We start from the raw sequence: 455,804 nt of genomic DNA, 5'->3' as shown, positions 1-455,804 counted from the left end.
GCCTTACTCTTCGATCTTGGCCACGACGCCTGCACCGACGGTGCGGCCGCCTTCGCGGATGGCGAAGCGCAAGCCTTCGTCCATGGCGATCGGCTGGATCAGCGAAACCTTGATGCTGACGTTGTCACCAGGCATCACCATCTCGGTGCCGGCCGGCAGCTCAATGCTGCCAGTGACGTCGGTGGTGCGGAAATAGAACTGCGGACGGTAGCCGTTGAAGAACGGCGTATGACGGCCGCCTTCGTCTTTCGACAGGACGTAAATCTCGGCGCTGAACTTGGTGTGCGGCTTGATGGAGCCGGGCTTGGCCAGAACCTGGCCGCGCTGGACTTCTTCACGCTTGGTGCCGCGCAGCAACACGCCAACGTTGTCGCCAGCCTGGCCCTGGTCGAGCAGCTTCCTGAACATCTCGACGCCGGTGCAGGTGGTCTTGACGGTCGGAACGATGCCGACAATCTCGATCTCTTCACCAACCTTGATGACACCGCGTTCGACACGGCCGGTGACGACGGTGCCGCGACCGGAGATGGAGAAGACGTCTTCAACAGGCATCAGGAAGGGACGGTCGATGGCGCGCTCGGGCTCGGGAATGTAGCTGTCAAGCGCTTCGGCCAGCTTGATGATGCTGGGCTCGCCGATGTCGCTCTGGTCGCCTTCAAGGGCCTTCAGCGCGCTACCAACGATGATGGGGGTGTCGTCGCCCGGAAAGTCGTACTTGGACAGCAGTTCGCGGACTTCCATTTCGACGAGCTCGAGCAGCTCGGCGTCGTCGACCATGTCGGCCTTGTTCATGTAGACGATGATGTAGGGCACGCCGACCTGACGGGCAAGCAGGATGTGCTCGCGGGTCTGCGGCATGGGGCCATCAGCAGAGGAAACGACAAGGATGGCACCGTCCATCTGCGCGGCACCGGTGATCATGTTCTTGACGTAGTCGGCGTGGCCCGGGCAGTCGACGTGGGCGTAGTGACGCTTCGCGGTCTCGTACTCGACGTGGGAGGTGTTGATGGTGATGCCGCGCGCCTTCTCTTCCGGCGAGTTGTCAATCTCGTCGTACTTCTTGGCAGCACCGCCAAATTTCTTCGACAGAATGGTGGTGATCGCCGCGGTCAAGGTGGTCTTGCCGTGGTCAACGTGTCCAATCGTGCCTACGTTTACGTGCGGCTTGGTCCGCTCGAATTTTTCCTTAGCCATTTCAAGTACCCCTCAAATTTGCACAAGAACCGCTTTTCAAACCGGCGCACCGCCCGCCATCCTGGCCGATACGCAAAACATGGTGCCCATGGGCAGGATTGAACTGCCGACCTCTCCCTTACCAAGGGAGTGCTCTGCCACTGAGCTACATGGGCTTCGGACTTACTACCAAATAAGCCCACACAAAACTGGAGCGGGTGAAGGGAATCGAACCCTCGTCTTAAGCTTGGAAGGCTTCAGCTCTACCATTGAGCTACACCCGCAAGGGGTAGATCGTGGTTGTAAAGCCGCTAAAGCGTCAACAACCACGCTCCACCCGCTTAGCCCCGCTCGAACTGCAAAAAACTGGTGGTGGGGGAAGGATTCGAACCTTCGAAGGCAGAGCCGTCAGATTTACAGTCTGATCCCTTTGACCGCTCGGGAACCCCACCCAAACGAAGCGCGAAATTATAGGGTCTTTCAGAAGCCCCTGTCAAACACCCCGCATGAAAACTCCCCGTTCCCCATACCGAATCTCACACGTTGAACAGGAAATTCAGGACATCGCCGTCCTTGACGATATATTCCTTGCCCTCGGCACGCATCCTACCGGCTTCCTTGGCGCCCTGCTCGCCCTTGCAGGCGACGAAATCCTCGAACGAGATGGTCTGCGCGCGAATGAAGCCACGCTCGAAGTCGGTGTGGATGACCCCCGCCGCCTGCGGTGCGGTGTCGCCCTTACGGATAGTCCAGGCGCGTACTTCCTTCACGCCGGCGGTGAAGTAGGTCTGCAGGCCGAGCAGATCGTAGGCGGCGCGAATCAGGCGATTCAACCCCGGTTCATCCCAGCCGAGCTCTTTCAGGTATTCCACACGTTCCTGCGGCGACAATTCCTGCAGCTCGGCCTCCAGCGCCGCGCAAACCGGCACTACCGGTGCGCCCTCTTTTTCGGCAAACGCGCACAGGGCATCGAGCATGGGGTTATCGTGGAAGCCATCCTCGGCCACATTGGCGACATAGAGCGTGGGTTTTACCGTCATCAGGCACAGGGATTTGATCGCGGCCAGCCCCTCCGCATCCAGTCCGGCGGCGCGAGCGGGGCGGCCTTCGTTCAGGGTGGCGACCACGGGCTTCAGGGCCGCAACCATTTTCTGCGCATCCTTGTCGCCAGCCCGGGCGGGTTTCTCATAGCGCGCCAGTGCTTTTTCGGCACTTGCCAGATCGGCCAATGCCAGCTCGGTGGCGATGGTTTCCACATCGGACAGCGGGTCGACCTTGCCGGCGACATGGATCACGTTTTCATCGTGAAAGCAGCGAACCACGTGGCAGATCGCGTCCGTTTCACGAATATTGGCAAGAAACTGGTTGCCCAGCCCCTCGCCTTTGGACGCCCCCGCGACCAGGCCCGCAATATCCACGAACTCGACAATGGCCGGGACAATTTTTTGTGGATTAATGATCTGCGCCAGCGCCGCCAGACGTGGATCGGGTACTTCGACCACGCCGGTATTCGGCTCAATGGTGCAGAAAGGATAGTTTTCCGCTGCGATGCCTGCCTGGGTCAACGCATTGAAAAGCGTGGATTTGCCGACATTGGGCAATCCGACGATGGCGCATTTGAGACTCATGGGATTTCCTGTTTGGGTTTGGCTGAGGGGTTGGTATTGGCGCGCTGGGTCGCCGCGTTCCACTCGCCCTGCTCGATCAGCGGCATGAGGCCGACCGCACGTTCGATCGCTGCATCGATCTCGCGCTGCTCCTCGCGGCGCGGTGGCTTCAGGACGTAATTCACGACCTCATTGCGGTCGCCGGGATGGCCGATGCCGATGCGCAGCCGCCAGTAGTCCTGCGTCCCCAGATGCGAGGTGATGTCTTTCAAGCCGTTGTGCCCGCCCATGCCTCCGCCGAACTTGAGGCGTAACTGGCCGGGCGGGATGTCGAGCTCGTCGTGCACCACCAGAATTTCGGCCGGGGCGATGCGATGAAAGCGCGCGAGCGCCCCGACCGCCTGGCCGGAGCGATTCATGAAGGTCTGCGGCAGCAGCATCCAGACGTTTCCGGGACGGCACCCGACAATGCCATGAAAGCGCGATTCATGCGCCAGCGGAATGCCCCACGCCTGCGCGAGAGACGCGCAAAACCAAAACCCGGCATTGTGCCGGGTTTCTTCGTAGTCGCGCCCTGGGTTACCGAGGCCGACAATCAGGCGAGGCGCTGTCATGCCGCACATGGCACACAATCACCGGGATGAAAACTCCCGGAAATTGCGCAGCCTGGTTACGCCGCAGGCGCCGCGGGCGCCTCTTCAGTGCCACCACCCTTGGGCGCGTTGATTGACGCCACCGCAGGGTTTTCCTGCTTGACGTGCGCAACCAGTTCAACCCCTGCGGGCAATTTCAGATCGTTCGCATGGATCGAATGACCGACTTCGAGCTGGCCCATGTCGACCCCGATGAACTCAGGCAGGCTGCCGGGCAGGCACTGCACGTCGAGCTCGGTCACGATGTGGTGCGGTTTGCCGCCGCCGGTCTTGACGCCCGGCGCCACATCGGCATTGAGGAAGTGCAGCGGCACCTTGACGTGGATCTTGTGATCCTTGTCGACGCGCTGGAAGTCGACGTGCAACACCTGCTGCTTGTAGGGATGCCATTGCGTATCGCGCAGCAGCACCGATTCCTTGGCGCCGTCGAGGTTCAGCGTCAGCACGGAGGCGTGGAAAGCTTCCTTGCGCAGTGCGTGGTACAGCGCGTTGTGATCCAGCTCGATCTGCACCGGGGCGGCCGTACCGCCGTAGACGATGCCGGGGACCTTGCCCGCGTGACGCAGACGGCGGCTCGCACCCGTACCTTGCAGCTCACGCTTGGCAGCGATGACTTCGATATTCATAGGTTCTCTCCAATTAACTGCTTGATGATGCATTGCCGAAAATGGTCAATGCATGCCCAAAAAGCCCCCGCGACCAGGGGCATTCAGCCAGCCCTACTCGATGAAAAGCGAACTGACGGAATCCTCGTTGCTGATGCGGCGGATGGTCTCCGCCAGCAATTCAGCCACCGACAATTGCCGGATTTTCTTGCATGCGCGCGCGTCGTCGCGCAGCGGAATGGTGTCGGTCACCACCAGCTCGTCGAGCGCGGAATTCGTCACGCGCTCAGCGGCGCTGCCGGACAGCACGGCATGGGTGCAATACGCCATGACCTTTTTCGCACCGTGCCCCTTCAGCGCGGTGGCCGCCTCGCACAGCGTGTTGGCGGTGTCGACCATGTCATCCATGATGATGCAGGTGCGGTCCTTGACGTCGCCGATGATGTGCATCACCTTCGCCACGTTGGGCTTGGGGCGGCGCTTGTCGATGATCGCCAGATCGCACTCCAGCCGCTTGGCGATTGCCCGCGCCCGCACCACCCCGCCCACATCCGGCGACACCACCATCAGGTTCGGATGGTCGCGCTTCCAGATGTCACCCAGCAGGATCGGGCTGGAATAAATGTTGTCGACCGGGATGTCGAAGAATCCCTGGATCTGGTCCGAATGCAGGTCCATCGTCAGCAGGCGGTCTACGCCCACGCCCTGCAGCATGTTGGCCACCACCTTGGCGGTGATCGCCACCCGCGCCGAGCGGGTGCGCCGATCCTGCCGCGCGTAGCCGTAATACGGGATCGCCGCCGTGATGCGCGCAGCCGAGGCGCGCTTCAGTGCATCGACCATCACCATCACTTCCATCAGGGTGTCGTTGGTCGGCTGGCAGGTCGACTGCAGCACGAACACGTCCTTGCCGCGCACGTTCTCGAGGATTTCGACCATCACCTCGCCATCGGAGAAACGCGACACCGTGGCACGCCCGAGATGGATATTGAGATGACGCACCACATCACTGGCTAAACGCGGGTTGGCATTCCCGCTGAACACCATCAGATTGTCTATGGACACGCGAGTCTCCGGCGTTTTGGCTGGTCCGCACTACAACAAAAACAGCCGCCACTGGCGGCTGCTCGCTTAACTGGCTGGGGAGGCAGGGATCGAACCTGCGAATGTCGGAATCAAAATCCGATGCCTTACCACTTGGCGACTCCCCAATGGGCACTACCCGGCGCAAAAATCGTACAGGGGATGCCTGTCGAGACCCTGCGCCACAAAACCCTGCATCGTCTCGGGCAGTTGACGCAGCACGCCTTGTGCCGCCTCTTCCGTTCCAAACGCTGCAAACACGCAGGCACCCGATCCGGTCATACGCGCCTCGCCGAACTGCGCCAGCCATTCGAGATGACGGGCAACTTCAGGATAGCGGCTGACGACCACGGGCTGCAGGTCGTTATGCCCCGCGAGGGGACTTCGACTTTCTACGGACCGAAGCCCGTGTAAGGTCGTATGACCCATGCCTGCGGAAAAGGGCGCCATTTTGAGGGCTGGCGTGTTACGTGTCAATTCCGGCGCTGCAAAAATTGCAGCGGTCGGCACCTGCACGGGTGGCGTTAGTACCACATACCATGCCGGCGGCGCACTCGCCGGACGCAGGATTTCGCCCACGCCCTCGGCAAACGCGGTCTGGCCGAACACGAACACCGGTACGTCGGCACCCAGTTGCAGCGCCAGCTTTTGCAGGGTTTCACGCGGCAGGTTGACCTGCCACAGGCGGTTCAGGGCGAGCAGCACGGTGGCCGCATCGGAGCTGCCGCCACCGAGTCCGCCCCCCATCGGCAGCGCCTTGTCGAGACGAATGCTCACTCCGGCGCCTGCAGGTGCATGCGCCTGCAGCAGGCGCGCCGCGCGCACGCTCAGATCGCGGTCTTCGGGCACCCCGGGCAGGTCGTCTTCGCGCACCACGCGACCGTCGCCGCGCAATTCAAGATGCACGGTGTCGGCACGGTCAATCAGGCGAAACACGCTTTGCAGCAGGTGGTAGCCATCGGTGCGCCGGCCGATAACATGCAGGAACAGGTTGAGCTTGGCGGGGGCGGGATAGGCGTGGCTCATTCGGCTTGCCAGCTGTCCGCCACCAGACGGATTTCCAGCCCCTCGCGCGCCACCACCAGCTTGCGCGGACGCGCATCGGCGGCGTATTGCAGATAATCGATCACCCAGCCATCCTGCTTGAGTTGCACGATGCGTCCGCTGCCGTCGTGCGTGGCCTCGAAGCTGCGCCCGGGGTCGGGACGCGCCTGTACCCACCATGCCAGGCCCGCCACCGGCAGCGCATAACCGAGAGCCTCGCGCGTCAGGGACTCGGCATCGGGTGCGTGGCGTGGCGACTGATTCGGCGCTTCAAGCGTCACCCCATCGGCGTTACGCACGATGCGCGCCACGCCCTGCCCCAGCGGCGAAATCAGCAATACCTCATCCGCTTCCACGCGATGCTGCCAGCGGATATTCCCCGACAGGCTCTGTTCGCCCGCCTGGACGCCGATGCGCCCCTGCAGCGTCCAGTTGGCATGGGGCAACGCAACAGTGGGAACGGTGGGCGACACGGACGCGCAGCCGGCCGCCAGCGTCAGCAGCAATGCCGCCAGCAGACGTCTCATCAGGGCTTCAACCGGCGCAGGGTTTCCAGCAGCACCTCGTTCTGCGGATGGGTTTGCAGGCTGGTCTGCCACAGCTTGCCTGCCTCGTCGCGCTGTCCGCGCGCCCATAGCACCTCGCCCAGATGGGCGGCGATTTCGGGATCGGGGCGCGCCTTGTAGGCGCGTTCCAGATATTCCTGCGCACGCGTCAGATCGCCCGAACGGTATTGCGCCCAACCCACGCTATCCAGGATGAAGGGGTCTTCCGGAGCCAGCGCCAGCGCCTTGTCCAGCAGGGCGATCGCTTCGGCAAGGCGGTCGGTGCGGTCGGCCAGCGTGTAGCCCAGCGCGTTGTAGGCCTGGGCATCGCCGGGACGCAGCGTGATCACGCGACGCAGATCCGCTTCCAGCACGTCCAGCTTGCCGAGTTTTTCCGCGGCCATGGCACGGTCGTACAGCAAATCCGCCGAATCGGGATAACGCTTGAGTCCATTCGACAGTATGTCGAAACCTGCCGCATGCGCCTTGCTGTCGCGCATCAGTTCAGCCTGCGCCTGAATCAACCGCACATTTTGCCCGTCGTTTTCACCCTGTGTGGCAGCCAGCAGCGCACGCGCGTCATCATGCCTGCCTGCCTGCGCCAGCAGCGCGGCCTGGCGCGCACGCGCGGGAACCATATAATTGCCCGCCTTGACTTCGGCGTAGAAAGCGGCCGCCGTCTCGGGCTGTTTCATCTGTTCGGCCAGCTGCCCCTGGTAGTACCGCACGGTATCCGGGTCGCGCGGGTTGTATTCCAGGGTCCGGGCCAGCAAATCGCGGGCTGCGTCGAAATCACCCATTTGCATGGAGAGCAAACCCGCGGCCAGACTTACTTCGGCATTGCGCGGAAAATCGCCCATCAGACGGGTGAATTCGACGCGCGCTTCGGCGAACTGATTGGCATTGACCAAGGTGCGTGCATAGGTCAGCCGCACTTCGCGTGCATCCGCGTGGGTCGCCAGGAAGCTGCGCATGAAGGCCAGCGCATCGGCGCGCGAAGTCCTGCCCAGTATCTGCACACGCAGCAACGCCGCAGGCTCCCAGCCGGGACGCAGGCTGTCGGCCTGCTGCAAGGCCGCGACTGCCGCATCGAAGCGGCCGGCACTGGCTGCGGCCTGCGCGACGGCAAAGCGCGCTTCCGGCAATTCCGGATAATCCGCTGCCAGGCGTTCGACCAGCTCCAGGACAGTCTGGGTGTCGCGCAGCTTGCCCGTCAGCGCCGACAGATGCAGAAAGCCGTTGGCCGCATCCTGTTTCAACAGGGTTTTCAGCAGGGGTTCAGCCTCGTCGAACCGGCCCTCGCCCAGCAACAAGGCCGCCAGGGTCTGCTGTGCGCGTTCCGAGTCCTGCTCCGTCGCCGCCCACAGCCGGGTGGCCTCCAGCGCCCCTGCCTGGTCGCGCGCAAACATCGCGACCTCTACCGCTCGACGGGCGACGCGCGGATCACGCGTCTGCCGCGCCAGATCGAGATAGGTCGAGTTGGCAACACCGATCGCACCCCGCTGTCCCGCCACCTCTGCCACCAGAAACTTGAACAGGATTTCTGGAGTGAGCGGCTGCCTGGGCAGCGCAGCCTGTGCCTTGGCAGCCGCTTCTGCAACAGGATCGGCGACTGCTTCGCCCGCTACCACGGCAGATTGCGGCGCCTGCGTTTCCGCGACGACAGCCGGCGCTGCCTGGGTTTCCGCCACCATCGGCTGCGACGCTTTGACGCCAGGCTGGCTGCACGCGGTCGCGAGCGCCAGCGCTGCACAGAGTGGGAGAACGTTGAGGTGGGTCATGTAGGTCGCCTTGGTGGAGTTGCTGTCACGATTCTAAGCTTTCGAGGCCTGCCCGCAAGCAAGGTTCACTCGAAATCTGCGTCGATGAAGCCCGCTCCAGCTTTGCACTGCCTGGCACCGTGAATGGCCTGCCGACGCCGTCGGGCACAACGGCAAGAGAGAATGCGCCTGTTCAATATCCGGGCACGCCGGAAACCGCCCCGGCGCAGGGGTGAAACGAGCGTTAATAGGCCCTAGAATATGAAGTTCGGTCCAGCTCCGGCTTGCGGGCCCACTTCGTGAACGATGCCGGCCTTGCATCGACGCCCTGTTTACTGCCACGCCATACTCGATCCCGATCGCGCCATGCCTGAATTACCCGAAGTCGAAACCACCCGCCTGGGGCTGTTGCCGCGTCTGCAAGGTCGTACGCTCGCGCGCATTGCGATACGCAACCCACGTCTGCGCTGGCCGGTACCGGACGATCTGGAAACGCTGCTGGCGGGGTTGATGCTCAGGGATATCTGCCGGCGCGGCAAATACCTGCTGTTCGACTTTGGCGCGGCGACCCAGATCGTGCATCTGGGCATGTCGGGCAGCCTGCGCTTTGCAGAGCCCGGCGAGCCCGCCGCCCTGCACGACCATATCGACTGGGTGTTCGACGACGGCACCACGCTGCGGCTGCGCGACCCGCGCCGCTTCGGCGCGGTGTTGTGGACCCACGACGCGGCACGGCATCCGCTGCTGGCCCATCTCGGGCCGGAACCGCTCACTTCGGCGTTCGACGCGGCCTACCTGCACGCGCAGTGTCGACGCCGTAGTACCGCCATCAAACAGGTCATCATGGATGCCGGGGTCGTGGTCGGCGTCGGCAATATCTACGCATCCGAGTCGCTGTTTCACGCCGGCATCCGTCCCGCCACCGCCGCGCGCCGCCTCAGCCGCCCCGCCTGCGCACGGCTGGCGGCGGCGATCAAGCAGGTGCTGACAGCGGCCATCGCCGCGGGCGGCAGTTCGCTGCGCGATTACGTCCACAGCAGCGGCGAACTCGGCTATTTCCAGCTGCAAACACGGGTCTACGACCGCGCGGGCCAGCCGTGCAGGGTCTGCGCCACCCCGATACGCCGCATCGTGCAGGGCCAGCGTGCGAGCTTCTACTGTCCCTGCTGCCAGCATTGAGCCACCTGCCGCATCGATCAAGTTTGTCATTAACATGTCGCTAACTGACCGTGACTTACCCGGTGATCCCCCGCATGAAACCGACCACCCTGGTTGACGAATTCGAGCGTTACAGCGCCTGGCGCGACGCCGTGTACGTGCGCATCGAAGCGCTGCGCGACTGGCTCGACACGCAGCAACTGGGCGACGCCGAATCCGGGATGCGGCTTGGCCAGCTGCTGGGCCGCCTGCAGGAAGACACGCTCAACGTGGCCTTCGTCGCCGAGTTTTCGCGCGGCAAGTCCGAACTGATCAACGCGATTTTCTTTTCGGATTACCGCCAGCGCGTGCTGCCGTCGTCCGCCGGGCGCACCACCATGTGCCCCACCGAGCTGTATTACACCCCCACCCTGCGGCCGTCACTGCGGCTGTTGCCGATCGACACCAAGACCCGCGCAGGCAGCATCGGCGACTTCAAGCACGACCCTGCCGCCTGGACCGAATTTCCGCTCAATCTCGATTCCGCCGACGACATGAGTGCGACGCTGATGCAACTGGCCGACACGGTCGACGTCGACGCGGCCACCGCCGAGGCCTACGGCCTGCTCAACCCCCTGGACGAGGAAGCCGCGCGCAACCTGGCGCGCGACGGCAGCATTGCGATTCCGCGCTGGCGTCACGCGCTGATCAATTTTCCGCATCCGCTGCTGAAGCAGGGCCTGGTCATTCTCGACACGCCGGGACTCAATGCCATCGGCACCGAACCGGAACTGACGCTCAACCTGCTACCCAACGCCCATGCGGTCCTGTTCCTGCTGGCCGCCGACACCGGGGTCACCAAATCGGACATCGAAATCTGGCGCCAGCACATCGCGCCGGTACAGGCCGCCAGCCGGGCCCGGCTGGTGGTATTGAACAAGATCGACGGACTGTGGGACGAACTCAAGACGCCGCCCGAAATCGACGCCGAAATCGCCAGGCAGGTCGCCGGCAGCGCTGCGCTGCTCGACCTGCCGGCCGCCCAGGTTTACCCGGTGTCGGCGCATAAGGCGCTGGTCGCCAAGGTGCGTGGCGATGCAGCCCTGCTGGCGAAAAGCCGGCTGCCTGATCTGGAGGCGGCCCTGACCCAGGAACTGCTCCCCTGCAAGCAGGCGCTGGTCAGCGAGTCAGCCCAGGCGGTGGTGGAGGACGTTGTGATCAGGGCCACCGAGCTCCTGGAAACACGGCTCGCCGGCATCCAGGATCAGATCGAGGAACTGCAGGGGCTGCGCGGCAAGAACCGCGACGTCATCCAGCACATGATGGTCAAGGCCAACGAGGACAAGCAGCAGTTCGAGCATGGCCTGCAGCAGTTCAACGCGCTACGCAATGTGTACGCTTCGCAGGTCGATGCGCTACGCCAGCGGTTGGGCATGCGGACACTGGGCAGCGAGGTGCGCCTCGCCCGGCAGGCGATGGAGGAAAGCCGCTTCAGCACCGGCCTGCTCGATGCGATGGGGCGTTTCTTCCACCAGCTGGATGGCAATCTGGATGCCGCTGCCGCGCTCATTCAGGAAATCCGCGCCATGATGACGGCGATGTACCAGAAATTCAGCGACGAACACGGGCTGGCGGCGGTCAACCCGCCCGACCACAGCCTGCGCAAATACCGCAAGGAAATGGCGCGGCTGGAACGTATCTTCGACGAACGTTTCAACACCGTGTTCAAGATGCTGACCGTGGGCCAGAGCCAGTTGACCACGCGCTTTTTCGAAACGCTCGCCAGCAAGGTGGTGCAGGTATTCGAACTGGCCAACAGCGAGACCGAAGCCTGGCTGAAGGCGCTGATCGCACCGATGGAAACCCAGGTGCGGGAACACAAGAGCCAGTTGAAGCGCCGGCTGGATAGCGTCAGCCGCATTCACGCCGCGACCGAAACGCTGGACGAGCGCATCGCTGAACTGGACGCGTCAAGCGGTACCGTAAGTGATCAACTGGAGCATCTGGCGCGCATCAACATGCGCGTCGCCGATGCCCTGACCGGCGAGCTGGACGCGGCGCAGCTGGCCAGAATGGCCTGAGCGTTTACTTGCCAGCAGTCAGGCGCAGGAATTTCTCCTGCAATTGCTCCCGCGTTTCAGGGTAATCCGGATTCAGTGGAATGCAGTCGACCGGGCACACCTCCACGCATTGCGGCGTATCGAAGTGGCCGACGCACTCGGTGCACTTGTTGGGATCGATGATATAGATCTCATCGCCCTGGGAAATGGCTTCGTTGGGGCATTCGGGCAGGCAGACGTCGCAATTGATGCATTCGTCCGTGATCATCATCGACATGGCATTCTCCGGGTCATATCAGTTTCTGCTTATTTTCTCACTTAATCGCCGCGCCACCAATGGGTGGACAAAGGGCGTCACGTCGCCGCCCAACTGCGCGATCTCGCGGATCATGCTGGCGGAAATGAACATGTATTGATCCGACGGGGTGAGGAACAGCGTTTCGATATCGGGCTTGAGATTGCGGTTCATCCCCGCCAGCTGGAATTCGTATTCGAAGTCGGACGCCGCACGCAATCCCCGCAACACCGCAATCGCCCCCTGTTCGGCGACAAAGTCGATCAGCAGGCCGGAAAAGCCTTCCACCCGTACCTGCGGCACGTCGGCCAGCACGTCGCGCGTCATCGCCACCCGTTCCTCCATACTGAAGAAAGGGCGCTTGTTGCGCGACTCGGCCACCGCGACCACGACATGATCGAACAGCCGTACCGCACGCCGCACCAGGTCTTCATGGCCGCGCGTGATGGGATCGAAAGTACCGGGATAGACAGCGGTCAGCATCGCTTATTCCTTAACGAGGAGCGCAAAATGCGAGCGCCCCGCGCGCCCGCTGCGGTGGACGATCAGCCCCGGTGGCGCGACCACCGGGTCCGCCTGCTCGATATACGCCTGGCCACCGGGTTTGAGATGGCGCGCCAGTTCGGCGAGTGCCGCTCCGGCCAGTCCGCTGTCGAACGGCGGGTCGACGAAAATCAGATCGAAGGTTTCGCGGCTGTTCGCCAGCCAAGCCAGTGCATCGGCCCGCAGGATGTCGACCTGGCTGGCGCCGAGCGTGGCACGGTTTTTTTCCAGCGCACCGATCGCCCTGGAATCGCGCTCGATCATGACGACGCGCTCCGCCCCGCGCGACACCGCTTCGAAACCCAGCGCACCGCTGCCGGCAAACAGGTCCAGGCAAATCCAGCCGGGCAGATCCTGCCCCAGCCAGTTGAACAGCGTCTCGCGCACGCGGTCGGGGGTCGGACGCAAACCGGTGCTGTCGGGAAAATCCAGCAGCCGCCGGCGGTATTGCCCGCCGATGATGCGCACGCGGTTGGGCGCGCCGTGCGCCCGCTGCGGCGGCGCGCGTTTAGCGAGCATTGCCCGCCGCCCCCACCACCACGGTCACCAGTTTGTCGGGATCGATGCGGCGGGCAAACGCCTGTTTCACCGCTGCCACGTCGACTGCCTCGACTTTGGCGACCCAGGTATCCAGATAATCCAGCGGCAGCCGGTAAAAGCCGATCACCGCCAGGTAATCGAGGATTTTCCTGTTGCTGTCGATGCGCAGCGGAAATCCGCCGGTGAGGTTGGATTTGGCCTGGTCGAGTTCAGCCTCGCTGGGGCCGTCGGCGATGAACTGCCGCAGCGTCGCCTGCGCCACCTTGAGCGCGTCGTCGGTCTGCTCCAGCTTGGTCTGCAGGCCGAGCTGGAACGGTCCGGCCTCAACCATCGGCATGAAATAGCTGTAGGCGCTGTAGGCGTAACCGCGCTTGTCGCGCACCTCGCGCATCAGCCGCGAATCGAAGCCGCCGCCGCCCAGCACATAGTTGCCGACATACAGCGGGAAGTAATCGGGATCGCTGCGCGCCACGCCCACCGCCCCTACCAGCACATGGCTTTGCGTGGAAGGATGGGCAATGCGCGTGGCCGATGCTGCGGCAGGCGCAGGGCCGGGCAGCGGCGGCACCGCCGCGCCCCTGGGCAAACCGGCCGCCAGGCGCGCGGCGATGGCCTCGGCCTCGGCGCGGGGAATGTCGCCGACCAGCGAAATCACGGCGTTGGACGCGCTGTAATGCGCGCGATAAAACGCCTGCAGATCGCCCCGCGTCAGCCGTGCAATGGCGTCAGGGTCGCCCGCCTCGTCGTGCGCATAAGGGTGCGTGCCGTAGAGCGCGCGATAAAACGCCTTGCCGGCAACCGTGCCGGGATCGGCCTCGGCTTCGCGGATGGCGGCAATCAGGCGCTGTTTCTCGCGCTTGATCACCGCCTGCGGAAAATCGGGCCGTTGCAGCACGCGCGCCAGCATCTCGAGCGCGGCCGTCTTTTCGGCGGCGGACGACAGGGTGCGGAGCGTGACGCCGGCACGGTCACGGTCGAGACTCCCCGACAACACGGCCCCCACATCGGCCAGGCGATGGGCGATGGCGGTATCGGAAAGGCCGCCCGCGCCCTGATCGAGCAGGCCGTGCGTCAGATGGGCAAGCCCTGCCTTGCCGGCGGGATCGCGCGCACTGCCGGCGGGGAAATCCACCGAGATATCGAGCATCGGCAGCTCGTGGCTTTCGACGAAGACCACCCGCGCGCCCTGCGGCGTTTGCCAGTGCTGGATGGCCAGCGCAGCCTGCGCCGACAGCGGCAGGCTCAGCAGCAGGACGAAAAAGAAGCGTTGCATCGAGATGGCCTTAATTGACATGGCGCACTCCCGGCATGGCGGCGCGCTGCGCCTTGGCCTGGAGAGGCTGCGGGTCGAGCTCGGCTACGCTCAACCGGTCGTCCTGCAGCCACTGCCGAGCGGCGGCCTGTACCTCCTGGGCGGTCACCGCGCGCAACTTGTCGGCCCGCCGCGCCAGCGCCTCGGGCGGCAGGCCGGCGGTCACGTACTCGCCCAGCTGCATGGCCTGATAAAACAGCGAATCGCGCTGATAGACGTCAGCCGCGATGACCTGCGCCTTGACCCGCGCGAGTTCCGCCTGGTTGATGCCGTCGCGCTGGATGCGCCGCACCTCCTCGCGGATGGTTTTTTCCAGCGCCGCTGCCGATTTGCCCGGCGCCGGTGTCGCGTCGATCATGAACATGCCCGGCCCGCGTGCAACGGCGTCGTAACCCGCGCTCGCGTTCACCGCGATCTGTCGGGTCTTGACCAGCGATTTTTGCAGCCGCGCCGAATCGTTGCCAGAGAGGACGCCCGCGAGAATCTGCAGCGCGTACGGCGCGGTGTCCTGCTCCCAATCCTTGAGCGTGGGCACATGCCAGGCCATCAGCAGATAGGACAGCTGCGCCGGCGCCTTGACCACGATGCGCTTCTCGCCAAGCTGCGCAGGCTCGTCCTGCGGCTTGCGCGGCGGCAGCGCGCGCGCCGGCAGCGCACCGAAATGACGCTTGGCCAGTGCGATCACCTCGTCGGCCTTGACGTCGCCCGCCACCACCAGCGTGGCGTTGTTGGGCGCATACCAGCGCGCATACCAGTCGCGCGCGTCCTGTCCGGTCATGTTCGATAGATCGTCCATCCAGCCGATGATGGGGCGGCGGTAGGGATGCGCCTGGTAGGCCGTCGCCATCAGGCGCTCGTACACCACCGATTGCGGCTGGTCGTCGGTGCGCAGCCGGCGTTCCTCCATCACCACCTGGATTTCCTTGGCGAACAGCGCGTCGCTGATGACGAGGTTGGCCATGCGGTCGGCCTCCAACTGCATCGACAGCGCCAGCCGGTCTTTCTGCATCTGCTGGAAATACGCCGTGTGATCGCGGCTGGTAAAGGCGTTCTCACGGCCGCCGGCGGCAGCGATGCGCCTGGAGAACTCGCCCGGCGGCACTGTCTGCGTGCCCTTGAACATCATGTGTTCGAGCACGTGCGCCACGCCGGTGGTGCCGTTGAATTCGTCCATCGATCCCGCGCGGTACCACACCTGCGACACCATCACCGGTGCGCGGTGGTCTTCCTGCACGATCACCCGCAACCCATTGTCCAGCGTGACATCCGTCACCGCCGCCTGTGCGCTGCCTACCAGCAGCGCCAGCAACATTCCCCGCATGCCGACCATGTCGTTCACCTCTGATTGAATGCATCCCCAAGGATGCCGACCCACTGCTGGCCGAAGCCCGTGTGGAGTCGACTGCCTGAATGATAAGATACCGCGTCCGTCAAACAGCTGTGCTGACCGCCTTTATCCGTGTTTAGTTTCTTCAAGTCCAAACCCCCTGCCGCCGAACCGGCTGTCCCTGACGCGCCGGCCGAAGCCACCGCCCCGCAGCCGGCCGAGCCGCGCCCGGGCTGGGCGCAGCGACTGAAGCAGGGGCTTGCCAAAACCCGCGACCGGCTGGGCGGCCAGCTTTCCGGCCTGTTCGGTGTCGGGCGCAAGATCGACGCCGAACTGTTCGAGGAACTCGAAACCATCCTCATCACCGCCGATGTCGGCGTCGATGCGACCCAGGCGCTGCTCGACACCCTGCAGAAGAAGGTGCGACGCGAGGGGCTGACCGAAGCCTCCGACCTGCAGGCCGCGCTGCAGCAGGCACTGGTCGACCTGCTGGCCCCGCTGCAGGCGCCGCTCGACGTCACCCCGCACAAGCCCTTCATTCTCATGCTGGCGGGCGTCAACGGCGCCGGCAAGACCACCACTATCGGCAAGCTCGCCAAGCTGTATCAGTCGCAGGGCCTGTCGGTACTGCTGGCGGCGGGCGACACCTTCCGCGCCGCGGCGCGCGAGCAGCTGCAGGTCTGGGGTGAGCGCAACAACGTCACCGTGGTGAGCCAGGAAAAGGGCGATTCCGCCGCGGTGATCTTCGACGCCATCCAGGCCGCGCGGGCACGCAGCATCGACGTGGTGCTGGCCGACACCGCCGGCCGCCTGCCGACCCAGCTGCACCTGATGGAAGAGATCAGGAAGGTCAAGCGGGTGATCGAAAAAGCCGCTCCCGGCGCACCGCACGAAGTGCTGCTGGTGCTCGACGCCAACACCGGGCAGAACGCGGTGACGCAGGTCAAGGCATTCGACGATGCGCTCGGCGTCACCGGCCTCGTCCTCACCAAGCTCGACGGCACCGCCAAAGGCGGCGCTATCGCCGCCATCGCCCAGGCCCGGTCAGGCCCGGCACAGCCGATCCCGGTGCGCTATATCGGCGTAGGCGAAAGCGTGGACGACCTGCGACCATTCAACGCGCGCGAGTTCGTCGAGGCGGTGTTCGCTGCATGATCAGCTTCAGTCAGGTCACCAAACGCTACCCCGGTGGGCATGAGGCCCTGTCCGGCGTCGATCTCGCCATCGAGCAGGGCGAACTGGTTTTCCTGGCCGGGCATTCCGGCGCCGGCAAGAGCACCCTGCTGAAGCTCATCGCCGCCATCGAACGGCCCACCAGCGGGGTGGTGTCGGTCAGCGGCCAGAACATCAACCGCCTGTCGCAACGCGCCGTACCGTATCTGCGCCGCAACATCGGCCTGGTGTTCCAGGATCACAAGCTGCTGTTCGACCGCAACGTGATCGACAACGTGATGCTGCCGCTCGACATCGCCGGTTTCGACCGCCGCGAGTCGCTCAAGCGCGCGCGCGCGGTGATCGACAAGGTCGGCCTGTTGAATCGCGAGAAGGCCAATCCGATCAGCCTTTCGGGCGGCGAACAGCAGCGCCTGTGCATCGCCCGCGCCCTGGTAAGCCGCCCCGCCCTGCTGCTGGCCGACGAACCCACCGGCAACCTCGATGCCGGCTACGCCGCCGACATCATGGCCATGTTCCGCGACTTCCATCAGGTCGGCACCACCCTGGTCATCGCCACCCACGACGACCGCGCCATTACCGCGCTGGGCGGCCGCACGCTCAGGCTCGATCACGGCAAGGTCGAAAGGGCGTCTGCATGATCGGCTGGCTGCGCCATCAAAAGCACGCGCTGGCCGCCGCCTTGCACCGCCTGCGCGTCCAGCCGGTCGCCACCCTGCTCACCGCACTGGCGATGGGCGTGGCGATCAGCCTGCCCAGCGGACTGTATCTGGCGCTCGGCAATCTCGGCAGGCTGGCGGGCGACCTGCCGGCGCAGCCGGAAATCAGCGTGTTCCTCGACGCCGAGGCGTCGGCCGCACACAAGCAGGCTATCGCCGCGCGGCTGCAGCAGCCGGATATCGCGCAGGCCCGTTATGTGCCCAAGGAGGACGCGCTGGCCGCGCTCAGTGCAGCGCAGGACCTGACCGACATCACCGCCGGCCTGACGCAGAACCCGCTGCCGGACGCCTGGGTGGTGCATTCCCGGGCAAGCTCACGCGAGGAACGGGCACGAGTCGCGGCCGATCTGGGTAGGCTTCCTGGCGTGGCTGAAGCCCATCTCGACAGCCAGTGGGCCGAGCGCCTGCAGGCCGCACTCGTCATCGGACGCAGCGTCGTGTGGCTGCTGGCCGGACTGTTTGCCATTGCGCTCATCGCCATCTCGGGCAACGCCATCCGCGCCCTGGTTCTGGCCCGCCGCGACGAAATCCAGGTCAGCCGCCTGATCGGCGCAACCGACCGCCATATTCGCCGTCCGTTCCTTTATCTCGGGGCACTACAAGGCCTGCTGGGCGGCCTGGCGGCGGGCGGCGTGCTGGCGCTGGCGGCTTGGGTACTGCGCGCGCCCGTCGAGCAGCTGGCGGGCTTGTACGGCTCGACTTTTCATCTGCTGCCGCCGACGGCGGCCGAAATGGCCATTGTGCTGGGATTGACCACTCTGTCTGGCTGGCTTGGCGCCTGGCTCACGGTGACGCGCACGCTCCGCCAGGTCATGCTGGCACGTTGATCCATTGCCATTTGCGGAACCCTCCGCCTCCTTAGCACTCTTATGCCGTGAGTGCTAGAATCACACGCAAGGGAGTATTCGTAACCATGAGCCAAACGATCGCTTTACCCATACCCGCAGCCTACAGCCTGGATAGCTATATCCAGACAGTCAACCGCTATCCCATGCTCAGCCTGGAGGACGAGCAACGCCTGGCGCGTGCCTGGCACGACAAGCAGGACGTCGAGGCAGCACGCCAGCTGGTGGTCTCCCACCTGCGCGTGGTGGTCAGCGTGGCGCGGCATTATCTGGGCTATGGCCTGCCGCATGCCGACCTCATCCAGGAAGGCAATGTCGGCCTGATGAAGGCGGTGAAGCGCTTCGATCCCAATCGCGGCGTGCGCCTGGTGTCGTTTGCATTGCACTGGATCCGCGCTGAAATCCACGAATACGTGCTGAAAAACTGGCGTCTGGTCAAGGTGGCAACCACCAAACCACAGCGCAAACTGTTTTTCAACCTGCGCAGCCTGAAACACTCGCTGAAAGCCCTGACGACGCAGGAAGCCGACGCCATGGCGCGCGAACTCAACGTCAGCCGCAAGGACGTGCTGGAGATGGAAACCCGCCTGTCGGGACACGATGTGTCGATCGATCCGATGGTGGACGACGGCGAAGAGGGCTACAACCCGCTGGCGCATCTGGCAAGTCCGGACGAAAACCCGGCGCAGTTGCTGGAGCGCAAGCAGACCGAACGCCTGCGCCATAGCGGTCTGGCCACCGCGCTGGAGAACCTGGACGAGCGCAGCCGCCGCATCATCGAAGCGCGCTGGCTGAGCGAGGGCGCAACGGCGACCCTGCACGAACTCGCTGCTGAATATGGCGTGTCGGCCGAGCGCATACGCCAGATCGAAGCCCGCGCGCTGCAAAAAATGCGCGCCGCGATCCCCGCCTGATCCGATTTTCCGGCGCCCTCCGGTTTCGGCCATCCAGGCTCCCACGCCAGAATATTCGCAGTGTGCCCGTTTATTCCTCGAAGCGGGACCGGACTGGCGGGTATACGGCGTTGGGTTTGCGCTTGCCTCGGCTTCGCTGTCAGCCTGCCCGCAGCGGGCGGCTCGATGGCCGCCGAATTTGCCGCTATGACGTGGGGGCCGCGCCCCGCATTGCTGGCGGCGTCTCTGGACACACCCGCCAGCAGCCCTGACCCTGCAGCACAACAGCAAGACGCGACAGCCCAGCCCTACGGATACCGCTGGCAGGGGTCGCTGGACACCCGGCCTGACTGGCGAGGCGTCGGCCGCGATACCGCCTATTTCCTCGGTTACCAATTTGCCGGCGTGGCCGTGCTGTACCTGGCCCCGGAAAGCGTTTCAGGCTGGGATCGCGAAGCGAAACAGGACTACAGTTTCAGTAAATGGCGCAACAACGTCAGCGAGCCGGTGTGGGACACCGACCGCTGGTGGATCAATTACGTCCTGCATCCTTACTGGGGTGGTGCTTATTACGTACGGGCGCGCGAACGCGGCCTGGAGCGGACCCAGGCTTTCCTGTATTCCGCGCTGCTATCGACACTCTGGGAATATGGTGCCGAAGCGCTGGCCGAACCCGTATCCATCCAGGATCTGGTGGTGACGCCCGTGGTCGGCGCACTCGTCGGCGAGTACATTTTTTCGCCGCTGCGCAAGCGTATCCGTGCCAAACCAGGGAAACTTGACTGGGCGGACAAGGCCACTCTGTTCATCACCGATCCGCTGGGCGTGCTGAGTGCGGAAACCGACCGTTTACTGGGAGTAGAAACGACACTGCGCCTGCAGCCCATCGGCCAGCGCATGCCCACACTGGCTACCGGAGCCGGCGGCGAACCCTTGGATACGCGAGCCTATTCACGCAGTGCTGCGCCTGCATGGGGCCTGCAATTCAGCGCCGACTGGTAGCTGGACTGGGGAGCTGCGGGTTCCGGTTGGACCGGAGCCTCTGCGGAAACCCGCATCGCACCCCGCAAAACAAAAAGCCCCGCAACAGCGGGGCTTTTTGTTTTGCGGCTCAATTCAGAACAGCGAACCGATCACCACGGAAAGAATGCTGATCCATGACCAAACGATCAGTGCCACCACCACCACCATGGGAAAACCCTGAAAAGTCAGAAGCTGTTTCATTGTGCGTACTCCATTCAAAGTTGATCGATTTTAATTTACTTGTGCCCGTTTGGGTACTGCTGGTGCCCGCTTGGATCGTCGTCCTTGCCGCCCAGGCGGCGGGTCGGCAGCAAAGGGTCGTCGTCGTCCATCAGGATGCGTTCGGCCGGCCCTTCCAGATCGTCGAACTGGCCGCTTTTGATCGACCAGAACACCCCCACGATGATCAGCAGCACGAACACCCCCGACAGCAGAAACAGAAACCCCAGGATGCCACTCATGGCACGACCAGCTCCTGGGTGCCGTGGTAATGCACCTCGCCATCCCGCAACAGCCGCAACTCAACCAGCCAGCGGCCTGCGGCGGGCACCTTCAGCGCCCCGACATACACCCCCGCCTCGACGCTGCTCATGGGCAGGATCAGCGCGGGCGCTGCAGCGCCCGGCCGCGACAAGCGTAATTCGGCCTCCACGCGATCGACCGGCAGCCCGGTGCGGTCCCGCACCCGGACCTGTAGCGGACGCGTGTTGCCGGGGTCGTCCAGTCCGCTCATCTCGACTTGCCAGCCGAGCTGCGACTCGCGGTGCGCTTCGCTCAGCGCCGACGACACCGCCTTGGCCGCGCCCTGACCATGTGCGACCACGCCGGAAAAGCCGCTGTAGACCGCATTGCCGTCGCCCCCCAGCCACCAGCGTGCGATGGGCTCGGGCAGGCCCTTGTTTGCGATGTAAAGCAGGGAGGCATTGATCAGCACCAGACCGATGAAAAAAGCGGTCAGCAATTTGGGCGCCCAGTGCATGCGCCCGGCGTCGCGCCGCCGGAACTGGGTCAGGGCGAACAGAACCAGCGCCGCGGCGAGGAAAACCGAGATGTGTATGGCCACCACATCCAGTCCCGGCCAGTGGCCCACGATAAGCGCGAAATACGTGACCAGCGGAATGACCCCTGCCAGCGCAGCGCGCAGCATCGGCGACAGGCCGCGAACCACGCCCCCGGCGGCGTACAGGGCGAACACCGCCACCAGTCCGCCAAATAGTGTGGTCATTGTGTTCATGGACGCTTCCCGGGACTGTCGAAACGGACGGATTCGCTGCGCGCTTCAGCGCCCTTGCCCGACGGCGTGATGATCAATTCGAAGCCTTGCGTCTGTGCCGCCAGCGCAGGGGCCAGTCGCACGCTGGCCTGCACCAGTCCGCTATGGCCGGGCTTGACGGTGATTTCACGGAAATTACCGAGATCGAGTGCGTTCGCAGGAATGCCGCGTGCGCTGATCACGTAGGTCTGGTCCTGCCCCGCCTTGTTGGTGATGCGAATCTGGTAGCGGTTGCGGATGTCGCCGTTCGATAGCACCACATAAAGTGGCTGGCGGATCTGGTTGACCGCACGGTCGAAGCTGCCGCGTGTGCCGATGCTGTAGGCGAGGTACGACGTCATCAGAATCAGCGCTACGCCGTAGCCAACGGTTTTCAGGCGCTTCCATTGCACCCTGGGCGCAGCAGGCGTTGCCGCGGCCAGATTCTTTTCCGAATCGTAGCGGATGAGGCCGCGCGGAAAACTGAACGAATCCATGATGGTATTGCAGGCGTCGATGCACAGACCGCACGAGATGCATTTGTATTGCAGGCCATCGCGAATATCGATGCCGACCGGGCAGACCTGGACGCACAGACCGCAATCGACGCAGTCGCCCAGCCCCTTGTCGCGCCGTTCGGCCAGGGTGCGCTGGCCGGCGCGCGCGGCCGCCCGTCCATGCGCCGCTTCACCCCGTCTGGCGTCGTAATGAACGGCCAGCGTTTCCGCTTCGTACATCACGCTCTGAAAACGACCATACGGGCAGACATAGGTGCAGATCTGCTCGCGCATCAGGCCGGCGGCAGCGTATGTGGACAAGGTGAGAATGCTGACCGTGATGTAGGCGGCAGCGGCGGCCTGGCCAGTGAAGAAGGCCACCACCAGCTGCGGCGCATAGGCAAAATAGGCGACAAAAGTCAGGCCGGTCCAGAACGACGCCAGCAGCCACAAGGCATGGGTGCTACCGATCTTGAGTACTTTTTCGCGATTCCACGGCTGGCGATAGAGGCGCACCCGCGCTGGCCGCTCGCCCTGGATCGCATGCTCGATCCAGATGAAGAAATCGGTCCATAGGGTCTGGAAACAGAAGTAGCCGCAAAACGCGCGCCCGACCAGGCCGGTGACGAAGAACAGCAGGATGGCGGCGATGAACAGCAGCAGTGCCAGCCAGATGACGTCCTGCGGATAAACCGTCAGTCCGAAGATCAGAAACCGGCGTCCGGGCAGGTCGAACAATACCGCCTGCGCAGGCGCATCCAGCCGCGACCACGGCAGCCACGGCAACAGGAAATAGATCGCATAGGCGAGCACCAGCACCGACGTCTTGAAACGTCGGAAACGCCCCTTCACCGAGCGGGTGAAGATGGGGATGCGCTTCTGATAGAGCCCGAGCTGGTCTTCTAAGCCTGTCTGCATGTGCGATAAGTGGATATGCGGGGATATACGGGAAACAAAAGCCCCCGTGAACGGGGGCTTTGCTTATTTCCTCAGTCGACGGCCTTACTGCCCGCCGCCCAGTTCATGAACATAGACTGTCAGAACCTTGATTTGTTCAGGCGAAAGGCGGCCGGCCCAGGCGGGCATCACGCCTTTGTTCAGGCCATTGGCGATGACGCTGCGAATGGCCGCGACCTTGCCCTCGGCAGCGTCGGTTGCCGGCACGTTGGCCCACAGCCAGATGTTGTCGGTCAGGTTGGGCGCGCCGATGTCCTTGCGGCCCCTGGCATCGCTGCTGTGGCAGTAATAGCAGGCGGCAGTCTCGCTGTGGAACAGCACGTCGCCGGCAGCCGCCTTGGTGGCGTCGTGCCCGATGCCGGACAGCTTGGCGACATAGTTTGCCAGCTGGTCGATCTGTTCGCCGGCGAGCACGTCACTGAAGGCCGGCATGTAGCCACGGCGGCCACCCATCAGCGTTTCATGAATCTTGTCGAACGAGCCGCCGTACAGCCAGTCATCGTCGGTCAGGTTGGGAAAGAAAGCGACCACGCCCTGGCCACCGGCCTGGTGGCAGGGTGCGCAGTTGTCGGCAAACAGCGCCTTGCCCGCGGACAGAATGAAGCCGTTCATTTCCGGGTCCTTGGCGATCTGCTCGTAAGACATCGACGACACCTTGTCGAAATAGGGCTTCTGCTCGGCCGCCGCCTGGTTCAGGTCTTTCAGCAGCAGCGCGCGGGTGTTCCAGCTGTGCGTCCTGGTTTCGCCTGCGCTGTTCACATAGGTGATTTTCGAGAGTCCGCCGATCCAGTCCTTGCCGATCGGCCACGACGGATAGATGACCCAGTAGATGATGGAAAAGATCACCGTGGCGTAGAAAGTGTAGACCCACCACACCGGCAGCGGGTTGTTGTACTCCTGCAGGTCGCCGTCCCAGGCGTGACCGGTGGTTTGCACAGTTTGAGATTGTAGTTTTTGCTCGCTCATTGCTTGTCCTTCGTGCCTTCCTGATCGTCCAGAAACGGTATGTCGCGGTACGACTCGAGTCGCTTGCTCCGCTTTTTGCTACCGTAGACGTAGACCACGATGCCGATAAAGGTAACGAAAAAAATAATCAGGGCCAAAGGCTTGGTGTTTTCGGGCCTGGAAAACCACATCAGCCATTCCATCTTAAAATCCCCGGCTGCGTTCGATCAGCGGACATCGACGAATGCGTCGTCGCTGTATTTGCTGAAATCGACCATGGTGCCCAGCACTTGCAGATAGGCCACCAGGGCGTCCATCTCGGAAACGCCGGAACGATCACCGTCGTAGTTGCCGAAGTTGGCCTGCTCGACCAGGTTTTTCTGCGCATCGGGAATATGCAGCTGCCTGGCGACGGTTTCGCCGAACTTGGCCACGTTGGCGTCGTACTCGGCCTGCGACAGCGAATACGGCACGCCGACCTTGCGCAGCGCCTTCATGCGGGCCGCCGTGTCGGAAATATCCAGCTTGGTCGCCAGCAGCCAGGGGTAATTCGGCATCACCGACTCGGGCACCATCGAGCGCGGCGCGACCAGATGCTGTACGTGCCACTCGTTGGAATACTTGCCCCCCACCCGCGCCAGGTCCGGACCGGTGCGCTTGGAGCCCCACTGGAAGGGATGGTCGTATTGCGATTCCGCCGCCAGCGAGTAATGTCCGTAACGCAGCTTTTCGTCGCGGAACGGGCGAATCATCTGGGAATGGCAGGTGTAGCAGCCCTCGCGCTGATAGATATCGCGGCCGCGCTGTTCCAGCGGGGTGTAGGGACGCACGCCCTCGACCTTTTCGATGGTCTTGTCGATGAAGAACAGCGGCGCGATTTCCACTAGGCCGCCGACGCTGATCGCCAGCATGGTCAACACGGCCATCAGGCCGATGTTGGTTTCAATCCATTCGTGTTTGAAGTTGAAGTTCATGTTTTATCTTCCCTGATTCATGCATGCGCCATCTTGGCAGCCAGCTTGGCGTCCAGTGCGGCGCTTTCGCGCTTGCCCTGGCGAATGGTCATGAACATGTTGAACGCCATCAGCACGGTACCGGTGAGGAAGAACATGCCGCCGATGGCGCGCATCGCGTAGAAGGGCATCATGGCCGCGACGGATTCGGCGAACGAATACTGCAGGTTGCCGAACTCGTCGAATGCACGCCACATCAGGCCCTGGGTGATGCCCGAAATCCACATCGCGACGATGTACAGCACGATGCCGATGGTGGCCAGCCAGAAGTGCCACTCGACCAGCCGGCGACTGTAGATCCTGGTGTCCCACAGCTTGGGCATCATGTGATACAACGAGCCGAAGGAAATCATCGCCACCCAGCCCAGCGCGCCGGAGTGCACGTGGCCCACGGTCCAGTCGGTGTAGTGCGACAGCGCGTTGACCTCTTTCAGCGACATCATCGGACCTTCGAAGGTCGACATGCCGTAGAACGACAGGGCGACGATCATGAAACGCATCACCGGGTCGGTGCGCATTTTGTCCCAGGCACCGGACAGCGTCATGATGCCGTTGATCATGCCGCCCCATGAGGGCATCAGCAGCAGGATGGAGAAAGCGGCGGCCAGCGACGATGTCCAGTCGGGCAGCGCGGTCCAGTGCAGGTGGTGGCCCCCCACCCACATGTACATGAACGAGAGCGCCCAGAAGTGGACGATCGACAGGCGATAGGAGTAGATCGGGCGGCCGGCCTGCTTCGGCACGAAGTAGTACATCATGCCGAGGAAGGCGGCGGTGAGGAAGAAGCCCACGGCGTTATGGCCGTACCACCACTGGGTCATCGCATCCTGGGTGCCGGAGAACAGGCTGTAGGATTTCATCGAAAACAGATCGATGGGCATGGCCAGGTTATTGAAGGTATGCAACAGCGCGGTCGCCAGAATGAAGGACAGGTAGAACCAGTTGGCGACATAGATATGTGGCTGCTTGCGGCGCATGATGGTGCCGACGAACACGATCAGATAGGTGACCCACACGAGCTCGATCAGGATGTCGATCGGCCACTCCATCTCGGCGTACTCGCGCGACTGGGTGTAACCCAGCACATAGCTGAAATCGGCCAGCACGATGGCCGCCATCCAGCCCCAGAAGGTGAAACTGGCCATGCCGTCCGAAATCAACCGGGTCTGGCAGGTACGCTGGACGACATAATAGGAGGTGGCAAACAGCGCCGATCCGCCAAAACCGAAAATCACCGAGGTAGTGTGAACCGGTCGGAAGCGCCCGAACGAGAAATACGGACTATCGAAATTCAAAAATGGCCAGGCCAGCTCGGAGGCGATATACACCCCCACGAGCATGCCGATCACTGCCCAGACCAGCGACATGACGGCAAATTTCTTTACGATATCAAAGTTGTACTGCTCCGCACCGGAATATGTGGTTACCGCCATCGACCGCTCCTGTTGTACCCGAAATGGCGCGTACCGCCGCGCCTAAAGCAGCATATGCTTATATTAAAAACTGCAAGATTATATGATGCAGGGCAGGTAGCCCGCAAGCTGGAAGGCCCTGTTCAGGGTGCTGCCAATAAGACTTTCAAATCTTGCGCGATCGCATCCGGGCTACTTCCGTAAGGCATGAGCAGCCTCAAACGCCCCTTAAGATCATAGACATAGGTCCCGGCACTATGGTCGATCAAATAGTCGTCCGCCGCTTTGACCGCGGTTTTTTGATAGACCACCTTGTATTCCTTCGCCAGCCGCCTCAGCGTGTCCGCATCGGCGGACATTCCCAGAAAGCTCGGGTTGAAGGCCGGCACAAACTGCTTCAGCAGGTCCGGGGTATCGCGCTGCGGATCCACCGTCACGAAAATCACCTGCACCTGCCCCGCCTGCTGCCCCAGCAGCTGCAATGCCGCTGCAAAATCCGACAGCGTAGTAGGGCAGACATCCGGACAGTGGATATAGCCAAAGAAAACGGCGACGGCCTTGCCCTTGAAGTCTGCCAGCGTGCGCACTTGGCCATTGTGGTCGGTCAGTCTGAAATCGCGTGCGAAGGCGGCACCGGTGATATCGGTCGCCTGGAATACCGGGGGTTGCGGGACGGGCTGACAACCCGCCAATGCGAGTGCAGCCATGACGCCGGCTGCGGCGAGCCAGCCGGTCACACCTTGATCTGCTCGAACAGCTGCCCCGGAACGTCGGCCAGCCGGTATTTACCGGATTCAACGGCTTTCGCCAGTTTTTCCAATGTCGTCTCCTGCAGCAGGTCGATGATTTTTTTCTTTACCGGAACCCAGCGAAAATGCAGCGGACAGGCGGTTTCGTCGCTGCATTTCTTCAGCCCCAGCAGGCAGCTCTGGGTAAACGCCGGCCCTTCGGTCAGCAGCAGGATCTGCATCAGGGTGATTTTGTCGCCGTCTTCGCGCAGACAGAAACCGCCCAAGCGGCCGCGAAAGGAAAACAGCAGGCTGCCCTTGGCCAGGCTCTGCAGAATTTTTGCCAGATAGGGCGCAGGTACGCCAAGTTCCGCGGCGATATCCTTGTTCAGCACGGGCGTGGCGCCTGGCTGGGTAGCCATGTAAATCAGCGCCTGCACGGCATATTGACTGGTTCGGGAGAGGATCATCTCGTGCCCCTGTGAGTGAATTGGCACAATATAAAACAATCCTGTCCTAATATCCAGATACGGGCTTAATTACTCCATATAAATCAAATGGGTATTTGAAAGTAGTGGTCGGCCAGCATGACCGCGAATAACGCGCTCAGATACCAGATGGAATAGCGGAAAGTTTCTTTCGCCAAGGCGTCACTGTATTGGCGGTAGAGCCGCCAGCCGTACTGAATGAAGCGGCCTCCCAGCAACACCGCACCGAGCAGATAAATCCAGCCGCCCATGCCGGTCCCGACCGGCAGCATGGTGACAGCAAACAGCAGCAGGGTGTAAAGCAGCACATGCAGGCGGGTATAGGCTTCGCCATGCGTCACCGGCAGCATCGGCAGTCCGGCCTTGGCGTACTCCTCGCGCCGGTAGAGCGCCAGCGCCCAGAAGTGCGGCGGCGTCCAGGCAAAAATGATCAGAAACAGCAGTAAGGCGTCATGATGGATCTCGCCGGTGGCCGCCGCCCATCCAAGCACGGGCGGCATGGCGCCGGAAGCCCCGCCGATCACGATGTTCTGCGGTGTAGCCGGCTTCAGAACCACGGTATAAATGACCGCATAGCCGACAAAGGTGGCCAGCGTGAGCCACATGGTGAGCGGATTGACAAAAACGTTCAGCAGGTAGAGTCCGGCGCCTCCCACCGTACCGGCAAACACCAGTGTCTGCGTCCGGGTGAGCTCGCCGCGGGGCAGCGGGCGGGCGCGTGTGCGCGCCATGACAGCATCGATTTTCTGCTCGATCAGGCAATTGAACGCCGCTGCCGCGCCGGCCACCAGCGCGATTCCCAGCGTTCCCGCCCACAGCGTATTCCAGCCCGGCCAGCCCGGCACGGCGAGAAACATGCCGATCACCGCCGTGAACACGATCAGGCTGACCACCCGCAGCTTGCATAGCGCCAGAAACTGCTGGCAGCGGCAGGCCGTGCCCTGGATCATCAAGGATTCCATATTCATCTCCTGCGCACCCGATAGTTCAGTGCCACCAGGCTGACAAGCAACAACGCTGCACCGGCATTATGGGAAACCGCTACCGCCAGCGGCAGACCGAGCAGGACATTGGCGATGCCCAGCGCAACCTGCAGCGCCAGCACCCCCCCCACGGCCACCCCCATGCCGGCGTAACCCGGGGTGCGCAGCAGGCGCAGCACCAGCCAGCCCAGATACAGTACCACGATCAAGGCCATGGTCCGGTGCGTCCAGTGGATGGCCGTCAGCGCCGTCAGCGGCAGCAGTTCACCGGAAGCGGTTTCGCCCAGTTCGCGGTGCAGCGTGAACGCATGCTCGAAGTCCATCGGCGGCATCCACACTCCCTGGCACAGCGGATAATCGGTACACGCCAGCGCTGCATAGTTGGTGCTCACCCAGCCGCCCAGCGCTATCTGCATCACCACCAGGGCCAGCCCGAACGCTGCGCTGCCACGCAAATGGTCGACCCGTGCAAAATAGGCATGGCTGAAGCGGCCGCGCTCGCGCAGCCACAACCATACCAGCAGCGACAGCGTGGCCATGCCCCCCAGCAGGTGCGCGCTGACGATCAAGGGCTTGAGCAACAGGGTGACCGTCCACATCCCCAGCAACGCCTGAAACACGATCAGCCCCAGCAGTGCCGCAGGCAGGGCAGGGCTGCCGTTCGTATCGCGCCGCCCGCGCCAGGCCAGCACCGCAATGGCCAGCACCAGCAGCCCCAGCGTGCCGGCAAGGTAGCGATGCGCCATTTCCTTCCACGCCTTGGTGTGCGAGACCGGGCCATCGGGGCGCACGGCGAGTTCGGCGTTGATCGCATCAACCGCATGATGCGGCGTCAGCTTGCCATAGCAGCCGGGCCAGTCGGGGCAGCCCAGGCCGGCATCGGAAAGGCGCACGTAGGCCCCCAGGCTCACGACCCCGAACGCGAGGATCAACGCGGCCAGAATGAAATTGCGGTATATCGCCATGGTCAGTTGCCTGAATCAACCTATCTGGGAAGCCTTGAGCAGGAGCTTGAGATCCTTCATCATGCGTTTGGCATCGACCCGGGCAGGGAAGCGCAACATCAGATTGCCCAGCGGATCGACCAGATAGATATGCTCAGTCCGATCCCGCACGGCAGGAAACTGGGCAACAAAGGCCACGTTTTCCGGCCGCCACACATGCAGACCGGGGTGCTCCTGCAACAGCGTCGCTTCGGGCACCCCGGTTCCGGTCAGCACCCACAGCCGCTCCAGCCGGGTCTGCTCCTTGCCCTGCGCGATCCGCGTCTGCCGCATGAGATACAACTGCGCTGCACACGCTGCGTCGCAGTCCGACACGCCCACATGCACCATCACCCATTTGCCGCGCAGCGTATCCAGGTCGAAGGACCTGCCATCGAGTGCCGTCCCCGCCGTCTGCTGCAGGGGCGTGACCTCAAGCAGGTCCCCGTAATTGGTGTGGCCCGCCGGGCGCCAGCCGAAGTAGGCCAGATAGGCGACGGCCACCGGTATCACGAATACACCGATCAACAACAGGAGTTTACTGCGCTGGGTCAATTGCATGGGCTGGCTAACTTGTCTTTCGGGACATGGAATCCACGTCGCCGTCATGCTGACGTTTCACATTCATCACCAGCCACAATACCGCCAGTGTCGTTGCCAGACTGTACCACTGGAAGGCATAGCCAACATGCATGGCGACCCCGGTATCGGGGCGTGGCCAGCTACGCTGCAAGCCGTCATGCTGCGCACTAGTCTGCAACAGCAGGACTGGTTGCAGTGTCAGTCCGGTGGCGCTCATCGCATAGCGTGCAAAGTCGAGGTTCTGCCAGACCCGCCCTTGTGGCATGGTATGCGCCAGTTCGACATAGCGAGTATGCGGGTCGACCGCCATGCCTTCCAGCTTCACCTGGCCCGCGGGCACCGGCGGCGCCGGAATCTGCTCCCGGGCGCGTCCCGCCGCCACCCAGCCGCGATTGACCAGAATGGCGGTTGCGCTGCCGTCTATTCTGAGCGGCGTCAGCACGTGGTAACCCGCGATGCCGTTCTTCACCCGGTTGTCGAGCAAGATAGTGTGCGCATCGTCGAATATGCCCTGTACTTCCAGCTTGCGGTACAACACGCTGTCGCGGTCGAGCAGCGCGGCGCCGACGTGGATGGGGGGATCGCGCAGCGCCGCATCGTAACGCGCCTGCAGAGCGCGTTTGGTTTCGGCGCGCCCGCTTTGCCAGTTGCCGAGCGCCAGCGTCAATGCAAAGAAAAACAGCGCGGCCAGCGTGGGCCACAAGGTCGGGGCAAACCGCCACGATCCGACACGCAGTTTCAGCAAGTGCATGGGCGGAGCAATGCAGTTAGACTGGGATTTTGCCGAGCCGCCTTTTCCATGCGCATCATTGCCCTGCTTTTCATTGTCTTCATCCTGGCCAGTCTTGCCAGCGCGCTCTACTATCTCATCAAGGACAAAGGGCAGACCGATCGCACCGTCAAAATGCTCACTGTACGCGTTGCACTCTCGCTCATCCTGTTCCTCTTGCTGATGGGCGGATATTACTTCGGCGTCATCCCGCAAAGCGGGCTGCGCTGATTCGATGCAATAAAAAGCCGCATGTCAGGCGGCTTTTTATTCGATTCGAGCGCCGCGACCAGGACGGCTTGCTGGTTTGCTTGCCGGACGATTCAGATCATCCAGTAAACCAGGATGAACAGCAGCACCCACACCACATCGACAAAGTGCCAGTACCACGATACCGCCTCGAACGCGAAGTGGTGGCCCGGCGTGAAATGGCCGGCGATCGAACGCAGCAGCATGACAAGCAGCATTGTCGTTCCCACCAGAACGTGAAAGCCATGGAAGCCGGTCAGCATGAAGAAGGTGGCGCCGTATACGCCGGCGCCGAGGGTCAAGCCCAATTCGGTATAGGCATGGTGATATTCGTAGACCTGCAAGCCCAGGAAGGTTGCCCCCAGAGCCACCGTCATCGCCAGGCCTGAAATCAGCTGCATGCGATTGTTTTTTTTAAGTCCCCAGTGAGCCCAGGTCACGGTCACGCCGGAACTCAGCAGCAACAGGGTATTGATGGCCGGAATACCCCAGGCACCCATCGGGGTGAACCTGAACCCGTCCGCCGTCAGCCCCGGCCCTGCGGTAGGCCACGTGGACTGGAATGCCGGCCACAATTGCTGCATGGTGTCGCCCTCGCCGAGCCAGGGCACCGACAGTACGCGGGTGTAGAACAAGGCGCCAAAAAAAGCAGCGAAGAACATCACCTCGGAAAAGATGAACCAGCTCATCGACCAGCGGTACGAGGAGTCGACCTGCTTGTTGTAGCGGCCCGCCTCGCTGTCGCGTATGACTTCGCCGAACCAGCCGAACATCATGAACAGCAGGATCGCCGTACCGGCCAGCAGCACCCAGCCGCCATGGTCGATCTCGCGCATGGTCATGACGCCGCCTACGGCCATCAACAGTAGCGCGACCGAGCCGATGATCGGCCACAGCGAAGGTTGCGGCAGATAATATTTATCGGTTTGTGCCAGGCCCATGTCGTCCCCTCTTCCTTGTCTGTTGATCGTTCATTTCACGAACTGCACTATCAGATAAACTACCAGCAACACCATCAACACGAACACGATACCGCCGGCCAGTCCTGCGACGATGATCTGCGCCGGGCTCAGGCTTTGCGCATCGGCATCGTAATCGCGCCGCTTGCGTACGCCGAAGAAACTCCAGAACACGGCGAGCGCGGCCTTGAGATGTCCCCTGTCAGCCACGCGCTGCCGCTTCCCGCCGATCCGCCGCCTGCGCCTTTGCTCCGGTGTCGAAGAAGGTATACGACAGCGTCACGGTATGCACTTCCCTGTCCATCGCCGGGTCCAGCACGAACAGCACCGGCATCCTGCGGCGCTCGCCTGCCGCCAGGGTTTGCGGAGTGAAACAGAAGCACTCGATTTTCTTGAAGAATGCGGCCGCCCGCGCCGGGCCGTAGCTTGGAACGGCCTGCCCCACGATCGCCTGATTGCTGCTGTTGGTCACTTCGTATTCCACCTGCACCAGCTGGCCCGGGTGCACTCTGAGGCTACGCTGCATGGGTTTGAACTGCCACGGCAAAGCGGTATTGGTATTGGCGTCGAATTCCAGCGTCACCCAACGGCTGGTATCGACCTGAGTATTCCTCACCAGGCTCTGCTCGTCCCCCGAATTGATGCCGGTAACCTCGCAAATCTTGTAATAGAACGGCACCAGGGCAAAGCCGAACCCGAACATGCCCAGCGTCGCCACCACGAGCTTGGTCAGGGTTCTGGCATTGCCCATGGCCATGACCTATTTCAGACCACTGTACAAGGTGAACAAAAACAGACCGAGGGCAAACGCCGCCAGAATGGCGGCCGTACGGTATTTGCCGTTGCGCTTGTCCATCGTCATGCCTGCCGTGCCCCCGCTCACTTCACCACCGGCGCGGTTTCAAAGGTGTGATAGGGGGCGGGTGACGGCACCGTCCACTCCAGGCCTTCGGCGCCCTCCCACACCCGGTCAGGCGCCCTGGCCCCACCCTTGATCGACTTCAGGATCACCGCCAGAAAAATCAGTTGGCTGAACCCGAAAATGAAGGCGCCCAGCGTTGCGATCTGGTTGAAATCGGTGAACTGCAGTGCGTAGTCCGGAATCCGGCGCGGCATTCCGGCCAGCCCTAGAAAGTGCATCGGAAAGAACACGGTGTTCATGCCGATGACCGACAGCCAGAAGTGCCATTTGCCCAGGGTTTCGTCGTACATGTGGCCGGTCCACTTCGGCAGCCAGAAATAGATTCCGGCAAAAATCGAGAACAGCGCCCCCGACACCAGCACGTAGTGGAAGTGCGCGACGACGTAATAGGTGTCCTGCAGCTGGATGTCGACCGGGGCAATCGCCAGCACCAGTCCGGAGAACCCGCCGATGGTGAACAGACAGACGAAGGCGATGGAGAACAGCATCGGTGTTTCGAAGGTCAGCGAGCCCTTCCACATCGTGGCCACCCAGTTGAACACTTTCACCCCGGTGGGAACCGCGATCAGCATGGTCGTCAGCATGAAGAACAGCTGCGCCGCTACCGGCATGCCGACGGCGAACATGTGGTGCGCCCAGACGGTGAACGACAGGATCGCGATCGACGCGGTGGCGTAGACCATCGAGGCATAGCCGAACAATGGCTTGCGGGAGAAGGTGGGGATGATCTGCGAAACGATGCCGAAAGCCGGCAGGATCAGGATGTACACCTCGGGGTGCCCGAAGAACCAGAAAATATGCTGGAACATCACCGGATCGCCACCGCCCGCCGCGTTGAAAAAGTGGGTGCCGAAGTTACGGTCGGTGAGCAGCATGGTCACCGCGCCCGCCAGCACCGGCATGGTGGCGATCAGCAGATAGGCGGTGATTAGCCAGGTCCACACGAACATCGGCATCTTCATCAGCGTGATCCCGGGCGCGCGCATGTTGAGGATGGTGGTGATGATGTTGATCGAACCCATGATCGACGACAGGCCCATGATGTGCACCGCGAGGATCGTGAGGTCATACGAAATTCCGCCCTGGATGAACAGCGGCGGGTACATCGTCCAGCCCCCCGCGGATGCACCGCCCGGCAGCAGGAACGAGGACATCAGCAGGATGCCTGCTACTGGCAGCAGCCAGAAACTCCAGTTGTTCATGCGCGGGAATGCCATGTCCGGCGCACCCAGCATCAGCGGTACCTGCCAGTTCGCAAACCCGGTAAAGGCCGGCATGATGACGCCGAAAATCATGATCAGGCCGTGCATCGTGGTGAGCTGATTGAAAAAGTCCGGCTGCACGAGCTGCATGCCGGGCTGGAAGAGTTCGGCGCGGATCAGCAATGCCATCGACCCGGCGGCAAACAGCATGATGAACGAAAACCACAGGTAGAGAGAACCGATGTCCTTGTGGTTGGTGGTGGTCAGCCAGCGCATGACGCCGCTGGGGCGCGCGTGGTGTCCGTGGTCATCGTGGGCGTGTGCTGCGTCAGACATGGCTGGGCTCTCCTCTCGATTGTTCACTGCGCGGCAGGGGCGGCGGCTTCGGCGGCCCCGCCGCGGGCGGCGGCGATGGCGGCAGGTTGCGCCGCGTCGCCCATCTTGTTGTCCCACGCATTGCGCTGGTAGGTCACGACAGCGGCAATGTCCGCATCCGACAACTGGCTGGCGAATGCCGCCATCGCAGTGCCCGGCCGGCCGTTCAACACCACCCGGATATGATCCGCAATCGGCCCGGTGGCGACTTTGGAACCGTTGATCGGCAGGAATGCACCCGGAATCCCCATCCCGTTGGCCTGGTGACAGACTGCGCAGTTGGCCTGATAGACCTTCTCGCCGCGCGCCACCAGTTCGGCGACGGCAAAGGTTTTGTCATTGTCGGCCGCGGCAGCATGTGCGGTACCTTGTTTCTTCGCCACCCATGACTTGTAGTCGTCCTCCGACACCACTTCAACGACGATGGGCATGAAACCATGCTCCTTGCCGCACAGTTCGGCGCACTGGCCGCGGTAGGTGCCGATCGTGTCGGCCTTGAACCAGCTGTCGCGGATGAAGCCGGGGATCCCGTCCTGCTTGACGCCAAGCGCAGGCACCCACCAGGAATGGATCACGTCATTGGCGGTGATCAGCACGCGCACGCGTTTGCCGACCGGCACCACCATCGGTTCGTCGACTTCCAGCAGATAGTGTTCCCCCTTGGCGACGGTGCCGTCGATCTGCTCGTGCGGAGTGGCGAGGTTGCTGTAGTAGCGGATCCCGTCGTTGAGGTAGTCGTAGCTCCATTTCCACTGGTAGCCGGTGATCTTGATGGTCATGTCCGGATTGGAGGTGTCCTTCATGTCGATCACCACCTTGGCGGCAGGATAGGCCATCCCCATCAGAATGATGAACGGAATTACCGTCCAGATGACCTCGACCGTGGTGTTTTCATGGAAGTGGGCTGCCTGGTGGCCGAGCGATTTGCGGTGTTTCAGCAGCGAATAGAACATGACGCTGAACACCGCGATGAAAATGACCAGGCACACCAGCATGATGAGGTTGTGCAGCTGGAATACGTCGTGTGCCACCGAGCTCGCCGGCACTTGCAGGTTGTATCCGTAATCGGCCAGCACCGGCGGGCTCACCGCCAGCGCCGCCCACCTCATTCCCGATCGTTGCCACTTGCTGTTCATCGCCTTCCCCTATCCTGTCGACTCTAGTTATTGATAGTCGCTGCGGCGCGTTTTTGCACATTCATGCCTGCAACTTGTTGCGCAGCGTGGCAGCCAGTTGCAGCCGCGCCTCGTCACTCAGGTACTGTCCGACCTCCGTTTCGCGGCCATGCGAACTCAGGCGGAGGCGGCAATTTCGGCCGGGCGCACTGCAATCGCATAGCACGCGCACCCACGGGCGATTCATTTCACGGCGCTCGCCACGGGTGCCGGCATGCCACTCCAGCACGATCAACTCACCTTCGATCAGAAGGGTTTCGTAGTCGCCTTCGCGGCGGCGCAAGGCCTGGAATGCCCATGCCAGCAAACCGATTCCCAGCCCGGCAAACGGCAGGATCAGCCAGTAACCCAGAAGCGCAAAACCGGTTGCCGTTGCAAAACACGACACCGCCAGGCTCCAGAAGGCGAGCCGTTCCTGAGTGCGCGTCAGCGAACAGCGGGGGCCGGAGCGGAATACAAACGCCTCGGCCGAGCCGCCTGCGCCGTCTTCCGTACCCACCTGTTCCATGTCGGAAACCCGGGAAACCGTATGCGGCAATATGTCGCAGACAGTAACACGGCGTCCGCCGCCCGAACAAGCCGGGCGACAAGGTTAAAGCCTTGATTTACATAAAGAATATTATTATTAACGACTATTCTAAGATGCTAATTATCGCGGCAGCGTCAGCCAGGATGACGCGTCGGCTGAAAAAGCCGGATCGCTACTAAACGCCTGCACGCCCAGGCAGGGTCCCGGCAGGCGGGCACGCAGGGCCTCCAGGTTGGTCGCCGGTTGCGCCATCGCCGGGTCGATGTGGTTGCCCACCCAGCCTGCCCACGGCACCTGCCGGCGGGCTATCGATTCGACTGTCAGCACTGCATGATTGAGGCATCCCAGGCGCAGGCCCACCACCAGCACAACGGGCAGCGCCAGCTGCTGCGCCAGGTCGGCCATGTCCTCGCGCTCGTTCAAGGGCACCCGCCAGCCGCCCGCCCCTTCGACCACCACCGCATCGGCCCTGGCGGCCAGCCGGGCGTATGCCGCAGCGATGACGGCCAGCTCGATCCGCACACCGGCCTGTGCCGCGGCGAGATGCGGTGCGATGGCCGACTCGAAGGCATAGGGGTTCACATCGCGCACGTCGGCCGCCACGTTGGCCGCCTTCAGCAGTGCCGCCACATCCTCATTCAGCCCGCCTGGCGGGCTGCCTGCCGATACCGGCTTCATCGCCGCCACCCGCAGTCCCTCCGCGCGCAGGGCGTGGATCAGCGCTACCGCCACCCGCGTCTTGCCGACGCCGGTGTCGGTGCCGGTGACGAACAGCCCGCGGGCCGTCATGGCAGTCCCAGCGTGCGGCGGCGCTCGCCGATCTTGAACTGGATCACCTGGCGGCCGTCCTCGCGCTGCGTCTTGTCGCCTGCCCACGCATGGCCGTAAATCACCTCGAAGGTAGCCGGCAGGCGGCCTTCGCGCCGGTGCAATTCATACGCCTGTTCCAGCCGCATCCAGGCCGACTTGCCGAGCAGCCCGCGTCGCCGCGCCGTTGCCGCGTTGTGCGCACCGATGCCCTTGAGATCGCGCATCAGGGTTTTGAGATCGGCGTAAGTCAGCGTCAGCATTTCCATCTCCATCACCGGATTGACGAAACCGGCATGCATCAGCATGTCGCCGATGTCGTGCAGGTCGATGAAGCGATTGACGTGCGGTGCGTCGTCGATGGCGGCGAACGTCGCGCGCAATTCCTTCAGCGTATCGGGACCGAAGGTGGCGAACATGAGCAGGCCTCCGGGCGCCAACACCCGATGCAAATCCTTCAACGTGGCTTCAAGATCATGCGCCCACTGCAGCGCCAGGCTCGACCAGACCAGATTCATGCTGTTGGCCGCCAGCGGCAGACGGCCCATGTCCGCACACACCGCGTAGTGCTGCGGCGCGTTGCGCGTAAGCAGATGCGACAGCGCGCGTTGCGCCCGCGTCGGCTGCGGCAGCCGCGCGCGCGCGGCCGACAGCATGGCCGGGGCAATGTCGAGCGCGCAAAGTCCGGCCGCCGGGTAGCGCGCATGCAGATGCGCCAGGCCGTAGCCGGTGCCGCTGCCGACATCGAGTACCCGGCCCGGCTGCAGCTTCATGAAGTCGAGGCGTTCCAGCAGGCGGTCGCACACTTCGCGTTGCAGTACTGCATGCGCGTCGTAGCTGGCGGCTGCATGGTCGAACGCCCGCCGCACTTCGGCAAAATCGAGTTCGGGTTCAGTCATGCGCAAACCGTCCGATTGCAGCGGCCACCTCTTCCGCGTGAGACAGGTGCGGCGCGTGCGCGGCACCGGAAAACTCGACATGCCGTACGCACGGCAGGGCCTCCGCAAGCCAGGCACCGGCCGCCGGCGGCGTGAGGGTGTCGAGCGCGCCATGCAGCACCAGGGTCGGCTGCGCCAGCCGCGGCAATTCCGCCCGCAGATCGGTGTCGCGCAGCATCGCCAGCCCGCTCGCCAGAGCCTCGCTGCTGGCCACGGGCGCTGCCAGCAGCGTCTGCCGCAACCTCTGCAGTAGCGTCTTCTGCCCCGGCATGCCACGCGTCTGCAGACTGAGAAAGCGCAGCAGCGTGGCCTGCGGATCAGTCAGCAACGCGGCGCCGAAATCCTGCAGGTCGGCCAGCGCCATGCCGCACTCCCAGTCCGCCGTCGCAACGAAGCGGGGCGTGGACGCCAGCAGGATCAGGCGTGCGATTTTGTGCGGGTGATCGAGCGCCGCGCGCATCGCCACCTGCCCGCCGAGCGACCAGCCGAGCAGCGTCGCGCCTTCCGGCAACTGTTGTGCCAGGTCGTCGGCCCAGCCCTGCAGGGCGTTGTCGGCCACAGCAGCACGTCCGCCGTGCCCCGGCAGATTGAGCGCGCGCACCTCAAAACCGGTCTCCAGCAGGCGGCCCAGCGCGTCGAACACGTGGGCATTCATGCCCCAGCCGTGCACCAAAGCGAGGACAGGTTTAGCCGCCTGCATGCAGCGCCGTGACCAGCCGGGCGACATCGTCTGCACTGTGTGCGGCCGACAGGGTGATGCGCAGCCGCGCCGTGCCCGCCGGCACCGTCGGGGTGCGGATGGCAGGCACCAGCAGGCCACGCTGCAACAAGCTTTGCGACAGCCGCACCGCAGCGGCATTGTTGCCGATCAGCAGCGGCTGGATCGGCGTGCCGGACGACATCAGTGCGCCGTATTTCAGGCCCGCCAGGCCTTCGCGCAGTTGCACGACGAGGCTGCGCAGGTGCGCGCGCCGCGCTTCGCCTGCCGCGATCTGGCGCAGGCTTTCGAGCAGGCTTGCCGCCAGCAGTGGCGGCGAGGCGGTGGTGTACATATAGGAGCGCGCTTTCTGGATCAGCCAGTCGATCACATCTTGATGCGCCGCCACGGCGGCGCCCGCGACTCCGGCCGCCTTGCCGAGCGTGGCGAGATAGACCACGCGGTCGCTGGCGCGGGCACGCTCGGTCAGCCCGCCACGGCCGTCATTGAGCACGCCAAAGCCGTGCGCGTCGTCGAGATAGAGCCAGGCATCGTAGCGTTCGGCAAGGTCGAGCAGGGCGTCGACCGGCACGGTGTCGCCGTCCATGCTGAACACCAGATCGGCAACGATCAGCTTGTCCTGCGCCTTGCTTGCCGCCAGCTGCCCTTCGAGCTGGGCCAGGTCGTTGTGGCGATAGCGGGTAAACGTCGCTCCGGACAGTTGTGCGGCATCGACCAGCGAGGCATGGTTGAGCTTGTCGCCGAACACTTCGCCATGGCGCCCGAGCAAGGCCGTCACGACGCCGAGGTTTGCCATATAGCCGGTGGAAAACAGCAGCGCTGCCGGCTTGCCGACGAAGCGCGCGAAGGCGGCTTCGAAGTCCTCATGGAAACGATGATGGCCGGTGATGAGATGCGCCGCCCCGGCACCGACGCCGCATTCATCCAGTGCCGCATGCGCGGCCTGCACCAGCGCCGGATCGGCGGCGAGGCCGAGATAGTCGTTGCTGCAGAACGAGACGACGCGCTGGCCGTCGATCGTGACGTGAGCGCCCTGTGTGCCGTCGAGCACACGGCGCCGGCGTTCCCGATGATCGGCCTGCAACGCCGCCAGCCCGCCCTGCAGGCGGGTCAGCGCGGCGTGCGTCACAATGGCATCAGGCCCAGCGAGTCGAACAGGCGCTGGTCGCGCTCCCACTCCGGATTGCCTGTGGTGAGCAGTTTTTCGCCGTAGAAGATCGAGTTGGCGCCGGCGAGGAAGCACAGGGCCTGCACCGCGTCGCTCATCTGCTGGCGGCCAGCCGACAGGCGCACGAAGCTCTGCGGCATGCAGATGCGTGCGACCGCGATGGTGCGCACGAATTCCAGTGGTTCGAGTGCCTCGGTGCCGGCGAGCGGCGTGCCCTCGACCTGCACCAGCAGGTTGATCGGCACCGATTCCGGCTGCGGGTCGAGCGCCGCCAGCTGCGCGATCAGCCCGGCGCGCTGGGTGCGCGATTCGCCCATGCCGACGATGCCGCCGCAGCAGACGTGAAGGTCGGCCTGGCGCACGCGCTCCAGCGTGTCGAGGCGGTCCTGGTAGTCGCGGGTGGTGATGATCTCGCCGTAGAACTCGGGCGCGGTGTCGAGGTTGTGGTTGTAGTAGTCGAGCCCGGCTTCCTTCAACTGTTCGGCCTGGCCGTCCTTCAGCATGCCCAGGGTGGCACAGGTCTCCAGGCCCAGCGCTTTCACCTCGCGCACCATGTCGAGCACCGGATCGAGATCGCGCTGCTTCGGCCCGCGCCACGCCGCGCCCATGCAGAAACGCGAGGCACCGGCATCCTTGGCGGCCTGCGCGGCCTTGAGTACGTCGTCCAGGTCGAGCAGGCCCTGCTTTTCCACTCCGGCGTCGTAATGGACCGACTGCGGGCAATAGCCGCAATCCTCGGAACAGCCGCCGGTCTTGATCGACAGCAGGGTCGAAAGCTGGACCTTGTTGGGATCAAAATACGCACGATGCGTGGTCTGCGCCTGGAACATCAGATCGGCAAAAGGCAACGCGAACAGCGCGTCGATCTCGGCCACCGAGCGTCGCACAGGCGGGTGGGTCAAATCATTCATTAATTGCTACCTCGATGGTCATGTCCTGCCACGGCTCGCGCGCGGCCTTGTAAATATCAAACAGCGCCCACGGCACGATGATCAATACTGCCAGCCCCAGCACCAGCATCAATCCCCGCCAGCCATCGAGCAGGCCGTAGATCGCCGGGCCGATCACCATCAGGCTGCCCATCACGCCGTAAAAGCGGTAGCCTGCCCACTTGTTGTAATGCGCGGCGCGCGAATTGGGGTGGTGGGCGATGCTGGCATAGACGAAAATCGATGCACCCAGCCAGATCATCACCGGCGGCAGCGACAGCACGAAAGGCAGGAAGCCGATCTTGTGGCTGGCCAGCAACCGGCCCAGCAGCAGCGCGGTGATCGATAACGTCAACGCCACCACGGTCAGGATGTTGAAAAGCTGGGCGGCAAAGCGGGAAGACGAGGCAGAAATGAGGCGTTTGGCTTTCATGGCGGGGATTTTCGGGGGCGCCGGCCCCACTGTCAAATTCGGAGCACGGCAGAATTGAACATTCGATTATTTTTTAATCGATTATTCCCGCCCGCCTGCCTGCTGTGCAGCGGCCACTCAACGCGTGCGCTATGCCCCGAATGCCACGCCGATCTGCCCTGGCACCGCCAGCCGCACTGCCCGCAATGCGCCACCCCAACCCCCGACGGCCAGCTGTGCGGCGCCTGCCTCAAACACCCCCCCGCATTCGATCGCACCTTGGCAGCGCTGGTTTATGCCTTTCCGCTCGATCGCCTGATCCCGCATCTGAAATACCACGGCCGGCTTGCCGTTGCGCCCGTACTGGGCGAGTGCCTGGCCCGCGCCGTGGCATCCGCCCCTCGCCCCGACCGGCTGATCGCCATGCCGCTGCACACGCAGCGTATCCGCGAGCGCGGTTTCAACCACGCCACCGAAATCGCACGCGAGACGGCAAAGCGGCTCCGGCTTCCGCTCGATGTCGCCAGTTGCCGACGCATCCGCGACACGCCGCCGCAAATGGGGCTGAAGCACGCAGCGCGGCAGCGTAATGTGCGCGGCGCATTCGCATGTTCGGAGGGCGTTCGAGGACTGCATATCGCATTGATCGACGACGTGATGACGACCGGGACCAGTTTCGACGAACTGGCCGCGACGCTGAAGCGCGCAGGTGCGCGCGAGGTGAGCTGCTGGGTGGCGGCACGCGCGCTGCCGCCACCATGAGGAACGCCCCCGCACGGGGGCGCGGATAGGCGCTGAGGCGCAGCGGCCTCAACAAGCCCGGGGAAATCCCTCCTCGATCGGCAGCTCCGGATCCTGCGACCATTCGTTCCACGAACCGAAGTAGATCTTCACGTTCTTGACCCCGGCCTCCTTGAAGATGAGGAAGGTGTTGGACGCGCGCGCACCCTTGAAGCAATACAGGATCACCGGTGTTTCCGGTGTGATGCCGGCGGTGAGGCACTCGGCCAGCACCTCGTCCTTGGCCTTGAATACCGGGCCGGCGGCGCCGGGCTTCATCATGCGATACCACTCGATCCAGCGCGCGCCGGGAATGCGGCCTTTCCTGGGGCTGAAATCGCGGCCATACGGCGACGAACTCGCACCGATCCATTCGTCGACATCGCGCACGTCGAGCAATGTCACCCCGCCGGCGTCCATCGCCGCCAGCACTTCATCGGCGTCAACCATCACGTCGGCCGGCCCGCCCAGCGGGAACGTTGCCGGCGTCGGTGCCACCGTTTCGGTACTGGTCGGCAGGCCGGCTGCCTGCCAGGCCTGGTAACCGCCATGCAGCACCTTGATCTTGGGATAACCAAGATAGTTGAGAATGAAATAGCCCCGGCACGACTGGCCGAAGCCCGAGTCCATGGCGTCTTCGTACAGCACGGCGGTTTCCTTGCCCGACAGCCCCGCCGCGCCGAACATCTCGGCAAACTTTCCCTTGAGGACTTCGAGCCCCTGCGGATCGGAAGTCGCCAGATGGGTAAAAATCTCGCGCAGATTCACGGCACCGGGCAGATGGCCCCTGGCATAGGCGGCGGGATCGCGGGTATCGATGACAACCGTGGGCTCGTTCGCCATCGCAGCCTGCAGGTCGTCGGGTTCAATCAGTACACTCATTCAATTCTCCTGGTCTGTAGTGCAAAGAAGCCTGCCTGGCGGCAAGCTGGATCGCGACAAGGTGCGTGCAGGCCGATGCGGGTTGAGTGCACCCACGTCCATACATGCAGCCTATCGACAGGCCTGGAGTTTATAAATAAAACTTACGGGGTTTCAGGGAAAGAAAATGCGCGGAAAACAGTACGAAATACTCACGGAATCTTGCACCGCACCCTGCCCGCTTCAGCTAGGCGTCGCGCACCTCACCCGTAGATTTCTTCCACCGCAAAAATCCGCCGGTGCTCGCGCATGGCATAGCGATCGGTCATGCCGGCGATGTAATCCGCCACGGCACGCGCGCCTTCCAGCGACTCGCGCGCCTGGTGCTCGGGCGGCAGCAGGCGGGCATCGCCGGTAAACGCGGTATAGAGGTCGGTAATGATGCGGTTGGCCTTGGCGCTCATCCGCGCCACCTTGTAATGGCGGTACAGATGGCGCAGCAGGAAACGCTTGAGTTCGCGGTGCTCGTCGAGCAGTGCCGGGCTGAATGCCGCCAGCGGCGGCGCCGCGCGCACCTCGTCCAGCGTCTGCACGCCGCTGTTTTCGATATTGATGCGGGTGGTGTTGACCAGGTCGAGGATCAGCGTATTGATCATGCGGCGCACGGTTTCGGTCACCACGCGGCGCCCGCCCAGCGCCGGATACAGGCTGCGTACCTCGCTCTGGTGGCGCGCGAACAACTGCACTTCCGCCAATTGCTCCTCGGTGATCAGGCCGGAACGCAGGCCGTCGTCGACGTCGTGATTGTTGTAGGCGATCTCGTCAGCCAGGTTGGCAATCTGCGCTTCGAGCGAGGGTTGCCGCTTGTCGAGAAAGCGGCGCCCGACATCGCCGAGTTTTTCTGCATTGCCCAGCGAGCAATGCTTGAGGATGCCCTCGCGTGCCTCGAAGGTGAGGTTCAGTCCATCGAACCCGGCATAGCGTTCTTCCAGCAGATCGACCACGCGCAGCGACTGCAGGTTGTGCTCGAAGCCGCCGTGTTCGCGCATGCAGGCATTCAAAGCATCCTGCCCGGCGTGGCCGAACGGCGTGTGGCCGAGATCGTGCGCCAGCGCCACCGCCTCCACCAGATCCTCGTTGAGGTTCAGCAGGCGCGCGATGGTGCGGCCGATCTGCGCCACCTCCAGGCTATGGGTGAGACGGGTGCGAAACAAATCGCCCTCGTGGTTGACGAACACCTGGGTCTTGTATTCCAGCCGGCGGAACGCGGTGGAATGGATGATGCGATCGCGGTCGCGCTGGAATTCCGAGCGCGGCGCGGCGGGGCCTTCGGCGTGCAGGCGCCCGCGGGACTGACTGGAATGCGCTGCGTAGGAAGCGAACGACGGTTCCATCAGGTCTCCTTGGGGTTATCGGGGCGCGCTCAGCACTGCGTTCAATACCTCGGGCGGCACCTCGGCGGTGATCGCCGCCTCGCCCAGCCGCTTCAGCAGCACGAAGCGCATCCTGCCGCCCTCGACCTTCTTGTCGTGGCCCATGTATTCGAGATAACGATCGACACCGAGATCGGGCGCGACGTCGGGCAGCCCGGCGGCGCGGATCAGCGCGCGGGTGCGCGCGACGTCACCCTCCGCAATCCAGCCCATGCGCTGTGAGGTCTGCACCGCCATCACCATGCCCGCCGCCACCGCCTCGCCGTGCAGCCAGTTACCGTAACCCATGCCGGTTTCGATCGCATGACCGAAGGTATGGCCCAGATTGAGAATCGCACGGATGCCGCCTTCGCGCTCGTCCTGTCCCACCACCTGCGCCTTGATTTCGCACGAACGGTAGATCGCATGGGCGATCGCCGCCGAGTCGAGCGCGCGCAGCCTGTCCATGTTCGCTTCCAGCCAGGCGAGGAATTCGGCATCCCGGATCAGGCCGTACTTGATCACCTCGGCCAGTCCCGCCGACAGTTCTCGTGCAGGCAGCGTCTTCAGCGTGGCGGTGTCGGCCAGCACCGCCTTGGGCTGGTAGAACGCGCCGATCATGTTCTTGCCGAGCGGATGGTTGATCCCGGTCTTGCCGCCCACCGAGGAATCGACCTGCGACAGCAGCGTGGTGGGAATCTGGATGAAAGGCACGCCGCGCTGGTAGCTTGCCGCCGCGAACCCCGTCATGTCGCCGACCACCCCGCCGCCCAGCGCGATCAGCGTGGTCTTGCGTTCGGCCCGCTGGGTCAGCAGCGCATCGAAAACCAAGTTCAGCGTCTCCCAGTTCTTGTGGACCTCGCCGTCCGGCAATATCACCTGCGCCACTGTCACGCCTGCGGCTTCCAGCATCGCCTTCAGCGGTGCCAGGTACAGTGGCGCCACCGTGGTGTTAGTCACGATCATTACCCGCTTTTGCGCAAGGTGCGGCAGGATCAGTTCGGGCCGGCTCAACAGGCCACCGCCAATGTGGATGGGGTAGGAACGGTCGCCTAGAGGGACATGAAGGGTTTGCATGAAGCCAAAAAATGAAACGAGTTGTCCGATTGTAACCAATGCCACCATATTCCCTGAACCGGCACGTATGGCACACTGCTTACCGGCACGCGAGCCAGTAAGTTTTGCAATAACGACATGAATACACATTCATCAATCGGCGGATTCTCGCCAGCAAGTTTCCGGAGCTGATGCGAATGCACGCGCCTATAGCAGTCTCTTATGTGTTGCCGTGCCGCCAGCCTTGATGAAATCCCGTATGCACACTCCATGACCGGATCGACCTGCCATGCCTGATCGCATTTTACTGGTTTCACCCGCTTCGCCTTTCAATCCCCAGTCGGGCGCGCAGCAGCGCACCGCTTTATTGCATGAAGCGCTACGCACACTGGCTGACGTCGATGTATTGCTGATGGAACCTACTGCCGGCCCCAGCCGACTGGAATCTCCCAAACCCGGGGTCCTTGCACATGGACTTTGGCACCAACGTCCGCTCGGCATCGGAAAATTTAAACCGGACAACGCCCTAAACCAGGCACTCAAGGCAGAAGGGGTTGACCTCAGGCACTACCGGCTGATCGTCAGCCGTTACCTCAACCCTCTGACCAAACTGCTCATCCCGCCCGGCCTGCATAGCGTGGTCGATCTGGACGACTGGGGTTACCACTACACACCGGGTGGACTGGCGTTGGCCACGCAGCTCAAGTCGAAGTATGCGGCCTGGCTGGCACAACGACAGCTCAGGCGTTTTGACGCCTATTTTTTCGTCAGCCAGCGGGACCAGGCACGGTATCGCGAACTCAAATCGGCACTCCTGCCCAACATTCCCTACAACCCGCCGGCCCAACCATTTCCGCAAGTAGACAGCTCCACCCTGCTTTTCGTCGGCTCGCTTTGGCATGCACCCAATCGCGATGGGATCGACCGCTTTCTTTTCCGCTGCTGGCCGGTCATCAAGGCAGCCTGCCCAAAAGCCAGATTGCTGTTGGCAGGCGCCGCGTCTTCCGCCCTGCGACACGCATGGGAACAACACCTCGACGTTTCAGCCCCTGGTTTTGTTGACAACCTGGAAGAGGCGTATCGCGAAGCTGCATTCACCATTGCACCGATCTATTCCGGTGGCGGCACCAACATCAAGATTCTGGAATCGCTCGCTTATGGCAGGGCATGCATAACAACACCTTACAGCGCCGACGCCTTCAGGGCGGACTTGGAAAATGCCGGCCTGGGAATCGCGGGTGATGACGCACATTTTGCCGAACAATGCATAGCCTGGCTGGGAGATCGCGATGTCCGGGAACGTAATGCAGAGAAAGGGAGTTCCAGGATCGCGACACACTATACGCGCGCCCTGTTTGTCGAGCGAGTCACGCAGCTTTGCGCCCCACTCCTGTGACGAGCCTGGATATTGACGATGCGCAGACAATATTTGATCAATTAGGCCATCATTGCTCGTAATGCCCTGCGGGGCGTTCTACCCTTGCGTCGCTTACGTATTTTGACACCCCAGCTTGTCATGCCCGAAGTAGCCATACGTTTCGCCATTAATGCTGGAGATGTCTGCGACCCCTCCAGGTCCCTGGACAACCTGGCCATGTTCAGTGCCTTGATGCAGTCGCTCCGCACACAAAACCCAGCCTCCAGCTTTACCATCATCGGCGGACAACGCCGTTCAATTGTGGTGCCGAGCGTCGGGCACACACCCTTCGTGCAGGCCTGGCACGGGGCAGCGGGAACGCGCGCGTTCGATGAATTAATACGTCAACATCATGCCTTGTTCGTCATGGGTGGACGTATATGCTGCAGGCATTCGATCGGGCACTGCAACACAGGGAATTCGTACATGTACGCTATACATCGATCGGCCAGCCTGACAAGATCAAGCGGCTTACGGGCTGCTCGACCTTGTTATCACCGGGTGCATGCATTTGCTTATTGCCTCACTGGAAAACGGCACCCCTACATTGTCGATTACCTACCAGGACAAGTTCGAATGCCTTTACAGCACTTTGGTCTGTCGCTCCAACACATCACTACACCCATACGATGTCGATGATGAATTCCGGAGGAAAATCAACGACGCATTCATACGTAGGCATGACAATCACGCACGTATACTCAGTCATCTGCCAAAAGTGAACGTCAATGATGAGCGACGCCTATCAGAATGCCTTCCGAACTGGAGCTTTATCTCGAACGGCTATCCCCTCTCGATGCATTGGGGCAGAAGGACCTGACAGCGATCATCAAGCGAAAATGTGGCTGTTTCAAACCGAACAGGCACTCAAACTCAATCGTTTACGTCCATTTGCCAAGAAACTTCTGAGCAGAAACTAACGCAAGCCCGCACAAGAACATATGAGTCATGAACACAAACACAATGACAGCTTATTCAGGCAAGAACCCAAGTAATCTCAGATTGAAGTGCCATATTTGCAGCGCAGAAACCAGAACCCTATTCACTGCAGCAGTTCTCAACAAACATGAGGCCAACTATCGCTACTGCGCAGAATGCGATCACCTGTTCGTCAGTGAACCCACATGGCTGGAAGAAGCCTACTCCGAAGCCATCGCCCAGGAAGACACGGACGTTGCCTCCCGCAATATTTTTACTGCCCTGCGGCTCGCGGCAATCAACTACTTTGTCCTGGGTGACCGCGGGAAGGAAAAATACGTGGATGTAGCGGGCGGATATGGTCTGCTGACCCGGTTGATGCGTGATTTGGGATTCAATTATTTCTGGTCCGACCGTTATGCCGCCAACCTCTTTGCGCGCGGCTTCGAGTATGACGCCACGCAAGGCGCCTGTCTGTCTGTCAGCGCCGTAGAGATACTGGAACACACACTCGATCCGCTCGATTTCATACAACGTACCCTTGCTGACCATCAGTCCGACACCTTGATTTTTACGACCGAGGTTTTTGCGGACAACGCCCCGCCTTTACCAGAACACTGGAGTTATTACGCATTCGGCACTGGCCAGCACATCGCTTTCTTTTCCCGCCTGGGGCTGGCCCGCCTGGCAGAGCGGCTGGGCATGACGTACTACCCGCTGGGACGGCTGCACGTGTTCTCGAGAAAACGCCTGCCACGATGGAAGCTCCTGCTCGCCAGTCACAAATTGCTGGTCATCCCCCTCGCATTGCTAGCCGCCTGGCGACTGGGCTCCAGACGCGGCCGCGATCAGGCCATAATACGCAACCAAACGAACCGTACACGGGCATAGAATTTGCTCACTAATTCGCCCATGACTTCCTCGCTTCCGACGCCGCTCAGAAAAAAATGAGCCTTGGCCATTCCATCCGCCACGGCGCCAAATGGGTGTTCATCGGCAACACCGGTAGCCAGATCATCAACTTCGCCCTCGGGCTGGTCCTCGCACGCCTGCTGATGCCGGCCGAATTCGGCATGGTGGCGACCATCCTGATCTTCACCAGCCTGGCCGGCTTCGTCGCCGGCGGCGGCATGGGGCAGGCGATCGTGCGCGCAAAGGAGGCGTCGAAGCGCGACTTTGACCTGCTGTTCACCCTGCAGACGCTGATCGGCCTGGCGATCGTCGGCTTCTTCTTCACCATCGCCCCCTGGTTCGGTCGCTGGTACGAGAACCCGCTGTACGCCGACCTATTGCGGGTGGCGGCACTGTCCTTCATGGTCCGACCCTTCTTCAACGTGCCCAGCAACATGCTGCACCGCGACATGCGCTTCAAGGCCAAGACCGCCGTCCAACTGAGCAACCTCGTCGTATACAACGCTGTCGCGCTGAGTCTGGCCTGGCTCGGGCACGGCCCCTGGAGCCTGATTCTGGCGGGTTTGTTCAGCTCTGTCGCCGGCGCGCTGCAGTTCGCGTGGTATGCCCGCTGGCGCCCGGGCCTGTGCTTCGATTTCGCGCGCGCCGGCGAGCTGATGCGTTACGGTCTGCTCGCCTCCAGCAACAACATCGTCTACTACGTGCGCAGCCAGTTGCCGACTTTCCTGCTGTCGCGCAGCATCGGCCCGGCCGGCGTCGGCCTGTTCAACAAGGCTGAGAGTCTGGCGACGCGCCCGCACAGCGTCATCACCGGCTCGGTGTACGAGGTGCTGTTCCGCGCGCTCGCCAAGGAGCAGGACAACCTCGACAAGTCGCGTTACCTGTTCTTTCGCAGCCTGACCCTGGTCGCGGTGTATGGGCTGCCGTTCTACCTCGGCTTCCTGTGGCTCGCCGAGCCGCTGGTCGTCACCCTGTTCGGCCACCGCTGGGCTGACTCCGCAGCCCCCCTGACGATCCTCAGCCTGGCCGCGCCGCTGATGATGATCGAGAACCTGTCCGGCGCGGTGCTCGCCGCGCGCAACGGCCTCGGCAAGGAACTCGTCGCCCAGGTGATCATGATTTTCATCGCGGGTGCGGCGATCATCATCGGTCTGCCCTACGGCATGCAGGGCGTGGCAGCCGGCCTGGCGATCGCACTGCTCTACATGAGCACCCACATGTTCTGGCTGGCGCAGCAGTCGCTCCAGGCGCGCTGGGCCGACCTGGCACACGCCTTCATGCCGGCCCTGTTGCTGAATGTCATCCTGGCGGCGGCCCTGTGGCTCCTCGACCAGCTCATTCCGCCCTCCGTGCAGGCAATCGACGCGCTCTACGTACTGCTCATGTCGAGCACGGGTGCACTGGTTTACGCCCTCGCTTTCCTGTACTTGCCGATCCCTGCACTCGCCGCAGAGACGAACCGCTGGAAAATCAAGCTTAAACTCGCCAAGCCTACCCCCCTATGACCTGGCTCGATCCCCTCTCGCGCGCAATGCACAACCAGGCTGGCCAGCATGGTCCGGCCATGCTCATGTATCACGCCGTCACGCCTGGTGCAGGCACACCGTCCTGGCCGTGGGCGGTGTCGATGCAGCGCTTCCGCGAACAGCTCGACTTTCTCGCTGCCGAGGGCTATGCCACCCCGACCATGGGCACGCTCGCGGCCAGGCCGGCCAAGGCATGGGGGGGGCGCACCGCCGTCATCACGTTCGACGACGGCTACGTCGACAATCTCGCCGCCTGCGAGGAGCTGCAGAAGCGCGGCATGCGCGCCACCTGGTTCATCGTCAGCGGCTCGATCGGACGCGAGCCCGCCTGGCCGGCCGATGGCCGGCCTGTGGGACGTCTGCTGAATGCCAACGAACTGCGCGAGATGCAGGCCGGCGGCATGGAGATCGGCTCGCATACCGTCAGCCACGCTCGCCTTACTGAACTCGACGACGCTGCCATGATGCGCGAACTCGTCGAATCGAAGACGACGCTGGAAACCCTGCTCGGACAGCCGATTGGCAGCTTCGCCTATCCCTACGGCGCCTGGGACGTGCGCTGTGCCGAAGCCGCGCAACACGCCGGCTACGCGGCTGCCTGCACCACCCGCACCGGCTGGGTCCTGCGCGACGGGAATCCGTATCAACTGCGGCGGCTGACCGTGTTCAACAGCGACACCCTCGGCAGCTTCGCACGCAAGCTTTATTTCGGCAGCCATGACGTGCGCTGGCGCGACATCGCGGCCTACGCGTTCCGGCGCCTGAAACGCACCTGAGCCCGGCCGATGCCGCCCACCGTCTCCATCGTCATGCCTTGCCACAACGCCGCCGCGCACCTGCCAGTCAGCGTCGGCAGCGTGCTGGCACAGACCTGCGCCGACTGGGAACTGATCGCCGTGGACGACGGCTCGACCGACGCTACACCGGCCTGGCTCAAGGCGCAGACCGACCGCCGCATCCGCATGCTGAGCCAGCCAAATCGCGGCGTCAGCGCCGCGCGCAACGCCGGCCTGGCAGTGGCACAGGGTCGCCACGTGGCCTTCCTCGATGCGGACGACACCTGGTCTCCGCAATTTCTGGAACACATGCTGACCGCCCTGGAATCACGTTCCGATGCCGTGCTGGCGTATTGCGGCTGGCAGAATCTGGGGCTGCCGGGCGGGCGCGGTGCGCCCTTCGTGCCGCCGGATTACGAGAATGCCGACAAGGCCGAAACCCTGTTTGCCGGCTGCCGCTGGCCGATCCACGCCGCGCTGGTCAAGCACGCGGCCGTGCTGGCGGCGAACGGTTTCGATCCGGCGCTGAAGAACGCCGAGGACTATGCCCTGTGGCTGCGGGTGGCGACGACCGCGCCCATCGTGCGGGTGCCCGAGGTGCTGGCCTACTACCATTTTCACGGCAGCAGCCAAGCCTCGGGTGACCGTGCGCGTGCCGCCCTGCAACACTGGCAGGCGCAGCGCGATTTCCTGGCCGCCCACCCGGACTTCGCCGCCACGCTCGGCCGAGCGCGCATTCGCGCGCTCACCAGCGGCGAGCTGCTGAAGCGCGGCTATGCCTGCTACTGGCAGCGCGACCTGCCGGCCGCCCGCGCCATCTTCCGCACTGTCATGAAACAAGGCTATGGCACACTCTCGGACTGGAAACACATGCTACCCGCCTGGCTACCTGCAGCCTGGCACCGCTGGCTGATCAACCTGCGAGATCGCAATGCCCCGACGCCCGATGGACAACTTTGACCCCGCGCTGATTTCCGTCGTCATGCCCTGCCACAACGCCGCTCCCTACGTGGAAGAGGCGATCGCGAGCGTATTGCAGCAGACTTATCCGCAGGTCGAACTCGTCGTCGTCGACGACGGCTCGACGGATGGCTCGGCCGACATCGTCGAGCGTCTGGCCATCGCCCATCCCGGCCGCGTCACCGTGCAGCACCAGACCAACAGCGGGCCCTATGCCGCGCGCAACCAGGGGCTGGCGCACGCGCGCGGCAACTTCGTCGCCTTCCTCGATGCCGACGACACCTGGCACCCCGACGCGCTGAAGCAACTGCATGCAGCGCTGACCGACACCCTGGCGGACGTAGCCTACTGCGGCTGGCAGAACGTAGGCGAAGCGGCGGCCAATACCCAACCCTACGTCCCGCCCAACTACGCCGAGACCGATGCGGCCGCGCTATTCCTGCAAGCCTGCCCCTGGCCCATCAATGGCGTGCTGCTGCGACGCCAGCTGGTCGACACCCTGCGCGGATTCTCGGAGCGTCGGCCGACTGCCATGGACTACGACCTCTGGCTGCGCATGCTCGTCCAGCAGCCCACCGTGGTCCGCGTGCCCGAAGTACTTGCCTACTACCGCCGCTACCCGCGCGGCGACGCCCACATTCCGCGCTGGCGCCAGGTATTCGACGCAATCGCCGTGCGCGAGGATTTCGTGCGACATCATCCCGAACAGGTCGCCCATCTCGGTCGCAACGAGCGCGACGCCCGGGTCTACGGTTCGCTGCTGCCCGAGGCCTATCGCTGCCACTGGCGCCGCGACACCGATTCGGCGCGACGGCTGTTCCGGCACGCCTTCCGCCGCGCCGACTGGAATGCACGCGACGCCAAGTACATCCTGGCCAGCTTTCTACCGGCACCAGCCTTTGACGCCCTGATCCGCCTCATCGACGCGCGTCGCAGCGCACGCACCCTGCCCTGATCGCATGCCCACGCTCACCGTCGCCTTCTGTACCTTCAAGCGTGCCGACCGGCTGGACAAGCTGGTCGGCGCGTTGCGTGCGCAGTCGTGCCCAGCGCCGTTCGATATCCTCGCCGTCAACAACGACAGTCCGGACGACACGCTCGAGGTGCTGGCGCGGCTGCAGCGCGAACCGGGGGCGCCGTTGCGCATCGTCACCGAGACCGCGCCCGGCATCGTACCCGCGCGCAACCGCGCACTGGCTGAAACGCTCGGCCGCGACATCCTGGTGTTCATCGACGACGACGAACTGCCGCAGGCCGGCTTCCTGGCCGCGGCGTACGACGCGATCGCAAACGAAGGTACGCACTGTGCCGGCGGCCGCATCGAGATCGACTTCAGCCCCTGCCGCCGCCCTGGCTGGCTGGATGACGAGGTCGCGGGTTTTCTCGGCCGGCTCGACCACGGCGCCAAGCCCTTCTGGATTGCCGACGACACCACGCCGGTGTGGAGCGGCAACACCGCCTACGCGATGCCGTTCTTCCGCGACCATCCGGAACTGCGCTTCGATGCACGCTTCAACCGCACGGGCGAAGGCGTTGGCGGCGGCGAGGATGCCATGATGCTGCGCGCTCTGCTCGATCTCGGCGCACGCATCCGCTACCGGCCAGACATGGCGGTATGGCACGGTGTCGACCCCTGGAAGCTCACGCCACGCTATTTCCTGCAGTTGCATTACCGCGCCGGCCTACGCCATGGCCAGTTTCGCCTGCCGGCGTTCCCGCACACCGTATTTGGCATCCCGCCGTTCCTGCTGAGACAGTTTCTTCGTCATTGCCTGACGACACTGAAGCTGCTGCTCTCTAGCAAATCGCGCCTGTTGCGCCAGGGCATGAATACCACCCACGCGCTGGGCCTGATCGTCGGCTACCAGCGCCGTTCGCAGACCTGACCTCCAATGAATACCGTTCCCATGACGCCGCCACCACGCAGTGACTCGCCTGTCTTCATCGTCGGCGCCCCCCGTTCCGGCACGACGATGCTGCAATATCGCCTGCGCAATCTGCCCAGCATCTCGCTGCCGACGGGCGAGTCGCATTTCTTCATGCCGCTGTACCGCAACCGGGAAGTGTTCGGCGACCTCAGCCAACTGGAGAACATCCGGGCGGTGTTGCAGGCGATGTACGACCAGAGTCGCGAATTTCTGGAGACGGACCTGCACGGCATGCGTTTCGACCGCGATGCGCTTGCGGCCGAGCTGCACGTCACCGGGCGCCATACGCTGCCGGCCATCATCAGCGGCCTGTTCGAGAAGAATGCCCAGGGGGAGGGCAAGGCTCGCTGGGGCGACAAGACGCCGTATTACGTCATGCACATGACGCGGCTGCTGGAATGGTTTCCCAAGGCCCAATTCGTCCATCTGATTCGCGACGGACGCGACGTCGCCTTGTCCTTGTTCGGTCGGCGCAATGACTTCTATGTCTACAACGCCTATTTCGCAGCGGAGTATTGGGAAAGCTATATCGAGAAGGGACGTGAACAGGGTCGCCAGCTTCCGCCAGGCCAGTACCTCGAGTTGCGCTACGAGGACCTGCTCGCACAGCCTGAAGACACCATGCAGGCCCTCTGTGAATTTCTCGGCGAACCCTACTCGGCCGGGATGTTCGCAGTTTCACCCGTTGATGACCCGGGCAAGACGCCGCTGGTGCACGAGCCCCTGAAGGTGGACAACGCCGGCAAGTGGCGCACCCGGATGTCTGCCGCGCAGATCCGCGCGTTCGAGAGCGTCGCAGGCAACACCTTGCGCGAACTGGGCTATGAATTGACGACCTCGGCGCAGCCGCCGCGGCTCGCAGTCAAGGCCGCTTACCGGTTGCACAACAATCTGTTGACCGCCTACTGGCAACGTTCCAAGGCGAAATCTGTGTGACTGCGCTGACCATACTCATCTGCACGCATAACCGGGCGAACCTGCTCGCGAACGTGCTGGCTTCGCTCAACCGGGCTGAACGCCCGGCCATGCCAGTACGCATACTGGTGGCGGCCAACGCCTGCACGGATGACACCGTCGCACGCATGACGGCATACCAGGCAAGGCAACAGGCAGAAGGCCTGCTTCCTCTGTCGCTGATCGAGGTCCCCACCCCCGGAAAGTCGCACGCACTGAACGCCGCCATTGGGCGCATCGAAACAGAGCTCACCACGTTCGTCGATGATGACCATCGAGTCGATGCGGGCTTCCTGGCCGCCATCGAACAGGCCGTGCATCGGTGGCCGGATGCCGGCCTCTATTGCGGACGCATCCTGCCAGATTGGGATGGCAGCGAGCCCGCCTGGGTCCACGACGAGGGCCCCTACCGCATTTATCCGCTGCCCGTTCCACGCTACGATCAGGGCGACACGCCTCGCCTGATCACCGCGGCTGCCGGCCCTATTCCGGGCGGGGGCAACCTGACCGTCCGGCGTCGGGTGTTCGACGCTATGGGCCGGTTCTCCACCGAACTGGGTCCGCATGGCCATGACCTTGGCGGCGGGGAAGACAGCGAATACGTCTTGCGGGCCCTGTCGCGCGGCGAACAATGCCAGTATGCCCCGGCCATTGTTCAGTACCACTTTGTCGACACCGAGCGCCTGCGGCTCGCATACCTGCTGAAGAAAAGCTATCAGCGCACTCGCTCCACCAGCCGCATTCAAGGTGGCGGCGCCGTCCCGCTCTACATGTGGCGCAAGCTGGGGGAGTACTTCCTTCACGGGCTGCTGAGCCTGTCATGGTCCAAGCGCCGCTTCTACCTGATCCGTACTGCGGCGGCCCTGGGAGAAATCCAGGGGCATCGCGAATCTGGCTATCGCCGCAAGCAACTGGATCTGCCGCCCGACCGCAGTACGCTGCGGATCAAGGGGCTCGGCGTCGTCACTGCAGCCTGCGGGTTACTCGCCTGGTTCGCCAGTGGCGATGCACGCTGGGCGGGCCTGCTTCCGCTGATGCTGGTGGCAGGTGTGGGGACCCTGGCCCTGCTTGCCAAATCGCTGCTCGATTTTTCGCAAACCGGACCGCGCATGCGCGAGGAAGTACTCACCCATTACCGACGCTACACGCTCTTCGCACTGTCCCGGCTCTCGATCTGGGCATTCGCCGTGATGCTGTTCACTGGCGGTGCCGGAGTGCTGATTTACTTCATGCTGGCTACGTTATCCGGTGCAGGGTGGTCAGGGCCGCTCGCCGCTGTCGCCGCCCTGCTCGGCATCGTGGGCGGTTTCATGCTGCAGTTCATCCGCAAGCTGCGCTTCAATCCAGGCCTGCTGGTGGCGTCGATGCATTACCGCATGAGCCGGGTGTACCGGCTGTGGCATGCGATGACGCCGGCACGTATTGCCCGCCTGCAGGCGCTGGGTGTCGCTGCCACAGCCCTGCTGCTGGCCGCCACCTCCTGGAAACTGGCCAAGGATACCCGCCTCGGCGATTTGATCGCACTGTGGGCCACAGCCCTGTTTTATTCAGGAACGATCGTCTGGGCCGGCTGGCAGCCGCATGCACTGCCGCCGCGCAAGCGCCCGGCGCGGGCGGAAAACGCGCCGCCCAACATCCTGATGATCGGCTCCGACACCCTGCGCGCCGACCGCCTCGGCGCGCTCGGCTACCGTCGTAAGCTGAGCCCCAACCTCGATCGCTTGGCAACTGACGGTGCGCTGTTCGCCAACTGTTACGTGCCGTGCGCGCGCACTGCGCCGAGCCTGATTTCCATGTTCACCGGCACCTGGCCGCACACCCACGGCATCCGTGACAACTACGTCAGCGACGAAAGCACACGGCTGACGGTCGATGCCCTGCCCACGCTGCTGAAGCAGGCCGGCTATCGCACCGCCGCGGTCTCCGACTGGTGCGGCGCCGACATGGGCAAGTTCTCCTTCGGTTTCGACTACACCGACCTGCCGCACGACCAGTGGAACCTGAAGTACCTGATCCGCCAAGGGCCCAAGGACTTGCGGCTGTATATTTCGCTCTTCCTCCACAACCGGCTGGGCCGCCTGCTGCTGCCGGAACTGTATTACCTCGGCGGCGTACCGCTGACGCAGCCGCTGGGTAGGCGCGCACGACGACTGGTCTCGCGCTTCGCCGAAAGTGCGCAGCCGTTCCTCCTCAACGTCTTCTATTCGACCACCCACCCGCCATTCGCCTCGGAGTGGCCGTGGTACACGCGCTTCGCCGATCCGGCCTACACCGGCGAATCGAAATTCGCGATGGCGCAGCTAACCGACCCGTTCGAGATCATCCGCCGCCAGGGTGCACCGAAGTCGGAATTCGACCTCGACCAGATCATCGACCTGTACGACGGCTGCGTCGCCGAGTTCGACGACGAGATCGGCATGATGCTGCAGCATCTGGAAGCCTGCGGGCTGGCCGACAACACGCTCGTCGTCGTCTACTCCGACCACGGCATGGAATTCTTTGAGCACGACACGTGGGGCCAGGGCAATTCGGCAGTCGGCGAGGCGAGCCCCCGTATCCCGCTGATCATTCACGACCCTCACAGGCCGCCACGCGGCAGGATCGACAGCGTGGTGCGCTCGATCGATCTCGTCCCCACGCTCCTTGAGCGCGTTGGTTTGGCTATCCCGGCGCATGTTGAAGGTGTTTCACTGCTGAACTGCCTTGCCGAAACGGGTGAATGTCCCCATCTCGCGGCCTTCAACGAAACCGGCATCTGGATCACCGAGATTCCCGGTCTCCCCGAAGGCCATTTGCGCTACCCGGGGCTACTGGAACTGATGGAAGTCCCGAACCGCGGTACCGGAACACTTGCGATCAAGCCCCAGTTCCGGGGAACCATCCTGCGCGCAAAAAACAGAATGTTGCGTTGGGGACGCTGGAAGCTGGTTCATCAGCCGCTGGAATCGGGGCATCTGCTAAGGCTCTTCGACCTGGAAAACGACCCAATTTGCCAATATGACGTTTCGGACAAGCATCCAGAAATCCGTGCCGAACTCTGGACAAGGCTGCAGGATTTCCTGGCCACCGATGCACAGGCCACCATTGAGTGATATGGGCTTGCATGCCGTGTTGCCGGAATGCGCACGGTGTGTTCAAGAAACTAGCGCGCGGACTTCCTTAAACCATTTTTGAGCCACGGCATCCCGGGAATAATGCGCTTTCCAGTAGGTTTCCATCTGCCGCCCGAGTTCGGGGTCGGCGTTCAGGAAACGATTGACCTCGCGAACAGCGGCATCCTTGTCCCCCAGGGGGACAAGCGCGATGCCCGGACAGTCCTTGTAAATACGAAATCCGGGTATGTCGGATAGAACGCAGGGGATCCCGCAGGACATTGCCTCGATCACCGTCAGCCCCATCGATTCCTGTCTGGACATTGAAACCAGGACGTCGAAGGAATCGTAAATTTTTTTCTTTCTGCGTGTCCACGCGTGATAACGCACCCGCCCCCCTGCGCTGCCGGAATCGCTCCCGCCCCACACATGAACCATCCGCGCATCGGACGCCTCTGCGATCGACAATGCCTCCGGAACATTCTTGTTCGGGTCGGCCACCCGCCCCACGACACCCACATTTCCAACATGCCGTGTCTTGGCGACCTTCTCGCAATAATTCGGGATCACGAAGTAGCGAGAAGGGTCGACCTCGTGATGCATGAACTGGATCTCGCTGACCAGGTGGGACTTGGTCGCTAGAAATACCTTCTCAAGCTTATTTTCCTTGCCTAAGACCCCATGGATTGTCAGCAATGAGCGCCTGCCCTCTGCCGCCATTCTGGAGAAAAAGGCGACATCCATGTGCCCGTCACACACATACAAATCGAACGTGCGCTTCTGCAGCATGCCCCAGGACGCTATCCGCACCTTGCTTCCCAGCATGGGGTTGTAGTCGCTGGCCGGGCTCGCGATGAAACAGACCGCGTACTTGTCCGCGAACAAATTCGCGATCCGTGCGATGGCGATGGTGGCGCCGGTGGTACCGTGGAATTTGCAGCAAAAGACTATCGTCTTCTCGCCCTGCTTCGCCGTGAACGCGCCATGCATCCTGTTCTTGAAGTAGGCGAGCGCGTTCTGCGCCACTCTCGATGCATGCCTCACTTTCCATGGCAACATCACAGCCTGCTCCGTGCTCAGGACGCCGGCTTCAATCCGGACAGAAGCGGCAGTAGGGATTCTGCGGCGAGCCGATCTTGGGCGGGGCGCTCGGTTCGGCAACTGGCGCACCGGATGCGGTCGGGGTGTCGACCTGGGCTGGCTCGACCGGTTGCGCCGCAGCCGGTTCAGCTGCGGGTTTGGCCGCTTCGATCGTTGCCGCCGCGGCCACAGCGGGTTCCGGATACGGCAGCTTGCCGCCCAGCTCGGTATAGCGCCGCTGCAGGCTCCTGGTGCCCGGATTTTGGCGCAGGCCCTCACTCACGGTTTCCAGCGCCTTGGCTCGGTTCTTCTGCTTGTCGTACAAGTCGGCCAGCGTCATATAGGCGCGTGACTGCCGCGCATCCAGCCTGATCGCCTCGAGCAGGTTGCTCACCGCCTCGCCATCGCGCTTCATCAAGGACAGCGCAACGCCGCGGTTCATCAAGATTTCCCCCCGCAGGTAGAAATCGGGACTGGCGTGCGACAGCACGTAGTCGAACTCGCGCACTGCGGCCACCAGTCCGTCGTTGCGGCCAGGGGTGAAGTTGCCGCGCGCGCGGTTGAGGAAATTGAGTCCGGCACAGTAGTGGTGGACGTGAATAAAATCCCCGCCCATATTCGAACGCCAGGTCCGGAAGGCATCCGAACCTTCGTTGAACCGCGCTGCGCAATACGGCGGCAGCGCCGCCATATCGGCCGGGCTGGGCAGCCAATTGGCCTGCGCGACCGCCGTCGGCAGGCCGGCGAGTAGGGCCAGGAGGATTTTGGCGGAACGGATCATGGCATCGGGTCCTCTTGCTTCAAACAGGCATTCCGCTCATCGGGCTGCCTTGATTTCACGAATGGCCAGCCAGTCAAACACGGAATCGGCGCCGCGCCAGCCCAATGTCAGCAACTCAGGATAGCGCAGATACAAGTCGCCCACGTGCTGCGGCAGCGCCTCGAACCCGCCAGGCTGGATCGCCCGCCCTAGCATGCGGTTCTGGTAACCCCTTATACTGTAGCGTACGCGCCGGCGGAAATATTTCTTCCATTCGCGCGGTAGCCACGGCGAAACCGAATCGAATTCGAAGCCGGCCGCCTCGGCCACGGTCACCCGGCTGTCGTCCCAGCGCGTGTCGCCGCGCAAATCCCATTTCAGCATCGCCCCCATCAAGGCATCTTCGCCGATGGTGCCGACGGGCATTTTGACGGCCCGGGCGCGGATGCGTTCGACGAAATCGCCGCGCAGCCCATACAGATTTCCGGCGATGCCGTTGTCCTTCAGCATGTCGCGCTGAAATGCGGCAACGCCGCGACCGCTTCGGGGCAGCGCCGATACGCCGTTGGCCTGCGGATGCAGCATCAATGCCTGCGCCATGGCGTCGAGCGAACCCGGAGTGGCGCGCACGTCGCCGTCGATGAAGAAATAGTGCGCCGCGCCGCGTGGCGCGACTTCATGCACGAACACATTCCAGGCGTTGGCCTTGTCGCCCAGCGCGATCGATACCAGGTGCACGCCGGGATGGCTGGCGCTGTATTCGCGCACCAGGGCTTCGGTACGGTCGGCGCAGGCGTTGGCCAGTACGTAGCATTCGGCTGGATGGCCGGTGGCGGCACGCAGGCTGTCGAGGCAGGCGATGATGTTGCGTGCCTCGTTGTGGGCAAAGACGGCGACGGGCCAGGCTTGCGTAGTGTCGGTCATAGACAGAGTCAAGGTTCGTTTGCGTTCAGGCTCAGCTTGTGGGTCTTGTCGGCGACGCGTTCCCAGGCAAATTCGCGCTCGACCCGCTGCAGCGCGCGCTGCCCCCATTCGCAGGTCTGCGCCGGCTGCGTCAGCAGGCTGCGCAGGCCGTCCGCCACCGCCTCGACCGAGGTTCCATCCACCCGCAGGCCCGTCTGCTCGTGCAGCACCGCCGAACCGGTGCCGCCCGCTTCGCCTGCCAGGCTGGGCTTGCCGCAGGCGGCCGCCTCGATGAACACCATACCGAAGCCCTCATTGTCGCCGTTGATGTCGCGGTTGGGCATGGCGAACACGTCGCAGGCATTCAGCCAGCGCGGCAGATCGGCTTCCTCCACCGCGCCGATGCGGTGGGCGATGCCCTGCAGACGATGTTGCGCAATCAGACCGTCGAGATAATCGGCGTCCTCGCCGATTCCCGCGATGACGTAGCGCACTGCAATGCCTTCGCTGCGCAGCCGTGCCACGGCACGGATCGCCTGATCGAAGCCCTTGCGGCGCGACAGCCGGCCGACCGAGAACACCAGCTTGTCGTCGCGGCCGATCCCCAGGTCTTTACGCAAATCCTCGACGCCCAGTCCTGGCCGGAACACCGACACATCGACACCGGGATAAATGACGGCAATGCGGGTCGCGGTGACCCCCATGGCAAGCAGGGTGGCGCGCGTATGCTCGCTATTGGCGACGACCCGGTCGGCATGGCGCAGGGCAAACCGCATGGCCTTGTATTTGCCGCCGCTTCCCCAGCTGGTGAGCTCCTCGCCGTGGGCATAGACAACCACCGGGCGCCGGGTCAGCCGCGCCACCGCCCACGCCACCAGCCCTTCGGGCAGCGCGCGGAAGGCATGGATCGCATCGAAGCGGTGGGTCAGCGCCAGTGCCAGCGACTTGAAGAAAAAGCGTGCGTACATCACCAGCGACTCGGGGCGTAGCCAGGCCACACGCTTGAGGTTCAGGCGATGAATGGTGTTGGGGTGCCGCGCATCGACCGTGGCCGCGCCCGGCACCTCGGCGGTGACGATATGGATTTCCTTGCCGCCGAGGCGTTTGTACACCTCGGCCGCCCATACGGCGGTACCGCCCTTGGTCGGCAAAAACAATTCGGTCAGCACCAGCAGGCGGTTCAAGCGGTCACCCCCTCAGCATCGACAGCACGTTGCGCAGGCTCTGCCAGCCCGGGCGCGCCGCCAATGAAGGCAATACGGCGCCGACGGCCGCAATCCGCTGGCCGTTTTTGCTCAAGGCACAGCCAAGGTTGTAGCGGGCGTTTTGCATCCGCGCCGCCACGCCCTGCCTGACCGGCGCCGGGAAATTTTCCGCCCGCTGCGCCAGATCGGCGAGGGTGCGCACGTTCTCCCGCTGCGCCGCCACCGGGTCGCGGCGAGTGGCACTGCCGCCGTGGATCACATAGACGCCGAGACTTTGGCAAATCACGCCGATGCGGCGACTGCCTGCCAGCAGCCGGGTCAGGAAATGCACGTCCTCGCACACCTTGAAGCCGATCGGATAGCCGCCCAGTTCGACAAAGCGGGCGCACGGGACGGAAAGCGTATGGGTGTCACCGAAATGATCGGCCGCGAAGGCGGCCATCTCGGCCGGGGTTTCCATCACCACCCGCATCGCGCCTGCGGCCTTGGCGAGCAGCAGGCGCCCCGACGGGTGCTGCGCCATCGAGGTGCCGAGCAAGCCGCCTGCCGCATCGCGATATTCGTAATCGCCGGTCAGGCAATCCAGCGTGGCATCTTCGGCGATCCATTCCGCATGCAGCTTGATGCGATCGTCCGCATACCAGTCGTCGGCGTCGAGAAACGCCAGCCAGTCGCCGCGGGCAGCCGCCGCACCGGCGTTGCGCGCCGCCGAGACGCCGCTATTGTTTTGCCGGATCAGGCGCACGGCGCCGCCGAACTGGCGCGCGACCACGGCGGTGGCATCGGTCGAGCCGTCGTCGATCACGATGATTTCGTATGCCGGCCAGCTTTGCGCCAGCACCGATTCGATCGCGCGCGCCAGCGTGGCGGCGGCGTTGAACGCGGGAATGACGACCGAGAAGCGCGGCGTCACGCCGTCCGCTCCAGCCAGGCCAGCGGCAACGCCAGGCCAGTGAGTTGCGCCAGGCGACGGAAGCGCGGGATCTCGTCCAGGCGCGCACGCCAGGCGGCGACGCGCGGCCGCAGCCGGGACTCGACCCAGGCCGGGTCGCGCTCCCGCACGGCGCGCGCCAGTTCCAGCGGCGAGAGAAAGCGCAGGCCGGGGCTGGCGGCGAGCGCGGCCGTCAGTCCCGTTTCCAGGGCGGCAAGGCTGGCGTCCGGCGCCTGCAGGAAATTGAAGCGATGGGTTTCGACCAGGCAGGCGCGGCCCTGCCGCGTGCGCGCCTGCAGGCCTTCCAGCAGACGCTGCGGCGGCTGCCCAAGCGCCGGCTCGAAATACACGTCGCGCACCAGGTAGGTGGGCCCCGTTGACGCCCGCTCGCCCGTCAGCATCGTGGCATCCACGCAGTCCGGTTGCCCTTTGGCGTTGCGGCAGGTGGCGCGGCGGCCCGGCGTGATGACGGCTTCGATTCCTGCCTGCGTCCAGGCGGCCTCGATCGCGTCGTTCCAGACGAACGTGGTGGCGACTGCCACCTGCGGCGCGCTGCCGAAAATGGCCCGATAACCGGCGGCCTCGGCGGCGGCGGCCTGCCGCATCACCGCCGGCGCCAGCGCGCGCGACGGCAGGACGGAAGCATCAATCCAGCGGCTTTGCAAATGCGATGGCAGGTCCTCGGTTGCAGCGGGTTCGGCTGCGGTGAGCCAGGCCCGTACGTCCGCATCCGCCTGTGCGGCGGCCAGCAGCGCCGGCGGCCAATAGTGGCACTGGCCATGCAATTGCGGCGCAAACACGCCCGCCCGGATGCCGTCCATCATCGCTGCCCGGACGGCATCGAAGCGGGCATCGGCAAGCGTCAGTGCGTGGTATTCCGTGCAGCCGGCCGCTGCGATGCGCGTGCCGTCGGGCACTTCCAGCACCACCCCCAGCGTCATCACGGCCGGCCGCCCGCTGCGATCGCGCACGCGCTGCAACGACGCGGCCAGGCAGCGCAATGCGTCGGCCTGCGCCAGCGGCCCGGCCCCCCAGTCATCGCTTTCGATGATGAGCACCGGCTGGCGCAGCACCGGCTCGCGCCAGCGTGCGGCGAGCGGCGCGGCAAACACCAGCAGCACCCCTGTCCACACCAGCAGCAGCACCGCAAAAATGAGCGCCGCCGCCATCATCGATATCCCATCCGGGCGGCCACCTCCGCCACTTGCGGCAGCACCCGCTCGATTTTTTCCCGGTTGCGGCCGTCCTTCCATTTATCCAGCCGGATCTCGGAAAAGGCGTTGTAGGGGATGTCGAGCACCTCGGCGCAATGCGCCTGCAGGCGCGCATCGAAGGCCAGCCCGCAGCCTTCGAATATCCGTCGGAAGGTGGCGACCGGGTCGCGCAGGAAATCCTCGTAAAACACCTCGACCCATTGCCCGGCGGGCACGCCGTCCCTGGCATCGAGAATGGCCCGGTTGACGACGGCATACTGAAACGCGGCAACCTGTTCGACCGGCGCGTCCACATAATTGCGCCAGCCCTCGGCAAGAAAGAAACACCACTGTTGCAGTTGCCCGTTTTCCACTGCCACCGTCGCCGGCAGATCGTTCGACCAGGTGGCGAATTCGTCCGGCTTTTTCCAGCCCTCGATCAGGGAATTGAGATTGTCACCCGGGCTGCGCTTGACGAAAACGAACACGGCATCGGGAAACAGCGCACGCAGGTAGGGCACGCACAGGCCGTTCTGGTTGTTCTTGTCGACCCAGCGGTGACGGCCGGTCCAGCGGTAAAAGTAGCGACTGACGGCAGCGCGGTCCGCTGGGCTGGCATCGCCGGCGTCCAGCCCGTGGGTATCCCAGTTCTTGTCGGCCAGCGGATGCAGGCCGGTCCAGTAGTCGTGGGTTTCGCGTTGCAGGCTGCCGATTTCGCGCGACTCGGACAGAGTCTTGTAGACCAGCGTGGTGCCCGCACGCGAGCAGCCGACCACGATGATGGGCCGCTCCGCCGTACGCCGCGACATTCCCCAGCGCACCCCGCGCAGGCCGCGGCGCACCCGGCGCGCATGGAACACCAGCGTTTTCGTCACCTTGTCGAAAAATTCCTTCAAACTCATGCGCTTTCTGTCGGTATCAATCGGATGCCCAGGGCACACAGGATTCGTGCCCGGCGGCAAGCTCGTTTATATTGGCGGACATTATCCCGTATCACGCAGACACAACACACCATGGATGGCATTTTTGGCTGGCTGGGCGATCACGGCGCCCATCAGGATCTGATCAGGCACATGGGGCGCGCGGCCTGCCTGTCGCCGGAGGGGCTGCTGCACCAGCACAGCAGCCAGATGTTGGGGGTGGCAGCGTGTTCGCGCTTTGGCAAGGCCGACATCCACGTTGAAAACGGCCTCGTCGCTGCGCTCTATGGACGTCCGCGTTTTCTGGACGATGAACTGGCGCTGATCGCGCGCGACCAGAATCCGGCCATGGCGGTCGCGTACGGCTGGATGCGCTTCGGCGAAAAGCTGCCGACGCTGATGCACGGCAATTTCGCTTTCGCGGTCATCGAGCCGCTGAAAAAGAAAGCCTGTCTGGCGCTCGACCGCGTCGGCGCCGAACGTCTGTGTTACGCCCAACGCGGCGGCCATCTGGTGTTCGGCAGCAGCGTGCAGAACGTGGCCGCCCACCCTGCCGTTGGGCGCAACATCGATCCGCAGGCGATTTACGATTACCTGTATTTCCATACCCTCCCCGCGCCACGCAGCCTCTATCAGGGCGTGCGCAAGCTGCTGCCGGGGCAGATCATCACCCTGAAAAACGGCGCGCTCCGCAGCGGCTTTTATTGGCAGGCGGACTACGCCGCGGTCGATGCCGATTTCGACGGTCACCGCCGCAACTTTCGCGCCATCCTGGATCAGGCGGTACGCGACGCCGATGCGCCTGCCACTGCCGCATTTCTCTCCGGCGGCACCGACAGTTCCACCGTGGTCGGCGCCCTCACCGCCGCGCGGGCAGCCCCGGTCGACACATTTTCCATCGGCTTCGACGCCGCGGGATTCGACGAGATGGAATACGCCCGCTGCGCCGCCGACCGCTACGACAGCCGGCGCCACGAGTACTATCTGAAGCCCGCCGACATCGTGACCGCAATCCCCGTCATCGCGCGCGAATACGACGAACCGTTCGGCAACGCCTCGGCCGTGCCGACCTATTTCTGCGCTCAGGCGGCGCGCGAAGCAGGGTTCGAACGCATGCTGGCGGGCGACGGCGGCGACGAAATCTTCGGCGGCAACGTGCGTTACGCCAAGCAGCGCCTGTTCGAGACCTACACCCGCCTGCCGGCTTTGCTGCGGTACGGGGCGATCGAGCCGCTGACGCTGCTGCCGGGCCTGTCCAACCGCTTCCCGCTTGCCAAACTGAAAAGCTATGTCGACCAGGCCAAGGTCGGCCTGCCGCTGCGGCTGGAGTCCTACAATTTCCTGCATCGCACCCCACTCGGGCAGATTTTCGCCGCGGACTTCATCGACGCCGTCGACCCTTCGGCACCGGGCGCCGCACTGACCGAAACCTACGAACGCACGGCGTCGGACCATTACATCAACCGCATGATGCATCTGGACCTGAAATTCACCCTGGCGGACAACGATCTGCGCAAGGTGGGCACCATGACCGAAGCGGCGGGCATCGAGGTGCGCTACCCGCTGCTCGACGACCGCCTGGTGGCCTTCGCCAACCATCTGCCGGTGGATTACAAGGTGCGCGGGCAGAAACTGCGCTGGTTCTTCAAGGAAGCCTTGCGCGACCTGCTGCCGGAACAGATCATCAACAAGACCAAGCACGGCTTCGGCCTGCCGTTCGGGGTATGGAGCACGCAATACGCCCCGCTCGGCGAACTCGTCGGCGACAGCCTGTCGGACTTCAAGCAGCGCGGTTGGATCCGGCCGGCGTATCTCGATCACATGCTCGCCATGCAGCGCGGCCCGCATGCCAGCTATTACGGCGTAATGATCTGGCTGACCATGATGCTGGAGCAATGGTTGCAGGCGAACGAACACTGAATCCTGCCCTCAGCAGCCTCCAGCCAGCAGTGCCGCACTACCCGGTCCGCGATTCGCGCCGGCTGGCAAACGTCACGACAGGCGCGGCCTGTTTCTCCAGCACGCCGGAGAATTTAGCAACCAGCACCAGAATGATCATCAGATGGTACGGCAGGTCGAAATACCCCATCCCGAGGAAAGCGCCACCCGCTGCATATCCCACCAGGCTCACCTGGATCATGGCCGCAAGATCCGCCGCCCATTTCCTGGCGGGATCATTCTTGCAGCGCTTGATGATCTGCTGGGCACGGATCCAGGCCAGTATTCCAAGCAGCATGAACAGGCCAAACCCGATAAGCCCCTGCTCGCCCATGATTTCGAAATAAATGCTGTGCACGTCACGCACGTTGAACGGGTCGGGCGCGTACTGGCGGAAAACCGGCGGCTGCCACATCTCGAAGCCGCCGCCGGTGATGCGGTCTTTCGCCACATTGAACGCGGTGTGCCAGGCGTTGATCCGCCCCTGCGCGGACTGATCCTGTTCATAGGTGTTGATGGTGTTCATGCGGTCATACCATTCCTGCGGCATGACCGATGCCATGATGCCGATGGCGATCGCCATGTAAATGCCGGTGACGAGCTTGTTGCGGCTTTTCAGCCACAGGAACAGCCCCATCGCCAGCATCGCCACCAGACCGCCACGCGACTGGCTGCCGATAGCCGCGACGCCGGTCAGCACCATGGCGCTGGCCAGCCCGATCCGGATCCACTTGCGGGTTTCCTGTAGATGCAGGTAACGGATAAGCGGAATCGTCATGACCAGTGCCAATGCCAGTTCATTGTTGCCGGTAATGAAGGTTTCGCTGGGCCCCTGCACCCGGTAGGCCCCGCCGTTGGTGATCGTGAAGATTCCCCCCTTGACGCCATAAAAGCCGAAAGACAGGGCGATGATCCAGATCAGCCAGTGCAGCTTGTTGCGGTCGGTGATGATGAGCGCGGTGAGAAAGATCATCAGCTGGATCTTCCATACCTTGTTCCATTGCTGCCAGCTCGTATCAGGGTAGAAGGCAAAAAAGGTAGTGAACAGCATCCAGCCGACAAAGATCAGCAGGACGATGGTTTCCCGCGTCCATGGCATCTCCTTTTTCTCCTTCGATGCCATGAAAGCCACGATGGTGACCAGGCCGACGATCATGGAGAACGGCAGATTGTAGGCAAATCCCCACGCCAGCCGGTGCGGATTCATGTAGCCCAGCCACGACCACAGCAGGATCCCCAGCCAGGGGCGCTTGAACACGAAAGGAAGCAGGCCGAAAATCAGGCCGGTAATGAATAGGTCTCTCATACGGATTGGGTTTTCTGCGCCATCGGTGAAATCGTGATGTCCGCCATATTCATCATCAGGGCATCGGCAAGGTATTCAGCATTCAGGGTACACAATTGCAACGCAGCGCGCAGGGCAGGCTCGCTCTCCGCCGTGCGCCGGTTGCGCCTGATCCGGGCCGGCGGGCACCAGGGTTCGCGGCGCATCGGCAGTTCGAACCAGGCGGCCGGTTTCATGCGCGCGATTCAGGCAACAGCTTGCGCCAGCGCACCGTGCAGGGGGACGTGGCTGACGACGTAGCGGTGTTTGCCCGAGGCTTCCGGCGCGATCGTATCCAGCATGTTCAGATCGACGACCAGCGTGGCGCCCAGACGTGCACGCAACCCATGCAGGATCGCCTCGCGCGCTGCGTCGCTCCAGCGCGCATCCGGCACCACCTGCACCTCCAGCCGGTCGACCGCGTGCTGGATCAGCTTGAACTGGCCCACGCCGGGGATTGCGCGCAGCACGTAAATTACCGCCAGCGCATGCATGATGCGGCCGTCGGCGGCGACGATGAAATCGGTCTGCCGCCCCACCACCGCATCCAGCACGGCGAGACCGCGACCGCCGGGGTCGGCCCGCCCCGAACGCCTGACCACATCGCCGGTGCGGTAGCGGATGAAGGGCTGCGCCGCCGACACCAGGCAGGTGATCACCGCCTCGCCTTCCTCTGCCGGATTGCCCGCCGCATCCAGCACTTCGATGAGATGCGTCTCGCTCATCTGCAGCAGCGCCCCCTCCGGCGCCTGCAGCGCCATCAGCCCGGCATCGCGGGCGCCGTACTCGACCGAGACCGGCACCCCGAACACGCGTTCGATCAACTCGCGCTGATGCGGAAACAGCGGCTCGCCTGTGCTGCTCACCACACGCAATGCGGCCAGCTTCGGCCGGCTGCCGCGCGCTTCGGCATGGGCGGCCAGCAGCGCCAGGCTGCTGGCATAGCCGTAAATCGCTTTCGGATTCCATGCCTGGATCGCCTGCAGGTAATCGTCCATGCGCGCAGGCGACATCTCGAACGCATTCAGCAGCAACTGGTTGACCAGGCGGTCACGCAGGGATTTGATGCGGTCGGTCTTGTTCAACTCCACCGGTGCGCCCCACAGGTACACCTCACGCTCGCCCGGATTGACGCCCCACCAGCGGCGCGCGCGCAGCCGCCCGGCGGCGTCGGCAGCCTGGCGTGCGCGGCCGAAATGGAAAATCAGCGGCTCGCCGCTGGAACCGCCGGTGGTGTAGGGGAACACCCCGCCCGGTGCGGCGCGCCACACCAGCCGCTCGACGTTGTCGCGGGCGTCGCGCTTGTCCATCGTCGGCAGGCGCGGCAAGTCGCTCGGCAACACCGCCCCGGCCCTGACGGCATCGGCCAGCCCGGCGGCCTGCAGCCTGTCCGCATGCCACGGGCTGTGCGCCAGGGCGCCCTGCAGCAACACGTTGAGATGCCCGGTCTGATAATCCAGCATCTCGCTGCGCGACAGCCATTGCGTGCGTTCCAGTTCGGCAAGCACGGCGAAGGTCGGCCGCTGCATCGCCGCCTCCTGGGCGCGAAACACGCCGCGGGCAAGCCAGGCGGGAACGCTCATGACGGCGTCCTCCGGGGCAGCGCCCTGAAGCGCTCCAGCAATTCGTCGCACAGGCCGATCACGGCAGGCGCAATGTCGGGCGGGCGGCGGCGCTTCACCGACCGCGCATGGATGCGCCCGGCAGTCGCCGCATTGAAGCCAGGCAGGCCGAGAAAATCGTACACCGCTGCGACTTCACGCAACGGCTGTTGCACCATGTCTTCATAAAAAACGACGCGCACGCGCGCATCGGCGGCCAGCTGCTGTTCGAAAAACAGCGCATTGCGATAAAACCACATGATGGCCGCGCCCTCGGCTTCGCTGGCCTCCGGACGGTACAGCGCGGCAAGCAGTTCACGGGTGGCGGGCGACATGCCGCGTCCGCGCCAGTCGCTTGCATCGCCATGCGCCAGACGCTGCCATTGCGGCACAAAATTGCCGAAAGACTTGATCGTCGAGCTGACGCTGTCGCGCCAGTCGCGCACGACCCACAGGGTTTTCGCGGGCGCGAACGCATCCATCAAGGCCTTGACGCGATCGAGTTCACACAATGCCTTGATCACGAAAACCGGCGCCGGGCATCGCAGCGCAAGCTGCCGGATCACGGCCTGATCGCGCATCTCGTACCGCTCGAACGCACGCGGGTCGGTCTCGTGGAACACCCGGGTCATCGCGCTGGCATCCAGCACGTCCATCAAGAGGTTGGTGCCGGAGCCCTGCATCCCGGCAACGAACACATGCTGCGCGAGCGGGCGCGGCAGCACGCGCTGGCGCAGCGCCTTGGCGTGCCGCCACAGCGCATGCCGGATGCGCACAGGCAGGCTGCGGGCGTCATGGCCGGTGGCGGGTTTGGCCTGGTTTGTCATTCGGCGGCTGCGGCGCTTGGATGGATCGATTCCGGCGGTCTCGCCAGCACCTGCTCGAATGCACCCAGCAGCTGCGCCACGCGCTTGTCCCACTGATTGGCACGGGCGTATTCGAGGATCGCGGCGCGATTCCAGTGCGTATTCAGCGCGGCGTCCAGCGCCTGCTGCAAGGCCGCCGCGTCGCCGAACGGCACCACGCTGCCGAGCTCGGCGCGGCAGACCACCTCGGCATTGCCGCCGACGTCGGTGGTGACGACCGGCAGGCCGCAGGCCATGGCCTCGAGAAATACATTGGCCCAGCCTTCGTTGCGGGTCGCCAGCACGAACACATCGGATGCCGACAACGGCCACTTGAGCTCCTCCGGCGGCAGCGCGCCGAGAAAGTGCACGCGCCCGGCCAGGCCCAGCCGCGCAGCCTGCGCATCGAGTTCGGGACGCGTGTCGCCTTCCGGGCTGCCGCCGCCGACGATGAGGTAATGCAGATCCGGGTGGCGCATGAGCAGCGCCGGCAGGCAGTCGATGACGCGGTGCATGCCCTTGCGCTCGACCAGCCCCCCCACCGAGATCAGCACGTGCGCGCCGGCCGGCAGTTCGAACCTGGCGCGCGCGGCGGCCCGGTCGACCGGCTGGAAAATTCCGGTATCCACGCCGTTGCCGACGACTTCGGTTTTTTCGGCGGCGGCGCCGAGCTCGAGCGCCAGCCGGCGCAGGGAATCGGATACCGAGAACACCCGCGTGGCGGCCTTGAGCGTACGTGCCAGGCGCGGGCGCAGCACCGGATCGCGGCTATGCGGCACTTCGGTGCCGCGCAGGGTGATCGTCACCGGCAGGTCGAGCCAGCGCCCCAGCCGGACAGCGGCCTCGCCGTCGGGGTAGGCGAAGTGGGCATCGATCAGGCGTGCGCCCTCGGCCCGCAGGCGGCGCAGCAGGAAAAAACTGCCCAGCGCCATCGCCATGCCGTCCAGCCGGCGCAGCAGCCCGGGCAGCGCCAGAAAGCGCGGATGATAGACGCGGATGCCCTGCTGGATTTCCAGCGCCGGCGCCGGCGGACGGTAGCCGGGACGCAGCCGGCGGATCAGCGACTGGCCGGGAAACCACGGCTGCGGCGAAACGACGGCAAGCGGCCGATGCTGCGCCACACGGAACATGCGCTCGCGAATGAACAGGCCGGCGCCGGGGCGTGCTACGCTGGGGAAGAGTGCACTGAACACGACCAGGTCGACCCGGTGCGGTTCAACTGTGCCTGTCTCAGCCAAGCACCGCCTCCATGCCCGGATTCACGAGGCTGCCGTACACCCCCCGATAACGCGCCACGCTGGCCGCCCAGTTGCGTTCGGATTCCACGAACTGGCGGCCGTTCTTCTTCATGCGGTCCCAGCCCTGCTCGTACTTCAGCAGCGCCACCACCTTGCTGGCGAGATCTCCGGCATTGCCCGCCTGGAACAGCGTGCCGGTCTTGCCGTCCTGGATCAGCTCCTTGTGGCCGCCGACATCGGACGCCACCATCAGCCGCCCCTGCGCCATCGCTTCCAGCGGCTTCAGCGGCGTGACCAGCTCGGTCAGCCGCATCGGGTGGCGCGCATACACCAGCACGTCGATCAGGTCGTAGTAGCGGTTCACCTCGGCGTGCGGCACCCGCCCGGTGAACACCACCCGCTCTTTCAGATCGAGCGCCATCACCTGCCGTTTCAAGGCTGCCTCCTGCGGCCCGCCGCCGACCAGCAGCACCTTCACGTCGGGTATCTGTTTCAGAATCGCCGGCAGCGCATCGAGCAGCAGGTCGAGTCCTTCGTAGGCATAGAACGAACCGATGAAGCCGAGCATCCGGCTGGTGCCAAGACCGAGCTTCAGCTTCAGCCCGGCGTCGGGCTTGCCGCCGACGGCGAATTGGTCGATGTCGACCGCATTCGGGATGACGGTGATCTTGCCGCGTGCGATGCCGCGCGCGACGAGGTCGTGGCGCAGGCCTTCACAAATGACCGTCACCGCGTCGGCATTTTTAACCGCCCAGGTTTCCAGCGCACGCGTCAGGGTATAGCGCAGGCTGCCTTCTTTCGTGCTGCCGTGATCGACCGCGGCGTCCTCCCAGAACGCACGGATTTCATACACCACCGGAATGCCCAGCTTGCGCCCGACGCGTATCGCCGGCACCGCGTCGAGCACCGGCGAATGCGCGTGGATGACGTCGGGCTGTAGCTCGCGTGCCAGCGCCAGCAGGCGCTTTTCAATCGCGCGCATCACTGCGAAAGGGTCGCCGCCTGGCAGCCGGGCGAGCAGCCCGGACGGTTTCGGCGTGCGGTAAAAATGCAGGCCGTCGGCGTCCTCTTCCAGCACGCTGCAGTCGATCTGCTTGGGGCCGGACAGGTGCCAGGTCTGCCAGCCCAGCTTGCGCTGGTTGCGCAGGATCGCCGCGCTGCGGAAGGTATAGCCGGAATGCAGCGGCAGGGTGTGGTCGAATACGTGCAGGATCTTCATGCCGCCTCGCGCTGCGTGTCGTCCATGCCCAGCACCTGCGCCAGGAAAGCGTCGAACATCAGCACCGTCCACAGAATCACCGAATAATCGCGCTGGCCGGATTGATGGGCCTCGACCGCCTTGCGCAGAAAATCCCGATTGAACAGGCCGGTGGAAGCCAGCCGCTCGCCCAGCACCACGCCGCGAATGGTGGCGGCCAGCGGGCCACGGAACCAGGCGGCCAGCGGCACCGAGAATCCCATTTTCCGGCGGTACAGCACGTCGTGCGGCAGATACGGCTCCATCGCCTTTTTCAGCAGGTATTTACCCTCGGTGCCGCGCAGCTTGAGATCGGTGGGCAGCCCCGACACCCAGCCCATCAGCTCGTGGTCGAGCAGCGGTTCGCGCACTTCGAGCGCATGTGCCATACTGGCGCGGTCGACCTTGGTGAGGATGTCGCCGACCAGATAGGTCTTCATGTCGAGATACTGCACCAGCGACAGGGGATCGTCGGTGGGCGCCACCGCCGCATGGCGGCGCAGCACTTCCACCGCTTCGTAGCCCTGCAGCTCGCGTTTGAACGACGGCGAAAACAGCTGTCTGCGCTGCGCATCCGACAGCAGCGAAACGCCGTGGAAATAACCCTCGACCGTATCGCGCGCCAGTGCCTCGAAGGTGGTCTTGGCGCGCAGCACCCTGGGCGCCCAGTCGGCTTTCGGATACAGCCTGCCGAGCGTACCGAACAGCGGGCGCCGCAGCGCGAGCGGCATCGCAGCGCGCATGCGTTCTTCGTAGCGGAACCAGCGGTAGCGCCGGTAGCCGGCGAAATGCTCGTCGCCGCCGTCGCCCGACAACGCGACCTTCACGTGCTTCCTCGCCAGCTCGCACACCCGGTAGGTCGGCAGTGCGGACGAATCGGCATAGGGCTCGTCGTATACCCGGGCGAGCTTGTCGACCAGGCTGAAGTCGTCGGCGGCGACGGTTTCGACGTGATGCCGCGTGCGGTAGCGGTCGGCCACCTGCTGCGCGAACGCGATCTCGTCGAAGGCCGGGTCGTCGAAGCCGATCGAGCAGGTGTTCACCGGGGTGGAGGATTGCGTGGCCATCATCGCCACCACTGCGCTGGAATCGACCCCGCCCGACAGGAACGCGCCGAGCGGCACGTCGGCGATCATGCGCAGGCGCACCGATTCCTTCATCCGCTCGACCAGCTCGTCCATCGCGTCGGCCTCGTCCTTCACCGCCACCGGCGTAAAAGGCATGTCCCAGTACTGCCTGGGCAATGCGCGCGCCTGGCCGCGCTTGAGCGTGAGCGTGAACCCCGGCGGCAGTTTGTACGCGCGCTTGAAAATGGTGCGCGGCTCGGGCACGTAGCCGTAGGCGAAATACTCCTCGACCGCCAGCGGGTCGATGTCGCGCGCCAGGCAGGGATGCGCCATCAGCGATTTCAGCTCCGAGCCGAAAATGAACTCGCCGCTGTCGAGAAAAGCGTAATACAGCGGTTTGACGCCGAAACGGTCGCGCACCACGAACAGCGTTTCCTGCTTGCGGTCCCACAGCGCGAACGCGAACATGCCGCGAAAGCGCGCAACACAGGCTTCGCCCCAGGCCTCCCAGGCGTGGACGATGACTTCGGTGTCGGAATGGGTACGGAAGACGTGGCCAAGCGCTTCGAGCTCGGGCACCAGTTCCTGGAAATTGTAGATTTCGCCGTTGAACACGACCACCACCGAGCCGTCTTCGTTGAACAGCGGCTGCTGGCCGCTGGACAGGTCGATGATCGATAGCCGTCGGTGCCCCAGCCCCACGCCGGGCTCCAGATGCAGGCCGCCTTCGTCGGGGCCGCGGTGAAACTGGGTTTCGTTCATGCGATGCAGCAGTTCGCGCGGAATCTCGTCCGCGCCGCTGGTGTCGAAAATACCGGTGATGCCGCACATAACTTGTCGCTTGCCCCTGTTTCTGTCGAGTTTTCAGGCCGCCTGACGGCGCCCCAGCGTTCGATCGTATACCCTGGCGTAGGCCTCGGCCATGGCCGCAATGCTGAAGCGCTGCTCGGCCTGTCGCCGCGCCTGCCCGCCATGTTCGGCGATGCGCGCCGGCGCGTCCAGATACCCGAGCAAGGCCTGTGCCATGTCGTTGACGTTGCCCGGCGCCACCAGCATGCCGTTGACGCCCGCCTTCACCAGTTCGACATTGCCGCCCACCGCGGTGGCGATCACTGGGAGGCCGCTCGCCTGCGCTTCCAGGACGGTATTCGAGATGCCCTCGTTTTTGGAGGGCAGCACGAACACGTCGAACGCCCGCATGATCTCGGCAATGTCGTGGCGCTCGCCCGGCAGCCAGGCCAGATGCGCAAGTCCGGCCTGTTGCAGCAGTGCCTGGCAGACTCCGCGCGCCGGGCCCTCGCCGACGATGACCAGGCGCGCGCGCTCGGCCCGCTCGGGCTGTTGATGCACCAGCTGGATGAAGGCACGCACAAGCATCGGGTAATCCTTGACCTCGACCATGCGCCCCACCGAGCCGAAAACGATGCTCTCGGGGTGAGCGAACGCCGGCCGCGCCCCCGCACGCGGATGGAATTTCGCGCTGTCGACGCCGTTGTATATCTGATGCAGCTTGTGCGGCGGCACGCCGATGGTCAGGCGCAGCCAGGTTTCGAGATCCTGGCTCACGGCAATATAGTTTGACACCAAAGGCCGGGCCGCACGGCGCAGCAAATTGTATTTCCAGTTGCGCCCATGGAGATCGAACACGTCGCGCCCGTGCTCGCCGTGAACGGTGGCGCGAATGCCGGCGGCGGCGGCGACAAACTGCGCTTCCAGCGCGGCCAGATTGCGAGTGTGCACCAGGTCGGGCTTGAGCTGGCGCAACAGTTTCCACAGCCGCGCCGCCCAGCCGAGGCCGTGCCCCGGTGCGCGCTGCAGCGCATGGAATTCGACCGTCTGCGCGCCGATGCGCCGGCGGAAATCGCTGTAGTCGGTCAGCGCCACCACCGTGTGCCGGTAGCGCTGCGGCGGCAAGACGTTGAACAGATTGACCATGCCGTTTTCCATGCCGCCGGTGTCGAAGCGATGGACGACATGCACGATGTGTGCGGTCACGGCCCGTCAACCTGGTCGAGCGTGCGCCCGATCGCGGGTTCCATGTCTGCGGCAAAGCGCCCCAGTGTGGCAGCCGCGGTCTCGATCTCCGCATCCTCGTAGGGCGTGGCAATCAGCACCGACAGGCCGTCGTCGCGTTTCAGCAGCACCCGGTCGGAGGCCAGGGCCAGCTTGGCCAGATGATCGTTGACGGTGGCATGCCGGTCGATCAGGTTCCACTGCCACGCCAGCAGGCGCTGGCCATTGCTGCCGCGCAGCCTGGCCTGCCGCACCTGGCGCGTCATGCCGCCGATCTGAACCGTGGCGAGCGTTTCGCCGACGTTCGACCACAGCGGATCTTTCTGCCGGATCATGAAATTCTGCGAGTTGATGAGCTCGGCATCCTGCCGCTGGGTGACGTAGTAATTCAGTTCGAGCAGCACATTGCGGCCGGCCTGGGTGTAGGCGCGGCGCAGCTGGCGGTCGGCGCCGATCCAGTGCGGCGTCCAGCTGGTGAACTCCTCGCCGGGCTGCCAGCCGCCCTGCGCCTCAACCTGCAATGCGGGTATGGCCGGCAGCGCGCGCGCGTCGAGCCAGTTGGCGTAAGCCGGCCACAGGCCGGCCACCGCCAGCGCCGCGATCGCCGCTGGCAGGAGCGGACGCGCAGCGGCGCCGTCTGCGGACGACGCAAGCCCGGGCGCGGCAGCGGGCGCGGGCTGCTCGTCTTCGCGCCAGAAACTGCCGATCCAGAACAGTAGCAGCATGACGAGGCCGAAAAACACCCAGCCGTAAATGTAATGATCGATGCCCAGCGCCAGCTTCATGTCGGACAGGTGGGCGATCATCACGATCAGGTAGGCGCGCCCGCTGTTGGCGAAGATCGGCACGACGATGGCGGCGAGCGAGAACAGCAACCGACGTTTCCACGAACGATAGGTGAGATAGGCGTACAGCACGCCGAGCGTGACCGAGGCGATCAGATAGCGCAGGCCGGAGCAGCCTTCGACCACCGACCAGTCGCCGCTCGGGATGCTGAAAAACGTGCCTTCGCGGTACACCGGAATGCCGGTGGCCTGCAGCATCGCCACGGTGAAATCGGCCGTGACCCCCATCAGCGGCTGGATCAGGAACTCGCCCATCGGCACGGCGAACAGCAGGAACATCAGCGGAAAGAAGGCGGCTCGCACGAAAGCCGCGCCGAGCAATGACCACACCGCGGCAATCAGCATGGCGACGAACGCGTATTGCGCAGCAACGTTGACGCTGCCGGCGTCGGCCAGCAGCCAGCCGGCGCCGGCCGCCGCCAGCAGCAGCAGCCCGCGCAGGTCAGGACGCGGCCGGATCTGCGCCAGCACATCGCGCTGACGCCAGATCAGCCAGGCGCTGATGGGAAAGACCAGGTAGCCGTGCGTGAAGGTCTCCGAACGATCCCACACCTCGATCATCGAATGCACGGTCGGCCAGAACGCGGCGCCGAGCAGCAGCAGGACACCCAGGGTCAGCACAGCCGGCAGCAGCCATCCGTTGCGTGCCGTCGATGGAAGGGAATCAGGCAGGGCGTTCATGCGGGGCAGGTCTCCAGGGCAGCGGCAGCGACCGGCGCCGGCTCGAACAGGTCATCGATCGCGCTCAGATTGCGCGTCCAGTCGTAGTGGGTCAGGATGCAGTCGCGCGCCGGCGCAGCGGATCCGGGCGTCTGCAGCCGGGCGATCACCGCACGGGCGAATCCGGCTTCGTCCTGCGCCGGGATGAAATCACGCCCGGCCTCGGCACGGATACCCTCGGCGGCCTGTGCGCTGGCGACCACCGGGCGCGCCATCGCCATGGCTTCGAGCACCTTGTTCTGTACGCCGCGGGCAATGCGCAAGGGTGCCACCGCGCAGGCCGCGTGCGCAAGATAGGGCCGCACGTCGGGCACGCTGCCGGTGACCACGACGCCGGGCTGGCGCGCCAGCGCCCGCACCGCCTCGCTGGGACGACTGCCGACGATGGTGAACTGCGCGCCCGGGACCGCGTCGCGGATGGCCGGGAAAATCCGTTCGGCAAACCAGGTCACGGCGTCGACATTCGGCCAGTAGTCCATGGCGCCGGTGAAGACCACGCCCTGCACGCCGGATGGATATGGATTCGGGTAGTCGCGCAGCGGCGAAAAATAGTCGGCATCGACGCCATTCTCGAACGCGCCGATTTTATGGCGCGCAAGCGGCGCGCGCTGTTGCAGCAGGGCCGCCTCGTCGCGCGACACCAGCAGCGTGGCGTCGAAATCGCATGCCACCCGCGCCTCCCATTCGGCCAGCCTACGGCCTTCGCGCGCATACACCCATGACAACGGCCAGCGCTGCGTCGGCGCGTATTGCGCCCATTTATCGGAGTCGACATCGACCATGTCGAGCACGCGGCGCGCGAGGTTTTCCGGCATGAACTGCGCCATCGCCGAGGAAAATACCAGCCCGCGGGTCACCGTCCCGGAAGCGGCCAGTCCGGCCGCCCAGCGTTTGAGTTCGCGGCTGCGGTAATACGGCAGCGTCAGCGCCTCGCCGGTCAACAGCCCGCTCAGGCTCGCCAGCCTGGCGCGGCATGAATTCAGCGGTACCAGTCTGACGGATGCGCAATAGGGCTGCAGCGCCGCCTGGTACTGCCAGTCGTCGGGGTCGTCGACGAATGCGCCGAGATGGATTGCATAACGTGCGCTCAAATGTCGCAACAGGTGGAACGAGCGAATCTTGTCGCCCTTGTTGGGCGGAAACGGGATGCGGTGAGCGAGAAACAACAGCCCTTCCTTCATGCCCTACCCCAGGTTCTTCACGATATGCGGCCCGATGACGTTGGCGAGCGCCAGCGGCATTTTTTTCCAGGCCTGGATGAAGAGGCGGTACTTGGGGTTGAGCGGATTGATTTCGGGGACGCTTTTGTCGCCCACCAGAAAATACTCGTAATACAGCGGCGTCGGCTCGAAGCCCCAGTTCTTCTTGAAATCGAACGAGCCGGTGCCGCGCTTGCTGCGGCCGAAATCGAATACTTTCAGCCCGCGCTCGCAGGCGCGCCGCATCACTTCCCAGTACATGAAGTCGTTGCCTGCCACCGCCCGCGCCGCCTCCACCCCGCCACCGTAATACGGCAGCACTTCGTCGCGGAAGTAGAACGACATGACACTGGAGATCACCTGGCCATCGAGCGTAACGGTAAGCACCTCGCAATCGTCGCCGAACTCGCTTTTCAGCAAGCGGAAATACTTGCGCGAAAACACCGGCGTACCCAGGCGGTGCACGCTCGCCGAGTAGGCCTTGAAGAAACGGGCGGTGTCGGTGTCGATCTCGCTGACCAGGCCGGCCTTGATACCTTTCCTCACCATCGCGCGCTGCTTGCGCGGAATGGCCGTCATGTTGGCCTCGATTTCGGGTTCGATGGCCTTCTTGAACGTGACGTACAGATCCTTGGTCGGCCAGTGGACATGCTGCGCGCTTTGGTTGCGGTATTCGAGCGCGCCGACCCCGAGCCGTTTGGCCAAGGCCTGCGCGGCTTCGTCGAGCGCACGCCAGGCCGCGTCATGGTCGGCCAGTATGCCGCCGTAGGCGCAGAACGGCAGGGATCCCAGGCTATGGCCGAACAGGCGGCTGTCGATTTCAACCAGCGGCAGCACGCCTGCCAGTTCGCCTCCGCGCTCGGCCAGCAGGAAGTGGCTGCGGTGGCCGAACGCATCCTCGATGACGCGCTTCCAGCCGACACGGTGAAAAAAGCTCGCGTCGGGATGCGCCTGGACATACGCATCCCAGCGCGCGGCGTCGTTCGCCTGCAGCGTCCGCACCGTGACTTCGGCCGCGTCAGCAGCGGGCATGGCAAGAGGTTCGGCGTGTGTATTCAAGGCGCAGGCAGGAACACGCGGTCGACGCGGTCCCATTCAAAATCGTTCAGCAAGCGGCTCAGCCTGTCCGGCATGCGCTGCAAGTTGACGTAGTGGCGGAAGCGCGTCCTGGCCGGCAGCCCTGGCTGACGCGGCTGTCCGGGATCGAGCTCCCACGGATGGAAATAAAACATGCACGGCGCCCGATCCTGCCGGTTGACACGGCGCAACATCCAGCGCGACATCGCGTAGGGCAGCAGGCGGAACCAGCCGCCGCCCGCCGCAGGCAGGTTGCGTCCCAGCAGCGGCAGCGTGGTCGGCGGCAGTTCGAGGATGCCGCCCGCGCCATTCGGGCGGTGCGGAAAGCGCGGCGCGTCGGGCATGCCGTAGTGATCGTGGCGTACCGGATAAATGCTGGAACTGTATACATAGCCGGCGTTTTCCAGCTCTTCGACCGCCCACCAGTTCGCCTGATTGATGGAAAAACTCGGCGCGCGGTAGCCGCGCACTCCGACTCCGCCGAGGTCTTCGAGGATCCGCTTGGCGCGGACGATGTCGTCGCGGAATTCGGTCGGCGTGAGGTCAGACGCGCGCTGATGGCCGTAGCCGTGGCTGGCCAGTTCATGGCCGTTGTCGACGATGCGGCGTACCAGCTGCGGATAGCGTTCGGCGATCCAGCCGAGGGTGAAGAAGGTGGCCTTGGCGTCGGCTTCGTCGAGCAGGCCGAGAATGGCATCGACGTTGCGTTCGACCCGGCACGGCAGCGTGTCCCAGTCTTCGCGCCGGATGTGCGGCGCGAACGCCGACACCTGGAAATAGTCCTCGACGTCGATCGACATGGCGTTCTTCATTCAGGCGGCCCGGGTTCCTTTCTGCCTCGGCAGCCAGCCCTTCAGCGTGTGGGCAATGCGCATCGCCGCGCGGCCATCCCAGTATTCGGGAATGCGCCCGGTCTTGCCGCCGTTCGCCATCACTTCGCTGAACGCCGCCCGGATCGCAGCGGGGTCGGGACCGACCAGGGTATTTGTGCCTTCGGCTATCGTGATCGGTCGTTCGGTGTTTTCACGCAGAGTGAGGCAAGGCACGCCGAGCGCCGTGGTCTCTTCCTGGATGCCGCCGGAGTCGGTCAGCACCAGCTTGGCGTCGCGCATCAGGCCGAGCATTTCCAGATACCCCACTGGCGGCAGGATATGCAGGCCATCGAGCTTGGCGGTGAGGCCGAATTTCTCGATGTTGCCACGCGTGCGTGGATGCAGGGGGATGACGACCGGCAGGCTGCGATTGATTGCGCCGACCACATCCAGCAGCGCAGCGAGCGTGGCCGGGTCGTCGACGTTGGACGGGCGGTGCAGCGTCAGCACCGCATACTGCGGCAGCGGCGTGCCGAGGGTCAGGCTGCCCGGCACCGCACGCGCGAGATTGCGGTGCAGGGTATCGATCATCACGTTGCCGACGAACTCGACGCGTGCGGGATCGATGCCTTCACGCTGCAGGTTGGCGAGCGCGCTTTTCTCCGTGGTGAACAGCAAATCGGAAATCTGGTCGGTCAGCACGCGGTTGATTTCTTCCGGCATGCTGCGGTCGTAGCTGCGCAGACCGGCCTCGACATGGATCACGCGCACGCCGCGCTTGGCCGCCACCAGCGCGCAGGCGAGGGTGGAGTTGACGTCGCCCACCACCAGCACCGCCTGCGGCTGCACGCTTTCTAGCACCGGTTCGAAGCGTCTCATCACCTCGGCAGTCTGCACCGCGTGGCTGCCGGAGCCGACTTCCAGATGGTGATTCGGGCGCGGGATGCCGAGATCGGAAAAAAAGCTGTCGCTCATCGCCGCGTCGTAATGCTGGCCGGTGTGCAGCAACTGCGCGGCGATGCCGGTTTCGGCCAGCGCCGCCATTACCGGCGCGATCTTCATGAAATTGGGACGCGCACCCGCGACGCATAAAACCTGGGTCATGGCCGCTCCTAATGCGCGCTGTCGGAGTGCCCGGACGATGCGTCATCATCCGCCGCGGGCCGCTCGCTCACGGTGTAGAGAATCTTGCGCACGATGGGCAGGATGCGGTTGATCGAACGTTCCATCTGCTCGACGCGCAAGGTCAGCAGCGCCGGGTCTTCGCTGTGCGGCGCGCCGCCCGCGGACAAATGGTTGTTAACGCCGGTGACGCCATGGAAATCCTGGTGCGCCACCTCGTTTCTCAGGTCGGAAATCACCTCGTTGACCTCGGCTTCGCCGAAATGGCCTTTTTCTTCGAGGAATCCGAACAGCAGCAAGCGGTCGCAGGTGGTGTTGAGGCGGCGCGGAATGCCGCCGGTAAAGCGGTGCAGCGCAGTAAACGCCGCGTCATCGAAGCCCGGATTGCCCTGCCAGCCGACGGTGCGCAGGCGATGCTCGATATAGCCGCGCGTCTCGTCGGCATCGAGCGGTCCCAGGTGGTAGGAGGCGACCACACGCTGGCGCAGCTGCTGCATGTCGGGGCTCTGCAGGATGCCGCGAAACTCGGGCTGCCCCAGCAGAAAGGTCTGGATCAACGAACGCTCGCTGTTCTGGAAATTGGACAGCATGCGCAGCTCTTCCACTGCGCGCGGCGTCAGGTTCTGTGCTTCGTCCACCACCAGCAGCGCGCGCTTGCCCTGGCGGCTGGCGGCGCCCAGAAAATCCTCCAGGTTTTTCAGCAGCGCGGACTTGGTCGGGCCCTCGTGCTCCAGTCCGAACGAAGCGGCCACGCTGCGCAGCGTGTCCTCGGCATCGAGCTGGGTCGACACCAGCTGCGCGGCTACCAGATTGTGGGCATCGAGTTGACGGAACAGGTTGCGCACCAGCGTGGTCTTGCCTGCGCCGACCTCGCCGGTGATGACGATGAAGCCCTCGCCGAGCGACAAGCCGTAATCCAGATACGCCATCGCCCGCCTGTGTCCCTTGGAGCCGTAGAAAAAACGCGGATCGGGATTGAGCTGAAAAGGCTTGGCGCTAAAGCGGTAATAGTCTTCGTACATGGACGTTCCGTTGTCTGAGTGGGGCACAGCCCGTGTGCGCGCAGAATGCGAAGCAACGGCTGTGCCATTGCAGAATGGCGGGTCAGAAGCGCATGCCGACCGTAGCCGTGAGCCGGTTTTCGTCGTAGTCTGAATTCGCTGCGTTTGAATCCCGTTGCGTATGGCGGAAAGTCAACGCGCCGTTGAGCTTATCGGTGAAACGGCGGCTGAGGCCAAGGCTGAAGCTGAGAATATCATCCTCCCGGGCCGCACCGCCCGCTGCCACGCTGTCCAGGCTGTTACGGCTGAGCGACAGACCGCCATTCGCGGATGTCGTCGGCGACAAGCGATAGGTGAGGGTGCCCGAGACGGTCTGCACGCGGTCTTCGCCCTGAGTGCTTGTCTGGAACTCGCGGGTCAGGTCGGACAGGCGCACCGAAACGGTCGTTCTTGCCCCCACGTCCCAGGCCACGCCGGTAGTCAGCAGCCTGGAAATGAACACATTGTTGGCGAGCGACGTTCCGAAAAAGAGGTTCACATCGCACTTTGCCGTGACGAGATCAAGCAAGTCCGGCTTGTCAGGAAGCACCGTCCCCGCGGGGCATGACGCAGTCGCTGCCTGGAGATTGCTGTAGTCCACTGCCAGACGCGATATATCGCTCACATCCTCCGAATAACGCACATCCCAGCGGGTCTGGCGTGTCCGGTGGCTGGCAGAAAGGCCATAGACCGGGCCAAAGTAACTCTCTCCTCCGGAAGCCTCAAGGCTAGTCCGGCGCGTGGGCGACCAGCCGAAGCCGACACGGTAGAACGAGCCGCTGGTGTCGGTTGCACTGAGATACTCGTTCGTATCCTCTCCGACTGTGCCGAACACGCGAAACTTCCGCGACAGCGCATAACCCATCGTGGCGCTCACCCGCTCGAACGTGGTATCGGCGCTGCGGCGATAGTCCGTCTTGCGGATCGAATAATCGAGAGACCAGCTCAGATCGTCGAAACGGGTTCCACTGTTCAGGCCCGCCGAAAATGAATTCGAGCTGGAATCGTTGGCGACGTCGTTCTCGAAAATCGCGCCGCTGGCGGTGTAGCGCGCCAGCGCATTGGCAAAGGTGCCGAGACGTTTCCGGATGTAGGGGCTGATCGAGTAGGTGCCGACGGTGGCGCGGTTGCTGTTGTTGACTTCGGCATCGGCGGGCGAGCCCAGCAAGGAAATCAGTTCCTGCGAGACGCGCGCGTTGCCGTCGATGAACAGGAAATCCTCGACCAGTTCGGCTTTTCCGGCGGCACGGAGGTTGTGGTAGAGGTCGTCGCTGTCGTCGCCGCCGAAACGTGCCACGCCGGTCAGGCCATAGTGCATGGTGGCCTGCGCCCGGCGCAGGCCTTCGGAGCGCAGCGTGAAGCCCGGAGTTACGCTTAGAATCACTGCATCTTCAGGTTTGGTCGCGCTTTGATTGACGTTGTCGGTGTAAATGGTAGACGCGTTCAAGGTCGGCTCGAAGCGCCAATCGGCTGCGGCGGCGGCAGAGGCGAAAGCCAATACCATGAAAACAGGAAAAGCGCCTGCCCGGGGAGCTTGTCTGTGCGGCACCGGGTTGGCGCAGTCTGGGCGAAGCTTATTTGCCGGAACTGCCATAGTAGCCATAGTAGTAATCTGCGCCCGGGGTCGGGGTGGTCTTGTTCAGCAGCATGCCCACCACTTCGCATGACTGGATATGCCTCAACGCTTCACGCACCGCCTCCTGCGAGGTTTTTTCGGCTTCCACCACCATGACGATCTGCCCCATATGGGTGGCCAGCACGCTCGATTCGCTGGTCGCCAGAAGCGGTGGCGAGTCGAACAGGATTATACGATCGGGATAACGATTCCCGATATCCTCGACCAGCCGGGTCATGGCGGCGCTCGCCAGCAGTTCGGTTGCGCGCTTGTAGGTGCGGCCGGCCGGCAGCACCGTCAGCTTCGAGATATCGGTCTTGATCAGTACGTCGGACAGCTTGAGATCCTTGTCCTGCAGCACATCCAGCAAGCCCTTGTCGGCATGGATGCCGAGATACTCTGGCACGCGCGGCTTGGCGACGTCGGCGTCGATCAGCAGCACGGTGCGGTCCATTTCCATCGCCATCGAGATGGCGAGGTTGATCGCGCAGAAGCTCTTGCCCTCGCCCGGCAGCGAGCTGGTGACCATGATGAGATTGCCGTTCCGGACCCGCGCGGTGCCCTGGCCAAAGGCATTGGCAATGAGCGGACGCTTGATGATGCGGAACTCTTCGGCGATCTGGCTTTTCTCGGCATCCGGCGCCACTACGCCCATACGGTGGAGGCGCGCCAGATTGATCGACTGCACCTGGCTGTTCCCATCCGGCACCGCGTCGTCATTCGGCGCGCTGAATATAGGCTCGACCGGGGTGGCGACGAAGGGCGTGGCATGGCTGCTGCGCTGCTTGGCGAGCGCGCTTTCGATCAGGCTGTCCTGGCCGGTGAGGCTGCCGGCATCCCGTGATGCCGGCTCAAATGATCCTGCCCCGATCTTGCCCGCTGCTTTTTCAATAATGCTCATGGTTTCTCCTAGCCCGCACGCGACACGACCAGCTGCAGGATCATCACCGCGCCGTATGCCGCGATCAGGCTGCCCAGCGCCGCCAGATAGGTCAGCAGTCCCTTGCGTTTGCGGCGGCGGGTTTCGTCGGTTTCAACCCGCGATACCGCGCCCAGCAGCGGCAGTCCGGTCAGCTCGCGCAGCGCGCGGCGGTCGGTCACGGTACGGCGCAACTGGCTCAGCAGGAAAGCCACCGCCACGCCCGCACCGAGGCCGCCCAGGGTCACCAGCGACAACAGCAGCGGGCGGTTGGGCCAGGCCGGCTGGCTCGGCACGAAGGGCGGATCGATCACCCGGAAATCGACCGTATCGGTCTTGCTCTCGACTTCGCCGGACATGGTGACGGACTCGCGGCGCTTCAGCAGTGCATCGTAGTTCTGGCGATACACGTCGTAATCGCGCGTCAACTGGGTGTATTCCTGCTCCACCTGCGGAATCATGTTGGACGCATTGCGCAGTTCGCCATAACGGCGCTGATATTCGGCCACCCGCGCACCCAGCGAGGAGACCGTTGCGTCGGCCTCGGCGATGGCAATGGTGAGCTGCTGGTAGACCGGGTTCTGGATCCTGGCGCCTGCCGGGTCGGTCTTGCGCTCGGCCAGATCGATTTTCTTCTGCGCTTCCAGTTTATCGATCAGGCGCTTGGTTGCCTGGATGTCGGGATGCAGGTCGGTGTATTGCAGACGCAACTGGTCCATCTGCTTCTGCAGCGCCTGGATGCGGCCGTCGATCTCGCTGTTGGTCGATACTGCGGCGGCAGCCGCGGTGAGTTCCGGCTCTTCGTCGGCCAGCTGGCGCTTGAGCTGATTCCGGCGGTTGGTGGCTTCCTGCTGGTCGAGCTGCGCCTGCCGCAACTGAGCGCTCACTTCAGCCAGCTTGGCATAGTAGTCGCCGCCCTGCCCCGGCATCATTCCGATATGCTTCTGCTTGAATTCCTTGAGCGCGTTTTCGGCGTTGGTCAGCTTTTGCTGATATTGCTGCAGCTGCTCTTCGATGAAGCGCTGCGAGCTGGAGATGTCCTGGCGGGTCTTGCCCAGGCTGGTTTCCACAAAAATGGTCAGCAGCGACTGCACCACTTTCTTGGCGAGATCGCCGTTGGCATCCTGATAACTGATGGTGTAGAGGTTTTCGCGTCCGGCGTCGGCGATGGAAATCTTGCCCGCCAGACCGTTCAGCATGGCTTCGGTCTGTTCGGGCGTTTTCGCCTTCACGTCGAGGTCGGTCATGCGCGCGACCCGTTCCAGCGTCGGGCGGCTGACCAGCTGACGCGTCATCAGCTTGATCTGCTGCTCGACATTGGGCTCGGCCGCCAATCCCGACAACAACGGCTTCAACAGTGTTTGCGTATCCACATAGACGCGAGCCGACGCCTGAAAGCGGTCGGGAATCATCATGACCCAGGTCCAGCCGACAATGCACACCAGCCAGGCCATTGCCACGCCCCACCAGCGTCGCTGCCAGGCGGCTTTGGCATAACCCAGAATTTGTTGCAGCATTTGATCCATGCGGACGTTCCACCATCAAAAAGCGCCCGACAGCCTGCGGCCCGGGCACACGCGCCGCTCAGGGCGGCGCAGACAAACCTAGAACAGGCTTTCGGGCACCACCAGCACATCACCCGGACGCATATCGACGTTGGCCGAAACGTCGCCGCCTTTCAGCAGGTCTTCCAGGCGCACGCCGAGGCGCTCCTGCTTGCCGTCCACGGTACGCAGAATGTAGGCCTTGTTGCCCGCGGCGAAATCAGTGAGCCCGCCGACCGAAATCATCAGATCGATCAGGCTCATTTTTTCACGGTAGTTCAGTGCCTGCGGCTTGGCCGCTTCGCCGACCACGCGGAGCTGCTGGTCGAACGGCCCGATGCCGCCGGCGACGATGACGGTGACGATGGGTTCCTGGATGTATTTGGCGAGCGCCTTCTCGATGTCGCGCGCCAGCTGGCTGGGGGTCTTGCCGGAGGCCTGGATATCCTCGACCAGATTCATGGTCATCTTGCCGTCGGGACGCACCGGGAAGCTGCCGGACACCTCGGGATTGCGCCAGACGAACACCTGGACCGAGTCGCCCGGCCCGACCAGATAGTTCCAGTCGTAGCTGCCCGTCTGCGCGGGGGCGGGCGGATAGGTCGGCGTGCTGGAACAGCCCGCCATGGCGGTCATGGCCAGCACCACACCGACGCGCGCAATGTGCTTGTTGATCGTAAACATTTCCACCCTCCCTTATAGGCTGTTAATCCGCTGGCATTATGCCAGAGCGAATTAAAAATCCGTTTCATCGCCAAAGACAGCAAGCAAGCAGCGGACCAAACCGCAAACGCTTCGGCACCTTGATAAACAAGGAGTTGCGCGCGCCTCGCCTCGCCGGGACGTCGACCACTCGACAACGGTGTCGTAAGGCTGTCGCCTGCCGCGGTATCATGCCGTCCATGAGCCCTTACACAGTCGACAGCCTCGATGCCCTGCGCCAGCACATCCGCGAATTTGCGCGTGCCCGCGCCTGGGAACGCTACCATACTCCCAAGAACCTGGCGATGGCGCTGAGCGTGGAGGCAGCAGAGCTGCTTGAGCCCTTCCAGTGGCTGACGGCAGAACAAAGCCACCACTTGAACGCCGAACAGCATGAGGCGGTGCGCCAGGAAATTGCCGACGTGCTGATCTATCTGACCCGGCTGGCCGACGTGCTGGAGATCGACCTGCTCGAGGCCGCCGCCGACAAGCTGGCGATCAATGCGCGCAAGTATCCCATCGACCGGGCGTATGGCAATGCGCTCAAATATTCATGCCCTCCCGGGCATTCGGACTTTTCGGATGACTGACCTGTATTTCAAACACCACGTCTTTTTCTGCACCAACCAGCGCGACGACGGCGCCAAATGCTGCGGTGCATCCGGCGGCCAGCACATGCGCGACTACCTGAAGAAGAAGGTCAAGCACGCCAACCTCAATGGCGAAGGCAAGTGCCGCATCAACAGTGCCGGCTGTCTCGACCGCTGCGACGAAGGCCCGCTGCTGGTCGTCTACCCGGAAGGCGTCTGGTACACCTACGTGGACGAAACCGACATCGATGAAATCTTCGAAGTCCACCTCAAACAGGGGCGTATCGTCGAACGCTTGCAGTTGAAGTGACCCGCCCGGGCAAAGCGGCCAGCATGAAGCGCTACAAGCTGCGCATCCCGGTGCCGGCCGGCAAGCTGGAGACCGTGATCGACGACCCCGAGAACGGACGCCGCGGGCTGCTGCTGGTCGCGCACCCGCACCCACTGCACGGCGGCAGTCTCGATAACAAGGTCGTCACCACCCTGGCCAAGGCGGCCAACGAAGCGGGCTGGGTCAGCGTGCGCCCGAATTTCCGCGGTGTCGGCATGAGCGACGGCGAATTCGATGCCGGCGTCGGCGAAACCGAGGATTTGCTGGCGGTCGCCCGTTTCGTCGAAGCCAGCTACCCCGGCCTGCCCTGGGCCCTGGCCGGATTCTCGTTCGGTGCTTTCGTGCAGCACCGGCTGCGCCAGCAACTCCCCGCACAGCGGCTGATCCTGGTCGCGCCGGCGGTCACCATGTACGAATTCGACCCGGTCCCGCCCGACACCGTGGTGATCTACGGCGACGCCGACGAACTCATTCCACCCGCCGCCATTCGTCTGTGGGCGGAGCAGCAGAAGCTCTCCACCAAAATCGTCCCCGAAGCCGGACACTTCTTTCACGGCAGGCTCAAGGAGCTGAAGCAGGCTTTCACTGAGGCCTGCCCGTGCTGAAGGTGCGCGGCCTCACCAAGAAATACGGCGACACTGCGGTGGTGCGTGGCCTTGATCTGGACGTCAGGCGCGGCGAGTGTTTCGGTCTGCTCGGCCCCAACGGCGCCGGCAAGACCACCACCCTGCGGCTGCTGCTGGGGCTGATCGAACCCGACAGCGGCAGCATCGAACTGGCCGGCATTGCAGTACCGAAACACGCGCGCGAAGCGCGCATGAAAGTCGGCGTGGTACCGCAAATGGACAATCTCGACCCCGATTTCAGCGTACGCGAAAATCTGCTCGCCTACGGCCGCTATTTCGGCATGGACAGGTCCGCCATCGCCGCCCGCGTGCCCGAGCTGCTCGAATTCGCCGGGCTCGCCAGCAAGGCCGACGCGCCGATCGAGCAGTTGTCCGGCGGCATGAAGCGGCGGCTCACGCTGGCGCGCGCGCTGGTGCACGACCCCGACATCCTGTTCCTCGACGAGCCGACCACCGGGCTCGACCCGCAGGCGCGCCATCTCATCTGGCAGGGACTGCGGCGGTTGCTCAACGAGGGCAAGACCATCGTCCTCACCACGCATTTCATGGACGAGGCCGAGCGGCTTGCCGATCGCCTCGTCATCCTCGACCATGGCCGCGTCGTCGCCGAAGGCGCACCGCGCGCACTGATCGAATCACATATCGAGCCCGCCGTGGTCGAAGTGTTCGGCGAAGACATGGCCGACTGGACGCGCGCGCGCGCGGCCGGCCTGTGCCAGCGTTTTGAAACCGTCGGCGAGACCCTGTTCTGCTATACCGGCAGCCCCGATACCGTGATCGCTGCGCTGAAGCAGGTGCCTGCGCTACGCTATCTGCACCGGCCGTCGAATCTCGAAGACGTGTTCCTCAAGCTAACCGGTCGCGATTTGAGGGATTGAGCGCATGACGCATTTTTTTCGTCTCCCACGCCTGTCGTGGCGCTTCATCCCGGTATGGCGGCGCAACTACCTGGTGTGGAGAAAGCTGGCCATCCCGTCCATCCTCGGCAATCTGGCCGACCCCATGCTGTACATGCTGGGCCTGGGCTACGGCCTCGGCAGTCTGCTGCCGGATATCGGCGGCATGCCCTACCTGACCTTCCTCGCCGCCGGCACCGTGGCCTACAGCACGATGAACGCCGCCACCTTCGAGGTGTTGTACTCGAGCTTCTCGCGCATGCACGTGCAGCGCACCTGGGATGCCATCCTAAACACGCCGCTCACGCTCGACGACGTGATGCTGGGCGAACTGACCTGGGCGGTGGCCAAGAGCCTGCTGTCCGGGCTGGCGATCCTGGGAGTGATCTGGGGACTGGGTCTGTACGGCAGTTTCTGGATGACGCTGTGGCTCATCCCGATGGTGGCGCTGGTCGGTTTTTGTTTCGGCGGCATGGGCCTGGTGATGAACGCGGTATCGCCGAGCTACGATTTTTTCCTCTACTACTTCACGCTGGTGATCACGCCGATGGTACTGCTGTGTGGCGTGTTCTTCCCGGTATCGCAACTGCCGCCGCTGCTGCAAAACATATCGGCCTGGTTGCCGCTCTCCCACGCGGTCGACCTGGCGCGCCCGCTGGTCATCGGCAGCATGCCCGACCGCATTGCGCTGCACGCCACCGCGCTGCTGGCTTACGGCAGCCTGGGCTATGTCGTCGCGCTGGCGCTGACGCGGCGGCGCCTGCTCAAATAGTCAGACGCCGGCCGCCTGCCGGTCGGCGTGATAGCTCGATCGCACCATTGGTCCGCAGGCGGCATGCCTGAAGCCCATCGCCAGCGCCTCCTGTTCGAACTGTGCGAAGCGTTCGGGGGTGACGAAACGCAGCACCGGCAGGTGGTGTTGCGAGGGCTGCAGATACTGCCCGAGGGTCAGCATGTCGACGTCGTGCGCGCGCAGATCGCGCATCACCTGCAGGATCTCGTCGTCCTCCTCGCCCAGCCCCAGCATCAGCCCTGATTTGGTCGGGATGCCGGGATGACGCGTCTTGAAGTCCTGCAGCAGCTTCAGCGAATGCGCATAGTCGGCACCGGGACGCGCCGCCTTGTACAGGCGCGGCACGGTTTCCAGGTTGTGGTTCATCACGTCGGGCGGCGCGCCGTCGAGCATGTCGAGCGCCTTCTCCAGCCGGCCGCGGAAATCCGGGGTGAGGATTTCGATGCGGGTGGCCGGCGAGGCCTTGCGCACCGCCGCGATGCACTGCGCGAAATGCCCGGCCCCGCCGTCGCGCAGGTCGTCGCGGTCGACGCTGGTGATCACCACATATTTCAGTGCCATCAGCGCGATCGTCTCGGCCAGGTGGCGCGGCTCGTCGGCGTCCGGCGGCAGCGGCGTGCCGTGGCCGACGTCGCAGAAGGGGCAGCGCCGCGTGCACAGGTCGCCAAGAATCATGAAAGTGGCGGTGCCGTGGCCAAAGCATTCGCCGAGGTTGGGGCACGAGGCCTCCTCGCACACCGTGTGCAACTTTGCCTCGCGCAGGATATCCTTCAGCCGCGCCACGTTCGGCACGTTGGGCGACTTGGCGCGGATCCAGGGCGGCAGGCGCAGGCGCGGCTGCGGCACGATCTTGATCGGAATGCGCGCGGTCTTGGCGGCGCCTTTGTGCTGGAGGGGGTCTGCCATAATATGCTCGGAACAACGTCGGGAATATCAACTCTTGGGATTTTAGCTTATGCGCCTGTCGACCCTGACCCTGCTGGCGGTATGGAGTACCATCTCCATTGCCGGCACCGATTTCAGCGTGGATGCGGAAACCGGGCTGACCACCTGGCAAGCCGAAAGCGGCGCCATCCAGGTGCGCCTGACCCAGATCAGCCCGGACCAGGCGCGCGGTTTTTATCAGGCGCGCGGTTTTTCCGCCACCGCGGCGGAACGTTACGCCGCCGAATGCATCTTCATGACGGTGGTGCGCAATATCGGCGAGACGCCGATTCAGCACCGCCTGGCCGACTGGCGCTATGAACCGGCCGGGCAGCCGCCACGCGCCATTCGCAGCAAGGTCGAGTGGGAACGCATCTGGAAACGGCAGGGCGTGAACGAGGCCGCGCGCATCGCCTTCAACTGGGCGCAGTTCCCCGCCGCGCAGACCTTCGCGCCGGGGGACTGGAACCAGGGCATGACGACCTACAGCGTGCCGCGCAACGGCCAATTCGACCTGCGCTTCGTCTGGCGCGCAGACGGCAAAACCCATTCCGGAAAACTCGAACAGGTGAGGTGTGCAAATGAAACGTCTTGATCGCATCGCAGGCATGCTGCTGGGGACGGCGCTGATATTCGGCATCCCGGCCGCGACCGGCGCCCACGCAGCGGACCTCCCGCCGCTGTCCCACAGCCTGATGAAGCAGGCGCCCAAGCCCGCTCCGGCGCTCAAGCTGAAAGACATCGACGGCGCAACCCACGATCTGGCGAAGCTCAGGGGCAAGGTCGTGCTGATCAATTTCTGGGCAACCTGGTGCCCGCCGTGCCGGCGCGAAATGCCGTCGATGGAACGTCTGTCGCAGGCGCTCAAAGGCGAAGCCTTTGCGGTGCTGGCAGTCGATGTCGGCGAAGACGCCGACACCATCCACGCCTTCACCAGCCAGCTCGACACCGCGCTGCACTTTCCCATTCTGCTCGACAGCACGAGCCGCGCCATGCAGGCCTGGAAGGTGGCGGGGCTGCCGACCACCTTCCTGGTCGACAAGCAGGGGCGCATCGTCGCCAGCGCCATCGGCGGGCGCGAGTTCGACCATCCGGACATGGTGAAGGCGATCCGGGACGTGATGGGGAAGTAGGGGCTAGGGGCTGGGGCCCGGGGGCTGGTGGATCGTGTTCAGCAGCGCCTGCCCGAGGGCTTCTTCGACCTGCGCGAGCGACAGGGTAATACCGAGGTCGCGACATTGCGTCACCGCCATGCCGGCGTAGCCGCAGGGGTTGATGGCGGCAAACGGCGCCAGGTCCATGTCGACGTTGAGTGCCAGCCCGTGGTAGGTGCAGCCGTGCTTCACGCGCAGGCCGAGCGCGGCGATCTTGGCGCCGTCGACATAGACGCCGGGTGCGCCGGCCAGCCGTGACGCCATCACACCCTGCGCCGCCAGCAGATCGATCACCGCCTGTTCCAGACGTGCCACCAGTTCGCGGATGCCGTAGCCGCGCCGCCGCAGGTCGACCAGCACGTAGGCCACCACCTGTCCCGGGCCGTGGTAGGTGATCTGGCCGCCGCGGTCGATCGGGACGACGGGAATCCGGGTGGCGGCGATCAGGTGTTCCGGCTTGCCGGCCTGCCCCTGGGTGTAGACCGGCGGATGCTCCAGCAGCCATAGCTCGTCCGGTGTATCGGCTGTGCGCCGCGCGGTGAAGTCCTGCATCGCCCGCCAGGTCGCCTCGTACTCGACCCGACCCAGCCGCCGGATGCAAAGCTCAGGGTTGAGCTGCGTGCCGTCTTGAATCTTGCAACTTGAATCTTGCGCCTGGCTTTTCACAGCGCCATCTTCACCCACGGATGCGCGGTGATCTCGCGATACAGCGCATCGAGCTGCGCCTTCGAGGTGGCACGCACCACGCAGGTCACGGACAGATAGTTGCCGCTGCTGGACGCGCGCATCTCGACGGTTTCGGCCTTGAAATCGGGCGCATGGCGCAACACCAGGTCGACCATGGTCTGCGCGAAGTCGTCGCGTCGCTGGCCCATGATCTTGATCGGGAAATCGGTGGGAAATTGCAGCAGGGTGTCTTCTTCGCTCATGCGCGCATCACCTGTTGTTTGAAGGTTTGATACAACGCGTCCATCCGTCGCGCCATGGGGCCCGGCACGCCGGCGCCGACCGGGACGCCATCCAGCTTCACGATGGCCATGATTTCCTTGGTCGACGAGCTCATCCACAGCTCGTCGGCGGCGCGCACCTCGGCCTCGCCGATCGCCCGCACCTCACGCGGAATGCCGTGCGCCGCCGCGAGTTCCAGCACCACGTCGTAGGTGATGCCGGTCAGCATCAGGTTCGATGGCGGCGGCGCCAGCAGCACGCCGTCCTTCACCGCGAAGATGTTGCTCGCCGCCCCTTCGGTCAGAAACCCGTCGCGCAGCATCACGGTCTCGGCACAATCGGCGTCGACCGCCTGCTGGCGCAGCAGGATGTTGGCCAGCAGCGAAATCGCCTTGATGTTGCAGCGCAGCCAGCGGTTGTCGACGGCGGTGACCGCGCACACCCCGGCGGCTTTTTGCTCGGGTGTGGCCGTCAGCAGCGGCTGCGCGAACATGAACACCGTCGGCGGCACGCCCTTGGGGAAAGCGTGGTCGCGCGGCGCAACGCCGCGGGTGACCTGGATGTAGATCGACTGGTCGGCGAAATCCTGCAGTTCAATCAAATGCAGGATCAAGTCGCGCCACACATCGATCCCGTGCGGATTGGCCAGGCGTATGCCGTCGAGGCTGCCCTGCAGGCGGCGCAGGTGATCGTCGAGCCGGAACGGCTTGTTCGAATACACCGGCACCAGTTCGTACACGCCGTCGCCGAAGACGAAGCCGCGGTCGAGCACCGGGATCTTCGCTTCGGCAAGCGGCAGGAACTGGCCGTTCAGGTAGGCATTCATTGCGCGAACAGCAGCCGGATCGAATCCCAGGCGCGACCGAAGATGCCGGCCACGCCGACATCCTGCAGGGCAACCAGCGGGTAATCGCCGAGCGGCTGGCCGTCGAGCGTCAGCAGCAGGGTACCCAGGGGCTGCCCTTTGCGCACCGGCGCCACGACCGGCTGCCGGGTGGTGACCTGGGCCTTGACGCGAACGCCGCCACCCTTGGGTACCAGCACATGGAAATCCTGCGCAAATCCCATGCTCACCGAAGGATGCACGCCACGGTACAGCTTCGATACCTTGACCGGTTGCTGCGCGCGGAAGAGCAGCACGCTGTCGAAGCGTTCAAAGCCGTAGTTAAGCAGCTTCAGGGCGTCCTGCGTGCGTTGCGCGTCCGATCGCGTGCCCAGCGCCACGGCGATGCGACGCTGGTCGCCGCGCTGCGCCGACGCCGCCATGCAATAGCCGGCCTGCGGCGTACGTCCGGCTTTCAGGCCGTTTACCGTGCTGTCGCGCCACAACAGGCGATTGCCGTTGTAATAGGTGATGCCCTTGAACGCAAACTCCTTCTGGGCGAAAAGCGCCCGCCGATCCGGGAAGTCGCGCGCCAGCGCCCGACTTAGCAGGGCAAGGTCGCGTGCGCTCGACTCATGCCCCGGCTCGCTCAATCCGGTGGCGTTCAGGAAACGGCTCTTGCTCATGCCGAGCCGCCTGGCCTCGCGGTTCATGCGTTCGACGAATGCCGCCTCGCTGCCGTCGGTCGCCGTCACCAGCGTCAGCGTGGCGTCGCTGGCCGACTGCACCAGCATCGCCTGCAGCAGGGTGTCGACGCGCACCTGCTCGCCCGCCACGAGGAACACCCGCGCGCCGTCGGCCTGGACGGCGGCTTCCGGCACGGCGACCGTCGCGTCCAGGCGGAGCTTGTTCTTGCGGATATCGCCCAGCAGCACATAGGCCGTCATCAGCTGGGTCAGCGACGCCGGCGCCAGCGGCAGGTCGGCCTGATGCGCCGCCAGCTCGCGCCCGCTGGCCTGGTCGATCACCACCCAGGCGCGTGCCGATACGCCGGCGGGGGCGGCCCATAGCGGGGCGGAAAACAGCAATGCCAGCACCAGCCCGATCAATTTCATGCGCAGTCCCATCGTCAATCACGTCTGACCAGGACTGCATTCAGGTCGAGACGTTCCCGCATCCGCGCACGATCCACATGCGCCGCGTCGTCGCTGGGATAGGGGCCGATCTGTACGCGATGCAGCGTATCGTTGAGCACCACGCGGGTGCGGCCGGCATCGAGTTGCAGCGCACGCTCCAGGCGTTCGCGCAATTGCTGCGCGTTATCCGGGCGCGAAAACGCGCCCACCTGCAGATAGATGCCGTCTAGCAGCGCCTCGCCGCGGGTATCGTAAGTGGCGGGGTCGAGGCTTTCCACCCGCACGCGCGTGCTGCCGCCCCCCAGATACCCCAGCTTGTATGCGGCGGTATACGACAGGTCGATGACGCGCTTGCTGTGGAACGGCCCGCGGTCGTTGATGCGCACCACCACCGACTTGCCGGTGCCGAGCGCAGTGACCCGCGCATAGCTGGGAATCGGCAGCGTGGGATGCGCCGCGGTCATGGCGTACATGTCGTACGGCTCGCCCGACGCGGTCTTCCTGCCGTGAAAGCGGCGGCCGTACCACGAGGCCAAGCCTTCTTCACGATGGGCGCGGCGCTCGGTCTGCGGGGTGTAGGCGTTGCCCAGCGCGACGTAGGGGCGGTTGGCAAAGCGGTGCAGCGGCTCGTCGCGCGGCTCCGCGTCGGGCACCGCATCCAGGTTCGCCGGCGGATTGGCCTCGGGGCCGTCGTCGAGGTAATAGCCGCCCTTCTTTGCCGTCGCGACGGGAGACGGCTTCTTGGCGGGAACGGACGGGCTGCTGCCGCAACCACCCAGCGCCAGGGCGGCAGCGGCCAGTCCCAGAATCAGAATCGTTTTCATGGCGGTATTTTATCGCGTCACGTTTTGTTCAGCTGGCGGTGCGTCGCCACGCTCATCAGGATGCCCATCCCCAGCAGCAAGGTGATGAGCGCCGTCCCGCCATAGCTCATCAAGGGCAGCGGCACGCCGACCACCGGCAGGATGCCCGACACCATGCCCATGTTGACGAACACGTAGGTGAACAGATTGAGGCTCAGCGTGGCCGCCATCAGGCGCCCGAACTGGGTCGGCGCGCGCGCAGCGATGGTCAGGCCGCGCGCGACGATGGCCAGATACAGCCCGACCAGCAGAATCGCACCGATATAGCCGAACTCCTCGCCGAACACGGCGAAAATGAAATCGGTGGTGCGCTCGGGAATGAAGTCGAGCTGGTTTTGCGTGCCTTGCGTCCAGCCCTTGCCAAACAGCCCGCCCGAGCCAATCGCGATGGTGGACTGGATGATGTGATAGCCGTCGCCGAGCGGGTCCGACGTGGGGTCGAGCAGGGTCAGCACACGCCGCTGCTGGTAGTCGTGCAGCAGCCCCCATACCACCGGCAGGCTCGCCGCCCCGAGTGCGGCGCCGCCGAACATGGCTTTCCACGGCAGGCCGGCGAAGAACAGCAGGTAGAAACCCGAAGCGCCGAGCATCAACGCCGTGCCCAGATCAGGCTGGCGCAGTACCAGCAGGAACGGCACCAGCAGCAGGGCGCCGCCGACCAGAAAATGCTTGGCGCGCAGCACTGCCTCGTTGCGCTGGAAATACCAGGCCAGCATCAGCGGCAGCGCCAGCTTCAGCAGTTCCGACGGCTGGAAGGCCATCACGCCCAGATTCAGCCAGCGCCGCGAACCGTTGCGGATCTCGCCGAACAGCGCCACCCCGATCAGCAGCACCACCCCGGCCACATACAGGGGCGGGCCGACCTTGGACAGCAGATGCGGCGGCACATTGGCCATCACCACCATCACCGACAGCGCCAGCCCCATGTTGACGAGGTGGCCGCTGATGCGCGCCGGGCTCTGGCCCGAAGCGCTCGCCACCACGGCCAGGCTGATTCCCAGCAGCAGCAGCACCAGGGCCAGCAGAATGCCGTCGAGGTGGCTCAGCCGGCGCACGATCCAGTGTCTACTCTGCGGCATTACCCGCCTCCCGCTTCATGTTGCCGGGGCGTTTCCCCGTCAGGTAATAATCGAACACCGCGCGGGCGACCGGCGCCGCGACCGAACTGCCATGGCCGCCGTTTTCCACCATCACTGCGATCGCTATGGTGGGGTTTTCGGCCGGCGCATACGCAATGAACAGCGCATGGTCGCGATGCTGCCGCGCCAGGCGGCCTTCATCGTAACGTGCGCCCTGCTTGATACCGACCACCTGCGCCGTGCCAGTCTTGCCGGCTATCGTGTACGGTGCGCCGGCCGCCGCGGCCGCTGCGGTGCCGCCCGGACGCATCACATCCATCATGCCTGCGCGCACCACCCCGAGGTTTTCCGGGTCGATCGCCACCTGCCGGTGCACCACGGCCGGCTGCGGCTGCCAGATGTGATTGAGCGGGTCGCGCACCGCCTGCACCAGACGCGGCTCGATCCGTTTGCCGCCATTGGCGAGCATGGCGGTCGCCGTCGCCAGCTGCAGCGGGGTGGTCAGGTGATAGCCCTGACCGATACCCGCAATCACCGTCTCGCCGGGATACCAGGTCTGCTTGAAGCGGCGCTGCTTCCAGTCGCGCGAAGGCAACAGGCCCGACGACTCGCCTTCCAGGTCGATGCCGCTTTTCTCGCCAAGGCCAAACTGCGCCAGATAGTCGTGCATGCGGTCGATCCCCATGTCCACCGCCAGTTTGTAATAGTAGGTGTCGCACGACTGGGCGATGGAGCGCTGCAGATCGACGACGCCGTGGCCGCCGCGCTTCCAGTCACGGAACTGATGACTGCTGTTGGGCAGTGTGAAATAGCCCGGATCGACGATGCTGTCCGCAGGTTTGCGCAAGCCCAGCTCCAGCCCGGCCAGTGCCATCAGCGGCTTGATGGTCGAGCCCGGCGGGTAGATGCCGCGCAATACGCGGTTCACCATCGGCCGCTCCGGCGATTCGTTAAGCGACTTCCAGGTTTCAGGATCGATGCCGTCGACGAACAGGTTGGGGTCGAATCCCGGCTTGCTCACCAGCGCCAGCACGCCGCCGGTGTTGGGATCGAGCGCCACCAGTCCGCCCAGATAATCGCCGAACGCGTGTTCGGCCACCGCCTGCAGCTCCGCATCGAGATACAGGCGCAGATCCTTGCCCGGCACCGGCGGGATCCGCGATAGCATGCGCACCGCACGGCCGCTGGCATCGGTTTCCATCTGGTCGAAGCCGGTGCGGCCGTGCAGCAGGGTTTCGTAACTCTGTTCCAGGCCGGTCTTGCCGATGTGGACGCTGCCCTTGTAATTCTGCTCGCGCCCGCCCGCGCGCAGGCGTTTCAGGTCGCCGTCGTTGATGCGGCCGATAAATCCCACCACGTGAGCCATGCCGGGCCCGGCCTGGTAATTGCGGAACAGCCTCGCCTTCACTTCCACTCCCGGCAGGCGATAGCGGTTGGCTGCCAAAATCGCCACTTCCTCGTCGGCGAGCTTGCTTTTCAACGGCACGGTCTCGAACTCGTGCGACTCGGCGAGCAGCCGGCGGAAACGCCGCAATTGCCCCGGCGTAATCTCGATCAGCTGGCCGACCAGGGCCAGCGTGGCCTCTAGATCACGGGTTTGCGCCCGCGCCAGCTCCAGCGTGTAAGCCGAATAGTTTTCCGCCAGGATGCGCTCGTTGCGGTCCAGGATCAGGCCGCGGTTGGGCGCCGCCGGCACAAGCGAAATACGGTTGCTTTCGGCGCGCTGGATATAGTAATCGTGCTGCATGACCTGCAGATAAAACGCGCGCGCCAGCAGCGCGGTCGCCAGCAGCGCGACGAACACCGCGGCGGTTTTCAGCCGCCCGTGAAAGCGCGCCAGCTCCCGGTCCAGATTCTTGATCTGCGGCGCTAGCAGCATGTCCGGTTCTCCTCGCCGCAGGCGTTGGTGCGTTGCCGCCTGCCCGTTGTGAACGGCACGGCAGCGCACCCGGCGCCCTTCACTGCGCCTCTCGGCGGCGCAATCCGCCCGGCGAAAAACGGCCGGCAGGTTTCCATCCGGCTCATGCCTGGTCCCGCAGGCCCTTGCCGTGCCACAGGCGCACAAACCCGGCGATCAGATACCACAGCAGGGTGCTGCTCAGCACCGGCAGCAGGATCACCAGCCCGGTCGGTGGATTGACCGCCAGCCAGCCAACCAGCAACACCGCCAGCTGTACTGCCAACAGGATGGGGAACAACTGCGCCGCCTGCCGGTGCGGATCGAACTGCAGCAGCCGCAGGCGCAGGAACAGCACCAGGTACACGCCGATCGCATAGGCGATGGCGTGCTGGCCGAACACCGCGCCATCCTGGAAATCGGCCAGCAGGCCAAGAAAAAATGCCGTTCCGAAACCGATGCGGGCGGGCTGATGCAAGGCCCAGAACAGTACGCCGACCAGCACGAAATCCGGCCGCAAGGCCAGCGTCCAGCCCGACCACGGCAGCTGCTCCAGCAGCACCGCCAGGGCCAGGCTGCCGAGGATGCGGCGCCAGTTGCCAGCAGTCTGGGGGGTTGCGTTCAAGGTTGGGCCACCTGCGGTTCGGCGACGAGTATCAATACCGTCCGGGAGCGGTCGAGGCCCGCCAGCGGCAGGCATTCCACCCGCAGATAGGGACTGGATTGCGAACGGGAAACCCGGCTCACGCGCGCCACCGGGATGCCGGCCGGGTACACCCGGTCGATGCCCGATGTCAGCAGACGGTCGCCGGGCCGGATGTCGGTCTGGGTAGGCATGTAGCGCAGTTCCATGCGGCCGTGCCCGCTGCCGGCGGCCAGCCCGCGCTGGCCGGTGCGCTCGACGAATACGGGCGTCAGCTGGTCCGGATTGCTCACCAGCGTGATTTCGCTCGCGCCGGGAAAGACCCGGCTCAGCTGCCCCACCAGCCCGATAGCGTCGACCACTGGCAGTCCGCTGCGCAGCCCCGCGCCGGCACCGATATCCAGCGTGATGCGCTGGGAGAACCAGTCGTGTCCCTGGTACAGCATGGCGGCCCGCGCCAACCGCTGCCCGGGGCGGGTTTGCAGTTGCATCAGGGCGCGCAATTCGGCGTTTTCGCGCGCCAGGTCCCGCGCCGCATTCACGCCGACGATCAGCCGCGTCCGTTCGGCCAGCAGCGAATCGCGTTCTTTTTGCAGGAGACGGTGGCGGGTAAAAAATCCGCCGAGTTCGGCGGCGACCACAGCGGGAGCGCGCATGGCTTCACGTACAGGCTGCAGCAACAGCGAAAACCCGCTGCGCACGCCTTCGAGCGCGTGATAGCGGGTATCGAGCACCACGCAGCTCACGCCGACCAGCAGCCAGATCAGCAGGCGTGCCGTCGGCCCCAGCCGGCGGGCGAACATGAGCTGTCCCGGCGTCGCCATCGCTTACTCCCCGGGATGCCGCACAGCCACGCTCACTCGTTGGTGAACACCGATGCCAGCTTGTCCATCTCTTCCAGCGCACGGCCGGAACCGCGCACCACGCAGGTCAGCGGGTCATCGGCGACGATCACCGGCAGGCCGGTTTCTTCCATTAGCAGGCGATCGAGATCGCGCAGCAGCGCGCCGCCGCCGGTCAGCACCATGCCGCGCTCGGCGATATCGGCACCCAGTTCCGGCGGGGTCTGTTCCAGCGCCTGCTTGACTGCGCTGACGATGGCATTGAGCGGCTCGGTCAGCGCCTCGAGGATTTCATTCGACGACACATTGAAGCTGCGCGGCACGCCTTCGGCCAGGCTGCGGCCCTTGACTTCCATTTCCATCACTTCGGCGCCGGGAAAGGCCGATCCCATTTTTTTCTTGATCAGTTCGGCCGTGGCCTCGCCGATCAGCATGCCGTAGTTGCGGCGGATATAGCTGATGATGGCTTCGTCCATGCGGTCGCCGCCGACCCGCACCGAATTGGCATAGACCACGCCGCCGAGCGAAATCACGCCGACCTCGGTGGTGCCGCCTCCGATGTCGACCACCATCGAACCGGTGGCATCGGCCACCGGCATGCCGGCGCCGATCGCCGCCGCCATCGGCTCCTCGATCAGATAGACCTGCCTCGCGCCGGCGCCGATCGCCGATTCGCGGATCGCGCGGCGCTCCACCTGGGTCGAGCCGCACGGCACGCAGATGATGATGCGGGGGCTGGGGCGCAGCATGCGGGTATCGTGTACTTTCTTGATAAAGTACTTGAGCATCTGCTCGGTGACGGTGAAGTCGGCGATCACGCCGTCCTTCATCGGCCGGATCGCCTGCAGGTTGCCCGGGGTGCGGCCCAGCATCTGTTTGGCTTCCGCGCCCACCGCCTGCACGGTCTTCTTGCCACTGCCCGACGCATCGGTGCGGATCGACACCACCGAGGGCTCGTCCAGCACGATACCGCGGTCACGCACATAGATCAGCGTGTTGGCGGTACCGAGGTCGATCGCCAGATCGGTTGAAAAGTAGCTGGTCAGGAACTTGAACATAGTGGCGGCTGCGCCCGCACAAACGGGCGAAAGGGCAGAAAAAACAAGGGGCCTATGATACCCTAACGGGCTTCGTTCCCGTAAGTCATCAGGTGCTTCCACCATGTCCCTCACCCCGGACGACGTCAAGCGCATCGCCCGCCTTGCGCGCATAGAAATCGACGATGCGCAGGCGCAGGCCACCCAGGCCCGGCTCAACAGCATTTTTGATCTCATCGCCAGCATGCAGGCGGTGAACACCGATGGAATCGCCCCGATGGCGCACGCGCAGGAGGTCACCCAGCGCCTGCGCGACGACGCGGTGACCGAAACCGACCGCCACGCCGCTTTCCAGGCCGTGGCACCGGCGGTCGAGAACGGCCTCTACCTCGTGCCCAAAGTCATCGAGTAAGTCCAACCATGTCCGACACGTCCCTTTCCGCACTTGCCGCGCAGCTTGCCGACAAGCAGATTTCCAGCCGCGAACTCGCCCGGATCTACCTCGACCGCATCGCCGCGCTCAATCCGGCGATCAACGCCTTCATCACGGTCGATCCCGAGAAGACCCTGCTTGAGGCCGCCGCCGCCGATGCGCTGATCGCCGCCGGGAAGAACGGCCCGCTGACCGGCGTGCCGATCGCCCACAAGGACATCTTCTGCACCGACGGCTGGCTCACCACCTGCGGCTCGAAAATGCTGTCCAACTTCGTCGCGCCCTACGACGCGCACGTGATCCAGCGCTTCAAGGCCGCCGGCATGCCGAGCCTGGGCAAGACCAACATGGATGAATTCGCCATGGGCTCGTCCAACGAAACCAGTTATTTCGGCGCGGTGAAGAATCCCTGGAACCCGGCCTATGTGCCGGGCGGGTCGTCCGGCGGCGCCGCCGCCTGCGTCGCCGCGCGCATGGCGCCGGCCGCCACCGGCACCGACACCGGCGGCTCGATCCGCCAGCCGGCCGCGCTCACCGGCATCACCGGTCTCAAGCCCACCTACGGCCTGGTATCACGCTACGGCATGATCGCGTTCGCCTCCAGCCTCGACCAGGCGGGCCCGATGGCGCCCTCGGCCGAGGACTGTGCGCTGCTGCTGAACGTGATGACCGGCTTCGATCCCAACGACTCGACCAGCCTCGAGCGCGCGAAAGAGGACTACACGCGCGACCTGGAAAAACCCTTGAGCGGCCTGCGCGTCGGCCTGCCGCGCGAATTCTTCGCCGAGGGCCTCAACAGCGAGGTTGCCGCGGCGGTCGAAGCCGCCGTCAACGAACTGAAGACGCTCGGCGCGACGACGGTCGATATCTCGCTCGCCAATTCCAGGCTCGCCATTCCCGTCTACTACGTGCTGGCGCCGGCCGAGGCCTCGTCCAACCTGTCGCGCTTCGACGGCGTGCGCTACGGCTACCGCGCGCCGGACTACGCCAGCCTCGACGACATGTACAGCAAGACCCGCGCGCAGGGCTTCGGCGACGAGGTCAAGCGCCGTATCCTGATCGGCACCTACGTGCTTTCCCACGGCTATTACGACGCCTACTACCTGCAGGCGCAGAAAATCCGCCGCCTGATCGCCGACGATTTCGCCGAGGCATTCAAGGCCTGCGACGTCATCCTCGGCCCCACCGCGCCCGGCACCGCGTTCAGGCTGGGCGAGAAGTCCGGCGATCCGGTCGAGATGTATCTCAACGACCTCTACACCATCCCCGCCAACCTCGCCGGCCTGCCCGGCATGTCGCTGCCGTGCGGCTTCGATTCGCAAGGCCTGCCGATCGGTCTGCAGCTGGTCGGCAATTACTTCAGCGAAGCGAAAATGCTCAACGTCGCGCATCAGTACCAGCGCGCGACCGACTGGCACAGCCGTCAACCGGAGGGGTTGAAATAATGAAGTGGGAGACCGTTATCGGGCTGGAGGTCCACACCCAGCTCGCCACAAAATCCAAGATTTTTTCCGGCAGCAGCACCGCCTTCGGTGCCGCGCCCAACACCCAGGCGAGCGCGGTCGATATCGCGCTGCCCGGCGTGCTGCCGGTATTGAACAAGGGCGCGGTGGAATGCGCGATCAGGTTCGGCCTCGCCATCGGCGCGACGCTCAACCGTGTCAACGTGTTCGACCGCAAGAACTACTTCTATCCTGATCTTCCCAAGGGCTACCAGATCAGCCAGCTCGCCAAGCCCATCGTCGAGGGCGGCGCGCTGACCATCGCCGTCGACGGCGAGGAAAAGACGATCCATCTCACCCGCGCCCACATGGAAGAGGACGCCGGCAAGTCGCTGCACGAGGATTTCCACGGCATGACCGGGATCGACCTCAACCGCGCCGGCACGCCGCTGCTGGAGATCGTCTCCGAGCCGGAGATGCGCTCCTCGGCTGAAGCCGTCGCCTATGCCCGTGCGCTGCATACGCTGGTCACCTGGATCGGCATCTGCGACGGCAACATGCAGGAAGGCAGCTTCCGCGTCGACGCCAACGTCTCGGTGCGCCCGGTCGGACAGGCCGAATTCGGCACCCGGCGCGAGATCAAGAACCTCAACTCATTCAAGTTTCTGCAGCAGGCGATCGACTACGAGGTGCGCTGGCAGATCGAGACGCTGGAAGACGGCGGCCGCATCGAGCAGGCCACCGTGCTGTTCGACCCCGACACCGGCGAGACCCGCATGATGCGCAGCAAGGAAGACGCGCACGACTACCGCTACTTCCCCGATCCCGACCTGCTGCCGGTGAAACTCGACGACGCCTGGATCGAATCCGTGCGCGCCGTGCTGCCCGAACTGCCCGCCGCGATGCAGGCGCACTTCCAGCGCGACTACGGCGTGTCGGCCTACGACGCGGCGGTACTCACCGGCTCGCGCGCGCTCGCCGACTATTTCGAGGCGGTTGCGAAAACCTGCGGCCAGGGCAAGCTCGCCGCCAACTGGGTGATGGGCGAACTCGCGGCCGCCCTGAACAAGGCCGAGCTCGACATCGGCCAAAGCCCCGTCTCCGCCGCCCGGCTCGGCGCACTGATCGCGCGCATCCAGGACGGCACGCTGTCCGGCAAGCTCGCCAGGCAGGTGTTCGAAGGGCTGTGGGAAGGCGCCGGCGAAGTCGACGCCATCATCGAGGCGCGCGGCCTCAAGCAGATGTCCGACTCCGGCGAACTGGAGAAGATCATCGACGAGGTGCTCGCCGCGAATCAAAAATCGGTCGAGGAATTCCGTTCCGGCAAGGACAAGGCGTTCAACGCGCTGATCGGCCAGGTCATGAAGGCCAGCCGCGGCAAGGCCAACCCGGCGCAGGTCAACACGCTGCTGAAGGCCAAACTGCAGAATTGAAAAAGCGGCCTGGCCGGATATCCGGCCAGGCCGCTTTTCCGATGCCGTTCCTTACTGCTTGCCCGACAACTCAACGAAGCGCACCTTGTCGGCCGCGTATTTTTCGCGCACCTTCTCCATCGCCTCTTCGTTGCTCTGGATGGTGCGCTTCAATTCCTGCTGTTCCCGGGTGGCCTGCTCCAGTTGCTCCGTCAGCCCCTCCCCCACCTTGCGGCCTGCCTTCTCGATTTGGGCGATACGCGTCCTCAAATCGGCCAGGTTCGCATCCACCGCCTTGCCGCGGATTTCAGCGCCCTTGATCGCCAGCTTGTGGTGTTCCAGTGCGCGATCGCGCGCCAGATCGATTTCCGCTTCGGTAGTGTAGGTCGAGGTCAACGCACGATCGAGTTGCGCCTGTTTATTCTGCTCCTGCAGGAGGCGTTTTTGCTCGGACTGGCGCTCGGCTTCGGCACGGCGCTCCGCTTCCGACTGGGTGCGCCGGATGATGTTGCCCTGCTTGTTCATCTCGGCAGCGCCGTTTTTCTGGTAACTCGACGGCAGGGTGTCGCTGTAATGCACGCGGCCATTGCCATCCACCCAACGGTACATCGCCGCGTGCGCGCTGCCCGCGGCCAGCAGCAAGGCCGCCAGCAGCGCGCTAAACGCCATACTTGGCGCGGTATCCGGCCACAGCCTGCAAAGCTTGTCGTCTGTCCGCATCACGTTCCAGAAACTCCACCAGATTGTCCAGCGTGGCCACCGCCACCACCGGAATACCATACTGCTCGCGCACTTCCTGCACCGCGGATGTCTCCCCGGTGCCACGCTCCATCCGGTCCAGCGCGATCACCACGCCGGCCGGTTCGGCGCCCGCGTGGCGGATCAGTTCCACCGACTCGCGCACCGAGGTGCCCGCCGAGATCACATCGTCGACGATCAGCACGCGCCCCGTGAGCGCTGCGCCGACCACCGTTCCGCCTTCGCCGTGGTCCTTGGCTTCCTTGCGGTTGAACGCGAATGGCACGTTCCTGCCCATCCCCGCCAGCGCGATCGCAATGCCCGCCGCCAGCGGGATCCCCTTGTACGCCGGCCCGAACAGCACGTCGAAGGCGATGCCGGAGTCGACGATGGCTTTCGCGTAAAATTCGCCCAGTCGCTTCAGCTTGTCGCCGTCGTTGAACAGCCCCGCATTGAAGAAGTAGGGGCTCATGCGCCCCGCCTTGGTCCTGAACTCGCCAAAACACAGTACCTGCGACGCAACAGCGAATTCCACAAATTCGGCTTTGTAATCGGACATTTCCTGACTTTTCTTGAATAAAAACGCAATGCGAATTATATCGGCCAACCTCAACGGCATCCGTTCCGCCGCCACCAAGGGCTTCTTCGACTGGCTACCCGCGCAAAACGCCGACGTCGTCTGCGTGCAGGAACTGAAAGCGCAGGCCGCCGACCTCCGGCCCGAACTCATCCAGTGCGATGGCCTCACCGGCGCCTTTCACTACGCCGAGAAGAAGGGCTACAGCGGCGTCGGCGTCTACACCCGCCGGTCGCCGATGCGCATCATCGAAGGCCTGAACGTGCCGGAATTCGACCAGGAGGGCCGCTATATCGAAGCCGACTACGGCAACCTGGCCGTCATCTCGCTCTACCAGCCCTCCGGTTCTTCCAGCAAGGAGCGCCAGCAGGCCAAGTTCCGCTTCCTCGACGTGTTCTTCCCGCACCTCGAAGCGCTGATCAAATCCGGCCGCGAAATCGTCATCTGTGGCGACTGGAACATCGCCCACCAGGAAATCGACCTCAAGAACTGGAAATCCAACCAGAAGAACTCCGGCTTCCTGCCCGAGGAACGCGCCTGGATGACGCGCCTGTTCGACGAGCTCGGCTGGGTCGACGTCTACCGCAGCCTCTACCCCGAGCACACCGGCGAGGCCTACACCTGGTGGAGCAACCGCGGCCAGGCCTGGGCCAAGAACGTCGGCTGGCGCATCGACTACCAGATCGCGACGCCCGGCATCGCGGCGAAAGCCACCTCCGCCAGCGTCTACAAGGACCAGCGCTTTTCCGACCATGCACCGCTGATTGTCGATTACGATTACGTCCCATAACCCGCTACTCAAAAAAATCCAACGGGGAAAAGGGGGCGGTGCATTGCGTCATCGTCGGTTTCGGACTGGGCGAGGTGGCGGAAAAGACGATCTACGAATACGCGGACATTCGCGGCGAACCGCACGCTGTGAAGGCGGTCAACATCAATCCGTATCTGGTGGATGCGCCGGATGTGGTGCTGGAGAACCGCCGCGTACCGATCTGTCCGGTGCCGGGAATCGGCATCGGCAACAAGCCCATCGACGGCGGCAATTATCTCTTCACGACGGAAGCGCGCGACGCCTTCCTGCTGCGCGAGCCGCAGGCAGCCGCGTATTTCCGCCGCTGCCTGGGCGCGGACGAATTCATCAACGGCTACGAGCGCTGGTGCCTGTGGCTGGGCGACTGCCCGCCAGGCGAACTGCGCCGAATGCCGGAGGCCATGAAACGCGTTGAAGCGGTGCGCCGCTTTCGGCTGGCCAGCAAGTCCGCGCCGACGCAAAAGCTCGCCGATACGCCGACGCGCTTCCACGTCGAGAACATGCCGGATTCGGCTTACCTCCTGATTCCAGAAGTTTCGTCCGAACGCCGCGATTACATCCCAATTGGCTTCCTGCAGCCGGATACCCTGGGCAGCAATCTGGTCAAGATCGTCTCCCACGCCACCCTCTACCATTTCGGCGTGCTGACTTCAGCCATGCACATGGCCTGGGTACGCGCGCTGTGTGGAAGACTGAAAAGTGATTACCGCTACTCCGCCGGCATCGTCTACAACAACTTCCCCTGGCCTTTATGTTCTTCTTGCAACGCAAAAGGAACCGGTGCGCCTGGCGACAAGACGCAGCAGACCATCGAAACCGCCGCCCAGGCCGTGCTCGACGCCCGCGCCGCCTTCCCCCGCGCCACGCTCGCCGACCTCTACGATCCGCTGAGCATGCCGCCACTCTTGCTGAAGGCGCACCAGAAGCTCGACGCCGCGGTGGACCGCGCATACGGTAAAACCGGTTTCAAGAACGACGCCGAACGGGGAGCCTTCCTGTTCCAGTGTTACCAGGCGCTGACGTCGCTGCTGCCCGCCGCCCAACCCAAGCGGGGCAGGAAAAAATCCGTCGCCCTGTGATTTTGAGATTTTGAATAGCAGAGGCCTGGCGTGTGCGGCTACAAAACATCTCAGTGATAGCGCTTTTGCGCGACGTGCCAGATTTGCAGGATTTCGACGGCCTCGCTGCTGACGCGATACGTCAGCAGGTAATTACGATGCAGCATCAGTTCGCGGGTGCCGTCGAGATCACCGCGCCGGCCGATGAACGGATGCTGGGTCAGATGTTCGGCGGTGTGCTTGAAGCCTGCCGCAAGGGCCTGGGCTGCCTGGGGATTGTCCTGTTTGATGTAATCCAGAATAGTTTGCAGATCGGCCAGGGCGTCGAGCGTCCACTTAAGCTTCATAACGCTTGAAGAACTGCTCCACCTCGTCCGCGCTTGCGAATTTCCCCTGATCGGCCGATGCAATGGCCTGCTTCAACGCCTCGATTTGCGGGACACGCCAATCGAGATAATCGGCCAACGCCTCGCTCGCCACGCTGGCCTGGGGACGGTCAATCATTCGGGCGTAGCTTTCCAGCCGGGCTTTGAGTTCGGCGGGCAGGCGCACGTTGAATTGCGCCAGATTATTGGACGGGGGTTTGGTTTCGCTGCTCATCGTGGGCGCCTTGAAGCGGAATATAGCATCAAGCTAGCATACCGCTATCATCCTGCCAACCCGCCTAGAGCACGACCGCCTGCGCGCAATCTGCCCGGTGGGGTGCGACAGCAGGAAAGAACGGAGCGCCTGCGGCGTGTACGCACGGTATGAAGGGGTATTCCGGCCTCCCACACCCCACCCTTGGCTTGCGCCGCACCGAGGACTAATATAACAATCGTTATAACTTGTGGAGTCCATCATGCATGCGCTCAAACTCACCCAGATCGGCAATTCGGTCGGCCTCATCCTGCCCAAGGACGTGCTGGCGCGGCTGAAGCTGGAAAAGGGCGACACGGTGTTTTTGACCGAGACGCCGGACGGCGTGGCGGTGACGCCCTACGACCCCAGCCTGGAAGAGCAGATCGAGGCAGGCCGCGCGTTCATGCGCGACTTCCGCGACACCTTCCACGAACTGGCGAAGTAAGTGGCGCAGAACTGGAAATGGTTTGATAAGCGCGCGCTGCTGTTGCTGCACGACGAAAGTCTGGCCGAGCACGGTGGCCTGCCGGGGCTGCGTGACGAAGGCCTGCTCGACTCCGCACTGGCACGGCCGCTCAATCTCGCCCACTACGGGATGCCGGATGCCAGCGAACTGGCGGCATCCTACTGTGTCGGACTCGCCAAGAATCACCCATTCGTGGACGGCAACAAGCGCGCCGCCTTTCTGGCGCTGGGTCTGTTTCTGTACGTCAACGGCCTGCGGCTGAATATCAGCCAGGCCGAAGCGACGCTGGCCGTGCTCGCCGTCGCCGCCGGCGAATGGGACGAAGCTACGCTTGCCACCTGGCTGCGCGAACGCGTCGCGCCGCGCACCTGACCCCTCACCGCTTACTACTCACCCCTCACCGCTCACCATGCCCCACCCCTGGCTTACCGCCCTCAAGGTCTACACCCACCCGCGCGTCGTCGGCATGCTGTTTCTCGGCTTTTCGGCCGGGCTGCCGCTCTTGCTGGTGCTGGGCACGCTGTCGTTCTGGCTGTCGGAGGCAGGCATCGCGCGCGCGACGATCGGGCACCTGTCGTGGGTGGGGCTGGCCTACGGCTTCAAGTTCCTGTGGTCGCCGCTGGTCGACCGGCTGCCGCTGCCACTCCTGACCCGCACGTTGGGCAAGCGGCGGGCGTGGCTGCTGCTGTCGCAGGTGTGCATCGCGCTGGCACTGCTGGGGATGGCGAACACCGACCCGGTGCTGAACCTGACACATACGGTGTTCTTCGCGCTGGCGGTGGCGTTCGCCTCGGCGACGCAGGACATCGCGCTCGACGCCTACCGCATCGAGGCTGTGGAAACCGAGAAGCAGGGTGCGATGGCAGCGACCTATCAGGCCGGTTATCGCCTGGCGATGATCACGGCCGGCGCGGGCGCGCTGTGGATCGCGGCGAGCGTCGATCCGAGCGAGGCCAGCTACGACTTCCGCCCCTGGCAGGTGGCGTACACGGTGATGGCGGCGCTGATGGCGGTCGGCATCCTCACCACGCTGATCATCCGCGAGCCCGCGCACGCCGCGCCGCTGCCACGCATCGCCGAGCAGGGCTTCGGCGCCTGGCTGGCGACGAGCTTCGTGCAGCCCTTCGTCGAATTCTTTGCGCGCTTCAAGTGGCAGGCGTTGACGATACTGGCGCTGATCGCGGTCTACCGCATCTCCGACGTGGTGATGGGGGTGATGAGCAATCCCTTCTACCAGGAGATGGGCTTCACCAAGGACGAGGTCGCCACGGTGTCCAAGGTCTACGGCGTGATCATGACCATCGCCGGCGCGGCGGCGGGCGGACTGCTGGTGATGCGCATGGGCGTGATGCGCACGCTGTTTCTCGGCGCGGTGCTGTCGGCGGCGACCAATCTGCTGTTCGTCTGGCTGGCCGGGCGCGGGCACGACGTGAGCGCGCTGATGGTCACAGTGTCGGCCGACAACCTCTCCGCCGGCATCGCCTCCTCCGCGTTCGTGGCCTATCTGTCCAGCCTGGTGAATCAAGCCTATTCGGCCACGCAGTACGCGCTGTTCACCTCGGTGATGCTGCTGCTGCCCAAGTTCATCGCGGGCTTCTCGGGCGAGTTCGTCGACGCCTGGGGCTGGGCGAATTTCTTTACCGGGACGGCGCTGATCGGGGTGCCGGTGCTGGTGCTGGTGTGGCTGGTGGGGCGACAACAGCCCCCAGGCTGATGTGCTAACCTTTAGCCATGCCGAACCTTGATACCCTCTCCCAGTTGCCCCTGGCCGAACGTCTGGCCGCGATGGAGTCTTTGTGGGACTCGCTGTGCCACGACGATGCGGCCGAATTGAGTCCGCCGTGGCACGCTGAAGTACTGGAAGAGCGCCTGCACGAGTTGGCGGATGGCCAGCATCGTGACTGGAGCACCGCCAAGAATACGCTGCGCAAGCTCACCGAAAGCTGATTCTCACCCATGCATTTAGTGCGGATCAGCGCATCTGCCGAACGGGATTTGCTGATCGGTTTCGAGTTCTACGAAATCCAGGCCGCTGGGCTCGGCCAGTATTTTCTCGACAGCCTGTTTTCTGACATCGATTCACTGGCTCTGCACGCAGGCATCCATCCCAAGCCCCTCGCAGGTCTGCACCGCTGCCTGTCCAGGCGTTTCCCGTTTGCCATTTACTACAATTTCGACGGCCATACCGCGATCGTCCTCGCCGTACTCGATTGCCGTCGCAATCCCCGTTCGATACGCGGCACGCTCGGCGCCCGTCGAACTCAACCGAAAAAATGATCGAGTTCTCCCTCCTCACCGCCCTGCTCGCCGGCCTTCTCGGTGGCGTGCATTGCGTCGGCATGTGCGGCGGCATCGTCGCGGCATTTTCCTTCCGCGCCGACGGCAGCACGCCGCCGTTCAGGATGCATCTGGCCTACAACCTGGGGCGGGTGTCATCCTACGTCATGTTCGGCGCACTCGCCGGGGCGCTGGGCGCCACGCTGAAGCTGGCCGGATTCATGCCGGTGCAGACCGCGCTGTTCGTGCTGGCGCAGTTGGTGATGATCCTGCTCGGCCTGTATCTGGCCGGTTTCAATCAATGGGTGCTGGTGTTCGAGCGCGCCGGCGGCGCGCTGTGGAAGAAGGTGAAGCCGCTGTTCCAGAAACTGCTGCCGGTGAAGTCGCTGCCGCAGGCGGTGCTGGCGGGCATGGCCTGGGGCTGGCTGCCGTGCGGGCTGGTCTACTCGGTTCTGGTGTCGGCGCTGGCGGCCGGCAGCGCCACCTCGGGCGCGGCGCTAATGCTGGCATTCGGTCTCGGCACGCTGCCGAACCTGTTGGGCATGGGGCTGTTCGCACGGCAGCTCCAGCCTTTCATGCAACAGCGCTGGGTACGCCGCGCCGCCGGGCTGACAGTGGCGGGTTTCGGCGTGTGGGGCCTGCTGACGCTGATCTATCCGGTCTTCTCGAAGCCCTGAACGGCCCCCGATACACAAAAAAACAGCCCCGGCTGGCGGGGCGCGGGGGGCTCGGGTTTACTTGTAGAACTTCTGCTCGAACACCATTTCACGCTTGGGCTCGCCCGCCACTTCGACGCTGGCGGTGAATTTCAGGGTGTCCGGCGGGGTGACGCGGAATTCGCCCAGATAGTAAATGGCGGTGCCTTCCTTGATTTCGCGCATGGTCACGTGACCCAGCTGCTGGTTGAGATTGGTGGCATAGACGGCGATCTTGGCCGGAACCGGCGTCGGCACGCCGACCTTGTTCTGCTTCAGCACCGACATCGTCACCAGGCCGCGCGTCTTGCTGCGCTCGATCTTGTAGGCGCGCGCAACCTCGGGTAGCAGTTCGTCGGTGGTGAGTGCGTTGTAGTGAATTTCCAGCGGGCCGAATTTCTGCGAGATTTCGGCATGGGCGGCAACGGCGATGGAGCTCAGGCACAGGGCGGCAAGCAGACGTTTCATAGTGACTCTCCTTTTATTGTGGGCGATGCTACCCGAATTGTAGGCGCTTATTGAAACGTGGCGAGCCAGGCAGTCAGGTCGTCGAGTGCACGGCTGACGGCCAGGCTGGAGGCCTCGGCGGCGCCGGCGGCATCGTAGGTCGGAACCGGCACCTGCTGCTCGAAGACGCGCCGCCCCAGCAGCTTACGTTGCTTCAGATCGACCAGTTCGGCGCGCAGCATCAGCCGCACCTGCCCCGGCGCGCTGGCGGCGTCGTGATAGAACTCCATTAGTACCGTATCCAGCAACACATCGCCGCGCACATAGCCGCCGGCGGCACTGACCTGCCAGGCGCCCTGGCGGTCGAGCCGCACACGCATGAGGTCGGCGAAGCGCTTGCCGGGACGTTCGGTCCAGCGCGCATACTGGTACTGGCCACGGGTGCCGACGCTGCGGCTGAATACCAGCTGGTCGGTGTCGTAAAAGCTGCCGGTGGTGGTGTCGAGCACCAGCAGGGTAGGGCCGGCGCCACTGCGAACGGGGGCGACGACGGGCGAAGGAGCAGGGTCTGCCAGCACGTAATACACCATCGCAGGGGCATTCGGCTGCTCGCCGAAATTGACGCAGCCCGTCAGGGTGAATGCGAGCACGACCGGCGCGAGGCGTCTTTTCATGGCAGTTTTTCTCCGGGGCCGAGCTGCTGCTGACCCGGGCCGAACAGGATGGTGCGCGGGTTGGACAGGCGCTGCCCGGCGGTGGTGAGTACATCGGCGCTGGTGCGCACATCGCGGCTGACATTGGTCATTTCCAGCGTACCGGTTTCGGTGAGCTGTTGGATCTGTCCGGAAATCAGGCTGGCGTCGCGTTGCAGCTTTTCCATCGCCACCCTGGCTTCTTGCAATGCGGCCTCGGCGCTGTTTCCGACGCCGACGATGCTGCCTTCGGCCCGGGTGGCGACCTGGCCGATGCTAGCGCCGGCGAAGCGGAACTCATCGGCGGCGTCGCGGATGCCCTGTACCGCGGCGTCGAGACTCTGCTTGTTGGCGACGAGATGGCCGGACAGCTCGTTGAGGTTGGCGAGCGTCTGGCTGATGGCATGCTGGTTGTTTTCCGACAGCAGCGTGTCCATTTTTTCCAGTACCTGCGCACCGCTAAGCGCCAGCCGCGAGATGGCGGTGGCGACCTTGTCGAGATCGGAGCTGCCCTCGGCGATGACCGGATAGCGTTCACCCTGGGGAGCCTCACTCAGCAGGGCACCGTCGCTCGGGCCATTGTTGATTTCGACGGCAGCGATGCCGGTGACCAGATTACGCTTGATGTAAGCCGCGGCGCCGGTGTGCACCGGTACGCCTTCGTCGATGCGCGCGGTGACGCTAACGGCCTCGTCGCCACCCCGGACAAAACGGTAGCTGTCGACCACACCCACCTTGATGCCGCGCATTTTCACCGGGCTGCCGACCGCCAGGCCGTCGAGCGACTGCTGCTTGAAATAAATGGTGTAGGTCTGATACGCAATCTGATCCGCCGCTCCCACCAACCACACGATGGCCAGCGTCATCAGCGCGATCACTGCCAGCACCAGCGTGCCGACCAGGGTATAGCGGCCTTCATTTTCCATGCGCGGCTTCTCCATCCGGCGCCCGTGCGGCAAAGTAATCGCGCAGCCACGGATCGTCGATTTGCTTCAGTTCGGTCAGCGTTCCGCTGCCGAGCACGCGGCCATCCGACAGCACGATGACGCGATCGATAATCGAAAACAGTGTATCCAAGTCATGGGTGACAAGGAATACGGTGAGCCCGAGGCTGTCGGCCAGCAGCCGGATCAGCGAGTCGAACGCGCGCGCCGAAATCGGGTCGAGGCCGGACGTCGGCTCGTCGAGGAAAAGCAATTCCGGGTCGAGTGCCAGCGCGCGCGCCAGCGCCACCCGCTTGCGCATGCCGCCCGACAACTCGCTCGGGCGTTTGCCGGCGGCGTCCGCCGGCAAACCGGCCAGTGCCAGCTTCAGCCGCGCCAGGCGGCGGCAGGTGGCGTGCGGCAGATCGGTGTGCTCGAACAGCGGCGTGGCGACGTTGTCCTCCACGCTGAGGGAGGAGAACAGTGCGCCATCCTGGAACAGCACGCCGAAGCGCCGGCGCAGCGCATTCATCTGCGCTGGCGTGCTGTCCCACACCGATTGTCCGAACAGCTCGATGCGTCCCACCTGCGGCCGCAACAGGCCGATGATCTCACGCAGCAATACCGATTTTCCGGTGCCGCTGCCACCGATCAGCGCGACCACTTCGCCGCGCGCCACCGACAGGCTGAGGCCACGATGGATGCTGTGCCCGCCCAGTGTGGTGGAGACATCGCGGACGTCGATGACGGGTTCGGCCATCAGATTTCCAGCTTCACGAACATGACGGCGAAAATGGCGTTGAGGATGATGATGGCGACCAGGCTCTGCACCACGGTGGAGGTGGTGTTGGCGCCGACGCTGCGCGCGTCGCGGGTGACCGAAAGTCCCATGCGGCAGGCGATCAACGCGATGAAAAGAGCAAACACCGGCGCCTTGAGCAGGCCCACCAGCAGGGTTTTCGGCAGGATCACGTCGACCATGCGGTCGATGAACATGTGACGCGAGATATCCAGCTGCTCCTGCGCGATCACCATGCCGCCGGCGATGCCGGCGATGTCGCCGATGAAGACCAGTAGCGGCATCGCGAGCAGCAGGGCGACGATGCGCGGAATCACCAGCACCGCCAGCGGCGACAGGCCGAGCGTGGCGATGGCGTCGATCTCCTCGGTGATTTTCATGGTGCCGATCTGCGCAGTGATAGCCGCGCCGGTGCGCCCGGCCACCAGGACGGCAACGATGACCGGTGAGATTTCGCGCAGGATCGCCAGCAACAGGCCGTCGACGACAAAGATGTTGGCGCCATATTGCTGCGCCTGGTCCCCCAGCAGGTAGGCGAACACCACGCCGAGCAGGAACAGCATCCCGGCCACGATGGGAATCGCGCCGACGAACACCGAACTCACCTGGGCACCGAATTCCCGCCAGCGCCAGCGCCCCGGGTGGCCCATCAGGGCCATCAGCTCGACGAACAGGTGGCCGATGAAACCGATGAGGCCGACGACATGCCCCCACATCGCCAGCGTACCGCGCCCGGTAGCTTCACGCACGCCTTCGCACTGCGGCTCGGCCTGCGCGGCGGTGGCCGCGCTGTGCTGCGCCACCAGTTGCAGCATCGCCCGATGCTGCGGCTGGAACGCGCGCAGCTCGGGCATCGGGTCGCCGGCCTGCGGGCGGGCCGCGGTCAGCAGCAGCCAGGCGCCGTTGATATCGAGCCGGGTGATGCCGGCGCCGTCGAGGACGCGCACCGTTTTGCCGCCCAGCCTGGGCAAGGCCGGCGCGGTCCCGGCATGCCAGTCGCCGCTGGCGATCAGCGCGTCATCGGCTTCGTCAAAGTGCGCGTGGGCTTCCGTCACTCCAGGCCCAATGGATTATCGGGATCGATGCCCGGCATGAAAGGCAGGCTGCGTTCGCGGTGGGTGACCTGGTAGACGCAGCCGATCCAGTTGCCGATCACAGCCTCGGCGGTATCGTGCCAGGTGTTGTCGAGCAGCGGCAGCAGGTGCGCTTCGGGGAAAGCCAGCGCCTCGCCCGCCTGCATGCGGCTGCCGAACTCGTCCAGCAGTGCCTGCGCCTGACGGCCGAAATAGCGTACCGGAAACGGCGGCAACGCCGGCAGCTTGCCGGCGGCGGCGAGCAGCAGATCGCGCTTGTATTCCTTCAGCAGGGAAATGGTGTCGTATTCGGGATGCCCCTGGAAGAACACGGTGCGCAGGCCGTCATGGCTCACCGCCAGATGTACGCCCGCTTCCGCGCTTTCGACCAGCACTTTGACCCCCGCCGCCTCGAACTGCGCGCGCGAGACGTCGTTCCAGCGCGAATGCGGCACGTCGAAGCGGGTATTGACGTCGGCCACCAGCGGATGGCGGCCGTCGGTGACGCGATGCTCGAACACGCCCCATACCTTCTCCGCCTGCTTCACCCGCGCATGGCCGTGGCGGAACTGCATCACCGCATGAGTGGCGAGGCACGAGCACAGGGTCGAGGTGACATTGTCCCAGGCCCAGTCGATCACTTCGATCAGCGGCTGCCAGAACGGTTCGTCGGCGAGGTTGGGATGGCTGACGTTGGCGCCGGTGATGATGAGCGCATCCAGTCCCTTCTCGCGGATGGCGTCGAAGCTTTCGTAAAACTGTGCGATGTGCCCCTGTGCTGCATCGCCGCGCGGCAGCGTCGGCAGGGTGAAGGGATGCATGTAGAACTGCGCGATCGGGTTGGATTCGCCGACCAGCCGGTAGAACTGCCGCTCGGTCGCCTCCAGCGCGGCATCCGGCATCATGTTCAGCAGGCCGACGTGCAGCTCGCGGATTTCCTGCCGGGCCGCGCGGCCGGTCTCCAGCACCGTCATGCCGTCGCGGCGCAGGCGGTCGAAAGTGGGCAGGGCGTTATGCGCGACCAGCGGCATTCGCCCTCCCTGGCTCCCGGCTCCCGGCCCCTGTTGCTTTCCTTGCGATGGCCGCTTCCAGCAGCGCCAGGAAATCGCGTTCGTCGCGCACCTGCGCCACCTCCTGCGAGGTCACCGTGTAGCCGTGCGGCCGGGCGATCGCCTCGTAGCGCGGAATGCGCGAATGGAACAGGCGCGGGAACACCCAGCGCGCGAAATCGTCCGGCTCGACCTCGGCCACGAATTCGAGGCCTTTTTCCCTGAGATAGAGCGGCAAGTGCTCGGCCAGAAAAGCCGGGCGGAAATACAGCGGCTTGGGATCGGACTGCGCGCGCTTGATCAGCGTGTCCTCCTCTTCGCGGGTGGTGGTCTGGATGTAGAGGATCAGCGTGTGCTCCGCCAGAAGCTCGACCACGCCGGGTTCATCCAGCTCGCACAGACTGCCGCCGACGTCATTGACGAAGTGCGGATAGCCATAGATTTCCTGGCCCTTGCGGATAAAGCCCGGCACGTCGCGCATGGCGGCGATTTCGGCATCGCGATACGCCGCCTGGCGGCGCGAGAACTCGGCCAGCGAGAGGCCACCCCACCCCGGTCCACCGAGCTTGCCGACGAAGGTGAGCACCGGGCCGAGATCGTGGATCTTGATGTTGTTCTTGATGTCGATCCAGTCGTTGCGCAGGAGGTCGCGCAGGAAGGGCACCTGCATCGCCTGCTGTTTGATGAGATCCAGAATCGGCTCGTCGAGATAGCGCGTGCCGATGCGGTAGTCGCCGGAAAAATGGAACCAGTCGTGACCGCGCAGCATCGACGAGATATGCGTCTTGCCGACACCGGACATGCCGAGCAGGGTGATGCGCTTGGTCGGCCAGGCGCGGAAGGTTTCAGGGCTGAAATGCATGGGGCTGGTTTTCGTGTAATTAGCGCGAAGCCTACCGAAAAGCCACCCAATTAAAAAGGCCACGCAGCAGAATGGCCTCCCGCAGGCCGCAATCCGCACCCGTTCGCGCCCGGCTGGCGGATTTCCGGATGCATCGGGCAGGTGTAAATCGTTTCCCCGGACAGCGGCCGGAACGGTGCTGCCGGACGTGGCGGCTGGCCCGTGTCTGGCGCGGGGTGACGGGCGTGGTCCATGGCAAGGCTTATTGCATCAGATCGTCGCGTCGTTTCAGGAATTCGTCGCGATCGATCTCGCCGCGTGCATAGCGCTCTTCCAGAATGTCCAGCGCGGTGCGCTTCGGTTTATCACCCTGGCCGCGAACAAAATACAGGCCGAGCAGAACAAGCAGCAGCAGGGGAAAGAACCATCCCAGAATCATCCCCCACCCCATGCCGTAGTGCCCGAATCCAAGCATATCCTGCCTCCTTCAGCCCAGCCGCATCGGGGCGCGCCCTGCATCCGCCTCCTGCCCGGCTCCGTCCTCAGGGTTTGCGCATGTTCATCTGCATCATCTGCTGCATCATGTCCATGCGTTTTTCCATCATTTCCATGCGCCTGGCCATCATGTCGCTGTCACCAGCCGCCCCCATGCCGCCCTTCATTCCATGGCCCATCGTGCCCATGCAGTCCCTGCCGCCCATCATGCCCATGCCGCCCGGTTTTTTGCCGGCCATGGGGCCGGATACCTCCATGCCCTTCATCACGACGTCCATCTGCGACATCTGCTCCTCCATCAACTGCATGCGTTTGGCGGGATCCTCGGTGCGGCGCATTTCCTCCATGCGTTCACGCAGGGACGCCATGCCAGCCGCGTTCGTGCCCTGGGACTGCGCCGCGTCCGTATCGGGGCGGTCGCTGTCGTGCTCATGCTCGGCTCTCGCTGCGGCCGGTATGGCCAGGGCTGCGGCGAGGGCGAACATCAGGGTGGTGCGTTGCATTGCCATCATGGCCGGCTCCTTGAAAAACAACGTGGGTAATTTCGTATGCCGCCACTGGATGCGCCCCAGCTTCACTACGGAACGCGCCCGCTCTTTCGGCCACGAAGCGCCATCATGCCGCCCGGTTTCAATCGGCAGGGCCGGGCTGGCCCGGCTCCCGAAAAACCGGCGTACATGCCAAGGTTTTCATGGGGTCGGCGTGCCCGCATGGCTCAGCGGCAACCCCGCGCCAGCCAGCCGTATTTCACCAATATAGATGAGCCGATTCCGACAGCAAGCCGGCGCCAGGCAGCATCGGCAAACGTTTCCATCACGGCGGGGCATAATGACCCGACCGATACCATCCGTCCCTGCCATGACCGCCTTTCGCCTGCCCGTCCTGTCCCTGCTCGAAACCCGCGTCCTCGGCGTGCTCTGCGAAAAGCAGCACACCGTGCCCGATACCTATCCGCTGTCTCTCAACGCCCTGGTGGCCGGCTGCAACCAGAAAACCAGCCGTCATCCCATCATCGAGGCCAGCGAGGCCGAGGTGCAGGCCGCCATCGACAACCTCAGGGGGCCGGCCCTGGTCGTCGAATCCAGCGGTGGCCGCGTCACCCGCTACGCCCACAACATGGAAAAGGCCCTGCGCCTGCCCTCTCAGTCCGTCGCCCTGCTCACCGTGCTGATGCTGCGCGGCCCGCAGACCGTGGGTGAACTGCGCATCAACTGCGAGCGCCTGCACCGTTTCGCCGACATCTCGGCGGTGGACGCTTTTCTGCAAGAGCTGGCCGAACGGCCCGACGGCGCCATGGTGGCCGAGCTGCCGCGTCAGCCGGGCTCGCGCGAGAATCGCTGGGTCCATCTGCTCAACGGCGCGCCGGCCATCGAGACCACCGCGGCTTCTCCGGCAGCCGAATCCGGCGCCAACCCGGGCGTGGGCGAGATCGCCGCGCTCAAGGCCCAGGTGGCGCGGCTGGAAGGGGAAGTCGACAGGTTGAAAGGCCTGGTGGACACGCTTTGCGCGGAGCTGGGAATGCCGGGCTGACGGGCCGGCCGGGAAGAGGGCGGCATTGAGTCCGCCGCGGCCAATTTGCATGATCGGTTTAGCGCGGCAGGATTCAGCCGATTCAGCACCTGCGCGCTGCCATCTTTCCTGCGCCCCCCAACGGAACTGCCCCTGGCCTGAGCGCGCAAAAAGGGCGCTCCGCAGAGCGCCCCGCTTCCTACGGGAAAAGCTGCGTTTAGAGAGTGTAGGCCCGCTCGCCGTGGCTGCCGGTGTCGAGACCTTCGCGTTCCTGCTCTTCGCTGACGCGCAGACCCATGCTCATGTCGATCAGTTTGAACGCGACCAGGCTCACCACGCCCGACCACACAATGGTGATCAGCACGCCGGTCGCCTGCGTCACCACCTGGCCGGCCATCGAGTAGTCAGCCACGCCGACGCCGCCCAGCGCCGGCGAGACGAAGATGCCGGTGCCGATGGCGCCGATGATGCCGCCGATGCCGTGGATGCCGAACACGTCGAGGGTGTCGTCGTAGCCCAGCGTCTTCTTCAGGCCGGTGACGCCCCACAGGCAGACCACGCCAGCGATAGCACCGAGCACGATGCCTCCCATCGGGCCGACCAGACCGGCCGCCGGAGTGATCGCCACCAGGCCCGCCACCACGCCGGATGCGACCCCCAGCATCGACGGCTTGCCGCGCAGCGTCCACTCGGCGAACATCCACGCCAGGCCCGCCGCGGCGGTGGCGAGGATGGTGTTGATGAAGGCGAGCGCCGCGCCGCCGGTGGCCTCGAGGTTGGAGCCGGCGTTGAAGCCGAACCAGCCCACCCACAGCAACGAGGCGCCGATCATGGTCATCGGCAGGCTGTGCGGCGGCATCGCGTCGCGGCCGTAGCCGATGCGCTTGCCGAGCACGATGGCGCCGACCAGCGCGGCGATGCCGGCGTTGATGTGCACCACGGTGCCGCCCGCGAAGTCGAGATCCCCCTTCGAGAACAGGTAGCCGCCGGTCGCCCACACCATGTGCGCGATCGGCAGGTAGGAGAAGGTGAACCACAGCAGCGCGAACACCAGCAGCGCGGAGAATTTCACCCGCTCGGCCAGGCCGCCGACGATCAGCGCCACGGTGATGGCAGCGAAGGTCAGCTGGAAGGCGACGAAGCTGAACTCGGGGATGACAACGCCGGCGCTGAAGGTCGCCGCGGTACTGGCCGGGGTGATGCCGGCGAGGAACAGTTTCGACAGGTCGCCGATCGCCCAGTTCATGCCGCCGCCGTCGCCAAAAGCCAGCGAGTAGCCGTACACCGCCCACAGGATCGCGATCAGGCAGAAGATCGCCATCACCTGGGTCAGCACCGACAGCATGTTCTTGGCGCGCACCAGGCCGCCGTAGAACAGTGCCACGCCCGGAACGATCATCAGGATCACCAGCAGCGTGGACACCATCATCCAGGTGGTGTCGCCCTTGTCGGGCACCGGCGCCGCGGCTTCTGCGGCAGGCGCGGCCGCAGCAACCGCTGCTTCCGTGGCAACGGACTCCACCGTTGCGGCCACTGCGAATTCTTCCACCGGGGCTGCCGCATCCTGCGCCAGCGCCAGGCCGGGAGACCACAGGACACACATCAGGCCCAACGAAGCGAATAGCTTTTTCATGGTCAACTCCTTACAGGGCATCGGGGCCGGATTCGCCCGTGCGGATGCGCACGACCTGTTCCAGGCTGGTGACAAAAATCTTGCCGTCGCCGATCTTGCCGGTATTGGCCGCTTTCTCGATCGCCTCGATCACGCGCTCCAGCAGCTCGGCCCGGGTCGCGATTTCGATCTTCACCTTGGGCAGGAAATCGACCACGTATTCCGCACCACGATATAGTTCGGTGTGGCCTTTCTGCCGCCCGAATCCCTTCACTTCCGTGACCGTCAGGCCGGTGACGCCGATGGCCGACAAGGCCTCGCGCACTTCGTCCAGCTTGAACGGCTTGATGATTGCCGTTACGAATTTCATGCCTAATCTCCCGAAGATGGAAAAACAGGGCGGCGGGCGCCCATGGTCAAGCCGGTTCAGAACGTTTTGCCGACTGAAACGATGAAGCGATCATCGGCCACCTTGCCATACAGATCCTCACCGTCATCGTCGGTGGCCACATAGGCAAGGCCGAAGTTGAAGCCGCCGAATTCCTTGCTGACGCCAATCTTCCAGTCCGCGTAGTCAGCCTGGGCGCCTTCGCCCGCGGTATAGCCATAGTGAAGACCGAGCATGACTGCGGCGGGCAGCGCATAGTTGAAACTGGCATCCCAGTAGATCGTGCCGTCGGAATCGGCAGCGCCGAAATAATCCGTGGTGCTGTAGGAGGCTTTCAGCCCGAATCCTTTCCAGGTCAGGGCGGCATAGGCCTCAAGCGTGTCGGCATCGGACAGGTCGGGGTAGAAATACTGGAGCAGGCCGACGTTGTAGCCGAGATCGCCGGTGATCTTGCCGCTGTAGCCGCCGTAGACGTCCCATTCCATGTTGGCATCGCCAAACTCGACATTGGACCCCCAGGTTCCCAGGTAGAAACCGCTGGAGTGGGCGTAGTCGAACCCCCCCTGGATGGCGGGATCCTCGTCGGTCTGGGAAACGCCTCGGAAGGCGTAGTCGGAGAAAAACCCCAGGTTGCCGGTGAGGCTGTGGGGACTGCTTTCTTCAGCCGCCATGGCGAAGCCGGACATGCCCGCGAAACCGGCCACAAGCGCGGCGTGTGCAAGTTTTTTCATGAAATGTCTCCCGAATTGAGGGCGCGCAAGATTGCTCCACTCATGCAGCACAAGCTGTGCCAGACTAAATTTCATTTAAAAAACAGACAGTTGAATTAATAAACTTATGCAATCGGGCATAGACTGCACTTTCGTGGTGCGTCATGAAAACGCCATGCACCCTCTTTGTGCTGCACGCCACAGCCTGGTTCTGCGCTGGATAGACGCAGTGCTTGTACACTCTCCGGTTACTGGAGAGCGCCATGAACCCGAATCCGAAATTTCCCACCCCCGCATTCATCAACGACCTGGTCGGCAAGCTGGGCGATGTACTCAAGCAGTCACCGGCGAAGGACATCGAGCAGAACCTCAAGGCCGGCGTCACCTCAATGCTCGGCAAGCTCGACATGGTGAGCCGCGAGGAATTCGACGTGCAGGCCGAAGTGCTGGCGCGCACCCGCGAAAAGCTCGCGCAGCTGGAAGCTCGCCTGGCCGAACTGGAAAAACAGCAGCGCGAAGAAGAATAAAAAAATGGCCGTCGCCGTCGTCAAAAGCCGGGCGTTAAACGGCATGCACGCGCCCGAGGTCGTGGTCGAGGCGCACCTCGCCAACGGATTGCCGGCATTCACGCTGGTCGGCCTGCCCGAAACCGAAGTGAAGGAAGCGCGCGATCGCGTGCGCGCGGCGATCCAGAACGCACGCTACGAATTCCCGGCGCGGCGCATCACGGTCAACCTCGCTCCGGCCGATCTTCCCAAGGAATCCGGGCGCTTCGATCTGCCAATCGCGCTGGCGATCCTCGCCGCCTCCGGGCAGATCCCCGCCGACAAGTTCGGGCAGGCCGAATTCGCCGGCGAACTCGCGCTGACCGGCGAACTGCGCCCGGTGCGCGGCGCACTGGCGATGGCGCTGGCCACCCGCGCAGCGCAGCGGCAGCTGGTGCTGCCCGCGCAATCGGCCAGCGAGGCGGCATTGGCCCGCGGGGTCGAGGCACTGGGAGCGGCCAGCCTGCTCGATGTCTGCGCCTGGCTCGCGGGGCAGGCCCCGCTCGCTACACCCGAACCCGATGCCGTGCCGCCTGCGCCGGACTATCCCGACTTTGCCGATGTCAAGGGTCAGGCCGCCACCAAGCGCGCGCTCGAAGTCGCTGCGGCGGGCGGTCATTCGGTGCTGCTGGCGGGGCCGCCCGGTACCGGCAAGTCGATGCTGGCCGCGCGCTTTCCCGGCATCCTGCCGGCAATGGACGAGACCGAGGCGCTGGAAACCGCCGCACTGCAATCGCTCAACGGCGGTTTCCAGCACCGGCACTGGCAGCGCCGCCCGTTCCGCGCGCCGCACCACACCGCCTCCGCGGTGGCGCTGGTGGGCGGCGGCGGCAATCCGCGCCCGGGCGAAATTTCGCTGGCGCACCACGGCGTGCTGTTTCTCGACGAGCTGCCGGAGTTCTCGCGGCAGGTGCTGGAAGTGCTGCGCGAACCGCTGGAAACCGGCCACATCACCATTTCACGCGCGGCACGGCAGGCCGACTTCCCGGCGCGCTTCCAGCTGGTGGCGGCGATGAACCCCTGCCCCTGCGGCTACCTCGGCCATCCCACCCAGGCCTGCCGCGACACCCCGGACCAGATCGCGCGTTACCGCGCACGCATTTCGGGGCCGCTGCTCGACCGCATCGACATCCAGGTCAGCGTGCCCGCGCTGACGCAGGACGAACTGATGCAGGCCGCTGCGGGCGAGCCCAGCGCCGCCATCCGCGCCCGCGTGCAGGTGGCGCGCAACCGCCAGCTACAGCGCCAGGGCAAACCCAACGCCGCGCTCGGCACCCAGGAAATCGACCGCCACTGCGCACTGGATGCAGCCGGCGATGGCCTGCTCAAGCAGGCCATCGCACGTCTCAACCTGTCGGCGCGCGCCTACCACCGGGTACTCAAGCTGGCGCGCAGCGTGGCCGATCTCGCCGGCTGCGATGCCATCACGACGGCCCATCTTGCCGAGGCGATCCAGTACCGGAGGCAGGCGTGAGTTCGGCTCACACCTCCTGGCAGGAAGAGAAGCAGTCTGCCTGGCTCTACCGCGTCGTCGCCGAATGCGAACGCGGCACGCCGCGCGAAACCCTGTTCAGGGAGCTGGCGCAGGCGGCCGACGAGCAGGCGGACATCTGGCTGGCCGCCATCATCCAGAACGGTGACGAGGTGCCGACGACTTTCCGGCCCGACCTGCGCACCCGCGCCGTCGCCCGCCTCACTCGCGTATTCAAGCCACGTGCGATGCGCGGCGTACTGGCGGCGATGAAAGTGCGCGGCATGGTCCTGTATACCCAGGCGCTGCCACATGGCACGCCGCTGAAAGTCGACGACATCGGCAAGCGCCACCAGAACGGTGCTGTCGGCAACGTCCTGCGCGCCGGGGTGTTCGGCGTCAACGACGGGCTGGTATCGAACGCCGCACTGATCTACGGCGTGGCCGGCGCAGCGCCGGAACCGGCTGTCATCGTGCTGACCGGCGTGGCCGGGCTGTTGGCAGGTGCATTTTCGATGGCATCGGGGGAATACATTTCGGTGCGTTCGCAACGCGAAATGTTCGAATACCAGATCGGGCTGGAGCGCGCCGAGCTGGAAAAATACCCGCGGGAAGAAGCGGCCGAACTGGCGCTGATCTACGCCGCCAAGGGCATGCCCACGGACGAGGCGCGGCGGTTGGCCGATACGCTGATGCAGGATCCCGAGCACGCACTCGACACCCTGGCACGCGAGGAACTCGGCCTCAACCCCGACGAACTCGGGTCGCCCTGGGTGGCGGCAGCCTCGTCGTTTGCCGCCTTCACCGCCGGCGCAGCGCTGCCGCTATTGCCGTTCCTGCTCGACCACGGCAATGCGCTTGCGATCTCGATCGCGCTGACCGCGTTCGGGTTGTTCGCCGTCGGCGCCTGCATGAGCCTGTTCACCGGGCGCCACGCCGCGCTGAGCGGCCTGCGCATGCTCGGCATCGGTGGCGCGGCGGGATTGGCCACATATTTCATCGGCGCCTGGCTGGGGGTGTCGCTAGGCTGAGCTTTCTTTCGCCCACCAGGGCGCAGACACACGGAAAATCAAGTCTGTTCCCACGGCAGCCCGTCGAAGCGCCAGCCGTTCTTCGTGCTGCGATGCCGCGTTTCATCCATGTCGCCTTCGAACCCGTACACCACGTTATAGACCTCGGGAAAACCGTATTTTTCGAGGTAACGCCCGGCATCCGCCGACCGGCGCCCCGAGCGGCAGATCAGCACCACCGGGCGATTGGCCGACGCCGCCTTGCGCGCGTGGCCGAGAAAATCCGGATTGACGTCCCAGTCCGGGCCGTCCTGCCAGGCGATATGGATCGCGCCGGTCGGATGGCCGACGAAAAGATATTCGATTTCCGAGCGGCAATCGATGAACACGGCTTCGGGATGCTGCTGTAAAAAAGCATGCGCTTCGGTTGGGTTGAGCTGCTTCATGCCGGACTCCTGTGCAATCGTGTTCCCACCATAGCAGCACTTGCCCGATGCTGCCCGCCAGGGCGAAAAAAACCTGCCAATGCGGGGTCCGGGTGCGTTGCGACGGCGTTCAGCGTGCGTTGCGCCAGCGTACCCAGCCCGCTCCGCCGGATTTCCCCCTGTCTAGAGTCGGACTGCAGCGGCAGAAACACGTTGAGCCCTTGCCAGACGCAGCGGGCTGGGGCCGACCTTATATAATGCAGCGTTCCCTGCTTCTGCCGACCGCCATGTCCCGCACCGCACAGCTCCATTCCCTGCTCGCCCAGCGCATTCTCGTCCTCGACGGCGCGATGGGGACGATGATCCAGTCGTACAAGCTCACCGAAGCGGACTATCGCGGCGAGCGCTTCGCCGATTTCGCACACGATCTGAAGGGCAACAACGACCTGCTGTGCCTGACTGCGCCCGCCATCATCAAGGAAATCCACGCCAAGTATCTAGCCGCCGGCGCCGACATCCTCGAGACCAACAGCTTCAACGCCACCTCGATTTCCATGGCGGATTACCACATGGAGCATCTGGTGCCGGAACTCAACTTCGCCGCCGCACGCCTTGCGCGCGAGGCCGCCGACGAGGCGACTGCGGCCAATCCCGCCAAGCCGCGCTTCGTCGCCGGCGTGCTCGGCCCGACCTCGCGCACCGCCACCATTTCGCCCGACGTCAACGACCCCGGCTTTCGCAACGTCACGTTCGACCAGCTGCGCACGGCCTATCTGGAAGCGATCGACGGCCTGGTGAAGGGCGGCGCCGACATCCTGATGGTCGAAACGATTTTCGACACCTTGAACGCCAAGGCCGCGCTGTTCGCCATCGAGGAATATTTCGAGATAAACACGCTGCGGCTGCCGGTGATGATCTCCGGCACCATCACCGACGCCTCCGGCCGCACCCTGTCGGGCCAGACCGGCGAAGCGTTCTGGAATTCGGTGCGCCACGCCCGGCCTTTGTCCATCGGGCTGAACTGCGCGTTGGGGCCGGATCTGCTGCGCCAGTATGTTGACGAGCTCTCCAGCAAGGCCGACGTGTTCGTTTCGGCCCACCCCAACGCCGGCCTGCCCAACGCCTTCGGCGAATACGACATGGGCGGCGACGAAATGGCGGGGCACATCGGCGAATGGGCACGCGCGGGGCTGCTCAACATCGTCGGCGGCTGCTGCGGCACCACGCCCACGCACATCGCGGCGATCGCGCAGGCGGTCGAAGGCGTGGCGCCACGGGTGCCGCCTGTGCTGGAGCCCGCGATGCGCCTCTCGGGCCTTGAGCCATTTAACGTCGGCAAGGACTCGCTCTTTGTCAACGTCGGCGAACGCACCAACGTCACCGGCTCGAAAGCGTTTGCCCGGATGATCCTCGAGGGCCGCTACGACGACGCCCTGTCGGTGGCACGCCAGCAGGTGGAAAACGGCGCGCAGGTAATCGACATCAACATGGACGAGGGCATGCTCGACGCCGAGGCGGCGATGGTGCGCTTCCTGCTCCTGATCGCCTCCGAGCCCGACATCGCGCGGGTACCGATCATGCTCGACTCGTCGAAGTGGAGCGTCATTGAAGCTGGCCTCAAATGCATCCAGGGCAAGGGCATCGTCAATTCCATTTCCATGAAGGAAGGCGAGGCCGAGTTCATCGAGCGGGCGAAGCTGTGCCTGCGCTACGGCGCGGCGGTGATCGTGATGGCCTTCGACGAAACCGGCCAGGCCGACACTTTCGCGCGCAAGACCGAGATCTGCGCGCGGGCTTATAAGCTCCTGACCGAGACGGTCGGCTTCCCGGCCGAGGACATCATCTTCGACCCGAATATTTTTGCCGTGGCCACAGGCATCGAGGAGCACGCCAACTACGCGGTGGATTTCATCGAAGCCACCCGCTGGATCCGCCAGAACCTGCCGCACGCCCACATCTCGGGCGGGGTATCGAACGTGAGCTTCTCATTCCGCGGTAACGACGCGGTGCGCGAGGCGATCCACACCGCCTTCCTGTATCACGCGATCCAGGCCGGCATGGATATGGGTATCGTCAACGCCGGCCAGCTCGGCGTCTACGCCAACCTCGACCCCGAGCTGAAGGAGCGCGTCGAGGACGTGCTGCTGAACCGCCGGCCCAAAGGTTCTGATAAGGACAGCGCGACCGAGCGGCTGGTGACGTTTGCTGAGAACGTCAAGGGTGGGGCAAAGGAAAAGGTCGAGGATCTTTCCTGGCGCCAGCTGCCGGTGAACGAGCGGCTCAGCCATGCACTGGTGCAGGGCATCACCCAGTACATCGTCGAGGACACCGAGGAAGCGCGTCTTCAGTCCGAGCGCCCGCTGCACGTGATCGAGGGCCCGCTGATGGCCGGCATGAACGTGGTCGGCGACCTCTTCGGCGCCGGCAAGATGTTCCTGCCGCAGGTGGTCAAATCCGCCCGCGTGATGAAGCAGGCGGTGGCGCATCTGCTGCCTTTCATCGAGGCCGACAAGCAGGTGGGCGACGCGCAGAGCGCGGGCAAGATCGTCATGGCCACGGTCAAGGGCGACGTCCACGACATCGGCAAGAACATCGTCGGCGTGGTGCTTGGCTGCAACGGCTACGACATCGTCGACCTCGGTGTCATGGTGCCGGCGCAGAAGATCCTCGACGCCGCAAAAGAGCACCAGGCCGACATCATCGGCCTGTCCGGCCTGATCACACCTTCGCTGGAGGAAATGGCGCACGTCGCCAGGGAAATGCAGCGCCAGGGTTTCAGCCTTCCGCTCCTGATCGGCGGCGCCACCACTTCGCTGGCGCACACCGCAGTGAAGATCGAACCGAATTACGAACACCCCGTGGTGTACGTGAAGGACGCCTCGCGCGCGGTCGGCGTCTGCACCCAACTGCTGTCGCGCGAACTGCGCGACGCCTTCGCCGCCGAAATCAGAGCGGACTATGCCAGGACGCGCGAACGGCATCTCAAGCACAAAACCGACACCGTGCGCCTGTCGCTGGCCGAGGCACGCGCCAACAAGTTTCCCGTCGACTGGGCCGCCTACACGCCGCCCGCGCCGAAGCAGCCGGGCGTCCATGCGTTCAAGGCCTACGACCTGGAGAAGCTCGCCGATGCCATTGACTGGACGCCGTTCTTCGCCTCCTGGGAACTGCACGGCAAGTTCCCGAAAATCCTCGACGACGAGGTGGTCGGTACCGAAGCAACCAAGCTCTACAACGATGCCCGGGCGATGCTGAAGCAGATGATCGCGGAGAACTGGGTGGAAGCGCGCGCAGTGTTCGGCCTGTTCCCCGCCAACACGGTGAATGACGACGACATCGAGGTGTACACCGACGAGTCGCGCGCAAGCGTGCTGCTGACCTGGCACAACCTGCGCCAGCAGATGAAAAAGCCGGAAGGCCGCGCCAACCTCTGCCTCGCCGACTTCGTCGCGCCCAGGGCCAGTGGGGTGAAGGATTATCTGGGCGCCTTCGTGGTCACCGCCGGCATCGGCGAAGACGAGCGCGCCCTCGCATTCAAGGCCGCGCACGACGACTATTCCGCAATCCTGTTCAAGTCGCTGTGCGACCGCCTCGCCGAAGCCTTCGCCGAGCACCTGCATCTGCGTGTCCGCCGGGAATTCTGGGGCTACGCCAGCGAGGAAGCACTCGCCAATGAGGACCTGATCGCGGAGAAATACCAGGGCATCCGCCCCGCGCCCGGCTATCCCGCCTGCCCCGAGCACAGTGAAAAAGCGCCGCTGTTCGCGGTGCTCGACGCCACGGCCCGCATCGGTGTGGAACTGACCGAGAACTTCGCCATGTGGCCGGGTGCCGCGGTGTCGGGCTTCTATCTGTCGCACCCCGACAGCCAGTATTTCGCGGTGGCGAAGGTCGCGCGCGACCAGGTCGAGGACTACGCGCGCCGCAAGGGCTGGACGCTGACGGAAGCCGAGCGCTGGCTGGCGCCGAACCTGGGCTACCAGCCAGGCTGATTCAGCACGGCGGGGCTTACCAGCCCTGCCGTAGCACTTTCTCCAGCCAGAACAGTCCGATCACGGTCTTGGTCTCGCAGATGCGGCCGTCGCGCACCCAGTCCATCGCCTCGCCGAACGGCACCCTGAGAATTTCCAGGAATTCGTCGGGGTCGCGGCCGTGGTTGCCCTCCGTGAGTCCGCGCGCCAGATAAAACGCCAGCCGCTCATCGGAATAACCGATGCAGGGATAGATGGAGGTGAGTTCACGCCACTCGGACGCGGTATAGCCGGTTTCCTCTTCCAGTTCGCGCTTGGCACAGGTGAGATCGCCCTCGCCGGAATCGATCTTGCCGGCCGGCAGCTCGATGAAATCGCGATGCAGCGGGTAGCGGTGCTGACGCTCGAGCAGCAGGTCGCCGTTGTCGAACAGCGGAATGACGACGACGGCGCCAGGATGGACGATGTATTCGCGCGTCGATTCGCCGCCATCGGGCAGGCGCACCCGGTCGCGTTTGACGTGCAACAGCCGCCCCTTGAAGACGGTTTCGCTCGCCAATCCGGTTTCGGTGAGATCGGGGATATCGTTTTTCATGCCCGCGATGATACCGAGCGTGGGCAAAAAAATGCCGGATTCTTGCGAACCCGGCGAAACAAGGGAAACCCCTCGTTGCGGAGAACTTCCAGCTTGTGGTCAAACCACAAGCTCGTTCATCCTACGAAGGTGTGTGCCGGCTGGCTATACAACTTTAGTTGTAGGAAAAATGCAACTCATTGTTTATGTTGAACTAATTTTTCACGCAGCGCGGAATACTGGCGCCGGCTCACCATCAAGCGCTCGTCCAGCCCGTCCAGGCGCAGAAAATGACCATCGTCCTCGCCCGGCAGCTTGCCGATTTCGCGGATGCGCGCGCTGGCGACCAGGCAGTTGCGGTGGATGCGCCGAAAAGCGTCGCCGAACTCGCTCTCCAGCCGGACCAGCGATTCCTCGATGAGAAATTCTCGGGCGGCGGTGCGCACGGTGACGTATTTGAGTTCCGCCTTGAGATAGAGGATATCCGCCATCGGGATCAGCACGATACGGCCTTTCTCGTTGACCGACAGATGGGTGCGTGCCTTCGGATGGGCTTCGCGCAGATGGTCAAGTGCGGTGGCATTCAGCCGGTGCGCCCGCGACAGGGCGCGTACCAGACGATCGGCGCGCACCGGTTTCAGCAGATAGTCGACCGCATTCAGGTCGAAGGCCTGACAGGCATAGGCATCGTAGGCGGTGCTGAAGATGATGGCGGGCGGCACGGCCAGCCGGTTGAGGTGGGCGGCGCATTCGAGGCCATCCATGCCGGGCATGCGGATGTCGAGTAATACCACGTCGACCGGTTCCTGCTGTACCCGATCCAATGCATCCAGCCCGTTGTCGGCTTCGTCGACGATGTCGGCCGGCAACTGGGTGGCGCAGTCCGCCAGCACGTCGCGCAAACGGCGGCGTGCGGGCGCCTCGTCATCGACGATGAGGACGCGCAGGGGCAGGTTGGGTGCGTTCACGGGTATAGGGAATGACGATATGCACTTGATAAACGGCGCCCAGCGGCTCCAACTTGAGCTGCGCGTCGAGATCGAAGTGCAGCAGCAGGCGCTCGCGGATATTCGCCAGAGCGATGCGGTTGCCCTTGTGGCGACCGGCATCGGCGGCGATCGGATTGCGCACCACGATGTGGACCTTGTCGACGCTGCGGTAAATGTTGAGGCTGATTTCGCCGCCGTCCGCCAGCGGCTCGATACCGTGGTAGACCGCGTTTTCCACCAGCGGCTGGATCACCAGCGGTGGAATCAGCGCGTCTGCCGGCATTTTATGGGTGTGCCAGACCACCCGCAGGCGGTCGCCCAGACGCAACTGCTCCAGTTCCAGATAAGCACGGGTAAGCGCGACTTCGTCCTCCAGCGGCGCCAGCTGGCTGGCGTTGCCCATCAGCGCACGGAACAGGTCGGCCATGTTTTCCAGCGCGTGTTCGGCCCGGTGCGGGTCGCTGCGCACCAGCGACAGCACGGCATTCAGGCTGTTGAACAGGAAATGCGGGCGGATGCGCGCCTGCAGGGCCTGCAGCCGCGCCTCGGTGATGGCGGGCGAAAGCGCCCGGGCACGCAGGTTGAAATAGGCCAGCAGGCCGGCACCCAGCAGCAAGGCGAACACCGCCACGCCGGCCGGCGGAACCGGCTGGGAACCAGCCAGCAGCGGGCTGAGCCACAGCGTCGCCAGCACGGGAACCGCCATGCCAAGCAACAGTGTGAATCCCACGCCCATGCGATACGGCAGTCCGCGCAGCCAGCGTTCCGCTGCGCACAGCGCAAGCAGGGTCAGCAGCAATGCAGGCTGCGCCAGTGCAGACAGGGCGACGAATTCCGCCCAGAAGGCCGGGACGTCCGCCGCGCGCGCCGCCACCCCGGCGACCAGCGCCGCCTCGGTCGTCAATGCGATGCGCAGGCTCACCCCCATATGACAGAAGTTCGGCAGTTCGACCTGCCGGTTGTTATGATTCCTTCTTTTCATTCCCCGCTTCCGCCCCCATGAGCACGTCATCGACGCCGCCCGCCGCCTGGTCCGGCCGATTTTCCGAGCCGGTTTCCGAAATCGTCAAACGCTACACCGCGTCGATTCCCTTCGATTATCGGCTCGCCGAGTTCGATATTCAGGGTTCGCTGGCGCATGCCGCCATGTTGCACCAGGTCGGCGTCCTCGGCGAGGAGGATCTGGCGGCGATCCGCCGCGGCATGGCCGAACTGCTGGCCGAGATCCGCACCGGCCAATTCGCCTGGTCGCTCGACAGGGAAGACGTCCACCTCAACATCGAGGCCGCGCTGACCGCGAAAATCGGCGACGCCGGCAAGCGCCTGCACACCGGCCGCAGCCGCAACGACCAGGTGGCGACCGACATCCGCCTCTACCTGCGCGACGCCATCGACCGCATCCTGGCCGGCATTCGTGCCTGCCAGTCCTCGCTGGTCGACCTGGCCGAGGCGCACGCCGACACCGTGATGCCCGGCTTCACCCACCTGCAGGTGGCGCAGCCGGTCACCTTCGGCCATCACCTGCTGGCCTATTTCGAGATGCTGGCGCGCGATGCCGAGCGCCTGACCGACTGCCGCCGCCGCGTCAACCGGCTGCCGCTGGGCGCCGCCGCGCTGGCCGGCACCAGCTATCCGATCGACCGGGAATATGTAGCCCGCGAACTCGGCTTCGAAGCGGTGTGCGAAAACTCGCTCGACGCCGTCTCCGACCGCGACTTCGCCATCGAATTTGCCGCCGCCGCCGCGTTGGTGATGACCCACCTGTCGCGCCTGTCGGAAGAACTGATCCTGTGGATGAGTCCGCGCTTCGGCTTCATCGACCTGGCCGACCGCTTCTGCACCGGCTCGTCGATCATGCCGCAGAAAAAAAACCCGGATGTGCCCGAACTGGTGCGCGGCAAGACCGGGCGGGTCAACGGCCACCTGGTCGCGCTGCTGACGCTGATGAAAGGCCAGCCGCTGGCCTACAACAAGGACAATCAGGAGGACAAGGAGCCGCTGTTCGACAGCGTCGACACGCTGACCGACACCTTGGCGATCTACGCCGACATGCTGCGCGGGGTGACGGTCAAGCCGGAGGCGATGCGTGCCGCGGTGATGCAGGGCTTCGCCACCGCCACCGATCTGGCCGATTATCTGGTGAAGAAGGGGGTGCCCTTCCGCGATGCGCACGAAGTCGTGGCACGCGCGGTACGCGCGGCGGAAGCATCCGGACGCGATCTGGCCGACCTGCCGCTCGCGGAACTGCAGGCCTTCAGCCCGGTGATCGCGGACGACGTCTACGCCGTGCTGACGCTGGAGGGCTCGCTTGCCGCCCGCGACCATCTCGGCGGCACTGCACCGGCCCAGGTGCGCGCGGCGATTGCGCGCGCGCGACAGCGGATTTAAGAACTCAACACCGGATCGAGTGCAAGCGGCGGCGCATGCTCGCGGCAGATCCGCCGCACCTCGGGACTGGAAAGCTTTTCCTGCAGCAGCCCGCAGAAATAGCTGCGCGGCCCCAGCCGCTGATTGTGACGGCAGGTGGCGCACACGCCGAAGCTGCGTTTGCCGCTCTGCGCCTGCACCTGCACCAGCACCTGGCGCAGCACCACCATCGCCGAACTCACCCGCGCCGGACTGGCCGTCTGCACGATGTCGCGCCAGGCACCGCCGGCGGAGAGCGTCTTCAAGAGCGTAGTGCCGCCTTCGGCCAGAATCAGCCGCACCACCCGGCCGTCGCGCGGGTCGGCATAGCGCGAGATCAGCCGGCGGCGCGCCAGCACCAGCACGGTCTGCGACACCGTGCCCTTGGTCAGGCCGAGGTATTCGGTCAGCGCCTGCGGCGTGTTGCTGAAGCGGTTGGCCTGGTTGAGATAGAACAGAACCTGCAGGTGCACCGGCTGCAGCCCTTGCGCCGCCCCTGCCTGCCGCAAGTCGGCCCGGGTCAGCAACGACAGCCGCTCGACCAGATCGAACAGGGTGAGCGCCTGGCTTTTCAAACTTCAGCCTGGATCAGAAGCGGACCATGACGCCGCCCTGCGCCGCGATCAGCGCGGCCAGCTTGTCGTGGAGCGGCTCGCCGCTCTTGGTGTCGGCCCAGCCCGCGCCCTGCGGCTTGAAGTGGAAGCCGCCCGAGCGTGCAGCCACCCAGATTTCGCGCGCCACGCCATGACGGTTGATGATGATCTTGCTGCCGTCGTCGAACTCGACCTCGATGATGCCATCGGCCGGCGTCTCGAAATCCAGATCGGCGTCTTCCAGCACCTGCTCGATGCGGGCCAGGGTGGTGCTGGCGGCCTGGTTGAATTCAATTTCAGTCATGATGTCCCGTGCTAACATTTCGCGCATGAAACTGCGCACCCTATATATAGTGTCCCTGTTGCTGTGCGGGCTGGGGCTGACCGCCTGCGGCTCCAAGGGTGACCTGTATCTTCCCGAAAAACCTCCCGCACCGCAACGGACTCCCAATTGAATACCCTGCATCGCATCAACGGCCGCCTCCAGCTTGAAGGCGTGGCGCTGGACACGCTTGCCGAGCGTTTCGGTACGCCACTCTATGTCTATTCCCGGCAGGCGCTCGAAGCCGCCTACCGGGCCTACGCCGAAGCGTTCGCCGCCACCCCGCACCTGATCTGCTATGCGGTCAAGGCCAACTCGAACCTGGCGATCCTCAACCTGTTCGCCCGCCTCGGCGCCGGCTTCGACATCGTTTCCGGCGGTGAACTCGCCCGCGTGCTCGCGGCCGGCGGCGACCCCGGCAAGGTGGTGTTCTCGGGCGTCGGCAAGACAGTCGGTGAGATGCGCGCCGCGCTCGATGCCGGCATCCTCTGTTTCAACGTCGAATCGGCCAGTGAACTGCAGCGGCTCAACCGCGTGGCGGGCGAGTCGGGCAGGATCGCGCCAGTGTCGTTCCGCGTCAATCCCGACGTCGATCCGAAGACCCATCCCTATATCTCCACCGGACTCAAGGAAAACAAGTTCGGCGTACCGGTTGCCGATGCGCCGGCGCTGTATCGCCTGGCTGCCGACCTGCCGAACCTGAAAATCACCGGCATCGACTGCCACATCGGCTCGCAGCTGACCGACCTGTCGCCGCTGGCCGATGCCGCAGATCGCGTGCTGGCACTGGTCGACAGCCTGGCTGCCGAAGGCATCGCGCTGCATCACATCGACCTCGGCGGCGGCGTCGGCATCCGCTACCGCGACGAGACGCCACCCGACCTGGCTGCCTACGGCCGCGTGCTGGCGGCACGTTTTTCCGGGCGCCGGGAAAGATTGCTGCTGGAACCTGGGCGTTCGCTGGTCGGCAACGCAGGCCTGCTACTCACCCGCATCGAGTATCTGAAACCCGGCACAGACAAGAATTTCGCCATCGTCGACGCGGCAATGAACGACCTGATGCGTCCAGCGCTGTATGAGGCATACCACGACATCGTCGCCGTCGAACGACGAGAAACCCCCGCGCAGCGCTACGACATCGTCGGGCCGATCTGCGAAACCGGCGACTTTCTTGGCTTTGCACGTGATCTGGCAATCGAGGAAGGCGACCTGCTGGCGCTGCTTTCGGCAGGTGCCTACGGCATGAGCATGGCGTCGAACTACAATTCACGCCCACGTGCAGCCGAAGTACTGATCGACAAAAACGAAATCCACCTCATCCATGAACGTGAAACACTGGCCACCATGATGGCTGGAGAACGGCTTTTTGATTGACTTCCAGCGAAGTCGGCCACGCGTTCACTTCTCCGTTTTTGGTATCGACACGATACATTTTGCTTGACCGCGACATTTTTCATTGAATTACGCCCGTAAGTCCTTGACTATCCATTGAACCCAAAGAAAAAGTAACTAGAATGAAGCTCACCAAGCGGAGCCCCGGTATCGCCCGTGTTTAGCGGGTTTCGGACAAGCCAGTCGCCTGTCGGTACCACGCTTTGGAAGTGCAAACTCTGACTGCACGTGACTTCAAGCTGTAGTGATAAGTGGATGTGTTCAACTTCTAAGGAGTGACAGATGGCAACAGTGAGAAAACCCGCCGCTAAGCCGGTGGCCAAGAAGGCGGCTCCAGCCGCCAAAAAACCGGCGGCCAAGCCCGTAGCCAAAAAAGCCGCCGCCAAACCCGTAGCCAAAAAAGCTGTGGCAAAACCAGTAGTCAAAAAAGCCGCGGCAAAACCGGCAGTCAAAAAAGCCGCTCCGGCTAAAAAGGCTGTCGCCACTAAAAAACCGGTAGCCAAGACCGTAGTTAAAAAAGCTGCCGCCAAGCCTGCAGCCAAAAAAATTGCGGCAAAACCGGTAGCCAGGAAAGCCGCCCCGGCAGCCAAAAAACCGGTTGCGAAAAAAGTGGTCGCCGCCAAAAAACCGGCAGCCAAGCCCGTAGCCAAAAAAGCCGCTGCAAAACCGGCAGTCAAAAAAGCCGCTCCGGCTAAAAAGGCTGTCGCCGTCAAAAAACCGGTAGCCAGAACAGCTGCCGCAAAACCGGCGGCAAAAAAGCCGGCAGCAAAACCGGTAGCCAGGAAAGCCGCTCCGGCAGCCAAAAAACCGGTTGCGAAAAAAGCGGTCGCCGCCAAAAAACCGGCAGCCAAGCCCGTAGCCAAAAAAGCCGCTGCAAAACCGGTAGCCAAGAAAGCCGCTCCAGCTGCCAAAAAACCGGTTGCGAAAAAAGCGGTCGCCGCCAAACCCGCGCCGGCTCCTGCATCGGCGCCCGCACCGGCGGTACCGGTCATCAAGCCCTTCGGGCTCTAACAGGTCGGGCATTGCCCAATCTGAAACGGGGGCTTGTCCCCCGTTTTTATCAACGCGACCGGGGATGCGTTCCCCGTTTCATGCCCCCCTCGACGAGTTACAGCCGGCTCCGCATGTCTGAAGATCCGGCCTGCACGAAGCGGTTGCGTGCAGCCTGCAGCAATACCGCACCCCACGGCAGGCGCAGGGCCAGCAGCAGTGCAAGTATCCCTCCATAGATCAGTGGCTCGGTCAGATCTTTTTTCACCAGCCACAGGTAGTGGACCACTCCCAGCAGGGCAATCAGGTAAACCAGGCGATGCAGCCGCTGCCAGCGGCGGCCCAGGCGGCGCATCATGGCATGGGTCGATGTCACCGCGAGCGGGACAAGCAGAATGAAGGCCGCGAAGCCGACGGTAACGAAAGGCCGCTTGACGATGTCCTTGGCGATAGCCGCCAGATCGAAGAATTGATCCAGCCAGATATACGTGACGAAATGCAGGCAGGCGTAAAAGAAGGCGAACAGCCCCAGCATGCGCCGGTAGCGGAGGAGATCGGCCTGTCCGGTCAAGCGCCGCAGCGGAGTGACGGACAGCGTCACCATCAGCCCGGTCAGCGCCCAGGTGCCGGTGGAATGGGTGACGAACTCGATCGGGTTTGCCCCCAGACCGCCGACGCCCCCCAGATATACCAGCCGCGCCAGCGGCAACAGGCACATCAGGAAGACTCCGGCCTTAAGGGTGCGCAAGGCGGTGGGCATCAGAAGAATTTTTGCAGATCCATGCCTCGATACAGTTGGGCAACCTGTGCGCCATAGCCGTTGAACATCAGCGTATCGCGCTTGGACAGTTCGCCGATGCGGCGCTCCCTGGCCTGGCTCCAGCGCGGATGGTCGACCTCGGGATTGACGTTGGAATAGAACCCGTACTCGCGCGGCGCGGCCGCCATCCAGGTGGTCAACGGCGGCTTTTCGACGAAGCGGATTCTGACGATGGATTTGGCACTCTTGAAGCCGTATTTCCACGGCACCACCAGCCGGATCGGCGCGCCGTTCTGGTTGGGCAGCACCTCGCCATAGAGGCCGACAGCCAGGATCGCCAGCGGATGCATCGCTTCATCCAGCCGCAAGCCTTCGAGATAGGGCCAACTCAAGATGCGCCGGCGCAACCCCGGCATCTGCTCGGGGTCGTTCAGGGTCACGAACTCGACATATCTGGCGTTGCCGGTGGGCGCCGCACGCCGGATCAGTTCCTTCAGCGGGAACCCCACCCAAGGGATCACCATCGACCAGCCTTCGACGCAGCGCATCCGGTAGACGCGCTCTTCCAGCGGAGCGAGTTTCAGCAATGCATCGATGTCGTAGGTTTTTGGATTGGCCACCTCGCCCTCAACCGCCACCGTCCATGGGCGCGTTTTCAGGCTACCTGCGTTTTCCGATGGATCGCCTTTGCCGGTGCCGAATTCGTAGAAATTGTTGTAGGTGGTGACGTCCTTGTATGGCGTCTTGTCTTCGTCGATGCTGTAGGCGCTGGCGCGCACGCCGGCCAGTTTGACGCCGGCCCCGGCTTCGGGTGCGACGCCCAGAATGGCGCCCGCCGCCAGCGCACCCATGCCCTGCATGAAGCGGCGGCGTTCCCGGTAGATTTCAGGCGGGGTAATTTCGGACGAGACGATATCGTTCGGGTGGAGTATCGGCATGATGAAATCCTGTGAAAAATAGTACCCCCTGAAACCTTCAGTGTATGCGCTCATTTTCCGCAATGCACCTGCACGAATAGACTCTTTCAGGCAGCTTTTGTTTCCCCGTGGCACTGATGATAAGGTGCGCACCTGCCCTACGCCTTTGTTCTTCTTGCGGAATCTGCCATGCGCGCCTTGCTCGTCCTGCTGTTCACCCCGTTGCTTGCTTTCGCCCAGGCGGGCGGCCCGCCCTTCATCCCGGTCAACATGATGAAGGCAAGCGCCACCCCGGTGTCCAGCACGGTCAACGCAGTGGGCGCACTGATTGCCGAGGACAGCGTGGTACTGCGCCCGGAAATCGACGGCCGCATCGACAAGCTGCTATTCAAGGAAGGCCAGCCGGTGAAGAAAGGCGCGGTGCTGGTGGTGCTCGATTCCGCCGAGCCGCGCGCTCGTCTGGCCGCCGCCCAGGCCGATCTCAAGCTGGCGGAAAGCCGCTACAGGCGCAGCGAGGAACTGGTCGCGCAGAATTTCATCTCCAGACAGGCGCTCGACGAAGCGCGCGCCAACCTCGACATCCTGCGGGCGCGCCTGCGCCAGGAGCAGGTTGCCCTCGACAAGACGGTGATCCGCGCGCCGTTTGCCGCCCTGGCCGGATTGCGCCAGGTCAGCCCCGGCGCCTATGTCAACAAGGGCGACGACATCGTGCGGCTGGATGCGCTCGGCAACCTGAAGCTGGAGGTGCCGGTGCCCGAAATCTACCTGCCGCTGGTGCGTATCGGCCTGCCGGTCACCCTGACCATCGATGCCCTGCCCGGCCGGACCTTCAGCGGCAAGGTGCACGCCATCGACCCGGTGGTCGATCCGGTCAGCCGCAACGTGCGGGTGCGGGCGCGCATCGCCAATCCCGCCGGCGTGCTCAAACCCGGCATGTTCGCCCGCGCCACCGCCGATCTGGGCGGCAAGACCAGCGCGATCCTGCTGCCCGAACAGGCGATCGTGCCGCGCCCGGATGGCTCGTACGTTTTCCTGGCGGTCGACGGCAAGGCAGACCTGCGCAAGGTCACGCTGGGCAAGCGCGAACCGGGACGGGTCGAAATCGTATCCGGCGTTGCCGCCGGCGACACCGTCATTCTCGACGGCCAGATCAAGCTGCGTCCCGGCGTGCCGGTGGTCACGCTGGAGCAGGCGGCGCAGATGATGAAGAAAATGCAGACCGGCAAGCCCCGCTGATCCGGGCTGACCGCACTCGATTCAGGCAAGCCGCGAAGACCACCCATGATCCTCTCCGATATTTCCATCCGCCGCCCGGTGCTCGCCACCGTGATGAGCCTGCTCATCATCCTGGTCGGCCTGATTGCCTTCGACCGCCTGCCGGTGCGCGAATACCCCAATATCGACGCGCCGGTGGTATCGGTGCGCACGGTCTATCCCGGCGCCTCCGCCGAGGTGATGGAGAGCCAGATCACCAAACCGCTGGAAGATTCGCTGTCCGGCATCGAGGGCATCCGCACCATCAAATCGGTGAGCCGCGAGGAAGTCAGCCAGATCACGGTGGAGTTCATCCAGTCGCGCGACCCCGAAGCCGCCGCCAACGATACCCGCGACCGCGTGGCGCGGGTGCGCGGCCAGCTGCCCAGCGAGACGGAAGATCCGGTGGTGGCCAAGATCGAAGCCGACGCCCAGGCCATCATCTGGCTGGCATTCTCGAGCGACCGCCAGTCGCCGCTGGAAATCACCGACTACGCCGACCGCGTGGTGGCCGACCAACTGAAGACCCTGCCCGGCGTCGCCTCGGTCATCATCGGCGGCGAGCGCCGCTATGCCATGCGGGTATGGCTCGACCCCAGCCGCATGGCGGCGCTGGGGGTGACGGTGCAGGACGTGGAAACCGCACTGCGCAGCCAGAACACCGAACTGCCCTCCGGCCGCATCGAAAGCCAGACACGCGAGTTTTCCGTACTGGCCGAAACCGACCTGCGCACCCCGGCACAGTTCGAACAGGTCATCATCCGCGACAGCGGCGGCATCCTGGTACGGCTGGCCGACGTCGGCCGCGCCGAGGTCGGCGCCGAGGACGAGCGCAACGTCGTGCGCGTCAACGGCCGCGCTGCGGTGGGGCTCGGCATCGTCAAGCAGTCGACTGCCAACACGCTGGCAGTCGCGCGCGCGATGAAGGCCGAGCTGCCACGCCTGCAGGCCGCCCTGCCGGACGGCATGCAGCTCAAGGTCGGCTTCGACAGCTCGATCTTCATCGAGAAATCGATCGACGCCGTGTACACCACCATGCTCGAAGCCATGGTGCTGGTCGTGGGGGTGATCTTCCTGTTCCTGCGCAACTGGCGCGCCACCCTGATCCCCTTCGTCACCATCCCGGTGTCGCTGATCGGCGCCTTCATCTTCCTCTACGCCATGGGCTTCACCATCAACGTGCTGACCCTGCTCGGACTGGTGCTGGCGATCGGCCTGGTGGTGGACGATGCCATCGTCATGCTGGAAAACATCTACCGCCACATCGAGGAAGGCGTGCCGCCGTTCGAGGCGGCGGTCAAGGGCGCCAAGGAAATCGGCTTCGCGGTGATGGCGATGACGCTCACGCTGGTCGCGGTGTTCGCGCCGCTGGCATTTGCCGAGGGCAATACCGGCAAGTTGTTCACCGAATTCGCGATGACGGTGGCGGCGGCGGTGCTGGTGTCCGGCTTCGTCGCACTGACGCTGACACCGATGCTGGCGAGCAAGATCCTGCACCATCAAACCAGCCATAACGCCTGGTTCAATTTCGGCGAGCGCGTGCTGAACGGGCTGAACAACGCTTACACCCGCGGTCTGGCGCGTGTGATCAGGCATCCGTTGATCGTTGTGCTGGTATTTGTGCTGGTGGCGGCGGCCGCGTTCGGCCTTTTGAAATCGCTCAAATCCGAACTGGCGCCGACCGAGGATCGCGGCTTTTTCATCGGCTTCATGCTGGCGCCAGAAGGTGCCACCCTGCAATACACCGACGACTACGCACGCCAGCTCGAAGGCATCTACCAGAGCGTGCCCGAAGTGGATACGGCGTTCGTCGTGGTGGCGCCGGGGCTGGAGCGCCCCAACCCGGTCAACAGCGCACTGTCGTTCGTGACGCTGAAGCCGTGGGAGGAACGCAGCCGCAGCCAGATGGCGATCACCGAAGGCCTCGGCCCGCAGATGTTCATGGGTATGCCGGGCGTGCTCGCCTTCCCGATCAACCCGCCCTCGCTCGGCCAGAGCTTCCGCAATCCGCCGCTGCAGTTCGTGGTGCAGGCGCCGAGCTATGCAGAACTGGACAAGGCCGTGGAAGCCCTGATGGCGAAAGTGCGCGAATACCCGGGGCTGGTCAACGCCGATACCGACCTCAAGCTCAACAAGCCGCAGCTGAAGGTCGACATTAACCGCGACAAGGCGGCACAGATGGGGGTCGGCATCGACACCATCGGGCGCACCCTGGAAACCTTGCTCGGCGGGCGTGAAGTCACCCGCTTCAAGCAGGCAGGCGAGCAATACAACGTGGTGGTGCAGCTCGACCCCGCCGCGCGCGCCACCCCGCAGGACCTGACTGCGCTATACGTGCGCGGCCAGGGCGGCAGCCTGACGCCGCTGTCCAACCTGGTCGCCGTTTCCGAAACCGTGGCGCCGAAGGAGCTCAACCACTTCGACCGCCAGCGCGCCGCCATTATCTCGGCCAACATCGCGCCCGGCTACACGCTGGGCGAGGCGCTCGCCTTCATGGATCAGACCGCCAAGGCAACGCTGCCGAAATCTGCGCGCACCGCGCTCGACGGCCAGTCGCGCGAATTCGGCGAATCCGGGCAGACGCTCGCCATCACTTTCGCGCTGGCGCTGATCGTCATTTATCTGGTGCTGGCGGCGCAGTTCGAAAGCTTCGTTTCGCCCTTCATCATCATGCTCACCGTGCCGCTCGCCGCCACCGGCGCGCTGCTGGCATTGAAGCTCACCGGCGCCACGCTCAACGTCTACAGCCAGATCGGGCTGGTGATGCTGGTCGGCCTGATCACCAAACACGGCATCCTGATCGTCGAATTCGCCAACCAGCTGCGCGGACGCGGCAAGCCCAGGGCCGAGGCGGTGATCGAAGCGGCCAGCCTGCGCCTGCGACCGATCCTGATGACCACCTCGGCGATGGTGCTGGGCGCCGTACCGCTGGCGCTCGCAGCGGGCGCCGGGGCGGAATCGCGCTCGCCCATCGGTTGGGTCATCGTCGGCGGCCTGCTGCTCGGCACCCTGCTGACGCTGTTCGTCATTCCAGTCGCCTACACCCTGCTGACGCGCGACCGCACAGCCGCCGCCCGCACAATTCCGCCGCTCGCCACCAGCCCCCGAAAGTGACGAACGCGCCCACTGCACTGACGAAGCTTCGTCAGTGCAGTGGGCGCGTTTTTTCATCAAGCCGTCAAGCCCGCCTGCTTTAATGCGGCTTTTCGCGCACTCCGCGCCTTACGGAAGACTGGCATGAACCCTGCTCGAATCCTTGTGTATGCAACACAAGGAGATACCGAAATGATCGAACTGGAATCCGGCAGCGCACTGGACATCGCCCTGCAGGAAGATAGCAGCGGCCGCGACCGCGTGGTGGTGACGCTTCAGGCGCAGGGGTATGAACTCAACCTTACCCCACATCAGGCGCGGGTGCTGGCAACCGCACTCATCATGGCGGTGAACCGTGCCGAGGTGCGCAGCAACCTCAAGCACAGCCAGAACATGGTGCGCGGCGTTCAGCCGGCCGGACAAAAGCGCGGCCTGTTCGCCCAGGCTTTCGCCAAATAGGTTTCAAGGCCAGCCGGTTTCGGCTGGACCTGGGTAGCGGACAATCCGTCCGGGCTGCCCGATAAGTCGCCTCCGCATTGTCGGGGGCCCGCCATCCGTGATAGGGTGGCATTCAGGCGCGGTGGATTCGTCCTCGCGCCTTTTTATTTCACCATTTCCACCACTTCGCAGGAACCAGCATGGCCGTCATCGAACTCACCAAGGACAACTTCGAATCCACCATCCAGAGCAACGACGTTGTCATCGTCGACTTCTGGGCGCCGTGGTGCGGTCCCTGCCGCGGGTTTGCGCCGATTTTCGAGGCTGCATCCGACAACCACGCCAACATCGTCTTTGCCAAGGTCAACACCGAAGTCGAGCAGGATCTGGCCGGCTATTTCCAGATACGCTCCATCCCCACGCTGATGGTGTTCCGCGAACAGGTCATCCTCTATTCCGAAGCCGGCTCGCTGCCCGCCAACGCGCTGGATTCGCTGATCGAGCAGGTCATGGGGCTGGACATGGCGCAGGTCCACAAGGATATCGCCGAGCAGCAAGCCCAGCAGGGTCCGGCCTGATCAGCGCCTGGCCGCACCCGACAACAACTGCCGCAGCAGCGGCAGCGTGATTGGACGGCGCATTTCGAGGCTGAAGCGGTCGAGCGCCTCCAGCACCCGCAGCAGGCTCTGCATGTCGCGCGCAGTATGATTCAGTAGATAGTCCGCCACCTGAGGTTCCAGCCGGAACCCCAGGGTTTCGGCGTGCTGCGCCAGCGCAGCGCGTTTTTCGGCGTCGTCCAGGCCGTGCAGCTGGAACACCAGGCCCCAGCCCAGCCGGGTCTGCAATTCCGGCATCACCGGCAGGTCGGCCGGCGCCGCCGTCCCCGCCGCCAGCCACAACCCGCCCGCTTCGCGCACCCGGTTGAATGCGGCGAAGCCGGCGCGCTGCTGCGCGGCATCCCACGCATCGACCCGATCCGCGATCACCGCCTGAGCGGCGCGGCTCCCGGTGACATCCACACTCAGGCCGCGCGCCCGACAGGCATGCGCCCAGGCTGCCAGCAAATAGCTCTTGCCGCTGCCCGGTGCGCCCCACACATACACCATGCGCTCGGCCGCGCTGCCGTCGAGCATGGCCGCAAGCTGTGCCATCAGTTCGACGTTGCGCCCCGCCACGAAGCGGGCAAGTTCGGGCTGCGCAGGGGGGCGGATGTCGAGAAGCAACTGTTGCATAGGGGCGCAAGGATAAGCCAAAAATCCCCGCAGCGCGCCAGAAAAAACCCGGACGGCGCCATGTGAAAACGTCCGCCACGCAGCGCTATACTTGAAAACTCTGCCTAGCCGAATCTTGAGTCGTCACGATGAGCCTTGCCTTTCCCGTTCCGGTCAAACCCGTGATCCAGCCGCCGCCCATGGTGGAGGAGGTACTCACTGCCGATGAACGCGCGGCGCTCAAGGCACGCATCAAGGCGCTGATGAAACAGCAGGATGCGGTGCTGGTGGCGCACTACTATACGTCGGCCGACCTGCAGGACCTGGCCGAGGAAACCGGCGGCTGCGTGTCGGATTCGCTGGAGATGGCGCGCTTCGGCCACGCCCATCCGGCGAAGACGCTGATCGTCGCCGGGGTCAAGTTCATGGGCGAGACCGCCAAGATCCTGAATCCGGAAAAGCGCGTCATCATGCCCGACCTGGGCGCCGACTGCTCGCTCGACCTGGCCTGCCCGGCGGATGAATTCGCCGCCTTTTGCGACGCCTACCCGGACCGGCTCTCGGTGGTCTACGCCAACACCAGCGCAGCGGTGAAGGCACGCGCCGACTGGGTCGTCACGTCCGGCATCGCCGCCAAGATCGTCAAACATCTGCACCGGCAGGGGCACAAGCTCTTGTGGGCGCCGGACCGCCACCTGGGCGACTACGTCCAGCGGGTGACCGGTGCCGACATGATCCTATGGCAGGGCTCCTGCGTGGTGCACGAGGCGTTCAAGGCCGAAGCGCTGAAGAAGCTGCATGCCGAGCACCCGGCCGCCGCGGTGCTGGTGCATCCCGAGTCGCCGCAAGCCGTGATCGCACTGGCCGACGTGGTCGGTTCGACCACTCAGCTGATCGACGCGGTACGCACCCTGCCCAACCCGGAATTCATCGTCGCCACCGACAACGGCATCTTCCACAAGATGCGCGCAGCCGCCCCCGGCAAGCTGCTGCTGGAAGCGCCGACCGCGGGCGAAGGCGCCACCTGCACCTCGTGCGCGCACTGCCCGTGGATGGCGATGAACGGCCTGAGAAAGCTTGCCGCCGTGCTGGAATCCCCCGCAGGAGACAAGAACGGCGGCAACGAAATCCACATCGAGGAAGGCATCCGCGCCAGGGCCGCCGTGTCGATCCAGCGCATGCTGGATTTTGCGGCAGCCGAAAAAGCCGGAAAAATTCAACTGGGTGACTGAGCTGCTGCTCCAGCCATGGCCGGAACCAGCCTGCTTGCCCTGATCGACGACATCGCCAGCATCCTCGACGACGTGTCGGTGATGACCAAGATCGCCGCCAGGAAGACCGCGGGCGTGCTCGGCGACGACCTGGCACTGAACGCCCAGCAGGTCGCCGGCGTGAAAGCCGAGCGCGAACTGCCGGTGGTGTGGGCGGTGGCCAAGGGCTCGCTCCGCAACAAGCTGATCCTCGTCCCCGCCGCGCTCGCCATCAGCGCACTGGCACCGTGGGCGATCACGCCGCTGCTGATGCTGGGCGGCGTCTTTCTGTGTTACGAAGGTTTCGAAAAGCTGGCGCACACATTTTTCCACCGCGCAGAAGACGATGCGCGCCATGCCGGGCTGGCGCAGGCGCTGGCCGACCCCAACGCCGACCTGGTCGCGCTCGAACGCGACAAGATCAGGGGCGCGGTGCGTACCGATTTCATCCTGTCGGCCGAAATCATCGTCATCACCCTGGGCACCGTTGCCGCCGCGTCGTTCGGCATGCAGGTCGCGGTGCTCGCCGGCATCGCCATCGCAATGACCATCGGGGTGTACGGCCTGGTCGCCGGCATCGTCAAGCTCGACGACGCCGGGCTCTGGCTCAGCCGGCGGCCCGCCCGCCCTGCGCGCGCATTCGGCCGCGGCATTCTCGCCGCGGCGCCGGCCATGATGAAAGGGCTGGCGCTGATCGGCACCGCCGCCATGTTCCTCGTCGGTGGCGGCATCCTCGTGCACGGCCTGCCCGCCGCGCATCATCTGGTCGAAGCGGCCACCCACGCCATTGCGGCCCTGCCCGGAATCGGCGGCATGCTGGGCACGCTCACCCCATTGCTGCTAGATGGGCTGGCCGGCATTGCCGCAGGCGCACTGGTGCTGGCAGGCGTCACGCAAGGCAAGCGGCTGTTCAAATAGCCCGTCGCGCCAGTCGGCACGGCCGGCCCCGTCAGCGCGGGATTTTCGTGGCGCAGGCGCCATTCACCCTCATACGGCGCATTCTCCCTGCCCGCCGCTGGCCGCACGGCCGGCGATCACCATCGCGCCGGCACGCACTGCCGACATCCCGGCAATATCCCGTAAAATACAGCTTTTGCAGTACCGTCCCGCCATGAATTCCCGCCTCCGCGAAATACCCTACAACTACACCTCGTTTTCCGACCGCGAAATCGTCATCCGCCTGCTCGGCGCCGATGCATGGGATGTACTCAACACGCTGCGCGGCGAACGCAAGACCGGACGCTCGGCGCGCATGCTGTTCGAGGTGCTGGGCGACATCTGGGTGGTGCGGCGCAATCCATATCTGGAAGACGACCTGCTCGACAACCCCAAGCGGCGGCAGATGCTGGTCGAAGCGCTGCGGCATCGCCTGCACGAGATCGAGGTGCGGCGCCAGGGCAACGAACTGGTCGGCCAGCTTCTGGCAGCGGCCGGGCGCGCGGTGCGCGAATTCGAGGCCTGGTTCGACGACACCACCAGCCTGCGGGCGCGCATCCTGCGCCGTCTGGTGGGCGTGACCCGGCGCGACAACATCGCGTTCGACGGCCTGGCGCGCGTCTCGCATGTCACCGACGCCACCGACTGGCGGGTGGAATATCCTTTCGTGGTGCTGACCCCGGACACCGAAGCCGAGATGGCTGCGCTGGTGGCCGGACTGATCGAGCTGGGACTGACCATCATCCCGCGCGGCGGCGGCACCGGCTACACCGGCGGCGCAATCCCGCTCACCGAACAGGCGGCCGTCATCAACACCGAGAAGCTCGAAGCGATGAGCGCGGTACAAATGCAGCACCTGCCCGGTATGGAATTCGAAGTTCCCACCATTCATTGCGGCGCCGGCGTGGTGACCAAGCGGGTGATGGAAGCGGCCGATGCCGCCGGCCTGGTATTCGCGGTCGACCCGACCTCGGCCGACGCCTCGACCATCGGCGGCAACGTATCGATGAACGCGGGCGGCAAGAAAGCCGTGCTGTGGGGCACCGCACTGGACAACCTGGTGTCGTGGCGCATGGTCACGCCGGACGCCGACTGGATCGAGGTCAGCCGGCTCAATCACAATCTCGGCAAGATCCACGACGTGCCTTCGGCCACCTTCGAAATCCGCCGTTTCGCCGCCGACGGCAAGACGCCGAAAGGTTCGCCGGATATCCTCACCATCCCCGGCAGCCGCTTCCGCAAGACCGGCCTCGGCAAGGACGTCACCGACAAGTTCCTGGCCGGTCTGCCCGGTATCCAGAAGGAGGGCTGCGACGGCCTGATCACCTCGGCGCGCTTCATCCTGCACCGGCTGCCGGCGCACACCCGCACCGTATGCCTGGAGTTTTTCGGCAATGCCGCCGAAGCCACTCCGGCGATCGTCGAGGTGAAGGAATATTGCGACGCGCATCCCGCCATCCTGCTCGCCGGACTGGAGCATCTCGACGCGCGCTACGTCAAGGCGGTCGGCTACGCCACCAAGGCGCCGCGGGCCGCCCGCCCGAATATGGTGCTGCTGATTGACGTCGTCTCGGACGACGAAGTCGCCGTCGGCGAAGCCGCCTCGCGCATCGTGCGCATCGCCAACGCGCGCGGCGGCGAAGGCTTCATCGCGGTAGCGCCCGAAACCCGCAAGATCTTCTGGCTCGACCGCGCCCGCACCGCAGCGATCGCGGCGCACACCAACGCGTTCAAGATCAACGAGGACGTGGTGATCCCGCTGCCGCGGCTGGGCGACTACACTGACGGCATCGAGCGCATCAACATCGAACTGTCGATCGCCAACAAGCTCAAGCTGCTCGACGCGCTGGCCGAATTTTTCGCCGCGCCGCTGCCGCTGCTGGAAGACGACGATACCGTCGCCGATCCCGCGCAGGTGGAAGAAAAACGCCAGCGCGCAGTGGCCCTGATCGAAACCGTGAAAGCCCGCTGGCAGGGCTATGCCGGCGACCTCGATGCGCCGCACGCGCAAGGAACGGTGTTCACCGCGCTGCGCGACAAGCACATCCGCGTGTCGTGGAAGCGCGAGGTAAGGCGCGAACTGCACCAGTTGTTCATCGGCCGCGAATACATCCGCCTGCTCGAAGCCTGCGATCGCATCCACAAAGAGGTGTTGAAAAGCCGCGTCTTTGTGGCGCTGCACATGCATGCCGGCGACGGCAACGTGCACACCAACATCCCGGTCAACTCCGACAACTACGCCATGCTGCAGGCCGCCAACGCGGCGGTGGCGCGCATCATGGCGCTCGCCACCGATCTCGGCGGGGTGATTTCGGGCGAGCACGGCATCGGCCTGACCAAGCTGGAATTCCTCGACGCCGCGACGATCGCGACCTTTGCCGACTACAAGAACAAGGTCGACCCGGCGCAACGCTTCAACAAGGGCAAGCTGCTGCCGGGCGCCGATCTGCGCAACGCCTACACGCCGTCGTTCGGCCTGCTGGAAGCCGAATCGATCATTCTCGAAGCGTCGGAAACTGGCGCCATCGCCGATTCGATCAAGGACTGCCTGCGCTGCGGCAAGTGCAAGCCGGTATGCAACACCCACATTCCGCGCGCCAACCTGCTGTACTCGCCGCGCAACAAGATCCTCGCCACCTCGCTGCTGATCGAGGCCTTTTTATACGAGGAGCAGACCCGGCGCGGCGTGTCGCTGAAGCATTTCGACGAGTTCAGCGACGTCGCCGACCACTGCACCATCTGCCACAAGTGCAAGAACCCGTGCCCGGTCGACATCGACTTCGGCGACGTCTCGGTCGCCATGCGCAACCTGCTGAGGAAGCAGGGCAAGAAGAAATTCAATCCCGGCACCTGGGCGTCGATGGCATTCCTGAACGCGACCGACCCCGCCACCATCAAGGCCCTGCGCAAACCGCTGATCGAATGGGGCTACGCCAGCCAGCGGCTGGGACACCAACTGTTCAAACGCATGGGGCTGATCCAGGCGCAGACGAAAAACCCGCCCGCCACGCTGGGCAGGCCGAAGCCGGTCGCGCAGGTGATCCATCTGGTCAACAAACCGATGCCGGGCGGGCTGCCGAAAAAGACCTCACGCGCGCTGCTGGGACTGGAAGATCCCTCGATCGTGCCGATCCTGCGCAACCCGGCCAAGCTCAACGAAGACAGCGACGCGGTGTTCTATTTCCCCGGCTGCGGCTCCGAGCGCCTTTTTTCGCAGGTCGGGCTGGCCACCCAGGCGATGCTGTTCGAGCTCGGCGCGCAGACCGTGCTGCCGCCCGGCTACCTCTGTTGCGGCTACCCGCAGACCGCGAGCGGCCAGGCCGACAAGGGCGAAGCGATCACCGCGGCCAACCGCGTGCTGTTCCATCGCGTCGCCAACACGCTGAACTACCTTGACATCAAGACCGTGATCGTGTCGTGCGGCACCTGCATGGACCAGCTGCTGAAATACGAATTCGAGAAAATCTTCCCCGGCTGCCGCCTGCTCGACATCCATGAATACCTGATGGAAAAAGGCGTCAAGCTCGACAACGTCAGCGGCGAGAAATACCTCTTTCACGATCCCTGCCATACGCCGATGAAGACCCACGCACCGATGAAAGTCGCCAACGCGCTGCTGGGCGGCGGCGTGCACCTGTCCGACCGCTGCTGCGGCGAATCCGGCACGCTCGCCGTCAGCCGGCCGGATATCTCGACGCAGATCCGCTTCCGCAAGGAGGAGGAAATCCGCGCCGGCGTCGCCGCGCTCGGCTCCGGCACGCAGCCGGTCAAGCTCCTCACCAGCTGCCCGTCGTGCCTGCAGGGCCTCGCGCGCTACAGCGACGACACCGGCACCGAGCCCGACTACATCGTGATCGAGCTGGCGAAGAAGCTGCTGGGCGAGAACTGGATGGCAAGCTACCTCGCGCAAGTGGGCAACGGCGGCATCGAGCGCGTGCTGCTGTAGGGTAAGTCGATGGACGTGCCCGCGCCAGACGACCAGACGTCCAGTTTTATCGAACAGACGCTGGCACGCATGGCCGAGGCGCCCCCCGCGGACAGCACGCTGCTGGCGCGGTTGTGGTTTCATGTGCGGCCGCACGCCAACCAGCCGCTCACGGCCGCCCACGACAATCTTCGCACGCTGATCGCGCTGCTGGAGCAGAATCCGGTCTACATCGCCGCACTGCGCGACCACCTTGTAGCGCTGTTCGCCGACAAGAAGGCCACGCACCTGCTGACCGAGGCCGGCCTCCTGCCTTATCGCGCGTTTGGTGCCGAATTCAGGCGCCGCGTCGCATTCAAGCTACTCCCGCCCGAACTTGATCCCAGCCGGCTGCGTGACTGGCTCGATGCGCTGATCACCTCGCGCGACCGCGCCTGGATCCACGCGACAGACCCTGCGCTCTGGGTACGCCTATGCGATCTGCTGGAGTTGCGACAGGTATTCCGGCGTGGCGAGCCCGGCGTCCTCACCGACGCGATCAGTTCGCTGTCGCACCGCATCGCTGCGGGCGGGCTCGATGCCGAACTCCTGCGCATCGAGCCCGCGCTGGAGGAGTACGATTCGCCATTTCTCGCGCTGCATCATGAAGTCGACACTTGGCTGCGCGGCGAGGCGGAAGACACCCGGCAGATCGATGTGCTGCTCGAGCAGTGCGATGAGGCGCTCGATCGCGTGCGCCGCCACAGCGAAACGCTGGGCACCAGCATCGAGCTCACCCAGCATTCGAACCGGCTGAGCCAGCAGATGGCACGCATGCGCAGCCTGATCGCGCTGACCGACCCGGCCACCGACGAGCCGCACGCACTGCTTGCGCGCCTCTTCGTCGAACTGATCGATGCCTGCGATAAACGCCACGGTGTCGGCAGCCTGGTCCGCGACACCACGGGGCGCCTCGCTCTCCAGATCACCCAGTTCGCCAGCCAGACCGGCGAACACTACGTGGCCGAAGGCTGGGACGCGCTGAAGAAGATGTTCTGGGCGGCCAGCGGCGGCGGCGTCATCATTGCCGGCATGGCCTTGCTGAAAATCCACGTGGTCGCACTGCATCTGGCGCCGCTGCGGGAAGCGCTGCTTGTCAGCCTGAATTACGCGCTGGGTTTCGTGCTGATCTACCTGTTGCACCTGACCGTTGCCACCAAGCAGCCGGCCATGACCGCGAGCCTGTTTGCACGCACGCTCTCGAATGTGCGCAGCCAGGCCGCACAGCAAAAACTGCTCAACGAATTTGCCGTCAGGGTATGGCGCTCCCAGGCGACCGCCATACTGGGCAACATGCTGTTCGCCTTCGCCACCGCCGTGCTGCTCGCACTGGCGCTCGACGCGGCCGGCCACGTGGTGGTCACCCCTGACAAGGCCGTACAGCTGCTGGCCGAACTCAACCCCTTCAGCGGCACCACGCTGTTTTATGCAGCGATGGCCGGCGTCGGCCTGTTCCTCGCCGGCATCGTCAGCGGCTATTACGACAACCAGTCCGTCTATCGGCGCATTCCAGAACGCCTGCAGCGCCTCAGCCTGCCCCCGCAGCTGCTCGGCGCACGCCTCTGGGGCGTCATCGTCGAATATCTGCGTCATCACTGGGGGGGCGTGATGGGCAATCTGTTTTTCGGGTTCTACCTGGGTTTGGTCAGCGCATTCGGCTCCCTCGCCGGCCTGCCGCTCGACATCCGCCACATCGCCTTCTCCGCTGCCAACCTCGGCTACGCCTGGCAGGCATTCGGCTGGCAGCTTCCGCTTCCCGTCGTGCTGGCTTCGATCTTCGGCGTCGTACTGATCGGCCTGGTCAATCTCACGGTCAGCTTCTCGCTGACTTTCTACCTGGCGCTGCGCGCCACCCGCACCTCGCGCCGCGATTCCGGCCATCTGCTGCGGCGCGGGCTTGAAGCCATTCTCACCGCACCGTTCCGCTGGGGCAATCGAAGCGAAACGTCCGGCCGGGATTGATCTGCCGGATGCGACTTCCCGTACAGCGCCAGGATCGTCGACATCGCGCTATCCGAAGGTGCCGCTGCCCGTTTCGCCTCCGTCACCGTCTACGACCTCACCGCCATTCCGGAACCCGGCGAATGGCTGATGATGCTGGCCAGTCTGGGACGGGGCAGTTGGCTTATGCGCCACAAAGCGGCCTGACGCTTGCCAGACCCGCCCACGCCCCGCAAGATGCGGGCGTTTTGTTTCGGAAGCGTTGAAATGACTGCTTGTCCCTTGTGCGATACCCAGGGTGGGAAAGTGCTGTGGCAGGACGACTTCTGCCGCGTGGTGCTGGCCGACGAGCCGGACTACCCTGGCTTCCTGCGCGTGATCCTCAATGCCCATGTGAAGGAGATGAGCGACCTGCACCCGGCGGAACAGCGGCGCCTGCTGGAGGTGGTGCTGGCCGCTGAGTCCGCGCTGCGCGAGGTGATGGCCCCGGACAAGGTCAACCTCGCCTCGCTCGGCAACGTAGTGCCGCACCTGCACTGGCACGTGATTCCGCGCTTTGCGGATGACCCGCATTTCCCCGATCCGGTGTGGGGCGCAAGGCACCGGGATACGCCGCATGGCGCACCGGCCGATCTGGATGCACTACTTGCAGCCGCGCTCCACCCGCCAGAGACAGGCCGTGGTTCTGAATGCTGAAGCCCTGAAGGACTTCGATCCACTATGCGCTGAAGCACGCGTGGAGTCGTATGCGCCAAGAACCATGCTCCACCCGCAAGGGGCAGGCCGTGGTTCTAAAGGCGCTGAAGCGCCAAGAACCACGCTCAGCCGGCGGCTTGCTCGCGTTCGGGAAACGGAATGACGCTGGCGCCTGCCGGCACGCCGGCAGGCTGCATGTGCTGGGTGGGAAAGATGGCCGAGAAGGTGCTGCCCTTGCCGGGGATGGACTGTATTTCCAGCCGCGCGCCGTGGCGGGTGAGCACATGCTTGACAATGGCGAGGCCGAGCCCGGTGCCCCCGGTTTCGCGTGAGCGGCTGCGATCGACGCGGTAGAAGCGCTCGGTCAGGCGCGGGATATGTTCGGCGGCGATGCCTTCACCGGTATCGCTGACGGCAAACACGCCTTCGCCGTCGCGCTCACGCCAGCTCAGGGTGATTTCGCCACCGCCCGGGGTATAGCGCACGGCATTCGAGACCAGGTTGCCGAGCGCGCTGCGGATTTCCTGCAGGCTGCCCTTCAGCCAGGCCGTGCTGTCGAGCTGCAGCTTGATTCGATGCTGCCCGCGACTCAGCGACTCCGCCTCAGCCTTCAGTGAGGCCGCCAGTTCGGGAACATTGACGGGCTCGTCGTTCAGTTTGTGGTCGGCGCTTTCCAGCCGCGACAGCGTCAGCAGGTCGTCCAGAAGATGCTGCATACGCCGGGTGTGGTCGAGCATCAGATCGAAATAGCGGCGATACTCGGCGGCCGGCAGGTCAGGCGCATCGGCCATGGTTTCGACGAAGCCGCCGACCACCGTCAGCGGGGTGCGCAGTTCATGCGAGACGTTGGCGATGAAGTCGCGGCGCATGGCGTCGACGCGTTCGAGGTCGGTGATGTCGCGCGCGACCAGCAGTTTCTTGCCTTCGCCGAATGGCACCAGTTGCAGCGACAGCGTGATCTCGCGATTGATCGGCGATTTGCACACCAGGCGCCGCGAAAAATCGGCCGCGTCGAGAAACTCCAGAAAATGCGCCTGTCGCAGCAGGTAACGCACGAACTGACCGCGGTCGCGCTCGCAATCCAGTCCCATGTATGTGCGCGAGGCGGGATTGCACCAGTCGATCTGTTCATTGCCATTGAGAATGACCATGCCGTCGGGCACCGCCATCGCGGCATGCTCGAACTGTTCAAGCGCGGAGGTGAGCTGGCCACGGCTGGCTTTCTGGCGTTTCTGGAGTTTTTGCAGGCGGTAGAAGATGTCGCCCCAGGTGCCGGTGGCGTCAGGTGGTTCCACTTCGTCCGGGTTCTCCAGCCAGCGCGCCAGGCGGAATTCCTGCCACAGGCGACGCAGCATCACGAAGGCCTGGATGCCGGCGAGAAACCCCAGCGCCGCCACCCATCCTGAGCCAGCCCACAGAATCAGCGCCACCAGCAAGACGCTGGCCAGAACGCTGAGCGGACGCCACCAGAAGCCCATATTTGCCTGCCCAAAAACCCGGTGGGCGGATTATCCCACGTCGGCCGAAAAGCGGTAACCCGAGCCGCGCACGGTCTGGATCAGTTCGGCATGGCCGGACGGCTCCAGCGCCAGGCGCAGGCGGCGAATATGGACGTCGACCGTGCGCTCCTCGACGAACACGTCGTCGCCCCACACCTGGTCGAGCAGCTGGGCGCGCGAATAGACGCGTTCGGGATGGGTCATGAAGAAATGCAGCAGGCGGAACTCGGTCGGCCCCAGTTCCAGCGCCTGCCCCCTGCCGGATACCCGATGACTGGAGGGGTCGAGCTTGAGGTTATTGATCTCGACCGGCTCGTCGGTCATTTGCGGGGCACGGCGGCGCAGCACGGCCTTGATGCGCGACACCAGTTCGCGCGGCGAAAACGGTTTGGTGATGTAATCGTCGGCCCCGGTATCCAGCCCCAGCACCTTGTCGCGCTCCTCGCCGCGCGCGGTCAGCATGATGATGGGGATCGGTTGGTAGCGCTCGTCGCTGCGCAGGCGCTTGCACAGGTCGATGCCCGACATGCCGGGCAGCATCCAGTCGAGCAGGATGACGTCGGGCAGCGTGCTCTTGAGAAATTTCAGCGCATGCTCGGCATCGCCGGCAGCGGTGACCTGATGGCCTGCCTGCGCCAGGTTGAATTTGAGCAGTTCCTGAATCCCGGGTTCGTCTTCGACCAGCAGAATATTGGCAGCCATGGGGTCTCCGGCCTTTATGCAATGTTGGCCATACTATGACGGCAGTATGACCGATTTATGACATCCAGCGCCCTCGCAAGCCCCTGCCAACCCGTGCACTGGTAGAATTCCGGGCTTACTTGTTCGCCCCGTCTACCATGGATAAAACCACCCATTTCGGCTACCAGCAGGTTGCCGAATCCGAAAAGGCCGCCCGAGTGGCCGAGGTCTTCCATTCCGTCGCCGCGCAGTACGATCTCATGAACGACCTCATGTCGGCCGGCCTGCACCGCTTGTGGAAACGCTTTGCCGTAGCGCAGGCGGGATTGCGGCCCGGAATGCGCGTGCTCGATGTGGCGGGCGGCACCGCCGACCTCACCCGGCTGTTCCTGAAGGAAGTGGGCGAGAGCGGCTCCGTGCTGCTCACCGACATCAACTTCTCGATGCTGCGCGAAGGCCGCGACCGCATGCTGAACGAGGGCCAGACCCCGCCCGCCATTCAATGCGACGGCGAACGGCTGCCGTTCCTGGACAATTATTTCGACTGCGTGTCGGTGGCCTTCGGCCTGCGCAACATGACGCACAAGGACCGGGCGCTGGCCGAGATGCACCGCGTGCTGAAACCCGGCGGCCGCCTCCTGGTGCTGGAGTTCTCCAAGGTGTGGAAACCGCTGGAGCCGGCCTACGATCTGTATTCCTTCAAGCTGCTGCCGCTGATGGGCAGGCTCGTCGCCCAGGACGCGGACAGCTACCAGTACCTCGCCGAATCGATCCGCATGCACCCGGGGCAGGAAGAACTCAAGGCCATGATGGAAGCCGCCGGCTTCGCCAAGGTCAGCTACCACAACCTGACGGCCGGCGTGGTGGCGCTGCACAAGGGTTTCAAGGTTTGATCGCTGAAGCCATCGTCGAGCGCGGCCTCAATCATCTGCTGCGGCAGACACCCGGCGCGGCCGAGGCGCTCGTCCGCCATGCCGGTGCAAGCGTGCGCTTCGATCTCACGCTCGCGCAGCTCGATTTCCTCATCGCCGCTGACGGCTGCTTTTCCGAGGCGGTGGTCGATACCCCCGACGCCGTCGTGCGCCCCACCCCCACGCTCATCGCGCGGCTGCCATTTTTCGGCCGCGAGGCCTTGCGTCACGCCGACTACAGCGGCGACCCCGCGCTCCTCGCCACGCTCGATCGGGTATTCGGGCAACTCGACTGGGACGCCGAAGCCGACCTCGCGCCGATCGTGGGCGATATCGCTGCGCATCGTCTGCATGCGCTCGGCCGCGGTGCACTGGTCAGCCTCGGACAGATGTTCTCCGCGTTCGGCCGCAACGCCAGCGAATATGCGGTCGAGGAAGCCGAGTTGATGGCACGCGGTGTCGATGTGGCACGCTTCAATCACGGCGTGGATACGCTCGCCGACAATGTGGCGCGACTGGATGCGCGGCTGCGTTTGCTGGAAGCCCGCCGCCCCGAACAGGACACGCAACCGCGACCCGCATGAAGCTGCTGCGCCTCGTCCGCATCCTCAGCGTCGGCCTGCGCTTCGGCCTGGAGGAGTTCTTCCTCGGCCACGAGCGGGTGCGCCTGCTGCGCTGGCTGGTGCGCATCACGCTGTTCTGGCGCCCGCTCGCAGAGCCGCGCGGGGTGCGACTGCGCCGTGCGCTGGAAGCACTGGGGCCGATCTTCGTCAAATTCGGCCAGATGCTCTCGACCCGGCGCGACCTGGTGCCGCTCGACATCGCTGACGAACTCGCCCTGCTGCAGGACCGGGTGCCGCCGTTTCCGTCCGCCCAGGCCATCGCCACGCTGGAAGCGGCATACAAAAAACCCCTGGCCGAGGTGTTCGCCGAATTCGACGCCACTCCGGTCGCCTCCGCCTCGGTGGCGCAGGTGCATTTCGCCCGCCTGCATTCATCCCCTGCGGGGGGCGACGGCACCGCAGTTGCCGTCAAGGTGCTGCGCCCCGGCATCGCGCCGGTCATCGCGCACGACGTGTCGCTGCTGTATGCCGCCGCCGGCCTGGTGGAGAAGCTGTTCGCCGACGGCAAACGGCTGCGCCCGCGCGAGGTGGTGGCGGAATTCGAGAAGCACCTGGAAGACGAACTGGATCTGATGCGCGAGGCCGCCAACTGCTCGCAGCTCAGGCGCAATTTCAAGGATTCGCCGCTGCTGCTGGTGCCCGAAGTCTACTGGGACTACTGCAGCCGCGACGTCATGGTGATGGACCGCATGGATGGCATTCCGGTGAGCCGCGTCGAGCGCCTGCGCGAATCCGGCGTGGACGTCCCCAGGCTCGCCGCCACCGGGGTCGAAATCTTCTTCACCCAGGTGTTCCGTGACGGCTTCTTCCATGCCGACATGCATCCCGGCAACATCCTGGTGCGCCCCGGCTCCGAGCAGTACATCGCACTCGATTTCGGCATCATGGGCACGCTCACCGAGGTCGACAAGCAGTATCTGGCGCGCAACTTCCTCGCCTTCTTCCGCCGCGACTACAAGGGGGTGGCACTGGCGCACCTGGAATCCGGCTGGGTGCCGGCCGATACCCGCATCGACGAGCTCGAGGCGGCGGTGCGCGCGGTGTGCGAGCCGGTGTTCGACCGTCCGCTGAAGGAGATTTCCTTCGGCCGCGTGCTGCTGCAGCTGTTCCAGGCCTCGCGCCGTTTCAACGTGGAAATCCAACCGCAACTGGTGCTGCTGCAGAAGACCCTGCTCAACATCGAAGGCCTCGGCCGCCAGCTCGACCCCGAGCTGGATTTATGGCAAACCGCCAAGCCCTTCCTCGAACGCTGGATGAACGAGCAGGTCGGCTGGCGCGCGCTGGTGCGGAACCTGCAGACCGAAGCGCCCAAATGGGCCGCCCTGCTGCCGCAGCTGCCGCGCCTGGCGCACCAGGCATTGAACGAAAACCGGCTGACCCAACTGGAAGTTGGACTCGCCTTGATGCTGCGCCAGCAGCATGCCCGCAACCGCTGGCTGGGCGTCATCGCCGGCCTGCTTGCCACATTATCTGCCGTCATTCTCTATTCCGTCCTGCAATAAGAACCCGTCATGCTGATTGGTTTCGTCATCCTCTACCTGGTCCTTTCCATCGGCATCGGCCTGTATGCCGCCACCAAGGTCCACACTGCCAGCGACTACATCACCGCCGGGCGCGCGCTGCCGATGATCGTGGTGGTTGCGATGGTGTTTGCAACCTGGTTCGGCGCCGAAACCGTACTCGGCATCCCCGCCACCTTCCTCGACGAAAATCTCGGCGCCACGATTTCCGATCCCTTCGGCGCCTCGCTCGCACTGATCCTGTTCGGCCTGTTTTTCGCCCGCCCGTTGTACCGCATGAAGCTGCTCACGCTGGGCGACTTCTTCCGCCAGCGCTACAACCGCCCGATCGAGGTAGTGATTTCGGCGGCGATCGCGCTGTCCTATCTGGGCTGGGTATCGGCCCAGGTGGTGGCGCTGGGGCTGGTGTTCAACGTGCTGTCGGACGGCCTCATCACCCAGCCGCAAGGCATCCTCATCGGCGCGGCCGTGGTCCTGCTTTACACCCTGTTCGGCGGCATGTGGTCGGTGGCCCTGACCACCCTGGTGCAGATGACGGTCATCGTCGCGGGGCTGCTGTGGATCGCCAAGCTGGTGGCCGACATGCCCGAGGTCAACGGCATCGCGCCGGTGATCGAGCACGCCGCCGCCGCCGGCAAGTTCGAATTCTGGCCGCCGCTGGAATGGGCGGCGGTGGTCACCTTCGTCGCCGGCTTTCTCACCATGGGGCTGGGTTCGATCCCGCAGCAGGACGTATTCCAGCGCGCCAATGCCAGCAAAACAGAACGCATTGCGGTGTGGGGCACGGTCATCGGCGGCGCGCTGTATTTACTGTTCGCTGCGGTGCCGATCTACCTCACCTACTCCGCCACCCTGGTCGACCCGGCCATGACATCCGAACTGCTGGCACAGGACGCGCAGCTGGTGTTGCCGGCCTTTGTGAAAACCCACCTGCCGTTCTACGCGCAGATCATTTTCTACGGCGCCCTGCTCTCCGTCATCATGTCCACCGCGTCCGGAACCCTGCTCGCGCCGTCGGTCACCATTTCGGAAAACATCATCAAGGAATTCATGCCGCACCACCGCATGAGCCAGAAGACGCTGCTGTGGATCACGCGCAGCGTCGTCGTCGCCTTCGCCGGGCTGGTGGTGCTTTATTCCCTATGGTCACTCAATACGCAAACCAGCATTCACCAGATGGTGGAAAACGCCTACAAGGTCACGCTGGCTTGCGCCTTCGTGCCCCTGATCGCGGGCATCTACTGGAAGCGCGCCAGCAACACCGGCGCGGCCCTGTCGATCGCACTTGGCTTTGCCGTCTGGATTGCGATGGAATTCATTGCGCCCGACGCCGCCTTGCCGCCGCAGTTTGCCGGGCTTATCGCCAGTGCGATAGGCATGCTGGCCGGATCACTGAGAGCGCTTGAAGGACGCCTGAAATCAGGTATCGGATTCTTCTACAACCGGGGCTGATTTCCGGCGACGGCTCCAAGCCGGATGGGCAAGCGAAAACGGCGGCCCAAGGCCGCCGTTTTCGCTTGCCTGGCGCGGCTCAGCGCAAATAGCCCTCGTGCTCCAGCTTGAGCAGGATTTGCTGTACCGCCTCGTCGATGCCCAGGCCGGTGGTATCGATCGCCAGCTCCGGTTTTTCAGGTATTTCGTAAGGATCGGAGACGCCGGTGAATTCTGGAATCAGTCCCGCACGTGCTTTGGCATACAAGCCCTTGCGGTCGCGCGATTCGCAGGTTTCGATCGGGGTGGCAACGTGAATTTCGACGAAGCCGCCGACCGTCTCGATCATGGCGCGTACGTCGCGGCGCGTCTGGCGATACGGCGCAATCGGCGCGCAGACGGCGATGCCGCGATTCTTGGTGATTTCGCTCGCCACAAAACCGATGCGTCGCACGTTGATGTCGCGGTGCGTTTTTGAAAAGCCCAGTTCGGACGAGAGATGGCGACGTACGATGTCGCCGTCCAGCAGGGTCACCGAACGTCCGCCCATTTCCATCAGCCGCGCGGTCAGTGCACGCGCGAGAGTGGATTTCCCCGCACCGGACAGGCCGGTGAAGAACACGGTGAATCCCTGGCGTTCGCGCGGCGGATTCTGTCGATGCAGTTCGACCAGCACTTCGGGAAAGCTGTACCAGTCTGGGATTTTCAGCCCCGCCCGCATGCGGCGCTGGAATTCCTCGCCGCTCAGGGTAAGCAGGCGTGCTCCGGCCGGAGCCGCGGATTCCGGCAGGTGCTCGGCGCGGTCCTCCACGTAGACCATGCGCGGGTAGGCAATGAGTTGCACGCCGATTTTCCCGGCCAGTTCGGCCACCGGCAGATCGGCATGTACCTGGGCGAGGTCTTCACCGCGCCGGCAGTCACCGTCAGCCTGGTGTTCGCCGCCCGCAATCAGCAGGTCGCAGCCATGATTGCGCGCGACGATGGCGCGCAGCAGCAGCGCGCGCGCGCTGGCTTCGCGCGGCGGCGCCGGCAACAGCGACAACTGGGTGGTGGCGGCAGGAAAGCGCTCGCGGATGGCGAGGAAACTGCGCACCAGCCCAAAATATGCCGGTGCATCGGTAATGTCGCCCCCCACCTGCGGATGCAACAGCAGGTTGGCCTCGTTCTCGATCGCGCTTTTCAGGCAGAACTCGAACTGCGCGCGGTGCATCGGCTGACGCGCCTGCCAGGCGACCACACGCCGCCAGCCGCGCCGGTCAAGCAGCGCGCGCAGCTCGGCCGGGGTGGCACGCAGGCTGGCAAAATCGGGATGCGGCGGCAAAGCCGCGCCTTCGACCGCACCGCCCAGGTAGGTGTCATCGCCGTCCTGCCACACGTCTCTGAGCGCCAGCACGGCGAGCATGAAACCTTCGCTGTCGCGCAAGGCGACGCGGTCGCCGGGTTTCAGCCCCGCTGCGGTTTTTTGCCGGCTGGTGAGCGTGACAGGCAACGGCCAGAAGGTGCCGTCGTCGAGCTGCATGTCCGTCTCGACGCGTGCACATTGCGCGCGTGTCATGAAGCCGGTAAGCGGCGAATAGGCGCCGGTCATCAGCATTTCGAGTTCGCACTGCTGGCGCCAGCCGAGTTCGAGCGAGGGCAGCGCCAAGGCTTCCTGTTTGAGCGCATCGGCTCTTGCAGGGTCGATCAGGTTGACGAGGGCGCCACCGTAGGGCGCGATCAGTTGATTCACCATGTTGCTCCAGGAAAGGACCGCGACGCTATTTATAAATCTCGAAAAAACTAGCAATAAACCGGCCAAGCTCGGACGCGGGCAGATGGTTGATGCCGGCGGCGCCCTTGCGCCCGCCGCCACTGTCGAACTGGCTGCACAGTTCGTCTGCGCCCGCGCGGTCAACCAGCGGCGCGCGCACGCTGACGACATAGCCGCCACCCGGCTTGGCGGTGAGCACGGCGTGCGCCTGCGCGGGCGACTCGACTGCCAGCCGATTGCCAAACACGCCGGAAATCCGCCGCGCCCACTTTTCGGCCGGCAGCATGAAAATGCGCCCGGCCGCGCGCATTTCGGCCGCACCGACGGCTATCGCGCGCGCCATGTCGTCGCGATAGCCGGCTTGCAAAACCCGATAGGCGGGCGACTCGGCGGCAAAGGCGAAGGGATCGGCAAACGGGCGCAGCTGGCCATACAGCTCGGCTGGATCGAAAAACAGATCGTCGAGGGCTTCGCCATAGCCGTTGTAGTTGAGGCACTCGCCGAGCGACTGCAATTGCGTCAACTGGCCGGCGGACAGGTTGAGGGGTGCGGCGGCTTGCCGCGCAGCATCGACGAGATTGTCGCCGAATGCGGCGGTCACCGCCCACGCCAGATGCCTGCCTTGCAGATACCGGTTCACCAGCAGGCTGGTGCAGACATTGGCATCGGTATCGATGTGCGCTTCGAAATGGGGGTGCGCGGGGATGTCGCCCGGCTGATGGTGATCGAAATAACGCACGTGCGCGCCCGCTTCAAGCAGCCGGTCGAGCGCATCGCGGTTTTTCGACAGCGCGATGTCGAGCACGGTGATGCAGTCGCCTGCCTGGGCATTGACCCGCTTCAGCAGGCCGATGTCGCGCTTGGGTCCGGTGATCAGCTCGGAGTCGGCCGGATCGATCAGGCGCAACTGATGCAGCGCGCAGATGCCGTCCGCGTCGCCGTTGAAAACGTCAATGAGAGGCATGGGGGACCTGGCTGTGTAGTCGGGGCGTGGCGCGGAAGTGCGGCCATTGTAAGGAGGCCAGCGCTGCGATGACAAGCACGTGCAGCGCACTGTAGCGCAGCCAGATGACGGGCTGCGCGGCGTAATGCTGGCGGTCGGCGCTCAGCAAAAACTGCAGGGCCGAAAATTGCTGGCCGTATTTGTCGATTTCGCCTGCCAGGCCGAGATGCAGAAACAGTGCCGCCAAGGGCAGCGATGCAAGCACAGCGGCCAACTGCCGGGTGCGCTGCGCCGCCGGCAGCGGCGAAGCCAGCCATGCCGCCGCCAGGAACAGGACATAAAGCCAGGCGCATAGCGCCACGAAGGCCAGCGGCCGCGGCACCGCCATGAGTTCCGTGAGGTTGTCGGTGGCCGCCTGCGCGACGATGCCCCAATACGCCAGCAGCAGTACCGGAACCACCGCCCAGAAATGCCCCGCTCCCAACCGCCGGCCGCGCCAGCGGCGCACGGTTTGCGCGGCCAGATACAGCAACGCCCCGGGCACCGCCAGCAGCGCCACCCAGCGCAGCCCGAGCTCCCACTGTCCGGGCCACTGGTGCACCGGGCTGCCGGCCAGATCGTACAGGCTCTCATCCGGCACGGCGGCTGCCAGCAACAGAAAAGCCATCCCGCCATACATAAGCAAACCGAGCGGCAGCTGGCCCTGGCGGAACAGGCCGGACACCCGCCGCCGCGCCAGCCACACCGGCCACACCGCCAGCCAGTAACACGCCAGCGCAAGCAGCAGCGCCGACAGCCAGGGCGCGTCGTGCCGCAGCAGTTCACGCACGTTGTAAGGTACGAAGGGGGCATGCGCCGCACTCCAGAACAGCACGGTCAACCCCCCCAGCATCAGCGGCAAATGCCAGCGCGTACGCGGCGCCGGGTACGGAGACACGGCGGCCGCGTCGACAGCCGTCCGTACCGGCACGGCATGGCGCGGCGCGCGCAGCATGCGCCGCGCCATGCCGTAGCCCGCCAAGCCTCCCAGCCAGGCCAGTAGCCAATCGGTGGTGTCGGCGATTTTGTGCGGCAACATCACCTGCCCCAGCTCGATGACGGCAGGCATTCCCGCCAGCACCAGCATGGCCAGCGCAAACAGAGGGCTGCGCCAGCGCCACGGCTGCCGTGCCACGCCCCATGCCAGCAAACCGCCGAGCGGGGCAAAGAACAGCGTTTTGCGCAGTACTTCGGTGATGGCGCGGTATTCGGTGCCGATGTAATACACCTCGAACGGCACCCGCTGCAGGAAGTCGAGCCGGCTTTTGATGAAGGCGCCGTCGGTGCGGAAATCGAAGGGAAACCAGAATACGAACAGCAGCACGGCCAGCCATCCCGCCGCCAGCGCAAATGGCAGCCATCCCGCCGCCCCGCCCGCCTGTGCGGGCGGGGCGGCGGCCCGCGGCGGCCGGCCGGCGGGCGCCTCGCGCGCGGCCAGCCAGCCGCCGATGACGCTCCCCAGGGCGGCACCGACGGCGGCCGTGAAGAGGTCGGTGACATCGCTAACCCGCGAGAAGACGAACAGTTGCATGATTTCCACAGCGGTGGCCGTGGCCAGCGTCATACCCCACGCGCGCCACGCGCTGCGTGTCCCGTCGAGCCGCCACAGCAGCGCAAGCGGCGCCCAGATCAGGGCATCGGTGGCGATTTCGTACAGGGCATAGGCCGCATCCCCGGGCAGGCGGCCAAACGGAATCAGATTGACCTTGCCGTCCTGCCATTTATGGAAAATCTCGACCAGGCTGATGGTCAGGTCGAGCGGCAGCACGTTGTAGACCAGCACCCCGGCCAGATACGCCCAGGCCAGCCGCTCGGCCAGGGCGGCGCGGGCATGGGTGTGTCGCCAGGACTGTAGCCAGTCCACGAATCGCCCGCCCGCCCCCCACCAAGCCAGTACGCCGATGATCCCGCCCAGGGCTTCGGCCAGGATGTCGTTTTGCGACACCGTGCGTTGCGGGAAAAACAGCTGCGTGAATTCGATCCCGATGCTCAACGCGGCAGCCGCGGGGATCAGCGCCAGAGTGGCGAGCGCCCGGAGCAGGCGACTGCGGCCGGCCGACAGCGCGCCCAGCCACAGGAAGCTCAAGGGGATGAACAGCAGCAGATTGGCCACCCAGTCGGCGCGCGAACCGATGCCGAGTTTGAGGAACGGTATCGCCCCGAAGCGGGCCACCGCCTCGTCCCACGGCAACGCATGAAACTTCAATGGCACCAGGCTGCCGTAAACGACGAATACGGTGTAAAGCAGCGCAGTCCACCCCAGAAGGACGCGGAGATTGCCGGACGCCCCCATGCTGCGGCTCATGGCCGGAAAGCATCCGGCATGCGCAGCACGGCGGGCGCCACCCTTGCTCCGGGGCGCGACGCGCCCTGCCAATCGGGATAAGCCGCCAGTTCGCCTGCCAGCGCAGCCGGCAGGCGGTCAGGCGGCGGGGCCTCCGCCAGCAGGCGCGCAGTCAGTTCCTTTGCAGCAACGTTCAAAAAATCCGGCCGATAGGCCAGCGTGACATTGTGCGCGGCCTCGCCGCCCAGCACGGGAGAAGTGGCCGCCACCACATTGGCGATCACGCGCTGGCGCCAGGCCTCCCCCTTGCCCTGGCGCACCAGGATGCCGACGCCCGAAGCCAGCACGGTGTTGGAGAAAATCGCCATGTCGCGCGGCACATCGTGATGCGGCTGGATATGGATCGCATCGCCGCTGCCGTTGATGAATACATTGTCGTACACCGCCACTCGCCCCTCCGCCTGCAACAACGCTTCGCTCGGATTGTGCAGAAAGAGGTTGCCGTAGACCAGATAGCGGTCTTCGCTGCCCGCGCCCGTCGGCGGAACATGACCCAGCAGGACATTGGGGCGCGCCTGCGGGCCGGCGACGGCGTCGGACTTGGAAAACACGTTGTACCGAATCACCGTATCGTAGCGCGCTGTCGGGCCTTCCGGGCGTGTGGTTTGATGCTTGATCTGCAGGTTGTAACCCAGCGTGTGCGCAACCCGGTTGGCTTCGATGACGCCACCGACGAAGGGGTCCGAGCCATCGGAATCGCCGAAGTACATGCCGGTGCCGACCCGTTCGATGCGGTTCCCCCTGACCACCCACCCCAATGCCGGACATTTGGTGGAAATACCCACGTTCTGCTGCGATGCGGCGTGGTCGTGAATACGCAGTGATTCCAGCGTGATGTAATCGGCATAGCGGCTGTGGCCCTCGGCCTTGATCGCATCCACCGGCAGCCCGCGGCCGTCGAGTTCCAGATGGCGCACTACCAGATGACGCACATTGACCAGACTGACCGTATTGGCGCGCGGCCGTGCGATGAAGCGCGGCAGCACAGCGGGATCGGCCGCTTCGATGACGATGGGTTGGCCGGCGCGCCCGGACAGATTGTGCAGCGGCAGGCCCTGGCGGTAATCGCCCGGTTCGAGCAGCAAGCGGTCGCCAGGCTGCAACTGGCGCACATAATCGCGGTAATCTTCCGCGCCTGCACGGTAGTCGGCAGCGACAACCGTGCCCGCCAGCAAGCAGAACACGCCAGCGGGGACGATGCGCCGCATTCAGTCCCCCGTATCCGCCAGCGGCAGCCCGCGCTTCAGCAAGTCCAGCTTGCCGAACAGCATGCGGGTCATCCCCGCCACGCTCTGCCGCCCGGTATCCACCACGATGTCGGCCACTTCGCGATACAGGGGGTCGCGCTGCTTATAGAGCTCGCGCAAGCGTGCCAGCGGGTCCGCCGTTTGCAGCAACGGACGGTTGCGATCGTGCCGTGTGCGCTCGTACAAATGCTCGGGCGTGCCGCGTAAATAAATCACCACCCCCCTGCTGCGCAAATGGTCGCGATTGGCCGCCGACAGCACCGCCCCGCCGCCGGTAGCCAGCACAATGCCGGACAATGCGGTCAATTCGGCAATCGCCGCCTCCTCACGCTTGCGAAACCCCGCCTCGCCCTCGATCTCGAAGATGACCGGGATCTTGACGCCGGTACGCGCCTCGATTTCATGGTCCGAGTCGTAGAAAACGCAGCCGTAATGCTTGGCCAGCTGCCGCCCCACCGTGGTCTTGCCGGCCCCCATCAGTCCGACCAGATAAAGATTGTCGCGCTTGCTCATGGCGCCATTCTAATTGAGAGCCGCTTGATCGACAGCAGCGGCAGCGGAGTGGAACGCCGGAGAAAACCGGGGCAAAAAAAAAGCGCGGGACAAGCCCGCGCCTGGATAGGTAAGCGCAATCAGCGGAGCGACAGGCGATCGTCGAGGATGCGCGGAGTGAGGAAAATCAGCAGCTCAATTTTGTCTTTCTGCTTGCTTGAATTCTTGAAGAGGTTGCCGAGGAAGGGCATATCTCCAAGGAACGGAACCTTGTTGACGTCATTCCGATCGACCTCTTCAAAAATTCCGCCCAGCACAGCCGTTTCGCCATTGCTCACCCGCACCTGGGTTTTGGCACGTTTGGTTTCAATGGTGGGCGCGCTCAGGCCCGCAGCCGTAATCACCGGGCCGCGTGCATCCTTCTGGATCTCCACACTCATGATGATGGAATCGTTGTTCAGGATTTGCGGGTCCACCAGCAGGCAGAGGAATGCGTCCTTGAACGTAACGGTCGTCGTCGCGACTCCGCCGGAAACGGTTTGAGTGACATAAGGAATCTGCTCACCTTGCAGGATCACCGCCGGCTTCTGGTTGGACGTCACGACACGCGGGCTGGAAAGAATTTTTCCGCGGTTATCCGCTTCCAGCGCCTGCAATTCCAGACTGATCAAATTGCCCGTCGCGATATTCAACAATGACAGACCGAACGAACCCGGAGCCGTGCTGCCCGAGATCGGCAAATTGACATTGTTGGAGATTGTGCCTGTCTCGGCTGCCAACTGATTGCCCGACAGGTTGATACCCGTTTGCGAACCGGCCAAACTGGTCGTGCCTGTAATCCGGGTGCCCAGCCGCGCACCCAATTGGCGGCCCCATTGCGAATCGGCAATGACCACCCGCGCCTCGATCATGACCTGCCGCGCCGGCACATCCAGACGCGCGAGCAGTTCGCGAACCTCCTGAATCTTGCGTGCCGTATCGGTGATGATCAGCGTATTGGTCTTCAGTTCGTAGGTGGCGCGGCCGCGCTTGGTCAGGACTTTCTGGTCATTGTCGCCCTGGCCTTTCTGCGACGCCTGCGCTGCGGCAGCACCGCCCAGACCCTGCGCCTGTGCCGAACAGTTCACCGCGTTGTTGGTTGCCGAATTGAGGAAGGCACCGGAGGCAAAGCCGTACAGCATGGTCTGCGCTTCATCCGCCCGCATGTAGTTGAGCTGGATGTATTCGGTGGTCAGGGGCTCCAGATCGGCCACTTGATTCTTGGCTTCGAACTCGAGTTTTTCCTTGGTCAGCAACTCGTCCTTGGGCGCAATCCAGATCACGTTGCCGTTCTGGCGCTTGTCCAGGCCCTTGGTCTGCATGATCAGATCGAGCGCCTGATCCCACGGCACGTCCTTCAGGCGCAGCGTGAGGTTGCCTGCCACGGTGTCGCTGGCGATGATGTTGAGGCCGGTGAAATCGGCGATGACCTGCAGCACCGAGCGTACCTCGACGTTCTGGAAATTGAGCGAGAGTTTTTCGCCGGTGTATTTCACCTTGCCGTCAGCGGTTTTCTTCTGGCCATCGGCCGCCGCCTTGACCTCGACGATGAAGCTGTTGTCGGTCTGGTAGGCCGAATACTCCCAGCCACCCTTGGGTTCGATCACCATGCGGGTGTTGTCGCCCAGGGTATAGGTTTCGATGGTCTGCACCGGGGTGCCGAAATCGGCCACGTCGAGGCGACGCTGCAGGGCCTGGGGCAATTCGGTGCCGATGAAGTCGACGACCACGCCGTTGGCCTGCTGGCGGATGTTGATCCCCGCCTGCGCATCAGACAGCGTGGTCACGATGCGTGCCTCGCCCGCTGCGCCACGTCTGAAATCGACATCGCGGATACTGTGGCGCGCCGCCCCGGGCCCCGCTTCAGCAAAACGCGGGCTGACGTTCACCGGCGCCGCACCGGCACCGACGTCGCCCAGCGCGACGAGCAGTGTCTTGCCGTCGATCCTGGCGTCGTATTCGACTGCCTTGTTCAGATTCAGCACCAGGCGGGTGCGGGTTCCCGCCTGCACCACGTTGATGCTCGACAATGGCCCGAGGTTGGCATCCACCGTGTTGCGCCCCATGGCATTGCCGGTGTCGGGCAGATCGAGCGCGATGCGCGGCGGATTGCCGACGGTAAAGCCGGCCGGTGTGGCGGTCAGCGCGTTCTTGAGGTTGACGCGCACCACCACCTTGCCGCCGGGCAGAGTGGCGGTCTCGACGCTTTGCACTGTATTGCCGGTAGGCGGCACGTCGGCAGCGCGTACCACGAGCGGCAGCACCAAACCAGCGAGCAGGGCGATCCCGAACAGTTGGCGGGTCATACGATCTTTCACAAGCTTCAGCTTGTAGAGCGAATGAGTAACGGCGCAGCCGTTGGGTACCCAACGGCCTCCTCCTTGCGGGGAGAAAGTCGGAGTCCCCTTGTGGGACATTTTCTGGGCAATTTTGGGCAATGCGTTCATGTCAGCCTCTTTGGAATTCAGTGCTACGAATCATTCTTGCAAATTCAGGGTGCTGGCGCGCTCGGACCAATCACCGGCGCTATCCTGGACGATCTCACGCAAGCTTATTTGGCTATCGTCGATCTGCGTAACGAGGCCGAAATTCTGGCCCACGTAATTGCCTTTCTTGACATGGTAAATCGCATTGTCCGGGGTTTTGATCACCGCGTGGATCACGCCCTGCCGGGACAGTGCGCCAACCATTTTCAGAGTCTCCAGCGAAAAGGCTTCGAGCGGCTCTTTCGGGCGATTGAAGTCGGGCTGCATGCCGCCGCCGCCTCCGGTCGACAGCTTTCTCGACTTGAACGGATCGGGCAGATCGAAGGCGTTGTAGGTGAACGGCTCATAGACCTTGACTTGCGGCAGCGGCTCGATTTTCCCCTGCATGTCGCGGCCGGTCTCGGCAACGAAGGTCTGCAGGTCGTCCATGCCGCCGCCGCTGCAGCCGGCCAGGCCCAACACGAGTATCACAGGAGCCAGGCGCTTCATTTCTTTTGCTCCTTGGCTTGCTGCTTCCTGGCAATCAGTTCCTCATCGTCCAGGTAGCGATAGGTTTTGACGACGGCATCCATATTCAGCACGCCATCCTTGGCGGGTTCCATGGCAATGTCCTGCAGGGTGACGATGCGCGACAGCTTGGAGACATCGCTGACAAAAGCGGCGATGTCGTGGTAGCCGCCGGTGACTTTGACGCGGATCGGCGTTTCCGCGTAGAACTCCGACGCGGTTTCGGCTTCGGGCTTGAACAGGTCGAACTGCAGGCCGCGCCCCAGTCCCGCTTGGTTGACGTCGGTAATCAGGGCATCCATCTCCTGCTTGTTGGGCAACTGCTTCAGCAGCGCGCCGAAGGCCTGCTCGATATCGGCCAGCTGCTTCTTGTAGGCGTCCAGATTGATGGCCTGATTTTTCTTGGTGGTGAACACGCCGCGCAGTTCGGTTTCCTTCTGCTTGGCGGCATCCAGCGTTTCCATGCCACCGCGCCAGTCAAACCACCAGCCCGCCGCCACGATCGCCATGCACAGCAACCCGAGTGCCGCGAGCTTGGTCGGCAACGGCCAGTCGGCCAGGGTTTTCAGATCGAGTTTGTTGAGTTCGTCCAGGGTCATGCTTTGCCCCCTTTGTCATTCGCGTCATCTGTCTGCTGACGGGACTGCCTGACCGACAGCACGAACTCGTTGGCGCGCAGGTTGTTGACGGTGGTGGCCTTGATTTCGACCAGATTGGCCGATTCGAACCAGGGCGAGTTATCCAGATTGCGCATCAGGGTGGATACGCGCGCACTCGACTGGGTGTAGCCACTGATGGTGACGACATCGCCCGCCTGCTTGAAGGACTTCAGGTAGAGGCTGTCCGGCAGCAGGCGAATCATCTGGTCGAACAGGTGAACGACTTCGGTGCGATTGGATTGCAGGGTCTCGACGACCTGCTTGCGCTCCAGCAGCGCCTGGGTCTGTTCGCGAATCTTCTTGATTTCACCAATCTGGCCGTCGAGCTTGGTGATCTCCTGTTCGAGAAAGGCATTGCGGGCATCCTGCGCCGACTGACGGGCGGCGATCAGGCTGTGGCCGAGAATAACGGCAACGACGCCCGCCGCGACAGCGATGCCGAGCAGGATGTTGAACTGGCGGCGCCGTGCGGCGCGTTTCAGTTCGCGGTGGGGGAGCAGGTTGATGCGTATCATTGCGGGTCGAACCTCCGCATGGCGAGGCCACAGGCGACGAACAGGGAAGGCGCATCGGCGGTCAATGCCTGCGGCCGGATTTTGGAGCCGACTGCCATGTTGGCAAACGGATTGACGACCAGGGTCGGGGTGCCGGTGCGCTGGCTGACCACCTCATCGATGCCGGGAATCATGGCGCCGCCGCCGGCCAGCAGGATCTGATCGACCTTGCGATACTGGGTCGACGTGGTGAACAGTTGCAAGGCGCGACCGATTTCCATTGCCAGGGTTTCGCTGTAGGGCTGCAGCACTTCCATGTCGTAGCTTTCCGGCAGTGTGCCCCGGCGCTTGGCGTTTTCCGCCTCTTCGCTGGTCATGCCGTAACGGCGCGAAATTTCGTTGTTGAGCTGGTTGCCACCGAAACCGTGTTCGCGCAGATAAACCGATTCGTTGTCGTTGAGAATATTGATGTGCATATTCTGCGCACCCACATCGATGATCGCCACGGTCTGGCCGTCGCCGCCGTTGGGCAGCAAGTGTGCGATCTGTTCGTACGCGGTTTGCGTGGCATAGGATTCGACGTCCATGATGAGCGCCTTGAGGCCGGCCGCTTCGACGGCCGCCACCCGGTCCTCGACCTTTTCCTTGCGCGCGGCAGCCAGCAGGATTTGCACGTCATCCGGACTGGAGGGCGAGGGGCCAAGCACCTGGAAATCCAGGTTCACTTCGTCCAGCGAGAAGGGGATGACCTGGTTGGCCTCGGTTTCCACCTGGTTTTCCAGATCGATGCCTTTCAGGCTGGCCGGAGCCAGGATCTTCTTGGTGATGACCGACGATGACGGCAATGCGAGCGCAACGTTCTTGACCCGCGTGCCGAGCTCTTTCCAGGCGGTACGCAAGGTATCGGCCACCTGGTCGAGGTTGGCGATGTTACCGTCGGTCACGGCATCCTTGGGTAAAGGCTCGATGACATAGCGCTCTACCCGCATCATCCCCTTGCCTGCGTCGGACAGTTCCACCAGCTTGACCGCGGTCGTACTGATGTCGAGTCCCAGGATGGGCAGACTTTTGGCAGACAGCCAGTCCAGGTTGATATTCAGGTGCAAGGGATTTCCTTTACGCTTCTGTGAGTTGGCGCCTTTTCTTGTTATTTTTTTTAGATGCTAGCAACAACACACGGTTTTTAACAGTTTTTTTCTCACCACACTGCAAGAGTTGAACAACTGTGTCCAATTTCCAACACCACTAACGCCTATAATCGCCGGAAACTTTAGGCGTCACGCAGCCGATTCCGCCCCTGAATTTGAAACGGGCAGCCCTCGGGCTTACCGCAGGTAAGGCCTCATGGCAGGAGCCGGATCAATAGGCCATTAAAAACAGCGGGGTATTGAGATGGCCCCGCTGGCCGGCCGCGGCTGGATCGGGAAATGTGGCGCGGCTGTTTCAGGCATTTTCATGCCGTCTCGATAAAGGAACCGGATGTTTTCCAAATGGTGGCATTACGCATTGGCACTGATCATCAGCCTCGGCGTGGTCGGCACGGCCCTGGCCGGACTGGCGGCAGCACTGATCTACCCCAACCTGCCTCCGCTTGAAGCGCTAACCGACTACAAACCCAAGCTGCCACTGCGCATCTACACGGCTGACAATGCCTTGATCGGCGAATTCGGCGAGGAACGCCGTGCCTTCATCGCCATCGACAAAGTCCCGCAATACATGAAACAGGCGATCATCGCCGCCGAGGACGAGCGCTTCTACACCCATGGCGGCGTGGATACGCTGGGAATATTGCGCGCAGCAGGATCGAACCTGCTGTCCGGAGGCGCCAAGGAAGGCGCATCCACCATCACCATGCAGGTGGCGCGCAATTTCTTTCTATCGAACGAAAAAACGCTGACTCGCAAGCTGTCGGAAGCCATGCTGGCGATGAAGATCGAGCACAATCTGTCGAAGGATAAAATCCTCGAACTCTACATCAACCAGATCTACCTCGGCCAGCGTGCCTACGGTTTTGAAGCCGCAGCGCGCACTTACTTCGGCAAGCCGATGCACGAGTTGTCGCTGGCCGAATTCGCCATGCTGGCGGGACTGCCTAAAGCGCCGTCGCGCTACAACCCGGTAGTGAATTTCCCGCGCGCCAAGACGCGCCAGGAATATGTGCTGGGTCGTATGCGCACGCTCAAATTCATCGACCAGCCTACCTGGCAGGCTGCCATCAAGCAGAAGCTGGTCATCCGCCAGGCACGCCAGCAGACCGATGTAACCGCCGACTACGTAGCCGAAATGGTGCGCCAGACATTATTCGAAAAATACGGTGAATCGATCTACAGCTCCGGCTACAAGGTGGTCACCACCCTGAGGCGCGCCCAGCAGGCCGCGGCCAACCAGGCAGTGTGGCACGGCATCGCCGATTACGACCAGCGCCATGGCTATCGGGGACCGGAAAAACAGGTCAGCCTGCCCGCCGACAGGACGCGACGCGAAGCCGCCATTGCCAGCGCACTGGAAGACCTTGCTCCCGTCAGCGACATGCAGCCCGCCGTAGTCGTGGCTGCCAGCGCCAAGCTCATCCGCGCCCAATTGCGCGACGGCAGCGTGGTCGACATTTCCGACAACTCGCTCAAGTGGGTGGCCAACTGGGTCGCCGGCAAAAAAGGGCGGCAACTCGCCCCCGGCGCGGTGGTGCGCGTACAGGCGACGGGCCGCAAGCCGCACTGGCGGCTAGCACAGCTGCCCGAGGTCGAAGCTGCGCTGGTCGCCCTGAACCCGCAGGACGGCGCCATCACCGCGCTGGTCGGCGGGTTCGACTTCAACCGCAACAAATTCAACCGCGTCACCCAGGCCTGGCGGCAGCCGGGATCGAGTTTCAAGCCCTTCATCTACTCCGCGGCGCTGGAAAAAGGCTATACCCCCGCCACCATCATCAACGACGCACCGCTGTCGCTGGCCGCAGAAGAAGCCGGCGGCACCGCCTGGGATCCGCAGAATTACGACGGCCGTACCAGCGGCCCGGTGCGCCTGCGCAGCGCGCTGACCAAATCGCTCAACCTGGTATCGATACGTATTCTGCAGGGCATCGGTCCGTATTACGCACGCGACTACATCCGCCGCTTCGGCTTCGACCCGGCACGTCACCCGCCCTATCTCACCATGGCGCTGGGCGCGGGCAGCGTCACTCCGCTGCAGATGGCTGCGGCCTATGGCGTGTTCGCCAACGGCGGCTTCGGCGTCAAACCCTATCTGATCGACAAGGTATACGACAAGGACGGACGGCTGCTGATGCAGGCCAGCCCGCAACAAGCCGGCGGCAATGCGCCGCGCGTGATCGATCCGCGCAATGCCTGGCTGATGACCACCATGATGCAGGACGTGGTGCGTTACGGTACCGCCGCGCGTGCCGGCCAACTGGGGCGCAGCGACATCGCCGGCAAGACCGGCACCACCAACGACGCGCGCGATACCTGGTTCGCCGGCTACAACCCCGGCCTGGTAGCGATCGTCTGGATGGGCTACGATCAGCCGCGCTCATTGGGACGGCGCGAGACGGGCGCCCAGTCCGCGCTGCCGATCTGGATGAGTTTCATGGACACGGCGCTTAAGAGGGTGCCGCAGACGGGCTGGGCGATGCCCAGCGGCATCGTCAGCGTGAAAATCGACCCGACCACCGGTACCCGCCTGCCGGACACCATGCTTGGTGGATTACTGGGTGATTGGCTGGGCGACAAGGAGAGCGGCATGGTGGAGCATTTTTATCAGGAATTCCCACCGCCCGAGGCACCACCCACAGACTGGAACAGCGATCCGGCCCATCCCGCCGAATCGGCCCCTCCGGCGCCAGCGTGGCCCGGAACCCCGCTATGAAACATCAGGACATGCGCCGCCGTATTGCCCATGCAGCGGCACGCATGCTGGCCGAAGACGGCAGCCTCGATTACGGCAGCGCCAAACGCAAGGCGGCGCGTCAATTGGGGGCTCCCGACAGCAACAACCTGCCCGACAACCAGCAAATCGAGGAGGCGTTGCGCAGCTATCAGGCTCTCTACCAGGCCGACGAAACGCGCGCGCAGCTCACGCTGCTGCGGCACGTCGCCATTGAATATATGGAGCAGCTGGCGGCTTTCGATCCCCACCTGACCGGTCCGGTACTCAACGGCACAGCAGGGCGCTATACCGACATCAACCTGCAGCTATTCACCGACGACCAGAAAGATGTCGAGTTCCTGCTGATGCGTCAGGCTTCGCCCTACCAGGCCGGCGAACAGCGTGCACCGGATGCCACGGGACGCGCCTATCCCCGCTTCGTCATCGACGATCCGCGCGCGCCGGTCGACATTGTCGTCTACCCCGCCGCCGAGCTGCGCAACATGAAGCGTTTACAGGCGGACGGCAGCCCGCGCCGCCTGCGCCTGCCCCAGGTACGGAGTTTGATTTGAGCCTTCTCACAGCACTCACTCTGGCATGAATGATGCTGAAACGCATCACATGATTCTTTCGAACGAACAGCCGTGATCCGATTTTTCCGGCACTACGTGCCCCTGAATTTATTGTTGCTGATGTCGATCGAAGCGCTGATTCTAGGCGGCGCCATCTACGCCGGAGTCAACGCCCGCTTCCTCGACAGCGGCACGATCCCGGACAATATCGGCCCCCTGCTACCCAAAGCCCTGGCCTTCACCGCCGTCATGCTGGGGCTGATGACCGCCAGCGGCCTCTACGACCTGGAATGGCAGGGCGGCGTGCGTTCGCTGCTGCAGCGCCTCGGTCTGAGCTTCGGGTTCGGCCTGCTGGCAATGAGCCTGCTGTTTTATTTCTTCCCCGCCCTCCTGGTCGGACGGGGTGCCTTCCTGCTTTCGTTCGGTCTCGCCCTGCTGGGTATTCTGCTCAGCCGCGCGCTGTTCATCCGCTGGACGCGGACGGGCGCACTCAAAACCCGCGCCCTGGTGCTCGGCACCGGCAGTCGGGCCGCCCACATCGAAACCCTGCTGGCCAGGCGCGGCCATGCCAGCAATGTTCAGGTAATGGGCTATTTGCCGATGGGCGGCAGTCACCATTTCGTCGATCATGCCCGTATTCTCGACACCCAGGAACCGCTACCCGAACTGGCGCAGCGCCTGCACATCAGTGAAATCATCCTCGCCGTACGCGACCGCCGCGGTGGCGGCATGCCGGTGCAGGACCTGCTCAAGTGCAAGCTGTATGGCATCCGCATCCTCGAACTGTCCAGTTTCTTCGAACGCGAAAACGGCCATTTGCAACTCGATTCGATGAACGCCAGCTGGATGATCCTGGCCGAAGGCTTTCATCAAGGCATCGTGCGCGACACCGTCAAGCGGCTGTTCGATCTGCTGGTCAGCGCCGCCATGCTGGTGGTCTGCCTGCCGATCATGGCGCTGGCCGCACTGTTGATCAAACTGGAAAGCCCTGGCCCCGTTTTGTACCGTCAGGAACGTGTCGGTCAGGGATGCCGCAGCTTCACCATCTTCAAATTCCGCAGCATGTGCATCGATGCCGAAAAAGACGGAAAACCGCGCTGGGCCGGCCAGAACGACAGCCGCGTGACACTCACCGGGCGTTTCATCCGGCGCACCCGCATCGACGAATTGCCGCAGATTTTCAACGTATTCTTTGGCGACATGAGCTTCGTCGGCCCGCGCCCCGAACGCCCCTATTTCGTGCAGGACCTGACCCAGAAAATCCCCTATTACGGCGTGCGCCACACCGTCAAGCCCGGTATCACCGGCTGGGCGCAGGTGCGCTACGCGTACGGCGCGACCGACGAGGACGCCATGCACAAGCTGCAGTACGACCTCTATTACGTCAAAAACCACAGCCTGTTTCTCGATCTGATGATCCTGTTCCAGACTGCTCAGGTGGTGCTGTGGGGGAAAGGCGTGCGCTGACCGCGCGCGCCTGAAGCCGTTTCCATGCCCGACACCCTGCTTCTCCTGGCGACTGTCGGCTATGGCCTGGCAACCCTGGCCTATCTGGGGCTGTCCGGCCTCATTGTCGCCAGTTGGCGGCGGCGGCCGCAGGGGCGGCTGCTGGTGCTCGCCACCGGGCTCAGCGCCGTCTGGGGCGCGCTGTCGGCACTCACCGCCTGGGGGCTGTTGGCGCCGCGGCAGGAACTCGCCGCCGAAGTGGCGCGCAACGGCGCCTGGCTGGCGCTGCTGTTCTACATCCTGCGGCTGCGCCTGCCGCCGGCTACCGCACTGCCCGCGCCACTGCGTTTTATGCGTATTCTCGGCGGCCTGCTTGTCGGCGGCCTGCTGCTCGCCAGCGCGGTTCATTTCATCGCTCCCGCCCGGCCGGTGCTGGCGCAATGGGCCGGCAATCTGGGGCTGGTGCTGCTCACCGTGATGGGGCTGGTTCTGGTCGAACAGGTATACCGCAGTACCCGCCCGGAAGACCGCTGGGCGATCAAGTTTCTCTGCCTGGGGCTGGGCGGATTATTCGTTTACGATTTCTATCTGCATGCCAACGCCGCGCTGTTCGGCGCGATGGATGCCCAGGTATGGGCGGCGCGCGGCTATGTGGCGGCGCTGGTGACGCCGCTGATCGCGGTTTCCGCGGCGCGCAACCCGGAATGGGCGGCGCCGGTCGGACTGTCGCGCAGCATGGCGTTCCATACCGCCAGCTTGCTGGGGGCCGGTGTGTATCTGCTGCTGATGGCGGGCGCCGGCTATTACCTGCGCCTGTTCGGCGGCGAATGGGGCGACGTGGTGCAGACCGTGTTCGTCTTCGCCGCCGCCATGCTGCTGGTGCTGCTGATGTTTTCCGGCACCCTGCGCGCGCGGCTGCGGGTGTTTCTGTCCAAGCATTTTTTCAGCTACCGTTACGACTACCGTGAAGAATGGCTCAACTTCACCCGCACCCTCACCGAAGGCCAGCCCGGCGAGCAACTCTGCGAACGGGCAGTCGAGGCCCTTGCCAAGCTGCTCGAAAGTCCCGGCGGCGCACTGTGGATGCGCGAGGGCGATGCCGGCTATCAGCGTGCCAGCCACTGGAACTGGGCTGACCTGCAGGGCGTCGAGCCGGCCGACGCCCCTTTCATCCAGTGGCTCGCCAGCAAGCAATGGGTGGTGGATCTGGATGAAATGAAGGTGCGCCGCGACCTCTATGGCGACCTGGATACGCCGGCATGGCTGCAGAACACCGACGATGCCTGGCTGGTGGTGCCGCTGATGCTGCACGATGAACTGCTCGGCTTTGTCGTGCTCAAGCATTCCTTGGGCAATGTCAGCTTCAACTGGGAAGTCAGCGACCTGCTCAAGGTGGCGGCACGCCAGGCAGCGGCGCACCTGGCGCAGATGCGTGCCTCCAACCAGCTCATCGTGGCGCGCCAGTTCGAATCGTTCAACCGCACCACCACCTTCGTCATCCACGACCTGAAAAATCTCATCGCCCAGCTGTCCCTGTTGCTGGCCAATGCCGAAAAGCACAAGCACAACCCCGAGTTCCAGACCGACATGCTGGACACGGTGGAAAACGCCGTCGCCCGCATGAATAAGGTGCTGGCGCAATTGCGGCGCGGCAGCGGCGAAACGCACGCACAGTCGGTGGCGCTGGCGGATATCCTGACCGAGGCCGTCGCCAGCAAGCAGGCGTTCAAGTTACGGCCTCTCCTGGCCTTGCCGCCGTCCAGTCTGCGCGTACGCGCCGAACGCGAACGGCTCGTCCGCGCCATCGGCCATCTGCTGCAAAATGCGCTGGAGGCGACGCCTGCGACCGGCGACGTCACCCTGCGCGGATTCGAAGAGTCCGGACAGGCCATGGTTGAAATCATCGACAGCGGCAGCGGCATGGACGACGAATTCATCCGTACCCGCCTGTTCCAGCCGTTCGACTCCACCAAGGGTGCGGGCATGGGCATCGGTGCGTATGAATGCCGTGAAACCCTGCGTGCGCTGGGTGGAACGATCGAGGTGGACAGCACGCCGGGAAGCGGCACCCGCTTCCGTCTCAGCCTGCCGCTGGATACTCATCCTGAAAACCAAGGAGACGCCGCATGAGCGACGCCAAACAAAAGATTCTGCTGGTGGAAGACGATCCCGGGCTGCAAAAACAGCTGAAGTGGAGCCTCGCCGACTACGAACTGGTGATGGCCGCCGACCGCGACAGCGCCATCGTCCAGCTGCGCCGCCACGAGCCCGCGGTGGTGCTGCTCGATCTTGGCCTGCCGCCTGACGCGGACGGCGCCACCGAAGGCCTGGCCGCCCTGCAGCAGATTCTTTCACTCGCCCCCGCCACCAAGGTCATCGTCGTCACCGGCAATCTCGATCGCAGCAACGCGGTGAAGGCGATCCATATCGGCGCCTACGATTTTTTCCAGAAACCGTTCGACCCCGACGTGCTGGCGCTGATGATTGCGCGTGCGCTGCATGTCCATGCGCTGGAGGCCGAGAACCGCCTGCTGGCCGCCAGGCAGCGCGGCTCCACCCTGCAGGGCCTGATCACCAGCAGCGAGCCGATGCTCAAGATCTGCCGCACCGTGGAGAAAGTCGCCCCGGCCAACGCAACCGTGCTGTTGCTGGGCGAATCCGGCACCGGCAAGGAAGTGCTGGCGCGCGGCGTGCACGAACTGTCGCCGCGTGCCGGCAAACGCTTTGTCGCCATCAATTGCGCGGCGATCCCCGACACCCTGCTGGAATCCGAACTGTTCGGCTATGAAAAAGGCGCGTTCACGGGCGCCGCCAAACAGACCATCGGCCGTATCGAGTATGCCAATGAAGGCACCCTGTTTCTCGACGAAATCGGCGATTTGCCGATGCCGCTGCAGGCCAAGCTGCTGCGTTTCCTGCAGGAACGCGTGATCGAGCGACTCGGCGGACGCGGCGAGATTCCGGTCGATGTGCGCGTCGTCTGCGCCACCCACCGCGACCTCGCCGACATGATCCGCGAAGGCAGCTTCCGCGAAGACCTGTATTACCGGCTATCCGAAATCACGGTAAAAATTCCGCCGCTGCGCGAACGACCTGGCGACGCCGTCCTCTTGGCGCAGGCCTTCCTCGAGCGCTACGCACGCGAGCAGGGGCGCAACCTTCGGGGTTTCACTGCCGATGCGCTGGGCGCGCTCGAAACACATGTCTGGCCTGGCAACGTGCGTGAAATGGAAAACATCATCAAGCGCGCAACCATCATGGCGGACGGCACCCAGATCACGGCGGCCGATCTCGGCCTGGATGCCGCCCAGGCCGAACCGCAGCCGTTCAACCTGCGCCAGGCGCGCGAAAACGCCGAGCGGCTGGCAGTCGGCCGCGCCCTCGCGCACAGTGACGGCAGCATTGCCCAGGCCGCCGAACTGCTCGGCATCACGCGGCCCACACTGTACGACCTGATGGCGAAAATCGGGATGAAATGAATCCGCGTTGCACACCTTACCTTCAAGGAATTCTTGAGGTTTCAATGGCTCACTTTGCCCCTGTGAAACGGCTGCTCGCGCTGCTGATTGTCGGCACGCTACTGACCGCCTGTGACCGTAACGACCGCCCTCTGGTGACCGAAGCCCGGGCATCGATCGCGGCGGGGGACTACAAGACGGCGATGATTCAGTTGAAGAACGCCGTTGCAGAAGACAAAAACAATGCCGAAGCCCGCTTTGAACTGGGCCAGCTCTATTTCGACCTGCTTGATCTGCCCAGCGCCGAAAAGGAATTCCGGCAGGCCCGCAACGCGGGCTACGCCGTCGGTGTCGTCAATCCGATGATCGCCCGCGCGTTGCTGGGCCAGCGCGAATACCAGCGTGTACTGGACGAGCTGCCGGTTCCGGCCGACGACGACCCGGACGCTTCCACCCTGCATGCCCTGCGCGCCACCGCCGAACTCGGGCTGGGCCGCAAGGAGGACGCGCGAAAAATCCTGCAGCACGCGCAACAGGCCACGCCCGGCCATGCCGAAGTGAATCTGGCGCTGGCACACCTGGCGCTGGCCGACGGCAAGGCCGACCTGGCCTCGCAGCAGCTCGACCAGGCCCTGCGTGCCGATCCCAGGCACCGCGACAGCCTGCTGCTCAAGGGCGAACTGCTGCGCGCCACCCGGCATCCTGCCGAAGCCGCTGCGGTATACCGCGAGCTCCTCAAGCTCGACTCCCGGAACATCCAGGCCCGTCTTGCGCTGGCAGACATCGCCATCAGCGAGCGCCGGCTGGCTGACGCGCGCAAGGAAGTGGACGCCGTGTTGAAAGTCATGCCCAAAAACCTGCAGGCACGGTATACCCAGGCCCTCATCGACTTCAACGAGAAACAGATCACGCAGGCGCGCGATCAACTGGCTGGCGTGCTGAAGGCAGCACCAGACTATGTGCCCGCGCTGCTGCTGGGCGGCTCGATCGAATTCGCATTGGGCAATCTGCAGACTGCCGAGGCACATCTCAACAAGGTGCGCAAGGCCACGCCGGGCAACCTGTACACCCTGCGTCTGCTTGCCGCCACCCAGTTGCGCCTGGGCCGCCCCGACGAGGCGGCGCACACGCTGGCTCCCGCGCTCAAATCGGCCGGCCATGACGCCGGCGTATTGATCGTCGCCGGCGAAATTGCACAGGCCAAAAAGGATTTTGCCCAGGCTGCGGCGTATTTTGAGCAGGCCGCTCAGCACAATCCTGACAATGCCGCCATCCGCACCGAACTGGGCATTTCCCGACTCGCCCTGGGCGACCAGCGCGCCATGGCCGATCTGCAGACCGCCGCCGCGATGGGAGGAGACAGTGCCAGCAACCGCGCCGACACCATCATCATCCTCAGCCAGTTGAATCAAAAACAGTTCGATGCTGCGCTGACAAGCATCGCGGCACTGGAAAAGAAACAGGCCGCCAATCCGCTCACTTGGAACTACCGCGGGGGCGCCTATCTCGGCAAACAGGACATCGCACGTGCGCGCGACAGCTTTAGCCAGGCGCTCAAACTCGACCCTGCATTTTTCCCCGCCGCTGCCAATCTGGCGCGACTCGATCTGAAGGACAAACAGCCCGCCGCCGCACGCCAGCGCTTCGAAGGTATTCTCAAGGCAGACCCCAGGCATCTCAACGCCATGCTTGCGCTTGCCGATCTGGGCTTGCGCAGCCAGGACGAGAAAACCTACGTTAACTGGCTGGAAAAGGCGGCCGCAGCCCATCCGCAGGCCCTGCAGCCGCGGACGGCCTTGGCGCGCCACCTGCTTGCCAAGGGCGATCGCAACAAGGCGCTTGCGGTTGCGCGCGAAGCCGTCAGCGTCCAGCCCGCCAACCCTGCCGCACTCGATCTGCTCGGCACCACGCAGCTGGCGCTCGGCGACACCACCAACGCGCTGGGCAGCTACCGCAAGCTGGTCGAACTTCTGCCCGGCCAGGCCGCCCCGCTGATCAAGCTCGCTACCGTACAGAATGTCACCCGGGATCTGCCCGGCGCGCGCAAAACCCTGCAGGATGCCCTGCGTATCCAGCCCGATTCTCTCGACGCACAAATGCTGCTCGGCAACGTCGAGGTCCAGAGTACGCGTTTCGACGAAGCCCATGCCCTCGCCCGTCACTTGCAGCAGCAAAAGCCGGACAATGCAGCAGGGTTCATTCTCGAAGGTGATGCCGCGCTCGCGCGCAAGGACTATCCCGCCGCCATCGCGGCATTCGAGCAGGCGCACAAGCGGGCTCCTGCGGGCGCCATGCTCGTTCGCCAGTTGCGGGCCTTCACGGCCACCCAGCGCGCCGAGGAGGGCGAAAAACGTCTCATCACCTGGCTCGCGACCCATCCGCAAGACGCCGCCATCCGGGCCGCCCTGGCGGAAAGCCTGACCAAGCGCCAGCAGTACCCTGCAGCGGCCGAGCATTACCTGGTGTTGAACAAGAGCAATCCCGGCAATCTGATGGTGTTGAACAATCTGGCATGGGTACTATACGAATCGGGTGACCCACGTGCAGCCGTGTTTGCCGAGCAGGCGCAGAAGCTGCAGCCGGGCAACCCGGCGGTGCTGGATACCTATGGCTGGATCCTGGCCAATTCCGGCCAGCCGGCCCAAGGTCTGCAGTATTTGCGCAAAGCCAGTGCTGCTGTGCCCGATAACGCCGACATCCAGTGGCATGTGGCGTACACCCTGTATCTGGCTGGGGATAAAAAAAGGGCCCTTATGGAACTCGGCAATTTACTCGATAGCGGCAACAGCTTCAGAGACATGGATGCCGCCCGAACACTCCATAACCAGCTTTCCAAGCAATGACCTGTTGAGCGCCTGACAGAATATCCAGAGGATGTTGCCCATGTCTTACTTCAAGCCTTTTACCTCGCTTCGTGCCGCGCTGATCACCTCAGCCGTTTTGAGCACACTCGCGCCATTGCAGGGCTGTAGCAAGGAATCCAGCCTGTCCGCCGAAGAGCATATTGAACTCGCCAAGGACATGGGAGCGAACGGCAACCGCAAAGGCATGGTGATCCAGCTCAAGAACGCCATTCAGAAATCGCCCGACAATCCCCAGGCCCGCTTGATGCTCGGAGAGGCCTATCTTGAATTCAAGCAGGCGGACAGCGCAATCAAGGAACTCACGCAGGCGCGCAAACTCGGGGTGAGCGAAGCACGGATCACGCCCCTGCTGGGAGAAGCTTACCTGCAGAGCAAGGAATATCAGCGCATCCTGGACGAAACTCAAATCTCCGACAATGCCAACCCGCGCGCCCGTGCCCGGGCCATGCAATTGCGGGCTGACGCCTTGCTCGGCTTGCACAAATTTCCCGAAGGGTGTGCGCTTTTCGAGGAGTCTAGTCGAATCGACCCCCAATGGCACAAGTCGCTGATCGGCATTGCAGGCTGCGAATACGCGCAGGGACATGCAGACGCGGCAAGAAGCGCATTGATCAGGGCCACCCAAATAGCTCCGCTGTCAGCTGAAAGCTGGGTCTCTCTTGCCAAACTGGAGCGTACGGAAAACCGGCCGGACGAGGCCCGCAAAGCCTTGGACAGTGCGCTCAAAGCCAATGACGTTGATCTGGATGCACTGGTGGAGCGGGCATCGCTCCTGGTCGACCTCAAGGATTACAAGGCCGCCACCCAAGACGCCGAGCGCATACACTCACTCTACCCCAAGCATTTCCTCAGCGAGTATGTGCTGGCCTTGATCGCCTTCAACGAGAAAAAGATCGACATTGCGCGCGACCACGTCGCACGTGCCTTGCAGCTCGCCTCGGGCCATCTGCCCAGCTTGTTGCTGAGTGGCGCAATTGAGTATGCCAAGGGCAATATGCAGACAGCGGAAACGCAACTGAATCGTGTTGTGCAAAGCTGGCCCCGTCATCTCTATGCCAATCGCTTGCTTGCGGCGGTGCAACTGAGCCAAGGGCGGATCGATGATGCGGCCAAAACCATCGAAAAAACCGACCCGGATCACTCGGAAGATGTCGCGATACGCTTGCTTGCCGGCGAAATTGCCATGGCCAGAAAACAATACACCGACGCCAACCGCCATTTCGAGAAGGCGGCCGCGCTGCAGCCCGGAAATGCAGGCATTCGTACGCAACTGGCCAGGGCGCGCCTCGGCCAAGGCGACCCGCGTGCACTGGACGACTTGCGCGCAGCCAGCGCCATGGATGCGGCATGGCAAGGCGCGGACTCAACCCTGATCCTTGACCAGATTCGCAATCGTCAATTCGACGCAGCACTGCAAAGCATCGCCGCACTGGAAAAGAAGGCGCCCAACAGCCCTCAGCCCTGGAATTTCCGGGGCCTGGTCTATCTCAGCCAGCAGGATTACCCAAGGGCGCGCGAAAATTTCGAAAAGGCAGTCAAGCTCGATCCCACGTACCTCCCAGCCACGGCCAACCTGGCCGAACTGGACCTTTACGATAACAAACCCGCGGCTGCCAAGGCCCGCTTCGAAGCCGTTCTCAAGGCCGACAAATCAAACCTCGACGCCATGCTCGGACTGGCGGGCCTCGCCAGGCGCACCGGCAATCTCGCGGAGCAGCTCGCGTGGCTAGAACGGGCTCACAAGAGCGCACCGCAGGCTGCTCAGCCACCAGTTCTGCTGAGTAATTTTTACCTGAATCAAGGCAACAGCGCCAAGGCGTTGGTCTATGCGCGCCAGGCGAATGATGCTCATCCGAACGATACCGCCGCACTAGGCGTCCTCGGGGACATTCAACTGGCCATGGGCGAAGTAGGCAGCGCGCTCTCCACCTTCGGAAAGCTGGCGGAACTCTCCCCACGCTCAACCGCAGTCCGGTTGCGCCTGGCGCGCGCCCAGCTCGCCAACGATCAGGCGAGTGCCGCCCGCGCCACTCTGCTCAAGGCACGTGAACTTGAACCCTCAAGCATTCAGGTGCAGGACGCCCTGCTGCTATTGGAATTATCGGAAAACAGGTTCGAAGCCGCATTGCAGATCGCCCGGCAATTCCAGGCTGGCCAGCCCGAGGCCCCACTGGGCTATGAGCGCGAAGGCGACATCCGCATCGCCCAGGGGCAGGCGACCCAGGCTGTGGCTCCGTATGAGCAGGCGTTGAAACGTCGTCAGTCCACCGCAGCGACCATAAAGCTGTTGCGCGCACTGCATTTTTCCGGGAACACCAAGCGCGCCGATGAGAAGATCGCAGCCTGGCTGAAACAACATCCGCAGGACAAGCTGGTGCGCGCCTACGCCGCCGAGTATTACCTGATGACTGGACGCAACCGCAATGCCATAGCCCAGTACGAGTATTTGCTGCGCCTCGAACCCAAGCGGGTGGATTTCCTGAACAACTTGGCCACCCTTTACCAGCGCGAGCAGGACCAACGCGCCCAGGTCACCGCCGAACACGCGCTCGCACTAGCCCCCGATTCGCCGGGGATCCAGGACACTCTGGGATGGATACTGGTTGAAAAGGGCGAGCTTGCGGGCGGGCTGGAATGGTTGAAAAAAGCCGTCGCGGCAGCCCCCCGCGCAGCCTCGATACGCTATCACTATGCTGTCGCCCTGGCGCGGAGTGGCAACACGCCACAGGCGAAAAAGGAACTGCAGGCCCTGCTGGTCGCCCAGCCGAAGTTTCCGGAAGCCGAAGCTGCCCGCAAACTGCTGGCCACGCTGTAACGAACCACCTGGCAACTAGCCGGCAGATCCTGCCGGCGTTGTTTTGGGCGACCGGGAGTTTGGAAAGAATGGCCATGCCGCCCCTTCCCGGCCTTTAACCACCACACTTTCTGCGTGCCGGCCCTGCCATTGCCCGACAGGGCCGGCCCACCACGAAACAGCAAGGACTGTAAAAAAACCGACAACCACAACGCCCATAAAAAAACCCGGCCGAAGCCGGGTTGATTGTGCGGACTCGCCTTGAAAGCTCAGGCAGCCTTGCGACGGCGCAGGGCAACGCCCATGCCGAGCAGGCCCATGCCGAGCAGGGCGATGCTGCCGGGTTCCGGAACCTGGAACACTGCGCTGAAATCGCCGTTGATGGTCTGGGTACCGACAACCTCAAAACTGTCGAAGTCGCCGTCCACATTGACGCGAATATAGAAGGGATCGGGCGAAGTAAAGTAATCCGTCCCGTCCGGATTGGTCAGAGCAAAGTCCTCGAAGACCAGGTCGAAAAAGCCGCCCACGCCTGCCACGAGAACGCCGGTTCCACTCGATATTAGCGAAGCGCTCCCGATCAAGTAGTCATCGCCGCTGTTACCGAGGGTGACCGCACCCGGCGCCGTACCAGGCAAGGCTTTGGTCGTATCGAGATCCGGATCGATGTACAGGCTGAAGCTGGCCGAGGTGAAGGTAAACCCTGTGAGCCCGCCGCCGAGAGCGGCAAAGGTACCCGAGCCGTCGAACAGGGCGTACAAGCCGTAGCTGTTATTGAGTTCAATCGGCGTCACGTTTACCGTGCCGTCGTTGCTCAGGTACTGGCCGAAGTCGCCGTAGGCAACCGTGTCGAAGGTGCCCGCCCCGAAAGTAACGACCTCGCTGTATGCGCCATTGATCTTGTCTGCGTCGAACGTCCCGCCGAGGCCTTCAACGCTGCTCTCGTCAACCGTGAAATCCTGCAGTACCACAGCGCCCGCCGGGGCACTTACCATGCCGAAGCCAATGGCGATCGCGGCTGCAAGCAGCTTTCCGTTAAACATATCGTTCATGATGTATCTCCTTTAAAAGTCGCATTCCAGCCGGATAAGCCCCGGTATGCAAATTTTAAAGCACCCATCATGCCAGAATAATTAATTTCTTTATTATCATGTAGATACAAATATCGCTCACTGAGGCGCCAAGGCCGGTGTAAAAAATTCCGACACCACCTCGGGTTTTTTCCTGATATCCCGGGCGTGCCCTGTCAGCCTGCAAGGCCCCGAATATGCCTATGCCTCAGCCCTGCGTTTTTCTGGACAAACGCCAGTTGACGTAGGCAATCGCCAGTCGCTGCAGTGGATGCGCATTGCCGCCCGGACGCCAGGTACGCTTCAGTTTGCCGGTATAGGCGTCGAATTGCAGGCTGTGTGGCACGGCACGCACCTTGCCCCGGCCTAGCAGGATTTTCAGCGCTTCGGTACCCGCCATGCCGGCACACAACTGGCACGCCAGGCCGGTTGACGGCACGCGCTGGGTCTTGAAGTCGACGATTTCGGGATATACCAGATAACCCCGGTGCAACAGAGCGGGCGCCAGACCGACCAGGAAGCGGATCGGCCATTCGTCTTCGGGTGTACCCTGCAGCCGGAAGTAGCTGTCGAAGCTGGGGCCGTCCGGCAGAAAATTGAGCACGGCCGCGCCCATACCGAGCGGAACGGCAAAGGTGATGGGGATGCCGCGGGCACGGCAGGCATCATAGACCAGGCGACGGGCAGAAAAGACAAAGTAATCCAGGCCGTCCACGTAAAGGTCGACGCCGTCCAGGAATGCGTCCACGTTATGCGGCTGCACGCCATCGGCAAATACGCGGATGTCCAGCTCGGGGTTGATGTCGCGCGCCAGCCTGGCCATGACCTCCGCCTTGGGCTGTCCCATACTGCTCATGCTGGCGCCGGCCTGGCGGTTGAAATTGACCAGATCGAACTGATCGAGATCCGCCACATGGAAGCGGCCGATGCCCAGCCGGGCCAAGGTCAGCAAGTGCACGCCACCGGCGCCGCCGAGGCCGGCAATGGCGACCTTTTTACCGCGCAGCGTGGTTTGCTCGTGCGGGGTCAGCCAGCCAAGGTTGCGGCCGAATGCCTCGTTGTAATCGAAAGCCCGCACAATGACGCTTCAAGCATCCTCTTTCAGCAAGCGTCCCAGAATGCCTTCCTGGTCGTGCGCCGAGAAAAAATAGGGATAAAGGCTGCGGTCTTTGGCTGCCTTGCCCTTGCCGCCGAGCTCTTCTATCTTCTGCCGCATGTACTCCAGCTCCAGATGCATCAGCAACACGGGGAAATTGACCCGGTTGTTCATTCTTTCTTCCCCGATCTGCTTGAAGCCCAGCATTTTTTCATAGAAGGTCTTGTGGCGGGGAACGATCTCGATGATGGCGTCGGTACATTCATGGATGACGCCATACAGATAGGCAATATGAATCAGGCTTGCCAGCAAGTGCTTGCTGCCGATGTTTTCGTCGATGGCAAGCTTGCTGAGCTCCCCGACCCGCCTGCCCTGGGCGCGCAAGGCGTCAATTTCGGGTTTGTAGATTTCTTCCGCCAGCATGCCTTCCGGCGAGTCATAGCCGACCGTGACGGTGCCGACGATCTTTTCCTGGTGAAACGACAGGATGGTGATGCGATTGGGGTATTTCTTCAGGTGCGCCTTGGGGAAACCGCGCCAGGCGTAACGCTTCTGCACCAGCATGCTGGCATGGTTGAAAACCTCATCCTGCTGCGCGAAACGCAACTTGAAGAGTTTTTCCCCCATGCGTTCTTCCTGCATATCGGGACTTCCCTCGGGAATCGGGCTCAAATCCTTGAGGCGGTAGGGAGACTCGAAGCTGATGATGGTCCGATCGAAATCATCGGCAACGCTCCGGCCACGCCCAATCAACTTGCTCAAATTCAGCGTCACCTTCGACCCTCCTGACACACAGGGGAAAGCATTCCCCCATACTCGTTTCTATCGGCCCGCCACAGGCAAAAATTTAGCCCTGGCCGCGCATCCATCGCGCTGCATCCCGCGCAAAATAGGTCAGCACGCCGTCAGCCCCAGCGCGCTTGAATGCCAGCAGCGCTTCCAGCACGCACGCACGCTCATCCAGCCAGCCATTTTGTGCCGCGGCCTTCAGCATGGCGTATTCGCCACTGACCTGATACGCATAGGTCGGCGCACCATAAGCGTCCTTGACGCGTCGGATGACGTCGAGATAAGGCATGCCTGGTTTGACCATGATCATGTCAGCACCCTCCTGGAGATCCATTCCAACCTCCCATAGCGCCTCATTGCTGTTGGCCGGGTCCATCTGGTACGTATATTTGTTGCCCTTGCCCAGACTGGTCGCCGACCCGACAGCGTCACGGAACGGGCCGTAAAAACTGGAAGCATATTTAGCAGCATAGGCCAGAATCCGGGTATGGATATAACCGGCGCCCTCGAGGGCGCCGCGCAGGGCCGCCACCCTGCCGTCCATCATGTCGGACGGCGCAACCACGTCGGCGCCGGCCTGGGCATGCACGACCGCTTGCCGGGCGAGCACCGCCACCGTCTCGTCGTTCATCACATAGCCGCTGGCATCGGTCAGACCATCCTGGCCGTGGCTGGTATAGGGGTCCAGCGCAATGTCGGTGACGATTCCCAGCTCAGGGAAATGGTTTTTCAGTGCGGCCACGGTACGCGGCACCAGGCCATCGGGATTGATCGCTTCTTCCGCCCCCGGCGTTTTCAAGCCGGCATCGATCACCGGGAACAAGGCCAGCGCGGGGATACCCAGCCGCAGGCAGTCTTCGGCCACCGGCAGCAGCAGGTCTACCGACAGCCGCTCGACGCCGGGCATCGAAGCCACCGATTCACGCCTGCCCTGCCCGTCCAGGACGAACACCGGATAAATCAGATCGCCTGGTGCGAGCGTGTGTTCACACATGAGACGACGGGAAAAATCGTCGCGCCGCATACGGCGCATGCGGCGGGCGGGAAATGAGCCAAAAGGCAGGTTCACAAAGATCTCCAAAGAATTCGCATAGTCGTGGAACTTTTTCAAGGGCTTCCCGCTCTATCTGACAGACGGTTTCGTACCGTCTCCCGCTTCTCCTCCCTGAGCGGGATGCCTTAATCCCCTTAAGGCATTTTTTGCCCCGATCCCTCCCTTGGTCGGGGCTTTTTGTTGGGCGGCGCCGGCAAGCTTATCCGTTTGTCTGCGGCTGCCGGGCCCGGGCGAGCCACCCTTCAATCAAAGTGGCCGCCTCTTCCGCGCCCTGCCGGGACAGGCTGGAAAACAACTGAACAGTGACGCCATCCAGCGCCGCAAGTTCCTGTTGGACGCGACGCAATGTCAAGGCTTTCTCGCTGTTGGACAATTTGTCCGCCTTGGACAACAGGATGTGGACCGGCTTGCCGGTAGGGGTGAACCAGTCGAGCATCTGCCGGTCCAGCGGGGTGAGCGGATGGCGTGCATCCATGATCAGCACCATCCCGGCCAGCGCCTCACGTTCCTGCAGATACCGCGACAGCAGCCCTTCCCATTTCGCCCTCACTTCGGGCGGCACTTTGGCATAGCCATAGCCCGGCAGATCGACCAGATAGGTGTCGGCATCCAGCTCGAAAAAATTGATGAGCTGCGTCCGGCCGGGGGTTTTGGACGTGAATGCGAGACGGTTTTTACGCGTCAACAGATTGATTGCGCTCGATTTTCCGGCATTGGATCGCCCGGCAAATGCAATTTCGGCGCAGCTATGGGGCAAATCGCGCAGCTGGGCGACCGAGGTATGGAATTGGGCGCGATTGAGCACGGGCTTGGCAGTCATATTAGTTGCCGCTAAACTACCCGTTTTCCCAAGTTTTGCAAGCTTCAGGAGCTTTTGATGAAACTCGTCGTCTCTCTGGTCGCCGCTTTGGCCGCCACCTCCGCTTTTGCCAATACCCCTGCCGCTGCCCCGGCCAGCAAAGGCGACCCCAAGGCGGCAGAAAGCATCGTCAATCAGGTTTGTGCGGCATGCCACTCGGTGGACGGCAACAGCGCGGCCGCTGCCAACCCCAAGCTGGCAGGACTCAATTCCGAATACATTTTCAAACAGCTTGCCGAGTTCAAATCGGGCGCGCGTAAAAATGCCATCATGTCGGGCATGGTCGCCAGCCTCAGCCCGCAGGACATGCAAAATCTGGCCGCCTATTACAGCGCCCAGCAACCCAAACCCGGCACTTCCAAGGATCGGGAACTGGCGTTGACCGGCCAGAAAATCTATCGCGGTGGCGTGCAGGGAGCCGGCGTACCGGCCTGTGCCTCCTGTCACGGTCCGCAAGGCAAGGGCATTCCCACCCAGTTCCCGCACCTGGCCGGCCAGCACAGCGACTACATCTACGCCCAGTTGAACAGCTTCCGCGTTGGCGAGCGTGCAAACGACGCGGCCAAGATGATGCGCAGCATCGCCGCCAAGATGACCGACGCCGACATGAAAGCAGTAGCCTCTTATATTCAGGGCTTGCGATAGCGCGTGGCTGTTGCCGCTTCGGCGGCTTTACAACCACGGTCCGCCTTTTATGCCCTTCAGGGCGCTTGCGGGTGAACTTATCCGACTTGCCTGAGTCGACGGAAGGGTGACGCAAGTCACCCTTTTTACTTGTGCCCTACAGGGTATTGCCGCCAATGAACACTGTCCCGCACTCCTTCGGCAAGTCCCTGTTCGAACTGTTGAGTTCGATGCGTTTTGCCATCAGCCTGCTGTCCATCCTCGCAGTCGCCTCGATTGTCGGCACGGTGCTGAAGCAGGCCGAACCGTACAACAACTACATCATCCAGTTCGGGCCGTTCTGGTTCCAGGTGTTTGAGAAACTGGGGCTGTACGATGTCTACCACGCCGCCTGGTTTCTGCTCATCCTGACCTTCCTCGTCGTTTCCACCAGCGTCTGCATCTACCGCAACGCGCCGAACTTCGTGCGCGAGATGAAGAGCTTTCGCGAACACGTCAGCGAACAATCGCTGAATGCGTTCAAGCACCGGCACGAAGCGGCCACGGCACTTCCGCCCGCCGCGCTCGCCGCCAGCGCGCAGCGCTATCTCGAAGGTCAGGGATACAAAGTCAAAAACCTGCCGCGCGAAGGCGGCGTGCTGCTTGCCGCCAAGGCCGGCAGCTGGAATCGCCTCGGCTATCTGCTGGCGCATTCGGCCATCGTGATGATCTGCATCGGCGGCCTGATGGACGGCAATCTGGTGTTCAAGGTGCAACAACTGCTGGGTTACAAGAAGATCGAGACGCGCGACATCCCGCAAAGCCAGGTGCCGGCGATTTCACGCCTGACCCCTTCCAACCCGTCGTTCCGCGGCAGCGTGCAAATCCCCGAAGGCTCCAGCGCGGACGTGGCCTTCCTGAACGTGGCCGACGGCTATCTGGTGCAGGATCTGCCGTTTACCGTGGCATTGAAGCAGTTCCGCATCGAGCACTACACGACCGGGCAGCCAAAAAGCTTCGAGAGCGACATCGAGCTGTTCGACCGTTCCGGCAAGAAAATCAGGGCAGCGACGATTGCCGTCAACCACCCGCTGATCCACGACGGCATCGCGATTTACCAGGCAAGCTTTGCCGATGGGGGCACCCGCCTGACGCTGCGCGGCTGGAACCTGTTCACCCCCACGGCCGCATCCTTCCCCATCGAAGGCACGGTGCTTCAGAGCGCCACGCTGACCAGTGCGGCAGGCGACTACACCCTCGAGTTCATCGATTTCCGCCCGTTCAACATCGAAAACATGGGCGGCGAAATCGCCGCGTCCGGCGACGCCATGAGCGTGCTCGGCGGCAGCCCGGTCAGCGACAACCGGCATCTGCGCAACGTCGGCCCGAGCTTCCAGTACAAGCTGCGCGACTCGCGCGGGCAGGCGCGCGAGTTTTCCAACTACATGCTGCCGCTGGAACTGGACGGCCGCTGGTACATGATGTCGGGCGTGCGCGAGTCGCCGAACGAGCCCTTCCGCTACATGCGCATGCCGCTCGATGCCGACGGCAAGATCGACAGTTTCATGCGGCTGCGCGGCGCCCTGCTGAATGCGGGGTTGCGCCCCGAAATTGCCGCGCGCTTCGCCCGCCAGGCATTGCCGAAAGACGCCTGGGGCACCGAAATCGAGGGCAAGCTGACAGCCAGCGCCGCCCAGGTGCTGGCTTTGTTTGCCGGGGGCGGCTTCCAGGCACTGGGCGGATTCATCGAGACCAAGGTGCCGGAAGCCGAACGTGAAAAGGCGGCCGGCACCTATCTGCGCATTCTGGAGCTCGCCGCGTTCGAGGCACTGCAGGTTGCCAATCGCCAGGACGGCCTGCCCGCGCCCAAGCCCGACGACGCGACCGGCTGGCTGGTACGCGACACCCTCAACAGCATGAGCGACATGTTTGTCTACGGCGCGCCGGTCTATCTGCAGCTGATGCAGTACGACGAAGTCAAGGCAAGTGGCCTGCAACTTACCCGCTCACCCGGCAAGAACGTGGTCTATTTCGGTTCGCTTTTGCTGACGCTCGGCGTATTCTTCATGCTCTACGTGCGCGAGCGCCGGGTCTGGCTGCGCATCAAACCGGGCCACGCGCTGCTGGCGATGTCGTCGGCCAAGCACACGATCGATTTCGAAAAGGAATTCACCCAACACGCACGGGCGCTGGACACCCTTGTCCAATAAGCAACCGCGCCGTAAACAATCTGGAGGCCACACCATGGAACTCGCCCTCAACCAACCCGCCCCGCTGCTGAAGCGCCTGTCGTGGTTCGACTGGCTGTTTGCCGCCATCGTCACGGCAGGCGCCTTGTTCGCCCTGTCGCGTTTCGGCGGCTTCATGGACATCTATGAAAAGGCCATCCTGTTGGCGGCGATTCCGTCGCTGGCGGTGTTCGGCTGGTTCTGGAAACCGTTCCGCCCCCTGTTCATCGTGGTCGGTGCGATCAGCCTTTTCGCCGTCAGTCAGTACCAGGGCAGCCTGACGCGCATGGAAGAGGCCTTCTTCCTCAAATACCTGATCTCCAGCCAAGCCGCGATCATGTGGATGTGCGCGCTGTTCGGGCTGGCCACGCTGGCGTACTGGGGAGGATTGCTGGCGCGCTCGGAATTCACCATGAAAACAGGCAGCACGCTGACCTGGGTCGCGGTGACCATGGGTTTCATCGGCCTGATGGTGCGCTGGTACGAGTCCTATCTCGTCGGCGCCGACGTCGGCCACATCCCGGTGTCGAATCTGTACGAGGTCTTCGTGCTGTTCTGTCTCATCACCGCGATGCTGTATCTGTATTACGAGGCGCGTTATCAGACCCGCCAGATGGGCGCCTTCGTGCTGCTGGTGATCTCCGCCGCGGTCGGCTTCATCCTGTGGTACACCTTCGACCGCGGCGCGCACGAGATCCAGCCGCTGGTGCCCGCGCTCAAATCGTGGTGGATGAAGCTGCACGTGCCCGCCAACTTCATCGGCTATGGTGCCTTCTCCATCGCCGCCATGCTCGGCGTCGCCTACCTGCTCGCCGCGCGCGGCATCCTCGCCAGCCGCCTGCCCCGGCTGGAAGTGATCGACGACGTCATGTACAAGGCCATCGCCATCGGCTTTGCCTTTTTCACCATCGCCACCATCCTCGGCGCAATGTGGGCGGCTGAAGCTTGGGGCGGCTACTGGTCGTGGGATCCGAAGGAGACCTGGGCGTTGATCGTGTGGCTGAACTACGCCGCCTGGCTGCACATCCGTTTGGTCAAGGGCCTGCGCGGACCGATGCTGGCGTGGTGGGCCGTGGTCGGCCTGTTCGTCACCGTCTTCGCCTTCATCGGCGTCAACATGTTTCTATCGGGATTGCATTCCTACGGCACACTCTAAGATCAGGCGCCCGATCGGTGTCCCTCATCCGGCATGGAACCGACGGTGCAGCCATGCGAAAAAGACTGTTTTATGTCGCCCCCCTGGCACTGGCCGCAATGGCCGCGGGAATCTGGCTGGCCCAGGCCCGCCATGTACCGCGCGCCCCTGCGCTGCCCGCTGTCGCCGCGCTGTGGCAACTCGGCTTTCCGGACATGCAGGGCCGGACACAGCAGCTGTCGCAATGGCGCGGTCAAGTCGTGGTGCTGAATTTCTGGGCCAGTTGGTGCGCGCCGTGCCGCGAGGAAATACCGGACTTTGCCGCCCTGCGCGAGCAATATCGGCCTCACGGGGTCGAATTTCTCGGCATCGCCATCGACAACCCAGCCAATGTCGCACAGTTTCTGCGGCGCCTGCCGGTCGCTTATCCGATTCTGATCGGCGAAGGCGCGGCCCATAGCCTGGCACGGCAACTTGGCAATCCGGGCGGGGCGCTGCCTTACACGATCGTGCTCGATCGCAACGGCAACATCGTGCTGAGCCACCTGGGGCGACTATCCCGCGCCACGCTTGAAGCGACGTTGCGCAAAATCGCTGCATAGTTGCGATTTAGCGTCAATATCTGGACAATTTACCTTCATTTACGGCAAACTCGCCGCCATGACGACTAAACGAACCAGCCGCGCCGCGGCTAAATCGGTCCCCAGTCCGTACCCGCATGTCCTGGTTTTGCATGGCCCCAACCTCAATTTGCTGGGTAGCCGCGAACCCGAACATTATGGTCTCGCCACGCTCGACGACATCGACCGCACCTTGGTCAACCGCGGGAAAGCCGCAGGCGCGCACGTCGAAACCTTTCAGCACAACCATGAAGGCGTCCTGATCGACCGGGTGCATCAGGCCGGGCGCGACCGCGTCGATTTCATCGTCATCAACCCGGCGGCCTACACCCATACCAGCATCGCCCTGCGCGACGCTCTGTCAGCCACCGCCATCCCTTTCGTTGAAGTTCATCTTTCCAATATCTACGCGCGCGAATCCTTCCGCCATCGCTCATATTTTTCCGGCCTCGCCGTCGGCGTGGTGTCCGGTCTGGGCGCGCACGGCTACGAACTGGCGCTGGAATACGCGCTGCGCCACCTCCAAAACAGGACCTCCTATGGATCTCAGAAAACTGAAAAAACTCATTGACCTAGTCGAAGCCTCGGGCATAGCCGAGCTGGAAATCACCGAAGGCGAAGAAAAAGTCCGCATCGCCAAAAGCATTGCGGGCGCGCCGATGATGATGGCTCCTCAACCGCAATACATCCACGCTGTCGCTCCGGCGGCAGCGGCAGCAATCGCAGCCGCCCCGGCGGAAGATGCTGTCCCCGAAGGCCACGTCGTGCGCTCGCCCATGGTGGGCACGTTCTACCGCGCCCCGGCCCCGGGTTCGAAAAACTTTGCCGAAGTGGGCCAGAGCGTAAATGCCGGCGACACGCTGTGCATCATCGAGGCGATGAAACTGCTGAATGAAATCGAAGCGGATCAGGGCGGCGTCATCAAGGCCATTCTGGTCGAAAACGGCCAACCGGTTGAGTACGGCGAGCCGCTGTTCGTAATTGGTTGAGGAAACCAGGGGCTAGGAACTAGGAATTAGGGGCCAGGGAAGCAGCGCTTCGCGTCCCCCTGATTTCATAGTGCGGCCGTAGACCGCTCGAAGCCCCCTGCCCCCTAGAACCCATCCCTTGGCCCCTACACATATGTTCAAAAAAACCCTTATCGCCAATCGCGGCAACCAGCTGCCGCCAGGCAGCGCCGCGGCGAAGCCAAAACGCGCAGCGGCCGCAGGCCGTCAGGGCGATTTTGCCGCGGAGACCTCCTATGTTTGAAAAAATCCTTATCGCCAACCGCGGCGAAATCGCCCTGAGAATCCAGCGCGCCTGCCGCGAAATGGGCATCAAGACGGTCGCCGTGTATTCCGAAGCCGACCGCGACGCCAAGTACGTGAAGCTGGCCGACGAATCGGTGTGCATCGGCCCGGCGCCGTCGGCGCAGAGCTATCTGCACGTGCCCTCGATCATCGCTGCCGCGGAAGTGACCGACGCCGCCGCCATCCACCCCGGCTACGGCTTCCTCTCGGAGAACGCCGATTTCGCCGAACGCGTGGAGTCCTCCGGCTTCGCCTTCATCGGTCCGCGTCCGGACAACATCCGCCTGATGGGCGACAAGGTTGCCGCCAAGCAGGCGATGATCGAAGCCAAGGTGCCCTGCGTGCCGGGCTCCGACGGCGCCCTGCCGGACGACCCCGATGAGATCGTCAGAACCGCCGCGCGCGTCGGCTACCCGGTCATCATCAAAGCGGCAGGCGGCGGCGGCGGGCGCGGCATGCGCGTGGTGCATACCGAGGCCGCATTGTTGAACGCGGTAAGCATGACCAAGACCGAGGCCGGCGCGGCCTTCGGCAATCCCATGGTCTACATGGAAAAATTCCTGCAGACGCCGCGCCATATCGAGATCCAGATCCTCGCCGACGAGCACGGCAACGCGGTGCACCTGGGCGAGCGCGACTGCTCGATGCAGCGCCGCCACCAGAAGGTGCTGGAAGAGGCGCCCGCGCCCGGACTCGACCCCAAGCTCAGGGACAAGATCGGCGAGCGCTGCGCCGAAGCCTGCCGCAAGATCGGCTATCGCGGCGCCGGCACCTTCGAATTCCTGTATGAAAACGGCGAGTTTTATTTCATCGAAATGAACACCCGGGTACAGGTCGAGCACCCGGTGACCGAACTCATCACCGGCATCGACATCGTGCAGACGCAGATCCGCGTCGCCGCCGGCGAAAAACTGCCGTGGAAGCAGAAGGACATCCAGTTCAAGGGCCATGCCGTCGAATGCCGCATCAACGCCGAGCACCCTACCACCTTCGTCCCCAGCCCCGGCAAACTCACCAACTATCACGCGCCCGGCGGCCCCGGCATCCGCGTCGACTCACACGTCTACCACGGCTACTACGTGCCGCCGCATTACGATTCGATGATCGGCAAGCTGATCGCCTATGGCGACACCCGCGACCAGGCCATCGCCCGCATGCGCGGTGCGCTGATGGAAATGGTGGTCGAAGGCATCCAGAGCAACATCCCGCTGCACCAGGATCTGATGAACGACGCCGCCTTCATCGCCGGCGGCACCAGCATCCATTACCTGGAGCATAAGCTGGCGGAGGAAAAGGCTTGAAGGGATAGGGAATGGAGGCAGCAGCGCTGCACAATATTCCGCCCCCAAATCCTGACCCCTAATATGCCCTGGCAATCCCTTCGCATCCACGTCGACTCCAAAGCCGCCGAGCCGCTGTCCGACGCGCTGATGGAAGCCGGTGCGCTATCGGTGTCGCTGGAAGACGCCGACGCCGGCACGGTTGACGAGACGCCGCTGTTCGGTGAACCGGATTATCCGACCGCCGAACTATGGCCGCACAGCATCGCCGTGGTGCTACTTGATGAGGATGCCGACGCGGCCGCCATCCTGGCCGCCGCCGCGCAACAGGCAGGCATCCCGATGCCGACCGGCTACACCATCGAGACCGTTGCCGACGCCGACTGGGTGCGCCTCACCCAGTCGCAATTCGACCCCATCCCGATCTCGCCGCGCCTGTGGATCGTGCCGACCTGGCACCATGCACCCGACAGTAGCGCGATCAATCTCAAGCTCGATCCCGGCCTCGCTTTCGGTACCGGCAGCCATCCAACCACGCGGCTGTGTCTGCGCTGGCTCGACGAATGCCTACAGGGCGGTGAAACCCTGCTCGACTATGGCTGCGGCTCCGGTATCCTCGCCATCGCCGCCGCCAGGCTCGGCGCACTACGGGTCGACGGCGTCGACATCGACCCGCAAGCGGTCACCGCTGCGTGCGATAACGCCACCCTGAATGGCGTGACGGCGCACTTCTGCCTGCCCGGCGAACTCACAGCAGGACAATACGACGTGGTGGTCGCCAACATCCTCACCAACCCGCTCAAGGGCATGGCGCCGCTGCTGGCAGGTCGGGTGCGGGCGGGCGGGCGGCTGGTGCTGTCGGGCATCCTGGCCGAACAGGCCGGCGACGTGATGACGGTCTACCGCGACTGGTTCGTTTTCGACCCGCCCGCAATCGACGAGGGCTGGGTACGCCTGGCTGGCGTCAAAAAGTGAATTACCGCACCACCTGTCCGCACTGCGCCAGCGTCTTCCGCCTCGGCGTCGACCAGCTCGACGCCGCGCAGGGCTGGGTGCAATGCAGTGTGTGTGGCGCCGCCTTCGATGCACGCCTGAGCCTGCTGCTGGAAGACGGTTCGCCGCTGCCCCCGGCGGCCGAACCCGGGCCGATCGAAGCCTCCCCGCCGCCGGAGACCATGGCCGCAGCCACAACGGAGCCCACCACCCCAACCGAAACGACCGCTACCGCGGAGACAACCGGGACTGAGCCTGGCGCCGTGGATGCCGCGGCGACCGAGATCGCGCGCGGCATCGTGCAGCGCGAGGCCACGCTCGACCTGGATTCGATCATCCTCATCGACCCAGAGATTCCGCTCCAGGACGATCCCGGTCCACTACCGCAGTTCCACGCGGCGCCTGCGTATCCGCCCGCCGCTGCTGCTGCCGCTGCGCCGGCCGCGCCTGCGACGCGCATCGAATACGCCGCCCCCCTCCCTGGCGCCACACCTCTCGCGTCCACACCGCGCCGCCCCCAGCCCTGGGCATGGACAGTGGCCGGCGCGTTGTTGCTGACGCTGGTGCTGGCGCAAACCGCCTATTTTCTGCGCGACACGCTGGTCAGCCGCCTGCCGCAGGCGCGCCCGGCCTTCGAGCAGGCCTGCGCCGCGCTGGGCTGCACCCTCTCGCTGCCGAAAAACCTGGCGCTGCTGCAGATCGTCGGCTCCGACCTGCAAACCGAGGCCAGCGGCCGCCTGAAGCTCACCCTTACTCTCGGCAACCGCGCCGACCACGCGCAGGCCTGGCCGGTTCTGGTCCTTACCCTGACCGACCAGCGCAACCGCCCCCTAGCGCGCCGCAGCTTCGCTCCCAGCGAATACCTCGGCGACGCCCGGCGCATTGCGGCCGGGATGCCGCCGCACAGTGAACAGGCGTTGAGCCTGCCGCTGACCGTGCGCGACCTGGCCCCGATGGGTTTCGATCTGCAACTGGCCTATTAAGCCGCTGCGCACGGCTGGCTGGCTGCCCGCTTCTTCGGTATAGTTCGCCTTCCCGTTGCGGGAGAGCGCGTGCCCGGCACGCCGCCGAAGGCGTAACCCACCCGGAATCGCTCAGGCACAAGGACCGCAACAACCGGAACACTCTGGAGAGCGCAGCCGCCGATATTTCAACCGGCGGAACTGCCACCGAAGGGGCAGCGGCCAGCATCGCAGGCCGTAATCTCTCAGGTACCAAGGACAGAGGGGTGAAGCGAGTCCGTACTTCGCCTTTTTTATTTTTGGACCTGCCATGCTCAAACAAACTCCGCTCAATGCCGCTCACCGCGAGCTTGGCGCCAAAATGGTCGATTTCGGCGGCTGGGACATGCCGGTCAACTACGGCTCGCAGATCGAGGAGCACTACGCCGTGCGCAAGGGCTGCGGCCTGTTCGACGTCTCCCACATGCTGTCGCTGGACATCAGGGGCGCCAACGTGCGCGCCTTCCTGCGCCGGCTGGTGGCGAACAACGTCGACAAGCTGCAGGTCTCCGGCAAGGCCCTGTATTCGTGCATGCTCAACGAGGCCGGCGGCGTGATCGACGACCTCATCATCTATTTCATGGACGAGAACTGGTTCCGCCTGGTAGTCAACGCCGGCACCGCGGACAAGGATCTTGCATGGATGGAGCAATGCAACGCCGACTGGGGCATGGGGCTTACACTCACGCCACGCCGCGACCTGGCGATGATCGCGATCCAGGGGCCGGACGCAACCCGGGTGCTGAACGAAGCGCTGCCCGGCGTTGACGGCCTCACCGCCAGCCTCAAGCCCTTCAGCGCCGCCGCCATGGGCGAAATGTTCATCGCCCGCACCGGTTACACCGGCGAGAACGGCTTCGAAGCGATGGTGCTGGCGAAATCCGCCCCCTTCTTCTGGAAAGCGCTGATGGAAGCCGGCGGCAAGCCGATCGGCCTGGGCGCGCGCGACACCTTGCGGCTTGAAGCCGGAATGAACCTGTACGGCCAGGACATGGACGAAACCACCTCGCCGCTGGAATCCGGTCTGGCGTGGACGGTGGACCTGAAATCCGAGCGTGACTTCATCGGCCGCAAGGCGCTGGAAGCCAGCGAGGTCACCCAACAGCTCGCAGGCCTGCTGCTGCTCGACAAGGGCGTGCTGCGCAGCCACCAGAAAGTGCTGACGAAGAACGGCGACGGCGAAATCACCTCCGGCACCTTTTCGCCTACGATGCAGCAATCCATCGCGCTCGCCCGCATCCCGCTCGGCATCGCCCCGGGCGACGAAGTCGAGGTCGATATCCGTGACAAGAGGCTGAAGGCCAAAGTGGTGAAGTACCCGTTCGTGCGCAACGGCAAGGTTTTGATTTAGGAGGGGCCAGGGGTCAGGGGCCAGGGGTCAGGGGAAACAGCACAGCGCAGCCGTTCATTCCCTGAATCCTGAATCCTGATCCCTGCCCCCTGGAATACAACGCGACCAGGAACACACAAATGAGCATCCCCGCTGACCTCAAATACACCCCCAGCCACGAATGGGTGCGCGTCGAAGCCGACGGCACGCTGACCATCGGCATCACCCACCACGCGCAGGACCTGCTCGGCGACATGGTGTTCATCGAGACCCCCGCCGCCGGCCGCACGCTGGTCAAGGGCGAGGAATGCGCAGTGGTCGAGTCGGTGAAGGCCGCGTCCGACGTCTACGCCCCGGTCGCCGGCGAAGTCGTCGCCGCCAACGCCGAAGTCGAATCCAGCCCCGAAGCGGTGAACCAGGACGCCTACGCGGCGTGGCTGTTCAAGATCAAGCCGGCCAATCCCGCCGACGTTTCCGAACTGCTCGACGCCGCGGCCTACCAGAAGCTGGTCGAGTCGGAAGCTCACTGATTTTTTCGTCTGCGAAGGACGCGAAGGTGCGCGAAGAAAGTCAAAAACCATTCGGGTTTTACTTCGCGGTTCTTCGCGTCCTTCGCGGATAACAAGGTTTTAATCATGCCCTTCATCCCCCACACCGAAGAAGACGTCTCCGCCATGCTCGGCGCTATCGGCGCTGCCAGCATCGAAGACCTGTTCGACGAAATCCCGCCCGCGCTGAAGACCGGCAAGCTGAAAGACGTGCCGGATGGATTACCGGAAATGGCGGTGGCGCGCCTGATGCAGGAGCGCGCGTCGCGGGATGGTTTCTGGTCCAGCTTCATCGGTGCCGGCGTCTACGAGCACCACATCCCCGCGGCGATCTGGCAGATCACCACGCGCGGCGAGTTCTACTCGGCCTACACGCCCTACCAGGCCGAAGCCTCGCAGGGCACGCTACAGCTGATCTACGAATACCAGACCATGATGACCCGGTTGACCGGGCTCGACGTATCCAACGCCTCGCTCTACGACGGCGCCTCGGCGCTGGCCGAGGCGGTGCTGATGGCGGTGCGCTCGCACAAGACCTCGCGCCGCGTGCTGATACCGAAGACGGTGCACCCGATCTACCGCCGTGTGGTCGACACGACAGTGAGGAACCAGGGCATCGAACTGGTCGAGCTCGACTACGATCCGGCCACCGGCAAGACCCTGTTGCCGAACGACCCCGGCAGCTTTGCCGGCCTGGCGATCCCGCAGCCCAACTTCTTCGGCGTGCTCGAAGACGTGCACGCCCTGACCGACTGGGCGCACGACAAGGGCGCGCTGGCGATCGCGCTGGTCAACCCGACCACGTTGGCGGTGCTCGAAGCGCCCGGCCAATGGGGAACGAAAGGCGCCGACATCGCGGTGGGCGAAGGCCAGCCGCTCGGCGCGCCGATGGCCTCGGGCGGTCCCTATTTCGGCTTCATGTGCTGCCGCCAGGGTTTCGTGCGGCAGATGCCGGGGCGCATCGTCGGCCGCACCGTCGACCTCGACGGCAAGCCGGGGTTCAGCCTGACGCTGCAGGCGCGCGAGCAGCACATCCGCCGCTCCAAAGCGACCTCCAACATCTGCACCAACCAGGGCCTGGTGGTCACCGCGGCGACGCAATACATGGCGTTGCTGGGGCCGCAGGGGCTGGCGAAAGTCGCTTCCGCCAGCCACGCCAATACTGTTGCGCTGGCCGGCAGGCTGGCGGCGATTCCCGGCGTGACGCGCGCGTTCGCCAGCCCCTTCTTCCACGAAGTGGTGCTGAAACTCAACGACAGTGCGAAAGACGTGCTGCGCGCGCTGCGCGCGCAGGGCATACTCGGCGGACTGGACATTTCCGGCAGGTACCCCGAACTCGGGCAGGCGATCCTGGTGTGCGCCACCGAAACCAAGACCGCCGCCGACCTTGACCACTATGTGCAACAAATGGAACGTATCCTGTCGAAGCGGCGCGAGGCACCGCCGTGCGCTTACAAGAGCTAGCTGGAGCGAAACATGAGCGAGATACTGCGCGACAAGCAATTCTGGGATATGGCCGATTCCTTCATTCAGCTGGCCAACACCCATTTGAACGAGGTGAAACCCAGCAGGGTAAGCGCCTGCGCGTTGTTTGCAGCGGCGCGGTTCAATGCCTTCGTCATCACCGCGGCGACGGAGAGCAAGGCGCAGCTGATCGCGGAGAAGGAATCCGCAATCGCCTACTTCATGAACCAATACGAAGCCATGCTGCGCGAGAACCTCGACGAGCATATGGCGCGCTATGACGCGCAGCACGGCCAGTCGTCATGAAATGCACCGGGTGAATGACCGGCCCGACATTCAATCGATTCATTCAAGGAGAGCAAACATGGCAGTGACTCTAGGCGGCACCCCCATCGACGTCGCAGGCAGTTTCCCCAAGGTCGGCGACACCGCGCCCGACTTCAAGCTGGTCAACAAGGATCTGGCCGACGTTTCGCTGGCCGATTTCGCCGGCAAGAAGAAAATCCTCAACATCGTGCCGAGCCTCGACACCCCGGTGTGCGCGACTTCGACCAAGAAGTTCAACGACGCCGCGGTCGGCAACACCGCCGTGCTCATCATCTCGGCCGACCTGCCGTTCGCGATGAGCCGTTTTTGCGGCGCCGAGAGCACCAACAACGTGGTGACACTGTCGACCATGCGCGGCGCCGAATTCATGAAGAACTACGGCATCGCCATCACCAGCGGCCCGCTCGCCGGCATCACCGCGCGCGCCGTGGTCGTGCTCGACGAGAACAACAAGGTGCTGCACGCCGAACTCGTTCCCGAGATCAAGCAGGAACCGAATTACGAGGCTGCATTGGCCGCTTTGAAGTGATTTTTTTCGTCCGCGAAGGACGCGAAGGGACGCGAAGAAACCGAAGAACCATCCCCCGGTTTTTGGGGGTTTCCCTTCGCGCCCTTCGCGGATAAATAGATTTTAACCATGCTGATATTCGACCATTCCCGCCGCGGCCGCACCGCCGCCGCCCAGCTGCCCGCCGCCGGCGGCAGTCTCGACGACCTGCCCGCGAACCTTCGCCGCAAGGATGCGCCCGCGTTGCCGGAAGTCTCCGAACTCGACGTGGTGCGCCACTACACACGGCTTTCGCAGAAGAATTTCTCGATCGACACGCAGTTCTACCCGCTCGGTTCGTGCACCATGAAGTACAACCCGCGCGCCTGCAATTCACTGGCGATGCTGCCGCAGTTCCTGGCGCGCCATCCGGCGAGCCCCGACGAGACCGGGCAGGGCTTCCTCGCCAGCATGTACGAGCTGCAGGAGATGCTGAAGGACGTCACCGGCATGTCCGGCGTGTCGATGGCGCCGATGGCCGGCGCCCACGGCGAGTTCGCCGGGGTGGCGATGATCCGTGCCTACCACGATGCGCGCGGCGACACCGCGCGGCGCGAGATCATCGTGCCGGACGCGGCGCACGGCACCAACCCGGCCACCGCGACCATGTGCGGCTATACGGTCAGGGAAATCCCCACCGATGCGACCGGCAGCGTCGACCTCGCTGCGCTGAAAGCCGCAGTCGGCCCGCACACCGCCGGGCTGATGCTGACCAACCCGTCGACGCTCGGCGTGTTCGAGAAGACCATCGCCGACATCCAGAAGATCGTCCACGACGCCGGCGGCCTGCTCTACTACGACGGCGCCAACCTCAACGCGATCCTCGGCAAGGTGCGCCCCGGCGACATGGGCTTCGATGTCATCCACATGAACCTGCACAAGACCTTCTCCACCCCGCACGGCGGTGGCGGGCCAGGCGCGGGCCCGGTGGGCGTGGCGGAACGGCTGCTGCCCTTCATGCCGATTCCGCTGGTACTGAACGAAAACGGCTTCTACCGGCTGGCGACCGAGGCCGACCTGCCGCAGTCGATCGGCCGCCTGTCGGCCAACATGGGCAACGCCGGCGTGCTGATGCGCGCCTATATCTACGCGCGCCTGCTGGGCGGCGAGGGCATGCAGCGCGTCGCCGAATACGCCACCCTCAACGCCAATTATCTAATGGTGAAACTGCGCGAAGCCGGGTTCGAGCTTGCCTACCCCGAGCGCCGCGCCAGCCACGAATTCATCGTCACGCTGAAGAAACTGAAGGACGCCACCGGCGTCACCGCGATGGATTTCGCCAAGCGCCTGCTCGACTATGGCTATCACGCACCGACCACCTACTTTCCGCTCTTGGTGCCGGAATGCCTACTGATCGAGCCGACCGAAACCGAAAGCCGCGAAACGCTGGATGGCTTCATCGAAGCCATGAAAACGATCAAACACGAGGCCGAAACCACGGCCGAACTGGTGAAGGGCGCGCCCTACAGCCTGCCGGTACGGCGCCTGGACGACGTAAAGGCCGCACGCGAACTCGATCTAGCCTACAAGCCGGCGGCACTTGCACCCTAGGGTATGAGCGACCCCGCCAGCCCGTTCAAGGGCAAGACCGGTCTGCGGCGCGTGCTGAACGCCGCGACCTACTCATGGTCGGGGCTCACCGCTGCATTCCGGCACGAGGACGCGTTCCGCCAGGAAGTGTTTCTGGCGCTGCTGCTGATTCCGCTCGCACTGGTGCTGGGCGAAACGGGCATCGCGCGCGCGCTGATGATCGGTGCGGTTCTGCTGGTGCTGATCGTCGAATTGCTGAATTCGGCAATCGAAGCGGCGGTCGACCGCATTTCCCTGGAACACAACCTGCTCATCAAGCGCGCCAAGGACATGGGCAGCGCGGCGGTGATGATCTCGCTCGTCAACGTCGCGGTCGTGTGGGCACTGGTGCTCCTGAACTGATTCCATAACCAGAATCGTGCCTATTTCGTGAATCGCCCTAAAGTTGGTGCGTTCTTGTCCGGAATAGGGGGGAGACTTTCTTTTCCTTGATCGCGTGAAACTCAAATCCGCCTGCCTCCTGCTGGGCCTGTGCCATGCCGGCGCCACTGCCGCCATTGGGCTGGGCGAAATCAGCGTACGCTCATCTCTCGGGCAGCCCCTGCACGCCACCGTTCCCCTCCTCGACATGCCTGCGGCTACAACGGCAGACTGTTTCAGCCTTGGCCCCAGCGGGGACAGCATCGTGCCGCCGCCGCACGCGCAGCTGAGCATCGAGCGCGCCGGCGGACAGGCCTTGCTGCACATACGCTCGCGCCAGGCAATCAATGATCCCATTGCGCAGTTTGTCCTGGTTTCCGACTGCGAAGCCCGTTTGCAGCGCGATTATGTCGTTTTGCTCGACCCGCCGATGGCGGTCGTAGCTCCTCTTGACCACGATGCGCCTGCCGTAACGCACACGGCCACTGAAGCGCCTCCTGTCGCAGCTTCTGCCGCAGTTCCGGCGCCACCTCCCGCCCGGCCGCAGCGCCGGGTTCAGCGCGTGTCCGCTGCCGCCGCACCGCCTGCTGCCACACCGCGCCTGGTGCTGTCGGGAAAGCGTGAGCCTCCCCGCACAGCGGATAGCGCCGCGACCCAGCCGGCCGGCACCGGGCTGCAGGATCAGGCGCACGTCCATGCCAGGGAACTCGACGCCACCGAACTGTCGGACGAAAACACGGCGTTGACCCGCAAGCTTGCACACTTGGAAGCGCAGCTGGCCGCGCTGCAGCGACGCCATGCTGAACTCGAGGCCCGTGCACATGCACGTGCAGCCACTACCACGACCGCACCGCCCCCTCCCGAACAGCCCGCGCAATGGCCACTGTACCTGCTCGCAATCGGACTGCTCAGCGGCGGCGCGCTGGCCGCCTGGCGCCGTCGTCCGGCCGCGCTGACCGCTAAAGCCGCCCGGATACAGCTGGAAACCGTCCCACTGAAAACCCTGTCCGAGATGACGCAGGCGCCAGCGGCCAAACCGGAACCTGCGCCCCAACGCATGCCGGAGATTGCGCCCCCCCCGCTGGCAGAGGAAGGGACCGAAGTCAAGGAAGACATCCTCGACCAGGCCGAGGTATTCATGGCGCACGGCCATGGCGAACTCGCAGTTCATCTGCTGCAGGAACACCTGCGCGCGGCGCCGGGCGAATCCCCGGTACCGTGGCTGCTGCTGCTCGACCTGCTGCACCGTGAAGGCGACACGGCAGGCTATACCAGCGCCAGCGACGAATGCCGCCGTTATTTCAACATCAACCTGACGGGGCACCCGGTTTCCCAGGACAACGAACAGAGCCAGGGCCTGGAAGCCTACCCGCATCTGCTGGAGCAGATGGTGAAGATATGGGGCACGCCCGATATAGGCGCCTTCTTCCACGACCTGATTTACGACAATCGTGGCGGCACGCGGATGGGGTTCGAACCCGGCGCCTACCGCGACATCCTGTTCCTGCGCGAGCTTTCCCGGCAACAGCTGGCCCTCGCTGCCTGAGCCGCACACTTCACCAAACCGTCACCCCCGCTTCATCTGCCCGTCGCACACCGGGCGCATGCTGCGCGCCATGGATGCAGCCGAATTCACCTGCCAGACGCTTCCGTCCATGCGCCCGCAGTTGCGCATTGCGGTGGTGACCGAAACCTACCCGCCCGAAGTCAATGGCGTGGCCATGACGCTGGGCCGGCTGGTCGACGGCCTGCAGGCGCGTAACCACCAGCTACAGTTGATTCGGCCCCGCCAGCACGCCGGCGATCAGCCGCACCCCACCGCTACGCTCTCCGAACACCTGCAGCGCGGCATCGCGCTGCCGCGTTACGAAGGCCTGAAAATGGGGCTGCCAGCCAAGGCTGCACTGACCCGGTTATGGACGAAACAGCGGCCGGACGTGGTGCAGATTGCCACCGAAGGCCCGCTCGGCTGGTCGGCGCTGGCCGCCGCCAACAAATTGCGTCTGCCGGTCGCAAGCGACTTCCACACCAACTTCCACAGCTACAGCAGCCACTACGGCTTCGGGCTGCTGCGCCGCGCCATCGTTGCCTATCTGCGCAAATTCCATAACAAGGCCGCCGTCACCCTGGTGCCGACCGAGGGCATCCGCCGCGAACTGATGGCGTCGGGCTATGAAAACATCGAGGTCATCGGGCGCGGGGTGGACACCAGGCTGTTTCACCCCGGTCGCCGCGACCCGGCCTTGCGCGCGCGCTGGGGGCTGACGGACGATGAAACCGCGGTGCTTTACGTGGGACGCCTGGCTGCCGAAAAAAATCTGGCGCTGCTGTTCCGCGCCTTCGACGCCATGCGCCAGGCGCATCCCGCAGTGCGCCTGGTGCTGGTGGGCGACGGCCCGGAACGCGCGCTCTGGCAAGCCAGACACCCCGACGCCATTTTTTGCGGCACCCGGATCGGCGAGGCGCTGGCCGCGCATTACGCATCGGGCGATGTGTTCCTGTTCCCCAGCCTGACCGAGACCTGGGGCAACGTGACGATCGAGGCGATGGCATCCGGCCTTGCGGTGGTGGCCTACGACTGCGCCGCCGCAGAGGAAATCATTCGCCACGGTGAAAACGGTCTCAAGGCGCCGCCCGAAGACGAGGACGCATTCATTGTCCAGGCCGTGTCGCTGGCCCCGGCCCGCGTGCTGCAGCGCCGCCTGGGTACGGCAGCCGCCACGCGCACCGCGCAATTGTCGTGGGATGCCATCGTCGACAGCTTCGAGCGGGTGCTGCTGCGTCTCGCCCACCCCCAGCCTGCAGCCGATATCCCGCTGGACTGGCCATCCACCGCCCCCAGCCGTTAGCCGTTAGCCGTTAGCCAGGAACCTGCCATGCAGCGTCGTCTGAACCTGATTGCCCATCATGGACTCAATCGCCTGGCTAGCCGCGAACATGCGTGGCTGCAACGCCTCAACGGCGCGCACCTGCCGGGCTGGGAGGTCGGCCTGCTGCGGCTCGTCAGCCGCCTCGGCGACGGCGTGTTCTGGTATGCGCTGATGCTGGCGCTATTCGCCTGGCATGGCTGGGAAGCGCTGCCGGCCGTCCTGCACATGATCGTTGCCGGCCTCGCCGGCACGCTGCTCTACAAGTGGCTGAAAGGCGCCACCGAACGCCCGCGGCCCTATCAGGTCTGCCCGTCGATCTGCTGCCTGACCGCACCGCTCGACCGTTTCAGCTTTCCCTCCGGCCACACCCTGCACGCGGTGGTGTTCAGCCTCGTCGCCACTGCGTACTACCCGGCGCTGGGATGGCTGGTATGGCCGTTCACCGCGCTCGTCGCACTGTCGCGCCTGGTGCTGGGGCTGCATTATGTGAGCGATGTACTGGTCGGCGCGCTGCTGGGCGCGGCGACCGCAGGGGTCGCGCTGGCGCTCTAGGCGGGCGACGGAAAACCTTACGCCGCTGCCTGCCGGGCAGAAGGTATTTCCTGCTTGAACAGATCCCCCGGCAACGGCATCCGGCATGCCACCAGTTCCGGCGCATGGGCGGCGATGTATTGGCGGGCCACCGTCACCGGCGGGCAATCCGCCAGCCAGGCGGGGGCTTCGCCGGCCAGTACGCGGTTCATCTGCGGCAGCCGGGCCGTGACCTCCCGAATGTAGTAATCGAACCGTGCCGACAACCTGCGGTCGAACACGCGCCCCATCCCGTGCAGCATGCCGGGCAGGCGGCTGTGGCGTAGCAGGGTTTCGGCGCCGGCCAGCTGCTTGATCGCGCGGCGGCTGGCGGTGGCGCTGCAGTCGAAATTGCGCGCCACATAGTCGACCAGCCAGTCGTCCGCCTGCAGCAGGGCGGCGGGCGGGCGGAACAGCTGCTGCGCGATATGGCGGTCCATCGCCCACTCCGAGGCGGCATGCGTCAGCATCGGCACATTCCACCACAGATGTTCGTGCGCCGGCACGAAGTGGTTGTGCGCGACGATGTCGACCCACAGATGACTCATCGCACCCACCGCGCAGGCACGTGATTCGTCGTCGCATGCCGCATCCAGCAGGGCATGGGCGGTTTCCCAGCGATGGCTGGTATCGAATGCCCGGGTACGCGCGGTGGGCCCCACCAGCGCCAGATCCGGCAGGCAGGCGCCCGCCATCACACGCTGCGGGAATTGCCGTACCGCGCGGCGTATCGCGGGATCGAGCAGCGGCACCGCCCACACCAGCAGTTGCGCAAAATACACATGCGTGTACAGGCCCCATGCCAGCGCGTCCCCCGCAAACAGGGCAGCGGGAACCGACCACAGGAATGCGGTGCGTCTCGTGTTCATGCGCGCAGCATGGCCGTGCCGCATGACCGCGCGCGGTCAGCTGCGTGAATCTTCCATGAAACCCGGCAGCGGCGGCCTGCGTATAATCCCGGCTGTCGTTTTCAACCCACAGCGCCACGCGAACCCCACCCATCATGCGTACCCTCATCTGCGGTTCCCTCGCCTTCGATTCCATCATGGTGTTCCAGGATCACTTCAAGCATCACATCCTGCCCGACAAGATCCATATGCTGAACGTGTCGTTTCTGGTGCCCGAGATGCGGCGCGAGTTCGGCGGCTGTGCCGGAAACATCGCCTACAACCTGAAGCTGCTGGGCAGCGAGCCGGTGATCATGGCGACCGTCGGCGACGATTTCGGCGTGTATGCCGATCGCCTCGACGCACTGGGCATTTCGCGCGAAGCCATTCGCCACATGGCGGGCAGCTACACCGCGCAGGCCTTCATCACCACCGATCTGGCCGACAACCAGATCACCGCATTCCATCCCGGCGCGATGAATTTCTCGCATGAAAACGATGCCTCGAAAACGCGCGACATCGGGCTCGGCATCGTCTCGCCCGATGGCCGCGACGGCATGTTGAACCACTGCCGCCAGTTTCACGCAGCGGGGATTCCGTTCGTGTTCGACCCCGGCCAGGGCATGCCGCTGTTTTCCGGCGGCGAGCTGCTGGAGATGGTCGAGCGCGCCGATTACGTGACGCTCAACGATTACGAAGCCGAGCTGCTGCAGGCGCGCACCGAATTGCCGCTCGACGCCCTGGCCGCCAAGGTGAAATGCCTGGTCGTGACGCGTGGCGAAGCCGGCTCGCATTTTTATGCCGACGGCCGGCGGATCGACATCCCCGTGGTCCCGGCCCGCGCGGTGGTCGACCCCACCGGCTGCGGCGACGCCTTCCGCGCCGGCCTGCTCTACGGCATCGCCCATGGCTGGGACTGGGAACGCACCGGTCAGCTGGCAAGCGTCATGGGTTCGATCAAAATCGAGCAACGCGGCGGGCAGAACCACAAACCCGCGCGCGCGGAGATTGCCGAGCGACTCCAGGCCACGTTCGGCAAGATGCTCTAGCGAAACAACGTGTCTGGCCGCTGCCCTGGCGGCACGCCACGGCAGCGGAATCCTGCGGCACCCGCTTCGCCTACAATGAAGGCGTTCAACCGTGGAGAAGTCATCATGCAAAAACCATCCCGGATCGCAGCCTCTGTCCTGCTTGCTGCGGCTATTGCCATGCTCGGCGGCTGCGCCAGCGGCACCGGCGGCAAGGATTACAGCCGCGAGCAGGCCCGCACCGTGCAGGAAGTGCAGATGGGCGTGGTGGAGTCGGTGCGCGAAGTGAATATCGAGGGCACCAAGACGCCGATTGGCGCGGGTGCCGGCGCGGTGGTCGGCGGCGTGGCGGGAAGCACGGTCGGCGGCGGCAAGGGCAGCATCATTGGCGCGACGGTCGGCGCGGTACTGGGCGGCCTGGGCGGCGCGGCCACGGAAGAGGCGGTAACCCGGCAGAAAGGCGTGGAAATCACTGTCAAGCTCGATTCCGGACGGCTGCTTGCCATCACCCAGGCGGCAGACGAGGAGTTTCGGGTCGGCGACCGCGTGCGCGTGCTGTCCGGCGGAGGAACGACGCGCGTATCGCATTGACGCACGGCCGGCGCGACAGGCTTGCCGGTCATCGTTTTGCAATCTGAACGTCACGCCGGGTTAATCGCGGCTCTCTAAGCTGGGCGCATTCCGTCAACGGGAGCGCTCAATGCTCGATGTCCGTACCAATGTTCAAGCCATCTCCGCCGGCCGCTACCACGTGTCGCTGGCAGTCGACGACAACGAAATCCGCGAAGCGCAGCGCCTGCGCTACAAGGTATTTGCCGAGGAAATGGGCGCGCGCCTGACGTCCGTCCTGCCGGGGCACGATATCGATCTGTACGATCCGTTCTGCGACCACCTGCTGGTGCGCGAACTCGCCAGCGGCGAAGTCGTCGGCACCTATCGCATCCTGCCTCCCGAAGCCGCCAAGCGCGTCGGCAGCTATTACTCCGAACAGGAATTCGACCTCACCCGGCTAAATTTCCTGCGGCCGCGCATGGCCGAGCTGGGGCGCTCGTGCGTGCACCCGGCCCATCGCAGCGGCAGCGTGATCGCCCGCTTGTGGATGGGGCTGGCCGATTACATGACGCGCTACGGTTATGAAACCATCGTCGGCTGCGCCAGCGTCGGCATGGCCGACGGCGGCCATATCGCGGCGAGCGTGCATCGCCAGCTGGCCGGGCGCCATCTCGCGCCGATCGAATGGCGCGTCACCCCGCGCACCCGTCTGCCGGTCGAATCGCTCGACGATGGCCGGAATGCCCTGCTGCCGCCGCTGATCAAGGGCTACACCCGGCTCGGCGCAATGGTCTGCGGGGAGCCGGCCTGGGATCCCGACTTCAACACCGCCGATCTGCTGATGCTGCTGCCGATGGCGCAGCTCAACCGCAGTTATGCCCGCCGCCTCATCGTTTGAGTCCTACAATGCACGGGTGAATCCTGCCCGCCTCCCTCCCTTCCTTCGCCGCCCCATCCGTATCGGCCTGCTGGGGCTGCATCTCGTCTGGGGCGTGGCGCTGGCCGGACTGGTGTTTCCGTTGCTCGGCCCGGCACAACGCGACCGCCGCATCATGGCCTGGTCACGGCGCCTGCTCCACGTGCTAGGGGTGCAGGCACGCACGACCGCCGCCCCCAGCCTGCCGGGCGGCGCGCTGCTGGTATGCAACCACGTCTCGTGGCTGGATATTTACCTGATCTACGCTGCCCAGCGGGTGCACTTCGTCTCCAAGGCCGAGGTACGCTCGTGGCCGGTGGCCGGCTGGCTGGCCCACAAGACCGGCACCCTATTCATCGAACGCGGCCGCCGCGCCGACACCGCGCGCATCAATGCCGAAATGCGCGCGCTGATGGAGGGCGGCGCCTGGGTGGCGGTATTCCCTGAAGGCACCACCGGCGATGGGCGCGGGCTGCGGCGCTTCATGCCGTCGCTGTTGCAGCCGGCGGTTGAGCTGAACTGTCCGATCGTGCCGGCCGCCCTGCGTTACCGCACGCTGGACAACGACTACAGCGCCGCGCCCGCGTATATCGACGACATCAGCATGTGGCAAAGCCTGAAACGGATTGTCAGCGAACCCGGCCTCATCGCCGAACTTCAGTTCGGCGAACCGATCCCGCCGAACGGCCACCGGCGCGAACTGGCCGCACAGGCGGAAGCGGCCACCGCCAGGCTGCTGGGCACGCCCCCCGCAATGAGCACGCCGCCAGACGCCCCGCTTACGGACGGCCGGGGCGCTGCAGTTGCGGGCACTGCACCGCAAACGCCTGGCGGTCCTCCAGCCTGACTGCGGTCAGCTTCCCGCCCCACAGGCAGCCGGTATCCAGCGCGATCAGGCCGGGCCGGTTGACCAGCCCGAGCGTCGACCAGTGGCCGAACACCAGCGTCGCCGCCATACTCTGCCGCCCCGGCACCTCGAACCACGGCAGCCAGCCGGCCGGCTGCGTGCCGGGCGCCCCCTTGTGGTGGAATTCCATCTCGCCCGCCGGTGTGCAGTAGCGCAGCCGGGTAAAGGCGTTGACGATCACCCGCAGCCGCTCGATACCTTGCAGGCCGGCATCCCACGCGGTCGGCGCGTTGCCGTACATCTGCGCGAAGAAATCGCGGTAATGCGCACCCTGCAACATGGCCTCGGCTTCCGCCGCCCGCTGCAGCGTGTCGTCCACTGTCCAGCCCGGCAGCACGCCCGCATGCACCATCAGGAAATCGCCTTCGCGCCAGGCCAGTTTGCGCTGGCGCAGCCAGTGCAGCAACTCGTCACGGTCGGGCGCCGCCAGAACCGCGTCGAGCGTGTCGCCCTTGTGCGCGCGGCCAAAGCCTTCGGCCAGCGCCAGCAGGTGCAGGTCGTGATTGCCGAGTACACAGATGGCGGCGCTTCCCAGGCTTTTGACGAAGCGCAACACCCCCAGCGAATCCGGCCCGCGGTTGACCAGATCGCCGACCAGCCACAGCCGGTCGGCTGCCGGGTCGAATTTCACTTCATCCAGCAAACGCAAAAGGGAAGCGTGACATCCCTGAGAATCGCCAATGGCATAGGTGGACATATAAAATACGCTTTGAAAATTTGTACGCTGTGTTGACCCGCATCATAGCGCTCCCGCCTGAACCTCTTGTGACGCCTGCGCCATGAAACCCCTGATCCGCCTGTTCTTCCGTACCCTGCGCCTCATCCTCACCCCCTTCATGCTATTGGGCTACTGGCTGACGCGTCCGAAGGGCGTCGTGCGTCCCGCTGCCGCGCAGCAGGAAATCGACGCGCGTACGCGCAGCCTGGCGCTGTACCACTACCCCACCTGCCCGTTCTGCCTCAAGACCCGGCGGACGATGCAGCGGCTGTCGCTCGATATCGAGCTGCGCGATGCCCAGCATGACGCAGCACACCGCGCCGCCCTGATCGCCGGCGGCGGCAAGCCGCAGGTACCCTGCCTGCTGATCACCGACGATCAGGGCAGGCAAACCTGGCTGTACGAGTCGGATGACATCAACGCCTGGCTGAACCGCGAATTCGGCACCGCACCCGCCGCATGAGCCTGCTTGCCGCACTGAATCCGCCGCAGCGCGAGGCGGCGAAATATCTCGACGGCCCCCTGCTGGTGCTGGCCGGCGCCGGCTCGGGCAAGACCCGGGTGATCACCCACAAGATCGCCTATCTCATCGGCGAATGCGGTTACAAGCCGGGCTCGATCGCCGCCATCACCTTCACCAACAAGGCCGCGCGCGAAATGGCCGAGCGCGCCGCCAAATTGACCTCGAACGTCAACACCAAGGGGCTCATCGTCACCACCTTCCACTCGATGGGCCTGAGGATGCTGCGCGAGGACGCGAAGTTCGCCGAGCTCAAGCCCGCATTCTCGATCCTCGATTCGGCCGACGCCGCCGGCATCGTGTCGGAGATCATCAAGACCACCGACAAGCAGGAAATCCGCCGCGCGGTGTCGCGCATCTCGCTGTGGAAGAACGAACTGAAGTCGCCCGCCGCCGCGCTCGCCACCGCCGAGGACGACAACGCGCGCGTCTACGCCAAGATCTACGACCGTTACGATGCGACCCTGCGCGCCTACCAGGCGGTCGACTTCGACGACCTGATCCGTCTGCCGGCCGAACTGCTCGACACCCACTTTGATCTGCGCGAGAAATGGCAGAACCGCCTGCGCCACATCCTGGTCGACGAATACCAGGACACCAACGTCGCGCAGTATCGCCTACTGCAGAAGCTCACCGGCGTGCGCGCGGCATTCACCGCGGTCGGCGACGACGACCAGGCGATCTACGGCTGGCGCGGCGCCTCGGCCGACAACCTGCGGCAACTGAACGAGGACTACCCGCACCTGCACGTGGTCAAGCTGGAGCAGAACTACCGCTCTACCATCCGCATCCTGAAGGCCGCCAACAGCCTCATCGCCAACAACCCCAAGCTCTTCGAGAAGCGCCTGTGGAGCGACCTCGGCCACGGCGACGCGATCCAGGTGATGCCGACCAAGGACGACGAGCACGAGGCCGAATCGGTGGTGATGCGCCTCTTGTCGCACAAGTTCCAGCACCGCACCGAATGGCGCGACTACGCCATCCTCTACCGCGGCAACTACCAGGCGCGCGTGTTCGAGCAGGCGCTGAGGAACGAAAAAGTTCCATACCAGCTCTCCGGCGGGCAGTCGTTCTTCGACCGCGCCGAAATCAAGGACGTCATCGCCTACCTGCGCCTGATCGCCAACAGCGACGACGACCCGGCCTTCATCCGCGCCGTCACCACGCCCAGGCGCGGCATCGGCGCGGCCACGCTGGAGAAGCTCGGCCAGGTCGCCGCCACCCTGCACGTGAGCCTGTTCGAGGCGGTGTTCTCGGCCGCCGCCGCGTCGCAGATCGGCGAGCGCCACTTGGCGCCGCTGGTCGAGTTCTGCAACTTCATCAACCGCATCGAGGAACGGGTCGCCCGCGAGCCGGCCGGCGAAGTGCTGAACGACCTGCTGAAGAGCATCGACTATGAGGTCCACCTGTTCGACCAGGACGACCAGCGCGCCGCGCAGAGCAAGTGGAACAACGTGCTCGAATTCGCCGCCTGGATCGCCAAGAAGGGCGAGGAGGACGACAAGAACCTGCTGCAGCTCACCCAGACCATCGCGCTCATCACCCTGCTCGAAGGCCGCGAGGAACAAGAACCCGACGCCGTGCGGCTGTCGACCCTGCACGCCGCCAAGGGACTCGAATTCGGCCACGTGTTCCTGGTCGGCGTCGAGGAGAACATCCTGCCGCACCGCGACGCCGTCGACGAAGGCCGCCTGGAAGAGGAACGCCGCCTGATGTACGTCGGCGTCACCCGCGCCAAGAAATCGCTCACGCTGTCCTACTGCTCGCGCCGCAAGCGCGCGCGCGAATCGGTGGCGTGCGATCCCTCGCGTTTCATCGACGAACTCGGCGACGACGTGCGGATGCCGGAGAAACCCACCACGGCAGATGCCAAGGCCAGCGGCAGCGACCGGCTGGCGGCGTTGAAGGCGATGCTGGGGTAGATTCAGTCACCGCACACATGTTTAATCGCGGTCGTTCCCCCAAATCCACTACTTAGCTGGGTGGCCGTCATCGACAACCCAGGAGCCGCTCGGCCCAGTCGAGCCTTAGGTGCGGAATTCGCAGGCCTTTGCGGTTCCTTGCTAACTGTTCGAGCGTGTCGATCATGGCCAGCGCGCCAGTCCGTATCTTCACAGCGCAGGCATCCACTACTCTTGCCGTCATCGGCTGACTACGGACGTACCACGGCCGTCAATCACGCTCGCGCCTCTCGTCCCCGCTTTCGAGGGGCCGAGGGACAGGTAGATTCCAGCCATGACGGATCGCCATCAGTCGAAGTCCGAAACAGACAACAGCTCCAGCAATCGCGGTCGGGACCATCGGCAAAGTCAGTGCATGTCCGATGACAACGAGCGCCGCGCCAGCAAGTGCCGCGAGGGCGTAGAGGTCTCTCCGAAGCACGGCGGGTGTCTGGGCGACGAGCAGGTCGCGCACAATGCCTCCTCCGATGCCGGTCAACATGCCCAGCAGTGCCGCCATCAACGGGTTCAGCCCGTACGCAAGCGCCTTCTGCGTGCCGGCGACGGCAAAGAGCGCAAGACCTGCCGCATCGAAGATCAATATCGCGGTGCGCAGGCGCACGAACAGTGACGACCAGAAAAAAACCAGCAACCCGGCGGCAAGAGCAACCGCAAGATAACGCCAGTCACGGATCGCAGCGGGCGGGACGGCGCCGATCAACAGATCGCGTGTGATCCCCCCCGCACTCGAGGCCGCGAAGGACAGGACCAGAATTCCGAAGATGTCGAGATTGCGGCGTACGCCCAACATCGCGCCACTGGTTGCGAAGACAAAGGTACCCGCCAGGTCGAAAACCAGCAGAAGTTCGTGAATCGCCTTCTGTTCGAGAACGGGGATCAGCGGCATCGGAAAACGTCCTGCGAGGGCGTTAAACGTTTGATTGGTTCTTCATTTAGCCAGCCAGGCCAACGCGCCCGCGACCATGGCTTCGATGCCTGTCTGCAGGGTTGGATGGATGACGGGGGCGAAAAAGGGGCTGTGATTGACCGGCAGGTCGTTGATCCGTCCCGCTGCCTTGGCTTTTGCATAGATGTCGGGATCGGTCCCACCGACAAACCAGTATACCGATGGTGTGTTCCATTCACTCCCGAAGCAACCGAAGTCCTCGCTCGCCGGCGCCGGCCCGGTGTGCCGGACGCGGTCGGGCGGGAAATGGCGGCGCAGGGCCTCCGCAATGCGGTCGCTCGCCTGCTTGTCGTTGACGTTGAGGGGGTAGCGATCCAGCGGAGTGATCTCCGGCGCCCGCGGCGCGCCGGAAGCCTGCGCTTCAGCGTTGACGATCCGTTCGATCGCTGCAAGCACATGCTTGCGTACCCCTTCATCGAACGTCCGGATGTTCAGCTTGATGATGGCCTCGTCCGGGATCACATTCTCCTTGGTACCCGCCTGCAACACCCCGACGGTAACCACTGCGGCGTCGGTGGCGGCCACTTCGCGGGAAACGATGGTTTGCAGTCGCAGGACGATCGCCGCGGCCATGACGATCGGATCGATGCTGGCTTGCGGCATCGAGCCATGCGCACCGCGTCCGAACAGACGAATTTGCAGACTATCGGCGGCGGAGGTGATCGGCCCGGCGCTGCCCGCGACTGTACCTGCGGGGCCGACCATGACATGCTGGCCGAGCACGACATCAGGCTTGGGAAAGCGTGTGAATAGGCCATCGTCAATCATGGCCCGTGCACCTTGCGCCGTCTCTTCGCCTGGCTGGAAAACCACCATCAGCGTGCCGCGCCAGGCCTCGCGCCGTTGCGAGAATAGCGCAGCCGCACCCATCAGCCATGCCACGTGCATGTCGTGACCGCAGGCATGCGCCACCGGCACGGAATTTCCCGCGGCATCCGTGGCCATGACGGTGCTTGCATAATCGACGCCGCTCGCCTCCCGCACGGGGAGCGCATCCATGTCGGCACGCAGCATGACCGTGGGGCCTTCCCCATTGCGCAGCAGGCCGACGACCCCCGTCTTGCCCACGTCAGCGGTCACCTCGTAACCATTGTCCCGGAGATGTTTCGCCGCAAGGCCCGCCGTGCGGTTCTCCTGCATCGACAGTTCCGGATGCGCATGGACATCCTTGTAAAGTGCTTCGAGCCCAGGCAGCAGGCTGGGAAGACTCCCAAGGAGCGTGCTTGAAGGGTCAGATAACGCCGTATTCATAAGTCGCCTCCGGCACATCATCATTTGGCACAGCATCTTTTCACCATGATAGGCGATAGTTAAACCGTCTTCCGGGTTCCATTCGTCTCAAGACAATCCAGCGGAGGTTGTTTGTGGTCGCCATCGCTGAACCAGGTGGTGCAGTGCGTCTCCACGAATTCGGCCGATGAACAGTCAGCCGAGGCGAGCAAACTGCACGACCGCTCCCAGCCAAAAGGCGCCCCAGGATCATCAGCGCGGCGCTCGTGGGCCGAAAAAAATGGGACGCCGCAGCGTCCCATTTGATTTCAGCCTCTGATTCCGGCAAGCCGGCGATCAGTTGACCTTCGGATCCAGCTCGCCTTTGTCGTAGCGCTTCTGCATTTCTTCCAGGTTGAAGACCTTCTTGATCTTGCTGGCCTGGCCGGCGGAGCCGAAGGCTTCGTAGCGGGCCTGGCAGATGCCGGACATGGCCTTGGTGCTTTCCTTGAGGAATTTGCGCGGGTCGAAGTTGGCCTTGTTCTCGGCCAGGTGCTTGCGGATGGAGCCGGTGGAGGCCATGCGCAGGTCGGTGTCGATGTTGACCTTGCGCACGCCGTTCTTGATGCCTTCGACGATTTCCTCAACCGGCACGCCGTAGGTCTGGCCCATGTCGCCGCCATAGCTGTTGATGATGGCGAGCCAGTCTTCCGGCACCGACGACGAGCCGTGCATCACGAGGTGTACGTTGGGGATGCGGGCGTGGATTTCCTTGACGCGGTCGATGCGCAGGACCTTGCCGGTGGGCTTCTGGGTGAACTTGTAGGCGCCGTGCGAGGTGCCGATGGCGATGGCGAGCGCGTCGACCTTGGTCTTGGCGACGAAGTCGGCCGCCTCGTCGGGGTCGGTCAGCAACTGGCTGTGATCCAGCGCGCCTTCGGCGCCGTGGCCGTCTTCCTCGCCAGCCATGCCGGTTTCGAGCGAGCCCAGGCAGCCCAGTTCGCCTTCGACGGAGACGCCGCAGGCGTGGGCCAGTTCGGACACCTTGCGGGTGGTCTCGACGTTGTATTCATAGGTGGAGGGCGTCTTGCCGTCGGTGCCCAGCGAGCCGTCCATCATCACCGACGAGAAGCCGGACTGGATCGAGCGGAAGCAGATGCTCGGCGACGCGCCGTGGTCCTGGTGCATGCAGACGGGGATCTGCGGATACATCTCGATCGCGGCGAGGATCATGTGGCGCAGGAAGGGTTCACCGGCGTAGGAACGGGCACCGGCGGAACCCTGCAGGATCACAGGGGAATCCACGGCGGCGGCGGCCTGCATGATGGCCTGGACCTGCTCCATGTTGTTGACGTTGAACGCGGGCAGGCCATAGCCGTTCTCGGCGGCATGGTCGAGCAGTTGACGAAGGGAAATCAGGGCCATTTACACTCTCCTAGTTTAAAAAATGGGCTTCAGAATCAGGATTTTCTGGAGTCGCCTACGCGGACGATCTTCATGGTATTGGTGCCGCCCGACTGACCAATCGGCTCGCCGATGGTCAGCAGGATCAGATCGCCTTCGCGCACGGCACCGCGTCGCCGCAACTCCTCCTCGGCTTCCGCCAGCAGCACGTCGCGATCCTTGGTGGCGGTTTTCAGATTGATCGGGTAGACGCCGCGAAAAAGAGTGACTTTTCTACGGGTTTGAACTCCGGGTGTCAAGGCATAGATCGGCACCCGGGTGGACAGACGGCTCATCCACAGGCAGGTGTTGCCGGATTCGGTGAGCGCGGCGATGGCCTTGATGTTGAGGTGCACCGAGGTGAACACCGCCGACATCGCAATCGCCTCATCCGGTCGCAAAAAGCTGTGGTCGAGACGGGCACCGGAAAAATGGGGCTCGGCTTCCTTTTCCGCTTCCAGGCAGACACGGTCCATGGCCTGGATCGCCTCGACCGGGAACTGGCCGGCAGCAGTTTCGGCCGACAGCATCACCGCGTCGGTGCCGTCGAGCACCGCGTTGGCGACGTCGGACACTTCGGCGCGGGTAGGAATCGGACTGGTGATCATCGATTCCATCATCTGGGTGGCGGTGATGACGACCTTGTTGCGTTCGATCGCCATGCGGATCATGCGTTTCTGCAGCGCGGGTACCGCAGCGTCGCCCACTTCCACGCCGAGGTCGCCGCGCGCCACCATGATGGCGTCAGAAGCCTCGAGGATCTCCTCCAGGTTTTCGATCGCTTCGGTGCGCTCGATCTTGGCGACCAGCTGGCTCTTGCCGCCTGCGGCGCGCAGCAGTTCGCGCGCCTGGCGCATGTCGGCGCCGGAACGCGGGAACGACACCGCCAGGTAATCCGCATTCAGGGCGGCGGCAGTCTTGATGTCCTCGATATCCTTTTCGGTCAGGGCAGCCGCCGACAGCCCGCCGCCCTTGCGGTTGATGCCCTTGTTGTTGGACAGCACGCCGCCCTGCACCACCTTGCAGTGGATCTCGGTGCCCCTGACTTCCTCGACCCAGAATTCGATGCGGCCGTCGTCCAGCAGCAGGGTGACGCCCCGCTTCACATCGTTCGGCAATTCCTTGTAGTCGAGGCCGACGCGGGTCTGGTCGCCCAGCGCACAGGCGGCATCGAGGATGAAGGTATCCCCCTTGGCCAGCACGATCTTGCCGTCCTTGAACTTGCCGATGCGGATTTTCGGACCCTGCAAGTCGACCAGCACACCGACCGCGCGGCCGCGCGCGCGCGCCAGCGAGCGCACCAGTTCGGCGCGGTCGATATGGTCTTGCGCCACGCCGTGGGAAAAGTTGAGGCGCACCACGTCCAGGCCGGCTTCCATCATCCGGTCCAGGGTTTTGGCATCGGAACAGGCAGGGCCGAGGGTGGCGACAATTTTGGTTCTGCGGATCATAAGTGGGCGGGCAGTGAGCGGTGAACAGCAAGCGGTACAAAAACAAAAACGGTGAGCGGGCTACGCTCACCGTTTACCGTTTGCTGGTTAACCCTGAGCGCGTTCCTCCAGGATCGCCACGGCCGGCAGGACCTTGCCTTCCAGGTATTCGAGGAAGGCGCCGCCGGCGGTCGAAATGTAGCTGACCTTGTCATAGATGTCGTACTTCTGGATCGCGGCGATGGTGTCGCCGCCGCCGGCCAGGGTGAAGGCATTGGTGTTGGCGATCGCCATGGCAATGGTCTTGGTGCCTTCGCCGAACTGGTCGAACTCGAACACGCCGACCGGGCCGTTCCACACCACGGTGCCGGCCTTCATGATGATGTCGGCGAGCTCCTGCGCGCTCTGTGGGCCGATGTCGAAAATCATGTCGTCGTCTGCAACGTCGCCAGAATCCTTCAGCACAGCGGGCTCGTTGGCATCGAATTTCTTGCCGCACACCACGTCCACGGCGATCGGGATGGTCGCACCGCGTGCGGTCATTTTCTCGATCAGCGCCTGCGCGGTCGGCACCAGGTCGTCCTCGCACAGCGACTTGCCGACGTTATGGCCGGTAGCCTTGAGGAAGGTGTTGGCGATGCCGCCGCCGACCACCAGCTGCTCGCATTTCTCGGCCAGCGCTTCCAGCACGGTCAGCTTGGTCGACACCTTGGAGCCGCCGACGATGGCGACCATCGGGCGCGCCGGGTTGGCCAGCGCCTTGTCCAGCGCGTCGAGCTCCTCGGTCAGCAGGATGCCGGCCGCCGCCACCGGGGCGAACTTGGCGATGCCGTGGGTCGAGGCCTGGGCACGGTGCGCGGTGCCGAAGGCGTCCATCACGAAGACGTCGCACAATGCGGCGTATTTCCTGGCGGTGTCGTCGACGTTCTTCTTCTCGCCCTTGTTGACGCGGCAATTTTCCAGCACCACCAGTTCGCCGTCGGCGACATCGAAGCCGCCGTCGGTCCATTCGCGGATCAGGCGGATGTTCTTGCCGAGCTTCTGCGCGATCACGTCGACCACCGGCTTCAGCGAATCCTCTTCCCTGAACTCGCCTTCGCTGGGACGGCCGAGGTGGGAGGTGACCATCACCTTGGCGCCGGCCTTGAGGCAGTGCTCGATGGTGCGCATCGACGCGGTGATGCGGGCGTCGGAGGTGACCTTGCCGTCCTTGACCGGGACGTTCAAGTCGGCGCGGATGAACACGCGCTTGCCTGCCAGATCGAGATCGGTGACACGGATGAATGCCATGGTGTGTTTCTCCTGAAAAGTAAGGTTTAAGGGTTGGCACGCGGAGCGCACCAGGCCTTAAAGCTCACTGCAGATACAAGAGGCAAGATTCAAGTTGCAAGGAAAACCCTTGAAACTTGTACCTTGCCCCTTGGTTCTTTACTTCGCGACGTGCTGCACGAAGCGCAGCATGTTGCAGGTGTAGCCGTACTCGTTGTCGTACCAGGCCACGACCTTGACGAAGGTGTCGTCCAGCGCGATGCCGGCTTCGGCGTCGAAGATCGAGGAGAAGGGATTGCCGCGGAAGTCGGTGGAAACCACTTTCTCGTCGGTGTAGCCCAGCGTCTTGCTGAGATCACCGGACTGGCTGGCCTTTTTCATCGCGGCGCAGATGTCGGCGTACTTGGCGGGCCTGTCCAGTTCGACGGTCAGGTCGACCACCGACACGTCGGAGGTCGGAACGCGGAACGCCATGCCGGTCAGCTTGCCTTTCAGTTCCGGCAGCACCACGCCGACGGCCTTGGCGGCGCCGGTCGAGGACGGGATGATGTTTTCCAGGATGCCGCGGCCGCCGCGCCAGTCCTTGGAAGACGGGCCGTCGACGGTTTTCTGGGTGGCGGTGGCGGCGTGCACGGTGCTCATGAGGCCGCGCTTGATGCCCCAGTTGTCGTTCAGCACCTTGGCCATCGGCGCCAGGCAGTTGGTGGTGCACGAAGCGGCCGAGACGATGGCCTCGCCGGCATACTTCTCGTGGTTCACGCCGTACACGAACATCGGGGTATCGTCCTTGGACGGAGCGGACTGCACCACTTTTTTCGCGCCCGCGTCGATGTGCTTCTGGCAGGTTTCCTTGGTCAGGAAGAAGCCGGTGCACTCGATCACGATGTCGGCGCCGACTTCGTTCCACTTCAGGCTGGACGGCTCACGCTCGGCCGTCAGGCGAATTTTCTTGCCGTTGACGATGAGGTTGCTGCCTTCGACCGAAATGTCGCCGTTGAAATTGCCATGCACGGAATCGTACTTCAGCATATAGGCTAGGTACTCGGGGTCGAGCAGGTCGTTGATCGCGACCACTTCGATGTCCTTGAAATCCTTGGCGATTGCGCGGAATGCCATGCGGCCGATGCGGCCAAAACCGTTGATGCCAACTTTGATTGCCATGAGTCAGTCTCCAGTGAGGTTGAAAATCTTTTCTTGTCCGCGAAGGGCGCGAAGAAACACGAAGTTTTTTTCTTCGCGCCCTTCGCGGACGCAGGTTTTTACAGAACGCCCTTCACCGCAGCCACGACCGCCTCGGTGGTGATGCCGAAGTGCTTGAACAGCGCCGGAGCCGGGGCGGATTCGCCGAAGCTGTCGATGCCGACCACCGCGCCTTCGAGACCCACGTACTTGCGCCAGAAGTCGGTGACGCCGGCCTCGACCGCGACGCGCGGCAGGCCTTTCGGCAGCACGCCGGCCTTGTAGACGGCATCCTGGCGGTCGAAGGTGTTGGTCGACGGCATCGAGACCACGCGCACCGCGATGCCTTCGGCAGCCAGCGCATCCGCAGCCTTGACGGCCAGTTCGACTTCGGAGCCGGTGGCGATGATGACGGCCTTGGCACCTGCAGCGTCCTTCAGCACATAGCCACCCTTGGCAATACTGGCCAGGGTCGCCTCGTCGCGCTGCATGAACGGCAGATTCTGACGCGACAGGATGTGGCAGGTGGGCCCGTCGCTGCGCTCGACCGAATGCACCCAGCCGACCATCGTCTCGACGGTGTCGCACGGACGCCAGACGTCGATGTTGGGGATCATGCGCAGGGTGGCGGTCTGCTCAACCGGCTGGTGGGTCGGACCGTCTTCGCCGAGGCCGATGGAGTCGTGGGTGAAAACGTGGATCACGCGCTGTTTCATCAGCGCAGCCATGCGGATGGCGTTGCGCGAGTATTCGGAGAACATCAGGAAGGTGCCGCCGAACGGCAGCAGGCCACCGTGCAGCGCCATGCCGTTCATGATCGCGGCCATGCCGAATTCACGCACGCCGTAGCTGATGTAGTTGCCGGGCTTGCCGTGACGCACCGGATGGCAGCCTTCCCAGTTGGTGAGGTTGGAGCCGGTCAGATCGGCCGAACCGCCAAGGAACTCGGGCAGCGCGGAGGCCAGCGCATTGATCGCAATCTGCGAAGCCTTGCGGGTGGCGACGGTTTCGGCCTTGGTGTTGATCGCGGCCAGTTTCTCGGCGACGTGCGCCTTCCAGTTGGCGGGCAGTTCGCCCTTCATGCGGCGCTCGAACTCGGCGCCTTCGGCCGGGTACGCCTTCTTGTACTCGGCGAATTTGTTGTTCCACAGCGTTTCCAGCCCCTGGCCCTTGGTCTTGGCGTCCCAGCCGGCGTAGATGTCGGCGGGCACTTCGAACGCGGGATGGGTCCAGCCCATGTGCTTGCGGGTCGCCTCGACTTCGTCGTGACCCAGCGCGGCGCCATGCACGTCATGGGTGCCGGCCTTGTTGGGCGAGCCCTTGCCGATGATGGTCTTGCAGCAGATCAGGGTCGGCTTGTCGCTGCTGGCCTTGGCCTTCTGGATGGCGGCTTCCAGCGCCACCACGTCATGGCCATCGACGCCGGCGATGACGTTCCAGCCGTAGGCTTCGAAGCGCTTCGCGGTGTCGTCGGTGTACCAGTGCTCGATGTGGCCGTCGATCGAGATGCCGTTATCGTCCCAGAACGCGATCAGCTTGTTGAGTTTCCAGGTGCCGGCCAGCGCGCAGGCTTCGTGCGAGATGCCTTCCATCATGCAGCCATCACCCATGAATACATAGGTGTGGTGGTCGACGATGGCGTGGTCGGGCTTGTTGAATTCGGCGGCGAGAATCTTTTCCGCCATCGCCATGCCGACGGCGTTGGTGATGCCCTGGCCGAGCGGTCCGGTGGTGGTTTCGATGCCGGGGGCGTAACCGTACTCGGGGTGGCCCGGGGTCTTGGAGTGCAGCTGACGGAACTGCTTCAGATCGTCCATCGACAGGTCGTAGCCGGTCAGGTGCAGCAATGCGTAGATCAGCATCGAGCCGTGGCCGTTCGACAGCACGAAACGGTCGCGATCCGCCCACTTGGGATTGGTCGGGTTGTGGCGCATGTGGTGGTTCCACAGCGTTTCGGCGATTTCAGCCATGCCCATGGGGGCGCCGGGGTGGCCGGATTTGGCTTTTTCGACTGCATCCATCGCAAGCGCGCGGATGGCATTGGCCAGGTCGTTACGGGTTGGCATTGCGTTCCCTTCAGCTAAGTAAAAACTGCCGCATTCCCCGCCCGGAAAAGCCGTGCAGCGACAGCTTGGGCAGAATATGCAAAAACCCTGATTATCCGTCAGCAGGGCGGGCTTTCGCAAGCCGTGCCGTAACCGGAAAAAAAGGATTCCACGACAATGGGTTAAAACGTGAAGCTTAAGTAGCAGCTCAGGGTCACACGCTAAAAATCTTTTTATTCACCCGATGAAGCCGCTTATGCGCCGGCGGCTTTCAACCAGTCGCGCCACAGCTCGAACAGTTCCGGGCTGGCCGAAGCCACCACCGATCGCTCCCACACGTTGGCGATGTCGAAGCTGCCTGACAGGCTGGCCAGCCGTCCGCCCGCCTCTTCAAGGATCAGTGCGCCGGCGGCGTAATCCCACAGCTTCTGGCCGCCGTGGACATAGATATCGAAACGCCCGGCTGCGGTGTAGCACCAGTCCAGAGTGGAGGCGCCGAAATTACGCTGCGAGGCATACGGCGGCCACGCCGCGAGTCGGCCGGCCAGCCCGCGGTCGATGCGCTTCATTTCGACTCCGGCGAGCGCGCGCCGCAGTTCGGTGGCAGGAGTACGCAAAGGCAGCGGGATGCCGTTCAAATGCGCGCCGCGTCCGCGTTCGGCGGTGAACATCTCGTCGGCGACCGGATCGTACACCACGCCGAGCTGACGCTCGCCCTTGTAGAGATAGGCCACCGACACGGCAAAATAGGGCACCCCGGCGACGAAGTTGGAAGTGCCGTCGATCGGGTCGACGCACCACAAGCCGTCGCGACCAGCTTCCCAGGCATCGCGCTGCTGTTGCTCGGTCATTTCCTCGCCCAGCACCGGCACGTCCTTGATATGCGGCAGCGCCGCTTCCAGCGCGGCCTGCGTTGCCGCATCGGCTTCGGTGAAGAGGCTGCCGTCAGGCTTATGGCTGTGCGCCACCTTGAGGAAGCGCGGCGTGACCTCGCACTGCGCAACCCGCCTTACCAAGGCCTGGACCTGGTCAAGCACAATCAGGTGCGCAGGCAATAACAGTAGACAAATTCCTGCTCCTGCCCAGCCGGGGTGTGGTGGATTTCGGTTTCGTGCCCGAGCAGCCGGAAAGGCATGCCGAATTCGGCATGCAGCACATCGGGGGCGTAGCGCATCACGTCGAGCCCCGAGCACTGCAACGGCCCGCCGGGGCCGAAAGTGGCAATGATGACATGTCCGCCGGGTTTCACGCTCTTCAAGACCTGCGCGACATAACGTGCGCGATCGGCCGGATCGGTCAGAAAATGGAAGACCGCGCGATCGTGCCAGACGTCGTAGTGCGCAGCCGGCAATTCGGCCTGGGTGATGTCGCCGGCAATCCATTGCACTGACTGCGCGCGCGCGCCGAGCCGTGCGCGACTGGCGGCCAGCGCCGATTCGGCCAGATCGAGCACGCTCAGATGACGGTAGCCGGCGTCGAGCAGGTCGTCCGCCAGCACCGAAGTGCCGCCACCCACATCGATGATCCGGGCATCCCGGTCCGCACAGCCCGTGATCAGGCGCAACGATGAAGCGGCATGCGTCTGGAACCAGCTGACCTGGTCCGCTGCCTTGCTGTTGTAAACGGTTTCCCAATGCTGACGACGATCGGCCATGTCATTCTCCCTTCCACTTGATCGAGCAACCCATGCTGGGAACCTGCCCGGCGGGACCGCGCCCGGTGGCGGCGATTTCCTTCATCGCCTCGAACAGATCGCGACGCACGCCCTCGGGGGCCGTTTCCTTGCGCGATTCATCGAAGCGCCCGCGGTACTGCAATTCGAAATCGCGGTTGAAGCCGAAAAAATCCGGCGTGCACACCGCCCCGTAAGCTTTCGCCACCTGCTGTGTCTCGTCGATCACATAGGGAAAGGGGAAATTGAATTCCGCTGCTACCTGTTGCATGTTGTCGAAGGAGTCCTCGGCATATTCGGTCGGGTCGTTCGACATGATGGCGATGGCATGGATGCCGTGCTGCCTGAGCTCGGCCAGGTCGCGCACCAGCCGCGGACGGATTGCCTTCACATAGGGGCAGTGGTTGCAGATGAACATCACCAGCACGCCGTTCGGCCCCATCGCATCAGCCAGCGTCCACACTTTTCCGTCGACGCCGGACAAGCTGAAGCCAGGCGCTTTCCAGCCAAAATCGCACACGGGGGTGGTGAGGGAAACCATGGGGCTCTCCGCAAGATCGCTCGACAATCCCGGCATAATACCAATATGTCCGCCCCGCGTTTCCATCTCGACCAGCCGCTTGCCCCGGGTGCCCGTTTCAGCCTGCCGCCGGGCCCCGCACGCCATGCCGCGCGGGCACTGCGGCTGGCGGCCGGCGATGCTGTCACCCTGTTCAATGGACAGGGTGGCGAATACGCCGCCCGCATCGAACGCATTCAGAAGGACGAAGTCGCGGTCAGCGTCACCGGCTTTGCCGCCATCGAGCGCGAATCGCGCCTGCGCGTGATGCTGGCGCAGGGCATTTCGAGCGGCGAGCGTATGGACTACACGCTGCAGAAAGCGGTGGAACTGGGCGTGACGGCAATCCAGCCGATCGCGGCCAGGCGCAGCGTGGTCAAGCTGGCGGCCGATCGGGCCGGCAAACGCGTCACGCACTGGCAGGGTGTGGTAGCGAGCGCCTGCGAACAGTGCGGACGCAACCGGGTTCCGGCGGTGGCCGCGCCACTGGCGCTGGCCAACTGGCTCGGCCAGCGCACAGACGGGCGCCTGCTGTTTTTATCGCCGCTGGCCGAGGCGCGGCTGGCCGACCTGCCGCCGCCGACGGCGCAAGACTGCCTGGTCGCCGGCCCCGAAGGCGGGTTCGAAACCGACGAGATCACCGCTCTCCTGGCAGCCGGAGCCGTCGCCGTCCGCCTGGGGCCGCGCGTGCTGCGCACCGAGACTGCCGCGCTGGCCGCACTGGCCGCGATGCAGACGCTATGGGGCGATTTTTAGGCACGCATCAGGCATAACCGGGCGTCTAATCCGGTTATGCCTGGCGGAGGTATCGTTCATGGGCGCAGATACGTATAGCCCTGCTTCTGGCGCTGCATGATTTCCACCACGCCCGAGGCAACATAGCCCACCTTGGCATGCATATCCTCCTTGTCGAGCTTCTGATTGCGCATGGTGTTCTGACACGCCATCACCGACACCCCGGAATCGACCGTCTCGCCAATGCGGTTGGCCACTTCGGATTCGGCTTTCAGCATGTTGATGCCGGGGCCAAACGCCACGATTTCGAGTTCGACGTTGTCCTTGCCCATGTCCTTCTGGATATTCCTGGCGTTGTTGAGCGCCAGATTCCAGGTGGCTGGGTCGTTTTCGCTGACCTGGATCACCATTTTCGACTTGTCGGCGGCCAGCGTAGCGGCGGGCAGCGCCAGTGCCCCCAGCAGCAAAGCCCCGCCCAGCAGAGCGCCCAGCGTATTCAAGCGTTTCATGTGTTGATCTCCATTGAAATATTGGTTGCAGTGCGGATGTGCGCCCCGCTTTGCTTATGACGTAAAGATTGACCGATTTATTCCGTTTATTTCTGTGGATATCACGGCCCATGCGCCGCATGGAGGTTTTCTGTATCCTTCGCGCTAATCAACCCCGTTCAGGCCAATCCGTTGAAAGACACCGCCGATTTCGTCCACTGGTTTCGTTCTGCCGCCCCCTATATTCACGGTTTTCGCGGCAAAACCTTCGTCATCGCCTTTGGCGGCGAACTGGTGGCAGACGGCGGCTTCGTGCAACTGGCGCATGACGTCAACCTGCTGAACAGCCTGGGCGTGCGGCTGGTGCTGATCCACGGCGTGCGGCCGCAGGTGGAAGCACGGCTGACCGAGAACGGTACGGCAATCCGTTATGTGAACGGGCTGCGCGTGACCGACGACGCCGCACTGGCCTGCGTCAAGGAGGCCGCCGGCACGGTGCGGGTGGAGATCGAGGCGCTGCTGTCGCTGGGACTGGCCAATACGCCGATGGCGGGCGCCGACATCCGGGTGGCCTCGGGCAATTTCGTCACCGCGCAGCCGCTGGGCGTGCGCGACGGCGTCGACCTGCTGCACACCGGCGAAGTGCGCAAGATCGATGCTGCCGCGATCCGGCGTCGCCTCGACCAGCACGATATCGTGCTGCTCTCCCCCATCGGCTATTCGCCGACCGGCGAAATCTTCAACCTCAGCCTGGAAGACGTGGCCACGCAAGCCGCCATCGAACTGGCTGCGGACAAGCTGATCTTTCTGATAGACACCGAAGGGGTGCCGCAGGAAGATCCCGCCGCACAAAGCCCGAAGGGCCCCGCAAAACCGCATCTGCCCGATACGGAACGGACGATCCACAACGTCCTCACCGTGAACGAGGCACGCCAGGTGCTGGGAAATGCGCACGAACTGCCGGAAGACATCACCTACTACCTGCCCTGCGCCATCACTGCCTGCACCCAGGGCGTCAAGCGGGCACATTTCATCAGCCACCACCGCGACGGCGCCCTGCTGTCCGAACTATTCACCCGCGACGGCGTAGGTACGCTGATCACACCGGCGCCGCTGGAAACCCTGCGCGCTGCCACCATCGACGACGTCGGCGGCATTCTCGGCCTGCTCGAGCCGCTGGAACGCGAAGGTATCCTGGTACGGCGCTCGCGCGAACTGCTGGAAATGGAAATCGAACGCTTCCTGGTGCTCGAATCCGACGGCATCATCGCCGGTTGCGCGGCGCTCTATCCCTTCCCCGAAGAGCAGGCCGCCGAACTGGCCTGCCTGGCTGTATCCAGGGAATTCCGCGGGCGCGGATTTGGCGACCGGCTGCTGGCAGAAGCCGAGAAACATGGTAAAAGAGCGGGGTTCGAGCGGCTCTTTGTCCTGACCACCCGCACTGAGCACTGGTTCGAGGAACGCGGCTTCATCGACAGCAGCCCCGACCATCTGCCCAAGCGCAAGCAAGCGCTATACAACTACAAGCGAAGATCCAAGGTTCTGCAAAAAACCTTGTAGATCTTTGCAGAGAAGTAAGGAGGAGTCTTGCGACTGTTCACCCCGCGCCCGGGAGGGTCCTGGCGCGCCTTTCCTGCACCGATCCATGGCGCCAGCTCAAAGCGGGCGCGCGGCATGCGGCCCGGCGGTTTCAGTGAATTCCGTGCCTGGCTCTTTACCCTGCTGCTGGCCGCTGCCGGCCACGCCGCCGCCAGCGCGGATCGGCCGCTGATATTCGGCGTCTTCCCCAACATGACAGCGAAGCAGACGGTCGAAATTTACCGTCCGCTCGCCAATGCGCTGGAGCGACACCTGCAGCGCAGCATCGTCGTGTACAGCGCGCGCGACTTCAAAACCTTCGTCGAACGCACCCGTCAGGGTGAATACGACCTGCTGCTGACGGCACCACACCTGGCCTGGCTGGCGCGCCAGGACGCCGGCTACCGGCCGCTGCTGAAATACGTCCGCCCCACGTATGGCCTGCTCGTGGTCAAACAGGCTTCGGGGTTCCAGGCGCCGGATGAACTGCGCGGCCGCACCATCGCTACCGCCGACACCATTGCCGTGGCCGTATTGGCGATACAGGCAGAAATGGCCGCCAGCGGGCTTCTGCACGGCACCGATTACCGCAGCGTGGATGCGGGCACCCACTTCAATGCCGCGATGCAGGTGATCAATGGACGCGCCGACGCCGCCATGCTGGGCATGCATCCTTATTTGCTGCTGCCGTCCGAGGTGCGCCAGCAATTGCGCGTACTCGCCAAAACCCCGCCGCTCTCGAGCCTGATGTACTTGACCCACCCGCGCCTGCGCGACCGCGAAGCAACGGTCATACACAAGGCATTGCTCGATTTCGCCGCCACCCCCGAAGGCGCCGCCTTCATGCAGCACGGCGGCTACGGCGGCTTCGCTGCCGTGGATGGCAGCGAATTGCGCGCTTTCCACCCCTATGCCCTGCGGGCGCAGGAAATATTGCGGACAACCCGATGAAGGCATGGTTCGGGCGACTCTCGCTGCGTTACAAGCTCACCCTCGCCGCGCTCGGGGTGGAAGCCGCGATGCTGGCCTTTCTGATCGTCAATGGCGTCCAGTTCACCCGTCAGGAGCTGCAGCAGCAGGCCGAGTACCGCGTGCGGGAAGCGGGGGAAACGCTGGCCGTGGCCCTGTTTGCCCCCTTGTTGCACCAGGATGACGCCAGCGTGCGCGACGTCATCGAAACCTTGCAGCACGACAATGGCCTGAAAATGATCGCGGTACGCGACAACGACAAACGCATCGTGCACCAGGTTGGAACCGACGGTGCCGAAGCCGATTTCCGGCTGCTGCAGCCGGTCGAGTTTTCCGGCCAGCGCTACGGTGAAGTCGCCCTGGTTTTATCGAGCGACTTCATTCACGAGGCGCGTAGCCGCTACGTGCGGCAAAGCCTTTTCATTGCCGTTGCGGCCTTGCTGCTGACCGGCATCCTGCTGGCCTTGTCGACCGGCGGCGTGGTGCGCCGCTTCGAGGCGCTGACCCGTGCCAGCAAACGCATGGCGCAAGGCGATCTCGACGTCAGACTGGCTGGCGAAGGGGAAGATGAAATCGGCCAGCTGATCGGCACGTTCAACCGCATGGCCGAATCAGTCCGCTTCAATATCGACCGTGCACGCGAAAATGAAGCCCGCTTTCATGCGATTGCCGATTACACCCACGACCTGGAATTCTGGCTGTCGCCCGAAGGCAGGCTGCTATGGGTCAATCCGTCGGTCGAGCGCATGATCGGCTACAGCGTCGGCGAATGCATGGGACAACAGATGGATTTCCCGGCCGACGTCATCCATCCGGAAGACCGTGCTGCAGCCGAATTCCAGTTACGCCAGGCCTTGCGCGGCACCTCCGGCCAAGGCTACGTACTACGGGTATGTCGCAAGGATGGCGGCCATTTCTGGGCGGTGGTGAACTGGCAGCCGATTCACGATTACAACGGCGTTTACCAGGGCATCCGCGCCAGCATCCACAGCATCGACGACCTCAAGGCGACCGAGGCCAATCTGCGCCAGGCCATCCATGAGCTGCGGATGGCCGAAAGCCTGCAGGGCAAGTATCTGGAGGAAACCGAACAGGAACGCGCGCGCCTGGTTTCGCTGTTGTCGGCGATGAATCTCGGCATTCTGTTCGTCGCCGCCGACAACCGCGTGATCTATCACAACCCCGCGTTCAGCCGCATGTGGATGATCGAGGAAGAGGTCGCCCTGATCGGCCTGCCGGTACACGAAGTGCTGGCCAAATCCACCTCGGAACTGGCGCGCCCCGATCATTTTTCGCGTCACCTGCTGTCGGTGCTGGAAACGCGCGAACTGTCCGACAGTTATGAAATCCAGATGACCGACGGCCGCGTCATCACCGAGCTCGACTACCCGGTGCGCGACCGCGAAGGCCGCTTCATCGGCCACCTGTGGATTTACGAGGACATCACCCGCGAACGCCAGACCGCCGAACAGCTGGTGTATCTGGCCGAACGCGACGCCCTCACCGGGCTGTACAACCGTCACCGCTTCCAGCAGGAGCTGGCGCGCACCATGCTGGAAAGCGACCGCCACCATATGCAGTGCGCGGTGATGTTTTTCGACCTCGACGAATTCAAGACCATCAACGACAGCTATGGCCACCGTGCCGGGGATGCGCTGCTGATCCGGGTGGCCGGCGAAATCGGCGCCCTGGTGCGGCGCAATGAAGTTCTGGCGCGGCTGGGCGGCGACGAATTCGCCATCCTGATCCCCGCGGTGGAAGGCAACGAGGCCGAGGTGCTGGCCGAGCGCGTGGTGCGCGCGGTGTCGCAGATTCCGTTCCGTTTCGACGGGCAGAACCTGCGGCTTACCACCAGCCTCGGCATTGCCTACTATCCCGGGCACGCCACCGATGCCGACGACCTGGTTGCCCGGGCCGATATCGCCATGTATCAGGCCAAGGATGCCGGCAAGAATACCTGGCGCGTATTTCGCGCCGACCGCGAGGCCGACAGCGAAATGCGCAACCGCCTGTCGTGGGGCGAACGTATCAGCAATGCGCTCGACAAGGGCCTGTTCCAGCTGCATTTCCAGGGCGTCTACCGGACGGATGACGGCACGTTGTCGCACCTGGAGGCGCTGATTCGCATGATCGACGAGCGCAATCCCAGTCAGCTCATCATGCCGATGCATTTCATCCAGCTGGCCGAAAAAAGCGGCCGCATCCTCGACATCGACCGCTGGGTGATCCACAAGGTGCTGCGCATGTTGTCGCAAGACCCGGCCATTCCTGCCATCGCAATCAATCTGTCGGGACGTTCGCTGTCCGAGCCCGGCCTGCCGCAATACATCGGCAACGAGCTACGGCTGACCGGCGTCAACCCCGCCCGCCTGATCATCGAAATCACCGAAACCGCCGCGGTTTCCGACCTCCACGATGCCCAGCGCATGATCGAGGCAATGCGCCAGTTCGGCTGCGGCGTCAGCCTCGACGACTTCGGCGTCGGTTTCGCCTCCTTCGCCTATCTCAAGCATCTGCATGTCGATACCATCAAGATCGACGGCATTTTCATCCGCGACCTGCCCGGCGACCCCGACAACCAGGTGTTCGTGCAAGCCATGGTCAGCGTCGCCCTCGGCCTCGGCAAGTCGGTGGTGGCGGAATACGTCGAGGACAGCCAGACGCTCGCCCTGCTGCGCAGATTCGGGGTCGACCTGGTGCAGGGCTATCACCTCGACCGGCCGGTCGCCGATCACCCGGCGTTGCGTAGCAAAGCCTAGAGCACGCTGCGGGCAGGGGCGCCTGTGGCCTCCTGCACAGGGTGTTAAAATGCCGCGTTTTTCCCGCATTTCAGGACACCTCCGTGCTTACCGCCTCCAGCATCACCCTGCAATTTGCCGCCAAACCCCTGTTCGAGAACGTCAACGTCAAGTTCGGCGACGGCAACCGCTACGGCCTGATCGGCGCCAACGGCTGCGGCAAGTCGACCTTCATGAAAATACTGGCTGGCGAGCTGGAGCCGAGCGCCGGCAACGTCTCGCTCGACCCCGGCGAGCGCATGGCCTGGTTACGCCAGGACCAGTTCGGCTACGAGGAGCAGCGCGTGCTCGACGTGGTGCTGCAGGGCCATGCCGAAATGTGGAAGGTGATGCAGGAAAAGGACGCCATCTACATGAACCCGGAGGCGAGCGAGGAAGACTACCTGCACGCCGCCGAACTGGAAGCCCGGTTCGGCGAGATGGGGGGCTACGACGCCGAGGCCCGCGCCGGTCAATTATTGCTTGGCGTCGGCATCCCCACCGAACAGCACAACGGCCCCATGAGCCAGATCGCGCCCGGCTTCAAGCTGCGCGTGCTGCTGACGCAGGCGCTGTTCTCCGATCCCGACATCCTGCTGCTCGACGAACCGACCAACAACCTCGACATCAACACCATCCGCTGGCTTGAAAACGTGCTGAACGAGAGCAACGCCACCATCATCGTCATCTCGCACGACCGCCACTTCCTCAACCAGGTCTGCACCCACATGGCCGACCTCGACTACGGCACCATCAAGGTCTATCCCGGCAACTACGACGACTACATGCTGGCCTCGACCCAGGCCAAGGAACGCCAGGCCAGCGCCAACGCCAAGGCCAAGGACAAGGTGGCCGAGCTGCAGGAATTCGTGCGCCGCTTCTCGGCCAACAAGTCGAAGGCGCGCCAGGCCACCAGCCGCATGAAGATGATCGACAAGATCAAGATCGAGGATTTCAAGCCGTCGTCACGCCAGAACCCGTACATCCGCTTCGAGCCGGAGAAGGCGCTGCACCGCCGCGCGCTCGAAGTCGAGAATCTCAAGTTCGGCTACGACGGCTCGCCGCTCTTCACCAATCTCGGCTTCTCGCTGGAAGCCGGCGAAAAGATGGCCGTCATCGGCGGCAACGGCGTCGGAAAATCAACCCTGATGAAGCTGCTGATGGGCGAACTGACGCCGCAATTCGGCGAGGTGCGCTGGAGCGAAAACGCCAACGTCGGCTACTTCTCGCAGGACCATGTCGCCGACTTCGACATGGACAAGAACCTCACCGACTGGATGCACCAGTGGACCCAGCCGGGCGACGACGAGCAGGTGCTGCGCGGCATTCTCGGGCGCCTCTTGTTCTCCGGCGACGACGTCAAGAAATCGGTGCGCGTGCTGTCCGGCGGCGAAAAAGGGCGCATGCTCTACGGCAAGCTGATGCTCGGCCGCCACAACGTGCTGGTGATGGACGAGCCGACCAACCACATGGACATGGAATCGATCGAGTCGCTCAACCTCGCGCTCGACCTGTTCAAGGGCACGCTGATCTTCGTCTCGCACGATCGCCAGTTCGTCAGCAGTCTGGCCACGCGCGTCCTCGAAATCACCCCCGAGGGCGTCGAGTTCTACATGGGCAACTACGACGAATACCTGCATTCGAAGGGCCTCGAGTGAGCGAAATCGTCATCATCGGCCTCGGCCAGCTCGGCCGCGTGTTCGCCGGCGGCCTGCTGCGTACCGGCCACACCGTGGTGCCGGTCAACCGCGGCGACGACATGGCCAGCGTCGCGCAGGCGCATCCCGATCCGGCGCTGGTGCTGGTCGCGGTTGCCGAGAACGACCTGCATGCCGTGCTGGCGGCGCTACCCGAAGTCTGGAGGCCGCGCGTCGCGCTGATCCAGAACGAACTCTTGCCGCGTGACTGGCAGGCGCACGGCTACAGCGAGCCCACGGTGATCTCGGTGTGGTTCGAGAAGAAGAAGGGCATCGACGCCAGGCCGCTGATCGCGTCTCCCGTCGCCGGTCCCGGCGCCGCCTTGCTGTGCCGTGCGTTGACTTCGATCGGATTGCCGTGCCGCGAAGTCGCGTTGGGCGATGAACTGCTGTTCGAACTGGTCCGCAAGAACGTCTACATTCTCACCACCAACCTCGCCGGACTGAAAACAGGCGGCAGCGTGGGACCGCTGTGGGCGCAGCACCAAACCTTCACGCGCCGGGTGGCGAACGAGGTGATGGACATCCAGGACGCGCTCACCGGCGCGCAACACGATCGCGACGCGCTGATCGCCGGCATGCTCGAAGCATTCGACGGCGATCCCGATCACGGCTGCACCGGGCGCTCGGCGCCGGCGCGGCTGGCGCGCGCAATCGGGCACGCGGATGAGTTCGGGTTGGACGTGCCCGTCCTGCGGGCGTTGGCAGGCTGAGCGCGCCCCGGGCGCTCAGATTGCGCGGCCCCCGGGGCTTTTCTCGTCGCCGCCGACCACGCCCGCATGATCGAATGGCAGCCAGCTGGACGAGCGGTCGGTTTTGACCCGGCCCTTGATGCGATAGGGCACCCCGTGCTTCAGCGATTCCGGCGGCAGGGTCTTGATCTGCTGGATCAGGTGCTTCGACTGCATGATCGCGTCCACCCGCACTACCGTGCTGGACGTCGCCGCAATCAGCGTCGGCACCCGCGACAGCCCCCGCGCAAACGGACGCCCGTTCACCTCCAGCTCGAAATCCAGCGCCTCGACATTCAGCTCGAAATCGTTCGGATTGCTGACCCGCAACCCCACATCGAAGTGCTGCTCGAACAGGCCGAGGCTCTTGACGTCGACTTCGGCGACGCTCACCTTGGGGGCAACAGCGTTCAGCGGCAGACCGGAACAGGCGGCGAGGCCGAGCGCGAGAAGCAGAACGAGCAGACGCTGCAACATGGAAAGCCTATCGAATCTGCGCCAGCAGTTGGGCGGTCATGCGCGCGGCCTGCGCCACGTAGCCGCCGCCGAACAGGTTGGCGTGGTTGAGGATGTGGTAAAGATTGTAGAGCGTTTTGCGCCCCGCATAACCGGGGTCGAGCGGCCAGGCCGCGCGGTAGGCGGCGTAAAAATCCGCTGCGAAACCGCCGAACAGTTCGCTCATCGCGAGGTCGCATTCGCGGTCGCCGACATAGATCGCCGGATCGAAAATCACCGGCGTCCCATCGGCGAGGTAGCCGTGGTTGCCGCCCCACAGATCGCCATGCAGCAGCGAGGGGGCTGGCACATAGCCGCCGAAGAAAGCGTCGAGGCCGGCGAGCAGTCTCTCGCCATCCCGTTGCAGCGCGCCGCCATGGCCGTTTTGCGCCGCCAGTTCCAGCTGGTAGCCAAGCCGCTGCGTCCGCCAGAATGTGATCCAGTCGCGCGTCCAGCCGTTGCGCTGCGGCGTGCTGCCGATCCAGTTGTCGTGCGCCCAGCCGAATTGGGGCTGCGGCACACGGTGCTGGCGCGCCAGCCGCTCACCCAGCTGGGCGGCATCGCCGCTGCCGTGCAGGTCCAGATACTCCAGCACCAGAAAGGCCTGGCCCGCCGCCGTGCCCGCGCACAGCGGCTGCGGCACCCGCACGCCCTGCGCCGCGGTGAGCGCGTGCAGCGCGGCCGTCTCGGCCTCGAACAGCGGCAGCCGCTCCGCGCGATTCGCCTTGACGAAGTAGCGGCGCAAACCGTCGCTCACGCTGAAGGTCCGGTTGATGTCGCCGCCGCCGAGCGGGCGCAGCGTAGTGGCGGCAAAAGGTATCCCGCTGGCGCGGGCGATCGTTGCGGCAACGGCGGCGACGAAGCTCATCGGCGCACAAGCCTGTCCGCCATCCAAACCAAACGCGCCCCGGAGGGCGCGCTGGGCAAGGCATGGCGGACGCGCACGCGGCTTACTTCCCCTTGGGACGCTGCTCGAACATCTTGGCGATGCCGGGGTCGCGCGAGGCGCCGGCGGCTTCCATCCGCTTCAGGTACTCGTCCCATAGCGCGGCTTGATTGGTGCCGATGTCGTGGAGATATTCCCAGGAATAAATCCCGGTATTGTGGCCGTCTGAAAAGAAGAAGTTGATGCCATAGAGGCCCACTGGCTCGGCGGCATTGATCAGCACGTCACGCTTGCCGACCTGCAGCACCTCCTGGCCGGGGCCGTGGCCGCGCACTTCGGCGGACGGCGAGTAGACACGCAGGAATTCGAACGGCAGTTCGAACCGCGCACCGTCGGTGAACGCGATTTCCAGCTTGCGTGAAGCCTGGTGGAGCTTGATGTCGGTAGGAGTGGGAATGGCCATGATTGAAGCGCTCGAAATGAATTTGGCCCCAAGTGTAAACCCGCGCTACAGAGATTAAACCCCGGCAGGGCAAGGGCTGAAACCGATGGTGACCTGAAAACTGGCGCGCCCGGCGCGATTCGAACGCACGACCCCTGCCTTCGGAGGGCAGTACTCTATCCAGCTGAGCTACGGGCGCAAAGTCGGCGAAGCATAGCGGGTTTGCCGCGTGCCGTCCATCCGCCGGGGGCACCGCCCTTTCCTGTCGAGGCCGCTTTCCTTATAATCGCGGCTTTCGACGCCACCCCCACCAAGGATAATTTCATGGCCGATTCGCACGCCAAGATGACCCAAGCCACCCCGCAGGAAGTCATCATTTCCGTTGTTGCCGGACTGTTCGCGCCCCTGCTGGCGATTTTCCTGATCGTGATGCTGGTGCTCAGCATCCAGGACAACCACAAGCCAGACACCACCAGCGAAGCCGCCCAGAAAGCCACCCTCGCGCGCATCAAGCCGGTCGCGCAACTGGCCGCGCTCGACGCCAACGCCCCCAAAGTCGAAAAATCCGGCCAGGAAGTCTACGCTGCCGTGTGCGCCGCGTGTCACGCCGCCGGCGCACTGGGCGCACCCAAGTTTGAAAACACGGGCGACTGGGGCAGTCGCCTCGGCCAGGGCTACGACACCCTGGTCAAGCATGCCATCGAAGGCATTCGCCAGATGCCCCCGCGCGGCGGCGGCGATCTGTCCGACGAGGAAGTGGCGCGCGCAGTGGTCTACATGGCCAACTCGGCAGGTGCCAGCTTCAAGGCGCCAGAAGCGGCGGCGCCAGCCGCAGCCGCGCCCGCCACGGCCGGCAAGCCCGACCCGGCCAAGGGCAAGATCGCCTACGAAGCCAATTGCGCGGTCTGTCACGCGAGCGGCGTAGCCGGCGCACCCAAGCTGGGTGACAAGGCGGCCTGGGATGCGCGCGTGGGCCAGGGCTATGCGACGCTATACAGCCATGCACTGAACGGCATTCGCGGCATGCCCGCCAAAGGCGGCAATGCCAGCCTGCCGGAAGCCGATCTGGCGAATGCGGTGGGCTATCTGTTCGTCGAGGCAGGCGGCAAACTGTAAGGCGTGGTGGGGCTTTCCGGACAACCGGTGCACACCTCGATGAACCCCCCTGTTTTCCTGATCGCGTCGGCAACGGCTTTACTGCTTGCCTGCGGCAAAGCCGAAGAGGCCGCCGCACCGGCCGGCACCCTCGCCGTGCCGGCCCCCCCACAGGCCGAACCGGCGCCGGTGGCCCTGCCCGTCGAAACGCCGCCTGCGCTACAGGCTGCAGCGGCACCCAGGCCGGAAGCGACCCCGGCAGCTGAATCCACACCTGCGCCACAGCCCGTGGCCGCCCCGGCTCCCCGGCCCGTTACGGCAAGCAAGCCCGCGGCAGTCCGACCCGATGCGGCCGATCGGGTCGAATCGGCGCCTGCAGCCGAGCCCGTCGACGAGGCCGCGACCAGCGCACCCAAGCCAGATCTCGCGCGCGGCCAGCAGGTTTATCGCCAGGCGTGCGCTTTCTGCCACGACAAGGGTGTGGCCGGCGCCCCGAAAGCGGGCGATGCTGCCGCCTGGGGACCACGCCTGGCGCAGGGCATGGACGCCCTCTATGCCTCCGCCTTGCAAGGCAAGGGCGCCATGCCGGCCCGAGGCGGCAACCCGGTGCTGGCCGACCCCGACGTCAAGGCCGCGGTGGATCACCTCGCCGCGCAATCGCGCTAAACCGCGTCATGACGCGCGTCTGTCCAAAATGCGGGAGCGACCAGATCCGCAGCGCGGCACTCCACGCCCATGACGGCGTGCGCCGCATGCTGCTGTACGCGCCGTTGCGCTGCCGCGAATGCCGCCATCGCTTCTGGGTGTTCAGCCCGCTCAAGCCCTTGCTATTGCTGGCGGGCGTCGGCGCGCTGATCGGCGTGACCACCTGGTTCGCCCTCAATCAGCACCCCGCCGCCATGCCGGCAACGCACGTACCCGATAGCCTGCCGCACACCCGCGCCGCACAGGGCGATGCCGAAGCGCAATTGCAGCTGGGGCTGCGCTACGCCGAGGGCGACGGAGTGATCCAGAATAACAAGGAAGCCGCCAAGTGGTTTGCCCTGGCAGCCCGGCAGGGCCTGGCCGAGGCGCAATATCAATACGGCCTTGCGCTACTGGAAGGACGCGGCGTGGTGCAGGATTACCGCGCGGCGTTCAGCTGGCTCGAAAAACCGGCGCAACGCGGCTACGCCAAGGCGCAATACAGTCTGGGCGAACTCTACCGCTACGGTACCGGCACCGCGATCGACAAGGCGCGCGCCTACCTGTGGTTCAACCTCGCAGCTGCACAGGGCGTGGACGCTGCCGCCAAGGCGCGCGACAGCCTGGTATGGCAGCTGAAACCCGAGCAGATCGCAGCCATGCAGGAAGAGGCGCGGCAAATGAGCCACAACGCGGCCGCGCCCGCGGCGGCTCCCGACTGACTGCTGCGCTCGTTACGGATGCGCGTGCGCAGTGTCTGTATCCACGTCCAGCGGCCACAACCGATGCGCGTCCAGTTTCATCCGGGCATCGGTGGCCAGTGCGATCAATTGCGCCTGCTGCGCCTGCAGGCGCCCTTCCAGCGCCAGCCGGCGATTGAGCAACACCTGATCGAGGCTGCCTTCGCCCAGGCTGTAAGCGCGCGCCGCCAGCCTTTCCGCTTCATCCAGTGCCTGAGCGGCCCGGTCGGCCTGCTGCCAGTTGGCAGCCTGCGCCGCTGCCGCTTCGAAATCGGCGCGCGCCTCCTGGCGTAGCCGCCGCTCAAGCTGGATGGCGGCGTCCTGCGCGGTGCTGCCCAACTGCTCGGCTGCCTGCTGATCGTAACGCCGGGCCGCACCCGGCAAAGTCAGTCCGAGATTCAATCCCAGCACGTGCTCGTTGCCGCCGGCCTCGTTTTTGTAGAACACGCCGACGCTGGGGTCGGCGCTGCGGTGCCGGGCCAGCTTGCGCGCCTCGGCCTGCAGCACCTCGGTCAGGCGGCGCGCGCGCGTAAGCTCGTGGTTGTGCGCCAGCACGGCAGCGACGTGGTCCTCCGCCGTGCCGGCAGGCGGCAGCGGCAGCGGCAGCGGGCCGTCCGCCGCGACCGGCAGCGCGGGATATTGCGCCAGCAGGCGGCTGCGTGCCTGCTGCTCGTGCGCCGCTGCCTGCTGCTGCTGCAGGCGGACCTGCGCCAGCGCCGCTTCGGCATTGACGCGCTCGGCGCGCGGCGACTCGCCCAGGCGAATCCGCGCATTCACAACCGCGAGCTGCTGTTCGGCAAGCTGCAGCTGCGACTGCCAGAGCTGCGACTGGCTGGCGACACCCAGCCAGTCGAACCATAACGCGAGCAGTTGCCGCCCGCTTTCATGCAGCGCTTCGCCCAGGCCCGCTTCGGCATGCGCGGTGAGGGCGCCGGCCAGGGCATGGTCGGCAGCGGCGCGGGCGGGCAGCCGCAATGGACGCGACAGCGCCACCCCCCATTCGGCCTGGTTGTCGCGCGGCGTCGTCTGGACGCGGCGCTGCGCCAGATCCGCCCCCACCAACCACTCTTCGCGCCCACGTTGCAGGCTCTGCCCGCGCAGCGTCTGCGCGGCCAGTTCGCCGCGCGCCTGGGCAGCCATGGGCGAGGCGCGCAGCGCCGCTTCCGCCGCCGCCGGGTCGGGCAGATAATCGGCGCTCGCATTGGCTGCGAACGCCAGCGCGAGCGCGAGGGTCAGTTTGTGCACGGCCTTCATGCGCGCGCTCCTTTCAGAATGAATTGGCGATACAAGAGCGGCAGCATCACCAGCGTCAGCAAGGTGGCGCTGACCAGGCCGCCGATGACGACGATGGCAAGCGGCCGCTGGATTTCGGAACCGGGGCCGCTGGCGAACAGCAAGGGCACCAGGCCGAAAGCGGCGATGCTGGCGGTCATCAGCACCGGGCGCAGGCGGCGCAGCGCGCCGTCGCGCACGATGGCGTCACCCTTCAAGCCCTCGCTGCGCAACTGGTTGAAGTAGCTGACCAGTACCACGCCGTTCAACACCGCGATGCCCAGCAAGGCGATAAAGCCGACCGAAGCGGGCACCGACAGATATTCACCCGACGCCGCCAGCGCGAAGATGCCGCCGATCAGCGCCAGCGGCACGTTCATCATCACCAGCAGCGCCTGGCGCAGGTCGCCGAAGGTGACATACAGCAGAAAGCCGATCAGCAGCAGCGCCACCGGCACCACGATCATCAGGCGTTGCGCGGCGCGCTGCTGGTTTTCGAACTGGCCGCCCCAGGCCAGGTGATAGCCGGCAGGCAGCTTGACCTGCGCCGCGACAGCGGCCTGGGCGTCGGTGACGAAGCTGACCAGATCGCGCCCGGCGACATTGGTCTGCACCACCGTAAAGCGCGCCGCGTTCTCCCGCTTCACCGCCACCGGACCGTTGGTGCGCTTGAGGTGCGCCACCTGATCGAGGCTGATTTCGCGGCCGTCCGCCAGCACCAGGCGAATCCCCTGCAAGGCATCCGGCGACTCGCGCAGGCCTGGCGGCCCGCGCAATTGCAACGGTACGCGCCGCCCCTCCTGCTGGATCACGCCGATGACTTCGCCTTCCAGCTGGGTGCGCAGCAAGGCGGCGATGTCGTCGGCGCTGAGGCCGAAACGGCCGGCGGCGTCGCGGTCGATTTCCGCCTGCAGATACTGCACCCCCTCGTTCTGCTGGGTGTACACATCGGAGGCGCCGGGGACTTTCTCGACCACCCTGAAAATCTCGCCCGCCAACCGGTTGAGGGTGGCAAGGTCGGGGCCGAAAATCTTGATCGCGACGTCGCCGCGCGAACCGGTGAGCATCTCCGACACCCGCATGTCGATCGGCTGGGTGAAGTTGTGGGCAATGCCGGGGAAGCCCTCGACCACCTTGCGGATTTCCTCGGTCAGCCATTCCTTGTCCGGGCGGCGCCATTCGGCGATCGGCTTCAGCACCAGAAACGAATCGGTGTCGTTGAGGCTCATCGGATCCAGCCCGAGTTCGTCGGCACCGACGCGGGCGACGATGCGCCGGATCTCCGGCACGTTCTTCAGCAGCGCCTGCTGCACCCGCAGATCCTGCGCAACCGACTGTTCCAGGCTGATCGACGGCAGTTTTTCCAGCTGCACCAGAATGTCGCCCTCATCCATCACCGGCATGAAGGTCTTGCCGATCAGCGGATACACGCCGGCCGCCGCCAGCATCAGCACGCCGGCGGTGGCGTAAACGATTTTCGGGCGTGCCAGCGCGTGGTCGAGCAAGGGAACATAGATGCCCCGCGCCTTGCGCAGCAGCCACGGATCCTCGTGGGCGGTCTGCTTCAGCAGCCACGAGGCCAGCACCGGAATCACGGTGAGCGCCAGCAGCAGGGAAGCCGCCAGCGCAAACACGATGGTCAGCGCAACCGGCCTGAACAGCTTTCCCTCCAGCCCTTCCAGCGTCAGCAGCGGCAGAAAGACGATGGCGATGATGGCGATGCCCGACGCCACCGGGCTGGCGACTTCCTGCACCGCCCACAGCACGCGCTGGACCGGCCTGACTTCGGTGTTTTCCGGATCGTGCGCCAGGTGCGCGACGATGTTTTCCACCACCACCACCGCGGCGTCGACCAGCAGGCCGATCGCGATCGCCAGCCCGCCCAGGCTCATCAAATTGGCCGACAGGCCGAACTGGCGCATCAGCACAAAGGTGGCCAGTACCGACAAGGGCAGGATCAGCGCCACCACGATGGCGGCGCGCAGGTTGCCGAGGAACAGCAGCAGCAGGATCACCACCAGCACCGCCGCCTCCAGCAGGGCCTTGCTCACGGTGCCGACGGCGCGGTCGACCAGTTGCGCGCGGTCGTAAAACGGCGAAACGCTCACGCCCGCGGGCAAGGTGGCCTGAATCTCGGCGAGTTTGGCCTTGACGTTCTTGATGAGTTCGCCCGCGTTCACCCCTTTCAGGCCGATCACCAGGCCTTCCACCGCTTCGCCCTGGCCGTTTTGCGTCACCGCGCCGTAACGGGTCAGCGCATCCATTTCCACGCGCGCCACGTCGCCGACGGTGACGACCACGCCGGCGACGGTCTTGACGCCGATATGGCGCAGATCGTCCAGCGAACCGATGCCGCCGCTGACGCGCACCACCCAGGTTTCCTCGCCCTCGTTGACGCGCCCGGCACCGTTGTTGCGGGCATTGGTTTCCAGCGCCGTGCGCAATTCGTCGAGCGTCACCCCGCGCGCGGTCAGTGCGGCGGAATCGGGACTCACGGCAAAAGTGGCGACGTGGCCGCCCAGCGCGTTGACGTCGGCCACCCCCGGCAATGCGCGCAGCTGCGGGCGGATCGTCCAGTCGAGCAGGGTGCGTTTTTCCGCCAGCGTCAGCGGCCCCTCGATGGTAAACATGAAGAGTTCCGACAACGGGGTGGAAATCGGCGCCAGTCCGCCCGACACGTTGGCCGGCAGGTCGCCCTTCACATTGGCGAAGCGTTCCGCCACCTGCTGGCGCGCCCAGTAGATGTCGGTGCCCTCCTCGAAATCGACGGTGATGTCGACCAGCGCGTTCTTCGACAGGCTGCGCAGGATGGTCTGGTGCGGAATCCCCAGCAGTTCGGTTTCAACCGGCTGGGTGATGCGCGCTTCCACTTCCTGCGGGGTCATGCCGGGCGCCTTCAGAATCAGCTTGACCTGGGTGGTGGAAACGTCGGGAAAGGCATCGATCGGCAGCAGGTGGAAGGCGCGTACGCCCAGCCCCGCCAGCGCCAGCGCGATGACGAGCATCAGCCAGCGCCGCGCCAGCGCGAATTCGGTCAGGATGTTGAGCATGGCTTATTCCCCCAACCATTGCGCCTTGAGCGCCGCCACGCCCTTGACGGCAACGCGGCTGCCCGCGGCCAGCCCGCCGACTTCCGCCTGGCTGGCGTTCTGGCGCAGCAGCCGCACCGGCGTCGGCTGGAAGCCCTGCGCGGTTTCGACGAACACATGGGGCTGTGCGTTTTTCCATACCAGGGCGGCGGCGGGCACGCTCAGGCTTTGCGCCGCCTGGGTGCCGGCGATCGCCGCCTGCACCGACTGGCCGGGGCGCAGCAGTTTCTGCGGATCGGCCAGGCTGGCGCGCGCCAGCACGCTCTGCGCGGCATTGAGCTGCGGCAGCAGCGCGATGATGCGCCCGCCGGCACTGCTGCCCACCACACTGACCGTCTGGCCGACAGCGACCTGCCGCGCCTGCGCGGTCGACAGCGGAATTTCCAGCGTCAGCTTCGACAGGTCGGCCAGCTTGGCGAGCGCCACCCCCGCGTCAACCCGCTGGCCGGGCTCGGCCGCGCTCTCCGTCACCACGCCGGCGATCGGCGCCGTCAGTGTAAGCGTGCTGCCGGATACCTTGCCGGCCCCCAGCAGCGACAACGCAGTTTGCGCCGCCCCTTGCGAAGCGCGTGCCGATTGCGCCTCGGCACGCGCGGCACGCAAGCGCGATTCGGCGATCAGGCCTTCGCTGAACAGTTTTTCGTCGCGCGCGGAATTGTCGGCGGCGAGTTGCGCTCTCAGCCGCGCTTGCGTCAGCGCATTCTGCGCATCGGCAAGCCCCGGCATCGACAGGGTGACCAGCGGCGCCCCGCGCTTGACGCTATCGCCCGGCTGCACATGGAGCTGCGTGACCAGTCCGGCGCCTGCCGCCGCGATCACGCGCACGCTGGCCGGCGGCAGCGTCACCCGCGCCGTATGGGTGAGTGCCGGACTGGCGCTTTGAGTGGCCGCAGCCACGGTGGCAATGCCGAGATTTTTCTTCTGCGCGGCGGTCAGGGGCAGGACGTCGGCGGCAAAAGCGGGGGTGGCGCTCAGCAGCGCCACGACGAGGATAGGGGCGGCAAAAAAACCAGTAGCCATGTTTGATCTCCATGAAAAAAAGACGGGCACGCAGCAGCAGACGCGCCGAAAGGGCGATCAAACGAAGGGCGGCGCTAAAGCATGGGGAAGCGTATGGGGGGGCGGCGCAAGATACAACGGCGGCGGCACCGGCCAGCTCGCGCAGGGGCTGGCCGTCGCAGCGGCCGGACAGCGTTGCCACGGCGCGGCCGGCTGCGCCATGGCAACGCTGTCTGGCGCCGCATGGCGCAGCCGCATGCCCTGCGCCACCGCAATTTCCGCGCCGTGCCCATCGGCAGCAATCGCATGGTAGGACACATCAGCATGCGCCTTCTGATGCACATGCAGGAAGCCCCCGTGACCCGCATGGCCGCTTCCCGGCTGCGCCGCGCCCGCGTGGGCGTGGATGAACGGCGCCATCGCCTGCAGGGCGATGACGAACCAGAGCATCAAAAAGCNGGGCAATCGGCAGGTCACGGTGAACGGGGGAAATCAGGCCTGTAAATAATGGGGAGGTTTTCGGAATCCGCAGGATCCTGGCTGCATCCTGCGCATCGCAGCTTAAGCCAGCCTTAAGTAGCAGCCAGGCGCCAGCTTAATCGGGCATTTCCCGCAGTTCAATTCGCGATTTCGTACCATGGCGGCCGGCCAGGCCGGAAACGGAGTTGCGCCCGGCAGCGGGACGACAGCTTAAGGCTCCCCTAAGAAAGTCCGCCTACAGTGGCCTCATCGCATGACAGCAGGAGGTCACCATGTCGCATCCAACCACGATTCAGGCCCGCCGGGTATACGACCCGCTGCTGCGGCTGCTGCACTGGCTCATCGCGTTTTCCATCCTGGCGCTGATCGCCACCAGCCAGCTGGCCGAGCTATTCGAACACGGCCCTTATGAAGACACGCTCTGGAATCTGCATATCGTCAGCGGCTATGTGCTGACGGCCGGCTTGCTGACACGCCTACTGTGGGCGCTGGTCGGGCCGCCCAGCGCGCGCTGGCGCGATCTGTGGCACCCCGCCGTCTGGAAGGACAGCCTCAGAAATCTGCGCCTGCCGGGCGCCCATCGCAGCGGGCACGACCCGATCGCCAGCCTGGGCTATCTGTTTGCCTATGGGGTGATGGCGCTGATGGCCGTCACCGGGCTGGGGCTCGCCGCCAGCGAGTTTCAGACCGGCCCGCTGGCGGCCTGGCTGGGCAATGCCGGCTGGCTGGAAGACGTGCTCGGCGACCCGCATGAGGCCGGCTTCGTCTTGCTGCTCGGCTTTATCGGCCTACACATGGCAGCGCTGGTGTTCCACCAGCTGCGTGGCGAACGGGTGGCGCAGAGCATGCTCACCGGCAAGCAATATCTCGATGCGGAAAATGAGGTGCAGCATGATTAAGCGCCTTTTCTGCAGCGGGCTGGCGGCGCTGGGCATGGTGGCGGTGGCCTCGGCAGCCGATACCCCGGCCAGCCTGATGGCGCATTATGCCCAGGCGGCGGGCGTCCCGCTTGCATCCCTGTCCGCCGCTCGCGGCGCGGCACTGTATCGCGCCGAACATCCCGGGCGCAATGCGCAGACGGTGAGCTGCGCCAGCTGCCACACCGCCGACCCGAAACAGCCCGGCCGCAGCCGTGTCGGCAAGCGCATCGAGCCGCTGGCGCCGGCGGCCAATCCCGGGCGCTTCACCGATGCAGCCAAGGTCGAAAAATGGTTTCGCCGCAACTGCGGCGACGTATTGCAACGCGAATGCAGCGCCCGCGAAAAGGGCGATTTCATCGCCTGGCTGAGCCAGGTTCAATAAGGGGCAAACATGAACTATCTATTGCGTGGAATCGGTGTGCTGGCGGCAGTCGGCACGATCAGCCTGCTGGCGTTTTCGCTGCCCTCGGGCGAGGCCCACGGCGATGGCGGCGGCGACACCCTGCCGCGCCTGACCCACAAGGCCTGGCAGCAGGAATGCGCGAGTTGCCATATCGCCTACGCACCGGCGTTCCTGCCGAAAGCCTCGTGGCGGCGCGTGATGGGCGGGCTCGGCCAGCACTTCGGCGAGGACGCCAGCCTTGATCCGGCGACGCAGGCTGATATCCTGCGGTTCCTGGAGATCAACGCCGCCGATGCCGGCACCAGCCGCATCGGGCGCAAGGTGATGCAGCGCATGGACGCGCAGGACGCGCCGCTGCGCATCACCGAATCCCGCTGGTTCGTGCGCAAGCACGACGAGGTGCCGCGTGCAGCATGGTCGCGCAAGTCGGTGGGATCCGCCGCCAACTGCGCAGCCTGCCACCGGCAAGCGGAACAGGGCGTGTTCGACGACGACTCGGTCAGAATTCCGAAATGAACCTGAAGGACGAAGCCTGGCGATGCGCATATTGTTGGTGGAAGACGACCGGATGCTGGGTGACGGCCTGCAGGCCGGGCTGACCCAGGCGGGCTACGCCGTCGACTGGCTGCGCGACGGCGAGGCGGCGGTGGCTGCGCTGGGCGCCGAAACCTTTGCCGCGGTGGTGCTCGATCTGGGCCTGCCGAAACGCGACGGCCTGTCGGTACTGCAGTGGCTGCGCGGGCGCCATGACGCGACGCCGGTGCTGATCCTCACCGCACGCGACCAGCTGGAAGACAAGGTGCGCGGGCTCGATCTGGGTGCCGACGATTATGTGCTGAAGCCGTTCGACCTCGACGAGATCAGCGCCCGTCTGCGCGCACTGGTGCGGCGCGCCCATGGCCGCCCGGAACCGGTGCTCAGCCTCGGCAACATCGAGCTGAACCCGGCGGCGCGCACGGTGACGCGCGCGGGCGAAGCGGTCGAACTGACCGCGCGCGAATTCGATCTGCTGCATGTGTTGCTGGAAAACGCCGACCGGGTGCTGACCCGGCGCATGCTGGAAGAGCAGCTCTACACTTGGAACGACGCGGTCGACAGCAATGCGCTGGAAGTCCACATCCATCATCTGCGGCGCAAACTCGGCAACGATCTGATCCGCACCGTGCGCGGCGTCGGCTACATGGCGTCGACACGCCCGCCCGCGGCATGAACCCGCCGGCGCCCTATTCCCTGCGCCGCCGCCTGGTGTGGCTGCTGACCGGCGCAGTGGCGCTCATCTGGCTGCTGGCTGCACTCGCGGTCTACCAGCGGGCGCACCACGAAGCGGACGAAATGCTCGACGCCCAGCTGACGCAGCTTGCCGATACCCTGCTGGCGATCGTGGCAGGCGGCGAGGTCGAACATTTCGTGAAAGAACTGCACGAACACGCCCACCGCTACCCGGTGCCGATCGCCTTCGAAGTGTGGCTCAGCGATGACGGGGAGACCCGACGCCTGCTGACATCGCCCGGCCACGCCGGATTCGACACGGGATTAACGGCAGGCTTCAGCGAACATCGGCACCTCGGCGCGCACTGGCGCCTTTATGCGGTGCAGGATGACGACGCCGAATACCGGGTGGTGGTCGGCGAGGCCCATGCCGCCCGCGAGGAGCTGGCGCGCGAGATGGGCTTGTCGCTGCTGCTACCCGCCATGCTGGCGCTGCCGCTGATGGCGCTCGCGGTATGGTGGGGGGTGGGCCGCTCGCTGCGGCCGGTGGACGACGTGGCACGGCAGGTCGGCGCGCTCGACGCGCAGGCACTGGTGCCGCTCGGCGAGTCGGCCCCCTTGCCGAGCGAAATCGCGCCGCTGCGCGCGGCGCTCAATGCGCTGATCCGGCGCGTCACCGAGGCCTTTGAAAACGAACGCCGCTTCACTGCGGATGCCGCCCACGAACTGCGCACGCCGCTGGCAGCCTTGAAGGTGCAAGCCCAGGTGGCGCTGCGCGCGCAAGCGGCCGACAGCCGCCAGCACGCGCTGGCGCAGGTGATCGCGGGCGTCGACCGGATGACGCATCTGGTCGAGCAACTGCTGACGCTGGCGCGCGTCGACCCTGCCAGCCAGGGCAGCGCGCCGCTGCTGAACCCTGCCGCGATCGTCACCGCGGTGTGCGCCGAGCTGCTGCCGCAGGCGCAGCGCCAGGGGCAAACCCTGGTGGTCGATGCGGCGCCCAGCTGCTCGGTTGCGGTGACGGCGGCCTGGTTGCAGGTCGCGGTACGCAATCTGGTGGACAATGCCCTGCGCTATGCAGGCGCGGGGGCCCGCATCGAGGTGCGCCTCAACTGCAGCGAAGCGGCTTGCGCAATCAGCGTCGCCGATAACGGCCCCGGCGTCGCAGCGCCGTTGCGCTCGCAACTGAGCGCGCGTTTTGTGCGCGGCGAGATCGAGGGTGATGGCTGCGGACTGGGCCTGTCCATCGTCGCGCGCATCGCCGCGTTGTCGCATGCGCGGCTCGAACTGGACGACGGACTGCCACGTGCGGACGGCGGCCACGGACTGGCCGCCACGCTCCGCTTCGGCGGCGCATCAGGCGAGACCTGAGCGCCATCCCCCGACAGCGCGTGCCACCGGTTCAGTAGCCGTAGCCGCCCCGTCCGCCCGGCCCCATTCCCTTGCCGCCTCCCGGGCCCATGCCGCGGTCTGCAGGCGGCATGTCGGGCAGGCTCTTGCCCTGCGCCTTGGCGCGTTCCTGCATTTTCTGGTGGTGCTCCTGGCGGAAGGCTTCACGCTCCTGCTCGGTTTTCAGCGCGCGCATGCGGTCGTGATACTCGGCACGCTCCTGCCGCGTCATCATTTCGGAACCGTAAACGCGTTCGCCTGCCTGCATATGGGAGTCAGCGGCGGCCGGCACGGGAGCGCCCAGCGCCATGAATAGGGAAAAGGCCAATATCGATAGGTGTTTCATCGCGGTCTCCTGTACGAGAGGGAAAGGGCTCCCGCACTCGAATCCGAGTGCACCCGGAAGCCTCCTTTTTCAATCTAGTACAAAAGCCCCCCCTCTCTCACTGAGACGGCCAGGGAATGTTTGAGCCCAGCGTGTTTTTCGCGCCATCCTGATGGGGCGCTTGGTTGGGCCACCTCGATAGAACGTTGTCTTCAATGCTTATTGATCCAGCCTGTCGCGTCGTCTCACGCAGTCCGGCAAGCCGCGCTCCAATACCGTTCAAACTCCATCAGGCCGAAGCAATGACACTACGGCATGGGCTGCGGCGCCGTGGGCTACCACCCGGAACACCATGGTCATGGCAGGCATGGCGATCGTAACCGTGCAAGCCGGCCGGCGCCGCCAGCAGGACAACCCGCAACCGCGGGTAACGGCATGTCATCTCCTTTCGTTCAATGGCCGGCATGACCGGTCGGCTTGCGCACCGTCACCTCGACATCGCCCGGTGCGCCCTGTGGCGAAGCGGCTTGCGGCGCACGCACCGGCGCCGCAAGCTCGCCGCCGTATTCATGCGCCTGCGCACCGGCCGGATGGCGGTACCAGCCGGGATCGGAATAATCGCCACGCGGCTGTTCGCGCCGCACCTTCATCACCGTGAACATGCCGCCCATCTCCAGCGGGCCGAACGGCCCCTGCCCGGTCATCATCGGCAGGGTGTTGTCGGGCAGCGGCATGTCCATTTCGGCCATGTCGGCCATGCCGCGTTCGCCCATCACCATGTAGTCCGGAATGAGCTTGTTGATCTTGCCGGCGATGCCGGTGTGATCGACCCCGATCATGGTCGGCACCGCATGTCCCATCGCATTCATGGTGTGATGGCTCTTGTGGCAATGAAACGCCCAGTCACCCTCTTCTGCGGCCACGAAATCGATCTGGCGCATCTGTCCCACCGCGATGTCGGTGGTCACCTCCGGCCAGCGCGAGCCTTTAGGCGTCGGGCCGCCGTCGGTGCCGGTGACCTCGAACTCCACCCCGTGCAGATGGATCGGGTGGTTGGTCATGGTGAGGTTGCCGATGCGGATGCGCACCCGGTCGTTCAAGCGCACATTCAGGCTGTCGATGCCCGGAAAGGCGCGGCTGTTCCAGGTCCACAGGTTGAAATCGAGCATGGTGTTGACCTGCGGCGTGGCGCTGCCCGGCTCGATGTCGTAGGCATTGAGCAGAAAGCAGAAATCGCGGTCGACGCTTTCGATCAGCGGGTGCCGGCCCCTGGGATGCGTCACCCAGAACCCCATCATGCCCATTGCCAATTGCGTCATCTCATCGGCATGCGGGTGATACATGAAGGTACCCGGGCGGCGCGCGACGAATTCATAGACAAAGGTCTTGCCCGGCCGGATCGGCGGCTGTGTCAACCCGCCGATGCCGTCCATGCCGCTGGGCAGGCGCTGGCCGTGCCAGTGGATGGTGGTGTGCTCGGGCAGGCGGTTGGTGACGAAAATGCGCACGCGATCGCCCTCCACCACTTCGATGGTGGGGCCGGGGCTCTGGCCGTTGTAGCCCCACAGATGCGCCTTCATGCCGGGAGCGATTTCGCGCACCACCGGTTCGGCGACGAGATGGAATTCCTTCACCCCGTCCTTCATCCGCCACGGCAGCGTCCAGCCGTTGAGCGTCACCACCGGGTTATAGGGCCGTCCCGACGGCGGCATCAACGGCGGCTGGGTATCCGGCTTGTCCATGCTGACGATTTCGGGAAGCGCCGCCATCGCCACGCTGCTGACTGAAGCGGCACCGACGCCGGCGGCCGCGACTGCGCCAGTGAATTTGAAAAAATCACGCCTTGAAGTCATGGGGAATCCTTAATTAATGTCCGCCCGCCACGGCAGCGGCGGGGGCGGATGAAGCGGGGGTAAGTGCGGTTTTGCCGGGCGTGCCGAGCAGCGCCATCTGCAAGTCCGCCTCGGCCAGCCAGAAGTCGCGCTGGGCGTCGATGGCGGCGGTGACCGCGGCAATCTGCGCACGGGCGTCGGCCAGCAGTTCGAACACGCCGATCAGCATGCCGTTGTAGCGCAGCAGGTTTTCGTCGGAAATGCGTTTTTTCAGCGGCACCACCTCATCACGCAGATGCCGCGCGACGGCATACTGGCTGTGCTGCATGGCATAGGCCTCGCGCACCTCGGAACGCGCATTGATCGCACTCTCGCGCGCGCGTTCGAGCGCCTGCCGGTAGCGCGACTCGGCCGCCATCACCCGGGTTTGCCCCCAGTCGAACAGCGGCAGCTCGAAGCTGACCTCGTAGCCGCGTTGCTGCGATTCCTCGTTCGAACCGTTATTGACGACGCCGAGTTCCAGCACGTTGATGAAACGCGTGCGCCGGGTCAGTCCGAGGTTTTTCGCCAGTGCCTCGGTCTGCAGCCGGGCCATCTGCAAATCCAGGCGCGACGCCATCGCCTGTTGCTCGACATCGGGCAGCTCCGGCAACGCTGCGGGCAGATCCGGCAGGCGCAGCGGCAACTGCAGCGGGTCCGCATTCGGCAGTCCCATCAGCCGGGTCAGGCGCTCGCGGGCTTGCAGTCTGACCTGTTCGCTACGCGCCATCGCCAGGGCGGCGTCGGCATAGAACGATTGCTCGCGCGCCTGCTTCAGACGGCTCCAGTTGCCCACCTGCGCCATGCGGCGCGCCAGCTCGGCGCCGGCGTCGGCGGCGTCCAGCGCCTGCTGCCGGTATTGCGCGGTCTGGGTGGCGGCCACCGCGGTGTAATAGGCACGGCGCGTGTCGGCCGCCAGGCGCAGCACGTCGAGAACCAGCGTGTGCCGGGTCTGCTCGAACAGGCGCTGCTCGATCTCGGCACGCAGCGGCAGCGTCAGCAGCCGCGCCAGATTGAGATGCAGGCTGCGTTCCCATTCCACCTCGCTGCCGCGCGTCAGGCGACCAATGGAAATCCCCGGGTTCGGCAGACGCTGCGCCGCCACCCGGTCGGCCTCGGCGATTCCCAGCGTATTGAATGCCGCCTGCAGGCCGGGGTTGTTCAGGAGCGCAATCTGCACCGCAGCGTCGGCCGAAAGCGGCTGCGCCAGCAGGGCATCGATACGCGACTGGATATGCGGGCGGGCGGCCTCGTCGCGCGACCAGACGACGTCTTTCTGCAGGTGCGAGCGGGCGGCGGATTGAATCGCCTCAAACCCACCGTCCGGGGAAAGGCTCGCGCAGCCTCCCAGCAGCAGTGCCGCCGTCAGCACGGCAAGGGAGCGCGGGGGCCGGGGGCAAGGCCTCATGACTGTCTTCTCAATGTCCATGGTGGGCATGCTCCGCGTCGTTGTCGTTCTGCTGCTGCGATTCGCGCAGATAGGTGCGCCAGCCGCCGATTGCGCCGACGCGGTCGTTGGCCTCGCGCCAGTCTTGCAACGGCTCGTCGCGCCAGCCCTGATAGTGCCGGAAGGGGGACGCCGCCGCTTCAGGCGGCGCGGCCTCGGCGGCATAAGCCGCCGGCGTCAACGGACTCCATGCGCACGCCCACAGGGCGGACGCCCAGAAAAAACCTGCGCGCGCCGGCGGCGCCGCATGGCGAAAAAAAGCCTTCAACATGATGAACCTCACAAACACGCGGCACACGCCGCGGTCAGAATCGATGAAACGTGCCTTTGCCCGGCACGAGATTCAGGTGAGGTCGGGGCGGGGCGGTCGCTCGGGACCGTCGGGAACGAAAGCGCCGAACGCTACGGCGGGATGGGGGGTATAGCGGCGCGCGGCAGGCACCGGCGAGGCGGCGTCGGCCGCCGGAATCGGCAGCGCCGAAGCCAGAGCACAGGCTGCGCAGTGTGCGCAATCGGGGGATGCCGAGGGGCTGCCCGGCGATTGCTCCTGCTCATGGCAATCCGCCATCGCCGCGTCGGCCATCTGCGCCGCCGCAGCCGGCGGCGCAACCAGGCAATCCAGCATGGCGGCGGCAGCAAACGTCTGCAGCGGCACCGCCAGCATCAGCAGGATCAGCAGAAATCGGGGGAATCGGGTGCGCACGCCGGCAATGTAGTCAGAAATGAGTCAGTTGAAAGACAGCGACATCCCCGCCCGGGTTCCCGATCCGGCTTCTCGCGTTCACGAACGCCGTTTGCGCGGTTCATAATGCACTACGGCACGCATGATTTCGGAGTAGGGGAAATCGGCGCTGCCGCCAAACCGCTGCCCGCCCTGCAACACGGTGGCGGCGATGTCGGTGGTTTCATCCGCCGCCCCGCCCATCGCGCCGGCCAATCCGCGCACGCCGCCGCACTGGGCGCGGATTTCCTTGCCGAACGGCCACGGCGTGTCGGGATTGGTCTTCAGCGCGAACTGCGCGTTCTCGTGCAGCGCCTGGTAGAACGCCAGGCAGTATTCGCGCACCACCGGATCACCACAGGCGATCGCCTCGCGGTCGGCCAGATTGAGCCTGCGCGCGCGGCTGCAGCCGGCGCAACGCGACAGCAGCGCGCGCTCGAACGGGCAGCTGTGCTCGATATAGGCCTCGCGGGCCAGTCTGTAAGCGCCTTCGTTGTATTCAGCCATAAGGCATCATCATACAAAATACAAAACCTGGTTGAACACGCGCTGGTTTTTACCAGTCGTCGCCGGACAGGGTCTTGTCCAGTTCGCGCTCGGCAGTAAGCGTTTCCTGCGCGGCGATCTCGTTCTCCGCGAAGATCATCCTGTACTTGTCGCCGGACTTGGGATCGAGCGTCTTGCGCAGTTCGTTGACGTGGGCGCGGGCTTCCTTGAAGGTCGCCCATTCGCCCTGCTTTTCCAGCACCTTGAACATTCCCATACGGAACACGTAGTAAGGCATGGCCGCTCCTTAGCTCAATTTGCCGTGGCACTGCTTGTACTTCTTGCCCGAACCGCATGGGCAGGGATCGTTGCGGCCGACCTTGGGGTAGGCGTCGGCCGGGCCTGCCGCAGCGGCTTCGGCCGCCGCAAAGTCCTGCGCCTCGTCGTAGCCGGCGTGCTGGTATTGCACATTGGACGGCTCTTCGAGTTCGACCGCCTGCACGTCCTCGGGCGCGCGAATCTGCACCGTGCTGGTGATCTGCGTGACCTCGGCCTTGATCGCGGCGAGCATGGCGGAGAACAGCTCGAACGCTTCGCGCTTGTATTCCTGCTTGGGCTGCTTCTGCGCATAGCCGCGCAGATGGATGCCCTGGCGCAGATGATCCAGCGCCGACAGGTGATCGCGCCAGTGACTGTCGAGGCTTTGCAGCATCACCGCGCGCTCGAACTGGCGCAGACCGTCGGCGCCGACCAGCGCTTCCTTCTCTTTGTACAGCGTATCGGCGGCCTCCATGATCTTCTTGCGCAGGCCGTCCTCGTTGAGCGTCTTGTCCTCGTCCAGCCATTGCGCGAGCGGCAGGTCGAGCGAGAACTGCGCCGCCAGCGATTTTTCCAGCCCCGCCACATCCCACTGCTCGTCCATGCTGCCGGGGGCGATATACAGGTTGATGGCATCGTCCAGCACGTCGTCGCGCATGGCGCGGATGGTGTCGCCGATGTCTTCGCTCGCCAGCAGTTCGTTGCGCTGCTCGTAGATGACCTTGCGCTGATCGTTGGAGACGTCGTCGTATTCGAGCAGTTGCTTGCGGATGTCGAAGTTGCGCTGCTCGACCTTGCGCTGCGCGTTCTCGATCGCGCGCGTCACCCACGGATGCTCGATTGCCTCGCCCTCGGGCATCTTCAGGCGGTCCATGATGGCGGCCACGCGATCGGAAGCGAAGATGCGCAGCAGCGGGTCTTCCAGCGACAGGAAGAAGCGGCTGGAGCCAGGGTCGCCCTGGCGCCCGGAACGGCCGCGCAACTGGTTGTCGACGCGGCGCGATTCGTGGCGTTCGGTGCCGATGATGTGCAGCCCGCCGGCCGCCAGCACGGTTTTGTGGCGCTGCTGCCAGTCGGCCTTGAGCGCATCGATGCGGCCGGCCTTGTCGCTGTCGGACAGCGCCTCATCCTGAGCGATGGCTTCGGTTTCCTTCTGGATGCTGCCGCCCAGCACGATGTCGGTGCCGCGCCCCGCCATGTTGGTGGCGATGGTAATGCCGCCCGGCAGGCCCGCCTGCGCGATCACCTCGGCCTCGCGTGCGTGCTGCTTGGCGTTCAGCACGTTGTGCGGCAGGCCGGCCCTGGTCAGTTCGGCCGACAGGTGTTCATTGGCCTCGATCGAGGTGGTGCCGACCAGCACCGGCTGGCCGGCGGCATTGCGCGCACGGATGTCGTTGATCACCGCCTGGTCGCGTTCCTTCGCGGTGCGGTAGACCTGGTCGTGCTCGTCCTTGCGGACCATCGGCCGATGGGTCGGGATGACCACGGTTTCGAGTCCGTAGATGCTCTGGAATTCGAAGGCTTCGGTGTCCGCGGTGCCGGTCATGCCGGACAGCTTCTGGTACATGCGGAAGTAGTTCTGGAAGGTGATCGAGGCGAGCGTCTGGTTTTCCTTCTGGATCGCCACGCCTTCCTTGGCTTCGACCGCCTGGTGCAGGCCTTCCGACCAGCGGCGGCCGCTCATCAGGCGGCCGGTGAATTCGTCGACGATGACGACTTCGCCCTGCCCACCGGCGCCCGGCTGCACCACGTAATGCTGGTCGCGGAAGAACAGCGCATGCGCGCGCAGCGCGGCATACACGTGGTGCATCAGCATGATATTGGCGGCGTCGTAGAGGCTGCCGCCGGGCTGCAAGAGCCCCATCTCGGTGAGGATTTCCTCGACCTTTTCGTGGCCCGCTTCGGACAGCAGCACCTGGCGGCTCTTCTCGTCGACCGAATAGTCGCCTGCGGATTCCTCGTCCTTCTGCCGCGTCAGCCGTGGCGGCACCAGGTTGACCTGCTGGTACAGCGCGGTGTTCTCCTCCGACTGTCCGGAGATGATCAGCGGGGTGCGCGCCTCGTCGATCAGGATCGAGTCGACCTCGTCGATGATGCCGTAGGCCAGCGGGCGCTGCACTTTCTCGTCCGCCTGGTAGACCATGTTGTCGCGCAGGTAGTCGAAGCCGTATTCGTTGTTGGTGCCGTAGGTGATGTCGGCGGCGTAGGCCGCCTGCTTGGCGTCGTGCGGCATCTGCGACAGGTTGACCCCGGTGGTCAGGCCGAGGAAGCCATACAGCCGGCCCATCCACTCGGCATCGCGGCTGGCGAGGTAGTCGTTCACCGTCACCACATGCACGCCCTTGCCCGCCAGCGCATTCAGATAGGCAGGCAGCGTCGCCATCAGCGTCTTGCCCTCGCCGGTGCGCATCTCGGCGATCTTGCCGTCGTGCAGCACCATGCCGCCGACCATCTGCACATCGAAGTGGCGCATGCCGAGCACCCGCCTCGAGGCCTCGCGCACCACGGCGAAAGCCTCCGGCAGCAGCTTGTCGAGCGTCTCGCTCGCGGCGGGCGTACCGGCCTGGCCCAGGCGCGACTTGAATTCGGCGGTCTTGCCGGCCAGTTCGGCGTCGGACAATTTCTCCATCGCCGGTTCCAGCGCGTTGATCGCTTTCACCTTTTGCAGGTATTGTTTGACCAGCCGGTCGTTGCGGCTGCCGAAAACTTTCTTGAACATGGATTGCAGCATGAGGAATCCGAAATGCCCGCAGGACGCGGTAAATCTTTGAATTTTAACATAGCGGAACGGGCTTCCCGTGACGCTGTCGTGTCGCCCGCATGAGCGCCTCCAGCCTGTCTGACCTGCTCGCCAGTCAACTGCCGAACGCTCTGGCCGTGCGCGCCCGCACCCTGCTCAAGACCCAGGCGGCGCTTGATCGTTCCCTGCCCGCCGCGCTGGCCGGGCATGTCCGCGTCATGCAGCTGGAAAATGCCGTATTGAGCCTCGCCTGCGACAGCGGCGCCGTCGCCAGCCGCCTGCGCCAGCAGACCGACACCCTGCTGGCCAGCCTCGGCGAGCGCGGCATCGTCGCCACTGCGGTGCGCGTCAGCGTCAACCCCGAGTTGCTGGCGCGCTACGTCCACCCGGTCGAGAAAACCGGCTTGCCGCCCGCCGCGCTGGACGGGCTGGCGCACCTCAACGCGGAAATCGAGGACGGGCCGCTGAAGGACGCCCTGGACCGGCTGTTGCGCCATCACCGGAAAGCCTGAGCGGACGAGGCACCTTTACCCACCCACCCTCTTCGATTGCATATTGAACCAGGGCGCAGCCGTTGAAAACCGCCCGGCCGGCGTCATACTGCCAGGCTTGGCGTCCCGCCCCGCAGGGCGCTCGCCGAAACCGCCTGCCCCACTCCTCTCGACCATGTACTCGACACATCGTATTTTCAAACGCCAGCGTCTGCTCCTGTGGCTGAGCATCCTGCTTGCCATGGGATTCTTCGCCACCACCCTGAGCAGTTACTACGTGTCGAAGCAGACGATCCTCAACGCCATCGTCGCCCAGGAATTGCCGCTTACATCGAGCAATGTCTATTCGGAAATCCAGAAAGACATGGTGCGGCCGGTGCTCATCTCGTCAACCATGGCGCATGACACTTTCCTGCGCGACTGGGTGCTGGGCGGGGAGCGGGACGTCGACGCCATGGCCCGTTACCTGCGGGAGATCAAAGCACACTACGGCGCATTCAGCAGCTTCTTCGTCTCCGATCGCAGCGCCCGCTACTATACCGGCGAGGGTATCCTGAAACAGGTGGCGCCGCAGGCGCCGCGCGACGCCTAGTACTACCGCGTGCGCGCCATGCCGGAGCCCTACGAGATCAATGTCGACCCCGACCTCGCCAACCGCGACGCCCTGACCATTTTCGTCAACTACCGCGTCTTCGACTTCGACGGCCGTTTCCTCGGCGCCACCGGCGTCGGGCTCACGGTGGACGCCGTGCGCCATCTCATCTCGAGTTACCAGCAGCGCTTCCAGCGCACCATCTACTTTGTCGACGCCCACGGCAAGACCGTCCTGTTCGGCAACCTGTCCGGGCGGCAGGAGACCGACCTGCGTGTCACCCCGGGCCTGCGCGACCTCGTCGACCGCATCCTGCGTGAAAAATCGGGCTCCTACCAGTTCAGGAACGACAGCGGCCTGCACCTGCTCAACGTGAACTACATTCCCGAGCTGAAGTGGTACCTGTTTGTGGAGAAACGCGCGGACGCCGCGCTGGCCGACATCCGCCAGACCCTCTACGTCAACCTCGCGGTATGCCTCGGCATTACCCTGCTGGTGCTATTCCTCACCCATGTCGCACTCGCGCGATACCAGCGGCGCATCGAGGACATGGCCGCCACCGACAAGCTCACCGGCCTGCTCAATCGCCAGGCCTTCAGCATCCTCATCGACAAGGCCTTCGCCGAATACCGGCGCGATCCGCATCCGATTTCCATTCTCCTGGTCGACGTCGACCACTTCAAATCGATCAACGACCGGTTCGGCCATGCCGGCGGCGACCATATTCTGAGCCAGATTGCGTCATCCCTGCAGGAAGGATTGCGGGCCTCGGATATCGCCATCCGCTGGGGCGGGGAAGAGTTTCTCATCGTGCTCAAGGGCAGCGCGCTGGAGCAGGCACAGCATGTTGCCGAGCAGTTGCGCCTGAAAATTGAGCAGGCGCAGTTCTCCGCCGGTACGCAACCGGTCTCGGTCACCGTCAGCATCGGCGTCAGCCAGTACGATGTGCGGAGTCCTACGAAGAGGCCATCGGCCGCGCTGACGCCGGCCTCTATGCGGCGAAAAACGGCGGCCGCAACCGCGTCTGCGTGGCATCTTCTTTTTAGGCCCTGCCATTCAACGCGCGTTGCGGTCCCGGCTCCTGTAGGTCTGGTTGGCCGGCTGACCAGGAAACGGTCGCGCCCTGCCGTCTCGACTGGCTTCGCCACGCGGCACGGCGGACTCGGGGCGTGCCCGCGGCATCTGCATGCCGTCCGTTGCCGGCGGTCGGGCTGGCCGAGGCGAGGGCAGCGTCTCACTTCGCGGGAGCGCGCGCTCGCGAGCCGGAGGCTGGCTGCGTGAAGCGGCCGGAGGCGGGGGCGCCGCCCGTCTCACCTCGCCATAGCGCGGCGGCAACGGCGGCGGCATCCGCTCCGGTCCCGCCTCGGCGCCACGGGGCGGCCGCGGCAGGCTGCGCGCATCTTCGACGCGTCGAACCGGCGGAATCACGTAGCGGGATTGCGTCACGTCGCGGCTGCGAAGGCGCGCTTCGTCGTCCTGCCACGGTTCCGTCTGCGTCCGTTCGCGCGGCATGCGCGTCGACACCACCGGACGCGAGGTAATTTCGCGTGGTGGCTGCACCCCCTTGGGTGCGCCGCCGGACAGGCTGGCGCGTGAGGGCCTGACCGGCAGTTCGCCGCGCACCGGCGCAAAGTCGGTGGCACGGTAACGCGTTTCCATGACCGGGCGAGTCTGCGCGCGCCCGAACTTGTCGGCTGGTAACGTGTGGACGGCGCGCGGCAATCCGGCATTGTGGAAATGGATGTTCTCCGCCTTGATGACCGTGGTTTGCCTGATCACCACGTTGTTGACGATGCGCGGTCCGCCCCAGCCCGCCCAGCGGGGATGGCCACGACGTTCCGGACGCCCCCACCACGGCAGCACCGGCTCGCCCCAGGAGAGCGCCACCCACCACAGCCCCGGCAGGCCGAAGCTGATGCTCGCCGACACGTCATGGCCACGGATCATGAACGCCACCAGGGCAGGCGAGTACACCGAACGCCGCACCACCGGCCCCGGCGCCCACGCCCAGAAGCCGTCGATAAATACCCAGCGACCGTAATGAAAGGGGGCCCAGCCCCACGGCGCATCGTCGATCCAGGTCCATTCGTAATAAGGATCCCACACCCACGAGCCGGTGCTGTAGGGCGCCCAGGTGGCGCTTACACCGTAGGGTATCCACACCGAGCCGTAGGTCGGCACCACGCGCCAGCGGCCGTAGTGATCGAGTTCTTCCGCACCGTACACATCGGGCGGCAGGTAACGGCTGCTGATCGATTCGCCGATGCGGTCGCTGCGCGCATCGTTCCAGCGATCCCAGGCATCCGGCTCGGGCGCGGCGTAAGTGGCCACTTTCACCGGATTGCCTGCGGTGACGACGATATCTTCGGAAGGATAAATACCCAGCGAGCGGCCGTCGGCCGTGGTCACGGTGGCCTCGCCGCCACGGCGGGTGATGAAGTGAGTATCGCGGTCGGCCACCTCCACCCGGTAGTAGCCGGGATGCCCGATGACGAACACCGCATTCGGCGTGTTCACCTCCACCGTGTCGCCCGCTGCGATGCTGCGCATGTCGAAGGAAGCCCGCCCGTCGGCCAGCTTGAACTGGATGCGGCGCTCATCCTGCTCCAGCAGCGACAGCTGGCTGTTGGCGTCCACGCGCACGAAGCTGCGGCTGCCGAATTGCACCTCGAAGTTGGCGTCGTTGCCGCTATACAGCGCGTCGCCCTCCGTCAGCGCCAGATTGGGGCGCGCGCGCGTCCACGCGTCGGCTCCCTGCCGCCAGTACGACACCTCGCCATCGGTGAAGCTCAGCCGCGGCGGCGTGGGTGCCCACGCCTCGTCATCCTCCTGGCCTAGCGCGGAGGTGCCCGACAGGGCAAGCAAAAACCATAGTGGAACCAGCCAGATGCATTGCAGGGCGTTCATGGAAGCTCCCCAATGTCAGGATCAAGTCATGCCGACGGGTAAAGCGGGCTGTTCTGCCCGTCCGGAATTTTTTCTTTATAGCCCTTTCGGGCAAGCAGGGGCGGCTGGATTCTGCGGTTGACGCCTGAGTGCAGGAGGCACGGTCATGACAAAACAGCGGATACACGCGACCAAAACCGGCATAGGCCCGCTATTGCGCCGGCCCGGTGCTTCGATCCGGCGTGCCGGGAACGCAGAACGACCCGTTCAGCGCAGCACCAGGCGCTCCACCACATAAAACAGTGCGGCAATCAGGCCGACCATGAGCGCGAAGCGCAGCACCCGGCCGATATAGCCGAGGTACTTGCGATTGCCGGTGAACAGCCACGCCAGGCCGAGTGCCGCCACCGCGATCAGCAGGGCGACGATCAGCAGGCGAATGACGATCATCCTGGAAACCGCAGTTGGCCGCCCATCGTCAGCATACGATCCGCATAAGCATTGAAATGCGTGCCTTCGATGGGCATCGTCTTCCAGCTGAGAACGCTACGCCCGCTGGCACCTCCAGCTACGGTTCTCCGGATCATGCCGCAAGGGGATGTAGGTGGAGGAAGGCGGGGGGGACGTCCCCGTCGTGCTCGAAGCTGACGAACTCCCAGGATTCCCGGTGTTGCAGCAGTTCGCGCAGCAGGGCATTGTTGAGCGCGTGACCCGATTTGTAGGCCTCGAAGGCGCCGATGACGGGATGGCCGAGCAGGTACAGGTCGCCGATGGCATCCAGCACCTTGTGCTTGACGAACTCGTCGTCGTAGCGCAATCCGTCCTGATTGAGCACGCGGTATTCGTCCATGACGATGGCGTTGTCGAGCGAGCCGCCCAGTGCCAGGCCACTGTTGCGCAGGGCCTCGACCTCATGCATGAAACCGAAGGTGCGGGCGCGCGCGACCTCTTTCGTATAGGCGGTGTCGGCAAAATCGAGACTGACGGTCTTGCCGCTCTTGTCGAACACCGGATGCTTGAAGTCGATGGTGAATTCGACCTTGAAGCCGTTGTGCGGGACGAAGCGCGCCCACTTGTCGCCATCGCGCACTTCGATCGGCCGGGTGATGCGCACGTAGCGCTTGGCGGCGTCCTGTTCGACGATGCCGGCGGATTGCAGCAGGAACACGAACGGCGCCGAGGAACCGTCCATGATGGGAATTTCGGGACCGGTGAGATCGACCAGCAGGTTGTCGATGCCGAGGCCCGAGAGCGCGGACATCAGATGCTCGACGGTGGACACCTTGGCGGGACCGGATTCGAGCATCGAGCACAGCCGGGTATCGGTGACGAGATAGGGGTCGGCCTTGAGCTCGACGGGCGGATCGAGATCCATGCGCCGGAACACGATGCCGGTGTCGGGACCGGCCGGGCGCAGGGTCATCTCGACCTTGACGCCGGAATGCAGGCCGACGCCGGTCGCCTTGACGGGCGTTTTAAGGGTGCGTTGCTTGATCATTTTGTCATTTTAACCACTCTGGCAGGCGGGCAGCCATCTACCCGGTTCCCGTCCGCGGACCGCCCCCCCCGGACAAGGCGAGGCATCCCCGTCATACCGGCTCCGCCCGCAAGCACCCTGAAGGGCATAAAGGGCAGGCCGTGGCTGTAAAGCCGCCAAAGCGGCAACAACCACGCTCAGTCGGCCTGGCGGCGCAGGAAAGCCGGGATGTCCAGGGTGTCGATGCCGGAATCGGTCATCGCCTGGATGGTGCGGCTGCGGCGGCTGGTCATCACGCTAGGCAGCTCTTCGCTGCCGCCCGTCATCATCGGTGCATCGTCGGTGCCGGTGCGGATGATCTGCATCGGCTTCGCATGCTGGCGGGCAACGGGGTTGCCCAGCCCGGTGGCGACCATGGTGACGCGCAGGCCGTCTTCCATGGCGTCGTCGAGCACCTGGCCGACGATGACGGTAGCCTCCTCGGCGGTGAAGCTCTTGATGGTGTCCATCACCTCGTGGATTTCGCGCATCTTCACGGTACTGGATGCGGTGATGTTGACCAGCACGCCGCGCGCACCGGCCAGGTTGACGTCTTCCAGCAGCGGGCTGGCGACGGCCTGCTCGGCGGCGATGCGCGCACGGTTTTCGCCGCTGGCCTGCGCCGAGCCCATCATCGCCATGCCCATTTCGCTCATCACGGTGCGCACGTCGGCGAAGTCGACGTTGACCAGGCCGGGGCAGTTGATGACTTCGGCGATGCCGCCGACCGCGCCGTGCAGCACTTCATTGGCGGCCTTGAAGGCGTCGAGCATGGAGATGTCGTCGCCCAGCACCTGCATCAGCTTTTCGTTGGGGATGATGATCAGCGAATCGACGTGACGCGCCAGCGCTTCGATGCCGGTGTTGGCGGCGCGCACGCGCTTGCCTTCGAACATGAAGGGCTTGGTGACCACCGCCACGGTGAGAATACCGAGTTCCTTGGCGACCTCGGCCACCACCGGGGCGGCGCCGGTGCCGGTGCCGCCCCCCATGCCGGCGGTGATGAACAGCATGTCGGCGCCATCGATCAGTTCGGCGATGCGCTCGCGGTCTTCCAGTGCGGCTTCGCGGCCGACGTCGGGGTTGGCACCGGCGCCGAGGCCTTTGGTCACGTTGTTGCCGAGCTGCAGCTGCAGCCTGGCTTGATTGCGCTTCAACGCCTGCGCATCGGTGTTGATGGCGATGAATTCCACGCCGCTCAAGCCCGAGCTGATCATGTGGTCGACCGCATTGCCGCCGCATCCGCCCACGCCAATCACCTTGATCACTGCATCCTGGGTATCTACATCCATCAGTTCAAACATGTTGCTCTCCTCGTGTTTGCCAAAACAAAAACCACACTCACAAAACCCTTTGACGTGCACGCCGCGATGCATTGAATGCATCCGGCACCGCCGTCAAATCCCGTTTCGACGTCGCAGCGCTCAAGCGAAGCGCAGCGGCATCAGAAATTCCCCTTGAACCAGCTTTTCATGCGTTCGAATATGTCCTTCAAATTGTTGCCGGACAGCTTCGGCGCATCGCGCCCGCGTGCCTCCAGCCCGGCCATCAGCAAGCCCGTGCAGGTGGCGAAACGCGGGTTGTGCATGACGTCTGCCAGGCCGCCCTCGTAGCGCGGCCAGCCCATCCGCACCGGCATGTGGAAGACCTCCTCGCCGAGTTCGACCATGCCCTGCATGCCCGCCGAGCCGCCGGTGATGACGATGCCGGACGACAGCAGTTCCTCGAAACCGCTGCGGCGCAACTCGGCCTGCACCAGCGAGTACAGCTCTTCCATGCGCGGCTCGATGAATTCGGCCAGCGTCTGTCTGGATAAGGTGCGCGGCGGGCGGTCGCCGATGCCCGGTACCTCGATCATGTCGCGTGCGTCGGCCAGCTGGCGCAGCGCACAGCCGTACTGGATCTTGATGTCCTCGGCCTCTTTCGGCGGCGTGCGCAGCGCCACCGCGATGTCGTTGTTGACCTGATCGCCCGCCACCGGAATCACCGCGGTGTGGCGGATCGCGCCGTTGGTGAATACGGCGATGTCGGTGGTACCGCCGCCGATGTCGACCAGGCAGACGCCGAGTTCCTTTTCGTCCTCGGTCAGCACCGCCATCGCCGAAGCGAGCGGCTGCAGTACCAGGTCGCCGACTTCAAGCCCGCAGCGGCGCACGCATTTGATGATGTTCTGCGCCGCCGACACCGCGCCGGTGACGATGTGCACCTTCACTTCCAGGCGCACCGCGCTCATGCCGAGCGGATCGCGCACGTCTTCCTGGCCGTCGACGATGAATTCCTGCGGGATGGTGTGGAGGATCTGCTGGTCGGTCGGGATGTTGACCGCGCGCGCGGTCTCCACCACGCGGTCGACGTCCATCTGGCTGATTTCCTTGTCCTTGATGGCGAACATGCCGTGCGAGTTGAAGCTCTTGATGTGGCTGCCGGCAATGCCGGTATAGACCTCGCGGATCTTGCAGTCGGCCATCAGCTCGGCTTCTTCCAGTGCGCGCTGGATGGCATTGACGGTGGCCTCGATGTTGACCACCACGCCGCGGCGCAGGCCGCGCGACGGGTGCGTGCCCATGCCGATGATCTCCAGCATGCCCTCGTCATTGATTTCGGCGACGATGCAGACGATCTTGGAAGTGCCGATGTCGAGGCCGACAACCAGGTTTTTGGGGTCTCTAGGCTTGCTCATGTTTTACTCGATTTGAATGGAGACGCACCGTCCGGCATGCGCACGGCAAAACCGTCGCTGTAGCGCAGATCGACGGTGACGGGTGCAAGCGATGCTGCGGGCGCCGCGGCGTCCGGCGAGGCCACCGCGGCGTCCTGTGTCGCCGGCAATACGCCGAACAGGCGCGGATACAGGGCGGCGAAGCGCGCCAGCCGCGCCTCGGTGTGCAACCGCCCCAGCGCCAGCTGCATGCCGTTGTCCAGCCGCATGCGCCAGGCCCGGCGCGGCGACAAACGCAGCTCGGCTATGGTCATGCCGAGCGGGGCGAGTGCCGCCTGATGGCGGCGGTAGGCGGCAACCACCTCGGCGCTGCTGTCGTCGGGGCCGGACAGGCGCGGCAGGCTTCCCGCCGCCGCCGCCACGAACACCTCGCCGTCCGCGTTCACCAGCGCGTTGTCGTTCCAGCGTGCCAGCGGCACATGCTCGACCAGCGATACAACCAGGGTGTCGGGCCAGCGGCGCTCCACCCGTGCCTCGCGCACCCAGGGCAGTTTTTCCAGGCTGCTGCGCACGCGTTCGAGATCGACAGTAAAGAAAGTGCCGCGTACCTGGCGTTCGGCCACCAGCCGGATCTGCGCTTCGGTCACGTGCGCCACCGGGGTTTTCACCTCGATGTTGCGCAGGGCAAACCACGGCTGCGCCGCCACCCAGCTGACCGCGCCATAGGCCAGGAGGCCGAGCGCACCCCAGGTCAGCACACGGGCGACCTGCGACAGCGGATGGGCGGCAAGTTCGGGCGATGCGCTCATGCCGGTACCCGGTCGGGCATAAACGTCTGTTCCAGAATCTTCAGGCACAGAACATCGAAATCCAGCCCCGCCACGCGGGCCGCCATCGGCACCAGACTATGGTCGGTCATGCCGGGCGAGGTGTTCACCTCCAGAAGGTAGGGATTGCCAAGGCTATCCAGCATCAGATCGACCCGGCCCCAGCCGCGTCCGTCGACCAGGCGAAAGGCCTCCAGCGCCAGTTTCCGCAATGCCGTTTCCTGCGCATCGGGCAGGCCTGCGGGGCATTGATAGCGGGTGTCGTTGCGCAGATACTTGGCCTCGAAATCGTAGAAGGACTTGTCCTTGGCGGGCTCCAGGCGGATCAGCGGCAACGCGCTGTCGCCGAGGATGCCGACGGTGAACTCGGCGCCGTCGATGAACTTTTCCGCCAGCACCAGCGCGTCGTGTTCGGCCGCGGTGTCGTAGGCGGCTTGCAGCGCCCCGGTCTGGGTCACCTTGCTCATGCCGATGCTGGAACCCTCGCGCGCGGGCTTGACGAAAATCGGCAGGCCGAGTTTCTTCTCCACTGCGGCGAAATCGCTGGCGGCGGTGAGAATCTCCCAGTCGGCCGTCGGCAGGCCGGCGGCGCGCCACAACAGCTTGGTGCGCCACTTGTCCATGGCGATGGCCGAGGCCATCACGCCGCTGCCGGTATAGGGAATGTTCAGCAAATCAAGCGCGCCCTGCATGCAGCCGTCTTCGCCGTAGCGCCCGTGCAGTGCGATGAAGACGCGGTCGAATTCGCCACTGATCAGATCGCCGAGATTGCGCGTCGCCGGGTCGAACGGATGCGCGTCGACCCCCTGCCGCGTCAGCGCCGCCAGCACCGCGGCGCCACTGTTGAGCGACACCGGCCGCTCGGCGGAGGTGCCGCCCAGCATCACCGCGACTTTTCCAAACTTGCTCACTGCCGTTCTCCAATAATTCGCACTTCGCGGATCAGCCGCACATTGGTGCGTGTTTCCACGCTGTCTTCCACGTGCTCGATCAAGCGCTCGATGTCCGTTGCCGTGGCGCTGCCCAGGTTGACGATGAAGTTGGCATGCTTCACCGACACCTGCGCATCGCCAATGCGGAAGCCCTTGAGCCCGCAATGCTCGATCAGCCGCGCCGCATAGTCATCGGGCGGGTTGCGGAACACCGAGCCGGCGTTGGGCAGGTTCAGGGGCTGCGATGCGATCCGCTGTTTCAGCAGCGTCTTGATCGTTTCGCGCGAGGCGGCACCATCGCCGCGGGCCAGCCGGAACCAGCCGCCGATGAACCATTCCTGCTGTGCGCGCTTCAGCGCCACATGGCGGTAGCCGGTGACGTATTCATCCGGCCGCCGCTCGTTCAACTGTCCCTGGCGGTCGAGCGTCAGCACCTGCACCAGCTTGTCCCAGGTTTCGCTGCCGTAGCAGCCGGCATTCATCGCAATCGCTCCGCCGACGGTGCCAGGAATGCCGGCCCAGAATTCGCCGCCGACCAGATCGTGGTTGGCGGCAAAGCGCGCCAGCTTGGGTGCGGCAACCCCTGCCTGGGCATAGATCAGCGCCGTGTCGACTCCCTCGGGCGCAGGCGGCAGGCCCTGCGTGCGGCTTTCGAGTGCGATTTTTTTCAGCACGCCGTGCAGCAGGATCACCACGCCCTTCACGCCACCGTCTCGCACCAGCAGATTGCTGCCCAGCCCGACCACGTGGATATCCTCGTGCGCAGGCACCGAACGCACCAGCCAGACCAGGTCGTCCAGGTCGGCCGGGATGTAGGCGCGTTGCGCGACGCCGCCGGTACGCCACGACACATATTTCTTCATCGGCTCGTTGTAGAGGAAGTGCCCGCGCAGCACCGGCGCGGCACCACCCGCCATGTCGACCTCGCTCATACGGTAGTTATGCCGCATGGCTTGTCCTCCCGGAGGGCTTCGCTCCACTGGCTGCCGGGCCAGCGGAACCGCACGCTGCCAGCGCCGGCGCCACCTGACCGATACTGCCGGCGCCCATCACCAGCACCACGTCGTCCGCCTGCGCGAGATCGCGCACTGCGCCAGGCAGGTCAGCGACGTTTTCCACGAATACCGGCTCGACCTTGCCGGCCACGCGCACGGCGCGCGCCAGTGCGCGGCCATCCGCCGCGACGATCGGCGCCTCGCCTGCGGGATAGACCTCGGTCAGCACCAACACGTCGGTTTCCGACAGCACTTTCACGAAATCCTCGAAACAGTCGCGCGTGCGTGTGTAGCGGTGCGGCTGGAACACCAGCACCAGCCGCCGTCCGGGGAAGGCGCCGCGCGCGGCGGCAAGCGTCGCTGCCATTTCCACCGGATGGTGGCCGTAGTCGTCGACCAGGCAGTACATGCCGCCGTCCCTGGCGGTCTGTTCGCCATAGCGCTGGAAGCGCCGGCCGACGCCGTGGAATTCGGCCAGCGCCTTGACGATGGCGGCGTCATGGGCGCCGACTTCAGTCGCCACCGCAATCGCCGCCAGGGCATTCAACACGTTGTGCATGCCGGGGTGGTTGAGCACCACGCCGAGATCGGCCAAGCCTTCGCGCTTGACGGTGAAGTGCATGCGGCCGTGCTCGAAGCGCGCATCGATCGCGCGCACCTGCGCCGTTTCGGCGAAGCCGTAGGTGGTGATCGGCTTGGTGATGCGCGGCAGGATTTCACGTACGTGCGGATCGTCGATGCACAACACCGCCATCCCGTAAAAGGGAAGGCGTTGGCAGAAATCGACAAAGGCCTGTTTCAGCCGTTCGAAGTCATGGCCATAGGTGTCCATGTGATCGGCGTCGATGTTGGTGACGATGGCGATCACCGGCGTCAGGTAGAGGAAGGAAGCATCGGATTCGTCCGCCTCGGCCACCAGGAAATCGCCCTTGCCAAGCCGCGCATTGGTGCCGGCAGCGGTGAGCTTGCCGCCGATGACGTAGGTCGGATCCATTCCGGCTTCGCCGAGAATGCTGGCGACCAGGCTGGTGGTGGTGGTCTTGCCGTGGGTGCCGGCGATCGCGATGCCCTGCCGCAGTCGCATCAGTTCGGCCAGCATCAGCGCACGCGGCACGATGGGGATCTTCTTTTCGCGCGCGGCGATCACCTCGGGGTTGGTGTCCTGCACCGCAGTCGAGGTGACGACCACATCGGCTTCGGCAATATTTTCGGCTGCGTGGCCGCGCTGGATGCGCGCACCCAGTTTCGCCAGCCTCTGCGTCACTGCGTTGTCGGCCAGATCCGAGCCGGACACCGCGTAGCCCAGGTTGAGCAGCACTTCGGCGATGCCGCTCATGCCAACGCCGCCGATGCCGACAAAGTGGATGTGTTTGACGGCGTGTCTCATTGCGCGAGTGCCTCGCAAATGTCGGCGACCTGCCGGGTCGCATCGGGCCGGGCAAGTTTCATGGCCTTGTCCGACATGGCGGCAAGCGTGGCGCGGTCGAGTCCGCCGATCAGCGTGGCGAGTTTTTCCGCGGTCAGCTCTTTTTGCTGCACCAGCCAGGCCGCGCCGGCGTCGTAGAGAAACTCGGCATTGCCGGTCTGATGGTCGTCCACTGCGAACGGGAAAGGCACCAGTAGCGCGGGCACGCCGGCACAGGCGAGTTCCGCGACGGTCATCGCGCCGGCACGGCAGATGGCGAAATCGCAGTCGCGGTAGGCGGCGGCCATGTCCTCGATGTAGTCGCGCACCTCGGCGACCACCCCGGCGGCGGCATAGTTGACGCGCAGCGTATCGAGATGCTGGCGACCGGACTGGTGCACCACCTGTGGACGCTGTTCGGCAGGCAGCAGCGCCAACGCCTGCGGCACCCGTTCATTCAGGGCTTGCGCGCCGAGGCTGCCACCCACCACCAGCAGGCGCAGCGGGCCGCTGCGGCCGGCGCGTCCGTCTGCCGGCATGGCGGCAATGTCCGCGCGTACCGGGTTGCCCACCCATTCGGTCGCCACGCTGCGGCACGGAATAGGCTTGTCGTGCGCATGCGTGAACACCTTGGGGAATGCCGTCAGCACGCGGTCGGCCAGACAGGCCAGCACGCGGTTGGTGAGGCCGCCGACCGAATTCTGTTCGTGGATGACCAGCGGCCGGTTCAGCAGGCTTGCCATCATGCCGCCGGGAAAGGCGGTGTAGCCACCCATGCCCAATACGACGTCGGGTCTGCGCTGCAGGATGGCGCGTAGGCTTTGCCCGAACGCAAGCAACAGCATGGCCGGCAGCAACAGTTTCTGCAGCACGCCCTTGCCGCGCACGCCGCCCATCGACACCCATACCATGTCGATGCCCGCCTGCGGCACCACGCGCGCTTCGAGGCCGTTTCTGGTGCCGAGCCAGAACACTTCCCAGCCGCGTGCGCGCAGGGCGTCGGCCACCGCGAGCGCGGGGTAGACATGGCCGCCGGTGCCGCCGGCCATGACCATGAGGGTGCGGTTGGCGACCGCCATCAGAAGGTTTTCCCCCGCATCATCTGCCGGTGCTCCCAGTCGATGCGAAGTAGCACGGCGATCGCCAGGCAGTTGGCGACGATGCCGCTGCCGCCGAACGACAGGAAGGGCAGGGTCAACCCCTTGGTCGGCAGCAGGCCGACGTTCACCCCCATATTGATCAGTGCCTGCACGCCGAGCCAGATGCCGATGCCCTGCGCCACCAGTGCGCAGAAGTTGCGCTCGAGCTGGGCCGCGCGGTGGCCGATCACGAAGGCCTTGACGATGAGCCAGGCGAACAGCCCGATCACCACGGCCACGCCGATGAAGCCGAATTCCTCGGCGATGACGGCGAGCAGGAAGTCGGTATGCGCCTCCGGCAGGTAGAACAGTTTTTCGACGCTGCCGCCCAGCCCCAGCCCCAGCCATTCGCCGCGGCCGAAGGCGATCAGCGCGTGCGACAGCTGGTAGCCTTTTCCATACGGGTCGGCAAACGGATCCATGAAGCCGAGCACGCGCTGCAGCCGATAGGGCGAGGTCAGGATCAGCAGCACGAAGCCGGCCAGCAGCACCACCACCAGGCCGGCGAAGACTTTCCAGTTGAGGCCGCCAAGAAACAGGATGCCCATGGCGATCGAGATGATGACGACGAAGGCGCCGAAGTCAGGTTCGCGCAGCAGCAGTGCCCCCGCGACCAGCATCACCGCCGCCATCGGCAGGAAGCCTTTCCTGAAATCATGCATGAAGGCGGCCTTGCGCGTGGTGTAGTCGGCGGCGTACAGCACGGCGAGGAACTTCATCAGCTCGGACGGCTGCAGGTTGGCGAAGCCGAGCGGAATCCAGCGGCGGCTGCCGTTGACTTCGCGACCGATGCCCGGGATCAGCACCACCACCAGCAGCAGCAGGCCGGCGAGGAAGAGATAGGGCGCCGCCTGTTGCCACACCCGCATCGGCACCTGGAATGCGGCGACGCCGACGCCGACGCCAAGTGCGATGAAGATGCCCTGCCGCAGTAAATAAAATTCGCCGTTGTGACCGGTGTACCTGGCCGCCTCGGCGATCGCGATGGACGCGGAATACACCATCACCAGGCCGATCACCAATAGGCCGAGTGTCAGCCACAGCAGGCTGAAATCGAGCTCGGCACTGGGCTTGGGCGCACGCGCGGTGTAGAGCATCAGCCGGCCGCCCTTTCCGCCGCCAGTTTTTTTACGGCGTCGATGAATACTTCGGCACGATGGGCGTAGTTGCGGAACATGTCGAAGCTGGCGCAGGCGGGCGACAACAGCACGGCATCGCCGGGCTGCGCCAGGCGATGCGCCTGCGCGACGGCATCGGCCATGCTTTCAACTTTGTAGCTATCGATGCCGCAGCCGGCGAGGGCAGCGGCGATCAGCGGCGCGTCACGGCCGATCAGCAGCACCGCGCGGGCATTGGCTTCGACGGCGGCCTTGAGCGGGCCGAAGTCCTGCCCCTTGCCGTCGCCGCCCAGGATCACCACCGCGCGGCGCTTGCCCATGCCGTAGAGCGCGGCCTCGGTAGCGCCGACATTGGTGCCTTTGGAATCGTCGTACCAGGTCACGCCTTCGATCTCCATGACCTTTTCCACCCGGTGCGGCAAACCCTTGAAATGCACTAGGCCGCGCAGCAGCGCCTCCATCGGCAGGCCTAGCGCACGGACCAGCGCCAGCGCTGCCAGCGCATTGGCGGCATTGTGCAGGCCGGCCACCGGCAGCGCGGACAAGGGCATCAGCATGTCGCCGCCAAGACAAAGCTCGTCCTCGCACAAGCCGAAACTCTCGCCCTTTGGACAGCGATCCAGACCGAAGCTGATCACGCTGCGGCCCGGCCTCGCCATGGCGAGGCTGCGCGCATCGTCGCGGTTCAGCACCTGAACACCGTCGCCGCTGAAAATCCGCGCCTTGGCCGCCGCGTAGGCCTCCATGTCGGGATAGCGGTCCATGTGGTCTTCCGACAGGTTGAGGACGGTGGCGGCGTCGGCGGCGAGGCTGGATGTCGTTTCGAGCTGGAACGATGACAATTCCAGAACCCATACCTGCGGCGTGGAGGCGAAACCCTGTTCGATTTCGTACAGCGCATCCAGCACCGGCAGGCCGATGTTGCCCGCCACGCAGGTGGTCAGCCCGGCCATGCGGCACATGTCGCCGCACATCGCGGTGACGGTGCTCTTGCCATTGCTGCCGGTAATCGCGAGCACCCGCATCGGGCCGCTTGAATTGGAAGACTCGGCGCGCCGGGCATTAAGCGCACGGATGGCGCGGGCGAACAGCTCGACGTCGCCCACCGCCTCGACGCCTGCCGCGGTGGCGCGGGCGACCGCCGGATCGGCCAGCGGCACACCGGGGCTCACCACCAGCAGCTCGGCCGCCTGCAGCCGCGCATCCTCGAATGCGCCGGTATGCAGCGGCACCTGCGGCAGCCATTCGGCCAGGCGTGCGGCGTGCGGCGGCGCTTCGCGGCTGTCGGCCACGCTCACCACGGCGCCGCGCGCCGCCAGCCAGCGCGCGCACGACAGGCCGGTGTCGCCGAGACCGAGCACCAGGACCCGCTTGCCGGAGAGTTGCAGGCTGTCGTAGTTCATCTCAATTTCAGGCTCGACAGGCCAACCAGCACCAGCATCATGCTGATGATCCAGAAACGCACCACCACCTGATTCTCCTTCCAGCCCTTGAGCTCGTAGTGGTGGTGGATCGGCGCCATGCGGAAGACGCGCTTGCCGGTGAGCTTGAACGAGGCGACCTGCACCATCACCGACAGGGTTTCCGCCACGAACACGCCGCACATGATGAAGAGGATGATTTCCTGGCGCACGATGACGGCGACCACGCCGAGCGCCGCACCCAGCGCCAGTGCGCCGACGTCGCCCATGAACACTTCCGCTGGGTAGGCGTTGAACCACAGAAAGGCGAGTCCGGCGCCCGCCATCGCGGCGCAGAAAATCGCCAGTTCGCCGGCACCGGGAACGAAAGGCACGCCGAGATACTTGGAGAACACCGCGTTGCCGGCGACGTAGGCGAAGATCGCCAGTGCCGAGGCAACCATCACCGTCGGCAGGATCGCCAGGCCGTCGAGACCGTCGGTGAGGTTGACCGCGTTGCTGGCGCCGACGACGACGAAATAGCTGAGAGCGATGAAGGCTGCGGCCGGCAACGCCAGGGTGGCATGCTTGAGGAAGGGAATGATGAGTTCGGTGTGCGCCGGCAGGCTGGCGGTTTGCCACAGGTAGGCCGCGACCGCAAGGCCGATTACCGACTGCCAGAAATACTTCCAGCGCGAAGGCAGGCCACGCGAATTTTTCTCGACCACCTTGCGCCAGTCGTCGATCCAGCCGATGACGCCAAAGCCGAGCAGGGTGAGCAATGCCACCCACACATAATCGTTCGACAGGTCGGCCCACAGCAGCGTGGTGACGCTGACCGACACCAGGATCAGCGCGCCGCCCATGGTCGGGGTGCCGGCCTTGACCAGATGCGTCTGCGGGCCGTCGCTGCGTACTGACTGGCCGATTTTCAGCGCGGTCAGCCTGCGGATCACGGCGGGGCCGACGATGAACGAAATCGTCAATGCGGTCAGCGTCGCCATCACCGCGCGCAGCGTCAGGTAGTTGAAGACGTTGAAGGCGCGGATGTCCTGGCCGAGTTGTTGAAATAGCCAAAGCAGCATGTCAGTGTCCTTGCCCCCCCGTTGAAGGCATCAATCCCCGCGCCGCCTGGCCGTCGGGAGCTTCCGTAAAGCTTTTGACCACACGCTCCATCTGCATGAAACGCGACCCCTTCACCAGCACCGTGGTATCGGGCGCAAGCTCGTTTTCGAGTTCGGCAAGCAACTCCTGGATGCGTTCGAAGTGCATCGCGCCGGCACCGAATGCGCCAGCGGTTTCTTTCGTCAACTCGCCCAGTGCCAGGAGCCGGTCCACTCCGGCGGCGCGCGCGGCAAGCCCGATCTGTGCGTGCATCGCCGCGGCATCGGCCCCCAGTTCTCCCATGTCGCCCAGCACCAGCAGTTTCTTGCCGGGCTGCCGCGCCAGCACCGCCAGTGCGGCCCTGACCGAATCGGGGTTGGCGTTGTAGGTGTCGTCGATGAAGGTGCTGCCGTGCAGCGCGGCCTTTCTTTGCAGACGGCCCTTGATGCCGCTGAAGCCCGCCAGGCCGGCGACGATGCTGCGATGACTGACGTCGAGCGCGAAGGCGGCGGCGGCGGCGGCAAGCGCGTTCATCACGTTGTGCTCGCCCGGCACCCGCAGTTCCACCTCGAGCTCGGCATTCGGCAAGGCGATGGTCAGCATCGAGCCGAAGCCGTCGGGCCGATAGCGACCATGGATCGCCGCCGCCGGTGTCAGGCCGAAATCCAGCCTGTGGCGGTGCACATTGAGTTCGCGCCACAATCCGGCATACGCACTGTCGGCGTTGAACACTGCGATGCCTGCGTCCGCCAGGCCGGCGAAGATTTCACCCTTGGCGCGCGCGATATTCTCAAGCGACCCGAGAAAGCCGATATGCGCTGCGAGTGCGTTATTGACCACCGCCACATCCGGCCGCGCCAGACGCGTCAAATAATCGATTTCACCGGCGTGGTTCATGCCCATTTCGAACACCGCGAACTGGTGCGTCTCGCGCAGGCGCAGCAGCATCAGCGGCAGCCCGATGTCGTTGTTGAGGTTGCCTTCGGTATTGAGCACCGCCGCATCCGATCCCGCTTCCATCCGCAGGATCGCCGCCAGCATTTCCTTGACGGTGGTTTTGCCGTTGCTGCCGGTAATCGCCACCACCGGCAGCCTGAAGCGCGCGCGCCAGGCCGCGGCCAGCCGGCCAAGGGCGAGGCGGGTGTCGCCGACGCGAAGGGCGCCCGGGATTCCGGGTGCCTGGGTGCGATCAAGCACCACGCCGGCGGCACCCTGCTGCAGCGCCTGCGCAGCGAAGGCACCGCCGTCGAACTTTTCGCCACGCAACGCGACGAAGAGGTCGCCGGGCTGGATCGTGCGGCTGTCAGTGGAGACGCGCAGCACCTCGGCGTCCGCGCCGGCAAGCGGTACATCGAGCATGGCTGCGGCCTCGGACAAACGCATCATGCTCATGTCCATGCCTCCAGCGCCTTCTTCGCCACCGCGACATCGGAGAACGGCAGCCGCTCGTCGCTCACCTCCTGATAGTCCTCGTGGCCCTTGCCGGCGATCAGCACCACATCGCCCTGCTGCGCGCCGCCGATCGCCTCGAAGATGGCGCGCGCGCGATCCGCTTCGACGTGCGGCTTACCGCTTGTTCCGGCAAGGATGTCGTCGATGATGCGACGCGGTTCTTCATTGCGCGGGTTATCGCTGGTGACCCAGACCTCGTCCGCGCCCCGGGTGGCCGCCTGCCCCATCAACGGACGCTTGCCTTTGTCGCGGTTGCCGCCGCAGCCGAAGACGCAAATGAGGCGGCCGCCGCTGACGATTTCGCGCAGGGTGGCCAGCACCTTTTCCAGCGCATCGGGCGTGTGGGCATAGTCCACCACCACCAGCGGCTGCGCGTCGCCGCCGAGCGTCTGCATCCGCCCCGGTGGCGGGACGATGTGCGCCAATGCCCGGCAGGCGTCATCCAGTCTCACCTCTGATACCAGCAGGGCGGTGAGCACGGCCAGCAGGTTGGCGGCGTTGAAACGGCCCAGCAGCGGCACGTCGAGTTCGGCATCGCCCCAGTCGGTGTGCACGTGCAGATGCAGGCCGCTTTGCGACAGGTGCAGCTTTTCTCCCACCACGGCACCGCGCTGGAATCCATAGCCGGCAACGCGCGACGGCCGCGTTTCGCTTTCCAGTTGCCGGCCGAAGGCATCGTCGACGTTCAGCACGGCCCACTGCAGTCCCGGCCAGTTGAACAGGCGCGCCTTGGCATCGCCATAGCTGCCCATGTCGCCGTGATAATCGAGATGGTCGCGCGACAGGTTGGTCAGCACGGCAACATTGAGTCGGGTGCCATTGATCCGTCCTTGCGCAAGGCCATGCGACGACACCTCCATCGCACATCCCACTGCGCCCTGCTGCCGGTAGAGCGCAAGGCGCTGCTGCAATTCGACGGCGTCGGGCGTGGTGTTGAGTGCAGGCGTGAGCGCGCCGGGCTGGCCCCCGACAGGGGGAAAGCCGTTGCCGACGGTGCCGATGACGGCCGTTTTCCGCCCCAACTGTGAAAATGCCTGCGCCACCCAGTGCGCCACCGAGGTTTTGCCGTTGGTGCCGGTGACGCCGACCATATGCAATGCGCGCGAAGGTTCGCCATATATATGGGCGGCGATTTCGCCGATACGGGTCTTCAACCCGGCCACGCCCGCATTGGGAACGGCGAGCGCGGGATCCCACTGATAGTGGTCGGCCTCCCACAGCACGCCGTCGACGCGCTGCGCCACCGCCTGCGCAATGAAGTCGCGGCCATCGCGGGTTTCGCCTGGATAGGCGGCGAATACCGTGCCTGGAACGGCCTTGCGGCTGTCGTTGACGAGCGTATCGACCGTGATGCCAAGCCGTTCCAGGATATGCGGAACCGATTCCCGGATTGCCAGGGATGCCGGCACAACCGGGCCGGGCCGAGCGCCCTTCACGTTGTTCGTGTCCTTGAGGGTTCCCGCCATCACGCCCCCCCGTCCGTCCGCGCTGCCGCCGGCGTGTTCTGTGTCATCCGCGTCGCGGTTTCCGGGGCATCGGGCGGCAATGCCAGCTGGCGCAAACTGGCTGCCATGACCTGGGCGAACACCGGGCCGGCCACGCTGCCGCCGTAGTACACGCCGCCGGACGGCTCGTCGATTGCCACGCCGACGATGAGGCGCGGATTGGAGGCCGGCGCCATGCCGACGAAGGAAGACAGGTAGCGGTCGGACGCGTAGCGGCCATTGACGATTTTGTGCGCGGTGCCGGTTTTGCCTGCCACGCGATAACCCGGCACCCGGGTACGCGTCCCGGTGCCACCGTCCTGGGTGACCGTTTCCATCATGGCACGTACCTCACGCGCCACGCTTGCCGAGAACACCCGTTCGCCGACGATTTCTTGCGGCTCGCGTTTCAGGAACGACAGCGGCATCACTTCGCCATCGTTGGCAAATGCCATGTAGGCACGGCTCAATTGCAGCAGGCTCACCGAGAGGCCGTAGCCATAGGCCATGGTGGCGTGTTCGACCGGCTTCCAGGTGCCGGCGTCGCGCAGCCTGCCGGCTGTTTCGCCGGGAAAACCCGAGCCCGGCAGCTGGCCGAAGCCGGCACGATACAACACCTCCCAGTATTGCTGCGGCGTCAGCATCATCGCCATTTTGGCGGCGCCGACGTTGCTCGATTTCTGGATGATCTCGCTCACCGTCATCTGCGGGTGCGGATGCTCGTCGCGCACCAGCTTGGCGCCGACGCGCCAGGTTTGCGGCGTGTCGATCACGCTGTCCGGGTGAAGCAGACCGCGCTCCAGCACTGCCGCCGCGACGAACGGCTTGATGGTGGAGCCCGGCTCGAAGGTGTCGATCACCGCACGGTTGCGCATCGGCCCCGGCTGGTAATTGCGGCGGTTGTTGGGATTGAAGACCGGCTGGTTGGCCAGCGCGAGGATCTCGCCGGTCTTGGCGTCGAGCACCACCACGCTGCCGCCTTTGGCCTTGTGCGTGGCGATGGCGGCGGCGAGTTCGCGGTGCGCCAGGTATTGAATCTTGAGGTCGAGCGCCAGCGCCAGGTTGCCGCCCATCTGCGCGGTCTTGATCGGTGCCAGATCGCGGATGGTGTTGCCGCGGCGGTCGCGCAGAATCTGACGTTCGCCCGCGCGCCCTGCCAACCAGTCCTGATAGGCACGTTCAACGCCTTCCTGCCCGAGGTCGTCCACATTGGTGAAGCCCACCACATGCGCGGCCACTTCGCCCGCCGGGTAATAACGGCGGAATTCGCGCCGCAGATGCAGGCCGGGCGCCCCCATGGCGGCGATCTTGACCGCCTGTTCCGGGGTGACCGGGCGCTGCACGCTGAATTCACCGCGCGTCTTGCGCCTCAACTTTTCCGTCAGCGCCGGCACGGACAGACCCAGCACACGGGCCAGATACGCGTGCTGATCATCCGTCAGCCGGAGCTCGGCCTGGCGTGCCCACAGCGACTCGACCGGCGTGCTGATCGCCAGCAGCTGGCCGTGGCGGTCGGATACCTGGCCACGGTGCGCGGGCAGGGTGAGGTTGCGATTGGCCACCGCGTCGCCCTTGCCCTGCAGATAGTCGGTATTCAATCCCTGCAAATAAAACGCGCGTCCCGCCACCAGCACCAGCCCGGTGAGCAGCAGCCCGCTCACGGTCGCCATGCGCCAGGGTGCAAGGTTGAGCTTGAGCAGTTTGCGCGAGTGGTAATTCATGGTGTTCCCACCAGCGTTTCGACGTGTACCCGTTCCGGCGGCGCCGCCACCAGGCCAAGCCGGGTGCGCGCGAGCGCGTCCACCCGCGCCGGATTGGCCCAGGTACTCTGCTCCAGCTGCAGTTTCCCCCACTGCTCGTCGAGCATGCGTGCTTCTTTTTTCAAGCGTTCCAGTTCCACAAAATACGTACGCGCGCGGTGCTGTGCCTGGATCACGGCCAGTGCACACGCCACCAGCACCAGTGCCAGAATCACATTGAGACGGCTCATGCCGCTTCACCCACACGTTCCGCCACCCGCAACACGGCACTGCGTGCCCGCGGATTGGTTGCCACCTCAGTGTCGGTCGCATGGCGGGCACGGCCCTCCAGCTTCAGGCGGCCCGGTTTCAGCATGGCGGCCGGGATCGGCAGACGGCGGGGCGCCTGCTCCCCCAGCGCCTCGTCACGCATGAATCGCTTGACGATGCGATCTTCCAGCGAATGAAAGCTGATCACTGCGAGCCGCCCGCCGGGTTGTAGCCTGTCGACGCATTGCGGCAGCACGGCACTCAGTTCTTCCAGCTCGCGGTTGAGATAAATCCGTATAGCCTGGAAGCTGCGGGTCGCCGGATGTTGCCCCGGTTCGCGCTTTTTGACCGTCGCGGCGATGAGGTTCGCCAGCTGCCCGGTGCTGCGGATGGCCTCTGTTTGCCGTGCCGCAACAAGCGCGCGCGCAATCGATTTAGCAAACCGCTCTTCCCCGTAGGTGCGGATGACTTCACTGATCTCCCCCTCTGCCGCCGTCGCCAGCCAGTCCGCTGCCGACATCCCGCTGCCCGGATCCATGCGCATATCGAGCGGTGCATCGAAGCGAAAGCTGAATCCGCGCGTGGCGTCGTCGAGCTGTGGCGACGACACCCCGATGTCCAGCAAAATTCCATCCACCTGCGCCACACCCAGTTCGTCCAGCACGGCACCCAAGCGCGAAAACGCACGCTGCACCAGGGTCAGCCGCGCATCCCGCAGGGCCGCGCCGGCGCGGATGGCATCGGGATCGCGATCCAGCGCGATCAAGCGCCCGGCCGGCCCCAGCTGCGCCAGAATCAGCCGGCTGTGGCCGCCACGGCCGAAGGTGGCGTCGACGTACACGCCATCGGGCTTGATCCCCAGCGCCGCCACCGCCTCCTGTGCCAGCACCGGCACATGGGCGGACTCAATCACAACGTGAACCCCTCCAGTTCGGGCGGCAGCGCGTCATCGCTGAAGGTCAGCGCCTGAGCCACCTGGGCCTCCCAGCGCGACTCGTTCCACAATTCCACCTTGCTGCCCTGGCCCACCATCACCACGTTTTTATCCAGCTCGGCGAATTTGCGCAGCATCGGCGGCAGCAGCACACGGCCGGCACTATCCATGTCCATGTCGTGCGCGTAGCCGACGAGCAATTGTTTGAGACTGCGGGTACGGGGATTGAAGTCGGACAGGCCGTTGAGCTTTTTCTCAATCGGCTCCCATTCGGGCAGGGGGTAGAGCAGCAGGCACTGGCCGGGGTCGGCAGTAATCACTACGCGCCCGCCTCCATTCACCAGAAGGGCGTCGCGATAGCGCGCCGGCACCACGAGCCGGTTCTTGCTGTCCAGACAGACTGTTGCGACCCCCCGAAACATGCTTCCCCCGTTATTGAATTTGGCCGTGCTTGGACGGGCGCATTCTCCCACAACTTCCCACCAATCACCACTTGCACCCACTATAGGGGATAGTTTTGGGGGGGTCAAGCCAAGGAACGCAAAAAAACCCCTATGCCTCAATGACTTAGGGGTGGTTTTGGGTTGTGGATAAGTTTCTGGAAAAACCGATGCTTAGCCGCTTGTTTTGCTATTATTTTTAGAACAAAACGCTAAGTAATTGAATTGCATGAAAAGTGGGAAAGTCGACCGATAAGCCGGGTTCTGTCGTGGACAACCATTCCTCTAGGCCGGCCATTGCTGACCGGCTCCAGCCACCTACCCGCAGACTCGGCGAGCCGCGTCATCGTCTGCCTATTTGGTGTTGCTCCGGATGGAGGTTACCGCGTTTCACCGTAACTTAATACGCTCGTCTCTGTGGCCCTATTCCTCGCCTCGCGGCGTCCGGCCGTTAGCCGGCATCCTGCTCTGTGGAGCCCGGACTTTCCTCTCCCGTTCGTGCCCCCCGGGGAGGGCTCGCCTGGCAGCGGTTGCCTGATCGGCTTTCCCGCCTGAATTATAAAGCTTTAGCTTGACTGAAGCTGTTGACTTGCTTAGCTGAAGTCAAGCGGGCCGAGTGACGGCCGGCCATCAGGAGAACCATCATGAGAAAGCGGCTGTATTTCATGGTGCCGGACACCCTCAGTGCCCGACAAATCCGCGACGAACTCCTGCTTGCCCGCATCGAAGACGGCCACGTCCACGTCCTGGCCAGGGATGGCGTGCCGCTGGCGGGCCTGCACGAAGCCTCGATCCTGCAAAAAACCGATTTTGTCCACGGTGCCGAGACCGGGTTGGCGGTGGGCGGCGGCATCGGCATCGTCGCCGGGCTGGTAGCGGTGTTCTTTCCGCCTGCCGGCATTGATCTGCAACTCGTCACCATCCTGCTCACCGCCCTGGTTGGTGCCGCATTCGGCGCCTGGGTCGCCAGCATGGTCGCCAGCTCGATTCCCAACTCGCGGCTGAAAGCCTTCGAGTCGGCGATCGCGGATGGGCGCATTCTGATGATGGTGGATGTGCCGTCGGCACGGGTCGAGGAAATCAAAAAGCTGATCGCCGCGTACCACCCCGAAGCGATGAGTTCGGGGGTCGAGCCGACCATTCCGGCGTTCCCTTAAGAGGCTCCGGTCCACTGCGCCCCAAAGGCAGGCACGGGGCTGCATGCCTTGAAATGCCCGCACTCCCCGTGGCGGGCGTCCTACCCGGTTTTTTTATGCGGTGACACGCCAGCGAATGATTTCCCCCGCACGCAACGGCACCAGGGTTTCATCGCCCAGCTTCATCGACGCCGCCACCTCCCAGTTTTCACGTTTCAGGGTAAGGGTGTCGGTGTGGCGCGGCAGGCCGTAGAAATCGGCACCGTAAAAGCTGGCGAAGGCTTCGAGCCTGTCCAGTGCGCCCGCGTCGTCGAAGGCTTCGGCATAGAGTTCGATCGCGGCATGCGCGGAATAGATGCCGGCGCAGCCGCAGGCGCTTTCCTTGGCGCCCACCGCGTGCGGGGCGGAGTCGGTGCCGAGAAAGAACTTGGGGCTGCCGGAGATGGCTGCGGCGACCAGCGCCTGGCGATGCGCCTCGCGCTTCAGCACCGGCAAGCAGTACAAGTGCGGGCGGATGCCGCCCTTGAACATGGCGTTGCGGTTGTACAGCAGGTGATGCACGGTGAGGGTGGCGGCGACGTTGGCCGGCGCGGCGGCGACGAATTCGGCGGCCTGGCGCGTGGTGATGTGCTCCAGCACGATTTTCAGCCGGGGGAAATCGCGCAGCAGCGGAACCAGATGACGCTCGATGAACACCGCCTCGCGGTCGAACACATCGACCTCGGGGTCGACCACTTCGCCGTGCAGCAGCAAGGGCATGCCGGCCTCTTCCATCGCCGCGATCGCCTTGTAGGCACGGGACAGCTCGGTGACGCCGGAATCGGAATTGGTCGTCGCCCCGGCCGGGTAGTACTTCACCGCATGCACGAAACCGCTTGTCTGCGCACGACGGATTTCATCGGGCGTGGTGTTGTCGGTGAGATAGAGCGTCATCAGCGGCTCGAACGCCGTGCCGGCTGCGGCGGCCAGCAGGCGCTCGCGATAGGCGGACGCGTCGGCCACGTTCACCACCGGCGGCCGCAGATTGGGCATCGCGATGGCGCGGCCGAACACCCGCGCGGTGTCGGGCAGCACGCTCCGCATCGCAGCGCCGTCGCGGAAGTGGATGTGCCAGTCGTCGGGACGGGCAATGATAAGGGTGTCGGTCATGCGTCGGTCTGCGGTTTCAATGCCAGCGTCATTTTATAGAGTTCGGCCTTGCTGCGTCCGGTGATCTGCGCGGCAAGCTTGGCGGCCAGCGTCGGCGGCAGGGCCGCCAGCAGCACATCGAGCACCCGCATCGCTTCCGCATCGACCATCGCAGCTGCAGCCGCTGGCGGATGCACGACGACGACGAATTCGCCGCGCACATGATTAGGGTCGGCGGCAAGCCAGGCGGGGGCCTCGGCCAGCGGCAGGGTGACGATGCTCTCGAATTTCTTGGTCAGCTCGCGTGCCAGCGTCACCAGCCGGTTAGCGTCCAGCACCGCGGCCATGTCGGCCAGCGTTTCCTCGATGCGATGCGGTGCCTCGTAAAAAACCAGCGCGCACGGCAGGGGCGCGAGCGTTTGCAGCTGCGCCTGGCGCGCACCGGATTTGGGTGGCAGAAACCCATGGAACAGCCACGATCCCGACTCCACCCCGGCAACCGACAGGGCCGTGGTCACCGCGGCGGCGCCAGGAATCGGCATGACCTTCAACCCTGCCGCGCGCACCGCCGCCACCAGCCGCGCGCCGGGGTCGGACACCGCCGGAGTGCCTGCATCCGATACGTAGGCGACCGCATCGCCGGCCGCAATCCATGCGATCACCTTGTCGGCGGCTGCCCGTTCGTTGTGTTCGCGGACGGAGACCAGGGGCTTGGAAATATTGAAATGCGCCAGCAACTGCCCCGACACCCGGGTGTCTTCCGCCGCCACGCGGTCCACGCGCTGCAATATGTCGAGCGCCCGCAAGGTGATGTCGCCAAGGTTGCCGATGGGCGTGGCGACCACATAAAGCGCAGGCAGCAGGGGGGTATGATGGGACGTCTCGTTCATGTGCCGCCATTGTCGCAGATGTTGAAAACCCTGCTCGGACAATCCGCCGAAACGCGTGCCGAAGCCTTCCTGCAAACGCATGGCCTGAAGCTGCTGGCTCGCAACTGGCGCTGTCGCTTCGGAGAAATCGATCTCATCATGCGGGATGGCGCCACGCTGGTGTTCGTCGAAGTGCGGCTGCGCAGCAGCGCCGACTTTGGGGGTGCGGCCGCCAGCGTCACGGCGACCAAGCAGCGTAAACTGCTCGCCACTGCGCGGCAGTACCTAACCACGCTAAAAACACTGCCGCCGTGCCGTTTCGACGTGGTGGCGCTGTCCGGCAGCGCCCCGCCCGAATGGATCATGAACGCCTTCGACGATGTGGGATAATTCCGGCCGACCATGCCTTTACACGACAGAATTCTCGGCCATTTCCAGGCCTCGGCGCAGACCGCGCGGGAGGCTGCCGCAACGCTTGCGCCGGCGATCGAACAAGCCGCGCGCCACATGGTGCACTGCCTCGCCCAGGGCGGGAAGATCCTCGCCTGCGGCAACGGCGGCGCGGCGGCAGATGCGCAGCATTTCGCTTCCACGATGATCAACCGTTTCGAACAGGAGCGCCCGGGGCTGGCAGCGATTGCGCTCACCACCGATACGTCGACCCTGACCTCGATCGCCACCGACCATGCCTACGATCAGGTGTTTGCGCGGCAGGTGAAAGCGCTGGGCCAGCCAGGCGATCTGCTGCTGGCCATCTCGACCAGCGGCAATTCGCCCAGCGTATTGCAGGCGGTGGCCGCCGCCCGTACGCGCAGCATGCCGGTGATTGCCTTGACCGGCGGCAGCGGCGGTGGCCTGGCGGAACAAATGCAGGATGACGACGTCTTTCTGTGCGTGCCTGCCGAATCCACGGCGCGCATTCTGGAAATCCATCTGCTGGTCATCCATTGCCTGTGCGATGCGGTGGACAGCGTTTTACTAGGAGTCGAGGAATGAACAAACTGATTTATGGCGCGCTGCTGGGTGTGGCGCTGGCGCAATTGCACGGATGTGCGGCCGTGGCCGTGGGTGGCGCCGCCACTGGTGCGGCGGCCGCCACCGACCGCCGCACCACCGGCGTATTCGTCGCCGACCAGGAAATCGAATTGCGCGCAATGAACCGTCTGCGCGAAGCCCTGCCGGAAAAAACCGGAAAGATCTCCGTGACCAGCTACAACCGCCAGGTGCTGCTCACCGGCCAGGTACCGGACGAGTCGATCCGCGCGCGCGCCGCCGACATCGTCAAGGACGTACCCGACGTGCGCACGGTATTCAACGAACTCAGTGTCTCCGGCGTGACCTCGCTCACCTCGCGGGCCAACGACACCGCTGTCACCGGTAACGTCAAGACGCGCCTGTTGCGAGACGAGCGCGTGCCCGGAACCAAGATCAAGGTGGTGACCGAATCCGGCGTGGTCTACCTGATGGGGTTGCTGAACCAGGCTGAAGCCGGCATTGCCACCGAAATCGCACGCACCACGTCGGGCGTGACCAAGGTCGTCACCCTGTTCGAATATATCAACTGATGCCCCTGCCCGCGTTCGCCGCGCGCGCGGCCCGGCAGCGTGCCCCCGTGATCGGCCGCCCATGATCTACCGCGACCTGCGCGATTTCATTGCGCAACTCGAAAGCATGGGCGAGCTGAAACGTATTGCCGTCGAAGTCGACCCCAAACTGGAAATGACCGAAATCGCCGATCGCGTACTGCGCGCCGGCGGCCCGGCGCTCCTGTTCGAGCACCCCAAGGGGCATTCCATGCCGGTGCTGGCGAACCTGTTCGGCACGGTCAAGCGGGTGGCGCTGGGGATGGGCGAGGACGATCCGGCGCGGCTGCGTGAAGTCGGCAGACTGCTCGCCTACCTGAAGGAACCGGAGCCGCCGAAAGGGCTGCGCGATGCCTGGGACAAATGGCCGGTGCTGAAGCAGGTCATGAACATGGCGCCGAAGGAAGTGAAGAGTGCACCGTGCCAGGGGGTGGTGTGGGAGGGCGCCGATGTCGATTTGAGCCGCCTGCCGATCCAGCACTGCTGGCCGGGCGACGTGGCGCCGCTGATCACCTGGGGGCTCACCGTCACCCGTGGCCCGCACAAGAAGCGCCAGAACCTCGGCATCTACCGCCAGCAGGTGATCGCCCCGAACAAGGTGATCATGCGCTGGCTCGCGCATCGCGGCGGCGCGCTGGATTTTCGCGAGCATCAGCTGGCACATCCGGGCGAGCCGTTTCCGCTGGCCGTCGCGCTCGGTGCCGATCCCGCGACCATCCTCGGTGCAGTGACGCCGGTGCCGGACTCGCTCTCCGAATACCAGTTCGCGGGCTTGCTGCGCGGCGCCAAGACCGAAGTGGTGCAATGCCTCGGCAACGACCTGCAGGTGCCGGCGTCCGCCGAGGTTGTACTGGAAGGCGTGATCCATCCGGATGAAACCGCGCTCGAGGGACCGTACGGCGACCACACCGGCTACTACAACGAACAGGAAACCTTCCCGGTGTTCACCATCGAGCGCATCACGATGCGGCGCGATCCGATCTACCACAGCACCTACACCGGCAAGCCGCCGGACGAACCGGCGATCCTCGGCGTCGCGCTCAACGAGGTGTTCGTGCCGCTCTTGCAGAAGCAGTTTCCTGAAATCACCGATTTCTACCTGCCGCCCGAGGGCTGCTCCTACCGCATGGCGGTAGTGTCGATGAAAAAGGCCTACCCCGGCCACGCCAAGCGCGTGATGTTCGGCGTGTGGAGTTTTCTGCGGCAGTTCATGTACACCAAGTTCATTCTCGTCACCGACGACGACGTCGACGTACGCGACTGGAAGGAAGTCATGTGGGCGCTCACCACCCGCGTCGACCCGGCACGCGACACCCTGCTGGTGGAAAACACGCCGATCGATTACCTCGACTTCGCCAGCCCCGTCTCCGGGCTCGGCAGCAAGATGGGCATCGACGCTACCAACAAGTGGCCGGGCGAGACGGCACGCGAATGGGGCACGCCTATCGTGATGGATGCGGCGGTGAAAGCGCGCGTCGACGCGCTGTGGCACGAGCTGGGCGTATAAGGGACGGCAGTGATGACCGACAAGCCCGCCGGCAGGCGCACCTGTCTCTACAACACGGATCAGCTCGACGCCATCGTCGACGACATGGCGCGTCAGGCCGCCGGCCTGCTGACCGGACGCACCCGGATTGCCATCGTCGGCATTCTGCGACGCGGCGCGCCGCTCGCCGACCGGCTGCAGACCCGGCTGGTCGAGATCTACGGACTGGCTGGCTGCGTGCGGCTTGATCTCATGATCAAGCGCTACGCTGACGACCTCACCCTGCTCTATCCGGCAACGCAGCTGACCGAAAATCCAGCCCACGCCAGCCTCGACCTCGCCGGCCACACGGTACTGGTGGTGGACGACGTCATGTATAGCGGGCATTCCCTGCTGCGCGCGGTGGAATATCTCGCCTGCAGGCAGCCGGAAGAAATCCGCACCGTGGTGCTGGTGGACCGCGGCGCAGCGAAACTACCGGTACGCACGGACATCGTCGGCGTGCGTCTCGACGTCGCCCCCTCGGACATCATTGAATGCAACGTCCCGCCGTACGAGGCGAGCTTCAGGATCGACCTGCTGCAGCCCGCATGACGCCGCCTTCCGTCAGAGTGAATTTCAGCGCCGTGAACTATGATTCGAAGCGTGGCCCATGCCGCCATTTTCAACCTTTGGAGAGAGATCATGAATAAATCCATGCTGGCTGGTGTGATAGCTGGTGCCATTGCCGTCACCGCGATTGGCGGTGTGGCCGGGTACAAGGTTCTCAACCCGAAGCCGGAATTCGCCGACGTGCTGGCGGTCGAGCCGGTCACCGAAACCAACAGAACGCCGCGGCAGGTTTGCAACGACGTGGTTGTCAACGAACAGGCGCCGATCAAGGATCCCAACCGCATTGCCGGCACCGCGCTCGGCGCGGTCGCAGGCGGCCTCCTCGGCAGCCAGATAGGCGGCGGCAAGGGGCGCACGGTCGCCACCGTCGCCGGTGCCGCCGCCGGCGGCTACGCCGGCCACCAGGTACAGAAAGGGATGCAGGAAAAAGACACGACCAGCCGCACCGAAACGCGCTGCAAGACCGTCTACGATTCGCGCACCAAAACCGTGGCCTATGACGTGCGCTACCGTCTGGGCAAGGAAGAAGGCCAGGTACGCATGGACCACCAGCCCGGTGCGCGCATTCCAGTGAAGGACGGGCAACTGCAGCTCAGCGCGCCTGCAGCGCCCTGAACCTGGCGGGTGAGCGGTCAGCCGCGCTCGGACGGCCAGGCGGTGAGCGTCGCTTCCCAGTCGTCCGGCGGCGCAGCCTGCCCCAGCCGCACGATGCGCCCCACTTCGTTCTCGTACCAGCCGTAATCCTGCCTGTTGGGCTCGGCTTCATACCCCCACCAGGCACCGTCGGCATCCTGCGCCAGCCATCTCACCCACTCGGGCACCTTATCGAAGTTCATCGTCGTCCCCGCACCGGCGGCAGCCCAGGATGCTGAAGTAGCGCAGATACAGCCACAACGCGCCCGGCAACAGCGACAGCCGCAACCATTCCACCGCCGTGTCCGGCCAATGTCGCGCCTGCCAGGCATCCACGGCTACCGGCAACGACTGGAACAGCGCCAGCAGCACCAGAAACAGCCCCATCGCGCGGCAACCGGGAATCATTGCGCCGTCCCGCTGGCTGCCTCGCCGGATTGAACCCACTCCAGCAGTGCGCGTTGCGCTGCTTCGCTGCGGCGCGCATTGACGTGGTTGACCAGCATCACGAAACTGACGCGCCCGCCGCTGGCGGTAAATACGTATCCTGCCAAAGCACTGACGTCACGCAGGGTACCGGTTTTCAGGTGCGCGCTGCCGGCGAGCGAGCTGCCATTGAAGCGGCGCTTCAGCGTGCCGTCGATGGCGACGATCGGCAGCGACGACTCGAATTCGGCGGACAACGGACTGTGGCTGGCTGCGCGCAACAGCTGGTTCAACGCGCCCGCGCTGATGCGCTCGATGCGCGACAGGCCGGCGCCGTTTTCCAGCACCAGCTTGGCGGTCGCAATCCCCCGCCGCTCCAGAATTTCGCGCACCGCCCGCGCACCCTTGTCCAGCGTCGCGGGCGCGCCATAGGCTTCCGCGCCCAGCGTCAGGAACAGGTTGCGCGCCATCAGGTTATTGGAATACTTGTTCAGGCGGGTGAGTGCATCGGCCAGCGGCTCCGAGGCGAATCTCAGCAGCGGGGCCGCATCGGGCGGCAGACCCGGCACCGTCGCGCCGCCCAGCGTGCCGCCCGCTTCCGCCCACAGCCCGCGGAAAATGACATCGAACGTGACCGCCGGTTCGAACAAATTCAGCGACAAGGCCTGCTCGCCACAACCGCGTGCGTATTGTCCGCGCAGCACCAGCGTGGGGCGCTCGCCCGCGGCAATCGATGGCGTGACCGTGTCCTTCCAGCCATTGCATGCCGCGCGTTCCTCCAGCACCAGCTGCGAAATCAGTGTCACGCCCGGCAATGCGATATCCGGCACGATCGACACGTCGCGCGCGCCCGGCTTCAGGCGCAGTGTCGTCGCGTTGAAGTTGGCCACCAGCGGCCCCGGCGCGGCGTTGTACAAGGCCAGCGGCTCGCCGTCGAACGCGCCGGGATCCATCGCCGGTACTTCGAAGTGGCTGAGGTCGAGCACCAGATTGCCGCGGATATGGCGCACCCCGCGTGCGCGCAGCTCGCGCTGCAGCAACCACATGCGCTCAAGCGTCAGGGTCGGATCGCCATATCCCTTGACGACGAGATCGCCCGCCAGAACGCCGTCCACGATGGGGCCGTCCGCCCAGACATCGGTCGCCCACACATATTCCGGACCCAGCCGATCGAGTGCCGCGAAGCTCGTCACCAGCTTCATCACCGAAGCCGGATTCAGCGCCGCATCGGCATTGTGGCTGAGCACGGGTTGCGCCGCCTCCAGCGGCTGCACCACCACCGCCACATGATCGAGCGGAATGGCGGCCTGCTTCAGCGCGCTGGTGAAAGCGAGGGGCAGTTCGGCGGCAGCGGCAGAAACAACAAGGCCTGCAAACAGCAGGCCGGCGAAAAAACGGAAGACGATTCGGACAGATGGCATCCCGCCATTATGCCGAATTCCGCTGTGCAGTTTTACGCCGCGCGGCGGCAGGGGCGTCCGCAGCTTATTCGGCGACCCGCATCCTGCCAAGCTCTTTCCGGGTAAGCTCGTCGAAGTGCTTCAGCACCCAGCCCTTCTCGCCAACCCAGGCCTTGAACAAGGCCAGATTTTTCTGCCGCTCCAGTTCATCGGCGCCCAGGTTCCGATACATGTTCCCGGGCTTGCCGTCCTTGGTGTTGCTTCCATCGTCCAGTCGGCGCATCAGGGCGCCACTGTCCGGCCATCCGACGAAGGCCACCAGGTTGGCGTAGGTATCCATGCGCGGGCCGCGGTTGAGTTCCTTGTACTTGTCCTTGTTTTCGTCGAATTCGGCCAGATAAGGGGCGCCTTCACCGTGGCAGGCCATGCACTTCTGCTCCCATAGTGGGCGGATGTCCTTACGGTAAGTCACGTCATCGTCGTCATCGGCCAGGGCGGCACCACAGAGCAGCAGCATGAAAAGAGATAAGGAAGAGGCAGGTTTCACGGTCGTCTCCTTGCTTATGGATAAATCCCGGCGAGCCGGGTCGCTTTTCGTTTCCGGTCTGGGCACGTGCTGCTTACAGGGATTGCCTGATGGCCAGCACTGCCTGGTTGCGCAGCGACTTGAGCAGGGCCAGTTCTTTCTCGGGGATCATGATACCGCCGGGATCAGGCTGATCGGCGTAGATCAGGCCGATCGGCTTGCCTCTCACGATGATCGGGAACAACACGAACGTGCGCGCCGGAACATGCTGCCGGTACCACGCCGGAATCCGCGTCGCGATTTTAGGGTCGTCGATGTCGGTAATGAGGATGTCGGCATTGTTCTGGAGCGCGACGAGAAACACATCCGGCTGCCCCGCCAGGGAGAAATCGAATGCCTTGATCAGGTCCTGCACGTCGTCGCCGAAACCGAATTTCCCGCGCAGGGTGTTTTGACGGCCATCCTTGATGCACAGCACCACATGCGCGAAACCCATGCCGCTATACATGGCCTCAAGGATCATGCGCAAAATATCGTTGATTGAAATAGCGTCGTCGATCAGCGAATTGCCGACATCCTGCAGGCCCGAAGTGAGGATGGACTGAATTTCCTCACTGCTGCGCTGCGGCTTGCCGCCATCCCCGCCGGGTGCCGAATCGAGGATCGCGGCGTATTCGTGAAGCACGCTGCCGCCCAACTCGGTCTCGATGGCGGGCACGCCGTTCTGCGGTGCCGCCTCCGCTTCCGGCGCAGGCGGCACCGCAGCCATCCCGGCCCATTTCGACGCTTGCTGCGCGAAAACGCTGTGTTTCAGGTTCACATTCACCGCCAGGGCGAACTGGGCGATATCCTGCATGGATTTTTCCATCACCCCGGAAAGCTGTTTCTCCGTCACCGGCAAGGTGGCGGAGAAACGCGCCGTGAGCCGGGCCAGGGCCTTGCCGCGATCGGCATCGGGCGTGCCGAGGATGATCTCGCACAATTCATTGGAAAAGCTCGCCAGCACGCGCAGCCGGTCGGTATTGCCCGCGCATGGATTAAGCGTTCCTCCCGGCAGTTTTTTCATGCTCTGCACCAACTGATCCGGAAAGCCCCAGCTCCTGGCTATGCCCATCCCCAGATTCTCGAACGACACGCCCAGCACCTCGGTCGAGACCCGAACCTCGTCGTGGCCCTCGGCATCGACCCGCTGCCGGATCGCCGCCGTCTCCGCCGGGAAGTAGAACATCGCCAGCATGCGCCCCAGCTTGTGCAGCATGGCGCTGATAAACGCTTCCTCCACATCCTTCACCTGCGCCTTGTCCGCCATCTCGCGCGCCAGCATGCCGGCGTACAGCACCTTGACGAACTCCTCCTTCAGCTGCTGCGCGTGCGCCTTGTTCTCCAGGTTGTCGAACAGGATCAGGCTCAAGGCGATCGAGCGCACCGCGTCGAAACCGAGAATCACCACCGCGCGTGAAATGGTGCTGATCGCCCCCCCGCCGACCTGGTTGTAGAACGCCACATTGGCCAGCCGCAACAGCTTATTGGTCAGCGCAAAATCCTTGAGAATATTGTTGGATAGCGCGCCGACGCCCTCCCTGTCCGAAGAGGCGATGCGGTTGATGGCGCCGATAGCCTCGGACAGGGCGGGAAAATCGCTTTCGGTACGCATGCGCCGCAGCAGGACATTCAGTGCGCTTTGCCTGACATCACCGTCCGCTGCCGGGTAATCGTCAAGCCTGGTCATTTTTTGGTTCCTATCCGACACGCTGTTTTTTGTTTTGAACATGAGCCCGGGCCACGAGCCCGGCGAGCATCAGGGGATCGCATTGCCGTCCCCGGTAGAGGAATCGGCGCCCGAGCGGATTTATCCAGAGGACTGCGGTTTTTATTTAATCCTCGCCGGCCCCTTCAGATTGAGGCCGGGCGGTCCACTGTCCGAAGCCGGATACGGCGTAGATGCGGCCCATGCCGAATAGTAGCAATGTAACGGGCGCGGGCCCGTGCGCCCGGTTTCCAGACGAGGTATTCTTGAATCCATCTTAATTATTCCAAGGGAGAAGACAGTGCATCACTTTGCCAAACCTGCGTCCGGCATCGCCCGGCTCGCTGCCCTGGTCCTGGCGGCGGCCATGCCGGCCGTGCCGTTCAACGCCCTGGCGCAACATGCGCACGGCAACCTCACCGCGGTCGCGGAACTGCAAGCCAAGTCCGGCAGTGCCGTCGAGGGCAAGCTCACGTTCCACGAAATGCCCGGCAAGGGCGTGCACATCGAAGGGCGGGTGAGCGGACTGACCCCCGGCAAACATGGCTTCCACATCCACACCAACGGCAATTGCGACTCTCCCGACGGCATGAGCGCGGGCGGCCATTTCGCCCCCACCGGCGGTCGCCACGGCGCCCCCACCGACAAGGAACACCATCCGGGCGACCTCGGCAACATCGTCGCCAATGCCGAGGGCGTGGCCGACGTCGACGTGATGGCGCCCGGCCTGACCATCACCCTGATGGGTAAAAGCTCGATCGGCGAGCGCAGCATCGTCATCCATGCCAATGAGGACGACTTCTCCGACCCTGCCGGCAACTCGGGCGCCCGCGTGGCCTGTGGCTATATCGATCTGGTCGAACTGCACATGCGGATGTAGAAACGCCGCTGCGCGCCAACCTGCAGACGCATTCGATCTACGCGTCTCCGGGGCGGCGACCGGATGGCCGGCCCGGGCTTAGCGTGGGCCCGCCGGCACGGCCTTGCGGCCGTTCACACGCTTATTCCAGATCCTGCACATACCAGTCCATCGCCTCGGCCAGGCCTTCGCCGATGCGGTGCGTCGGCGCATATCCGAGCCGCGTGCGCGCCTTCGTGATGTCGGCGAGCGAATGGCGCACGTCGCCGGCGCGGAAATCGCGGTAGACGGGCTTGAATCCGGCCAGATGCGGAAACTTCGGCGCGAGCAGGGCACGGATGGCTTCAAACAGCTGGTTCAGCGTGGTGCGGTCGCCGACGGCGACGTTGTAGACCTGGTTGGCCGCTTCCGCGTGCTGGCTGGTGGCGGCGAGCAGGTTGGCCTGGATGACGTTGTCGATGTAGCAGAAGTCACGGCTGGTTTCGCCGTCGCCGTTGATGTAGACCGGCTCGTTGTGGATCATGCTCGCCACCCATTTCGGCACCACGGCGGCATAGGCGCCGTCGGGATCCTGGCGCCGGCCGAAAATGTTGAAGTAGCGCAGGCCGATCGATTCCATGCCGTAGCAGCGGCCGAACACGTCGGCGTACAGTTCGTTCACCAGCTTGGTCACCGCGTACGGCGACAGCGGTTTGCCGATGACGTCCTCGACCTTGGGCAGGCCGGGATGGTCGCCGTAGGTGGAGGAGGACGCCGCGTAGACGAAGCGCTTGACCCCGGCGTCGCGTGCGGCGACCAGCATGTTGAGAAAGCCGGTGTTGTTGGCGGCGTGGGTGGCGAGCGGGTCTTCCAGCGAGCGCGGCACCGAGCCGAGCGCGGCCTGGTGCAGCACGTAATCGACATCCTTGCAGACGGCATGACAGGTGACGAGATCGCGGATGTCGCCGCGCTTGAAGCTGAAATTCGCCCAGCGTTCGGGGCCGACGCCAGCCTGCACCTGCGCCAGATTCTTTTCGTGGCCGGTGGCAAAATTGTCCAGCCCGACGACGCGCTGGTCGAGCTGCAGCAGGGCCTCGACCAGATTACTGCCGATGAAGCCGGCGGCGCCGGTGACGAGCCAGGTCTTTGACTCGCCGCGAAGCTGCGTTTTCAGCGCGTCGAACGCGGTCATTACAGTCTCCAGAGTGCGAAGCCCGCGGCTTCCACCACAGCCGGATCGTAGGCCGACTTGACGTCGGTGAACGCGCCGCCCTTGTTCAGCCTGGCTGTCAGTTCGGCAAACGGTTTTTCCAGGTAGGCGCTATGCGACACTGCCGCGACGATGGCATCGCATTGCGGGAGGTCGCCCCACGCGGTGAGGCTGATGCCGTATTCGTGTTCGGCTTCGCGGGCTTCGCCGAGCGGGTCGTGCACATGCACGTCGCAGCCGAACGACTGCAGTTCGCGGATGACGTCGACCACCTTGGAGTTGCGCAGGTCGGGGCAGTTTTCCTTGAAGGTGAGACCGAGCACGTTGACCCTGGCGCCCTTCACCTGCACCCCGTTGGCGATCATCTTCTTCACCGTTTCCTGCGCGACGTAGGCGCCCATGCCGTCGTTGATGCGACGTCCGGCGAGGATCACCTGCGGGTGGTAGCCGAGCATGTCGGCCTTGTGGGTGAGGTAGTAGGGGTCGACGCCGATGCAGTGGCCGCCGACCAGGCCCGGGCGGAAGGGCAGGAAGTTCCACTTGGTACCGGCCGCTTTCAGCACTTCCAGGGTGTCGATGCCGAGGCGGTGGAAAATCAGCGAAAGCTCGTTCATCAGCGCGATGTTGAGGTCGCGCTGGGTGTTCTCGATCACCTTGGCGGCCTCAGCCACCTTGATGCTGCTTGCGCGATGCACCCCGGCGGTGATCACGCTGCCATACAGTTCGGCCACCTTGTCCAGGGTGGCCGCATCGTCACCGGACACGACTTTCACGATCCTGGTGATGGTGCGTTCCTTGTCGCCGGGATTGACGCGCTCGGGCGAATAGCCGACGTGAAAATCCTGCCGCCATGTCATGCCCGAGTTCTTTTCCAGGATCGGGATGCAGACCTCCTCGGTGGCGCCGGGGTAGACTGTGGACTCATAGATGACCGTGGCGCCTTTTTTCATGTACTTGCCGACCGTGGTGGAGGATCCGACCAGCGGCGAGAAATCCGGAATGTGCGCCGCGTCGACCGGGGTGGGCACGGCGACGATGATGAAGTCGGCCTGCGCCAGGTCGGCCGGGTCGGCGGTCACCGTCAATTGCGTGGCGGCCTTGAGGTCAGCCGTCGACACTTCGCCGGTGGGGTCGCAGAATCGACGGTAATGCTCGATTTTTTCAACCGAGAGGTCATAGCCGATGGTGGTCATTTTCTTGCCGAATTCCACCGCCAGCGGCAATCCCACGTAGCCCAGCCCGACAACCGCAACAACACTCATGCTTGGATTCCCCTATGAATAGAAAGTTTTTGCTGCCGCCCGGATTGTATCGAATTTGTGTGACACTGCTGGGCCACCGCCACCGGCTGACAGGGCACTCTGCCAGCAAACGGCATACCAGTTGGGCGTTGCTGGCCCTGTTTGCCGCGCTGCCCGCCTACGCCGACGTGGCAGACACGCTGCTCGCGGTGAAGCCGGGTGTGGTCGGCGTCGGGACGTTCAATCCCAGCGGCAGTCCGCGCGCCAACCTGCAGGGCACCGGCTTTGCGGTGCTCGACGGACGCTACGTGGTGTCGTGCGCGCACATCTTCCTCAGACAGCTGGACAGCGAGAAGAAGGAAACCCATGCCATCTTCGTCGGGCGCGACCGTCAGGTGGCGGTGCGCACCGCGCAACTGATCGCCACCGACCGTGCGCGCGATCTGGCCCTGCTGAAAATTGCCGGCAATCCGCTGCCCGCGCTGAAGCTGGGCGATTCGGACAACGTGCGCGAAGGCTGGCAGCTGTATTTCACCGGTTATCCGATCGGCTCTGTACTGGGGCTCAACCCGTCCACCCACCGCGCCGGGCTCGCCGCCGTCATTCCCATTTTCACGCCGATGCAAAGCGCCTCGCAGTTGAATGCGCGCGCACTCAAACAGGCACAGCAACCCTATGAGGTGTTCGAGCTCGACGCCATCGCCTATCCCGGCAATAGCGGCAGCCCGGTGTGGCACCCGGAAACCGGCGAGGTGCTGGGCGTTGTCAACTCGGTATATGTAAAGGGGGCGAAAGAGGCCGCGCTCACGGCACCGAGCGGGATCAGCTACGCGATCCCTGCAAAATATGTGCATCAGCTGCTGGCGCAGGCGCTGCCGAAGGCACCCTGACCGCACCTACATACCCCCGGTCAGGCTGACGCCGAGGCCGAGCGACTGCTGGCTGTGGTTGTAATCGATCAGCGATTCGCCATAGCCGTTGAAATACTGCACGTAACCCCTCAAACGCCCGTACAGCGGGAAATTCCAGTTTAACTTCAACGCGCCGCGATTGTCCGACATCCGGAAGTTGTTGCGCAGCAGCAGCGAATACGTGTTGCGCCCTTTGCTGTAGACCGCCTGCAGATCGCCGTATCCAAGGTAGTCATCGATATCGGGGTTGTCGTCGCCGTCGTGTGCCGGAATCCGGTACCAGGGGCGAAGCAGCAGGGCCAGGTTGCCGCGCTCGAATCCGAACTGCGCATACACCCGGTTCCAGCTGCGCGACAGCGCTGCGCCGCGGCCGTTCGACTGATGCACCAGCCCGAGATTGATGAAGCTCCCGCGAAAACCGGCCAGATCGTAATGGGTACGGAACACCAGCATTGCCTCCGGTTCGTAGTTGTTCTCGCGGAACGGCGAGGACATGCTGCTGTTGTAGGCCTGCCAGAACGAGCGGGCGGTGTAGCCGAACCACAGGTCGACGTTGTCGTAGCCGAACACGCCCTGCATCGCCTTGATCTTGAAACTCAGCTGCAATTCGGTCTCGACGGAATCGAGCCCGATGCCGGCCTGCGCGGGCGTTGCCTGGAACGGGGTATTGTTGGGCGAATTGCTGACCTTGAGCGGCAGAAAATAATTCGGGTGATGCGGGCGGAACAGGAAAGCACCCCGCTTGGCTTCGTCATCGAGTTCCCAGTGGCGCGACAGCGCCGAAAGCAGCTTGGGCTCCGGCGGCGCGGCGGGGGCCGCGACCGGTGTTGGCGCAGCGTGCGGCTCGACGCTGGAAACGGCCGCCGGCTGCGGACGTCCGGCCAGCCGGTCGTAACACGCAAGCCGTTCGGCATCCGCCGAAATCGCGCTGCAGCTTTCCCAGTCGGCAATCGAAGTGGCCTGCGCGTTTCCCAGCAGGCCCACGCACAGCAGGACCAGCGGAATTCCGCCGGATGCAGGTCTCGTGGCGCTCGTCTGCACCTGGCGCTCAGTCGAGAATCACGCTATGCCCCGGTAGCGGCGCCTGCGCGTCCCAGCCGAACTGCTTCTGCAAATCGGCGGCGAAACCGGTTGCCACACTGTCTTCGCCGTGCACCACGAACACCTGGCGCGGCTTGCCGCGAAAGTGGCCGAGCCAGGCGAGCAGCGCGCTGCGGTCGGCGTGCGCCGATAACCCGCCCAGGGTGTAGAGGTCGGCGCGCACTGGAATGTCCTCGCCGAGCAGGCGCACCCGTTTGGCACCGTCGACCAGGCGGCGGCCGAAGGTGCCGGCAGCCTGGAAACCGGTGATGAGGATGGTCGATTCGCGACGCGGCAGGTTGGCGCGCAGGTGAAACTTGATGCGGCCGGCTTCGCACATGCCGCTGGCCGAGATGATGACGGCGCCCCCCGTGATGCGATTGAGCGCCTTCGACTCCTCCACGTCCTCGACGAAATCGAGCTTGCGGAAATGCGCCGCACCGCCGTGCCGCCCCATCAGTTCGTGGGTTTCGGCATCCAGCAGCGCCATGTGCTTGAACGTGATCTCGGTGGCGGCGGTAGCCATCGGCGAATCGACGAATACCGAGAGTCTGGGAATGCGCGCCTGCCGCGTCAGATCGGCCAGCAGATAGAGCATGTCCTGGGTGCGCCCCACCGCGAAAGCGGGAATGATGACGTTGCCGCCTTTTCTTTCGATGGTGTCGTTGACCGCCTCCACCAGTTCGTCCTGCGTCGCCGCCATGCTCTTGTGCTCACGGTTGCCGTAGGTCGATTCGACCAGCAGGTAATCGGCCTCGAAGATCGGCGTGGGGTCGCGCAGCAGCGGGCGCGCGGGCTGGCCGAGATCGCCGGAAAAGACGATCTTGCGGCGGCGCGAGCCTTCGCCCACCCACACCTCGACGATCGCCGAGCCGAGAATGTGGCCGGCATCGCGGAAGGTGCAGCGCACCTGTGGATGCGGTGCGATTTCCAGATCGTAGTCGACCGCGTTGAGGCGCTTCAGCGAGGCCTGTGCCTGCGCCACCGTGTACAGCGGGGCCGTGTCGCGGGTTGTGCGCCGCGTATCGCCCCCGCGCCTGGTCATGCCCTGGCGGAAGCGACCGAGGTTTTCGTACTCGGCCTCCTTTTCCTGGATGTGCGCGGAATCCGGCAACATCACCGCCAGCAGGTCGCAGGTGGCGCGGGTCGTGTGGATCGCGCCGCGGAATCCGAGTGCGACCAGCCGCGGCAGCAATCCAGAATGGTCGATGTGGGCGTGGGTGAGAATGACGAAATCGATCGTGGCCGGATCGAAATTGAAGGCGCGGCGGTTCTTCTCGCGCGTCTCGCGTCCGCCCTGGAACATGCCGCAATCGACCAGGAAGCGCACGCCGTCGGCTTCCAGCAGATAGCTGGAGCCGGTCACCTCGCGCGCCGCGCCGAGAAAAGTCAGCTTCATGATGGAGTACCGCGCAGCATCAGCCCCGCGAGGTCAGGCAGAGGACTCGATTTTACACCGGAGCAATGTCCTCTCCTTTCCACTGCGCGCCGATTCCCGTGCTGAAGGAATCCCGCGGATCCGGACACCTCGCTGCTTGCCGCCCCGCGCGCGCCCGTGTTCCGCCTTAATCCGGATTTGCATCGTCCGCACGCGTGGCGCCGATACCGTGAAGAAAAATGGGGAACACCAGCTTTCCCTCTGAGGTCAGCGATTTTTGCGCTTCGATGACGGAAACGCGCAGCACCAGGCCCTGGATGATGCCGGTGAACATGACAGCGGCGCCATGCTCGTCCAGATCGGGGCGGACAAGATGCTGTGCCTTGGCCTGGGCCAGGAGAGCGCTCACCCTGGCCTCGTAGTCCGCCAGAATGCTGCGTATCAGTTCCTTGATCCTGGGGTTTTTCTTTAGCAGCTGGTCGGTAAATATCAGCTTCGGAATCGCCGGCACCTTGTCGACGAAGCCCAGATGGGCATAAAACATTTTCTCCAGCGAATCGAGCGGATCCCTGCCCTGATCTGCCGCCATATCCAGCACGCTCATCAGGCGGCCGCGCACCCAGTGGATGACTCCCAGCCAGATCATGTCCTTGGTGGGAAAGTGACGGAAAATCGCGCCCTGCGTGACGCCCACGGCCCGGGCCATGTCCTGCGTCGTCACCTTGTCCACGCTCTGCTCGCCGGCAAGCTCCACGGCGGCCTTGATGATTTCTTCCTGACGCTCTTCCGCCGATAGCCGTTGTCTGCGTTCGCTCATTGCCTGTTTTCCTTGTCCCGTGTTTCACTGATTTCAAAATTTCCGGATGCGGCTGCCATGACCGCAGGGTGCCGAAGATACTTTTCTTTACTCTCGCAGCAGGCCCGTTGCCATGAGATGGCGATTCGTCACTTACGCTGCAGGTCATGCAGCAGCCTTTGATAATCGGCCGACTCCTCGATCAATCGCGGCCCCAGCGCGCGCAACCGGTCCACGGTTTCCGCGGGCAAGGTATACGAAGTTGGAATTCCGCGAAAGAAATCGCGCTCGGCAGGATCCTTGATCGCGTCGAAGGTCACTTCGGCCAGGTAGAAATCGAATCCGGCTTCCGCCCCGCCAGCCGGCTGCTTCTCGTTCTGCTTGCGCATCTGCCCGGCCCAGCCCTCGAAACTGGTCTTGAGGAGTTCGACGGTTTCAAACGAATAGCGGTTGATCGGGATGTCCTTGACCGCCCTGAAGACCTGGGTGATGGTCGGCACCGCCTCCCTGCGGTCCAGAGACAGATCCGGGGCGGTCTCGGCATTGACGACGATCAGCACCGCCCTGCGAAGCCGTTCGAGCCGCATGGTGCGGGCGAGCTCCAGCGGCCCGTTGCCGGAGGCCACCCGGTCCAGCATTCCGCGCAGGCCGATATTGTCGGTGAGGCCGCCATCCAGCAGATGAAGATAGGGCCTGGTTTCGGAGTCGAGATAGGAACGCACCTCGGCGGCCTTGTAAATCTGTCGCGCGGTCGTCCCGCGGGGGTTCCCGGCAACGTGCTCCGGCCCATGATAGCCACATTTGCCGCCGTAGTTCCTGACGGTGAGCGGACTGAACACGATGGGCACCGCACTCGAAGCCGCCACCGCCCGCGCCAGCGGAAACGAGGAAAGATCGGAACAGAGCAGGTCGAACTGATCCTGGGTGAATTCGAAGCGCGTGCCCAGCGACATGTCGCTGGCGTTGATCATCGCGAAAGGACGACGCCCCTGCGCGGCCAGGTCGCCAAACGTTGCGTGATCGAAAATCTCGTCGTCGAGGTATTCGGCCACCAGATCGATCCTGCCGAATTGCGGCGACGAGACGCGCGCCAGGTTGACCGGGGCAAGCAGCTTGCGGGTAAGTTCGCCCTGAACATCCCGCTTCAGGAACCGGCTCTCGAAATCACTGAAAATCCGTTCGCCGTAAAGGGCATAGTAGGCAGCGGTAAAGCTGCCACCGGACACGGAGGACACGATATCGACTTCGTCGAGCAGGCGGCCGGGCTTTCCTTGCCGGACGATTTCGGTGCGGGCGAGATGCTCGAGCACCCCGTAGGCCAGGGCGGCGGCGCGGGTGCCGCCCCCCGAGAAGGTGACGACGACCAGCATGTCGTCGGCCTCGTCCGGGCTGGCGAGATTGGTGAAACGGTAGCCATGGGCCGGGTCGTATCGATCCAGCGGCGGGTTCGCCGGATAATGCGCGCAGCCTGCGAACGAGAAGACGCAAGCCAGCAGCACGCATCGCCGGAAGCCCGCTCCGCGCGCGGTCAGCGCAGCATATGCCCGCCGCCGGTTGCCGGCATATCCGGCTGACGTCATCGCGGCGCCGCGGTCATCGCGGTACGGAACAAGGCAAACTGATCGAATGCCTCGTGCAGCAGCCGTCTGCGCTGACACAGGTTGAGATTCAATCCGAGCGCCAGGCTCTGGATCATGCCGATGAAAACCCCCGCAGCCGCCTGCGGGTCGATGTCGGCCCTGATCGACCCCTGCTGCCTGGCCCGGGCAATCAGCCGGAAAATGCGCAATTCGTAATGGCCGATGACCTTGCGGATGCGCCGCCGAATGCGGCTATCGCCGCCCTGCGCCATCCACCCCAACAGGTGCCCGGGTATCTCGGGATGGCGCGCGATGAACACGGCCTGAACCTTGAATACACGCTCCAGCTCAAGGAGCGGGTTCCGATCGCGCTGCACGCTGTGTTTCATCAGCCGCAGCAAGCGCCCGCGCGCACGGGAAACGAAGCGGTCCCGGGCGCCGTGGCTGTCCAGGCCCGGTTGATGGAGCACATGCTCCGTCGCATCGGCAAACAGGTAATCGCGCGTGGTTTGCAGCCATTTTTTTAAATGTGCCGGCTTGAACGTATGGGTGTCGTCCGTATTCATGATCGATCTCCTGCTGTGCGCGCCAGGGAAGGCGCGCGGATGGCAATGGCTCACTGGACGGCGTCTTTGTTACCGTAAAAATGCGCCACGAAGGGCTTGCGGAATTCGCTGTGGCAGTTGTAGCAGCTGGTCTGCAGCTTCTGGAAGGCGAGGATCACGCCCGGGCCGTCCTGGGACTTGGCCGCTCTGCCCACCGCCTGCGCCTGATCGTGGGTGTCGCCGTCATACGCCTTGAACTTCCCCATGCTGGTACCGGCGAAGCGCAGGATGCGCATTTTTTCCGCCAGCGGCGGCTGTGGATGGTCGGCGATCAGGGGCGCGATTTTCTCTACCCGTTCCCAGTCCTCGCGGGAAATGCCGTCGGTGATGGCCTGCATGTTCTTGCCCAGGTCTTTCATGATTTTCTGCAGGGCCAGCGGCTCGGCGGCATGCGTGCTGCCTGCGGCGAAAAACAGGCAGGAAGCGGCGAGAAGATTGAATACGCGATTGCGCGGATTGTTCATGTCAGGCCATCCTTTTCTTGAAACGAAGTGAACTCATGGTCAGAAGCGCCGTGCCCAGCACCGCCAGCGCGGCGAACTGCGGCCACAGGATGTCCCAGCCGCTGCCCTTGAGGAAAATGTCGCGGATGATGACCAGGAAGTAGCGCAGCGGATTGAGATAGGTGAGCCATTGCGCCGGCTCCGGCATGTTCGAGATCGGGAACATGAAGCCGGACAGCAGCACCGCGGGAAGATAGAAGAAAAACGACGACATCAGCGCCTGCTGCTGGGTCTGGGAGATGGTGGAAATGAACAGGCCGATGCCGATGGTCGACATCAGGTACAGTCCGGCGCCGAACAGCAGCAGCGCCAGGCTGCCGTGGATCGGCACGTTGAACCAGCTGATCCCGATCGCGGTGACCACCAGCACGTCGATGAAGCTGATCAGCACGAAGGGCAGGGTCTTGCCGAGGATCAGCTCGAAGGAACGGATCGGCGTCACCATCAGCTGCTCCATGGTGCCGATCTCGCGCTCGCGCACGATGGCCATGGCCGTGAGCAGCAGGGAGATCAGCAGCACCACCACGGCGATCACGCCGGGGACGTTGAAATAGCGGCTTTTCAGGTCGGGGTTGAACCAGGCGCGCGAGCGCAGCTCGATCGGCTCGGTCTGCGGTGGCGCCAGCTGGTCAAGCTCGCCCGGCCCGACGCGCGCCCGGGAAAATTCCTGGGTGATGCGCTGGGCGTAGTCCATCGCCACCGTGCCGGTGTTGGAGTCGGTGCCGTCGACAATGGTCTGGATTGCCGCCTGCCGCCCGGATTTCAGATCCTCGGCGAAGCCGTGGTTGATCTGGATGCCGATGGTGGCCTGGCCGCGGTCGAGCAGTTCGCCCAACCGCTCCGGCCGGTCGGTGCTGTCCACCACAGTGAAGTAGCCGGAGGCGGTGAAGCGCTCGATCAGCGCACGGCTCTGCGGGCTCTTGTCGAGATCGCACACCGCGGTCTTGATGTGATCGACGTCGGTGGTCACGGCATAGCCGAACATGATCAGCTGGATCACCGGCATGACGAAGATCAGCGCCTTCATGCGCGGGTCGCGCAGCACCTGGATGAACTCCTTCACCAGCATGCGATAGATACGTTCCCACATACCGCCTCCGTCAGGCCAGTTTCTTGCGGAACTTGCCGAGGGCGACGGCGAACACCGCCACCGCGAACAGCCCCAGGAAGATCAGGTCGCCCGCCACGAATGCAGGCGGGCTGGCCTTGAGAAAAATGTTCTTCAGCACCTCGACGAAATAGCGCGCCTGCACCACGTGGGTGACCGCCTGCAAAAAACGCGGCATGTTGTCGATGGAATAGAGAAAGCCGGAGAGCAGGAAAGCGGGCAGGAAGGTGACCACCATCGCCAGCTGGCTCGCCACCAGCTGCGACTTGGCGATGGTGGAGACCATGATGCCGAGGCTCAGCCCCCCCACCAGGAACATCGCGGTGACGCCGAGCAGGAACAGGAAGCTGCCCCGGAGCGGCACGTCGAACACCCATACCCCCATCGCCACCGAGAACAGCACATCCAGAACGCCGATCACGAAATACGGCGCCATCTTGCCGAGGAACAGCTCGATCGGCTGCACCGGCGTGGCGATCAGCTGCTCCATGGTGCCGCTCTCCCACTCGCGCGAAACGGTGAGCGAGGTCAGGAGCGCGGTGATCACCGTCATGATCACCGCGATCAGGCCGGGGATGATGAACCAGCGGCTTTTCAGCTCGGGGTTGTACCAGACGCGCAAACGGTTATCCACGGCGAGCTCGACCTTGCTGTCCAGACGCGTCGTGCTGAAGCGGTTGGTGATCGCCTCGGCATAGCCCAGCGCGATGGTCGCGGTGTTGGCGTCCGAGCCGTCGGCCAGCACCTGAACCCGGGCGCTGCGCCCCTGCTCCAGGTCGCGTGCGAAATGCGGCGGGATCACCAGCGCCAGATGCGCGCGGCCCTGGTCGAGCAGGGCGCGTACGTCGGCGTAGTTTTCCACCGTTGCGACCACGCTGAAGTAGCTGGAGGCCGGAAACCCTTCCACATAATGACGGCTGGCGGCACTCTTGTCCTGGTCGTAGACGACGAGATTGAGTGTCTTGATGTCCATGGTGATGGCGTAGCCGAACAGGATCAGCAGGATCAGCGGCATCAGGAAGGCCATCGCCAGCGAGCGCGGATCGCGGACGATATGGATGAACTCCTTTTTCACCAGCGCCCACAGCCGGATCCACGAGAAGGTGCGCGGCTTCATGTCTGCGCGCCCTCTGTGCTCCGGCGATCCTCGAGTTCGACCAGTGAGACGAACACATCTTCCATCGAGGGTCTCACCTGAGTAATCCCTGTCGCCGCCAACCCGCGCCCGGCCAGAAAATCGCCCACTGCCGTAGTTGCCGCACCCGCATCCTCGACCACCGCGTGCAGGGTATCGCCGAACAGGGCCACCTCCTTCACCAGCCCCGAATTTTCCAGCTGCTCCAGCACCTCGAACGGGTGCTCGACCCGGATCTCCAGGATATCTTCGGGAATGACGGTCTTGAGCTCGGCGGGCTTGCCCTTGGCGATCATCCTGCCGCGCGAGATCAGCGCGAGCTCGTCGCAGTACTCGGCCTCTTCCATGTAATGGGTGGTGACAAACACGGTGGTGCCGCGCTGCGCCATCTGCGCAATCAGATCCCAGAACTGGCGGCGCGACAGCGGGTCGACCCCCGAGGTCGGTTCGTCGAGAAACAGGATCGGTGGCTCGTGCAGCACCGCGCAGCCCAGCGCCAGGCGCTGTTTCCAGCCGCCGGCCAGCGACCGGGTCAGGTTGTCGCGCTTGTCCGCCAGGCCCGCCATGTCCAGCACCCAGTCCTTGCGTTCACGGCGCCTGATCCGGGGCACGTTGTAGATGCCGGTAAAGAAATCGATGTTTTCCTCGACGGAAAGATCATCGTAGAGCGAAAATTTCTGTGACATGTAGCCGATATGACGCTTGATGGTCTCGGACTCGGTCATGATGTCGAAGCCCGCCACCCGGCCCGCGCCGGAACTCGGCAGCAGCAGGCCGCACAGCATGCGGATGGTGGTCGACTTGCCCGCGCCGTTGGGGCCGAGAAAGCCGAACACCTGGCCGGTTTCCACGCTGAGCGAGACGCGATCGACGGCGACGAAATCGCCGAATTTCCGCGTCAGGTCGTGCACTTCAACGGCGTATTCCGGGCTCATGCCGCCGCCTCGGCATCATCTCGCGTCACCCAATGGATGAACACGTCTTCCAGCGTCGGAGTGATGATCTTTTCCGCCAACACCGCGATGCCCGCCTGCTGCAGGATGGCCCTGATCTGCTCCGCTTCAGCCGCATCTTCGGTATATAGATGCAACATGCCGCCGAACAAGCTGACGCGACTGGAGCCCAGCTGCGCGGCGAGCGCCTCGCGCGCGTCCCGCGGCTGTCCGGTTTCCAGTTCCAGCAACTGGCCGGGGAGGCCTTCTTTCAGTTTCTGCGGGGTGTCGCACCGGATCAGGCGGCCGCGATGCATCAGGCCGACGCGGCTGCAACGCTCCGCTTCGTCGAGGTAGGCGGTGGAAACGAAGATCGTCACCCCTTTCTTGAGCATGGCGTAGAGGATGCGCCAGAAATCGCGCCGCGACACCGGGTCGACGCCGTTGGTGGGTTCGTCGAGAAACAGGATTTCCGGCTTGTGGATCAGCGCGCACGCCAGTCCCAACTTCTGCTTCATGCCGCCGGAAAGATTGCGCGCCTGGCGCTTTCTGAACGGCGTCAGGTTGGAGAAACCGAGCAGCTTCTCTTCCAGCGGTTCACGATCGCGTCGCGGCACTTCGTACAGATCGGCGTAGAAGCGCAGGTTTTCCTCGACCGTGAGATCGCCGTACAGGCCGAAACGCTGCGACATGTAGCTGATTCGCGCCTTGATGGCCTCCGCGTCGTCGTGGATGGAGAACCCTGCCACCGTGGCCTGGCCTTCGCTGGCGGCGAGAATGCCGGTCAGCATGCGCATGGTAGTGGTCTTGCCGGCACCGTCAGGCCCCACCAGGCCGAAAATTTCTCCACGCTGCACTTCCAGGTCGAGCCCGCGCACCGCCCACATCTCGCCGAATGCGCGGCCCAGGCCGCTGACCGCGAGGGCGATATCGCTCATGCCATGTCTCCGTGCGCCGCCAGCGGCTTCATTGCCCGATCCCGCCCGCAGTCGAGATGTACACATCGCCCGGCATGCCGGGCTTGAGCGTGCCATCCCGGTTGTCGACGGTCACATTCACCGCAAACACCAGCTTCACCCGTTCTTCCTGGGTCTGTACGTTCTTGGGCGTGAACTCCGCCTGCGACGACACATAGCTCACCCGACCCTCGAATTCGCGATCGGGAAAGGTGTCGACCTTGACCCTGGCAACGGCGCCCAGGCGCACCTTGCCGATCTGGTTTTCGGGGATGTAGACCCTTAGCCAGGGCCGGGAAATATCGGTGACCGTCACCACCGGGCGTCCGGCACCCAGGGTTTCGCCCACTTCGGCATGCTTGCGGGCAACCACGCCATCTATCGGACTGGTCACCTGCAGGTCCGCCAGCGCGACGCGGGCGGCAGTAGCCGCGGCCTGCGCTTCGTCGCTTTGCGCGCGCGCCGCGTTGATGGTCTCAGGACGATAGCCGCTTTGCAGCAATTTGAACCGTTCCTGCGCAGCACTTGCCTGCTGGGCCGCGACGACGGCGGCGGTGTGATCCTTGTCGCGCCGCTGCTGGCTGATGGCGCCGCCCTGGAAGAGCACGTCGGAGCGCCGCGCCTCTTCGCCAAGATTAGCCTGGTTGGCACGTGCCTGTTCGACCTGCGCACGCGCCTCGGCGATTTCTGGCGCGCGGTAGCCCTGTTGCAGGTCCTTCAGGCGGGCCGCGGCAGCCTGCTGCGCGGCTTCCGCCTGGCGCAGCCGGGCGACGGCCTCGCGATCGTCGAGCGCCGCCAACAGGTCGCCCGCCTTGACGAGGCTGCCTTCATCCACCGGCCGCTTGTTCAGGATGCCCGGCACCCGGAAGGCGGCGGCGACTTCGGTCGCATCCACGGTGCCCGAGGCGAATACCGTGCTTTCGTCCGGCCGCTCCGTCCAGGGTGCGAGCTTCCACAGCACGGCGGCGACGATACCGGCGGCGACGACCCCGCCGATGACGATCTTCCTGTTCATAGTCTTGCTCCTTGCTGGATGGCGTGCCCCGCAAGGTTTTTTGCGGTGAGGCTTGGATCGGGAAAAGCAGCGGCATGCGCGTTGCCGGCAGCGATGTCGGCCTCGCAAGCCGTTATGCCGTCGTGCCAGGCGAGGTAGTGCGCAAATATGCGGGGAGCGATGCCGGATGAGGACGGTTCCATGCCTGTTTTCCTGCCGGCCTCCGCGGGCCGGAAGCTGTCCGGCGCGAGCTCGCCGGTGGCGCGCAGCAGCTGCGCCTGGCTCACGGTGATGTCGTATCCCGCCTGCAGACGATTCGCCGTGGCCGACCACAGGGCGGATTCGGCACCGAGCAGGTCGGTGATGGTGTTTTCGCCACTGTGATAGCGCAGGGTCTCGATGCGCAGCGCTTCGCTGGCCTCGGTTTCTCCCTGGGCGGCCGCATCCAGCCTGGCTCGCGATTCGGCCAGCGCGCCAAACGCCTGCTCGACCTCGCTGGCGATGCGGTTGTGCGCGTCTTCCTGCAGCAGGGCGTTTTGCTGCTGCTCGATCCCTGCCTGTTCCACCCGGCGCTTGCGGATGTTGCCGTCGAACAGCGGCAGGGACAATTGCACGCCTATCTGCGAGTCGTCGTAACCGGTCCAGTCGCTGCCGGTGCTCTCCTGCGCCCTCGCCACCAGATCGACTTGCGGCAGCCGGTCGCCACGGGCGATGGCGGTTTTCTGCCGTGCCACCTTGCCCATGGCGTCGAGCCTGAGGATATCCGGACGCTGCTGCAAGGCGCGGCTCAGCGCGACTTCGAACGAAGCCGGCAGAACCGGGGCGGTTAGCCCCGGCGCGGACAGGACAGGGGCCGGTCCGCGCTCGCCCAACAGGGCGACCAGCAGCGAAAGCGCATCTTTCTCGCCCTGCGAGACCGACACCTTGTCGTAGCGTGCCTGCGACAGCTGCGTCTGCAGCCGGATCAGGTCGAGCCGCGCGGCGCGCCCTTCCCGAATGCGCAGGCCGATGTCCTTTTCCTCCCGCTGCAGCACCTTGATGCGGGAGTCGATAACCTGTCCGAGCTGGCTGAAATGCAGCGCCTTGGTGTAGGTGGCGACAACATTGAACAGCAGGTCCTGCCCGCTGGCACGCACCCCCTGGACCGACGCCTCGCGGCTGTGCGCGGCCAGCGCTTCGCCCGCGACCAGCCTGCCGCCGCGGTAAAGCGGCAGCGTCAGCGCCAAGCCGATATTGGCAATATCCCTGTCCATCGGCGGGAAAACGCCGGCCTCGCGGATCGGCGTGATCAGGCTCGGGTAGGCATGGCGCGTGTACGCCGCGTTCAGGTCGACCCTGGGCATGCGCTGGCCACGGGCAATGTCCTGCTCCAGCGTCTGCCGGCTGACTTCGGCTTGCTGGCTTTTAATGGCCGGATTGAATTGCGCGGCTCGCTCCATTGCCTCCCACAGAGGGAGCGGATCGCTGGCAAACGCTGCTTTCGAGACTGCAAGAAGAAAGATGAACAGCGGCAACCGTGACAGGGGTTTCATAAGCGCATCCATTCTGAGTTTTGCATGAAATCCGCATTAAGTAAGTGACTGAATACTTATTATTAGACTCAAATTGCGTTTGTCAACCATTGATGGCCGCCTTCTCTTGTCCATTGATTAAAGACCATGCAGTCAAGGCGATTGAAAACTTACGGCAAGCCATAGACGGGTGCTCGCCGGAGCCGCACGGCGCCGGCCGTTGGCCACGCTGCGCACGGACTACAGCCGATTAGGCACAGCGGGCGCAAATGAAGCATGGAAATATTTCACGCGATTGTTCCCCGGGCCGGGATTGCCGGGGGACGAAGCGCTTCGAGAAAAACCGGGAAGGTGCGTGCCGCCTCCGTCGCCAGCGTGCGCGCCACCAGGGTGCGCTGGCCGCGCAGGATGGAGGTTTGCAACACCAGCCCCTGGATCATGCCCAGATACAGCGTGGCGGCAGCATGAACGTCGAGGTCGGCGCGCGCCTGCCCCTGCGCCCGGGCGTCAGTCAGCAGCGCCGCGATTTTCGCCTCGTAATCCAGCATGGTCTCGGTTACCAGCCGCCGCAGTACGGTACTGCGGCCATGCAGATGCTCCGAGGTCAGAATGCGCGGAATGGCCGGATGGGCCGTGATGAACGCGATATGGGCAAAGAATATGCGCTGCAGCGCATCCAGCGGATCACGCCCCTGTTCGGCGGCGCGTCCCAACCCGCTCACCAGGCGCTCGCGCACCCACTGCATCACCGCCAGCCAGATTGCATCCTTGCTGAGGAAATGGCGGAACACCGCACCCTGCGTTACGCCCATCGCACGTGCGATGCCCTGCGCGGTCACTTTATCGACCCCCTGACTGGCGGCCAGATCGAGCGTCACGTGGATGATTTCCTCGCGCCGTTCGTCGGCACCCTGCCGTTTGCGCGCAAGTTCTTCAGACATCATTAGCCCTTTAGATAGTGATCGAAAACTATCTTATTAAGGCGATCCCAGGGCGTCAAGCACCCCTTCAGGCCGACTCAGACTTCGGGATGATCGAGACAGCCCAGCATCGCATCCGCCAGCCCGCGCATTTCGCCGGCGCTGGTGACGTAGGGCGGCATCACGTAAACCGTGTTGCCGATCGGGCGGATGAACACGCCGTGCGTCAGCGCCATCCGGTGGAAGCGCGTGGCGAAGCCGGGGCCGGCGTCCGCCACATCAAACGCCCAGATCATGCCGCGCTGGCGAAAGTGGCGCACTCGTGAGTGAGCGGACACTTCTGCCAATAAGCCCGTGAATTCCTGCGACTTGCTGCGATTGGCGGCGATGACCTGATCCGCCTCGAAAATATCCAGCGTCGCTAGCGCGGCGCGGCAGGCGAGCGGATTGCCGGTGTAGGAATGCGAATGCAGGAAGCCGCGCGCGGTGGCGTCGCCGTAGAAGGCGGCATAGACGGCGTCGGTCGTCAGCACCGCCGACAGCGGCAGATAGCCGCCGGTGATGCCCTTCGAGAGGCAGATGAAGTCAGGCCGGACGGCCGCCTGTTCGCAGGCGAACATCGTCCCGGTGCGGCCGAAACCGACGGCGATTTCGTCGGCAATCAAGTGCACCCCATATTGGTCGCACAACTCACGCGCCCGCGTCAGATAAACCGGGTGGTACATCGCCATCCCCGCCGCGCCCTGCACCAGCGGCTCGACGATGAAGGCCGCGGTTTCGTCGGCGTGTTCGGCAAGATGCGCTTCCAGCACGGACGCGCAGCGCAGCGCCCAGGCCTCGGCCGTTTCGCCCGCTTCGGCCAGCCGTGCATCGGGCGTGGGTACCTGCACGCTGTGGCGCAGCAAGGGAGCGTAGGTGGACTTGAACAGCGGAATATCGGTCACCGACAGCGCGCCGACGGTTTCGCCGTGGTAGCCGTTTTGCAGGCTGATAAAACCGTTTTTCTCGGGCTGGCCTGCGTTGCGCCAGAAGTGGGCGCTCATTTTCAGCGCGATCTCGGTGGCCGAGGCGCCGTCCGAACCATAGAAGGCATGGCCCAGCCCGGTCAGCTTGGCCAGCCGTTCTGACAATTCCACTACGGGTTCGTGGGTAGCGCCGGCCAGCATCACGTGCTCGATCTTCCCCAGCTGATCGACAATGGCGGCGTTGATGCGCGGATTGCAATGGCCGAACAGATTGACCCACCAGCTGGAAATCGCGTCGAGGTAACGGCGCCCGTCGACGTCGACCAGCCACGCCCCTTCGCCGCGCGCAATCGCCAGCGGCGGGGCGGCCTCCAGCTGTTTCATCTGGGTACAGGGGTGCCACACGGCGGCACGGCTGCGGCTTAATAAATCGTTGTCGGTCGCCATTAGGTTCGATAGTCCAGGTGTCGATTCTGCGCGGGGCTTTGAGGACTATCGCCAATGCGAATCCCCCCGGAATTGACGTTAATTCGAATAGCTGTCATGGCTGTCGACGATAAGAACGATAGTCGCTTGGGATTGAGTCGCTGATTCTAGCTGGCTTACCAGCTGGCAAGAATCATCCTGTCGCCCGCGATTGCCTCGTGGCCGCTGTTGTTATGCGCACCGGGTGTGCGCAACACATCCTGTGTTCCTGACGCGCTATTCAAACCGCTGCCTCCGCCGGCTGCCTCCGGTAGACTCCGAGAAGCCGTATTTCAACCGGCTCGAAAGTGCCTGGGAAAGCCGGGGCAATTCAAAATCCGCTAGAGGAAATCGAGCGCGAAAGAAATAAAAGAAGCAGGATGGGAAAAGAAAAAATGAGATCAATCCGCTTGCCGCTCCGTTTGCCCGGAGGCGTGGCGACGCGCGCAAGGTCGGTTCGTGATGCGTGAACACTCCGCCCTGGAGGTGCTTGCCGTTCGGGAGATAGAAATCCAGGACCGCGAAGGCGCCATCTGGACTGATGCCGACCGGGCCTGGGCAAGCCGCACCGCAGCGGAAATCGTCGGGGAAAAGGGCGAGGCGGAAAACTTCGTGGCCAAGCGTGCGACGTTGCTCCTGGAGCGCCTCGCTGACCGCAACCGCGTGTTGCCGGCGTCGATACGCGGCATGCATTGGCAACCATGGTACGGCTGGACCGCCGTCTTCGCGGCCGGCATCATGGGTATTGTGGTCGACCGGATCGGAGCCAATCATCGCATCGATCTGCTGGCCCCTCCGATACTCGCCCTGATTGGCTGGAATGTGCTCGCGTATTTCATTTTTTTGGGGAGCCGGATGTGGCGCCCCGGCGCTCACCGTGTCCTCGGCCCGTTGCAGAGGCTGACGATGCGCATTGTTCACTTCAGCTCAGCCTCCGGGTTCCTGAGATCCAGGGCGGCGTTCTCGACCCGTGATGGTGCCGCCATCCCCGGCCTCGCAAACCTTACGAGCGCGTGGTTTGTTCTGGCCCACCCCCTCTATGTGGCCAGGGTTAGACGCATCCTTCACTCCGCAGCGATTGCGCTGGCGCTTGGGGTGATTCTGGGTTTTTACTTCCGTGGGTTCGTTTCCGAATACCAGGCCACCTGGGAGAGCACCTTCCTGGACGCCACCGTCGTTCATGGAGTGCTGGCCGCCATATTGGCACCGGGGGCATGGCTGACCGGAATTGCAGTCCCCGATCTGGCACATATCCAGTCAATACGCGCGCCTTCGAGCGAGAACGCCGCAAACTGGCTGCATCTTTACGCCGCCAGCATTTTCCTGATCGTGCTGGTGCCTCGAATCGGTCTGGCATTGCTCGCATGGGGCAAGGAAAGGAAACTCTCAGAAAATCTCCAGATGCCCCTCGACGACCGGTATTTTCAGGTTCTGCTGCGAGGATTCCACACGGTGGCGGAGCGCGTGCGCGTGGTTCCATTCAGCTACACGCTTTCCGAGGTGGCACGGACCGGACTGGAGTCCGTGCTGACGCGCTCGTTCGGGGGGAGCGTGTCGGTGGTGTTCGAACCGCCGGTACGCTGGGAACACGACGAAAGCGTCGTGATTCACATGGCGAGGCAGGGCAGTGAGCCGGTCGTGGCCTTGTTCAACCTTGCGGCAACGCCCGAGGAGGATGTGCATGGCGCTTTTCTGGACGCGCTGAGGAAACACTACGGAACAGGGCACAACCTGATCGGCATGGTTGACGGTTCGGAATACCTGGCACGCTGGCCCGGTGAAGACGCCCGCCTGGAAAAACGTTGCAGGATTTGGAGCGATGTGTTCGCGTCGCACCGGGTACCGATGGTCTACGTGAATCTCGCCGCCCCCGACCTGCAAGCAACGGAATCGGCCATCGATCGCGCGCTCGCCTCGACCGAAGCGCAGGGCCACACATCATGACCGCGCCAGCCATCAATCTCTCCCTGATTGCCCACACAAACGTCGGCAAGACCACACTCGCGCGAACGCTGCTGGGCAGCGACGTGGGCGAGGTCCGGGACGAAGCGCACACGACTTATGAAGCAACGTCCTACCGCCTTGTCGAGACGGATGAAGGTGATTCGCTGCTGCTTTGGGATACGCCGGGATTCGGAAACAGCGCCCGTCTCCTGAACCGGCTGAAGCAGCACGGAAATCCGATCGGGTGGTTCCTGTCCGCGGTTTGGGATCGATACACCGACCGCGCGTTCTGGCTCACGCAGGTGGCGGTGCGCAATGTCCGTGACGAAGCGGACGTGATCCTTTATCTCGTCAATGCATCGGAGCTGCCGGAGGATGCGGGATATCTGGCGCCCGAGCTCGCCGTCCTGGAATGGATTGGCAAGCCGGTGATCGTTCTGCTGAACCAGACAGGAAAACCTCGTCCGTCGGAGGAGGAACTGGAGGACGAGACCCGATGGCGCAATGCGGTGAAGCAATGGACCGTCATACGGGACGTATTGCCGCTGGACGCCTTTGCGCGTTGCTGGGTACAGGAGCTGTCGCTTTTTTCAGCGATTGCGAAGGTGCTCCCGGCGGAAACGGTTCCATCCTTTGAACGTCTGACAAGGCGTTGGGAGGCCCGCCGCGAGCGGCAATTCAGCGAGGCCATGGAGGCGCTCGCGCAGCCTATCGCCCGGGCAGCGTGCGACAACGCTCCGATGCCCGAAACGTCCATGCTCAGCCACCTGGGCAAGTTCGTCGGAGTCCCTCAAAAGGAGGACAAGAAAGCAGCGGCGGCGGCTGTGCGCGACATGGGGGAACGGCTCAAGAAGGATCTTCTTGAAAGCGCGGAGCGCCTGATTGCCATCCATGACTTGAAAGGGCATGCAGCTCAGGAGCTACGTTCGAGGCTCGAGGATGTCTCTGCGACGCAGGCCCCCATCGACGAGCACAAGGCTGCCGGCATATTCGGCCTCGTGTCGGGAGCCCTCAGTGGCCTTGGCGCCGACCTCATGTCTGGTGGCCTGTCCCTGGGCGGAGGCATGCTGGTTGGCGCGGTCCTGGGTGCGTTGGGCGGGGCCGGCGTGGCGAAGGGCGTCAATGTGGTACGGGGCGCGAAGGCGCCCGTCCTGAGATGGGACGAGGCGTTCCTGGACGCCCTGGTGATTTCCGCACTGATGCGCTATCTCGCGGTCGCCCACTTTGGTCGCGGGCGCGGGGAATGGCGCGAGGGGGAATATCCTGCCTTCTGGCTCGAGATCGTGACTCAATCCGTGTCCAACAGAAAGATGCATCTGGCGAGAATCTGGAAGCATCGTGACGCAGCCTGCTCCAGCGAGGAAATCGGCGCAGAGTTGAAGCCGGTGCTGGAGGCCATCGCACGTGTGCTGCTCAGGCGCCTTCACCCGAGGAGTCGTGACGCATGAGTTGCCCCTGTCTCAGCCTTCGACGTGCAACCTGAAATGGAAACTCGGCGACATGGCGCCTGCGTTCATCAGGCTGCTGTTACTTTTTGTCGCAGTCGCCAGCTGGGGAATCGGCAGCCCGCCACGGCAAAGCACCCGTAGTCGCGCAAGCAGGCTGCAAGCCCAACAATCAAGCAAAACACACCCCTCGCTTCCTCAAAGGCGAGGTATTGGAACCACTCGGGGTACAGGTCTGCATTCAGGGCATCCGTAAGTATGTCTGAGGCAGGGGAGGAATTTGTCAGGTGACCGCAAAAGCCACCTGGGCCGTATCTGATTGATTTTTATAGCCGTTAGTGATCGCTATCGCACCAAGCTGCTTCGCTGCAGTGGTGGGACTATCGGCTTTAGTGACAAAACCATCAGCTCTAATGGCGACCGACAATCGTTCACGGACTTGAAATTGAAACCTTTCACCCCTATTATTGGCACTCAACGGCGGCGAGTGCTAACAACGGCTTCGCCGCCTGCTTATTTCTTTCGGGCAGCCGGGCTGTCCATTATCAACGTACCGCAATGGAGACTTTGCAATGAAAATCCGTCCTCTGCACGACCGTGTGATTGTCAAGCGCATGGAAGAAGAGCGCAAGACCGCTTCCGGGATCGTCATCCCCGACACCGCCACTGAAAAGCCCGATCAGGGTGAAGTGGTCGCCGTCGGCGCCGGCAAGAAAGACGACCAGGGCAAACTGATTCCGCTGGACGTGAAAGTCGGCGACCGCGTGCTGTTCGGCAAGTACGCCGGCCAGACCGTCAAGGTCGAAGGCGACGAGCTGCTGGTGATGCGCGAAGAAGACATCATGGGCGTGGTCGAGCAATAAGCCTCCCCGCACGCAACCCAACCGAATTCAACTATTCAGGAGTAAGACATGGCAGCAAAAGACGTACGTTTTGGCGATTCCGCGCGTCACCGCATGGTGGCAGGCGTCAACATCCTGGCTGACGCCGTCAAGGTGACCCTCGGCCCGAAAGGCCGCAACGTGGTGCTCGACCGTTCCTACGGCGCGCCCACCGTGACCAAGGACGGCGTGTCGGTCGCCAAGGAAATCGAACTGAAGGACAAGCTGGAGAACATGGGCGCGCAGATGGTCAAGGAAGTCGCTTCCAAGACCTCCGACATCGCCGGTGACGGCACCACCACCGCTACCGTGCTGGCGCAATCCATCGTCAACGAAGGCATGAAGTTCGTCGCCGCCGGGATGAACCCGATGGATCTGAAGCGCGGCATCGACAAGGCCGTAACCGCCATCACCGCCGAACTGAAGAAGATTTCCGTGCCCTGCACCAGCAGCAAGGAAATTGCCCAGGTCGGCTCCATTTCCGCCAACTCGGATTCCTCCATCGGCGACATCATCGCCGCCGCGATGGACAAGGTCGGCAAGGAAGGCGTGATCACGGTCGAAGACAGCTCGGGCCTGGAGAATGAACTCGAAGTGGTCGAGGGCATGCAGTTCGACCGCGGCTACCTGTCGCCCTACTTCATCAACAATCCCGACAAGCAGATGGCGATCATGGAAGATCCGTTCATCCTGCTGTACGACAAGAAGATCTCCAACATCCGCGACCTGCTGCCGATCCTGGAACAGGTTGCCAAGGCCGGCAAGCAGCTGATGATCGTCGCCGAAGACGTCGACGGCGAAGCGCTCGCCACCCTGGTGGTGAACAACATCCGCGGCATCCTCAAGACCTGCGCCGTCAAGGCTCCGGGCTTCGGCGACCGCCGCAAGGCGATGCTGGAAGACCTGGCCATCCTCACCGGCGGCACCGTGATCGCCGAAGAAGTCGGCCTGTCGCTGGAAAAAGCCGCGCTGGAGGATCTGGGCCGCGCCAAGCGCATCGAGATCGGCAAGGAAAACACCACCCTCATCGACGGTGCCGGCAATGCCGACGCGATCAAGAACCGCATCACCCAGATCAACAAGCAGATCGATGAAGTCAGCAGCGATTACGACAAGGAGAAGCTGCAGGAGCGCAAGGCCAAACTGGCCGGCGGCGTGGCAGTGATCAAGGTCGGTGCTGCGACCGAAGTCGAGATGAAAGAGAAGAAGGCCCGCGTCGAAGACGCGCTGCACGCCACCCGTGCCGCCGTTGAAGAAGGCATCGTCCCCGGCGGCGGCGTTGCGCTGCTGCGCGCCAAGGCCGCGGCTGCCGCGGTGAAGGGCGACAACCACGACCAGGACGCCGGCGTGAAGATCGTGCTGCGCGCCATCGAAGAGCCGCTGCGCCAGATCGTCAAGAACTGCGGCGAGGAGTCCTCGGTCGTCGTCAACAAGGTGCTGGAAGGCAAGGGCAACTTCGGCTACAACGCCGGCAACGGTGAATACGGCGACCTGGTAGCGATGGGCGTGCTGGACCCGACCAAGGTCACCCGCACCGCGCTGCAGAACGCCGCGTCGATCGCCGGCCTGATGCTGACCACCGACTGCATGGTGTCCGATCTGCCGGACGACAAGTCCCAGATCGGCGGCGCCGACATGGGCAGCCTGGGCGGCGGCATGGGCGGCATGGGTGGCATGGGCGGCATGATGTAAGACGCCGGTCATTCAGGCTGATCAAGGCCCCGCTTCGGCGGGGCCTTTTTCATGGCCGTCTCACCAGTGGCGCCAGAAGCGCCACGATGATTTTTCCTTCTGTTTCGGGGTCAGGATGGCGTCGATGCGGTCATACGCGTCTTCCGACACTTCGTATATCTGCTGCTTCAGCCCGCGGACCTTCCTGTACGCCTCGCTCAATGCATCGCCATCCCGCTTGGGTACGTCATACAGATCCCTGAGCCTAGCCTGCTCGTCCATCATCCGGCCCATCAATTCCCAGTTCTTCCTGCGCGTCTCGTCCCGGATCTTGTTGATCTCGGTCCGCTGGTCCGCGGTCAGATCGGCCCGGCTCCACGGGCCCATACCCCAGCCGCCCCCCATCATGCCCGGCCCGCTGCACGTGATGCCCGGGCCCATGCCATATTCTGGCCCGCCGCCTGGCAGCGTGGCCGCCGCTTCGCTGCCCGCGGCAGCCTTGTCTTCCGCCTGCACGGGGGTCGCCCATGTGGTGAAAGCGAGCGCCCCCAGCAAGAGGGGGAAAATCGTCCTGGTGTGCATGTCCTGCCTCCTTTCGGAAGGTGTTGAAAGCGCAGGCCGGAGAAAAAGAATGATGGATGCGAAGAATCGCTGCTGAAACGACCGAGGGGAGGCCGGTGCCTGCGCCGCCGCCCTGAAAGCCGGCCCCCAGCGAGCGCACCGATTCAGTATAGACACTGCCCTGCAACTGCAAAGCCAGGCACCACGCGGCCTCCGGTTGCCAAACCCCGCGCCAGCCACTAACGTTGCCGCATGAACCTCGCCATCCCGCTCGCCAACAGCCTGCACCGCGCCACGCTCGACGCCATCCGGCGACAGGCCCCGTTCGCCGCGATGGGCGAGGACGCCGTGCTGTGGCTGGTGCAGCGGCTGTCGGTGGCGTACTACGCGCAGGGCGAGGTGCTGCTGGAGCCGGCCGAGCAGCCGCCCGACGCACTCCGCATCGTCAAGCAGGGCACGGTCGACGGCGTCACCGCGGACGGCCATTCGGTGTTCCAGCTCACCGTCGGCGAAATGTTTCCGCTCGGCGCGCTGCTTGCCGGACGCGGCGCCGCCAACCGCTACGTGGCGGAGACCGATACCTTCTGCTACCTGCTGCCGGCCGCAGACTTTCACGCGCTGCTGGCGATGAGCCCGGCCTTCCACGATTTCTGCACCCGCCGCATCGCCAGCCTGCTGGAGGAATCGCAGCGCGCGGTGCAATCGGAATACGCGCTGGCGCTCGACGGCGAGCCGCGTTTTGCGCGCCCGCTCGCCAGCCTGATCCGGCGCGCACCTTTCAGCGTCGCACCCGACACCCCGCTCGCCGATGCGCTCGCCGGCATGGAGCAGGCGCGCATCGGCTCGGTGGTGGTCGCCGACGCCGCCGGCGCGCCGGTTGGCATCCTCACCCTGAAGGACGTGCTGGCGCGGGTAACGCTGGCCGGGGTGCCGCTCGCCACGCCGATTTCGGCGGTGATGACGCCGGCCCCGGCGACGCTGCCCGACGACGCGCCGGTGGCCGACGCCCTGGTGCTGATGGCGCGGCAGGGCATCCACCACCTGCCGCTGGTGAAGGGCGGTGCGCTTGCCGGCGTCATCTCGGAGAAAGACATCTTCGCCTTGCGCCGGCTGTCGGTGGAAGGCATCACTTCGGCACTGTCGCGCGCCGACGATCCCGCCCGCCTGCCCGCGCTGGCACAGGACATCGGCGACCTGGCGCACAGCCTGCTGGCGCAGGGGATGGATGCAGAAAACCTCACCGCGATCATTTCCAGCCTCAACGACCGCGTCACCGAGCGCATCATCGCGCTGGAAAGCGAGCCCGACCGCAAGCTCGCCGGGCTGCGCTGGTGCTGGCTGGCCCTCGGCTCGGAAGGGCGCATGGAACAGACGCTCGCCACCGACCAGGACAACGCGTTGATCTTCGACGCCGCCGATGACGCCCAGCACGCGGCGCTGCTCGCGTTCGCCCAGCGCGTCAACGCACGGCTGGACGCCTGCGGGTTTCCGCTCTGCAAGGGCGGCATCATGGCGGGCAATCCGCCGTGGTGCCTGTCGGCGGAAGACTGGCAGCGCCAGTTCGCGCAATGGATCGACCACGGCAGCCCGGAAGCCCTGCTGCACGCCAGCATCTTCTTCGACTTCCGTCCGCTTGCCGGCGACGCTGCGCTGGCGCTCGCCCTGCGCGCCTGGCTCAACCGCACCGCCCGCAACAACCCGCGCTTCCTCCACCAGATGGCCGGCAACGCGCTGCGCAACCGGCCGCCGCTGGGGGTGGTGCGCGACTTCGTACTGTCGGAGGATGACGCGCATCCAAACACGATCGACCTCAAACTCAACGGCGCCACGCCCTTCGTCGACGCGGCGCGCATTTTCGCGCTCGCCGCCGGCAGCCCGCAGACCAATACCGCCAAGCGCCTGCGCGAAGCGGCGCACGCGCTGAAGATTCCCGACGCCGAACTGGCCGACTGGAACCGCGCGTTCCACTTCCTGCAGCTCTTGCGGCTGCGCCACCAGCATGGGCAGCAGCGAACGGGCCTGCCGCCCGACAACCATCTCGACCCCGACACACTGAACCCGCTCGACCGCCGCATCCTGAAGGAAGCGCTGCGCCAGGCGCGCAAGGTGCAGGCGCGGCTGGCGATGGATTACGGCCTGTGATCTGGCCGTTCGGCAAACGCCGGCTGCCAGCGCTGGACGCCTCCAGCTGTGCGCGGCGCGCGGCGCTGGCGCGGCAGAAAATCGACCTCAGGATGCCGCTTGCCGGCCTGCGCTGGTGTGTAGTGGACGTCGAGACCGGCGGGCTGGATACGGTGCGCGATCCGCTGCTCTCGATCGGCGCAGTGGCCGTCGAGCAGGGCCGCATCGCGCTCCATCAAAGTTTCGAAGCCGGCCTGACGCAGACGCAGGCCACCGGTGCCGCCAACATTCTCATCCACGGCATCACCGACAGCGAGCAACGCGCAGGACAGGCACCGCACGAGGCACTGCTCGCCTGGCTGGAGTTCGCGCGGGACTCGCCCCGCGTGGCATTTCATGCGGGATTCGACCAGGCCGTATTGCAGCGCGAGGCACACGCGCAACTCGGCCTGTCTCCCCGCCTGCCATGGTTCGACGCGGCCGTGATTGCGCCGCTGCTGTTCCCCGCCGCCGCGCCGCATTGCCGTCAACTCGACGACTGGCTGGCGCACTTCGGCATCGCCGCGTACGCGCGTCACGGCGCGCTGGCCGATGCCTACGCCACCGCCGAGCTGTGGCTGGTGCTGATTGCCGCAGCCCAGCGGGAAAACATCATCACCGCCCATCAGCTGCAGCGGCTCACGCAGGCCCGGCGCTGGCTATCAGTTAATCTGAATTAACTAATCTGTTTGTCGGCCGGGCCTCGACTCCTTAAACTCCGCGCACGCGCAAACACAACACATAAAGCGCGTCCCCCAACCCCTTCACGGAGGAATTGCCATGCAATTGTCGGAGAGACATCAGGAGTACTGGCGCAAAAATCTGCGGCTCACCGCGGTTTTGCTCGCCATCTGGTTCGTGGTGACGTTCATCGTCATTTACTTCGCCCGCGAACTCAATGAAATCGTTATTTTTGGGTTTCCCTTCGCCTTTTATATGGGCGCACAGGGCTCACTCATCATCTATGTCCTCATCATCTGGTTTTATGCCCACCGCATGAACCAGCTGGACAAGGAATTCGGCGTACACGAGGGGGATGAAGAATGAGCACCCAGAGCCAGTTTTTCTCGCAGCTTAAAAAGTATTACACCTTCTACACCGGTGGTTTCATCGCCTTCGTCATCGTGCTTGCGATCCTGGAGCAGATGGGCCTGCCCCCCAATTGGATCGGCTACGTCTTCCTTGCCGCCACGATCATGCTGTACGCCGGCATCGGCATCATGTCGAAGACCGCCGACGTGTCGGAATACTATGTCGCCGGACGGCGCGTCCCGGCGCTGTTCAACGGCATGGCTACCGGCGCCGACTGGATGTCGGCGGCGTCCTTCATCGGTATGGCCGGCACCCTGTATCTGAGCGGCTTTGACGGCCTCGCCTTCATCATGGGCTGGACCGGCGGCTATGTGCTGGTGGCACTGTTCCTCGCGCCCTACCTCAGGAAGTTCGGCCAGTTCACCATCCCTGACTTTCTCGGCTCGCGCTACGGCGGCAACCTGCCGCGCACCATCGGCGTCGTCGCTGCCATCATCTGCTCCTTCACCTATGTGGTCGCGCAGATCTACGGCGTCGGCATCATCACCGCGCGTCTCACCGGTCTGGAATTCCAGATCGGCGTGTTCGTCGGTCTCGCCGGCATTCTGGTGTGTTCCTTCCTCGGCGGCATGCGTGCGGTGACCTGGACCCAGGTAGCGCAATACATCATCCTCATCATCGCCTACATGATCCCGGTGGTGTGGCTGTCGGTGAGCCATACCGGCAACCCGATCCCGCAGATCGCCTACGGCCAGGTGCTGAAAGAAGTCACCGCCCAGGAAAAGGAGATGAACGATCCGACCACCACGCGCGGCGCAGCCGAAGCTTCGGTGCGCGCGATCTTCAAGGAAAGGCAGCTCGCCGCCGAAGACAAGATCAAGGCGCTGGAAGCCGCGATCGCCGCCGGCTCCGCCGACACCATCGTCGGCGAGGCGCGCGCCGCATTGGATGCCGAACTGGTTACCCTGAAAGCCGCGGCCGAACCCGACACCCAGAAGATCGAGGCGAAGGAAAAGGAAATCGCCGAGTTGACCGGTCCCGACGTCCTGATGGCCAAGCTGAAAAAAGCCGCTGACGGCGCCAAGAAATCGGCCGGCCCGGTGGCGGCTCACGCCACGCCGTTCTCCGGCAAGGGCGCCGAGAAGAAGCTCCTGACGACCAACCCCAACGCGACCGCAGCCGAGATCGCCGCCGCGAAGGCCGAGGACGAGGAAGCTTCCAACGTGAAGCGCCGCAACTTCATCGCACTGGTGCTGTGCCTGATGGTCGGCACCGCTTCGCTGCCGCACATCCTGATGCGCTACTACACCACCCCCTCGGTGCGTGAAGCGCGCAAGTCGGTATTCTGGTCGCTGTTCTTCATCTTCCTGCTGTACTTCACCGCGCCGGCGCTGGCGGTGCTGGTCAAGAACGTCGTGTACGCCGATCTGGTCGGCTCGTCGTTTGCGGCACTGCCGGCGTGGGTCGCCAACTGGGCGGCGGTGGACCCAACGCTGATGAAGATCGCCGACCTCAACAAGGACGGCCTGGTGCAGCTCGCCGAGATCACCATCGGCGGCGACCTCATCGTGCTGGCGACGCCGGAAATCGCCGGCCTGCCCTATGTCATCTCGGGCATGGTGGCAGCGGGCGGTCTGGCAGCGGCGCTCTCCACCGCCGACGGTTTGTTGCTGACCATCGCCAACGCGCTGTCGCACGACGTCTACTACAAGATGATCGACCCCAAGGCTTCCACCGTCCGCCGCCTGGCCATCTCCAAAGGCCTGCTGCTGGTGGTCGCCCTGCTGGCTGCCTACACCGCCTCGCTGAAGCCGGGCGACATCCTGTTCCTGGTCGGTGCCGCATTCTCGCTGGCCGCCTCGGCGTTCTTCCCGGCGCTGGTGCTCGGCGTGTTCTGGAAGCGCGCCAATTACCTGGGGGCGGTGGTCGGCATGCTGGCCGGATTGGCCGTGTGCATGTACTACATGTACACGACCTACGACTTCTTCGGCGGCGTCGCAGCCAACGAATGGTTCGCCATCAAGCCCATCGCCGCCGGTGTGTTCGGCATGCCGGCCGGCTTCCTCGGTGTCATCATCGGTTCGCTGATCTCGCGTGCGCCCAGCACCGAAATCCAGCAGCTGGTCGACCATGTGCGCTATCCGAACCTGGAAAGCGACATCAAGGCCCAGACGACCTGATCACCCTCTGTTGCGCGCCCCGGCGCGCAACCAAAAAGCCGGCCTCGTGGCCGGCTTTTTTTCGTCCCTGTTTTCAATCCGCTGGCTGTGCGCAGTCGCTACGGCCGGTATCACGGATCAGCCGCTGCGCAGTCTGCGGATCGTGCACCAGCGTGTGCTCGATCACCGCCGCCACCTTGTCCGGCTGGTTGCAGTGCTGCCACGCCATGCCCAGCGCGTACCAGGCGAGTCCGTTCATCGGCTGCAGCCGCCCGGCTTCGGTCAGCGCCGCGGCGGCGTCGGCATGACGGCCGTGCCGCGCGTGCAGCATGCCCAATCCGTACCAGGCGCGATCATTGTCCGGGTTCAATCCGGTCGCCTGCTGAAAAGCGGCGATGGCCGCATCGTCCATGCCGCCCTTGTCGCGCACGTAACCGAGGTTGAACCAGGCATGGGCATCGTGCGGCTCGATCTCGATCGCGCGCACGAACCAGGCTTCCGCCGCAGTCCAGCGTTCCTGCTGGGCCTCCAGCCAGCCCAGCGTACGCAGCGTGCCGGCGTGCGCCGGATCGGCGCGATGGCCCTCAAGATACGCAGCGATGGCGCGCTCACGCTGCCCCAGCGCGTTGAAGAACATGCCCCGCAGTCCGTGCCGCATACGGTCGAAATTCATCATGGGTGCGAATGCAAAGTAAAGTCAGCACGCATTGTCACGGCCAGGCGGCGACCTGACAAGCTGCGTTAAAATCGCCGCTTCGCCTCGGAAATACTCGCCATGCCATTCGACATTCTGCTGGTTTCAATTCTGCGCACCCTCGTCGAAGTCGCCGGCTTCGCCCTGCTCGGACAAGGTGCGCTGGCCGTTCTGGCCGGCAAATATCGCGAACAGAACGCCTTCTATCGCGTGTTGCGCATCGTTACAGCGCCAGTGGTGCGCAGCGTACGCTTCATCACCCCGCGCTTCGTTCTCGACGCCCACATTCCCATGCTCGCTTTCTTCCTGCTGTTCTGGCTGTGGATCGTGCTGGCCGTCGTCAAACGCCACCTGTGCAGCCTGCATGGGGTGGCCTGCTGAAAAGCCTGGATCGGCACGGCTTTTCCTTGACGAGAAGGGGGCAAACCGGTTAAATTGCGGCCTCTTTTGGCCAGGTAGCTCAGTTGGTAGAGCAGCGGATTGAAAATCCGCGTGTCGACGGTTCGATTCCGCCCCTGGCCACCAATACATCCAACGGCTCGCGATTCTCGCGGGCCGTTTTCGCTTTCCTTTCCCAAAATGCTCGCTTGTTCGGGTCTTTTTCCCTTTCGGCGTTCGCTTGAGCGATTAACTCCATCTGATCGATTTCCAGCAATTCGGCTACAAGCGCCGCAATGTAATCGTCCATGACGCGTCGCTGCTTTCTGTACATCGTCATGTTGGATGTTTCCAGCCCGAGCAACTTTGCCAGCTGGTAATCCGACGTTAGTCCCTGCTTTTTCTTTACTGCATCGAGGTATTCGAGGGTTTTCATATCTAGCTCCTGTTTCGATCAGCCCATGATCGGCTGTTCGCTAACACTTGACAACTATCGGCTGATAGCTTTACAACGGCACAGCTATCTACTGATAGCTATAACCCAACCGACAAGGAAACCCACCATGAAAATGCAAGTTCTCGGCGTAAAGGTTCTCAAAGGCATCAAGGACGGCAACCCCTGGGATATGTCTGCAGCTCTCATCCAGACCAAGATCGAATCCTTCCAAAACGAAAAAGTGACTGCAGCCGGTTATGGCTACGAGGTCACCGAAATGCCGCTCGACTCTGCCTGCATCGAGCAGTTCAGCAAGATCCAGTTTCCCGCCGTCGTCGACCTTGAAATCGGCCAGCGTGCCCGGATGGGCAAATTTGAGTCCTACGTTGTCGGCGTAGTTCCGGGCCTTCAAGTAGCCAAGTCGGCGTAATGGTTTTTGGTCGAACGGCTAGTAACACTAGTCCGTTCAGTCTCATTTTGAGACTTTTTGAGACTCGAGACAGGGGAAACAGGGGTGTCGAATGGCTCGCTCTTCATTGATTGGATCACCGCTTCTCAACATCATCCGGACGGGGGCTTACCGATCCTCACAGGGGGTATCACCGTCCATTATTCCGCCGATGGTGCGCCAGTTTTTGAACGCAACCAGTCCACACGCTTTAACGGAAGCCATGACACGAGCGTTCGTGTTGGATGTGATGGTTTCCGTGTATCCCTCAGTGGCAACGCGGGGCGGTTTTCTCGCGAAGACAACGTTTTTAACCACGGATTACAAGGGACGATCGCAGCTTGTAACCGAATACTGGTGGAGCTTGGCCTCCCACCATTCACAGCTGCAACTTCTGACAGGTCAACGCCTGGCCCCTTCGCGCTTCCACAATCCCGGCGGGGTTGCGTCATATCGCGTTTGGACATTACCCGGAATTACAAAACAGGCTCGGAAAGTTCAGCCCGCGCTTTCATCCGCTGGCTTGGTGCTCGAAGCATCGCCCGCATGAAACGTGGTCAGTGCGGTGATGAATCGGTCTGGTGGGCCAATACACGGCACATGCTGAAAGCTTACATCAAGCATCTGGAAATGATTAAGCACGGGGGTGGTTCGGATGACGAACTGGTGTCGTGGCTCAAGAACCAAGGAGTTGTGCGCGTGGAAATCGAACTCAAAAAACGGCTGCTTTCTGAGCTGGGCCTGAACGATTTGGCCAACATCACCGATGCAAAACTTGAAGAGCTGTACGAAGCGCAGATCGAGCCTTTCAAGCGTGCTGACTGTTCTGGCGATGACGACATCCTCGATGCGATCCCACAGAAAAGCCGTGTCTATGCTGCTGCCTGGCTCGCTGGCCAAGACATGCGAGAAATGGCTTCGCGCGCCACTCTCTTTCGCCATGCCAAGGTACTGCGCGAATGCGGCATCGATATCCTCGCACCTCGCAACATCGAGCGCTTCCCTGTCAAGGTTCGCTTCATCGAACTTGAACCGCTTTCTGTGCCTGACTGGTACAGCCTTGATGCAAAGGCTGCCTGATGTACGGCCATCCTCTCCTTGTAAAGCAATGGGCCAAGATCATGAAGCCTGACGCTACCCCTGCTCAAATCGAACAGGCCCGCATCATGCGTGCCGCCAAGATCGCCAAACGTATCTTCATGCAGCGCCAGAATGACCTCTTTTCGCCTTCCGCTCCTGCGGAAAAAAACCTCCCGGATGGCTCCCGGAAGGTCTCAACCTTCGCCTAGCCAGCACTTTTTTAGGAGCAATACCATGAAGTTTCAAGACCTCTACCAAGCCACCAAGCGCCGCGCATCCGTCGTCATCGACAGTGTTACCGGCAAAGTCGTTGCCGTCGGTACCGGCCTGTCGGTGATGGCAGGCAATGCAATGGCTGCTGTCGATCCCTTGATTACTACCGCCATCACCGATGGCACTGCTGACGGCAAGGAAATCGCAGGCGGCCTGCTGGTTTTCGCTGTCGCCGTCGGCATCGTCCTGTACATCAAGCGCAAGGCGGGCTAAATGTCTGCCGGTCACATTGTCGCGGGCCAGTGCGTCGATGTGGCCGCGTCCACCGATGCCTATTACGGAAACGCGCTTCCAACTCACTCAGCGGGCAATCCCGCATTTATCAGCACGTTCACCAAATCGGCATCGGGCTGGACGCATGAAACCTATCAGGGCGGCGTTCTGGTTTCCAGCGTTGCCGCTCCTGTCCCCACATTTTCAACCTGCGACACCACCGAAGGTTTTTTTGACGGCATGCAGCTAGGCTGGGCCGTTGCCGCTGCAATGGTGGTTGTCTACGTTATCCGGAGGCCCTACCGATGATGCCGCTCGATTTCCTTACATGGGTCGGTTTTCTTCTTGTCGTCCTGCCTGCCGCGATTGCCACGCGATGAAAAACCTTGCTGCCTTCTTCGTCGGCCTGTTCATTGCTGCGGCTCTGCTTCTGCCGACTGCCGCGAAAGCCGCCATCACTATGACCCCATCGGTCGAAGGTCTCGCGGGTGGCACCTACAAGCCCATCGCCATGCCCTCCTTGGTCGGGCCGAACTTCTCCGCTACCGGCTCTGTTTTTGTCAACGGCAAGGCCGTTCCTATCCCCGGTTACATCCCGCCTGCGTCCACTGCTGCGCAGGCTGCTAAGTCGTCCCTCTTTGCCAATCCTTGGCTTCTAGGTGTCAGCCTGCTTGGCTGGGCCGGTGATGCTGGTCTTCACTCTGACGAGGTTGGCGGCTGGGCCTATACCGATCCAAACGGGGGTACTGGCCCTAATGTGCCTGTCGTCATGCCGGTTGATGCCAATGTCAAGGGCTGCAGATCGTGTCCGAATACTGGCTGTTACTGTGACGCGTCGATGCAGGAGTGCGCTGTAAATTTCGCGCCGCTCGGCGTTTCCGAGCGTTACTGCGTGGCTATGGGCAAAACAGACAATCAGGTCAAAGGAGCATATGCCGGGGCCGACGAACCGGGGAATCCTAGTGGTTGGATTCCCCCTCAATATCAGCCCTATGGCACCTGCCCATCTGGTTATGCCAATACTCCAGGCACGTCGTCATGCGCACCGCAAGCCGAGACCAGACCAGCAACCGCCGACGATTTTAATGCCCTCCCCGATCCCTCTCCGGAAGTGCAGCGTGAGCTGGCCCCGCAAGTTGGTGTCCCGGTTGACGATCCCGTTTTTGAGCCTGCCGATGTTCCTATCGGTGACCCCTACACTCGCCCGGACGGCTCTACCGCTGAACCGCGTGCGCGTATCTCGCCAGCTTCCAACGGACAGGTCACGGTTGACACTTACGACCAGCCCTTAACTTCGCCAACTGGGGAGCCGATCGCTAATCCAACGCCTGAGGACACCACCGAGCAGACCGAGCAACCTACTCAATGCGACAAATACCCAAACACGCTTGGCTGTACGCCTCTCGGCAGTCCTGTTGATGGTGACGCTCTGCCACACGCCTCCGTCGCTCTCAGTTTTTCACCGCTGGCTATCCCGTCAAATGCTGTGTGTCCTGCGCCGATGACGATATCCGCTTTCGGTCAGTCGATCCCGGTTGCCTATGACTCCGCCTGCACCTACGCCAGCGGCCTGAAACCCATCGTTGTCGCAGTTGCTTATCTGACGGCCGCTTTTATTATTTTCGGTGTCCCGAGGTCTTCAAATAATGGCTAATTTCTTCGCCTTCCTCCTTGCCTCTGCACTGCCTCTCGCCCGTCGCGTTTTTGTCGCTCTCGGCCTGTCTGTCGTCACCTACACCGGGCTTTCGTTGATCCTTCAGCAGATCACGGATCATATTATTTCGTCTGTCGGCGGACTTGCTGCGGCTGGCGCTCAACTGGCCGCGCTTTTCGGTTTCCAGCAGCTGGTCGGAATCATCCTCGCGGCGATCACGACCAAACTCGCCATGACCCAACTCACCGCCTGGAGCAAATCGTGATTACCCTTATCACTGGCATTCCCGGCAGGGGCAAAACTGCCCTCCTTGTTTCCATGCTCATGGAGTACGAAAAAAAGGCCGAAAGGCCTTTATTCGTTATGGGTGTCCCATCGCTCAAGATCGAACACATTGTCGCGCCGCCGGTCACTGAGTGGACGGAAATGCGCCCCTCGCCCGAGGACTCGACGCTCGAACTGGCTTACTTCACTTTCCCCCCGAACTCGATCCTGATTGTTGACGAATGCCAGCGTGTTTATCGTCCTCGGGCTTCTGCCTCCAAAGTCCCGCCCTACGTTGCTGCACTTGAAACACACCGACATACTGGCCTTGACATCATCCTCTTGACCCAAAAGCCCAAGCTGATCGACACCAACGTCCGTGAACTGGTGGGGCGGCATATCCACATCCGTGATGGTCTGCTCGGCCGATACCTCTACGAGTGGCCGCACATCGCGGACGGCGAATCGCGCCTCGACAGAGCCGATGCCGCCAAGCGCAAATTCTCCCCACCCAAGGAAGCCTTCAGCAAATACAAATCCGCCGAGGCCCACACCAAAAACAAGTTCAGGGTGAATCAGCTTTTCATCTATGCTGGCCTTGCACTTGCCCTGCTTGCCTACCAAAGCACCAAGGTCTTCGGCATCTTCGATAAATACACCAGCCCCGACAAAACCCATGCCGCCGTGCAAGAGGGCGACCTGCCGCCGCGCTCCGGCGCGGAGGCTCGGGCGCCCTCGCCGGCGAGGCTCTCGGAATTGACCCTGGCCAGGAAAATGCCATTGATTGAGGCCTTGACCCCTTCCGACCCACATAACCCCCTCAGCGCCCCGCTATACGCGTCTGCGACCCCTCCAGTCGTCGTACCCGAGATTCAAGGCTGCATCGCCAACACCAAAAAGTGCACTTGCTTCACCCAACAGCAAACCCCGCTATGGATCCCGGACGAACAATGCCGCCAACGAGCCGCCGGCCTCTACTTTGACCCCTATCGTCAGCCTGTTTTTGAAAGCCGCTCTGAACCCAAGCTAAATGATGCGCAGGGAGCGCCGGCAGCCCGTGAGGGTGCCGGGGTTTCGCTCCCGTCTCCGGCGTGATGTAGGAGCGTTTAGGCCGGTCGTCCCGGCCTGCGACGATCACGTCCGGCCGTTGGCCTAAGCGTACAAGGTGTGTGATATGTCCTTCTGTTAATAACGTATGTCCCCCGGGGTAAGATAACTACCGTACTAAAGAGGAGGAAAACTAAATGGGTGATGCCAGCCTCACGTATTTGCGTTATTTAGCAAGGCGAGAATCCACGATTCAGGCCGGCCTAGCTGCTGTGAAAACCGCCGTCCTCATTACAGGCGGTACAGCGGCAGCATTACTTACGTTCATAGGTCACTTGGCAACACAGAAGGGTAGCGATCAGGTGAAACTATTGGCCTGCCCGTTGCTGCTTTTTTCCCTCGCGTTGCTGAGTGTCGGGGTCGCTTCTGGAATGACTTACTTATCCGAGCGCGCAACACTTCAGGGAAAAGGCTTTTTTTATAAATCAGCTTCTTTTTTCAATATAGTCGCAGCCGCATGCGTGCTTTTAGCCTATGTGTTTTACGGGTGGGGCGCATGGGAGACGTATGAAGCTTTCTCTAAATTTCCCCAAGGTACTGGTGGGTGACTTCATTTTCTTGATCTCCGCCACTCCTTCGGGTGATACACCACGTCCTTCAGATCCGCCGGCTTATCCCTCAGCAACTTCCACCGCTGCACCCGCTGATTTTTCGCTCCAGATCCACGCCCGCGAAGCAGCCCAATCACCAACAAAGCCAGCCCTAAGAAAATAAGAAATTTCGCATATAGCATGCGCTGACTTTACCATCCGTCCATGCACATATGGAATGACGCATCATCCTTGTGGCTCACAGAGATGAACCACAAACGTACCATCGATCACGATCGCAGAAAGCTTGAATGGCTGCAGCCGCTGCTCGGTCATAAGCGCCTTGCCGACATCGATCGCTTCGTCATCGCCGACATCGGCAAACTCAAGGCTGAACAGGCCTCGCCCACCACCGCCAACCGCTACCTGGCCTTGATCCGCTCCATCATGCGGCGCGCCGTCTTTGAGTGGGAGTGGATCGCCAAACCACCCAAGGTTCGTCTCTACAAGGAACCTAGCCGGCGCGTGCGCTGGCTTACACCAGACCAGGTGCGCACGCTGTTGGACGAACTCCTTCCACACCAGCGTGATGCTTGTCTCTTCGCACTGGCTACCGGCTTGCGTCATTCCAACGTCACCGGCCTGCGCTGGGAGCAAGTGGATTTTCGGAGAAAAACCGCCTGGCTATATGCCGATCAAACCAAGAACAATGAGGATTTGCATGTCAGTTTGAACGATACCGCGCTAGATGTCCTCAAGCGCCGTCAGGGTAAGCACGCGGAATATGTTTTCACCTACAGGAACCGCCCAATTAAGAGATTTACGACCCACGCTTGGTACAAAGCTCTAGAACGTGCACAAATTACAAATTTCCGCTGGCATGACCTGCGCCATACGTGGGCTAGTTGGTTAGTTCAGGAGGGGGTACCGCTTTACTCGTTACAGGAAATGGGCGGCTGGAAAACCGCCATAATGGTGCGCCGATATGCCCATCTTTCGCCAAGCGTGAATCTCGAAAATGCCCGCAAGATCGATGCAGTTCTTAACAATATTCCAGACGATCTTTGAAAATCCGCGTGTCGACGGTTCGATTCCGCCCCTGGCCACCACTTTTCATGCGGGTTTCAGAAGATCCACTCTGGAATTTTTTGAAATCCGTGTGCCATTCATTGCACCTAAGCCCCGTAATTCATGAACATTGGCTGTCCGGCCAAGCCGCCGCCACGCCTTGACGGGTAGCGCAGGCCGAGGCAGGCTGCGGCCTGTCGCCCATCCCGAAAACCCATGCGCCGTTACGCATCCTGGCTTCTCCTCGCTCTTTTGTCGTCGCCGCTGCTGGCCGCCTCGCCCGACGGCGTGGTTGCGGTCTCGCATCCGGCGGCGGCCGCCGCCGGTGCGCGCATGCTGGCAGCGGGCGGCAACGCCATCGATGCCGCGGCTGCGGTGCAGTTTGCGCTGAACGTGGTCGAGCCGCAGTCGTCCGGCATCGGCGGCGGCGGCTTCATGCTGATCCATCTTGCAAAAACCGGCGAGACCTTCTTTGTCGACTCGCGCGAGCGCGCGCCGGTCGCAGCCAACCCCGGCATGTTCTCCCCCGCGGGCCAGCCCATGCCATTTTCGCTCGCCTCGACCAGCGGCCTCGCTGTCGGCGTGCCCGGCACGCTGCGCGGCATCGACACCGCGCTCGCACGCTGGGGCACGATGACACTGGCGGACACGCTCGCGCCGGCGATCAGGCTTGCCGAGCATGGCTTTCGCGTCAACCGCTTCCTTGCCGCCGACATCGCCAACGACGGCGGCCGCACGCTGATCCATCCCGAGACCGCAGCGATCTTCCGGCCAGGCGGCGTCGCGCTGGCCGAGGGCGATTGGCTGGTGCAACCCGACCTCGCCAGAACCTTCAAGCGCATCGCCGCCAAGGGGCCGGATGCTTTCTACCGGGGTCCGCTGGCGCAAGCGCTCGTCGCAGCCCAGCGACGCACGCGCAGCGAACTGGGCGCCGCCGGCGCGGGGCGCATGACGCTCGCTGATCTCAGGAACTACCAGGCGGCTATCCGCTCACCGCTGTACGGCCGCTACCGGGGCTGGACGCTCGCCACGATGCCGCCGCCCTCATCCGGGGGAATCACGGTGCTGCAGATGCTCGGCCTGCTGGAACGCTTTCCGCTCGGGGATGCATCGCAGGGCTACGGCTTTGGCAGTCCGAAGACGCTGCATGTGATGATCGAGGCCATGCGCCTGGGTTTCGCCGACCGTGCGATGTGGAGCGGCGACGACGATGCCGTGACGGTACCGCAGCGAGCCCTGCTGCATCCCGGGTATGTGGCGATGCGCGCAGCGCGGATCCGGCCCGACCTCCGCATGGACACGCCGCTGGCCGGCGATCCCCTGCCCTGGGACAAGCAGGCCCCGGAACCGCAGCGCATGCCCCGGGCCGGGCAGGAAAGCCCGCACACGACCCACTTCTCGGTCATTGATCGCTGGCTCAACGTGGTGAGCTACACCAGCACCATCGAGTTCACCTGGGGGTCAGGCATTACCGTTCCGGGCTACGGCTTCCTGCTGAACAACGAACTGACCGACTTCAATTTCGTGCCCGCTTCCGACCCTGCCAGCGGCAACCCTGGCGCCAACGACGTCGCACCGGGAAAACGCCCGCGCTCCAGCATGGCGCCGATGCTGCTGCTCAAGGACGGCCGACCGGTGGCTGCCTATGGTTCGCCCGGTGGCGCGACGATCATCAACTCTGTGTTCAGCGTCACGCTCAACCTGATCGACCACGGCATGTCTCTGCAGCAGGCCATCGATGCGCCTCGCCTTTCGGTGACCCACGCGACCGGAAAAATCAGCTGCGAAGGCGGCGCGCCCTTCATGCAACCCGGTTTCAGCATCGCCTCCCAGGACGCCTTGCGCACGCTGGGACATCCCGCACCCGGTGAGCCAGGGGCCAATGGATGCGGGGAAGCGATCGGCTCGGTGCAGGCCGTCGCCATCGACCTCGCGACCGGCGCGCAGCATGGCGCCGCGGACCCGCGCCGCGAAGGAACCGTGATTCGGGTGAGGTCGACGGCCGAGCCGGGACGCTAGGGCTGCGCGCCCTGGCGCGCGGCTACCCCGGCCGGGACGCGCGCCCGCCCTGCCGACGCCATCGCATTGCTGCGACAGCGGATATCTATCGCCTGGCCCCGGCAGGCGAACCGCCGGGACAAAAAACGGCAAGGCGAAGCTTCCACCAGGACGCGTACATGGCGATCACCTGGCCGGAGTGCCCGACGGCGGACGGTATTGCAAGGCCTGGCCGGATCCATCCATTTCTCCCGACTTGAGCGGCGGCCGCGGCGGCGGCGTGGCGTAGAACACCTTGTCCCTGTCGTCGCCCTTGATCCCCTGACGCTGGTTGCGCTTGAACGGATGGTTCATCAGCACCAGTCCATCCTGCTGCGCCGCCTCGCGCTGCGCGATTTCCAGGTCGCCTGCGGCCTGCCCGTCCCATGGCATGACGTAGTAGGCGGGCGCCTCCTGGTCCGGCAGCTGCAGCCAGAGATAGATCGCCTGGCCGTCCTTCGGGCGCACCGCCAGCACCACCGCCTCCCTGGCCTGAGAGAAATATTCCTGATCGATCGGCTTGGGCCGGGACAGCAACTGGTTGAAGAGATACAGCGCCAGGCCGACCGAAGCCACCAGATAAAGCAGCGCGGTCAGGCGGAAGGCGTGGCTGGTGGTGGTCCGCAGCGAAAACAGGGCGTAGCCCAGGGAAACGATGAGATAGGCGACCAGCAGGGCAAGCAGGGTGTTCATTTGTAGGCATCGAAGTTGTAGCCGCCGGGCGCGTCGGTGCGCAGGGCCTTCGGCGCGGCGTTGACGCTGGACGCAAGCAGTTCGCCCTTGTCGTCCAGCTTGAAGCGGAACACGGTGCGCTCCTCGCCCGGCTTGTTCAGGACCACATCGGACACCAGTATTTGCCGGCTTACGCGCGAACTGCCGCTCGGCTTGATGGTGGACACCAGAACCTTGACCTTGAGCGGCCAGACGTTGGCACGGTTGAAATACATGTGCAGGTTGACGGCGTATTCGCCCGCCGGGATGTCGCGCGAGAAGGCGTTCTCGTAGTTCAGGTTGGACGCGTCGTTGCGAAAGCCGATATCGTCCCGCAGCAGGTTGAAGACCTGGCCGCCGAGGTTGGAGTAGCCGACGGCAACGTCGCCCGGAGCCTGTACCCAGAGATCGACGTCGGCGTCGATGCGATCATCCCAGCGCGCCTCAACGATCACGTTGCCGGGTGCCGATATCTCCTTGCTTTCTGCCTGCTTTTGCTTGGGCGGATTGATGTGGGGCAGCATGATGACGACCAGCGACACGAACCCGAGTAGCGCAAGGGTGATGACGTCGCGGAAAACGATGTCGGAATCGTCCTCGGCCTCGGCATCGAACGAAAAATGCTTGCTCATCGCGAACGCCTATTGCGGGTCCGCCGATTCCAGGATGGCGGCAATCAGGTTGACCACCCCGGTACGCAACATGTTGTAGTTGGCGTTCAGCCACAGGTTGGTGATGGCGCCCACCAGGGTCGTGTAGAGCGCAACGCCCATGCCGTTGGTGAGCGCGCCCACCAGCTTGCCGACCTGGGCCGCATCGCCCACTGCATTGGCCGGAATGTTGGTCAGCACCATGATGAAGCCGATCACCGTGCCGAGCAGACCCAGCATGACCAGGCTGGACGAGATGTACTTGACGAAGGAGATGCGCGCAAACAACTTGATCTCGAAAGCTTCCTTCACGCTTTCACGGTCGGACTGACGGCTCTTGTCGGCAAACTCCTTGAGCTTGCCCTTGTCGCCGCGCTTGACCCAGTTGAGTTCGCGGCTCGTCTTCCAGACGCGAAACCCGCACAGCACCATGCCGTACAGGAACAGGCCTGCGATCACGTACACGATGTAGGAGCTGTCCGCCAGAAAAACGGGCTCGACCATGCCATTCATATGGAACACCCAAAGAATGGCGAAGCCCACCATGTTCAAGGCCAGCCAGCGATAGAAAAGCAGGTAGTCCCATTTCATTCTTATGATTCCTCAGACAACGTCACTGTTTGCCCTTCACGAGCTGGCCCGGTGCCGCCCCGGGCCGCCACGCAAGTCGTCGAGGCCATCAAGACGTCAGGACGCACCCGCGCCATGCGGTTCTGGCCGCTGGCGCAGGAATCCCGTCTCAATGATCGACGGTGAGCGGGTAACCGAGCTGGGCCATGCCGAGAAACGCCTGCTCGCTGGCTGCCGCGGCATGCTTGATCACGGCCGCGCTATCCTGTTTTTTGGCGGCTTCCTGGGCCTGGGTCAGAGCGCCGGCCGCCGTCGTCCACAACGCGCCCTTGCCCTTTGCCAGGTCGACGACGAACACCGCATTCGACAGCGCCTGCGCCGCATCGGTCGTCAACGCCGCACCGGCTGCGTTTTCAGCCGCGTACGCGGGGCCCGCGATGCCGAGCAGCACGCTTCCTGCGGCCACGATCCGGACTGCAACCCGAAATACATTCATCCCTGTTCTCCTTGAATAAGTGGGCAGTATCTGCCGTGCGCTACGGATCATTTCCTGAATACCGATGCCTGCAGCGGCAGCCCGTTGCTCAGGTAGCTGTGGTAGTACTCGAGGTTGTTGTATTCCTCGCCGCCGATTTCAAGCGGTGCCAGGCGCACCATCTGGTTGCACGCGGCATAGCGGCGCTGCAGGGTGAACAGCGTGTAGTCGCCGCCGCGGAATGCCGGCCAGTGGGTGGCCTGGCCCGGCGCCATCGACAGATATTCGGTGCGCAGGACGTTGCCGACGTTGCTGATGTGGCAACCCGCGCAGGAAAAGTTCAGCTGGCCGCGGCGCTGGTGGAAGAAGCGCTTGCCTGCCTCATAGGCTGCCAGCGCGTCCTTGCCTTCCACCTTGACGTTCATCTTCATGCCGTCGGACAGGGTACGGGCATAGGCCGTCAGCAGGCCCATGGTGCTCATGTCGCTGTGCTTGTAGGCCGTTTCGCCGTTGGCCGTACGGCACTGGTTGAGCGCCATCTCGAAGGTCACCACTTTCTTGGCGTCGGCATCGAACATCGGGTAGTTGCCGACCACGTTCTTGCCTCCGCGCGGGAAGCAGTCAGCGTAGCGCTTGCCGTTCTTGAACGGGGTTTCCCACAGCTTGGCGCCTTTCTCGATTTCGGCGTCGTAAGGCGGGAAGGTCATGACGGCGTCGTACTGGGCCTTGGCGTCGGGGCTGAATGCCAGCGCGCCGTACACGTAATCCTCGAACTTGATTTCGGGGTACTTCTTCTGCACCGCCTTCACCACGTTCAGGCGGTCGTCTTCCGGTGCGGCCTGCGCATTCGCGGCGACCGCGAGCCATCCCAGGCAGGACAGGATCCAGATCAGTTGCTTCATTTTTCTCTCCTACGGTGTCGATAATGAATACGCGCCATTACAGCCCGTAGATGTAATCCACGACTTTGTTGATCTCGTCGTCGCTCAGGATCTTGTGCTTGCCGAAGGGCGGCATCAGGGTGTCGGCATTGGCTTTCGATGCATCCCAAACCTGGGCATAGAGCTTCGCGCGCTCCGGAAAGCGTTCCTTCATGCTGATCAGCGGCGGCGCGATGTTGGTGCTGGTGACGGCTTTCGATTCACCCGGCATGGCATGGCACGCCAGGCAATTGCCCTTGCGGTTGTCGAAAGCCAGCTCCTGCCCGGTGGGCGCCTTGGGTTCGTCCGCGCGTACCGCCTGCGCGAATCCGGCCATCAGAATCAGGCATGCGCCAGCGGCGCGGATACTCGTGGGAAATTGATACATGTCTCTTCCTTGGGTTTATCCGGGCGTCGCCGTCCGGGTTTATTGAAAAACGCACGGCCCCGGTTTCAAATCCGGGCAGGTCGTGCTGGCATCGGTCTGTATTCCCGTCACCTCCGCCTCGCTGAAATCGGCCGCATGCAGGTTGGCCCCCAGAAAATTCGTGTCCGCCATTTCGGCGAACAGGAAACGGGCCTCGTACAAATCCGCGCCCTTGAAATTTGCACCATGCAGATGCGCGCCTTCCAGGTCGGCGCGCTCCATCAGGGCGTCGCTGAAATCGACCCCGGTCAGGTTGGCCTGGGTGAAGCTCGTGCGGTTGGCGTTCACCCCGGACAGGTTGCTGCCCTGCAGATCGGCGCCGCTCATGACCGTGCCGCCGATCACCGCCCCGCTCAGGTTGACGCCGGCCAGGCGGGCCTTGGACAGATTGGCGCCGATCAGGAATGCGCCGTGCAGATCGGCGCGCGACAAGTCCGCCTCCCGCAGATCGGCGCCGAGAAGGTTTTGCCCTGCCAGATCGACGCCCACCAGATCGCATTTGACGCAGCTGTTGGTGGTAACCAGGCGGTTGCGGTTTTCCGTCTGGGTTGCGCCCGGCTGGGCTTGGGCCGCGCCTGCCGCAACCGCGGCCATCAGGCCAAGCGCTGCGTAGACCAGGGCCGCCCGGGACGACAGTAGAAAATCGGCTCGACTCATCGGATGCGCTCCTCGGTTATCCAGTCTTCAATCGCCGCCTGTGCCGTGGTCGGCGCCGGAGAAACGATCGCAGGCGGATCCGTTTCGCCGGCAGCCGCCCGGTACCGGGGCATCTCCGCGTCCGCTTATTTTTCGTCCAGCGAAAAACGGGTCTGCAGCGGCGATTCGCCCTGCATGGTGACCGTCAGCACCATCTTCGTTCCCTTGCCGGTCTTGATGCGCGCGTCCTTGGCGGCCAGCTCGTTGCTGGCAGTCGGCTTCAGGTTCACCGATACCGTGCTGTTTCCGTCGATCAGGCGCAAGGTGGCCCTAGCCCCCTTGGTCGGCTGCGCCACATCACCATGGTCGGTGACCCAGACGCGCGCTTCGCCATTTTTTACCGCCAGTTCGAAGTGATACATCTCCGCCATGCGCACCATGCCGCCGTGGGCGCCCTTGACCGTGGCCAGATAGTCGTTGCTGTGCGCCCATGCCAGTACCGGCAGGCTTAACAAAGCCATCAGGAATATGCCGGCCAGCCAGTGCGCCGCATATGCCAAATGACTCGGATTCAGAGTGCTGCTATTCATTTTGCTTCTCCTTGCTTGCATCGCCGATGCATCACAGTGAAAAACCGCCGGCAGCGGAGGCTGCCGGCGGAACAACCGATTACACCGAGGTGCTGCGGGAGAACTTCAGACCTTCCCAGCTCTCCGGAACCACGACGTGGTCGTGCATGCCGCCAGGACAAGGCAGACGTGCCTCGATCTTGTCGGTATCGACGTTGATCACCACCAGGCCGGACTGGCCTGCCTGGTGTCCGCTGTACACGGTGGTCATGTACTTGCCGTCGACGGTGCAGTCGCAGGTGTGGGGATCCGGACCGGTATCCCACTTGGCGACCACCTGCCAGGTCTTGGAATCGACCTTGCAGATGTAGCCGTTGTTGGGCTTGCGCGCCCACATGGTGAAGTAGACGAAGCGCGAATCCGGCACGTTGCCCATGTGCAGCGGCAGGTACTTGGTGCCGAAGCCTTCGACGAAGGTCTCCTTCTTCCACTTGTTGGGGTTTTCGTCGGTCGAGCGGTACACCGCGATGTTGTTCTGCAGCACGTTGTTACAGGCCACAAAATAATTACCGCTGGTGATGAAGCCCGCTTCGTGCAGCGGCGTCAGCACGGACGGCACGGCGAAGGTCCAGGTGAAGCCGGTCTGCTTGACCAGCGGGAAGTTGTCCGGCGAGCCCTTGGCGGTCGACAGCAGCGCCACGACTTCCCAGGTGCGGGTGTCGACGATGGCGCAGCAGCCGAGGCGGCGGATCAGGATGGCGCCGAACGGCAGCGTGGGATGCCAGGTGAAGGCATCCACGAACACCGCGGTGGGGTCGGCCGGCATCAGCTCTTCGCCCAGCATCGCTTCGTGGGTGGTCTTCATGCCCTTGCGGCCCACGTAGTCGAACTTGCCCGTGGTGGCATCGGGGAAGATGTGGCTGATGTTGAGCTGGCGCGCGATCGGATCGTAGTCGCAGCGGAAGGCCTTGACGATCTTCGGCACGTCGCCCAGATCGGTGATCAGAACCATGTCCTTCTGGCCGTCCGCGAACGCCACGTACTTGTTGGCGTTTTCGCCCACGCCGATGGAGACGTGCACGCCCAGCGACATGCCGGTGGTTTCGCCGATGTCGTTGACCACGGTGATCGAGTTCTGCTTGCCGCTGCCGTCGTAGCGCATCTTGAACATCTTGAAGTCGCCACGGTTACGCCACTCGGGAGAGTTCTCGTTGACGTAGGGCGATGCCGGCGGCTGCATGGTCTGGTAGAAGTCGAAGCCCTTGTAGGGGTCGGCAGACGGCATGGAAGCGATGTGGTGGGGGATCGGCATGTCGATGCCGTGCAGACCGTAGGAATACCAGGCCAGGGTCTCGGGCACGGACAAGTCCATCGCCTGCACGTAGCCGCCGTACTTGCTCGGCAGCAGCACCACGTTGCCCTTGAATTTGCCGAACAGCTCAGCCTGGGCTTCGCCAACGGGGTTGTGCACGGCCGCGAACGCGCTGCCGGAGTTAAGCATGGTGGCGGAACCGGCAACGCCAGCTGCGACTGCGCCCTTCATGAACTGCCTTCTGTTGATACTCATTGCATTCTCCTTAAGTTTTCGACCTCAAGCCATCGGCTCAGATGTCGCCCTTTTTCCACTTTTGCGGGCCCACGAACACCTTCTGGACCACGCCCTTTTCGTCCAGCAGGAACGAGGTCGGCAGGCCACGGATGCCCAGGCGGGTCGACACGCCGTCTGCGCTCAGCGCATCGTTTGGCGCGACATAGATATTGGTGGTCTTCAGATTCTTTTCCTTCTTGATGAAGTGCATGGTCTTCACCGAGTTGGGAATGACTGCCTTCGACCCACCCATCAGCGCAGCGCCCACAGTGTCGGCGTTCACCATCACCAGGTTGATGCCCTTGGCATTCTTCTGGGTGAAGTCCTCGATCGCCGCCAGTTCGTTCACCGAGACCGGCACGGCCGAGATGAAGAACACCACCAGGGAGCGCTTGCCTTGCACCACGCTGCCCAGATCGACCTTCTGGCCATTCATGTCATAGGCGTCAAAGTCGGTGGGCAGCTTCTTGCCAACCGCTACCGGATCGATGTACACCTGTCCGCCCACTTGCTCCGCGGTGGGGAAAGTCCCGTCCTTGCTGTCCGCCAGCGCCGACCCCATGGGCAGAGCCAGCAGACTCGTCAGTGATACAAAAGCGCATGCGGCCTTGATCCGCCCGCTCGACCTGTCATGTCTTGCTTGCAGTTTCATGTTTCTCCTCCTACTAAAGGCTAACTCCACCCGACTTGCGTCGCCCGGATTGGCGAATACAGCCCCCATAATCGGGTCGAGGTGCGGCAACTTGTCGCGCCGCTTTATAAGCAGCTACCGTGCCAAATAAATTACTTAACAAAAACAACACATTATTGTCTTGCCAGGTTTTTCGCTTGTTCCCTTGGCGTTCCACGATGAAACATTCATTCCATCCGCTTGCCCAGCGGCGCCTGCCAGGCCGCAAAATACTGTCGCAGCAAGATGAGAACCTCTCCCATAAACAAGCCCTGCAGACGGGAGCAGAAAAAAAAAGAACCGGCAGGCGCCGGTTCAAGAGGAGGAGGGGGGCGATCCGGATCGGGCCGTCTCCCGTTTTCACGCGGAACCGACCCGACGTTACCCAGGAACGCCGTTTGCCTCTTATAAAGCACGAACAATGCCAGGTAATAATTATCATATATAACAACAAGATACGAAAATAATGCGGTACGTAGTGTTGCAGATAAATTCCAAATCGAAACGTGGTGTTTCTTTTTCCGAACACTGGTTGGCTCCGCGAAGCGGCAGCGGCGGGCGGGCGGAGATGCGCATGAACATGCGCAAGGAAATGGGCGGCAGCGTGGCACGCGCCCGGCGTTGCCGCAGCCGCCGGCAAGCCGCTATCTATTGCCCTTGGGACTGCGCCGGATCCGTCACGAAGCCAATGCGCACCAGTCCTGCCTTGGCAGCCGCCGACATCACCTGGGCCACCGTTTCGTAGTGCGCAAGACGATCGGCGCGGATGTGCAGTTCGGGTTGCGGCTGTTTTTTCGCTGCCACGGCAAAGCGCGCTGCCAGTTCCTGCCGGGTGACCGGCGCGCCGTTCCAGAACAGGGCGCCGTTCTCGCGGATGCCGAATTCGATATGCTCGGGCCGCGTGATGTTGGGCGTGCTGCTGGCCTTGGGCAGGTCGATCTTGACGGAATGGGTGAGCAGCGGCGTGGTGATGATGAAGATCACCAGCAGTACCAGCATCACGTCCACCAGCGGCACGACGTTGATTTCCGACATCGGGCCCTGATGCCGGCGCGGATCGAGACTTCCCATGGCCATGGCGTCAACCCTCCGCAGCGGCGCGCGCTTCCAGTTTCGCCGCGGGACGCAGCGGACGCCCCTCGCCGGCCGAACTGTTGGCCTTCTCGCCCACCGTGATCACCGTGTACAGATCGTGCGCAAAGGCATCGAGCTTGGCCAGCCAGACCCGGTTGCGGCGATTGAACGCGTTGTAGGCGAGCACGGCGGGAATGGCCACGGCCAGACCGACCGCGGTCATGATCAGTGCCTCGCCCACCGGGCCCGACACCTTGTCCAGCGTGCCCTGGCCCGACAGGCCGATATTGACCAGCGCGTGATAAATCCCCCACACGGTGCCGAACAGGCCGATGTAGGGGGCGGCGGAACCGGCCGAAGCCATCACCGTGAGGCCGCGCTCCACACGCATCGCTTCCTGGTCGATGCCGTTGCGCAGCAGGCGGGTGAGGAATTCGCCCAGTCCGCCGGCCGCGGCCAGCTTCTGCATGCCGTGCTGGTGGTTGTCGTGGGCGGCTTCGAGCGCCTCGTGCGCCAGCTCGGCAAACGCGTTGTCCACCGGCTGCCGGCGCAGCGCAGCGCTCAGGTCCTGCAACGAATCGGCCGCCCAGAACTGCTTGAGAAAAGCCTCGGCGCGGCGTCCCGCCAGATAATTCGCCAGCGCCTTGGTCACGATCAGATACCAGCTCGCCACCGACAGCGAGAGCAGCAGCAGCAGCACGATGCGCCCGAGCGCATCGGTCTGCGCGAGAAAATGGGCGAAGCCCAGGCTGTTTTCCATGATCAGCGTCCTTCCAGAGTGAAATTGAATGGCTGTGTCGCCACCGAGCGGACGGCCTGGCCGTCGCGTTGCGCAGGGTTGCAGCGCCAGCTTTTGACTGCGGCGAGCGCGGCGGCGTCGAGGCGGGCGGCGCCACTGCTGCTCACCACCTGCGCCGTGCTCACGCGTCCCGTTTCGTCCAGTTCCACCCGCAGCACGACCTTGCCGGTTTCGCCCAGTCGGCGCGACATGGGCGGGTAGACCGGTGGCCTGCGTTCGGGGCAGCTTACCGCCAGCTCCGAGGCCAGCGTCACCGGCCCGGCCGGTTTGGGCGGCGGGGCGGGTGGCGCGGGCGGGAGCGGCGCCTGCACGGGTGCGGGCGCGGGCGCGGCTATGACAGGCGGCGGCTCGACCACGGGCTCGGGTGGCGGCAGCGGTTCCACCGCTTCCTGCGGCGTCGCCACCGGCGCTTCCGCCGCCAGGTGGTAATGCGGCGGCTTGACCGGTTTGGGCGGCGGCTCCCGTTTGACCGGCTTGGGTGACGGCGGCGGGATGACGCGTGGCGCGGGCTGCGGAGGCGGCGGATTGATGAAATTCACGAACAGCGTCACCGCCTCGGCCGGCGGCGGAATCACGCGCGCGCTCCACAGCGCATAGAGCACGCCGCCGTGCAGGGCCAGCACCACCAGCAGGCCCGCCGCACGATTCCAGTCCATCCGCAGCATCCGGTTCACGCCCCCCGCTTGCCCATGGCCCGGCTTACCACTTCGCCTGCAGCCCGAGGATAGCCATGCGCGGCAGGCCGGCGGTGTAGGTCGGCGCCGCGCCGGTGCCGTCGGCGGTCTCGGCGTAGCGCTTGTCAAACAGGTTGCTGATGCTGCCGAACACTTCCATGCCCTTGCCGAAGGGGTAGTTGGCGCGCAGGTTGAGCAGGTTATGGCCACCGTACTTGCCGGTATTGGCGGCATCCAGCCAGTAGCTGCCGAGCCTGAACCATTCGAGCTGGACGCGGCCGCCGTTCAGGGTGGCCGGCGCGTAGCTCAGGCGTGTATTGGCGATCACGCGCGGGGCGGTTTCCATTTCCTTGCCGCTGTAGTCGGCGGTCCCGGAAACGGTCCAGGTCTCGTAGGTATGCTTGGCGTACGACAGGCTGGCGTCGAGCTGCCAGTCCTGCGCCAGCGGCAGGCCGAGGCCGAGTTCGATGCCACGGTGCAGGGTCTTGCCGGCGTTGACCACGGTTCTCTGGGTGGTGACCGGATCGACATAGCTGACGATGTCGTCCTTCTTGGTCATGTGATACACGGACGCCTCGTAGCGCAACGCGCCGGATTTGCCGCGCAGGCCGAGTTCCAGGTTGTCGACGATCACCGGGTCGAGGTTCAAGAGCGATTCGGCCGCGGCCTGCGCCTTGACTGCCGTGGACTCGCGGCTGCCGCGGAACACCTGGCCTTCGGACGGGGTACGGAAGGAATTGCTGTAGGCCGCAAAGCCGTTCAGCGTCTCGCTGAAGGCGTAGGTCGCACCCAGCTTCGGCCCCCAGTGGCTGTAGCCGACCTTGGTGCTGGCGACGTGGCCGTACCAGCCGTTGCCCGGGAAGGCGCCCGCCGCACCCTGGGTCGCGCCCGCCACACCGTTGTTGAACTTGTTGTCGTAGTCGTACTGCATGTCATCGTAGCGCAGGCCGGCGTTCAGGCGCAGCCTGTCGGTGAGCGAGGCCTCGCCGTGGACATAGGGCGAAATGCCGCGGTAGGTCACGTCGTAGTCGTAGATCTGCACCGGCGCGGCGGCATTGCGGCTGTAGGTCACGCCGCCATAGGCGTTGGTGAACTTGTCGAGGCGGACCGAATCCTCGTCGCGCGACCCCGGGCTGTAGTCGACGTCCAGGCCGACGATGAGGCGCGCGCGCAGCGGCTCGAAATCGCGGCGGTATTTGCCGAGGAAGCCGAAGGACTTGTTCTTGGTGACGTACTGGCTGGGGTCGTAGGCCACGCTCCAGTTCGGCAGGATCTCCATGCTGTTGTCGCGGAAGTAGGGCGTGATCGACAGCAGCGAATTGGCGGTTTCCTTTTCATAGGCGGTCGACAGGCGGAAGGCGTCGACCTGACGGAAGGAGAAGGGCACATTGTTGGCGCGCGGCGTGGCCGTGAATTCACCCGCGCTCAGCTTGCCGACGTGTTGCTGGTCGACCTTGGAAAACGACAGCACGGTTTTCAGCAGCGCGTCATCGCCGAGCGCGCGGTCCCAGCGCGCGGTACCGGTCTGGCGGTCGTAGCCGGCGTTGTCCTGCCAACCGTCGGTGCGCGTCAGGTTGAGGCTGGCGCGCCAGGCGTCGTCGCCGTGGGCGTTGCCGCCGCCCATCAGGATGCGGCCCCAGCCGTACGACCCGGCTTCGCCGCTCAGTTCGAATTCGGCCTGCTTCGGCGGCGTGCGGGTCAGCACGTTGATCGTGCCGCCGATCGCGTCCGATCCGTACAGCGCGCTGCCCGGGCCTTTCATGATTTCCATTCCGCCCGACTGCGGCACGTTGATCTCATACAGCGCGTTGTGGTTGAAGAAGCCGGTGGAACGCGTCGGGATGCCGTCTTCGAGATAGAGATAGACCGCGCTGGTCGTCAGCGGCTGGCGGATCGCGGTGGAGTGGCCCTCGCCCGACAGATTGCTGACCCACACGCCGGGCACCTGATTGAGGATTTCCTTCGGGTGGGTGGGCCGGGTTTCGCGCAGCGTCTGCTCCCTGACGACGCCGACCGTCGCCGGGGTCTCGCTCAGCAGCTCGCCTTCGCGGGTGCCGGTCACCGTCATCTCCGGCAGCGCCGCCTCGGCCGGGTCCGCCGCCGAGGCAGCGGGCGCGCACAGGATGCCCGCCAGCGCAAGCGGAATGGGGTTCAGCTTCATACTTCCTCCGTTATTTTTGAATCAGTTAGCCAGCTTGTGCTTCCTGAGCCAGGCGCGCAGGCGCTGCTCGCTCAGCACGCCGACAACGGTTTCGCGTTGATGCTGCGCGTCGTAAAGATAGGTGCGCGGCAATTCGCCGTACCACGACGGATCGATGGCATGGCGCAGCCGCTCGGGAATGGGGTCGTCGAACACCCAGCTGTCGACTCCGCCCAGGCCGAGCGGAGCCAGGGTTTTCTGCATGGCTGCGGCATAGTCGGGCGTATCCGTCGCCACCAGCACCAGCGGCAGGCGTTTCTGCGTTTTTGCCAGCTTGCCCAGCAGGGTCAGTTCGGCAATGCAATAGCTGCATTCGTTGACCGACCACAAGTTGAGAATGAAGGGGCGGCCGGCATACTGCGCCTTGATTTTTGCCAGGCTGTCGGTGGTGAACGCAGCCGGCCCGCCGGCGCCGGCGGGCGCGGCGAGGACCAGCGCCGCCAGCATCCCGAACAGCAAGCGGTGGATCATTGCGGCGCCCCCAGTTGAACCGGCAGGACACGCACGCCTTCGCTCGCGCTGTTCCACACCACCAGTGCGCGCGCGCCGTCGGTCAGCGGTAGCGGATAGTCGGCCGCGCCGGCGGACTCTGCCAGGCGCCGCGGCGCGCTCCAGGACGCGCCGCCATCGGTCGAGTGCATGGCCTGCACGACGTAGGCGCGGCCGTCGAACTCGCGCCAGGTGAGCAGCACCGTGCTACCCGCCGCTGCCACCGCCGCATGGCCTGCCTGGGCCGCCGGATTGCCCAGCGCCAGCGGCGGCGACTCGCGCCCGTCCGCGATGCGTTTGTAGAACAGCCCCTGACGCGTCTTGCCCTGGGTAAACCAGACCAGGTGCAGGGCACCGCGGGCGTCGACCGCGAGACCGCCGCCGTGGTGGGGGCAGGCATCGATTCGCCATTCGTCGTCGGTGACGCGGCGCTGTTTGCCGCTATCCAGATTGGCGAGGGCGAAGTCGCGCGTGTTGCTGCCATAGAGATTGCGCCAGAGCGCCACCGGCCCCTCCGCGGTCCAGGTCAGCGCGGTGCGGCAGCATTCGCAGGTATGCTCGGTGAGCCGGCGATTGGCGCTGAAATGGGCGCCGTTGTCGGCGGACTGCGCGAAGTAGACCGACGAGCCGGCGAAGGTGCCGCCTTTTTCACGGACCGCATCGCGGTCGCGTCCGTCCAGCCATAGCACCGCCACCCGGCCCGCGCCATCGATCGCCAGCGAATCGAAGCTGTGGCTGCCGATGCGGCCATCGTCGTTCAGGGTGATCGGTGCGGAAAAGCTGCGGCCGCCATCGGTGGAGCGGGCAAAGCGGATGTTGCCGGTGAATCTTTTCGGCAGCGACTGGCTCCAGCTCAGCAGCACCGTACCGTCCTGCGCAACGGCGATCTTGGGACGGTTTTCCGCGTTGGCGGCGATGTCCTCCGGCGTGGAGGAAACCGCAACCGGGCGGGAGAAATGCTGCCCGCCGTCGCTCGACGAGGAAACCCAGAGCTGCTGGTTCTCCACCCTGGCCAGCCATACACGCCCGTTGCCGTCGAGCGTCGCGCCTACCGCCAGGGTCGGCTTGGCCGCTTGCGGCTTCGCATCGTGTCGATGCTCCGTCGCCGCGACCGGCGGGGTCGCCAGCATTGCCGCCAGCAACAGTGCAAAAGTAAGTTGGCCCATCCGACACCCATCCATCTTTCTTGATCTCGTGGCGCCAGAGGTTACCCCGGGTCTGACGGTGCGGGAATGTGGCATATTGACGCACCGCCGCATGACGTCATTCCCCGCATGAATCGGGGGCGTGTCCGCAGCGGGCAGGAGACGCATCGCGACACCCGCCCCTGACGATCGGCTACATCTCCATCATGTCCGACTCGATCACGCCGCAGGCTACGCGGGCGCCCGAATTGCCGGCAGGGTCGGAAAAATCGTCTTTCCCGGCATGGATCACGATGCTACGGCCATCAACGGATGCTGCGCCTATCATCGCGATGGTGATGCCGTGCGCCATCACGTCCACTACCGCCCGGCCGCTTGCATCGGCCTCGATGTTGCCGAGATCGCCCAGATGGCGATCCTTGCTGTCGGGCGCGCCGTGACGGCCGCCGGCGGGAGCGTAATGGCCGCCGGCGCTCATGCCGTCGGGCGAGCCGCAATTACCGTTCACATGGATGTGAAAACCGTGTTTTCCCGGTGTCAGCCCTTCGACCGTTCCGCTGATGTGCACGACACGGTCCTTCGGCTCCCGGAACTTCAACGACCCGCTGACGGAACTGCCTGACGTCGCCACCAGTACGGCCGTGGACGACATGATGTGATCATGGGCGGCCACGGGCGCAGCCCCGGCACCGAACACCAGGCCGGCGGCCACAAGGACGCGCGGCAGGGCGCCACGACGAATGCGGGGTACGGATAGCATCATTGTCTCCTCGAGAATCCAGCCGAGCGCCATGTTCCGCGATGTTCCGGAATGGAACACCATTGTTCAGAACCCTCCGCTTGCCAGCTCCGTCAGCATCGCTTTCAGATCGCGGTCGAACTGCTCCAGATTGGCCTTGCCTTCCTTGGACAGTTTCGGGTTCTTGGCCAGTATCGACAGCACATGGGCGGGACGATGCACCATTACCGTGGTTTTGCCATCGTTTTCGAAAAGGGCGAGCCGGCATGGCGCGAACATCTCGAAGTCGGGCACGTTACGGGTGATGCTGTATGCCTTGGTCAGGTTGCAGAACTCGATGAGCTGCAGCGGATGCGCCTCGATGCCCCGGCTGGCCAGGCCTTCCTGCACGTTGAGGATATTGATGATGGCGTAATTCCTGGCTTCGAGGGCCGAGACGAGCAGATCCCGCACTGCCGGCAACGTGTCGTCGAGGGTGACTTCATATTTGACCGGGGTCACCAGGACGGCGGGCTCCTTCGCCCACAGGGGCGCCGCTTGCAGCGAAATCAGCAGGGTGGCCAGGGCCAGGCCCCAGCTTGTGAAAAAATACTTGGCGGACATGCTTCCGTCTCCTTGAGTGTTCCAAAACGGGGGGCACAATGCCCCCACCGTCTGGAAAAGCAAGCCCCGTACCAGAAATCGAACGGAGCGGAAACGTTAGCGACTGCGCCCGTGCGGATGGAAATGGAGGTTGTATTCGCGCATCTTGCGCCACAGCGTCGTACGGCCGATTCCCAGCACGCGCGCCGCTTCGCCGATATTGGTGGAACGCAGCAGGGTGGCCTCGATCATCCTGCGCTCCGAGTCGGCGATGCTGCCGCCGCCCTCGGCCAGCTCGGCATGGCCATTTTTCATGGCAAGGGGCGCCGCTTGCTGCAGCAGGTCCTCCGGCAGGGCGTCGACGTCGATGTGGCCGGCGTCGTCGGCAAATACCGCCATCTGCTCGACAAAGCTTTCCAGCTGGCGAATGTTGCCCGGATAGGGGTATCCCAGCACATAGGTTTCGGCCCGGGGCGTCAGCCGGAGGCCGCTGCGGCCGTACTTGCCGGCGTAAATGGCGAGGAAGCGCTGCAGCAGATTGTGCAGGTCCTGGCCGCGTTCGCGCAGGGGCGGCAGGTGCAGGCGTATGCCGTTGAGGCGGAAATACAGGTCGGAGCGGAAATGGCCTTTCTCGATGAGCAGGCTGAGATCCTGGTTGCTTGCCGACATGATGCGGATGTCGACCTTCTTGCCCTTGTTGGAGCCGACCCGGCGGATAATTTTTTCCTGCAGGACGGAAAGCAGCTTGGCCTGCATGGCGGGCGACAGGGTGTCCACTTCGTCCAGAAACAGGGTGCCGCCATCCGCTTCCTCGAAGAGTCCCGCACGCGATTCCGTGGCGCCGGTGAAGCTGCCCTTGACGTGGCCGAACAGCTCGCTCTCCAGCAGGTTTTCCGGCAGGCTGGCGCAGTTGATGCTGACGAAGGGCGCCTGTTGACGGGCGCTGTTCTGGTGAATGAAGCGCGCCACACGGGTTTTGCCGGTTCCGGTTTCGCCGGTGATGAGGACGCTGATGTCGGTCCGCGCAATCCGCTCCGCCTTGATCAGGGTGGCACGCATCTGCGGGGTTTCGGCGACGATATCCTCCGCTTCGCGCGACGGCGCGGCAACGGCCAGCCACGCCGCACTCGCGGGGACGGCCTGGCTGGCATGGATTTTCTCCAGGATGTCCTGCTCGCGGAAAGGCTTGGTCAGGTAATCGAAAGCGCCCAGACGCATGGCGTCGACCGCGGAATCGATGCTGCCGTAGGCGGTGATGAGAATCACCGGCAGGGCCGGGTTTTCACGCTTGATCTCACGCAGTAGATCAACGCCGGACATCCCGTCCATGCGCAAGTCGGTAATCACCAGGTCGTACTTCTGATCGCCCAGGCGGGACAGCGCCCCCTCGCCGCTTTCCGCCTCGTCGGTTTCGAAGCCGGCGCCCTGCAGCATCAGTGAAAGGCTACGGCGCAGGCTTTTCTGATCGTCTACCAGCAGGATGCGCATCAGGCGACCTCGCGTCGATCAAAGGTTTCCTCGATGCGAACCGGCACGCGCAGGAAGAAGGCCGTGCCCTCGCCCACCCGGCTGCGCAGCCGGATACGGCCCTCCCATTCCCGCACCAGGCGCAGCACAATGGCCAGTCCCAGGCCGGCGCCCAGTGAGCGCTGCGAATAGAACGGCTCGAAAATCCGGGCCTGGTCTTCGCGGGCGATACCCTTGCCGGAATCCATCACCACCAGCAGGAAATACCCCGGATAACGCCGCAGCGCGACATCGATGCGGCCCGCTCCGTGGATCGACTGGGACGCGTTGAGCAGGAGATTCCAGAGTACCGTCTCCAGGCCGTCGGCATCGAACAGCAACAGCGAGGAGGTGGGCTGGATAGCCAAGCCCACCTGGATGGAAAGTTCCTCCTGACTGATATGCCGTTCCAGCAGGCCACAGACCTTTTTCACCAGCTGCTCCAGCACGATGGGCTTGCTGACCGACGCGCGCGGCTTGCCGAAAGACAGGAAGTTGCTGGTGAGGTTGGTCAGCCGCTCCACTTCGTCCTGGATGATTTCCAGCGCCGCCCGGCTGCGCGTGTTTTCGCTGCTGTCCGCCCGCAGCACGGCGAGGCAGTTGTTGATGGCGGACAGCGGATTGCGCACTTCGTGCGCCACCGAGGCAGCCAGCTGGCCCATCACCGCCATGCGCTCGCTGCGTATCTTGTCCGCTTCGGCCAGCTTGAGCTGCTGGTTGAATTCGGCCAGCTGCTTGTAGCTGCGCGCGTTGTTGATGGCAATACGCACCTGGCCTGCGAGCAGTTCGCCCTTGTCCAGCGTGACGGCGCTGAAACGCACGTGCGCCTTGCGTGCCAGCATCATCACGCCGATGAGGTTTTCGCCGTCCAGCAGCGGAAACAGGGCCAGCGCTTCCCAGGGACAACCGCTCGGCCGGGTAAACGGAATTTTTTGACTGGCGTCGTTCCACAGGATGCCAAGGGGCTGGTACTGGCCGCTGATGCCCTGCAGCAGGGTGGAACACAGCTTGCCATTGCCGCACCAGATCTCGAGCTCGTCCGATACCGGCTGATCCGGCTGCGCAAACCATTTGGCCGCCAGGTAGAACGCGCCGTCTTCATTGTTCGGCAGCCACACCATCGCACCGTCGCTTTCGAGCAATGCGGCGCTTTCCTTGCACACGGCCTCGAGCACCCGGTCGAGTTCCAGGGTGGAAGTGAGCATGGTGGAAACCCGCAGCAGCGCCAGCCGGAAATCGTTGGCATCGAGCCATTGATGGTAGAGCAGCGCGTTGTGCACGATCGCCCCCACCTCCACGGCCAGCGCCTGCAATCCGCTCAGGTCCTGCTTCTCCACCTCGGGGCTGCTGGCGCGCAGACGCAGGCGGCCGACTTCCTGGCCATTGGCGGTGAGCGACAGGCACAGGGAAAGGCGTCCCGACTCATCGCGGTGGCCGCATTCGAACACGTCTTTCGCCGCATGCAGGGCATGGCAAATGGCCGTATAGCAGGCGGACTCGGCTCGCAGGGCACGCACCGGCCAGCGGCTGCTCAGATGCAGCGCGCGGCGATCGAATTCGTCCACCTCATCCTCGGGTATGCGCAGAATGAGTTCGCAGCTGGTAAATCCCAGCAGCTGATGGATGGCCCTGGACACCACGTCCAGCGTGTGGTCCAGCTCGAGCGAGCGCATCGCTTCCTGAACCATGCGGTTGCGTATTTCGAGTTCCTGGTTGACGTGCCGGATTTCCTGCTTGGAAAGCTTCAGCCGGCGATTGACCTGGGCCAGCGAATAACGCGATGTCTCGATGGTGCGCAGCGCCAGCAGGAAGCCGACGAATACCGACAGCATGATGCCGAGGTAGAACAACAGCTTGACGCCGTGCCACATCCACCAGGCGAGGTTCCACATGCTGGAAAAGCTGAACAGATAGGCGCTTTGTGCAAACACCACCAGCAGGCTGAACACCAGCAACGCCAGAATCTGGTGGTGCTCGCGGAAATAGCGGTAGAACGCGATGGCCGCCAGCGCATAGAACAGCCCGGCCAGATAATGCGTCGCATGGATGACGGTGGAAAACCGGAGATTGCTTGCGTAATCGGGAAACAGGCTCGGGATGAAGTAGCGATAGAGCGCCGCCACCAGCAGGACTACTGCCATTCCGACCATGACGGTCGCCAGATCCGTCCTGGAAAAGCCATGATTGCGCTCGACCACGACACGGACCGCCACGCCGGCGAAAATGAAGACGCCGCCCAGGAAAGTAGAGAGCGTGTGGTACAGGACAAAACCCGCCTGGTGGCTATCGGGGTCGGTCCAGGCATGCAGTATGTCGAACACGCCCATGACCAGAAAACCCAGGCCGAACAGGATCATGCTGGGGTCGCGCCGCTTCAGGCAGGTCGACAGGATCATGCCGGCAATGGTCAATGCCGTCAGGCCGCAGAATGCCTCGATCAGCAGATGGCTCTGCGGCTCGATGAAGATGTGTTGCTGGAAGGTGAGGGGCGCCCGCGAAAAAATCAGCACCGGCGCGACCACCAGCAACAGCAGCCAGACGAAGACCCCGATCTCCGGCAGACTGACCATTGCAAGGCGCGCGCCGGCCGTACGCCTGAGGTCGGCCAGAAATGCGGCGGCGAACGGGGCGGGAGATTTAACGGACATGGTCTTCACCGTCATCAGGCCGATAGGATTTCATTTTACGCTGTGAACCGGGGCTGGGCCATCGCGATCCCCCCTCATCCGTCGCTCAGGTGGCCGCCGCAACAAGCCGGCCTGGCCAGCGGGTGGCCAGCCAGCGGAACAGGGTCGGGATGACCACCAGGTTCAGCAAGGTGGAACTCAGCATGCCGCCCAGCAGGACAATGGCGAGGGGGCGTTCCATCTCCTTGCCGGTGGGGTCGCCGAGGATCAGCGGCGTCACCGCCAGCGCCGCCGTCAACGCGGTCAGCAGGATCGGCACCAGACGATCGCAGGCACCCTTGACGGCAACCTCGGTCAGGCTCAGCTGCGGCTGCGTCTGCATCAGGTGCTGGTAGCGGGAGATGAGCAGCAGGCTGTTGCGGGTCGCCACGCCAAACAGCGCCACCATGCCGATCATGGACGACACGTTCAGGGTTTCGCCGGCCAGGGCCAGGGCAAACACGCCGCCGATCAGGGCGAGCGGCAGGTTGAACATGATCAGCATCACCAGTGACCACTGGCGGAAAGCCTGGAACATGATGAGCGTCATCAGCACCAGGGCCGCGCTGCCGGACAGCAGCAGGTTACGCGTGGCGCGCTGCTGGCCTTCGAAATCGCCGCCGATTTCCAGCGCGTAGCCAGGCGGCAGCTCGACCTTTTCCTTGATGCGGGCCTGGGCTTCGCGCACCACGCCGTCCAGGTCGCGGCCTTCGGTGTTCCATTGCACCACGGCGCGGCGCGCGCCGCTGTCGCGGTTGATCATGTAGGGCTCCTGCACGACCTTGATTCGCGCCAGATCGCGCAGCGGAACGACGACGCCGTCCGGCGAGATCAGGGGCATCGCGCCGAGGGTGCGGATGTCGGCACGGGCCGCTTCGTTGACGCGCAGGAACAGGTCGAAGGTGCGATCCTGCTCCAGCACCTTGGATGCCGTCACGCCGTTGAATGCCTGTTCCACTTGGGCCACGATGGATGCGGGTGTAAAGCCATAGGCGGCAGCGTCGGCCCGGTTGACCTGCACATCCACGCCCGGCACCAGAATCATCGGCTCCATCTGTAGGTCGACGATGCCGGCAACCCCCTGCACCGCCCGATAGATTTCCTGCTGCTTCTGCTGCAGCACCGCGAAATCCTGACCGTACAGCTTCACCGCCACCTGCGAGCGCACCCCGGAGAGAATTTCCGACATGCGATGGGTGATGAATTGCGAGACGTTGGTCGACATGCCGGGAATCTGCGCCAGTTGCTCGCGGATGCGCTGCATGACTTCCGGCACATTAGCCGTTCCCGGCTTCAGCGCGATGTCGAATTCGCTGAAGTTGACCGGCTGGGCATCCTCGTCCAGCCGCGAACGGCCGGCGCGCTGCGCCAGGCTGGCGACCTCGGGCATCTGGCCGATCAGTTCTTCCACCTCGCGGCCCATTCGCAGGTTTTCCTCCAGCGAGGTGCCGGGCATCATGGTGGTGGCAATCACCAGGTTGCCTTCATGGAAAGGCGGGATGAAGGAGCGGCCCAGTCCCGAGAAGGTGACCACGGCTGCCACCAGCAGCACCAGCGTGCTCGCGACGACCGGCAACGGCCATGCCTGCAGGTGCTGCAGCAGACGCTCATAGCGCGCCAGCAGGAATTCCGAGATCGGGCCCAGCCCGTATTCGCGCGCCTGCTGCTCCCGGCCCATCAGGTAGTAACTCAGCACCGGCACCAGCGTGATGGCCACAATCAGCGAACTGGCAATGGCAGCCAGATAGGCGATCGCCATCGGCTGGAAGATGCGGCCTTCGATGCCCTGCAGGAAAAAGATCGGGGTGAACGCCACCAGGATGATGAGGGTGGCGAAGACCACCGAGTTGCGGATCTCCCGCGACCCTTCGTAGACGATCTCCAGGGCCGGCAGCGGCGCCTCGGCCTGCTTGTTCTCGCGCAGGCGGCGCAGGATGTTCTCGACGTCGATGATGGCGTCGTCCACCACCTCGCCGATGGCGAACACCAGCCCGCCCAGGGTGAGCGCATTGATGCCGATATCCAATGCCCACAACACTAGCACCCCGGCCATCAGGGAAGTGGGAATGGCGATCAGGCTGATCGCCGTCGGCCGCCAGCGGAACAGGAACAGCAGCAGCACCAGGGCGACGATGATCGACGAATGCAGCAGGGCATCGCGCAGATTGTCGATCGAGGCGTCGATGAAGCTGGCCTGGCGGAACACATTGGGGATCAGCTGCACATCCTTGGGCAGGTTCTCCGCCATGCTGGCCAGTACCTTTTCCACGTTGTGGGTAGTCTCCATGGTGTCCGCGCCCCACAGCTTGGATACCGTGCCGATCACCGCCGGGCCGCCGTAGATCTGGCCATCGCCCCGCTTCACTTCGCTGCCGAAGCGCACTTCGCCGATGTCCCCGATATGGATGGGTTGTCCGTCACGCATCACGACCAGCGTGTCGGCCACATCGCGCAGGCTCTCCACCTTGCCGTTGGCGCGGATGAAATATTCCTCTTCCGAACTGGGATAGACGAATCCTCCTGGCGCCACCAGGTTGGCGCTGCGCAGCGCCTGCGTCACCATGGCGGTGGAAATCCCGTATTTGCGCATGCGCAGGGGATCCAGCAGCACCTGGTATTGCTTCACGCCGCCGCCCACCGCGACCACCGACGCCACCCCGGGTTGCGCCAGCAGCCGGTTGCGGATGTCCCAGTCGACCAGGGTCCGCAGCTCGTGTTCGCGATCGCTGCCGGACCAGTCCACCAGTCCGAACTTGAGCAGCCAGCTCACGGCCGAGGTCACCGGCATCATCTGCGGCGTCTGGGCACCGGAAGGCAGCTGGCCCTGCACGGTTTGCATGCGCTCCTGAATGATCTGGCGCGCCCGGTAGATATCGATGCCCCACTTGAACACGACGGTGATGCGCGACAGCCCGACCGACGAGTTGGAGCGGATCTGATCGATATAGGGGGCGCCCTGCAGCACGATCTCGATCGGCCGGGTGACCAGCGTCTCCACGTCCTTGGCGGAGTAGCCGGGCACCTCGGTCTGGATCTGCACTTGCGGCGGCGCGTATTCGGGGAACACGTCCACCGCCATGTTCAGCGCCGCGACAATGGATGCGCCAGCCAGAATCAGATACAACAGAACCACCGTCAGGCGGTTCCTGAGAGACCATCGGATAGCCCAGTCAAACATGTGTCAGCCCGTCGTTAAGTCAGTGATGATGATCGTCATTGCCATGGTCGCCGGCGCTCGCGCCTGCCCCTGCCGAAATGCGATGGAGGCCTTCCAGCATCATTTTCCCGGCCACCACGACCTTTTCACCCGCCTCCACTCCCTGCACCTGAAGCAGTTCGGCGGTTTCGTCCAGCACCACCACAGGCTTGCGCAGATAACGGCCGGGCTCCGCCTGCACATATACGGCCGGGCTGATGCCCTGGCCCAGCACGGCCTGGCGAGGCACCCAGGTGCCCGGACGGCTGCCCAGTTGCAGACTGATGTCCACGGTCTGGCCCACTGCCATGCCCGCCGGCGTCCGCCCGAGATCCACCAGGAAACGGGCACGCTGGGTAACCGGGTCCACCACCGGCAGCACCTGGGCAATCGGACGCTCCAGATGGCGGCCATCGGGCAGGCCGATGCGCACCGGCAAGCCGGGCCGCAACAGCGCCCGCTGGTCCGGATAGATATAACCCTCCACCCAGAGCGACGCGTTGGCAGCCACCATCCGCGCCACCGCCCGGCCCACCACCACGAACTGCTTCATGGTTTTGTCCCCGGCGTTTACCAGGGAGCCGGGCTGCACAAACAGTTCGGTAATGAAGCCGTCGGCAGGCGCCTCGAGCATGATGTGCTCGACGACCTTGCCGTTGTCGATAAGATCGGCAACCTGCTTGTCGCTCATGCCCCACCAGCGCAGGTTTTCCTTGGCATCCTTGAGGTAGTTCGGCAGCCGCCCCTCTTCACGCAGCACCTGCAGCTTGGCTTCGTTCTTGAGGAACTCGAGGTAGCCCTTCTGGGTGGTGATGAACTCCGGGTTGAAGACGGAGGCGATGGGCTGGCCCTTGCGTACGCTGTCTCCCACTCGCACAAACACTTCCGCCACCTGGCCGCTGACGGCGATGTTGACATCGAACATGGCCCGGCTGTTGGGGACGACCAGGCCATAGGTCTTGATCGCCGACACCTGCGCGCCGGTCTGGACCGAGGCCAGGCCAAACAGGCTCTGCTCCCGCCCCTTCACGTTGGGCGGCAACATCACTTCGCTGACGCTTGCCGCCGCCGGCGCAGCCGTTGCCGCCGGTGCGGCCTGGCCAAACATGCGCGGATCGCTATGCCCCTGCGACAGGGGCGCCAGCGCGACGCCGATGCCACCGCAGGCCAGCAGGCAAATGCCCTGCCGCCATGTCTTCCGCCACGCGGATGGCCCAACATTCCGTCCGCCCCGTTCAATGCGCATGATCAGGCTCCCCCAGACTCACACTCGCCTGCAGGCCAACCAGCAGATCCATTCCTGCCGGCGGATTGCCGGCCAGCTTGAGCCGCACCCGCTGGCGCTGGTTGACCGGATTGGCAAAGGCGTAGACCTGCTGCACCACCGCCGGCATCGCCACCTGGCCACGACGGTTATCGGTCACGTAGACCGTGGCGCGCTGTCCAGACTTGAGCTTGCCAGCCTCGCGGACCGGCAGACTGGCCTCCACCTGGATGGCCGACGGGCGCGCGAGCGTGAGGATCGTGGTACCGGTGGCGGTGTACTGGCCAACCTGCCCGCCGGTATTGAGAATCTGGTTGTTGACCACGTTCAGGCTGTAGATGAAACCGGCTACCGGTGATTTGATGCGTATGCTTTTGAGCGGTTCGCGCTGCTTCTCCAGCAGCTTGATATCGTCCTCCGACATGCCACGCCACTCCAAGCCCATGCGCGCGTCGATGAGTTTCTCGTTGCCCGTCATGGAGAATTCCCGCACCGCCTCCATGTTGGAGAACAGGCCCAGATACGTGCTCTGGATGGTCTCCAGCTCGGCGCTTTCCATTTCGCCCAGCACCTCATTGCGGGCGACCCGCTTGCCCACGTAGAGGTTGTTCAGCCGGGTGATGCGCGCATTGATCTTGACCACCACATTGGTCAGCTGGCGCGTATCGAAGGTCAGCGTAGCAGGGTAGCGGACCGCGGCCTCCACGGGATGATCGTGCTGGTCGCCAGCGGCAGCAGGTGCGCCGAACATGGACGCATCGGAATGGGCGTGCACTGACCCTTGCAGACCGAAAAACAAGGGCAGCGCCAGAGCGAGCTTGCGCAGCATTTTCTTCAATCAGGAAAATTCTATTCCGCTATGCAAAGCAAATCTTGCGCCAGAAACCGAATTCACCTGCCAGTACCGCACTCCCCGGCCGGCAATCCGCGCCCCTGCGCCATTCGGCCCGTTTCACGGCGGCAATACGGCGCCCCGCCGCGCAGCGCGGCATCCGGTTTTTTACCGGCTTGCGAGACAAAGGATGTTTCACGCGTTCCGTAATGAAACGTCGCGGGCGTCTCCAGGGTAGCGCCCGAGGGCGCGCACTCAGCTCGCCGCCGCCTGCTCCGCCTGGGCAAACCCCCGTGCATGCTGGCTCAGCAAGGTAGTGGCCTCGTGGCCCGAAAGCGGGCCACTGTAGAAAAATCCCTGCATTTCATGGCATTGCATCTGCTGCAGCCGGGCGAGCTGGGATCCGGTTTCCACCCCTTCGGCGACGACGTTGAGGTTCATGCCGCGCCCCATTGCAATCATCGCATTGACGATGGACATGTTTTCCTCACGGTCGAGCTCCTGCACGAAGGATTGATCGATCTTGAGGGTGTGGATGGGGAAGCGCGACAGGTATTTGAACGAACTGTAGCCGGTGCCGAAGTCGTCGATGGCGAGCCGGAGACCGGAGGCGGAGAGCCGGCCGAGCTTGATGGCATTGGCTTCGAAGTCGCGCATCAGCAGGCTCTCGGTGATTTCCAGTTCCATCTGTTGGCCGTCCAGCGAGTACACCTGCACGGCGCGCATCACGCTGTCGACGAAATCGGGGCTTTCGAGCTGGCGCGCGGAAATGTTGACCGACAGGCGTACCGGCGGCAGCCCGGCACGGCGCCAGTCGGCCATCTGCGCGCCGGCCTGGCGCAATACCCAGTCGCCGATCGGGACGATGACGCCGGATTCCTCGGCCACCGGAATGAAGTCGGCCGGGGTCAGCAGACCGCGTTGCGGATGCCACCAGCGCAATAGGGCTTCGAAGCCGCGCACTTCACCGGTGAAGGTGTCGACCTGTGGCTGATAGAACAGCACGAATTCGTTGCGCGCCAGCGCGCGGCGCAGGTCGGCTTCGATCTGCATGCGTTCGGAATAGGGCGCCTGCATGCCGGATTCCCAGAACAGCAGGCGGCTGCGTCCCTGCGACTTGGCCTGGTACATGGCGATCTCGGCCTGACGGATGAGATTGTCGATCATGTCGCCGTCTTCCGGCGCGACGCAGGCGCCGATACTGACCGAGATGTAGATTTCGTGGCCCTTGACGTATACCGGCTTGGACAGCACCTGGATGATCTTGCGGCAGATGTGCTCGACGTCGCCGCGCGACACCAGTGTCGGCAGCAGCACGGCGAATTCATCGCCGCCCAGGCGCGCCAGGGTATCGCCTTCGCGCAGGCACTGGCGCAGGCGCGCACCGACGGCGAGCAGCAGTTCGTCGCCGATGGTGTGGCCGAGCGAATCGTTGATCACCTTGAAGTGGTCGAGGTCGAGGCTCAACACCGCCAGCGGTTGCTGGGTGCGCTTGGCCTGCGCCAGCATGAGGCCGAGGTGGTCGCGAAACAGCGCACGGTTGGGCAGCCCGGTGAGCAGGTCATGGTAGGCCTGATAGTGCACGGTCTCCTCGGCCTGCTTGCGCTCGGTGACGTCCTTGGCGACGCCGTAGCTGCCGATGAAGCGTTGCTCGAACGGCCCGGCTTCCTCGTCATACATGCCGGTGGCGGTGAGTTCGACCGCCTTGCAGCGGCCGTTCATCAGGCGCGGACGGCGGACGCCGGGATTGCACTTGAGGCGGATCTCGATGTTGCGCGCGCTGCGGTCGCCGGCGCGGCGTTCGTTGAACACGTGCTCGGCGCGGGCGATGTCGTCCTCGTGGATCACCAAGCTGTAATGCTGGCCGACCAGGTCTTCGCGGCGGTAGCCGAGCAGGCTCTCGACGCGGTCGTTGACGAAGGTGAAACGGCCGTCGCAATCAAGGGTGTAGATGAAATCCGGCGAACTGTTGACCAGAAAGCGGTGCCACTTTTCCGACTGCTGCAGGCGCTGCAGGATATGGTTGTTTTCCTTTTCCAGCCGCCGTTGCGTCAGCGTGTTGTCGATGCGGCGCAGCAGCTCTTCCGGCTCGTAGGGCTTGCGCACGAAGTCGGCGGCGCCGCCGCGCAGCGCACGGATCGCGGCGTCGATGGTGCTGTCGCCGGACACTACGATCACCGGCGTATCGACGCCGCGGTCGGCGACGAAGCGCAACACCTCGTTGCCGTTGAGATCCGGCATGCCGAGATCGAGCAGGATCACGTCGAACTGCTGTTTGCCGATGGCGATCAGGGCCTCGCAGCCGCCATTGGCAGCCACCACCTCGTAATCGCGGGTGATCAGCAGGCGGGTGAGGCCTTCCAGAATCAAGGGTTCGTCGTCTGCCACCAGGATACGCGGGCGCACCGGAAAGCTGCTGACCGAAGCGTGTTGCGGGGATGCATCGATAAGATCGTCTGACACGGGGTTCTCCTCGGAGCCGGGTTACATCGACCCATAGCGTGTTGTTGTGAGCGGGGCCTGGCCGTTTTGCACGGTAGGCAGATGAATCAGAAACTGGGTGCCCTGCGGCGTGCTGCTGCAGCTGAGGCGGCCGTTCATGCGTTCGACCAGGCCGCGGCTGATGGTCAGACCCAGCCCGGCGTGGTCGCCCCCCTTCTGGCTGGCCAACGGTTCGAACAAATGGGACGCCACCGCAGCCGGCAAACCGGGCCCGGTGTCGGCCACCTCGATTTCGATCTGGCGCTGGCCGTCCATATCGACCAGCCGCGTGATGAATTTGAGATGGCCGCCCGCCTGCATCGCCTCGACCGCATTCTTGGCGAGATTGAACAGCACCTGCTTCAACAGATCTTTTTGCAGCGGCAGCGGCGGCACGTCGGGATTGAGGTCGATCTGCACGCTGACCTTGTTGGGCGTGAACAGGGTGCCGAGCGCCATCCGCACCAGTTCGGACACCACGCTGTTGACCGACACCAGTTCGAGCGTCGCCGCAGGTACGACGGCCTCTTCGGCCACGGCGATGCCGCGCACGATGCGCGCCACCCGCTCGATTTCGTCGCCGATGATGCCGAGGTCGCGCTGCACCGCCGAATCCGCGCCCAGGCGGTCGGACAGCAGATTGACGTAATTGCGCATGATGGTGAGCGGGTTGGCTACTTCGTGAATGGCGCGCCGCACCCGGTCACGCGGGATGTCGTCGCTCGGCGCAGCCTGCATTGCGGTCGCGGGCGCGGGCTGCGGCAGCGCGGGCGGCATCGAGACCTCGGCGCACTCAGCCAGGGTGAACCGCCACAGCGGCGCGGCGTTGAGGCCGGGCAGCGCATCGCCCGCAACCAGCACCGCCATGCGCCCATCGTCAAGCAACAACGGCTGGCAGAGAAGATGCGTTGCGCCGAGCAGGCGGGCGATCTGTTCATCGACCAGGGCAGCGTCCGCCTCGCCGCAATCGAACTGCTGGGGCGCATTGCGTGCCAGCGCGCGCGCCAGCGCCGAGTGGCCGTCGTCGGGAGGAATCGCCAATGCGCCCAACCCGGCGGCGGCCGGAATCAGCGTGTTCAGGCGCAGGTAGCCGTCGGCGGCAGGCGCAAACAGGCAAGTGCGCTCGATGCCGAACAATGCACGCAAGGCGTCCTGCAGCAGGACAAACATCTGACCGCTGCCCGCCGCATGCCGGAAATAGCCGTGCAGTGCCGACTGCGCCGCCTGCCCGGCATAGAGACAGGCAAGGCGATCGAATCCCGTGGCATTCGTCTGGACCACCGCATCGGCCAGCCCGAAACGCAGTGCCAGCTGGCGCACCTGCATTTGACTGTCGGCCAGCAGCTGGGCGGCTTCGCCTGCACCCATCTGCAGGGCGGCGAGCGCGGCGCGCACGTCCACGCTGTCCACAGCGTCGGCACGGGTCGTCAGCTGGAAGGCCAGCTGGACGAGGCGCACCAGAGGATGCGCCGCACGCCCGCGCGCCAGCGGCTCGGCGTGATAGCGCACCGCATCGGCCAGCCAGCCGTCGGGATCGAGCCCAGCCAGCCAGTTGGCGGCCTGCGCCGGGGCAATGGGGGCGGCGTCGAGATAATCCGCCAGGTTGTGGGCAAGGCCCGCGGTCCAGGCGGCTTCGCCGTCCGCCCCGCTGGAACGCACCGCCAGCGCCTGCGCCAGATGCGCCACGCCGATCGACTGCCGCCAGTGCGCAACGTAAGCCGTCTGCGCCGCGCCCACCGCGACCGGCGCCGCCAGCAGCAGCGCACGCAACAGATCCAGGCGATCGAAACCGAAATTGGGGGGCAACAGACGCAGACGTAACGCCAGCACGGGATCGCAGCGCACGCAGGCAGCAAACTCCGCCCGGGCGGCCTCGCCCCGCATCAGATGCTCCAGCGCCTCCGCCACCACACCGGGGGCACAGAGAGCGCTCGTTAGCTCCGATATCTTTAGTAAATTATTCGAAAGTTCTCGCATCTCGTTGCTATATATAATGAATTCTGCTACATCGTCAATCTGGGGCTTAAAATAGTTGGGGCATAGCCATAAACTGTTGTTTTCAAGTTTCAGTCAACATGTCCGTACTGCGTACATGCTGCTACATTTCCATTGCCCTTCATTGAAGCAAATGCACATGAAAGCTGTTCTATCCGGATTGATCATGTTGTGCGTCCACACCGGCGCTGCTGCGCTCGATGGCCGCGACACCCTGCCATTGCGCGGCCCGCTCGGCACGCTGGTAACCGCGCCGCACTCGATGCCCGACGCGGCGTCGGCGCCGGAACTCAGCGCACAATCGGTGCTGGTGTTCGACCAGGCCAGCGGACAGCCACTGCTGGCGAAAAACCCGGCCATGCAGACGCCGATCGCTTCGATCACCAAGCTGATGACCGCAATGCTGGTAGTGGACGCCGCGCAGCCGCTGGACGAGCGCATCACCATCACCCCGGAAGACCGCGACACCCTCAAGGGCACCGGCTCGCGCCTGGCCATCGGCGCCAGCTACACGCGCGGGCAGTTGCTGCACCTGGCCCTGATCGCCTCCGACAATCGTGCCGCGCATGCGCTGGCGCGCAACCACCCGGGCGGCCTGGATCGCTTCGTCGCCACCATGAACCGGATGGCGCACGCACTGAAGATGTACGACACGGTATACGTCGAGCCCACCGGGCTGTCGAGCGGCAACCGCTCGACCGCGCTGGACCTGGCCAGGCTCGTCGATTACACCTATCAGAACTACCCCGAAATCCGCCACATCAGCACGACCGGCCACTACACCCTGGGTACCCAGCGCGTGGTGCTGAAGAAAAAGCGCCAGAAGGCACGCGTGCTGTATCGCCCAGTCGCGTTCAACAATACCAATCGCTTCACCCGCGCGGATGACTGGCACATCGGCCTGTCCAAAACCGGCTTCATCAACGAAGCCGGTCACTGCCTGGTGATGCAGGCGCAGGTCGCCAACCGCGATGTCATCATCGTGCTGCTCGACGCACAGGGCACCCATCGCCGCGCCGGCGACGCCGCCCGCATCAAGGCCTGGCTGGAATCCGGCCCGACACATCACGTCGACAACCGCTACACCCCCGCCTCGCGCACCTGACCCACTCCCGCAGGCTGACTTACCGTCAGCCTGCGCTTCGCCCCATGTCCGCCGAGCTCGCGCAGCAGCTGCTGCTGAAAACGCTGCTTCCCCTGTCGCTGCTGATCGCCGCGGGTGGCATCTGGCCGCGCTGGCAGGCCGGCATTTCCATCGTCAGCCTGCGCGGCGAGATCAACCGGCTGGTGCTGAATTTTTTTGCGCCGATGCTGTTTTTCGCGGCCGGCGCGTCCGCCACCGTCGATCTGGGCTTGCTGCAGGTGCCTTTGCTATTGGGTGCAGCCACGCTGTTCGGCCTGGGACTGGCGGCGCTGGCGCTGTTTGCCACGCCGCTCGGGCACGGCCTGTCGCGCCCGGAGCGAGGTGCCATCATGCTGGCGTCCGGCTTCGGCAACGTGCTGTTCTTCGGCTACCCCTTTCTCTCCACGGTGTTCGGCGAACCGGGTACGCGCTACCCCTTCTTTGCCGATATGCTCGCCACCACCCCGCTGGTGTGGTCGCTCGGCGTATGGATCGCATTCCGCTGCGGACGCCATGAAGAACATGCCTCCTTTCTGGCGATGTGGCTGAGGCTGCCGCCGGTGTGGGGATTTGCCGCCGGGCTGGCGATCAATCTGTCCGGCCTGTCGCTGGCGCCGCTGGTCGAGGCCGCGCGCTGGGCCGGCAGTCCGACCATTCCACTGATGCTGTTCGTGCTGGGGCTGACCATACCGTGGCATGATCTGCGCCCGCAAAAAGCCGTTTTTGTCGCGCTCGCCATCAAACTGGCGCTGATGCCTCTGCTGGCGCTGGGGCTGGCGCAGGCCTGGCCGGGCACGCTGTCCGAACCGGCCCAGGCGGGGATACTGGAAGCAGCCATGCCGACCATGGTGATGGTGATTGCGCTCGCCGACCGCTTCGGCCTCGATACCCGGCTGGCAGGACTCATTATGGGCTGGTCAACGCTGGTAGGATTGGCTACGCTGCCATTCTGGCTGGTCGTGGTGAAAGGGGTAGCGTCATGAAAATCGGATTCATCGGCAGCGGCATCATGGGTCGCCCGATGGCGGAAAACCTGCTGCGCGCCGGGCATCAACTGACTGTTTACGGCCGCCGCTTCGACCGCCTCGAGCCCATCCTGGTGATGGGCGCCCTCGGCAAGGGCACGCCGATGGAAGTCGCCGCCGAAACCGACATCACGTTCACCGTCGTCTCCGACACCACCGACGTCGAGCAGATCATCCTCGGTGACCGCGGCCTCATCCATGGCGCCAAACCCGGGCACATCGTCGTCGACATGAGCACCGTGGCGCCGTCCGCCACCCGCCGCATCGCCGCCGCACTCGGCGAGCACGGCGTGCATATGCTCGACGCCCCGGTGTCCGGCGGCGAGACCGGTGCCCGCGAAGGCACGCTGTCGGTCATGATCGGCGGGGAAGTGCCGATCTTCGAGAAGGTGCGCCCACTGTTCGAAGTGCTCGGCAAGAACGTCGTCCACGTCGGCGGCCACGGTGCCGGCCAGGTCGTCAAATGCTGCAACCAGATCGTCGTCGGCCTTACCTTCGAGGGCGTCGCCGAGGCGATTCTGCTGGCGCGCCGCAATGGCGTCGACCCGGTCAAGATGCGCGAGGCGCTGCTGGGCGGTTTCGCCGGCAGCCGCATCCTCGATATCCACGGCCAGCGCATGCTCGACGCCAACTACAAGCCCGGTTTCAAGGTCAAACTGCACCACAAGGACATGGCCATCGTCATGGACAACGCGCAGGAAACCGCGACGCCGCTGCCTGGCGCCGCGCTGATTGCGCAGCAGATGAACGCGCTGATGGGTGCCGGCGACAGTGAACTCGATTCGTCGGCCATCATGCGCGCGCTCGGGCGGCTGACCGGCGAGAATCTCGGCAACGGCAAGTGAATTGTCCCTTTTCTGCCTGCCTTTCACCTGGTGAGGAGAGCCATTGGTTTCGCTGCCAAACGTCCCGACTGGGGTGGCAACTCGCCAGACCGATCCGGAAAACCGTATGCGGCGCGATCCCGCATCACCCAGGTATCGGCACAGGCTTGGCGTTCAGCTCAGGCGGCGCAGAGCGTCCACATCGTTGAAGACGATCTGATCGTCATGCACGTCGATCAGCTGCTTGCTGCGCAGCTTGGCCAGGACCCGGGACAGGGTTTCCGGCTGGATGCCCAGGCGCGATGCGATGACGTGCTTGGGCACCGTCAGCCGCACGCAGGGCGGCACGGTGCCCTCCGGCAACTGCTGCAGCAGGTAGCCGATCACGCGCTGGGCACCGCTTTGCAGGGTCAGGTTGTCTATCTCGTTGACCAGCCCGTGTATGCGCTGGCTCATGGTCGACAGCAGCCGCATGCACAGATCCGTATTACTCCGCAGCAATCCGAGAAAATGCTTGTTGTCCAGCTCGACCAGCCGCGTCGGCTCGAGTACGCGGGCATAGACCGGGTAACGGCCGCCCATGAACATCACCGCTTCGGCAAAGTAATGCCCGGGACGAACCAGATCCATCACTTTTTCCTCGCCGCTCGGTGCAATGCGGCACAGCTTGACGGTTCCCGACAGGACAAAGAAAAAATGCGTGGCCGGATCGCCCTGGTCGAACAGGCATTCGTTCTGCATCAATGTAAAGACACTGACGTGCGCCAGAACCTCCTCGAACTCCTGGTGCGATAACGCAGCCAGCAGATAGCCTTCTTTTAGGAATTTAATATCCGCAGAATTCATCTCCGCAAGAATAGCATTACACTTCAAGGCCCGGTTGACTTAAATCAAGGCGTGCCGACGGCTGCGGCAGGAACATGGGGCCTGTTTCGATCGTGACTGTGACTGCGTGGCCCGATCCTCCGGCAACGATGCGGCACCCCCGTTCATAACCGCAATAAGCAAGTTGGACACTCTGATTACACAGCGTTATCCGGGCTTCATCCGGGCCGTGCTTCTCGGCCTGATGCTGCTATTGGGTGCGATGCCCGGCGCCGCTGCGGATATCGACACGGCCCTTCCGCAGATACGCGCCCTGTTTCCGGCTGCCGATCGCATTGACGAACCCGAGGGCAACCCTCCCGCCCGCGCCGTTCATGCCAACGGAGAACTGATCGGCTACGCTTTTCTTACCGCGGACATGGTGCGCATTCCCGCCTATTCGGGGAGCCCGATCGACATCCTTGTCGGCATCGGCACCGATGGGCGCATCGCGGGAGCGCGCATCGTCCGGCATGAAGAACCAATTCTCGCTGCGGGCATCAGCGAGGCGCGTCTGGCGGGATTTGTCGACCAGTACCGGGGCAAGCCGGCGACCGGCCGCATTGTCGTCGGCGCAGCGCGTGAAGGCTATGCCACGATCGATGCCATCTCCGGCGCCACCATCTCGGTCATGGTCATCAACGCCACCATCACCCGCGCCGTCAGGATGGTGGCCGAATCGCGCGGAATCCATCCACCCGAGGCCGAGGTGCCGTCCGCTTCCGCCACACCGCCAACGGCGATGCCGTCACCGACGCCGCCACCGCGCAGCGCAGCGGCCCCGGTGGCCAACGCGCCTGCAACGGTCCGGCCGGTAGGTGCGCCCCCCACTCCGCCGGCCCTGGCGAAAGCCCCTGCCGAATCCCGCAGCAGTCCGTCTCGCCTCGCAATGCTCCCCGATGACGATGAGCCGATGTGGCGCACGCTCTGGCAGCAGCGCAAGGTGGAGATTGCGCTGCTCGTGCTGGGGCTGATCCTGCTCACCTGCATCCTGCTGTTTCAGGATTTCCTGGCGCGGCGGCCGTCCTTGCTCCACCGGGTGCGCACCGGTTTCCTGATCTACACGCTATTCTTCATCGGCTGGTATGCGCTGGGGCAACTTTCCATCGTCAACGTCCTGACTTTCGTGCAGGCGATCACCCACGACTTCAGCTGGGACACCTTTTTGATCGACCCGACGCTGTTCATTCTCTGGTCTTTCGTAGCGGTCACGCTGCTGCTTTGGGGTCGCGGCGTGTACTGCGGCTGGCTGTGCCCGTTCGGTGCCCTACAGGAACTGACCTTCAAGCTTGCGCGCAAGCTCAAGCTACCGTTCTTCGAGATCCCCCATGTCGTGCATGAACGGATGCTGGCGCTCAAGTTCGTGATCCTGCTGATCCTGTTTGGGCTGTCCCTGCAGTCGATGGGCCTGGCGATCCGGTTCGCCGAGATTGAGCCCTTCAAGACCGCAATCACGTTGCGCTTTCAGCGCGAGTGGGGCTATGTGGCCTTTGCCTTGGGCGTGCTCCTGCTTGCCGCGTTCAACCGAAAGTTCTATTGCAAATACATCTGCCCCCTCGGCGCCGCCCTCATCATTCCCGGTCGCTTCCACTCGTTCGAGTGGCTGCGCCGCCGCAAGGAATGCGGCAAACCCTGCCAGGCCTGCGCGGTGGAGTGCGAGGTCCAGGCCATCCGCCCCACCGGAGAGATCGTGGTGAACGAATGCCACCATTGTCTCGATTGCCAAATTACCTACTATAACGACCATCAATGTCCGCCGCTGGTGGAGAAGCGCAAACGCCGCGAACGCCGCAGCCGTGCAGATAGCCGCGTCGGGGAAATGGAAGAAGCGCCGCTTGCCTCGCGCTTGGAGGACATTCCTGTCACCGTAAAACCGTTCGCGGAGGAAAATACCGGGAACGCGAACGCGCCCTTTGGCGAGACCAGGGCGCGTTGACCTAAATCAAGGCGCCGGTGTGGCGGGATGTTTAATCTGATGTTGCAGGCAGGATTTTTCACCTAACCCGAGGGAGGATTCACAAATGAACACCAGGCTGACCATTCTGGCCGCAAGCATTTTCATCATGGGCGGCGTAACGCAAGCTACTTTTGCTACGGATGCGGCGCCATCCGGCCACCCGGGCACAAGCGGTCCCGAACTTCGATACAAGGGCGCGCCCACGTCGATGAAGCCGGAAGACACGCAAGACGTTATAACCCCCAAGGCCCCAGCCCTCACGGCGGATGAGTTCACCCGCTCCAAGCAAATCTACTTCGAACGCTGTGCCGGTTGCCACGGCGTTCTGCGCAAGGGCGCGACCGGCAAGCCGCTCACCCCCGACGTCACCCTGCCGCGCGGCACCGAGTACCTGAAGGTCTTCATCGGCTTCGGCTCGCCCGGCGGCATGCCGAACTGGGGTACCTCGGGCATCCTTACTGATGCGGAAATCGACATGATGGCGCGCTTCCTGCAGCATGAGCCGCCGACGCCGCCCGAATTCGGCATGGCCGAAATGAAGGCGTCCTGGAAGCTGAAGGTGCCGCCCGAGAAGCGCCCGAAGAAAAAGATGAACAATCTGGATCTGGAGAACCTGTTCTCGGTCACGCTGCGTGACGACGGCAAGATCGCGCTGATCGACGGCGCCAGCAAGAAGATCGTCTCGACGATCGAAACCGGATACGCGGTACACATCTCGCGCATGTCGGCTTCCGGCCGTTACCTGTTCGTCATCGGCCGCGATGCCAAGATCGACCTGATCGATCTGTGGATGGAAAAGCCCGCCGTCGTTGCCGAAATCAAGGTCGGAATGGAGGCGCGTTCGGTCGAGACCTCGAAGTTCAAGGGCTTCGAGGACAAGTACGCGATCGCCGGGACCTACTGGCCGCCCCAGTTCGTGATCATGAACGGCGACACGCTCGAACCGAAAAAGATCGTCGCAACCCGCGGCATGACGGTGGACACCCAGGAATACCACCCGGAGCCCCGTGTGGCGGCGATCATCGCCTCGCATGAGCACCCGGAGTTCATCATCAACGTCAAGGAAACCGGCAAGATCATGATGGCCAACTACGAGGACATCAACAACATGAAGATCACCGAGGTCGAGGCCGCGCGCTTCCTCCACGATGGCGGCTGGGATTCCACGCACCGCTACTTCATGTCGGCGGCGAACGCGTCGAACAAGATCGCCGTGGTCGACTCGAAGGACCAGAAGCTGGCGGCGCTCGTTGAAGTGGGCAAGATCCCGCACCCCGGCCGCGGCGCGAACTTCGTCGATCCGAAATTCGGGCCGGTGTGGGCGACGGGGCACCTGGGTGATGACAGCATCGCGGTGATCGGCACCGATCCGAAGAACCACAAGGCCAACGCGTGGAAAGTCGTTCGTTCGCTGAAGGGCCTCGGCAGCGGTTCGCTCTTCCTCAAGACGCATCCGAAGTCGAAGAATCTGTGGGTGGACAGCACGCTCAACCCGGATGCAGGGATCAGCCAGTCGATCGCCATCTTTGACATCCGAAACCTGGACAAGGCACCCGAGGTGGTGAACATAGCCGACCTGGCCAATCTGGGCGAAGGTCCGAAGCGCGTCGTGCAGCCGGAGTACAACAAGGCAGGCGACGAAGTGTGGTTCTCGGTCTGGAACGGCGCCACCCAGGAATCGGCCATCGTGGTCATGGATGACAAGACGCGCAAGCTCAAGACGGTAATCAAGGACAAGCGCCTGATTACGCCGACCGGCAAGTTCAACGTCTACAACACGCAGCACGACGTGTACTAAGCAGATGAGGCGGAGCAGTCGACCTGCTCCGCCGACTTCTCACGACGGATAACAACAACATGCGAATTCTGACGACAGCGGGAATGATGATCGGCATAGCCTTCAGCAGCGCTTTCGCCGATACGCCCCCCCTTCATCCGCAACGGCAAAGTGAACTTATCCACCTGGTACGCCAGGACTGTGGCTCCTGCCACGGCATGGAACTTCGCGGCGGCCTCGGCCCCGCACTCACCCCCCAGACACTGAAAGACAAACCGGCCAGCTCGCTGGTGAGCACGATTCTTCATGGCCGCCCCGGCACCCCGATGCCGCCATGGAAGAATTTCCTGTCCGAGTCCGAAGCGGACTGGATCGTAGACAACCTGCAAAAGGGGTTCCCCGATGCGCGCTAGAATTCCGCTGCTTCTCGTGCTTGCACTCGGTGTGCTCTCCGGCTGCGCCAATTCGAACCTGCGTGGCACCGGCGACCTCGGCGTGGTGATCGAACGCGCCACCGGCAGCGTGCAGGTACTCGACACCACCCATCGCACCAGCCTGGCGCGCGTCGACGGCCTCGGCGATCTGTCCCATGCCTCGATCAGCTACTCCCGCGACGCGCGCTACGCCTATGTATTCGGCCGCGACGGCGGCTTGACCAAAGTCGACCTGCTGACCCAGCGCATCGATCGCCGGATCATTCAGGGCGGCAACAGCATCGGCGGCGCGATCTCGGCCGACGGCAAGCTGGTCGCCGTCGCAAACTACGAACCCGGCGGCGTCAAGGTATTCGACGCGGACACGCTTGCGCTGGTCGCTGATATTCCCGCCATCGGTTCCGACGGCACCCGCTCCAAGGTCGTCGGCCTGGTCGACGCCCCGGGGCAGCGCTTCGTCTTCAGCCTGTTCGAGGCCGGCGAGATCTGGGTCGCCGACATGCGCGATCCGAAGCGGCCGGCCCTGCGCAAGTTCACCGGCGTCGGCAGGGAGCCTTACGACGGCATGATCACTTCCGACGGCCGCCACTACGCCGCCGGACTTTTCGGCGAGGATGGGGTCGCACTGCTGGACCTGTGGAATCTCGACGCCGGCGTCCGCCGTGCGCTGGTGGAGTTCGGCCGCCACGGCGAGAAGCTGCCCGTCTACAAGATGCCCCACCTGGAAGGCTGGGCCGCGACCGGCAGCCAGATCGTGCTGCCCGCGGTCGGCAAGCACGAGGTCATCATCGCCGACCAGAACAGTTGGAAGGAAGTCGCACGCATCCCGGTGGCCGGCCAGGTGGTGTTCGCCGTGGCCCGCCCGGGCGGGCGCGAGGTGTGGCTCAATTTCGCCTTCCCGAATAACGACACGGTGCAGGTCGTCGACCTTCCGTCGCGCCGGATCGTGCAGACGCTCACGCCGGGAAAAGGCGTGCTGCATCTTGAGTTTTCGCCGCGCGGCGAGCAGGTATGGCTTTCGTTGCGCGATGAAAACCGTGTCGAGATCTACGACCCGGATTCGTTCGCCCGCATCGGTACGCTGCCTGTCGAGAGCCCGAGCGGCATATTCTTTACCGTGCGTGCCCACAGGACCGGACTATGAGCGACCTTCAACTCAGCCTGCTCAACGATTTCCAGCGCGGCTTTCCGCTCGTCTCCGCGCCGTTCGACGTCATCTCGGGCCGCCTGGGCCTCGGCGTCGAGACGGTCCTCGAGACCCTGCGCCGCCTCACCCGAGAAGGCGCGATCAGCCGCGTGGGCGCCGTGTTCTGCCCCAACCGCATCGGCGTCAGCACGCTGGCCGCGATGGCCGTCCCGACAGATCGGCTCGCCGCGGTGGCGCAGCAGCTCAACGCCTACCCGGAGATCAACCACAACTACGAACGCGAACACCACTTCAACCTCTGGTTCGTCGCGGTTGCCGCGAACCCGGCGCATCTGGAGCGCGTGCTGCACGACATCGAACGGCAGACCGGGCTCGCGGTCATGCGGCTCCCAATGGTGCAGGACTATCACATCGACCTCGGCTTCGATCTGCGACACACCGTCGGCATGGCGGGGCGGACCCGCCACAAGGCGGCCGCGCCGCGTGCACTCGAACTCGACCCCCTCGACTACGCCCTGGTCGAGGCTATTCAGGAAGGCCTGCCGCTGGTCGTGCGCCCCTACGCGGCGGTCGGCGCACTGATCGGCACCGCCGAAGCCGAGGTGCTGCACCGGCTCGCGCGGCTGCTCGACCACGGCATCATCAAACGCTTCGGCATTGTCGTCCGCCATCACGAACTCGGCTTTCGCGCCAACGCCATGGTGGTGCTGAATATCCCGGACGAGCAAGTCGATGAAATCGGGCGCTGTATCGGCGCGTCGGGTCTGGTCAATCTCTGCTACCAGCGGCCGCGCCGCCTGCCCGACTGGCCCTACAACCTGTTCTGCATGATCCACGGCAAAGATCGAGGTGCCGTGCTGGAACACCTCGATCATCTGAGGGCGCAATGCGGGCTGACCGACTTCCCGTGCGAAATCCTGTTCAGCCGGCAGCGCTTCAAGCAGACCGCCGCGCGCTATGTCGAAGCGCAACCGAAAGTGGAAGCGGTGGCGTGATGGACGACCTCGACCGTGCCCTCATCAACACCCTGCAAGGCGGATTTCTGATTTGCGAACGGCCCTATGCCGAGGTGGCGGACAGGGTCGGCAGCGATGAAACGACTGTTATTGCCCGCGTCGAGCGCCTGCTGCAGGATGGCCTGCTGTCGCGCTTCGGCCCAATGTACCATGCCGCGCAGATGGGTGGCGCGCTGAGCCTCGCCGCGATGGAGATCAGCCCGGAGGATTACGAACGGGTGACAAAAATCGTCAACGACCAGCCCGAGGTGGCGCACAATTACGAACGCAACCACCGTCTCAACATGTGGTTCGTGCTCGCCACCGAGACGCCCGACGCGCAGCAGGAAACGATCGCCCGCATCGAGCGCGAATCCGGCTATGCGGTCTACAACATGCCGAAGATTCGCGAGTATTTCGTGGAACTGAAACTGCACGTATGAACGCGCCCAACGATTGCAAACCGCTCGACGAAACCGACCGCCGCATCATCCAGGCGACGCAGGCCGGGCTGCCGCTGACGACGCGCCCCTATCACGCCATTGCCGAGCAGCTGGGCGTGGAAGCGGCGGACGTGATGCGGCGCATGCAGCGCATGCTCGACCTCGGCATCATTCGCCGCATCGGCGCGGTGCCGAATCACTACGCGCTCGGCTATCGCGCCAACGGCATGACGGTGTGGGATGTCGCCGACGATCGCATCGATGAACTGGGCGAACGCGTCGGCCGGCTCGAATGCGTCAGCCACTGCTACCAGCGCCCGCGGCATCTGCCCGAATGGCCCTATAACCTGTTCGCGATGGTGCACGGAAAAACGCGGGAAGAGGTGGAGGCGAAAGCCCGCTTGATCGCCGATGTGCTGGGCCAGGTGAGCCGTGGCACCGACATTCTCTACAGCACGCGAATCCTCAAAAAAACCGGGCTGCGCATCGGCTCCTAGGAGAAAGACATGTTCCGTATCTCCCAATACATGCAGGAACTCGCCCACCCGACTGATCTGGGCCCGAAGCGCAACCCGCCCGGCCCGGTGGTGATCTGGAATCTTGTGCGGCGCTGCAACCTCACCTGCAAACACTGTTATTCGATTTCCGCGGACAAGGACTTCCCGGGCGAACTGGATACCAACGAAGTGTTCGCCGTGATGGACGACCTCAAGCGCTTTCGGGTGCCGGTGCTTATCCTCTCCGGCGGCGAGCCGCTGCTGCGGCCGGACATCTACGAAATCGCGCAGCGTGCCAAGGATATGGGCTTCTATGTCGGCCTGTCCTCGAACGGCACGTTGATCGACACGCACAACATCGACCGCATCGCCGCCATCGGCTTCGATTACGTCGGCGTCTCCCTCGACGGCATCGCGGAAACCCACGACCGTTTCCGCCGCATGGAAGGCGCCTACGAGGCCTCGCTGCGCGGAATCCGCCTGTGCCGCGACCGCGGCATCAAGGTGGGCATTCGCTTCACTCTTACCCAGGACAATGCGCAGGACCTGCCCGGGCTGCTGCAACTGATGGATGACGAGAGCCTCGACAAGTTCTACCTGTCGCATCTCAACTACGCCGGCCGCGGCAACACCAATCGCAAGCACGACGTCGTGCACCAGACCACGCGCCAGGCGATGGACCTGTTGTTCGATACCTGCTGGCGCGATCTGCAGGCGGGCCGGCACCGCGAGTTCGTCACCGGCAACAACGACGCCGACGGCGTGTATCTGCTGTTCTGGATCCGCAAGCATTTTCCCGAAATGGAGGCGCACATGCGGGCGAAGCTGGCGCAGTGGGGCGGCAACTCCAGCGGCGTCAACATCGCCAATATCGACAACCTGGGCAACGTGCACCCGGACACGTTCTGGTGGAACTACACCCTGGGGAACGTGAAGGAGCGGGCCTTCTCCGCTATCTGGCCCGACACCACCGATCCGCTGATGGCCGGCCTCAAGGCGAGTCCGCGGGCGGTCAAGGGCCGCTGCGGCGAGTGCGCCTTTTTCGACGTCTGCGGCGGCAACACCCGGGTGCGCGCTTATCAGCTCACCGGCGACCCGTGGCAGGAAGACCCGGCCTGCTACCTCGACGACGAGGAAATCGAGGTCACCACCCAGCACGCGCGGCTGACGATGACGCCCTACGTGCCGCTGCGGCGGATGGCGCGCTGATGCGGCGCCTGCTTGCGGTCTGCGTGCTGGCCCCGGCCGCGCTGGCGCTGATGCCGTCGGCATCGGTCGCCGCTCCGGCTGCGGCGATCTACGCCCAGCATTGCGCCAGCTGTCACGGCGCCGATCGTCTCGGCAATACCGGACCGGCACTGCTGCCGGAAAATCTGGAGCGGCTGCGCAAGCCCGCCGCGCTGAAAGTCGTCGCCGAGGGTCGCGCCGCCTCGCAGATGCCGGGGTTCAAAGACAAGCTGTCGGCCGCCGAGATTGAGGCGGTGACCGACTTGGTCTACACCGCCCCGGCCAATGCAGCGGCCTGGGGGATCAATGAAATCAACGCGTCCCGGCTCGAGCATCACCCGGCCGGAAGCCTGCCGGACAAGCCGGCATTCAAGGCCGATCTGCTCAACCTGTTCGTCGTCGTGGAGACCGGTGACCACCACGCGACGATACTCGACGGCGACACCTTCAAGCCCGTCCATCGCTTCCAGACCCGGTTCGCGCTGCATGGCGGCCCCAAGTTCACACCCGACGGACGCTATGTCTATTTCGCCTCGCGCGACGGCTGGATTTCGAAATTCGACATCTGGAACCTCACGACCACGCATGAGATCCGTGCGGGCATCAATACCCGCAATCTGGCGGTGTCGGGTGACGGGCGCTACGTGCTGGTCGGAAACTACCTGCCGCAGACGCTGGTCGTGCTCGACGCTGCCGATCTCACGCCGCTCAAGCTGATCGAGGCGGGGGACGCGAACGGCAAGCGCTCGCGCGTCTCCGCCGTCTACGACGCGGCGCCGCGCAAGAGCTTCATCGCCGCGCTGAAGGACGTCAAGGAGGTATGGGAGATTCCCTACAGCGACGACCACGAGCCGATCTATTCCGGCCTGGTGCACGACTTCCGGATGGCGGAGGCGCTCGCTGACAAGGGGCCTTTCCCGGTGCGGCGCATCCCGCTCGCGGATTACCTCGACGATTTCTATTTCGACCAGTCCTACACCCACCTGATGGGCGCGTCGCGCGACGGCGGCAAGGGCCAGGTGATCAATCTCGATGCGCGGAGCAGGGTGGCCGACCTGGAGGTGCCCGGCATGCCCCATCTCGGTTCCGGCATTACCTGGGAGTATCAGGGCCGGCCGGTGATGGCGACGCCGAACCTCAAATCCGGCGTGGTCAGCATCATCGACATGAAAAACTGGCAGGTGATCAAGCGGATCGACACGCTGGGCCCCGGTTTTTTCATGCGCAGCCACGAGAACACGCCCTATGCCTGGACCGACAATTTCATGAGCCCGGCCAAGGACACGCTCACCATCATCGACAAGCGCACGCTGGAGATCGTGCGCACGCTCACACCTGCGCCCGGCAAGACCGCCGCGCACGTCGAATTCACCCGCGACGGCAGGTATGCCCTTGTCAGCATCTGGGAAATGGACGGTGCCCTGGTCATTTACGACGCGGCGACGTTCGCGGAGGTCACGCGCATTCCCATGAGCAAGCCTTCGGGCAAGTACAACGTCTACAACAAGACCACACGCTCCGCCGGCACCAGCCATTGAGGTCTCCTTTGCGACGGGCGCCCGTCGCCCCGTGCTGCGCAGCCAGCAGAAGTGCCCGAAGCAAGGGCCGTTGCTTTAGGACCGGTTGACTGGGTAAGCTGTCCTTTTGGTAACGGCGCCCTGCAAAACAGGGCTTTCTGGCGTGAAGCAATCCGACCCCTTGCTATTCCGGCAACAGGCGCTGATCGACGGTGAATGGCGTGACGCCGCCGACGGTGCGCGCTTCGCCATCTCCAATCCAGCCAATGCGGAAACCATCGGCCACGCGCCACGCTGCAGCGCCGCCGATACCGAGCGCGCGGTCGCAGCGGCGCACGCGGCATTTGCAGGCTGGCGCGCGACGCCCGCAAAAGCCCGGGCGCAGTTGCTGCGCCGCTGGTTCGAACTGATGCTGGTCTATCGTGACGATCTCGCCGCGATCATGGTGCGCGAGCAGGGCAAGCCGCTCGCCGAGGCGCGCGGCGAGATCGACTACGCGGCGAGCTTCATCGAATGGTTCGCCGAGGAGGCGCGGCGCGTCTACGGCGACGTGGTGGCGTCGCCGTGGGCGGACCGGCGCATGCTCACGCTGCAGCAACCGGTCGGCGTGGCGGCATTGATCACGCCGTGGAATTTTCCCGCCGCGATGCTGACCCGTAAGGCCGGCGCAGCACTCGCCGCCGGCTGCACGGTGGTGGCGAAGCCGGCTTCGCAGACGCCGTTCACCGCGCTGGCGCTGGCCGAGCTGGCGCAGCGCGCGGGGTTTCCGCCGGGAGTGCTGAACATCGTCACCGGCGACGCGGCGACGATCGGCGGCGTGCTGACGTCGCACCCGCTGGTGCGCAAGGTGTCGTTCACCGGCTCGACTGCGGTGGGCAAGCAGCTGCTCACGCAGAGCGCCGCCACACTCAAGCATGTGTCGCTCGAACTCGGCGGCAACGCCCCCTTCATCGTGTTCGACGACGCCGATCTCGACGCCGCGGTGGCGGGCGCGCTCGCCAGCAAGTACCGCAACAGCGGACAGACCTGTGTGTGCGCCAACCGGGTGCTGGTACAGGATGCGGTGTTCGATGCCTTCGCCGAAAAATTCGCCGGTGCCGCCGCCCGGCTGAAGGTGGGCAACGGCTTCGAAGCCGGGGTGGAAATCGGCCCGCTGATCAATGCCGCCGCATTGCGGAAAGTCGAGGCGCACATCGCCGATGCGCTGGCGCAGGGCGCGACACTGCTCGCCGGCGGCAGCCGCCACGCGCTCGGCGGGCAGTTCTTCCAGCCCACGGTCTTGCGTGACTGCACGCCCGACATGCAGGTGTGCCGCGACGAGACCTTCGGCCCGGTGGCGCCGCTGATCCGCTTTGCCGGCGAGGCGGAAGCGATCCGCATGGCCAACGACACCGAGTTCGGGCTTGCCGCCTACGCCTACACCCGCGACCTCGGCCGCGCCTGGCGGCTGGCGGAAGCGCTCGACTACGGCATGGTCGGCATCAATGCCGGGCTGATCTCCACCGCCGAGGCGGCGTTCGGTGGCGTCAAGCAGTCGGGGCTGGGACGCGAAGGCGGCCGCAGCGGCATCGGCGAATATCTGGAAAGCAAATACGTCAGCCTGGGCGGGTTGGGGTGAAACCACTTCGCCCCGCAGCCCCGCGTTCCGTCATCGTCATCGGCGCCGCCAGCGGCGCCGGCGCGCCCGACCCGGCCACCGGCAAGGGGCCGGACGCGCTGCGCCGCTGGCAGGTGTTTCACGACTCTCCGTTGCAGCATGTGGAATGGGACGCGATCCTGCGGGTGCCGCGCGCGCAACGGGACACGCCGCTGCATGCCGTCGCGGCGCTCGGCGCCCGCCTGGCCGGGGAGGTGGCAGCAGTGCTGCAGGCCGGTCATTTCCCGCTGGTGGTGGGCGGCGACCATTCCTGCGCCATCGGCACCTGGAGCGGCGTGCGGCGTGCTTTGGCTGAGCGCGGCCCGATCGGCCTGATCTGGATCGACGCCCACATGGACAGTCACACCTTTGCCACCACGCCGAGCGGGCAGATTCACGGCATGCCGCTGGCCGCCCTGCTGAGCCACGGCGAGGCGGAACTCACCGCCATCGACGGCGCGGAAGCCAAGCTGCGCCCGGAGCACGTCTGCCTGATCGGCGTGCGCAGCTTCGAAGCAGGCGAGGCGGCGCTGCTGCACCGGCTGGGAGTGCGGGTGTTCGACATGGAGGAAATCCGCCGGCGCGGCCTGTCCGAAGTATTCGACGACGCCCTGGCCATCGTGCGGCACGGCACTGCCGGTTTCGGTGTGAGCGTCGATCTGGACGCGCTCGACCCCGAGGAAGAGCCGGGCGTAGGCAGCCCGGTGCCCGGCGGCCTGCGCGGCGCCGAGCTCGCCGCCGCGTTGTCCCTTTTGCGCGGCGATCCGGCCTTCGTGGCGATGGAAATCGTCGAGTACAACCCGCGGCGGGACCGCGGGCACGCCACCGCCGACGCTGCCGGCGCGCTGCTCGACGCCGTCGTGCCGCTCAAGCCGCCGGCGCGCTAGCGTCTATTCGAACTCCATCGCCCGGTACACCCGCCCGGCATTGCTGCGCGCCAGCTCGTCGGCGGTATGCAGGTGCATGTAGGCCGACTGGTCGACGCGATAGGCGTCGTCGAGCGAGCCGCCGTTCCTGATGACCTCGGCGACCTTGGCCCGCAGGTGCACCAGGTAGTCGCGCGTCCACTTGCGCACGGTCGCCATATCGGTCGGGCCGCCATGGCCGGGGATGACGATCGCGGCGCCGAGCGCCTCGAACTTGTCCCAGGTCTCGATCCACTTGGCAGTGTCGGTGTCCTCGAAGATCGGCAGCATGCGCACGTGGAAGGCGGTGTCACCGGCGATCACCAGCTTCTTCTCGGGCAGCCACACCATGGTGTCGCCGTGGCTGTGCGAGGAACCGAGATGCAGGATCTGCAGGTTCCACGAGCCCATTTTGAGGTCGAGCCTGTCGTCGTAGAGCGTGTCCGGCATCACGAACTCGGTCTTGAACGCCTTGTCGCGGGCGCGCGCGCGCATCACCTCCAGCGAATCGTAGCCGGTCTTCTCCATGTACGCCGCGGTATCGCGCTGCGCGATGATGGTGACGCCCTGTTCCTTCCAGTATTTCGAGCCGAGCATGGCGTGGCCCTGGCTGTTTTCCAGCACCACGTATTTCACCGGCTGCGTGGTGCGCTTCTTGATTTCCTCGTGCAGGCTTTGCGCCAGCAGGTAGTTGTCGCCGGCGTTCACCACCAGCACGCCGTCGTCGGTGATGACGAAGGAAAGGTTGTTGTTGTGGCCGGAATTGTCGTAGCTGCCCGGCGCGGTGGCACCGATCGCCGACCACACGCCGGGGATGACCTCCTGCGGCAGGTCGTACAGAAAGGACGCCGGCACCTTGTCGAATTGCTGGATGGGCAGGCCGGCGCGCTTCCAGTTGAAGAAGCCGTCGCGGTAGTTGCTGACGTTCGTGTAGCCGAGCCTGATCAGGGTGTCGGCGGCCAGGGGGCTCCTCTGGCTGACGCCACAATAGACGACGATGGGCGTGGCCTTGTCCGGCACCGCGGCTTCGATCTGGAATTCCAGCTGGCCACGCGCGATATTGAAGAAACGCGGCGCATCGACGTAGCCCGACAGGTTCAGCTCGGCCGGGGTGCGGACGTCGATCACCACTGTTTGCGGCTGTGCCTTCATCTGTGCAAGAAAGCCGGCGGTATCGAGCTGCGGCACCCGCGCATTCACCGCGTCGAGCATGCCTTGCGCGGTTTGGGTGATTGCGGGCGCTTCGGGCGGCGGGGTGACGATGGCGGAAAGGGTTTGTGCCTGTGCCGTGGCGCCCAGCAACAGGGCGGCCGGGAGCAGGGCATGCGGAAAACGGATGGCTTTCATGACGGTCTCCTTGGGTTTCTGGTGCGGCGGCACGCAGGCCCGATGTCAGTCTGACGCCAGGCCGACGAACGGGTTCTCGCGACGTTCGTGTCCGAAAGTGGACATCGCGCCGTGCCCCGGCACGAAGCGCACGTCGTCGCCGAGCGGAAACAGTTTGCCGCGGATGGCCGCCAGCAACGCCGCATGGTCGCCGCGCGGAAAATCGGTGCGGCCGATCGAGCCCTTGAACAACACGTCGCCGACGAAGGCGAGCCGCGCCTCCGGCTGATAGAACACCACATGGCCGGGAGTATGGCCGGGGCAGTGCAGCACGTCGAGTCGCACGCTGCCGACCTCGATCCGGTCGCCGTCGGCGAGCCACTGGCCGGGGCTGAACGCCTGCGCGGGTGGAAAGCCGAACAGCTCGGCCTGTTGCGGCAGTGCGTCGAGCCAGAATTGCTCCTCGCGCTGCGGACCGACGATCGGGATGCCCAGCGCATCGCGCAGTTCCACCGCGGCGCCGACGTGGTCGAGATGGCCGTGGGTGAGCAGGATTTTTTCCAGCGTGAGGCCGCGCCGCGCCACTTCGGCCAGCAGGCGCTGGGCCTCCCCGCCGGGGTCGATCAGCGCGGCGCGGCCCGCTGCGTCCCACAGCAGCGAGCAGTTTTGTTGATACGGCGTGACGGGGAGGATGGTAAATTCCATGCACCGATTATCCGCCGAATCTTTCCCGACATGCCCGCACCCGACGCCCTGCTGCTGCTGTCCACCCATTGCCCGCACTGCCCGGCGGTGTTCGCCGCACTCGCCGATCTGGTCAAGCAGGGCACGCTCGGCCGCCTCGAAGCGGTCAATCTGGAACAGCATCCCGAGGTGGGACAGGCGCTGGGAGTGCGCTCGGTGCCTTGGGTGCGGATTGGCCGCATCGAACTCGCCGGCGTGCACACCAAGACCGAACTCGCCGAGTGGGCGGCCAAGGCCGACAGCGACGCGGGGATGGCCGACTATTTCCACCTGCTGCTGAAGGAAGGCCAGCTGCCGCGCGCGCAGGCAATGATCGAAGCCGAACCCGCCCTGCTGGCGGCGGTGCTGCCCATCGTCGGCAATGTCGACGCCAGCCTCAACGTGCGGCTGGGGGCCGGCGTGCTGCTGGAAACCTTTGCCAGCAGCGGCACGCTGCGCACGCTGCTGCCGCATCTGGGGGCGCTGTCGCAGCATGCCGACGCGCGAGTGCGGGCGGATGCCTGCCATTACCTGGGGCTGACCGGCGAGGCCGCGGCACGGCCGTGGCTGGACGCGCGGATCACGGACGACGATGCGGACGTACGCGAGATCGCAGCGGAAAGCCTGGACCGGCTGCCGCCCGAAACATGACCCCGATTACAGGGCTGGCTTGGCATCTCCTTCGGTGCTACAGTTCTGGCTGTACCGCCCGGGCCTCGCCTGGGCGGTTTTCATTTGCGCTTTGATGCAGGAGCACCCCATGGAAATCACCAATCGGCCCGCCATTACCGTATCCGAAAGCGATCTTGATCGCCTGGAAGCGATGCTCTCGGCCTTGCCCGACGATCACCCCGGCGCGGAGGCGCTGCACGAAGAACTCGATCGCGCGCAGATTCTCCCATCCGATGAGATGCCAGCCGATGTCGTCACCATGAATTCGCGTATCCGCTTCGTGATCGAACCTGCGGGCAAGGAGGTGGAAATGACGCTGGTTTATCCGCGCGACTTCACCGGCGCACCCGGCCAGCTGTCGGTGATGGCATCGGCCGGCATCGCCGTGCTCGGCCTCACGGTCGGCCAGCACGTCGAATGGCTGGCGCCGGGCGGGCAAAGCGTGCGTGCGCGCATTGTCGACGTCACCTATCAGCCCGAACGCACGGGGGACTTCACCCTGTAACGTCGTCCGGGATCGCGCCCCGCCCGCTGCGGTCCCGCCTGCCCGACCCTGCGCCACATGTCCGTCCCCGCCGCCTACGTCGGCGTGATCCTGATCTGGTCCACCACGCCCCTGGCCATCCAGTGGAGCGCGCAAGGGGCCGGCTTCAGCTTTGCGGTGATGGCCCGCATGCTGATCGGACTGGCGATCTGCCTGCTGCTGCTGCGCGCCCGCCGCACCCCGTTTCCGTTCACCCCGGCCGCGCGGCAGCTTTACGCGATCAGCGGCCTGTCGCTGTTCGTGTCGATGCTGCTCACCTACTGGGGCGCGCTGCACATTCCCTCGGGGCTGATTTCGGTCATCTTCGGGCTATCGCCGCTGGTCACCGGCGTATTCGCAGCGCTGTGGCTAAGTAAGCGCACGCTCACGCCGATCCGCCTGACAGGCCTGGGACTGGCGCTGGCCGGACTGTGGCTAATTTTTGGCCAACCGTGGCCGGGAGACGGTCAGGCCACCGCAGGTACCGCCGCCGTGGTGGCGGGCATGGTCATCCAGGCGCTCGGGCTGGTGTGGATCAAGCGGCTCAATCTGCGCGCCTCGTCGCTCGCCATCACCACCGGATCGCTCGGCGTCGCCGCACCCTGCTTCGTGCTGGCCTGGCTGGTAACCGACTCCGCCCAGCTGCCGTCCGACACCACGCTGCGCGCCGGCGCGGCCATCGTCTATCTGGGCACCCTCGGCTCGGTGGTGGGCTTCACCCTGTACTACTTCGTCATCAAGCATCTGGATGCCGGGCGCGTCGCCCTGATCACACTGATCACTCCGGTTTCCGCGCTGCTGCTGGGGCAGGCCCTCAATCACGAATGGATCCCGGGAAGCGGCTGGGCCGGCATCGCGCTGATCGGCGCGGGGCTGTTGCTGTACGAATGGCAGGCCCTGCGACAGTTGAGCAGACGCCGGGCGAGGNCGCAGGACTGAGATCCCGGCTTGGCCCGGAAACACCTACTCCACGCTTGAACCCCCTGCGCACGTCCTGAACAACCTCTTTATTGATATTATTATCCTTTTACGATATTTATATCGCCCATGTCCCTGATCCGCTTTTCCAGCACCTTCAGCCTGCTGCTCTTCGTCGCCTGCGCCAACGCCGCCCCCAGCCACAGCGCGGATAAGCCCGCCTCGCCGTCGCCCGAAGCGATGCACGAAAAACTGGCGCAGATCAGCCAGGACCCGGCCAGACTGTCGGACGCGATCCAGCGCGGGCAAAAGGACGCTGCGGTCTGTCGGCACTGCCATGGCAGCGGCGGCAACAGCGCGATGGCCGAGGTACCCAATCTGGCCAGCCAGAATGCCGGCTATCTGCTGGAGCAGATGAACAAGTTCGTGCAGGGGCAGCGCAAGTCGTCGGCATTCATGGAAGGGATGATCAAGGCCCTCAGTCCGGACGAGCGCATCGACATTGCATTGTTCCTATCGCAGCAGCCGGTCACCCGCAAGCCCGCCGGCACGAACCCGCAGAGCCTTGCCGGCAGGCGGCTGTACGCCTCACTGTGCGTCGCCTGCCATGGCGCGAGCGGCGACGGCAACGGCAAGATTCCGCGTCTGGCCGGACAGCAGACCCAATACGTGGAGGACTCGCTGAAACGCTATCGCAGCGGCAGCGGCGAGCGCATCGATCCGAGAATGGCCGCCTACACGCGCAACCTGAAGGATGGCGACATCCGGAATCTGGCCGCCTACCTGGCCACCATGCAGCCCTGAGCCCCAAAGCCGGGCGCGTCTCCCCGCAAGATTCGGGGATTTTCCCGAATCTTGCGGCCGATTATTTCTTGAACAGGTCGTCCAGCGAAGCGGGGGGTGCGGGGCCGGCTTCGCCGCTGCCGTCCTGGCGGACAAACAGGGCATCGAGCGCGCCACGGCTGGCCTGTGCCATCGCCGCACCGCCGCCGCGGTAGGCCTCCAGCCGCGGCACGAACCAGCCGCAATCGTTGGCGCGCGTCTTGTCGGCGACGCGTTCGGCCGCTAGCTCGCGGCACTGCCCGGCACGGTGCACGTCATGGTGGCGGCACGACTTGCAGACATGCAGTTCGGTACGACAGCTCGGACACACCTCGCGCCGCCCCAGCGGCAGCAGCATCCCGGCCAGGCTGGCACCGCATTTCCAGCAGACCAGGCTCATGGCGTGAGCAGCGCGTGGTACTGCAGGTCGGCCAGCGCGACCTTCTGCAGTGCGCGCGCGTGGGTTGCATCGAGGATCACCGGCGGCGCCACGCCGGCTTCCGCCGCGTCGAGCCAGCGCACCGCGCACACGCACCAGCGGTCGCCCGGCTGCAGGCCGGGAAAATCGTATTCCGGTACGGGGGTGACCAGATCGTTGCCCTGCCGCAGGGAATAATCGAGAAATGCCTGGGTCATCTGCACGCACACCGTGTGGCCGCCGATGTCCTGCGGCCCGGTATGGCAGGCGCCATCGCGCAGGAATCCGGTCATCGGCGCCACGCTGCACATCTGCAACGGGCCGCCCAGCACACTGCGCGCGTCGCTCATCTTACGCTCCATCAATCATGGCTGCCCGGCCGGCGCGGTTAAAGCCGGCGCCATGGTGAGCGGGGACGCCGTGGCCGCAGCGGCACGGGTTCGTTCGATATGCGCCAGTACGCTGGGGGCCGGATAGCCGTCGGCCGGCAGTTCGTGCATCACCTGGTAACGCCGGACGGCGCTTTGCGTGCGCGGGCCGGGCAGGCCGTCCGCGGTGCCGGCGTCGAAGCCCATTTCGTTCAAGGCCTGCTGCATGGCTTGCAGCTGCGCCGTGCTGAGCGCACCCGCTTCGCCCGCCTGGGCCGCCAGCGCACCGCCGCCCGCCACCTGGCGCGCCAGCTGCGCTACCGTCAGCGCGTAGCTCAGCGAACGGTTCCACTGCATCACCACGTCGAAATTGTCGAACACCATGAAAGCCGGCCCCTGCCAGCCTTGCGGCAGCACGATTGCGGCCTTGCCCGCCGCGGCGGGCAAGGCCGTGCCGTCCACCGCCTGCACGCCAAGCGCCGTCCACGCCGCCACCGGCAGGCGGTGGGCCACACGGGCTTTGCGCCAGTCGAAGCCCTGCGGCAGGCGCACCTCCAGCGCCACCGGTTCATCCGCACGCCAGCCGGCACGCTGCAGATAATTCGCGGCGGAATGCAGGGCGTCGGGCAGCGACTGCCACAGGTCGATGCGGCCATCGCCGTCGCCATCCACCGCGTAGGCGCGGAAGGTCGACGGCATGAACTGCATGTGCCCCATCGCGCCGGCCCAAGAGCCATTCATATTGGCTGCGGCGACGTGCCCGGCGTCGACGATGCGCAGCGCGTCGAGCAGCTGGCTGCGGAAAAATTCGCTGCGCCGCCCGTCGTAGGCCAGCGTGGCCAGGCTGGCCGGGATGTTGAAGCTGCCGAGCGTTGCGCCGTAGTTGGTTTCCAGTCCCCAGAACGCCACCAGCACCGTCCGGGAAACGCCGTACTGGCGCTCGACCGCATCGAACAGCGCGGCGTGCTCCTGCAGCAGGGCCTGGCCGCGCGCAACCTGGTTCGCGGTGACGCGCCGCTCCAGGTAATCGGCAAAGGTCTGCAGAAACTCGGGCTGGCGGCGATCGAGTTCGACCACGCGTTCGAGCGGCGCGATACCGTTGAGCGCGGCGTCGAGGGTGGCAGCGGAAATGCCCTGTGCGCCGGCGTCCTGGCGGAAGGCGGCGAGCCAGCTGTCGAAATCGCCCTCGGCATGAACGGGGAAGGTTGCCAGCGCAGCCAGCAGGAAGAAAACCTTACGCATGCTTTTGCAGCCAGTATTCGAGTAGCGCCAGATGCCACAGCTTGCTGCCCTGGATGCGGGTGTGGTGCTGCTCCGGCGCGTCCAGCAGCTTGTTGACGTAGGCACGATGGTACAGCCCACGCTCGCGGCAGGCCTGCGAATTCAGAATGTCCTGCATGAAGCCCAAAAATTCGCCGCGCACGTATTTGAGTGCCGGCATGGGAAAGTAGCCTTTCTTGCGGTCGATCACCGCGTCGGGGATCAGGCCGCGGGCAATTTTTTTCAGCACATGTTTGCCCTCGGAAGCCAGTTTCAGTTCGGGTGGCATTTGCGCGGCAAGTTCCACCAGCTGGTGGTCGAGGAAAGGCACCCGCGCCTCCAGCCCCCACGCCATGGTCATGTTGTCGACGCGTTTCACCGGATCGTCGGTGATCAGCATGGTCGTGTCCATACGCAATACCTGATCGATGAATTCGTCGGCGAAAGGTTCCGCCAGGTGCGCGGCAATGATCTGTGCCGTGTAGTCGGGACCGTGGTACGACGGCAGGGTCATTTCGATGAATTCGTCGTGGTCGCGGTCGAAGTAGTGACGGCGGAAGCGCTCCAGCGCGCTGTTTGAGGGGTCGGCCGCCATCCGCGGATACCAGAAATAACCGCCGAACACCTCGTCCGCGCCCTGCCCGCTTTGCACCACCTTCACTGTCTTGCTGACCTGCTCGGCCAGCAGGTAGAACGCCACCGCGTCCTGCGCGAACATCGGCTCGCTCATCGCATCGACTGCCTCGGGCAGGCGGCGCAGCACCTCGCTGTTCGGGATCAGGTACTTGTGATGACGGGTGCCATACATCTCCGCCACCGGGTCGGAGTATTCGAACTCGTTGCCGCGCTCTTCCGGCTGATCCTCGAAGCCCACCGAAAACGTCATCAGGTCGGGCACGCCCTGCTCCGCCAGCAGTGCCACCAGCAGGCTCGAATCGAGGCCGCCGGAGAGCAGCACGCCGACTTTCACGTCGGCGATCTCGATGCGCTTTTTCACCGCCTGCCTGAGGCTTTCATGAATCGCCTCGGTCCATTCGGCCTCGCTCTTCGGCACCGCCGGACGCTGCGCCTGCAACGACCAGTATTTGCGGTGGCTGAGCTCGCCGCGCGCGTTCACCGTCAGCGTCGTCCCCGGCGCCAGCTTGCGGATGCCGTTGAAAACGGTGCGCGGCGCCGGCACCACCGCATGCAGCGTGAACAGATGATGCAACGCGACGGGGTCGATGCCGGTGTCGACGCCGCCTGCGGCGATCAGCGCCTGTGGGGTCGAGGCAAAGCGGAAGCACCCCTGGTTTTCGCTGTAATACAGCGGCTTGATACCGAGGCGGTCGCGCGCCAGCAGCAGCGTCTCGCGGTTCCAGAGCGCGAACGCGAACATGCCGTGCAGGCGCTCGACGCAGGCTTCGCCCCACTCCAGAAACGCGCGCAGGATGACCTCGGTGTCGCCGTCGGAATGGAAGGCGTGGCCGCGCGCGATCAGTTCGGCGCGCAGTTCCGGGTAGTTGTAGATGGTGCCGTTGAACACCAGCGCGGTGCCGGTCGCGGCGTCGAGCATCGGCTGAGCCGAGCGCGGCGACAGGTCGATGATCGCCAGCCGCCGATGGCCCAGCCGCACCGGCCCGTCGGCATGCTGGCCCTCGGCGTCCGGCCCGCGCCGCGCCAGCCTGGCCAGCATCCGCGCCATCGCCGCCGCCTCGGGCGCCTTGTTGTCGAACCGGAATTCACCTGCTATGCCGCACATTCTCTACCCCTGTTATCCGCGAATACGCGAAGGGTCGCGAAGAAAAACATTGAGGGCTCTCTTCGCGTTTCTTCGCGTCCTTTATGCCCTTCGGGTATTCGCGGATAAATATTGTCTTTCAAGCCACCAGCGGCGGCTCGTCCATCAGCGCGATCTGCTCGCGCAATTCGAGGATGCGCGCCTGCCAGTATTGCTGCGTATTGAACCACGGAAATGCGGCCGGAAACGCCGGGTCGTCCCAGCGGCGCGCAAGCCAGGCTGCGTAGTGGAGCAACCGCAGGGTTCTCAGCGCTTCGACCAGATGCAGCTCGCGCGGATCGAATTCGGCGAAGTCCTCGTAGCCCGCCAGGATCTCGTTCATCTGCGCCTGCTGCTCGCCGCGCTCGCCCGACAGCAGCATCCACAGATCCTGCACCGCGGGGCCCATGCGGCAGTCGTCGAAATCGACGAAATGCGGTCCGGTCTCGGTCCACAACACGTTGCCGGCGTGGCAGTCGCCGTGCAGGCGGATGGCACGGACGTCGCCGGCGCGCTCGTAGCAATGCGCCACGCTTTGCAGGGCATGCGCGACCACGCTGTCCCACGCCACGGCCAGATCGACGGGCAGCCAGTTGCCGCTGCGCAGAAAGTCACGCGACGCATAGCCGAAGGTTTCGAGATCGAGTGCCGGGCGATGTGAAAAATCCGTCTGCGTGCCCACCGCGTGAATGCGTCCGAGGAAGCGTCCCATCCGCTGCAGGGTGCCGGCCCGATCGAATTCGGGCATGCGCCCGCCCTGCTTCGGGTACACCGCGAAGCGGAAACCGGCATGGGCATGCAGGGTGGCGCCATTCAATGACAGCGGCGCCACCACCGGAATTTCGCGCGCGGCGAGTTCGATCGTGTACGCGTGTTCCTCCAGGATCGCGGCATCGCTCCAGCGTTCCGGCCGGTAGAACTTGACCACCACCGGGGCGGCATCCTCGACGCCCATCTGGTAGACGCGGTTCTCGTAGCTATTCAAGGCCAGCAGGCGGCCATCCGCGTGCAAGCCGGTGCTGTCGAGCGCATCGAGCGCGCAGTCTGGCGTCAGCGCGGAATAGGGGTGGGGCGAAACCATCATGGGAAGGGGCAAAGCGGCTATGCTCAATAGACGAACGTAGACAGATAATGCCTCAAACGCCGCTTCCATCGCCGCCGCATGAGCACATTCGCCCCCTTCAGCATGGAAATCTCCCGCCACATCTGGGAGACCCGCTATCGCGCGCCGGGCGAAGCCGGCATCCGCGCCAGCTGGCAGCGCGTGGCGGTGGCGATTGCAGCGGCGGAAAGCCGCGAACGTGAGGCCTGGGCCGAGCGCTTTCTCGCGCTGCTGGAGAATTTCCGCTTCCTGCCTGGCGGGCGCATTCTCGCCGGCGCCGGCAGCGGCCACCGGGTGACGCTGCTCAACTGCTTCGTGATGGGCGGGATCGCCGACGACCTGGAAAGCATTTTCGAGGCGCTGAAGGAAGGCGCGCTCACCATGCAGCACGGCGGCGGGGTGGGCTACGATTTTTCCACCCTGCGTCCGGCCGGCATGGTGGCTGCCGCCACCGGCAGCATCGCCTCCGGCCCGGTGTCGTTCATGCACATCTGGGACGCCATGTGCGCCACCATGCTGTCGACCGGCGCGCGGCGCGGCGCGATGATGGCGACGCTGCGCTGCGATCACCCGGACATCGAGACCTTCGTCGACGCCAAGCGCGATCCCGTGGTGCTGCGCCATTTCAACCTGTCGGTGCAGATCAGCGACGCTTTCATGGCGGCGGTGGCGGGCGACCGCGACTGGCCGCTGGTGTTTCCCGGCCTCGCGAACGCGCGCACGCTGAAGGCGCGCGAACTGTGGCAGCGCATCCTGCGCGCGGCCTACGACACCGCCGAACCGGGCGTGCTGTTCGTCGACGCCATCAACCGCGACAACACGCTGGCCGACCGCGAAACGCTCACCGCCACCAATCCCTGCGGCGAAATTCCGCTGCCGCCCTACGGCGCCTGCGACCTCGGCTCGCTCAACCTTGCGGCGTTCGTGGTGTCGCCGTTCGCCGCCGATGCCCGGCTCGACCCGGACGCACTGGCCGCCGCGGCGACGCTCGCGGTGCGCTTTCTCGACGACGTCATCGAGGTCTCGCGCTATCCGCTGCCGGCGCAGGCAGAGGAAGCGCACCGCAAGCGGCGCATCGGGCTGGGCATCACCGGGCTGGCGGACGCGCTGGTGCTGCTCGGCCTGCGCTACGACAGCGCGGCTGCACGCACGCTGGCGGCGCACGCGATGCAGACGGTCCGCGATGCCGCCTATCGCGCATCGATCGAGCTGGCGCGCGAGAAGGGCGCCTTCCCGGAATTCGACGCCGAGCCGTTTCTGGCCAGCGGCTTCGCCGCCCGCCTGCCGGCCGATATTCGCGCCGCCATCGCCGCGCACGGCATCCGCAACAGTCATCTGTTGGCGATCGCCCCGGCCGGCACCATCAGCCTGCTGGCCAACAACATTTCCAGCGGCATCGAGCCGGTTTTCGCGGCCGCGGCCGAGCGCCGCGTGCTGGGAAGCGACGGCGCCTATCGTACCCATCGCGTGGTCGATTACGCCTGCCAGCTGTGGCAGCAGCGGGGCGGAGCCGGCACCCCGCCGGCCCTGATCGAGGCGCGCCAGGTCGATCCGCTCGCCCACCTGCAGATGCAGGCCGCGCTGCAGCCTTTGGTCGACAACGCGATCTCCAAGACCATCAATGTCGCCGCCGAGACCCCCTTCGAGCGCTTCGAGGATCTCTACCGCCAGGCGCACGCGCTCGGCCTCAAGGGCTGCACCGTATTCCGCCCCAATCCAGTCACCGGCGCCATCCTGAGCCAGCCACCTACAGGCAGCCAGGTTCAGTGCTGCAGCCTCGAACGCGAAGCGGATTAAGCCGCGCTGCATGAGCGCGGCCGGCCCTCGTCCGGCAGGCCAGCATCGCCCAGCTACATTTTTCGGCGCACCTGGCCGACAATGGGCGGGCTGCGCTTGTCGGCGCAGGCAACCTGCTCGACTCTCCAGGAAAGGATTCTGAATGCTGCGTTTTCTGTTGTCTGTCCTAGCCATCCTGGCCTGCCTGCCCGCCACCTCGGCGGCAACGCTCGATGCCCTGCTGGCGCGCACCGCGCCACCGCCCGGGGTGGTGTTCGAAATCGCCGACCGCGACCCGCAGGCGCTCGATCACGCGCTACCCTGGGTCAAGCAGGCCGCGCAGCGGCTGAAGGCGCGCTTTCCCGGCATGCCGATGGCGCTGGTGGCCCACGGACAGGAAATGTTCGCGCTGCAAACCGCGCAACGCGAAGACAACGCGACGGCGCACCAACTGGCCGAGAGCCTGGTGCGCGACGAAGGCATCCCGCTGCATGTGTGCGAAACGTATGCCGGCTGGCGCGGTGTGGCGCCGGAGGCCTTTCCAGCGTATGTCGATGTGGCGCCGGAGGGGCCGGCGCAAATCCGCAATTACGAAGCGCTGGATTATGTGCGACTGGTGGTGCCGCGGGCGGCAGCGCTGAAATGAGCCCGCGCATCGGCCTCGCTCTCGGCGGCGGCTCGGCGCGCGGCTGGGCGCACATCGGCGTCATCCGCGCGCTGGCCGACGCCGGCATCGAGCCCGATCTGGTCTGCGGCACCTCGATCGGCGCGCTGGTAGGCGCCGCCTACGTGGGCGGCGAACTCGACCGGCTGGAGAGCTGGGTACGCAGCCTGCGCGTACAGACCGTGGTGAGCTTTCTCGATTTTTCGCTCGGCGGCGGGCTGATCAAGGGCGACAAGCTGATCGAATTCTTCCGCAGCCACTTCGTCGATCGCGACTTCCGTGAACTGGCGCGCCCGTTCGGTGCCGTCGCCACCGACCTGCGGCGCGGCCGCGAAGTATGGCTGCGCGAGGGCGGGGTGTCGAACGCGGTACGCGCCTCGATCGCGCTGCCCGGACTGTTCACCCCGGCGCAACGCGACGGCAGCTTGCTGGTCGACGGCGGCCTGGTCAATCCAGTGCCGGTGTCGCTGTGCCGGGCGATGGGGGCCGACCTGGTGATTGCGGTGGATCTGAACGCCGACCTGCTGGGCCGTCACCTCAAGCCCCGGCCCGCCACCGCAGTGCGCAAGCGCGCCAGGACAGACCCCGAAAATCTGGCCGACAGCGTGATGGCGCGCATCCAGACCGGCATGTCGCAACTCGGCCTCAATTCCGACAACGGATCCAGACCGCCGGCCATGCTCGACGTGCTGGCGAGCAGCATCAACATCATGCAGGTGCTGATTACCCGCAGCCGGCTGGCCGGCGACCCGGCGGACGTGATGGTGACGCCGCTGCTCGCAAACCTGGGGTTGATGGAATTTCACCGTGCCAGCATCGCCATCGACGCCGGGCGGCGCGCGATGGAAGCGGCCATTCCGCACTTCCAAGCTCGCCTGAACAGCATGAATGACACCTGAAACGGACAGGAAGGCCTATACGCCCGGCCCACACAACGCCAGCTTGCCTGCGCGATCCAGCTGCTTGATCGCCGCTTCGCGCCGCGCCGCTTCGGCGCGGTTGGCTGCGGCTTCGACGTAGACCAGCCGCACCGGGCGGCGGCTGCGGGTATAGCGTGCGCCCGACCCGCCGGCGCCGTTGTGTTCGGCGACGCGGCGCGCAGGGTCGGTGGTGATGCCAGTGTAGAGCGAGCCGTCGGCGCAGCGCAGCATGTAGACACACCACGCGGCGGCGACGCCGGAAACGGCCGCCATTGTTCAGCTCATACGTCGGCGGACAGTTGTTGCGCCCACAGCAGCGCATCCATGTGCACGGTGTTGATGTCGGCCACGTCGCGGCCGATCTGCCCGGCCAGGGCTTCGAGGCTGCTCTGGTCGTCCTGTTCGCAGGCAACCGCCAGCGCCAGATAAGGCGCATACGGCCCGCGCTGCGAGACGATGGCCTCGGTGATTTCGGCGGGCAGGCTGATCTGCTTCAACACCTGCTCCATCGGCATGCGCATCACCACGTCGAGCAGCGAAAACAGCCCGGCGACGAAAATCTCATCGCGCGCCTTGGCGAACAGCGCCCGCCCGGCCAGCTGCTCGGCCACCCGGCCGCGCACCAGGGCATTCTCCAGCACCGCCTGATCGAGTTCCTGGGTCTGGCCGCCGGTAAACAGGATCAGCGTCAACCAGCGATAGAGCTTGTCCTGCCCCATCACCATCAGCGCCTGCTCGATGCCGCCGATTTTGCTCATCAAGCCCATGCCGGGGGAGTTGACGTAGCGCAGCAGGCGCACCGACAACGCCGGATCCTGGCGGAAGTGCCCGGCCAGCTCAGGCTGCTCGGCGCCGGTACGCACCCGGTTCATCAGGTCCAGCACCTTGGCGCGTGACGGCCCCATGACCGGGGTGTCGAGCGTTTCGCGGCGGGTGATGAAAGGCCCCATGAACAGGGCGAACTGCAGCTTGTGGCACATATGGAATGCTTCCAGCGTTTGCACCTCGGTCGCCACAAAGCGTTTTCCGGCCGCCACCTTGGACACCGCGGCCATTTGCGCGGTGATGGCAGGAATGTCCTCGCTACCGACGTCCATCAGCACATAATCCGCAAGCTGCAACAGCGCATGCCGCCCGGCCCCCACCGCCATGTCGGCATGCAGGGCGAAACCGAATCCGCGCGCCTTCAGCTCGGCCAGCCGGGCAAGCAGGGAATCGTCGATCGGGGTCTGGCCGTCAATCTTCAGAGCCCACACCGTACCGGCAGCGGGCCAGGTATCGATCAGCGGAAGCGACAGGCTGGCCGGCACAACCGGCACAAATGCCAGGCGTTGCCCCAGCAGGCGCGCGATATCCATGCGCTGCAGGTTGCCGAGCAAGGTTTCGTCGTAGAGCCGCTGCATGTCGGGCAGAGCCATATCGCGCTGGTCATCCGGCGCGCGGCGCAACATGAAGGTGTAAGCCGCCACCTTCTGGTCGCGGCCCAGCATGGCCTCGCGACGCATCACTGAAGGCGCTTTGGCCACCGGCCTGGCTGCCGGCTCCGGTGCGGACGGCACGGCACCCGGCGGCGGTGTTGCATTATCCCGGCCCCCCGACCACATTCCGACAAGACGATTCAGCACGCTACATTCCTCCACGACAAGCTTGGGCGCATCAGCATAATTATCGGCGGCGCCGCGCAGGACTGAAGCCCGTTCACGCAAATTTTGCCGGCCGGTTTACAGCGGGCGCTTGATCGAGACGATGCCGCGCACCATGCCGGGGGCATAGCCCGTGGCCTTGTCGAGCGGGTAATCTGCGGCAAGGCGCGCTTTCACGCCAGCGGGAATCGCGGCCGGGTCGCCGTGGCATGTCAGGCACAACGGCAGCACCGGCAGCGCCTTGGCGTAGCGGAACTGCTTGCCAGTCGGCGTGCCGACGATTTGCCAGGTGTCGAGCGTCTCGGGTTTTTCCCCCGCGGCCAGCCGTTTTTCCAGCCCGGCCTGGGCCTCGGCCTCCCACGCGTCGGGCACGGCGGCCGGATTGCGGTTTTTCGGACTGACGCGCGTGGCCTGCAGACCAAATTGCCTCGATACCTCGGCCGCGATCTGCGGCGCGCGCTCCTTGCATACGCCGATCGCCCCCTCCGCGCCCTTTTCACCAAGCGCCGCTTTCAGTTCACCGCCGAGCTTTTGCGTCAGCGCAGCAGTGGCCTTGCGCGCGTCCGCCACCAAGGCAGCCTGTTCTTCGGCGCTGGGGCCGCTGGCACAACCGGCAAGCAGCGCGGGCAAGGCAAACGCGAGCAGGGCAGGGGCTTTCATGGGGCTTCTCCAGGGAATGAACACGTGCGGGAATTCTAGCCACTCCCCGCTGTTATGCTAAAGCAACAAGGTTTCAGGAACATTAGCGAGGTTCAGAATTGACCAAACAGCTCTATCAATATTTTTTTCGCGGCCTGATCACCGCCTTGCCCCTCGGGCTGACAGCCTATCTGCTTTATGTTTTCCTGCGCTGGAGCGAGATGTTGGCCATGCAATTGGTCCGGCCGTTCATCGGCGAATACTACCTGCCGGGGATGGGCCTGCTGCTGGGAGTCTTCGGTATATTCCTGCTTGGTTTCCTGGTATCGCAGCGTGGCGTGGGCAGGCTGCTGTCGCTGGTCGAGCTGCCTTTCACCAACCTGCCGGTGGTGAAAAGCATCTATTCCTCGTTCAAGAGCTTTGCCGATTACTTTTCCCCCCAGCGCGAAAAGGGCACCCAGCAGATGGTGGTGATCCTCAGGATGCCCGGGCAGTCGCTCGAGGTGGTGGGGCTGGTCACGCGCCAGCACGTCGACGACCTGCCTGCCGGTTTCCTGCAGGGCGACCGGGTCGCGGTCTATCTGCCGATGGGCTACATGATCGGCGGCTACACGGTTTTCGTGCCGCGCGACTGGGTGCGGCCGATCGACATGTCGGTGGAAGAAGCGATGCGCTGGTCGCTGTTTGCCTGGATGGAGGGCACCCGCAGCAAGGATGCGTCCGTCGCCGTGCCGCCACAACCGGGCGGCGACACCAACTGAGACGGGGCCGGGCCGCATGCAGATCGAATGCTACGCTCAACGCCTGCTCAACCCGTTTCGCGGGGTGGTGCACGTCATTCGCTACCGCTCGGCCGAGGCGGTCACCACCGACGGCATCGAGTGGGATATCTATGTCGCCAACGACGCGCTGCTCGACGGCCTGGGACGCGCCGGACGGCGGGCGCAGATTTCCGACATCCGCTATGGCCACTGGTCGGTGGAAACGGGGCTGAAGCGCGGGCCGCTGTACCCGTCGGACGATTTCAAGCGGCTGGAAGACATGGGCGCGGTGGTCTACGAGCACCTGCTCAAGATGTATCGTGCGGTGCCGTTCGCCTTTCGCGATCAATTCGAGCTCTGGCTGCTCGACCGCCACGACCAGCCGCTGGCACTGCTGCACAGCGTATGCGCCGACAGCGAAACCGACACCAAACCGCCGCTCGACTGGCGCGCCGGCATGGCCGCGCAGGAACGCTTCCAGAGCACGGCGATTGCCGGGCTCGACGAGTCCGCTGGTGGGTATCTGACGGGTTATGTGAACAGTCTCGCCAGCGGCGTGGCACAGTGGTTCCGCCGCTCGGACGACGGTGCCGGGCTGGGGCTGCACACAAGGCAAGGCGGCGATGCCCTGCACGGGCGCGTGCTGGAGGCCGACGCCTTCCCGCCGCTGTTCATCGCTACCGCCGGTATGGATACCGCCCACACCCGGCTGGTGCATGACTACCATGCCTGGCAGGCACCCTGGATGCTGCTGCTACCGCACCTCGACGCCGCCACCCGCGGCGCGCTCGAAACCTGCGCCTGCCGCCAGGCCGAACTGATCGAAAAACACTGCCGCCTGTATCCCGCCGTCATCGACCGCGCCGCCTTGCAGGCCGCGCGCGTGGAAGCCGCCCTGGTGCGCGGCCTGCCGCGCAGGAGCCAAGCGGACGATGCGGTGCCGATGTTCTACATCGAACTCGACGCCAGCGAGCGCGAATAATCAGGCGACAAGGTTGTGGGTGGCGGTACCGCAGACGCGCCCGCAGACGCCGCGTGCTGCGTCATATCCGCACCGGCTCGAAGGTCGCATCCAGATTCTGGTCATCGCAGTAATCCAGAAAATCGCCGCGCAGGGTGGCAATGTGGGCGTCGGCGGGAATGCCCAGCGTCATGTGGACGGCGAACATCGGCGCGCCGGTGTGCGGGGCAGGGTAGGTTTCAGTGTCGAGCGCTTCGATGTTGATGTGCAGCCGCGCGAAGAAATTGGCGAGGCTGTTGACGATGCCGGGCTGGTCGAGCGCGGCGACTTCGACGGTGTAGGGAATCAGCGGCTTGTCGGCCCGCGTGGGGCGGGTGCGCTGCTGGGTGAGCGAGAGACCCAGCTCTTCGGCGACGGCGGGAAGCCGCGCTTCCAGTTTGGCCAGCGCGTCCCAGCTGCCAGAAACACGCATCAGCAGCGCGAAACGCCCACCCAGCGCGGCCATCCGCGACTCCTCGATATTGCAGCCGCTGTCCGAAATGCGGCGGGTGAATCCCTCCACCAGGCCAAGTTTGTCTTCCCCGCTGGCGGTGATGACGAGTGATTCGGTGTCGTTGGACATTAGATGAGCTCCCGGTCGGATAATTCTTTTTTGATATACGCATAGATGATCGGCGCGGCGATGACGCCCTGCACGCCGAAGGCCGCCTCCATCACCAGCATGGCAATCAGCAGCTCCCATGCGCGCGCCTGGATCTGGCCGCCGATGATACGGGCATTCACGAAATATTCGAGCTTGTGGATGATGACCAGAAACGCCAGTGAAGCCGCCGCAACGTGCAGCGAATGCGATAGCGAAATGACGACGATGATCGTATTGGAAATGAGGTTGCCCAGCACCGGCAGCAGACCGACGATGAAGGTGACGACGATCATGGTTTTGGTGAAAGGTAAGTGCACCCCGAACGCCGGCAGCACCAGCAGCAGGTAAGCCGCGGTCAGCAGCGCATTGAGCGCCGAGATGCGCATCTGCGCAAACACCACCCGGCGAAACGCCTCGCCCAGGCGGTTCACCCGTTCGGCCATGGCTTGCGCCAGCGGTGCCAGCGCCTGATGCGGGCGTGCTTCGCGCAATGCAACGAAGCTGCCGATGACCAGGCCGATGATGAAGTGGAGCACCCCGCGGCCGGCGTCGCCGCTGAGCTTGCGAATATCCTGCGCATGGGTGCGCAGCCATTCGACCAGCCCTGCGCGGATCACCGACTCGTCGCCCTGCGGCATCCACTCGGCCGCCCACAGCGGCAGCAGTTCACGCGAATTTTCGATGATCTCGGCCATTTTCTTCAGCAGCCCGGCCAGCCCGCCTTCGGTGCGCAGATACAGGATCGCCCCCGCGATAAACCCGCCCAGCACGCCCAGCACGATCAGGGTGATGAGCGACACCACCAGCACCTTGGCCCAGATGTGGTCGAGACGGCCAATGACAAAACGCGGCGCCAGCAAATGCACCAGTTGCGCCACCAGCAGACCCGCCAGCAGCGCCGGCAGCAAGTGCAGCTGCAGGACGAGCAGCAACCCGGCTGCCATCATCAGCCAGGCGGCGAACTGGTAGCGGGTGGCGGGCGAAGATACGGGGACAGCGATCATGGCGGCACAGTGCCAAGAAAAGCGTTCCTGGGCAAGCGCCCGCAGTTGAAATGATTCGTCCCGGGCATTCGGCCGCCTGCGGTCACCGTTTCGGATCGGCTGCGGCCATGGGCGCAGACGGATTGCCCCATGCAACAAAGCCCGCCAAATTGCGGGCTTTGTTGCTTCCGTCGCGGCCGCCGCGCTGACAGCCGCAGCACCGGATTCAGCCTGCCTTGCGGCGTAACATGCCGAGGCCGGCCAGGCCGGCCCCAAGCAGGGCGAGGCTGGCGGGTTCGGGCACCGGGTTGAGCGGCTGCATGGACAGCGACAGCGTGTAGTCGCCTGTCATGATCGAGGTCTGGTTGTCGATATACGACACCGCGCCGAAGCCGGCGGGCGCCAGACCGTCCATGAGCCACGCCTGGTTGCCGGTATTGATTGCAAGCATGGCGAAGTCGCCAATGCCGATGTAATAGGTGCCGGCGTTGATTGCGTAGCTCAGGAAGGCGTTGAGGTCGCTACCGGAATCGTCATCCCCGGCCAGCGCATTGAAGCCCGCATCGAACAGGCCGATCTGCGCGTCGATCGAACCGGCGGTACCGATCGACAGGGTGCCGCCGGTTCCGAACACGACCTTGTAGACATCGCCTTCATCGGCTTCAGTGATGTTGCCCTGTATCACCGCGTCCGTCGCCATTTGGGCCGCCGCGAGAAAATTCGAGGCGTCGCCCGATTCCATATAGGCGGCCTGAGCCGGGCTTATGCCGCAGGCCAGCATGAGGACCATGCCGGCGATACGCAGGTTTGAGTTCATGTTTTCCGCTTTCTTGCCTGTCTTAGGATTTTATTGTCGCGAACCGGGCTGGCGCTGCCGGGATACTGGCAGCATCGGGGCTGGCAAGCCGTAGCGACTAAAGCAGCTTGCATGCCATGGTTCGACGCAAAGCATGAATCGCTTTTATTACAGAGGCTTAATCCAGATACTTGCGTCACCTGGAGTCTGGCAGCCGCAATTCCTGTGCGAACTGTAAAAATACCCGACACCGGGGTGCGGCGTAACGCGGCGATACTCAGGCTTCAGCCAGATAACCCAGCGCGGCGCCAGTCTGTGCCGCCGCCTGTTGCAGCGCCTCGGCCCAGCCCGCCTTGTGACGCTCGGCCGGCGCCGAGATCGACAAGCCGGCAATCAGCTTGCCTTCGGCATCGCGGATCGGCGCGCCGATGCACGCCACCCCCAGCTCGGCCTCCTCGCGATCGTAGGCCAGGCGCTCGCGGCGGATCGTGCCCAGTTCGGCGCTGAGCCGCTCCAGTGAAGTCAGCGTGTTCGTGGTGTAGGCCGGCAAGCCGGTGCGCTCGGCATAGCCCATCACGCCGCTGGCGCTGTCCTCGGCAAGGAATATCTTGCCCACTGCGGTGACGTGCAGGGGTGCATGCGCACCGACCACCTGCACCACCTGGATCAGGGTCTGGCCGCCCGATACGCGCTCGACATAGACCGCCTCGTCGCCGCGCCGTACGATCAGGTTGACTGTCTCGCCGGTCAGTTCAGCAAGTTTTTGCATGAATGGCATCGCCACCTGACGGATGTTCAGCCGGGCGCGCAAGCGATTGCCCACTTCCAACCAGCGCACGCCCAGATCGTATTCGCCGGCACCGGTTTTTTCGACCAGGCCGTGCGCCATCAATGCGCCGAGGATGCGGTGTGCGCTGGCGGTGTGCAGCCCGGCCTCGCCGGCGAGGCGGGTCAGACCGATCGGCCCGGGTGCGCGGGAAAGAATGCCGACCAGCGCCATGGCGCGGTCGAGGACCTGGATCGAGGAGCTGGCGTTTTTCATAAAGTGAAAATTTATCACGCGATGTGAAATTATGGACAGTTTACTGCTTCAATACGTCCATCGTTTCGCATAGCGCGAAACAATTTCATATTGTGAAAGGATGTGCCATGAGCGCCCAGATGCAGTCCGCCCCCGAGACCCTGCCCGCCTTCTGCGAAGGCATCCAGTATTTCGCCGACGGTTTCCCGGAAATCGAGCGTCTGGGGGTCGCCCCGCTCCTCGGACCCGGCCAGCCCGCGCTGCCCGACGCCACCAGCGAAGCGTCCATCTACCAGACCCTGCTTGCCGCTGACGCGTTGCGCTACCTGACGCTGCAGGTCACCGGCAGCAAGTCGTCCGGCCATCCCGGCGGCTTCGCCTCCAGCGCCGATGCGGTCGCCGCACTGCATCTGCTGGGCCACCGCAACATGGTGACCGAGGTGGGCCACCACGCACCCGGTTTCTATTCGGCGATGTTTCTCGATACCTCGCTGGAAGCCATGGGCATCCACAGCGTGGCCGAGATGCGCGCGCGCTTCCGCGAGCGCCACGGCCTCCTGGGTCACCTGTCGGGCGCGATCCCCGGCCTGCTGGCGCCCGCCGGCCCGCTGGGCCAGGGCCAGCATTTCGCCATGGCCGGCGCCTACCTGCACCGCGACAAGCTGTTTCCCGTCACCATCGGCGACGGCGGCCTCGGCGAACCCTACATCATGAGCGCGTTCCAGCATTTCGCCACCGCGTATCCAGACGTTACCAACTACTTGCCGGTGCTGGTGTGGAACGGCTATTCACAGGAGCATCACAGCATGGTGTCGCTGTGGGATAACGGCCGCATGGCCGCCTACTGGCGCGCGCATGGATTCGATGAAGTCCATCTGGTCGACGCCCGCGAATTCGCCGACACGGACGACGCCCCGGTCTATGTGGACAGCACCACCTTCGGTTTCGCCGCGCGCATGGCCTTCACCGGCGCCATCCTCAAGGCGGCCGACGCTGCCGCCAGGAGTGCGCTGTCCGGTCGCCGCGCCTGCCTCATCGTCAAGCAGCTGAAGGGCGCCGGCGTGCATGCCACCGGCGCCAAGTCGCACAACCTCTACGCCCACCACACGCTCGACTCCGACGACGTGAAGGGCGGTCTGCAGCGCCGCGCGCTGCCGATCCAGGCGTGGAAGGTGACGCGCGAAAACTTCCGTCACGCCGGCGGCGGCCCCGCCGCAAAGGTCGCGGTGACCGAGAGCGTTCGCGATCTGCCTAGCCTCGACGGCCTGCCGCTGAATGAATTCGCCGTCGGCGAAAACCACATCCCGACCACCGCCTTCGGCCACGTGGTTGGCGAGGTCGGCAAGCGCGATCCGCTGTTCGTCGTCACCAACGCCGACGGCAACGAAGCCTCGGGCATGGCCAACATCAACAAGGCGCTGACGATCCGCCACCCGACCGCCGACGACCTCTACTTCCAGGGCCCGTCCGGCCAGGTCTACGAGCCGCTCAACGAGGACGCCTGCGCCGGCCTCGCGGTGGGTATCGCGCTGTTCGGCGGGCGCAGCCTGTGGTGCAGCTACGAATCCTTCGCCATCAACGGCCTGCCGATCTGGCAGACGGTGACGCAGGCGATGGCCGAGCTGCGCCGCCCGACCCCGGCGACGGTGTGCCTGTTCACCGCCGGCGCGCTCGAGCAGGGCCGCAACGGCTGGACCCACCAGCGCCCCGAAATCGAAAGCTACTTCGCCGCGATGATGCGCAACGGCAACGTCTACCCGCTGTTCCCGGTCGATGCCAACATGATCCAGGCGAGCTACGACTGGGCCTTGAAGCAGCACAACAAGGGCATCGTCATCACTGCGTCGAAGTCACCGTTGCCGATCCACGCGACGATGGCGCAAAGCCGCCAGGCGATCGACGACGGCGCAATGGTGCTGCGCGAAACCAAGGGCTCGCACACCGTCGTGTTCGCCGTCACCGGCGACATGGTGCTGCAACCGGTGTTCGCCGCCGCCGACAAGCTGGCCGAAGCCGGCATCGGCTCGCGCATCGTCGCCGTGGTCAACCCGCGCCGCCTCTATCGTCCGGGCGACGTGCTGTGGGACAGCGTGTCCGAGCCCGACGGCTGCTTCATGGATGACGCCGCCTTCAAGGCCATGTTCCACGGTGACGTGCTGCTCGGCGTCAGCGGCGGGCCGTCTGCGCCGCTCGAACCGGTGCTGCTGCGCAGCCAGGCACGCGAGCGCGACGTCTTCTGCTGGAAGCGCGGCGAGACCACCGCCAACCCGCAGCAGCTGTTCGACTTCAACGGCATGAACGCTCAGGCGATGCACGAGCGGGCGCTGGCGATGCTGGAGCAGGCGGTAGCTTGAAAGCTCTCCGCGAATGCGCGCCCGCGCATTCGCGGACATGAAAGGTCAACACCATGAACCCGAAAATCATCGTTCTCGACGACGACCCCACCGGATCGCAGACCGTGCATTCCTGCCTGCTGCTGACGCGCTGGGACGTCGCCACGCTGAAGACGGCGCTGGCTGATGCCGCGCCGCTGTTTTTCGTTCTGACCAACACGCGCGGCATGGACGCAACGCGCGCGGCTGAAATCACCCGCGAGGTGTGCATCAATCTCAAGGCGGCGCTGGCCGACTACGCCGGGCCGGTGCTGTTCGTATCACGTTCCGACTCGACCCTACGCGGCCACTATCCGGTGGAGACCGACGTGATGAACGAGGTGCTCGGACCGTTCGACGCGACGCTGCTCACCCCGGCGTTCTTCGAAGGCGGACGCATCACCCGCGACAGCACCCACTACCTCGTCGTCGACGGCACGCCAGTACCGACGCACGAGACCGAGTTCGCGCGCGACTCGGTGTTCGGCTACACGACTGCATTCCTGCCCGACTACGTCGCCGAGAAGACCGCCGGCCGCGTCGCCGCGAAGGATGTGGCGCGCCTCACGCTGACCGACCTGCGCGCCGGCAAGGCGGGCATCTGGCTCGCGTCGCTCGCAAACAACGCGATCGGCGTGGTCGACGGCGAATCGCCCGACGACTACCGCAGCTTCGCCGACGCCGTGCTGAAGGCGGCGGCGGATGGCAAGCGCCTCTTGTTCCGCAGCGCCGCCTCACTGCTGACCGCGCTGGCGAAGCTGCCATCGCAGCCGGTGGCGGCCGAGGCCTTCGCCAGCCTGGTGCGCGACGGCCGGCCCGGTGCGGTCGTGGTCGGCTCGCACGTGGCGAAAACCACGGCGCAGCTGACGCAGCTCTTGAAAGAGCGCGGCGTGGTCGGTCTGCCGCTCGACGTCACCCGCTTGCCGGCCGGGCGTGCCGCCGCGGTAGACGAACTCACCGCGAGCATCGTCCACGCCCATGCAAAGGGCCTGACCCCGGTGGTGTTCACCAGCCGCAGCGAACTGCAGTTCGCCAGCATCGCCGAGCGCCTGGCCTTCGGCGAAGCGGTGTCCGCGACGCTGATGGATGTAGTAAAGCGGCTGCCCGGGACGCTGGGTTTCCTCATCAGCAAGGGCGGCATCACTTCCAACGACGTGCTGTCGACCGGGCTCGAACTCATCACCTCGCGGGTGCTGGGGCAGATCCTGCCCGGCGTCACCGTGGTGCAGACGCCGGCCGACCATCGCCTGCCGCAGCTGCCGGTGGTGATCTTCCCCGGCAACGTCGGCGGCGACGGCGCGCTGGCAGAAGCCTACCGGCGGCTGGCGCCCTCGCGCGCGCAGGCAAGCCCGGCTAAACTCGCAACCTGAATCCTAGCCCCGCCCCCGCATGCTGAGCCCCGCCTTCCTGTCCAAGCTGCGCAGCGTCCTGCCGGCACACTGCGTCCTCAACGAGCGCGAGGATCTCGTGCCCTTCGAGTCGGACGGGCTCGCCGCCTACCGCAACGTCCCCGACGTAGTGGCGTTGCCGGAGAACGAGGCGCAGGTGGCGGCGGTGCTGCAGCTGTGCCATGAAAACCGGGTCGCGGTGGTGGCACGCGGCGCCGGCACCGGCCTTGCCGCAGGCGCCTTGCCGGTCGACGGCGCGGTGCTGCTGGTGCTGGCGAAACTCAACCGCGTCAAGGCCATCGACCCGCTCGCCCGCACCGCGGTCGTCGAGCCCGGCGTGCGCAACCTCGCGATCTCGGAGGCCGTCGCGCCGCACGGCCTCTACTACGCGCCCGACCCCTCGTCGCAGATCGCCTGCTCGATCGGCGGCAACGTCGCCGAGAACTCGGGCGGCGTGCACTGCCTGAAATACGGCCTCACCGTGCACAACATCATGAAGCTGCGCGCGCTGACGATCGCGGGCGACGTGCTCGAAATCGGCAGCGACGCGCTCGATGCCCCCGGCTACGACCTGCTGGCGCTGTTGACCGGATCGGAAGGGATGCTGGCGGTGATCACCGAGGTCACCGTCAAGCTGCTGCCGCGCCCCGAACGCGCGCAGGTGGTGTTGGCGGCCTTCGACGACGTGGCGAAGGCCGGTGCGGCGGTCGGCAACATCATTGCCGCCGGGGTGATTCCGGCCGGGCTGGAAATGATGGACCGCCTTGCGATCAGGGCCGCCGAGGCCTTCGTCCACGCCGGCTACCCGCTCGATTGCGAGGCGCTGCTGCTGTGCGAGGTCGACGGCGTCAACGAGGAAGTGTCGGCCGACATCTACACCGTGCGCCAGGTGCTCGAAGCCTCCGGCGCGACCGAAATCCGCACCGCCGACAGCGAGGAGCAACGCCTAAAATTCTGGGCCGGGCGCAAGGCCGCGTTCCCTGCCGTCGGCCGCCTTGCGCCCGACTACTACTGCATGGACGGCACCATCCCGCGCGCGCAGCTGCCGCACGTGCTGAAACGCATCAGCGAAATGAGCGATGAATTCGGCCTGCGTGTGGCCAACGTGTTCCACGCCGGCGACGGCAACCTGCACCCGCTGATCCTGTTCGACGCCAACCAGGCGGGCGAATTGCAGAAGGCCGAAGACTTCGGCGGCAGGATTCTCGAACTGTGCGTCGAGGCCGGCGGCACCATCACCGGCGAGCACGGCGTCGGCCTGGAGAAAATCAGGCAGATGTGCGCGCAGTTCGCCCCCCCCGAGCTCACCCGCTTCCACGAGGTGAAGGCGGCGTTCGATCCCGACACCCTGCTCAACCCCGGCAAGGCGGTGCCCGAGCTGCACCGCTGCGCCGAGTGGGGCGCGATGCACGTCCACGCCGGCCGGCTGCCGCACCCCGAGCTGCCGAGGTTCTGATGCTCGACGTCTTCATCGAGCGCATCCGCGCAGCCCACGCCGAAAGCACCCCGCTCATCCTCCAGGGCGGGGGCAGCAAGGCCTTCTATGGCAACACCGATGAAGGAGAAATCCTGAGCACTCGCACGCTCACCGGCGTCGTCGACTATCAGCCGAAGGAGCTGGTGCTGACCGCTCGCGCCGGCACCCCGCTCACCGAGATCGAGGCCCTGCTCGCCGAACAGAACCAGATGCTGGCGTTCGAGCCACCGCACTTCGGTGGAGCGGCCACGCTCGGCGGCAGCATCGCCGCCGGGCTGTCCGGCCCGCGCCGGCCTCACGCCGGCGCTGCGCGCGACTTCGTGCTCGGCGTGCGCATCATCGACGGCACCGGCCAGCCGCTGCGCTTCGGCGGCCAGGTGATCAAGAACGTCGCCGGCTACGACGTGTCGCGCCTGATGGTCGGCGCACTCGGCACGCTCGGCCTGATCACCGAAATCTCGCTCAAGGTGCTGCCGCAACCGGCGACGGAAACCACGCTGCAATTCGAACTCGACGAAGCCGCGGCGATTCTGCGAATGAACCAGTGGGCCGGCCAGCCGCTGCCGCTGTCGGCGAGCTCATGGCACGCCGGCCTGCTGACCGTGCGACTGTCGGGCGCGGCCTCCGCGGTGCACGCCGCACAGGCCAAACTCGGCGGCGATCCGCTGAATGACGCCGCCGCGTTCTGGCAGCGCCTGCGCGACCAGGCCACGCCCTTCTTCGACAAGCGTCCGCTGTGGCGGCTGGCGGTCAAGCCGACCACCCCGCCGCTGAAGCTGGGCGACGCGCTGTGGGTCGAGTGGGGCGGCGCGGTGCGCTGGCTGGCCTCGGAGCGGCCCGCCGCCGCGCTGCGCGCGGCAGCGCAGACCGCCGGCGGCCACGCCACCCTGTTCCGCGGCGACGCACCGCCCGACGGCGTGTTCACCCCGCTCGCCCCGGCGATGCTGACGCTGCACCGCGCCCTCAAGCAGCGCTTCGATCCCAAGGGCCTCTTCAACCGCGGCCGGATGCATCCCGATTTCTGACATGCAGACCCATCTCGCCGATTCCTTCCGTAACACCCCCGAGGGCGAGGTCGCCGAGCGCATTCTGCGCAGCTGCGTGCATTGCGGCTTCTGCCTTGCCACCTGTCCCACCTACCAGGTGCTCGGCAACGAACTCGATTCGCCGCGCGGCCGCATCTACCTGATGAAGCAGGTGCTCGAAGGTGCGACGCCGACGGCGAAGACCCAACTCCATCTCGACCGCTGCCTGACCTGCCGCAACTGCGAGACCACCTGCCCGTCGGGCGTGGAATACGGCAAGCTGCTCGACATCGGCCGCCACCTCGTCGAGGAGAAGGTCGGCCGCAGCCCCCTCGAAAACGCCACGCGCGCGGTGCTGAAGACCGGCCTCGGCACCTCCCTGCTGTTCAACAGCACGCTCAGGCTCGGGCAGAGCCTGAGCGGCCTGATGCCGGGTTTTCTGAAGGCGCGGATTCCGCCCGCCGAGCACGCCGGCATGTGGCCCGCACCGCGCCATCAACGCCGCATGCTGGTCTTGCAAGGCTGCGTGCAGCCCGGCCTCAAGCCCAACATCAACACCGCCGCCGCGCGCGTGCTCGACCGCATCGGCATCTCGCTCGTCGCCACGAACGAGGCCGGCTGCTGCGGCGCGCTGGCGCACCATCTCAACGACACCGACGCGGGTCTCGCTGCCGCACGGCGCAACATCGACGCCTGGATTCCGCACCTCGACACGGGCGTCGAAGCCATCGTGATGACCGCCTCCGGCTGCGGGGTGATGGTGAAGGACTACGGCTGGCTGCTGCGGCATGACGCCGCCTATGCGGAAAAGGCCGCGCGCGTCTCCGCCGCGACACAGGACATCTCGGAAATTCTCGGCGCCGAGCGCAACGCACTGAAGGATCTCGCCACGAAGCCGGCGTCGCAACGCATCGCCTACCATCCGCCGTGCACCCTGCAGCATGGGCAGAAGCTCACGGGCGGCGTCGAAGCGCTGCTCAGCGACGCCGGCTTCGAACTCACGCCGGTCGCGGAAAAGCACCTCTGCTGCGGCTCGGCCGGTACGTACTCGATCCTGCAGCCCGAGATCGCAGGCCAGCTGAAAACCCGCAAGCTCGGTAATCTGACGGCGGGGGAGCCCGAGCTAATCGTCACCGCCAACATCGGCTGCCTGACGCATCTGCAATCGGGAAGCCGCATCCCGGTAAAACACTGGGTGGAACTTCTGGACGAGGCGCAGGCCGCATCCTGAATACCCCTCAAGGAGACACGCCATGATTTTCAAGCAACTGTTCGAATCCGTTTCCAGCACCTATACCTATCTGCTCGGCTGCGAGGAAACCGGCCAGGCGCTGCTGATCGACCCGGTGCTGCCGACCTGGGAGCGCGACCTCGGTGAAATCGACAAGCTGGGGCTGAAGCTTGCCTACACGGTGGAGACGCACATCCACGCCGACCACATCACTTCGGCGAAGAAGCTGAAAGCGATTGCCGGCAGCCGCATCGCCGGCCCCGCGCTCGATGCACTGCCGTGCACCGACATCGGCATCGTAGACGGCACGCCGTTCAAGATGGGCTCGATCGAACTGACGCCGATCCACACGCCCGGCCATACCGACAACCACTTCGCCTTCGCCCACGCCGGCCGGCTCTACACCGGCGACGCGCTGCTGATCGAAGCCTGCGGACGCACCGACTTCCAGAGCGGCGATGCGGCCGCGCTGTACCACTCGGTGCGCGGCAAGCTGTTTGCCTACGACGACGACACCCTGGTCTATCCGGCGCACGACTACGAACAGCGCCGGATCAGCACCATCGGCCAGGAAAAGGCGCGCAATCCACGTCTCGGCGGCGACCGCACGCTGGAGGATTTCGTTGCGCTGATGAACGGACTGCAGCTTGCCTACCCCAAGTTCATCGACTACGCCGTTCCCGGCAACCGCGACTGCGGCACCTGCCCGCCCGGCGTGCCGGAGCATTTGCAACAGTATTGCGCGCAGATCGCCGAGAGCCGGCAAGGCTAGCCGGGCTGAAGATCGTCGGGCTGGTTGAAATTGGCGAACCCGGCAGGGTCGAAACGTACTGTCGTCGAAGCCAGTCCTGCCTGCCAGTGACGCACCGCGCGCTCGCCACGCGCGAGAAACGCGGCCAGATTCGCGCGCTGATCGGTGCGCACGATGAAGCAGGTGTGGTGCACGCGCGCGCCGTCTTCCGCCACCGCCAGCGGCACGCTTTCCAGCTGCGCCGCGCCCAGCAGGCGGATCACCAAATCGGCTGGCAGATGCGGCGTATCGCACGGCACCACCACCAGCCAGTCCGCCTCCACCGCCTGTAGCGCCGCCAGCACGCCCGCCAGCGGGCCGGGAAAGTCGGGCAGGGTATCGGCCAGCACGCGGTGGCCATAAGCCGCGTAACGCCCGGCATTGCGATTAGCGCTGATCATGAGCGCGTCGACCTGCGGGGCGAGCGTGGCGAGCGCCCATTCGACCAGCGGGCGTCCCCGGTATTCGATCAGCCCCTTGTCGGCTCCGCCCATGCGGCGGCCTTGCCCCCCCGCCAGAATGACGGCGGCCACGCGCGCCGTTCCCCGTCCTCTAGCGGCGGACATACAGATGAAAGCGGTCCGAACGGTCGCCGGGGCGCGCGCCTTCCCACTGCTTGACCCAGACGTCCGGGACATGCGGCTCGGCCTCGCGGCGCCGGGTTTCCACCAGCAGCCAGTCGCATCCGATATCGGCCGGGGCAAGCAGGCGTCCGCTGTGATAGGCAAGCAGCAGACGCTGCTGGCTGCGCACCTGATAGGTCTGGACGCAGGCGGTTTGCGGCACCCGCGCAGCCAGCGCTTCGCCCACGCCGACATAACTCAGGCGGCGGTCGAGCGGCATCAGAAACAAGGCCATCAACAGCGTCCAGATGAAGGTCATGCCGGCGGTCCATGCCAGCATGGGCCGCAGCGGCGAACGCTGAAGGCGCGCCAGAAAGACGATCCAGGCCAGGGTGACGGCAATGCCCAGCGCCAATGCCCATGGACGCAACTCGCCGACATGGGTCATCCCCAGCTTGCCGAGCCGCGTGGCCAGCCGCGCCGGGCTGCCGAGATCGTGCGCGCTCCAGTAGATCCAGAACAGCAGTCCGATAAAGCCGAACAGCATGACCGCAAACCACAGCAAGGCGTTGGCCGCGCCACGCCGCAGCGTGAACAGTCCGGCGGCACCCAGTAGCGCCAGCGGCAACAGCAGGATAAGACCTTGCTCCTCATCGGGATCGGCCGCCAGGGCGTACAGGCCGAGCAAGCCCGCCAGCGCCGCGACTGGCAGCACCATGCCCGGCGTACGCCATTGCCGCCGTTCCCGGTATACCGCCCACGCCGCCAGCGGCCATGCCGGCCAGGCGTACCAGCCGAGGATGCCGGGATAATAGCCCGGCCGCAGGCTGTCGCTGCCCAGCCAGCGCTGCAGATTGAATGCGCGCATCAATGGAATATGCTGCGTTGCCAGAAAGGCCAGCCAGGCTGCGCCGAACAGCAGCGCGCCGCCCACGCCCCAGGCCAGCGAACGGCGCGTCGCCGGACTGCGGTACTCCGTCAGCAACAGCGGCATCAATGCCGCCAGCAACAGAAACAGCAAGGCTTCCGCCGCGCCGCCGGCCAGCAGCATCAAGACCGCGCCGCCCCCCAATACCCAGCCGCTGCGGGCATTCTGCGGCAGGCTGGCAATGCCGTACAGCATCACGGCAGCGGCGGCAAACTGGGCGGTATAGGCGTTGAGCTCATGGCCGCGCACCAGCAGGCCCACGCAACCCAGCAAGATGAGCACCGCCGCCCAGCCTGTCTCGGCGCCGTAGAGCACGCGCGCCGTGCGTGCCACAAAAAACAGCGCCAGCGCGATGAACAGGCCCGAAGCCAGGCGCGCGCCATCGGCCAAATCCAGGACGGACGAAGTGAGCCAGGCGGTTGCGGCGGCAACCCAGTAATACAGGGGCGGCGTAGCCGGGGCGGCCTGGGGCGCAGTCCCGCTTTGCAGCAGCAGCCACAGCCGGACGAAATGATCGCCGTCGCCGCCTTTCCACGGCGCATGCCCCACCAGTCCCGGCACCAGCCAGGCCGCACACAGCAGCAACAGCCCGAGCTGAGGCGTGATCAGGCGCTTATTGAACAATTTTGAGGAGCTGTCCCGGTTGGGGCTCGCCGCCGGGGTAGAGATCGTTCAGCAGACGCAACTGGCTTTCGGCGTCGCTACCCAGTGGCGACTGCCGCGCCAGAGCAGCCATCGTGGTACCGGATTGCGCCGTCAGCAGGCGCAGCACATAGGGCCGCGCCGCCTGCCGCTCCGTCGCGCCAAGCGCGTGGAAGCTGTTGATCGCCGCGCGCAGGGCGCTGCGCTCGCGGTCGTACGTGGGCCGGTCCTTGGCCATGCCTGCGATCAGGTACTGCGTGCCGTTGAACACCACCGCCGCCACCACTACCGGTTTGCCCTGCTGCGCACCCGCCGCGAATGCGGCCGGGTGGCCGCCGAGATTGCCGCTGTCGTAACGCGCGCCGGCATCCAGCTTGAGTCCTTTCTGCAGCGTCTCCAGCGGTTTATCGTTTTTCGGCCCCTGCTGCAGCTCGATCATCGCATCGCCCTGGGGGCTCGTCGCCACCACCCGGTCGGGGCGATTACGTACCTGCCAGCCGGGCGGAAACTGTAGCGCCAGCCCGAGTTTTTCATGCAACAGGGCATTGTTGCGGATCACGCCCTGGCCGGGGCTGTCGCCAAAATACACGCCGGCCATTTTCTGCAGGAAATCGTTGCGGCCGTCGCGCGGATTGGCGACGCTGTACTTGTTTGCCTCGCCCACCACCTGCTGCAGGCGCGCATCGTTGCTTGGGTGGGTGTCGAAAGTGCCATGATAGGTGCGCGGCTGATGGCCGCCGCGCTTGGCCTGTTCGGCGGCAAACAGCTCCTGGTTTTTCAGCGCGCCGATGACCTCGATCATTGCCTGCGGGTTGTAGCCGCTCCTGGCCAGGTATTCGGCGCCGAGGCGGTCGGATTCCAGTTCGTGCTCGCGCCCGTAGCCGGCGGTCCAGGCCTGCGCCAGCGTTTGCAATAGCGATGCACCCGCCTGATTGTTCATCCCTGGCACCAGAATCGAGCCCAGCACCGCGCCCAGCCCTGCCGCGGTGGACGCGCTTTGCTGGCGTACCCCGTGGCGCGCGGTGACATGGCCGATTTCATGCCCCACCACCCCTGCCAGCTCGGCCTCGGAATTCAGATAGGCCATGATGCCGCGGGTGATGTAGACATAGCCGCCCGGTAGGGCGAAGGCGTTGACGTCAGGGCTGTCGACCACGGTGAAGTGCCATGACAGATCCGGTCGGTGGCTTTTTTTCGCCAGCCGCTGGCCGACCTCGTCGACGTAGGCCTGCAGCGCCGGATTGTCCAGTGCCGCGTATTCCTTCAGCACATCCTGGTGTGCCTGCGCACCCATCTGGACTTCCTGCTGCTCCGACATCAGCACGAAGTCCTTGCCGCCCGTCACCGGATTTTGCGCGCAGTGCGTCAGCGCCAGCGCGCCGAGAACGGTCATTGCGATACGGCGGAAAGCTCGGGGAGTCACGTTTGCCTCATCCTGATCGGGGAGTCTTCAATGATACCGTCGTGTCGCCGCCAGAACGCAAAAAGCGGCCGAAGCCGCTTTCAGTCGCATCCTGCACACCGTGCCAACCGGCTTACTTCATGCCATAGCGCTGGCGGAATTTCTCGACACGGCCGGCCGTGTCGACGATCTTCTGCTTGCCGGTGTAGAAAGGATGGCAGGCCGCGCAGACTTCCACGCGCAGGACTTCCTTACCCAGCGTGGAGCGGGTTTTGAACGTGCTGCCGCAGGAGCAGGTCACGGCGACTTCCTTGTAATCGGGGTGAATGCCGGATTTCATGGCAATTCCTTAACGGGTTGAATTCGGAGAACGCGGGATTGTAGCGGAACAGCGCATGATGCGCAAGCCGCATGGGTCAGCCGCGCCGCATCGAGTCGAAAAATTCGCTGTTGTTTTTGGTCGCGCGAATCTTGTCGAGCAGAAACTCCATCGCCTCCATGTCGTCCATCGGGTACAGCAGTTTGCGCAGCACCCACACCTTTTGCAGGATGTCTTGCGGCATCAGCAGCTCCTCGCGGCGGGTGCCGGAACGATTGACGTTGATGGCGGGATACTGGCGCTTCTCGGCCATCTTGCGGTCGAGGTGGATTTCCAGGTTGCCGGTGCCCTTGAACTCTTCGTAGATCACGTCGTCCATGCGGCTGCCGGTATCGACCAGAGTGGTGGCAAGGATGGTCAGGCTGCCGCCTTCCTCGATGTTGCGCGCGGCGCCGAAAAAGCGCTTCGGCTTCTGCAGCGCGTTGGCGTCGACGCCGCCGGTGAGGACCTTGCCGGAGGCCGGCTGCACCGTGTTGTAGGCACGCGCCAGACGCGTGATCGAGTCAAGCAGGATCACCACGTCCTTCTTGTGCTCGACCAGGCGCTTTGCCCGCTCGATCACCATCTCGGCCACCTGGACGTGGCGGCTGGCGGGTTCGTCGAAGGTCGAAGCGACGACTTCGCCGCGCACGGTGCGGCTCATTTCGGTGACTTCTTCCGGGCGTTCGTCGATCAGCAGCACGAACAGCACGACGTCGGGATGGTTGGAGGTGATGGCGTGGGCAATGTGCTGCAGCATCACCGTCTTGCCCGACTTGGGCGGCGCCACCAACAGGCCGCGCTGGCCCTTGCCGATCGGCGCCACGATGTCGATGACGCGGCTGGTGATGTTCTCCTCGGCCCTGATGTCGCGCTCCAGCTTGAGCGGCTTGTCCGGATGCAGCGGGGTGAGGTTCTCGAACAGGATCTTGTTCTTGCTCGCTTCGGGCGGCTCGCCGTTGATCTTGTCGAGCTTGGTCATCGCCGAATAGCGTTCGCCGTCCTTGGGGGTGCGGATCTCGCCTTCGATCTTGTCGCCGGTATGCAGGTTGAAGCGGCGGATCTGCGACGGCGACACGTAGATGTCGTCGGTGTTGGCGAGATACGAGGCCTCCGGCGAGCGCAGGAACCCGAACCCGTCCGGCAGTACTTCCAGCACGCCGTCGCCGTAGATGCTCTCGCCGCGCTTGGCCAGCGTTTTCAGGATGGTAAAGATCAGTTCCTGCTTGCGAAAGCGGTTGGCGTTGTCGATGCCGTTGGCGGCGGCGATTTCGAGAAGCTCGGTGATGGGTTTCTGCTTGAGTTCGGAAAGATGCATGGAAAGGGCCTGAGTGGGCTCGCTTGAAAGAGCCGGACGCGAAGGAGGGGAGAAGCCGGACGACACTGCGGTAAGGCGACGCGCGGATGCGCCGTCCGGTAGGACGTTTATTAGATGTTGCTGTCGACGAAAGCGGTGAGTTGCGACTTGGACAAGGCGCCGACCTTGGTCGCCTCGACATTGCCGTTCTTGAAGATCATCAGGGTGGGAATGCCGCGGATGCCGAACTTGGGCGGGGTGGCCTGGTTTTCATCGATATTGAGCTTGCACACCTTGAGCTTGCCGGAATATTCCTTGGCCACTTCGTCGAGGATCGGCGAGATCATCTTGCAGGGGCCGCACCAGTCTGCCCAGTAATCCACCAGCACGGGCACGCCCGCCTGCAGGACTTCCTGTTCGAAGGAATCGTCGGATATGTAATGAACATGCTCGCTCATCGGTGAGGCTCCTATGTTGAAGTACGCGGTTGGCCGAATGCGGCCTGGACGGTTTGGGAGGTGGTAATGCTGGAAAAATCGGTTTTGTGGCGATATGCTACATCAAAATTGCCGCCTGCAAGCATCCGGGCATTTCTCAAATCATCAGGGTAAATACGAATGACCTACGTTGTAGCCGACGCCTGTGTGAAGTGCAAATACACCGATTGTGTCGATGTCTGTCCGGTGGACTGCTTCCATGAAGGCCCCAATTTCCTCGTCATCGACCCCGAGGAGTGTATCGACTGCACCCTGTGCGTGGCCGAATGCCCGGTCGAGGCCATCTATGCCGAGGATGACGTGCCGGACGACCAGCGTGCCTACATCGCGCTCAATGCCGAACTTGCCAAGGAGTGGAAAGTCATCATCGAGCGCAAGGACCCGCTGCCCGACGCCGACGAGTGGGCCGGCGTCAAGGACAAGCGCCAGCATCTGGAACGTTGAGCCGAACAACCGCAGTTGACTGCGCCCCGCGCCGCCCGCCGGGCGGGCGCATCCAGCGACCGTCGTCAGATTAACCCCGGTGGACGTCGCAACGATACGTCTGGGCGGCCCGTCCATGGCGCACGCCGCCGCCTGCACCCTGCTCGACCGCTACTCCGACCGCCTGCCCGACCTCTCCGGACCGACGGTGCTCGTCCCCAACCACCGTGCCGGACAGGATTTCGCCCGCGCGCTGGCGCAGGCTGCCGGCCTGCCCGCCCTGATCCCGCCGCGCATCACCCCGCTGAAAACCTGGGCCGAAAGTACCCTGCAGGGCACAAGTACCCTGCAGGGCACAAGCATGGCTGGCGGCCGCGCCGAACCGCATGCGCGGAGGCTGGCGCGGCTGCACGGCGTGCTGCGCACTATCGACTGGCTGGGTGCGGTCGACCGATGGGCGCTCACCAGCGAGTTGCTGCAGCTGGCCGACGAACTTTCCGCCGCCCGGCTGGGCGCCACCATCGGATCGCGCATCCGCGCGCTACATGCCGCTGCGTCCGACCGCGAAACCGCGCTGATCGAGGCAGTATGGCAAGCGCTCAACAACGACGGCAGCGACCCGCAGGCGCACTATGCGCGCGCGCTCGACCAGCTGCTTGAGCAATGCCGGTCCGCGCCGCAGCCCATTTATGGCTACGCGCTGGGAACGCTGACCGCCATCGAACGGCAATTTCTCGGCCGCTGTGCCGAACATGCGCCCGTCACGCTGTTCGAACCCGCCGTCGAGGCCGCCGACGGCGTGGCATTCACCCTGCATCAGGCCTGGCAGAAAACCGCGCCGCCGCTGCGCGAACGCGCCGCCATGCTGGCGGCCGTTCACCCCCGCTCTCCCCTGCACCCGCGCCTGACGCTGTGTCCGGCGCCGCACCTGGAAGCCGAGGCGCGCGCCGTCGCCGCCTGGGTGACCACCCAATTGCACGCCGGAAAACGCGCTATCGCGCTGATCGCGCTCGACCGCGAAACCGCGCGCCGGGTGCGTGCGCTGCTCGAACGCACAGACGTGCTGGTCGCCGACGAAACCGGCTGGACGCTGTCGACCACCGCCGCTGCCGCCGTGATCGATCGCTGGCTGGAATGCGTCGCGCACGACTTCCCGCATATCGAATTGCTCGACCTGCTGAAGTCGCCTTTCCTGCTGGACGAGTTCGCAGCGCGGCAGGACCAGGTGCTGCAGCTCGAACTCGCGCTGCGGCGGCAGGGGGTGGCGCAAGGCATGGCCGATGTCCAGCGGCTGGCGCATGCGCAATTCGGCGCGCTGCCGCCCTGGCTTGCCGCATTGTTCAACGCCCGGCAAGGCTTCCCCCAAAGCCGCGCGCCCCTGGCAGTCTGGCTCACCCGCCTCGTCGACAGCCTCGACAAACTGGACGCCACCGCGCCGCTCCAGATGGACGCCGCCGGCGCCAGCCTACTCGCTACACTCGACGCCCTGCGCCGCGATCTGGCCGACGACGGCGAAAAATACCGCTTCGCCGAATGGCGGCGCTGGCTCAATCTGGCGCTGGAGTCGGCCAGCTTCATCGATGTCCGCATCGCCAGCCCCATCGTGCTGACCTCGCTGCCCGCTGCGCGTGGGCGCTTGTTCGACGCGGTCGCGGTGATTGGCGCCGACGCCCGCCGCCTGCCCGCACGTCCCGCACCCGGCCTGTTCAGCCAGGCCACCCGCGCGCAACTCGGCCTGCCCACCGCCGCCATCGAGGCCGAAGCCGCCACCTCCGACCTGATTCCGCTATTGACCCAGGGGCCTGCACTGCTGAGCTGGCAGGCATGGAACGACGACGAACCCAACCCCGCCTCGCAACTGGTCTTGCGGCTGCAGGCTTTGCATCTGGCCGCATGGGGCGGCGCCCTGCCCGAACAGGCCAGCGGCGAACCGCCCGCCCGCCCCAGCCCGTTGCCCGGCGCCAGCGCGCAGCCCGCGCCGACAGTTGCCGCCACGCAGTTGCCCCGCCGTTATTCACCCACGGCGTATCAAACCCTGCTCGACTGCCCCTACCGGTTTTTCGTCAAAAACGTGCTCGGCATCCGGGAACTCGACGAGGCCGACGAAGCGCTCGACAAGAGCGATTACGGCAATGCGCTGCACCGCATCCTCAAGCGCTTCCACGACAGCGATCCGCCACTCGAACGCGACGCCGCGCTGATCCGGCTGAACGAACTCTCCGCCAGCGAATTCGCCGCGCTGCCTGCCTGGACGGCCGCCGCCTGGCGCGCCCGCTGGGATGTCCTGCAGCCTGCATACATCGACGCCTGGCTGGCGCACGCAGCACAAGGCTGGCGCTACCAGTCGGGCGAAACCGATTTCGCAGCAACCCGGACGGTGGCGGGCCTCGGCGAAATCACCCTGCATGGCCGCACCGACCGCGTCGATACCAAGGGCGATGCACGCTACGTCATCGACTACAAGACCGGCGCCGCGCAAGGCCTGAAGAAGAAACTCAAGGATCCCGCCGAAGCCGTCCAGCTGCCCTTCTACGCCTGGCTTGCCGACGCCGCCGCCGCCTACCTGCCGATCAACGAAGCCCCTATCGCCCCGCTCGAACTCGACGGCGAAACCGACGTTGACGCCATCAGCCGTCGCCTGCCCGAACTGCTCGAAGCCATCGCCGCAGGCGCGGCGCTGCCCGCATCGGGAATCGACAGCGTCTGCCAGTACTGCGAGGCGCGGGGGTTGTGCAGGAAAGGGATGTGGGGCGAGTCAGATGAAGTCACTAGAGATTAGCCGCTACTCTGCAAAGTAGAGGGCAAAACCGCCGAACGGCTGATCTGAAAAGCTGATTACCCCTTGAAGATATTCTGACGGTGATAAGCCAGAAATTGGCGATGGGGTCTCAATTCAACTCGCCCAGGCAGCAATAATTTCATATTCGCGTTAAATAGGCGCACTGCCGTATCGGGAAGTCGATCTTTCGCGAGTAGCAAACTGAAATCATCATCAATCGAAATCAAGCCGCGATCAAACATCCAATGAACCATACCGGATAGCGCGATTTCATTTCGCACGCTATCTGGCCCCCGCTACCCGAAAGCTCATCCGTAGAACGGCGCGGCTGATAATAGATAATCCAATCACCAACTGCTTTCTTAATCTGATTGAGATACGCTTGGGGGAAGCGATATCTATTCTCCGGCAGGTCATCGTAGACCGGCGAAACCTTGGTTGTCAGCACAGCTTTTGTCATCGTGTCGTGAGCTTGGTCGAAATATTTTTAGATGAGAAGTGCTGGTCCGCTTAACGAGTATCGCCTTCTCCCCGAAAACTGCGGTTAGGTGGTATTCAAGATAATGCTTTCGGGCCGCACATGACTATATCTCTCGATCCCGCCATCGCCCTCTCCCCCGCCCGCTCGGTAGTGGTCGAAGCCTGCGCCGGCAGCGGCAAGACCTGGCTCTTGGTGTCGCGCATGATTCGCCTGTTGCTGTCGGGGGCGGCGCCTTCGGAGTTGCTGGCGATCACCTTCACGCGCAAGGCGGCGCAGGAGATGACGGACCGGCTGCACGAATGGCTGCGGGTGCTGGCGCTGGAGGATGACACGACGGTGCGCGCATTCCTGCGTGCGCGCGAAGTGCCGGAAGACGAGATCGAGGTGTTGCTGCCGCGCGCGCGCGGCCTGCTGGAAGCGGTGCTGACGGCGCAGCCGGGGCCGACGGTGACGACTTTCCATGGCTGGTTTCTCGATCTGCTGAAACGTGCGCCGCTGGAAGCCGGGCTGCCGTGGGGGGCGCCACTGCTGGAGCGCGAGAAGCAGGTGCAGAACGAGGTACGCGACCGCCTGCTTTCACAGTGGGCAGCGGAAGAGTCGCCGCAGGGCGCTGCGCTGCTGGCCTTGCTGGACGCGATCGGCGAGCACAACCTGCACGCCCTGCTTTCACATTTCCTGCAGGCGCGGGCGGAGTGGTGGGCCTATACCGACGGCCAGCCCGATGCGGTGGGCTATGCGCTGGAACAGTTGCGACCGGCGCTGTACCCCGATCTGGAGACCGATCCGGTGGCGGCTTTCTGGGCCGACGAACTAAAGGTGGCACGGGTAAAGCGGGTGGGCCATGTGCTGGAAAAAGGTTCGAAGACCGAGTCCGAGCGCGCGCGGGATATTCTCGCCACGCTGACGCTGGCGCCGGAAGCCGCGCATGGCGTGTTGATGACGCGCCTGATGACGGCGGGTCAGCGGCGCAAGAAACAAGCAACCAGGGAGCTGGAAAAAGCGCTCGGCGCCGAACTCGACGCCTATCTGCGCGACCTCGACGCGCTGGAAAGCGCGCTCGAAACCATCGTCGCGATCCAGACCGACATCTGCATCTGGAACCTCAACCGCCACGGCCTGCGGCTCGGGCATGCGCTGCTCGCCGGCTATCAGGACGCCAAGGCGCAGCAGGGGGTGATCGACTTCGCCGATGCCGAATGGCTGGCCTGCCGGTTGCTCGCCAGCGAGGCGCACGCGCCGGCCCTGGCACTGAAGCTGGATGCGCGCTACCGCCACCTGCTGCTCGACGAATTCCAGGACACCAATCCGCTGCAATGGCAGGCACTTTCCACCTGGCTGACCGAGGCACGCGCGGCGGACAGCGCAATGACCGTATTCATGGTGGGCGATCCGAAACAGGCGATTTACCGCTTCCGCCGCGGCGAAGCGCGGGTGTTCAGCGCGGCGGCGGATTTTTTGCACACGCATTTCGATGCGCCGCATTTCAGCGCCACCATGACGCGGCGGCTGTCGCCTGCGGTAGTGCAGGCGATCAATCCGGTATTCGCGGACATGGATGGCTTTGCCGCGCACCGCCACGCCCCGGAAAACGACCATCGCCCGGGCGCGCTGCGCTGCCTGCCGGTGCAGGTGGAAAAAACGGCATCCGCTGCTGTCGACGGATTGCCCCACGAGGCGACTCCGGTCCACTACACCGCCTCCGGCCACGTGGGGAATCGTATGCGCAACCCCCTCACCACGCCGCAACCGGAGGCCGACGACCGCGCGGTGCACGTCGAGGCGCAGGCCTTTGCCCGCGTATTGCGCGACGAGGTGCTGGGGCAGTGGGGCGTGACGGACGGGCGGGCTGGAAACAGCCGCCCGGCGCGCCCCGGCGATGTGATGGCGCTGGTGCGCAAGCGCACCCACCTGCATCTGTACGAGCGCGCGCTGGAAGCGGCTGGCATCCCTTTCATCACCTCGCGCCGCGGCGGCCTGCTGCATGCGCTGGAAGCGCAGGACGTGATCGCGCTGCTCGAAGCACTGCTGCTGCCGCACGCCGATCTGAAGCTGGCGCACACACTGAAAAGCCCGATCTTCGGCTGCAGCGACGCCGATTTGCCGGGGGTGTTCGGTCCTGACGGGCCGTGCGGCTGGGAACGCCTGACCGCGCTGGCCGGGCAACCGGACTGTCCGCCGGCCCTCGCGCGCGCGGCACGGCTTTTGACCGGCTGGCGCGCCCGCGTCGGCACGCTGCCGGTGCACGACCTGCTCGACCGCATTTATTTCGAAGCCGATGTCGAGGCACGCTACGCCGCCGCCGTGCCGCCCGCACAGCGTCCGCAGGTTGCCGCCAACCTGCGCGCCTTCATGCAACTGGCCTTGACGCAGGGTGCCGGCCGCTACCCGACGCTGGCCGGTTTCATCCGCGAACTGGCCTCGCTCGTCGACGACGCCGACGCCGCACCCGGCGAAGGGCTGGCCGCCGACGGCGAAAACGCGGTGCGGCTGCTGACCATCCACGGCGCCAAGGGGCTGGAGGCGCCGATCGTCTGGCTGCTCGGCGGCAGCGACCACGCGCGCGGCGACAGCCATGGCGTGCTGGCGCCGTGGCCGCCCGAAGCCGCGCGGCCCGAGCATTTTTCGCTGTTCGGCAAACAGGACGAGCGGGGGGCCTGGCGGGAACGCTGGTTTGCCGAGGAGGCGGCGCTGGCGCAGCGCGAGTCCGACAACCTGCTGTATGTGGCGCTCACCCGTGCCGAGCAGGGGCTGATCGTCAGCGGTGCTGCCGGCAAAAACGTCTGGCTGCAGCGGGTCGAGGCGGCCTGGCAGAACCTGGCCCTGCCCGCCGACCTGCCACCGGCCGCCGCTGCCGACGCACCCCGCGTGACAGCGGTGACACCGCGCATCGTCGCCCTCGCCGTGGGGCAGCGGCTTGCCCCTGTGCCCGCCAGCCCGGCAGCGGCCAGTGGCGAGCTGTTCCATGCCTGCCTCGAACACCATGCGCCGCCGGGAGCGCCGCGCGACCTGCCCGCGCTGGCGATGCAGCTGGGGGTGGCGGCCGGGCTTGCCAGGATCGAGGCGGATGCCCGCGCCCTGCTGGCGCAGCCGCACCTGGCGCGCTTCTTCGATCCCGCGCTGTACCGGCGCGCGCACAACGAGCTGGCGCTGCTGGATGCCGACGGCCGGATGCAGCGGCTCGACCGCGTGGTGGAATTCGACGATGCGGTATGGCTGATCGACTACAAAACCGGCGACGACAGCCGCAAGCTGCCGGACACGCAACTGGCCGAACGCCATCGGCCCCAGCTGGCGGGCTATCGTGCCCTGCTGGCGGCGCTGTATCCGGGCCGGCCGCTACATGCTGCCGTGCTGCTGGCCGACGGCCGGCTGATTCAAATGGAGGCCTGAACATGTCCGACAAACCCTTTGCCGAATCCTGCGTGCAGAACCGCGACCCGATCCTGACGGTGCTGCGCGAGGTGTTTGCCGACTGCAGCCAGGTGCTGGAAATCGGCAGCGGCACCGGCCAGCACGCGGTGTATTTCGGCGCCGAACTGCCGCATCTGCGCTGGCAGACCGCCGACGTGCCGCCGCATCATCCCGGCATCCGGCAATGGCTCGATGAGGCGGCGCTGCCCAACGTGCTGCCGCCGATCACGCTCGACGTCAGCCAGGCCGGCTGGCGCAGCGGGCGCTACGATGCGGTGTTTTCGGCCAATACCCTGCACATCATGAGTTGGCCCGAGGTGGAATACTTCTTCGAAGGCGTAGGCGAGGTGCTCGAACCGGACGGTGTGCTGGCGGTGTATGGCCCGTTCAACTACGGCGGCGCTTTCACCTCGGAGAGCAATGCCCGTTTCGACGCCTGGCTGAAAGCGCGTGACCCCGCCTCTGGCGTGCGCGACTTCGAAGCGCTGGATGCGCTGGCGCTCGCACAGGGGCTGATCCTGCATCAGGACATCGCCATGCCGGCGAACAATCGCATCCTGGTGTGGCGACGCACAGGCTGAATCCGGCTTTGTCTTGCGGATGGCTTTGCTATAACAAAAACATTGCAGGCAGGGGAAAGCTCATGCGCATCGCCGAATTGATTCAACGCTGGGGCAAGGAGGGGCATGCGCGTGCGGACGTGCGTGCCTATGCCGTCCATTTGCCGTTACGCGACGCGGCGCGGGTGGAAGCCCTGCACGTCATGTACCCTGGGCGCAGCGACTCCCAGTTGATGGCCGACCTGATCCGTGCCGCCCTCGACGAGCTGGAGGTGGCCATGCCCTACATTCCCGGCAGCCGCATCATCGCCGAAGACGACTATGGCGACCCGATCTACGAAGACCTCGGTCCCACGCCGCAGTTTTATTCGCTGTCGCATGAAATCCTGCGCAAGCTCGCTGCCTCGCCACTCGACAAATAGCCGTCGAATTAATTTACATTGCGTGGCCGGCCGGATGAGATAGACATCCCACCATATTGTTTTTGTTGGCCTTTATTTATCTGGCACAGCACTTGCTGAATGTCCCTGCACAACGACTCAAACTGCGGACATCATGTATCTTGGCCCGGCTTTCCTTTTCGCGGCGTTTGCCAGCCTGTTTTATGTTCCCGGCTTTCTAGACCTGCCGCTCGGCATGCTCACGCCGCGCCAACTCGTCTCGCAACTGCTGTTTTCCGTGTTTGCGCTGATTGCGCTGGCGGCACTGGCGCGTTCGATCGAGCTCGACCCGGTATGGCCGTGGCGGCCCGGATTTCGCCGTGTCATGAACTGGCTGCTGGGGCGTACGCAGTAAATCCGCACCCGCCATTTGCCGCTCGTGCGGCATAAAATGGCGGCTTTCCGTTCCAGTCTGCCGCCATGCCCGTCAACCTCACCGCCCCCGATCCTGCCTCCCTGTTGCCGGTTGCCGGCATGCGCCTCGGCATTGCGTCCGCCGGCATCAAGAAACCCGGGCGCCGTGACATCACGCTGATCGAGTTGGCGCCCGGCTCCCGGGTGGCCGGGGTGTTCACGCAAAACCGCTTCTGCGCCGCGCCGGTCGCCGTCTGCAAACAGCATCTCGCTGCCGGCGCCATCCGCGCGCTGGTGATCAACACCGGCAACGCCAACGCCGGGACCGGCGATGAAGGGCTCGCGCGCGCGCGCCTGACTTGCGAGGCAGTGGCACGGTTGATGGGGTGCGCGGCCAAAAATGTGCTGCCGTTTTCCACCGGAGTGATCCTGGAACCGCTGCCAGTCGACAAGATCCTGACTGCACTGCCCGCCGCCCAGGCCGACCTCGCGCCGGACCACTGGAGCGAGGCCGCGCACGCGATCATGACCACCGACATCGTCGCCAAGGGCGTCTCGCGTCAGGTACAGGTCGGCGGCAGCACGGTTACGATCACCGGCATCGCCAAGGGCTCCGGCATGATCCACCCCAACATGGCGACCATGCTCGGCTACGTGGCGACCGACGCGGCGATCGCGCCTGGCCTGATGCCGCAGCTGGTGAAGGAGGTGGCCGACGTGTCGTTCAACTGCGTTACCGTCGACGGCGACACCTCGACCAACGACAGCTTCATCCTGATCGCCACCGGCCAGGCCGGCAATGCCGAAATCGCCGACCCGGCTGGCGCCGACTACGCCGCGCTGAAAGCCGCCTTGAGCGAGGTGGCCATCGGCTTGGCGCAGGCGATGGCGCGCGACGGCGAGGGCGCAACCAAGTTCATCACTGTGGCGGTCGAAGGCGGCCGCGACCGTGCCGAGTGCAAGCAGATCGCCTACGCCATCGCGCGTTCGCCGCTGGTCAAGACCGCCTTTTTCGCCAGCGACCCCAATCTCGGGCGCATCCTTGCCGCCATCGGCTATGCGGGCGTAACCGACCTCGACGTCAACGCCTTGCAGGTTTACCTGGGTGACGTGCTGGTGGCGGAGCGGGGCGGCCGCGCGGCAAGCTATACCGAAGCGCAGGGCGCAGCCGTGATGAAGGAAGCCGACATCATCGTGCGCGTGGTGCTGAACCGTGGCCATGCGAACGCCACAGTGTGGACCTGCGATTTTTCGTACGACTACGTGAAGATCAACGCGGAATACCGTACCTGATGCCATGAGCATCCGGCTCAGCGCCGAACAGGCCGCCTTTCTGCAGGGTCCACTGTCGATCAATGTCGGTGCGGTCGGGCGCGACGGCTGGCCCTGCGTATGCCGGGCGCAGGGCGCACTGGTGGCGCGCGACCGGCGCGCGCTGACGGTGCTGCTCGCGGCCGGGCGCGGACGCGAGGTGCTGGACGCACTGGACGCCGGCAGCGGCATCGCGGCGGTGTTCAGCCATCCGGCAACGCATGCGACGCTGCAGCTCAAGGCCTCATGTGCAACACGCGTGGCGCCGAACTCGGCGCACCATGCCTGCCATGCGCGCTACGCGGCCGCATTCGGCAGCGAACTCGGCGCACTGGGCTACGGCGACGAACTGGTGCGCGGCCTGGCTGCATTGATGGCGGCTGGCGATCTGGCGGCGCTGCGCTTCGCCCCGGAAATCGTCTTCGACCAGACCCCCGGCCCGGCTGCCGGCCACGTGCTGGCGGTGGCATGAAGCCCGCGCTGGAGTCGCTGCGCGCCTGCCTCGACGGCGCGATTCCCGCCGTGATCGCCACCTGCGCACCGGACGGCACCCCCAACGTGGCCTACGCCTCGCAGGTACATTACGTCGACACCGAACACGTGGCGCTGTCGTACCAGTTTTTCAGCAAGACGCGTGAGAACGTTCTCGCGCACCCTTACGCGCAGGTGCAGGTGGTCGAGCCGGGCAGCTTTCGCCACTACCGTCTGCGCGTGCAGTACTTGCGCACCGAGACCGGCGGACCACTTTTCCAGTACATGAAGGCGCAGCTTGCCGGCATCGCCACGCAAAGCGGCATGGGCAAGGTGTTCGTGCTGCGCGGCGCGGATATCTACCGGGTGCTCGACATCGAGGCGGTCGATCCCCGCCTGCCGCCCGCGCCGCCACCGCCCGATGCGCTACTGCGCCTGCGCCGCACCCTCGACCATCTGGGCGCGTGCGACGAACTTGCACAACTGGCCGACCGTGCGCTCGCCGCGCTCACGCCCGGCTTCGGCATCCGCCACGCACTCCTGATGATGCTGGACGAGACCGGCTCGTCGCTCTACACCCTGGCAAGCCAGGGTTACGGCCATTCCGGAATCGGCGCCGAGGTGGCGCTGGGCAAGGGCATCATCGGCATGGCGGCGCATGAGCGGATTCTCGTTCGCATCAATCACCGCACCGGCGATTACGCCTACCATGCGGTGCTGCGCACGGCCGCGACGAACGAGCCGCGCATCCCGTTGCCGGTGCTGGCCGAACCGCACAGCCAGATCGCGGTGCCACTCATGCACGCCGACCGCCTGCTGGGCGTGCTCTACGCCGAAAGCGAACACGATGCCTTTTTCAGCCACGCTGACGAGGACGCGCTGGCGATCTATGGCCGCCACCTCGCCGCGCTGGTCGCGCAGCTGGCGGCCCTGCCGGACGATGCCGAGCCCCTGCCGGCCACGGCCACGCCAGCCCCCACCGGCGCGTTGCTCGCAGTGCGCTACTTTCCCGATGACCACAGCGTGTTCATCGACAATGACTACCTCATTAAGGGCGTCGCCGGCAGCATTCTGTGGACGCTGCTCAACGAACACGCACAAAGCGGCCGCCGCGATTTCTGCAACCGCGAACTGCGCCGCGACCGGCGCCTGCCGCTGCCCGACGGCGGCGACAACCTGGAAACCCGGCTGATCCTGCTGCAACGCCGACTCGCCGAACGCTGCCCGGCCATCGCGCTGGAAAAGACCGGGCGCGGCCGCTTTCGCCTGGTGCTGGACCACCCTCTGGCCTTGCACGCGATGAGCTAGCGCTGGCTGGCCATCGGCGGCAGGTTCTTCGGCGTGAAGTCAAAATACGGCGTCGCCACCTTGCCGCCGGGCGGCACGTAGGCGGGCGCGGGCGAACCCTTCACGCCGAGGCTGCGCACGTAGCGGTAGATCGCCTTGAGGTCGGCATCGCTCATGGCGCGCAGCGACGGCGACGGCATCGGCGGCCGCATCGGCTGGCGTGCACGCGCCAGCCAGGCCTGCTCGTCCACTTGCTGGAACAGCAGGCGCAGATTGGCGGCATAAGTCGTGCCCCACGGCCCCTGCCAGCCCATCGCGTCGCCAGTCAACCATTCGGCCTCGGGCACCTGGCCGTTTTTCTGCATGTAGCCGGCGGTATGGCAATCGTTGCAGCCCGAGGTCTGGATCAGATAGCGGCCGTGGCGGATGTCGGCGTCGCCGGCGGGCGGCTGCGCCCCTGCCAGCCCGGCCCAGCCGGCAAGCAGCGCGCCTGCGATTTTCAAAGTTGTCTTCATGGCAATGCTCTCCTGTTTCGTTGCGGGACGCACGATGCGCCGAGCGACCGGCAGCTTAGGCGGATTGCCAGGCGCCCGTTGATAAGTCTTTGCTAGCGAAAACCTAAATTTTTCCTAAGCGGCTAGAATCCCCGCATGACCGATTTCGCCGCCCTCCTGCCCCGCATCGAACGCCTGCTCGACCGCCTCGACACCCCAGCCGCCGCACCGGGGCTGGACTGGAAAAACGTGCGCGCCGCGCGCTGGTCGGCGCAGGCTGGCGGCCTGAAGCCGATCCTGCACCCGCAGCGGGCGGCATTGAAAGACCTGCTGGCGATCGACGAGCAGAAGCAGCGGGTGGACGCCAACACGCGCCAGTTCGTCGTCGGCAGGCCCGCCAACAACGTGCTGCTGACCGGCGCGCGTGGCTGCGGCAAGTCCTCGCTGGTGAAGGCGGTGCACGCCAAATACGCGGCGAAGGGGCTGCGCCTGATCGAGGTCGACAAGGCCGGGCTGCCGAGCCTGCCGGACCTGTTCGAGCTGCTGGCGGATGCCGACTATCGCTTCATCGTCTTCATCGACGACCTGACTTTCGCCGAGCACGAAGCCGGCTACGCCAGCCTGAAGGCCGCGCTCGACGGCTCGCTGGCGGGGCCGAGCGACAACGTGCTGATCTACGCCACCAGCAACCGCCGCCACCTGATGCCGGAATACATGGCGGAAAACCTGGAAACCCGGCACCTCGGCGGCGAGGTGCATCCGGGCGAGGCGACCGAGGAAAAGGTTTCGCTGTCCGATCGTTTCGGGTTGTGGGTGGCGTTCCATGGCATGGACCAGGATACCTATCTGGCTATTGCCCGACACTGGGCCGAGCGCCTTGGCGCAACGCCGGACGAAGCGTTCGGGCGCGCCGCGCTGCAGTGGTCGCTCGGACGCGGCGCACGCAACGGCCGGGTGGCGTGGCAGTTCGCACGCGACTGGGCGGGAAAGCAATGAGTCAGCCGCCCATCACGGAAGTCGTCGCGGCGGTGCTGACCCAGCCCGACGGCCGCGTGCTGCGGGAGGGTCGCGGCGCAGCAGCGGGGCACCCACCGGCGTACCCCTCGCGGGTGCTGCTGGCGCAGCGGCCGCCGGGCAAGGTCTATGCGGGCTACTGGGAATTTCCCGGCGGCAAGGTGGAGCCGGGCGAAACGCTGGAGGCCGCGCTCGCCCGCGAACTGCACGAGGAACTCGGCATCGCGATCGAGCGCGCCTGCCGCTGGATCACCCGGGTGTTCGAGTATCCGCATGCCACGGTACGGCTGAATTTTTTCCGCGTGTTCGAATGGCAGGGCGCACCGCATCCGCACGAAGGGCAGGTTTTTTCCTGGCAGTTGCCCGACGCGGTCGAGGTGACGCCGCTGCTGCCCGCCAATTTTCCGATCCTGAAGGCGCTGTCGCTACCGCCGCTGCTGGGGATTTCACACGCCGAATCGCTCGGCGTCGACACCTTCCTGGCGCGGCTGGATGTCGCCCTGCATAATGGCCTGCGGCTGATCCAACTGCGCGACAAGACGCTGCCGCAAGACACGCGCCTGCAACTCGCGCAGGCGACCGTGCGCCGCGCCCATCTGCATGGCGCGCGCGTGCTGGTCAACGGCAGCCCGGAACTGGCGCGTGCAGCTGGCGCCGACGGTGTGCATCTGGATTCGGCCGCTGCCGCCGCATTGACCACGCGCCCTGATTGCGCATGGGTTGGCGTGTCATGCCACGACGACGCCGAGCTGGCGCATGCCGCCGCGATCGGGGCCGATTTTGCGCTGCTGTCGCCGGTGCTACCCACGCTCACCCATCCGGGCGCGGCCACGCTCGGCTGGGGCCGGTTTGCCGAGCTGGCCGCCGCCAGTCCGATCCCGGTGTACGGGCTGGGCGGGCTGGAGCGCCACGACGTGGCGCTGGCACAGTCGCACGGCGCGCACGGTGTGGCGCTGCTGCGGGGCGCCTGGACATGAAGCGGGCGCTGATACTGGTTGTCGTGCTGGCGGCTATCGCAGCGGCCGGCTATTGGCTGAAGCGGCCGGCCGCAGCGGTGGTGGTGAGCTGCACCGACCCGCTCGCCGGCTGCACGTTCGACCACCGCGGCACACCCGCACAGCTGCGTTTTTCGTCGCAGCCGGTGCCGCTGGAGACTTTCGAACTGAGCGTCCGCGCGCCGGGTGTCGGCCGGATCAGCGCGGAACTGCAGATGAGCGACATGGACATGGGCTTTAACCGCTATGCTCTGCGCCCAGTCCCGGGCGGTGCGTTTGGCGCGAAAGTGACCTTGCCTGCGTGCGTCAGCGGACGGCACGACTGGGTGCTGTATCTCGACATCGACGGGACGCGTTACGCGCTGCCCTTCAGCACCCGGTGAAACCTGCCGTACATGCAATGGTCACAATGCAGGGCCTATGCGGGACCTATAATTAGAAGCGAATGACTGGAGGGTCTACACGATGCTAACTGAACACACCTACAAGCAGTTTGACACCGAGCTGGAAGCCGTGCGTGCCAATGTGCTGAAGATGGGCGGCCTGGTCGAAGAACAGATCATCAACGCGATCGAAGCACTCGTCAATGGCGACCTGAAACTGGCCAGCCAGGTGGAGGCCAATGACCACACCGTCAATGCGCTGGAAGTCGCCATCGACGAGGACTGCACCCATATCATCGCGCGCCGCCAGCCTACAGCGTCCGACCTGCGCATGGTGATGATGGTGGTGAAGACTATCACCGACCTCGAACGCATCGGCGACGAAGCCGCCAAGATCGCACGCATGTCCCGGCTGATCCACCAGTCCGAGCGCATCAGCCTGCCGCGCTTCAGCGAGGTCAAGTACATGGCCGACCTGGTGCTCGACATGCTGCGCAAGGCGCTCGACGGCTTTGCCCGCCTGGACGCTACCCTGGCGGTGGAAATCGCGCGCCAGGATCAGTCGGTGGACGAGGAGTTCCGCCTCAACCTGCGCCACCTCATCACCTTCATGATGGAAGACCCGCGCACCATTTCGGTTTTCATCGACATCCTGTTCGTCACCAAGGCGATCGAGCGGATGGGCGACCATGCCAAGAACATGTCGGAGTACGTGGTCTACATGGTCAAGGGCAAGGACGTGCGCCACACCTCGCTGGAGGAGATCGAGAAGGAAGTGCTGTAGTTTTCAGTCGCCCCCATGCAAACGGGCTCCCGCGGGAGCCCGTTTGCATGGGGGCGTGCGGTGCCTACCTGGCAGGCGGCACGTAGCCTGCGGCAGCGTCGACATTGCCGCCGCCGAAGAAGTAGCGCTCCATCTGTTCCGTCAAATAGCCGCGTGCCTGCGGGTCGGCCAGATTGAGGCGGTTTTCGTTGATCAGCATGGTCTGGTGGCGCTGCCAGCCCGCCCAGGCCTCTTTCGACACGTTCTCGAAAATCTTCTTGCCCAGATCGCCCGGCACCGGCTGGAAGGCCAGGCCCTCGGCTTCGCGCCCAAGCTTCACACAATTCACCATCCGTGTCATTTGCTGCTCCTGAAAAAGTTGATCGCCGGATTCTAACTCAAGCCGGAAACTCCCGTCGGGCACACTCGCGGACACGCAGCGGTTTCAGTCTTGCAGCTGCTTCTCGATTCGCCGTGCAAATACGCCCATCTCCTTGGCTGCCTGCTTGTCGCCGCGCGCCTCCGCCACCGCGATGCCCTGCCGATACGCAGCCAGCGCATCGCTCCAGGCTTCGCTGTCGGTAAGCGCCTTGCCCAGCAGTTTCCAGGCGGCGGAATACTGCGGGTCGTGTTCGACCGCGCGCCGCAGGTGTTCGGCGGCACGAGCGGCGTCGCCCTGCTTGAGGTATTCGTTGCCCAGCGAAAACCGCAGCAGGGCATTGTCGCGCCCTTGCGTCAGCATGGCTTCGAAATTGTCGATGGCAGACATCACTTCCTCCAGAACGCCGGGGTCAACACCACCAAAAGGGTGAACAATTCCAGCCGCCCGAGCAGCATGGCAAAGCAGCACACCCAGATCTGGAAATCGTTCAGCGCGGCGAAGTTGCTGGCGGGGCCAACCTGGCCCAGGCCCGGGCCGGTGTTGTTGATCATGGCAACGACGGCGGTCAGGGCGGAGAAGATGTCGAGTCCGGATGCGGACAGCAGAAACGTGAAGACGACGATGCAGGCAATATAGACGAAGAAGAACGCCAGCACGGCATAGATGATCTTGTTGGGCACCGCATGGGTGCCGATCTTGGTGTGGATTTCGGCGTTGGGATGCACCAGCTTGACCAGTTCGCGGTAAAGCTGCTTCCAGAGCAGCATGGCGCGCATCATTTTGATGCCGCCGCCGGTAGAACTGGAACTGGCGCAGAAACTCGACAGAAACAGCATCCACAGGGGCGCGAAATACGGCCAGGCGTTGTAATCGGTGTTGGAAAATCCGAGCGTGGTGGCCACCGAAATGGTGTTGAACGAAACGTAGCGCAGGGCTTCCGGCAGTTCAGGATAAACGCCCTTGAGCCACAGGTAGCCGGTGACGCCGGCAATGCTGGCGCCCAATATCGCAAAGTACCAGCGAATTTCCGCATCGTGGCGGTAGGCCAGCAGGCTGCGGGTGCGCAAAGCCATGAAGTGGGTGGAAAAGCTGATGCCTGCGATCAGCGCGAACACCATGATAATGATTTCGAGCAGCACGGAATCGAAATACCCTAGGCTGGCGTCGTGCGACGACATGCCGCCCAGCCCCATCACGCTGAAGCCATGCACCACCGCGTCGATCCAGCTCATGCCGCCCGTCCATAACGCACCCATACACATCAGCGTGACCAGAACGTAGACCTGCCACAGCCCCTTGGCGGTTTCGGCCATGCGCGGCGTGAGCTTGCTGTCCTTCATCGGTGTCGGCGTTTCCGCCTTGAACATCTGCCGTCCGCCGACCCCCAGCATCGGCAGTACGGCCACGACCAGCACGATCACGCCCATGCCGCCCAGCCAGTGCATTTCGGTACGCCAGATATTGATCGAAGGCGGCAGCATGTCCAGCCCCGTGAGCACGGTGGCGCCCGTCGCGGTCAACCCCGAGACGGCTTCGAAATAGGCATCGGTGAAGCTGAGTTCCGGCATGTAGGCCAGCAGCGGGATCGTCGAAAACACCGGCAGCACGGTCCAGATCATCGCCACCAGCAGGAAGCCGTCGCGTGTTTGCAGTTCGCGTTTGCCGCGACGCGACAGTAGCCAGAGCCCCGCCCCGGAGAGGAATGCTGCCAGAATGGCCTGCTTGTATGCGAACTGCGCGCCATCGGCCAGCGCAGTGGAAACGCCCAGCGGCAGCAGAAAGGCAAATGCAAACAGCATCAGCACTTTCGACAGGATGTGGACGACAGGCAGTATCTGTGACATTGAACGTTCCGCCAAACCGGAATCGGCATGCGCGCGATGTTACCAGCGCATCCCCTCAGACACGCCGGAACGCCGCCGCATGGCCGCGTGATGGGGAAGAACCGCACTCATCCAGGTGCGGGCGGGCGTCGGACGGCATTTAGGCGGCATTCAGAAAAACCCGAAGCCGACCTGGAACAGCTTTTCCACCTTGGGGATGATGCGCTTGTTGAGCGCAAACACGATGAGGTGGTCCTCTGTCTCGATCAGGGTGTCGTGGTGGGCGATCAGCACTTCCTCGCCGCGGATGATGGCGGCAATCGCCGCCCCTTCGGGCAGGGCCACATCACCGATGCGGCGTCCCACTACCTTCGAGGTTTTGAGGTCGCCGTGGATGACGACCTCGAGCACTTCGGCCGCGCCGCGCCGCAACGAATGTACCGCCGCCATGTCGCCGCGTCGGATCTTCGACAGCAGCGGGCCGACCGTGGCCTGCGCCGGCGAAATGGCGATGTCGATCTCGCCGCCCTGCACCAGATTGACGTAGGCCGAGCGGTTGATCAGGGCGATCACCCGCTGCGCGCCCATGCGCTTGGCCAGCAGGGCGGACATGATGTTGTCCTCGTCGTCGTTGGTGAGCGCGCAGAACACGTCCATCGACCCGATGTTTTCCTGCTCCAGCAATGCCTCGTCGGTGGCGTCGCCTTGCAGTACCAGGGCACGGTGCAACTGCTCGGCCAGCAGCGTGCAGGTGGCCTTGTTGTGGTCGATCAGCTTGACCTCGTAGTTGCGTTCCAGCGCGGCCGCCAGCCGCCGTCCGATGTTGCCGCCGCCGGCGATCATCACACGCTTGACCGGCCGCTCCATGCGGCGCAGTTCGCGCATCACCGAAGGGATGTCCTCACGGCGCGCCAGGAAAAATACTTCGTCGCCCGGCTCGATGACCGTGGTTCCCTCCGGCACGATGCCGCGGTCGCGCCGGTAGATCGCCGGGATCCGGCAATCGACATCCGGCATGTGGCGCTTGATGTCCTGCAGCTCGTGTCCCATCAGGGGGCCGCCGTGATAGGAGCGCACCGCCACCAGCCGCACTTTGCCCCCGGCAAAGTCGAGCACCTGCAGCGCCTCGGGGTGCTCGATCAGGCGACGCAGGGTGTCGGTCACCTCCTGTTCGGGGCTGATGACGTCGTCGACCCCGAAATGCTCGGCCAGAAAGTCCGCTTCCTGCCCCATGAAATCGCTGGAACGGATACGCGCAATGCGCGTGGGGAGGTTGAACAGGGTAGACGCGATGCGGCATGCCACCAGATTGGTTTCGTCGCTCTGCGTGACGGCGACCAGCATGTCGGCGTCCTCGGCGCCCGCCTGCTTCAGGACCGAGGGGTGCGCCGCGTGGCCACGCACGGTGCGCAGGTCGAAGCGGTCCTGAAGCAGCGCCAGACGCGAGATATCGAGGTCGACGACAGTGATGTCGTTGTCTTCGGCAACCAGGCTTTCAGCCAGGTTGGAGCCGACCTGGCCGGCACCGAGGATGATGATTTTCACGCGCCGGCCCTGCGCTTACAACTCTTCATCCAGCCGCCGCCCATGCCGGATATTCAGCTGCTTCAGCTTGCGATAGAGGTGGGTGCGCTCCAGTCCGGACTTGTCGGCAACCCGCGTCATGCTACCGCCCTCTTTCTGGATCAGATGTTCGAAATACATGCGCTCAAAGGCATCGCGCGCCTCGCGCAGCGGGATGTCGAGCGGAATGCCGTGCGCCACCGCCGGCGCGGACAGTTTCATCGGGGCGAGCACACGGTTGACCTCGGCGGCGTCGATTTCATTCGCCAGTGTGGTAACCGCCAGGGTGCGCACCACATTGCTGAGCTGCGGCAGATTGCCCGGCCAGTCGAAATTGCGCAGCTGGTTCAGGGCCGGCGTGGTCAGCCGCCGTACCGGGCTGACGCCTTCTTCCACCAGTTGCGCCAGCATGAAGTTGGCAATATCGGGCACATCCTCGCGGTGATCGCGCAGTGGCGGCAGCTGGATGGCGAGACTGGACAGGCGGTAAAACAGGCGGCTGTCGAATTCGCCGGCGGCGACCATGGCGTCGAGGCTACGGCTGCTGGCGCATACCAAGCGCGCACCGCTGCCCTCGATGCGGTCGAGCAGCAGCCCCAGGCCTTTTTGCTCCAGGCGCGCCAGCTCGCATACCTCGGGCAGGTAGAGGGTGCCATTGCCGAGCGCTTCGACAAAACCGAGCGGCTCGGACACCAGGCGCGCGCGATCCTTGATCTCGACCCACGCGCTGGCGGGCTGATGCAGAAAATGCGCGCAGATTTCAAAGCCGCTGCCGGGCTCGCCCTGCAACAGGACCGGCGCGGTGTTGCCGGCGATCTGAGTAAGGCGTTTTTTCAGTTCGAGGATCAGCGGGCTGCGCCCGAGCGCTGACAAATCCATGCCGGGCGTGCGCCGGGGGAGGGACGCGCCGCGCTTGATCGCCTTGCTGACGGTATCGATCAGCTTGGCCAGCGCCACCGGTTTTTCCAGAAAATCGGTGGCGCCAAGCCGGGTGGCTTCAACCGCGGTATCGATGGTGCCATGACCGGACATCATCACCACTGGCATGGTGAGCTGGCCACCTCCCGCCCATTCCTTCAGCAGCGTCACGCCGTCGGTATCGGGCATCCAGATGTCCAGCAGAACCAGGTCCGGACGCCGCAGGATGCGAAAGGCGCGTGCCGCCTCGGCATTTTCCGCCAGATGCACGTCGTAGCCTTCGTCGGTAAGGATTTCCGACAGCAATTCACGAATGCCCACTTCGTCGTCGACGACGAGAATATGCCCGCTCACGTGTTCTCCCCGGCTACCGCAAAAATGGGCAATGCAATGCGGATGGCGGCACCGCCCGATTTGATGTTTTCGATCTGGATTTTGCCGTGGTGCTCTTCCACGATCTTTTTGACGATGGCCAGGCCCAGGCCCGTCCCCTTGGCCTTGGTGGTTGCATATGGCTCGAACAGCCGCGTCATCAGATGTTCCGGAAACCCGGCTCCATTGTCCGTTACGGTCAAACAAACTGCATTGCTATCAAGAAGGTGCGTGCCAACCTCGACCCGCGGTGCGGGGTGGCCGGCCAGCGCATCCTGCGCATTTTGCAACAGATTATGTATTACCTGACGCAATAATGTGGAGTCGCCCGCAATCCGCGGCGAGTCGGCGTCGAGGTGCAGCTGCAGGCCCAGCGCTCTGGCATCGTAGAGCGCCAGCACTTCGTGCACCAGCGCATTCAGATCGAGCGGTTCGAGTCTGGCGCGCGGCATCCGCGCATAGCCGGCAAACGCGTCCACCATGCTTTTCATCGCGGCAACCTGGCTGACGATGGTTTGCGTGGCGCGCGCCAGGAACTCGGCGTCCGCCGGCTGCAGCCGGCCGTCGAGCTTGCGCGCGATGCGCTCGGCCGACAGCTGGATCGGGGTGAGCGGGTTCTTGATCTCGTGCGCCAGCCGCCGCGCCACCTCGCTCCAGGCGGCGTTGCGTTCGGCGTCGATCAGCTTGGTGACGTCGTCGAACACCAGCACATAGCCGCGCTCGACACCCGACGGCAGGCGGGTGCCGCGCAGCAGCAGCGACTGGCTGCCGCCGGGCCCGGCGTAATCGATCTGCTCCTGCCATTCGCCGTCATGCTCGCCGAAACGCGCCGCCACCGTCGCGCCAAACCCGTGCAGCGCCTCGCCCGCCCGACCCAGTGCGGCAAGCGGCTGGGCATCCAGCGCCGATGCGTGCACCCCCAGAATCTGCGCCGCCGCGCTGTTCATGGTGCGCACCTGCAGCGCTTCGTCCAGCACCACCACGCCGGACGACAGGTTGGCCAGCACGCGCTCGAGAAAGGCCTTGGCCTGCTCGGTCTGCTGGTGGTTCTGCGCGACCTGTTCGCGGGCGTCGGACAGCTGGCGGGTCATGCGGTTGAACGACTGGATCAGCACACCCAGCTCGTCGCGGCTCTTCACCGACGGCATCTGCGAAAAATCGCCTTTGGCCACGGCGCGAGTGCCGCGTGCCAGCGTGCGCAGCGGCGCGCCGAGGCGTTCCGACAGCAGATACGCGATCACCAGGGTCATCAGCAAGGCCAGCATCAGGGTGAGGGTGAGCGCGACGCCGTAGATGCGCTTCAGCCCCAGTCGCGACACCGCGATCTGCTGGTATTCCTGATACGCCAGCTGCACTGCCTGCGCATCGCGTGCCAGGCCGGCCGGCACCGGCTGCACCAGTTGCAGCACGCGCGTTTCGCCGGTCAGCGTGCTGGTGTATACCGGCACGATGACGTGCATGACGAGCCCGCGGTCGGCCACTTCCTCGATCCGGCTGTAGGGCTGCTGCTGCCTAACCTGCCACAGCACGCTGCGCTCGGGCAGCACCGGCAGCAGGGTGCCGCGCTCGCCGCTGACGTGGGCAATGACGCCACCGCGTTCGTCGAACAGGGTCAGCTCCTGCACCGCGCTTTGTTCACGCAGGGTGGAAAGGCTGGTGATGATCGAGCCCATGCCTTCGTCCGACAAGGCCAGCGCCATCCGCTGGGCTTTTTTGTCCTGCTCGCGCAGCAGGTCGTCGAGCGCGGCCTGGCCGAGGTTGACGCCGGAGGCCAGCGCGTTGTCGACCCGCACGTCGAACCAGGTTTCGATCGACCGGTTGAGGAAGAACACCGAGGCGCCATACACCACCAGGCCGGGCAGCAGGGCGACGACGCCGAACATCAGCAGCAGCTTGAGCGTGAGCTTGGCGCCGAACACGCCACGGCGGATGCGCTTTTGCAGCCACCACATGCGCCACCCCAGCAGCACCAGCAGCGCCGTGCCCAGCACGCCGCCACCGATGAACAGGCTGGGCAGGGAGTCGGAGAATGCGCTGCTGTCGCCGCTGGCATAGAACAGCAGGGATAGCAGCACGATGCCCATGATCAGGGCGGCGGCAATCAGACTGCGCATCAGGGCAAGGACGGCGGGGAAGCGGGCGCGGCGGGAGCCTCGAACGACCAGCCGTACCAGGGCGTCGCCAGTTCCCAATTGTCGCTGGTGACCGCGCCGATGGAGAGCGGCTTGGGCAGTTGCGCGGTATCGAGACGCAGGCGTAGACGGGCGTCGTAGCGACGCCCGGTCTTCAGGGCGCCGCGTTCCAGCACCTGCCAGTCGTCGACCTTCCCTAGCAGGGCCAGGGCTTCGCCCAGGGTCGCGACGGTCCGGGTGGTGTAGCCGATTTCGACGACATAGCGGCGCAGCAACAGGTGGTAATAAATCCGCAGTTTGCGCACCGGTTCGGCGATGTCTTCGTCCAGCCACCAGTCGCGCGGACGGGTCAGTTCCAGTTCCAGCAGAAAATACAGGTTGATCCCCTTGCTGAGCGCGTCTTCCAGGGTGCGGTTGAGCACGATGTCGACATCCGCATCCAGCAGATAGCCTTGCGAAGTGGCGCGGATGCCCGCCTGTTTGACGGTGCTTTTGTCGCTCGCCAGCGCGCCACCCGCGACGATCAGCCAGCCGCCCAGCAACAGGGCGGCCAGCCATCGAAAAGCCGGGTCACGTCTTGCGCAGCAGGGCGTAAAAGAAACCATCGTGCTCGGCATCGGGCAGCAGCGCCCCATCGGTCAAGGGTTGAGGAAGCGGGCAACGTTCGGCGTCTTTTATATGGCGCGCCAGGAACGCTCGCACTTGCCCGTCGTTTTCTTCATCGAATATCGAACAGGTGGCGTAAAGCAATGTACCACCGCGGGCCAGCAGCCGCCAGAGTGCTTCCAGCATAACGGCCTGCTGCGCGGCAAATTGAGCGATGTCGCCGGGACGGCGCAGCCACTTGATGTCGGGATTGCGGCGCACCACGCCGGAGGCGCTGCACGGCACGTCGGCCAGGATGCGGTCGAACGGCCGGCCGTCCCACCAGGCGGCGGGCTGCGCCGCATCGCCTTCGACCCGCGTTGCATGCAGATGCAGGCGGTCGAGATTTTCGTGCACTCGTGCCAGCCGCGCCGCATCCACGTCGAGCGCCGTCAGCACCACGTCGGCGCGTTCCAGGATATGGCCGCTCTTGCCGCCAGGTGCCGCGCAGGCGTCGAGTACCCGTTCGCCAGGCTGCGCATCGAGCAGGCGCGCCGCCCACTGTGCGCCGGCATCCTGCACCGACACGTCGCCCTGGTCGAAGCCGGGCAGGCTGTGCACCGGCACCGCGCGGTCGAGAGTGACCGCGTCCGGGCCGGTTTGATGCGCCGGCATCCCGGCTTGGTTCAGGCGCCGAAGATAGCTGGCGACATCGCCGTGGCGGCGATTGACGCGCAGGGTGAACGGCGGATGCAACAGGCTGGCTTCGAGCATGCCCTGCCATTGGTCCGGATATTCGGTTTGCAGCTTCGCAATCCACCAGTCGGGGTGCGACCAGCGCGCGGACGGCTGGTCGTCGGCGATTTTTTCCAGGTCGGCGCGGCGGCGCTGAAAATTGCGCAGCACCGCATTGGCGAGGCCGCGTCGCCAGCCCTGGCCCGCCGCGGTGACGGCGTTGTGCACCACGGCATGGGCGGGAGCACGGGTGTAGGCCAGCTGATACAGCGCCACGCGCAGCAGCCAGCCCAGTTGCGGATCGGTCAGAGGACGTTCGAGCAGCGCCGCCAGCCAGGCGTCGAGGCGGCCCAGCTGGCGCAGGCTGCCATACACGATGTCCTGCAGCGCGCCGCGTTCGCCCGGTGTGTGCAGATGCTGCAGGCACCGCGGCAACACCTGGTGCAGCGCCGTACCTGCGAGCACCTCCTCGAGCGCGCCGGCGGCGAGTTTTTGCAGCTTACGCATGGGGAAAAACGCCCCGCTTCATCATCGGTTGATTCATGGGATTCCGGCCACCGCATCGAGCGGCGGATGATATCAGGGTCGCGCAGGCACCCGGCGCGCGATTCGACTTCAGGCGCCGAGCCGGATTCCGGGCGGCAGCGGGCGGCCGGCGAGAAAGGCGGCGGCACTCATCCGTTTGCCGCCTGCCGGCTGGACCACCTGCAAGGCCAGCGTTCCGCTGCCGCAGGCGACGACCAGCTGGTCCGCTCCGGCGCGCAGCACCTCACCCGGCACATACGCGTTTCCACCTGCGCTGGCACGCAATGGATCGGTGCCGGCGTGCGCCGCCCAGATTTTCAGCGGCTCGCCGTCCAGCAACGTCCACGCGCCGGGGGCCGGATTGTAGGCGCGCACGGCACGTGCCAGCAGGTCGGCCGGCTGGCGCCAGTCCAGCCTGGCTTCTTCCTTGCCGAGTTTGGCGGCGTAGGTGGCCTGCGCGTCGTCCTGCGGCTGCGGCACCAGCGCAGGGTAGTGCGCCAGCGCCTCGACGATGGCGCTGGCTCCAGCCGCGGCCAGGGTGTCATGCAGGCTGGTTGCGGTGTCGGTTTCAAGGATCGGCACCACCGTTTTCATCAGCATCGCGCCGGTGTCGAGGCCGGCGTCCATTTGCATGATGGTGATGCCGGTTTCCGTGTCGCCCGCCAGAATCGCGCGCTGGATCGGCGCCGCACCACGCCAGCGCGGCAGCAGCGAGGCGTGGATATTGAGGCAGCCGAAACGCGGCAGGTCCAACACGGCCTGCGGCAGGATCAGTCCGTAGGCCGCGACGACCATGATGTCGGCATGCGCCGCACGTAGTTCGTCCAGAGAATGGGGCGGTTTCAGGTTGGCGGGCTGCGCGACCGGCAGGCCGCGTGCCAGTGCCGCCTGCTTGACGACGCTGGCGGCCAATTTCATGCCGCGTCCGGCCGGACGGTCAGGCTGGGTCAGCACCAGGACGATGTCGTGCCCGGCATCTGCCAGGGCGTTCAGGGCTGCCGCCGCAAACGGCGGGGTTCCGGCAAAAACAATGCGCACGGGGAACGGCTCAAAGCGACGCGCGCACGGGCGCGGCGTCGGGGCGGTGCTCGCGCGCCTGTTTGGCCAGCTTGGCCTTGATGCGATTGCGTTTGAGATTGGACAGATAGTCGACAAAGACCTTGCCCATCAGGTGATCCATTTCGTGCTGGATGCACACCGCCAGCAGGCCCTCGGCCTCGATCTCGAACAGCTTGCCGTCGCGATCGAGCGCGCGGACGGTGACGCGCTCGGCGCGCTCCACCTTGTCGAAAATGCCCGGCACCGACAGGCAGCCTTCTTCGCTTTCTTCACGTCCGGACTGCGCGACGATTTCGGGATTGATGAACACGCGCAGTTCGTCGTGGGTTTCGGAAATATCGATGACGACGACGCGTTCGTGAACGTTGACCTGGGTGGCGGCCAGGCCAATGCCGGGAGCGGCATACATGGTCTCGGCCATGTCGTCGATCAGCTTGCGGATGCGTGCATCCACCGCCTGCACCGGCTTGGCGACGGTGTGCAGGCGCGCATCGGGGTAATGCAAAATGTCGAGTCTGGCCATAAAAAGCTTTACGAATGAAGGGACTGGAGGCACACTTTGATGCAAAATCCGCACTCGGACGCCAGCAACCCTAAATATAAGACGGCGGATAGCCGTAAGTTAGGCGCACAGTATATTTTCAACGCAGAAAATTAGACAAGGTCTAAATGGAGGGTTCCCCGTGCGTCAACTCGTTGTTTCTCTTGCCCTGCTGCTGGCCGTCGCTCCCACGCTGGCCGATACCCTTAAATTGCAGGACAACGCGCCGGACAAATACGTCGTGGTCAAAGGCGACACGCTGTGGGATATCTCCGGCAAGTTTCTCAAGGATCCGTGGCGCTGGCCGCAGATCTGGAAGCTGAACCGCGCGGAAATCAAGAATCCGCACTGGATTTATCCGGGCGACCTGGTCGTGCTCGACCGCAGCGGCAAGGAGCCGCGCCTGACGCTGGTCAAGGGCGGCAAAAATGGCATGCAGACGATCAGGCTGTCGCCCGGCGCGCGCGCAAGCGCGCTCGGCGACAATGCCATTCCGGCGATTCCCATCACGGCGATCCATGCCTTTCTGAAACAGCCGTTGCTGGTCAGCGAAGACCAGCTGAGCAACGCACAGCAGATCCTCGGCACCAATGAAGAACGCGTCATCATGACGATGGGCGACACGGTGTACGCTACGAGCGATGGTTCCGCAAACCGCAATTGGCAGGTTTACCGCAAGGGACAAGCCTTGACCAACCCCGACAATGGGGCGCTACTGGGCTATGAGGCCGTGTTTTTGGGCGATGCCGAGACGCTGGTCGCCGGTAACCCGCAAAAACTGCAGCTCAAGCGGGTGACGCAAGAGATCTTCGCCAAGGACAAGCTCTTGCCGGCGCAGGAAAGCACCGTGTTCGAATTCGTGCCGCATTCGCCGGAAAAACCGGTTTCCGGCAAGGTGATTTCCGCCTACGGCGCTGAAGAAACATCCAACTCCGGGCGCTATCAGACGGTGGTGATCAACCGCGGCGCGCAGGACGGTCTCGAACCCGGTCACGTACTGGCGGTATATCGCGCAGGAAAACTGGTCAAGACGGACAAGCATGCGGGCGGCCGCCAGCGCTGGGTCTTTCTCGATTCCGGCTGCGTCAAACCAGGTGAAAAAATCAGCTTCGACCAGCCTTATGAGCCCGGCAAGGTCATGCAGGACTGCCCCGCCGCGGAAGTCCAGCCCGGGCCCTGGGCCTACATGGACGTGGGTTGCCTGAAACCCGGCAAGAAAGTGAGCTTTGACCAGTTCTTCGACCCCAAGGAAGTGTACGACCGCAGCTGCGTCGACAAAGCCCAAGCCGGCGCCACCCAGCTCCCGGACTCCCGCACTGGCCTCGTCATGGTGTACCGCGTGTTCGATCACGTGTCCTACGCACTGATCATGCAATCCGAACGCCCGGTCTACCTGCTCGATACCGTGAAAAACCCTGATTGAACGCGCTCGACCTCTGGCTGCGCCTCGCCCTCGCCCCCGGTGTCGGCAACACCAGCCTGCTCCGCCTGCTGACGGCCTTCGGTTCTCCGGAGGCCGTTTTGGCATCCGGCCGCACGGCACTGACGGCGCATCTTTCCTCCGCCCAATGCGACGCGCTGTTGGCCGAACCCGACGCCGTGCAGCTTGACGCTGCCCATGCCTGGCTCGACCAGCCGGGCAACAGCCTGATGACGCTGGCCGACGAGGACTACCCGAAGAGCCTGCTGGAAATCGCCGATCCGCCCGCGCTGCTGTTTTGCAAGGGACGACGCGCCCTATTGAGCCAGCCCGGCCTCGGCATCGTCGGCAGCCGCAACGCCACGCCGCAGGGGGTGCGCGACGCCGAAGCCTTTGCCCATGCGCTGTCCGACGCCGGGCTTACCATCGTCAGCGGGCTGGCGCTCGGCATCGACGCGGCGGCCCATCGCGGTGGGCTGGCGGGCGCAGGATCGAGCGTCGCCGTCATCGGCACCGGGCTCGACCGCATTTATCCGGCGCGCAACAAGGCGCTGGCGCACCAGCTGGCCGAAAACGGCCTGATCGTGTCGGAGTTTCCGCTCGGCACGCCGCCGCTGCCGGGCCATTTCCCGCGCCGCAACCGGCTGATCAGCGGCCTCTCCCGCGGCGTGCTGGTGGTGGAGGCGGCGCCCGACAGCGGCTCGCTGATCACCGCGCGGGTCGCCACCGAACAGGGGCGCGAAGTGTTTGCCATTCCCGGTTCCATCCATTCGCCGCTGGCGCGCGGCTGCCATGCACTGATCAAGCAGGGCGCCAAGCTGGTCGAATCGGCCGCCGATATTCTCGACGAACTGGCTTGGCAGCAGCGGCTGGCCCCACCCCGCTCGCGGGTGCCGCCGGAAACCCTGTCCGATCCGGTACTGGATGCGCTCGACGGAGCGCCGGCCAGCCTGGACGCGCTGACACAAAGAACCGGGTTGACGCTGGATGCGCTTTCAGCGAAGCTGTTGACGCTTGAACTGGATGGGCGGATTGCCTCCCTGCCCGGCGGGCGCTACCAAAAAATCCACTGACACTATGCTCGACATCCTGGTTTACCTGTATGAAAGCTTCCGCATGGCGGAGCTGGCGCCCGATCGCGACGCGCTGGAAAAGCGCCTGTTCGCCGCCGGCTTCGAGGAAGCCGACATCAACGCCGCGCTCGACTGGTATGCCAATCTGGCCAGCAGCGCCAGCCACGAACGGCTGGCCCTGGCGTATGACCGCCATTACGCGCCGGAAGAACTGGAGCGACTGAACGACGCCTGTCGCGCCGAACTGGCCTATCTGGTCAATGCCGAAATCCTCGACCCCGAATCGCGCGAATGGGTGATTTCCGGCCTGATGGCGCTGGGCGGCGAGGATATCGAGCCGGACCATGTGCGCTGGATGACGCTGATCGTGCTGTGGAGCCGCGGGCTGATCGAACATTTCACCCACCTGGAAGACATGCTGCTGAACCACGAGCCAGGACGTTTACACTGAATTAAATAACCATGTCCAAGCTTGTCATCGTCGAATCGCCGTCGAAATCCAAAACGCTGAAGAAATACCTCGGCGCCGACTACGAAATTCTCGCCAGCTACGGCCACGTGCGCGACCTGGAGCCGAAAACCGGTGCGGTCGACACCGAAAGCTTCAGCATGAAATACCAGATCATCGAACGCAACGCCAAGCACGTCGATGCCATCGTCAAGGCCGCCAAAAAAGCCGACGAAGTACTGCTGGCCACCGACCCGGATAGGGAAGGCGAGGCGATTTCCTGGCACATCAGCGAAATCCTCAAGGAACGCAAGGTCAAGACCCCGATGAAACGGGTAGCGTTCTACGAGATCACCGAATCCGCCGTCCAGGACGCCGTGCGCAATCCGCGCGAGATCGCATCCGATCTGGTCGACGCGCAGCAGGCCCGCCGCGCGCTGGATTATCTGGTCGGCTTCAACCTGTCGCCGCTGCTGTGGCGCAAGATCAGCCCGGGCTTGAGCGCCGGCCGCGTGCAGTCCCCCGCATTGCGGATGATCGTCGAGCGCGAAGAGGAAATCGAAGCCTTCGTGCCACGCGAGTACTGGACGCTTCACCTCGACAGCCACAAGGGCGCGCAGCCCTTCACCGCCAAGCTCACCCATTTCAAGGGCGAAAAACTCGAACAGTTCACGGTCGGGCACGAGGCACGCAGCAAGGAATGGCTGGCGACACTGGAAGGCCGCGATGCCACGGTGATGCGCATCGAAAAGAAACGCCGCGCCCGCCACCCCGGCGCGCCGTTCACCACCTCGACGCTGCAGCAGGCCGGCGTGCGCCAGCTCGGCATGACCACCGACCGCGTGATGCGCACCGCGCAGCAGCTATACGAAGGGATCGATCTGGGCGAAGGCCCGGTCGGTCTCATCACCTACATGCGTACCGACTCGGTGAATCTGGCACAGGAAGCGATTACCGATCTCCGCAAGTATGTGAGCGCCAACTTCGACAAGGAATTCCTGCCGCCGACCGCGCTCCACTACAAGGCCAAGACCAAGAACGCACAGGAAGCCCACGAGGCGGTGCGTCCGACCGCGGTCATGCGCACACCGGAAGCGGTGAAGTCGTTCCTTTCGCACGACCAGGCGAGGCTCTACGAGCTGATCTGGAAGCGCACTGTCGCCTGCCAGATGGCGCCGGCGCAGTTCGACACCGTCGCCGCCGACATCACGGTGGGTGAGGGCACCTTCCGCGCCACCGGGCAGACGCTGGCATTCGCCGGCTTTCTCGCGGTGTACCAGGATGACGAAGACGAAGAAGAATCGAAACTGCCGGCGTTGACCGAAGGCGAAACCCTGCCGGTCGACCGTCTTTACGGTGAGCAGCATTTCACCCAGCCACCGCCGCGTTACACCGAGGCATCGCTGGTGAAGGCGCTGGAGGAGTATGGCATCGGCCGGCCTTCCACCTACGCCAGCATCATTTCCACCCTGCAGGATCGCGAATACGTGGTACTGGAAAAGAAGCGATTTCAGCCGACCGATATCGGCCGTCTGGTCAACTGCTTCCTGACCCGTCATTTCACCCATTACGTCGATTACGACTTCACCGCCAAGCTGGAGGACAAGCTCGACGACGTCTCCAACGGCAAGCGCGTATGGTCGCGCCTCCTCGGCGAATTCTGGAAGGAGTTCGACGGCGAGTTGAAGGCCAAGCAGGACGTCGAACGCGGCTGCCCGATCCTGGAGGCCTGCCCCAAGTGCGGCAAGCCGCTGTTCATGCAGGCGAGCAAGCGCGGGCTGTTCATCGGCTGCTCCGGCTACCCGGAATGCGACTACACGCGGCCGCTGCATGCGGCCACCGCCGAGGGCGACAATATTCTCGGCCAGGATCCGGCTTCCGGCCTCGACGTCAAGCTGCTGTCCGGCCGCTTCGGCCCCTACGTGCAGATCGGCGAGATGCCGGAAGACAAGAAGGCACCGAAACCGCGCCGCGCCTCGTGGCCGAAGGACATCCCGCTGGAGAATGCGACGCTCGAACTGGCGCTGAAATTCCTCTCGCTGCCGCGCGAAGTGGGACACCACCCGGCCACCGGCCTGCCGATCGTCGCCAACAACGGCCGCTTCGGCCCCTATCTGCTGCACGACGGCAAGTTCAAGTCGATCCCCAAGACCGACAGCGTGTACGAAATCGATCTGCCACGGGCGCTCGAAGTGCTGGCGATGGAACGCGCCCCGCGCGGCGCCGACTCCGCCGCCTCGGTGCTCAAAACCCTGGGCCCGCATCCGGACGACGGCAAGGACATCACGGTGCGCAGCGGCCGCTACGGCCCCTACGTCAAGCACGGCAGCACCAACGCCACGCTGCCGAAGGACCTCACGCCGGAGGAGATCACGCTGGATGAGGCGCTTGCGCTGATCGCCACACGCGTGGCCAAGGGCCCGGCCAGGAAGCCAGCGAAAAAGGCCGCGGCCAAACCCGCGGTGAAGAAGAAGGAAAAGCCCGCAGAAGCGGCGGAAGCGAAAAAACCCGCAGCGAAAAAGGCAACAACCAAAAAGGCGCCCGCCAAACCTGCCACCGCCAGGAAGCCTGCCAGCAAAAAACCAGCCGCATGAGCAGCTCGCCCGTGCTGCTCATGGTCAACGCCTTCATCGGCACGGCCGGCTACAAAAAACTGTATCAGGAGCTGGGTTACACGGTCGTCGCCGAGTGGTCGGAGCGCAAGGCCATCAGCCTGGTGCGCAAAAATCCGCCCGCGGTCATCGTGGCGGATTTTTACCACCAGACGGATTTCCGCGACCGTCTGTCCAACCTCGAATCCCTGCTGGCCGCGGTGCAAAGCGCGCCCGGCACCCGTATCCTGGTTTTTTACGAAACGGCACATCAGGTCGTGCTCGATAAAGTCAGCGCCCGCCTGCGCATCGATGCCGCATTGACGCTGCCGGTACAGGAAGACCTGTTGCGCGCCACCTTGCAGCGCTGGCGAGCCAATATCCCCGCGTAGCTGCAATTAAACTTTCCATAGGGCTGGCCGTTAAACTCCACGTCATCCCGTGGAGACGACCATGCGTTTAGCCATCCTGTCCCTGTTCCTGGTCTCGGCTGTTGTCCAGGCCGCACCGCTCACGCTCGGCGTGGTGCTCGATCAAAACGAATCGATCACCGATTTCAATACCACCCAGCGCTACCGCGCCTTCACCAACGAAGTCGAACGGGCGCTCGGCCAGCCGGTCCGGCTGCAGTATTACACGCGCGGCTTTGCCGCCATCAAGCACGCCAAGGACGGCACGCTGGACATGGTGTTCGGCCCCGCCCAAGTGATCGCCAACGTCAGCAAATTCAAGTTCGAGCCCATACTCAAATCCAACGCGACGATCGCCGCCGCGTTCGTGTCGGGCCCGGATTACAAAGGTACGCTGGGCGCCAAATCGCGCGCCAGACTGGGCGTTCCCGATTACGAATCACTGATGGGCAGCATGGCGCGCAGCGAGATCAACAGCCGCGGACTGGCCAAAAGCGACTTTGCCGAAATCAAATTTCATCGCATGGCCGAGGCTCCGCTGTACGGGCTGAAGCTTGGCCGCTATGACCTGGCGGTCGCCTCCGCCGAGGAAGCCAAAACCTGGACTGCGGCCAACGGCGGGCGCATCGTTTTCACTGGCGCATCGGTGCCGCTGCGCGCGCTGACCATACAGCCTGAAACCGTATCGGCAGGCGCCCAGCAAAAGCTGGCCGCCACCCTGCAGAAAGGCAACAGCCTCAATCTCGCGCTCTCCACCGCCACCAGGGCCGATTTCAAAAGCGTCGCCTCGATGCTGAATACCACGCCCACCAGCCTGCCCGGTGCCAAGATCATCAGCGCTGCCGAGGCCCAGGCACTGATTGCCAAACAAACGCCGGTTTACGACGTGCGGGTGAAAGAAGAATACGAAACCGCCCATGTTCCCGGCGCCATTTCCGTTCCTTACAATGAAGGCAGCGCCAAGGAAGTCGGTTTCGACCCGGCGGACGACCAGTTCGCACTGAACAGGCTGCCGAAGGACAAGAATGCCCCCTTCATGATGTATTGCGACGGCACCATCTGCTGGAAGAGCTACAAGTCCGCCACCATGGCGATCCAGGCCGGCTGGAAAAATGTCTACTGGTTCCGCGGCGGCTTCCCGGAGTGGAAGGAAGCGGGGCTGGCGGTTGAATCAAAGAAAAACTAGCTTCCCCATTGAACATGCAAAAGCCCGGCCATGCCGGGCTTTTGCATGTGTGTGGCCTGGTTCTCGTGGGCAGAGAAACCGGCCGCTGCGTTCGGCGGTGACGCGGCGGGTTCGGCTTCGCCCTTGACTTCCCGCTACCAGCCGAATACCCGCGCCGCCAGCTTGCGCAGTTCCTCGAACCAGAGTACCACGCTGGCCATCGCCACGCAGACCAGCCATTGGTCGGGCGTCAGCGGCACCGTGCCGAACGCGGTGTTCAGGAAACCGACATGGACGACGGCCACCTGCAGCACGACCGACAGCGCGATCGCGCCCCAAAGCCACGGGTTGACGAACAGGTGGCGGAACGCGCTGACCGATTCGGAGCGGGCGTTGAAGCAGTTGAACAGCTGCGCGAAGACCAGCGTCGTGAACGCGGCGGTGCGCGCATTGGCCAACTCGTGCGTGCCTTCGATCAGCCCCCCCGGCAGGTACAGGTCGAGCGTCAGCAGCGTGACCAGCGCCATCACCGCACCGATCTCCAGCACTCCGGCCCACATCCGGCCGTCGATGACCCGTTGCTGCGGCGGGCGCGGCTTGCGCGCCATGACATCCTCGGTCTCGGGATCAACGCCCATGGCCAGCGCGGGGCCGGAGTCGGTGATCAGGTTGATCCACAGGATCTGCGTGGCCAGCAGCGGCAGCACCACGGCACCGCCGGAATCCGGCCCGCTGAGGCCGATCACGCCGGCCAGCACGACGCCGAGGAACACGGTCAGCACTTCTCCCATGTTCGACGACAACAGGTAACGCAGAAACTTCCGGATGTTGTCGAAGATGGCGCGCCCCTCGCGCACGGCGTGCACGATCGTCGCGAAGTTGTCGTCGGCGAGGATCATCCGCGCGGCTTCCTTGGTGACCTCGGTGCCGGCGACGCCCATCGCCACGCCAATGTCGGCCGACTTCAATGCCGGCGCGTCGTTGACGCCGTCGCCGGTCATCGCGACGACGTTGCCGTCGGCCTGCAGCGCGTCGACGATGCGCAGCTTGTGGGCCGGCGCCACGCGGGCGAACACCGAGGTGCTGCGCACCGCTTCGGCAAAGCCCGCTTCGTCGAGCTTGTCGAGATCGGTCCCGGTCAGCGCAGCCGCACCGGCTTCGACGATGCCGAGATCGGCGGCGATCCGCGCCGCCGTGCGCGGGTGATCGCCGGTGATCATGATCACGCGAATGCCGGCGCGGTGAGCCTCGGCGATGGCCTGTGCCGCTTCCTCGCGCGGCGGGTCGATGATGCCGACGGTGCCGGCAAAGACGAGGTCGCGTTCGATCTGCGCGAGGTCTTGTGAACCGGTGCCCTCGTCGGCACGCAGCGGACGGTAAGCGACCGCCAACGTGCGCAGCGCGGCGTCGGTGAGCGCGTCGACGTCGGCCAGGATGCGCTGGCGCAGCGCGGCGTCGAGTGCCACCACGTCCATGCCGACGCGCGCGTGCGTGCAGCGTTCCAGCAGCACGTCGGGGGCGCCCTTGGCAATCAGCATGCGTTCGTCGCCGTGCTCGTGGTCCACTTCGATGGTGGACATCATCTTGCGTTCGGAGGTGAACGGAATCTCGCCGATGCGCTCGAAACGCCGTTCGCGCTGCGCGTGCACGCCGAGCTTGCGTTCGGCGACGAGGAAGGCCGCCTCGGTCGGATCGCCCTGGATCACCCAGTCGCCGTCGCTCGTCTGCTGCAACTGGGCATTGCCGGCCAGGCTGCCGCCGCTCAGCACGAGGATCGCCTCAGCACGCAGCGCTTCGTCCTGCAGCGCTGCGCCGTCGACCTCGACACTGCCCTGCGGCACGTAGCCGACGCCGGTGATGCGGGCTGTGCCCGAGGCGGTCATCAACCGCTCGATCGTCATCTCCGAGCGTGTCAGGGTGCCGGTCTTGTCGGAGCAGATGACCGAGGCCGAGCCCAGCGTTTCGACCGACGACAGGTTCTTGACGATCGCGTTGCGCTGCGACATTCGTTGCACGCCGAGTGCGAGCACCACCGACAGGATCGCCGGCAGCCCCTCGGGCACCGCGGCCACGGCCAGCGAGACGCCGAGCAGCAGCACGTTGATGACGTCGGCGGCGCTGCGCACCTCGAAGACCAGGAACACCGTTGCGACGACGATCAGCGCAATGACGACGACGCCGATGCCGAGCATGCGTCCGATCCTGGCGACCTCCTTCTGCAGCGGCGTCGACTCTGCTTCGGTGGCGTCGAGCATCTCGGCGATCGCGCCCATCTGGCTGGCCATACCGGTTGCGGTGACCACCGCGCGGCCGCTGCCCTGTGCAACGGCCGTGCCCTTGAACACCATGTCGAGCCGGTCGCCGAGCGCTGCCGGGCCGGGCAGGGTCGCGGCGTCCTTCAGCACGGCCTCGCTCTCGCCGGTCAGCGAGGCCTCCTGCACGCGCAGCGATGCCGCCTGAATCAGTCGCGCATCGGCGCCGACGGCGTCGCCTTCACCGAGCACGAGCAGGTCGCCGCGCACCAGTTGCACGCTCGGGATCCGCTGCAGCTGGCCGTCGCGCAGCACCGCCGAGGTGACCGCGGTCATTCGCGCCAGCGCAGCCACCGCGTCGCGCGCCTTGGCTTCCTGCACATAGCCAAGCAGGCCGTTCATCGCCACGATGACCCCGATCACGATCGCGTCGACCGGCCAGCCGATGCGGCCCTCGATCAGCCAGGCGACCAGCGAGATGGCGATCGCCGCCAGCAGCAGGTAAATCAACGGGTCCTGGAACTGGGCCAGGATGCGCCGCCAGCGTGGGATCGGGGGTGCCGCGCGCAGCGCGTTCGGCCCATCCTGGGCGAGGCGGCGGGCCGCCTCGCCGGTGCTCAGGCCGTTCTCGAGGTCGGCCCCCAGGATCCGGGCGACTTCGTCGGCATCCTGCGTGGACGGATCGCCGGGTGCGGGCGGTGGGCTGACATCGCGAGGTGACGCGCTGACCCGGGTCGATTGTGATCTCATGCTGGCCTCATGGCGAACGCGTGACGCGCTCCTGGACACGCGGCGCACGCTGTCAGGAGGTTAAAATAGTGGCGCGCCTCTCTTTGTGGAATCAATAGATTAGCCGTTATTCCGCTCCTACACCGCTTCCTGCGAAATAATGGCCGTGTGGTGGCGGTGAGGGAAGAAGGCCGGTCAGCCATTCCATGCGCGTGGCGAGATGGGTGGAAAAAAAGATCATCGATATGGTCATTGACCAGGCATTGATGCGATGAGGAAAACGGAAGAAACCCGACCATGACGAACCCGGGCAAGACGGCCGGACCGGACCCGATCCCGACCGGCACCGCCTTCCTCGCCATCGCCGCCGCTGTCCGCTTGCTGTTGCAGGGCATCTTTCCCGTCCTGCTCGCGCCCGGCCTGCACAGGCCGGGGCGGCGTTAAGCCGATCCCGGGACACGAGGAAGCGGATGCTGCTGCTCCAGTTTATCGGCGCGCTATTCCTTTTTCTGATCACCGCAGGGATCGTGACCAGGCTGCGCCATCCCCTGCCTCCGCTCGACCCGCGCGCGCCGTCGGTCTACTTGACCGATACCGGGGATACCCCGTTGGGGCGCGGGACCGCGAGTGCATGCACGGAGCATCCGGGCCGATCCGGCGTCCATATGCTGGCGAACGGGCGCGAAGCCTTTGCCGCCCGCGTCCTGCTCGCGCGCGCAGCGGTTCGCAGCCTCGATATTCAATACTATATCTGGCAAGGCGACCTGTCCGGAACCCTGATGCTGGAGGCCATGCACGAGGCGGCCGATCGCGGCGTGCGGGTCCGCATGCTGCTTGACGACAACGGCATCGCCGGTCTCGATCCGGTGCTGGCCGCGCTGGACCTGCATCCCAATATCGAAATCCGCCTGTTCAACCAGTTTGTCGTGCGGCATCCCAAGCTGGTCGGTTATCTGACCGATTTTCCGCGCCTCAATCGCCGGATGCACAACAAGAGCTTCACTGCCGACAACCAGGCGACGATCATCGGCGGCCGCAACATCGGCGACGAGTATTTCGGCGCCCGCGACGAAGCGCTGTTCTCCGATATGGACGTGCTCGCGATCGGCCCGGTCGTGGAGGACGTCTCGCGCGACTTCGACCGCTACTGGTCGAGCCTGTCTGCTTATCCCGCAGACAGGATCCTGCCGGCCGGGGATCTAAAGGCCCTTGCCCGCCAGACCTCGCTGGTCGAGCGCGACCCGGCTGCCCGCGTCTATATGGAAGCGATCCGCGCGCTTCCGTTCATCGAGCAGATGGTCGCCGGATCGCTGCCATTCGAATGGGCGGCGATCCGCATGATCAGCGACGATCCTGCCAAGGGTCTCGGCGACATCGACAAGGAAAAGCTGCTGGCTACCGCGCTGCACGAGGCCATCGGCAGACCCGAACGCGAGGTACGGCTGATCTCCGGCTATTTTGTGCCCACCCGCGCCGGCGCCGAGGCCTTTTCGGGACTTGCGGCGAGCGGCGTGGATGTCTCCATCTTCACCAATGCCTTCGCAGCGACGGATGTGTGGATCGTCCATGCGGGCTATGCCGAACGCCGCAAAGCCCTGCTGCGCGCCGGCATCCGCCTGTTCGAAATGCGCGGCCCGGAAGGGAACGAGCGGCCACGCCGCAAGCTCGTCGGTGCCGGCTCAGGCGGCAGCGGCAGCGCCAAAGGCCATGTGCTGCGATCCAGCGGATCGATCCTGCACGCCAAGACCTTCACGGTCGACAACCACAGGCTGTTCATCGGCTCGTTCAACTTCGATCCGCGCTCGATACACCTCAACACCGAGCTCGGCTTCGTCATCGAGAGCCCCCGGCTTGCCGCCGCCGTCTCCCGCGCGTTCGAAACCGACATTCCCATGCGCGCCTATGAAGTGGCGCTCACGGACGATGGCCGCCTCAACTGGCGCGAGCAGGGGCCGGATGGAACCGTTATCCACGCGACCGAGCCGGGTACCAGCACGTTCCAGCGCTGGGGAATCCGCATTCTGTCCTGCCTTCCGATCGAGTGGCTGCTGTAGGAAACGGGACCGTCTGCGGCCGTAACCTGCTCGCATGATCGTCGTGACTTTCCGTAGCAGAACGTCTGACATCGATAGCGTGAGCTGTGTTCGACATCGAACTGCGCGAAGCCGATTCAGTATCCTTTGGTGCTGTGCTGGTGTTCCGGGATGTTTTCATTTGGATATTGGCTATCTTGTTAGGGTGTATCGCTAATCTTGGCCCGCTCGCACTGGCGGCGCAGTGCATGTGCGGCAAATTTCCGGGGTATCGAACATGCCTGTTTTTCCGAAGCCGAAATTCGCGTTCGATTACGCCGTTGCCGGTGAGGTGGGCTGGCTTCGGAAGCACAAGAAAACGCGCCGGATTCCAAAACGGCAGGCGGGAAAACTCCTCGTTGCCACATGGAACATCGCCAATCTCGGCGCCCAGCATCGCCGAGACCAGGATCTCTCCCTCATCGCTGAAGTGATTAACTGGTTCGACATCGTTGCGATTCAGGAGTGTCGGGAGAACTTCGGCGGATTCAACCGGTGGATGCAACACACTAGAGACTGCGTAAGCAGAAGGAGTGTTGCAGATGAAACGAAGACCTCGGATCTATTACACGGAAAGCCAGAAAGCCTTGATGTGGGAACGTTGGAGGAAAGGGGAGTCCCTTCAACAGATCGCCCAGTTGTTTGATCGAAACCACTCATCCATACAACGCATACTGGCTGAGACCGGCGGGATAAGCCCGGCGCCACGACACCGATCGAGCTTGACGCTGACATTAGCTGAACGCGAAGAAATATCGCGTGCTTTAGCATC

At 64.4% G+C, this 455,804-nt stretch carries 439 protein-coding genes, 6 tRNA genes, 1 other RNA gene, 2 pseudogenes and 2 riboswitches; of the genes and pseudogenes, 191 read left to right on the top strand and 257 right to left on the bottom strand.

Annotation, left to right across the window (positions count from 1 at the left end; all coding sequences use genetic code 11):
* Positions 1–3: 3 nt before the first annotated feature.
* The 12 genes from tuf to B059_RS0104520 all read right to left on the bottom strand — a co-directional run bounded on the left by tuf (position 4) and on the right by B059_RS0104520 (position 8,491).
* Positions 4–1,194 carry an elongation factor Tu gene (tuf, locus tag B059_RS0104575; protein ID WP_018077065.1) on the bottom strand — a complete coding sequence of 397 codons (1,191 nt, stop codon included), beginning with the start codon at positions 1,192–1,194 and terminating at the stop codon, positions 4–6.
* An 80-nt stretch (positions 1,195–1,274) separates the two neighbouring features.
* Positions 1,275–1,349: transfer RNA gene (locus tag B059_RS0104570), tRNA-Thr, on the bottom strand.
* A gap of 34 nt (positions 1,350–1,383) precedes the next feature.
* Positions 1,384–1,457 (bottom strand) — tRNA-Gly (locus B059_RS0104565).
* Positions 1,458–1,540: 83 nt separating this feature from the next.
* Positions 1,541–1,625: transfer RNA gene (locus B059_RS0104560), tRNA-Tyr, on the bottom strand.
* Between the two features lie 84 nt (positions 1,626–1,709).
* Positions 1,710–2,801, bottom strand: coding sequence for a redox-regulated ATPase YchF (ychF, locus tag B059_RS0104555; RefSeq protein WP_018077064.1), 1,092 nt, complete (start codon positions 2,799–2,801; stop codon positions 1,710–1,712).
* Entirely contained in the window at positions 2,798–3,403 is a 606-nt protein-coding gene (pth, locus tag B059_RS0104550; protein WP_018077063.1) for an aminoacyl-tRNA hydrolase, read from the bottom strand. The genes ychF and pth overlap by 4 nt, the downstream gene beginning before the upstream one ends.
* A gap of 47 nt (positions 3,404–3,450) precedes the next feature.
* Positions 3,451–4,059: a 50S ribosomal protein L25/general stress protein Ctc gene (locus B059_RS0104545; RefSeq protein WP_018077062.1), complete on the bottom strand. Its 609-nt coding sequence runs from the start codon at positions 4,057–4,059 to the stop codon at positions 3,451–3,453.
* Between the two features lie 93 nt (positions 4,060–4,152).
* The gene (locus tag B059_RS0104540) at positions 4,153–5,103 is read right to left on the bottom strand and encodes a ribose-phosphate pyrophosphokinase (protein ID WP_018077061.1); all 951 of its coding nucleotides are present in this window, start codon (positions 5,101–5,103) and stop codon (positions 4,153–4,155) included.
* A 71-nt stretch (positions 5,104–5,174) separates the two neighbouring features.
* Positions 5,175–5,249, bottom strand: a tRNA-Gln gene (locus B059_RS0104535).
* A gap of 7 nt (positions 5,250–5,256) precedes the next feature.
* A complete protein-coding gene (gene ispE, locus B059_RS0104530) occupies positions 5,257–6,147 on the bottom strand; it encodes a 4-(cytidine 5'-diphospho)-2-C-methyl-D-erythritol kinase (protein WP_018077060.1) in 891 nt (296 codons plus the stop codon).
* The gene (gene lolB / locus B059_RS0104525; RefSeq protein WP_018077059.1) at positions 6,144–6,692 is read right to left on the bottom strand and encodes a lipoprotein insertase outer membrane protein LolB; all 549 of its coding nucleotides are present in this window, start codon (positions 6,690–6,692) and stop codon (positions 6,144–6,146) included. The genes ispE and lolB overlap by 4 nt, the downstream gene beginning before the upstream one ends.
* A complete protein-coding gene (locus B059_RS0104520) occupies positions 6,692–8,491 on the bottom strand; it encodes a tetratricopeptide repeat protein (RefSeq protein ID WP_018077058.1) in 1,800 nt (599 codons plus the stop codon). The genes lolB and B059_RS0104520 overlap by 1 nt, the downstream gene beginning before the upstream one ends.
* A 345-nt stretch (positions 8,492–8,836) precedes the next feature.
* On the opposite strand from B059_RS0104520, the gene mutM reads away from it, so the two are divergent.
* Positions 8,837–9,649: a bifunctional DNA-formamidopyrimidine glycosylase/DNA-(apurinic or apyrimidinic site) lyase gene (mutM, locus tag B059_RS0104515; RefSeq protein WP_018077057.1), complete on the top strand. Its 813-nt coding sequence runs from the start codon at positions 8,837–8,839 to the stop codon at positions 9,647–9,649.
* A gap of 74 nt (positions 9,650–9,723) precedes the next feature.
* Positions 9,724–11,688, top strand: a complete 1,965-nt coding sequence (locus B059_RS0104510; protein ID WP_018077056.1) for a dynamin family protein — start codon at positions 9,724–9,726, stop codon at positions 11,686–11,688.
* 4 nt (positions 11,689–11,692) lie between these two features.
* Here the strand turns inward: B059_RS0104510 and B059_RS0104505 are convergent, their stop codons facing one another.
* From B059_RS0104505 to B059_RS0104485, 5 genes are read right to left on the bottom strand one after another with little or no spacing between them, the layout of a single operon-like run.
* The gene (locus tag B059_RS0104505) at positions 11,693–11,944 is read right to left on the bottom strand and encodes a YfhL family 4Fe-4S dicluster ferredoxin (protein ID WP_018077055.1); all 252 of its coding nucleotides are present in this window, start codon (positions 11,942–11,944) and stop codon (positions 11,693–11,695) included.
* Between the two features lie 18 nt (positions 11,945–11,962).
* The gene (gene coaD / locus B059_RS0104500) at positions 11,963–12,445 is read right to left on the bottom strand and encodes a pantetheine-phosphate adenylyltransferase (protein WP_018077054.1); all 483 of its coding nucleotides are present in this window, start codon (positions 12,443–12,445) and stop codon (positions 11,963–11,965) included.
* Positions 12,446–12,448: 3 nt separating this feature from the next.
* A complete protein-coding gene (gene rsmD, locus B059_RS0104495; protein WP_018077053.1) occupies positions 12,449–13,024 on the bottom strand; it encodes a 16S rRNA (guanine(966)-N(2))-methyltransferase RsmD in 576 nt (191 codons plus the stop codon).
* The gene (locus B059_RS0104490; RefSeq protein ID WP_018077052.1) at positions 13,014–14,339 is read right to left on the bottom strand and encodes a M16 family metallopeptidase; all 1,326 of its coding nucleotides are present in this window, start codon (positions 14,337–14,339) and stop codon (positions 13,014–13,016) included. Before B059_RS0104490 ends, rsmD begins: the two co-directional genes overlap by 11 nt.
* Positions 14,329–15,678 carry a M16 family metallopeptidase gene (locus B059_RS0104485; RefSeq protein WP_038058171.1) on the bottom strand — a complete coding sequence of 450 codons (1,350 nt, stop codon included), beginning with the start codon at positions 15,676–15,678 and terminating at the stop codon, positions 14,329–14,331. Before B059_RS0104485 ends, B059_RS0104490 begins: the two co-directional genes overlap by 11 nt.
* 138 nt (positions 15,679–15,816) lie before the next feature.
* On the opposite strand from B059_RS0104485, the gene ftsY reads away from it, so the two are divergent.
* From ftsY to B059_RS19860, 5 genes are all read left to right on the top strand, one after another.
* Positions 15,817–16,839, top strand: a complete 1,023-nt coding sequence (ftsY, locus tag B059_RS0104480) for a signal recognition particle-docking protein FtsY (RefSeq protein ID WP_026177307.1) — start codon at positions 15,817–15,819, stop codon at positions 16,837–16,839.
* Positions 16,836–17,498, top strand: coding sequence for a cell division ATP-binding protein FtsE (gene ftsE, locus B059_RS0104475; protein WP_018077050.1), 663 nt, complete (start codon positions 16,836–16,838; stop codon positions 17,496–17,498). The genes ftsY and ftsE overlap by 4 nt, the downstream gene beginning before the upstream one ends.
* Positions 17,495–18,403 carry a permease-like cell division protein FtsX gene (ftsX, locus tag B059_RS0104470; RefSeq protein WP_018077049.1) on the top strand — a complete coding sequence of 303 codons (909 nt, stop codon included), beginning with the start codon at positions 17,495–17,497 and terminating at the stop codon, positions 18,401–18,403. Before ftsE ends, ftsX begins: the two co-directional genes overlap by 4 nt.
* Positions 18,404–18,489: 86 nt before the next feature.
* Positions 18,490–19,335, top strand: a complete 846-nt coding sequence (gene rpoH, locus B059_RS0104465) for an RNA polymerase sigma factor RpoH (RefSeq protein ID WP_018077048.1) — start codon at positions 18,490–18,492, stop codon at positions 19,333–19,335.
* A 165-nt stretch (positions 19,336–19,500) separates the two neighbouring features.
* Entirely contained in the window at positions 19,501–20,316 is an 816-nt protein-coding gene (locus B059_RS19860; protein ID WP_018077047.1) for a DUF3943 domain-containing protein, read from the top strand.
* Between the two features lie 257 nt (positions 20,317–20,573).
* On the opposite strand, the gene ccoS is transcribed toward B059_RS19860, so the two are convergent.
* From ccoS to B059_RS0104390, 13 genes are all read right to left on the bottom strand, one after another.
* Entirely contained in the window at positions 20,574–20,798 is a 225-nt protein-coding gene (gene ccoS, locus B059_RS0104450; RefSeq protein WP_018077045.1) for a cbb3-type cytochrome oxidase assembly protein CcoS, read from the bottom strand.
* Complete coding sequence (locus B059_RS0104445) at positions 20,795–21,571, bottom strand: FixH family protein (protein ID WP_157273600.1); 777 nt, start codon at positions 21,569–21,571, stop codon at positions 20,795–20,797. Before B059_RS0104445 ends, ccoS begins: the two co-directional genes overlap by 4 nt.
* On the bottom strand, positions 21,568–23,004 hold the full coding sequence (gene ccoG / locus B059_RS0104440) for a cytochrome c oxidase accessory protein CcoG (protein WP_018077043.1): 1,437 nt from the start codon (positions 23,002–23,004) through the stop codon (positions 21,568–21,570). Before ccoG ends, B059_RS0104445 begins: the two co-directional genes overlap by 4 nt.
* 84 nt (positions 23,005–23,088) lie before the next feature.
* Positions 23,089–24,009, bottom strand: coding sequence for a cytochrome-c oxidase, cbb3-type subunit III (ccoP, locus tag B059_RS0104435; protein WP_018077042.1), 921 nt, complete (start codon positions 24,007–24,009; stop codon positions 23,089–23,091).
* Positions 24,006–24,191, bottom strand: coding sequence for a cbb3-type cytochrome oxidase subunit 3 (locus tag B059_RS0104430; protein ID WP_018077041.1), 186 nt, complete (start codon positions 24,189–24,191; stop codon positions 24,006–24,008). Before B059_RS0104430 ends, ccoP begins: the two co-directional genes overlap by 4 nt.
* 24 nt (positions 24,192–24,215) lie before the next feature.
* On the bottom strand, positions 24,216–24,962 hold the full coding sequence (gene ccoO / locus B059_RS0104425) for a cytochrome-c oxidase, cbb3-type subunit II (protein ID WP_018077040.1): 747 nt from the start codon (positions 24,960–24,962) through the stop codon (positions 24,216–24,218).
* A gap of 17 nt (positions 24,963–24,979) precedes the next feature.
* Positions 24,980–26,434 (bottom strand): cytochrome-c oxidase, cbb3-type subunit I, encoded by a 1,455-nt coding sequence (ccoN, locus tag B059_RS0104420; RefSeq protein ID WP_018077039.1) that lies wholly within the window; start codon positions 26,432–26,434, stop codon positions 24,980–24,982.
* A 122-nt stretch (positions 26,435–26,556) separates the two neighbouring features.
* Positions 26,557–27,150, bottom strand: a complete 594-nt coding sequence (locus B059_RS0104415) for an SCO family protein (protein WP_018077038.1) — start codon at positions 27,148–27,150, stop codon at positions 26,557–26,559.
* Positions 27,147–27,611 carry an RrF2 family transcriptional regulator gene (locus tag B059_RS0104410; RefSeq protein ID WP_018077037.1) on the bottom strand — a complete coding sequence of 155 codons (465 nt, stop codon included), beginning with the start codon at positions 27,609–27,611 and terminating at the stop codon, positions 27,147–27,149. Before B059_RS0104410 ends, B059_RS0104415 begins: the two co-directional genes overlap by 4 nt.
* 83 nt (positions 27,612–27,694) lie before the next feature.
* The gene (cyoE, locus tag B059_RS0104405) at positions 27,695–28,591 is read right to left on the bottom strand and encodes a heme o synthase (RefSeq protein ID WP_018077036.1); all 897 of its coding nucleotides are present in this window, start codon (positions 28,589–28,591) and stop codon (positions 27,695–27,697) included.
* Between the two features lie 2 nt (positions 28,592–28,593).
* The gene (locus tag B059_RS0104400; protein WP_018077035.1) at positions 28,594–29,577 is read right to left on the bottom strand and encodes a COX15/CtaA family protein; all 984 of its coding nucleotides are present in this window, start codon (positions 29,575–29,577) and stop codon (positions 28,594–28,596) included.
* Between the two features lie 15 nt (positions 29,578–29,592).
* Positions 29,593–30,156, bottom strand: a complete 564-nt coding sequence (locus B059_RS0104395; RefSeq protein ID WP_018077034.1) for an SCO family protein — start codon at positions 30,154–30,156, stop codon at positions 29,593–29,595.
* A 7-nt stretch (positions 30,157–30,163) separates the two neighbouring features.
* On the bottom strand, positions 30,164–30,928 hold the full coding sequence (locus B059_RS0104390; protein WP_018077033.1) for an SURF1 family protein: 765 nt from the start codon (positions 30,926–30,928) through the stop codon (positions 30,164–30,166).
* A 48-nt stretch (positions 30,929–30,976) separates the two neighbouring features.
* On the opposite strand from B059_RS0104390, the gene B059_RS0104385 reads away from it, so the two are divergent.
* Positions 30,977–31,177: a twin transmembrane helix small protein gene (locus B059_RS0104385; RefSeq protein ID WP_018077032.1), complete on the top strand. Its 201-nt coding sequence runs from the start codon at positions 30,977–30,979 to the stop codon at positions 31,175–31,177.
* Positions 31,178–31,269: 92 nt separating this feature from the next.
* On the opposite strand, the gene B059_RS0104380 is transcribed toward B059_RS0104385, so the two are convergent.
* The 13 genes from B059_RS0104380 to B059_RS0104320 all read right to left on the bottom strand — a co-directional run bounded on the left by B059_RS0104380 (position 31,270) and on the right by B059_RS0104320 (position 41,350).
* On the bottom strand, positions 31,270–32,136 hold the full coding sequence (locus tag B059_RS0104380) for a cytochrome c oxidase subunit 3 (RefSeq protein WP_018077031.1): 867 nt from the start codon (positions 32,134–32,136) through the stop codon (positions 31,270–31,272).
* A gap of 30 nt (positions 32,137–32,166) precedes the next feature.
* Positions 32,167–32,364, bottom strand: a complete 198-nt coding sequence (locus tag B059_RS0104375) for a DUF2970 domain-containing protein (protein WP_018077030.1) — start codon at positions 32,362–32,364, stop codon at positions 32,167–32,169.
* Complete coding sequence (locus B059_RS18615; protein ID WP_018077029.1) at positions 32,357–32,911, bottom strand: cytochrome c oxidase assembly protein; 555 nt, start codon at positions 32,909–32,911, stop codon at positions 32,357–32,359. Before B059_RS18615 ends, B059_RS0104375 begins: the two co-directional genes overlap by 8 nt.
* A 3-nt stretch (positions 32,912–32,914) precedes the next feature.
* Complete coding sequence (locus B059_RS21605) at positions 32,915–33,037, bottom strand: hypothetical protein (protein ID WP_272867456.1); 123 nt, start codon at positions 33,035–33,037, stop codon at positions 32,915–32,917.
* The gene (gene ctaD / locus B059_RS0104360; RefSeq protein WP_018077027.1) at positions 33,034–34,614 is read right to left on the bottom strand and encodes a cytochrome c oxidase subunit I; all 1,581 of its coding nucleotides are present in this window, start codon (positions 34,612–34,614) and stop codon (positions 33,034–33,036) included. Before ctaD ends, B059_RS21605 begins: the two co-directional genes overlap by 4 nt.
* A 23-nt stretch (positions 34,615–34,637) precedes the next feature.
* On the bottom strand, positions 34,638–35,762 hold the full coding sequence (gene coxB, locus B059_RS0104355) for a cytochrome c oxidase subunit II (protein WP_018077026.1): 1,125 nt from the start codon (positions 35,760–35,762) through the stop codon (positions 34,638–34,640).
* Between the two features lie 88 nt (positions 35,763–35,850).
* Entirely contained in the window at positions 35,851–36,336 is a 486-nt protein-coding gene (locus B059_RS0104350) for a DUF2244 domain-containing protein (RefSeq protein ID WP_018077025.1), read from the bottom strand.
* 141 nt (positions 36,337–36,477) lie between these two features.
* On the bottom strand, positions 36,478–37,146 hold the full coding sequence (gene bioD, locus B059_RS0104345) for a dethiobiotin synthase (RefSeq protein ID WP_018077024.1): 669 nt from the start codon (positions 37,144–37,146) through the stop codon (positions 36,478–36,480).
* Positions 37,143–38,063, bottom strand: a complete 921-nt coding sequence (gene bioC, locus B059_RS0104340) for a malonyl-ACP O-methyltransferase BioC (RefSeq protein WP_018077023.1) — start codon at positions 38,061–38,063, stop codon at positions 37,143–37,145. Before bioC ends, bioD begins: the two co-directional genes overlap by 4 nt.
* Entirely contained in the window at positions 38,056–38,802 is a 747-nt protein-coding gene (bioH, locus tag B059_RS0104335) for a pimeloyl-ACP methyl ester esterase BioH (RefSeq protein WP_026177305.1), read from the bottom strand. Before bioH ends, bioC begins: the two co-directional genes overlap by 8 nt.
* Positions 38,789–39,949, bottom strand: coding sequence for an 8-amino-7-oxononanoate synthase (bioF, locus tag B059_RS0104330; RefSeq protein ID WP_018077021.1), 1,161 nt, complete (start codon positions 39,947–39,949; stop codon positions 38,789–38,791). The genes bioH and bioF overlap by 14 nt, the downstream gene beginning before the upstream one ends.
* The gene (bioB, locus tag B059_RS0104325) at positions 39,946–40,899 is read right to left on the bottom strand and encodes a biotin synthase BioB (RefSeq protein WP_018077020.1); all 954 of its coding nucleotides are present in this window, start codon (positions 40,897–40,899) and stop codon (positions 39,946–39,948) included. The genes bioF and bioB overlap by 4 nt, the downstream gene beginning before the upstream one ends.
* Positions 40,892–41,350, bottom strand: coding sequence for a hypothetical protein (locus B059_RS0104320; RefSeq protein ID WP_018077019.1), 459 nt, complete (start codon positions 41,348–41,350; stop codon positions 40,892–40,894). Before B059_RS0104320 ends, bioB begins: the two co-directional genes overlap by 8 nt.
* Before the next feature lie 54 nt (positions 41,351–41,404).
* Here B059_RS0104320 and B059_RS0104315 point away from each other — a divergent pair, with 54 nt between their 5' ends.
* Positions 41,405–42,091 carry a ComF family protein gene (locus tag B059_RS0104315; RefSeq protein WP_018077018.1) on the top strand — a complete coding sequence of 229 codons (687 nt, stop codon included), beginning with the start codon at positions 41,405–41,407 and terminating at the stop codon, positions 42,089–42,091.
* A gap of 48 nt (positions 42,092–42,139) precedes the next feature.
* Here the strand turns inward: B059_RS0104315 and B059_RS0104310 are convergent, their stop codons facing one another.
* The 3 genes from B059_RS0104310 to aroB all read right to left on the bottom strand — a co-directional run bounded on the left by B059_RS0104310 (position 42,140) and on the right by aroB (position 45,459).
* Entirely contained in the window at positions 42,140–42,991 is an 852-nt protein-coding gene (locus B059_RS0104310) for a sulfurtransferase (RefSeq protein WP_018077017.1), read from the bottom strand.
* Positions 42,992–43,233: 242 nt separating this feature from the next.
* The gene (locus B059_RS0104305; RefSeq protein ID WP_018077016.1) at positions 43,234–44,364 is read right to left on the bottom strand and encodes a deoxyguanosinetriphosphate triphosphohydrolase; all 1,131 of its coding nucleotides are present in this window, start codon (positions 44,362–44,364) and stop codon (positions 43,234–43,236) included.
* A 15-nt stretch (positions 44,365–44,379) separates the two neighbouring features.
* Positions 44,380–45,459, bottom strand: a complete 1,080-nt coding sequence (gene aroB / locus B059_RS0104300; protein ID WP_026177304.1) for a 3-dehydroquinate synthase — start codon at positions 45,457–45,459, stop codon at positions 44,380–44,382.
* Positions 45,460–45,727: 268 nt separating this feature from the next.
* On the opposite strand from aroB, the gene B059_RS0104295 reads away from it, so the two are divergent.
* From B059_RS0104295 to B059_RS0104255, 9 genes are all read left to right on the top strand, one after another.
* The gene (locus B059_RS0104295) at positions 45,728–46,834 is read left to right on the top strand and encodes a glycosyltransferase family 4 protein (RefSeq protein WP_018077014.1); all 1,107 of its coding nucleotides are present in this window, start codon (positions 45,728–45,730) and stop codon (positions 46,832–46,834) included.
* Positions 46,835–47,803: 969 nt separating this feature from the next.
* Positions 47,804–48,664 (top strand): class I SAM-dependent methyltransferase, encoded by an 861-nt coding sequence (locus B059_RS0104290; protein ID WP_245538727.1) that lies wholly within the window; start codon positions 47,804–47,806, stop codon positions 48,662–48,664.
* A 56-nt stretch (positions 48,665–48,720) separates the two neighbouring features.
* Positions 48,721–50,190 (top strand): lipopolysaccharide biosynthesis protein, encoded by a 1,470-nt coding sequence (locus B059_RS0104285; protein ID WP_018077012.1) that lies wholly within the window; start codon positions 48,721–48,723, stop codon positions 50,188–50,190.
* Complete coding sequence (locus B059_RS0104280) at positions 50,187–50,987, top strand: polysaccharide deacetylase family protein (RefSeq protein ID WP_018077011.1); 801 nt, start codon at positions 50,187–50,189, stop codon at positions 50,985–50,987. Before B059_RS0104285 ends, B059_RS0104280 begins: the two co-directional genes overlap by 4 nt.
* A 9-nt stretch (positions 50,988–50,996) precedes the next feature.
* Positions 50,997–51,947: a glycosyltransferase family 2 protein gene (locus B059_RS0104275; RefSeq protein WP_018077010.1), complete on the top strand. Its 951-nt coding sequence runs from the start codon at positions 50,997–50,999 to the stop codon at positions 51,945–51,947.
* A complete protein-coding gene (locus B059_RS0104270) occupies positions 51,934–52,902 on the top strand; it encodes a glycosyltransferase family 2 protein (RefSeq protein ID WP_018077009.1) in 969 nt (322 codons plus the stop codon). Before B059_RS0104275 ends, B059_RS0104270 begins: the two co-directional genes overlap by 14 nt.
* Before the next feature lie 4 nt (positions 52,903–52,906).
* Positions 52,907–53,833 (top strand): glycosyltransferase family 2 protein, encoded by a 927-nt coding sequence (locus B059_RS0104265; RefSeq protein WP_018077008.1) that lies wholly within the window; start codon positions 52,907–52,909, stop codon positions 53,831–53,833.
* A 6-nt stretch (positions 53,834–53,839) separates the two neighbouring features.
* Positions 53,840–54,811, top strand: coding sequence for a sulfotransferase family protein (locus B059_RS0104260; RefSeq protein WP_245538726.1), 972 nt, complete (start codon positions 53,840–53,842; stop codon positions 54,809–54,811).
* On the top strand, positions 54,808–57,921 hold the full coding sequence (locus B059_RS0104255) for a sulfatase-like hydrolase/transferase (protein ID WP_018077006.1): 3,114 nt from the start codon (positions 54,808–54,810) through the stop codon (positions 57,919–57,921). The genes B059_RS0104260 and B059_RS0104255 overlap by 4 nt, the downstream gene beginning before the upstream one ends.
* Positions 57,922–57,963: 42 nt before the next feature.
* Here the strand turns inward: B059_RS0104255 and B059_RS0104250 are convergent, their stop codons facing one another.
* Genes B059_RS0104250 through B059_RS0104220 form a run of 7 tightly spaced genes read right to left on the bottom strand, consistent with a single transcriptional unit; the run spans position 57,964 to position 64,895 of the window.
* Positions 57,964–58,980 (bottom strand): glycosyltransferase, encoded by a 1,017-nt coding sequence (locus B059_RS0104250; RefSeq protein ID WP_018077005.1) that lies wholly within the window; start codon positions 58,978–58,980, stop codon positions 57,964–57,966.
* A gap of 31 nt (positions 58,981–59,011) precedes the next feature.
* Entirely contained in the window at positions 59,012–59,782 is a 771-nt protein-coding gene (locus tag B059_RS0104245) for a tetratricopeptide repeat protein (protein ID WP_018077004.1), read from the bottom strand.
* 36 nt (positions 59,783–59,818) lie between these two features.
* Positions 59,819–60,685 (bottom strand): glycosyltransferase family A protein, encoded by an 867-nt coding sequence (locus B059_RS0104240; protein ID WP_018077003.1) that lies wholly within the window; start codon positions 60,683–60,685, stop codon positions 59,819–59,821.
* Between the two features lie 8 nt (positions 60,686–60,693).
* Positions 60,694–61,848 carry a glycosyltransferase family 4 protein gene (locus B059_RS0104235; RefSeq protein ID WP_018077002.1) on the bottom strand — a complete coding sequence of 385 codons (1,155 nt, stop codon included), beginning with the start codon at positions 61,846–61,848 and terminating at the stop codon, positions 60,694–60,696.
* A 4-nt stretch (positions 61,849–61,852) separates the two neighbouring features.
* Positions 61,853–62,782 (bottom strand): glycosyltransferase family 2 protein, encoded by a 930-nt coding sequence (locus B059_RS0104230; RefSeq protein ID WP_018077001.1) that lies wholly within the window; start codon positions 62,780–62,782, stop codon positions 61,853–61,855.
* The gene (locus tag B059_RS0104225) at positions 62,779–63,972 is read right to left on the bottom strand and encodes a hypothetical protein (protein WP_018077000.1); all 1,194 of its coding nucleotides are present in this window, start codon (positions 63,970–63,972) and stop codon (positions 62,779–62,781) included. Before B059_RS0104225 ends, B059_RS0104230 begins: the two co-directional genes overlap by 4 nt.
* Entirely contained in the window at positions 63,969–64,895 is a 927-nt protein-coding gene (locus B059_RS0104220) for a sulfotransferase family protein (RefSeq protein ID WP_018076999.1), read from the bottom strand. The genes B059_RS0104225 and B059_RS0104220 overlap by 4 nt, the downstream gene beginning before the upstream one ends.
* Positions 64,896–65,006: 111 nt before the next feature.
* On the opposite strand from B059_RS0104220, the gene B059_RS0104215 reads away from it, so the two are divergent.
* Positions 65,007–66,833: an asparagine synthetase B family protein gene (locus B059_RS0104215; protein ID WP_018076998.1), complete on the top strand. Its 1,827-nt coding sequence runs from the start codon at positions 65,007–65,009 to the stop codon at positions 66,831–66,833.
* A 37-nt stretch (positions 66,834–66,870) separates the two neighbouring features.
* On the opposite strand, the gene B059_RS0104210 is transcribed toward B059_RS0104215, so the two are convergent.
* The 18 genes from B059_RS0104210 to B059_RS0104125 all read right to left on the bottom strand — a co-directional run bounded on the left by B059_RS0104210 (position 66,871) and on the right by B059_RS0104125 (position 87,753).
* Positions 66,871–68,157, bottom strand: coding sequence for a putative O-glycosylation ligase, exosortase A system-associated (locus B059_RS0104210; RefSeq protein WP_018076997.1), 1,287 nt, complete (start codon positions 68,155–68,157; stop codon positions 66,871–66,873).
* Positions 68,154–68,372, bottom strand: a complete 219-nt coding sequence (locus tag B059_RS0104205; protein ID WP_018076996.1) for a hypothetical protein — start codon at positions 68,370–68,372, stop codon at positions 68,154–68,156. Before B059_RS0104205 ends, B059_RS0104210 begins: the two co-directional genes overlap by 4 nt.
* Before the next feature lie 9 nt (positions 68,373–68,381).
* On the bottom strand, positions 68,382–69,758 hold the full coding sequence (locus B059_RS0104200) for a phenylacetate--CoA ligase family protein (RefSeq protein WP_018076995.1): 1,377 nt from the start codon (positions 69,756–69,758) through the stop codon (positions 68,382–68,384).
* On the bottom strand, positions 69,755–70,603 hold the full coding sequence (locus B059_RS0104195; protein ID WP_018076994.1) for a sulfotransferase family protein: 849 nt from the start codon (positions 70,601–70,603) through the stop codon (positions 69,755–69,757). The genes B059_RS0104200 and B059_RS0104195 overlap by 4 nt, the downstream gene beginning before the upstream one ends.
* Complete coding sequence (locus B059_RS0104190) at positions 70,600–71,859, bottom strand: glycosyltransferase (RefSeq protein ID WP_018076993.1); 1,260 nt, start codon at positions 71,857–71,859, stop codon at positions 70,600–70,602. Before B059_RS0104190 ends, B059_RS0104195 begins: the two co-directional genes overlap by 4 nt.
* Entirely contained in the window at positions 71,852–73,078 is a 1,227-nt protein-coding gene (locus B059_RS0104185; protein ID WP_018076992.1) for a TIGR04063 family PEP-CTERM/XrtA system glycosyltransferase, read from the bottom strand. The genes B059_RS0104190 and B059_RS0104185 overlap by 8 nt, the downstream gene beginning before the upstream one ends.
* Entirely contained in the window at positions 73,075–74,994 is a 1,920-nt protein-coding gene (locus B059_RS0104180; protein ID WP_018076991.1) for an XrtA/PEP-CTERM system amidotransferase, read from the bottom strand. Before B059_RS0104180 ends, B059_RS0104185 begins: the two co-directional genes overlap by 4 nt.
* Before the next feature lie 33 nt (positions 74,995–75,027).
* Positions 75,028–76,158 carry a TIGR03088 family PEP-CTERM/XrtA system glycosyltransferase gene (locus B059_RS0104175; RefSeq protein WP_018076990.1) on the bottom strand — a complete coding sequence of 377 codons (1,131 nt, stop codon included), beginning with the start codon at positions 76,156–76,158 and terminating at the stop codon, positions 75,028–75,030.
* Entirely contained in the window at positions 76,155–77,702 is a 1,548-nt protein-coding gene (gene xrtA / locus B059_RS0104170) for an exosortase A (RefSeq protein ID WP_018076989.1), read from the bottom strand. The genes B059_RS0104175 and xrtA overlap by 4 nt, the downstream gene beginning before the upstream one ends.
* Positions 77,699–78,922, bottom strand: a complete 1,224-nt coding sequence (locus B059_RS0104165) for a TIGR03087 family PEP-CTERM/XrtA system glycosyltransferase (RefSeq protein WP_018076988.1) — start codon at positions 78,920–78,922, stop codon at positions 77,699–77,701. Before B059_RS0104165 ends, xrtA begins: the two co-directional genes overlap by 4 nt.
* A gap of 3 nt (positions 78,923–78,925) precedes the next feature.
* The gene (locus B059_RS0104160; RefSeq protein WP_018076987.1) at positions 78,926–79,972 is read right to left on the bottom strand and encodes a FemAB family XrtA/PEP-CTERM system-associated protein; all 1,047 of its coding nucleotides are present in this window, start codon (positions 79,970–79,972) and stop codon (positions 78,926–78,928) included.
* A gap of 23 nt (positions 79,973–79,995) precedes the next feature.
* On the bottom strand, positions 79,996–80,829 hold the full coding sequence (locus B059_RS0104155; protein ID WP_018076986.1) for an XrtA system polysaccharide deacetylase: 834 nt from the start codon (positions 80,827–80,829) through the stop codon (positions 79,996–79,998).
* Positions 80,830–81,933, bottom strand: coding sequence for a non-hydrolyzing UDP-N-acetylglucosamine 2-epimerase (gene wecB / locus B059_RS0104150; RefSeq protein ID WP_018076985.1), 1,104 nt, complete (start codon positions 81,931–81,933; stop codon positions 80,830–80,832).
* 8 nt (positions 81,934–81,941) lie between these two features.
* Positions 81,942–82,973, bottom strand: a complete 1,032-nt coding sequence (locus tag B059_RS0104145) for an XrtA/PEP-CTERM system-associated ATPase (RefSeq protein ID WP_018076984.1) — start codon at positions 82,971–82,973, stop codon at positions 81,942–81,944.
* An 82-nt stretch (positions 82,974–83,055) separates the two neighbouring features.
* Positions 83,056–84,495, bottom strand: a complete 1,440-nt coding sequence (locus B059_RS0104140; RefSeq protein WP_018076983.1) for a TIGR03016 family PEP-CTERM system-associated outer membrane protein — start codon at positions 84,493–84,495, stop codon at positions 83,056–83,058.
* A gap of 70 nt (positions 84,496–84,565) precedes the next feature.
* Positions 84,566–85,507 carry an XrtA-associated tyrosine autokinase gene (locus B059_RS0104135; protein ID WP_018076982.1) on the bottom strand — a complete coding sequence of 314 codons (942 nt, stop codon included), beginning with the start codon at positions 85,505–85,507 and terminating at the stop codon, positions 84,566–84,568.
* A gap of 8 nt (positions 85,508–85,515) precedes the next feature.
* A complete protein-coding gene (locus B059_RS0104130) occupies positions 85,516–87,042 on the bottom strand; it encodes an XrtA system polysaccharide chain length determinant (RefSeq protein WP_245538725.1) in 1,527 nt (508 codons plus the stop codon).
* Positions 87,043–87,129: 87 nt separating this feature from the next.
* Positions 87,130–87,753 (bottom strand): XrtA/PEP-CTERM system exopolysaccharide export protein, encoded by a 624-nt coding sequence (locus B059_RS0104125; protein WP_018076980.1) that lies wholly within the window; start codon positions 87,751–87,753, stop codon positions 87,130–87,132.
* A 218-nt stretch (positions 87,754–87,971) separates the two neighbouring features.
* Between B059_RS0104125 and B059_RS0104120 the strand changes: the two genes are divergently transcribed.
* Genes B059_RS0104120 through B059_RS0104100 form a run of 5 tightly spaced genes read left to right on the top strand, consistent with a single transcriptional unit; the run spans position 87,972 to position 90,986 of the window.
* Complete coding sequence (locus B059_RS0104120) at positions 87,972–88,361, top strand: nucleotide pyrophosphohydrolase (protein WP_018076979.1); 390 nt, start codon at positions 87,972–87,974, stop codon at positions 88,359–88,361.
* Positions 88,354–88,671, top strand: coding sequence for a (2Fe-2S) ferredoxin domain-containing protein (locus B059_RS0104115; protein WP_018076978.1), 318 nt, complete (start codon positions 88,354–88,356; stop codon positions 88,669–88,671). The genes B059_RS0104120 and B059_RS0104115 overlap by 8 nt, the downstream gene beginning before the upstream one ends.
* Positions 88,672–88,694: 23 nt before the next feature.
* Positions 88,695–89,297 carry an alpha/beta hydrolase gene (locus tag B059_RS0104110; protein WP_026177301.1) on the top strand — a complete coding sequence of 201 codons (603 nt, stop codon included), beginning with the start codon at positions 88,695–88,697 and terminating at the stop codon, positions 89,295–89,297.
* Positions 89,291–90,196: an ATP-binding cassette domain-containing protein gene (locus B059_RS0104105; RefSeq protein WP_018076976.1), complete on the top strand. Its 906-nt coding sequence runs from the start codon at positions 89,291–89,293 to the stop codon at positions 90,194–90,196. The genes B059_RS0104110 and B059_RS0104105 overlap by 7 nt, the downstream gene beginning before the upstream one ends.
* 4 nt (positions 90,197–90,200) lie before the next feature.
* A complete protein-coding gene (locus B059_RS0104100) occupies positions 90,201–90,986 on the top strand; it encodes an ABC transporter permease (RefSeq protein WP_018076975.1) in 786 nt (261 codons plus the stop codon).
* On the opposite strand, the gene lipA is transcribed toward B059_RS0104100, so the two are convergent.
* Positions 90,987–91,913, bottom strand: coding sequence for a lipoyl synthase (lipA, locus tag B059_RS0104095; RefSeq protein WP_018076974.1), 927 nt, complete (start codon positions 91,911–91,913; stop codon positions 90,987–90,989).
* A 49-nt stretch (positions 91,914–91,962) separates the two neighbouring features.
* Here lipA and B059_RS0104090 point away from each other — a divergent pair, with 49 nt between their 5' ends.
* A complete protein-coding gene (locus B059_RS0104090) occupies positions 91,963–92,526 on the top strand; it encodes a hypothetical protein (RefSeq protein WP_018076973.1) in 564 nt (187 codons plus the stop codon).
* Positions 92,513–93,064 (top strand): TlpA family protein disulfide reductase, encoded by a 552-nt coding sequence (locus B059_RS0104085; RefSeq protein ID WP_026177300.1) that lies wholly within the window; start codon positions 92,513–92,515, stop codon positions 93,062–93,064. Before B059_RS0104090 ends, B059_RS0104085 begins: the two co-directional genes overlap by 14 nt.
* Positions 93,065–93,067: 3 nt before the next feature.
* On the opposite strand, the gene lipB is transcribed toward B059_RS0104085, so the two are convergent.
* From lipB to B059_RS0104035, 10 genes are all read right to left on the bottom strand, one after another.
* On the bottom strand, positions 93,068–93,751 hold the full coding sequence (gene lipB, locus B059_RS0104080; protein WP_018076971.1) for a lipoyl(octanoyl) transferase LipB: 684 nt from the start codon (positions 93,749–93,751) through the stop codon (positions 93,068–93,070).
* Positions 93,748–94,014, bottom strand: a complete 267-nt coding sequence (locus B059_RS0104075) for a YbeD family protein (RefSeq protein WP_018076970.1) — start codon at positions 94,012–94,014, stop codon at positions 93,748–93,750. Before B059_RS0104075 ends, lipB begins: the two co-directional genes overlap by 4 nt.
* Entirely contained in the window at positions 94,011–94,859 is an 849-nt protein-coding gene (locus B059_RS0104070) for a D-amino acid aminotransferase (protein WP_018076969.1), read from the bottom strand. The genes B059_RS0104075 and B059_RS0104070 overlap by 4 nt, the downstream gene beginning before the upstream one ends.
* Positions 94,856–95,971, bottom strand: coding sequence for a D-alanyl-D-alanine carboxypeptidase family protein (locus B059_RS0104065; RefSeq protein WP_038058162.1), 1,116 nt, complete (start codon positions 95,969–95,971; stop codon positions 94,856–94,858). The genes B059_RS0104070 and B059_RS0104065 overlap by 4 nt, the downstream gene beginning before the upstream one ends.
* A 14-nt stretch (positions 95,972–95,985) precedes the next feature.
* On the bottom strand, positions 95,986–96,816 hold the full coding sequence (locus B059_RS0104060) for a septal ring lytic transglycosylase RlpA family protein (protein ID WP_018076967.1): 831 nt from the start codon (positions 96,814–96,816) through the stop codon (positions 95,986–95,988).
* 17 nt (positions 96,817–96,833) lie between these two features.
* A complete protein-coding gene (rodA, locus tag B059_RS0104055; RefSeq protein WP_018076966.1) occupies positions 96,834–97,934 on the bottom strand; it encodes a rod shape-determining protein RodA in 1,101 nt (366 codons plus the stop codon).
* Entirely contained in the window at positions 97,921–99,813 is a 1,893-nt protein-coding gene (gene mrdA / locus B059_RS0104050; protein WP_018076965.1) for a penicillin-binding protein 2, read from the bottom strand. The genes rodA and mrdA overlap by 14 nt, the downstream gene beginning before the upstream one ends.
* 142 nt (positions 99,814–99,955) lie before the next feature.
* Entirely contained in the window at positions 99,956–100,456 is a 501-nt protein-coding gene (mreD, locus tag B059_RS0104045; RefSeq protein WP_018076964.1) for a rod shape-determining protein MreD, read from the bottom strand.
* The gene (gene mreC, locus B059_RS0104040) at positions 100,453–101,298 is read right to left on the bottom strand and encodes a rod shape-determining protein MreC (RefSeq protein ID WP_018076963.1); all 846 of its coding nucleotides are present in this window, start codon (positions 101,296–101,298) and stop codon (positions 100,453–100,455) included. The genes mreD and mreC overlap by 4 nt, the downstream gene beginning before the upstream one ends.
* 32 nt (positions 101,299–101,330) lie before the next feature.
* Entirely contained in the window at positions 101,331–102,374 is a 1,044-nt protein-coding gene (locus tag B059_RS0104035; protein ID WP_018076962.1) for a rod shape-determining protein, read from the bottom strand.
* A 103-nt stretch (positions 102,375–102,477) separates the two neighbouring features.
* On the opposite strand from B059_RS0104035, the gene gatC reads away from it, so the two are divergent.
* Genes gatC through gatB form a run of 3 tightly spaced genes read left to right on the top strand, consistent with a single transcriptional unit; the run spans position 102,478 to position 105,661 of the window.
* Positions 102,478–102,765 carry an Asp-tRNA(Asn)/Glu-tRNA(Gln) amidotransferase subunit GatC gene (gatC, locus tag B059_RS0104030; RefSeq protein WP_018076961.1) on the top strand — a complete coding sequence of 96 codons (288 nt, stop codon included), beginning with the start codon at positions 102,478–102,480 and terminating at the stop codon, positions 102,763–102,765.
* 8 nt (positions 102,766–102,773) lie between these two features.
* Entirely contained in the window at positions 102,774–104,231 is a 1,458-nt protein-coding gene (gene gatA, locus B059_RS0104025; RefSeq protein ID WP_018076960.1) for an Asp-tRNA(Asn)/Glu-tRNA(Gln) amidotransferase subunit GatA, read from the top strand.
* Positions 104,231–105,661 carry an Asp-tRNA(Asn)/Glu-tRNA(Gln) amidotransferase subunit GatB gene (gene gatB / locus B059_RS0104020; RefSeq protein WP_018076959.1) on the top strand — a complete coding sequence of 477 codons (1,431 nt, stop codon included), beginning with the start codon at positions 104,231–104,233 and terminating at the stop codon, positions 105,659–105,661. The genes gatA and gatB overlap by 1 nt, the downstream gene beginning before the upstream one ends.
* A 51-nt stretch (positions 105,662–105,712) precedes the next feature.
* Here the strand turns inward: gatB and B059_RS0104015 are convergent, their stop codons facing one another.
* Both B059_RS0104015 and pyrE read right to left on the bottom strand, forming a co-directional pair.
* Positions 105,713–106,309: a DUF4124 domain-containing protein gene (locus B059_RS0104015; RefSeq protein ID WP_018076958.1), complete on the bottom strand. Its 597-nt coding sequence runs from the start codon at positions 106,307–106,309 to the stop codon at positions 105,713–105,715.
* Entirely contained in the window at positions 106,299–106,937 is a 639-nt protein-coding gene (gene pyrE / locus B059_RS0104010) for an orotate phosphoribosyltransferase (protein ID WP_018076957.1), read from the bottom strand. Before pyrE ends, B059_RS0104015 begins: the two co-directional genes overlap by 11 nt.
* A gap of 28 nt (positions 106,938–106,965) precedes the next feature.
* On the opposite strand from pyrE, the gene B059_RS0104005 reads away from it, so the two are divergent.
* Positions 106,966–107,745, top strand: a complete 780-nt coding sequence (locus tag B059_RS0104005; RefSeq protein WP_018076956.1) for an exodeoxyribonuclease III — start codon at positions 106,966–106,968, stop codon at positions 107,743–107,745.
* A gap of 38 nt (positions 107,746–107,783) precedes the next feature.
* Complete coding sequence (locus tag B059_RS0104000; protein WP_018076955.1) at positions 107,784–108,845, top strand: type IIL restriction-modification enzyme MmeI; 1,062 nt, start codon at positions 107,784–107,786, stop codon at positions 108,843–108,845.
* Positions 108,846–108,895: 50 nt separating this feature from the next.
* On the opposite strand, the gene B059_RS0103995 is transcribed toward B059_RS0104000, so the two are convergent.
* Both B059_RS0103995 and B059_RS0103990 read right to left on the bottom strand, forming a co-directional pair.
* On the bottom strand, positions 108,896–109,171 hold the full coding sequence (locus B059_RS0103995) for a type II toxin-antitoxin system RelE/ParE family toxin (RefSeq protein ID WP_018076954.1): 276 nt from the start codon (positions 109,169–109,171) through the stop codon (positions 108,896–108,898).
* Positions 109,161–109,424, bottom strand: coding sequence for a CopG family ribbon-helix-helix protein (locus tag B059_RS0103990; RefSeq protein WP_018076953.1), 264 nt, complete (start codon positions 109,422–109,424; stop codon positions 109,161–109,163). The genes B059_RS0103995 and B059_RS0103990 overlap by 11 nt, the downstream gene beginning before the upstream one ends.
* Positions 109,425–109,665: 241 nt before the next feature.
* On the opposite strand from B059_RS0103990, the gene B059_RS0103985 reads away from it, so the two are divergent.
* Genes B059_RS0103985 through B059_RS0103960 form a run of 6 tightly spaced genes read left to right on the top strand, consistent with a single transcriptional unit; the run spans position 109,666 to position 112,865 of the window.
* The gene (locus B059_RS0103985) at positions 109,666–109,890 is read left to right on the top strand and encodes an AbrB/MazE/SpoVT family DNA-binding domain-containing protein (RefSeq protein ID WP_018076952.1); all 225 of its coding nucleotides are present in this window, start codon (positions 109,666–109,668) and stop codon (positions 109,888–109,890) included.
* A complete protein-coding gene (locus B059_RS0103980; protein ID WP_018076951.1) occupies positions 109,891–110,283 on the top strand; it encodes a type II toxin-antitoxin system death-on-curing family toxin in 393 nt (130 codons plus the stop codon).
* A 37-nt stretch (positions 110,284–110,320) separates the two neighbouring features.
* Positions 110,321–111,625, top strand: coding sequence for an AmpG family muropeptide MFS transporter (locus tag B059_RS0103975; RefSeq protein ID WP_018076950.1), 1,305 nt, complete (start codon positions 110,321–110,323; stop codon positions 111,623–111,625).
* 17 nt (positions 111,626–111,642) lie between these two features.
* Positions 111,643–111,858: an addiction module protein gene (locus tag B059_RS0103970; RefSeq protein ID WP_018076949.1), complete on the top strand. Its 216-nt coding sequence runs from the start codon at positions 111,643–111,645 to the stop codon at positions 111,856–111,858.
* Positions 111,859–111,867: 9 nt separating this feature from the next.
* Positions 111,868–112,188: a type II toxin-antitoxin system RelE/ParE family toxin gene (locus B059_RS0103965; RefSeq protein ID WP_038058088.1), complete on the top strand. Its 321-nt coding sequence runs from the start codon at positions 111,868–111,870 to the stop codon at positions 112,186–112,188.
* On the top strand, positions 112,185–112,865 hold the full coding sequence (locus B059_RS0103960; RefSeq protein WP_018076947.1) for a sulfite exporter TauE/SafE family protein: 681 nt from the start codon (positions 112,185–112,187) through the stop codon (positions 112,863–112,865). Before B059_RS0103965 ends, B059_RS0103960 begins: the two co-directional genes overlap by 4 nt.
* Positions 112,866–112,922: 57 nt before the next feature.
* On the opposite strand, the gene B059_RS0103955 is transcribed toward B059_RS0103960, so the two are convergent.
* The 9 genes from B059_RS0103955 to B059_RS18610 all read right to left on the bottom strand — a co-directional run bounded on the left by B059_RS0103955 (position 112,923) and on the right by B059_RS18610 (position 119,714).
* Positions 112,923–113,351 carry a DUF4426 domain-containing protein gene (locus B059_RS0103955; protein ID WP_018076946.1) on the bottom strand — a complete coding sequence of 143 codons (429 nt, stop codon included), beginning with the start codon at positions 113,349–113,351 and terminating at the stop codon, positions 112,923–112,925.
* Positions 113,352–113,398: 47 nt separating this feature from the next.
* A complete protein-coding gene (locus tag B059_RS0103950) occupies positions 113,399–114,004 on the bottom strand; it encodes an ABC-type transport auxiliary lipoprotein family protein (RefSeq protein ID WP_018076945.1) in 606 nt (201 codons plus the stop codon).
* Positions 114,001–114,948, bottom strand: a complete 948-nt coding sequence (locus tag B059_RS0103945; RefSeq protein ID WP_018076944.1) for an MlaD family protein — start codon at positions 114,946–114,948, stop codon at positions 114,001–114,003. The genes B059_RS0103950 and B059_RS0103945 overlap by 4 nt, the downstream gene beginning before the upstream one ends.
* On the bottom strand, positions 114,938–115,705 hold the full coding sequence (locus B059_RS0103940; protein ID WP_018076943.1) for an ABC transporter ATP-binding protein: 768 nt from the start codon (positions 115,703–115,705) through the stop codon (positions 114,938–114,940). The genes B059_RS0103945 and B059_RS0103940 overlap by 11 nt, the downstream gene beginning before the upstream one ends.
* Positions 115,705–116,799 (bottom strand): MlaE family ABC transporter permease, encoded by a 1,095-nt coding sequence (locus B059_RS0103935; RefSeq protein ID WP_018076942.1) that lies wholly within the window; start codon positions 116,797–116,799, stop codon positions 115,705–115,707. Before B059_RS0103935 ends, B059_RS0103940 begins: the two co-directional genes overlap by 1 nt.
* Positions 116,796–117,848, bottom strand: coding sequence for a homoserine O-succinyltransferase MetA (gene metA, locus B059_RS0103930; RefSeq protein WP_018076941.1), 1,053 nt, complete (start codon positions 117,846–117,848; stop codon positions 116,796–116,798). The genes B059_RS0103935 and metA overlap by 4 nt, the downstream gene beginning before the upstream one ends.
* On the bottom strand, positions 117,829–118,728 hold the full coding sequence (locus tag B059_RS0103925; protein WP_018076940.1) for a hypothetical protein: 900 nt from the start codon (positions 118,726–118,728) through the stop codon (positions 117,829–117,831). The genes metA and B059_RS0103925 overlap by 20 nt, the downstream gene beginning before the upstream one ends.
* A gap of 241 nt (positions 118,729–118,969) precedes the next feature.
* Positions 118,970–119,182 carry an SHOCT domain-containing protein gene (locus tag B059_RS0103920; RefSeq protein WP_018076939.1) on the bottom strand — a complete coding sequence of 71 codons (213 nt, stop codon included), beginning with the start codon at positions 119,180–119,182 and terminating at the stop codon, positions 118,970–118,972.
* A gap of 67 nt (positions 119,183–119,249) precedes the next feature.
* Positions 119,250–119,714: a hypothetical protein gene (locus B059_RS18610; protein WP_018076938.1), complete on the bottom strand. Its 465-nt coding sequence runs from the start codon at positions 119,712–119,714 to the stop codon at positions 119,250–119,252.
* A 346-nt stretch (positions 119,715–120,060) separates the two neighbouring features.
* On the opposite strand from B059_RS18610, the gene B059_RS0103910 reads away from it, so the two are divergent.
* Positions 120,061–120,732: a YceH family protein gene (locus B059_RS0103910; protein ID WP_018076937.1), complete on the top strand. Its 672-nt coding sequence runs from the start codon at positions 120,061–120,063 to the stop codon at positions 120,730–120,732.
* A gap of 196 nt (positions 120,733–120,928) precedes the next feature.
* Here the strand turns inward: B059_RS0103910 and B059_RS0103905 are convergent, their stop codons facing one another.
* From B059_RS0103905 to B059_RS0103895, 3 genes are read right to left on the bottom strand one after another with little or no spacing between them, the layout of a single operon-like run.
* On the bottom strand, positions 120,929–122,344 hold the full coding sequence (locus B059_RS0103905; protein ID WP_018076936.1) for an ammonium transporter: 1,416 nt from the start codon (positions 122,342–122,344) through the stop codon (positions 120,929–120,931).
* A gap of 10 nt (positions 122,345–122,354) precedes the next feature.
* Positions 122,355–122,693 (bottom strand): P-II family nitrogen regulator, encoded by a 339-nt coding sequence (glnK, locus tag B059_RS0103900; RefSeq protein ID WP_018076935.1) that lies wholly within the window; start codon positions 122,691–122,693, stop codon positions 122,355–122,357.
* 56 nt (positions 122,694–122,749) lie between these two features.
* Entirely contained in the window at positions 122,750–123,442 is a 693-nt protein-coding gene (locus tag B059_RS0103895) for a TorF family putative porin (protein WP_018076934.1), read from the bottom strand.
* A 242-nt stretch (positions 123,443–123,684) separates the two neighbouring features.
* On the opposite strand from B059_RS0103895, the gene B059_RS0103890 reads away from it, so the two are divergent.
* Genes B059_RS0103890 through B059_RS0103880 form a run of 3 tightly spaced genes read left to right on the top strand, consistent with a single transcriptional unit; the run spans position 123,685 to position 126,468 of the window.
* Entirely contained in the window at positions 123,685–123,948 is a 264-nt protein-coding gene (locus tag B059_RS0103890) for an accessory factor UbiK family protein (RefSeq protein WP_018076933.1), read from the top strand.
* Between the two features lie 4 nt (positions 123,949–123,952).
* Positions 123,953–125,440: a YifB family Mg chelatase-like AAA ATPase gene (locus tag B059_RS0103885; RefSeq protein WP_018076932.1), complete on the top strand. Its 1,488-nt coding sequence runs from the start codon at positions 123,953–123,955 to the stop codon at positions 125,438–125,440.
* A complete protein-coding gene (locus B059_RS0103880) occupies positions 125,437–126,468 on the top strand; it encodes a VIT1/CCC1 transporter family protein (RefSeq protein ID WP_018076931.1) in 1,032 nt (343 codons plus the stop codon). Before B059_RS0103885 ends, B059_RS0103880 begins: the two co-directional genes overlap by 4 nt.
* Before the next feature lie 38 nt (positions 126,469–126,506).
* On the opposite strand, the gene B059_RS0103875 is transcribed toward B059_RS0103880, so the two are convergent.
* Positions 126,507–126,893: a rhodanese-like domain-containing protein gene (locus tag B059_RS0103875; RefSeq protein WP_018076930.1), complete on the bottom strand. Its 387-nt coding sequence runs from the start codon at positions 126,891–126,893 to the stop codon at positions 126,507–126,509.
* 266 nt (positions 126,894–127,159) lie between these two features.
* Here B059_RS0103875 and metH point away from each other — a divergent pair, with 266 nt between their 5' ends.
* A complete protein-coding gene (metH, locus tag B059_RS0103870; protein ID WP_026177297.1) occupies positions 127,160–130,864 on the top strand; it encodes a methionine synthase in 3,705 nt (1,234 codons plus the stop codon).
* A 16-nt stretch (positions 130,865–130,880) separates the two neighbouring features.
* Here the strand turns inward: metH and B059_RS0103865 are convergent, their stop codons facing one another.
* The 3 genes from B059_RS0103865 to B059_RS21200 all read right to left on the bottom strand — a co-directional run bounded on the left by B059_RS0103865 (position 130,881) and on the right by B059_RS21200 (position 133,388).
* Positions 130,881–131,438, bottom strand: coding sequence for an NUDIX domain-containing protein (locus B059_RS0103865; RefSeq protein ID WP_026177296.1), 558 nt, complete (start codon positions 131,436–131,438; stop codon positions 130,881–130,883).
* A 176-nt stretch (positions 131,439–131,614) separates the two neighbouring features.
* The gene (locus B059_RS0103860; protein WP_026177295.1) at positions 131,615–132,385 is read right to left on the bottom strand and encodes a LytR/AlgR family response regulator transcription factor; all 771 of its coding nucleotides are present in this window, start codon (positions 132,383–132,385) and stop codon (positions 131,615–131,617) included.
* Entirely contained in the window at positions 132,342–133,388 is a 1,047-nt protein-coding gene (locus tag B059_RS21200; protein WP_026177294.1) for a sensor histidine kinase, read from the bottom strand. Before B059_RS21200 ends, B059_RS0103860 begins: the two co-directional genes overlap by 44 nt.
* Positions 133,389–133,405: 17 nt before the next feature.
* Between B059_RS21200 and argH the strand changes: the two genes are divergently transcribed.
* A complete protein-coding gene (gene argH / locus B059_RS0103850) occupies positions 133,406–134,794 on the top strand; it encodes an argininosuccinate lyase (RefSeq protein WP_018076926.1) in 1,389 nt (462 codons plus the stop codon).
* Here the strand turns inward: argH and B059_RS0103845 are convergent.
* Together B059_RS0103845 and cyaY are read right to left on the bottom strand one after the other, a co-directional pair.
* On the bottom strand, positions 134,791–135,387 hold the full coding sequence (locus B059_RS0103845) for a MarR family winged helix-turn-helix transcriptional regulator (RefSeq protein WP_018076925.1): 597 nt from the start codon (positions 135,385–135,387) through the stop codon (positions 134,791–134,793). The two genes, argH and B059_RS0103845, sit on opposite strands and share 4 nt — an antisense overlap.
* A 13-nt stretch (positions 135,388–135,400) precedes the next feature.
* Positions 135,401–135,709, bottom strand: a complete 309-nt coding sequence (cyaY, locus tag B059_RS0103840; protein ID WP_026177293.1) for an iron donor protein CyaY — start codon at positions 135,707–135,709, stop codon at positions 135,401–135,403.
* Here cyaY and lptM point away from each other — a divergent pair.
* The 3 genes from lptM to B059_RS20215 all read left to right on the top strand — a co-directional run bounded on the left by lptM (position 135,603) and on the right by B059_RS20215 (position 138,130).
* Complete coding sequence (gene lptM / locus B059_RS21760; RefSeq protein WP_419184830.1) at positions 135,603–135,860, top strand: LPS translocon maturation chaperone LptM; 258 nt, start codon at positions 135,603–135,605, stop codon at positions 135,858–135,860. The genes cyaY and lptM overlap by 107 nt on opposite strands.
* Positions 135,857–137,101 (top strand): diaminopimelate decarboxylase, encoded by a 1,245-nt coding sequence (lysA, locus tag B059_RS0103835; RefSeq protein WP_018076923.1) that lies wholly within the window; start codon positions 135,857–135,859, stop codon positions 137,099–137,101. The genes lptM and lysA overlap by 4 nt, the downstream gene beginning before the upstream one ends.
* A gap of 300 nt (positions 137,102–137,401) precedes the next feature.
* Positions 137,402–138,130, top strand: a complete 729-nt coding sequence (locus B059_RS20215) for a histone (RefSeq protein WP_081601575.1) — start codon at positions 137,402–137,404, stop codon at positions 138,128–138,130.
* 97 nt (positions 138,131–138,227) lie between these two features.
* Here B059_RS20215 and B059_RS18600 read toward each other — a convergent pair whose 3' ends face one another.
* Positions 138,228–138,869, bottom strand: coding sequence for a protein-methionine-sulfoxide reductase heme-binding subunit MsrQ (locus B059_RS18600; protein ID WP_018076921.1), 642 nt, complete (start codon positions 138,867–138,869; stop codon positions 138,228–138,230).
* Positions 138,869–139,807, bottom strand: coding sequence for a protein-methionine-sulfoxide reductase catalytic subunit MsrP (msrP, locus tag B059_RS0103820; protein WP_026177292.1), 939 nt, complete (start codon positions 139,805–139,807; stop codon positions 138,869–138,871). Before msrP ends, B059_RS18600 begins: the two co-directional genes overlap by 1 nt.
* Positions 139,808–139,975: 168 nt before the next feature.
* On the opposite strand from msrP, the gene B059_RS18595 reads away from it, so the two are divergent.
* The 4 genes from B059_RS18595 to trxA (B059_RS0103800) all read left to right on the top strand — a co-directional run bounded on the left by B059_RS18595 (position 139,976) and on the right by trxA (B059_RS0103800) (position 145,149).
* Entirely contained in the window at positions 139,976–141,022 is a 1,047-nt protein-coding gene (locus tag B059_RS18595; protein ID WP_018076919.1) for an efflux RND transporter periplasmic adaptor subunit, read from the top strand.
* 45 nt (positions 141,023–141,067) lie between these two features.
* Positions 141,068–144,154, top strand: a complete 3,087-nt coding sequence (locus B059_RS0103810) for an efflux RND transporter permease subunit (protein ID WP_018076918.1) — start codon at positions 141,068–141,070, stop codon at positions 144,152–144,154.
* Positions 144,155–144,325: 171 nt separating this feature from the next.
* The gene (locus B059_RS0103805) at positions 144,326–144,592 is read left to right on the top strand and encodes a hypothetical protein (protein ID WP_018076917.1); all 267 of its coding nucleotides are present in this window, start codon (positions 144,326–144,328) and stop codon (positions 144,590–144,592) included.
* 179 nt (positions 144,593–144,771) lie between these two features.
* Complete coding sequence (gene trxA / locus B059_RS0103800; RefSeq protein ID WP_018076916.1) at positions 144,772–145,149, top strand: thioredoxin; 378 nt, start codon at positions 144,772–144,774, stop codon at positions 145,147–145,149.
* Here trxA (B059_RS0103800) and hda read toward each other — a convergent pair whose 3' ends face one another.
* The gene (gene hda, locus B059_RS0103795) at positions 145,150–145,803 is read right to left on the bottom strand and encodes a DnaA regulatory inactivator Hda (RefSeq protein ID WP_018076915.1); all 654 of its coding nucleotides are present in this window, start codon (positions 145,801–145,803) and stop codon (positions 145,150–145,152) included.
* A 128-nt stretch (positions 145,804–145,931) separates the two neighbouring features.
* Here hda and nadA point away from each other — a divergent pair, with 128 nt between their 5' ends.
* The 5 genes from nadA to B059_RS0103770 all read left to right on the top strand — a co-directional run bounded on the left by nadA (position 145,932) and on the right by B059_RS0103770 (position 154,569).
* A complete protein-coding gene (gene nadA / locus B059_RS0103790) occupies positions 145,932–147,014 on the top strand; it encodes a quinolinate synthase NadA (protein WP_018076914.1) in 1,083 nt (360 codons plus the stop codon).
* A 15-nt stretch (positions 147,015–147,029) separates the two neighbouring features.
* Positions 147,030–147,950 (top strand): DUF808 domain-containing protein, encoded by a 921-nt coding sequence (locus B059_RS0103785; protein WP_018076913.1) that lies wholly within the window; start codon positions 147,030–147,032, stop codon positions 147,948–147,950.
* A 193-nt stretch (positions 147,951–148,143) separates the two neighbouring features.
* The gene (locus B059_RS0103780; RefSeq protein ID WP_018076912.1) at positions 148,144–151,914 is read left to right on the top strand and encodes a DUF3683 domain-containing protein; all 3,771 of its coding nucleotides are present in this window, start codon (positions 148,144–148,146) and stop codon (positions 151,912–151,914) included.
* Positions 151,915–151,923: 9 nt separating this feature from the next.
* Positions 151,924–153,894: a hypothetical protein gene (locus tag B059_RS18590; protein WP_018076911.1), complete on the top strand. Its 1,971-nt coding sequence runs from the start codon at positions 151,924–151,926 to the stop codon at positions 153,892–153,894.
* A gap of 246 nt (positions 153,895–154,140) precedes the next feature.
* Entirely contained in the window at positions 154,141–154,569 is a 429-nt protein-coding gene (locus tag B059_RS0103770; RefSeq protein ID WP_018076910.1) for an HIT family protein, read from the top strand.
* Positions 154,570–154,694: 125 nt separating this feature from the next.
* Here B059_RS0103770 and phoR read toward each other — a convergent pair whose 3' ends face one another.
* Positions 154,695–156,047 carry a phosphate regulon sensor histidine kinase PhoR gene (gene phoR / locus B059_RS0103765; protein WP_018076909.1) on the bottom strand — a complete coding sequence of 451 codons (1,353 nt, stop codon included), beginning with the start codon at positions 156,045–156,047 and terminating at the stop codon, positions 154,695–154,697.
* Positions 156,048–156,077: 30 nt separating this feature from the next.
* Positions 156,078–156,770, bottom strand: coding sequence for a phosphate regulon transcriptional regulator PhoB (gene phoB, locus B059_RS0103760; RefSeq protein WP_018076908.1), 693 nt, complete (start codon positions 156,768–156,770; stop codon positions 156,078–156,080).
* A 137-nt stretch (positions 156,771–156,907) separates the two neighbouring features.
* Here phoB and ubiE point away from each other — a divergent pair, with 137 nt between their 5' ends.
* Genes ubiE through B059_RS0103740 form a run of 4 tightly spaced genes read left to right on the top strand, consistent with a single transcriptional unit; the run spans position 156,908 to position 161,255 of the window.
* Positions 156,908–157,642, top strand: a complete 735-nt coding sequence (gene ubiE, locus B059_RS0103755; protein WP_018076907.1) for a bifunctional demethylmenaquinone methyltransferase/2-methoxy-6-polyprenyl-1,4-benzoquinol methylase UbiE — start codon at positions 156,908–156,910, stop codon at positions 157,640–157,642.
* A complete protein-coding gene (locus tag B059_RS0103750) occupies positions 157,639–158,244 on the top strand; it encodes a ubiquinone biosynthesis accessory factor UbiJ (RefSeq protein ID WP_018076906.1) in 606 nt (201 codons plus the stop codon). Before ubiE ends, B059_RS0103750 begins: the two co-directional genes overlap by 4 nt.
* On the top strand, positions 158,241–159,785 hold the full coding sequence (ubiB, locus tag B059_RS0103745; RefSeq protein WP_018076905.1) for a ubiquinone biosynthesis regulatory protein kinase UbiB: 1,545 nt from the start codon (positions 158,241–158,243) through the stop codon (positions 159,783–159,785). The genes B059_RS0103750 and ubiB overlap by 4 nt, the downstream gene beginning before the upstream one ends.
* Before the next feature lie 9 nt (positions 159,786–159,794).
* Positions 159,795–161,255 carry a high affinity choline transporter 1 gene (locus tag B059_RS0103740; RefSeq protein ID WP_018076904.1) on the top strand — a complete coding sequence of 487 codons (1,461 nt, stop codon included), beginning with the start codon at positions 159,795–159,797 and terminating at the stop codon, positions 161,253–161,255.
* A gap of 79 nt (positions 161,256–161,334) precedes the next feature.
* Here B059_RS0103740 and cysC read toward each other — a convergent pair whose 3' ends face one another.
* The 10 genes from cysC to B059_RS0103690 all read right to left on the bottom strand — a co-directional run bounded on the left by cysC (position 161,335) and on the right by B059_RS0103690 (position 173,340).
* Positions 161,335–162,966 (bottom strand): adenylyl-sulfate kinase, encoded by a 1,632-nt coding sequence (gene cysC / locus B059_RS0103735; RefSeq protein WP_018076903.1) that lies wholly within the window; start codon positions 162,964–162,966, stop codon positions 161,335–161,337.
* A 25-nt stretch (positions 162,967–162,991) separates the two neighbouring features.
* Positions 162,992–163,948, bottom strand: a complete 957-nt coding sequence (locus B059_RS0103730; protein WP_018076902.1) for an acetyltransferase — start codon at positions 163,946–163,948, stop codon at positions 162,992–162,994.
* The gene (locus tag B059_RS0103725) at positions 163,935–166,271 is read right to left on the bottom strand and encodes a VanZ family protein (RefSeq protein ID WP_026177291.1); all 2,337 of its coding nucleotides are present in this window, start codon (positions 166,269–166,271) and stop codon (positions 163,935–163,937) included. The genes B059_RS0103730 and B059_RS0103725 overlap by 14 nt, the downstream gene beginning before the upstream one ends.
* Complete coding sequence (locus tag B059_RS0103720) at positions 166,268–167,518, bottom strand: right-handed parallel beta-helix repeat-containing protein (protein ID WP_018076900.1); 1,251 nt, start codon at positions 167,516–167,518, stop codon at positions 166,268–166,270. Before B059_RS0103720 ends, B059_RS0103725 begins: the two co-directional genes overlap by 4 nt.
* Positions 167,519–168,070 carry a shikimate kinase gene (locus B059_RS0103715; RefSeq protein ID WP_018076899.1) on the bottom strand — a complete coding sequence of 184 codons (552 nt, stop codon included), beginning with the start codon at positions 168,068–168,070 and terminating at the stop codon, positions 167,519–167,521.
* Positions 168,071–168,189: 119 nt separating this feature from the next.
* On the bottom strand, positions 168,190–170,394 hold the full coding sequence (locus B059_RS0103710) for a type IV pilus secretin PilQ (RefSeq protein WP_018076898.1): 2,205 nt from the start codon (positions 170,392–170,394) through the stop codon (positions 168,190–168,192).
* Positions 170,395–170,565: 171 nt separating this feature from the next.
* Positions 170,566–171,063 carry a pilus assembly protein PilP gene (locus tag B059_RS0103705; protein ID WP_018076897.1) on the bottom strand — a complete coding sequence of 166 codons (498 nt, stop codon included), beginning with the start codon at positions 171,061–171,063 and terminating at the stop codon, positions 170,566–170,568.
* Positions 171,060–171,680: a type IV pilus inner membrane component PilO gene (locus tag B059_RS0103700; RefSeq protein WP_018076896.1), complete on the bottom strand. Its 621-nt coding sequence runs from the start codon at positions 171,678–171,680 to the stop codon at positions 171,060–171,062. The genes B059_RS0103705 and B059_RS0103700 overlap by 4 nt, the downstream gene beginning before the upstream one ends.
* Positions 171,677–172,255, bottom strand: coding sequence for a PilN domain-containing protein (locus B059_RS0103695; RefSeq protein WP_018076895.1), 579 nt, complete (start codon positions 172,253–172,255; stop codon positions 171,677–171,679). Before B059_RS0103695 ends, B059_RS0103700 begins: the two co-directional genes overlap by 4 nt.
* Positions 172,252–173,340 carry a pilus assembly protein PilM gene (locus B059_RS0103690; protein WP_018076894.1) on the bottom strand — a complete coding sequence of 363 codons (1,089 nt, stop codon included), beginning with the start codon at positions 173,338–173,340 and terminating at the stop codon, positions 172,252–172,254. Before B059_RS0103690 ends, B059_RS0103695 begins: the two co-directional genes overlap by 4 nt.
* Before the next feature lie 373 nt (positions 173,341–173,713).
* On the opposite strand from B059_RS0103690, the gene B059_RS0103685 reads away from it, so the two are divergent.
* The 7 genes from B059_RS0103685 (at position 173,714) to prsT (B059_RS18585) (ending at position 187,250) form a co-directional block, all read left to right on the top strand.
* Positions 173,714–176,095 (top strand): penicillin-binding protein 1A, encoded by a 2,382-nt coding sequence (locus B059_RS0103685; RefSeq protein WP_018076893.1) that lies wholly within the window; start codon positions 173,714–173,716, stop codon positions 176,093–176,095.
* The gene (locus B059_RS0103680; protein WP_018076892.1) at positions 176,092–176,667 is read left to right on the top strand and encodes a hypothetical protein; all 576 of its coding nucleotides are present in this window, start codon (positions 176,092–176,094) and stop codon (positions 176,665–176,667) included. The genes B059_RS0103685 and B059_RS0103680 overlap by 4 nt, the downstream gene beginning before the upstream one ends.
* 72 nt (positions 176,668–176,739) lie before the next feature.
* On the top strand, positions 176,740–178,134 hold the full coding sequence (locus tag B059_RS0103675) for a TIGR03013 family XrtA/PEP-CTERM system glycosyltransferase (RefSeq protein ID WP_038058081.1): 1,395 nt from the start codon (positions 176,740–176,742) through the stop codon (positions 178,132–178,134).
* A gap of 24 nt (positions 178,135–178,158) precedes the next feature.
* On the top strand, positions 178,159–180,243 hold the full coding sequence (gene prsK, locus B059_RS0103670; protein ID WP_018076890.1) for an XrtA/PEP-CTERM system histidine kinase PrsK: 2,085 nt from the start codon (positions 178,159–178,161) through the stop codon (positions 180,241–180,243).
* Positions 180,240–181,592 (top strand): PEP-CTERM-box response regulator transcription factor, encoded by a 1,353-nt coding sequence (gene prsR / locus B059_RS0103665; RefSeq protein WP_018076889.1) that lies wholly within the window; start codon positions 180,240–180,242, stop codon positions 181,590–181,592. The genes prsK and prsR overlap by 4 nt, the downstream gene beginning before the upstream one ends.
* Before the next feature lie 44 nt (positions 181,593–181,636).
* Complete coding sequence (gene prsT / locus B059_RS0103660; protein ID WP_051068473.1) at positions 181,637–184,414, top strand: XrtA/PEP-CTERM system TPR-repeat protein PrsT; 2,778 nt, start codon at positions 181,637–181,639, stop codon at positions 184,412–184,414.
* A 40-nt stretch (positions 184,415–184,454) separates the two neighbouring features.
* The gene (gene prsT / locus B059_RS18585) at positions 184,455–187,250 is read left to right on the top strand and encodes an XrtA/PEP-CTERM system TPR-repeat protein PrsT (protein ID WP_018076887.1); all 2,796 of its coding nucleotides are present in this window, start codon (positions 184,455–184,457) and stop codon (positions 187,248–187,250) included.
* 248 nt (positions 187,251–187,498) lie between these two features.
* Here the strand turns inward: prsT (B059_RS18585) and pepA are convergent, their stop codons facing one another.
* From pepA to yihA, 5 genes are all read right to left on the bottom strand, one after another.
* Entirely contained in the window at positions 187,499–188,281 is a 783-nt protein-coding gene (pepA, locus tag B059_RS18580; protein WP_018076886.1) for a flocculation-associated PEP-CTERM protein PepA, read from the bottom strand.
* 226 nt (positions 188,282–188,507) lie between these two features.
* Positions 188,508–189,380, bottom strand: coding sequence for a ThiF family adenylyltransferase (locus tag B059_RS0103645; protein WP_088177992.1), 873 nt, complete (start codon positions 189,378–189,380; stop codon positions 188,508–188,510).
* 6 nt (positions 189,381–189,386) lie between these two features.
* Positions 189,387–190,157, bottom strand: coding sequence for an N-acyl amino acid synthase FeeM domain-containing protein (locus B059_RS0103640; protein WP_245538724.1), 771 nt, complete (start codon positions 190,155–190,157; stop codon positions 189,387–189,389).
* Positions 190,158–190,242: 85 nt separating this feature from the next.
* Positions 190,243–191,253, bottom strand: coding sequence for a porphobilinogen synthase (gene hemB, locus B059_RS0103635; protein ID WP_272867455.1), 1,011 nt, complete (start codon positions 191,251–191,253; stop codon positions 190,243–190,245).
* A gap of 184 nt (positions 191,254–191,437) precedes the next feature.
* Complete coding sequence (gene yihA, locus B059_RS0103630) at positions 191,438–192,058, bottom strand: ribosome biogenesis GTP-binding protein YihA/YsxC (protein WP_018076882.1); 621 nt, start codon at positions 192,056–192,058, stop codon at positions 191,438–191,440.
* A gap of 57 nt (positions 192,059–192,115) precedes the next feature.
* Here yihA and B059_RS0103625 point away from each other — a divergent pair, with 57 nt between their 5' ends.
* From B059_RS0103625 to B059_RS0103530, 20 genes are all read left to right on the top strand, one after another.
* Positions 192,116–192,742, top strand: a complete 627-nt coding sequence (locus B059_RS0103625; protein ID WP_018076881.1) for a c-type cytochrome — start codon at positions 192,116–192,118, stop codon at positions 192,740–192,742.
* A gap of 155 nt (positions 192,743–192,897) precedes the next feature.
* Positions 192,898–194,910, top strand: coding sequence for a cytochrome c biogenesis protein ResB (locus B059_RS0103620; RefSeq protein ID WP_018076880.1), 2,013 nt, complete (start codon positions 192,898–192,900; stop codon positions 194,908–194,910).
* A 34-nt stretch (positions 194,911–194,944) separates the two neighbouring features.
* The gene (gene ccsB, locus B059_RS0103615; protein WP_018076879.1) at positions 194,945–196,084 is read left to right on the top strand and encodes a c-type cytochrome biogenesis protein CcsB; all 1,140 of its coding nucleotides are present in this window, start codon (positions 194,945–194,947) and stop codon (positions 196,082–196,084) included.
* Positions 196,085–196,182: 98 nt separating this feature from the next.
* Positions 196,183–196,665: a TlpA family protein disulfide reductase gene (locus B059_RS0103610; RefSeq protein ID WP_245538723.1), complete on the top strand. Its 483-nt coding sequence runs from the start codon at positions 196,183–196,185 to the stop codon at positions 196,663–196,665.
* Between the two features lie 58 nt (positions 196,666–196,723).
* A complete protein-coding gene (aroQ, locus tag B059_RS0103605) occupies positions 196,724–197,254 on the top strand; it encodes a type II 3-dehydroquinate dehydratase (RefSeq protein ID WP_026177286.1) in 531 nt (176 codons plus the stop codon).
* The gene (gene accB / locus B059_RS0103600; protein ID WP_018076877.1) at positions 197,223–197,672 is read left to right on the top strand and encodes an acetyl-CoA carboxylase biotin carboxyl carrier protein; all 450 of its coding nucleotides are present in this window, start codon (positions 197,223–197,225) and stop codon (positions 197,670–197,672) included. The genes aroQ and accB overlap by 32 nt, the downstream gene beginning before the upstream one ends.
* Positions 197,673–197,805: 133 nt before the next feature.
* Complete coding sequence (locus B059_RS21600; RefSeq protein WP_018076876.1) at positions 197,806–197,934, top strand: hypothetical protein; 129 nt, start codon at positions 197,806–197,808, stop codon at positions 197,932–197,934.
* Positions 197,927–199,276, top strand: a complete 1,350-nt coding sequence (gene accC, locus B059_RS0103590) for an acetyl-CoA carboxylase biotin carboxylase subunit (RefSeq protein WP_018076875.1) — start codon at positions 197,927–197,929, stop codon at positions 199,274–199,276. Before B059_RS21600 ends, accC begins: the two co-directional genes overlap by 8 nt.
* 63 nt (positions 199,277–199,339) lie before the next feature.
* Complete coding sequence (gene prmA / locus B059_RS0103585) at positions 199,340–200,230, top strand: 50S ribosomal protein L11 methyltransferase (RefSeq protein WP_018076874.1); 891 nt, start codon at positions 199,340–199,342, stop codon at positions 200,228–200,230.
* The gene (locus B059_RS0103580) at positions 200,227–201,231 is read left to right on the top strand and encodes a zinc-ribbon and DUF3426 domain-containing protein (RefSeq protein WP_018076873.1); all 1,005 of its coding nucleotides are present in this window, start codon (positions 200,227–200,229) and stop codon (positions 201,229–201,231) included. The genes prmA and B059_RS0103580 overlap by 4 nt, the downstream gene beginning before the upstream one ends.
* Before the next feature lie 48 nt (positions 201,232–201,279).
* A riboswitch (glycine riboswitch) is annotated at positions 201,280–201,368 on the top strand.
* Positions 201,369–201,482, top strand: a riboswitch (glycine riboswitch).
* Positions 201,483–201,520: 38 nt separating this feature from the next.
* Positions 201,521–202,600 (top strand): glycine cleavage system aminomethyltransferase GcvT, encoded by a 1,080-nt coding sequence (gene gcvT / locus B059_RS0103575; RefSeq protein ID WP_018076872.1) that lies wholly within the window; start codon positions 201,521–201,523, stop codon positions 202,598–202,600.
* Positions 202,601–202,719: 119 nt separating this feature from the next.
* On the top strand, positions 202,720–203,109 hold the full coding sequence (gene gcvH / locus B059_RS0103570) for a glycine cleavage system protein GcvH (protein WP_018076871.1): 390 nt from the start codon (positions 202,720–202,722) through the stop codon (positions 203,107–203,109).
* A 105-nt stretch (positions 203,110–203,214) separates the two neighbouring features.
* On the top strand, positions 203,215–204,591 hold the full coding sequence (gene gcvPA / locus B059_RS0103565) for an aminomethyl-transferring glycine dehydrogenase subunit GcvPA (protein ID WP_018076870.1): 1,377 nt from the start codon (positions 203,215–203,217) through the stop codon (positions 204,589–204,591).
* Between the two features lie 12 nt (positions 204,592–204,603).
* A complete protein-coding gene (locus B059_RS0103560; RefSeq protein ID WP_018076869.1) occupies positions 204,604–204,897 on the top strand; it encodes a DUF3144 domain-containing protein in 294 nt (97 codons plus the stop codon).
* A 58-nt stretch (positions 204,898–204,955) separates the two neighbouring features.
* On the top strand, positions 204,956–205,447 hold the full coding sequence (gene tpx / locus B059_RS0103555) for a thiol peroxidase (protein ID WP_018076868.1): 492 nt from the start codon (positions 204,956–204,958) through the stop codon (positions 205,445–205,447).
* Between the two features lie 108 nt (positions 205,448–205,555).
* The gene (gene gcvPB / locus B059_RS0103550; protein ID WP_018076867.1) at positions 205,556–207,016 is read left to right on the top strand and encodes an aminomethyl-transferring glycine dehydrogenase subunit GcvPB; all 1,461 of its coding nucleotides are present in this window, start codon (positions 205,556–205,558) and stop codon (positions 207,014–207,016) included.
* A 3-nt stretch (positions 207,017–207,019) separates the two neighbouring features.
* Positions 207,020–207,397, top strand: a complete 378-nt coding sequence (locus B059_RS0103545; RefSeq protein WP_018076866.1) for a diacylglycerol kinase — start codon at positions 207,020–207,022, stop codon at positions 207,395–207,397.
* A 94-nt stretch (positions 207,398–207,491) separates the two neighbouring features.
* Positions 207,492–208,961 (top strand): type IV pilus assembly protein FimV, encoded by a 1,470-nt coding sequence (locus B059_RS0103540; RefSeq protein ID WP_018076865.1) that lies wholly within the window; start codon positions 207,492–207,494, stop codon positions 208,959–208,961.
* 58 nt (positions 208,962–209,019) lie between these two features.
* On the top strand, positions 209,020–210,264 hold the full coding sequence (locus B059_RS0103535; RefSeq protein WP_018076864.1) for a glycosyltransferase family 4 protein: 1,245 nt from the start codon (positions 209,020–209,022) through the stop codon (positions 210,262–210,264).
* A 27-nt stretch (positions 210,265–210,291) separates the two neighbouring features.
* Positions 210,292–210,837, top strand: a complete 546-nt coding sequence (locus B059_RS0103530; protein WP_018076863.1) for a phosphatase PAP2 family protein — start codon at positions 210,292–210,294, stop codon at positions 210,835–210,837.
* Positions 210,838–210,854: 17 nt separating this feature from the next.
* Here B059_RS0103530 and B059_RS18575 read toward each other — a convergent pair whose 3' ends face one another.
* On the bottom strand, positions 210,855–211,724 hold the full coding sequence (locus B059_RS18575) for a zinc dependent phospholipase C family protein (RefSeq protein WP_038058144.1): 870 nt from the start codon (positions 211,722–211,724) through the stop codon (positions 210,855–210,857).
* Between the two features lie 134 nt (positions 211,725–211,858).
* Here B059_RS18575 and B059_RS0103520 point away from each other — a divergent pair, with 134 nt between their 5' ends.
* From B059_RS0103520 to B059_RS18570, 4 genes are all read left to right on the top strand, one after another.
* Positions 211,859–212,791 (top strand): carbohydrate kinase family protein, encoded by a 933-nt coding sequence (locus tag B059_RS0103520; protein WP_018076861.1) that lies wholly within the window; start codon positions 211,859–211,861, stop codon positions 212,789–212,791.
* A 105-nt stretch (positions 212,792–212,896) separates the two neighbouring features.
* A complete protein-coding gene (locus B059_RS0103515) occupies positions 212,897–213,361 on the top strand; it encodes an outer membrane lipoprotein (RefSeq protein ID WP_051068479.1) in 465 nt (154 codons plus the stop codon).
* A gap of 109 nt (positions 213,362–213,470) precedes the next feature.
* Positions 213,471–214,220 (top strand): GNAT family N-acetyltransferase, encoded by a 750-nt coding sequence (locus B059_RS0103510; protein WP_018076859.1) that lies wholly within the window; start codon positions 213,471–213,473, stop codon positions 214,218–214,220.
* Positions 214,221–214,236: 16 nt separating this feature from the next.
* The gene (locus B059_RS18570) at positions 214,237–215,085 is read left to right on the top strand and encodes a lysophospholipid acyltransferase family protein (protein WP_157273595.1); all 849 of its coding nucleotides are present in this window, start codon (positions 214,237–214,239) and stop codon (positions 215,083–215,085) included.
* Here B059_RS18570 and B059_RS0103500 read toward each other — a convergent pair.
* Positions 215,018–215,842: a symmetrical bis(5'-nucleosyl)-tetraphosphatase gene (locus B059_RS0103500; protein ID WP_018076857.1), complete on the bottom strand. Its 825-nt coding sequence runs from the start codon at positions 215,840–215,842 to the stop codon at positions 215,018–215,020. The genes B059_RS18570 and B059_RS0103500 overlap by 68 nt on opposite strands.
* An 82-nt stretch (positions 215,843–215,924) precedes the next feature.
* On the opposite strand from B059_RS0103500, the gene B059_RS0103495 reads away from it, so the two are divergent.
* Together B059_RS0103495 and B059_RS0103490 are read left to right on the top strand one after the other, a co-directional pair.
* Positions 215,925–216,326 carry a glutaredoxin family protein gene (locus B059_RS0103495; RefSeq protein ID WP_018076856.1) on the top strand — a complete coding sequence of 134 codons (402 nt, stop codon included), beginning with the start codon at positions 215,925–215,927 and terminating at the stop codon, positions 216,324–216,326.
* Positions 216,323–218,305 carry a UvrD-helicase domain-containing protein gene (locus B059_RS0103490; protein WP_018076855.1) on the top strand — a complete coding sequence of 661 codons (1,983 nt, stop codon included), beginning with the start codon at positions 216,323–216,325 and terminating at the stop codon, positions 218,303–218,305. The genes B059_RS0103495 and B059_RS0103490 overlap by 4 nt, the downstream gene beginning before the upstream one ends.
* A gap of 250 nt (positions 218,306–218,555) precedes the next feature.
* On the opposite strand, the gene B059_RS0103485 is transcribed toward B059_RS0103490, so the two are convergent.
* The 10 genes from B059_RS0103485 to B059_RS0103440 all read right to left on the bottom strand — a co-directional run bounded on the left by B059_RS0103485 (position 218,556) and on the right by B059_RS0103440 (position 230,078).
* Positions 218,556–219,230: a trimeric intracellular cation channel family protein gene (locus B059_RS0103485; protein ID WP_018076854.1), complete on the bottom strand. Its 675-nt coding sequence runs from the start codon at positions 219,228–219,230 to the stop codon at positions 218,556–218,558.
* Between the two features lie 42 nt (positions 219,231–219,272).
* Positions 219,273–220,541, bottom strand: coding sequence for a M20 family metallopeptidase (locus B059_RS0103480; protein WP_026177281.1), 1,269 nt, complete (start codon positions 220,539–220,541; stop codon positions 219,273–219,275).
* Positions 220,542–220,856: 315 nt separating this feature from the next.
* On the bottom strand, positions 220,857–221,924 hold the full coding sequence (gene fba, locus B059_RS0103475; RefSeq protein WP_018076852.1) for a class II fructose-bisphosphate aldolase: 1,068 nt from the start codon (positions 221,922–221,924) through the stop codon (positions 220,857–220,859).
* A 35-nt stretch (positions 221,925–221,959) separates the two neighbouring features.
* Positions 221,960–223,393 carry a pyruvate kinase gene (gene pyk, locus B059_RS0103470; RefSeq protein WP_018076851.1) on the bottom strand — a complete coding sequence of 478 codons (1,434 nt, stop codon included), beginning with the start codon at positions 223,391–223,393 and terminating at the stop codon, positions 221,960–221,962.
* Between the two features lie 87 nt (positions 223,394–223,480).
* Positions 223,481–224,662, bottom strand: coding sequence for a phosphoglycerate kinase (locus B059_RS0103465; RefSeq protein ID WP_018076850.1), 1,182 nt, complete (start codon positions 224,660–224,662; stop codon positions 223,481–223,483).
* Positions 224,663–224,800: 138 nt separating this feature from the next.
* A complete protein-coding gene (gene gap / locus B059_RS0103460) occupies positions 224,801–225,802 on the bottom strand; it encodes a type I glyceraldehyde-3-phosphate dehydrogenase (protein WP_018076849.1) in 1,002 nt (333 codons plus the stop codon).
* 98 nt (positions 225,803–225,900) lie between these two features.
* Positions 225,901–227,886, bottom strand: a complete 1,986-nt coding sequence (gene tkt / locus B059_RS0103455) for a transketolase (protein ID WP_018076848.1) — start codon at positions 227,884–227,886, stop codon at positions 225,901–225,903.
* Between the two features lie 233 nt (positions 227,887–228,119).
* The gene (locus B059_RS0103450) at positions 228,120–228,926 is read right to left on the bottom strand and encodes an inositol monophosphatase family protein (protein ID WP_419184831.1); all 807 of its coding nucleotides are present in this window, start codon (positions 228,924–228,926) and stop codon (positions 228,120–228,122) included.
* Entirely contained in the window at positions 228,905–229,519 is a 615-nt protein-coding gene (locus B059_RS0103445; RefSeq protein WP_018076846.1) for a class I SAM-dependent methyltransferase, read from the bottom strand. The genes B059_RS0103450 and B059_RS0103445 overlap by 22 nt, the downstream gene beginning before the upstream one ends.
* Position 229,520: 1 nt before the next feature.
* Complete coding sequence (locus B059_RS0103440; protein WP_018076845.1) at positions 229,521–230,078, bottom strand: thioredoxin family protein; 558 nt, start codon at positions 230,076–230,078, stop codon at positions 229,521–229,523.
* A 45-nt stretch (positions 230,079–230,123) separates the two neighbouring features.
* Here B059_RS0103440 and B059_RS0103435 point away from each other — a divergent pair, with 45 nt between their 5' ends.
* Complete coding sequence (locus B059_RS0103435) at positions 230,124–230,852, top strand: 16S rRNA (uracil(1498)-N(3))-methyltransferase (RefSeq protein WP_018076844.1); 729 nt, start codon at positions 230,124–230,126, stop codon at positions 230,850–230,852.
* A 56-nt stretch (positions 230,853–230,908) separates the two neighbouring features.
* Here the strand turns inward: B059_RS0103435 and B059_RS0103430 are convergent, their stop codons facing one another.
* Entirely contained in the window at positions 230,909–231,340 is a 432-nt protein-coding gene (locus tag B059_RS0103430) for a DsrE family protein (RefSeq protein ID WP_018076843.1), read from the bottom strand.
* A 171-nt stretch (positions 231,341–231,511) separates the two neighbouring features.
* On the opposite strand from B059_RS0103430, the gene argA reads away from it, so the two are divergent.
* The 5 genes from argA (at position 231,512) to B059_RS0103405 (ending at position 239,053) form a co-directional block, all read left to right on the top strand.
* Entirely contained in the window at positions 231,512–232,879 is a 1,368-nt protein-coding gene (gene argA, locus B059_RS0103425) for an amino-acid N-acetyltransferase (RefSeq protein WP_018076842.1), read from the top strand.
* 27 nt (positions 232,880–232,906) lie between these two features.
* Positions 232,907–233,848, top strand: a complete 942-nt coding sequence (locus B059_RS0103420) for a phosphate/phosphite/phosphonate ABC transporter substrate-binding protein (RefSeq protein ID WP_245538722.1) — start codon at positions 232,907–232,909, stop codon at positions 233,846–233,848.
* Positions 233,845–236,625 carry a bifunctional diguanylate cyclase/phosphodiesterase gene (locus B059_RS0103415; protein WP_018076840.1) on the top strand — a complete coding sequence of 927 codons (2,781 nt, stop codon included), beginning with the start codon at positions 233,845–233,847 and terminating at the stop codon, positions 236,623–236,625. Before B059_RS0103420 ends, B059_RS0103415 begins: the two co-directional genes overlap by 4 nt.
* Before the next feature lie 83 nt (positions 236,626–236,708).
* The gene (locus B059_RS0103410) at positions 236,709–238,301 is read left to right on the top strand and encodes an ABC-F family ATPase (RefSeq protein ID WP_018076839.1); all 1,593 of its coding nucleotides are present in this window, start codon (positions 236,709–236,711) and stop codon (positions 238,299–238,301) included.
* Entirely contained in the window at positions 238,298–239,053 is a 756-nt protein-coding gene (locus tag B059_RS0103405; protein ID WP_018076838.1) for a Rossmann-fold NAD(P)-binding domain-containing protein, read from the top strand. The genes B059_RS0103410 and B059_RS0103405 overlap by 4 nt, the downstream gene beginning before the upstream one ends.
* A gap of 15 nt (positions 239,054–239,068) precedes the next feature.
* Here B059_RS0103405 and B059_RS0103400 read toward each other — a convergent pair whose 3' ends face one another.
* The 4 genes from B059_RS0103400 to B059_RS0103385 all read right to left on the bottom strand — a co-directional run bounded on the left by B059_RS0103400 (position 239,069) and on the right by B059_RS0103385 (position 241,093).
* Positions 239,069–239,548, bottom strand: coding sequence for an LEA/WHy family protein (locus B059_RS0103400; RefSeq protein WP_018076837.1), 480 nt, complete (start codon positions 239,546–239,548; stop codon positions 239,069–239,071).
* 7 nt (positions 239,549–239,555) lie between these two features.
* On the bottom strand, positions 239,556–240,434 hold the full coding sequence (locus B059_RS0103395; protein WP_018076836.1) for a fructosamine kinase family protein: 879 nt from the start codon (positions 240,432–240,434) through the stop codon (positions 239,556–239,558).
* Positions 240,435–240,516: 82 nt separating this feature from the next.
* Positions 240,517–240,915, bottom strand: coding sequence for a gamma-butyrobetaine hydroxylase family protein (locus B059_RS0103390; protein ID WP_018076835.1), 399 nt, complete (start codon positions 240,913–240,915; stop codon positions 240,517–240,519).
* 101 nt (positions 240,916–241,016) lie between these two features.
* Positions 241,017–241,093: transfer RNA gene (locus tag B059_RS0103385), tRNA-Arg, on the bottom strand.
* Between the two features lie 125 nt (positions 241,094–241,218).
* Here B059_RS0103385 and B059_RS0103380 point away from each other — a divergent pair.
* Genes B059_RS0103380 through B059_RS0103370 form a run of 3 tightly spaced genes read left to right on the top strand, consistent with a single transcriptional unit; the run spans position 241,219 to position 243,395 of the window.
* Positions 241,219–242,010 (top strand): c-type cytochrome, encoded by a 792-nt coding sequence (locus tag B059_RS0103380; RefSeq protein WP_018076834.1) that lies wholly within the window; start codon positions 241,219–241,221, stop codon positions 242,008–242,010.
* Between the two features lie 39 nt (positions 242,011–242,049).
* A complete protein-coding gene (locus B059_RS19855) occupies positions 242,050–242,655 on the top strand; it encodes a c-type cytochrome (RefSeq protein ID WP_081601580.1) in 606 nt (201 codons plus the stop codon).
* Positions 242,656–242,663: 8 nt separating this feature from the next.
* Positions 242,664–243,395, top strand: a complete 732-nt coding sequence (locus tag B059_RS0103370) for a tetratricopeptide repeat protein (RefSeq protein ID WP_018076832.1) — start codon at positions 242,664–242,666, stop codon at positions 243,393–243,395.
* Positions 243,396–243,407: 12 nt separating this feature from the next.
* Here the strand turns inward: B059_RS0103370 and B059_RS0103365 are convergent, their stop codons facing one another.
* From B059_RS0103365 to B059_RS0103350, 4 genes are read right to left on the bottom strand one after another with little or no spacing between them, the layout of a single operon-like run.
* Positions 243,408–244,667: a TolC family protein gene (locus B059_RS0103365; RefSeq protein ID WP_018076831.1), complete on the bottom strand. Its 1,260-nt coding sequence runs from the start codon at positions 244,665–244,667 to the stop codon at positions 243,408–243,410.
* Positions 244,664–247,735, bottom strand: a complete 3,072-nt coding sequence (locus B059_RS0103360; protein WP_018076830.1) for an efflux RND transporter permease subunit — start codon at positions 247,733–247,735, stop codon at positions 244,664–244,666. The genes B059_RS0103365 and B059_RS0103360 overlap by 4 nt, the downstream gene beginning before the upstream one ends.
* Before the next feature lie 3 nt (positions 247,736–247,738).
* The gene (locus B059_RS0103355) at positions 247,739–248,794 is read right to left on the bottom strand and encodes an efflux RND transporter periplasmic adaptor subunit (RefSeq protein ID WP_018076829.1); all 1,056 of its coding nucleotides are present in this window, start codon (positions 248,792–248,794) and stop codon (positions 247,739–247,741) included.
* Positions 248,795–248,851: 57 nt separating this feature from the next.
* Positions 248,852–249,223 carry a hypothetical protein gene (locus tag B059_RS0103350; protein ID WP_157273594.1) on the bottom strand — a complete coding sequence of 124 codons (372 nt, stop codon included), beginning with the start codon at positions 249,221–249,223 and terminating at the stop codon, positions 248,852–248,854.
* Between the two features lie 302 nt (positions 249,224–249,525).
* Here B059_RS0103350 and B059_RS0103345 point away from each other — a divergent pair, with 302 nt between their 5' ends.
* From B059_RS0103345 to B059_RS0103325, 5 genes are read left to right on the top strand one after another with little or no spacing between them, the layout of a single operon-like run.
* Positions 249,526–250,152: a cytochrome b/b6 domain-containing protein gene (locus B059_RS0103345; protein ID WP_018076827.1), complete on the top strand. Its 627-nt coding sequence runs from the start codon at positions 249,526–249,528 to the stop codon at positions 250,150–250,152.
* Positions 250,145–250,555, top strand: coding sequence for a DUF1924 domain-containing protein (locus B059_RS0103340; RefSeq protein WP_018076826.1), 411 nt, complete (start codon positions 250,145–250,147; stop codon positions 250,553–250,555). The genes B059_RS0103345 and B059_RS0103340 overlap by 8 nt, the downstream gene beginning before the upstream one ends.
* A gap of 9 nt (positions 250,556–250,564) precedes the next feature.
* Positions 250,565–251,092, top strand: coding sequence for a diheme cytochrome c (locus B059_RS0103335; protein WP_026177279.1), 528 nt, complete (start codon positions 250,565–250,567; stop codon positions 251,090–251,092).
* Between the two features lie 22 nt (positions 251,093–251,114).
* The gene (locus B059_RS0103330) at positions 251,115–251,786 is read left to right on the top strand and encodes a response regulator transcription factor (protein WP_018076824.1); all 672 of its coding nucleotides are present in this window, start codon (positions 251,115–251,117) and stop codon (positions 251,784–251,786) included.
* Positions 251,783–253,156 carry an ATP-binding protein gene (locus tag B059_RS0103325; protein WP_018076823.1) on the top strand — a complete coding sequence of 458 codons (1,374 nt, stop codon included), beginning with the start codon at positions 251,783–251,785 and terminating at the stop codon, positions 253,154–253,156. Before B059_RS0103330 ends, B059_RS0103325 begins: the two co-directional genes overlap by 4 nt.
* Positions 253,157–253,187: 31 nt before the next feature.
* Here the strand turns inward: B059_RS0103325 and B059_RS0103320 are convergent, their stop codons facing one another.
* The 8 genes from B059_RS0103320 to secA form a co-directional block, all read right to left on the bottom strand.
* Positions 253,188–253,520 carry a hypothetical protein gene (locus tag B059_RS0103320; protein ID WP_018076822.1) on the bottom strand — a complete coding sequence of 111 codons (333 nt, stop codon included), beginning with the start codon at positions 253,518–253,520 and terminating at the stop codon, positions 253,188–253,190.
* 431 nt (positions 253,521–253,951) lie between these two features.
* Complete coding sequence (locus tag B059_RS0103315) at positions 253,952–255,352, bottom strand: multicopper oxidase family protein (RefSeq protein ID WP_018076821.1); 1,401 nt, start codon at positions 255,350–255,352, stop codon at positions 253,952–253,954.
* A 13-nt stretch (positions 255,353–255,365) separates the two neighbouring features.
* Positions 255,366–256,778 carry a TolC family protein gene (locus tag B059_RS0103310; RefSeq protein ID WP_051068472.1) on the bottom strand — a complete coding sequence of 471 codons (1,413 nt, stop codon included), beginning with the start codon at positions 256,776–256,778 and terminating at the stop codon, positions 255,366–255,368.
* Positions 256,779–256,788: 10 nt separating this feature from the next.
* On the bottom strand, positions 256,789–257,088 hold the full coding sequence (locus B059_RS18560; RefSeq protein WP_157273593.1) for a hypothetical protein: 300 nt from the start codon (positions 257,086–257,088) through the stop codon (positions 256,789–256,791).
* A gap of 72 nt (positions 257,089–257,160) precedes the next feature.
* Positions 257,161–257,520 carry a hypothetical protein gene (locus B059_RS18555; RefSeq protein ID WP_018076818.1) on the bottom strand — a complete coding sequence of 120 codons (360 nt, stop codon included), beginning with the start codon at positions 257,518–257,520 and terminating at the stop codon, positions 257,161–257,163.
* 78 nt (positions 257,521–257,598) lie between these two features.
* Positions 257,599–258,045, bottom strand: coding sequence for a hypothetical protein (locus B059_RS0103295; protein WP_018076817.1), 447 nt, complete (start codon positions 258,043–258,045; stop codon positions 257,599–257,601).
* Between the two features lie 49 nt (positions 258,046–258,094).
* Positions 258,095–258,322 carry a hypothetical protein gene (locus tag B059_RS0103290; protein WP_018076816.1) on the bottom strand — a complete coding sequence of 76 codons (228 nt, stop codon included), beginning with the start codon at positions 258,320–258,322 and terminating at the stop codon, positions 258,095–258,097.
* A gap of 9 nt (positions 258,323–258,331) precedes the next feature.
* Positions 258,332–261,073 (bottom strand): preprotein translocase subunit SecA, encoded by a 2,742-nt coding sequence (gene secA, locus B059_RS0103285; RefSeq protein WP_026177278.1) that lies wholly within the window; start codon positions 261,071–261,073, stop codon positions 258,332–258,334.
* Between the two features lie 89 nt (positions 261,074–261,162).
* Between secA and B059_RS0103280 the strand changes: the two genes are divergently transcribed.
* The 3 genes and pseudogenes from B059_RS0103280 to B059_RS21365 form a co-directional block, all read left to right on the top strand.
* Positions 261,163–261,594, top strand: coding sequence for a DciA family protein (locus B059_RS0103280; RefSeq protein ID WP_018076815.1), 432 nt, complete (start codon positions 261,163–261,165; stop codon positions 261,592–261,594).
* Between the two features lie 154 nt (positions 261,595–261,748).
* Positions 261,749–262,165, top strand: a complete 417-nt coding sequence (locus B059_RS21370) for a hypothetical protein (protein ID WP_245538721.1) — start codon at positions 261,749–261,751, stop codon at positions 262,163–262,165.
* A gap of 18 nt (positions 262,166–262,183) precedes the next feature.
* Positions 262,184–263,050: pseudogene (locus B059_RS21365) on the top strand (sensor domain-containing diguanylate cyclase); the annotation flags it as partial.
* Between the two features lie 171 nt (positions 263,051–263,221).
* Here B059_RS21365 and B059_RS21735 read toward each other — a convergent pair.
* The 20 genes from B059_RS21735 to rnpB all read right to left on the bottom strand — a co-directional run bounded on the left by B059_RS21735 (position 263,222) and on the right by rnpB (position 285,011).
* On the bottom strand, positions 263,222–265,072 hold the full coding sequence (locus B059_RS21735; protein WP_018076814.1) for a DUF6600 domain-containing protein: 1,851 nt from the start codon (positions 265,070–265,072) through the stop codon (positions 263,222–263,224).
* A 246-nt stretch (positions 265,073–265,318) separates the two neighbouring features.
* Positions 265,319–265,501: a hypothetical protein gene (locus B059_RS0103265; RefSeq protein WP_018076813.1), complete on the bottom strand. Its 183-nt coding sequence runs from the start codon at positions 265,499–265,501 to the stop codon at positions 265,319–265,321.
* Positions 265,502–265,634: 133 nt separating this feature from the next.
* On the bottom strand, positions 265,635–266,549 hold the full coding sequence (gene lpxC / locus B059_RS0103255) for a UDP-3-O-acyl-N-acetylglucosamine deacetylase (RefSeq protein WP_018076812.1): 915 nt from the start codon (positions 266,547–266,549) through the stop codon (positions 265,635–265,637).
* 176 nt (positions 266,550–266,725) lie between these two features.
* Positions 266,726–267,871, bottom strand: a complete 1,146-nt coding sequence (ftsZ, locus tag B059_RS0103250) for a cell division protein FtsZ (protein ID WP_018076811.1) — start codon at positions 267,869–267,871, stop codon at positions 266,726–266,728.
* Between the two features lie 140 nt (positions 267,872–268,011).
* Complete coding sequence (gene ftsA, locus B059_RS0103245) at positions 268,012–269,247, bottom strand: cell division protein FtsA (RefSeq protein WP_018076810.1); 1,236 nt, start codon at positions 269,245–269,247, stop codon at positions 268,012–268,014.
* Positions 269,244–270,035 (bottom strand): cell division protein FtsQ/DivIB, encoded by a 792-nt coding sequence (locus tag B059_RS0103240; protein ID WP_018076809.1) that lies wholly within the window; start codon positions 270,033–270,035, stop codon positions 269,244–269,246. Before B059_RS0103240 ends, ftsA begins: the two co-directional genes overlap by 4 nt.
* Positions 270,032–270,964, bottom strand: a complete 933-nt coding sequence (locus B059_RS0103235; protein WP_018076808.1) for a D-alanine--D-alanine ligase — start codon at positions 270,962–270,964, stop codon at positions 270,032–270,034. The genes B059_RS0103240 and B059_RS0103235 overlap by 4 nt, the downstream gene beginning before the upstream one ends.
* The gene (gene murB / locus B059_RS0103230) at positions 270,961–271,935 is read right to left on the bottom strand and encodes a UDP-N-acetylmuramate dehydrogenase (protein WP_018076807.1); all 975 of its coding nucleotides are present in this window, start codon (positions 271,933–271,935) and stop codon (positions 270,961–270,963) included. Before murB ends, B059_RS0103235 begins: the two co-directional genes overlap by 4 nt.
* Complete coding sequence (gene murC / locus B059_RS0103225; RefSeq protein WP_018076806.1) at positions 271,925–273,367, bottom strand: UDP-N-acetylmuramate--L-alanine ligase; 1,443 nt, start codon at positions 273,365–273,367, stop codon at positions 271,925–271,927. The genes murB and murC overlap by 11 nt, the downstream gene beginning before the upstream one ends.
* Entirely contained in the window at positions 273,364–274,464 is a 1,101-nt protein-coding gene (murG, locus tag B059_RS0103220) for an undecaprenyldiphospho-muramoylpentapeptide beta-N-acetylglucosaminyltransferase (protein ID WP_018076805.1), read from the bottom strand. The genes murC and murG overlap by 4 nt, the downstream gene beginning before the upstream one ends.
* Positions 274,464–275,621 carry a putative lipid II flippase FtsW gene (gene ftsW / locus B059_RS0103215; protein WP_018076804.1) on the bottom strand — a complete coding sequence of 386 codons (1,158 nt, stop codon included), beginning with the start codon at positions 275,619–275,621 and terminating at the stop codon, positions 274,464–274,466. Before ftsW ends, murG begins: the two co-directional genes overlap by 1 nt.
* Entirely contained in the window at positions 275,621–277,045 is a 1,425-nt protein-coding gene (gene murD, locus B059_RS0103210; RefSeq protein ID WP_018076803.1) for a UDP-N-acetylmuramoyl-L-alanine--D-glutamate ligase, read from the bottom strand. Before murD ends, ftsW begins: the two co-directional genes overlap by 1 nt.
* A complete protein-coding gene (mraY, locus tag B059_RS0103205; RefSeq protein ID WP_018076802.1) occupies positions 277,042–278,127 on the bottom strand; it encodes a phospho-N-acetylmuramoyl-pentapeptide-transferase in 1,086 nt (361 codons plus the stop codon). The genes murD and mraY overlap by 4 nt, the downstream gene beginning before the upstream one ends.
* Position 278,128: 1 nt before the next feature.
* Positions 278,129–279,532 (bottom strand): UDP-N-acetylmuramoyl-tripeptide--D-alanyl-D-alanine ligase, encoded by a 1,404-nt coding sequence (locus tag B059_RS0103200; protein WP_051068477.1) that lies wholly within the window; start codon positions 279,530–279,532, stop codon positions 278,129–278,131.
* 2 nt (positions 279,533–279,534) lie between these two features.
* Positions 279,535–281,064, bottom strand: coding sequence for a UDP-N-acetylmuramoyl-L-alanyl-D-glutamate--2,6-diaminopimelate ligase (locus B059_RS0103195; protein ID WP_018076800.1), 1,530 nt, complete (start codon positions 281,062–281,064; stop codon positions 279,535–279,537).
* Positions 281,064–282,803: a peptidoglycan D,D-transpeptidase FtsI family protein gene (locus tag B059_RS0103190; RefSeq protein ID WP_018076799.1), complete on the bottom strand. Its 1,740-nt coding sequence runs from the start codon at positions 282,801–282,803 to the stop codon at positions 281,064–281,066. Before B059_RS0103190 ends, B059_RS0103195 begins: the two co-directional genes overlap by 1 nt.
* Positions 282,800–283,072, bottom strand: coding sequence for a cell division protein FtsL (gene ftsL, locus B059_RS0103185; protein ID WP_018076798.1), 273 nt, complete (start codon positions 283,070–283,072; stop codon positions 282,800–282,802). Before ftsL ends, B059_RS0103190 begins: the two co-directional genes overlap by 4 nt.
* Positions 283,069–284,001 (bottom strand): 16S rRNA (cytosine(1402)-N(4))-methyltransferase RsmH, encoded by a 933-nt coding sequence (rsmH, locus tag B059_RS0103180; protein ID WP_026177276.1) that lies wholly within the window; start codon positions 283,999–284,001, stop codon positions 283,069–283,071. Before rsmH ends, ftsL begins: the two co-directional genes overlap by 4 nt.
* The gene (gene mraZ / locus B059_RS0103175; protein WP_018076796.1) at positions 284,001–284,447 is read right to left on the bottom strand and encodes a division/cell wall cluster transcriptional repressor MraZ; all 447 of its coding nucleotides are present in this window, start codon (positions 284,445–284,447) and stop codon (positions 284,001–284,003) included. Before mraZ ends, rsmH begins: the two co-directional genes overlap by 1 nt.
* Before the next feature lie 255 nt (positions 284,448–284,702).
* Positions 284,703–285,011: RNase P RNA component class A (gene rnpB, locus B059_RS19865), an RNA gene on the bottom strand.
* A gap of 98 nt (positions 285,012–285,109) precedes the next feature.
* Between rnpB and B059_RS0103170 the strand changes: the two genes are divergently transcribed.
* Positions 285,110–285,622, top strand: coding sequence for a hypothetical protein (locus B059_RS0103170; RefSeq protein WP_018076795.1), 513 nt, complete (start codon positions 285,110–285,112; stop codon positions 285,620–285,622).
* Positions 285,623–285,715: 93 nt separating this feature from the next.
* On the opposite strand, the gene pyrC is transcribed toward B059_RS0103170, so the two are convergent.
* Entirely contained in the window at positions 285,716–286,750 is a 1,035-nt protein-coding gene (pyrC, locus tag B059_RS0103165) for a dihydroorotase (protein ID WP_018076794.1), read from the bottom strand.
* Complete coding sequence (rsmI, locus tag B059_RS0103160; protein ID WP_018076793.1) at positions 286,747–287,619, bottom strand: 16S rRNA (cytidine(1402)-2'-O)-methyltransferase; 873 nt, start codon at positions 287,617–287,619, stop codon at positions 286,747–286,749. The genes pyrC and rsmI overlap by 4 nt, the downstream gene beginning before the upstream one ends.
* Between rsmI and B059_RS0103155 the strand changes: the two genes are divergently transcribed.
* From B059_RS0103155 to B059_RS0103130, 6 genes are all read left to right on the top strand, one after another.
* Positions 287,599–287,988: a YraN family protein gene (locus B059_RS0103155; protein ID WP_419184829.1), complete on the top strand. Its 390-nt coding sequence runs from the start codon at positions 287,599–287,601 to the stop codon at positions 287,986–287,988. The two genes, rsmI and B059_RS0103155, sit on opposite strands and share 21 nt — an antisense overlap.
* A 12-nt stretch (positions 287,989–288,000) precedes the next feature.
* The gene (locus B059_RS0103150; RefSeq protein ID WP_018076791.1) at positions 288,001–288,594 is read left to right on the top strand and encodes a phosphoheptose isomerase; all 594 of its coding nucleotides are present in this window, start codon (positions 288,001–288,003) and stop codon (positions 288,592–288,594) included.
* A complete protein-coding gene (locus B059_RS0103145) occupies positions 288,591–289,163 on the top strand; it encodes a BON domain-containing protein (protein WP_018076790.1) in 573 nt (190 codons plus the stop codon). The genes B059_RS0103150 and B059_RS0103145 overlap by 4 nt, the downstream gene beginning before the upstream one ends.
* A 61-nt stretch (positions 289,164–289,224) precedes the next feature.
* Entirely contained in the window at positions 289,225–290,688 is a 1,464-nt protein-coding gene (ubiD, locus tag B059_RS0103140) for a 4-hydroxy-3-polyprenylbenzoate decarboxylase (RefSeq protein ID WP_018076789.1), read from the top strand.
* Positions 290,689–290,700: 12 nt separating this feature from the next.
* Positions 290,701–291,261 (top strand): bifunctional pyr operon transcriptional regulator/uracil phosphoribosyltransferase PyrR, encoded by a 561-nt coding sequence (locus tag B059_RS0103135; protein WP_018076788.1) that lies wholly within the window; start codon positions 290,701–290,703, stop codon positions 291,259–291,261.
* 90 nt (positions 291,262–291,351) lie between these two features.
* Positions 291,352–291,894, top strand: a complete 543-nt coding sequence (locus tag B059_RS0103130) for a glycine zipper 2TM domain-containing protein (protein ID WP_026177274.1) — start codon at positions 291,352–291,354, stop codon at positions 291,892–291,894.
* Between the two features lie 17 nt (positions 291,895–291,911).
* On the opposite strand, the gene B059_RS0103125 is transcribed toward B059_RS0103130, so the two are convergent.
* The 5 genes from B059_RS0103125 to B059_RS0103105 form a co-directional block, all read right to left on the bottom strand.
* Positions 291,912–292,115, bottom strand: a complete 204-nt coding sequence (locus B059_RS0103125; protein WP_018076786.1) for a hypothetical protein — start codon at positions 292,113–292,115, stop codon at positions 291,912–291,914.
* Positions 292,102–292,320 carry a hypothetical protein gene (locus tag B059_RS0103120; protein ID WP_157273592.1) on the bottom strand — a complete coding sequence of 73 codons (219 nt, stop codon included), beginning with the start codon at positions 292,318–292,320 and terminating at the stop codon, positions 292,102–292,104. Before B059_RS0103120 ends, B059_RS0103125 begins: the two co-directional genes overlap by 14 nt.
* The gene (dacB, locus tag B059_RS0103115) at positions 292,317–293,759 is read right to left on the bottom strand and encodes a D-alanyl-D-alanine carboxypeptidase/D-alanyl-D-alanine endopeptidase (protein WP_018076784.1); all 1,443 of its coding nucleotides are present in this window, start codon (positions 293,757–293,759) and stop codon (positions 292,317–292,319) included. The genes B059_RS0103120 and dacB overlap by 4 nt, the downstream gene beginning before the upstream one ends.
* Positions 293,760–293,823: 64 nt before the next feature.
* Complete coding sequence (locus B059_RS0103110; protein ID WP_026177273.1) at positions 293,824–294,285, bottom strand: hypothetical protein; 462 nt, start codon at positions 294,283–294,285, stop codon at positions 293,824–293,826.
* Between the two features lie 73 nt (positions 294,286–294,358).
* Entirely contained in the window at positions 294,359–295,993 is a 1,635-nt protein-coding gene (locus B059_RS0103105; RefSeq protein WP_018076782.1) for an HDOD domain-containing protein, read from the bottom strand.
* A 319-nt stretch (positions 295,994–296,312) separates the two neighbouring features.
* Between B059_RS0103105 and B059_RS0103100 the strand changes: the two genes are divergently transcribed.
* Entirely contained in the window at positions 296,313–296,891 is a 579-nt protein-coding gene (locus B059_RS0103100) for a superoxide dismutase family protein (RefSeq protein ID WP_018076781.1), read from the top strand.
* 121 nt (positions 296,892–297,012) lie between these two features.
* Here B059_RS0103100 and B059_RS0103095 read toward each other — a convergent pair whose 3' ends face one another.
* Together B059_RS0103095 and B059_RS0103090 are read right to left on the bottom strand one after the other, a co-directional pair.
* Positions 297,013–298,041 (bottom strand): SDR family oxidoreductase, encoded by a 1,029-nt coding sequence (locus tag B059_RS0103095; protein ID WP_018076780.1) that lies wholly within the window; start codon positions 298,039–298,041, stop codon positions 297,013–297,015.
* Positions 298,041–299,321, bottom strand: coding sequence for a nucleotide sugar dehydrogenase (locus tag B059_RS0103090; RefSeq protein WP_018076779.1), 1,281 nt, complete (start codon positions 299,319–299,321; stop codon positions 298,041–298,043). The genes B059_RS0103095 and B059_RS0103090 overlap by 1 nt, the downstream gene beginning before the upstream one ends.
* A gap of 14 nt (positions 299,322–299,335) precedes the next feature.
* Here B059_RS0103090 and B059_RS0103085 point away from each other — a divergent pair, with 14 nt between their 5' ends.
* A complete protein-coding gene (locus B059_RS0103085; RefSeq protein ID WP_081601574.1) occupies positions 299,336–300,190 on the top strand; it encodes a S1 family peptidase in 855 nt (284 codons plus the stop codon).
* 6 nt (positions 300,191–300,196) lie between these two features.
* Here the strand turns inward: B059_RS0103085 and B059_RS0103080 are convergent, their stop codons facing one another.
* The 14 genes from B059_RS0103080 to bioA form a co-directional block, all read right to left on the bottom strand.
* The gene (locus tag B059_RS0103080; RefSeq protein ID WP_018076777.1) at positions 300,197–301,252 is read right to left on the bottom strand and encodes a phospholipase A; all 1,056 of its coding nucleotides are present in this window, start codon (positions 301,250–301,252) and stop codon (positions 300,197–300,199) included.
* Positions 301,253–301,259: 7 nt separating this feature from the next.
* Positions 301,260–302,690: an MBL fold metallo-hydrolase RNA specificity domain-containing protein gene (locus B059_RS0103075; protein WP_018076776.1), complete on the bottom strand. Its 1,431-nt coding sequence runs from the start codon at positions 302,688–302,690 to the stop codon at positions 301,260–301,262.
* 166 nt (positions 302,691–302,856) lie between these two features.
* Positions 302,857–303,486, bottom strand: coding sequence for a TetR/AcrR family transcriptional regulator (locus B059_RS0103070; RefSeq protein ID WP_018076775.1), 630 nt, complete (start codon positions 303,484–303,486; stop codon positions 302,857–302,859).
* A gap of 128 nt (positions 303,487–303,614) precedes the next feature.
* Positions 303,615–305,045, bottom strand: a complete 1,431-nt coding sequence (locus B059_RS0103065; RefSeq protein ID WP_018076774.1) for a patatin-like phospholipase family protein — start codon at positions 305,043–305,045, stop codon at positions 303,615–303,617.
* On the bottom strand, positions 305,042–305,611 hold the full coding sequence (locus B059_RS0103060; RefSeq protein ID WP_018076773.1) for a hypothetical protein: 570 nt from the start codon (positions 305,609–305,611) through the stop codon (positions 305,042–305,044). The genes B059_RS0103065 and B059_RS0103060 overlap by 4 nt, the downstream gene beginning before the upstream one ends.
* 50 nt (positions 305,612–305,661) lie before the next feature.
* On the bottom strand, positions 305,662–306,114 hold the full coding sequence (locus B059_RS0103055; RefSeq protein ID WP_018076772.1) for a cytochrome c: 453 nt from the start codon (positions 306,112–306,114) through the stop codon (positions 305,662–305,664).
* A gap of 1 nt (position 306,115) precedes the next feature.
* Positions 306,116–307,243 (bottom strand): ABC transporter permease, encoded by a 1,128-nt coding sequence (locus B059_RS0103050; RefSeq protein ID WP_018076771.1) that lies wholly within the window; start codon positions 307,241–307,243, stop codon positions 306,116–306,118.
* 10 nt (positions 307,244–307,253) lie between these two features.
* Positions 307,254–308,378, bottom strand: coding sequence for an ABC transporter permease (locus B059_RS0103045; protein WP_018076770.1), 1,125 nt, complete (start codon positions 308,376–308,378; stop codon positions 307,254–307,256).
* On the bottom strand, positions 308,375–309,331 hold the full coding sequence (locus B059_RS0103040) for an ABC transporter ATP-binding protein (protein ID WP_018076769.1): 957 nt from the start codon (positions 309,329–309,331) through the stop codon (positions 308,375–308,377). The genes B059_RS0103045 and B059_RS0103040 overlap by 4 nt, the downstream gene beginning before the upstream one ends.
* The gene (locus tag B059_RS0103035; RefSeq protein WP_018076768.1) at positions 309,328–310,266 is read right to left on the bottom strand and encodes an ABC transporter ATP-binding protein; all 939 of its coding nucleotides are present in this window, start codon (positions 310,264–310,266) and stop codon (positions 309,328–309,330) included. Before B059_RS0103035 ends, B059_RS0103040 begins: the two co-directional genes overlap by 4 nt.
* A gap of 28 nt (positions 310,267–310,294) precedes the next feature.
* Positions 310,295–311,299, bottom strand: a complete 1,005-nt coding sequence (locus B059_RS0103030; RefSeq protein ID WP_018076767.1) for an HlyD family secretion protein — start codon at positions 311,297–311,299, stop codon at positions 310,295–310,297.
* Positions 311,296–312,810, bottom strand: a complete 1,515-nt coding sequence (locus tag B059_RS0103025; protein WP_018076766.1) for a TolC family protein — start codon at positions 312,808–312,810, stop codon at positions 311,296–311,298. The genes B059_RS0103030 and B059_RS0103025 overlap by 4 nt, the downstream gene beginning before the upstream one ends.
* A gap of 266 nt (positions 312,811–313,076) precedes the next feature.
* On the bottom strand, positions 313,077–313,730 hold the full coding sequence (locus tag B059_RS0103020; RefSeq protein WP_038058123.1) for a TetR/AcrR family transcriptional regulator: 654 nt from the start codon (positions 313,728–313,730) through the stop codon (positions 313,077–313,079).
* A gap of 77 nt (positions 313,731–313,807) precedes the next feature.
* The gene (bioA, locus tag B059_RS0103015) at positions 313,808–315,121 is read right to left on the bottom strand and encodes an adenosylmethionine--8-amino-7-oxononanoate transaminase (protein WP_018076764.1); all 1,314 of its coding nucleotides are present in this window, start codon (positions 315,119–315,121) and stop codon (positions 313,808–313,810) included.
* 480 nt (positions 315,122–315,601) lie between these two features.
* On the opposite strand from bioA, the gene B059_RS0103010 reads away from it, so the two are divergent.
* The 4 genes from B059_RS0103010 to groL all read left to right on the top strand — a co-directional run bounded on the left by B059_RS0103010 (position 315,602) and on the right by groL (position 321,101).
* Complete coding sequence (locus B059_RS0103010) at positions 315,602–317,083, top strand: DUF2868 domain-containing protein (RefSeq protein ID WP_018076763.1); 1,482 nt, start codon at positions 315,602–315,604, stop codon at positions 317,081–317,083.
* On the top strand, positions 317,080–318,531 hold the full coding sequence (locus B059_RS0103005; RefSeq protein WP_018076762.1) for a GTPase domain-containing protein: 1,452 nt from the start codon (positions 317,080–317,082) through the stop codon (positions 318,529–318,531). The genes B059_RS0103010 and B059_RS0103005 overlap by 4 nt, the downstream gene beginning before the upstream one ends.
* Before the next feature lie 569 nt (positions 318,532–319,100).
* On the top strand, positions 319,101–319,391 hold the full coding sequence (gene groES / locus B059_RS0103000; protein WP_018076761.1) for a co-chaperone GroES: 291 nt from the start codon (positions 319,101–319,103) through the stop codon (positions 319,389–319,391).
* A gap of 48 nt (positions 319,392–319,439) precedes the next feature.
* Positions 319,440–321,101, top strand: coding sequence for a chaperonin GroEL (groL, locus tag B059_RS0102995; RefSeq protein ID WP_018076760.1), 1,662 nt, complete (start codon positions 319,440–319,442; stop codon positions 321,099–321,101).
* A 60-nt stretch (positions 321,102–321,161) separates the two neighbouring features.
* Here the strand turns inward: groL and B059_RS0102990 are convergent, their stop codons facing one another.
* Positions 321,162–321,662: a Spy/CpxP family protein refolding chaperone gene (locus tag B059_RS0102990; RefSeq protein ID WP_018076759.1), complete on the bottom strand. Its 501-nt coding sequence runs from the start codon at positions 321,660–321,662 to the stop codon at positions 321,162–321,164.
* A 231-nt stretch (positions 321,663–321,893) separates the two neighbouring features.
* Between B059_RS0102990 and B059_RS0102985 the strand changes: the two genes are divergently transcribed.
* The 4 genes from B059_RS0102985 to B059_RS0102970 all read left to right on the top strand — a co-directional run bounded on the left by B059_RS0102985 (position 321,894) and on the right by B059_RS0102970 (position 327,013).
* Positions 321,894–323,783, top strand: a complete 1,890-nt coding sequence (locus tag B059_RS0102985) for a DUF294 nucleotidyltransferase-like domain-containing protein (RefSeq protein WP_018076758.1) — start codon at positions 321,894–321,896, stop codon at positions 323,781–323,783.
* Positions 323,780–324,481 (top strand): 3'-5' exonuclease, encoded by a 702-nt coding sequence (locus B059_RS0102980; RefSeq protein ID WP_018076757.1) that lies wholly within the window; start codon positions 323,780–323,782, stop codon positions 324,479–324,481. The genes B059_RS0102985 and B059_RS0102980 overlap by 4 nt, the downstream gene beginning before the upstream one ends.
* A gap of 100 nt (positions 324,482–324,581) precedes the next feature.
* On the top strand, positions 324,582–324,848 hold the full coding sequence (locus B059_RS0102975; protein WP_018076756.1) for a DUF4212 domain-containing protein: 267 nt from the start codon (positions 324,582–324,584) through the stop codon (positions 324,846–324,848).
* Complete coding sequence (locus B059_RS0102970; RefSeq protein WP_018076755.1) at positions 324,845–327,013, top strand: VC_2705 family sodium/solute symporter; 2,169 nt, start codon at positions 324,845–324,847, stop codon at positions 327,011–327,013. Before B059_RS0102975 ends, B059_RS0102970 begins: the two co-directional genes overlap by 4 nt.
* A gap of 73 nt (positions 327,014–327,086) precedes the next feature.
* On the opposite strand, the gene B059_RS18540 is transcribed toward B059_RS0102970, so the two are convergent.
* On the bottom strand, positions 327,087–327,668 hold the full coding sequence (locus tag B059_RS18540; protein WP_018076754.1) for a tetratricopeptide repeat protein: 582 nt from the start codon (positions 327,666–327,668) through the stop codon (positions 327,087–327,089).
* 99 nt (positions 327,669–327,767) lie between these two features.
* On the opposite strand from B059_RS18540, the gene B059_RS0102960 reads away from it, so the two are divergent.
* The 13 genes from B059_RS0102960 to ggt all read left to right on the top strand — a co-directional run bounded on the left by B059_RS0102960 (position 327,768) and on the right by ggt (position 337,156).
* Complete coding sequence (locus B059_RS0102960; RefSeq protein ID WP_018076753.1) at positions 327,768–328,067, top strand: hypothetical protein; 300 nt, start codon at positions 327,768–327,770, stop codon at positions 328,065–328,067.
* Positions 328,068–328,135: 68 nt separating this feature from the next.
* Positions 328,136–328,211, top strand: a tRNA-Phe gene (locus B059_RS0102955).
* A 416-nt stretch (positions 328,212–328,627) separates the two neighbouring features.
* Positions 328,628–328,930 (top strand): hypothetical protein, encoded by a 303-nt coding sequence (locus tag B059_RS0102950; protein WP_018076752.1) that lies wholly within the window; start codon positions 328,628–328,630, stop codon positions 328,928–328,930.
* An 84-nt stretch (positions 328,931–329,014) separates the two neighbouring features.
* Entirely contained in the window at positions 329,015–330,028 is a 1,014-nt protein-coding gene (locus B059_RS21730; RefSeq protein ID WP_336433335.1) for a phage/plasmid replication domain-containing protein, read from the top strand.
* On the top strand, positions 330,028–330,237 hold the full coding sequence (locus B059_RS0102940) for a hypothetical protein (protein ID WP_018076750.1): 210 nt from the start codon (positions 330,028–330,030) through the stop codon (positions 330,235–330,237). Before B059_RS21730 ends, B059_RS0102940 begins: the two co-directional genes overlap by 1 nt.
* A gap of 25 nt (positions 330,238–330,262) precedes the next feature.
* A complete protein-coding gene (locus B059_RS18535) occupies positions 330,263–330,514 on the top strand; it encodes a major capsid protein (protein ID WP_018076749.1) in 252 nt (83 codons plus the stop codon).
* Positions 330,515–330,823: a hypothetical protein gene (locus B059_RS0102930; protein ID WP_018076748.1), complete on the top strand. Its 309-nt coding sequence runs from the start codon at positions 330,515–330,517 to the stop codon at positions 330,821–330,823.
* Between the two features lie 67 nt (positions 330,824–330,890).
* Positions 330,891–332,168, top strand: a complete 1,278-nt coding sequence (locus B059_RS20730) for a virulence factor TspB C-terminal domain-related protein (protein ID WP_157273590.1) — start codon at positions 330,891–330,893, stop codon at positions 332,166–332,168.
* Entirely contained in the window at positions 332,161–332,433 is a 273-nt protein-coding gene (locus B059_RS0102920; protein ID WP_018076747.1) for a DUF2523 family protein, read from the top strand. Before B059_RS20730 ends, B059_RS0102920 begins: the two co-directional genes overlap by 8 nt.
* The gene (locus B059_RS18530; protein WP_018076746.1) at positions 332,430–333,527 is read left to right on the top strand and encodes a zonular occludens toxin domain-containing protein; all 1,098 of its coding nucleotides are present in this window, start codon (positions 332,430–332,432) and stop codon (positions 333,525–333,527) included. The genes B059_RS0102920 and B059_RS18530 overlap by 4 nt, the downstream gene beginning before the upstream one ends.
* A gap of 149 nt (positions 333,528–333,676) precedes the next feature.
* Entirely contained in the window at positions 333,677–334,087 is a 411-nt protein-coding gene (locus B059_RS20725) for a hypothetical protein (protein WP_157273589.1), read from the top strand.
* A 249-nt stretch (positions 334,088–334,336) separates the two neighbouring features.
* Positions 334,337–335,137, top strand: a complete 801-nt coding sequence (locus B059_RS0102910; protein ID WP_018076745.1) for a tyrosine-type recombinase/integrase — start codon at positions 334,337–334,339, stop codon at positions 335,135–335,137.
* Between the two features lie 216 nt (positions 335,138–335,353).
* On the top strand, positions 335,354–337,156 hold the full coding sequence (gene ggt / locus B059_RS0102905; protein ID WP_018076744.1) for a gamma-glutamyltransferase: 1,803 nt from the start codon (positions 335,354–335,356) through the stop codon (positions 337,154–337,156).
* A gap of 165 nt (positions 337,157–337,321) precedes the next feature.
* On the opposite strand, the gene B059_RS0102900 is transcribed toward ggt, so the two are convergent.
* The 25 genes from B059_RS0102900 to B059_RS0102780 all read right to left on the bottom strand — a co-directional run bounded on the left by B059_RS0102900 (position 337,322) and on the right by B059_RS0102780 (position 365,921).
* A complete protein-coding gene (locus B059_RS0102900; protein ID WP_018076743.1) occupies positions 337,322–337,867 on the bottom strand; it encodes a hypothetical protein in 546 nt (181 codons plus the stop codon).
* The gene (locus B059_RS0102895; RefSeq protein ID WP_018076742.1) at positions 337,864–338,517 is read right to left on the bottom strand and encodes a hypothetical protein; all 654 of its coding nucleotides are present in this window, start codon (positions 338,515–338,517) and stop codon (positions 337,864–337,866) included. The genes B059_RS0102900 and B059_RS0102895 overlap by 4 nt, the downstream gene beginning before the upstream one ends.
* Before the next feature lie 9 nt (positions 338,518–338,526).
* Positions 338,527–339,126 carry a MotA/TolQ/ExbB proton channel family protein gene (locus tag B059_RS0102890; protein WP_018076741.1) on the bottom strand — a complete coding sequence of 200 codons (600 nt, stop codon included), beginning with the start codon at positions 339,124–339,126 and terminating at the stop codon, positions 338,527–338,529.
* A 148-nt stretch (positions 339,127–339,274) separates the two neighbouring features.
* Positions 339,275–339,601 carry a hypothetical protein gene (locus B059_RS0102885; RefSeq protein ID WP_018076740.1) on the bottom strand — a complete coding sequence of 109 codons (327 nt, stop codon included), beginning with the start codon at positions 339,599–339,601 and terminating at the stop codon, positions 339,275–339,277.
* A 47-nt stretch (positions 339,602–339,648) separates the two neighbouring features.
* Entirely contained in the window at positions 339,649–340,482 is an 834-nt protein-coding gene (gene soxA / locus B059_RS0102880; RefSeq protein WP_018076739.1) for a sulfur oxidation c-type cytochrome SoxA, read from the bottom strand.
* Between the two features lie 37 nt (positions 340,483–340,519).
* Complete coding sequence (soxX, locus tag B059_RS0102875) at positions 340,520–340,888, bottom strand: sulfur oxidation c-type cytochrome SoxX (protein ID WP_018076738.1); 369 nt, start codon at positions 340,886–340,888, stop codon at positions 340,520–340,522.
* A 39-nt stretch (positions 340,889–340,927) separates the two neighbouring features.
* Positions 340,928–341,584 (bottom strand): pentapeptide repeat-containing protein, encoded by a 657-nt coding sequence (locus B059_RS0102870; protein ID WP_018076737.1) that lies wholly within the window; start codon positions 341,582–341,584, stop codon positions 340,928–340,930.
* 125 nt (positions 341,585–341,709) lie between these two features.
* Positions 341,710–342,153 carry a hypothetical protein gene (locus B059_RS0102865; protein ID WP_018076736.1) on the bottom strand — a complete coding sequence of 148 codons (444 nt, stop codon included), beginning with the start codon at positions 342,151–342,153 and terminating at the stop codon, positions 341,710–341,712.
* 79 nt (positions 342,154–342,232) lie between these two features.
* Positions 342,233–343,699, bottom strand: a complete 1,467-nt coding sequence (locus B059_RS0102860) for a hypothetical protein (protein WP_018076735.1) — start codon at positions 343,697–343,699, stop codon at positions 342,233–342,235.
* 37 nt (positions 343,700–343,736) lie between these two features.
* On the bottom strand, positions 343,737–344,372 hold the full coding sequence (locus B059_RS0102855) for a peroxiredoxin family protein (protein WP_157273588.1): 636 nt from the start codon (positions 344,370–344,372) through the stop codon (positions 343,737–343,739).
* Between the two features lie 666 nt (positions 344,373–345,038).
* Positions 345,039–345,467 (bottom strand): ExbD/TolR family protein, encoded by a 429-nt coding sequence (locus B059_RS0102850; RefSeq protein ID WP_018076733.1) that lies wholly within the window; start codon positions 345,465–345,467, stop codon positions 345,039–345,041.
* A gap of 4 nt (positions 345,468–345,471) precedes the next feature.
* Positions 345,472–346,224, bottom strand: a complete 753-nt coding sequence (locus B059_RS0102845) for a MotA/TolQ/ExbB proton channel family protein (RefSeq protein ID WP_018076732.1) — start codon at positions 346,222–346,224, stop codon at positions 345,472–345,474.
* Between the two features lie 2 nt (positions 346,225–346,226).
* Complete coding sequence (locus B059_RS0102840) at positions 346,227–346,919, bottom strand: TonB family protein (RefSeq protein ID WP_018076731.1); 693 nt, start codon at positions 346,917–346,919, stop codon at positions 346,227–346,229.
* Between the two features lie 43 nt (positions 346,920–346,962).
* Positions 346,963–349,098 carry a TonB-dependent receptor gene (locus tag B059_RS0102835; protein ID WP_018076730.1) on the bottom strand — a complete coding sequence of 712 codons (2,136 nt, stop codon included), beginning with the start codon at positions 349,096–349,098 and terminating at the stop codon, positions 346,963–346,965.
* Positions 349,099–349,119: 21 nt separating this feature from the next.
* Positions 349,120–349,608, bottom strand: coding sequence for a TlpA family protein disulfide reductase (locus B059_RS0102830; protein ID WP_018076729.1), 489 nt, complete (start codon positions 349,606–349,608; stop codon positions 349,120–349,122).
* A complete protein-coding gene (locus B059_RS0102825; RefSeq protein ID WP_018076728.1) occupies positions 349,605–350,792 on the bottom strand; it encodes a sialidase family protein in 1,188 nt (395 codons plus the stop codon). The genes B059_RS0102830 and B059_RS0102825 overlap by 4 nt, the downstream gene beginning before the upstream one ends.
* A gap of 172 nt (positions 350,793–350,964) precedes the next feature.
* Positions 350,965–351,564: a superoxide dismutase family protein gene (locus tag B059_RS0102820; protein ID WP_245538719.1), complete on the bottom strand. Its 600-nt coding sequence runs from the start codon at positions 351,562–351,564 to the stop codon at positions 350,965–350,967.
* A gap of 33 nt (positions 351,565–351,597) precedes the next feature.
* Positions 351,598–352,113 carry a DUF302 domain-containing protein gene (locus B059_RS0102815; RefSeq protein WP_018076726.1) on the bottom strand — a complete coding sequence of 172 codons (516 nt, stop codon included), beginning with the start codon at positions 352,111–352,113 and terminating at the stop codon, positions 351,598–351,600.
* Positions 352,114–352,209: 96 nt separating this feature from the next.
* Positions 352,210–353,580, bottom strand: coding sequence for a sigma-54-dependent transcriptional regulator (locus tag B059_RS0102810; RefSeq protein ID WP_018076725.1), 1,371 nt, complete (start codon positions 353,578–353,580; stop codon positions 352,210–352,212).
* A complete protein-coding gene (locus B059_RS0102805; protein WP_245538718.1) occupies positions 353,580–356,246 on the bottom strand; it encodes an ATP-binding protein in 2,667 nt (888 codons plus the stop codon). The genes B059_RS0102810 and B059_RS0102805 overlap by 1 nt, the downstream gene beginning before the upstream one ends.
* Positions 356,247–356,331: 85 nt before the next feature.
* Complete coding sequence (locus B059_RS0102800; RefSeq protein WP_026177265.1) at positions 356,332–359,442, bottom strand: efflux RND transporter permease subunit; 3,111 nt, start codon at positions 359,440–359,442, stop codon at positions 356,332–356,334.
* Between the two features lie 19 nt (positions 359,443–359,461).
* Entirely contained in the window at positions 359,462–360,706 is a 1,245-nt protein-coding gene (locus B059_RS0102795; RefSeq protein WP_018076722.1) for an efflux RND transporter periplasmic adaptor subunit, read from the bottom strand.
* On the bottom strand, positions 360,696–361,553 hold the full coding sequence (locus B059_RS0102790; RefSeq protein ID WP_018076721.1) for an efflux RND transporter periplasmic adaptor subunit: 858 nt from the start codon (positions 361,551–361,553) through the stop codon (positions 360,696–360,698). The genes B059_RS0102795 and B059_RS0102790 overlap by 11 nt, the downstream gene beginning before the upstream one ends.
* A gap of 258 nt (positions 361,554–361,811) precedes the next feature.
* Entirely contained in the window at positions 361,812–364,019 is a 2,208-nt protein-coding gene (locus B059_RS18525) for a two-component system response regulator (protein WP_018076720.1), read from the bottom strand.
* A gap of 21 nt (positions 364,020–364,040) precedes the next feature.
* Complete coding sequence (locus tag B059_RS0102780) at positions 364,041–365,921, bottom strand: sensor histidine kinase (protein ID WP_245538717.1); 1,881 nt, start codon at positions 365,919–365,921, stop codon at positions 364,041–364,043.
* A gap of 250 nt (positions 365,922–366,171) precedes the next feature.
* Here B059_RS0102780 and B059_RS0102775 point away from each other — a divergent pair, with 250 nt between their 5' ends.
* From B059_RS0102775 to B059_RS0102765, 3 genes are read left to right on the top strand one after another with little or no spacing between them, the layout of a single operon-like run.
* Positions 366,172–367,137, top strand: a complete 966-nt coding sequence (locus tag B059_RS0102775; RefSeq protein ID WP_026177264.1) for a D-alanyl-D-alanine carboxypeptidase family protein — start codon at positions 366,172–366,174, stop codon at positions 367,135–367,137.
* Positions 367,138–367,181: 44 nt separating this feature from the next.
* Complete coding sequence (locus tag B059_RS0102770; protein ID WP_018076717.1) at positions 367,182–368,138, top strand: AEC family transporter; 957 nt, start codon at positions 367,182–367,184, stop codon at positions 368,136–368,138.
* The gene (locus B059_RS0102765; RefSeq protein WP_018076716.1) at positions 368,135–369,025 is read left to right on the top strand and encodes a 2-hydroxy-3-oxopropionate reductase; all 891 of its coding nucleotides are present in this window, start codon (positions 368,135–368,137) and stop codon (positions 369,023–369,025) included. The genes B059_RS0102770 and B059_RS0102765 overlap by 4 nt, the downstream gene beginning before the upstream one ends.
* Positions 369,026–369,178: 153 nt before the next feature.
* On the opposite strand, the gene B059_RS0102760 is transcribed toward B059_RS0102765, so the two are convergent.
* Positions 369,179–369,850: a Crp/Fnr family transcriptional regulator gene (locus B059_RS0102760; protein ID WP_018076715.1), complete on the bottom strand. Its 672-nt coding sequence runs from the start codon at positions 369,848–369,850 to the stop codon at positions 369,179–369,181.
* A 163-nt stretch (positions 369,851–370,013) separates the two neighbouring features.
* Between B059_RS0102760 and B059_RS0102755 the strand changes: the two genes are divergently transcribed.
* The 11 genes from B059_RS0102755 (at position 370,014) to B059_RS0102705 (ending at position 382,385) form a co-directional block, all read left to right on the top strand.
* A complete protein-coding gene (locus tag B059_RS0102755; RefSeq protein WP_018076714.1) occupies positions 370,014–371,804 on the top strand; it encodes a NosR/NirI family protein in 1,791 nt (596 codons plus the stop codon).
* Positions 371,805–371,889: 85 nt separating this feature from the next.
* The gene (locus B059_RS0102750) at positions 371,890–373,623 is read left to right on the top strand and encodes a nitrite reductase (protein ID WP_018076713.1); all 1,734 of its coding nucleotides are present in this window, start codon (positions 371,890–371,892) and stop codon (positions 373,621–373,623) included.
* A gap of 59 nt (positions 373,624–373,682) precedes the next feature.
* Positions 373,683–374,015 (top strand): c-type cytochrome, encoded by a 333-nt coding sequence (locus B059_RS0102745; RefSeq protein WP_026177263.1) that lies wholly within the window; start codon positions 373,683–373,685, stop codon positions 374,013–374,015.
* Positions 374,005–375,180 carry a cytochrome D1 domain-containing protein gene (locus tag B059_RS0102740; protein ID WP_018076711.1) on the top strand — a complete coding sequence of 392 codons (1,176 nt, stop codon included), beginning with the start codon at positions 374,005–374,007 and terminating at the stop codon, positions 375,178–375,180. Before B059_RS0102745 ends, B059_RS0102740 begins: the two co-directional genes overlap by 11 nt.
* Positions 375,177–376,178: a siroheme decarboxylase subunit beta gene (gene ahbB / locus B059_RS0102735; RefSeq protein WP_018076710.1), complete on the top strand. Its 1,002-nt coding sequence runs from the start codon at positions 375,177–375,179 to the stop codon at positions 376,176–376,178. The genes B059_RS0102740 and ahbB (B059_RS0102735) overlap by 4 nt, the downstream gene beginning before the upstream one ends.
* Positions 376,178–376,621, top strand: coding sequence for an Lrp/AsnC family transcriptional regulator (locus B059_RS0102730; protein WP_018076709.1), 444 nt, complete (start codon positions 376,178–376,180; stop codon positions 376,619–376,621). Before ahbB (B059_RS0102735) ends, B059_RS0102730 begins: the two co-directional genes overlap by 1 nt.
* On the top strand, positions 376,618–377,118 hold the full coding sequence (gene ahbB / locus B059_RS0102725) for a siroheme decarboxylase subunit beta (RefSeq protein ID WP_018076708.1): 501 nt from the start codon (positions 376,618–376,620) through the stop codon (positions 377,116–377,118). Before B059_RS0102730 ends, ahbB (B059_RS0102725) begins: the two co-directional genes overlap by 4 nt.
* A gap of 9 nt (positions 377,119–377,127) precedes the next feature.
* On the top strand, positions 377,128–378,327 hold the full coding sequence (nirJ, locus tag B059_RS0102720; RefSeq protein WP_018076707.1) for a heme d1 biosynthesis radical SAM protein NirJ: 1,200 nt from the start codon (positions 377,128–377,130) through the stop codon (positions 378,325–378,327).
* Complete coding sequence (locus B059_RS0102715) at positions 378,327–379,883, top strand: nitrite reductase (RefSeq protein WP_018076706.1); 1,557 nt, start codon at positions 378,327–378,329, stop codon at positions 379,881–379,883. Before nirJ ends, B059_RS0102715 begins: the two co-directional genes overlap by 1 nt.
* A gap of 142 nt (positions 379,884–380,025) precedes the next feature.
* Positions 380,026–381,480: an NAD-dependent succinate-semialdehyde dehydrogenase gene (locus B059_RS0102710; protein WP_026177262.1), complete on the top strand. Its 1,455-nt coding sequence runs from the start codon at positions 380,026–380,028 to the stop codon at positions 381,478–381,480.
* A complete protein-coding gene (locus B059_RS0102705; RefSeq protein WP_018076704.1) occupies positions 381,477–382,385 on the top strand; it encodes an arginase in 909 nt (302 codons plus the stop codon). The genes B059_RS0102710 and B059_RS0102705 overlap by 4 nt, the downstream gene beginning before the upstream one ends.
* A 3-nt stretch (positions 382,386–382,388) precedes the next feature.
* On the opposite strand, the gene B059_RS18520 is transcribed toward B059_RS0102705, so the two are convergent.
* Positions 382,389–383,750 (bottom strand): MBL fold metallo-hydrolase, encoded by a 1,362-nt coding sequence (locus B059_RS18520; protein ID WP_018076703.1) that lies wholly within the window; start codon positions 383,748–383,750, stop codon positions 382,389–382,391.
* A gap of 45 nt (positions 383,751–383,795) precedes the next feature.
* On the bottom strand, positions 383,796–384,434 hold the full coding sequence (locus B059_RS0102695) for an MBL fold metallo-hydrolase (RefSeq protein ID WP_018076702.1): 639 nt from the start codon (positions 384,432–384,434) through the stop codon (positions 383,796–383,798).
* 30 nt (positions 384,435–384,464) lie between these two features.
* On the opposite strand from B059_RS0102695, the gene B059_RS0102690 reads away from it, so the two are divergent.
* The 4 genes from B059_RS0102690 (at position 384,465) to B059_RS0102675 (ending at position 387,369) form a co-directional block, all read left to right on the top strand.
* Positions 384,465–385,103 carry a HEAT repeat domain-containing protein gene (locus B059_RS0102690; RefSeq protein WP_018076701.1) on the top strand — a complete coding sequence of 213 codons (639 nt, stop codon included), beginning with the start codon at positions 384,465–384,467 and terminating at the stop codon, positions 385,101–385,103.
* A 109-nt stretch (positions 385,104–385,212) separates the two neighbouring features.
* The gene (rnk, locus tag B059_RS0102685; RefSeq protein WP_018076700.1) at positions 385,213–385,629 is read left to right on the top strand and encodes a nucleoside diphosphate kinase regulator; all 417 of its coding nucleotides are present in this window, start codon (positions 385,213–385,215) and stop codon (positions 385,627–385,629) included.
* A 57-nt stretch (positions 385,630–385,686) separates the two neighbouring features.
* Positions 385,687–386,586: a DMT family transporter gene (locus B059_RS0102680; protein ID WP_018076699.1), complete on the top strand. Its 900-nt coding sequence runs from the start codon at positions 385,687–385,689 to the stop codon at positions 386,584–386,586.
* A gap of 108 nt (positions 386,587–386,694) precedes the next feature.
* Complete coding sequence (locus B059_RS0102675) at positions 386,695–387,369, top strand: c-type cytochrome (RefSeq protein ID WP_018076698.1); 675 nt, start codon at positions 386,695–386,697, stop codon at positions 387,367–387,369.
* Positions 387,370–387,430: 61 nt separating this feature from the next.
* Here the strand turns inward: B059_RS0102675 and B059_RS0102670 are convergent, their stop codons facing one another.
* The 5 genes from B059_RS0102670 to B059_RS0102650 all read right to left on the bottom strand — a co-directional run bounded on the left by B059_RS0102670 (position 387,431) and on the right by B059_RS0102650 (position 392,276).
* On the bottom strand, positions 387,431–387,787 hold the full coding sequence (locus tag B059_RS0102670; RefSeq protein WP_018076697.1) for a hypothetical protein: 357 nt from the start codon (positions 387,785–387,787) through the stop codon (positions 387,431–387,433).
* Positions 387,784–388,155 carry a DUF2237 family protein gene (locus tag B059_RS0102665; RefSeq protein ID WP_018076696.1) on the bottom strand — a complete coding sequence of 124 codons (372 nt, stop codon included), beginning with the start codon at positions 388,153–388,155 and terminating at the stop codon, positions 387,784–387,786. Before B059_RS0102665 ends, B059_RS0102670 begins: the two co-directional genes overlap by 4 nt.
* Positions 388,156–388,170: 15 nt before the next feature.
* Positions 388,171–389,415: a lytic murein transglycosylase gene (locus tag B059_RS0102660; protein ID WP_018076695.1), complete on the bottom strand. Its 1,245-nt coding sequence runs from the start codon at positions 389,413–389,415 to the stop codon at positions 388,171–388,173.
* Positions 389,408–391,174 (bottom strand): N-acetylglutaminylglutamine amidotransferase, encoded by a 1,767-nt coding sequence (locus B059_RS0102655; RefSeq protein ID WP_018076694.1) that lies wholly within the window; start codon positions 391,172–391,174, stop codon positions 389,408–389,410. Before B059_RS0102655 ends, B059_RS0102660 begins: the two co-directional genes overlap by 8 nt.
* A gap of 118 nt (positions 391,175–391,292) precedes the next feature.
* A complete protein-coding gene (locus tag B059_RS0102650) occupies positions 391,293–392,276 on the bottom strand; it encodes a serine/threonine protein kinase (RefSeq protein WP_018076693.1) in 984 nt (327 codons plus the stop codon).
* Positions 392,277–392,354: 78 nt separating this feature from the next.
* On the opposite strand from B059_RS0102650, the gene B059_RS0102645 reads away from it, so the two are divergent.
* From B059_RS0102645 to rssA, 3 genes are all read left to right on the top strand, one after another.
* Positions 392,355–394,091, top strand: a complete 1,737-nt coding sequence (locus B059_RS0102645; protein ID WP_026177261.1) for an adenosylcobalamin-dependent ribonucleoside-diphosphate reductase — start codon at positions 392,355–392,357, stop codon at positions 394,089–394,091.
* 142 nt (positions 394,092–394,233) lie between these two features.
* A complete protein-coding gene (locus B059_RS0102640) occupies positions 394,234–394,716 on the top strand; it encodes a DsrE family protein (protein WP_018076691.1) in 483 nt (160 codons plus the stop codon).
* Positions 394,713–395,633 carry a patatin-like phospholipase RssA gene (gene rssA, locus B059_RS0102635; RefSeq protein WP_018076690.1) on the top strand — a complete coding sequence of 307 codons (921 nt, stop codon included), beginning with the start codon at positions 394,713–394,715 and terminating at the stop codon, positions 395,631–395,633. The genes B059_RS0102640 and rssA overlap by 4 nt, the downstream gene beginning before the upstream one ends.
* Positions 395,634–395,648: 15 nt before the next feature.
* Here the strand turns inward: rssA and B059_RS0102630 are convergent, their stop codons facing one another.
* The 3 genes from B059_RS0102630 to B059_RS0102620 all read right to left on the bottom strand — a co-directional run bounded on the left by B059_RS0102630 (position 395,649) and on the right by B059_RS0102620 (position 397,957).
* A complete protein-coding gene (locus B059_RS0102630; protein WP_018076689.1) occupies positions 395,649–395,927 on the bottom strand; it encodes a GIY-YIG nuclease family protein in 279 nt (92 codons plus the stop codon).
* Positions 395,928–395,935: 8 nt separating this feature from the next.
* Complete coding sequence (locus tag B059_RS0102625; protein ID WP_245538716.1) at positions 395,936–397,279, bottom strand: EAL and HDOD domain-containing protein; 1,344 nt, start codon at positions 397,277–397,279, stop codon at positions 395,936–395,938.
* Positions 397,280–397,375: 96 nt separating this feature from the next.
* Positions 397,376–397,957 (bottom strand): Tll0287-like domain-containing protein, encoded by a 582-nt coding sequence (locus B059_RS0102620; protein ID WP_018076687.1) that lies wholly within the window; start codon positions 397,955–397,957, stop codon positions 397,376–397,378.
* Positions 397,958–398,055: 98 nt separating this feature from the next.
* Here B059_RS0102620 and B059_RS0102615 point away from each other — a divergent pair, with 98 nt between their 5' ends.
* Entirely contained in the window at positions 398,056–398,697 is a 642-nt protein-coding gene (locus tag B059_RS0102615) for a DUF502 domain-containing protein (RefSeq protein ID WP_018076686.1), read from the top strand.
* Positions 398,698–398,713: 16 nt separating this feature from the next.
* Positions 398,714–399,679, top strand: a complete 966-nt coding sequence (locus tag B059_RS0102610) for a hypothetical protein (protein ID WP_018076685.1) — start codon at positions 398,714–398,716, stop codon at positions 399,677–399,679.
* 61 nt (positions 399,680–399,740) lie between these two features.
* On the opposite strand, the gene B059_RS0102605 is transcribed toward B059_RS0102610, so the two are convergent.
* The 4 genes from B059_RS0102605 to B059_RS0102590 form a co-directional block, all read right to left on the bottom strand.
* Positions 399,741–400,280, bottom strand: coding sequence for a glycine cleavage system transcriptional repressor (locus B059_RS0102605; RefSeq protein WP_018076684.1), 540 nt, complete (start codon positions 400,278–400,280; stop codon positions 399,741–399,743).
* Positions 400,280–401,305, bottom strand: coding sequence for an AI-2E family transporter (locus B059_RS0102600; RefSeq protein ID WP_026177260.1), 1,026 nt, complete (start codon positions 401,303–401,305; stop codon positions 400,280–400,282). The genes B059_RS0102605 and B059_RS0102600 overlap by 1 nt, the downstream gene beginning before the upstream one ends.
* 205 nt (positions 401,306–401,510) lie before the next feature.
* On the bottom strand, positions 401,511–402,101 hold the full coding sequence (locus B059_RS0102595; RefSeq protein WP_018076682.1) for a DVUA0089 family protein: 591 nt from the start codon (positions 402,099–402,101) through the stop codon (positions 401,511–401,513).
* A gap of 256 nt (positions 402,102–402,357) precedes the next feature.
* Complete coding sequence (locus B059_RS0102590) at positions 402,358–403,122, bottom strand: IclR family transcriptional regulator (protein ID WP_018076681.1); 765 nt, start codon at positions 403,120–403,122, stop codon at positions 402,358–402,360.
* 107 nt (positions 403,123–403,229) lie between these two features.
* Between B059_RS0102590 and B059_RS0102585 the strand changes: the two genes are divergently transcribed.
* From B059_RS0102585 to B059_RS0102560, 6 genes are read left to right on the top strand one after another with little or no spacing between them, the layout of a single operon-like run.
* Positions 403,230–405,455 carry a phosphoketolase family protein gene (locus tag B059_RS0102585; protein ID WP_018076680.1) on the top strand — a complete coding sequence of 742 codons (2,226 nt, stop codon included), beginning with the start codon at positions 403,230–403,232 and terminating at the stop codon, positions 405,453–405,455.
* 53 nt (positions 405,456–405,508) lie between these two features.
* Positions 405,509–406,843, top strand: coding sequence for a four-carbon acid sugar kinase family protein (locus tag B059_RS0102580; RefSeq protein ID WP_018076679.1), 1,335 nt, complete (start codon positions 405,509–405,511; stop codon positions 406,841–406,843).
* A gap of 19 nt (positions 406,844–406,862) precedes the next feature.
* Positions 406,863–408,317, top strand: a complete 1,455-nt coding sequence (locus B059_RS0102575; RefSeq protein WP_018076678.1) for an FAD-linked oxidase C-terminal domain-containing protein — start codon at positions 406,863–406,865, stop codon at positions 408,315–408,317.
* Positions 408,317–409,363, top strand: coding sequence for a glycolate oxidase subunit GlcE (gene glcE / locus B059_RS0102570; protein ID WP_018076677.1), 1,047 nt, complete (start codon positions 408,317–408,319; stop codon positions 409,361–409,363). Before B059_RS0102575 ends, glcE begins: the two co-directional genes overlap by 1 nt.
* Before the next feature lies 1 nt (position 409,364).
* Positions 409,365–410,594, top strand: coding sequence for a glycolate oxidase subunit GlcF (gene glcF, locus B059_RS0102565; protein WP_018076676.1), 1,230 nt, complete (start codon positions 409,365–409,367; stop codon positions 410,592–410,594).
* Positions 410,595–410,616: 22 nt separating this feature from the next.
* The gene (locus tag B059_RS0102560; RefSeq protein WP_018076675.1) at positions 410,617–411,366 is read left to right on the top strand and encodes an MBL fold metallo-hydrolase; all 750 of its coding nucleotides are present in this window, start codon (positions 410,617–410,619) and stop codon (positions 411,364–411,366) included.
* Here the strand turns inward: B059_RS0102560 and mobA are convergent.
* The 6 genes from mobA to trxA (B059_RS0102530) all read right to left on the bottom strand — a co-directional run bounded on the left by mobA (position 411,363) and on the right by trxA (B059_RS0102530) (position 417,032).
* Positions 411,363–411,917 (bottom strand): molybdenum cofactor guanylyltransferase MobA, encoded by a 555-nt coding sequence (gene mobA, locus B059_RS0102555; protein ID WP_245538715.1) that lies wholly within the window; start codon positions 411,915–411,917, stop codon positions 411,363–411,365. The two genes, B059_RS0102560 and mobA, sit on opposite strands and share 4 nt — an antisense overlap.
* Positions 411,918–411,936: 19 nt before the next feature.
* On the bottom strand, positions 411,937–413,499 hold the full coding sequence (locus B059_RS0102550; RefSeq protein WP_018076673.1) for an ArnT family glycosyltransferase: 1,563 nt from the start codon (positions 413,497–413,499) through the stop codon (positions 411,937–411,939).
* Positions 413,489–414,910, bottom strand: a complete 1,422-nt coding sequence (locus B059_RS0102545; protein WP_026177258.1) for a M48 family metalloprotease — start codon at positions 414,908–414,910, stop codon at positions 413,489–413,491. Before B059_RS0102545 ends, B059_RS0102550 begins: the two co-directional genes overlap by 11 nt.
* Before the next feature lie 142 nt (positions 414,911–415,052).
* Positions 415,053–415,259, bottom strand: coding sequence for a 50S ribosomal protein L31 (rpmE, locus tag B059_RS0102540; RefSeq protein WP_018076672.1), 207 nt, complete (start codon positions 415,257–415,259; stop codon positions 415,053–415,055).
* Between the two features lie 76 nt (positions 415,260–415,335).
* Positions 415,336–416,595, bottom strand: coding sequence for a transcription termination factor Rho (gene rho, locus B059_RS0102535; protein ID WP_018076671.1), 1,260 nt, complete (start codon positions 416,593–416,595; stop codon positions 415,336–415,338).
* Positions 416,596–416,705: 110 nt separating this feature from the next.
* Complete coding sequence (trxA, locus tag B059_RS0102530) at positions 416,706–417,032, bottom strand: thioredoxin TrxA (protein WP_018076670.1); 327 nt, start codon at positions 417,030–417,032, stop codon at positions 416,706–416,708.
* Between the two features lie 159 nt (positions 417,033–417,191).
* On the opposite strand from trxA (B059_RS0102530), the gene fdxA reads away from it, so the two are divergent.
* Together fdxA and B059_RS0102520 are read left to right on the top strand one after the other, a co-directional pair.
* Positions 417,192–417,515 (top strand): ferredoxin FdxA, encoded by a 324-nt coding sequence (gene fdxA, locus B059_RS0102525; RefSeq protein WP_018076669.1) that lies wholly within the window; start codon positions 417,192–417,194, stop codon positions 417,513–417,515.
* A 115-nt stretch (positions 417,516–417,630) separates the two neighbouring features.
* A complete protein-coding gene (locus B059_RS0102520) occupies positions 417,631–420,273 on the top strand; it encodes a PD-(D/E)XK nuclease family protein (RefSeq protein ID WP_018076668.1) in 2,643 nt (880 codons plus the stop codon).
* 56 nt (positions 420,274–420,329) lie between these two features.
* On the opposite strand, the gene B059_RS21755 is transcribed toward B059_RS0102520, so the two are convergent.
* Positions 420,330–420,554, bottom strand: coding sequence for a hypothetical protein (locus B059_RS21755; protein WP_211206874.1), 225 nt, complete (start codon positions 420,552–420,554; stop codon positions 420,330–420,332).
* Between the two features lie 299 nt (positions 420,555–420,853).
* Here B059_RS21755 and B059_RS0102515 point away from each other — a divergent pair, with 299 nt between their 5' ends.
* The 7 genes from B059_RS0102515 (at position 420,854) to B059_RS0102485 (ending at position 428,609) form a co-directional block, all read left to right on the top strand.
* The gene (locus B059_RS0102515; RefSeq protein WP_026177257.1) at positions 420,854–424,144 is read left to right on the top strand and encodes a UvrD-helicase domain-containing protein; all 3,291 of its coding nucleotides are present in this window, start codon (positions 420,854–420,856) and stop codon (positions 424,142–424,144) included.
* Positions 424,145–424,146: 2 nt separating this feature from the next.
* Complete coding sequence (locus B059_RS0102510) at positions 424,147–424,746, top strand: DUF938 domain-containing protein (protein ID WP_018076666.1); 600 nt, start codon at positions 424,147–424,149, stop codon at positions 424,744–424,746.
* Between the two features lie 62 nt (positions 424,747–424,808).
* Positions 424,809–425,147: a hypothetical protein gene (locus tag B059_RS0102505; RefSeq protein ID WP_018076665.1), complete on the top strand. Its 339-nt coding sequence runs from the start codon at positions 424,809–424,811 to the stop codon at positions 425,145–425,147.
* A gap of 133 nt (positions 425,148–425,280) precedes the next feature.
* Positions 425,281–425,520, top strand: coding sequence for a hypothetical protein (locus B059_RS0102500; protein ID WP_018076664.1), 240 nt, complete (start codon positions 425,281–425,283; stop codon positions 425,518–425,520).
* A gap of 65 nt (positions 425,521–425,585) precedes the next feature.
* Positions 425,586–426,812 (top strand): bifunctional glutamate N-acetyltransferase/amino-acid acetyltransferase ArgJ, encoded by a 1,227-nt coding sequence (argJ, locus tag B059_RS0102495; protein WP_018076663.1) that lies wholly within the window; start codon positions 425,586–425,588, stop codon positions 426,810–426,812.
* A 4-nt stretch (positions 426,813–426,816) separates the two neighbouring features.
* Positions 426,817–427,302 carry a hypothetical protein gene (locus tag B059_RS0102490; RefSeq protein WP_018076662.1) on the top strand — a complete coding sequence of 162 codons (486 nt, stop codon included), beginning with the start codon at positions 426,817–426,819 and terminating at the stop codon, positions 427,300–427,302.
* Entirely contained in the window at positions 427,299–428,609 is a 1,311-nt protein-coding gene (locus B059_RS0102485) for a GAF domain-containing protein (RefSeq protein WP_018076661.1), read from the top strand. The genes B059_RS0102490 and B059_RS0102485 overlap by 4 nt, the downstream gene beginning before the upstream one ends.
* On the opposite strand, the gene B059_RS18515 is transcribed toward B059_RS0102485, so the two are convergent.
* Complete coding sequence (locus B059_RS18515) at positions 428,606–429,103, bottom strand: c-type cytochrome (RefSeq protein ID WP_018076660.1); 498 nt, start codon at positions 429,101–429,103, stop codon at positions 428,606–428,608. The genes B059_RS0102485 and B059_RS18515 overlap by 4 nt on opposite strands.
* Positions 429,104–429,238: 135 nt before the next feature.
* Here B059_RS18515 and B059_RS0102475 point away from each other — a divergent pair, with 135 nt between their 5' ends.
* The 4 genes from B059_RS0102475 (at position 429,239) to phoU (ending at position 432,258) form a co-directional block, all read left to right on the top strand.
* Positions 429,239–430,078 (top strand): ATP-binding protein, encoded by an 840-nt coding sequence (locus B059_RS0102475; RefSeq protein ID WP_018076659.1) that lies wholly within the window; start codon positions 429,239–429,241, stop codon positions 430,076–430,078.
* On the top strand, positions 430,075–431,073 hold the full coding sequence (locus B059_RS0102470; protein ID WP_018076658.1) for a Nudix family hydrolase: 999 nt from the start codon (positions 430,075–430,077) through the stop codon (positions 431,071–431,073). The genes B059_RS0102475 and B059_RS0102470 overlap by 4 nt, the downstream gene beginning before the upstream one ends.
* Complete coding sequence (locus B059_RS0102465; RefSeq protein WP_018076657.1) at positions 431,070–431,474, top strand: hypothetical protein; 405 nt, start codon at positions 431,070–431,072, stop codon at positions 431,472–431,474. Before B059_RS0102470 ends, B059_RS0102465 begins: the two co-directional genes overlap by 4 nt.
* Before the next feature lie 82 nt (positions 431,475–431,556).
* A complete protein-coding gene (phoU, locus tag B059_RS0102460; RefSeq protein ID WP_018076656.1) occupies positions 431,557–432,258 on the top strand; it encodes a phosphate signaling complex protein PhoU in 702 nt (233 codons plus the stop codon).
* Between the two features lie 64 nt (positions 432,259–432,322).
* Here the strand turns inward: phoU and B059_RS0102455 are convergent, their stop codons facing one another.
* The 10 genes from B059_RS0102455 to def form a co-directional block, all read right to left on the bottom strand.
* Entirely contained in the window at positions 432,323–432,598 is a 276-nt protein-coding gene (locus tag B059_RS0102455) for an oxidative damage protection protein (protein WP_018076655.1), read from the bottom strand.
* Positions 432,599–432,682: 84 nt separating this feature from the next.
* Positions 432,683–433,006, bottom strand: a complete 324-nt coding sequence (locus B059_RS0102450; RefSeq protein WP_018076654.1) for a tetratricopeptide repeat protein — start codon at positions 433,004–433,006, stop codon at positions 432,683–432,685.
* Positions 433,006–434,463 carry a TrkH family potassium uptake protein gene (locus B059_RS0102445; protein WP_018076653.1) on the bottom strand — a complete coding sequence of 486 codons (1,458 nt, stop codon included), beginning with the start codon at positions 434,461–434,463 and terminating at the stop codon, positions 433,006–433,008. The genes B059_RS0102450 and B059_RS0102445 overlap by 1 nt, the downstream gene beginning before the upstream one ends.
* A 150-nt stretch (positions 434,464–434,613) precedes the next feature.
* The gene (gene trkA / locus B059_RS0102440) at positions 434,614–435,987 is read right to left on the bottom strand and encodes a Trk system potassium transporter TrkA (protein WP_018076652.1); all 1,374 of its coding nucleotides are present in this window, start codon (positions 435,985–435,987) and stop codon (positions 434,614–434,616) included.
* 15 nt (positions 435,988–436,002) lie between these two features.
* Positions 436,003–437,277, bottom strand: a complete 1,275-nt coding sequence (locus tag B059_RS0102435) for a sigma-54-dependent transcriptional regulator (protein WP_018076651.1) — start codon at positions 437,275–437,277, stop codon at positions 436,003–436,005.
* The gene (locus tag B059_RS0102430) at positions 437,274–439,487 is read right to left on the bottom strand and encodes a sensor histidine kinase (RefSeq protein WP_245538714.1); all 2,214 of its coding nucleotides are present in this window, start codon (positions 439,485–439,487) and stop codon (positions 437,274–437,276) included. Before B059_RS0102430 ends, B059_RS0102435 begins: the two co-directional genes overlap by 4 nt.
* Positions 439,409–440,032 carry a DUF4390 domain-containing protein gene (locus B059_RS0102425; RefSeq protein WP_245538713.1) on the bottom strand — a complete coding sequence of 208 codons (624 nt, stop codon included), beginning with the start codon at positions 440,030–440,032 and terminating at the stop codon, positions 439,409–439,411. The genes B059_RS0102430 and B059_RS0102425 overlap by 79 nt, the downstream gene beginning before the upstream one ends.
* Positions 439,998–441,254 carry a 16S rRNA (cytosine(967)-C(5))-methyltransferase RsmB gene (gene rsmB, locus B059_RS0102420; protein ID WP_018076648.1) on the bottom strand — a complete coding sequence of 419 codons (1,257 nt, stop codon included), beginning with the start codon at positions 441,252–441,254 and terminating at the stop codon, positions 439,998–440,000. Before rsmB ends, B059_RS0102425 begins: the two co-directional genes overlap by 35 nt.
* A 108-nt stretch (positions 441,255–441,362) precedes the next feature.
* Complete coding sequence (gene fmt, locus B059_RS0102415; RefSeq protein ID WP_018076647.1) at positions 441,363–442,310, bottom strand: methionyl-tRNA formyltransferase; 948 nt, start codon at positions 442,308–442,310, stop codon at positions 441,363–441,365.
* Between the two features lie 10 nt (positions 442,311–442,320).
* Complete coding sequence (gene def / locus B059_RS0102410; protein WP_018076646.1) at positions 442,321–442,854, bottom strand: peptide deformylase; 534 nt, start codon at positions 442,852–442,854, stop codon at positions 442,321–442,323.
* A gap of 160 nt (positions 442,855–443,014) precedes the next feature.
* Here def and B059_RS0102405 point away from each other — a divergent pair, with 160 nt between their 5' ends.
* From B059_RS0102405 to B059_RS0102380, 6 genes are all read left to right on the top strand, one after another.
* A complete protein-coding gene (locus tag B059_RS0102405; protein WP_018076645.1) occupies positions 443,015–444,295 on the top strand; it encodes a LysM peptidoglycan-binding domain-containing protein in 1,281 nt (426 codons plus the stop codon).
* Positions 444,292–445,365, top strand: coding sequence for a DNA-processing protein DprA (dprA, locus tag B059_RS0102400; protein WP_018076644.1), 1,074 nt, complete (start codon positions 444,292–444,294; stop codon positions 445,363–445,365). The genes B059_RS0102405 and dprA overlap by 4 nt, the downstream gene beginning before the upstream one ends.
* A 4-nt stretch (positions 445,366–445,369) precedes the next feature.
* A complete protein-coding gene (locus B059_RS0102395; protein WP_018076643.1) occupies positions 445,370–445,816 on the top strand; it encodes a Smg family protein in 447 nt (148 codons plus the stop codon).
* An 11-nt stretch (positions 445,817–445,827) separates the two neighbouring features.
* Complete coding sequence (gene topA, locus B059_RS0102390; RefSeq protein WP_018076642.1) at positions 445,828–448,407, top strand: type I DNA topoisomerase; 2,580 nt, start codon at positions 445,828–445,830, stop codon at positions 448,405–448,407.
* Complete coding sequence (locus tag B059_RS0102385; protein ID WP_018076641.1) at positions 448,404–448,796, top strand: DNA-binding transcriptional response regulator; 393 nt, start codon at positions 448,404–448,406, stop codon at positions 448,794–448,796. Before topA ends, B059_RS0102385 begins: the two co-directional genes overlap by 4 nt.
* Before the next feature lie 61 nt (positions 448,797–448,857).
* Positions 448,858–450,000, top strand: a complete 1,143-nt coding sequence (locus B059_RS0102380; protein WP_018076640.1) for a rhodanese-like domain-containing protein — start codon at positions 448,858–448,860, stop codon at positions 449,998–450,000.
* A 134-nt stretch (positions 450,001–450,134) separates the two neighbouring features.
* Here B059_RS0102380 and B059_RS0102375 read toward each other — a convergent pair whose 3' ends face one another.
* Positions 450,135–452,981, bottom strand: coding sequence for a cation-translocating P-type ATPase (locus B059_RS0102375; protein ID WP_018076639.1), 2,847 nt, complete (start codon positions 452,979–452,981; stop codon positions 450,135–450,137).
* 276 nt (positions 452,982–453,257) lie between these two features.
* On the opposite strand from B059_RS0102375, the gene B059_RS20720 reads away from it, so the two are divergent.
* From B059_RS20720 to B059_RS20205, 4 genes and pseudogenes are all read left to right on the top strand, one after another.
* A complete protein-coding gene (locus B059_RS20720) occupies positions 453,258–453,404 on the top strand; it encodes a hypothetical protein (protein ID WP_018076638.1) in 147 nt (48 codons plus the stop codon).
* 26 nt (positions 453,405–453,430) lie between these two features.
* The gene (locus B059_RS0102365; protein ID WP_018076637.1) at positions 453,431–455,014 is read left to right on the top strand and encodes a phospholipase D family protein; all 1,584 of its coding nucleotides are present in this window, start codon (positions 453,431–453,433) and stop codon (positions 455,012–455,014) included.
* Positions 455,015–455,270: 256 nt separating this feature from the next.
* A complete protein-coding gene (locus tag B059_RS21100; protein WP_018076636.1) occupies positions 455,271–455,678 on the top strand; it encodes a hypothetical protein in 408 nt (135 codons plus the stop codon).
* Positions 455,575–455,804 (top strand): annotated as a pseudogene (locus tag B059_RS20205) (IS30 family transposase); the annotation flags it as partial. The gene B059_RS21100 and the pseudogene B059_RS20205, both read left to right, overlap by 104 nt.

This window comes from Thiobacillus denitrificans DSM 12475, assembly GCF_000376425.1.
Lineage (GTDB): Bacteria > Pseudomonadota > Gammaproteobacteria > Burkholderiales > Thiobacillaceae > Thiobacillus > Thiobacillus denitrificans.
This window is presented reverse-complemented; position numbering and strand designations above follow the sequence as displayed.

Coding starts and splice junctions, on each gene's coding strand:
- rodA (WP_018076966.1), bottom strand. CDS start 97,934: ATGCCGCAGAGTAGACACTGGATCGTGCGCCGGCTGAGCCACCTCGAC.
- B059_RS0102650 (WP_018076693.1), bottom strand. CDS start 392,276: ATGATGGTTTCGCCCCACCCCTATTCCGCGCTGACGCCAGACTGCGCG.
- B059_RS0102380 (WP_018076640.1), top strand. CDS start 448,858: ATGCGTTTAGCCATCCTGTCCCTGTTCCTGGTCTCGGCTGTTGTCCAG.
- B059_RS0103370 (WP_018076832.1), top strand. CDS start 242,664: ATGACGCGCGTCTGTCCAAAATGCGGGAGCGACCAGATCCGCAGCGCG.
- B059_RS0102445 (WP_018076653.1), bottom strand. CDS start 434,463: ATGTCACAGATACTGCCTGTCGTCCACATCCTGTCGAAAGTGCTGATG.
- B059_RS18615 (WP_018077029.1), bottom strand. CDS start 32,911: ATGGCCATGGGCAATGCCAGAACCCTGACCAAGCTCGTGGTGGCGACG.
- B059_RS0103195 (WP_018076800.1), bottom strand. CDS start 281,064: ATGGCGGGAACCCTCAAGGACACGAACAACGTGAAGGGCGCTCGGCCC.
- B059_RS0103345 (WP_018076827.1), top strand. CDS start 249,526: ATGTCGCATCCAACCACGATTCAGGCCCGCCGGGTATACGACCCGCTG.
- B059_RS0104035 (WP_018076962.1), bottom strand. CDS start 102,374: ATGTTCAAGTTCCTGACCAGCTACTTTTCAACCGATCTGGCGATCGAC.
- pepA (WP_018076886.1), bottom strand. CDS start 188,281: ATGAACGATATGTTTAACGGAAAGCTGCTTGCAGCCGCGATCGCCATT.
- def (WP_018076646.1), bottom strand. CDS start 442,854: ATGGCCAGACTCGACATTTTGCATTACCCCGATGCGCGCCTGCACACC.
- B059_RS0102475 (WP_018076659.1), top strand. CDS start 429,239: ATGACCGATTTCGCCGCCCTCCTGCCCCGCATCGAACGCCTGCTCGAC.
- B059_RS0103985 (WP_018076952.1), top strand. CDS start 109,666: ATGCATGCGCTCAAACTCACCCAGATCGGCAATTCGGTCGGCCTCATC.
- ubiD (WP_018076789.1), top strand. CDS start 289,225: ATGATCTACCGCGACCTGCGCGATTTCATTGCGCAACTCGAAAGCATG.
- B059_RS0103620 (WP_018076880.1), top strand. CDS start 192,898: ATGAACACTGTCCCGCACTCCTTCGGCAAGTCCCTGTTCGAACTGTTG.
- B059_RS0102820 (WP_245538719.1), bottom strand. CDS start 351,564: ATGGCGCTCGGCTGGATTCTCGAGGAGACAATGATGCTATCCGTACCC.
- gatB (WP_018076959.1), top strand. CDS start 104,231: ATGAAGTGGGAGACCGTTATCGGGCTGGAGGTCCACACCCAGCTCGCC.
- B059_RS0102425 (WP_245538713.1), bottom strand. CDS start 440,032: ATGGTTTCTTTTACGCCCTGCTGCGCAAGACGTGACCCGGCTTTTCGA.
- B059_RS0102850 (WP_018076733.1), bottom strand. CDS start 345,467: ATGGCCATGGGAAGTCTCGATCCGCGCCGGCATCAGGGCCCGATGTCG.
- B059_RS0102815 (WP_018076726.1), bottom strand. CDS start 352,113: ATGTCCGCCAAGTATTTTTTCACAAGCTGGGGCCTGGCCCTGGCCACC.
- B059_RS0102510 (WP_018076666.1), top strand. CDS start 424,147: ATGTCCGACAAACCCTTTGCCGAATCCTGCGTGCAGAACCGCGACCCG.
- B059_RS0103975 (WP_018076950.1), top strand. CDS start 110,321: ATGCCCCACCCCTGGCTTACCGCCCTCAAGGTCTACACCCACCCGCGC.
- B059_RS0103535 (WP_018076864.1), top strand. CDS start 209,020: ATGCTGCGCGCCATGGATGCAGCCGAATTCACCTGCCAGACGCTTCCG.
- msrP (WP_026177292.1), bottom strand. CDS start 139,807: ATGCCGATACTCCACCCGAACGATATCGTCTCGTCCGAAATTACCCCG.
- ahbB (WP_018076710.1), top strand. CDS start 375,177: ATGAGCGACCTTCAACTCAGCCTGCTCAACGATTTCCAGCGCGGCTTT.
- B059_RS20215 (WP_081601575.1), top strand. CDS start 137,402: ATGGCAACAGTGAGAAAACCCGCCGCTAAGCCGGTGGCCAAGAAGGCG.
- B059_RS0102840 (WP_018076731.1), bottom strand. CDS start 346,919: ATGGACTGGAATCGTGCGGCGGGCCTGCTGGTGGTGCTGGCCCTGCAC.
- mrdA (WP_018076965.1), bottom strand. CDS start 99,813: ATGCTGCTAGCGCCGCAGATCAAGAATCTGGACCGGGAGCTGGCGCGC.
- B059_RS0104250 (WP_018077005.1), bottom strand. CDS start 58,980: ATGTTGCCATGGAAAGTGAGGCATGCATCGAGAGTGGCGCAGAACGCG.
- B059_RS0103875 (WP_018076930.1), bottom strand. CDS start 126,893: ATGAAGCAGCTCAACCCAACCGAAGCGCATGCTTTTTTACAGCAGCAT.
- bioD (WP_018077024.1), bottom strand. CDS start 37,146: ATGACGGCCCGCGGGCTGTTCGTCACCGGCACCGACACCGGCGTCGGC.
- B059_RS0104210 (WP_018076997.1), bottom strand. CDS start 68,157: ATGAGAGACCTATTCATTACCGGCCTGATTTTCGGCCTGCTTCCTTTC.
- B059_RS0104120 (WP_018076979.1), top strand. CDS start 87,972: ATGAGCCCTTACACAGTCGACAGCCTCGATGCCCTGCGCCAGCACATC.
- B059_RS0103720 (WP_018076900.1), bottom strand. CDS start 167,518: ATGCGGCGCATCGTCCCCGCTGGCGTGTTCTGCTTGCTGGCGGGCACG.
- B059_RS0102610 (WP_018076685.1), top strand. CDS start 398,714: ATGCAGATCGAATGCTACGCTCAACGCCTGCTCAACCCGTTTCGCGGG.
- B059_RS0102895 (WP_018076742.1), bottom strand. CDS start 338,517: ATGAGCAAGCATTTTTCGTTCGATGCCGAGGCCGAGGACGATTCCGAC.
- B059_RS0102580 (WP_018076679.1), top strand. CDS start 405,509: ATGAACCCGAAAATCATCGTTCTCGACGACGACCCCACCGGATCGCAG.
- B059_RS0103625 (WP_018076881.1), top strand. CDS start 192,116: ATGAAACTCGTCGTCTCTCTGGTCGCCGCTTTGGCCGCCACCTCCGCT.
- ctaD (WP_018077027.1), bottom strand. CDS start 34,614: ATGTCTGACGCAGCACACGCCCACGATGACCACGGACACCACGCGCGC.
- B059_RS0103365 (WP_018076831.1), bottom strand. CDS start 244,667: ATGAAGGCCGTGCACAAACTGACCCTCGCGCTCGCGCTGGCGTTCGCA.
- B059_RS0102645 (WP_026177261.1), top strand. CDS start 392,355: ATGAGCACATTCGCCCCCTTCAGCATGGAAATCTCCCGCCACATCTGG.
- B059_RS0103970 (WP_018076949.1), top strand. CDS start 111,643: ATGCCGAACCTTGATACCCTCTCCCAGTTGCCCCTGGCCGAACGTCTG.
- B059_RS0102730 (WP_018076709.1), top strand. CDS start 376,178: ATGGACGACCTCGACCGTGCCCTCATCAACACCCTGCAAGGCGGATTT.
- B059_RS0104140 (WP_018076983.1), bottom strand. CDS start 84,495: ATGGTATTGGCTTTCGCCTCTGCCGCCGCCGCAGCCGATTGGCGCTTC.
- B059_RS0103740 (WP_018076904.1), top strand. CDS start 159,795: ATGCTGATTGGTTTCGTCATCCTCTACCTGGTCCTTTCCATCGGCATC.
- B059_RS0104245 (WP_018077004.1), bottom strand. CDS start 59,782: ATGATCCGTTCCGCCAAAATCCTCCTGGCCCTACTCGCCGGCCTGCCG.
- B059_RS0103545 (WP_018076866.1), top strand. CDS start 207,020: ATGAGCGACCCCGCCAGCCCGTTCAAGGGCAAGACCGGTCTGCGGCGC.
- bioH (WP_026177305.1), bottom strand. CDS start 38,802: ATGCAGGCGGCTAAACCTGTCCTCGCTTTGGTGCACGGCTGGGGCATG.
- phoB (WP_018076908.1), bottom strand. CDS start 156,770: ATGGCTGCCAATATTCTGCTGGTCGAAGACGAACCCGGGATTCAGGAA.
- B059_RS0103960 (WP_018076947.1), top strand. CDS start 112,185: ATGATCGAGTTCTCCCTCCTCACCGCCCTGCTCGCCGGCCTTCTCGGT.
- mraY (WP_018076802.1), bottom strand. CDS start 278,127: ATGCTGCTTTGGCTATTTCAACAACTCGGCCAGGACATCCGCGCCTTC.
- B059_RS0103480 (WP_026177281.1), bottom strand. CDS start 220,541: ATGAATACGGCGTTATCTGACCCTTCAAGCACGCTCCTTGGGAGTCTT.
- B059_RS20725 (WP_157273589.1), top strand. CDS start 333,677: ATGGGTGATGCCAGCCTCACGTATTTGCGTTATTTAGCAAGGCGAGAA.
- B059_RS0104155 (WP_018076986.1), bottom strand. CDS start 80,829: ATGAAGAACGCCATGTCGATCGACGTCGAGGACTATTTCCAGGTGTCG.
- B059_RS0104390 (WP_018077033.1), bottom strand. CDS start 30,928: ATGCACTTGCTGAAACTGCGTGTCGGATCGTGGCGGTTTGCCCCGACC.
- B059_RS0103240 (WP_018076809.1), bottom strand. CDS start 270,035: ATGAGCGCATCGCCCGAACTTGCCGCCCATCCGCTGTCGCAGGTCGCC.
- B059_RS18520 (WP_018076703.1), bottom strand. CDS start 383,750: ATGAAAGCCATCCGTTTTCCGCATGCCCTGCTCCCGGCCGCCCTGTTG.
- soxA (WP_018076739.1), bottom strand. CDS start 340,482: ATGAAGCAACTGATCTGGATCCTGTCCTGCCTGGGATGGCTCGCGGTC.
- B059_RS0102575 (WP_018076678.1), top strand. CDS start 406,863: ATGCTGAGCCCCGCCTTCCTGTCCAAGCTGCGCAGCGTCCTGCCGGCA.
- B059_RS0102595 (WP_018076682.1), bottom strand. CDS start 402,101: ATGAACTCAAACCTGCGTATCGCCGGCATGGTCCTCATGCTGGCCTGC.
- B059_RS18515 (WP_018076660.1), bottom strand. CDS start 429,103: ATGAAGACAACTTTGAAAATCGCAGGCGCGCTGCTTGCCGGCTGGGCC.
- B059_RS0102975 (WP_018076756.1), top strand. CDS start 324,582: ATGCAATTGTCGGAGAGACATCAGGAGTACTGGCGCAAAAATCTGCGG.
- B059_RS0102845 (WP_018076732.1), bottom strand. CDS start 346,224: ATGGAAAACAGCCTGGGCTTCGCCCATTTTCTCGCGCAGACCGATGCG.
- B059_RS0104115 (WP_018076978.1), top strand. CDS start 88,354: ATGACTGACCTGTATTTCAAACACCACGTCTTTTTCTGCACCAACCAG.
- gatC (WP_018076961.1), top strand. CDS start 102,478: ATGTCCCTCACCCCGGACGACGTCAAGCGCATCGCCCGCCTTGCGCGC.
- B059_RS0104275 (WP_018077010.1), top strand. CDS start 50,997: ATGCCGCCCACCGTCTCCATCGTCATGCCTTGCCACAACGCCGCCGCG.
- B059_RS0102695 (WP_018076702.1), bottom strand. CDS start 384,434: ATGGAATTTACCATCCTCCCCGTCACGCCGTATCAACAAAACTGCTCG.
- prsT (WP_018076887.1), top strand. CDS start 184,455: ATGTCTTACTTCAAGCCTTTTACCTCGCTTCGTGCCGCGCTGATCACC.
- B059_RS0102920 (WP_018076747.1), top strand. CDS start 332,161: ATGGCTAATTTCTTCGCCTTCCTCCTTGCCTCTGCACTGCCTCTCGCC.
- cysC (WP_018076903.1), bottom strand. CDS start 162,966: ATGGTGAATCAACTGATCGCGCCCTACGGTGGCGCCCTCGTCAACCTG.
- ychF (WP_018077064.1), bottom strand. CDS start 2,801: ATGAGTCTCAAATGCGCCATCGTCGGATTGCCCAATGTCGGCAAATCC.
- B059_RS0103105 (WP_018076782.1), bottom strand. CDS start 295,993: ATGACCAGGCTTGACGATTACCCGGCAGCGGACGGTGATGTCAGGCAA.
- B059_RS0104485 (WP_038058171.1), bottom strand. CDS start 15,678: ATGCGGGGAATGTTGCTGGCGCTGCTGGTAGGCAGCGCACAGGCGGCG.
- B059_RS0104075 (WP_018076970.1), bottom strand. CDS start 94,014: ATGAGCGAAGAAGACACCCTGCTGCAATTTCCCACCGATTTCCCGATC.
- trxA (WP_018076670.1), bottom strand. CDS start 417,032: ATGAGCGAGCATGTTCATTACATATCCGACGATTCCTTCGAACAGGAA.
- hda (WP_018076915.1), bottom strand. CDS start 145,803: ATGCAACAGTTGCTTCTCGACATCCGCCCCCCTGCGCAGCCCGAACTT.
- B059_RS0102910 (WP_018076745.1), top strand. CDS start 334,337: ATGAACCACAAACGTACCATCGATCACGATCGCAGAAAGCTTGAATGG.
- ubiB (WP_018076905.1), top strand. CDS start 158,241: ATGAAGCTGCTGCGCCTCGTCCGCATCCTCAGCGTCGGCCTGCGCTTC.
- B059_RS0103490 (WP_018076855.1), top strand. CDS start 216,323: ATGAGCCTGCTTGCCGCACTGAATCCGCCGCAGCGCGAGGCGGCGAAA.
- topA (WP_018076642.1), top strand. CDS start 445,828: ATGTCCAAGCTTGTCATCGTCGAATCGCCGTCGAAATCCAAAACGCTG.
- groL (WP_018076760.1), top strand. CDS start 319,440: ATGGCAGCAAAAGACGTACGTTTTGGCGATTCCGCGCGTCACCGCATG.
- gcvH (WP_018076871.1), top strand. CDS start 202,720: ATGAGCATCCCCGCTGACCTCAAATACACCCCCAGCCACGAATGGGTG.
- coaD (WP_018077054.1), bottom strand. CDS start 12,445: ATGCTGACCGCTGTCTATCCCGGTACTTTCGATCCCATCACGCGCGGC.
- B059_RS0103770 (WP_018076910.1), top strand. CDS start 154,141: ATGACTGCTTGTCCCTTGTGCGATACCCAGGGTGGGAAAGTGCTGTGG.
- bioC (WP_018077023.1), bottom strand. CDS start 38,063: ATGACTGAACCCGAACTCGATTTTGCCGAAGTGCGGCGGGCGTTCGAC.
- B059_RS21370 (WP_245538721.1), top strand. CDS start 261,749: ATGTACTCGACACATCGTATTTTCAAACGCCAGCGTCTGCTCCTGTGG.
- B059_RS0104195 (WP_018076994.1), bottom strand. CDS start 70,603: ATGACAAACCAGGCCAAACCCGCCACCGGCCATGACGCCCGCAGCCTG.
- B059_RS0102450 (WP_018076654.1), bottom strand. CDS start 433,006: ATGTCTGCCATCGACAATTTCGAAGCCATGCTGACGCAAGGGCGCGAC.
- B059_RS0102780 (WP_245538717.1), bottom strand. CDS start 365,921: ATGCGGGGCGAGGCCGCCCGGGCGGAGTTTGCTGCCTGCGTGCGCTGC.
- fdxA (WP_018076669.1), top strand. CDS start 417,192: ATGACCTACGTTGTAGCCGACGCCTGTGTGAAGTGCAAATACACCGAT.
- B059_RS0104295 (WP_018077014.1), top strand. CDS start 45,728: ATGCCTGATCGCATTTTACTGGTTTCACCCGCTTCGCCTTTCAATCCC.
- murC (WP_018076806.1), bottom strand. CDS start 273,367: ATGAGACACGCCGTCAAACACATCCACTTTGTCGGCATCGGCGGCGTT.
- B059_RS0103895 (WP_018076934.1), bottom strand. CDS start 123,442: ATGAAAAAACTTGCACACGCCGCGCTTGTGGCCGGTTTCGCGGGCATG.
- B059_RS0102770 (WP_018076717.1), top strand. CDS start 367,182: ATGTCCGCCGAGCTCGCGCAGCAGCTGCTGCTGAAAACGCTGCTTCCC.
- B059_RS0103560 (WP_018076869.1), top strand. CDS start 204,604: ATGAGCGAGATACTGCGCGACAAGCAATTCTGGGATATGGCCGATTCC.
- B059_RS0103360 (WP_018076830.1), bottom strand. CDS start 247,735: ATGCTCAACATCCTGACCGAATTCGCGCTGGCGCGGCGCTGGCTGATG.
- ggt (WP_018076744.1), top strand. CDS start 335,354: ATGCGCCGTTACGCATCCTGGCTTCTCCTCGCTCTTTTGTCGTCGCCG.
- B059_RS0103045 (WP_018076770.1), bottom strand. CDS start 308,378: ATGAAGCCGCGCACCTTCTCGTGGATCCGGCTGTGGGCGCTGGTGAAA.
- B059_RS0104290 (WP_245538727.1), top strand. CDS start 47,804: ATGAACACAAACACAATGACAGCTTATTCAGGCAAGAACCCAAGTAAT.
- B059_RS0102855 (WP_157273588.1), bottom strand. CDS start 344,372: ATGAAACTGCAAGCAAGACATGACAGGTCGAGCGGGCGGATCAAGGCC.
- cyaY (WP_026177293.1), bottom strand. CDS start 135,709: ATGACTGAAATTGAATTCAACCAGGCCGCCAGCACCACCCTGGCCCGC.
- B059_RS0104130 (WP_245538725.1), bottom strand. CDS start 87,042: ATGCTGCAACAAATTCTGGGTTATGCCAAAGCCGCCTGGCAGCGACGC.
- B059_RS0103350 (WP_157273594.1), bottom strand. CDS start 249,223: ATGCTCTGGTTCGTCATCGCCCTGCAGGCGATGGCGCCGTTCATCCAC.
- B059_RS0103390 (WP_018076835.1), bottom strand. CDS start 240,915: ATGGCCATTCCCACTCCTACCGACATCAAGCTCCACCAGGCTTCACGC.
- B059_RS0103995 (WP_018076954.1), bottom strand. CDS start 109,171: ATGAAGCTTAAGTGGACGCTCGACGCCCTGGCCGATCTGCAAACTATT.
- B059_RS0103035 (WP_018076768.1), bottom strand. CDS start 310,266: ATGAGCGATATCGCCCTCGCGGTCAGCGGCCTGGGCCGCGCATTCGGC.
- B059_RS0104490 (WP_018077052.1), bottom strand. CDS start 14,339: ATGTCAATTAAGGCCATCTCGATGCAACGCTTCTTTTTCGTCCTGCTG.
- B059_RS0102970 (WP_018076755.1), top strand. CDS start 324,845: ATGAGCACCCAGAGCCAGTTTTTCTCGCAGCTTAAAAAGTATTACACC.
- B059_RS0103265 (WP_018076813.1), bottom strand. CDS start 265,501: ATGATCGTCATTCGCCTGCTGATCGTCGCCCTGCTGATCGCGGTGGCG.
- B059_RS0102870 (WP_018076737.1), bottom strand. CDS start 341,584: ATGAGTCGAGCCGATTTTCTACTGTCGTCCCGGGCGGCCCTGGTCTAC.
- B059_RS0103335 (WP_026177279.1), top strand. CDS start 250,565: ATGAACTATCTATTGCGTGGAATCGGTGTGCTGGCGGCAGTCGGCACG.
- B059_RS0104270 (WP_018077009.1), top strand. CDS start 51,934: ATGGACAACTTTGACCCCGCGCTGATTTCCGTCGTCATGCCCTGCCAC.
- B059_RS0102745 (WP_026177263.1), top strand. CDS start 373,683: ATGCGAATTCTGACGACAGCGGGAATGATGATCGGCATAGCCTTCAGC.
- B059_RS0103190 (WP_018076799.1), bottom strand. CDS start 282,803: ATGAATTACCACTCGCGCAAACTGCTCAAGCTCAACCTTGCACCCTGG.
- B059_RS0103955 (WP_018076946.1), bottom strand. CDS start 113,351: ATGAAACGTCTGCTTGCCGCCCTGTGCCTGAGCTCCATCGCCGTTGCC.
- B059_RS0104310 (WP_018077017.1), bottom strand. CDS start 42,991: ATGAGTGTACTGATTGAACCCGACGACCTGCAGGCTGCGATGGCGAAC.
- B059_RS0103990 (WP_018076953.1), bottom strand. CDS start 109,424: ATGAGCAGCGAAACCAAACCCCCGTCCAATAATCTGGCGCAATTCAAC.
- B059_RS0103780 (WP_018076912.1), top strand. CDS start 148,144: ATGAATTCCCGCCTCCGCGAAATACCCTACAACTACACCTCGTTTTCC.
- B059_RS19855 (WP_081601580.1), top strand. CDS start 242,050: ATGAACCCCCCTGTTTTCCTGATCGCGTCGGCAACGGCTTTACTGCTT.
- B059_RS0104180 (WP_018076991.1), bottom strand. CDS start 74,994: ATGTGCGGCATCACCGGTATTTTCGACACCAGCGGCGCGGACGAGATT.
- B059_RS0104380 (WP_018077031.1), bottom strand. CDS start 32,136: ATGGGCCTGGCACAAACCGATAAATATTATCTGCCGCAACCTTCGCTG.
- B059_RS0103945 (WP_018076944.1), bottom strand. CDS start 114,948: ATGGAAAATGAAGGCCGCTATACCCTGGTCGGCACGCTGGTGCTGGCA.
- B059_RS0103020 (WP_038058123.1), bottom strand. CDS start 313,730: ATGTCTGAAGAACTTGCGCGCAAACGGCAGGGTGCCGACGAACGGCGC.
- gcvT (WP_018076872.1), top strand. CDS start 201,521: ATGCTCAAACAAACTCCGCTCAATGCCGCTCACCGCGAGCTTGGCGCC.
- tkt (WP_018076848.1), bottom strand. CDS start 227,886: ATGCCAACCCGTAACGACCTGGCCAATGCCATCCGCGCGCTTGCGATG.
- mutM (WP_018077057.1), top strand. CDS start 8,837: ATGCCTGAATTACCCGAAGTCGAAACCACCCGCCTGGGGCTGTTGCCG.
- B059_RS0104085 (WP_026177300.1), top strand. CDS start 92,513: ATGAAACGTCTTGATCGCATCGCAGGCATGCTGCTGGGGACGGCGCTG.
- B059_RS0103320 (WP_018076822.1), bottom strand. CDS start 253,520: ATGAAACACCTATCGATATTGGCCTTTTCCCTATTCATGGCGCTGGGC.
- B059_RS0102835 (WP_018076730.1), bottom strand. CDS start 349,098: ATGAAGCTGAACCCCATTCCGCTTGCGCTGGCGGGCATCCTGTGCGCG.
- B059_RS0104165 (WP_018076988.1), bottom strand. CDS start 78,922: ATGAAGGAAGGGCTGTTGTTTCTCGCTCACCGCATCCCGTTTCCGCCC.
- B059_RS0102885 (WP_018076740.1), bottom strand. CDS start 339,601: ATGAATGTATTTCGGGTTGCAGTCCGGATCGTGGCCGCAGGAAGCGTG.
- soxX (WP_018076738.1), bottom strand. CDS start 340,888: ATGTATCAATTTCCCACGAGTATCCGCGCCGCTGGCGCATGCCTGATT.
- B059_RS18600 (WP_018076921.1), bottom strand. CDS start 138,869: ATGCCCACCGCCTTGCGCACCCTTAAGGCCGGAGTCTTCCTGATGTGC.
- pth (WP_018077063.1), bottom strand. CDS start 3,403: ATGTGCGGCATGACAGCGCCTCGCCTGATTGTCGGCCTCGGTAACCCA.
- B059_RS0103310 (WP_051068472.1), bottom strand. CDS start 256,778: ATGAGGCCTTGCCCCCGGCCCCCGCGCTCCCTTGCCGTGCTGACGGCG.
- ahbB (WP_018076708.1), top strand. CDS start 376,618: ATGAACGCGCCCAACGATTGCAAACCGCTCGACGAAACCGACCGCCGC.
- B059_RS0102375 (WP_018076639.1), bottom strand. CDS start 452,981: ATGAGATCACAATCGACCCGGGTCAGCGCGTCACCTCGCGATGTCAGC.
- gcvPA (WP_018076870.1), top strand. CDS start 203,215: ATGCCCTTCATCCCCCACACCGAAGAAGACGTCTCCGCCATGCTCGGC.
- mreC (WP_018076963.1), bottom strand. CDS start 101,298: ATGGCGACGCCGGGACAGCTCATGTTCGCCCGCCGGCTGGGGCCGACG.
- B059_RS0104505 (WP_018077055.1), bottom strand. CDS start 11,944: ATGTCGATGATGATCACGGACGAATGCATCAATTGCGACGTCTGCCTG.
- B059_RS0104430 (WP_018077041.1), bottom strand. CDS start 24,191: ATGGAATGGCTGATGTGGTTTTCCAGGCCCGAAAACACCAAGCCTTTG.
- B059_RS0103070 (WP_018076775.1), bottom strand. CDS start 303,486: ATGAGCGAACGCAGACAACGGCTATCGGCGGAAGAGCGTCAGGAAGAA.
- B059_RS0103785 (WP_018076913.1), top strand. CDS start 147,030: ATGGCCGGAACCAGCCTGCTTGCCCTGATCGACGACATCGCCAGCATC.
- B059_RS0103005 (WP_018076762.1), top strand. CDS start 317,080: ATGACCGCGCCAGCCATCAATCTCTCCCTGATTGCCCACACAAACGTC.
- phoU (WP_018076656.1), top strand. CDS start 431,557: ATGCTAACTGAACACACCTACAAGCAGTTTGACACCGAGCTGGAAGCC.
- wecB (WP_018076985.1), bottom strand. CDS start 81,933: ATGACCCAGGTTTTATGCGTCGCGGGTGCGCGTCCCAATTTCATGAAG.
- ftsX (WP_018077049.1), top strand. CDS start 17,495: ATGATCGGCTGGCTGCGCCATCAAAAGCACGCGCTGGCCGCCGCCTTG.
- B059_RS0102760 (WP_018076715.1), bottom strand. CDS start 369,850: ATGAATTCTGCGGATATTAAATTCCTAAAAGAAGGCTATCTGCTGGCT.
- B059_RS0104160 (WP_018076987.1), bottom strand. CDS start 79,972: ATGCCCGCTGCTGACGCGGCCGAAGTCACGGTGCGGACGCTGCAGGCG.
- B059_RS0103500 (WP_018076857.1), bottom strand. CDS start 215,842: ATGTCCACCTATGCCATTGGCGATTCTCAGGGATGTCACGCTTCCCTT.
- B059_RS0103055 (WP_018076772.1), bottom strand. CDS start 306,114: ATGAACAATCCGCGCAATCGCGTATTCAATCTTCTCGCCGCTTCCTGC.
- B059_RS0102830 (WP_018076729.1), bottom strand. CDS start 349,608: ATGATCCACCGCTTGCTGTTCGGGATGCTGGCGGCGCTGGTCCTCGCC.
- B059_RS0102990 (WP_018076759.1), bottom strand. CDS start 321,662: ATGCACACCAGGACGATTTTCCCCCTCTTGCTGGGGGCGCTCGCTTTC.
- B059_RS0102900 (WP_018076743.1), bottom strand. CDS start 337,867: ATGAACACCCTGCTTGCCCTGCTGGTCGCCTATCTCATCGTTTCCCTG.
- B059_RS0103465 (WP_018076850.1), bottom strand. CDS start 224,662: ATGGCATTCATCCGTGTCACCGATCTCGATCTGGCAGGCAAGCGCGTG.
- B059_RS0102865 (WP_018076736.1), bottom strand. CDS start 342,153: ATGAATAGCAGCACTCTGAATCCGAGTCATTTGGCATATGCGGCGCAC.
- B059_RS0103905 (WP_018076936.1), bottom strand. CDS start 122,344: ATGAAAAAGCTATTCGCTTCGTTGGGCCTGATGTGTGTCCTGTGGTCT.
- B059_RS0103805 (WP_018076917.1), top strand. CDS start 144,326: ATGATCGAACTGGAATCCGGCAGCGCACTGGACATCGCCCTGCAGGAA.
- B059_RS0103200 (WP_051068477.1), bottom strand. CDS start 279,532: ATGATGCGTTTGTCCGAGGCCGCAGCCATGCTCGATGTACCGCTTGCC.
- B059_RS0102670 (WP_018076697.1), bottom strand. CDS start 387,787: ATGAGCCTGGTCTGCTGGAAATGCGGTGCCAGCCTGGCCGGGATGCTG.
- ftsE (WP_018077050.1), top strand. CDS start 16,836: ATGATCAGCTTCAGTCAGGTCACCAAACGCTACCCCGGTGGGCATGAG.
- tuf (WP_018077065.1), bottom strand. CDS start 1,194: ATGGCTAAGGAAAAATTCGAGCGGACCAAGCCGCACGTAAACGTAGGC.
- rssA (WP_018076690.1), top strand. CDS start 394,713: ATGAGCCCGCGCATCGGCCTCGCTCTCGGCGGCGGCTCGGCGCGCGGC.
- B059_RS0104280 (WP_018077011.1), top strand. CDS start 50,187: ATGACCTGGCTCGATCCCCTCTCGCGCGCAATGCACAACCAGGCTGGC.
- B059_RS0102630 (WP_018076689.1), bottom strand. CDS start 395,927: ATGGCGGCCGTTTCCGGCGTCGCCGCCGCGTGGTGTGTCTACATGCTG.
- prsT (WP_051068473.1), top strand. CDS start 181,637: ATGGCTCACTTTGCCCCTGTGAAACGGCTGCTCGCGCTGCTGATTGTC.
- B059_RS0102515 (WP_026177257.1), top strand. CDS start 420,854: ATGACTATATCTCTCGATCCCGCCATCGCCCTCTCCCCCGCCCGCTCG.
- B059_RS0103430 (WP_018076843.1), bottom strand. CDS start 231,340: ATGAAACGCTTGAATACGCTGGGCGCTCTGCTGGGCGGGGCTTTGCTG.
- B059_RS0103520 (WP_018076861.1), top strand. CDS start 211,859: ATGCGTACCCTCATCTGCGGTTCCCTCGCCTTCGATTCCATCATGGTG.
- B059_RS0103865 (WP_026177296.1), bottom strand. CDS start 131,438: ATGAAAAACGATATCCCCGATCTCACCGAAACCGGATTGGCGAGCGAA.
- B059_RS18540 (WP_018076754.1), bottom strand. CDS start 327,668: ATGATGAATTTCGACCGTATGCGGCACGGACTGCGGGGCATGTTCTTC.
- nadA (WP_018076914.1), top strand. CDS start 145,932: ATGAGCCTTGCCTTTCCCGTTCCGGTCAAACCCGTGATCCAGCCGCCG.
- B059_RS0103010 (WP_018076763.1), top strand. CDS start 315,602: ATGCGTGAACACTCCGCCCTGGAGGTGCTTGCCGTTCGGGAGATAGAA.
- B059_RS0103155 (WP_419184829.1), top strand. CDS start 287,599: ATGATGGGACGTCTCGTTCATGTGCCGCCATTGTCGCAGATGTTGAAA.
- murB (WP_018076807.1), bottom strand. CDS start 271,935: ATGCGGCATAACTACCGTATGAGCGAGGTCGACATGGCGGGTGGTGCC.
- B059_RS0102860 (WP_018076735.1), bottom strand. CDS start 343,699: ATGAGTATCAACAGAAGGCAGTTCATGAAGGGCGCAGTCGCAGCTGGC.
- B059_RS0103380 (WP_018076834.1), top strand. CDS start 241,219: ATGGCCGATTCGCACGCCAAGATGACCCAAGCCACCCCGCAGGAAGTC.
- B059_RS0103725 (WP_026177291.1), bottom strand. CDS start 166,271: ATGAGCCGCAGCATGGGGGCGTCCGGCAATCTCCGCGTCCTTCTGGGG.
- lipA (WP_018076974.1), bottom strand. CDS start 91,913: ATGGCAGACCCCCTCCAGCACAAAGGCGCCGCCAAGACCGCGCGCATT.
- B059_RS0103965 (WP_038058088.1), top strand. CDS start 111,868: ATGCATTTAGTGCGGATCAGCGCATCTGCCGAACGGGATTTGCTGATC.
- B059_RS0103065 (WP_018076774.1), bottom strand. CDS start 305,045: ATGACGTCAGCCGGATATGCCGGCAACCGGCGGCGGGCATATGCTGCG.
- B059_RS0102465 (WP_018076657.1), top strand. CDS start 431,070: ATGAAGCGGGCGCTGATACTGGTTGTCGTGCTGGCGGCTATCGCAGCG.
- B059_RS0103445 (WP_018076846.1), bottom strand. CDS start 229,519: ATGGCCGATCGTCGTCAGCATTGGGAAACCGTTTACAACAGCAAGGCA.
- B059_RS0103910 (WP_018076937.1), top strand. CDS start 120,061: ATGACCGCCTTTCGCCTGCCCGTCCTGTCCCTGCTCGAAACCCGCGTC.
- B059_RS0103315 (WP_018076821.1), bottom strand. CDS start 255,352: ATGACTTCAAGGCGTGATTTTTTCAAATTCACTGGCGCAGTCGCGGCC.
- rsmB (WP_018076648.1), bottom strand. CDS start 441,254: ATGCGTAAGCTGCAAAAACTCGCCGCCGGCGCGCTCGAGGAGGTGCTC.
- B059_RS0103355 (WP_018076829.1), bottom strand. CDS start 248,794: ATGGCTACTGGTTTTTTTGCCGCCCCTATCCTCGTCGTGGCGCTGCTG.
- B059_RS0103170 (WP_018076795.1), top strand. CDS start 285,110: ATGAGAAAGCGGCTGTATTTCATGGTGCCGGACACCCTCAGTGCCCGA.
- B059_RS0102675 (WP_018076698.1), top strand. CDS start 386,695: ATGTCCCTGATCCGCTTTTCCAGCACCTTCAGCCTGCTGCTCTTCGTC.
- ubiE (WP_018076907.1), top strand. CDS start 156,908: ATGGATAAAACCACCCATTTCGGCTACCAGCAGGTTGCCGAATCCGAA.
- B059_RS0103340 (WP_018076826.1), top strand. CDS start 250,145: ATGATTAAGCGCCTTTTCTGCAGCGGGCTGGCGGCGCTGGGCATGGTG.
- ccsB (WP_018076879.1), top strand. CDS start 194,945: ATGGAACTCGCCCTCAACCAACCCGCCCCGCTGCTGAAGCGCCTGTCG.
- B059_RS0103295 (WP_018076817.1), bottom strand. CDS start 258,045: ATGGCTGAATACAACGAAGGCGCTTACAGACTGGCCCGCGAGGCCTAT.
- B059_RS18535 (WP_018076749.1), top strand. CDS start 330,263: ATGAAGTTTCAAGACCTCTACCAAGCCACCAAGCGCCGCGCATCCGTC.
- ccoS (WP_018077045.1), bottom strand. CDS start 20,798: ATGAGTGGCATCCTGGGGTTTCTGTTTCTGCTGTCGGGGGTGTTCGTG.
- B059_RS0103135 (WP_018076788.1), top strand. CDS start 290,701: ATGACCGACAAGCCCGCCGGCAGGCGCACCTGTCTCTACAACACGGAT.
- aroB (WP_026177304.1), bottom strand. CDS start 45,459: ATGCAAACCCTTCATGTCCCTCTAGGCGACCGTTCCTACCCCATCCAC.
- B059_RS0103710 (WP_018076898.1), bottom strand. CDS start 170,394: ATGACCCGCCAACTGTTCGGGATCGCCCTGCTCGCTGGTTTGGTGCTG.
- B059_RS0102470 (WP_018076658.1), top strand. CDS start 430,075: ATGAGTCAGCCGCCCATCACGGAAGTCGTCGCGGCGGTGCTGACCCAG.
- B059_RS0103700 (WP_018076896.1), bottom strand. CDS start 171,680: ATGACCCTGGACGAACTCAACAAACTCGATCTGAAAACCCTGGCCGAC.
- gap (WP_018076849.1), bottom strand. CDS start 225,802: ATGGCAATCAAAGTTGGCATCAACGGTTTTGGCCGCATCGGCCGCATG.
- B059_RS0102775 (WP_026177264.1), top strand. CDS start 366,172: ATGAAAGCTGTTCTATCCGGATTGATCATGTTGTGCGTCCACACCGGC.
- B059_RS0102805 (WP_245538718.1), bottom strand. CDS start 356,246: ATGTCCGTTAAATCTCCCGCCCCGTTCGCCGCCGCATTTCTGGCCGAC.
- B059_RS0102800 (WP_026177265.1), bottom strand. CDS start 359,442: ATGTTTGACTGGGCTATCCGATGGTCTCTCAGGAACCGCCTGACGGTG.
- B059_RS0104285 (WP_018077012.1), top strand. CDS start 48,721: ATGAGCCTTGGCCATTCCATCCGCCACGGCGCCAAATGGGTGTTCATC.
- bioB (WP_018077020.1), bottom strand. CDS start 40,899: ATGAATGATTTGACCCACCCGCCTGTGCGACGCTCGGTGGCCGAGATC.
- B059_RS18595 (WP_018076919.1), top strand. CDS start 139,976: ATGCGCGCCTTGCTCGTCCTGCTGTTCACCCCGTTGCTTGCTTTCGCC.
- B059_RS0103280 (WP_018076815.1), top strand. CDS start 261,163: ATGAGCGCCTCCAGCCTGTCTGACCTGCTCGCCAGTCAACTGCCGAAC.
- B059_RS0104215 (WP_018076998.1), top strand. CDS start 65,007: ATGGATGGCATTTTTGGCTGGCTGGGCGATCACGGCGCCCATCAGGAT.
- yihA (WP_018076882.1), bottom strand. CDS start 192,058: ATGACTGCCAAGCCCGTGCTCAATCGCGCCCAATTCCATACCTCGGTC.
- B059_RS0103680 (WP_018076892.1), top strand. CDS start 176,092: ATGAAACATCAGGACATGCGCCGCCGTATTGCCCATGCAGCGGCACGC.
- B059_RS0103330 (WP_018076824.1), top strand. CDS start 251,115: ATGCGCATATTGTTGGTGGAAGACGACCGGATGCTGGGTGACGGCCTG.
- tpx (WP_018076868.1), top strand. CDS start 204,956: ATGGCAGTGACTCTAGGCGGCACCCCCATCGACGTCGCAGGCAGTTTC.
- B059_RS18610 (WP_018076938.1), bottom strand. CDS start 119,714: ATGATGGCAATGCAACGCACCACCCTGATGTTCGCCCTCGCCGCAGCC.
- B059_RS0103705 (WP_018076897.1), bottom strand. CDS start 171,063: ATGAAGCGCCTGGCTCCTGTGATACTCGTGTTGGGCCTGGCCGGCTGC.
- B059_RS0103495 (WP_018076856.1), top strand. CDS start 215,925: ATGAAACCCCTGATCCGCCTGTTCTTCCGTACCCTGCGCCTCATCCTC.
- B059_RS0103060 (WP_018076773.1), bottom strand. CDS start 305,611: ATGAATACGGACGACACCCATACGTTCAAGCCGGCACATTTAAAAAAA.
- gatA (WP_018076960.1), top strand. CDS start 102,774: ATGTCCGACACGTCCCTTTCCGCACTTGCCGCGCAGCTTGCCGACAAG.
- B059_RS0103150 (WP_018076791.1), top strand. CDS start 288,001: ATGCCTTTACACGACAGAATTCTCGGCCATTTCCAGGCCTCGGCGCAG.
- B059_RS0104060 (WP_018076967.1), bottom strand. CDS start 96,816: ATGAAAACGATTCTGATTCTGGGACTGGCCGCTGCCGCCCTGGCGCTG.
- B059_RS0102690 (WP_018076701.1), top strand. CDS start 384,465: ATGCCCGCACCCGACGCCCTGCTGCTGCTGTCCACCCATTGCCCGCAC.
- B059_RS0103890 (WP_018076933.1), top strand. CDS start 123,685: ATGAACCCGAATCCGAAATTTCCCACCCCCGCATTCATCAACGACCTG.
- B059_RS0103415 (WP_018076840.1), top strand. CDS start 233,845: ATGAAGGCATGGTTCGGGCGACTCTCGCTGCGTTACAAGCTCACCCTC.
- B059_RS0104240 (WP_018077003.1), bottom strand. CDS start 60,685: ATGACCGACACTACGCAAGCCTGGCCCGTCGCCGTCTTTGCCCACAAC.
- B059_RS0103325 (WP_018076823.1), top strand. CDS start 251,783: ATGAACCCGCCGGCGCCCTATTCCCTGCGCCGCCGCCTGGTGTGGCTG.
- B059_RS0102590 (WP_018076681.1), bottom strand. CDS start 403,122: ATGAAAAACGCCAGCTCCTCGATCCAGGTCCTCGACCGCGCCATGGCG.
- aroQ (WP_026177286.1), top strand. CDS start 196,724: ATGACGACTAAACGAACCAGCCGCGCCGCGGCTAAATCGGTCCCCAGT.
- B059_RS0102795 (WP_018076722.1), bottom strand. CDS start 360,706: ATGCGCATTGAACGGGGCGGACGGAATGTTGGGCCATCCGCGTGGCGG.
- glcE (WP_018076677.1), top strand. CDS start 408,317: ATGCTCGACGTCTTCATCGAGCGCATCCGCGCAGCCCACGCCGAAAGC.
- B059_RS0102365 (WP_018076637.1), top strand. CDS start 453,431: ATGCTGCTGCTCCAGTTTATCGGCGCGCTATTCCTTTTTCTGATCACC.
- fba (WP_018076852.1), bottom strand. CDS start 221,924: ATGGCCCTGATTTCCCTTCGTCAACTGCTCGACCATGCCGCCGAGAAC.
- ftsA (WP_018076810.1), bottom strand. CDS start 269,247: ATGAGCAAGCCTAGAGACCCCAAAAACCTGGTTGTCGGCCTCGACATC.
- B059_RS19860 (WP_018077047.1), top strand. CDS start 19,501: ATGGCCGCCGAATTTGCCGCTATGACGTGGGGGCCGCGCCCCGCATTG.
- rho (WP_018076671.1), bottom strand. CDS start 416,595: ATGCATCTTTCCGAACTCAAGCAGAAACCCATCACCGAGCTTCTCGAA.
- B059_RS0102600 (WP_026177260.1), bottom strand. CDS start 401,305: ATGATCGCTGTCCCCGTATCTTCGCCCGCCACCCGCTACCAGTTCGCC.
- B059_RS0102825 (WP_018076728.1), bottom strand. CDS start 350,792: ATGGGCCAACTTACTTTTGCACTGTTGCTGGCGGCAATGCTGGCGACC.
- B059_RS0103120 (WP_157273592.1), bottom strand. CDS start 292,320: ATGATTCCCGGTTGCCGCGCGATGGGGCTGTTTCTGGTGCTGCTGGCG.
- B059_RS0104265 (WP_018077008.1), top strand. CDS start 52,907: ATGCCCACGCTCACCGTCGCCTTCTGTACCTTCAAGCGTGCCGACCGG.
- B059_RS0103510 (WP_018076859.1), top strand. CDS start 213,471: ATGCTCGATGTCCGTACCAATGTTCAAGCCATCTCCGCCGGCCGCTAC.
- B059_RS0102640 (WP_018076691.1), top strand. CDS start 394,234: ATGCTGCGTTTTCTGTTGTCTGTCCTAGCCATCCTGGCCTGCCTGCCC.
- gcvPB (WP_018076867.1), top strand. CDS start 205,556: ATGCTGATATTCGACCATTCCCGCCGCGGCCGCACCGCCGCCGCCCAG.
- B059_RS0102790 (WP_018076721.1), bottom strand. CDS start 361,553: ATGCTGCGCAAGCTCGCTCTGGCGCTGCCCTTGTTTTTCGGTCTGCAA.
- accC (WP_018076875.1), top strand. CDS start 197,927: ATGTTTGAAAAAATCCTTATCGCCAACCGCGGCGAAATCGCCCTGAGA.
- B059_RS0104510 (WP_018077056.1), top strand. CDS start 9,724: ATGAAACCGACCACCCTGGTTGACGAATTCGAGCGTTACAGCGCCTGG.
- B059_RS0104090 (WP_018076973.1), top strand. CDS start 91,963: ATGCGCCTGTCGACCCTGACCCTGCTGGCGGTATGGAGTACCATCTCC.
- metA (WP_018076941.1), bottom strand. CDS start 117,848: ATGCCGCTGGTCGCGCATAACGCCCTGCCCACTTTCGACCGCCTGCGC.
- lolB (WP_018077059.1), bottom strand. CDS start 6,692: ATGAGACGTCTGCTGGCGGCATTGCTGCTGACGCTGGCGGCCGGCTGC.
- B059_RS0104395 (WP_018077034.1), bottom strand. CDS start 30,156: ATGCAATTGACCCAGCGCAGTAAACTCCTGTTGTTGATCGGTGTATTC.
- B059_RS0103885 (WP_018076932.1), top strand. CDS start 123,953: ATGGCCGTCGCCGTCGTCAAAAGCCGGGCGTTAAACGGCATGCACGCG.
- rpoH (WP_018077048.1), top strand. CDS start 18,490: ATGAGCCAAACGATCGCTTTACCCATACCCGCAGCCTACAGCCTGGAT.
- B059_RS20720 (WP_018076638.1), top strand. CDS start 453,258: ATGACGAACCCGGGCAAGACGGCCGGACCGGACCCGATCCCGACCGGC.
- dacB (WP_018076784.1), bottom strand. CDS start 293,759: ATGCCATCTGTCCGAATCGTCTTCCGTTTTTTCGCCGGCCTGCTGTTT.
- B059_RS0102930 (WP_018076748.1), top strand. CDS start 330,515: ATGTCTGCCGGTCACATTGTCGCGGGCCAGTGCGTCGATGTGGCCGCG.
- B059_RS0104005 (WP_018076956.1), top strand. CDS start 106,966: ATGCGAATTATATCGGCCAACCTCAACGGCATCCGTTCCGCCGCCACC.
- B059_RS0103090 (WP_018076779.1), bottom strand. CDS start 299,321: ATGAGTGTTGTTGCGGTTGTCGGGCTGGGCTACGTGGGATTGCCGCTG.
- B059_RS0103940 (WP_018076943.1), bottom strand. CDS start 115,705: ATGGCCGAACCCGTCATCGACGTCCGCGATGTCTCCACCACACTGGGC.
- B059_RS0103290 (WP_018076816.1), bottom strand. CDS start 258,322: ATGCCTTACTACGTGTTCCGTATGGGAATGTTCAAGGTGCTGGAAAAG.
- B059_RS0102740 (WP_018076711.1), top strand. CDS start 374,005: ATGCGCGCTAGAATTCCGCTGCTTCTCGTGCTTGCACTCGGTGTGCTC.
- B059_RS0103400 (WP_018076837.1), bottom strand. CDS start 239,548: ATGTTGCAGCGTCTGCTCGTTCTGCTTCTCGCGCTCGGCCTCGCCGCC.
- B059_RS0103530 (WP_018076863.1), top strand. CDS start 210,292: ATGCAGCGTCGTCTGAACCTGATTGCCCATCATGGACTCAATCGCCTG.
- prsR (WP_018076889.1), top strand. CDS start 180,240: ATGAGCGACGCCAAACAAAAGATTCTGCTGGTGGAAGACGATCCCGGG.
- B059_RS0102750 (WP_018076713.1), top strand. CDS start 371,890: ATGAACACCAGGCTGACCATTCTGGCCGCAAGCATTTTCATCATGGGC.
- B059_RS0102490 (WP_018076662.1), top strand. CDS start 426,817: ATGAGCATCCGGCTCAGCGCCGAACAGGCCGCCTTTCTGCAGGGTCCA.
- rpmE (WP_018076672.1), bottom strand. CDS start 415,259: ATGAAATCCGGCATTCACCCCGATTACAAGGAAGTCGCCGTGACCTGC.
- B059_RS21100 (WP_018076636.1), top strand. CDS start 455,271: ATGCCTGTTTTTCCGAAGCCGAAATTCGCGTTCGATTACGCCGTTGCC.
- B059_RS0103050 (WP_018076771.1), bottom strand. CDS start 307,243: ATGTGGGAACGTATCTATCGCATGCTGGTGAAGGAGTTCATCCAGGTG.
- B059_RS0102560 (WP_018076675.1), top strand. CDS start 410,617: ATGATTTTCAAGCAACTGTTCGAATCCGTTTCCAGCACCTATACCTAT.
- B059_RS0104445 (WP_157273600.1), bottom strand. CDS start 21,571: ATGAACACAATGACCACACTATTTGGCGGACTGGTGGCGGTGTTCGCC.
- B059_RS0104070 (WP_018076969.1), bottom strand. CDS start 94,859: ATGAATGCCTACCTGAACGGCCAGTTCCTGCCGCTTGCCGAAGCGAAG.
- B059_RS0103485 (WP_018076854.1), bottom strand. CDS start 219,230: ATGCCGCTGATCCCCGTTCTCGAACAGAAGGCGATTCACGAACTTCTG.
- murG (WP_018076805.1), bottom strand. CDS start 274,464: ATGGCGGTCGCCAACCGCACCCTCATGGTCATGGCCGGCGGCACCGGC.
- rsmD (WP_018077053.1), bottom strand. CDS start 13,024: ATGCTCGCTAAACGCGCGCCGCCGCAGCGGGCGCACGGCGCGCCCAAC.
- prmA (WP_018076874.1), top strand. CDS start 199,340: ATGCCCTGGCAATCCCTTCGCATCCACGTCGACTCCAAAGCCGCCGAG.
- B059_RS0104015 (WP_018076958.1), bottom strand. CDS start 106,309: ATGGCGTTTAGCGCGCTGCTGGCGGCCTTGCTGCTGGCCGCGGGCAGC.
- glnK (WP_018076935.1), bottom strand. CDS start 122,693: ATGAAATTCGTAACGGCAATCATCAAGCCGTTCAAGCTGGACGAAGTG.
- phoR (WP_018076909.1), bottom strand. CDS start 156,047: ATGGGCTTCTGGTGGCGTCCGCTCAGCGTTCTGGCCAGCGTCTTGCTG.
- lpxC (WP_018076812.1), bottom strand. CDS start 266,549: ATGATCAAGCAACGCACCCTTAAAACGCCCGTCAAGGCGACCGGCGTC.
- nirJ (WP_018076707.1), top strand. CDS start 377,128: ATGTTCCGTATCTCCCAATACATGCAGGAACTCGCCCACCCGACTGAT.
- B059_RS0104385 (WP_018077032.1), top strand. CDS start 30,977: ATGCGCATCATTGCCCTGCTTTTCATTGTCTTCATCCTGGCCAGTCTT.
- B059_RS0102605 (WP_018076684.1), bottom strand. CDS start 400,280: ATGTCCAACGACACCGAATCACTCGTCATCACCGCCAGCGGGGAAGAC.
- B059_RS21735 (WP_018076814.1), bottom strand. CDS start 265,072: ATGAACGCCCTGCAATGCATCTGGCTGGTTCCACTATGGTTTTTGCTT.
- B059_RS0103075 (WP_018076776.1), bottom strand. CDS start 302,690: ATGAAGCTGACTTTTCTCGGCGCGGCGCGCGAGGTGACCGGCTCCAGC.
- murD (WP_018076803.1), bottom strand. CDS start 277,045: ATGAACTACGACAGCCTGCAACTCTCCGGCAAGCGGGTCCTGGTGCTC.
- ccoO (WP_018077040.1), bottom strand. CDS start 24,962: ATGAACTTCAACTTCAAACACGAATGGATTGAAACCAACATCGGCCTG.
- B059_RS0102585 (WP_018076680.1), top strand. CDS start 403,230: ATGAGCGCCCAGATGCAGTCCGCCCCCGAGACCCTGCCCGCCTTCTGC.
- B059_RS0102665 (WP_018076696.1), bottom strand. CDS start 388,155: ATGAGCGACGCGCGCAGTGTGCTGGGCGGCCCGTTGCAGATGTGCAGC.
- rnk (WP_018076700.1), top strand. CDS start 385,213: ATGGAAATCACCAATCGGCCCGCCATTACCGTATCCGAAAGCGATCTT.
- B059_RS0103730 (WP_018076902.1), bottom strand. CDS start 163,948: ATGCCTCTCATTGACGTTTTCAACGGCGACGCGGACGGCATCTGCGCG.
- B059_RS0103925 (WP_018076940.1), bottom strand. CDS start 118,728: ATGCATTTCAGCCCTGAAACCTTCCGCGCCTGGCCGACCAAGCGCATC.
- lptM (WP_419184830.1), top strand. CDS start 135,603: ATGATGCCATCGGCCGGCGTCTCGAAATCCAGATCGGCGTCTTCCAGC.
- B059_RS0103435 (WP_018076844.1), top strand. CDS start 230,124: ATGTCCGCCCCGCGTTTCCATCTCGACCAGCCGCTTGCCCCGGGTGCC.
- B059_RS0104145 (WP_018076984.1), bottom strand. CDS start 82,973: ATGTACGAAGACTATTACCGCTTTAGCGCCAAGCCTTTTCAGCTCAAT.
- B059_RS0102545 (WP_026177258.1), bottom strand. CDS start 414,910: ATGACCGTTCTCGGCGCGCTGGCGCTGACGCACTGCGCGCAAAATCCG.
- glcF (WP_018076676.1), top strand. CDS start 409,365: ATGCAGACCCATCTCGCCGATTCCTTCCGTAACACCCCCGAGGGCGAG.
- B059_RS0104410 (WP_018077037.1), bottom strand. CDS start 27,611: ATGATCCTCTCCCGAACCAGTCAATATGCCGTGCAGGCGCTGATTTAC.
- B059_RS0102985 (WP_018076758.1), top strand. CDS start 321,894: ATGAACCTCGCCATCCCGCTCGCCAACAGCCTGCACCGCGCCACGCTC.
- B059_RS0103715 (WP_018076899.1), bottom strand. CDS start 168,070: ATGAGCAAGCGCGACAATCTTTATCTGGTCGGACTGATGGGGGCCGGC.
- B059_RS0104545 (WP_018077062.1), bottom strand. CDS start 4,059: ATGAATATCGAAGTCATCGCTGCCAAGCGTGAGCTGCAAGGTACGGGT.
- B059_RS0102655 (WP_018076694.1), bottom strand. CDS start 391,174: ATGTGCGGCATAGCAGGTGAATTCCGGTTCGACAACAAGGCGCCCGAG.
- B059_RS0104400 (WP_018077035.1), bottom strand. CDS start 29,577: ATGGCGATATACCGCAATTTCATTCTGGCCGCGTTGATCCTCGCGTTC.
- ispE (WP_018077060.1), bottom strand. CDS start 6,147: ATGAGCCACGCCTATCCCGCCCCCGCCAAGCTCAACCTGTTCCTGCAT.
- B059_RS0103610 (WP_245538723.1), top strand. CDS start 196,183: ATGGCCGCGGGAATCTGGCTGGCCCAGGCCCGCCATGTACCGCGCGCC.
- B059_RS0103395 (WP_018076836.1), bottom strand. CDS start 240,434: ATGAGCTTCGTCGCCGCCGTTGCCGCAACGATCGCCCGCGCCAGCGGG.
- metH (WP_026177297.1), top strand. CDS start 127,160: ATGTCCCGCACCGCACAGCTCCATTCCCTGCTCGCCCAGCGCATTCTC.
- trxA (WP_018076916.1), top strand. CDS start 144,772: ATGGCCGTCATCGAACTCACCAAGGACAACTTCGAATCCACCATCCAG.
- B059_RS0103695 (WP_018076895.1), bottom strand. CDS start 172,255: ATGATACGCATCAACCTGCTCCCCCACCGCGAACTGAAACGCGCCGCA.
- groES (WP_018076761.1), top strand. CDS start 319,101: ATGAAAATCCGTCCTCTGCACGACCGTGTGATTGTCAAGCGCATGGAA.
- B059_RS0102500 (WP_018076664.1), top strand. CDS start 425,281: ATGTATCTTGGCCCGGCTTTCCTTTTCGCGGCGTTTGCCAGCCTGTTT.
- cyoE (WP_018077036.1), bottom strand. CDS start 28,591: ATGGAATCCTTGATGATCCAGGGCACGGCCTGCCGCTGCCAGCAGTTT.
- rsmI (WP_018076793.1), bottom strand. CDS start 287,619: ATGAACGAGACGTCCCATCATACCCCCCTGCTGCCTGCGCTTTATGTG.
- B059_RS0104205 (WP_018076996.1), bottom strand. CDS start 68,372: ATGAAACCGGCCGCCTGGTTCGAACTGCCGATGCGCCGCGAACCCTGG.
- B059_RS18575 (WP_038058144.1), bottom strand. CDS start 211,724: ATGAACACGAGACGCACCGCATTCCTGTGGTCGGTTCCCGCTGCCCTG.
- B059_RS0104260 (WP_245538726.1), top strand. CDS start 53,840: ATGAATACCGTTCCCATGACGCCGCCACCACGCAGTGACTCGCCTGTC.
- B059_RS21600 (WP_018076876.1), top strand. CDS start 197,806: ATGTTCAAAAAAACCCTTATCGCCAATCGCGGCAACCAGCTGCCGCCA.
- B059_RS0102660 (WP_018076695.1), bottom strand. CDS start 389,415: ATGCGTAAGGTTTTCTTCCTGCTGGCTGCGCTGGCAACCTTCCCCGTT.
- B059_RS0104350 (WP_018077025.1), bottom strand. CDS start 36,336: ATGGAACAGGTGGGTACGGAAGACGGCGCAGGCGGCTCGGCCGAGGCG.
- accB (WP_018076877.1), top strand. CDS start 197,223: ATGGATCTCAGAAAACTGAAAAAACTCATTGACCTAGTCGAAGCCTCG.
- B059_RS0102950 (WP_018076752.1), top strand. CDS start 328,628: ATGAAAATGCAAGTTCTCGGCGTAAAGGTTCTCAAAGGCATCAAGGAC.
- B059_RS18560 (WP_157273593.1), bottom strand. CDS start 257,088: ATGTTGAAGGCTTTTTTTCGCCATGCGGCGCCGCCGGCGCGCGCAGGT.
- B059_RS0102890 (WP_018076741.1), bottom strand. CDS start 339,126: ATGAAATGGGACTACCTGCTTTTCTATCGCTGGCTGGCCTTGAACATG.
- B059_RS0104225 (WP_018077000.1), bottom strand. CDS start 63,972: ATGATGGCGGCGGCGCTCATTTTTGCGGTGCTGCTGCTGGTGTGGACA.
- ccoP (WP_018077042.1), bottom strand. CDS start 24,009: ATGAGCGAGCAAAAACTACAATCTCAAACTGTGCAAACCACCGGTCAC.
- B059_RS0103040 (WP_018076769.1), bottom strand. CDS start 309,331: ATGAGCCCGGAATACGCCGTTGAAGTGCACGACCTGACGCGGAAATTC.
- B059_RS0103950 (WP_018076945.1), bottom strand. CDS start 114,004: ATGAAAAGACGCCTCGCGCCGGTCGTGCTCGCATTCACCCTGACGGGC.
- pyrC (WP_018076794.1), bottom strand. CDS start 286,750: ATGACCGACACCCTTATCATTGCCCGTCCCGACGACTGGCACATCCAC.
- B059_RS0102940 (WP_018076750.1), top strand. CDS start 330,028: ATGTACGGCCATCCTCTCCTTGTAAAGCAATGGGCCAAGATCATGAAG.
- ccoG (WP_018077043.1), bottom strand. CDS start 23,004: ATGCAGACAGGCTTAGAAGACCAGCTCGGGCTCTATCAGAAGCGCATC.
- pyrE (WP_018076957.1), bottom strand. CDS start 106,937: ATGTCCGATTACAAAGCCGAATTTGTGGAATTCGCTGTTGCGTCGCAG.
- B059_RS0102765 (WP_018076716.1), top strand. CDS start 368,135: ATGAAAATCGGATTCATCGGCAGCGGCATCATGGGTCGCCCGATGGCG.
- B059_RS0102520 (WP_018076668.1), top strand. CDS start 417,631: ATGGCGCACGCCGCCGCCTGCACCCTGCTCGACCGCTACTCCGACCGC.
- ftsW (WP_018076804.1), bottom strand. CDS start 275,621: ATGCTCTACACCGCGCGTGCGCCCAAGCCCAGTGCCGAGCTCGATTTC.
- ftsZ (WP_018076811.1), bottom strand. CDS start 267,871: ATGTTTGAACTGATGGATGTAGATACCCAGGATGCAGTGATCAAGGTG.
- B059_RS0104135 (WP_018076982.1), bottom strand. CDS start 85,507: ATGAGCATTATTGAAAAAGCAGCGGGCAAGATCGGGGCAGGATCATTT.
- B059_RS20730 (WP_157273590.1), top strand. CDS start 330,891: ATGAAAAACCTTGCTGCCTTCTTCGTCGGCCTGTTCATTGCTGCGGCT.
- B059_RS0104125 (WP_018076980.1), bottom strand. CDS start 87,753: ATGTTTACGATCAACAAGCACATTGCGCGCGTCGGTGTGGTGCTGGCC.
- B059_RS0104220 (WP_018076999.1), bottom strand. CDS start 64,895: ATGAGTTTGAAGGAATTTTTCGACAAGGTGACGAAAACGCTGGTGTTC.
- B059_RS0102455 (WP_018076655.1), bottom strand. CDS start 432,598: ATGACACGGATGGTGAATTGTGTGAAGCTTGGGCGCGAAGCCGAGGGC.
- B059_RS0103085 (WP_081601574.1), top strand. CDS start 299,336: ATGAATAGAAAGTTTTTGCTGCCGCCCGGATTGTATCGAATTTGTGTG.
- B059_RS0103145 (WP_018076790.1), top strand. CDS start 288,591: ATGAACAAACTGATTTATGGCGCGCTGCTGGGTGTGGCGCTGGCGCAA.
- B059_RS0104305 (WP_018077016.1), bottom strand. CDS start 44,364: ATGGAACCGTCGTTCGCTTCCTACGCAGCGCATTCCAGTCAGTCCCGC.
- B059_RS0104520 (WP_018077058.1), bottom strand. CDS start 8,491: ATGACCCACCTCAACGTTCTCCCACTCTGTGCAGCGCTGGCGCTCGCG.
- B059_RS0102385 (WP_018076641.1), top strand. CDS start 448,404: ATGAGCAGCTCGCCCGTGCTGCTCATGGTCAACGCCTTCATCGGCACG.
- B059_RS0104065 (WP_038058162.1), bottom strand. CDS start 95,971: ATGAAATTGATCGGGCTGGTGCTGGCATTGCTGTTTTCCGCCCCGCTA.
- B059_RS0103685 (WP_018076893.1), top strand. CDS start 173,714: ATGTTTTCCAAATGGTGGCATTACGCATTGGCACTGATCATCAGCCTC.
- coxB (WP_018077026.1), bottom strand. CDS start 35,762: ATGAGGTGGGCGGCGCTGGCGGTGAGCCCGCCGGTGCTGGCCGATTAC.
- B059_RS0103440 (WP_018076845.1), bottom strand. CDS start 230,078: ATGGTTTCCCTCACCACCCCCGTGTGCGATTTTGGCTGGAAAGCGCCT.
- B059_RS0103030 (WP_018076767.1), bottom strand. CDS start 311,299: ATGAACAGGAAGATCGTCATCGGCGGGGTCGTCGCCGCCGGTATCGTC.
- bioA (WP_018076764.1), bottom strand. CDS start 315,121: ATGGCGACCGACAACGATTTATTAAGCCGCAGCCGTGCCGCCGTGTGG.
- B059_RS0102960 (WP_018076753.1), top strand. CDS start 327,768: ATGCCATTCGACATTCTGCTGGTTTCAATTCTGCGCACCCTCGTCGAA.
- B059_RS0104185 (WP_018076992.1), bottom strand. CDS start 73,078: ATGAAGATCCTGCACGTATTCGACCACACCCTGCCGCTGCATTCCGGC.
- B059_RS0103920 (WP_018076939.1), bottom strand. CDS start 119,182: ATGCTTGGATTCGGGCACTACGGCATGGGGTGGGGGATGATTCTGGGA.
- B059_RS21200 (WP_026177294.1), bottom strand. CDS start 133,388: ATGAAAAGAAGGAATCATAACAACCGGCAGGTCGAACTGCCGAACTTC.
- B059_RS0103095 (WP_018076780.1), bottom strand. CDS start 298,041: ATGACCGCGTTCGACGCGCTGAAAACGCAGCTTCGCGGCGAGTCAAAG.
- mraZ (WP_018076796.1), bottom strand. CDS start 284,447: ATGTTTCGGGGGGTCGCAACAGTCTGTCTGGACAGCAAGAACCGGCTC.
- B059_RS0102485 (WP_018076661.1), top strand. CDS start 427,299: ATGAAGCCCGCGCTGGAGTCGCTGCGCGCCTGCCTCGACGGCGCGATT.
- B059_RS0103515 (WP_051068479.1), top strand. CDS start 212,897: ATGCAAAAACCATCCCGGATCGCAGCCTCTGTCCTGCTTGCTGCGGCT.
- B059_RS0103125 (WP_018076786.1), bottom strand. CDS start 292,115: ATGAACTTCGATAAGGTGCCCGAGTGGGTGAGATGGCTGGCGCAGGAT.
- B059_RS0102505 (WP_018076665.1), top strand. CDS start 424,809: ATGCGCATCGCCGAATTGATTCAACGCTGGGGCAAGGAGGGGCATGCG.
- ccoN (WP_018077039.1), bottom strand. CDS start 26,434: ATGGCGGTAACCACATATTCCGGTGCGGAGCAGTACAACTTTGATATC.
- B059_RS0103130 (WP_026177274.1), top strand. CDS start 291,352: ATGAATAAATCCATGCTGGCTGGTGTGATAGCTGGTGCCATTGCCGTC.
- B059_RS0104100 (WP_018076975.1), top strand. CDS start 90,201: ATGACGCATTTTTTTCGTCTCCCACGCCTGTCGTGGCGCTTCATCCCG.
- secA (WP_026177278.1), bottom strand. CDS start 261,073: ATGCTGCAATCCATGTTCAAGAAAGTTTTCGGCAGCCGCAACGACCGG.
- xrtA (WP_018076989.1), bottom strand. CDS start 77,702: ATGAACGCCCTGCCTGATTCCCTTCCATCGACGGCACGCAACGGATGG.
- ftsL (WP_018076798.1), bottom strand. CDS start 283,072: ATGAGCCGTCTCAATGTGATTCTGGCACTGGTGCTGGTGGCGTGTGCA.
- prsK (WP_018076890.1), top strand. CDS start 178,159: ATGCCCGACACCCTGCTTCTCCTGGCGACTGTCGGCTATGGCCTGGCA.
- B059_RS0103810 (WP_018076918.1), top strand. CDS start 141,068: ATGATCCTCTCCGATATTTCCATCCGCCGCCCGGTGCTCGCCACCGTG.
- B059_RS0102620 (WP_018076687.1), bottom strand. CDS start 397,957: ATGAAAGCCCCTGCCCTGCTCGCGTTTGCCTTGCCCGCGCTGCTTGCC.
- B059_RS0104320 (WP_018077019.1), bottom strand. CDS start 41,350: ATGAAAGCCAAACGCCTCATTTCTGCCTCGTCTTCCCGCTTTGCCGCC.
- B059_RS0104200 (WP_018076995.1), bottom strand. CDS start 69,758: ATGAGCGTTCCCGCCTGGCTTGCCCGCGGCGTGTTTCGCGCCCAGGAG.
- B059_RS0102715 (WP_018076706.1), top strand. CDS start 378,327: ATGCGGCGCCTGCTTGCGGTCTGCGTGCTGGCCCCGGCCGCGCTGGCG.
- B059_RS0102395 (WP_018076643.1), top strand. CDS start 445,370: ATGCTCGACATCCTGGTTTACCTGTATGAAAGCTTCCGCATGGCGGAG.
- argH (WP_018076926.1), top strand. CDS start 133,406: ATGAGCACGTCATCGACGCCGCCCGCCGCCTGGTCCGGCCGATTTTCC.
- B059_RS0102810 (WP_018076725.1), bottom strand. CDS start 353,580: ATGCGCATCCTGCTGGTAGACGATCAGAAAAGCCTGCGCCGTAGCCTT.
- B059_RS0104110 (WP_026177301.1), top strand. CDS start 88,695: ATGAAGCGCTACAAGCTGCGCATCCCGGTGCCGGCCGGCAAGCTGGAG.
- B059_RS0103025 (WP_018076766.1), bottom strand. CDS start 312,810: ATGAAACCCCTGTCACGGTTGCCGCTGTTCATCTTTCTTCTTGCAGTC.
- pyk (WP_018076851.1), bottom strand. CDS start 223,393: ATGATCCGCAGAACCAAAATTGTCGCCACCCTCGGCCCTGCCTGTTCC.
- argJ (WP_018076663.1), top strand. CDS start 425,586: ATGCCCGTCAACCTCACCGCCCCCGATCCTGCCTCCCTGTTGCCGGTT.
- B059_RS18590 (WP_018076911.1), top strand. CDS start 151,924: ATGGACGTGCCCGCGCCAGACGACCAGACGTCCAGTTTTATCGAACAG.